Here is a 461373-nt window from a genome sequence, read left to right as displayed (position 1 = left end):
AACGATCTCCAGCAGCTTGGTCGGGTTCGAATCCAGGTCGACCATGTTGCCTGCCTCCTTTGCCGCCTGCGTGCCCGAGTTCATGGCCACGGCTACGTCGGCCTGCGCCAGCGCCGGCGCATCGTTGGTGCCGTCGCCCGTCATCGCCACCAGGCGGCCTTCGGCCTGGTAGCTGCGGATCAGTTTCAGCTTGTCTTCCGGCGTCGCTTCGGCGAGGAAATCGTCCACGCCCGCTTCGGCGGCAATCGCCGCAGCCGTCAGCTTGTTGTCGCCCGTGATCATGACGGTCTTGATGCCCATGCGGCGCAATTCCGCGAAGCGCTCCTTGATGCCGCCCTTGACGATATCCTTCAGCTCCACGGCGCCCATCACGCGGCCATCGTCGACCACCACCAGCGGCGTGCTGCCGCGGCGCGCGATGTCGTCGACGGCGCGCCCCACCTCGGCCGGATACGGCTGGCCCAGCGCTTCCACATACTTTTTCATGGAGTCGGCCGCGCCCTTGCGCAGCTGGCGCACTTGCTGCTCGCCCGGGATATCCACGCCGCTCATGCGCGTTTGCGCCGTGAAGGGCACGAAGGTGGCGTGCAGGCTGGCCATTTCGCGTTCGCGGATATTGAACTTCTGCTTGGCCAGCACGACGATGCTGCGCCCTTCCGGCGTTTCATCGGCCAGCGAGGCCAGCTGCGCCGCATCGGCCAACTGCTGCTCCGTCACACCGGGCGCCGGCACGAAGCTCGACGCCTGGCGATTGCCCAGGGTAATGGTGCCCGTTTTATCGAGCAGCAGCACGTCCACGTCGCCTGCCGCTTCCACGGCGCGGCCCGACGTGGCGATCACATTCGCCTGCATCATGCGGCTCATGCCGGCCACGCCGATGGCGGACAACAAACCGCCGATGGTGGTCGGGATCAAACACACGAGCAGCGCGATCAGCACGGTGATCGTCACCGGCGTGCCAGTGCCGGCCGCCGCCACGGAAAACAGCGAATACGGCAGCAGGGTCACGGTGACGATCAGGAACACGATCGACAGGGCCACCAGTAAAATCGTCAGGGCGATCTCATTCGGCGTCTTCTGGCGCTTGGCGCCTTCCACCATGGCGATCATGCGGTCGATGAAGGCTTCACCGGGGTTGACGGAGACGCGCACCAGCAGCCAGTCCGACAGCACGCGGGTGCCGCCCGTGACGGCGGAAAAGTCGCCGCCCGATTCGCGGATGACGGGCGCCGATTCGCCCGTGATGGCGCTTTCGTCGACGGAGGCCACGCCGGCCGTCACTTCGCCATCGGCGGGAATCACGTCACCCGCCTCGACCAGCACCGTCATGCCCTTGCGCAGGTCGGTGGCCGGCGTGGGCAACCAGGAAGTGCCGTATTTCGGCGTCTGCATTTTCTTTGCCATCACCGTTTGCTTGAGGGCGCGCAGCGAGGCCGCCTGCGCCTTGCTGCGGCCTTCGGCCAGCGCTTCGGCGAAGTTCGCGAACAGCACGGTAAACCACAGCCACACGGAGACGGCGACGATGAAGCCGAATGGCGCTTCACCCTGGCCATTCAGGGCCTGAATGGCCAGCAGGGTCGTGATGATGCTGCCTACATAGACGACGAACATCACGGGGCTGCGCCACTGCGTGCGGGGGTCGAGTTTTTTAAACGCATCGACGACAGCGGGGCCGATCAGTGCGGAATCGAACAAAGTCAGGCTTGTGCGTGACATGGTAGCCTCTTATTTGATGAAAAGTTGCAGGTGTTCGACGATCGGGCCCAGGGCCAGCGCGGGAACGTAATTCAATACGCCGACCAGCACGACAACGCCGATCAGCAAGCCGATGAACATGGGGCCGTGCGTGGGCATGGTGCCGGCATTGGCCGACAGGCGCTGCTTGGCCGCCAGCGACCCGGCCACCGCCAGCACGGGCACGATCACGCCGAAGCGGCCGAACCACATGGCGATCGCCAGCATCACGTTGTAGAACGGTGTGTTGGCGGACAAGCCGGCAAACGCGCTGCCGTTGTTGTTGGCTGCCGACGTGAAGGCGTAGAGGATTTCCGAGAAGCCGTGCGCGCCCGGATTGGCCACGCCGATCTTGCCCGGTTCGACCATCACGGCGATCGCCGTACCCGTCAATACGAGGGCTGGCGTAATCAGGATGGCCAGCGAGACCATCTTCATTTCATACGCCTGGATTTTCTTGCCCAGGTACTCGGGTGTGCGGCCTATCATCAGGCCGGCGATGAAGACGGCCAGGATGGCGAACATCAGCATGCCGTACAGACCCGTGCCCACGCCGCCGAAGATCACTTCGCCGAACTGCATCAGCAGCAGCGGCACCATGCCGCCCAGGGGCATGTAGGAATCGTGCATGGAATTGACGGCGCCGCACGATGCCGCCGTCGTCACCGCCGCGAACAGGGTCGAGGAGCTGATGCCGAAACGCGTTTCCTTGCCTTCCATATTGCCGCCCGATTGCAGGCTGCTGGCCTGCTGGTCCACGCCCAGTGCTTGCAAAGCGGGATTGGCTTGCTGCTCGGCGCTCATCACGCCGGCCGTCATGACGACGAAGATCAGGGTCATGGCGGCCAGTACGGCCCAGCCCTGGCGCAGGTCGCCCACCATGCGGCCAAACGTGAAGCACAGGCCGGCGGGAATGATGAAAATGGCCAGCATCTGCAGGAAGTTCGACAGCACGGTCGGATTTTCATACGGGTGCGAGGAATTGGCATTGAAGAAGCCGCCGCCATTCGTGCCCAGCAGCTTGATCGATTCCTGCGACGCGACGGGACCCATGGCGATCGTCTGCGTGGTCGCCACTTGCGCTTCCATCACGGGCTTGCCGGCCGTATCGAGCACGGGCTGGCCGTCGGCCGTCACCTTCGGCGTTTCATAGGCCACGTGGTCGAGCAGGGTCACTTCCTTGTAGGCGGAAAAATTCTGGATCATGCCTTCGCCCATGAAGACGACGGACAGGGCCAGGGACAGCGGCAACAGGATGTACAGGGTGGAGCGCACCAGGTCGACCCAGAAATTGCCGATCGATTTGCCCGAGCGCGAGGCAAAGCCGCGCACCAGCGCGAAGATCACGGCGATGCCGGTGGCAGCCGAGAAGAAGTTCTGGCACGCCATGCCCAGCATCTGGGTCAGATAGCTCATGGTCTGTTCGCCGCCATAGCCTTGCCAGTTGGTATTGGCGACGAAGCTGACGGTGGTATTGAACGAGGAATCGGGGCTGACGGCGCCCAGGCCCTGTGGATTCAACGGTAAAAAGCCCTGCAGGCGCTGCAGGCCGTAGACGAAGACGGCGCCCACGGTATTGAAGACGATCAGGGCGATGGCATAGCTTTTCCAGCCCATGGCCTTGTCGGCGGGCAGGCCGGACCAGCGGTACAGCAGGTTTTCCAGCTTTTGCAGCCAGCCCAGGCCGCGCACGGGGGCATCGCCGGCCACTTTGGCCATGTACAGGCCCAGCGGATAGCCGGCGGCCAGCAGCACGGCCAGGAAGGCCACCAACAACAGTATCGATTGCGTCGTCATCACAGTTCCTCCGCCTTCAGCAGCGCCACCAGCAGGTACACGAGCAGGCCAGCCGAAACGACGGCGCCCAGCACATAAAACGCGTTCATTTGACGCTCCCTAATTTGTCGCAGGCGACGGCAAAGCCGGCCGCCAGGACGAAAAACACGGCAATCAAGCCGAGATACACGAGATCCATTCCCACCCTCATTCAGGTTTGTTTTGATAGTGAGCAGATTAGCCAAAAGGGTCTAAAAAATTCGTAAAGACTGGGGAGGCAGCTGTAAACAAGATGTAAAAACGGGCGCTTTACCGCATAAAATCCTTCACAATGGGCGCCAAACTACGCGCGCGGCGCACTGTTGTTGCCTTGGAGTAGCGCTATTGCTCGCGGGACAAGATAGAATGCGCGAGCGTCCGCACAAGGACGCCAAGCCTGCCGCACTGCCCTCCCACAGTGACGCTGGACGGGATATACTGTATATTCATACAGTTATCGCCGCCGCTGTCATTGCGCCCCGCAGTGCCCTGGCCTGGCGTTCCAACCACTGTCTTTACTTAGCTTGAACACGTATGGCCACTAAAAAACCAGCATCCGACTACAGCGAATCATCCATCCGTGTCCTGAAAGGACTGGAACCCGTCAAGCAGCGCCCGGGGATGTATACCCGCACTGAAAATCCGCTGCACATCATTCAGGAAGTGATCGACAATGCCTCCGACGAGGCGCTGGGCGGTCATTGCACGCATATCGCCGTCACGCAAAACACGGATGGCAGCATCACCGTCGAAGACAATGGCCGCGGCATTCCCGTCGGCCTGCACCCGGAAGAAGGCGTGCCGACGGTGGAAATCGTGTTTACACGGCTGCACGCGGGCGGCAAGTTCGACAAGGGTTCTGGCGGCGCCTATGCATTCTCGGGCGGCTTGCATGGCGTCGGCGTATCCGTCACCAATGCGCTGTCGACGCGCCTGGAAATCACCGTCTGGCGCAAGGAAAGCGACGGCAATGGCCTGCACCACATGGTGTTTGCGAATGGCGATGTGATCGAGCCCTTGACTTCCCGCCCTGCCCCGCGCGACGGCAAGAAATCGGGCACACGCGTCACCGCCTGGCCCGATGCGAAATATTTTGATTCGCCGAATATCTCGCAAACGGAGCTGCAACGCCTGCTGCGCTCGAAAGCCGTGCTGCTGCCAGGCGTCACCGTCACCCTCACCAACGCGAAAACCGGCGACACGCAAACGTGGCAGTATGCGGAAGGCTTGCGCGGCTACCTGACCGAAACGCTGGCGCAGGTATCGAATGGCGAAACCCTGATTCCCCTGTTCGAAGGCGCGCAGTACGCTGGCCCGGATTCGGAAGGCTTTGCCGAAGGCGAAGGCGCGGCCTGGGTGGTCGCGTGGACGGAAGAAGGCGCCATCGTGCGCGAATCGTATGTCAACCTGATCCCCACCTCGAATGGCGGCACGCACGAATCGGGCTTGCGCGACGGCCTGTTCGGCGCCGTGAAAAACTTCGTCGAAATGCACTCGCTGCTGCCGAAAGGCGTGAAGCTGCTGCCGGAAGACGTGTTCGCGCGCGCCTCGTTCGTGCTGTCGGCCAAGGTGCTGGACCCGCAATTCCAGGGCCAGATCAAGGAACGCCTGAACTCACGCGACGCCGTGCGCCTCGTTTCGACCTTCACCAAGCCGCCGCTGGAACTGTGGCTGAACCAGCACGTCGATTACGGCAAGAAGCTGGCCGATCTCGTGATCAAGCAGGCGCAGTCGCGCCAGCGTTCGCTGCAAAAAGTGGAAAAGAAAAAATCCTCGGGCGTCGCCGTCCTTCCCGGCAAGCTGACCGACTGCGAATCGTCGGACATTACCCGCAATGAACTGTTCCTCGTCGAGGGTGACTCGGCGGGCGGTTCGGCCAAGATGGGCCGCGACAAGGAATTCCAGGCGATCCTGCCCCTGCGCGGCAAGGTCTTGAATTCGTGGGAAACGGACCGCGACCGCCTGTTCGCCAACAACGAGATCCACGACATCGCAGTGGCCATCGGCGTCGATCCGCACAGCGTGGGCGATACACCCGACCTGTCGGGCCTACGCTACGGCAAAATCTGCATCCTGTCCGATGCAGACGTGGACGGCTCGCACATCCAGGTACTGCTGCTGACCTTATTCTTCAAGCACTTCCCGGTCCTGATCAACAAGGGCCACATCTGCATCGCCCGCCCGCCCTTGTACCGCGTGGATGCACCGGCGCGCGGCAAGAAGCCGATGCAGAAAATCTATGCGCTCGACGACGGCGAACTGGTCGCCATCGAGGACAAGCTGCGCAAGGAAGGCGTGAAACAGGGCGCCTGGTCGATCTCGCGCTTCAAGGGTCTGGGCGAGATGAACGCCGAGCAGCTGTGGGAAACGACGATGAACCCGGACACGCGCCGTTTGCTGCCCGTCACGCTCGGGGAAATCGACCACATGGCCTCGGCCTCGCGCTTCAATATGTTGATGGGCAAGGGCGAAGCGGCCGGACGCCGCGCCTGGATCGAAGAACACGGCAATGAGGCGGAGGCGGATATCTGATGATCATCGGCATCGACCTGGGCACCACCAACAGCCTGGTCGCCATCTGGCGCGACGGCAAGGCTTCCATCATCCCGAATGCGCTCGGTGAACACCTGACGCCATCGTGCGTCAGCATCGATGACGACGGCACCGTGCTGGTGGGCCGCGCCGCGCGCGAGCGCCTGCAGACGCACCCGCAGCTGACGGCCGCCGTCTTCAAACGCTACATGGGCAGCGAGAAGAAGATCACCCTCGGCACGCAGCAATTCCGTCCGGAAGAGCTGTCGTCGATGGTGCTGCGCGCGCTGAAGGAAGATGCCGAAGCCTTCCTCGGACACAAGGTCGAGGAAGCCATCATCACCGTGCCCGCGTATTTCAGCGATGCGCAGCGCAAGGCCACGCGCATCGCCGGCCAGCTGGCGGGCTTGCGCGTGGAGCGCCTGCTCAACGAGCCGACGGCCGCCGCGCTGGCCTACGGCATCCGCGACAAGGAACAGGAAAGCAAATTCCTCGTCTTCGACCTGGGCGGTGGCACGTTCGACGTGTCGATCCTGGAATTGTTCGAAGGCGTGATGGAAGTGCGCGCCTCGGCCGGCGACAATTTTTTGGGCGGCGAAGACTTCGTCACCGTGCTGGTCGACGCCTTCCTGGAAGGCAGCGGCTTGCGCGATGCGGCCGGCAGCCGCCTGTTCGACCCACGCCAGCAGCAGTTGCTGCGCGATGAAGCCGAACGCGTCAAGCGCTTGCTGTCGGACCAGCCGTCCGTGCGCATGGCCACGCGCTACCAGGACAAGGAATACAGCTGGGAGATCAGCGAAGACAAACTGGCGCAGCTGTGCGAGCCCCTGCTGGCCCGCTTGCGCCTGCCCGTGGAGCGGGCACTGCGCGACGCCACCATCCGCGCTGCGGAACTCAATGAAGTAGTGCTGGCCGGCGGCGCCACGCGCATGCCGCTGGTGCGCAAACTCGTCTCGCGCATGTTCGGCCGCTTCCCCGCCATCCACCTCGACCCGGATGAAGCCGTGGCGCTGGGCGCCGCCGTGCAGGCGGGCCTCAAGATGCGCGACGCGGCCCTCGACGAAGTGGTCATGACGGACGTGGCGCCGTACTCGCTGGGTATTTCGATTTCGCGCCAGGTTGGCGCGAACCAGTATGAAGGCGGGCATTACCTGCCCATCATCGAGCGCAATTCCGTGGTACCCGTCTCGCGCACGGAAAACATCACCACCATCCACGACAACCAGAAGGAAATCAACGTGGCGATCTTCCAGGGCGAGTCGCGCCTGGTGGCCGACAATGTCTTCCTCGGCAAGATCAGCTTCCCGATCCCCGCGAAAAAGGCGGGCGAGATCGGCATCGACGTGCGCTTCACCTACGACGTCAGCGGCGTGCTGGAAGCGGAAGTGACGGTGCTGGCCACGCAGGAACGCCACAAGATGATTATCAGCGACAACGCGGGCGTGATGACGCCGGAACAGATCGAGCAGCGCTTTGCGGAACTGGCCGACCTGAAGATCCATCCGCGCGAGCAGATGGAAAATCGTACCCTGGTCACCCGCGCCGACCGGCTGTACGAACAGTCGCTGGGCGACGTGCGCCAGTACCTGGCCGCGCACACGGCCAATTTCCAGGCCGCGCTGGAAACGCAGGACCCGAATACCATCCGCAAGGCGCGCCAGGCATTGGATGACGTGCTGCGCCAGGTCGAGAGCGAGAGCTTCCTGTAGATGGACGGCGGCATGGACAACGGACAGCGCAGCCTGTGGGCAATCCTGGGCACGGAGCCGACGGGCGACGAGCGCGCCCTCAAGCGCGCGTACGCGAAGCGCCTGAAGGTGACGCGTCCAGAAGACGATCCGGCCGCCTTCCAGGAGCTGCGCGAAGCGTATGAATACGCGCTGCGCCATGCGCACCTGTTTGCCGCCGAATTTCCGGAACCGCAAGCGGCAGCGGTAGAAACGCCGCCCATGGAAACGGCCGAGCTGTGGGGCGTCATTGACGAACCCGCGCGGGAGGCGCAGGAACCGCAGGAACCGCCTGCGGAACTGTGGGGCATCATTGCCCGGGAACCCGCACCGCCACCGGAACTATGGGGCGTGGTCGCCATCGATCCGGCGCAGGAAGCGGCCAACCTGTGGCAAGGCTGCCTGGCGCTGACGCGGCACGCGGATGCCGGCGACGTGCTGGCCCGCATACTGCAGGACGACGCCATGCTCAACCTCGATGTGCGCGAGGAATTCGACTTGTGCGCGCTGCGCTACTGTGCCAGCGCCGGGTATGACCTGGTGCTGCGCCAGGCCCTGTTCGAGCAGCTGGGCTGGGACCGTGATTTTTCCTACCTGGCGCGCAGCCATGGGGACCTGGTGCGCACTGCCGTGCAGCGCTACCGGGCCGACCGTTCGTTCGCCCATTTCAGCGACAACCGCGACAGCTACCCGGGCCTGGACTGCATCATGTCGCAGCAACCGCCATCGGCCTATGCGCGCCAGCTGTTCGACCAAAAATTCACGCTGCAGTTGCGCGAGCTGCTGCACGCGATACGCTGGCAGCACGGCGAGATGCTGGCCTGGAAGCTCGATACGGACCTGTTCGAACGATGGGAACAGGCCGTCCATGCCAAGCGCTACTTCAAGCAAACGGCGCTGGCCTCGGGCGGCCTCGGTTTCGTGCTGCACTTCATGCTCGCGGGCGTGCTCGATGCTGCCGGCTTCAAGCTCGGCGACACAGCGGCCTATGCCAGCCTGCTGGGCTTTCAGGCCCTCGCCTTTTCCCTGCTGGCCATGCATGCCTTGCGCTGGCCAATGCCGCTGTTCGCGCGCCTGGAATCGCTGCAAGAAGCGCTGCAGGACCGCCTGCCCATTCTGTGGCAGCGGCCCGGCTTGCGGCAACTGGGCTGGATCGCACCCTACCTCGTGCTGGCACTGCTGCTGTTCCTGCCCGAGCGCAGCGAGACCATGCGCCTCGTCACCGCCGCCGGCTTGTGCGCGTCGGCCCTGCTCGCGTATGCGATGAACCGCCAGCTGCTGCATGGCATGCTGCTGCTCCTGTGTCTGGGCCTGTCGCTGTTCGCCGCCATGTTCATGAGCGGCAAAGGCCCGTCGGCGCTGGCCATCGGCGAGGCCATGCCATTGATATTTTGCCTGGCGGCGCTGGCTCTGCGCTGCGCCACCGGCCTGTATGGAGATGGCGGCTTCCCCGAGGCGCTCTTGCCCCGCCTGCGCGCGGCATGGCTGATCGGCTGCGCGGGCTTGCTGTCGCTACTGTATGTGCAGCAGCTGCCGGCCGCCCTCATCGGCGCCGCGCTGTATGCCTGGTCGTGCGCCGGCTTGCTGTTTTCCCCCACCGATTTCAAATGGAAGACGATCTGGCCGGTGGTGCTGGTGCCGTCCCTTGCCAGCGTCGTGCTGGCCGGCCACGCCCCGGCCATCCGCGCCATGCCGATGATGCATCACAGCGTCGAGCTGGCCCTGGCTGTGCTGTATTTCACCCTGCGCTATATGTATCTGACATACGGCAAGTCCTTTTCCAAATCACGGCTGTCATAATCAGCCCCACGAATTCAACCGCAACCACTTAACACCGAAACAAGCGCCATGTCCACACAAACCAATTTATTTGACGATGCCCAGCCTGAGCCGATCGAGCCGGATGAACCGGTATTCGACGGCGAAGCGCTGACCCTGTCCACCTTTGCCGAGCGCGCCTATCTCGATTACGCCATCTCCGTCGTCAAGGGCCGCGCCCTGCCCGACGTGTGCGACGGCCAGAAACCCGTGCAGCGCCGCATCCTGTATGCGATGAACGAGCTGGGACTCAACTCCACGGCGAAGCCCCGCAAATCGGCGGCCGTGGTCGGCGACGTGCTCGGTAAATTGCATCCGCACGGCGACCAGTCCGTGTACGACGCGCTGGTGCGCATGGCGCAGGATTTCTCGCTGCGCTACCCGCTGATCGATGGCCAGGGCAACTTCGGCTCGCGCGACGGCGATGGCGCGGCGGCCATGCGTTACACGGAAGCGCGCCTAACCCCGATCGCCAAGCTGCTGATGGACGAAATCGGCATGGGCACGGTGGACTTCCAGCCCAACTACGACGGTTCGACGGAAGAACCGAAGCTGCTGCCGGCGCGCCTGCCGATGGTGCTGCTCAATGGCGCCTCCGGCATCGCCGTGGGCCTGGCAACGGAAATCCCGTCGCACAACCTGGCGGAAGTGGCAAAAGCGGCTGTCGCCATGATCCGCGATCCGAAGATGACGCACGCGGAGCTGATGGCCATCATTCCCGGCCCCGACTTCCCCGGCGGCGGCCAGATCATCACCCCATCGTCGCAAATCCAGGACATGTATGCGAGCGGTCGTGGCAGCATGAAGGTACGCGCACGCTGGAAGATCGAGGAACTGGCGCGCGGCCAGTGGCAAGCCGTCGTGACGGAACTGCCGCCGGGCACCTCATCGCAAAAAGTGCTGGAAGAAATCGAGGAACTGACGAATCCGAAGATCAAGCTGGGCAAGAAGGCGCTGTCGCCGGACCAGGTGGCCCTGAAGGCGCTGATCCTCAATTCGCTCGACACCATCCGTGACGAATCGGGCCGTGCAGCACCCGTGCGTCTCGTATTCGAACCGAAGTCGAAGAACCAGGACCAGACGGAATTCATGCTGATGCTGCTGGCGCATACATCGCTGGAATCATCGACCTCGATCAACCTGGTGATGATCGGCGGCGATGGCCGTCCGCGCCAAAAAGGGCTAGGCGACATCCTGCGCGAGTGGATCGACTTCCGCTTCGAGACCGTCACGCGCCGCACCGGCTACAAACTGGGCAAGGTCAAGGACCGCATCCATATCCTGGAAGGGCGCGAAGCGATCCTGCTCAATATCGACAAGGTGATCCAGATCATCCGCAATTCGGATGAGCCGAAAGCGGCCCTGATCGAAGCGTTCAAACTGTCCGAACGCCAGGCCGACGACATCCTGGAAATCCGCTTGCGTCAGCTGGCGCGCCTGGAAACGATCAAGATCCAGCAAGAGCTGGCCGAACTGCGCAAGGAAGAAAAGTCCTTGCAAGACCTGCTCGACAACCCGGGCTCGATGAAGCGCGCCGTCATCCGCGAAATCGAAGCGGATGCCAAGCAGTTCGGCGACGCGCGACGCACCCTGATCGAAGAAGCGCAAAAAGCCGTGGCGGAACAGAAGGTGGTCGATGAACCGGTCACCGTCATCATTTCGGAAAAAGGCTGGGTGCGCGCACGTACCGGCATCGGCCACGATGCGGCGCAGTTCACGTTCAAGGCGGGCGACTCCCTGCATGGCGCCTTCGAGTGCCGCACGGTCGACACCCTGCTGGGCTTTGGCAACAACGGCAAGATTTACTCGGTTCCCGTCTCCGCGCTGCCCAACGCGCGCGGCGACGGCGTGCCGATCACGACCTTGTGCGACCTGAGCGGCGGTACGCCCGGCAACGCCGTACGCATCCTGCATTACTTTGCGGGCAATGGCGCCACCAATTTGCTGCTGGCGTCGAGCGCAGGCTACGGCTTCATCGCCAAGGCGGGCGACATGACGAGCCGTCTGAAAGGCGGCAAGGCCTTCATCACCCTGGACGATGGCGACGTGCCTTTGGCGCCGAAAGTCATCCCCGAGGCGGCCAGCGCCCTGGCCTGCCTGACGGAAGGCGCGCGCCTGCTGGTGTTCGGTCTCGATGAAATGAAAACCCTGTCCAAGGGCGGCACCGGCGTCAAGCTGATCGACCTCGATGCGAAAGACAAGCTGCTGGCCGTGCAGCCGATCACCCAGCGCGGCGTGGTGGTCTCGGGCATCGGCCGGGCCTCGAAACCGCAGGATGCGTCGCTGGGCGCCACGGCCCTGGCCGAGCACTTCGGCAAGCGCGCGAAAAAGGGCAAGGCGCTGGCGGCCAAGCTGAAACCGGTGTCGATGGCGGCCATTGGCTGACCGGCATCGCGCCACACGAAAAGACAGGTTCGCCTGTCTTTTTTTTCGCCTGTCGCAGCGGACAAAATAGTTTTACAGATAGTTTTGCAGATACGCGCCGCGTTTTCGTTATCCCTGCAGGCATGCCACCGGCGTGCCGCCCACAGACAGGAGAGCAACGATGACAAACAAGGTTTCAGGCAGGCTGCCATGCAGCGCCTGACCCCGGCCGAGCGGCTGGTGGCGGCCATGGCGGCCGAAGGCTTGCCGTATAAAAGCATCGCCAGGGAACTGGGCAAGTCGCCGGCCACCGTACGCAATCAGCTGCATGCGATTTACCAGAAACTGGGCGTGGGCAACCGCACGGCGCTCGCATACAAACTGCGCGGTCACCCTTGATGCCGCGACAGGCGCAGCACGTCGGGCGTCGCTTCGACGATATCGATCACGTCCTGCGCTCCTGCGCCATCACCGAGCGCATAGCGGCCCATGCCCAGGGGCCGCAGCCGGGTGACGGGGCCGGCACGGGGACGGTCGTCGGGGCCGGGCGCCATGGACGTCAAGGTCGCCTCCCCTTGCGCCGTGGCGCCGGCGGGCGCGCCGAACTCCAGCACCTTGCGCCCCTTGCGGCTGGGCGGGAAGGTGAACGTGGCCGTGGGCCGGTACACCTCGATACCGTCCGCATCCTCCTCGAACGAGTGCGTCCAGCTGCCGCTGGGCAGTGCCGTTGTCATGCCGTGCATGCCGCCTCCCGTTGAACCATTGACGTCAGAAACACGATACCACGCCGCCCAGGTTTTCATAGCCAGTCACGGACGGTGACCAGGCCGTGCCGTTCCACGCCTTGTGGAACAGGGCGCCATTCGTGCCTGTGACAAACACGTCGAGGCGGTTCGGCGCCCAGGCCGTGGCGCGCGGACGCGAGGTGCAGATACCGCCCAGGTTTTCAAAGCCCGTCACGGAGGGCGACCAGGCAGATCCATTCCACGCCTTATGGTACAGGGCGCTGTCCGTGCCAATGACGAACAGGTCGAGCCGGTTCGGTCCCCACGACACGGCTTCCACCTCGCCCACGCAAACGCCGCCCAGACGCTCGAAGCCGTCGATGGACGGCCCCCATTTCGTGCCATCCCACCACTTGTGGTACAGCGCGCCATCGGTGCCCGTGACGAAGACGTCGAGCCGGTTCGGTCCCCACGCCACGGCTTTCGGAGACGAGGTGCAGATGCCGCCCAAACGCTCGTAGCCCGTCAGCGACGGTCCCCAGGCCGTGCCGTTCCACCACTTGTGGTACAGGGCCCGGTCCGTGCCGACGACGAAGACATCGAGGCGGTTCGGTCCCCACGCCACGGCTTCCGGCTGGCCCAGGCAAATACCGCCCATGGCTTCATACCCCGTCAGCGACGGCCCCCAGGCGGCCCCGTTCCACCACTTGTGATACAGGCCGCGGTCCGTGCCGACGACAAACACGTCGAGGCGGTTCGGTCCCCAGGCCACAGCGCGCGGGTCGCCCACGCACAAGCCGCCCATGGCTTCGTAACCGGTCAGGGACGGTCCCCAGGCCGTGCCGTTCCACCATTTGTGGAACAAGCCGCTGTCGGTGCCCGTGACGAATACGTCGAGCCGGTTCGGCGCCCACGACACGACTTGTGGCGCGCTGGTACAGATGCCGCCCTGCCCCTCGTAGCCGGTGACGGATGGCGCCCAGGCCGTGCCATTCCATGCCTTGTGGTACAGCGCGCGATCCGTGCCCACCACGAAGACGTCGAGGCGGTTCGCGCCCCAGGCCACGACGGGAGAGGAGCTCTGGCGCGGCGTGGCGCCTGCGCCCGTGCCTCCCGTGCCGATGCTGGCGCGCGGGCCATCGAGGCAAGCCTGCATGCGCGCCACCTGGCCGGCCGTGAACATGAACATGGCGGGATCGTCGACGTAATCCATGTAGTTCATGAACATGTCGCCATTCGGCCCGTTATTGCACGACACCTGGGGAAACGAGGGCTGGCCCGTGTTCGGCCCGCCCTGGTTCGGCGTGTCGGCCACGTTGTCCGTGCCCGAGCACCCGGTGCCGTCGTCGCCCCAGATATGGTTCAGATTCAGCCAGTGGCCAATTTCATGCGTGGCCGTGCGCCCCAGGTGAAACGGCGGCGCCGCCGTGCCTGTCGTGCCAAAGGCCGATTGCAGGATCACCACGCCGTCGGTCGCGGCCGGGCCGCCGGGAAACTGCGCATAACCCAACAAGCCGCCACCGAGCTGGCAGACCCAGATATTCAGGTAGCTGTCGGCCGGCCAGGCATCCATGCCGCCCGTCGCCTGCGACTTGACGGCATCGTCCGCACCAAAGGACGTCACCGTCGTCTGGCGTCGCTCGACGCCGCTGGTGGCCGCGCCATGCGGATCGGTCGTGGCCAGCGCGAACTCCACGCGCGCATCGGCCGTCAGCGGCAGGAACGGCGCCGGCGTGCTGTTGACGTCCGGGTTGACGCGGCGGAAGTCACGGTTCAGCACATCGATCTGGCTGGCGATCTGCGCATCCGAAATATTCTGCGCAGCCGTATTCCACACCACGTGCACGACCACCGGGATGTGCGTCACGCCGGCACGGCCGGCACTGCTGGCATCGCCCTCGTACAACCCGGCCAGGTTTTCGATATCGGCGCGCACGTTCGCATACGATGGGTCTTCGGTCAGCAGGCGCCGATGCACGTCCATCGTGGCGCAGGTGCGCGTCCGCGGCGTGCCGCCGCCCTGCCCCCCATCACCGCCATTGCCTCCGCTACCATCGCCGCCCATGCCGCCACCACCGATCTGCATGCAACTGGCGCCCGCCATGCCTTGCGGCGTCTGCTGCATGCCGCCACCACCCGGCATGGCGCCGGTATCCGCGGCGGCCACGCCCTGGGTGAGCGCCGCCTGGTCGGCATATGACACGCCCAGGCGCAGTCCCGGCATCGCGTCGCCGCCCGCCGCATCGGCGCCAGCCTGCATGTCGCCCTCGACCGGCATGGACTGCGTGGCGGACATGGCTGGCGCGCCTTCCGCCGAACCGGTGGCCGGTGTTTTTTTCGTTTTAGCGGTGCTCATGATGTCTCCTTCGTCTGTTTGCCAGTTCACTATGGCACGGCGAAAAGAGGAGCATTTGCGCCAGATCAAGACTGGCAAGCGTCGCCAGGGAAAAGTACTGGACGAAAAAAAAGACAGCCGAAGCTGTCTTTTGGGCTTGCAGGCCGTGGCCCGCAAACAGGGAATTACTTGGCGGCGGCGGCCTTGACTTCAGCGTCGGCCTTGGCCTTGGCTTCTTCCGTCTTGGTGGCGGCGATGGCTTTATCGGCGTTCGCTTCCACTTTTTCCTTGGCGACCTTGGCGTCCGCTTTCACGGCGGTTTTGCCCGCTTTCGCATCGGCCTTGGCGGCAGCCTTGTCAGCCTTTGCTTGTGCCTTCATCTTGTCTTCCGGATCGGCATCGACCACTTTGTCGTGGGCCTTGGCCTTGGTTTTATTCGCCTTGTGCTGGGCATCGGCTTTCTTTTCGTCAGCCTTCATTTCAGCCTTGGCGACATTGGCGTCAGCCTTGGCATCGACTTTGGCTTCCTTGTTGGCAGCCTTGTTGATGTCATGCTGCGCAGACGCCTGGGCGCTGGCAACGGCTGGGGTAACTGGCGTTTGCGCGATGGCAGCGGTGGCAAACAGGGTAGCGATCAGGGCGGCGAGTAATTTGTTCATGATGAGACCTTTCAATATGGTTTAATTTTATTCTTACTAAAGGCGGGCAAAATGTTCAAAATTTGCCAGGCATCGCGCTGTTTCTTGATGTAGCGCAATGGCATGACTTCATAGTAAAGATAACGGGCAAACCACACAGTGCGTTAGCGCACTCAACGGGAAATATATGCATTTCGGCAAACTTCCCATCGAGCGCTGCCGTAAGCGTCAGGACCTCATGCACCCACGGCCAGCGCCGCATGGCGGGCAGCCACCCACTCCTCGTTGGCCGGCTCCACGCCCACCACGATACGGCTGCTGTCGCTGGAAATACGGCTGGCATTGCGCGCATTCGCCTCCCCGTCGAGCGCGGGGCCGATGAATCCCAGCTCGGCGCAGATGCGCTGGCGCAGCTCAGCGCTGTGCTCGCCGATACCGGCCGTAAACACCAGCATGTCCAGTCCACCCAGCACGGCCGTCAGGGCGCCGATCTCGCGCACAATGCGGCGGATATATAAAGCCAGCGCGGCGCGGATGCGCTCACCCGTGGCGTCCTGCCGGTCCTGCTGCGCCAGCAAGACGGGTGGGTCGGCCGACACGCCCGACACGCCCAGTAAGCCCGACTCGTGGTACAGCACATGCGCCACTTTTTCCAGCGACAGCTTTTCGATTTCCATCAGGTAGATGACGGCGCCCGGATCGAGCGAACCGCAGCGCGTGCCCATCATCAGGCCATCGAGCGCGGAAAAGCCCATGGTGGTGGCCACGCTGTGCAAATTCTCCATGGCGCACAGGCTGGCGCCGCTACCCAGGTGAGCCACGATGACCTTGCCGCGCGCGACCGCGCCAAAACGCTGCTCCAGCACCAGCGACTGGTATTCATACGACAGGCCGTGGAAGCCGTAGCGGCGCAAGCCCCGCTCCCACGCATCGTAAGGCAGGGCCAGCATCTGCTCGACCTGCGGCACCGTGTGGTGGAAGGCCGTGTCGAAGCACGCCACCTGGGCGATGTCGGGCCGCGATTCGAGCAGCACCTCGATCGCTTCCAGCGCGAACGGCTGGTGCAGGGGCGCCAGCGGCACATAACTTTTCAGGTCGGCCAGCACCTTGAAATCGATGCGTACGGGGGCGAAATACTTGCTGCCGCCATGCACCACGCGGTGCGCCACGGCGCGCAGCGGACGCCCGGCCAGCTGCACCACCACTTGCGCGCGGATGTATTCGAGCGCCGCATGATGGGGTTGCGCCGGATCGAGCTGCAAGGCGATTGCCGGCAGGCCACCGGCGCGGTAGGTGGCGTTTTCGCGGCCGATGCCTTCGACCTTGCCGCTCCATTGCGCCTGCTGCGGCAGCACGCCGCCCGCCTGCTCAAACAGGGCGAACTTGATGCTCGACGAGCCGCAATTGAGCACCAGGATCAGGGTGCCATCGGCATGTTGGACTGCTGCGTTCATGGCGGCGTGCTCCGGTAATGGTTGGCCAGCATCACGGCGATGGCGCACGAGGCGATGCGGCTGGCGCGCGAGTCCGCGCGGCTGGTGAGGATGACGGGGATTTTCGCGCCCAGCACGATGCCGGCGCTGTCCGCGTCGCCCATGTATTCGAGCTGCTTGGCCAGCATGTTGCCGCTTTCCAGATCGGGCACGAGCAAGATGTCGGCGCGGCCCGCCACTTCCGAGACGATGCCCTTGACGGTGGCGGCGGCGATCGACACGGCATTGTCAAAAGCCAGCGGACCGTCGAGAATCGCCCCCGTGATCTGGCCGCGGTCGGCCATCTTGCACAGGGCGGCCGCGTCCAGCGTGGCCGGCATGTCGGCGTTCACCGTTTCCACGGCGGCCAGGATGGCCACGCGCGGGCAGGCCACGCCGATCACGTGCGCCAGGTCGATGGCGTTGCGCACGATGTCGGCCTTCATGGCCAGGTTGGGCGCGATATTGATGGCCGCGTCCGTAATGATGAAGGGGCGCGGATACGCCGGCGTCTGCATCAGGAAGCAGTGGCTGATGCGGCGCTTGGTGCGCAGGCCGGCGCTGGCGGCCAGCACGGCCGACATCAGTTCATCCGTGTGCAGGCTGCCCTTCATCAAGGCTTCCACTTCACCCTTGCCCGCCAGTTCGGCGCCGCGCGCGGCGGCGGCATGGCTATGCTCGACGTCCTCGATGGCGATGCCTTCCAGGCTCAGGCCCGCTTCCAGCGCCACGGCTTCCAGGCGCGCGCGCGGCGCCACCAGCACGGGCGTGATCAGGCCGGCCGCATGCGCGTCGAGCGCGCCCGACAGGCTCAGTTCATCGCAAGGGTGGATCACGGCCACCCTGATCGGACCCAGGGTGCGCGCGTGTTCCAGCAGGCGCCGCGTGCCGTCGCCGTTATGCAGGCGTACTTCGGGGAGGGTGGCGCGCTTGCGTTCGATCTGCTCGGCGGGCGCGATCACCTGCGCCTCGCCATCGAGCACCACGGCGCCGTGCTGGTTGACGCAGCGGCAAACCAGGGTCACGTGGCGGCTGCGCGGCTCGAGCGCCGTCACGGTGACGCTGATGGCCAGGGTATCGCCCACCCGCACTGGCTGCAAAAAGCGCAGGGTCTGGCCCGTGTAGACGGTGCCTGCACCGGGCAGGCGCGTGCCCAGCACGGCGGAAATGAGGGCCGCACCCCACATGCCGTGCGCGATCACGCCCTCGTAACGGGTGGCGGCGGCAAATTCCGTATCGAGGTGCTGCGGGTTGTCGTCGCCCGACATCACCGCGAACAGGGCGATGTCGTCCATGCTCAGGGTGCGCGTGATGCTGGCGGTGTCGCCGATGGCGATCTGGTCGAAGGTGCGGTTGCGTACGATATTCAGATCATCGTCTTGGGGAGTAGTCATCGTGGTCTTCTAGGCAGGGGTAATGTGTTTGGCCGGTTTGGCTTTCGGTTCAGTCCTGGATGTGCGCACAACCGATTGCTGCTCCTTGACCGCCCGGTCAAAGACGTCCAGCATCTGCTGCAGGCTCGCTTCCTCGTCCGGCGTCGGCGCCTCGGGCACTTGCAGCACTTGCTGCAGCCATTCGGCCAGCGCGCCGATGTCGTCCGGGTCGGCGCGCGACAGCAAGGCCGGCAAGGCGGCGATGGCCGCATCGAAATCATGCAGCATCAAGCGCGCCTGCTGGCGCACGATACCGCGGAACTCCTCCATGCCGACATCCTGCCGGTATTGCGGCTTGATCAGTTTGAGGGCCAGGTTGACCCTGCGCTCGTCGGCGATCATGCGGAAGCGGTAGATGTAGAACAGCGCGCGCACGGCCGCTTCCACCAGGCCGCCCCGCTGCATGTCCTCGTCCATCTTGCGCGTTTCGCAGCGCACGTATTCGCAATGCTCGGGCGAGATGCCGGGATGGGGGCGCGGCGGCGTCGTGTCGCCGATGGCTTGTCCCGTCAGCGCCTGCACCAGGGGCGAGCCGTACACCAGGTCGAAGGTGGTTTCCTGCACGCTGTCGCGCCAGTCGCGCCAGCCGTTCAAGCCGGCCGTGATGGCGCCGGAGATGGCTTCCTGCATGGCCAGCAGCGGATTGTCGGGCGATACCGGCTGGCGCTGGGCGCGCACTTTGTCGGCCTCTTTGGCCACCAGCCTGGCCAGCGGATTGTGATCCGTCCAGCGCTCGTACGACACGCGCAGCGGATGCGCGAGCTGCAAAAAGCGCGCCGTCTGCGGCGTGACCATGGCGCGCACCCACGGCTGCGCAAACGTGCGGTACAAGGCCAGGTTCACTTCGGACACGCGCGCGGCGGCGGCGAACTTGCGGTCGTTTTCCACGCTTGGCTGCACGATGGCGCGCACGTCGTCGATGCCGCGATGCTCGACCTGCAGCACATAATCGCCGCTGGCCAGGTCCGCGTTCGGCGTATCGGGCGTCTTGTCGACGATCCTCGCTTCGTAGATGCCGGCCGGCAGCAGGTTGATCAGATCGATATTGCTGGCGAATTTCTGGTGCTCTTTGTGCCCCACTTTGGCCGACACAAAAATGCCCAGGTGGCCGATGCTGTCATGCACGGCATACACGATGGTCTGGTCGTGCAGCAGCACGTCCTTGTCGTCCCGGTACAGGTCCGTGATCCAGCCCAGGGCCTGCGGCGGCGGCGTGATGTTGTCGCCGTTCGAGCAGAACACGACGATGGGTGAGCGGATGTTGCGCAAGTCCAGGCGCACGCCGTCCGAGGTGATCAATTCGGCCGTGGCCAGGCGGTTGCCGATGAACAGATTGTCGACGATGTATTGCATCTCGACGTCGTTGAGGAAGACGTGGCCGCCCCAGTATTTTTCAAATTCCAGGTAACGCGGTGCTTCCGTATCGATGTTCGCATACAGGTTGTACTGCTTGCTCCACAGGGTGTTGGCCGGGTTGAGCTTCTCGAAATTCTGCACCAGACTGGCGCCATCGAAGCGGCCCTTGCCCAGGTCGCCCGCCAGCGCCGTGGCCCAGCTGCCGCCCATCAAGCCACCCGCGTAGCGCATCGGATTGCGGCCATGCCAGCCGGCCCAGTACGACACGGGCGCGCCGGCCACGATGATGGGGCCGAACAATTCCGGGCGCATGGCCGCCGTCATGAGGATTTGCCAGCCCGCCTGGCAATTGCCGATGACGACGGGTTTACCCTCGCTGAGCGGATGCAGGGCGATGACTTTTTCCAGGAAGGCCGCTTCGGCATGCATCACGTCTTCCACCGTCTGTCCCGGCACGGGATCGGGCAGGAAGCCGATGAAGTAGCACGGGTGGCCGGCGCGCAGGGCCACGCCGATTTCGCTCTCGGCCTTGAAGCCGCCGATGCCGGGGCCGTGCCCGGCGCGCGGGTCGACGACGACGAAAGGGCGCTTCGATGGATCGGGTTCGGGCGCATCGGGTGTCAATATGCGCGCGAGGCCGTAGTTGACGGGGCGCGCCAGTTCCAGGCCCGACATCACCAGCTCGGCGGGGAAGTCCAGCACGTTCGGCACTTCCTCGGCCATGTGCTCCTGGTACTGGTTGCCGCGCCGGCGCATCACGTCCGCGTACAGCACGATGCGCTGCCACGAGTCGCGCGCATAGTCGCCCAGCACGCCCAGCGGCGGCAAGCCGCCGGTGGAGAAAAATGGTGCAGCTTCGATCTTCATGGCTATCCTTTTCATGCAAAAAACGCCGGACCATTCCGGCGCGGGAGCTATGCCATCTGGCTGATGGTCTTGCGAAAACGGGCAAGGGCAAACGTGAACAGGGCCGTGCCGATGGCCAGCAAGGACAGGAACGGTTTCCACACCACGTCAATGCCGGCGCCCCGGTACAGGATCGCCTGGCTCAATTCGACGAAATGCGTGGTCGGCGCAATCAGCATGATGTTCTGCACAAGCTGGGGCATGCTTTCGCGCGGCGTGCTGCCGCCCGACAGCATCTGCAGCGGCAGCAGCACGAGGATCAACAGCATGCCGAACTGCGGCATGCTGCGCGCCACGGTGGCGAGGAAAATGCCCATCGAGGTGGTGGCAAACAAGTGCAGTGCCGCGCCGCACAGGAACAGCGCGATCGAGCCTTCGATGGGCACGTGCAGCATGCCGCGCACCACCAGGTTCAGCGACAGGGCGGCGGCCAGCAGCACCACGAGACCCATCGACCAGACCTTGCCCAGCATGATCTCGGCCGGCGTCACGGGCATCACCAGCAAGTGCTCGATGGTGCCATGTTCGCGCTCGCGTATCAGCGCTGCCCCCGTCAAAATGATCGACAGCATCGTCACCTGGTTGATGAGCTCCATCAACGAGCCAAACCACGCCTGGCTCAGCGACGGATTGAAGCGCGCGCGCATCACCAGCTCCACCGGCGAGACGGTCGCGCCCCGATAGCGCTTGGCGAATTCCGATATCTCGCCGGCGACGATCTGCTGGATGTAGCCGCTGCCGCTGAAAGCCTGGCTCATGCGCGTGGCGTCCACGTTCAGCTGCAGCTCCGCGTGGCGCCCGCCCAGCACGTCCGCCTGCAGCTTGGGCGGTATCGTCAGCACGAAGGTGTACTGGCCCGCGTCCAGGCCCGCATCGACCTGGCCCTGGTTGATCATGGCCGGCGGCGTGAATTGCGGCGGGAAGAAGGCCGAGGCGATGCGCCCGGACAGGGGCGAGCCATCCTCGTCGACGATGGCGATCGAGGCCATGTGCAGGGTTTCCGGCTTGGCCGTGGCGGCCACGTAGATGGCCAAAGTAAACGTGTAGAGGATCAGGATCAGCATCATGGGATCGCGGATCAGGCTCCAGATTTCCTTCACGCCCAGGCGGTAGATATTTTCAAGATGCCGCATATCAGCTCTCCTGTTTCTTCAGCAGCGCCACCGTCACGCCGAGGATCACGGGAATGGCGATGATCAATGGCCAGAACGAGGCGTGCAAGTCGCCAAAGCCCAGCGCCTTGTTGAACACGCCCCGGCTGATATTGAGCATGTGCGTGGCCGGGTACATCAGGCCGATGGCCTTGCCCACGCCTTCCATCGACGAGACGGGATTGAGCAGGCCGGAAAACTGGATGGCCGGGATCATGGTGCCAATCATGGTCACGAACAGGGCCGCGATCTGGCTGCGCGTAAACGTCGAGGCGAACAAGCCGATGCCGGTGGCGCAGACATTGAAGATGAAGGTGGCGCCGATCAAGGTCAGCAAGCTGCCCTTGACCGGCACGCCGAAGGCGGTCACCGCCAGCAGCGCCATGAGGAGGAAGTTGAACATGGCCAGCGCCACATACGGCACCTGCTTGCCAAGCAAGAATTCCAGGCGCGTGACAGGCGTCACGTACAGGTTGATGATGGAACCGAGTTCCTTTTCGCGCACCACGGACAGCGCCGCCAGCATGGCCGGCAGCATCAGCAGCAATAAGGGAATCACAGCCGGCACCATGGCCGGCAGGCTTTTCACGTCCGGGTTGTAGCGGTAGCGGGTCTGGATGGCGACCGGATTGTTCATCTTGATACCGTAACGGTGCAAGGCCTGGTCGGCCAGCCATAGCTGGTGCATGCCCTGCACGTAGCCCTGCACGGTTTCCGCGCGCATCGGCATGGCGCCATCGATCCACGCGCCCACCTGGGCCGGCGCGCCGCGCTGCACGTCGCGCGCGAAGCCGGGGGGGATTTCAATGGCCAGCGACAGTTCGCCGCTGCGCATGCGCTTGTCGATATCGGCATAATCGCGCAGGGGCGGGCGTTCGATGAAGTAGCGAGAACCGGCCAGGTTGTTCGTGTAATTCTGGCTCAACGTCGTCTGGTCGTGGTCAAGCACCGCATAACTGAGGTCTTCGACGTCGAGACTGATGCCGAAGCCGATGACGAACAGCAGCAGCACGGAGCCGCCCAGCGCCAGGGTCAGGCGCACGGGATCGCGGCGCAGCTCCAGCGTCTCTCGCCACATGTAGCTGAGCATGCGGCCCAGGCTGAAGCGGCTGCGCTGGTGCTTCTGCTGTGGCGCCTGGACTGCCGCCTTTTGGCCCGGCGCCTCGCTTTCCTGCGTCGCCGCTGCCGTGCCGCCGCCCGCCTCTTCCAGGTAGGCGATGAAGGCCGCTTCCAGCGATGGCGCGCCCTTCTTGCGCACCAGTTCGGCCGGCGCATCGCTGACCAGCACTTTCCCCGCATGCATCAGCGAGATGCGGTCGCAGCGCTCGGCCTCGTTCATGAAGTGGGTGGAAATGAAAATGGTGACGTGGTCGCGCCGCGCCAGCTCGATCATCAGGCGCCAGAAATTGTCGCGCGCGATGGGGTCGACGCCGGACGTCGGCTCGTCGAGGATCAGCATTTCCGGCTTGTGTACCATGGCCACGGCCAGCGACAGCCGCTGGCGGATCCCCAGCGGCAGGCTGTCAGGCAAGTCGTCCATCACCGCGCGCAAATCGAAGCGCTGCGCCATCTCGTCGATGCGCGCAGGTATCTCGCCCTCTGGCACGTGGAACAGGCGCGCGTGCAGCATCAGGTTCTGGCGCACCGTCAGCTCGCTGTACAGAGAGAATGCCTGCGACATGTAGCCGACCCTGCGGCGCGTGTCGATATCGCTGGAGTCGACCTCCTTGCCGAACAGCCAGGCCTTGCCTTCCGTGGCCGGCAACAGGCCCGTGAGCATCTTCATGGTGGTCGACTTGCCGCAGCCGTTCGAACCGAGAAAGCCGAAGATCTCGCCACGGCCGATGCGGAAATTCACATGGTCGACGGCCGTGAAGTCACCGAAGCGCATGGTCAGGTCCTGCGCCTCGATGGCGACGTCCTGCGCGCTGGCGGCGTCCAGCGGCGTGATGACGACGGGCTGGTGGCCGGCGCGCTTGGCTTCGGGCAGCAGCTTGATGAAGGCCGATTCCAGGGTATCGCTTTGCGTGCGCGCCAGCAGTTCGGCCGGCGTGCCCGTATCGAGCACCTTGCCGTCATCCATGGCCACGAGCCAATCGAAGCGCTGCGCCTCGTCCATGTAGGCGGTGGCCACCATCACGCTCATTTGCGGGCGCTGCACGCGGATGCCGGCGATCAGGTCCCAGAACTGGGCGCGCGCCAGCGGATCGACGCCGGTGGTCGGCTCGTCGAGAATCAGCAGGTCGGGATCGTGGATCAGCGCGCAGCACAGGCCCAGCTTCTGCTTCATGCCGCCCGACAGCTTGCCGGCCGGACGTGCAAGGAAAGGCTGCAAGCCCGTGCTGCGGGTCAGCTGGTCGATGCGGCGGCGGCGCTCGGCCGCGTCGTGGCCGAACAGGCGCGCGAAAAACTGCAGGTTTTCCTCGACCGACAGGGTCGGATACAGATTCTTGCCCAGCCCTTGCGGCATGTAGGCGATACGCGGGCAAACATCGTCGCGGTGGCGCGCATCGCGCATGTCTCCGCCCAGCGCCATCACTGTGCCCTGCTGCACGGCGCGCGCGCCGGCCACCAGCGACAGCAGGCTCGATTTGCCCACGCCATCGGGCCCGATCAAGCCCACCATGCGGCCGGCCGGCACATCGAGATCGATGGCGGCTAGCGCCACCGTCTTGCCGAAATGCTGGCTGACGCCCTTGATGCTGACGACTGGAGAAGTGGAAGCCACGGTCACTGCGGGACCTTGGCCGTCAATTCAGCGGGCCAGGCCTGCTTGGCATCGAGACGCACCCAGGCCACGCCGGGCAAGCCCACTTTCACCAGCGCCAGATGCTTTTGCAGCAGCTCGCGGCTGATCTGCGCTTTCACGCGGAACATCAATTTCTGGCGTTCGCTGGCCGTTTCCACGGTTTTTGGCGTGAACTGCGCGCTGGCGGCGACAAACGAGATCGTCGCGGGAATCACATAGTTCGGCGCCGCGTCGAGGATGATGCGCACTTCGCCGCCCAGCGCCACCTTGCCGGCCGCCGTCTCGGGCAAGAAGAAGGTCATGTAGACGTCCGACAGGTCGACCAGGTTGAGCACCTTGCCGCCGCCGGCCAGCACTTCGCCCTGCTGCGCCACCAGGTATTGCACTCGGCCGTCGCGCGGCGCCGCCAGCTGGCCATCGGCCAGGTCGGCATCGATGCGCGCCGTCGTCGCCTCGGCCGCCACGACGGCGGAGCGCGAGCCGACCACCTGCGCTTTTGCCGCGTCGATGGCCGCTTGCGCCGCCGTCACTTGCGCCTTGGCCGCATTCAGGGCGGCGGCCACGCTGCGCACGCGGGCGCGGTCGTCGTCGAGTTCCTGCACCGAGGAAGCGCCCTCTTTCGACAAGGTTTCCGAGCGGGCCAGGCGGCGCTTGGCCGCATCGAGTTCGCTTTCACGCTGCGCCACCATGGCCAGCGCGGCCGCTTTGTCGCTTTCGCGCACGGCCACCTGCGCCTGCACGCCGACCACGGCGTCCAGCGCCTGCTGCTGGCGCGCTCGCGCCTCGTCGCGCTGGGCCGTCAGCGAATCGACCTGCATGCTGGCCAGCGGCTGGCCCGCCTTGACGAAGTCGCCCTCGCGCACGAGGATCTCCTTGACCCGGCCCGCCAGCTTGGTGGCGACGTCGACTTCCGTCGCTTCGATGCGGCCATTGCCGCTGACAAAACCTTCACCGGGGCCCGTGGGACGCATTTTTTGCCAGGCCACATAGCCCAGCACGAGAACGGCCACGACCAGCGCCGCGGGGATGAGTTTTTTCTTCAATTGAGCATTCATGGTATCGGGGCGATCAAATTAGTGGGTGGAAGCGGCGGCGGAGGCGACGGGTGCGCCGCCGCCCAGGGCGGCATACAGGCTGACCTGGCTCGATAGCAGCGCGCGGCGCGTCTGCACCAGTTGCTGCTCCACCGTCAGCAAGTCGCGCTGCGCATCGAGCACTTCCAGGTAGGGCGCGGCGCCATTGTCGTAGCGCAGCTTGGCCAGGCGCGCCCGTTCGCTCTGCGCGGCCAGCGTCGTCTTGCCGATGTCGACCTGCAGCGCCAGCCAGCGCCGGTTCGACAGCGCATCGGCCACTTCGCGAAACGCGCCCTGCACGCTCTTTTCATAATTGGCCACAGCCACGTCACGGCGCACCTCGGCCAGGTCCATGTTGGCGCGCAGGCGGCCCGCGTCAAAGATCGGCAGCACCAGGCGCGGCGCGAGATTCCAGGCGCCGCTGCCGGAATCGAACAGGCCGTTCAATTCCGCGCTGGCCGTGCCGTAGGCCGCCGTCAGGGATATCGTCGGGAAGAAGGCGGCGCGCGCGGCGCCGATATTCGCTTGCGCGGCGCGTAGCTGGTGCTCAGACGCGATCAGGTCGGGGCGCTGCGTGAGCAAAGCCGAGGGCAAGCCCGCATGCAGCGGCTGCAGCACGCTGGCGTCGTCGAAGCGGTGCACCTCACCAGCCACCGGCGTCAGGTCGACGGGACCGCCCACCAGCTGGGCCAGCGCATGCGCCTGCACGGCGCGCACCTGTTCCAGCTGGGCCGACAGCGACAAGGCCTGGCTGAGCAGGGTTTCCACCTGCGTCAGGTCCAGCTTGGAAATCGACCCGACTTCAAAGCGGCGCGTGAAGATGCGCAGCGATTCGGCGCGGCTGTCGACCGTGGCACGCGCCAGCGCCACCCGCTCATCGAGTTCGCGCAAGCCCAGGTAGCCATTGGCCACCTGCGCCACCAGGGCCACGCCGACGGCGCGACGCGCCTCGTCGCTGGCCAGCAGGGTTTGCAGGGCGCTGTCCTTCAGGCTGCGCACCCGGCCCCAGAAATCGAGTTCCCAGGCGCTCACGTTCAAGCCCGCCTGGTACTGCGCGCTCGTCATGGCGCGGCCCGTCGGACTCAGGTCAGCCGGTACGCGCGCGCGGCTGCCGGAGGCGCCAAGCGCGATGGTGGGAAATTGTTCGGCGCGCTGGATGCCATACGCGGCGCGCGCCTCTTCCACGCGCAGGGCGGCGATGCGGATGTCGCGGTTGCTGGCCAGCGCCTGCGCAATCAGCGCCTGCAGGCGCGGGTCGGCAAAGTAGGCTTGCCAGGCGACGTCGGGCGCGCTTGCGCCGGCCGTATCGGCCTCCGGATACTGCATAGCCACGGGCAGCGGCGGTGGCGCATACGGCGGCGCCATCGAGGCGCAGCCGGCCAGGGCCAGCGTGGCGGCCAGCGCAGCCATCATGGCGCGGTTGGGCAAAGTAGAAACAGCCATGGTCATCTTCTTCCAGTCAATTCAGAATGTTGTAGCCGCCATCGACATACAGGGTGCCGCCCGTGATGGCGCGCGCGCCGTCGCCGGCGAGGAAGGCGCACAGCGCGCCCACGTCCTCGATGGTGGCCAGGCGCCGCATGGGCGAGCGTTCGATGGCGTCGGCCATCAGCCGGTCGAAATGGGCGATGCCGGAAGCGGCGCGCGTCTCCAGTGGTCCCGGCGAAATGGCGTTGACGCGGATGCCTTGCGGGCCCAGTTCGGACGCCAGGTAGCGCACCGACGCTTCCAGCGCCGCCTTCACGGGACCCATCAGGCCGTAATCGGCGATGACTTCCTCCGCACCCAGATAACTCATGGTCATCAAGCTGCCGCCGTCCAGCATCAGCGGTTCGGCCAGCTTCGCCATGCGCATGAAAGAGTGGCAGGAGATATCCATCGCCTGCGCAAAGCCGTCGGCCGAACTGTCCGTCACGCGGCCATGCAAGTCCTGCTTCGGCGCATAGGCGATGGAATGGACGACGAAATCGAGCCGCCCCCACTGCCGTTCGATCTGCGCGAACAGCGCCTCCAATTGACCCGGCATGCCCACGTCGAGCGGCGCCATGATGGCCGCCTGCACTTGCTGCGCCAGCGGCTCCACGTGCGGCCTGGCCTTGTCATTGAGCCAGGTCACGGCCAGTTCGGCGCCTGCCGCGCGCAGGGCGCTGGCGCAGCCCCAGGCGATGCTTTGCGTGTTGGCGATGCCCACCACCAAGCCCCGCTTGCCCTGCAAAGGCAAGTGCCGCAAGTCGGCCGTCATGCCGGGACTGGACGCAGGGCGGGCCACGGCGTGGCCGCATGCACGCAGCGCACCCCGCCGGCGCGCATGGCGGCGGCGCAAGCGGCCAGCGTAACGCCACCGGCGCGCGCATACGGCAAGGCAATGGGAGTGTGGGGATGTAAGGTATTGCACGCGTCAGGCGCGGGGATCTGCATCTTCATGAATCTGGCTTCCGTCACTGAAATTCGAGGCCAGCACCAGTGCATTCTCGAGGAACTGGTACGGGGCGAAATTACTCTACAGCATTTAGACGCGTGATTCGTGATGAGTCCGATCCGCATTCCATGACGCTTTGAGCTAGGTCAACTATAAGTGCGATTGCGGCAATGCAACATTGATGTAAATCAAATTTTACCTCAATATTATCTAAATGAAATATTTTTCAGGCAAGCGTGTGGACATATTGATTTGATAATATCACTGGGCTGGCAGAAAGAAAGGCGCGCCTGCGAGCGACAATTGGTATTGCCTGGAAAACAAGCGGCGCTGGGCAGTGGCGGAAGACAGGCGCTAGGAGAGAGGAGAAAAGGGGGCCATGCTATTGCGTTGCAACATGACCCACCATGCATTACAGGACAGACTTGGACGGTCTTATTTTCCCGGCGCCGGGGCGGGACGCGAATACAGGTCGATGATGGTGCTGATGCCATCCTGGCACACGGAGCAGAACGTCTCGCTGCGGTCGAACATGATGCACTGCATCTCGGGCCGGTAGTAGCCGGACGACTCGTAGTTCGCGCCTTCGAAGGCGCCCACCGCATGGCGCTGCGGCGCCTTCGAGAACAGCTGCTGCGTGTACGCCAGGTCGGCCTTGAACAAGTCGCTCATTTCGCTTTCAGGACGGTTGGCCGCGCGCAGGGCCGCGCGCTGCTGCTGGTATTCGCGCGCATGGCTGTCGTACGCTTCCTTCGGCCATGGCGTCGGCAGCGGCGTGCCCGCCTTGACGTGGTTCTTCCATTTCAGCCTGGCCGGATCGCGCAGCGCCGTGGCGTTCGGCTCCCACGGTTCCTGGCGTTCGCCATTCGACTGATAGGCCACGGGCGAGGTGTAGTACTCGTCGGCCAGGCCGGCGAAATGGTGACCGAATTCGTGCACGAACAGGTAATTGGCCCAGTCGTTGTTCGCCGCCGCCGTGCTGAACTGGCCGAAGATGCCGCCGCCGCCATAGGTATCATTATTGACGAGGATTTCAATGAACTCATACGGCGCGTACTGCGCCAGGTCGCGCAGCGCGCGGTTGTCCGTCGTCAGCACATAACGCTCGCTGCCGAAGATGTCGTAGCGCGTGCCCAAGGGTGACGCGTGATGCACGCCCGTCGAAGGGCGCGACACGCCCGACTCCTGCGTCGGTGCGGCCATGGCCCAGACATTGAAGTCCTTGGCCCGCTCGCGGAATGGCGAGACGGTGAAAAGATGGTCAGCCAGCTTGCGTGCCGTCGCTTCGAACTTGCCCATTTCGGCCGCCGTGTAGCCATCGCCCATGATCAGGAGGTCGACCTTGTCGCTGGAGGGACCACTGATGCGGATCGGGATCGGCTTGACGGGCGCCGGCGGCTGCTTGCGGATCACGTCCTGCGCGGCCGGATCGACATCGGTGCTCCACACCACGGAAAACAGGCCGCGCTCATCGCGTTTCAGGATGCGCACGCGCACGGGGTGCTCGGGCTGCGGGAAGCGCACGGATTCCTGGAAGGCACGCGTGGTGGTTTTCGCCTCATCGGTGCTGGCCCACTCGCCGAAGATGGTGGAAAAGCCGCGCGAGTACAGCACCTTGCCCGACTTGATGTCGACCACTTCCAGCAGGTTGTTGCCGCGATTGCTGTCATCGATGGGACGCGCCAGGTTGCCCGGCCATGGCAGGGGCTCGACCAGCACGCGCTCGACCGCATAGTGTTCGCCCAGCGCATTGCCGCTATGCTGGTAATCGAGGCGCATGGTGGCCGGCTGGGCGGCACTGGCAGCGTACGCGGCAGGGACGATGCCGGCGGCCAGCGCCAGCGCGCAGAGGAAGGATCGAATCGGAGTCTGCTGCATGTTATTCCTAAAACGGTAGAAAAACAGGTGAAGGGAACGGTTTTCCAAACAATCGGCGGGCCTGCCGGCAGGCGCGGGAAAAACCGCTGCGGCACATTGTAGCGACAGGAAGCGAGCGTGCAAAGCGCCCTTTTCAGCCGATTCGCTTGACCAGGCGAGCCAATCGGCATATATTAGACTGACTAGTCAATTAATTAAAGGTAAGTCCATGCGCACCATCGATCCCGATAAACACGCGGCCCGCCGCGACGCCATTCTCGCCGCCGCGCGCCATTGCTTTGCGCGCAAGGGCTTTCACCAGACCAGCACCGCCGCCATCTGCGCGCAAGCAGGCATGAGTCCCGGTAACCTGTTTCATTACTTCCCCACCAAGCAAGCGATCATCGCCGCCATCGTCGACCAGGAAGGCAGCGAGACGGCCGCCTACTTCGCCGGCGTGCAAGGCAGCGCCGATGCCTACGGCGCCCTGCTCGACTTCATGGATCTGGTGCTGGCGCTGGCGGCCGACGCAGACTTTGCGGGGCTGGCGCTGGACATTGCCGCCGAGGCGATGCGCGACACGGATATCGCGGCCAGGGTGGCGCGCAACGACGCCAGCCTGCGCGGCGGCCTGCAAGCCTTGCTGGAAGAGGCGGCCGCAGGAGGCCAGGTCGACGCCGCGCTGGACGCGGCGCAAACTGCCAGCTGGATCGCCGCGCTGATCGACGGCATCTTCAACCGGGTCGCCGTCGATCCCGATTATGCACCGCTTGCGCAACGCGCCAGCCTGCACCTGCTGTTGGCGCGCTTCCTGCGCCCTGCCCTGGCATGAACGCCGCCATACAAACCCGGCCCCCGCGCATCGCCGACGTCGACGCCCTGCGCGGCTGCGCCCTGTTCGGCATTTTGGTCGTCAATATCGGCGCCTTCGCCACGCCCTGGTTCGGCCTGGGCTTGACCGATCCCGCCTTTCACGGCGGCGTGGACCGCGCCACGCACTTTATCGTCGCCCTGCTGTTCGAGACCAAGTTCTACCTGCTGTTTTCCTTCCTGTTCGGCTACAGCTTCACCTTGCAGATGCAGGCGGCCGCGCGCGCCGAGGCGCCGTTCGTGCCGCGCATGCTGCGCCGGCAAGCGGGCCTGTGGCTGATCGGCGCCCTGCATGCCGTGTTCCTGTTCCATGGCGACATACTCACGACCTACGCCCTGCTGGGCATCGTGCTGCTGGCGCTACACCGCTGCGGCGAACGCCAGGCACTGTCCCTGGCGCTGATGCTCGTTGCCGTCTGCGTGGCATTCTGGGCGGGCATGGCCTGGCTGCAAAGCCTGCAGCCGGCGGGCGACACTGCCGACAACGCCGTGGCGATGGCGCAAAAGGCGGCAAGCGCGCTGGCCGCCTACCACGCCACGCCGGCCGCCGTCGTCCATCAGCACCTGCGCGAACTGAGCGAAATCTGGATCGTCCTGCTGCTGGTGCAGGCACCGTGCGCGCTGGCCATGTTCCTGTGCGGCCTGGCCGCCGGCAAGCGCGAGATGCTGCTGCACGCCAGCGATTATCTGCCGCTGCGCCACCGCCTGCTGTGGGCCGGTGCGCTGGCAGGATTGCCTGGCGCCGTCTTCTATGCGTGGACCTCCGTATATGGGGATAGCCAGGCATGGCAGGTGGCGGGACTGGCCGTGGGACTGGCAAGTGCGCCGCTGCTGGCGGGCGCCTACCTGGCATTGGCGCTGGCCCTGTTCGAGCGTCTGCGCGACGGCATGCTGTTTTCCCTGCTGGCCGACACGGGCCGCATGGCCCTGTCGAACTACCTGCTGCAGTCAGCCATCTGCGCCGTGCTGTTCCTCGCATATGGCGCCCGGCTGATGGGGAGTGTGTCGCCGCTGGGGGCGCTAGCGCTGGCCGCCATCATCTTTTGCGCGCAGCTGCCATTAAGCCGCTGGTGGTTGCGCGGCCATGCATATGGCCCCGTCGAGTGGCTGCTGCGGGCCATGACGATCGCCGCGTGGCCGCGCTGGCGGCGCCAGCGCGCGGCTTACTTGTAGCGGTACAGGGGCTGGCGCAGCTGGATCGGACGGATATCGAGGCGCAGCTTCAGCACCGAATACGCTTCCGCCTCGGTCGAGCTGTAGCCGACGCTGTTGACTGTTTTACTGAAGCGGAACTCGAAGCCCAGGTCCGGGTACGGGTCACGCGGGTTGCCGAAGGCGATGCCGATCGCCTCCTGCTGGGCATTGTCGATCAGGTTGCCCATCAGGTCGAGCACGGCGTTATTGCCGAGGATATCGTTGGTGAACACGGGCTCGCGCATGTCGGGCTGGTTCGGATCGAGCTTATTGTCGGCCTTGTCCGGCGAGGGCGTAAACACGCGCGTGACGAGGTTGAATTTGTCGCCCCGGTCCAGGTAGCTGATGGCCGCATTGCTGATATTGAAATTTTTCACGCCACGGTCGCTGATGGCGCCCGACAGATCGATCAGCAAGGCACCGCTGTAGCCGATGACTTCCACGTCGCGCATGGCGTCGACCACCATGGCGCTGTTTTCATCGATGCCCAGTCCCAGGTGATAGCCCTTTTTCAGCATCACGGGAATCATGCGGGCAAAGCGTCCGCGCACCAGCAGATGCTGATCCACGAAAACATCGCTGCCGATGAAGCCCAGGCCAGGCGCGATTTCACGGCCGTCCGTCACGCCCATCTTGAGCATGTCGAGCACGGGCTTGGCATCGTAGAACATGGTGGTGCTCATGATGGCCGCGCCGGCGCTGGAACCGGCGATCACGCCGCCATTGCGGTAGACCGACCAGATGGCTTCCAGCGCGGCCGTGCGGCTGCCGTCCGGGCGCAGCAAGGCTTGCGTGATACGTCCCTGGTCGCCGCCGGCAAAATAAATGCCGCTGGCCGACTTGATCTGCGTGACGATGGCCGGGTCTTCGGCGGCCTTGCGGTAATCACGATTGGCCAGCTTGACGGCAAGCGGCACGAAAAAGGCGTCGGCGCCATACTGGTTCAGCTTCTTGATGATGCTTTCGCCCGATTTTTCCGGGTTCATCGCGGCCGAGGCCAGCACGGCGATGCGCGCGCCTGGCCCGCCCGACAACTTGACGATGCGCTGCCAGACTTCGGCATTGTCGGCGCGCAGGCCGCCACCGATGATGACGAGCGTGCCCTGCGGCGCGCTGCCGATGGCGCTGCCGCCCGGCGCCGCCACGGCATGGACGCTGCACAATGCGAGCGCGAACAGCAGCGCGGCGCGGATGGTGTGATACAGGCTTGCGGATGATTTCATGGTGCCTTTCAAATACAAGGAAAGTGGCGCACGCTTGTTGATACAGGAACGCGCCCTTGCTGCCAATACTGCTGCTTGCAACCCAACTGCATCAAACTGCAATACTACTTGCTGCATATGACAGCGTTGTTGCGGTATCTCCAGTTGTTTACTTGAAGCTGTAATTGGCGCTCGCATAAAAGCGCCGGCCGCGCGGGTCCGTGTAGGTCGGGTCATAGCCGGAGAGGAAAAAGTAGGCCTGGTTCGAGTAAGGCGGGCTGGTATTGAACAGATTCTGTATGCCCGCGCGCAGCTTGAACTGCTTGCTGACGGCGTACGCGCCCGACATGTCCCACAGCGTGTAGGCCTTCACCCGGTTTGCTTTGACGACGCTGCCATCGTCGATATTGATGGCCGAATTCTGGTCATCGTAGCCGCTCGAATAGGTGTTCGACAGGCTGGCCGAATACGGACCATTGTCCCAGTCGAGGGTGATCGTATGGCGCCAGCGCTGCACCACGCCGTCCGTGACGAATTTATTGAGGTTGCTGATAAAGACCTCGCCAGGGCTGGTCTGGATTTTCGAATCGAGTACGTACGTGCCGCTCAGGTGCGCGCCAAAACGTCCCCAGGCCGTCTTCACGCCATGCAGGTCGGCCGTGATATCGATGCCCGTCGCTTTTTGCGCGCCGCGGTTTTCCTTGCGCAGCTCTATGTAGTCGATCTCATTGTCCTTGTTGCGGTGTACCAGGTCGCCGTACTTGGCCAGGTTGCCGAGGATGATGTCGTCGCCGATTTCGCTGATCAGGTCCGTGCGCTTGATGTTCCAGTAGTCGGCACTGAAGGTCCAGTGCTGGCTCGGCTCGAGCACCAGACCGGCCGTGAACTGGCGGCTGCGCTCCGGTTTCAGCTTGTCGTTGCTGTAGCGGCGCGTATCCCAGTTATCCGCGCAGACGGAGTAATCATTGTTCTCGCTCGCGCAATACACGGGATCGGGCAAGGTCGCCGTGCTGCTGTAGGCAGTGGGCCGGTGCAGGTCGGACATCGATGGCGCGCGGAAGCCCTTGCCGGCCGAAGCGCGCAGCAGCACCTGCTTGCTGGGCATGTAGGTCAGTCCGATCTTCGGGCTGAGGGCGCCGCCTACCTGCTGGTAATGGTCGTAACGGCCCGATAACTGCGCCTGCCACTGCTTGGTAAACGGCAGCAGCAATTCGCTGTAGATGGCTTGCACCTTGCGGCTGTCGCTGGTGGCCACGCCGCCTTCAGGCGCCGCGTCGTTGTTGATGTTATCGCTCATCAGCAACGCCGAAGGACGGAATTCGGTGCGCTCGCGGCGCACTTCGCCCCCCACGGCCAGTGCCATGTCGCCGCCCCCCAAGGCCATCAGCGCGCGCGATGCCTTGAAGTCCAGCGCATCCATGGTGCCGCGCGCATGCCGTACTTCGTCATTGACCTGGATGCTGTCGAGCAGCGCCTTGCCCTTCGCGCTCGATGGGCCAAACGGGTTGATGTCGCCGGAGGCGATGCCTTCCAACAGCTTGTCGTACAGGACATAGCCATGCGTATCGCGGTCCTTCACGACATTGACGCTGTGATTGAAGCCCACGTCATAATCCCAGCCAGCGAGCGTGCCGCTGGCGCCCACCACGAAGCGCTGGCTCTCGCTGGTCAACTGGCTGGTGCGCATGCCCGCCTCGTTCAGCCGCATGCGCAGCTCCAGTTCGCGCGCAGTCTGATTGCCTTCTTCGTCGACAATGCTATCGAGGCCGGTATTGGCCAGCTGCGGCACCTTGCTGTAATCGAGATAGCCGATCACACGCGCCGACGAGCCCACGTAATAGCTGCGCGAGCGACTCAGCGCCACTTCCGCGTACAGCTGGTGGTCGTTACTCAGTTTCAGCACGCCGCGCGTGAGCAGGTTCTGTTTGTCCGTCTTCGGATACAGTTCCGTGTCGCCCATGTAGTCATAGGTACAGGCATCGACACCGCCCGTTCCCGCCCGCAGGTACAGGTTGGCCGGCGGCGAACAGTTCGGGATCGACGGATTGATCTGGCGGTTGCTGATCGGCTGGCCATTGAGCAGGAAGCCATTCTCCTGCAAATAGTCGCGCTGCTCCCCCGACAGGCGGATATTCGCCGGGCTGGTAAAACTCGACAGCAAATGCCCCAGGCGCTGCGGAACCTGCAGGTTCGGAATGAACTTGCGCTGCGAGGAACTGAGGCGGTCGGTTTTTTGCAGGTCGACCACGGCAAAGATATTGTAGCCATCCGTGCCCAGGTCGCCCGTGCCGGCCGTGATGCTGGCCGTGCGCTTGCCCGCGCCGCCTTCATCGGTGCGGCTGCCGTAGACGTTCAGCTCCACGCCCTGGTAATCCTTGCGCGTAATGAAATTGATGACGCCGCCGATGGCGTCCGTGCCGTACAGGGCCGAGGCGCCGTCGAGCAGCACTTCCACGCGTTGCAGGGCGGCGGCGGGAATGTTATTCAGGTCCACGCCCGCATCGTCGCCGGGCGAGGCAAAATTGGCCATGCGCCGGCCATTGAGCAGCACCAGGGTCGACGATGTGCCCACGCCGCGCAGGTTGGCGCTGTTGAAGCCGCGCTGGTCGCCGCCGATATTGATGCTGGCGCCATCGGTCAGGCCGCCCACGTTGGCCGAGACGCGCGCCATCAGTTCGGCCGCCGTCGTCACGCCCGCCTTTTCGATCTCTGCGCGCGTGATGATCTGCACCGGCAGTGCCGTCTCCGATTCGAGCCGCTTGATGGCCGACCCGGTGATCTCCACGCGCTGCATTTTTTTCGGTGCAGGCTCTTCATCCTGCGTCTGCTCCTGCGCCTGCGCGCCGCCGGCCAGCATGCCCAGCGCAGCCGACACGCTCAAGGCGCCCAGCGCCAGGCGCACGCCTTGCGCCAGCGCCGATTCGCGTGGCAGTACGCAACTGCCGTCTTGTTTTTCTGCTTGCATGCAAACTCTCCCAGATGGTGTTAACCCTGATTTTTATAATGACTGCGGCACTGCCTTGCGCTGCTTTGCTGCTGTTTTCCGGGTGCCCGACACGCCATGCTCGCCGCCGTACAGATAGGCGGCGATGACTTCGCTCAGGCGGGCCGCTTTTTCAACGTTCTTCTTGTTCGATACCATCAGCGCCACGGCAAGCGCCTCGATCATGGCCAGTGCCGTGCTGGCGCTGCTGGGCAGGACGGGATGCGTGCTTTGCGCATACAGCGCATGATCGGCCAGTTCGGCCAGGGGCGAGGCGGGCGAGTCGGTGAGCGCCACGATGCAGGCGCCGCGGTCGCGCGCGAAGCTGGCCAGGCCGATGCAGTCGAGCGTGTAACGGGGGAACGAGATCACCACCAGCACGTCGTGCGCCGTCAGGTTGACCAGATGGCCGGCCGCCACTTCCGAGCCGCCGATGCCCACCACTTCCACCACATGCGGGCAAAACGGCTGCAGATGCTGCACCAGCATGCCGGCCAGGTTGGCCGACAGGCCAAACCCCATCACATACACGACCTTGGCGCGCGTCAGGCGACGCACCACGGCCTGCATGGCGGGCGGCGACAGGGCATCGGACGTGGCTGCAATGTTCGCGGCCGCATATTCCAGGCTTTCCGTGATGGGCGAGGTGGCTCGCGCGCGCCGCTCTATCGTGCGGCGCAGTTTGTCGACTGGCTGCAACAGCGATTGCAGGGTTTCGGCCATGGCGCCGCGCATGGCCGAATAATTCTTCTGGCCGATATCGCGTGCGAAGCGGCTGATGGTGGCCGTCGATACCTGGCAGCTGTCGGCCAGTTCCTCGATACCCAGCGCCGTCACCCGCATCTGGTTGCGCAGCAGGTAATCGGCGATCTGCCGCTGCGAAGCCGAGCCGCTGGCCAGCACGTGCATCAGCGCCTGCCCCAGCGGAGACTGCGCGAAGGCGGCATCGGGTGCCGACAGCGTGCCAACCCGTGGCGTGTGGGGACTGCTGCGTGCAGGACTGGCGGATGCTCTCATATCACTGGCGGCCTGTATTCTGGGGTACTGTGGATCACTGGCGGAAGGCGAAATCGGGTCGCTGGAACTTACTGTACTCATATCAAAAAGAAAACTCAACAAATATTTGTAAAAGGATTTTCATTGATTTACTTCGTGAAAATATTGCTACATAATCGACCGAAATCCATCAACCGCGCCCCGTTTTGGGGCGAATTCACCATGCAAGTACAACAGCACCCCATCTCCACCGCGCACGCCAGCGTAGCGTGCCAATTGAGCAGCTTCCACTTCGGCGGTCCGGCCGCCGGTAGCCGCAGCGGCAAGAAGGTGTACATCCAGGCGGCGCTGCATGCGGATGAAGTGCCGGGCATGCTGGTGTCGCAATTCCTGCGCCGCGAACTGCTGGCGCTGGAAGCGGCGGGCAAGATCCACGGCGAAATCATCCTGGTGCCGGCCGCCAACCCGATCGGCCTGGCGCAAGCTATCCATGGCGCGCCGTTCGGCCGCTTCGACCTGACCACCGGCATCAACTTCAACCGTGCCTACCGCCACGTGGCCGATGAACTGAAAACCACGCTCGACGGCCTGCTGGGACAGGATGCGCAGGCCAACGTGGCCCTGATACGCGAGCATGCGCGCGCCGCCGTCGCCGCCTGGCGGCCGGGCACCGATGCGGAGACCTTGAAGAAAACCCTGCTGGGCATGGCGATCGACGCCGACATCGTGCTCGATCTGCATTGCGATAACGAGGCGGCCCTGCACATCTACACGGGCACGCCGCTGGCGGCGCAGATCGCGCCCCTGTCCGCGCTCCTGGGCGCGCGCGCCGTGCTGCTGGAACTGGCGGCCGGCGAAGAGCCGTTCGACGAAGCCTGCAGCCGCTTGTGGTGGGATCTCGACGCGCACTTCGGCGGACGCTATCCGATTCCCGCCGCCTGCCTGTCGACCACGGTCGAACTGCGCGGCGAAGTGGAAGTGAGCTACGCCCTGGCCGAACGTGACGCCACCGCCCTGCTGCGCTTTCTCGCCATCGAGGGCGTGCTGGAGATAGCCGGCGCCGGCGACGACCTGCCCGCGCCGCAGTGCGAACCGACGCCGCTGGCCGGCGTGGAACCGATCCTCGCGCCGCATCACGGCGTGCTGGTCTACCTGCGCGAAATGGGCGAGGTGCTGGCCGCCGGCGACGCCGTGGCCGACCTGATCGACCCCGTCAGCGGCGAGACGACGACCTTGCGCTGCACCGTCGCCGGCGTCTTTTTTGCGCGCAGCGCCCACCGCCATGTCCTGCGCGGCATGAACGTCGGCAAGGTCGCGGGCAGCATCGCCTTCCGCGGCGGCAGCCTGTTGAGCCAATAAATGACACCCATGAGAAAATTCAAGCTCCCCAATACCTTCGTCCTGCTGTGCGGCATCCTGGCCATGATCGCCCTGGCGACGTGGCTGGTGCCGGGCGGGAAATTCGACACCCAGCTGGTGAACGGCAAGCAGTTGATCATCCCCGGCACCTTCCACTATGTCGACAACAAGCCGCAGGGACTCGCCGCCCTGATGATGGCGCCCATCAAGGGCTTTGTCGACGCCAGCCTGATCATCGGCTTCGTGCTGATCGTCGGCGGCGCCTTCGCCGTGCTGCAAAAAACGGAAGCCTTCGATTCGCTGATCAAGGCCATCGCCAAGGCGCACACCAGTTCGCGCTTCGTGCGCGCCGCCATCATCCCCGTGTTCTTCACCATGTTTTCGCTGGGCGGCGCCACCTTCGGCATGAACGAGGAAGCCATCCCCTTCATCCTGATCTTCGTGCCGCTGGCCCTGGCCCTGGGCTATGACACCATCACGGGCGTGTCGATTCCCTTCATCGGCTCGCAGGTAGGCTTTTCCGCCGCCTTTTTGAACCCGTTCAATGTCGGCATCGCGCAAGGCATCGCCGGCGTGCCGATCTTTTCCGGCATCGGCTACCGCCTGATCGTGTGGGCCATCGCCACGGCGGTCAGCATCGTGTTCTTGATGTGGTACGCGGCGCGCATCAAGCGCCACCCGGAAAAAAGCCCGACCTACCTGCTCGACATCGAAAAGCGCAGCGAGCACACACTGGACCTGAACAGCTTTGCCGGCATGACGCGTACGCACCGCGCCGTGCTGTGGATTTTCATGGCGACCCTGCTGACGATGGTCATCGGCGTCGTCAAGTACGACTGGTTCATCGATGAAATCGCCGCCCTTTTCCTGGTGATGGCCATCATCGTCGGCCTGGTCGGCCGGCTCGACATGGACAGCCTGGTGGCGTCGTTCGTGCAGGGCGCGCGCGACATGGTCAGCGTGGCGCTCGTCATCGCGCTGGCGCGCGGCACCATGATCCTGGCGCGCGACGCGCAGATCATCGACACCATGCTGCATGCCTTGACGCCACTGGTGGCGTCGTCGAGCCCCGTCTTCGCCGCGCAAAAGATGTTCTTCATGCAGTCGGTGATCAACTTCTTCATCCATTCCGGCAGCGGCCAGGCGGCGCTGACCATGCCGATCATGGCGCCGCTGGCCGACCTGGTGGGCGTGACGCGCCAGACCGCCATCCTGGCCTTCCAGTTCGGCGAATTCACCACGCCGATGATCCCCACGTCCGGCATCACCGTCGGCGTGCTGGCACTGGCGCGCGTGCCCTGGATTACGTGGGCCAAGTGGATGATTCCGCTGCAGCTGATTTACCTGGTGCTGGCGCTGCTGCTGCTGATTCCGCCGTGCCTGATGCACTGGCAGTAAGCACGGCGGCACCATCGCCGTGGCTTTCTTATTTGCGGTACGCCTGTCCGTAGGCGCCATGGATGCCGCCCTTTGCCCAGTCGGCCATCAGGTCGTAAAACCCGGGCGTGATGACGGTGGACTTGCGCGTTCCATCCGGCGCCTGAACGTAGCCGCGCATGCCGTGATCGGCCTGCGGGAAAACGTAGACAGAGATGGCCTGGCCCTGGCCACGTAACGCCGTCAGGCGCTCCACGGTGACAGCCGGCGGTGCCTGGCGGTCGTCCTCCGCCAGGGCCCATAACTGCGGCGCCGTGACTTGACTGACAACCTGCACGGGATCGAGCGACCAGTCGATATCGAGCTTGTCGAACCGCGGTATGCCATGCTTGCGCAACTCCTCGGCCGGCATGCCCAGCAACACCCCCGTGTAGCCTCCCTTGATGAGGCCAAACCACGCTTCCTTGCCAAACTGCTGCTGGAATGCCGACAGGTCGTCCAGTCCATCCTGGTAGCTGGATTTGACGATTCTGGCCGTGATATCCGTCACCGTCCTGGCCTTGGCGATGACGTCGTCGCCATAGCCTTTATCCTGCAATTCCCTGGCGACCTGCGCCGCATCCTGTTCCGTGATATCGACTGCCAGGCCATAGCCAATGCCGAGAAATTGCGCCTTGGCGCGCGCCTGCGCCAGCGGGGCGATCCAGCCACCCTGGCTCACGCCCATCAGGCCGAAGCGGCCGTAGCGCCCTTGCGCCAGCCGTTTTGCTTCACGCGACGCAGCCACCAGGTCATCGGCCAGGCGTGGGAAATTCTGCGTATATTCGCCTTCGGACAGCCCCGTACCGCGCTTGTCATACACGAAAACGGACACGCCCCGTCCAACCATCTGGTAAGGGTCGCGCGCGCGGTCTATCCAACCGCTGCTTTCGGAACCATGGGCATACACGACCAGCGGCGTATCCTTGCCGGCGCCCGGCGCTTCCAGCAAACGGCCCGCGAGCATGATGCCATGCGATTCAAAACGCGTATCCGCTTCGGCCAATGCCACTTTCGGCCAGCGTTCCTTGCCGTTGACAAGCACGGCGTCCTTTCCGCACGCGAGCAACGCGCCGGCATCCTGCGTGTTGCCGACGGTCCCGTCGCTGAAGGTATAGGCGTACCCTTTTCCCCCTTGGGTGAGGGCGACGAAGCCCGTCTGGTCCTGGCGAAAAATACCCGTCTCGCAAGGCGCCGGACTGAATGCCTCCGGCATCGGTGCGGCAGTCGCCGTAAGCGATGCGACAAGGAGAGGCCAGAGAAAATAAGAAGTCATGGAGTCAGTATCCGCTAGGGAGCTGTCGCGTTGTTGATCAGGAAAATGGCGATATCAGGCCAAGACTGGGGGCGCGCACAAACCGCGTCAGCTGTTCAACGCCGATAAATATCGGGAAAATACCGCTCCATCAGCGTCTCCGGCCTGAGTGGCGCCGTAAAGCCGTGACGCGCATACAAGCCATGCGCCGTGCTGGTGGCCAGCATGAAACGGCGCAAACCCTGCAAGTCGGGATGCGCCATCACGGCCTCCATCAGGCGCTTGCTGTAGCCGCGGCCGCGGCACTCTTCCAGCACATACACGTCGACCAGATAGGCAAACGTGGCGTAGTCGCTGACCACGCGGGCGAACGCCACTTGACGACCGTCCAGCGTGCCGCCGAAGCATAGCGAATGGTCAATGGCACGCTGTACGGTGGCCTGCGCGATGCCGATGGCCCATGTCGATTGCGTACTGAGAAAATGGTGAATGGCCGGAACGTCAAGTTCCGCCTTGTCGCTACTGATCTTCAAGTGTGGCATCACGCTGTCCGCCTGTCGTGGTAAAACCTGATCATCGGCGATTTGCGCGCTGCTGTCACCTGGGCAGGAAAGAATCGGGCTGCCTCCCCTTCTGACTGCTGATGACGGGGGTACTCTGCCTGCTGCTGCCGTAGCTGCGACTGGCACGCTGCCGCCATGCTTACAGCGCGGCTTTTTCTTCGGCGTTCAGACGCTTGGCGCTGACATACACGGTATGCATGGTGGCTTGATCGGCGCTGGCAACGAGGGCGGCGGAAGCGGCTGGCGCTGCGCGGAACTTCGGCACGGCGGCGGTAGCCAGGCTGGTGGCAGCGGCGATGGCGATGACGGCGACGAAGATGGCTTCCATGTTTTTAGCGATGTTCATGATGGTGTCCTTTGGATGGCTGGTTGTCTGCTGCGATGATGGAACTGTAGGCGCATCGGCCCACCATCTCCACCGGATTGCGACAAACCGCCCAAAAGAAGGGACAGAATACCAAGTGACCCGATGAAAGGCAGGAAGCCGCGCTGGCCGCGCTGCTGCTGGCCTTGCTCGACCCGCAGCCTGTCGTGCGCCAGCCTGCCGTCTGGGCCTTCAGTGAAATGCGTTTTCCCGAAATGGCTCCCGCCGTGGCGGCGCTGCTGGCCGATCACGACGCCTCGGTGCGCGCCGAGGCTGCCGCTGCGCTGGGCATTGAACGAAATGCGCCAGGGCGTGGCTGTCCACTGCCGCCGGCGCGATGCCGATGGTCACTGAGGGCTGTCTGGTGAAAATAGGCTGCCTGGCTGGAAGCGCGCGTTCTGCCTGCGGCTACTGTGTGTTGGGTATTGCTGCTGTCACCTGGGCTGGAAAGAACCGGGGGCGCCGCCCGTTCCGATTGCCCATGATGGGATACTGCAAGGTGCTGCAAGATGCGGTGCGGCTACTGCTGTTACTGATACTGCCTGCATGGCATTGCCACGCTTACAGGGCGGCTTTTTCTTCGGCGCTCAGGCGCTTGGCGCTGACGTACACGGTATGCATGGTGACTTGCTCGGCACTGGCGGTGATCGGTGCCGGCGCGGCGCGGAACTTCGGCACGGCGGCGGTGGCCAGGCTGGTGGCAGCGGCGATGGCGATGATGGCGACGAAGATGGCTTCCATGTTTTTAGCGATGTTCATGATGATGTCCTTTGAGTGGCTGGTTGTGTGCTGCGATGATTGAACTGTAGGCCGATCCCCCCTGAACTGCCATCGGATTGCGACCAAACGCACGATTCGCGGGACAGAATACAAAAAGCCGGGATGGAACGCACAACCTGCCCGCGCCGTGGCATTTGAGGCTTGCCAGCTCCATTCCTGGCCATTTCAGCGCCCTGCAAGCCCCTAAAAGCCCTACCGCCGGCCAACCTTGTTTATAATCGCCCTACACTAAAGGACTTCTTTCATGACTGATCAATTCTCCAAAAAGGGCGAAGCCTGGTCGGCCCGGTTTTCCGAACCGGTCTCGGACCTCGTCAAGCGCTACACAGCTTCTGTATTTTTTGACAAGCGCCTGGCGCTGTTCGACATCGAAGGTTCGCTGGCCCATGCGGAAATGCTGCATGCGCAAGCCATCATCAGCCCGGCCGACTACGCGGAAATCCAGCGCGGCATGGCGCAAATCTCGCAGGAAATCGCCGCCGGCCAGTTCGAATGGCTGCTGGACCTGGAAGATGTCCACCTGAATATTGAAAAGCGCCTGACCGAACTGGTAGGCGATGCGGGCAAGCGCCTGCACACGGGCCGTTCGCGCAACGACCAGGTGGCGACCGACATCCGCCTGTACGTGCGTTCCGCCATCGACGACATCACCGCCCTGCTGGCGACGTTCCGCAGCGCGCTGACGGACCTGGCCGAGCAGCATGCCGACACCATCATGCCCGGCTTTACGCACATGCAGGTGGCCCAGCCGATCACCTTCGGCCACCACATGCTGGCGTATGTTGAAATGTTCGGCCGCGACGCCGAGCGCATGGCCGACTGCCGCAAGCGCGTCAACCGCCTTCCGCTGGGCGCCGCCGCCCTGGCCGGCACCACCTTCCCCATCGACCGCCTGCGCGTGGCAAAAACGCTGGGCTTTGACGACGTCTGTCACAACTCGCTCGACGCCGTCTCGGACCGCGATTTCGCCATCGAATTTTGCGCCGCCTCCGCCGTGCTGATGATGCACGTGTCGCGCATGGCCGAAGAACTGGTGATCTGGATGAGCCCACGCATCGGCTTCATCGACATCGCCGACCGCTTCTGCACCGGCTCGTCGATCATGCCGCAAAAGAAAAACCCGGACGTGCCTGAACTGGCGCGTGGCAAGACGGGCCGCGTCTACGGCCACCTGACCGGCCTGTTGACCCTGATGAAAGGCCAGCCGCTGGCCTACAACAAGGACAACCAGGAAGACAAGGAACCGCTGTTCGACACCGTCGACACCGTTATCGACACCCTGCGCATCTTCGCCGACATGGCTGGCGGCATCACGGTGAAACCGGAAGCCATGCGCGCAGCAGCCCTGCAGGGCTACGCCACGGCGACCGACCTGGCCGACTACCTGGTCAAGAAGGGCTTGCCGTTCCGCGACGCCCATGAAGCGGTGGCCCTGGCCGTGCGCGCCTGCGTCGACGCCGGCTGCGACCTGGCCGACCTGTCGCTGGAGCAGTTGCGCGCGTTTTCCCCGTTGACGGACGAAGACGTGTTTGCCGTGCTGACACTGGAAGGCTCCGTCGCCGCGCGCGACCACGTGGGCGGCACCGCGCCACGCCAGGTCCGCGCCGCGATCGCCCGCGTGCGCACGCAGCTGGAAAAATAAACCGCGCTTGCGCACCCAAGCGCCCCGCTGCATCGCTGCAGCGGGGCGTTTTTCATTGGGCGACGATTTTCGACAGCACGGAAAAGGCGGCCCCCGTCTGCGATGCTTCCAGCAGCAAGGTCAGCTCCGTGTAGGTGCAGATAATGTTGATCAGGTTGATGCGTTCCCAGGCCAGGCGCTTGAGGATGGCGTGATACACGCCTGGCGTGTAGCAGGTTTCGGGTGCCAGGTGCAGGGTCACGGCCGTCACGCGCTCGAGGCGCGCAAGTTCCTGCTCGCCGCCAAAAACCTCGTCCACCAGCGCATGCAGACTGCGGCTGCAGATCACCATCACCTCGTTGACGCCACGCGTGACCGTGATGAAGGTGCCCCGCTGGGGCGCGGCCAGCGCCAGCAACTGGCGCTGGCAGTCATAGGTCTGGTCGGAATAGCGGTAGGTAAAAATCATCAATTCACTGCGCGTGGACAGCTCTCCCGCCCGGTGCGCCAGCACGATCTCGCCGCTTTTCTGCTGCGGCATCCGTTCCGCCAGACGGCGCAGGGCCATCACCACGGCAGCCTGCCCCACCGGTTTCCATAGGTCGCTCTGCAATTGCGGCTGCAGCTGGCGCGCCAGTTCCGACAAGTTCAGCAAGCCCCGGCCCAATCCCTCGCTGAGAAAGGCCGATTCCATCACGATCTGTTCCACTTTGGTCGCTATCGAAAGCATAGTTCGTCGGGCCGGGGATTCCGGTGCACGCACCAGGAGCCGGCAACCCTTCCTGAAAAAAGGATGCACTGCGCCAGCGGCCGCGCCGGGCGGCGCGGTCGGACTCGCGGAAAAGAACCCCCTCGCGGGGGAAGAGCCGGTTGGCGGCGGCTAGGAAGGCGGATGCAGCATGAATGCCGCTCCAGAGGGGAAATGGCTGAAACCAACAGCAGAAAACAGAACTGACGTCATGTGAAACTCCCGATTTTTTTTCCCGATGCGCTGTATCTGGACGCGGTCATTGCCGCGTGCGCTTTTTTTGTCTTCGCGTGGTCCGCTGGGGGCTACGCGAAGACCTAGTGTAGATCGCAACATTTAGAAAATGCAACAGTGTTTTTCCAACAGAGCGCGCCATTAGGGGAAGTAGTCCAAAACAAAAGTTGCAGCTTGTGGTAGATCAAACTTTGCGCTCATGCAGCGCCGATAAATGTTCAATTCTTAACAAAAATTCGCCTGGTGACCCATTTCTTGAATTTTTTGACATGGCGATCTCGACAAGTTTAGTGTCCCCCTACCCGGTGTCATGCCACCACAAAACGGCAGGCTATCCGCCTGCCAGGCACGCCGGGGTGGCCATCAGGCATCGCGGCCAGCTCATTCACCATTTCCTTAACCGATACCATGGAGCAGAAATGAATTTACGTTTGACGATAGTTGCCGCATCCATCGCCGCCCTGCCGCTGATGGCCACCACGGCGGACGCCGCCACGCCGCTGCCACAGACCCTGATGGCTGCCCCGGTGACCCTGGCCTCTCCACAAGAGAACGCCGGCCTGGTCAACAAGCTGGCCGCACAGGCACGCAGCCGCGGCTTGAATACCGAGCATGGCTTTGCCGTCGGCGCCCAGCATCCGGGCGTCAGCGGCACGCGCGTGAGCCGCGTACAGCACACCTACAAGGGCTTGCCCGTCTTCGGTTCCGAGACGGTCGTGGTCAGCAACAACGCCGGCGACATCGTCAGCGAATCCGTGTCGGACCGCGCTTCCGGCCTCGGTAGCGGCGGCGTCAATTCCGTCACCCGCAGCGCCACCACCGATATCGACACCACGCCGGCCGTCAGCGCCGCCGCCGCCATCGCCGCCGCCGTGAAAAGCATCGGCGTGCAGGCCGTCGACCACGTGCCGCCGCATGCGCAACTGCTGATCTACCCCGTGATGAAAACGGTGCGCGTGGCCGGCGCCGAGAACAAGTCGGAAGCGGCGCTGAACGCGCTCGACGTGCAGGACGTGGTCGACCACTACGAGCTGGCCTACCTGGTGCAAACGCGCATGATCAGCGGTAACAAGCCGGTCTACTACGACACCATCGTCAGCGCCAAGGATGGCCGCATCCTGCGTCAATGGAAAGCCCTGAAAACCGTGGCCGGCATCGGCAACAGCCAGTACAACGGCCAGGTACCGCTGAACACGACGCTCACGGGCAGCACCTACACCATGAAAGACCCGAGCCGCGGCACGGGCGGCAGCTTCGGCGGCATGGCCATCACGAATGCCAACCACGGCACCAGTTCGGGCAGCGTGTACAGCAGCACCAGCAACACTTGGGGAGACGGCCAGCAATACATCAACGGCGGCAGCACCACCAACGCCAACGGCCAGACGGCGGCAGTGAACGCGATGTGGGGCCTGATGAACACCTACGACACGCACAAGAATGTACTGGGCTGGTCCAGCCTGGACGGCAACAACACGGCCACCCACATCGCCGCCCACGTCAACACGGCCTACGACAACGCCTATTACGACAGCAGCTGCAAGTGCATGTACATCGGCGACGGCGGCAGCTCGTTCAACAACCTCGGCTCCATCGACGTGATCGGCCACGAAATGGGTCACGGCATCACGGACGCCACCTCGGGCCTGATCTACTCGCAAGAGTCGGGCGGCTTGAATGAATCGAGCTCGGACATCGCCGGTGAAATGGTGGAAGCGTATGCGCGCGCCGGTGGCACAGGCACCAGCATCCCCAACACGGGCAACGATTGGATGACCGGCAAGGAAATCGCCAAGAATGGCCAGCCGCTGCGTTGGCTGTACAAGCCAAGCAAGGATGGCAGTAGCCCGAATGCATGGAGCAGCACCATCAAGAACCTCGACGTCCACTACAGCAGCGGCCCGAACAACCGCATGTTCTACTTCCTGTCGCAAGGTTCGAACTCCACGTCCAGCAGCGACTACTACAGCTCTTACCTGAACAAAAGCCCGCTGGCCATGACCGGTATCGGCAGCGACAAGGCTTACCGCATCTGGTTCAAGGCCGCCACCACCAAGTTCACCTCGTCGACCAACTACGCCGACGCGCGCAACAAGGTGCTGCTGGCAGCCGAGGAACTATATGGCGTGGGCAGCGCCGAAGCGACCGCCGTCAAGCGCGCGTACGCGGCCATCAACGTGGGCGCCGACGTCGATGAATCGACCACGGGCGGCGCGGTGACCATCACCAGCCAGCCGGCCAGCATCACCGTCGCACCGGGCGCCACCGCCTCGTTCGCCGTGGGCGCGGGCGGCGGTACGGCACCGTACACCTACAAGTGGTTCCGAAACGGCGCCGTGATCAGCGGCGCCACGTCGCCTGCCTACAGCTTCACGACCGTAGCGGCCGACAGCGGTGCCGTGTTCAAGGCCACGGTGACGGATTCCTCGTCGCCTGCCGTGACGGCCACGTCGAACAACGCCACGCTGACGGTGGGCACGAGCAGCGCCACCGAACGCGTGACGAACGGCGGCTTCGAGTCCGGCGCCACGGGCTGGAGCGGCACCACGGGCGCCATCGGCACCTTCACGGGCCAAACCGCATACGAAGGCACGAAGTACGCCTGGCTGGGCGGCAATGGCGCCACGGCCAGCGAATCGCTGACGCAAAGCGTGGCCATTCCGGCTGCCGCCACTTCGGCCAGCTTGACCTTCGCGCTGCATATCGACACGGCTGAAACGGGCAATACCGTGTACGACAAGCTGGTCGTCACCGTGAAGAACAGCGCCGGCACGGTGCTGGGCACCCTGGCCTCGTACTCGAACGTGAACAAGGCGGCCGGCTACCAGATCCGCACGTTTGACCTGATCGCCTACAAGGGCCAGACCGTGCAGATCTCGTTTGCCGCGACCGAGGACGCATCGCTGCAAACCTCGTTCGTGATCGACAAGGTCAGCCTGGTTACCCAGTAAGCGGCTAAACATGCGGGCAAGCCATCGATGCAAGGCTTGCCCGCACAGCACGATTGATTTCCTGGCAATTTCAGTCTACCCTGAGGCAGTGATTGCATCTTGCCTGCTGCCGGTACCCGCGACGAATTGAACTTTTTTTGGATTGTTCCTGACCGATGCCTACTTCGACCTTGTCCGCACGCGCATTCCCCTTTTCACATCACCCCATTTTCACGCCCCAGGCCCTCGTCATGTTCGCCTGACGCGGTCATGCAGTTCCACCTCCAGGTGCAGGGCCCGGCGGGCAGCCAGGCGCTGGCCATCGACGCCGCCAGCGAGGCCGAAGCGATCCGCGCGGCCGTGCGCGGCGGCTGGCGCGTGCTGGCCGTGGACGACAGCAGCAGCGGGGAAGGCAGCGCGCCGGCGCGTCCGGGCAAACAGGGCCTGCCCCTGCTGCAATTCAGCCAGGAGCTGCTGGCCCTGCTCGAAGCGGGCCTGAACCTGGGCGAGGCCATGGCGACCCTGCACAACAAGGAAACGCGCCCAGGCGCCAAGGCCACCCTGGCCGCCATCGTGCTCACCCTGCAGCAAGGGCAAAGCTTTTCCGACACCCTGGCCGGTTTCCCCGACATCTTCCCCGACATTTACATCGCCACCGTGCATGCGGCCGAACGCTCGGGCAACCTGCCCGAGGCGCTGGCGCGCTTCGTCGGCTACCAGCTGCAATTCGACGCCATCCGTAAAAAACTCATTTCCGCCGCCATCTACCCGTGCATGCTGCTCGTCGTCGGCGGCCTGGTGACGCTGTTCCTGCTCGGCTACGTGGTACCCAAATTCAGCGTCGTCTACGAAAGTTCGGGGCGCGACATCCCGTGGATGTCGCAAATGCTGCTGGGCTTTGGCCAGACCCTGGCCGCGCATCCGCTGCTGTGCGCCAGCGCGCTGGCCGCCGTGGTGGCCGCCGTAGTCTTTGGCATCGCCAATGCCGGTGCGCGCCAGGCCCTCGTCCTGCGCCTGCTGCGCCTGCCCGTGCTGGCCGACAAGGCAGCGGAATTTCGCCTGGCCCGCTTCTACCGTGCCCTCAGCCTGCTGCTGCATGCGGGCATCCCGCTGCACAAGGCGCTGGCCATGGTCGCGCCCATGCTGCTGCCGGCGCAGCAGGAGCAACTGGCGCAGGCGCGCCGCGCGGTACAGGAAGGCATGCCGTTTTCCACCGCGCTGGAACACGCCGGCATGGCCACGCCGGTGGCGCAATCGCTGCTGAAAGTGGGCGAGAACACGGGCCGCCTGGGCGACATGCTGGAACGCTCGGCCAAGTTCCATGACGAGGAATTCGCCCGCTGGGTGGACTGGGCGTCGCGCCTGCTCGAACCGCTCTTGATGACCATCATCGGCGTGGTGATTGGCGGCGTGGTAGTGCTGATGTACATGCCGATCTTTGAACTGGCCGGGAGCTTATCGTGAGAGTCATGACATGAACGCACGCGACGAAGAACGGGCCGTGCTCGATGCGGCCATGCTGCGCCGGGCCCACGCCAGCGCACTGGAACAGGGCCGCCCGCAGATGGCCGTGCTGCAGGAAACGGCAGCCCTGCCGCCCGAAGTCTTCTTGCGCCAGCTGGCCGCCCTGTTCCGCTACCCGGCCTGGACGATGGCCGAACTGCAGGCCGCCTTGCCCGCCTTTGCCCTGCTGCCCTACACGGATTGCGCCCAGCGCGACTGCGTGCTGCTGCAACCGGGCGTTCCCGGCGCGCCGCCCGTGCTCGTCATCGGCAACCCGTTTGCCGAAGACTTGCTGCAATGGGCCGACTTCGCCCTGTCCACACCCTTCACGGTGGCGCTGGCGCACCCGGACGACCTTGCCGCCTATCTGCTGCAGCAGGAAAGCGTGCAACAGGCGATGCAGGAAATGCAGCACGGTGATGATGTGCCGGGCCTCGACCAGAGCATCGAGGACATTTCATTGATCCGCATCAGCGAAGACAGCAGCCCGGTGGTCAAACTGGTGAACTCCACCATCTACGATGCCCTGAAATTCCAGGCCAGCGACATCCACCTCGAATGCGACGTGGCCAGCCTGGTCATCAAGTACCGCGTCGACGGCGTGCTGGTGCAGGCAGGCCAGGTGCAGGGACTGGCGATGGCCGAACAGATCATCTCGCGCATCAAGGTGATGGCCGACCTCGACATCGCCGAGCGGCGCATCCCGCAGGATGGTCGCTTCAAGGTGCGCGTGAAAGGGGCGGAGATCGACTTTCGCGTTTCCATCATGCCCAATATCTTTGGCGAAGACGGCGTGCTGCGCCTGCTGGACCGGCGCGCGCTGACGGAGGCGGCGCAGGCGCTGCGCCTGGAAAGCCTGGGCCTGAACGAGGACGCCATCGAGCAGATCCGCCGCCTGGCCGCCAAGCCGCACGGCATGCTGCTGGTGACGGGGCCCACGGGTTCCGGCAAGACCACCACCCTGTACGCGGCCATCACGGAAATCAATACGGGGCGCGACAAGATCGTCACCATCGAAGACCCTGTCGAATACCGCTTGCCGCGCGTGCTGCAGATCCCCGTCAACGAAAAAAAGGGACTGACCTTCGCGCGCGGCCTGCGCTCCATCCTGCGCCACGATCCCGACAAGATCATGATCGGCGAAATCCGCGATGACGAAACTGCGCAGATCGCCGTGCAGGCGGCGCTCACGGGCCACCTGGTGTTTACCACCGTGCATGCGAATAACGTCTTCGACGTGGTGGGGCGCTTCCTGCACATGGGCGTCGATGCCTACAGCTTTGCGGCGGCCCTGAACGGCATCGTGGCGCAGCGCCTGCTGCGCCTCAATTGCGCCCATTGCGCCATCGACGCCAGCGCCGAGGTGCTGGCCGATGCGCAGCAATTGCGCGACAGCGGCCTGGCCCTGCACCAGGTACAGGACTGGCAATTCATGGCCGGCAAAGGCTGCGGCCATTGCCGCGGCACCGGTTACAAGGGCCGCAAGGCCGTCGCCGAAGTGCTGATGCTCAGCGACGCGATGCGCGAAATGATCTGCACGCGGGCGCCCTTGAGCCAGATGAAGGAAGAAGCGGCGCGCAACGGCTTTCGCCTGGCGCGCGAAGCGGGCCTGGACCTGGTGCGGCGCGGCGAAACCACTTTAGCGGAGCTCAATCGTGTCACTTATTGAACGCCTTACCCGCGCCACCCTGTGCCTGCACCTGGCGCCGCACGGATTGCACGGCGTGCAGCGCCGCGCTGGCCGTCCCGTGGCAGACAGCGCATTCCATTTGCCGATCCTGAACCCCGACGCCAGCTGGGAAGTGGCGCTGGCCGCCCTGCGTGGCTGGCTCGAACAGCACAATGAAAAAAAACTGCCGTTGGCCATCAGCCTGGCCAGCCGCTGGTGCGCCATGCTGATGGTGCCGTGGAGCGGCGCCCTGCTCGACCGAACCAGCGCGCAGCGTTTCCTGCATAGCCAGTTCGCTGCCGTCTACGGCGATGGCGCGCGCGCCTGGCGCCTGGCTGCCGACGATGCACCCTATGGCAAGCCACGCCTGGCCTGCGGCATCGATGCGGCCCTGCTGCAAGGCGTGCAGGATGCGGCGGCCGCGCATGGACGGCGCTGCCTGTCCCTCGAACCCATCGTCGGGCCGGCCTGGCGCAGCATCGCCGGCGGAAAACCTGCCGCCTTCGCCCTGGTGGAAGCGGGACGGCTGCTGCTGGCAACGACGAGTGGCGGGCGCATCACGGCCCTGCACAGCCAATCCTGCGGCGCTGCCTGGGGCGACGAACTGGATCGGGCATGGCGGCGCTGGAACTTGCGCGCGCCGCAACTGGACGCCATCGAACACGTGGCGCTGCTCGACCTGAGCGGCGTGCCGCAGGACGAGTTGCCGGCGCGCTTTCAGCCCCTCCCCGTGGCCGGCGCCGCCCACCTGATGCGGGAGGCCGCATGGGCCTGAGCCGCCTGGAATTGCTGGCGCCCGGCACGGTGCAGACCTTCAAGGGCTGGCGCCTGGCCCTGTGCCTGGCGGGCGGCTTGATGCTGCTGCCGGCCGCCGTGTACTGGCTGGTGCAGGCACAGGAAACGCGGCGCCTGGAAGCGCAACTGGCGCAGCTACAACCCGCGCGTCCCGTGCGCACGCCCCTCTCGGCAAGCCAGCAACGCGAACGCGACCTCGAACTGAAACAGGTGGCCGCCGCCGTGCGCCAGCTCAACCTGCCCGTCACGCGCCTGGTCAGGACGGTGCAGGCGCCGCGCGATGTGCGCGTGGCCTTGCTGGGGCTGGACCTGAACGCGCAGCAGGGACAGGATGGCGCCAGCGTCCTGAAGATCGCCGCCGAGGCGGAAACACCGCAGGACATGCTCAACTACCTGACCTTCCTGAACCAGCAGCCCATGTTCAGCTCCGTGTATCTGCTCAAACACGAGATGAATGCGAACGCCCCCGAACACCCTTACCGTTTTCAGCTGGAGGCGCAATGGCGGCAATAAAACCCGTATTCAAAGCCGGCACGCCCGTGGCCCGCGCGCGCCTGCAGCTGCGCATGCCCCCGCGCCTGGCGTGGGAGGCTTCGCGTCTGTGGCGCACCCTGGGCTGGCCTTGCGCCCTCGGCGCCGCCGGCCTGGCGCTGACCGCTTTCGCCGTGCAGCAGGGCGATGCGCTGGCCCGACACCAGCAGCAATTGCGCGCCCAGCTGGCCATAATGGCGAAACAGGCGGCGCTGCCGCCGGCACCCATCACGCTCGATGTGGATGCAGACAGCCTGGCCGCCTTTCACGCCTACCTGCCCGCGCATGACAGCATTCCCGAACAATTGAAGGCCTTGCTGGAAGTGGCGCAAAAAAGCGGCGTCACCCTGGCCAAGGCCGACTACAAGCCGCAGGAAGACGGTAACACGGCCTTCCTGCGCTACCAGATCACCCTGCCCGTAAAGGCGGAATACGCGCAGCTGCAAACCTTTATCGTCGACGCCCTGCAGGCGCTGCCCACCCTGACCTTGGACTCCGTGCTCTTCAAGCGCGAGCAGATCGAAGCGGGCGAGATCGACGCGCGCATCCAGTTCATCCTGCTGGTGAAAAAGGCGGAGGTGCGCAGATGAAAAAAGCCGTATTGGGAGGCGCCGCCGTGGCGACCTTGCTTGCCGCCCTCTTCGCGCCCGAGGATGAAGGCAGCATCGTGGGACCGGCCACGGCCACCACGCGCCAGGTGGAGCGGGTGGCGCCAGCCCCCCTCGCTGCAGCCACCGTTCCGCAGGCCAATCGCGCACTGGTCATCGCACCGCGCCGGGGACTCGACGACGAAGAAGAAGCCGCCACCCTGTTCGCCAAGCAAAGCTGGCAGCCAGAGACGCCGAAAAAGATCATGCTCGACCAGCAGGTGGCCCAGGCCGCGCTGCCCGCTGCCCGCGTGGATGCGAACGCGCCGCCACCGCTGCCCTTTCAATTTCTGGGCCGCTTTGTCGATGAAGGCAAGGCGGCCTACTTCCTGCAGGCGGGCGAACGCAACGTGGTGGCGCGTCCCGGCGATACGCTCGAAGAGCGCTACCGCTTCGATGGCGTGGTGCAGGGTTCTCTGCAATTTACCTATCTGCCGCTCAACCTGAAACAGACACTCGCCGTAGGGGATCTCAATTGAAACAACGCATACCACGTACTGGCATCACCCTGCTGCCGATGCTGTTCCTGCTGGCCGCCTGTGCCGGCAACCAGGCGTATAACGATGGCCAGGCCATGCTCGGTGCGGGGCGCACGGAACAGGGCCTGGCCCTGCTGGAACAGGCGGCGCAGGCCGAGCCGACCAACGCCAAGTACCGCATCGCCGTCACAAATGGCAGGATGCGTGCGCTGAACAAGCTGAATGGCGCTGCGGAAGCGCTGCGCCAGCAAGGCAAGCTGCCCGAAGCGCAAGCGCTGTACCAGCAGGCCTTGGCGCTGGATGCCAGCAACGACGTGGCACAGCGGGGCCTGGCCGGCGTGGCACAGGATGAACGGCACCGCAAGCTGGTGCAGGAAGCGCAGGCCAGCTACCAGCGCGGCGGCGAGGCGAATATCGCGCAAGCGCAGGAAGCGTTGCGCCAGGTGCTGCAGGAGCGCCCCGCACAGCGCGAGGCGCTGGCCCTGAAAAACCGCATCGGCGAGGCGCAATCCAAAAGCCTGCCGGCCGGCGGCAAACTGGCGGCCGCCTACCGCAAACCCGTGACCCTCGAATTTCGCGACGCGCCGCTGCGTTCCGTGTTCGACTTCATCAGCAAAGTCTCGGGCCTGAACTTCGTCTTCGACAAGGAAGTCGACCCGGCCCTGCGCGCCACCATTTCCGTGCGCGACACCAGCATCGAAGAGGCGATCGCCATGCTGCTGGGCGCCAACCAGCTGGAACAAAGCGTCACCAGCGACAAGTCGATCACGATTTACCCGAACACGCCGCAAAAGGTGAAGGATTACCAGCAGCTGGTGGTGCGCACCTTCTTTCTCGCCAATGCGGACGTCAAGACCGTGGCGTTTTCCATCAAGACCCTGCTCAAGGCCAAGGATGTCGTCACGGATGAACGCCTGGGCATCATCATGCTGCGCGATACGCCGGAAATGGTGCGCATGGCCGAGCGCATCATCAATGTGCAAGACCTGGCCGATCCGGAAGTGATGCTGGAAGTCGAGGTGCTGGAAGTCAAGCGCACGCGCCTGATGGAACTGGGCGTGCGCTGGCCGGACCAGGCCAGCCTGACACTGGCCGGTGCTGCAGGTATTACGGGAGGCCTGGGCGGCCTGAAGGTGGCGGACCTGCACCGCATCAATGGCGACAATATCAATCTGGGCATCGGCGGCGTCACCCTGAACGCCAACAAGACGGACAGCGACAGCAATATCCTGGCCAACCCGCGCATCCGCGTGCGCAACAAGGAAAAAGCCAAGATCCTGATCGGCGACCGCGTGCCCGTCATTACCGTGACGACGAATAACGGCGTCAGTTCCGACAGTGTCAACTACATCGATGTGGGCCTGAAACTCGACGTGGAACCGAACGTCTACCTGGACGACGAAGTGGCCATCAAGATCAACCTGGAAGTGTCGAACGTGGTCAAGGAAGTCATCAGCAAGACGGGCACGCAGGCTTACCAGATCGGCACGCGCAGCGCCTCCACGGTCCTGCGCCTGAAGGATGGCGAGACGCAGGTGCTGGCGGGCCTGATCAGCGATGAAGACCGGGGCACAGCCAACAAGGTGCCTGGCGTGGGCGAACTGCCCGTGCTGAACCGCCTGTTCGGCAGCCAGAAGGACGACGCCATGCGCAGCGAGATCGTGCTGTCGATCACACCGCGCCTGCTGCGCAGCATACGCCGTCCGGACCTGACGACAGCCGAATTCAACTCCGGCACCGAGGCCTCCGTGGGAGGCCGCGCCAGCGTGGGCGGCTCCCCAGAGGCTATCGCCGCGCCGGAGCAAGCCCCGGCGCGCACCGGCTCGCCCATGACGGGCGGCGACGAGGCTCCGGCCGCCGGCGAAAAATCAGGCAAGGGTGGCCAGTGAAAGAGCGGGGCTTTACCTTCATCGAACTGATGATCACCTTGGCCATCATGGCGACCCTGGCCACGGTGGCCGTGCCGATGGCGCAGGTGGCGCAGCAACGGGCGAAGGAACAGCAATTGCGCAGCGCCCTGATCGAGATGCGCGAGGCGATCGATACCTACAAGCGCGCCTCGGACAATGGCCGCATCAAACTGTCGCTGGGCGCTTCCGGCTATCCGAAAAAACTCGAGGAACTGGTCGAGGGCGTGCCCGACCAGCGCAGCCCGTCCAAGCAGAACATCTATTTCCTTCGCCGCCTGCCGCGCGACCCGTTCCAGCCCAGGGAAGAAGGCAGCGCGGCCGATAGCTGGAGCAAGCGCGCCTATGCCTCGCCGCCCGACAATCCCAGCGAAGGCGAAGACGTGTTCGACGTCGCCTCGCGCTCGACCAAGGTGGGCCTGAACGGCATGCCGCTCAATCAATGGTGAACCCGATGCCAGTCTCTTCTCCTCGCCGCGGTTTTACGCTGGTCGAACTGCTGGTGGTGCTGGCCATCATCTCGCTGCTGCTGACGATCGCCATTCCCCGCTATTTCGGCTCCGTAGAAAAATCGAAGGAAGTCGCGCTGAAGGAAAACCTGCAGGTGCTCAGGAGTGGCCTGGATAAATACTATGCCGACAAGGGCGAATATCCGGCCGCGCTGGCCGACCTGGTGACCCACCATTACTTCCGCAGCGTGCCGCTCGATCCCGTCACGGAGTCCGCCGCCACCTGGCAGCTGATTCCTTCGCCGAATGGCGAGATCGGCGGCGTGGCCGACGTGCGCAGCGGCGCCAAGGGCAAGACGCGCGAGGGCATCCCCTTTGAGCAGCTCTGATTTTCGACGCCGCGCACGGGGCTTCGCGTATATCTGGACCCTGATGCTGGTGGCCTTCATGGGCGTCGGCCTGGTGCTGGCCAGCGAATTGCATGCCACGGCCGCGCGGCGCGACAAGGAACGCGAGCTGCTGTTCATCGGCCATGAGTTCCGCAATGCGCTGGGCCGCTACTACGACAGCACGCCGGGCGACGGGCGGCCCCGCTATCCATTGACACTGCAGGAATTGCTGCGCGACCCGCGTTTCGCCAACGCCCGGCGGCACTTGCGCCGCCTGTATGCGGACCCCGTCACGGGCAAGGCGGAATGGGGGCTGCTGCGGCAGGAGGGACGCATTGTCGGCATCCATTCGCTGTCGCCGCAACTGCCCATCAAGCAGGACAATTTTCTCGACGAAGACGCCAGCCTGCGCCGCAAGCAGCGCTACGCAGACTGGCACTTCACCTATCCGCACGACCTGGTGCTGGCGCCGCCCGATGCCGCCGGCGGCGCGCCCGGACTCAAGCCGAAAGGCGCGAACTGATATCATGCCCGCATTCCATATTCCGCATTGAGCAAAGGAGCAGGCATGAGCATAGGTGGCACTTCCATCGAACAGGCATTGGCATCGCTGTCGGACATGACGGGCGGCATGGTCGCCATCGGCAAGGACGAACATGCGCAACGCATCGCCAAGGCGCAAGCGTTCATGCGCAAACAGGGCATCGCTGCGGTCTACCTGAACGCGGGCGCCAATCTCACCTATTTCACGGGCACCAAATGGTATGCCAGCGAACGCGTGGTGGGCGCCATCCTGCCAGCCAGCGGCGACATCGAATACATCGCCCCCGCCTTCGAGGAAAGCACCTTGACGGGCTTCATGCTCATTGAAGGCAAGGTCAATTGCTGGGAAGAGCATGAAAGCCCATACCAGCTGTTCGTTGACGTATTGGCGCGCATGGGGATCGCCCAGGATGCGGCTACGGCCCCGCGCGTGGGCATCTGCGAAAGCGCCGCCTTCTTCATCTACGACGGCATCAAACCGCTGGCGCCCGGCTATGCGCTGGAAAACGCCCGCGCCGTCACGGCGTACTGCCGCAGCCGCAAGTCAGCGGCGGAAATCGCCCTGATGCAGCGCGTGATGGACATGACCCTGGCCGTACACGTGGCCACGGCCAGCATGCTGGTCGAAGGCATCACGACGGTGGAAGTGGAAGAATTCATCCAGCGTGCGCACCGCAAGGTGGGGGCACCCCGCTCGTATTTCTGCATCGTGCTGTTCGGCGAAGCGACCGCGTATCCGCATGGCGTCAATTACGTGCAAACCCTGAAGGCGGGCGACACGGTGCTGATCGACACGGGCTGCCAGGTGATGAACTACATCTCCGACATCACGCGCACCTATGTGTTTGGCGACATCAGCGAACGCCAGCGCAGCGTATGGAACAGCGAAAAGGCGGCGCAAGCCGCCGCATTCGCGGCCGCCCGGCTGGGCGTGCCCTGCGGCGACGTGGACCGCGCCGCGCGCGTTTCGCTGGAGGCAGACGGCTTCGGCCCCGGCTACAAGCTGCCCGGCCTGCCGCACCGCACGGGACACGGCATCGGTCTCGATATCCACGAGTGGCCTTACCTGGTGGGCAATGACACGACGCCGCTCGACGTGGGCATGTGCTTCTCGAACGAGCCGATGATCTGCATCCCCGGCGAATTCGGTATCCGCCACGAAGACCATTTTTACATGACGGAAAACGGCGCACGCTGGTTCACCGAACCAGCGCACAGCATCGACGATCCGTTCGGCTTGCGCGCTTAAGCCTTCGTCAACGCCAGCCGCCGTGCCGCCGGCACGGTGGCAATCGGCGCCAAACCACCCTGCGCCAGCTTGAACACGGCCAGCGCCGTGCCCAGCTGCACGGCCTGTTCCTGCAGCGATTCTGCCGCAGCAGATGCTTCTTCCACCAGTGCGGAATTTTGCTGCGTCATCTGGTCCATGCTGCCGATGGCCACGCCGATGTCCCCGATGCCGGCGCTTTGCGCCTGGCTCGCGGCGCTGATCTCGGCCATGATGTCGGCCACCTTTTTCACGGAGTCGACGATCTGGCCCATGGTCAGACCCGCCTCGTCAACCAGCTTCGAGCCGACATTCACCTTGGCCACCGAATCGCCGATCAATTGCTTGATTTCACGCGCCGCTGCCGCGCTGCGCTGCGCCAGGTTGCGCACTTCGGACGCCACCACGGCAAAGCCGCGTCCCTGTTCACCCGCGCGCGCCGCTTCCACGGCGGCATTCAAGGCCAGGATATTGGTCTGGAAAGCGATGCCGTCGATCACGCCGATGATGTCGACGATGCGTTTGGACGAGTCGTTGATCTCGCCCATGGTGGTGACCACCTGGCTGACCACTTGCCCGCCTTTGACTGCCACGGACGATGCCGACACCACCAGTTCGTGCGCCTGGCCCGCGTTGGCGGCGTTGTCGCGCACGGTGGAAGTCAAGCTGTCCATGCTGCGCGCCGTCTGATCCAGGCTGCCCGCCTGCGATTCCGTGCGTGCCGCCAGGTCCGCATTGCCCTGCGCGATTTCGGCGCTGGCCACCTGGATGGTTTCGGCCGACGCCTTGATACCGGACACCATGCCGGCCAGCCGGCCGCGCATCTCTTTCAATGCCGCCAGCAGGCTGGCCTGGTCGCCTGCCTCGGTGGCGATCTCCATCGAGAGGTCGCCATCGGCCACGGCGCGCGCGATCTGGCGCGCGTATTCGGGCTCGCCGCCCAGCTGCTGCCAGATGGCGCGCACGACGAAATGCGACACGGCCACCAGGCAGACGATGACGGCCAGCGCCACGACGATGCTGGTATTGAGCGCATTGCGCACATTGGCCGCGCTGCGTTCGATGCCCTGCTTGAATTGCAATTGCGCCTGTTCGTTGGTCCTGGCCAGGTCCGTGTTGAGCACCGCCAGCGCGCCCTGCATGCGTGCCACGGTCGCTTGCGGGTCGCCCTCTTCCATTTCCAGCATGATGCGCGCCGCGCTCAGCGCCGGCGCATAGTAGGCATCGAATTCCCTGGCCAGCCGCTGGCCCTGCTCGCGCTGGCCGGGGATCGCCGCAAAGGCGGTCAGTTTTTCGCGCAGCTTGACTGCCTGGCCGCCGACTTGTCCGATGCGCTCCTTGTCGCCTTCGCTGACGGCGTCGCGCAGGGCATCGCCGACGGCGGCCACGTCCAGGGTCAGTGACTTGGCCATGTCGAGCACGGGATAGTCGGCACTTTCGGTGGCGTGGATGGAATTGAGCGTGGCCGTGGACAGATAGGCGCTGACGGCCAGCCCCAGCCCGAAAATCACGGCCGAGACGACAGGCAGCGCCCATATCTTGCGTTTGATGCTCATTGCTGTCTCCTGATGTATGTGTACCGGGCCGCCGCATGGCGCGCGGCCCGGGCCGGCTTTATGGCGCCGTCAGCACCACTTTGACGCTGGCGTCGACGGCACTCTTTTCGATATAGCCGATGGCTTTCGGATCGGCGGCCACGGCCTTCTTCACGTCGGCGCTATTGGCCACTTCCTTCGGCAAGGTCGCCTTGCCCGTGAAGACCAGCTTGGACCACAAGGCCTTCGCCTGCGACGGTTCCTTGTCCGTCACCTTCTTGTAGAACTCGGCGCGCACGGGCGCGCTTTCCGGCTGGTCGATCGGCGTCATGGCCGTCGATTTACCGAGGAAAAACTGCGCCACCTGTTCATTCGTCATGGCGCCCGCGGCACTCTTCGGATTGACCACCACGACCACTTCGGCCATGGCGGGAACGGCGGTCGACAGCGCCAGCAAGGCAGCCACATTCAAGATCAATGGTTTCATGCGGCGCTCCTTAGAAAACGAAATCGATGGCGGCGGCAGCCACCGTGACGGGGCCATGGAAACCTGGCTTGGCTTGCACGAACAGGCCAGGACCATTCTTCGGCTTGATGCGATCGATCTGCACTTTCAGCGCGGCCGAACGGTGGAAATCCCAGCGCACGCCGATGCTGTCCGTCGATTGCTCGAGCTGGTTGCGCGTATAAGCCAGGGTGTCGACGCCGGCCGACAGGGCGCGCAGGGTCGGCGTGCAGGCGGCAGGATAGCCGGCAGGGCAGGATGCGGGCACGGTGTTGTTCACGCGGCCATCGGCCTTCAGGCTGGCGTGGCTGTAGTAGGGCAAAAAGGCGCCGATGCGGTAGCCGCCCATCACGTACCACGAGGTGCTGTCGCTGACATAGCTGTCCGTCTTGCGCTTCGCATATTCCGACTGCAGCAGCACATTGTTCCAGTCCAGGCCCAGGCCCACGGACGTGAACGACGCCTTCTTGCCCTTGACTTCCAGCGCATCGGCCAGAGCGCCCAGCTGGGCGATCCTGTAGCCGCTGCCGGCCGCGCGCAAGCTGCCCATCAAGGTATTCAGGCTGGGCGAATCGTTGATCGTCAGCCTGGTCTCGGCACGGCCGAAGCGCACGGTGACGGGGCCATGCTCGGCCACCACGTTGAGGGCGACGATGGACTTGCCTTCCACCTGCACGGTCGACGCGGGCCCCGTGGCCAGGGTGGCCTTGGTCCGGCCCAGCGCCAGCTGCGTGGTGATGCTGGTATCGCCCGCGCTGAACTGGTAGGTGCCGTCGATGCCATCGATGCTGTTCAGGGGTACCTGCGAATACATTTCACCAGGAGGGCGCAGCATGGTGTTGGCATAGCCCACGTTACGGTAATCGGAAATCATGAAGACGGGCAGGCCCATGCGGCCGACGCGCACGCTGAAGCTGTCCGACACCTTGGCCTTGGCAAAGGCCCAGGCCAGTTCGGCGCCGAAATCGTCCTCGCCATCCTTGCGCGCCAGGCCCTGCACGGTGGCCGACAGCCAGGGATTGACGGTGACATTGGCTTGCAGTCCCAGGTTGGAATCGACGCCCGTCCGGGCTGTCTTGCTGGCGCCAGCCGCCTGGTTCGGGCGCGCGAACTGCGCGTTATCGGTATCGGCCATGGTCAGGGCGGCCGTGCCGTAACCGCTGATCTTGACCGCGGGACCAGTGGCCTCTTCGGCATAGGCATGGCTGATGGCCAGGGGCATGGCCAGCAGGAAAATCAGGACGTGTTTATTCATAGTAATTAAATACCCGTAGCGGTGAACGTTAATCGTGGAATGGGACTCGCGGTCGATGGCTCACCGGCCGTAAAAGGCCGGGTCCGTTTTTTCTCGCCACCATCGCGTCGAGGAGCGTGCTTGGCGGCGTGACCAGTGAGTAAAACCATGCTACAGAGAAAAGGTTTTACGTTGGAAAGTTTTCTTGAGGCAATGAGCAAATTTGCCCATTTTTACGAAAAAAGCACGCGTTCTAGAGGGGTTTATCTAAATAGCACGCCGTGCAAAACCACACTTAGCCTATATTTTTCATACACTTATAGATAATTCAAGACGAAAAGAAGCGGAATAAAAAAAGCGCCACCCACGCGAAGATCGCGGGTGGCGCCGTTCAAACCAGTCCTGCCGGAAACGCTTACTCGCGCTTCGACACCAGGGTCAGAATGTCGTAGCTGGCCACCAGTTCCTCGTTCTGGTTCGTCACCTGCACGTCCCACGCGACCACGCCCTGGCCCACGCCAAAGACATCCTTGCGGTTGCGGTCGACCTTGCGCTTGCACGTCAGGCGCGCACGGATGGTGTCGCCGATGGCGACGGGGGCGACGAAGCGCAGGTTGTCCAGGCCATAGTTGGCCAGCACGGGACCGACGCCAGGCGAGACGAACAGGCCGGCAGCGGCCGACAGCACGAAGTAGCCATGGGCGATGCGCTTGCCGAACTGCGATTCCTTGGCCGCGATTTCATCGAAGTGCATGTAGAAGAAGTCGCCCGAGATGCCGCCAAAGGCGACGATGTCCGCTTCGCTGACGGTACGGCGGTGCGTCAGCAGCGAGTCGCCCGTCTTCAAGTCTTCGAAGTGCTTGCGGAACGGGTGGATCGGGCTTTCGTTGACGTCCGCGCCGCGCACGTATTCGCCGGTGATGGCCGCCAGCATGGTGGGCGAGCCTTGCACGGCCGCCCGTTGCAGGTAGTGGCGCACGGCGCGCACGCCACCCAGTTCCTCGCCGCCGCCCGCGCGGCCAGGGCCGCCGTGCTTCAGTTGCGGCAGGGGCGAGCCATGGCCCGTCGAATCGACGGACGCCACGCGCTCGAGCACGTGCACGCGGCCATGCGTGGCCGCCACTTGCGGCACCACGCGCGCGGCGATCTTCGGATCGCGCGTCACCAGGGTGCTCACCAGGCTACCCTTGCCGCGCGCGGCCAGGGCCAGCGCTTCATCGATATCGTGGTAGCCCATCATGGTGCTGACGGGGCCAAACGCTTCCACGTCATGCACGGCGTCGTTGCCGAAGGCGTCGCGGCACAGCAGCAAGGTCGGCGAGAAGAAGCTGCCCTCCAGGGCGCCATCACCGAGGGGACTAAAACCGTCGGCCGCGCCGAACACCACCTCGTTACCCTGCGACAGGGTGGCGACCCGTTCGGCCACGTCGTTCTGCTGTTCTTTCGATGCCAGCGCGCCCATGCGCACGCCTTCGATGGACGGATCGCCCACCACCACCTTGGCCAGGCGCTCGCGCAAGCGCGTGCCGACGGCGTCCATCAGGTGCTCGGGCACGATGATGCGGCGAATCGCCGTACACTTCTGGCCCGACTTGCCCGTCATTTCGCGCACGACTTCCTTGACGAAGAGGTCGAATTCCACGTCGTCTGGCGTGACGTCCGGCGCCAGGATGGCGCAATTGAGGGAATCGGCTTCGCCGTTGAAGGGCACGGACTGGGCGATCAGGTTCGGGTTCGTGCGCAGCTTGGCGGCCGTGGCGGCCGATCCTGTGAATGTCACGAAATCCTGGCCATTCAGGCGGTCCAGCAAGTCGCCCGTGGAGCCGATCACCAGCTGCAGGCTGCCGGCCGGCAGCAAGCCCGATTCATGCATCATGCGCACGACGGCCTGCGTCAGATAGCTCGTCGCCGTGGCCGGCTTGGCGATGCAGGGCATGGCCGCCAGGAAGCTGGGCGCGAATTTTTCCAGCAAGCCCCAGATGGGGAAGTTGAAAGCGTTGATATGCACGGCCAGGCCGCCGCGCGGCACCAGGATGTGCGTGCCGGCGAAACCGCCCTTCTTGCCCAGCGCGATGGCCGGGCCTTCGTGCAGCACGTTCGACGATGGCAGCTCGTTGCTGCCCATGCTGGCGTAGGCGAACAGGGTGCCCGTGCCGCCTTCGATGTCGACCCAGCTGTCGGCGCGCGTGGCGCCCGACAAATGCGAAATCGTATACAGCTCTTCCTTGCGCTCGACCAGGTACAGGGCCAGCGCCTTCAGGCGCGCGGCGCGCTGCTGGAAATCGAGCGCCATCAGACCCGGCACGCCCGTCTTGCGCGCATACGTGACGGCTTCGTCGAAGTCGATCTTTTCCGCATGCGTGTGATAGATGACGCGGTTGTTCAAGGCGCTGTGCAGGGGCACGGCGGCACTTTCGCCCAGCCAGCGGCCGGCGATCAGGCTTTGCAGGGTGGATATTTGAGCCATGTGGTTTACTCCTATGTTGGTTTTTACTGCGCCGCAGCGTTCTTGTGCAAATGCAGCGGCAAGGCCGATTCGAAATTCAGGCGCTGGCGGTTCGCCTCGACTTCCGTCAGGGCTTCCACTTCGCGCATCGTCTGCATGGAGCGCACGGCCAGTTCGTGGTACTGGCCCGTGCCCGAGCTTTTCCATTTGATTTCATCGTCGGTCAGCGCGCGGATGATCTTGGCCGGTGTGCCCACCACCATGCTGCGCGGCGCGACGATCATGCCCGCCTTGACGAAACTCATGGCCGCGACGATGGATTCCTCGCCGATCACGGCGTTATCCATCACCACGGCGTTCATGCCGACGAGCGCATTGCGGCCGATGCGGCAGCCATGCAGCACGGCGCCATGGCCGATATGGCCGTCGACTTCGACCACCGTGTCGCAGCCGGGGAAGCCATGCATGACGCAGGTATCCTGCAGGTTCGCGCCCTCTTCCAGGATCAATCGGCCGAAGTCGCCGCGGATCGAGGCCAGCGGACCGATATAGCAGCGCGGGCCGACGATCACGTCGCCAATCAGCACGGCCGACGGGTGCACATAGGCGCTGGGGTGGACGACGGGGGTAACGCCGTTGATTTCGTAGACTTTGACCATACTGACTCCTTACATGCCCAGATAGGCGCTTTGTACCTGCTCGTTATGCAGCAATTCTGGACCGGGGCCGGACAGCGTGATGGCGCCCGTCTCGATCACATAGCCCACGTCGGCAATCGACAGGGCGGCATGCGCGTTCTGTTCGACGAGGAAAATGGTGATGCCCTGGTCGCGCAGTTCGGCCACGATGCGGAAGATCTCCGCGATCAGCAGGGGCGCCAGGCCCATGCTCGGCTCATCGAGCAGCAGCAGTTGCGGACGGCCCATCAGCGCGCGCGCCATGGCCAGCATCTGCTGCTGTCCGCCAGATAAGGTCCCGGCCAGCAGCAGGCGCTTTTCCTTCAGGATCGGGAACAGGCCATACATGCGTTCCATGTCGCCCGCCACGTCCTGTGCGGGACGTGTAAACGCGCCCAGGCGCAGATTGTCTTCCACCGTCATGGGGCCGAACACCTGGCGCCCTTCCGGCACCTGGCAGATGCCGCTGCGCACGCGCTTGTCGGCGCTCATGCGGCTGACGTCCTGGCCGGCGAAGGCGATGCTGCCCGCGCTGATCGGCTGCACGCCGGAGATGGCGCGCAGCAGGGTCGTCTTGCCGGCGCCATTCGCACCCACCAGCGCCACCAGCTGGCCCTGGCGCACCTGCAGGTCGATGCCATGCAAGGCCTGGATACGGCCATAGTGGCTGGTCAGGCCGGCGATATCGAGCACCAGCGGAGTCTGAGGTTTTTCCATCTTCATCATGCCGCCACTCCCAGATAGGCCGCCACCACGTCGGGATTGGCGCGCACTTCGGCGGCAGTCCCTTCGGCCAGCTTCTTGCCATAGTCGAGCACCAGGATATGGTCCGACAGATTCATCACCAGTTTCATGTCATGCTCGACCAGCACCACCGTCACGCCCGATTGCGCCACCTTGCGGATCAGGGCTTCGATCTCGCCCGTCTCCGTGTGGTTCAAGCCCGCGGCCGGCTCATCGAGCAGCAGCACTTTCGGCTTGGCCGCCAGCGCGCGGGCGATTTCAAGGCGTTTCAAGGCGCCATACGACATCTGTCCCGCCTCGTCATCGATATGCCGGCCCACGCCGACAAACTCCATCAAGCCCGCCGCCTCGTCGCGGCAGGCCGCATCCGCGCGACGCACGGACGGTAAACGCAGCATGGACGCGAACAGGTTCTGGTTCAGGCGCAGGTGCGCGCCCACCATCACATTGTCGATTGCCGTCATGTTCATGCACACTTGCAGGTTCTGGAAGGTGCGACTCATGCCGCGCCGCGCCAGCGCGTCCGGCGACATGGCGGCCACGTTCTCGCCATTGAGCAGTATCTCGCCTTTGGTCGGCGTGTAGACGCCGGTGATCAGGTTGAACAGGGTCGTCTTGCCGGCGCCGTTCGGTCCGATCACGGAATGGATATTGCCCTCCTTGACGGTAAAACTGACATCCTGCACCGCATGCACGCCGCCAAAGCTCTTGCTCAGGTTATTAATCGTCAGCATCTCAGACCTCCTGTGCAGATTTAGGCGGTGCTTTCGGCGTAGCAGAACGCTTGCGCGAACGGCTGGCCAGGCTCGGTACCAGGCCTTTCGGCATGAAGATCATGGTCGCCATCAGGATCACGCCAAACACCACCGTTTCCCAGCCTTCAAAACTGGACAGCAGTTGCGGCAGGATCGTCAGCAGCGCCGCGCCGATGATGGAGCCGAAGATCGATGCCATGCCGCCCACCACCACCATCGTCACCAGCTCGATCGAGTGGAAGAAGCCGGCCAGGTTCGGGGTAATAAAACCGATGTAATGGGCGCTGATGCTGCCCGCGATGCTGGCAATGACGGCCGACAGCACGAACACGCGCACCTTGAAACGGGTCGTATCGACGCCGACCACGCGGGCCGCCACTTCCGAACCGTGAATCGCTTGCAGCGCGCGGCCGACAGGCGAATCGATCAAGTTCAGGGCCAGCCACGTCACCAGCAACAGCAGCACGGCGCACACCAGATACCACGATTTTTCACCGGCGATTTCCAGGCCGGCGACACTGAAGGCCGAGACGCCGATACCGTCCGGGCCACCCGTCCACTGCGTCTCGTTGTTGATGACGATGGAAATGATGATGCCCAGTCCCAGGGTCGCCATGGCCAGGGTATGGCCCTTGAGTTTCAGCACGGGACGGGCCAGCAGCAGGGCCAGCAGACCGGTGGCGACAGCGCCGGCGGCCAAGGCAGCCAGCGGCGGCCAGTAGTAGTGCGTGGTCAGCACGGCCGACGCATACGCGCCCAGGCCATAGAAACCCGCGTGACCGAGGCTGATCTGGCCCGTGTAGCCCATCAACAGGTTCAGGCCGATGACGACGATGGCGTTCAGGGCGATGCGGATCGCCACGTCATAATAGAACGCATTGGTGAGGAACAGGGGCAGGATGGCCAGCACCAGGGCGAGCACCAGCAAGCCACCGTGGCGTGAGCGGGTCAAGAAATTCTTCATACACGCTCCGAATTTTTAGCGCCAAACAAGCCTTGCGGCAGGAAGAACAGGATCAATAAAATCAGCACGAAGGGGACAGCATCTTTATAAGCCGACGAGATGTAGCCGGCCGTCATGGCTTCGGCGATGCCCAGGATCAGGCCACCGGCAATCGCGCCCGCGCCACCGCCCAGGCCACCGAGGACGGCGGCGACAAAGCCTTTCAGGCCCAGCATGATGCCCGCGTCGTACGAGGTATACGTGATCGGCGCAACAAGGATGCCGCCCGCAGCGCCCAGCAGGGCCGACAGGCCGAACGAGAACAGCAGCACCTTGCGCGTGTTGATGCCCACCAGTTGCGCGGCCAGCTTGTTGTGCGAAGTGGCCAGCATGGCCTTGCCCATCAGGGTGCGGCCAAAGAACCAGCCCAAAACCAGCACGATGACGACGGTCACGCCCAGCACCCACAGGCTTTGCGGCAGCAGGCTGGCGCCCAAAAATTCGATCGGCGCGTCGCCGGAAAAGGCCGGCAGCGAGTGCGTATCCTTGCCCAGCCAGATTTGCACCAGGCCGCGCAGCACCAGCGAGGCACCGATGGTAATGATCAACAGCGTGATGACCTGCGCATTTTGCGCCGGTTCGATCACGGTCTTTTCCATCAGCAGGCCAACGATACCAGTGGCGATGACGGCCAGGATGATGGCCAGCGGCAGCGGCACGCCAGCGGCGGACATCACGGCGGCCAGCATCCCGCCCAGCATGATGAACTCGCCCTGGGCGAAGTTGATCACGCCGCTGGTGTTGTAGATGATGGTAAAGCCCAGCGCCGCCAGCGCATAGGCGGAACCGACCGTCATCCCGGAATACAGAAATTGTAGAAATTGAGCGACTTCCATGGTGTCTCCATTATGTTCGGCTATGCGCGGGCCGCCTTCAAGGGCAGCCCGCGCAGGTACTTCTGGCTTACATCACTTCGACAATTGCCATTCGCCGTTCTTCACTTCCACCATGCGGAACGCCGACAGGTCCAGGCCCATGTGGTCTTTGGCCGACATGTTGAACACCCCCGTCGTCCCCACAAAACCCTTGGTCGATTCCAGCGCCGCCCGCACTTTTTCGCGATCCGTTCCGCCGGCGCGCTTGATGGCGTCCACCGACAGGTTCAGCGCGTCGAGCGCATAGCCGCCGAAAGTCGACGGATCGATCTTGTAGCGCTCCTTATACGTCTTGTCGTAGCCGACCACGATGGCTTTCTGCGCATCGGCATCCGGCAGCATGGCGCCGATCAGCAAGGCCGGCGTCGGCAGGCGCACGCCTTCTGCGGCCTTGCCCGACAGCTTCAGGTATTCGTCCGACGCCACGCCATGCGACTGGTACAGCGGCAACGCAGCCATGCCCAACTGGCCGTAGTTCTTGGTCACGACCGCCGGGCCCTGGCCCAGGCCGAAGACGAAGACGGCTTGCACGCCGGCGGTGTTCTTGATGCGCGTGAGCTGTGCCGTGATGTCCGTGTCTTTCGGGCCATAGGTTTCATCGGCCACCAGGGTGATGCCGTATTTGGAGGCGACAATCTGCGATTCCTTGCGGCCCGAGGCGCCAAAGCCGCTCGTTTCCGACAGCAGGCCCACCTTGCTGATGCCGCGCTTCTTCATATCCTCGAACACCTTCTCGGCCGCCATGCGATCCGTGTGCGGCGTCTTGAAGACCCATTTCTTGACCGGATCGATGATGACCACGGCGCCCGCCAGCGAAATGAACGGCATGCTGGCACGGTCTACCAGCGGCGCCATCGCCATCGTCGCGCCTGTGGTGGTGCCGCCGATCAGCACGTCGACCTTGTCCGACTCGATCAAACGCTTGGTAAAACCGTTGGCCTTGGCCGCGTCGCTGCCGTCATCGTAGTGCACCAGTTCCAGCTTGCGCCCCAGGACGCCGCCGGCCGCGTTGATCTTCTCGATGTACAGCTGCAGGGTTTTCAATTCAGGGTCGCCCAGGAAGGCGGCCGGTCCCGTGACGGACAGCACGGAACCGATCTTGATGTTATCGGCCGCATACGCGCCTGCGGCGGACATGGCCAGCACGCCGGCGATCAGGGTTTTCTTGAAGATATTGGCAATCATTGTGGTCTCCACCAGGTTGGCACTACGGTCAATGTATGGTTGGCGCTTTTTTACAAGCCTGCGCCTTTTTTACTTTTTATACGCGTTCAATCACTACAGCAATACCCTGCCCCACGCCGATGCACATGGTGCACAGCGCATAGCGCCCGCCAGTGCGCTCCAGCTGGTTCAATGCGGCCATCACCAGGCGCGCGCCCGACGCGCCCAGCGGGTGGCCGATGGCGATCGCGCCGCCATTCGGATTGACGTGGGCCGCATCGTCCGCCAGGCCCAGGTCGCGCGTGACAGCCAGCGCCTGCGCGGCAAACGCTTCATTGAGTTCGATGACGTCCATCTTCCCAATGCTCAATCCCGTTTGCGCCAGCACCTTGCGCGACGCCGGCGAAGGGCCAAAACCCATGATGCGCGGCGCCAGGCCGGCCGTGGCCATGCCCAGCACTTTTGCGCGCGGCGTCAATTTGTATTTGTCCACGGCAGCCGCGGACGCCAGCAGGATGGCGCAGGCACCATCGTTCAAGCCCGAGGCATTGCCGGCCGTAACTGTGCCGTCCGGCTTGACGACACCCTTGAGCTTTGCCAGCATCTCGATCGAAGTGTCCGGGCGCGGATGTTCATCCATCGTCACCATCTTCGGCTCGCCTTTTTTCTGCGGCACGGCGACGGGCACGATTTCACGATCAAAGACGCCAGCCGCGTTGGCGGCCGCCCAGCGCTGCTGGCTGCGCAGTGCCAACGCATCCTGGTCGGCGCGGCTGATGCTAAATTCCACGGCTACGTTTTCCGCCGTTTCCGGCATCGTATCGATGCCGTGCTGCGCCTTCATCTTGCCGTTCACAAAACGCCAGCCCAGGGTGGTGTCTTCGATTTTCGCCGCGCGCGAAAACGCGCTGTCGGCCTTGCCCATCACGAACGGCGCGCGCGTCATGCTTTCCACGCCACCGGCGATGATCAGTTCCGCCTCGCCCGCCTTGATGGAGCGGGCGGCCATGCCGACTGCATCCAGGCTTGAGCCGCACAGGCGGTTGATGGTATTGGCCGGCACGGCCGCCGGCAAGCCAGCCAGCAGCGCGGCCATGCGGCCCACGTTGCGGTTGTCCTCGCCCGCCTGATTGGCGCAGCCGTAGAACACGTCGTCGATGGCAGCCCAGTCGACGGATGGATTGCGGGCGATCAACGCGGCAATCGGCAGCGCGCCCAGGTCGTCCGCGCGCACGCTGGACAGCGCACCGCCATAACGGCCGAAGGGTGTGCGTACGGCGTCGCAGATAAAGGCTTCGTTCATGTTTGCTTCCTTGTTCGGGCTATCAGGAGAAAATCTTCGGGCGCTGGTCGACCACGCGGCGGGCCTTGCCCGTCAGGGTGCGTTCGATGCCGGCGGCGGCCACCAGGCGCACGCGCGTGCTCACGCCCACGTGCGTCTTGATGCGGTGTTCCAGCTCGCGCGCCAGTGCATCCGTTTCGCTGGCCGAGATGGTGGCGGTCAGGTCGATGCGCAGCTCGGCCACCACTTCCAGCTTGTCGAGGTGGCCGTCGCGCGTCACCACCAGCTGGTATTGCGGCGCCAGCTTCGGCATTTTGAGAATCAGCTCTTCGATCTGCGTGGGGAAGACGTTCACGCCGCGAATGATCAGCATGTCGTCCGAGCGGCCCGTGATCTTGCCGATGCGGCGCATCGAGCGCGAAGTCGGCGGCAGCAAGCGGGTCAGGTCGCGCGTGCGATAGCGGATGATGGGCAGCGCTTCTTTCGACAGCGAGGTAAACACCAGCTCACCCTCTTCGCCATCCGGCAGCACTTCGCCCGTTTCCGGATCGATGATCTCGGGGTAGAAATGGTCTTCCCAGATGACCGGACCGTCCTTGCTTTCGATGCATTCGGACGCCACGCCAGGGCCCATCACTTCGGACAGGCCATAGATATCGACGGCGTCGATGCCGGCGCGCGCTTCGATTTCCGAACGCATGGCGTCCGTCCACGGCTCGGCGCCGAAGATGCCCACCTTCAGCGACGATTCAGCCGGGTCCAGGCCCTGGCGCGTGAATTCCTCGATGATGTTGAGCATGTACGATGGCGTGACCATGATGATAGACGGCTTGAAATCCTGGATCAGTTGCACCTGCTTTTCCGTCTGCCCGCCGGACATCGGAATGACCGTGCAACCGAGGCGCTCGGCGCCGTAATGCGCGCCCAGGCCACCCGTGAACAGGCCGTAGCCGTAGGAGATGTGCACCATGTCGCCCGCGCGGCCGCCGCCGGCGCGGATCGAGCGCGCCACCACGTTGGCCCAGGTATCGATGTCGTTCTGCGTGTAGCCGACCACCGTGGCCTTGCCCGTCGTGCCGCTGGACGCATGGATGCGCACCACTTGCTCGCGCGGTACGGCGAACAGGCCGAACGGGTAATTGTCGCGCAAGACTTTTTTATCGGTGAACGGGAATTTGGCCAGATCGGACAGCGATTTCAGGTCGTCGGGATGCACGCCCGCTTCGTCAAAAGCGGCGCGGTAATGGGGCACGTTGTCATACGCGTGCTTGAGCGTCCACTTCATGCGTTCGAGCTGCAGCGCCTGCAGTTCATCCTTGCTGGCGCGCTCGATCGGTTCGAGGTCATTCGGTGCTGGGGTTCTCTGGACCATCTCTGTCTCCTGATTCGGTTCTATAACTGTGTAATTCGTTCCGGCAGTTCAAGCCTGCTCTTGTCACTTCAATTGCTGATGACTTCACCCGCCACGCGTATCGACTTGCCACGGAAGAGCGCGATGGCGCGCCCGTCCTGGTTGCTGACCTTGACGTCATACACGCCGCTCTTGCCGGCCAGCGCCTGTTCGACGGCATGCGCCGTCAGCACGTCGCCTTCGCGGCCAGGCGCCAGGTAATCGATGGTGCAGCCGGCGCCCACGGTGTTCAGGTTGTAGCTGTTGCAGGCAAACGCGAAGGCGCTGTCGGCCAGGGCAAAGATAAAACCGCCGTGGCAGGTCTGGTGGCCATTGAGCATGTCGGCGCGCACCGTCATCGTCATGCGCGCATGACCGGGGCCCACGTCGGCCAGGGCGATGCCCATGGCGGCGGTGGCGTTATCGCGCGACAGCATCGATGCGGCGGCCGCTTCGGCCAGTGCTTGCGCGCTCATGTTAAGGTCTTCATTCGGCATGAAAGCGATCTCCATTGGCAAGTTTGCGGCGCAGCAGCGGCGAGACCCTGTAGCGGTCTTCGCCATAGCCCAGCGCCAGGTGCTGCAGTACGGTGACGATGTGCTGGACGCCGACGGCATCGGCCCAGGCCAGCGGTCCGCGTGGATAGTTGACGCCCTTCTGCATGGCGATATCGACGGCAGCCACCGTGCACACGCCCTGGTTGACGGCGTCTGCCGCTTCATTGGCCAGCATGGCGACGGTGCGCATGACGGCCAGGCCCGGCACGTCATCCAGGCGCGTGACGATGAAACCGGCCGCCTGGAACAGGCCGACGACGGCCGCGTAGGCGGTATCGCTGCACTGGTCCGCACGGGCCACGGCGATGCGCTTGGCACCGGCGTAATCGAGCGCCAGGTCGAACAGCACCGTATCCGGATGCTGGTTGTCGTGCGCGCGCTGGGTGGCGCTGCGGCCATCTGTCAGATAGATCGCGGCGCCATGGCAATGCAGGGCAGGCGCTTCATCGTGTGTCTGGCCTTCCTGCGTCACGCGGCGGCTGACGGTGATGCCCGCGTGCTCCAGGCGCTGCACCAGGCTGTGGATGATGCCGCTGTGGCCACGGCCATCGCCGCCGATGGCTGCCGACAGGGCGACGAATTCCGGGGTCGCTTGCGCGCTTTCCGCCTGCGCCACGGGGGCAACGGCACCTTCGCCATACGGGTAAAAGCCACGGCCCGATTTGCGGCCCAGGAAACCGGCGTTGACCATTTCCTGCTGCAGCACGGACGGCGTGAAGCGCGGGTCGTTGAAATAAGCGCCGAACACGGATTGCGTGACGGAGAAATTCACATCGTGGCCGATCAGGTCCATCAATTCGAATGGGCCCATGCGGAATCCGCCCGCCTCGCGCAGCACGGCATCGATGGTGGCGGCATCGCCCGCCTGTTCGTTCAGCAAGCGCCAGCCTTCCGCGTAAAACGGACGGGCGACGCGGTTGACGATGAAGCCCGGCGTCGATTTCGCATGCACGGGGTTCTTGCCCCAGGCAATCGAGGTGTCGTAGACGGTGGCGGCAACCTGCTCGCTGGTGGCCAGGCCACTGATCACTTCCACCAGCGCCATCAAGGGCACGGGATTAAAGAAATGCATGCCGACCAGGCGTTCAGGGCGGCGCAGCTTGGCGGCAATCGCCGTGACGGAAATCGAAGAAGTGTTCGTCGCCAGGATGCAGTCGTCGGCCACCAGTGATTCCAGTTCGGCGAACAGGCCGCGCTTGACATCGAGATTTTCCACGATGGCTTCCACCACCAGGGCAGCATCGCTCACATCGGCCAGGCTGCCGGCCGCCTGCAGGCGCGCCGTGGCGGCAGTGGCTTCGTCAAGCGTCATGCGGCCCTTGTCGGCCAGCTTCGCATACATCTTGCCGATGTCAAGCAAGGCCTTGCTCACCGCTTCCGCCCGCGTGTCATACAGTTTGACTCTGTAGCCGGCGGCCGCGGCCACCTGCGCGATACCGGCGCCCATGGCGCCGCTACCGATGACAGCGACGATACTGTTATTTGCCAATGCGGTCATATCAATGTCCCTTGAATTGCGGTGCGCGCTTTTCCATGAAGGCGGCCACGCCTTCGCGGTAATCGTCGCTGTTACCGAGATCGCTCATCATGCGCGCTTCCAGCGCAAGCTGCTGCGGAAGGGTATTGGCGCCGCTGGCGGCCAGCGCCTGCTTGGTGTAGGCCAGGCCCTTGGTCGGCGCCGTGGAAAAATGCACGGCCAGCTTGCGCGTTTCCTGCGCCAGTTCCGCATCCTCGACGCATTTCCAGATCAGGCCCCAGTCTTCCGCCTTTTCCGCCGTCAGTTTTTCGCCGAGCATGGCCAGGCCCATGGCGCGCGCCGAACCGATCAGGCGCGGCAGGAAGAAGGTGCCGCCCGTGTCCGGGATCAGGCCCAGTTTGCAGAACACTTCGACAAAACTGGCCGACTTGCCGGCGATGACGATGTCGCAGGCCAGCGCCAGGTTGGCGCCCGCGCCGGCGGCCACGCCGTTGACGGCGCAGATCACGGGCATCGGCAAGGCTTTCAAGGCCAGCACCAGCGGCGCATAGTTCTTTTCCACGGATTCGCCCAGGTCCACACCCTTCGAACCCGGTTCCACGGCGCGGTCGGACAGATCCTGGCCCGCGCAAAAGCCGCGGCCCGCACCCGTCAGCACGAAGACGCGCACGGCGCTGTCGGCATTGACCTTGGCAATCGCGTCGCGCACTTCCTCGTGCATGGCTTGTGTAAAGCTATTGAGCTTGTCGGGGCGGTTCAGGGTCAGGGTGGCGATGCCCTGCTCGATGGTAAAGAGGATGTTTTGGTAGCTCATGGCGTCTCGCTTTTTAATGGGTACGGCAGGGCACCAGCCCTGCGCCGGCTTTATTCAGCCTGATCGAAGTCGACCACGACCTTGTCGGTGAGCGGAAAACTCTGGCAACTGAGGACGAAGCCGCGCGCCACCTCATAGTCTTCCAGCGCGTAGTTGACGTCCATTTCAACCTTGCCGTCGAGGATCTTGCAGCGGCAGGTAGAGCACACGCCGCCCTTGCACGAGTAGCGCATATCGATGCCTTGGCGCAGGCCCGCGTCGAGGATGGATTCCTTGTCCTTGTCCATCGTGAAAGTGGTGTGATTGCCATCCATGATGACAGTCACTTCCGTTTCCTGCACCACGCCAGCATCGAGCTGGGCGCGCGGCTTGTGGGCGTTTTTCGGGATGCTGGCGGCGAACAGTTCGATCTTGATATTTTGCTTGGGCATGCCGGCTGCCTGCAGGGCGGCGGAGACGCCCAGCATCATGTCTTCCGGCCCGCAGATAAAGGCGTTGTCGTAGTCTTCCACACGGATCCAGTGCTGCAGGAACTGCTCGCATTTTTCCTGCGTGATGCGGCCGTTGAACAGTTCGATGTCCTGCTGCTCGCGGCTCATCACATAGACGAGGTTCAAACGCTCCAGGTACACATCCTTCAGGTCCGTCAATTCTTCCTTGAAGATGACGGACGACGAGGCGCGGTTACCGTAGAACAGGGTGAAGCGGCTCAGGGGTTCCGTCAGCAAGGTCGTCTTGATGATGGAGAGGATGGGTGTGATGCCGCTGCCGGCCGCGAACGCCAGGTAGTGCTTGCGGTTGACGCAGTCGAGCGGCACATTGAAGTGGCCCATGGGCGGCATCACCTCGATCGTGGCGCCGGCCTTCAAGGTGTCGTTCGCCCAGGTCGAAAAGGCGCCACCCGGCGTGCGCTTGATGGCCACGCGCAGGGTGCCGTCCTGCACCGCGGAACAGATGGAATACGAGCGGCGCACGTCTTCTGCATTGATATGGGCGCGCAAGGTCAGGTGCTGGCCCTGCTGGAAGCGGAACTGCTGCTGCAGCTCGGCTGGCACGTCGAACGTGACGGCGATGGTGTCGCGCGTTTCGTTGCGCACGTTCGCTACGCACAGCGGATAAAATTTACTCATGCTTCATCTCCAGTTTCTTCGGAACGTGTGCCTGATTTTTTTAGTGGCACTTGAAGTAGTCAAACGGTTCACGGCAAGCCAGGCATTTGTACAGGGCCTTGCACGGCGTGGAGCCGAACTGGCTGGTCAGCTGCGTATGCGTCGAGCCGCAGTTCGGGCAGATCACGTCCAGCTTCGGCATCGCCTGGCGCTTGACACCGCCTTTCAAACCGCTGATGTCGATCACCTGCTGCTGCGGCGGGGCGATGCCATAGCCTTTCAGCTTGGCCTTGCCCGCTTCGCTCATCCAGTCCGTGGTCCAGGCGGGCGCCAGCTGGTTCACCAGCGTCACCTTGGCCACGCCATGGCTGCGCAAGGCATCCGTGACGGCATCGGCGATCACCTGCATGGCCGGGCAGCCCGAATACGTGGGCGTGATCGTCACGATGCAGGCATCACTATCCGTGACTTCGACGGCGCGCACGATGCCCAGGTCCACCACCGAAATGACGGGGATTTCCGGGTCCGGCACGTCACCGAGCCAGGTCCAGACCTGGGCGGCGTCCAGCGCCGCGGCGCCAGCGACCATGTTCATTACCACTCCGCCCCGGGATAGGCGCGCTGCAGAAACTGCATCTCGGCCAGGATAAAACCCAGGTGCTCCGTGTGCGCGCCCTGCTTGCCGCCCTTTTGCATCCAGGCGTCGGGCGCCGGCATGACAAGCGTCGCTTCGGCGAAGATCTCGGCCACGTGTTCGAGGAAAGCCCGGCGCAGCACGTCCGATGGCGGCGCGATGCCGACGGCGACCATGGCCTGGTCGACGGCGTCGTACTTGAACATCTCGCCCGTGTACATCCACAGCTTGTCGGCGGCAGCCTGCGTCTTGGCGTGGCTGTCCGCCGTGCCGTCGCCGAGGCGCACGATCAGGTCGCCGCTGCGGCGCAAGTGATAGGTCACTTCCTTGATCGACTTTTGCGCCACCTCGACGATGCGCGCATCCGTCGATTTCGTCAGTTCCAGCAGCTGGAAATAGTGCCAGCTGTCGAAGAAGAACTGGCGCATCATCGTGTCGGCGTAATTGCCGTTCGGCTGTTCGACCAGCAGGCAGTTCTTGAAATCGTGGGCGTCGCGTAAAAAAGCGATGTCGTCCTCGTCGCGGCCCGCGTTTTCCAGTTCGGCCGCGTAGCTGAACCACAAACGCGTCTGGCCCAGCAGATCCAGCGCCACGTTGGTCAGCGCCATGTCTTCTTCCAGCGCAGGGCCCTTGCCGCACAGCTGCGACAGCTGCTGGCTGAGGATCAGGGCATTGTCGCCCAGGCGCAAAAGGTAGTTGACCTTATCATCCATTGCAAGCGCTCCCATCACAGGTTCTTGACTTCTTCCGGCATCGGGAAGAAGGTGGGATGGCGGTACACCTTGCTGTTCGACGGTTCGAACAGGGCGCCCTTGTCGCCGGGGCTGCTGGCGACGATATCGGCCGCGCGCACCACCCAGATGCTCACGCCTTCATTGCGGCGCGTGTAGACGTCGCGCGCATGGTTGACCGCCATGGTGGCGTCGGAAGCGTGCAGGCTGCCCACATGCTTGTGCGCCAGGCCGTGCTGGCTGCGGATGAAAACTTCCCACAATGGCCATTCTTTGCTCATGTTGCTATCCCCTATCTGTCTTATGTATTTACGCTGCCGCTTTGTTAGCAGCTTGCTTGTCTGCATACGCGACCAAGGCATCGCGGAACCATTCACCGTCTTCATACGCTTTCACGCGCGTTTGCAGGCGTTCGCGGTTGCACGGGCCATTGCCCTTCAAGACGTTGTTGAACTCGGACCAGTCGATCTCGCCGAATTCATAGTGGCCCGTTTCCGCATTGAACTTCAGGTCGGGATCGGGCACGGTCAGGCCCAGGTATTCAATCTGCGGCACGGTCTGGTCGACCATGCGCTGGCGCAATTCGTCGTTCGAGAACAGCTTGATGCGCCATTGCGCCGACTGGGCGCTGTTGACGGAAGCGGCGTCGGACGGGCCGAACATCATCAGCGAAGGCCACCACCAGCGGTTCAAGGCATCCTGCGCCATGGCTTTTTGCGCGGGCGTGCCCTTGCAGAGCGACATCATGATGTCGTAGCCCTGGCGCGCATGGAACGATTCTTCCTTGCAGACGCGGATCATGGCGCGCGCATACGGACCGTAGGAACAACGGCACAGGGGAATCTGGTTGATGATGGCGGAACCGTCGACCAACCAGCCGATGGCGCCCATGTCCGCCCACGACAGGGTCGGATAATTAAAGATGCTGGAATACTTGGCTTTGCCCGAGTGCAAGGCGGCCAGCAAGTCGTCGCGCGACACGCCCAGGGTTTCCGCGGCGCTGTACAGGTACAGGCCATGGCCCGCTTCGTCCTGGATCTTGGCCAGCAGGATGGACTTGCGTTTCAGGGTAGGCGCGCGCGTGACCCAGTTACCTTCGGGCAATTGGCCGACGATTTCCGAGTGCGCGTGCTGCGAAATCTGGCGGATCAGGGTCTTGCGGTAGGCATCCGGCATCCAGTCCTTGGCCTCGATCTTGATGCCTTCGTCGATGCGTGCCTGGAAAGCGCGCTCTTCTTGACCCATGTCGTCGAGGGAACGGACGTTCTTGAGGCCGGTTTCAACCATTTGTGCGTACATGATCTGTCTCCCATGTCTTTGATTTTGCGCAGCAACGCGGTGCGATGAACAGATAATACGATACAAAAAACGATTTGCATACACTTGATATGAATCATTTTAAAAATTCGTATCTTGTGCAGCTTTTTTGTGCGTATGATATTGCTGATGAGAAAACACTACAGAGCGCCACCAGCGCTTCCGGCAAATTATTGCCGCGCTACCCGCGCAGCCAAGTAAACTGCTGCTTTTATTGATTCGACCGCAACACGGCCAGACCGGAACCACATGAAGAACACCCGCTGCACGGCATGGATAGCCGATTTCCTGGAAAGCGACCCACCGCGCTCGAAGTCCCTGGTGATGACCATCTTTGGCGACGCCATCGTGCCGCGCGGCGGCGCCATCTGGCTGGGCAGCCTGATCGAACTGCTGGCGCCATTCGGCGTCAACGACCGTTTATTGCGTACCAGCGTGTTCCGCCTGGCGCAGGAAGGCTGGCTCAGCTCGCAGCGCGATGGCCGCCGCAGCGCCTATACGATACGCCCGGAGGCGCTGGCCCGCTTCGAACGCGCCTATCGCCGCATCTATGCGCCGCTGGTCGTGCACTGGGATGGCAGCTGGACCCTGGTGATCGGGCCGGCCGGCAGCATCGGCGCCGCCGAGCGGGGGGCGCTGCGCAAGGAATTATTGTGGGCCGGCTATGGTTTGATCTCTCCCGGCATCTTTGGCCATCCGGCCAGCAATACGGAGGCGCTGGAAGATATCCTCGTGCGCAACGAGGTGCAGGGCAAGTTGTATGTCTGCCACACAACAGAGTTGCCGGGTGTCAGCACGCGCCCCCTGCGCGACATGGTGGGCGACTGCTGGGACTTGTCGGAAGTGATGGCCGGTTACGAAAAATTCATCGCCAGCTTCCAGCCCCTGCTGACCCTGCTGCAAGAGGCGCCCGTGTTCGATGCCGAGCAAGCCTTCGTCATCCGCTCGCTGCTGACGCACGCCTACCGACGCGTGCAATTGCATGACCCTCAACTGCCCGTCGAACTGCTGCCCGAACCGTGGCCCGGCACGCAAGCCTACGCATTGGCGCGCGACCTGTACCGCATCACGTATGCGGCCGCCGAGGAACATATCCTGGCCACCCTGCGGCGCGAGGATGAGCAGGCGCCGAATGTCGAGCCGTGGTTCTACGAACGATTTGGCGGTCTGAACACCTGACAAAACGTCCATGGCGGCGTTGCAGGGCCTGGGCGTACGTTCGTACTGCCTGCGACCCTGCGCCTTGCCCTGAACATTTTTCAGGCGTTCAGGAATAAGTTACTGTCTGCTCACTGTTTCACCACTACTTGCTTCGCTCCCGCCAGCAAATCCTGCCCCAGCTTTTCCAGCGCATTGGCCTGCACCAGCATGGTGTCGAGGATGGCGACGTTGAAAGTGAATTCGGCTGGCGTCGTATAGCCGGGGAAACGTATGATGCGCAGCAATTCCTGCAAGGTCGTGCCCTTGCCCAGGTGCGCCAGCGCATCGCTGAGGGCGCTGACTTTCTTTTCCAGTTCGCGTATGTGTTTGCCGTTGTCGTCCATGATGCTCTCCTCATGTTGGAGCTATCACGTTAGCAAAGCATGTCCCGCGTCGTTTGCGCCAGCACAAAGACGCCGCTAAAACGGGTATCATCGCGCCATTGCACACGATGCAAAACCCATACGTTTTTATCAGGAACACACATGACCATTAAAATCAGCCAGCAATTCGACGCCGGCGCGATCGAGGTGCTGCGCGCCGACGATGCACTATCCATCGAGCTGAACATCCGCAAGGATTCCCACGCCGACATCACGCAGTGGTTTTACTTCCGCCTGCAAGGCGCGCAAGGCGAGGCGTGCACGATCCGCTTCATGAATGCAGGCAAGTCAGCCTACCCGGACGGCTGGAAAGATTACCAGGCTGTCGCCAGCTATGACCGCGAAACCTGGTTCCGCGTGCCGACCAGCTTTGATGGCACCGTGATGACCATAGCACACACGCCGGAGGAAGAAAGCGTGTACTACGCCTACTTCGAACCGTATCCATGGGATCGTCACCTGGCCCTGATCGACAGCGCGCAAGCGTCGCCGCTGGTACGCTTGATCGACCTGGGCAGCACCGTCGAAGGCCGCGACATGAACCTGCTGGTGGTCGGCGACGCCGATGCCGAGAAAAAAGTCTGGGTCATCGCGCGCCAGCATCCCGGTGAAACGATGGCGGAATGGTTTGTCGAAGGCATGCTCGAAGCCTTGCTGGACCAGGCCAATCCGTTTGCCCGCCAGTGCCTGCAAGACGCCGTCTTCTACGTCGTGCCGAACATGAACCCGGACGGTTCCGTGCATGGCAACCTGCGCACCAATGCGGCCGGCGCCAACCTGAACCGCGAATGGATGACGCCGACCATGGAGCGCAGCCCGGAAGTGTTCCTGGTGAAACAGAAAATGCATGAAATCGGCTGCGACCTGTTCCTCGACGTGCATGGCGACGAAGGCTTGCCGTACGTCTTCGTGGCCGGCAGCGATGCGCTGGAAAATTTCACGCCAGCACAAAAAGCCGAGCAAGACCGCTTCATCGCCGACTTCAAGGTGGCCAGCCCCGACTTCCAGGATGAGCACGGCTACGAAGACGGCCCGTTCACGCCGGAAGTGCTGACCATGGGTTCGCCCCACATCACGCACGCCTTCGGCTGCCTGTCGTTGACCCTGGAATTGCCGTTCAAGGACAATGCCAACGATCCCGACCCGCAAACGGGCTGGAGCGGCGCCCGCAGCGCCGCCCTGGGTGCTGCCGTATTGCAACCGATCCTGGCCACCTTGCGCGCTTAAGCCTTACCGCAGTCACGCGGCCCGACCTCGCAGGCGGGCCGCGCTTTTCTCTCAGCCCTTGGCTACCTTGCGCAAGGCTTCCACCAACCGGTCCAGATGCGACTCGGGCGTAAAGATGCCTGGCGTGACGCGCACGCACGCGCCACTGGCAAGGCCGTCGCGCGGCACGGCAAAGATGCCGTGTTCCTGTACCAGCTTTTTCGACAGCGCATAGCTGTCGGCCACGCTCGTCTTGCCCTTCAGGCGGAACGAAGCGATGGCGCTCGTCAGGCGCGGATCGGCTGACGCCAGCACCTCGATGCCTTCGATGGCGCGCGCCGCTTCCACCCAGCGGTTGCGCAGCAGCCGCAGCCGCGCCTGCTTGTTGGCCACGCCGATCTGCGCATGCAAGTCCAGCGCCGTCGGCAAGCTCAGATAAGCGGCGAAATTGACCGTGCCCGTGTGCACGCGCGTGCGGATATCATCGCCCGCCTTTTCTCCCCGCAGTTCCCCCATGTACGGGTCGATATCGGCCACCCTGCCCCGCTTGATATACGCAGCACCCACGCCGACAGGCGCGCCTATCCATTTATGCAGGTTGATGCCGGCAAAATCCGCTTGCAGGTCAGGAATCGTCATGTCCAGCTGGCCGAAGCCGTGCGCCGTATCGACGATCACGTCGATGCCCCGTGCGCGTGCCAGGCGGCTGATCTCGGCCACGGGCAAGACCATGCCGTTGCGGTGATTGACGTGCGTGAGCAGCATCAGTTTCAATGCCGGATGCCGTTCCATGGCAGCAACATAGGCGGCGATGACGCCGTCATGCGTAAACGGTTCCGGCATGGCAATCGACACGACCTGGGCGCCGCGCCGCTGCTGCAGCCAGCGCGTGACGGTGATCATATTGTCATAATCGATATCCGCGTACAGCACCGTATCGCCCGGCCGCAAGCGGTTATAGCCGGCGATCAGGACTTGCAGCGCTTCCGTCGCACCGCGCGTCAGCACGATTTCATCGATGGCCACGCCCAGCGCCCTGGCCGCCGCCGCGCGCGCCGCCTCGAAGTCGGCCGGAAAGCGCATGCGCGCATACCAGGCGTTGTCGCGGTTGACCATGGCCAGCTGCTGCTCGTAGTGGCGCAGCACGGGCCTGGCCATCGAACCCCAGAAAGCATTGTCGAGTTGCACGATGGCATCGGTCGTGTCGTACTGCGCGGCCACGGCCTGCCAGTAAGCCTGGTTGCTGGCCAGGACTTCCGGCGCGGTGCCGGCCGGCACCGATGGCAAGGACGGAGGCAGGGCGGCAGATGCTGCCGCAGCCGATCCTGCGCCCGCCGCCATGGGCAGCGCTGCCGCCAGCGAACCCGCGCGCAACAGGGCGCGGCGTTGTGGATTCATCGTCATCTCCCTTAAAATTTCACTTTGTACTCGACGTACAGATTACGCCCGTCCGTGTCGTACGGCGCATTGCGCGAATAGATCAGACCGCGGCTGGCCTGGAAGGTTGCTTCGTCAGGATACTTGTCCAGCACGTTGTCGATACCCACGCGCACGGACTGCTTGTCGCTGATCTTGTAGCTGGCCGCCAGGTCGAGGAATTGCATGGCGCCAAAACGCTGGAAGATATCGCCCGTGGCATTGCCGGAATTGTCCGTCCACGCGCCGTAATAGCGCACGCGGGCCAGGGTATTCCAGTTGCCCAGGTCATAGTTGCCGCTGATGGTGGCTTTCTGGCGCGGCAAGCGCTCCTCGAAGACCTGGCGCTGGGCCGCATTCGTCACCAGGCTGGACTTGCCGTCGTCGACTTTCGTCGTGTTGTAGTTGTAGGCCAGGGTCAGGTTCAGCTTGCCGTCGCCGATACGGCTCAGGTGGCTGCCGACGATATCGATGCCGCGCGTGGTGGTGTCGAAGTCGTTCGTGAAATAGCTGACCGAGGTATAGCGCAGCGGATTGGCCACGCCGGCCGGCACGGCAAACGCGGCGGACGTGCTGAAGCGGTCGCTGACCTTGATGTCATACACGTCGACGGAACCGGAGAAGCCCGCCGATGTCTTCCACGTAAAGCCCAGCGACAGGTTCTTCGATTTTTCCGGCTTCAATGCCTTGGCGCCCAGCAGGATGGCCAGCGGATCGTTGTTGGCCAGGCGGCCGCTGGTAAACAGCAGCAGGGTCTTGGTGTCGAGGCCTTGATTCGTGCTGTTGGTGTTCGACTGGCCCGGCGTCGGCGCACGGAAACCCGTCGAGTAGGAACCGCGCAAGGCCATGTCTTCGCTCAAGGCATAGCGGGCCGACAACTTGCCGTTGACGGTGCTGCCGAATTCCGAGAAATGTTCATAGCGGGCCGCGCCCCCCAGGCTCAGGGCCTTCGTGACGGGTACTTCCACGTCCAGGTAGGCCGCATAGCTGTCCTGGCCCCAGCTGCCCGCCTGGCGGTCGCTGAAGCCTGGCGCGCCATTCGCATTCGCGTCGAGGCCGATGGTCGCGCCCGGCCCCACCGTCCAGGACGCCACGTCGCCCGCCTTCACGCCATAGGTTTCATTGCGCGCCTCCGCGCCGAAGGCGATGTTGACCGGTTGCGGCAGGGACGCCACGGGCAATTCATAGTTGAAGTTGGCGTTGAGAATCTTTTCCACCTGCGACAACTGGCCCAGGTAAAACGATGTCGGGCTGCCCGGTCCCATCGAGGCGTTGATGGAATTGGCCAGCTTGTAATCGATGCGGTTGCGCCCCCAGGAAGCGCTCACGTCCCAGCCGAAGCGGTCGTTGAAATGGCCGCGGACGCCGGCCACCACCTGTACATCATCCTGCTCGTTCGAATAGCTGGGGCTGAAGCCCAGCGGATAGATGCTGCGCAAGTCCCAGCCTGGGAACAGGCTGCTGGTTTTATATGCGCCCGTGCTCGTGTCCGGGTTGCGCCAGTTGAAATCCGAGGTGCCGTCACTGCGGCTGAACAGGCCAAAACCGTACAGTTCCGTCGTGTCGGACAGGGCCATGCTGGCGTTGAAGCCGATGCGCTTGCTGTCGAGTTCAGGCTGGCCCCAGCGCTGCACGGGATTCGGTACCTTCAGTTCCGGATGCGCATTCTGGAAAGCAATCGCGTCGGCCCGCTGGCGCGTGCGCGACGTGGGGTCGGACTTGGCCAGCGCGCCGAAAATCGTCGCCTTGCCCGTCTCGCCAAAGGCAAAGCCCGTCTTCAGGTTCACTTCATTGCCCTTGCCGTCGCCTTCCGAATATTGCGAATGGTGCACGGAGACCTCCGTGCCGAGCGTATCGTCGAGAATGATGTTGATCACGCCGGCAATCGCATCGGAACCGTACTGGGCGGAAGCGCCGTCGCGCAGCACCTCGATGCGCTTGATGGCGGAGACGGGAATCTGCGCCAGGTCCGGCGCCTGCGCGCCGCGCGCGCCCAGCAAGGCGCTGCGGTGGAAACGCTTGCCATTGACCAGCACCAGGGTCTGGTCCGGCGACAGGCCGCGCAGGGTGGCGGGACGCACGAACACTTGCCCGTCAGCCATCGGCAGACGCTGTACCACATATGAAGGCACGAGTTGCGCCAGCACATCGTTCAAGTCCGACGATTCAACGGCGCCGATATCTTCGCGGTTGAACACATCGACGGGCGCCATGGTGTCGAACTGCGTGCGGTTGCTGCCGCGCGTGCCCGTGACGATCACGGCTTGCGGGGCTTCACTGGCGTCGCTGGCGGAAGCTGGCGCGGCGGGCGCGGCGCCATGGGCTTGGGCCGGATGGGCGAACAGGGCGTTCATGGCACACAACAGGGCCACCGCGCGGGCGATGCGGGTACGGGAGTAGGTCATGGAGAGGGTCACTATGCAGGTTGAATCAACAACAACGCGTCACGGCAAGACTCGCATCTTGCATGAAATATCACGAAGTTCGGCTTACTTACATTAAAAGCATCTAAATAGCGCAGATAACGTCAGATGGCGACATCATACGAAGGCAATATTTCATCCGTATGACGATGGAAGCCCCGTTCAAAAAACCACACGCCCATGAAAAAAGGCGCCAGCGGCGCCTTTGCAGAAAGCAGTCACAGCACTCAACCGCCCGCCACCACCATGCTCTCGATGAGGATGGAACCCGTCTCTTTGGTGCCGCGGCGCAAGGCGTCCGCGCCCACGGCCACGATATTGCGCAGCATGTCCTTCATATTGCCGGCGATGGTGATTTCTTCCACCGGATACTGGATCACGCCGTTTTCCACCCAGAAACCGGAGGCGCCGCGCGAATAGTCGCCCGTCACGTAATTGGTTCCCTGTCCCATCAGTTCCGTCACCAGCAAGCCCGTGCCCAGCTTTTTCAGCATGGCACTAAAATCGTCGCTGGCGGCCGTCAGCTTCGAGGTCAGGTACAGATTGTGCGAACCGCCCGCGTTGCCCGTCGTCTGCATGCCCAGCTTGCGGGCCGTGTAAGTCGACAGGAAATAGCCTTGCACCACGCCATCCTTGACGACGTCGCGGCTGACCGTCTTGACGCCCTCTTCGTCGAACGGCGCGGAACCGACGCCGCCGATCACGTGCGGGTCTTCAAAGATCTGCACGTGCGAGGGCAACACTTGCGTGCCCAGGGAATCGTTCAGAAACGTGGACTTGCGGTACAGGGCTCCGCCCGAGGTCGCTTGCACATAGGTACCCAGCAAACCGGCCGCCAGCGGCGCCTCGAACAGCACGGGGCAAGTACGCGTGCCCAGTTTGCGCGCGTTCAGGCGCGACAGCGCACGCTCGGCGGCGTATCGGCCGATGGCTTCCGGGCTCGACATCTTGGCGGCGTCGCGCACGGATGAATACCAGTCGTCGCGCTGCATCTTGGCGCCCTTGCCGGCGATGGGCGCTACGGACAGGGTATGGCGCGAAAACGGGTAGCCGCCGATGAAGCCGCGCGAATTGGCGGATACAAAGTGCGATTGCTGCACGTGCACGCTGGCGCCCTCGCTGTTGGTGATGCGCGGATCAACGGCAAACGCGGCCGCTTCGGCCCGCTGGGCCAGTGCGACGGCTTCCTCGGTGGAAATGCGCCAGGGATAGAACAATTGCAAGTCGCGGGGAGACATTTCCAGCATGTCGGCATCGGCCAGGCCGGCGCAATCGTCCTCGGCCGTGAAGCGGGCGATGTTGTAGGCGGCGTCCACCGTGGCGCGCAAGGCGGCCGGAGAGAAATCGGAGGTGCTGGCATTGCCGCGCTTCTTGCCGACAAACACGGTCACGCCCATGCCCTTGTCCTTGTTTTGCTCGATCGTCTCGATCTTGCCTTTTCTAACAGAAACGGACAGGCCACCGCCTTCGCTGACTTCGACGGCTGCGTCGGTGCCGCCCGCTTCCCGCGCAAAAGACAACACATCACGGGCCAGTTGCTGCAATTGCTCTTGACTATGGGTAAATACGGAGTCGTTCATGCGCTGTTTTCTTCGGAAAGCCGCTAAAAAGGTTATCATAGCAGTCGTTTACAGTTTACAGGTGCGGCCTACGCGGCCAATCCCGCCTTATCATGCCAAATCCAAACCGGGGAGCTTGCGGCTTCCAATCGACCGAATTCGAACAGGAATATGAACGTCCATCGAAGTCGGAACTCAAGCGCCAGATGACCGTCCTGCAAAAGCTGGGCGAAGAACTCGTCAATGAGGCCCGTGACCGCGTCAAGCGCGTCCCGATGCCGGAAGACGTGCGCGACGCCATTCTCGAATGCCAGCAAATCAAGGATCACGAAGGCCGCCGCCGCCAGCTACAATACGTGGGCAAGAAGATGCGCACCCTGGATGAGGAAGAAGTTGCCGCCATCCAACGCACCATCGATAGCTGGAAAGGCTTGTCGAAAGCCGACACGGCCAATATGCACGCGATGGAACGCCGCCGCGACAAACTCTTGACGGATGACAAGGCGTTGACCGTCTTGCTGTCGGAAAACCCGGAACTGGACGTGCAGCACCTGCGCACCTTGATCCGCAATGCCCGCAAGGAGCAAGCCGAGAACAAGCCGCCCAAAGCCTACCGCGAAATCTTCCAGATCTTGAAAGAGATCGCCAAGAAGAAAAACGGCGGCAAGAAAGATGCCGACGAAGATGGCGTCGAGCCAGAAGAAGACGAGTAAACAGCTGGGGTCTGCCCCCAAAATTTACGAAAAACCGGGATCTGCCCGGTTTTTTTACGACATAGACAGGTGCCCCATGACCACGATAGAAGACGAATTGATTATCGGCCTCGTGTCGATCTCGGACCGCGCCAGCGGCGGCGTGTATGAAGACCTGGGCATCCCCGCCCTGGAAAGCTGGCTGTCCGCCGCCATCCGCACGCCATTCCGCCTGGAAAAACGTTTGATCCCGGACGAGCGCTCGCAGATTGAAAACACCCTGATCGACATGGTCGACCTGAGCCACTGCCATTTGATACTGACGACGGGCGGCACGGGACCGGCGCGGCGCGATGTGACGCCAGACGCCACGCTCAGCGTCGGAACCAAGGAAATGCCCGGTTTCGGCGAACAGATGCGCCAGATCAGCCTGCAATTCGTGCCGACGGCGATTTTGTCGCGCCAGGTGGCCGTGATCCGCGAGACGCCGGAGCGCGCCGCCCTGATCATGAACTTGCCGGGCCAGCCAAAAGCCATCAAGGAAACCCTGGAAGGCTTGAAGGATGTTGATGGAAATCAATTGGTGAACGGCATCTTTGCCGCCGTGCCGTATTGCATCGACCTCATCGGAGGCCCTTACATGGAAACCGACCCGGCCATCTGCAAGGCCTTCCGTCCCAAATCGGCGCTGCGTCCGGCGCAACCTTTACCTGAGGAAAATACATGAGCACTTTGCTGGAAACCATAGAACTCGACAGCGCACCGAACCCCACCGTCTCCATCATCTGGATGCATGGCTTGGGCGCCGACGGCAACGACTTCGTTCCCCTGGTGAAAGAACTCGACCTGCGCGGCTGCCCCGCCATCCGCTTCATCTTCCCCAGCGCCGGCACCATGCCCGTCACCATCAATAACGGCTATGTGATGCGCGCCTGGTACGACATCCTCGTGAGCGACCTCGTGCGCCGCGAAGATGAGAACGGCTTGCGCGCCTCGCAGGCTCAGGTCGAAGCGCTGATCGCGCGCGAAAAGGCGCGCGGCATTCCCGCCAGCCGCATCATCCTGGCCGGTTTCTCGCAAGGTTGCGCCATGACCTTGCAGACGGGCTTGCGCCACGCGGAGCCGCTGGCCGGCCTGATGTGCCTGTCCGGCTACCTGCCCCTGGCCGACAAGACGGCGGCGGAACGCACGCCGGCAAGCCTGCAGACGCCGATCTTCATGGCGCACGGCACGGCCGACCCCGTGGTGCAGATCGGCCGCGCACAACAGTCGCGCGACTTGCTCACCGGCATGGGTTACAAGGTGGAGTGGCACGAGTACATGATGCAGCACTCGCTGTGCCAGGAAGAGATCGACGCCATCGGCGCGTGGCTGAAAAAAGTATTGGCATAAAGTAAAACAGGCGCAGTGTGCGCCGCGCCTGTTGTCTTGCGGAACGCCGGGAACGATCAGTTTACCGGCGTTTTTTCATTCCAGATTTTCAGCATGTCGGGCGACGCTTCCGAGCGGATGCCATTGTCCGTCAGCACCGATTCCGTCGCTGCCAGCATGTCCTTGCGGGGCACGACGACCATTTCCGCATCGCGCTGCTGGAAGCGGAACGTCAGCAATTCATCCGTCTGGTCGCGCAGCAAGGCCACCAGGTGCGCCAGGCTGCGCACGCGCACGCCATTGACGGAATCGACGACCGAGAAGAAACGGGTGCTGTAGCCATTCATCAGCTTGTGCGGGAAGAACGGCGCGGCGATCACCACCAGCTCTTCGCGTTCGCTGTCGGGCGCATCGCCGCGCCGCGTGGCCAGCGGATTGCCGGCAAACGCCATGCCGCCCAAGATTGCTGGATTGCCATTTGGCGCCGCCATGAATTCCGTGGTGGCGCGTGAAAACACCATGGGGCCGAAGATGAAATAGGATGGGTAATTGCCCTGCAGGCCGGCGATCAGCATCGGATGCGCGGCCGAGACGGGCACCTTGATTTTCAGGGGCGCGCCCTGGCGCACCACCGTCAGCGGCAATTCGCCATCTTTCGCCAGCTGCTGCACCCGGTACTGGAAGCTCACGCGGCTGTTGGCGTTCAGCTTGACCATGCCCTGATTGTCAATGGGAAATTCGCCGATATGCGTGATGACATCCCACTCCTTGAGCGGATAGGCCGCATCCTTGCTGGCCGGCGACATCACGACGGCGCCCTCGACGCCCTTGGCCAGCTTCAGATAGGTGCGCAGCGCGGGGTTTTCCAGCGTTTGCGTCACGTCGCGCATGGCCGGCTTGCCCTTGGGCGCGCCACTGTCTTGGTCGCGCAGGAACAGCTCGATTTCCTCGTTGGGGATGATGTAGCCAATGTTTTGCGCATTGAGCATGCCGGCAAAGGCCAGGCCGATCATCTTGTCGCCGGCAATCACGGGGCCGCCGCTATTGCCCGGGTTGATGGCCGCATCGATCTGGATGCGCAGGCCGGAGACAGGAAAGTTGTAGCGCACGAATTCGATGCGCGAAACGATGCCCTTGGTGATCGACAAGGACGTGCCGCCCGTCGGATAGCCATATGCCAGCACGGCATCGCGCACGTCCGGCAAGACATTGGCGCGCGGCACGGCTTTGTGGCTGGAAAAAAAACTGTCGTCGTCGATTTTCAGCAAGGCCAGGTCCATGCCACGCGAGATGGCCAGCACGGTCGCAGGGATCTTGTCGCCGGCGCCATTGGCCTGGATCTGCACCTGACTGGCATAGCCGACCACGTGCGCATTGGTGAGGATGCGGCGGCCTTCGATGACGACGCCGGAACCCGTCACCTCTTGCGGCGCCGCCTTGCTCCACGGCTTGTACGGGTCCGGCCCGCGCAGGGTGGAAAACACCTTGACGACGGAGTTTTCCAGGGCGGAAGCACTGGCGCTGGCGGCCGTCTCGGCGGCCAGCGCACGCACCGTCATCAAGGGACCAAGGACCAACACTAGCAAGGCGCGGCCCATCAGGGTGAAGCACGGACGAGTTTTCATTGAGCTTGTTGGCAATGGAAGGGAAGTAAAATTATATATTGAATAATTGCAACTTCATTACACTTTGTCCATCTTTGCCGAATAAGCCCTCGAATCAGGCGGGCATGGGCGGCACACCCAAGGCCGGCACGGCCGTCTGCGCGCCATTCATCACCATGGCCAGGAAGGTGTAATAGCCATTGATGCCCATCAAGTCGACCACGCCGTGCTCGCCAAACAGCGCCAGCGCCCGCGCATACGTGGCATCGCTGACGCGCTTGTTCTGCTGCAACTCGATGCAAAAGTCGTGCACGGCTTGCTCATCTTCCTTCAGGGCAGGCGGCAAGCGCCGTTCAGCAATGGCGTCCATGGCCGCTTGCGCGATGCCGTTCTGCACGGCCAGCGGCGCGTGTATGGCCCACTCGACTTGCTGGTCCCACTGGCGCGCCGTCACGAGGATCGCCAGTTCCGACAACCGCGTGCCGATGGCGCTGCGGTAGCGCAAATACTCGCCCATGCGCTGCGCCGTTTCCATCAGTTCGGGGCTGCGGATCAGCGGCACGAAGGGGCCGTACAGCGCCCCGCGCGGACCGTCGATGATGGCTTGCGCAGCTGCGCGCTGCTGGGCGTCGAGCTGCGCCAAAGGCAGCGGCGGCAAACGGTCGATATCGCTACCGGCCATCAGGCAGTCCAGGCGACCACGTCCTGCTGCTGTTCGCCCAGGCCGGGGATGCCCAGGCGCATGCTGTCGCCTTTTTTGAGGAAACGCTGCGGCTTGCGGCCCTGGCCTACGCCCGGCGGCGTGCCCGTGGCGATGACGTCGCCCGGTTCCAGGGTCATGAATTTCGACAGGTAGCTGACGATCTGCGCCACCGTGAAGATCATGGTTTGCGTATTGCCAGTCTGCATGCGCTTGCCATTGACTTCCAGGTACAGGTCCAGATCCTGCTCATCGATGACTTCATCGCGCGTCACCAGCCACGGGCCGATGGGGCCGAAGGTGTCGCAGCCCTTGCCTTTATCCCATTGACCGCCCCGCTCCAGCTGGAACGAGCGCTCGGAGATATCGTTGACCACGCAGTAACCGGCTACGTATTTCAGGGCGTCCTCTTCGCTCACGTATTGCGCACGCGTGCCGATGATCACGCCCAGCTCCACTTCCCAATCCGTCTTTTTCGAGCCTTTTGGCAACACGACATTGTCGTCCGGGCCATTCAGGCAAGTAATGGCCTTCATGAACACGATCGGTTCGGCCGGGATCGGCATGCCGGACTCGGCCGCGTGATCCGCGTAATTGAGGCCGATGCCGATGAACTTGCCGACTTTCGCCAGCGGCACGCCGAAGCGTGGATTGCCGCGCACCAAAGGCAAGGTCTTTTCGTCGAGCTTGGCCAGCTTGCGCAGGGCCTTGTCGGACAGTTGCGCACCGTCAATATCCTGGACCACGCCAGACAGGTCGCGCAGTTTGCCTTCTTCATCGATCAGGCCCGGTTTTTCCTTGCCTGGACGTCCATAACGAACGAGTTTCATAGTCTTCCTTGGAGTTGATCATTGCCGCTGTGCAGGCTGCCATTTTACCGGATGGCCCGGCACGCCTGTAGCTGTGAATGAAAAACATCGCAAGTCCCGGCAATTGCAAGGCCGCCAGCACGCCAAACGCCGCCTGATACGCCTGCGGCGGATACTGCTGCTGGCTGTTCAGGGGCCAGCAGCCGAGGATCAGGCCAAAACCCGCCTGCACCAGGAAGGCGCCCGTGAAAATGAGCAGATTGAGGCAGGTGGCCGCCCTGCCCGTCAAGCTGGCCGGCATGCTTTGCGCAACGATCGCATACTCGAGCCCCGTCACCGTGCCCAGCAAGGTAAACAGCACGGACAGCAACGGCAGGCTGAGCGCCACGTTGCACGCCATCGCCACTTGCACGGCGACAAACAGGACGATGCCCACGCCCGCCACTTGCATGGGTTCAATCGCACGTCGCCCCGCCCACTCCGTCAGCATGCCCATGCCGATGGCGCCGAAGATGACGGCCGCCATACCCAGGTACAACAAATACGCCACGTTGTCATCGGACATGCCGCCCACGTCGGCCAGCCAGCGCCCTATCCATAAACCCTGCACGCCAAAGAACACCGTGTGCGGCAGCAGGATCAGCGCGATGGTGCGGCGAAAGGCCGGGTCACGATAGACACTCCACACGCTGACCTTGCTCATGGTTACGGCGGGCGCGGGCATGGCCGGCGACAGCAGGCGGATCAGCAAGCCGATGAACAGCGCCGCCAGCGCCAGCGCCAGGAACACGCCGCGCCAGTCCGTGTAGTGCAGGGCCAGCTTGACGGGCATGGTGGCCGTCGCCGCACCCAGGCCGCCCACGGCGATCAGGTAGCCATGCACGGAAGGCAGGCGAGCTGGCGCGATGGCGCACGAGACCGCTTTCACGGCAGCCATGAAACAGCCGCCCAGGCCCGCTCCCATCAAGGCGCGCGCCCACATCAGCTCGGCAAAGCTGTGGCCCCGGCTGAACAGCCACACGCCCAGCGCCGCCAGCGCCAGCAGCCACAGTTGCACCGTGCGGGGACCGTAGCGGTCGAGCGCCATGCCGACCGGCAGTTGCACCAGTGCAAAGGCGAGAAAAAAGGCGCTGGTCAGCAGGCCCAGCTGGGCTGGCGTCAGAGCGATGGCGCCCAGCAACTCGGCCGTCAGCACGGCATTCACACCGCGCAGCAGGCACGACAGATAATGCCCGAGCGCAAACGGCAGGAACACGAGGCAAAACACGGCCACGCCGGAGCGGGCAGGCGCACCGTGGCCGTACATGCTCAGGCGGCCTGTGCCAGGCGGATGATTTTATGCGGCACCTGCGGCACGGGATCATCCGTTTCAAAAAAGAATTTCTCCTGCCCAAAGGCCGGCTTCAAATCATCCATCCACGTCGCTTCCGCATCGAACTTGGCATAAAACGGCCGGCGCACCCAGTCCGGATTGCGCGCCTGCAAAAATTGTAGGGCAAACAGTTTTTCACCGTGGATGGTGACGATACCGTCGATCACGATCTTGCCGGGAAAGGCGCTCATGGAAGGCCCGCGCACCGTGCGCGACAGGCCGGACACCATCTGGTAGGCGGCCTGGAAAATCTCGTGCGCCTTCGCCAGAGGCAACTCGAAATAACCGCGCGGCCCCGTGTCGCGCTCGACAAACATGTAATACGGAACCGCTCCCAGGCGCGTGCCCGTCTGCCACAGCTCGGCCCAGCTTGCCGGGTCTTCATTGATGTGGCGGATCAGCGGCCCCTGCATGCGCAGGGTGGCGCCCGTGGAAACGATGCGTTTCACGGCTTGCTGGGCTATGTCCTGGCGCAGCTCGACGGTATGGCTGTAATGGCCCATCACGGCCAGGTTCTTGCCCGCCTTGACGATGCGCTCGAACAGGCGCATCAGGTCATCCGCATCGCGGTCGGAGACAAAACGCTGCGGCCAATACGCCACCGCCTTGGTGCCGATACGAATGTTCTGGATGTGCTCCAGGCCCGGCGCCAGCAGCGGTTCCAGGTAGGCAGCCAGTTGCCGCGTATTCATGATCATCGGGTCGCCGCCCGTGATCAGCACGTCCGTCACTTCCGGATGCAGTTTCAGGTAGGCGGCCAGCTCATGCGACTCGCGCGCATCGAACTTCATGTCGTCCATGCCGACGAACTGGGGCCAGCGGAAGCAGAAGGTGCAATACGCGTGGCACGTCTGTCCCGCGCTGGGAAAAAACAGCACCGTCTGCGCATATTTATGCTGCAAGCCGCGCACGGGCGCATCGTTAACCTTCGGCACGTTATGCGTCATCTGGCCGGCCGGGTGGGGATTCATGCCCAGGCGCAAGCCATGCACATAGGCATCAATAGCGGCCTTGTCCCGCTGCACCAGCACCAGGTCGCGCAAGTGCGCGTACTGCTCGGGCGGCAGCATGTCGCGGTGGGGAAAGACGAGGCGGTAGATGGGGTCGTCAGGAATATTGTTCCAGTCGATCAGCTGATCGAGCACATAGGCATTGGTGCGGAACGGCAAGACGTGCGACACCACTTGCACGGCTTCGCGCTGCTCTTCCGGCAGCCATTCCCACTGCCGCGCCTGTTGTATGGTTTGCCGCGTATACGGCTTGAACTTGGGTGGAAACGGCTCGGTAATGAGTGCGGACACGGTCGGCTCCTTGCCTGGAAATAACGATAACTTGCATGAAACCAGCCCCATATCGGCCAATTCCAGCCTCTTCCTCCCATGCCACGTCACCTCGGCATGCTGTGAAAGTCATCATAGTTCTTGCTGTTTGGAACCAAATTGCTACATATCAACAAGCCGTCGATACGTTGCATGCTGCCTACAAGCAACACCTTAGTTTGTTCCATCGCAATTTGAGGAAAGCGTCTGCGACGTAAATTACGGCTTGGCAACACATCCCTCGATATCACAAGGAGCTTTCATGAAACGCTTATTCACGGGTAGCCTGCTGTGCCTGGCATTTGCCGGTGGCAACGTCAGCGCCGCCGTCGAACCAACGGAAAAAGACGCCATCGCCATGGCCGAACGGGGCGCCGCCTTCATGAAGGCGCATGGCAAGGAAGAAATGATGAAGAAAATCACGGCGAAAGACCCGGACTTCGTGCAGGGCTCGCTATACGTGGACATGCGCGACATCAAGACGGGTATCGTGCTGGCCCACCCCATCAATCCTTCCATCGTGGGCAAGGATTTGACGGATGTGCCCGACGCGAATGGCAAGAAATATCGCCGTGAAATCATTGAGCTGGCGCAAAAGCAGGGCAAGGGCTGGGTCGATTACCAGTACAAGAATCCCACCAGCGGCAAGATCGAGCCGAAGACCACGTACATCCTGCGCGTCAACGATGTAGTGCTGGAAGCGGGGATCTATAAAAAATAAGGCAGGGGCGGCGCACGCACGCCGTGCGCCGCCTGCGCCTGGAACAGCCATAGCCGGGAGTCAAGCATGCTCAATCACTTACGCATCGGACCAAAATTATTGCTGGCGCCCACCCTGGTCTTGCTGCTGCTGATACTCAGCTCGACCGGCGCCTGGTATGGCATGGTGCGGCAAAATGCCTCGCTGGAAAACATGGTGCGGGTGCGCATCACGCATTTGAAGGCGGCCGCCGACGTACTCGGCGAGGCCAGGCAGGTGCATGGCAATATGTACCAGTTGCTGTCGTGGACGAATGGCAGCTTCGCCAAGGCCCGCCTCGATGCACTTGAACAACAGATCAAGGAGCGCCACGCGGCCATCGGCACCCAGCTGACCACGCTGCGCGCCACAGCCACGGGCGCCGAGCGCACTTTGGTCGATGCGGCCATCGCGGCGCTGGCCGGCTATCGCAAGGCCGTGCTGGAAACCATGGAAATGGCGCAGATGGACCAGTCGATCGCCACCAATTCCATGCTCAAGGCGGAAACCCAATTCGGCCAGTTCAATACGCAGCTGGCGCAACTGTCGGCCCTGGAAACAACGCTCAGCAGCCAGGCCCATGCGACGGCCAGCGCCGAGTTTCGCACCCTGGGCTGGAGCATGCTGCTGACGGTCCTGCTGTCTATCCTCGTCTCCATCGTGGTGACCATGCTGGTGCGCCGCGCCATGCTGGTGGAAATCCGCAGCATCGCCGACGCCGTGCAAGACCTGGCGGCGGGCAAGCTGACGGCCGGCGCGCCCAAACAGGGCAATGACGAAATCGCCGCCACCTCGCGCGTGCTGGACCAGACCATTGCCCACCTGAACCAGACCTTGCGCACCATCATGGGCGCCGTGCAATCGATCGACACGGCCTCGCACGAAATTGCCACCGGCAACCTGGATTTATCGGCGCGCACGGAAATGCAGGCCAGTTCACTGGAAGAAACGTCAAGCGCCATGGAAGCGCTGACGCAAGCCGTCAATGACAACGCCGACAATGCCCAGCTGGCCTGCGAGCTGGCGGGGCAAGCCTCCACCCTGGCCGTGCAAGGGGGCGCGTCGATGCAGCAGGCGGTGACGACGATGGCGACAATACGCGCCAATTCGCGTCAGATCGTGGATATTATCGGCGTGATCGACGGCATTTCCTTCCAGACCAATATCCTCGCGCTAAACGCGGCGGTGGAAGCGGCGCGCGCGGGCGAACAAGGCCGCGGCTTTGCCGTGGTGGCATCCGAAGTGCGCACCCTGGCGCAGCGCTCGGCGCAGGCGGCCAAGGAAATCAAGACCCTGATCGCCACCTCGGTGACCACCATCGATGGCGGCAGCGTGGCCGTGCAGCAAGCGGGCGACAGCATGGGCGCCATCGTGGCTTCGGTGCAGCAAGTCAATGAAATCATCCAGCGCGTGAAACAGGCCAGCGCGGAGCAGGCGTCCGGCATCACGGAAGTGAATCAGGCCGTCACGCAAATGGATGATGTCACCCAGCAAAATGCGGCCCTGGTGGAGCAGGCGGCGGCAGCGGCGGCCAGTTTGCAGGACCAGGCCGTCAAATTGTCGGCGGCAGTCAGCGTCTTTACCCTGGACCAGCGCCCCGCCGCGCCGAGCGGCCACACCGAAGAAGAAGCATTCCAGCATCCGGCGAGTACGCAGCCGGAGCGGCGCGCACTGCACAGCCCGTTGCGCGGCAAGTCCGCCTTGCCCGGCGCAAACACGACGCCGCAGCGCCGCCGTAGCTAGGCGGCTGGCGCGCGCATCGGTTTACTGAGGTAGCGCGAGCCGGCCAGCACGAAACGCCAAGGCGTATCCATCGCCTTGGAAATGCCGATGCGCGGGCCAGTGCGCACCGTCACTTCTTCCTCGCGGGGCAACAGCATGAACGGCGGCGCATCGAGCGCCAGCCGGTTCTGCAGATGGCTCACACCGAGCGCCTGACACACCTTGCCCGGCCCAGAGCACAGCAGCCGCGCATCCTCGACACCGCGCCGCTCGCGCATGATGTCGAGTCCCTCCACGGGTTCGATGGCGCGGATCAGCACGCCTGCGCCATGCCCTGCTTCCCGGCACACAAAGTTCAGGCACCAGTGGATGCCGTACGAGCGGTAGACATAGGCGTGCCCGGGCGGGCCGAACATGGCCACATTGCGCGGCGTCATGCCCCCATACGTGTGCGAGGCCGGATCCAGCCGGTCATACGCTTCCGTTTCCACGATGCGCCCGCCCACACCGTCGACCAGCACCGTCACGCCGATCAGCTGGTGCGCCACGCTGCTGGAATCGTCCGCAAAATCGATACCCGCAAGGATTTTTTTCATCCGGCAATTGTACTGCCGCGCATCCCGCCGCACGCCTTGCCCCACCTTAAAAACAAATAAAAATTGATATTTTCATCATGAATGTCGGAATGGACGGCGTCGTAAAATGACGAAAATCACGGCCGGACCGGGCCAAAACGGGGATTTTTCCAGAATATATTGCAGATATGAACTATTGCCATGCATAAACAGCGATAATCGTCGGGCACTGCGCCAGACGCTCATGAAGCGGGCAGCGGCAGCGCGCGACAGAATAAGCACCGGGCACAAAAATGATGATGAAAGCGTGATGATGAGAGCGGCAGCGCAAAAGCAGGTAGTGCAGGAAGATCCGGTTGACGCCTTGATGCGTTCCATCCGTATCCCGCCGCGTCCCAGCCTGCTGGTCGACTTGCAGCGCGAACTGGCGGAACAAGACCCGTCGCCGCGCCGCATCGCGCGCATCATCGCCGACGATGTCGGCATGTCGGGCGCCCTGCTGAAATTGGCGAATTCGCCGTTCTATGGCGCCGCGCGCAAGGCCAAGTCCGTCGAGCAAGGCATCAATTTTCTCGGCATCAACCAATGCAGCGCCATGATGACGGGCTTGCTGGCACGCCAGGCGCTGGAAGCGGAAGGCGTGGAACTGACCAACTTCTGGGATGTGTCGGCCAAGCGCGCACGCGCCCTGGTATTTACTTCGCGCAAGCTGCGCATCGCCCCACCCGACATCGCCCACACCTTCGGCCTGTTCTGCGATATCGGCGTGCCCTTGCTGATGAACCGCTTTCCCGACTACGTCAACACCTACGCGGCGGCGGCCAACGATGCGCACAATTGTTTTACGACCCTGGAAGACGCGCGCCACCAGACCAACCACGCGGCCATCGGCTGCTTGCTGGCACGCAACTGGGGCTTGTCCTCGGACGTCTCGTGGGCGATCTTGCACCACCACGACTACACGGTGCTGGCCGACCCGTCCACGGACGACGCCATCCGCTCGCTCGTCGCCCTGTCCCTGCTGGCCGAAAAGGGCATTCAGCGCTACCATGGCAACAGTACCTCGCTCGAGTGGGACAAGGGCGGCGAACTTGCCTGCCAGCATCTTGGCCTGTCGCAGGAAGAAGCCGCCGACCTGCTCGACGAATTGCACGAGATGTTCGATACCGACCATTGAGGTATCAGGCGGCCGCGTCCGCCTGTATGATCTGTCCCGGCGCCCGGCAAAGCCCTGGCGCCTGTTTCCGTTTGCCTGACCCGTCTTTCTTAACCTGTTGATCGCCATGCCCAAAAATAAGCGTCCTGTCCCCCGTAAATCCGCCAACACGCCTGAAGACAAGGATGAATCCGTCACGCGCATGCTGTGCACGATGGCCCTGAACCTGGCGGAGCAGGAAGACAGCGAATCGCAGGGCACGGTGCTGGCCGAGCAAGCCGTCGAATTCGGCCGCCTGATCCGCAAAGCCTTGAATCAAAAGAAGGATGAAATCCTGTACGACGCCATCGAGCGTTCCAAATACGAAGACGTTGGCGCCTACCAGTATTTGCGCAGCCATATCGAGGAAGCGGCCTCCATTTCCGTGATCCGCCGCGAGAATGCCCCGGCCATGGAAATCAACGCCTTCGTCGTCCCCCTGCTCGTGCAAAGCACGGGTGGCCTGAAGGAAGCGGACAGTTTCCAGGACCAGGACGCTTTCGAAGCGCTGGTGAAAAGTTTCCAGCAGGCAGAACTGGAAAGCGCCAAGGCCAAGGTGGTGCTGATGAGCCATGCCTACGACCTCGATGAAATCGACCGCATCACGTATAGCCATTTGCATGAAATGGTGCGCGATGCCTACGCGTCCATGACGGACAAGAAAATCGTTGCCACGCCGGGCCTGGAAAGCAGCATCGTCGGCTGGAGCGAAACGGCCTTCGGCCCGAAGGACACGGCGGTCGAACTGCTCTTCCTGCTGGGCTTTGCCTTGAAACGCGTGGACGACCCGTTCTATGTGGAACCGAAGGACGAAGCGGCGCTCGACGCCTGGTTCGACGCGCGCATGGCCCGCTACCAGCAATGGACGACGGAAGTCGGCGATCTGGTGAAACGCTGCCTGGCGCCCGCCGGCAACGCCCTGGAAGTGAGTTTCCTCTATCAGGATCTGTTCCACGGCGGCAAGGAACAAGGCATGAGCGAGTATGCGATGCTGCAGATGATGTCTGGCATCAACCATGCCTTGGAGGAAAACAAAGTGGACGCCGGCGATGTATCAGTCGTCGTCGGCCCGGCCGATGAACACGGTGAAATGCTGTTGCGCGTCAACGTCAGCACGGCGGGCGGCGAGCTGCTGCACAGCGCCGACAAGCCGCTGGACCTGGCCGCCGACCTGCAGGACGAAGTCGACGACATCTGCGATGCGCTGGCCACCATCGGCGTGACGCAACTGTCCGTGGCGCTGAAATTCGACGCCAAGGGACAGCCGCTGGAAGCGCAGCCGTACGCCCCAGCATAAGCAACTGACTCACCTTATTACAACGGCTGCAATGTTTTCCATTGCAGCAACTTGGCGCCATACGCGAGCGTGTAGGCGGGGCTGCTCGACGGCAGGCTGACGATACGGTAGCGCTGCGCATGTTCACCCAGCACCTTGATGCCCAGCTTCGCGGCCGTGCCGCCATTGAAGGCGATCGTTTGCAGTTGCGGCAGGCTGGCGGCCAGTGCCACCAGGTCGTTGTCGTCGCGTTCGCGGATATTGCTGTCCAGGCTGCCCGTGCGCTGCGCCTGCGCCACCACGTCCCACAGGCCCACGCCGTGCGCCAGCAAAGTGCTCAAGCGGGTCGCATAAGGCAGGCTGGTCAACTCCACGCCCAGCACTTCGCTCAGCAACATCCAGAACTTGTTTTGCGGGTGCGCATAGTACTGGCTGTGCGCCAGCGATTTTTCGCCGGGCAGGCTGCCCAGTATCAGCAGGCGCGTATCGGCATCGACAACGGGATCGAAACAGCGCTTGCGCGGGTCGGCGGCATGCTCTGGCAGGAAGGCTGGGCTATTCAAATGAGCGGTCCGAAAGGGAAAATGAAGGATCATTTTACCCGGCCACGCGACGGTGTAGAATTCCCGGACAACTATCCCTACACCAGAGACCACCCATGCGCACCATCGACACCCTGCTGGCCCAGTATGGCGAAAGCCACCGCAACCATGTCAATGAATGGGTGCACATCGTGTGCGTGCCGCTGATTGTTTTCAGCTTGCTGGGGCTGCTGTGGAGCGTGCATCCCAGCGTGGCGCTGCTCGGCAGTATTCTGGCCTTATACTATTATTACAAGCTGTCGCGCCCGTTTGCGGCGGGCATGCTGGTCATGCTGGCCGCCATGCTGGGCCTGCTGTTGCTCATGCCGCCGCTGACCATCCTGCCCGTGTCGCTGGCGCTGTTCGTGCTGGCCTGGATAGGCCAGTTCATCGGCCACCAGATCGAAGGCAAGAAACCGTCGTTCCTCGACGATGTGCGCTTTTTACTGGTGGGGCCGCTGTTCGTGCTGGGATTTTTGTACCGGCGCCTGCGGCTGGCGTATTGAGCGGCAGGTGGCCCCGTGGTCACACAGGAGCGGTAACAGATTTTTACTATTCACAACTAGTTATCTGAGGCAAGTGTCCTTATGATAAGTCATCAACTGCCGGTCGACGCAATCGGCAACCAACTTTTGTCCAAGGGAGTCCTACATGAAAGCACCAATTATTGCATTGGCATTGCTCGCCACCCTGGCCGGCTGCGCCGTACAACCGAACTCGGCAAATGTCTACAATGCGCGCCAGGCGCAGAATGAACAATCGGTTCGCATGGGTACGGTTGAATCCGTGCGCCAGGTAACCATCGACAAGGGTGAAACGGGCACGGGCGTACTGGCAGGCGCGGCGCTGGGCGGCGTGGCCGGCTCGACTGTCGGCGGTGGCAAGGGCGCCATCGCGGCCAGCATCCTCGGCGCCGTCGCCGGCGGCATGGCCGGCAAGAGCATCGAAGCGAATGCCTCGAACAAGCCCGGCCTGGAAATCACCGTGCGCCTGGACAATGGCGACATGCGCGCCATCGTGCAAGACGCGGACGAGCTGTTCCGTCCGGGCGAGCGCGTGCGCCTGCTGTCCGATGGCCGCAAGACCCGCGTCACGCACTGATCCGTTTGCCGGCGCATGCGCTCAGCCGAAGGCGCCGGCAGCGAGCAAGGCGGAAGGGTGCAGCCAGATGGCAATCACAGCCGTCACGACGACATACACAAGCAGGCTCCAGACTTTGATCTGCAGTGAGGCTGGCATGGCGGTTCCCTTTCAAAGATGCAATGCAGAAAATATTTACTTGATAATAAAGTAAATATTTTCATAAATTCAACATTTTCCAGAAGCACTGCGCTGGCTCAATGCCCGGCTGTCTCCTGACCGCTCTGTGAGCAAGCTCGACCAAGACTCGCCATCCCCGCGCGATGCCCGTATACTTGCGCGATGTCATCTCCTCTCCTGTTCATCATTGCCTGCCTGATCTGGGGCTCCACCTTCTGGGCCATCACCTTGCAGCTGGGCGATGTCGCCCCCGCCGTTTCCGTGGTCTACCGCTTCGGCCTCGCGTCCGCCACCCTGTTTGCCTGGTGCGCCGTGCGCGGCGACCGCTTGCGCCTGCCCTGGCGCGCGCAAAAATGGATGCTGCTGCAGGGCCTGGCCTCGTTTGCCCTCAGCTATGTGTGCACCTACAGTTCGGAGCAATACCTGGTGTCGGCCCTCGTCAGCGTGCTGTTCGCGCTGATGGTGTTCTGGACGCCGTTGCTTAACCGCATCGCTTTCGGCACACCGATCACCTGGAGCACGTGTTGCGCGGCGTTCGTCGCCATCTGCGGCATCGTGCTGCTGTTTTACCAGTCCATCGGCGCGGCGCTGCACGATATTCTCGGTGGCGGCAATGGTCATTTTCTGCTCGGCTTCATGCTGGCCCTGGTAGCCACCGTGTCGAGCACGGTGGGCAATGCCCTCGTCATGAAAGTGCGCGCACACTCCGGCAACGTGATGCTGACCATGGCCTGGACCATGCTGTGGGGCACCTTGATGGTGGCCGTCTGGGCCATCGCCACGGGACAGTCCTGGCAATTGCCCACGCGCCCCAGTTACTGGATGGGATTGGTGTACCTGGCCATCTTCGGCTCGGTGATCGCCTTCAGCGCCTATTTCACCTTAATCGCCCGCATCGGCACGCAAAAGACCGTGTACATCGGTGTCGTCACGCCCGTCATTTCCGTGCTGCTGTCGGTGCAGTTCGAACACTACCGGCCCGCCGCCATCGAATGGGTGGGCATGGTGCTGTGCCTGTCCAGCGTGGCCTGGGCCCTGACGTCGGGGGCGCGCAAGACGAATCCCATCGCTTCCCTTTCCACCACTTCATCCACAAAGGCAACATGAGCACCTCTTCCTCCCTCGCCATCCGTCCCGCCACCGCATCCGACGTGGCCGCCATCTTTGGCATGATCCACGAACTGGCCGTGTTTGAAAAACTCGAACACATGATGATCGCCAGGGAATCCATGCTGCACGACAGCCTGTTCGGCGCCCATCCCGCATGCGAAGCGCTGGTGGGCGAGGAAAATGGCGAAGTGGTGACGTTCGCCCTGTTCTTCCATAATTTTTCCACCTTCCTGTGCCGCAAGGGCTTGTACCTGGAAGACCTGTACGTGAAACAGTCGGTGCGCGGCAAGGGTTATGGCAAGCAGATGCTCGTGGCGCTGGCGCAACTGGCCGTCGAACGCGATTGCGGCCGCTTCGAATGGTCGGTGCTGGACTGGAATGAAAACGCGATCAACTTCTACAAGGGCATGGGCGCGGACGTGATGCCGGACTGGCGCATCTGCCGGGTCGCTGGCGATGCCTTGACGCAATTGTCGGCGGGTACGCCAAAGCTTGCCTGATTGGAGGGGAACTGTAAGCGTAAGTTCCAAAAAAAATCCCCGCGGGCTAGCGGCACCGCGGGGTGAACCCATTGTCAAGTGGGAGGGGGAGAATGCAATCAACGGTTATCAATATAAACGCTGCCGCTTGCCACGGCGCCGACCTTTACATTTGCTTACCGGGCCTTACATTTGACTTAAATCCGCTAACCAAGTGTCACCGAGTGTCGCTCGAAAGACACTGATTATTTCCGTGGTTCAATCAATGTGCCGTGCAAGCCGATATGTTGTTGCGTAACCCCACTGCCACCCTGCGATTTTCTATAGATTTGGTACACTGTCAGGCAGGCGGTGCAGCCAGCAACCACGGCAAAAATGACCATGCGACGCTCCTTGAATATGCTTGAAGGAATCAGGGTCCGCAGCACCTGATGATGACCAGGCGAGCAGGGAAGATTCAGTGTGGCATCTTCGCCCTGGCGGGCATTGTGCAATGTCAAACACGCCAATTTGACGGGGTCATGGCATTTGATATGGCGCAAAGTGGCGGCATTCCGCTCACACAAAATGAACGCATCATTACGCACCTGGGAGCCACATCATGAATGTTTCTGCCAAACCGCTCGTCATGAAAATCTACCGCGCCTACCTGCGCTCCCGCCTGGAGCGTTACACGCGCGACTTGCAAGCCATCGCCGAACAGCGCGAGAACGACTTCCAGGCTGAACGCATCCTGCACCAGGCCGTCGTCTCGGTGCGCTCCAAACTGCACTCGCTGTAACCGTGATGCCGTCAGTGCTGCCGGCCGGCCACGGCCCAGCGCTCCACCAGTTCAAACAAGCCTTGCGTCAGCAGGGCCAGCACGGCTGCGGGGATCGCGCCGGCCAGCAGCATGTCGTTGTCGTTCAGCGCCAGGCCGATGGTGATGCGTTCGCCGTAACCGCCCGCGCCGATGAAGGCGGCGATGGTGGCCGTGCCCACGCTCATCACGGCCGCCGTTTTCACGCCCGCCAGCATGACGGGCAAGGCCAGCGGCAAGTCCACGTGCAGCAGGCGGTCGCGCTTGTTCAAACCCAGCGCCAGCGCCGCCATGCGCAAGCCTTGCGGTACCTGCAAGATGCCCGTGCACGTGTTGCGCACGATGGGCAGCAAGGCATACACGAATAGGGCCACCAAGGCTGGCACCGTGCCGATCATGCCCAGCACGGGGATCAATATCGCCAGCAGGGCCAGCGACGGCACCGTCTGCAGCACGCCGACGAAGGCCAGCACCGTTTGCCGCAGCGGCGCCGAAAATGCCGCCAGCACGCCCAGCGGAATGCCTATCACGCACGCCAATGCCACCGACAGCAGCACCAGGGTCAGATGCTGGCGCGTCAGTGTCCACAAATCGTCGCCGATGATTTTATCGAGCAGCTTGCTGCGCGCGCCGGCCGGTTTGTTCGCCTGCGTGCCGGACGCCAGCCACTGGCGCGCCACGTCAGAAAAAGTCTTGCCATCGATTTCCACGGCCGCATTCATGGCGATCATGTCGCTCTCGCTGATACGCCCCTGCAAGCCTTGCAGCGCCAGCCAGGCGGCGGGAAAACGCTGCGGCACGTCGAGCCGGTACAGGAGCATGGCGTCGTAGCGGGGAAAATACTGCTGCGTGTCGGCCAGCACGCGCAAGCCGTACTGGCGTATTTTCGCGTCCGTCGAATAGATGTCGATCACGTCCACCTGCCGCTGCGCCAGCGCTTCATAGGCGATGCCGTGATCGAGCCCGCGCGGGCGCTGCGGCAAGCCATAGCGCGCGGCCAGGCCCGGCCAGCCATCGACCCTGCCGATGAACTCATGCGACAGGCCGAATGTCAGGGCGGGGTGTTGCGCCAGCTGCGCCAGGCTGGCAATCGATTTTTCGTCGCTGCGCATGGCCAGCGCATACGTATTGTTGAAGCCCAGCGGCACGGCCACGCCCAGGCCCAGCGCCGCCAGTTCGCGCCGCATCTGTTCCAGGTCAATGGCTTTGTCATGCTTGAGGATTTCGCTGCCGATGGTGCCCATGTATTCGGCATACACGTCGATGCTGCCCGCCTGCAGCGCGGCCAGCACGATGGCCGTGTTGCCCAGGCCCTGGCGGTGCTGCGCCTTGACGTGCGGCGCGGCGCTCTGCTGGAGGATTTCGCCGAGAATATACGATTCCGTGAAACGCTTCGAGCCCACCTTCAGGGTGCCCCCATCCATGGCAAGGGAGGACATGGGCGCGGCGGTGAAGACCAGCAACAACAACAGGTAAACAACACGCACGCGGCGCTCCAGGACGGATGATCAATCCGGCAAGCTTACCACCGGCGCGCGCCAGACACCGCCATGCACCACGCCCGCGCACGGGTTCAGGCCCAGCGCATACGCCAGGTCGGCCGGGCGCGCGATGCGCCACAGGGCAAAATCGGCGCGCTTGCCCACCACCAGGCTGCCCGTTTCATGCTGCAAGCCCAGCGCGCGCGCCGCATGGCAGGTAGCACCGGCCAGCGCTTCCTGCGGCGTCAAGCGCCACAAGGTGCACGCCATGTTCATCGCCAGCAGCAGGGACGTCATCGGCGACGTACCCGGATTGCAATCGGTGGACACGGCCATCGGCACGCCGGCCGCGCGCAAGGCCGCGACAGGCGGCGGCTGCGTCTCGCGCAAAAAGTAATACGCGCCCGGCAGCAGCACGGCCACCGTGCCGTGTTGCGCCATGGCGGCGACACCCTCTTCCGACAGGAATTCCAGATGGTCGGCTGACAGGCCCCCGTAGCGCGCCACCAGCGCCGCGCCACCCAGGTCCGACAGCTGCTCCGCATGCAATTTGACGGGCAGGTTCAAGGCGCGCGCCGCCGCAAACACCCTTTCGGTCTGCGCCGGCGTAAAACCGATGCGCTCACAAAACGCGTCGACGGCGTCGACCAGGCCGTCACTGGCCAGCTGGGGCAGCATCTGCGCGCACAGCAGGTCGATATACGCGTCGGCCTGGCCCGCATATTCGGGCGGCAGCGCGTGCGCGCCAAGAAAGGTGGTGCGCACGGACACGGGCAGCTCTTGCCCGATGCGGCGCGCCACGCGCAGCATCTTCGCTTCGCTGTCCGCGTCGAGACCATAGCCGGACTTGATCTCCAGGGTGGTCACGCCCTCGGCCAGCAGCGCCAGCACGCGGGGCAGGCTTTGCCGCAGCAATTCGTCGTCGCTGGCCGCGCGCGTGGCGCGCACGGTGGACATGATGCCGCCGCCGGCGCGGCTGATGTCTTCATAGCTGGCGCCATTCAGGCGCGCCTCGAATTCGTCGCTGCGGTTGCCCGCGTGGACGATATGCGTGTGGCAGTCGATCAGGCCGGGCGTGAGCCAGCAACCCTGGCCGTCCTGCAGCACCGCGCCGCTGGCCGGCAGCTCGTCGCCAGGGCCGAACCAGGCGATGCGGCCATCCTTGACGGCGATGGCCGCGTCCAGCAGTTCGCCATAACCGTGTTCCATGGTGGCCAGGTGGACGTTGTGGATGACCAGATCCCAGTCTTGCATGGTGTTTCCTTCCTAGATGAACAGGTCGACGCACAATACGGTCGAACGCTGCAAGGCGTCGAGCCGCCATTCCTGCGCATCGTCAGCGTCCAGCAACAGCGCGTCATGGCGGGCCAGCGCGAACTGCTGGTCGCCACCGCGGGCCAGCACGTGGCCTTCTCCGGCGACAAACAGCAAGGTCGCCGCGCTGCGCCGCACCAGCCGGCACGGGGCCGTGATTTTTTCCAGCTGGTGGCGGCAGCGGTCGCGCCGCGTCATCACATTGAAATCCGTCGTTGTCCCCTTGACTTGCGCCTCCACGATCGCCTCGCCGGGAAACCACAGCATCGGTTGTGCCGCGCTCAACGTCACCTTGCGCGCGCCATCAAGCGTCAGCTGCACGCTGTCGCCATCGACCAGCATCAGGCTGCGGTCGATGCCGGGAAAGCTGGAAAACGGCCCGCTGGCCGTGATCGTCGCCAGGCTGATACGCCAGTCGAATTCCGTCAGGCCGGCACCGGGCGGAGAAATGGCGATTTCCATCGTGCTGCCGCCGCCGTTTTTCCACGGCGCGGCGCGCAGGCATTCCTGCGGGATGAAGGTCGCCATCAGAGTGCCCTCAATTGCGCCAGGGTGCGCTTGTAGGCGGTGGCGATGGCGTCCTGCGCCACGTGGCGCCCATCGCGCACCTGCCACTGGCCGCCACACAGCACGTCGCGCACCAGGTTATCGTTGCCGCAGAAAAGTACGCTGCCCAGCACATCGGCGATGGCCACGCCGCACAGGTTCACATGCGCGTCGTCGAGCACCAGCAAGTCGGCGCGGCAGCCCGGCGCCAGGGCACCTAGCTTGCGCCCGGCCGCCTGCGCGCCGCCCTGCAGGGCCGCCTGCCACAGGTAATCTCCCACGCGGCGTTCATCTGCCGTGGCGGCCACATTGCGTTGCTGCCGTTGCAGGCGCTGGCCATATTCGAGCCAGCGCAATTCTTCCACCGGCGACTGCGACACGTGGCTGTCGCTGCCAACGCCAAAATGCCCGCCGGCGGCGATGAATTCGGCCAGCGGGAACAAGCCGTCGCCCAGGTTTGCTTCCGTCGTCGGACACAGGCCCGCCACGGCGCCGCTGGCCGCCATCAGCGCCACTTCATCGGGCTGCACATGCGTCGCATGCACGAGGCACCAGCGCGCATCGACGCCGACCTGGTCGTACAAGTACTGCACCGGGCGCCGGCCGCAGTAGTCCAGGCACTGGCGCACTTCGCCCTGCTGCTCGGCGATGTGGATGTGGATGGGGCGGCCCGCGGGCAGCGCTTGCGCCACTTCGCGGATCTGCGCCACGCCGGCCGCACGCAGCGAGTGCGGCGCAAAGCCCACCTCCACCTGCCCGCCGCGCTGCGGCGCCAGCGCCTCGACGATGCGCAGCACATCATCCGCATCGGTGCGGAAGCGCGCCTGCTCGGGTTTGAGGGGCTGTGCGCCGAAACCCGCATGGCTGTACAGCACAGGCAGCATGGTCAGGCCGATGCCGCTGCTACGGGCCGCGGCCAGCACCCGTTCCGCCGTTTCGGCGGGACGCGCATACAGCGCACCGGCCGCATCGCGCTGCAGGTAGTGGAATTCGCACACGGCCGTATAGCCATGGCGCAGGCATTCCGCAAACAGCTGCGCGGCGATTGCCTCCATCTGCTCCGGCGTGATATGGCGCGCGAAACGGTACATCAGATCGCGCCAGGTCCAGAAGCTGTCCGGCCCATCACCGGCGACTTCCGTCATGCCGCCCAGCGCCCGCTGGAACGCGTGCGAATGCAGGTTGACCATGCCGGGCAAGACATATTCGGCCACTTCCACGCCGTTCGGCGGTGCAGCATTGTCGGTCACCGCCATCAAATCGCCAGCCGCGTCCCACTCCAGCAGCACGTCGCGGCGCCAGCCTTGCGGCAGCAGCGCGTGGCGCGCGAACAGCCAGCCGCTCAACGCGCCACCCATGCCACGGCCGCTTCCATCATCTGGCGCAGCAGCGGCTGCACCTTTGCCGCCAGGTCGGGCCGGTAGCCAAATGGCGCCGCTTCATCCATGCCAGGTTCATTCATGTACAGGCACTGGCACATCTCCAGCTGGATCGCATGCACGCGGTTGGCCGGCTGGCCGTAATGGCGCGTGATATGCCCGCCCTTGAAGCGGCCATTCAAGGCCACGGTAAAGGCATCCTGCGCGCGCGCGATATCGACCACGGCGGACGTCAGGCCCGCATCGCAACTGACGCCATCGGCCGTGCCGAAATTCAGGTCGGGCAGCTTGCCGTCAAAGAAGCGCGGCACGCGCGAGGCGATGGAATGGGCATCCCACAGCACCACGGCGCCATGCACGCGCAGCATGCGGTCCAGCTCCGCGCGCAGCTGCGCATGATACGGCGCCCAGTAGCGCTGCAAGCGCTGTTGCACGTCCTGCGCATCGGGTTCGCGGCCGGCCAGGTACAGCGGCTCGCGGTGAAAGGTATCGTTGGGCAGCAAGCCCGTCGTATCCTGGCCCGGATACAGATTCGTGTCTTCCTGCGGGCGGTTCAAGTCGATGGTGTAGCGCGACCAGCGCGCCGACAGCACGGACGCATCCATCTCCTGCAAGAAGCCATACAGCTCGCGCAAATGCCAGTCCGTGTCGGCCTTGATCAAGGCCTGCGGCGTCATGCGCGCGGCGATATCGTCGGGTATGTCGGTGCCCACGTGGGGCATCGACACCAGCAGCGGGATGCTGCCTTCGTTGAAGCGGAAATCCATGCCTGTCTCCTTGCTCCCGCTCAAGCGTACAGCGGGGCGAACAAATTCTTGCACGTGCTGCTCAACTCACCGTGCAACACCATCTGCTTGGCCGCTTCGATATCCGGCGCGAAGAAGCGGTCGGCGTCGAAGAACGGCACCTTCTGGCGCAACTGCTGGTGTACATGTTCGAGGTGCGGCGAGGTTTTCAGCGGACGGTGGAAATCGATGCCCTGCGCGGCGGCCAGCAGTTCGATGCCGACGATGACGGCCGTGTTGTGCGCCATATCGTCCAGGCGGCGCCCGGCAAACGTGGCCATGCTCACATGGTCTTCCTGGTTGGCCGATGTCGGCAGGCTGTCGACGCTGGCCGGATGCGCGAGCGACTTGTTTTCCGACGCCAGCGCGGCCGCCGTCACGTGGGCGATCATGAAGCCGGAATTGACGCCCGGATCGCGCACGAGGAAGGGCGGCAGGCCGGACAGGGTCGCGTCGATCAGCAGCGCGATGCGGCGCTCGGCCAGCGCGCCGATTTCGGCGATCGCCAGCGCCAGCGTGTCGGCCGCAAAGGCCACCGGCTCGGCGTGGAAGTTCCCTCCCGAGACGATTTCCGCGTGGCCGTTGGGACCGTCCTGGAAGATCAGCGGATTGTCCGTGACGGCGTTGGCTTCGATCAGCAGGGTGCGGCCCACATTGCCGATCAAATCGAGGCAGGCGCCCATGACTTGCGGCTGGCAGCGCAGGCTGTACGGGTCTTGCACGCGCTCGTCGCCTTCCAGGTGCGAGGCGCGGATCGCGCTGTGCGCCACCAGCTGGCGGTACATCTGCGCGGCCAGAATCTGTCCCGGCTGCCCGCGCACGGCATGCACGCGCGCGTCGAACGGCGAGTCGCTGCCCTTGGCCGCGTCGAGCGACAGCGCGCCCGTGACCATGGCCGCTTCCAGCAGGCGCTCGGCCATGAACAAGCCATGCAGCGCCAGCGCGTTCGACACTTGCGTGCCGTTGATCAGCGCCAGGCCCTCTTTCGCTGCCAGCACCACGGGGGCGATGCCCGCCTGCGCCAGCGCTTCGGGCGCCGGCATCAGTTCGCCGTTGACGCGCACGTCGCCCACGCCCAGCATGGCCAGGGTCATGTGCGACAGGGGCGCCAGATCGCCCGAAGCGCCGACGGAACCCTTGGCGGGAATGGCCGGCATGATGCCCGCGTTGTACAGGGCGATCAGGGTGTCGACGATCAGCGGGCGCACGCCGGAATAGCCGCGCGCCAGGCTGCCGATCTTCATCAGCATGATCAGGCGCACGACGGCGTCGGACAGCAGCTCGCCCGTGCCGACGGAGTGCGACAGGATCAGGTTGCGCTGCAATTGCTCGAGTTTTTCATCGGGGATGCGCGTCTTGGCGAGCAGGCCGAAACCCGTGTTGATGCCATACGCCGCATCGCCCTTGGCGACGATGGCTTGCACGGCGGCGGCCGACGCCTCGATGACGGGATAGGCTTCGGCGGCGAGGATCAGTTTGGCCGGTGCGGCCCAGACGGCGCGCAGGTCGCCCAGGGTCATCGCGCCCGGTTTCAGGGTCCAACTTTTGGAGTGCTGTGTCATAGTCATTCGCGTCTAAGTCTCAAGGAAGCATGGGAAGAATCAGGCCGTTGCGCTTGGCGCAGGCGGCCGCTGTTTCGTAGCCGGCATCGGCATGACGCATCACGCCCGAACCGCTGTCGTTGACCAGCACCCTGGCCAGGCGTTTCGCCGCGCTTTCCGTGCCGTCGGCCACGATGACCATGCCCGCATGCTGAGAATACCCCATTCCCACGCCGCCGCCATGGTGCAGCGAGACCCAGGTGGCGCCGCCGGCCGTGTTCAGCATGGCATTCAGCAGCGGCCAGTCGGAAACGGCGTCCGTGCCATCCTTCATGCTTTCCGTCTCGCGGTTCGGGCTGGCGACGGAACCCGTGTCCAGGTGGTCGCGGCCGATGACGATGGGCGCCTTCAGTTCGCCCGTGCGCACCATCTCGTTGAAGGCCAGGCCGGCGATGTGGCGCTCGCCCAGTCCCAGCCAGCAGATGCGCGCCGGCAGGCCCTGGAAGGCGATGCGCTCGCGCGCCATGTCCAGCCAGTGGTGCACCTGCGTGTGGTGCGGGAACAGCTCCTTGATCTTCGCATCCGTTTTATAGATGTCTTCCGGATCCCCCGACAGGGCCACCCAGCGGAACGGGCCACGGCCCTCGCAGAACTGCGGGCGGATGTAGGCGGGCACGAAACCGGGGAAATCGAAGGCATTCTGCACGCCCTGGTCGAACGCCACCTGGCGGATGTTGTTGCCGTAATCGACGGTGTGCACGCCCATGGCGTGGAAATCGAGCATGGCCTGCACGTGGGCGGCGCAGGAGTCGGCGGCCGCCACCGTCAAGCGCGCATGGCGCTGCGGGTCTTGCTGCGCCGCCTTCCAGTCCGACACGCTCCAGCCGCGCGGCAGGTAGCCGTTGACCAGGTCATGCGCGGACGTCTGGTCCGTCACCAGGTCGGGCACCAGGCCGCCCGCTTTCGCGCGGCGCACCAGTTCCGGCAGCACTTCGGCCGCGTTGCCCAGCAAGCCAATGGAAATGGCTTCCTTGCGTTCGGTGTGATATTTGACCAGTTCCAGGGCTTCATCCAGGCTGGCCGCCTGCTTGTCCAGGTAGCGCGTGCGCAGTCGGAAGTCGATACTGCTTTGCTGGCATTCGATATTGAGCGAGACGGCGCCCGCCATGGTGGCGGCCAGCGGCTGCGCGCCGCCCATGCCGCCCAGGCCCGCCGTCAATATCCAGCGCCCGCCCCAGTCGCCGCCGAAATGCTGGCGGCCCGCTTCGGCGAAGGTTTCATACGTGCCCTGCACGATACCCTGCGTGCCGATATAGATCCAGCTGCCGGCCGTCATCTGGCCGTACATGAACAGGCCCTGGCGATCGAGTTCGTTGAAGTGTTCCCAGTTGGCCCATTTCGGCACCAGGTTGGAGTTCGCGATCAGTACGCGCGGCGCGTCCGCGTGGGTCTGGAACACGCCCACCGGCTTGCCGGACTGGATCAGCAAGGTCTGGTCGTCTTCCAGTTCGCGCAGCGAGGCGAGGATCTGGTCGAAACAGGCCCAGTTGCGGGCCGCGCGGCCGATGCCGCCGTAGACGACCAGGTGCTGCGGATTTTCCGCCACTTCCGGGTCCAGGTTATTTTGCAACATGCGGTAGGCCGCCTCGGCCTGCCAACTCTTGCAAGCCATGACCGTACCGCGCGGGGCGCGGATGGTACGGCTGGCATCAAAGCGTGGATCGGTGTCCATTCTGCTGTTCATGCTGTCTCCTCGTAGGGTGCGAGCGGGCGTACTTGGCCCACTACGTGGCCCGCTCTGGTGCTCCCAGCATAGGTTGTCTATACAACCAAGTCAACAGATTTTTGCAAGCGAAAACAGTCTACTTTTTCTCGAACACGCGCTTGCCCGCCACCCACGTCTGCAGCACCTGCGTCTTGCCGATGGCTGCTGGCGCGACGGTAAACAGGTCCTGGTCGACGACGATGAAGTCCGCCCATTTTCCCGCTTCCAGGGTGCCGATGACCTTTTCCTGGTGCGCCGCCCACGCCGCGTCGAGGGTGAAACAGCGCAGCGCCTCCGTCACCGTCATCGCTTGCTGCGGGTACCAGCCGCCGGCCGGGAACCCCTCGCTGTTTTGCCGCGTGACGGCCGCGTGGATGCCTTCGAACGGGTTCGGCGACTCGATGGGGAAGTCCGATCCGCAGGCGATGCGAGAACCTTGCTGGAGGAAGGTGCGCCACGCATACGCGCCCTTGATGCGCTCGTGGCCCACGCGCTGCTCCGCCATGTTCTGGTCGGACGTCGCGTGCGTAGGCTGCATCGATGGCACGATGCCAAGGCTCTTGAAACGGGGGATGTCGCTCAATTGCACCACCTGCGCATGCTCCATGCGGTGGCGCAGGCCCACGCTGCGGTATTGCGCGGTCAAGGCGGCATAGCCGTCGAGAATCTGGTGGTTGCCCGCGTCGCCGATGGCGTGCACATTCACCTGGTAGCCGGCGCGCATGGCTTTTTCCATCTTCGCGCGCATGGCGTCATCTTTGAAGAACAGCAGGCCGCTGGTGGACGGATCGTCACTGTACGGCGCCAGCAGGGCCGCGCCGCGGCTGCCCAGGGCGCCGTCGGACAGCAGTTTCACGGCGCGCAGGGCGTACAGGTCGCGCGCATAACTATTTAAGGGGCCGTTTTTCGACAGCGCGTCAAAGTCTTCCGTCGTGTCGGCAATCATGCCGTACACGCGCACCGTCAGCTTGCCATGGTCCGCGTAGTCGCGGAACAGCCGGTCCTGCATCTGGCCGATGCCCGCATCGTGCACGCTGGTCAGGCCCACCTGCGACAGCTGCGCCAGCGCGCCATCGAGGGCGGCGCGGTTTTCCACGTCGCCGGGCTTGGGCAGCACGGCGTCCATCAAGTCCATGGCATTGTCGACCAGCACGCCGGTGGCATTGCCGTCCGCATCGCGTTCGATCTTGCCGCCCGCCGGATCTGGCGTGGCGCGCGTGATGCCGGCCAGCGCCAGCGCGCGGCTGTTGGCCCAGCCCGCGTGGCCGTCGACCCGGCGCAGCCACACAGGCCGCGCGCTTTCCGCCGCATCGAGTTCCAAAGCCGTGGGAAAACGCCCCAGCTTCCAGATTTCCTGGTTCCAGCCATTGCCGACGACCCAGCTGCGATCCGGATGCGCGCGCGCGAAGTCGCCCACGGCTTGCACGGCGGCCGGCAGCGAGGACGAACCGTACAACATCACGCCGCTGGCGATCGTCCCCAGGCCGAACACGTGGCCGTGCGCGTCGATCAGGCCAGGCAGCACGGTTTTTCCCTGTACGTCGACGTGGGTCGCGCCCTTGGCCGCCTTGCGTTTCACTTGCGCGGCGCTGCCGACGGCGAGCAGTTTGCCAGCGTCGTCAAAGGCCAGCGCCTTGAAGCGCACCACCTTGCCGGCTGCGTTGAGCGTGTAGCCGTTGGCGTTGTCGATGACGGTATCGGCATGGGCGTAGACGTGGGTCAGGGCGCCCAGGCAGGCGAGCGTGAGCAGGGTACGGCGCAAGGGCAGGGTCGGCATTTCCATCTCCAGGTCTTTTAGTGAATGAATGAAAAGACGAGTGTATAGAAATTGGCAAAATGGTCAATCAGGCAGACACAGGCGCGCATGCCTTGCGCCCAGTCAATACCTTCCCGCCGCCGCTGTCCTACGCTGGCGTTTTGTCGCGGAGCTCCCATGGCCAGGCACCATGTCATCAGCACCACCGCGTGCGACGTGTTCTTCAAGCTCATGGCCCACCAGAAGAAAAGCCTGGGCGCGCGCTTCGACAGCATGATCGTCACCTTCAGCGCCGGTGGCCAGCCCGTGCTGGGCGCCACCCTGCGCAACGCGACAAGCGGCTGCGAACTGCACCGCCTGGCCGGCCAGCCCGACGAATGCTGGTGCTGCGGTTATGACGAGCAGCTGGAATTCGTCTCGCAAGCCGACGTGCCGCTGGCGCACGCCGACTACCGGCTCACCTTGAGCAATGGCGAAACGTGGACGGGCACGACGGATGCGAAGGGGCGCACGGGGCGCGTCACCAGCAAGCTTGAGGCGCAAATCATCCAGGCCGAATTCCTGCCGCACGCGGATAAATCACCATGCTGCGCCGCCGCGCCAAAACACGCTGCGCCTGCGGTCAAGGTCATTCAGCTGGAAGGCATCAAGACGACCGACAAGGATGTCGGTTCGTCCGTGAAACAGGTCAAAGTGAAGGACAAGGTTCGCCCGCTGACCAAGGGCGAGATCGACATGGCGTGGATGCTGTTCCAGGATGCGATCGACTACGACAAGGTCAAGGTGCATGGGGAGCCGTATCTATGGTTTGGCTTGCAGCCCAAAAATGTGGCCATGACACCGGATGGGGAGATGTATTTTCATGAGTCGGAATTCCGAAAGGACTTCTCAAAGGAGAAACCAAGGCCAAAAAACTGGTTCATGCATGAAATGGTGCATGTTTGGCAGCATCAATTGAATTATCCAGTAGCGATACGGGGACTTGTCAGGCTAGGTTTGGATTACAAGTATGTGCTACTTCCGAAGAAAAAATTATCAGACTACAACATGGAAGCCCAGGGTGATCTGCTCGCCGACTATCACACATTGAAGTACTTAAAAGATCCAGACGCAATGCGTCAACCTAAATATCAACACTCACTAAAACTTTATGAAGAGGTACTACATGAGTTTTTTAAAGATAGGAGAAGCAAGGCAAATCTGCCTGGCCGTAATGCTGAGCATGAGCCTTTGTTTGACATACCATGACGCTTTCGGCATGTCCCGCATGGCATACGCGAAAGTACAGCTAAAAAATGGCACTCCCTGTTTCTCTATTTCTGAAAAGGAAGAAGCGCGTAACGGGGTTCCGCAGATTAGTGCGGTCGTACTGACAGATGTATCCGTCAAGCCAGCAGTCAAAGTATGGTCTTTTCTTTTACCGGGCGCAGCGACTATTCCTGTGCATGCCAAGTCCTGTCTTCTGTATGGAGTTGCACCAGCAACAGCAGAGGTCAAACCACCCAAAGCCCCGCCACTGAAAACGGGGCGCATGTATGACGTCTTTCTGAACGGTGGGCCAGCCGATCCATCGGACCCTACTCGCGGTTACGTGGGGAAATTTTGCTTAATCACCGGCATCTCCGGGGAGCGAAAAATTCTCCGTATCGACAGCGATAGCCAAGCCTGGATAGATGAAATCTGTCCAGAACATTCGCTCATCAGATAGTGCGAGGGTCGCCATGCCATATCGTCACACGCTGCTATTCCTGCTTGCCACCCTGACGGCTATCGATGCCTCGGCGTGGTCGCGCATCGCTGATGCCCTCATTCACTCTGTCAACGGCATGCCCTGCTTCTCCATTACAAAAAAAGAAGAGGCACGCAATGGCCTGCCATTTCTTGGCGCACTCATGGTTTCTGACATGTCCGTGCAACCGGTAAAGGAAGTATGGGGGTTCTCCCTACCGCCAGACATGCCCTTATCCATCCGTGCCAGCACATGCATCCGCTACGGAAACGTGCCTACCGGTGCGACGGGCATACGCGCTGGAAAGCTGATACCCGGACATTTCTATAGCGTATTCCTGAATGGCCGCCCCAAAGATCCATCCGATCCAACCTATGGCTATCAAGGAAAATTCTGCGTGAAAGCTACGGCTGCTGGCGGTCAGCAAGTCATTCCTATTAGCAGCGACATGCAGGAGTGGCGCACTGAAATCTGTCCATCCCATCTATCACACCCATAATTCGACGTTATTTATCTTCCTCCCCCCGCTTCGCCGGCGCCCTGAACCACTGCTCCGGCGGTACCACATGCGACTCTTTCGGGTCATCGATGTAGTGCGGCGAGGTGATCTGCACGTCGAATTCGTTGAAGACGTCGATGATGTTCTGGTGCAAGCGGTTCAGTACTTCGGCACGCTGGCGGGGGACTTCGGCGCTGGCGTAGGCGACGAGGCGGTATTGCACATAATAATCCTGCAGGGCCAGCTGCATCACGTACGGTTTTGGCGTGGTCGACAGTTCCGGCGTGCGCGAGGCGGCCAGTTCCAGCATGGCGTGCACTTGCCGCCATGGCGTGGCGTAGCCGATGGTGACGGTGGCGTCGAGCACGAAACCGCCGCCGGGCTGGGCGCGCGAATAGTTCTTTGTCGTTTGCGACATCACCCACGCGTTCGGCAAGGCGACCTCTTCGCCCAGGCCCGTGCGCAGGCGCGTCTCGAACATGCCCACGTCGACCACGGTACCCTCGCTGTCGCCCACGCGCACATATTCGCCCTTGCGCAGGGCGCGCGTGTACATCAGGATCAGGCCGCTGGCGCCCTGGCCCACGATGCTCGACGCGCCGATCGACACCATCAGCCCCACCAGCACGGACAGGCCCTGGAAGGCGGCCGTGTGCGAGCCGGGCAGATACGGGTACGCCATGGCCAGCGCGAACAGCCAGATCACCACGCTGGCGATGCGGCGCGTGGGCAGGGCCGTGTCCTTGTCCAGCCAGCCGATTTGCAATTCTCCGCTTTCCACGCGCTTGAACAGCGAGGCGGCCGTGGCGGCGATCAGGCGCGCGATGGCGAAGATGACGCAGACCAGCACCAGTCCCGGCAAGGCGCCGATGATGGCGTGGAAGACATCGGCGGCCACGTCGAACAGATAACCGCTCAGGCTTTCGCCCCAGGAACGCGTGTAGGGCAGGCGGCCCAGCACGAAGGCGGCCCACAGATAAGTGGCCATCAGACGCAAGCCCCACAGCACGGCGCTCAGCAGTTGATAGGCGAAGGCGATGTAGTGCTCCGCGTCGAGCACACGCACGTTTTTCAGGCGCACGTCGCGCAGGCGCGAGGCCAGCAGGATGCCGCTGCGGCGCTTGGCCCAGCGGTAAAAGCGCGTCAAGCCCAGCCACACCAGCCAGAACACGAGGGTGGCGGCAGCGCACACGGCGGCGGCGATCGCCAGGTAGCGCCAGCTGCTCTGCTCGCGATAGTCGAGTACGGCCTTGCTCAACTCGCCGGCCGCCGTTTTCGCCACGCTTTCTGTCGTGTCGCCGGCCAACTGGTTGACGTCGCCGGGCACGACGACGAACAGTTGCACGCCATCGAGCAGCACTTGCGTGCCTTCGGGAATCATGCGCGTGCTCGTCTGCAGGGGGCCATTCTTCGCCAGCACGCCTTCCAGGCGGCGCTGCGCGCCAACGGCGCGTTCATCGGGCGGATAGCCGGCCAGCGCGGCGCGGAAGACAAATACCTTGCGGTTGGCAAACATCAGCGGCGCCGTCCTGGCCGCAAGCTGCAACGGCGCCACGGCGGACGCGGCCTCCGCAACGAGCGCGGGCACGCCCTCGTCCGCATGGGCTGCGGGCAGCAAAAACATGGTCAACAGGCATAACAGGCGGAGCAACGCGGACATGGCAGAAAAGAAAGAGTGACAAGGAGCAGCCATCATGCCATGTAATCCTGGAAACTCAAGCGCCGCAACTACCGTTCAGCTCGCATCATGAAAAATGATGCCCAGGGTATGGCGCAAGCCCGAACGCAAACGCGACACGCCGTGGCGCATGTTCACGCGGTAACTGCCGCGCGTGCCGTTGACGGGACGCTGCGCGACGGGAAAGAGGACGGCGTCGCCCTGCGCCAGCGGCACGACCTCGGCGCGCGACTGCATGCGCGGGCGCTGCTCCGTCAGCACGAACTCGCCGCCCGTGAAATCGTCTTGCGGGCGCGACAGCAGCACGGCCAGTTGCAGCGGAAACACGTGCTCGCCATACAGGTCCTGATGCAGGCAGTTGTAGTCACCCTCGCGGTAGCGCAACAGCAGGGGCGTGGGCCGGTTTTGCCCGGCAGCATGGCAGCGCGCGAGGAAATCGGCGTGGCTGGACGGAAAGCGCGTCTCGATGCCCATGGCGGCGTGCCAGCGGTTGGCGATGACCGCCAAGGGGGAATACAAGCCCGTGCGCAAGGCCGCCACCAGGTCAGGCAGCGGATGGGCGAAATACTGGTATTCGCCCTGTCCAAAACCATGGCGCTGCATCACTACCTTGCTGCGAAAGCGCGACGCATCGTCATACTGCGCCGCCAGCGCCACGCAGGCGTCCGCATCCAGCAAGCCCGGCATGACGGCGCAGCCGTATTGATTGAGATCATCCTCGATCTGCCGCCAGTCCAGCGCCCTCACCGTTCGCCCTCGCGTTCCAGCAGCGCCTGCTTGCGTTCCACGCCCCAGCGGTAGCCGGACAGCGCGCCATCGTTGCGCACCACGCGGTGGCAGGGAATGGCGACGGCCAGCGCGTTCGCCGCGCAGGCGCCGGCCACGGCGCGCGCGCCTTGCGGGGCGCCGATGCGCCGCGCCAGCTCGGCATAGCTGACCGTGCTGCCGGCGGGAATCTCGCGCAAGGCTTGCCACACGCGCTGCTGGAACACCGTGCCACGCACGTCGAGCGGCAAGTCCAGGCCGATAGCGGGCGCCTCGACCAGGCCCACCACTTGCGCCACCGTCTGTTCATACTCGGGCTCGGCACCGCGCAGCTCGGCTTGCGGAAAACGGTCCTGCAAGTCGCGCAGCAGCACTTCCGGGTCGTCATCGATCAGAATCGCGCAAATGCCCTTGTCCGTGCTGGCCACGAGGATGGCACCCAGCGAGCAGGCGCCGATGGCAAAGCGGATCACGGCGCCGCTGCCGCCGGCGCGAAAGGCGCCCGGCGTCATGCCCAGCAAGCCCGGCGTGGCGGCATACAGGCGGCCGCTGGAATTGAAGCCGGACGCATATAGCGTTTCCGTGACGTTGCCCGCGCCCTGCAAGCCAGCCTTCAGGCGCTCGCCGCGCCGCGCCGCCGCGTACGCTTTCGGCGTGATGCCCGTGTGCGCCTTGAAGACGCGGTGAAAGTGAAAGCGGCTCATGCCGGCGGCCCTGGCAAGGCTGTCCAGGTCAGGCAGCTCGTCGCTGGCGTCGATCAAACGGCAGATATCGGCCACGATGGCCGCCTGGCGCTGGGCCAGCGGCGGCAGGTTCGGCTTGCAACGCAGGCAGGGGCGAAAGCCGGCCGCTTCCGCCTGCTCGCAACTGGCGTGGAAAGCCACGTTGCGGCGCAAGGCGGGACGCGCGGCGCAGGATGGCCGGCAATACACGCCCGTCGTGCGCACCGAATAGTAAAAGACGCCGTCAGCGTCGGGCGCGCGCCGCTGCAGGGCATCCCAGCGTTCATCGTCGGTCAGGTAAGCGTGTTCCATGGCAAACTCCGTACAAGTCCATAACAAGTCACCAGCATAACCAGCGCCCATGCGCGCCACACTCCGGCGCTTGCTTTTGAATTCAAAAAGGCTGGCGGCAGGCATCGTGCTCGGTGCTAAAATCGGCCATCGCGCCTCCAGCCGGCGGCGCGCCCTGCCCGTGCCCCGGAGAAACCGCATTGGACGACCACACTACACAAGAAAATACGCCCATTTTCCAGCGCATCAAGGATTTTCTGCTGGCCGGCATCGCCGCCGGACGCTGGAAGGAAGGCGACGTGATTCCCTCCGAGCAAGCATTGGTAAAGCAATTCGGCGTCTCGCGCATGACGGTCAACCGTGCCGTGCGCGAACTGACCAGCGAGCAAGTGTTGACGCGACGCCAGGGTTCCGGCACCTACGTGGCGCAGCAAAAATACCAGGCGACCTTGTTGGAAATCAAGAGTATCGCCGATGAAGTGCGGGCGCGCGGACATATCCACCGCAGCAGCTTGCAATTGCTGGAACGTACCAAGGCGTCCGACCTGCTGGCCAAGCAATTCGGCCTGCCGCCGGAACACCCGCTGTTTCATTCGCTGATCGTGCATTTTGAAAACGGCGTGCCGATCCAGGTGGAAGACCGCTGGGTCAATCCCGAATGCGCGCCCGACTACATGACGCAGGATTTTTCCAGCATTACGCCGAACGAATACCTGATGGCCGCCGCGCCCCTGCAAGGCGCCACCTACAGCATCGAAGCGCTATCGGCGCCGCGCGACATCGCCGAAATGCTGGCCATCGACACCAAACAGCCTTGCCTGGTGCTGCGCCGCCAGACGCGCTCGGGCGGCAAGATCGCCTCGATCGCCACCATGTGGCATCCCGGACACCGCTATCAGTTCGCCGGCAGCTTTACCTAAGAACACCTGGAAAAACCTACTGCGCGTCGCGCTTTGCGGCCTGTGATGCTCGCTGTGCTTCAGCACAGCTGCGCGTCTCGGCCACAAATCGCTGCCACTCGCTACGGTTTTATCAGGTGTTCTACAGATCGCTGGATTCCGTAGCACGATTTCGCGCAAACTTTCTCACGAATTCTCACCAAATCGCGAAAAAAACAGCCATTTCTGGGCGAAAAAAATCCCGTTTTGGCCGTTTCTGAACTTAAATACTCCGAGTAAATATTCGATGCTATAGTTGCCGCCAGAAAGCGCCGCAGGCGTTTATTTGAGCGCGCCTCATGTACTGCCAGCCTAGTCCAATCACGCCCCAGAAAGGGATGCATTTGTCGTATTGCAGCCATACGAGTTTCGGCGCACCACGCCCACGGCGCCCTGCGCTGCGCCGGCTCGCGCGTACGATGCTGGCGGCAGGCATGGTGCTTTCGCTACCGGTGCAGGCGGCGGCGCACGGCATGGCGCCGGCATTGCTGTGGCCGTATGCTGCCGCCAGCGCCACCGCCCTGGCGGGACTGGCTTGCTGGCAAGCCTGGCGCTTGCGCCAGCAGTTGCACCGCCAACCCCAACCCGCGCAGGCCCAGGCCGAACAGGATGCCGTGCAAGCCTTGCGCGGCGCCACCATGGCCGGCTGGACCTGGCGGCGCCAGTCCGACCGGCTGCAGTTCGCGCCCCAGTACCAGGACGTCCTGGGCGACAAGCATGCCAGGCTCGACCATGCACTGGCCGACTGGCTGGCCGAAGTCCACCGCGACGACCGCGCGCGCCTGAGCCTTGCCTTTCGCCAGCATCTGGAGGGCCAGACACCCGGCACCTTCAATTGCGAATTCCGTTTGCGCCACAGCGACGGCCACTGGCGCTGGCTGCTGGCGCGCGGTGCCGTCCTGTCGCGCGCCTCGGATGGCGCCGCCACGCAGGCCAGCGGCATCGTCTGCGATATCAGCGAACGCAAGCAGGACGAGCAATCGCGCATGCGCTCGATGCTGGAAGCGGCGCCCGAAGCCATGCTGGTGGCCGATGTCGAGGGCAAGGTGCATTACGCCAACCAGATCGGCGCGCGCTGTTTCGGCTATCCGCTGGCCGAATTGATTGGCATGTCGCTGGAGCAATTGGTACCGGAAAGCACGACCAGCCACTCCGTGAGCGATCCGCAAGGGCGGCACAGCCTGCCAGGCCGGGTAATGATGGCGCGCCGCCGCGACGGCACGCACTTCCCCGCCAAGGTCAGCCTGTCGCCGCTGCGCATGGCAGGGCAAGTGTTTTCCATCGTCTCGCTGCGCGACATGACGCAACGGCAACGCGCCGAGGAAGCGCTGCACGCCAGTTCGGAACGCTACCGCCTGATCGTGCAGACGGCCGCCGAAGGCATCTGGATGACGGATGCGAGCGGCAAGACCACGTTCGTCAACCCGAAGATGGCGCACATGCTGGGCTACACGGTGCAGGAAATGCTGGGCCGTCCCCTGCTCGACTTCATGGACCGCGACAGCCAGCTGCTGATGCAGCGCCGCCTGGCCAGCCACGGCAGCTTCGCCAGCCAGCCGGACCAGGTCGATTTCCGCTTCTTCCGCAAGGATCAGTCCAGCCTGTGGGGCTTGCTGTCGAGCACCAGCATCCAGTCGGACAATGGCGAACCGGGCGGCACCCTGGCGATGATCACCGACATCACCGAACGGCGCCAGGCGTCGATCGCGCTGTCGAACTCGAGCCAGCGCATGGCCTCCGTGTTCGGCGCCGTGACGAATGGCCTGGTGGTGCAGGACAGCCACGGCCACATCCTGGAAAGCAATGCCGCCGCCGAGCGCATGCTGGCGGCCAGTCCGGCCGGCAACAGCCTGTGGCAAGCCATCCGCGAAGACGGCTCCGCCTTCGACCAGCGCAGCCATCCCGTGCATATCACCCTGTCGACGGGCGAAGCCATGCGCGACGTGCTGATGGGTGTGCAGCAGCCCGACGGCAGCCTGTCGTGGCTATCCGTGAATACCGAGGCCATCCGCGATGAATATGGCAAGGTGGGCATGGTGGTGGCCAGCCTGACGGACATCACGTATCACAAGCGCAGCGAGAGCGCCTTGCGCGAGCTCAATGAACATTTGGAAGAGCGCGTGGCGCAGCGCACGGAGCAGCTGGACCAGGCCAAGCAGGTGGCCGAAGAAGCGAGCCTGGCGAAGGGACAATTCCTGGCCAACATGAGCCATGAAATCCGCACGCCGATGAATGGCGTGATCGGCATGGCCTATCTGGCCCTGAAGACGGACCTGGAGCCGCGCCAGCGCGACTACCTGGAAAAAATCCGCTTTGCCGGCGAGCACTTGCTGGGCATCATCGACGATATTCTCGACATCTCGAAAATCGAGGCGGGCAAGCTGGAAATCGAGCACGTCAACTTCAGTTTCGACCACGTCGTGCAAACCCTGATGACGGTGGTGGCGCCGCGCGCCGCCGGCAAGAACCTGGAACTGCTGTTCGAGATCGACCCGCAATTGCCCGCCGTGCTGGTGGGCGACCCGCTGCGCCTGGGGCAAGTGCTGATCAACTACGCCAATAACGCCATCAAGTTCAGCGAACAGGGCAGCATTACCGTGAAAGTGCGCAGGGTGGTGGCGGACGCGAAACACTGCCTGGTGCGCTTTGAAGTGTGCGACCACGGCATCGGCCTGTCGCAGGATGAAATGAGCAAACTCTTCCAGTCCTTCCAGCAAGCCGACACCTCCACCACGCGCGAATATGGCGGCACGGGCCTGGGCCTGGCCATCTGCAAGCAGCTGGCGCAGCTGATGGGCGGCGACGTGGGCGTCGACAGCCGTCCCGGCGCCGGCAGCACCTTCTGGTTCACGGCCAACCTGGGCATTTCCGACCAGGCCGCGCCCGCCATGCTCGACAGCATGGTGCAGACGGCGGCCGCCATGCGCGCCAGCGCCGACGCGGCCCTGGTGATGCGCACGCTCAAGCATGCGCGCATCCTGCTGGTGGAAGACAATACGTTCAACCAGCAAGTGGCGCTGGAATTGCTGGAGGAAGCGGGCGCCTCCGTCTGCCTGGCCAACAATGGCGAAGAAGCGCTCGACCTGCTGCGCCAGACCCAGTTCGACTGCGTGCTGATGGACGTGCAGATGCCGCTGATGGATGGCTTGCAGGCAACGCGCCACATCCGCGCCGACCCGCAGCTGGCGCACCTGCGCGTGCTGGCCATGACGGCCACGGCCACCAGCGAAGACCGCGTGCGCTGCCTGGAGGCGGGCATGGACGATTTCATTTCCAAGCCCATCCAGCCAGCCATGATGTACCAGACCATCGCCAGCTGGCTGCCGGCGCACGAAACGCCGCCGCCACCGGCGCGCAGCCGCGCCGCGCCCGCCTTCAAGACCACCTTGGCAGGCGACCCGCAAGTGATCGACCTGTCCATCCTGGCCAAATTGCTGGGCTACAACCCGGAAAAAGTGCGCAAGTTCGCCTTCAAGTTCCTGCAGACCACGCAGGATGGCTTTGGCGACATCGATGCGGCCCTGGCGCGCGGCGACGTGCACCAGGTGCGCGAACTGGGGCACCGCATCAAGTCGTCGGCGCGCACCGTGGGCGCCCTGGGGCTGGCCGAGCTGTGCCACAACCTGGAAACCCTGGCGCCGGGCGAACCGGACGACGAAGCAGAGCGGGCACGGCACATCGTCACGCGCCTGTGGCCCCTGCTGGAACAGATTACCGAACAAATCATGAATAACACCAGCTTTGCCAATGACGATTAGCTATCGCCAAATTGGGTTGCGGCAAGGTATCGGCATCGACAGCGATGCATATCAACAGAAAGACATGACGATGAACACTGTATCAAACCAAGCAAGCCGGGAACACAACGAAGCAGGCCTGGCGCCATTGCGCGTGCTGCTGCTGGACGACGACGTTTTCATGCTCGACGTGCTCAGCGACATGCTCGAACAGATGGGCCAGTTCGACATCCGCTGCGAATCGCACAGCGAACAGGCGCTGTCGACCCTGAAGCAACACCAGCCCGACCTGCTGATCTGCGACCTGTCCATGCCTGACATCGACGGCATCGAATTTTTGCGCATGGCGGCGGAAAACGGCTTCCGCGGCGGCGTGGTCCTGTTGTCGGGCCTGCATTCGGCCGTGCGCCTGGCGGCCGAACGTCTGGCCATGGCCAACGGCCTGCATATATTGGGCACCTTCCGCAAGCCGATGGAAAGCGCGGAATTGCAGCTGATGGTGAACTTGCAACTGCAGCACACGGCGCGTCAGGCCAGCGTACAAGCCTGAGCGCGCAGGCCGGACGGGAGGGCGGACACGGCGCTGCAGGCCAGCAGGCATGCGGCTTTGCCGCCCTGCCGGCACGCATGGGGACGATATGCCTCAAGTTTTTCTGCAATAATCGCCACGCTTTGAAAAAATGGGTTATTATTTCAGCCATCCCCGCCTGCATACCTCTGGTCGCACCTTCCAAGACATTGAAGTCGTGCCCATTGTCCCCATCTTCTCACTGCATTCCAGGAAGCATGGATGGCGAACCAGCGTATGGTTAATTCCAGGCATTATTGATCCCACCCTCATTTGAGGAAAATATGAGCGAAAATATCAAACACATTAGCGATGCATCTTTTGAAGCAGACGTCCTGAAATCCGAGTTGCCAGTACTGGTCGACTTCTGGGCAGAATGGTGCGGTCCCTGCAAGGCCATCGCCCCGATCCTGGAAGAAGTGGCCAAGGAATACGCCGGCCGCATCCAGATCGCCAAGATGGACGTGGACGCCAACCAGGCAGTGCCTGCCAAGTTCGGCATCCGCGGCATCCCGACCCTGATCCTGTTCAAGGATGGTGTTGCGGCTGCTCAAAAAGTGGGCGCCATGGCCAAGGGCCAGTTGACCGCTTTCGTCGACAGCAACATTTAATGTATGATAGGCAGCGCTGCGCCCGCAGCGCCGCCTGACTGGAACGACCGGGAAGCGGCTTTGCCTCATTCGTGCACAGCCTTCCCCAATAATTAATCAACGCCACGCAGTCCCCTCCCCTACCTTTACATCCCGTCTCGGGACACTCAACACATATGCATTTATCCGAACTAAAGGCCCTACACGTATCCGCCCTGCTTGAGATGGCGATCGGTCTTGACATTGACAACGCAGCCCGCTTGCGCAAACAGGAGCTGATGTTCGCTATCCTGAAAAAACGCGCCAAGTCCGGCGAACAGATTTTTGGCGACGGCGCCCTGGAAGTGCTGCCTGACGGCTTCGGCTTCCTGCGCTCGCCCGACGCCAGCTACATGGCGTCCACCGACGACATTTACATCTCCCCTTCGCAAATCCGCCGCTTCAATCTGCACACCGGCGATTCGATCGAAGGCGAGGTACGGACCCCGAAAGATGGCGAACGCTATTTCGCATTGGTCAAAGTCGACAAGGTCAACGGCGAATCGCCGGAGATGTCGAAACACCGCATCCTGTTTGAAAACCTGACGCCGCTGCACCCGAACGAGCCGCTGCGCCTGGAACGTGAAATGAATGGCCAGGAAAACATCACCGGCCGCATCATCGACCTGATCGCCCCGATCGGCAAAGGCCAGCGCGGCTTGCTGGTGGCATCGCCGAAATCCGGTAAATCCGTGATCCTGCAGCACATCGCGCATGCGATCACGGCCAACCACCCGGACATCACCCTGATCGTGCTGCTGATCGACGAACGTCCGGAAGAAGTTACCGAAATGCAACGCTCCGTGCGCGGCGAAGTCGTCGCCTCGACCTTCGACGAACCGGCCACGCGCCACGTGCAAGTGGCCGAGATGGTGCTGGAAAAAGCCAAGCGCCTGGTCGAAATGAAAAAAGACGTGGTCATCCTGCTCGACTCAATCACCCGTCTGGCACGCGCCTACAACACCGTTATCCCTGCCTCTGGCAAGGTCCTGACCGGTGGTGTCGACGCGAACGCGCTGCAACGTCCAAAACGCTTCTTCGGCGCCGCGCGCAATATCGAAGAAGGCGGCTCGCTGACCATCATCGCCACGGCGCTGATCGAAACGGGTTCGCGCATGGATGACGTGATCTTTGAAGAATTCAAGGGTACCGGCAACATGGAAGTGCATCTGGAACGCCGCCTGGCTGAAAAACGTGTCTACCCGGCAATCAACCTGAACAAATCGGGTACGCGCCGCGAAGAACTGCTGATCAAGCCGAACGAGCTGCAAAAAATCTGGATTTTGCGCAAGTTGCTGTATTCGATGGACGAGATCGAGGCGATGGAGTTCATTCTGGACAAGATGAAGGCAACGAAGAACAACGCAGAGTTTTTCGATATGATGAGACGCGGCGGCTGATTTTTGGGGTCAGACCCGACGGGTCTAGGCGACCCCGTCTGACCCCAGCCGTCCGCGGATCATCCCGCAAAGCCGCTCATTGAGCGGCTTTTTTATTGCCGTCTGCCCGAAAGCGCTATATAATCGACGGTTGCATTATTTTAAACCCTGGCAAGTGATCGGCAATCGGGTCAAGAAGCAGGACGACCGACGAAGTGCTGTTTGGCTACCAAACTAGAGAGAAGACCATGAAAGTCGATACCCATCCAGAATACCGCGAAGTTGTTTTCCACGATCTGTCGTGCGATTTCAAATTCGTCACCCGCTCGACCATCCAAACCCGCGAAAAAATCACCCACGACGGTAAAGAATACCCACTGGTGAAGATCGAGGTTTCGGCTGAATCGCACCCATTCTTCACGGGCAAGCACAAAATCGTCGATACCGCTGGTCGCGTCGAGAAGTTCCGTCAGAAGTTCGGTTCGGTTGGTTCGAAAACCGCAGTCGCAGCAGGCTGATTTTTGCCGCTTTGCGGCAAAAAAGGGCAGCTTCGGCTACCAGAGAAAAGGCAGCTACGGCTGCCTTTTTTGTCTTTGGCCGCTTTACTTTATACTCGCGCATACCCGACGCCATTCGTCGCGTCTTGCCACTATTCTGATACCGATTATCGATGAAGCCAGTCCGCCTTCCTGCCGCTGCCACACTCGCGCTGCCACGATGGGCCTTGTTTGCGCTTGGCCTGCTGTACATCCTGCCTGGCCTGATCGGCCGCGAACCGTGGAAGAACGATGATGCCGCCAGTTTCGGCATCATGTGGACCATGGCGCATGGCGGCCTGAACGACTGGCTGTGGCCCAACGTGGCCGGCCTGTCGCTGCCCGATGAAGGCCCGCTGGCCTTCTGGCTGGGCGCCATTTTCATCAAGCTGTTCGGCTGGATTGACGGCGACGTGTTTGGCGCGCGCATGTCGACCATCGGCATCTTCGTCGTCAGCACCCTGTCCGTCTGGTACACCGCCTTCAACCTGGGCCGCCGCAACGATGCCCAGCCTTTGCGCCTGGCCTTCGGCGGCCAGCCCGAGCCGGACGACTTCGGCCGCACCCTGGCCGATGCCGCCGTGCTCATCTACCTGGGTTGCCTGGGCCTGCTGCAGCACAGCCACGACATCACGGCCGAAGCGCTGTACGTGTCCCTGATGGCCTATCTGCTGTACCGCGCCGTGCGCTACATGGAAGGCCCGTCCGTGCGCAATGCGGCCCTGCTGGGCCTGGCGATGGGCGGCCTGACCCTGGCGCGCGGCTGGATCACGCCGGCGGCACTGAGCATCGCCTTGCTGCTGTGCACCATCTTCCTGCGCCTGCCCTTGCTGCGCAGCATACGCCACCTGGCGCTGGCCATATTGATCGGCGTCGCGCTGACCCTCGTCTGGCTGCTGCCGGGCGAATGGCTGCGGCCGTACGGCCACTCGCCGCTGCAAGCGTGGATGGAATGGAATTGCCGCCAGTTCAGCGCCCCAAGCCTGAAAAGCGTGCAGTATTTCTTGCGTGTCGGCATCTGGTTCTTCTGGCCCGCGTGGCCGTTCGCCGCCTGGGCCGTGTATGCCTGGCGCCGTCAGCACCACGTGCTGCACATCGTCGTGCCGCTGACCTTTGTTGCCATGCTGGCCATCCTGGGCCTGTGCCATCCCGATCCCGACCCGAGCCAGCTGCTGCCGCTGCTGCCGCCGCTGGCCGTGATGGCCGCGTTCGGCCTGCTGACGATGAAACGGGGCGCCATCAACGCCATCGACTGGTTCTCCGTGATGGTGCTGACCATCTGCGCCCTCGCGCTGTGGCTGTTCTGGTTCGCCATCCTGACGGGCTGGCCGCCAAAACTGTCGCACAATGCCCTGAAACTGATGCCAGGCTTCAAGCCCGAGCTGGACTTGCTGGCCTTTTTCGTGGCCGCCTGCGCCAGCGCAGGCTGGGTGGCGCTGGTGCACTGGCGCATCTCGCGCCAGCCGGCCGTGCTGTGGCGCGCCGTGGTGCTGTCGTCCGGCGGCCTGATCCTGATCTGGGTGCTGATCATGACCTTGTTCCTGCCGCCGCTGAACTACAGCAAGAGCTACGCCAGCGTGGCGCACCAGATTTCCATCCACCTGCCGCCAGGCAGCAAGTGCATCAACAGCAACGTCGGCGCCGCTCAGCGCGCCTCGTTCGCCTACTTCGGCCACTTGCCGTTTGCCAAGGTGGGGCAGCAGCAATGCGATGTGTTCCTGTTGCAAGACAGCATCAAGGTGCCTGACAGCAAGGAGCAGCTGCCCGAGCACCACGGGGCGGACTGGATCAAGCTGTGGGAAGGGCGCCGTCCCACGGATGACGTGGAACGCTTCCGCCTGTACCAGCGCGTCAGGTAACACACGAAAAACCGGGCCTGTCCCGGTTTTTTCTTACCCGCAAAGCAAACTTCGAAAGCGGCAAAAGTGTTGCTTTTAAATATAGTTAATTATATAAATTGAACTAGAATTGTTTTTTAGATTATAATGATGGCTTGCGCGATGGCGGTGTCTTGCTTTCCCGCCCTATTCGTCCCCCCATTCACCATGAGATTGTCCATGAAATTATTTACTGCCCGCACCTTGCCGCTCATCAGCGCCGCCCTGTTCGCCTTCTCCTTCAGCGCCTCGGCCCAGGCGACCGTGATTGACCTCGGCGTCGCCAACGGCTACTCGGCCTTTATCTTCGGCAACATCGGCAGCAGCAACGCCAGTGGCTTCACCAGCGTCGGCGGCAGCCTGGCTGCTGGCGGCAATATCTACCTGGACAGCTACAGCGTCGGCTCGAACAAGAAGCCGGGCAGCGCCGTCAACACCTTGGTCGCAGGTAACAACCTGAACATCGGTAGCGGCACCATCAACGGTACGGGCGTGTATGGCGTGAGCAATGCCAACGGCAGCGTAACGGCGCCATCGTGGTACCCAACGGGCACCTTCAGCAAGGGCAATGCTTCCACCCTGGACTTCGCAGCTGCCCAGCAGCAACTGACGACACTGTCGGGCGATGTGGCCAAGCTGCAATCGAACGGCACCGTGATCTCGCAATACGGCGGCTTCAAGCTGGTCGGCGATGTCAACGCCGACGTCAACGTCTTCACCATCGCGGCGAACGACCTGCATAACCTGACCCTGGACGTATCGTCGCTGAAAAGCACGGCCAGCATCATCATCAATGGCACGGCCACCAACATCACCATGAGCGGCGGCTTCGACAATTTTGGCAGCTTCGCCGACCGTACGCTGCTCAACTTCGCCAATGCCACCACCACCAACCTGAACAACGTCGGCATCAACGGCAGCATCCTGGCACCGAACAGCGCGTTTTCCGGTTCGGGCAGCATGAACGGCACGTTGATCGCCAATTCGGTCAGCTCGGTCAATTATGGCCATGTCTCGATGAACGGCGCAGGCTTCAACACGGTCAGCGTCTCGGCCGTGCCGGAACCAGGTACCTACGCCATGCTGCTGGCCGGCCTGGGCCTGCTCGCCTTCGTGCGCCGCCGCACGCCAGCGCGCGCACCACAAGTCGCGATGGCTTAAGCTTTACGCTGAATTAATGCAAGACACCGGGCCGCGCGAGCGTCCCGGTGTTTTTTTATGGGCTGACGAAAAATTTATTCCACGCTCAAGCCCAGATCCGTCGCCACCTGCTTGCGCAACAGGTATTTCTGGATCTTGCCCGTCACCGTCATGGGGAATTCTTCGACGAAACGCACATAGCGGGGAATCTTGTAATAGGCGATCTGCCCATCGCAAAAGGCGCGGATGTCGTCGCTGGTGGCCTGCGTGCCAGGACGCAGGATGATACAGGCGCACAACTCTTCGCCATATTTGGCATCGGGCACGCCCACGCATTGCACGTCGAGCACGCTCGGGTGGCGGTACAGGAATTCCTCGACTTCGCGCGGATAGATGTTTTCGCCGCCGCGTATCACCATGTCTTTCGAGCGGCCGACGATGCTGCAAAAACCGTTGGCGTCGATGACGGCCAGGTCGCCCGTGTGCATCCAGCGCGCCGCATCGATGGCTTCGCTGGTCTTTTCCGGGTCGCCCCAGTAGCCCTGCATCACGGAATAGCCGCGCGTGAGCAATTCGCCCTTCTCGCCGCGCGGCACGATGCGCCCTTCCGCATCGATGACTTTCACTTCCAGGTGCGGGTGGACACGGCCGATGGACGACACGCGCATTTCGCGCGGATCCTCGATCGCCGTCTGGAAGCTGACGGGCGACGTTTCCGTCATGCCATACGCAATCGTGATTTCCGCCATGTGCATCAATTCGATGACCCGCGTCATGACTTCCATCGGGCATGGCGAACCGGCCATGATACCGGTGCGCAACTGGGACAGATCGTATTGCTTGAAGTCAGGATGGTCGAGGATGGCGATGAACATGGTCGGCACGCCGTGCAGCCCCGTGCAGCGTTCGGCCTGCACGGTTTCCAGCACGGCTTTCGGATCGAAGCCTTCGCCGGGAAACACCATGGCCGCACCATGCGTGACGCAGGCCAGGTTGCCCAGCACCATGCCGAAGCAGTGGTACAGGGGCACGGGGATGCACAAGCGGTCCTGTTCGGTGAGGCGCATGGCTTCGCCGATGAAGAAACCGTTATTCAGGATATTGTGATGCGTCAAGGTGGCGCCTTTCGGCGCGCCCGTGGTGCCGGACGTGAACTGAATGTTGACGGCGTCGTCAAACTGCAAGGTAGCGCTCACTTCGGCCAGATGCGCCAGGTCGGTATCGGCAATGCCATCCATCAGGGCGTCGAAGTGGTGCATGCCTGGCGTGGCGGCCGCACCCAGGCGGATGACGTGGCGCAATTGCGGCAGGCGCGGCGACTGCAGGGCGCCCGCGCGCGAACGGGCGATTTCCGGCACCACGTCTTGCACGATGGCCAGGTAATCGCTGGACTTGAAGCTGGGCGACAGGATCAGCGCGCTGCATTGCACCTTGTCGAGCACGTATTCGAGTTCGGAGCGCCGGTAGGCGGGGTTGATGTTGACCATGATCAAACCGGCTTTCGCCGTGGCGAACTGCGTCAGCACCCATTCGGCGCAGTTTTGCGACCAGATGCCGACCCGGTCGCCCGGCTGCAAGCCCAGTTTCAGCAAGCCGGCGGCCAGGCGGTGCACGCGTTGCTGGAATTCACGATACGTCCAGCGCACGTTCTGGTGCGCGACGATCAGGGCGTCGTGCTGGCCGTAGCGGGCGGCGATGCCGTCCAGGTAGGCGCCTATCGTTTCGCCGATCAACGGCGTCTCGTGGGCGCCATGTACATAACTCATTGCTTGCATGCTGTCTCCAGGGTGTGTGGCGCGACGCGCTCTTGTTATCGTCTTCGATGCAGAAAATTATAGCCGCAACCGCCCCCGCCCTGGGTCAGCTTGCTGTAATGTGCAGGCCAGTACACCAGACACTCACGGCACCATGACAGGCACCACGCAGCACCCGCTCGAACAGGGCTTCATCCTGACCCGCCACTGGCGCGACACGCGCGACGGCACGGAAGTCGATTTCTGGCTGGCAACGGATGCCGGCCCCCGCCACGTGCGCCTGCCCGTGCAGACGGCCGTCGCCTTCCTTCCCATGGAGCAACAGGAACAGGCGCAACAGCTGCTGCGCGGCGAGCGCCATGCGGAGCTGCGTCCCCTGTCGCTGTGCGATTTCCACCATCGCCCCGTGCTGGGGCTGTACTGCAAGCAATACCGGCATTTGCTGAAGCTGGAAAAGCAACTGCGCGCCCACGGCGTCGACGTCTACGAAGCCGACATCCGCCCGCCCGAGCGCTACCTGATGGAGCGTTTCATCACGGCGCCGGTGACGTTCAGCGGAGAAACACTGCAGGAAGTGCAGCTGAAACCTGCACCCGGCTATCGCCCCACATTACAACTGGTGTCGCTCGATATCGAGACGACGGCGCATGGCGAGCTGTATTCGCTGGCGCTGGAAGGCTGCGGCCAGCGCCAGGTGTACATGCTGGGGCCGCCAAACGGTGGCGATGACGCCTTGGATTTCGACCTCGAATACTGCGACAGCCGCGCACAGATCCTCGAACGCCTGAATACGTGGATGGAGCGCCACGATCCGGATGCCATCATCGGCTGGAACCTAGTGCAGTTCGACTTGCGCGTGCTCAAGGAACATGCCGAACGCTATCAAGTACCGTTGAAGCTGGGACGCGGCGGCGCCGTGATGGAATGGCGCGAACATGGCGGCAAGCAAGAACACTATTTTGCGGCCGCGGCGGGCCGTCTGATCATCGACGGCATCGAAGCCTTGAAATCGGCGACGTGGAATTTTTCCTCGTTCAGCCTGGAAAACGTGGCGCAGACCTTGCTGGGCGAAGGCAAGTCCATCGACAATCCCTACCAGCGCATGGCCGAGATCGACCGGCGTTTCCGCGAAGACAAACCCGCGCTGGCCCGCTACAACCTCAAGGATTGCGAACTGGTCACGCGCATCTTTGCCAAGACCGAGCTGCTGACCTTCTTGCTGGAACGGGCCAGCGTGACGGGTCTGGCGGCCGACCGCAGCGGCGGGTCCGTGGCCGCGTTCGAACACCTGTACTTGCCGCTGATGCACCGGCAGGGTTACGTGGCGCCCAACCTGGGCGATATTTCCGGCGAAAACAGCCCGGGCGGCTTCGTCATGGATTCGCAGTCGGGCTTGTACGATTCCGTGCTCGTGCTCGACTACAAAAGCCTGTATCCATCCATCATCCGCACTTTCCTCATCGACCCCGTGGGGCTTGTGGTGGGCACCAGCGGCGACGAAGCCGATACCGTGCCCGGCTACCGGGGCGCGCAGTTTTCGCGTGTGAAACATTGCCTGCCGGCCATCGTGGAACAGGTGTGGCAGGGGCGCGAGACGGCCAAGCGCGAGCGCAACGCGCCGCTGTCGCAAGCGTTAAAGATCATCATGAACGCGTTCTACGGCGTGCTGGGCTCCAGCGGCTGCCGCTTCTTCGACCCGCGCCTGGCCTCGTCGATCACCTTGCGCGGCCACGACATCATGCACCGCACGCGCGAACTGATCACCGAGCAGGGCTACCAGGTGATCTATGGCGACACGGATTCCACCTTCGTATGGCTAAAAACGGCGCATACGGACGAAGAGGCGGGCAAGATCGGCCGCGCCCTGGTGGCGCACGTGAACGCCTGGTGGAACCAGCATCTGCGCGAGGAGTTCGGCCTGGAAAATGCGCTGGAGCTGGAATTCGAGACGCATTACCGGCGCTTCCTGATGCCCACCATCCGCGGCTCGGAGGAAGGCAGCAAGAAACGCTACGCGGGCCTCGTGGGCAAGCCCGACGGCAGCGAACAGATGGTCTACAAGGGCCTGGAAACCGTACGCAGTGACTGGACGCCGCTGGCGCAGCAATTCCAGCAAGCCTTGTATCTGCGCATCTTCCAGCGCGCCGCCTACCAGGACTATGTGCGCGACTATGTGGCGCGCACCGTGCACGGCGAATTCGATGCCTTGTTGGTCTACCGCAAGCGCTTGCGCCGTCCGCTCGACGATTACCAGCGCAACGTGCCGCCCCATGTGCGCGCGGCGCGCACGGCCGACGCCTACAACCTGGTGCAAGGCCGTCCGCTGCAATACCAGAATGGCGGCTGGATCAGCTATGTCATCACGGTGGCGGGGCCGGAGCCGCTGGAAACGCAGCGCTCGCCCATCGACTACCACCACTACCTGACGCGCCAGCTGCAACCGGTGGCCGACGCGATCCTGCCCTTCCTGGGCGATGATTTTTCACGGCTTGTGTCCGGCCAGCAGGATTTGTTTTAGATCAATTTTGCTGACCGGCATGGCCAAGCTGGGGTAATATCGGCGCCTGCCGGGCTTATCTGACCCTGTCCACGGGCGCTGTGCGCCGTGGCAGCGTAAAATACGCCATGGCGAAAGAATAAGAGCTGTTCCAAAGAAGAAGATGCCGCTCCAGACGAGAATCGTTCGCAAGATGATTGTCGCCACTGAAAGGGCGCATAATTTATCACTATGTTGAACCAGCAGGCTGTGCGGTATGCGCCTCCCCTGCTATTTTTTGAATGAATTGATACCATGACCGAGATCACGTCCTTAAGAGACATCCCGCAAAAAAATATCTTCCGCAAGGGCGACACCTTTGTGCTGTTCGGCGAGCTGTTCGGCCGCGGCTATGTGAATGGCTTGCTGGACGAAGCGCGCAAGGCGGGCATGAATATCGTCGGCATGACGGTCGGCCGCCGCGATGAAAACATGGCGCTGCGCCCGCTGAACGCGGAAGAGCTGGCCGAAGCCGAAGCCAACCTGGGCGGCCGCATCATCAATGTGCCGCTGATGGCCGGTTTCGACCTCGACGCGCCAGCCGGCGAACCGACGCCGACGGCCCTGCTGGCCGACATGACCCTGAAAAGCTGGCAGGAAGACAAGCTGGACTGGGCGCAGATCGAACGCTGCCGCGAAGCCGGCATCGCCCGCTTCAGCGCTTCCGTGGCAAAAGCCATGGCCGAGCTGGACAGCCTGATTCCTGACGGCAGCAACGTGTATTTCGCCCACACCATGGCTGGTGGCATTCCGAAAGTCAAAGTCTTCCTGGCCATCGCCAACCGCATCTATAAAGGCCGCGGCGAGCGCTTCATGTCCTCGCGCGCCCTGCTCGACAGCGACCTGGGCAAGCTGATCCTGATGAACTTCGACGAAGTCACGGCCAACACCCTGCAGCACCTGATCGAAGGCAGCGCCGCCATCCGCGCCCGCATCGAGCAAACGGGCGGCCAGGTGCGCTACAGCGCCTACGGCTACCACGGCACCGAGATCTTGATCGACGGCAAGTACCAGTGGCAAACCTACAGCAACTACACCCAGGGCCTGGCCAAGATGCGCCTGGAAAACGTGGCCAAGGCCGCGTGGGACAGAGGCATCAAGGCCACCGTCTTCAATTGCCCGGAAATCCGCACGAACTCGTCCGACATTTTCGTCGGCGTGGAACTGTCGCTGTTCCCCCTGCTCGACGCGCTGAAAAAAGAAGGCGGCGCAGCCTGGGCCGAAGAGCAATGGAAAACCTGCCAGGGCTTGCTGGAAGACGGCGTCTCGTTGCAAGACTTGCTCGACCGTATCGCCGCCTACAACGGCGACGCCACCAGCGTACAGTTCCGCAACTTCGCCGCCTGGCCGATGGACAACACGCCAGAGCTGGCCGACGTCATGATCGGCACCTCGGACGACATCACCAAGCTGCACAAGGATCGCAAGGAACTGATCACCGACCACCTGAGTTCCTTGGTACTGGAAGGCACGGGCCCGCTGATGTTCCACGCCATGTCGGAACCGCAAGCACCGGTCGTCTGGCTCAACCACGATATCATCGCGCGTCAGCTGAACTCCGTGCATAACTGAATCGCACGACGCCCGGCAAATGCGCTAAACAGTATGTAAAGCGAAAAACTTGCCGGATCACGATAAATCAGTGATAATGCGTCTCGCGTTGCCGGGATGGCGGAATAGGTAGACGCACGGGACTCAAAATCCCGCGCTGGAAACAGCGTGCCGGTTCGATTCCGGCTCCCGGCACCACCAGACATCGCAGTACTGGAAAACAACCACTCATCCTCAGGATCGGGTGGTTTTTTTTCGCCTGATTTTCCGCACTTTCGCTGCCCCCTCCGTGTCAAATGCGCACCGTATGCACCCGACTTGCTAGTCACGCGCTGCACCACCGGCCGCGCAGGCCCTGCAAACGACAGAAATGGGATATTTCATGCTGTCAAGAAAATCTTGCATTGCAATAAAAATATGTGGTGGGAAAGTAAATTACTTTAAAGATAATATTTCATTTTACTTGTGCAAGCGGCATACTAGCGCCTCAGGCAGTCGCCCACTTTACGGCTCCCGCTTGGGCACGCAAGCCGCCGCCATGCCTCGCCGCACAGGATGCATTGTTGAATGTCCATAAATTTTTCGATCTTACCTTCCGGTGCTTATGAATTCCCTATCTGAACTTGCGTCCTACACGAAGCAAAATGACTTTGCCTATTTTCGTGAGCTCAATGCACGACTGGGTAACATCAAGGCGGCCAACTATGACGTGGCGTCCAAATGCAATTTGCGCTGCGAGGGCTGCCTGTTCTTCGAGGGCGAGGAAAACGAAGGACACGAAGATAGCCGTTCGCTTGCCGAATGGGATGCCCTGTTTGCCGCCGATGCGGCGCGTGGTGTCACGTTGGCCTACATGGCAGGCGCGGAGCCGAGCCTGGTGCCCGACCGGCTGCGCGCGGCGCAAAAATACATCCCGCATGGCATCGTATTTACCAATGGCACGATACGCTTGCCGGACGATATCTTTTATCGCATTCATATCTCATCCTGGGGTGTCGATGAAATCGGTAGTTCATTGCGCGCCGGCGACGTGCTGACCAAGGCCATGAACAATTACCGCGACGACCCGCGTGCCGTCTGCGTGTTTACCATCACGTCACTAAATATCAAGCAGATCATGGTCATGGCAGAGCTTGCCAACAGTCATGGATTGCCGCTCACCTTCAGCTATTTCAGCCCGACGACCCGCTATCTCGACAAGTTGGAAAACAAGGTCGATAACGACAAGGCGTACTTCCGCATCAGCAGTGCCACGCAAAGCCTGGCCCTGACGCAGGCGGATTTTTCCCAGGCGCGCGCGGAAATTGTGCGCGCCATGCTGGCCTATCCGGAAACGGTGCAGTATTCACTCCACTATGACGACTGGGTCACGGGCGACAAGCTCTATGACATCGATCCCGTCACCAAGATCGCCAAAAACTGCGGTTTCCGCGTCACCAAGCAAGTACATGTCCATGTCGACCATCAACCGGGCAAGGGCAAGTGCTGCAGTTCGAATATCGATTGCAGCAACTGCCGCGCTTATGCCATGGGACAATCGACCTATCTGTCACGCATCCGCGAGGCCGTCAGAAAACCGGACGAACTCGCCAAATGGCTGGAAGTCAGGGAAATCTGGGCCAAGCTGTTTTTGAACGCCGACCAATCGGCCACGGCACGCCTGTAATGCGATGAGTTTTACCTCGTACTGGTTTACCCTGGCCTTCCTACCTGTCTCCGCGTATGCCTACCAGCGTCTGATCTCAAAAAACCAGCTTCATCTGCTGCTGCCGCTGCTGATTTCCCTGGTTTTTTATTATCTCAACGATGCGCACAACCTGCTGCTGTTTTGTGCATCCATGGGGGGCAACTGGGTGCTCGCCGGCGTCATCGCAAAAAACCGCAAGAAGACCAGCTACCTGGCGCTGGCCATCGCGGGGAACTTATGCTTTCTCGCCTTGTATAAGTATGCGAAGTTCTTTGTCGTGCCCGGGACGGCAATTCCGGCCCTCCCGCTGGGTATTTCGTATTTCACATTTACGCAAATCGCCTTCCTGGTCGATACGGCGCGAGGGCAAGCCCGTAGCACCAATCCGCTCGAATACGCGCTCTTCGTGGCCTGGTTTCCCCACCTGCCTGCCGGGCCACTGCTATCGCACAAGGACATGCTGCCGCAATTCATGGCCACGCCGGGCGCGACCTCGGCCCTGCGTCCTGCACCGCGCGACTACGCTGTCGGCCTCACACTATTCGCCATGGGGCTATTCAAGAAGTCCTGCATTTCTCCCCTCTTCCTGCACGCGCAAAGCGACGTCTTCCTGCGCGCGGGGCAAGGCGACCCAATCGGCCTCATCGAGACTTGGATCGCCTGCCTGGGCTTCCTGTTTGAAACGTATTACGACTTTTGCGGCTATTCGGAAATGGCCATGGGCATCAGCAGGATGTTCGGCATCCACCTGCCCGTCAATTTCCATGCACCGTTCAAGTCTTCCAGCCCAGTCGAGTTCTGGACCCGCTGGCATGTAACATTGGGCGCCTTCATGCGCGACTACCTGTACCGCCCGCTGACCAAAAAACGCCAGGTGTGGCGCCACTATGCGGCCCTGTTCGTGGTCATGATGGCCGTCGCCATCTGGCACGGCGCCACGGTTCCGTTGCTCATCTTTGGTATTTATCAAGGGCTGCTGGTCACCGGGAACCATGCATTGCGGCGCTGGAATATCGTCTCGCGCAAAGGTGGCAAGCTACAGCACTGGGCCGGCAGGGCGTTTACGCTGGCGGCCATCGGATTTTCCGTCAGCCTGTGGGCCACGCGGGACTGGCATCAAGCCAGCAGCATCATGCTCGGTTTACTGGGTACCGGAAACGGTTCCGTCTGGCCAATTAGTTTCCTCAGCCCAATCCTTATCCTCGCCGCCATTATCTTCAACTGGTTTGCCCCTTCGTTAATTGACCTGATGACCAAGGAATTACCCGCATGGAGCGTGCAACTGAAAAAATCCACCACAAGCACGCTGGCTTGGAGACCGAGCCTGGCGTGGGCAGCGGCGGTGGCCATTGCACTTTGCCTTGCCCTTATCAATTTGTCAGGCCTGAAGGAATTCAAATATGCGGGCTTTTAATCATGAAATACCACTCAGGCACTTTTTCGCCTGCATTTTTTTCATTGCCAGCGGATTGACACTACTCCTTGCAGGATTCATTTTCATGATGGATCCTTATGCCATTTGGCGCCAGCAGGTGGACGACAAGCTCATTGCGATCAGGCCGGAGATCTCCCCCGCCAGTCAGCCAGGCGCGGCCGTTTTACGCAGCAGGCTGCACACCCCAGACGTGCTGATTCTCGGCTCTTCGAGAGTCAGGCGCGGATTCAACGAGGCATTCGCCTCTCACTTATACGGAGGTAAAGTCCAGGTGGCGGGTATCGATGCATTGCCACTATCGAGCGCCAAGGAGCTGATTTTCACCATCAGCCAGCAAACACATATTAAAAGATTCTATTTGGAAATTAACTTCCTGACTTCGAATGCTTGCAACGCAAAAAATGACAATATGACGAGGTATACACTCGCATCCCCGCTGCAATATTTTTCGCCCAAGGACACCCTCCTGCAAAGCTACACAACCCTGAAAATCAATCTGCTTCCCCGCCGTTCCTTCGATGCTTACTTTGATGCACAAGGACGCTACCATGATGACCCTAGCAAGGGGGCGACGCGTGCCGGAAGAATGGAAACATATGAATCACGCTACAACCGTATGTTTCAGGTGATGACCAGCCCTTGTGAACGCAACGTAGAAAATGCCGCCGATATCAAGGACCTGTCGGATATCTTCAGGCTGGCGCAAGCCAGACAAACCGAAGTCATTTTGCTGGCTTTACCTGTCAGCCCCCGATGGCAAATTCGTATGCAGGAGGGGGGGTTATCGCCACAAGCTGCAAAATGGAAAAAGGACATGACCTCGGTCGCATCGCAATTCCACGTAACCGTGCTCGATTATGAACAACCTGGCGATTTGATTTCCCTCGCTGAAAACAGCAACGACGCCATGCCGACGTTTTGGGATGAAACGCATTTCTCCAACCGTTTAGGCGATCACATATTGAACAACATGCGAGACACTGGCCATTTTTCCAGCATCTCCCCTATCCAGTGATGACGCCTGGCACGCACGCAGCCTCTCCAGCCAGCCTGAACGCACGCAATTGCTTACGCCCGCCAGGCATGCCGTCGTAGTGCTCTACGCCTTGCCGGACAGCGTCCAGGCGCAAGGCGGCGGCGCGCTATGGCATGGGAACCGGGCAGCAAGCCACGAAGCACCGCTTGATCCAGCTTTATGCGCTAGGCCGAAAGCTGCGCGCAGATTAGCGTTCCTCGCGATAATAATCGCAGCCTTCGAACGTGGTGCGCAGCGCCTGCTGCAGCTGGGCGTAGCGCTCGGGCGTCAAGTTGAAGCGCACGTCGATCTGGCCGTCGTCATCCATCTGCATGGCGGCCTCGGCATCCATCTGCACGGATAAACGGTTCGGGTGCAGGATCACGGCGTGCATGTGGCCGTACCAGGCAAATTCCTGGCCGCAGTATTCGATGTAGGGCTCGTCCATGCCCATGGCCACGTCCTGCTCGTCGTATTCCTCGGCGCGCTGCAGCATCAGGTAGACGGGCTCGCCTTTTCCGGCTGGTGCGGCCAGGGTGGTGATCAGGGCGTCGTCTTCATTGATGACGGACAACTCGGTGGCGGTAAATCCTGCGGACATGGCGTGCTTTCAACAAATGGATGGATGACGCCACCATAGCGCAAAAGCGCCCCGGACAACATAGCGCGCGGCGAATAAAGCGTGCCGCCCCGCAAGCCCGTCGCCGCCTATAATTACCGCTCCAAACTATTTTTCACAGGAGACCGCCTTGACCGCAGCATCGCCCTACACCACCCGCCTGGCCATCCCTTCCAGCGCCACCTACCAGCACCTGCGCGTGGCCGCCGGCCTGAGCGCGAAAACCACGGATGCGGCGGCCAAGGGTTTGCCGAACTCCCTGTTTGCCGTGCAAGTGCTGCATGGCGACGAGGTGGTGGGCATGGGCCGCATCATCGGCGATGGCGGCTGCTTCTTCCAGGTAGTCGATATCGCCGTGCTGCCCGCTCACCAGGGCAAGGGCCTGGGCAAGCTGATCATGCGCGAAATTACGCAATTCATCGAGACGGAGGTGCCGGAGAGCGCATATGTCAGCCTGATCGCCGATGGCCAGGCGCAAGCGCTGTACGCGCAATTCGGTTTCAAGCACACGGCGCCCGCCTCCGTCGGCATGGCGCTGAAGCGCTAGGCGCCCGATGCCTGCCTGGCTGGCATGCAGCATGGCATTCGCGCTACTGTTGAGCGCTGCTGCCTGGCGCGCCGAGCGCCTGCTGCAGCGGCGCGGACGCACGACGCGCTGGCTGTGGCTGGCGGCCATCGCCGCGTCCGCCATCTTGCCGCTGGCATGGCTGCCCGGCGTGCTGGCCGCCATGCCGGCGGAACAGGCGCAGCTGAAGCTGGGCTGGTTTGTCTTATCCAGCGGCATGCTGCTGCTGTTGGCCCTGCGCAGCGTCTGGCTGCTGTCGCACCAGCGCCGCTGGCAGAAAACATCGTTGCTGGGCACGCCCGTGTACTTGAGCGGCGGCATCGGCCCCTGCGTGGCGGGGCTGCTGCGACCGCGCATCGTGATGCCCGTCTGGCTACAACTGATTTCGCCCCAGCAACAGGCGCTGCTGCTGGCGCACGCGCAATGCCGGCTGGCCGCGCGCGATCCGCTGCTGCTGGCCCTGGCGTACGCCTTGATTATTCTCATGCCGTGGAACCTGCCCCTGTGGTGGCAATTGCACCGTCTGCGCTTTGCCATCGAGGTCGATTGCGACGCGCGCATACTGGCGCAGGGCCACGCGCCGCGCGACTATGCCATCGTCCTGCGCCAACACGGCCAGTATTATTCGGGCCTGACGGGCGCCTCGCCCATCGTGCTGAGCGACCCACGCGCACTGCGCCGGCGCCGCCATCTGATGGCCAGATTTACGCGGAACCGGGCGGCGAACTTGCTATAGTAGCGGCAACGCCGCGCGGCAAGCCCGCGCTCCTGGCTCCCCCCTTCGAAATCAGAGAGATACCATGCTTTACCTGCTTGCCATCGTGATCGTCATCGCCCTGCTGTACTACGTCTTCAGCGGCCGCACGCCCGTCAAACCGCTGCACAAGCCGCTCGTCTCGGTGCGCCAGTACGTGCCGGCGATCCCTGCGGGCGCACCCGCGCATCACTGGCGCGACGAGGGACGCTTTGCATCGGAAGTGGAAAACGAAGCGATGTACCAGCCCGCCATCGCCAAACTGGCCGGCGAGCACGGTCCCGGCAATGCGGAAGAAAAATGCCTGGCCCTGCTCGTCTGCGACGATGCCAATCCATTCCAGGACAAGGCCATCGCCGTCTTCATCGATGGCCAGCTGGTCGGCTACCTGTCGCACAACGACGCCCTGCGCCTGCGCCGCAACCTGGGCCGCATGGACCTGGTGGGCCAGCTGACCTCGTGCGACGCCGTCATCCGCGGCGGCGGACTGTGGAATGGCAAGCGCCTGTCATATGCCGTGTGGCTGGACTTGCAGCCCTACAATTAAGTTGGCCGGCGCGCGCCGATGACACCGCCCGTCTTACATTGCGGACGATGCTCTTTTCAAAAAAACCACACAATTCCTAGCTGCAACTTCTTTCCTGGAATAGCTGTTTCTAGGGGGAAGGCAAGCCTCGCGCAGCATTTCCCACCCCTCTTGCTCCATGCACGACAGGGAAAATAATTACAATTAAGATATTTGTTTCCGGAAATCTGGTAAGGTAATCCGCATCGATCACCCGCCGTGGCGGCAGGCGCCCACGCCAGCGCCAAACGCGTCACCTGTTTCCTACGATGATACCTGCCAGCGTCCAGCACCTGTTCCATCTTCCCGCCGACCCGGCCCAGTTGCAGCATGGCCAGCATGCGCCGGGACTCGTGCTGCTGTCGCTCGTGATCGCCATTTTCACGTCGTGGATGGCTTTCCAGATGACGGCTTACAGCCGCGCGCAGGCGAGCATCAGCCGCCGCTTGCACTTGCTGTGCCTGCTCGCCGGCAGCCTGGCGCTGGGCTGCGGCGTGTGGGCCATGCATTTCATCGGCATGCTGGCCTTCGAGCTGGGCACCAGCGTCGCCTACGATCCCGGCCTGACCTTGCTGTCCATCGTGCCCAGCGTGGCGGCCTCATTCGTGGCCCTGGCCACCATCAGCCGGCGCGCCGTCACGGCGCCGCTGCTGCTGCGCAGCGGCTTGCTGGTGGGCCTGGGCATTGGCGCCATGCATTACACGGGCATGCACGCCATGCGCATGGGCCTGTCACTGCGCTACGATCCGCTGCTGTTCGCGCTGTCGCTCGTCGTTGCCGTAGCGCTGGCCACCCTGGCCCTGTGGATACGTTTCGGCCTGCGCGGCTGGAGCAGCCGCGTGCCCTCGTCGCAGCGCACGCTGATCAGCGCCTGCGTCATGGGCTCTGCGATTGCCGGGATGCATTACATGGGCATGCAGGCGGCCCGCTTCGTGGGGACGATTCCCCCAGGCAATGATGCCGATGCCAACCGGCCCATGCTGGTGGTCAGCGTGACCCTGCTGACCATCGCCCTGACGATCCTCGTCGCCTCGGCCGTGGGCATCTTGCGTTACCGCGAACTGTTTCGCCACCTGAACCAGAGCGAACACTGGACCCGTTCGCTGCTGACGAGCACGGTCGACGGCGTCATCACCATCGACCGGCACGGCAACATCGTCGACTTCAACGGCGCTGCCGAGCGCATCCTCGGCTGGCGGTCGGCGGAAATTGTCGGCCGCCATGTCAGCGTGCTGGTCAGCGACGTGCGCCAGTCGGAACAGCACGGCCTGCTGCACTACCTGCGCACGGGCGAAGGCGAGATGGTCCACACCAGCGAGGAAATCATCTACCTGCGCAAGGATGGCGCCCCGGTCGCCGTGCAGCGCTCGATGGCTAGCGCTCGCCTGGCCGACCAGGATTTATATGTGCTGTTCATTACGGACATCAGCGAACGGCGCGCCATGCTGGCCGCCCTGCGCGAAAGCGAGCAGCAGTTGCGCTCGCTGATCGGCAATATTCCCGGCATCGCCTTTCGCTGCACCACGGCGGAAAACCAGCCCATGCTGTTCATCAGCGATGGCGTGGAAGCCGTCACCGGCTATCCGCCCGCCGATTTTCTCGGCGCGGCGCCGCGCCGCAGCATCACGGGCCTGATCGCCAGCGAAGAGCGCGCCTACGTCATCGACGTCTTCAAGCGCAGCGTCGCCAGCGGCGAGCCCTACCTGCTCGAATACCGCTTGCTGCATGCCGACGGCATGGCGCGCTGGCTGTGGGAGCGGGGCACCGTGGTGCACGATGCGGCAGGCGCCGTGCGCTGGGTCGACGGCGTCATCCTCGACATCAGCGAGCGGCGGCAGATGGAGGAAGACTTGCGCATGGCCAAGGAAAAAGCGGAGCTGGCGGCCGCCACGCGGGCCAGCTTTGTCGCCAACATGAGCCATGAAATCCGCACGCCGATGAATTCCATCCTCGGCTTTACCGATGTGCTGCTCGACTCGCCGCTGGCGCCGGAACAGCGGCGCCACCTCGATACCGTGCGCCAGTCCGGCCGCTCGCTATTGCGCCTGCTCAACGAAGTGCTCGACACGGCCAAGCTGGACAAGGGAGCCGTGGCGCTGGAATTGCGCGACTACGGCCTGCTGGCCCTGGTCGATGAGCTGGCCTCCACGTATGGCATCCATGCACGCGCCAAAGGTTTGCGCATGGAGGTGCAGTACGACCCGCAACTGCCGGCCATGCTGCATGGCGACGAATTGCGCATGCGGCAAGTGCTGGGCAACCTGCTCGACAACGCCATCAAGTTCACGCCCGGCGGCGCCGTCAGCCTGACGGCGCGCCGCGACGATGGCCAGTTGCACCTGCTGGTGCAGGACAGCGGCATCGGCATCCCCGCGGAACGGCGCGACGCCATTTTTGATCCGTTCGTGCAGGCCGACGCCTCGACCACGCGGCGCTTTGGCGGCACGGGCCTGGGCACCACCATCAGCCGGCAGTTGGTGACCCTGATGCAGGGGCGCATCTGGGCCGACGCCGCCTTGCCGCACGGCAGCGTGTTCCACGTCATGCTGCCCTTGTTGCCGGCACGCCAGGCGGCGCTGCCGGCCAGCGAACGCCGCAGCGTGCGCCTGCCGCCCCTGCGCGTGCTGGCCGCCGACGACGTGCCGCAAAACCTGGAACTGCTGAGCTTGTTATTGGGCAAGCGCGGCCACACGGTAATCACGGCCGGCGATGGCGCGCAAGCCTTGCAGCTGGCGCAACAGGACGACTTCGACGTGCTGCTGCTGGACTTGCAAATGCCGCGCATGGATGGCCTGGCCGCCACGCAAGCCATCCGCGCCGCCGCCCTGCGCGATGGCCGCCCGCGCGTGCCCGTGATCGCCATGACGGCCAGCGTGCTCGATGCGCACCGCAAGGCGGCGCGGGCGGCCGGCATGGACGGTTTCGCCACCAAGCCCGTCGAATGGCAGGCGCTGTCGCAGGAAATCGCCCGCGTGCTGGGCCTGGCGGCGGAACCCGCCGACGATAGCCACGCGCCGGCGCCCGCTGGCGGACGGGTGCTGCACCATGCGGGCGCCCTGCAGCGCTGGGCCGGCAACGACAGCGCCTACCGCGCGGCGCTGGCCCGTTTCGGAGGCGAGCATCCCCGCCTGCCGCCTGCCCTGCTGGCCGCCATCGAGGCGCGCGACCATGCAACGCTCTTGCCTCAGAGTCACAAACTGCGCGGCGTGGCGGCCAACCTCGGCCTGGAGCAACTGGCCGCCAGCCTGGCGGCGCTGGAGCAATGCTGCGCCAGCCCCGGTCCCGCCACGGCACAGCAGCTCGACGAGACGCTGGGCGCCCTGCTGACGCAATGGCCGGCGGCCCTGGCCGCCATCGCCCGGCTGGCGCCGCCTGCCTTGCCGGCGGCAACGGTGACTGCCATCGACGCGCCCGCCGCCCGGCAAGCGGCCAGTGCACTATTAAGCGCCTTGCGGCGCGGCGAACTCGATGACACAGCGCAAACACAGTTGCAGCATGCCATGGGCGCGCAAGCGGACGACCTGGTACCGCTGCTGCACGCCATCGACGACTTTGATTTCCCCCTGGCACAGTCGCTGCTGCACGACTTGCTGCACACCTACGCCCCGGAGTCCCCATGAATGCATCAGCCCGGCCCGTGATTCTCGTCGTCGACGATGAGGCGGCCAATTTGCAGTTGCTGCGCCAGATCTTGCAGAACGACTACGCGCTGCTGTTCGCCAAGGATGGCGCGCGGGCGTTGGCACTGGCGCAACAGGAGCGCCCGGCGCTGATCCTGCTCGACGTGATGATGCCCGGCATGAGCGGCCACGACGCCTGCCGCCAGCTGAAAGCGGCGCCGCGGACGGCCGCCATCCCCGTCATTTTCGTCACGGCCCTGAACGACATGCGCGATGAACTCAGCGGTTTCGAAGCGGGCGCCGTCGATTACATCACCAAACCGCTCAGCCCCGCCATCGTGCGCGCCCGCGTGCGCACGCACCTGTCGCTGGTGCGCATCGACGAGCTGAAGGAAACGCGTCTGCAGATCGTCCAGCGCCTGGGGCTGGCAGCCGAATACAAGGACAATGAAACAGGCTTGCACGTGATCCGCATGAGCCATTACGCGCGCCTGCTGGGCGTGGCCGCCGGCATGGACGAGGCCGCCGCGGACGACCTGCTGCACGCGGCGCCCATGCACGACGTGGGCAAGATCGGCATTCCCGACCGCATCCTGCAAAAGCCGGGCAAGCTCGACGCCGACGAATGGGCCATCATGCAGACGCACGCGCGCATCGGCGGCGACATCATCGGCGAACATGCCGAAGGCGGCATGCTGGCGCTGGCGCGCGCAATCGCCCTGTCGCACCATGAAAAATGGGATGGCAGCGGTTACCCGAACGGCTTGGCAGGCGAAGCGATCCCCCTGGCCGGGCGCATCATCGCCGTGGCCGACGTCTTCGACGCGCTGACCTCGGTGCGCCCGTACAAGCGCGCCTGGTCAGTACTGGACGCCGTGGGCTATCTGCAAGCGCAAAAAAACAGCCATTTCGATGCGCGCCTGGTCGACCTGTTTGTCGAGGAACTGCCCGCCATCGACGCCATCCGGCTGCGCTGGGCAGAGAAAGAGGAACACCACGCGCCGGCTTGAAGAGTGAACTCCCGCCACGGCCAGCGTTGTTGCGTCACACAAGCAAGTGCCGGACAGATGGCGCCGGCGCCGATGCAGACCACTGGAAGGGCAAGGAGTTCAATGCCATTATGGCTGGCGGCGGGGCAGACATTTTGATGCACATCAAACAGCTCGCAATTTCCGGGCTGTGGCCTTGCAGATGGCCATGCCCGGGATTTTTTTGACCCATATCAAGCCCAGCAAAAGAAAAGCCCTGGTCAGCACGGCAATGCTGGACTTGCTCCTGTTGCCGTTCTAGCCTTGTTGCCATCCTGACTATCGAGCGACACCATGGCTTACAAATCCATCCTCGTCCACGCCGACCTGTCGCGCCATGCGCCGCAGCGCATCGCCATCGCGGCACGGCTGGCACACGCGCACCAGGCGCACCTGATCGGCGCGGCCATGACGGGCCTGTCGCGCTTTTACCTGGAAAACAACCGCGGCATGCGCGGCGGCGCCGTGGCGGCGCAGATTTCAGCCTTGCATGGGCAGGCGGATCAGGCGCTCGACCAGTTTGAAACGCTGGCGCGCCAGGCTGGCGCCGCCTCGCTGGAGCGGCGCCTGATCGAAGACGATGAAGATGGCGGCATGGCCGTCAGCGCCCGCTACAGCGACTTGACGGTGCTCAGCCAGCACGACGACAGCGAAGCCCTGCCCGGCGCCATGAGCGACCTGGTGCCCTACGTGATGCTGAACGCGGCCCGTCCCGTGCTGATCCTGCCGCGCAGCGGCCAATTCACGCAAGTGGACAACACCGTCGTGGTGGCCTGGGATGGCAGCATGGAAGCGACGCGCGCCATCGGCCACGCCCTGCCCCTCTTGCGCGCGGCGCGCCTGGTGGTGCTGGCCCTGCTGCACCCGCCGGCCGGCCACGCGCAACCGGCGCGCCACCCGGGTGCCGACATCGCCGCCTACCTGAGCCGCCATGGCGTGCCCGTCGAAGTGCGTTCGGCCATCACCACGGGCGACATCGGCGCGGCGCTGCTGGCCATGGCCGCCGAAGTGCATGCGGACTTGCTGGTGATGGGCGGCTACGGCCACGCGCGCTTCCGCGAAATTTTATTGGGCGGCGTGACGGAAACGGTGCTGCGCCAGATGACGGTACCGGTGCTGATGGCGCATTGACGGCAAGCGCGCCATGTTTATTTGCTAAATAGCTATAATTGCCTGATTACTTACCTCAAGGCAATGTACATGAAGCAACAACTGCTCAATTGGAGTAGCACCCTGGCGCCGTTCGGCAGCGACCTGCTGTGGACAGTCCTGCCGTGGATGCTGCTGTATGGCGTGATCGGCTTTGTGCTGGCGGTCGGCATCTGCTACCAGCTGGCCAGAAAATGCCTGCTGGTGCGCCGTCCGCCCGCCTGGCATGTGGCCGCCAAGCTCAGCTATGTGCTGATCCTGGTCGCGCTGCCGCTGCTCGGTGGCGGGTTTGGCGCCGTGCACAGCGTGCACCGCGTGGTCAACCAGGCCCTCGAGCGCGACCTGCAGCCGGTGGTCGAAGCGCAAATGCCGGCGCTGCGCGTCTACCTGGAACAGCAGCTCAGGCTGATCGCCCCGGGCCAGGCTATCAGCATGCGCAGCCTGATCGAACCCTTCGTGCAAGATATGTATTACCGGCCTACATCAGGCAGTTACTGGGAACGCAGCAAGGCGCGCTGGATCAATGAATTCATCCTGCGCCGCGGCAGCGTGCTGCTGACGCAGGTGCTGCAGGAACAATTGATCGCCAGGGCAACTGTGCTGGGCGAAGCGCTCAAGGGCGCCGGCTTCCGTGGCCAGGCGACGGGCGAACTGGCCAGTCTGGGTACCGACCTGGCCGTGCGCCTGACCACCGATGTGGCGCGCCAGGCCGACTTCAGCAAACTCGACAAATCAGTGCCGATGATTTTCATCGACGCCGTCAAACGCCAGGCCGGCGCCTATTTCAATTCGCTCAAGATCACGCTGAGCCTGTTCGCGCTGGCGGCGCTGCTGCTGGTGTGGGGCGAGATCATGTTGTACCGCCACTATTACCTGCGCCGCCATCCGGCCACCACGACCCTGCCCGTGGCGCCAATATAAAAAAACCGCCCCTCCTTGCGGACGGGGCGGCTTTTCATGTGCAGCTAAGGCTTAGACTTTACGCTGGGCGACAGCATCCACGACGCACAGCGCCGTCATGTTGACGATACGGCGCACGGTGGCCGATGGCGTCAGAATGTGCACGGGCTTGGCACAGCCGAGCAGGATCGGGCCCACGGCGATGCCGTTGCCGGCAGCCGTCTTCACCAGGTTGTAGGCGATGTTGGCCGACTCGATATTCGGCATGACGAGCAGGTTGGCGTCGTTCTTCAGTGCCGAATTGGGCATCAGTTTTTGACGCAGCTTGCTGTCGAGGGCCGTATCGCCGTGCATTTCGCCGTCGATTTCCAGGTCCGGCGCGCGTTCCTTGACGATGGCCAGGGCGGCGCGCATCTTTTGCGCCGAGGCGCTGTCGCTGGAACCAAAGTTCGAGTGCGACAGCAGGGCCGCGCGCGGCGACAGGCCGAAACGGGTCATCTCTTCGGCAGCCATGATGGTGATCTCGGCCAACTGGTCGGCGTCCGGGTTTTCATTGACGTGCGTGTCGACCATCACCAGCTGGCGCTCCGGCATGATCAGCACGTTCATGGCCGCATACACATTGCTGCCGGCGCGCTTGCCCAGTACCTGGTCGATGTATTTCAGGTGCAGCTGGGTGGTGCCGAAGGTGCCGCAGATCATGCCGTCGGCGTCGCCCTTGTGGATCATCATCGAGCCGATCAGGGTGTGACGGCGGCGCATTTCCAGCTTCGCGTATTCCTCGGTGACGCCCTTGCGGCTGGTCATGGCGTAGTACGTATTCCAGTAATCGCGATAGCGCTCGTCGAAGTCCGGGTTGATGACGTCGAAGTCGACGCCTTGCTTGAGGCGCAGGCCGAACTTCTGGATGCGCGCTTCGAGCACGGGTGGACGGCCGACCAGGATGGGACGCGCCAGTTTTTCATCGACCACCACTTGCACGGCGCGCAGCACGCGCTCTTCTTCGCCTTCGGCATAGACGATGCGTTTGAGTTCGGCCGGCGTGGATTTGGCCATCAGGAACAGCGGCTTCATGAAGGTGCCGCTGCGGTAGACGAATTGCTGCAGGCTGTCCGCGTACGCTTGCAGATCCTTGATCGGACGCGTGGCGACGCCGGAATCCTCGGCCGCCTTGGCGACTGCCGGCGCGATCTTGATCAGCAAGCGCGGATCGAACGGCATCGGGATCAGGTATTCAGGACCGAACGACAGGTTGCTGATGCCATACGTGGTGGCCACGATATCCGACTGCTCGGCATGCGCCAGGTCGGCGATCGCGTGTACGACGGCGATTTCCATTTCGCGCGTGATCGTCGTGGCGCCGCAATCGAGGGCGCCGCGGAAGATGTACGGGAAGCACAGCACGTTGTTGACCTGGTTCGGATAGTCCGAACGGCCCGTGGCGATGATGGCGTCGCTGCGCACGGCCTTGACTTCTTCCGGCAGGATTTCCGGATTCGGATTGGCCAGCGCCAGGATCAATGGGTTCGGCGCCATCTTGCGCACCATGTCCTGTTTCAGCACGCCGCCGGCGGAGACGCCGAGGAAAATGTCGGCGTCCGGGATGATCTCGGCCAGGGTGCGCAGCGGCGTGTCTTGCGCGAAGCGTTCCTTGTCCGGGTCCATCAGTTCCGTGCGGCCCTTGTAGACGACGCCGGCCAGGTCGGTGACGTAGATATTTTTCAGCGGGAAGCCCAGGTCGACGATCAGGTCCAGGCAGGCCAGCGCCGCGGCGCCCGCGCCCGACACGACCAGCTTGCAGTCCTCGATTTTCTTGCCGACGGCTTTCAGGCCGTTCAGGATGGCCGCGCCGACGATGATGGCGGTGCCGTGCTGGTCGTCATGGAAGACGGGAATCTTCATGCGGTCGCGCAGCTGGCGTTCAATGTAGAAGCACTCGGGCGCCTTGATGTCTTCCAGGTTCACGCCGCCGAAGGTCGGTTCCAGCGAAGCGATGATGTCGACCAGCTTGTCCGGGTCCATCTCGTTGATTTCGATGTCGAAGACGTCGATGCCGGCGAATTTCTTGAACAGCACGCCCTTGCCTTCCATCACCGGCTTGGCGGCCAGCGGACCGATGTTGCCCAGTCCCAGCACGGCCGTGCCGTTGGTGATGACGGCCACCAGGTTGCCGCGCGCCGTATATTTATAGGCATTCGCCGGATCGATGACGATTTCTTCGCACGGTGCCGCCACGCCTGGCGAGTAGGCCAGTGCCAGGTCGCGCTGGTTGGTCAGTTGTTTGGTCGGCGTCACGCTGATTTTGCCGGGGCGCGGGCACTCGTGATACTCGAGTGCGGCCAAGCGCAATTGTTGACGCAATTCTTCTTTTTTATCAGATGACGAATCCATGCTGTGCTGCCTTCCTGTTTGGTCGATCGGGTGTTCCGGATTTTATCAGACCGATTCTTTCAATTAGCTAGGTATTTTCCGCTAGCCACAGTCTGATATCACGAAAACGCATAACCTAGCATTGTAAGGCCGTCCGGCGACACAAACGTCCTGAACAGGAAAAACTATCAAATTTTAGATTTCAATTAGTTTTTGTGATGGATCATCGGAGGCGCGCCATAGCGGCAGCGCTTCGACGGCGCGCTCGATATCGTCCATGTCGTCCGCGCCCAGGGTGTCGTCGAACGGTGCGGACAGGATGCTGCGCATCAGCGCCAGACGCGTCGTCGCTTGCTGCGCATCGATGAAGCGCGTCGTCTCCGCGCAATACTGCGCCCGACGCAGGGCATCGGCGCCGTCATCGTCGCCGTCGGGATAATAATGGCGGCCGATGTGATGCAGCGACTGCAGCAGGAATTCGATCTCGCGCAGGATGCGCAGCGCATCCTCGCCGGACAGCACGATGCGGCGGTTGGCGGGCAGCAGGGACGGTGGCGTGGCGGGATGGTCAGCCATGGCGGCATCTTTCTATCAAGGACAAGCCGACAGCCTACGCGATTTTTGCCGCCGGCGACGCCAGCCGCGCTCCCGGCGCGAAGCGCACGGCGATCAGCAATAACAGCACCACGCCGCCCGCCATCACCATCCACGCCTGGGCCAGGCTGGACGAGTGCTGGCGGATCAGGCCGGCGATGAACGGCATGCTGCTGGCGATGATGTAGCCGCCGCCTTGCACAAAGCCCAGCAGCGCGCCGGCGCCGGCCGGGTCACGCACGTGGTCCATGGTGACGATCAGCGACAAGGGGAACAGCGAACCGATACCGCAGCCCAGCAATATCACGGCAGGAATGGCCAGTTGCACGGGCGCCACGATCAGGCAAGCCAAGCCGCCCAGCACGGCCAGCAATACCGACAATAACAGGATGCGGCGGTCGGGAAAGCGGTGGATGACGCTGGAAATCACCAGTCCCGCCAGCACTTCCACCAGCGTCAGGCCACCGAGCAGCAAGCCGCTGTCGGCCGCGCTCCAGCCCAGTTCCGTATAAAACGGCGGTAGCCAGGCCAGCACCAGGGTGTACGCACCCGTGCCGATGCCAAAGAACACCATCAGCAGCCAGGCACGGCCACTGCCCACGGGTAGGCTGGCGCCCGCGCCGCTAGCCACATCCACGCGCGAAGCGGCCGCGCGGCGCCACAGCAGCCCGGCCGCCACGGCGGGCAGCGCCCACAGGGCCAGCAGCGCTTGCCAGCCCCAGCTTTGCGCCAGCGGTGAAGCGGAGGCGGCGGCAATGGCCGCGCCGCCCATGATGCCCGTCGTATAAAAACCCATCAGCTGGCCGGCCCGCGCGGGGAAATGGCGCTTGATGAAGGCAGGCAGCAGCGCCTGCACCAGCGCGATGCCCAGGCCGCCCAGGGCCGCCGTGGCGATCAGGCCGCCGCTGCCATGCAAGGGCCAGCGCAGCGCGCAGGCGGCGGCGATGATGGCGATGCCGATACTGATGCCACGCGCCACGCCCAGCCGGCGCTGCAGCTGCGCGCCCGCCAGCGCGCACACGCCCATGGCAAAGACGGGCACCGTGGTCAGCAAGCCCGCGTCGGCATTGCTGAGGCCCGTGCTGGCCTGGATACTGTCGAGCAAGGGGCCGATGGCGGCCAGGATGGGCCGCAGGTTCAGCCCCAGCAGGATGATGGCGGCCACCAGCAGGGCCGAGGAAGCGGAAGAAGAAGGGGTAGCGGCAGGTCGTGCGGAAGGCATGGGATAGTCCTTGCCTCGCTGGGAGGCACATGGTTTAATGCGTCATCAAATATGACTCGATGAAAAGTATCTTAACATAAAGATAGAAATCTATCTTGATGTCAAGATAAATGGAACCCCGATGACAACGACCCTGCAAGAACACACGCGCGCGCAATTTGCCGCCGCACAATGGCAGCGCGAACTGCCGCAGATGGATACCCGTGCCATGCAGCTGGTGGGCCAGCTAGGCACGGTGGCGCAGCTGATGGCGCGCGACTGGCTCAACCCGCTGTTTGCCGAACACGGCTTGCAACCTGGCGAATTCGACGTGCTGGCGACCTTGCGCCGCTCGGGCGCGCCCTACAGCCTGATGCCGACGGCCCTGTACGAAGCGGCCATGCTGTCCTCGGGCGGCATGACCAATCGCATCGACCGGCTGGAAGTGGCCGGCCTGATCGAACGCCAGAAGCACCCGACGGACCGGCGCGGCGTGCTGGTGGCCCTGACACAAAGGGGATTGGAACTGATAGAAAAGCTGGTGCTGCTGCACGTGGAGAACGAGCGCGCCATGCTGTCGGCGCTCAGCGCGGACGAGCAGCGCCAGCTCGACCAGTTGCTGGCCAAGCTGCTGCACGGCATGGCGCAGGCGAAGAAAGGCTAGGAAAGCAGGCGCGCCAGCTCGCGCAGCGCCGCATTGCCGCGCCGGGCCAGGCGCTGCAGTTCGGCAGTGTCACGGCTGTCGTACAGGGCCTGGACATGGCGCGCGGCGGCCGCGCGCAAGTCGATATCACTGTCGCGGCGGTCTGGAACATGGGCGTCGGCCACGTTCCCCTCGACCAGGGTCAGATAGTAATGACGGGGCTTGCCGCGCAAGTTGGCGGAAAACTGCAGCACCAGGCCATTCTCGAACAGCAGGGCGCCGCTGCGGCCCCCCTGCTCGAGCAGCACGCGAAACGCCGGCAAAGGCTGCCGCGCCGCGCGCAGGAAGCCGGCCAGGTGCACCTGATCACCGAGGCCCAGGCCATTCGCGACCAGCTGGCCGCGCTGCAGAAACGCCTTGAACAATGCGTGCACGGGCCGGCCGGCGCGACGGAACAGGCGCTCGTCCTCGTACAGGCACAGCTGGTCGACGTCGCTGACGGGATAGAAGCCGTGCGCCACCAGCTCCTGCGCCTCGAAAGTGCTCAGGCCGACGGCTTGCGGGTCGCGCAACCAGCCATGATCGAGCCAGGATTGCAACAGGATGTGAATATCGGAGATGGGCATTGCAAGCGGATCGGCAGTGGCAAAGGCGCCTATTGTAGGCCAGCCTATAATAGCCGGGCCACACCCTCATTCAACGCACAGACTACGCCATGGCCCCACACGACGCGCTTTCCGAATTCGACCTGATCAAACACTATTTCGTGCGCCAGCGCCCCGGCCGCGCCACCCTGGGCATCGGCGACGATTGCGCGCTGATTACACCCGGTGCCGGCAAGCAGATCGCCATCTCCTCGGACATGCTGGTCGAGGACCGGCACTTCTTTGCCGGCGCCGACGCCCGCATGCTGGGTCACAAAAGCCTGGCCGTGAACCTGTCCGACCTGGCCGCCATGGGCGCGCGCCCCGTGGCATTCACGTTGGCCCTGGCGCTGCCGCAAGCCGAACGTGCCTGGCTGGCCGGCTTTGCCGACGGCCTGTTTGCGCTGGCCGACGCGTTTAATTGCGAACTCATCGGCGGCGACACCACCAAGGGGCCTTTGAATATCTGCATCACGGTGTTTGGCGAACTGGCGCCGGGCCAGGCCTTGCGCCGCAGCGCGGCCGTGGCGGACGACGATATCTGGGTCAGCGGCACCCTGGGCGACGCGCGCCTGGCGCTGGCCGGCTACCGCATGGAACAAGAGCTGGCACCCGCCGACCTGCTGACGGCAAGCGCGCGCATGCACACGCCGACGCCGCGCGTGGCGCTCGGTTGCGCATTGGCGGAGCAAGGCCTCGCGCATGCGGCCATCGACATATCGGACGGCCTGGTGGGCGACCTCGGCCACATATTGAAAGCGTCGCAGGTGGGCGCCACCCTCGACGTCGACGCCCTGCCGGCCGGCCCCGTGCTGGCACGGCAAGACACCGCCCTGCGCCGCCGCTACACGGCCGCCGGCGGCGACGACTATGAACTGTGCTTCACGGCGCCAGCGTCCTCGCGCGACGCCATCGCCGCCCTGGCGGCCAGCTGCGGCACGCCCGCCACGCGCGTGGGCCGCATAGAGGCGGAAAGCGGCTTGCGGCTGGTGGATGCGAAGGGAGTGCCGCTCGATCTGGCCTTGAGCTCTTTCGACCACTTCAGCGATTGAGCTAGCGCACCGCCACCCGCGCCAGCCCCGGCTGGTTCACCATCCAGTAGTGCTGGAAGGCCAGGCGGATGTTGTCGCGCAGCTGGGTATCATCCCACGGCTTCGTATAAAAACGGTAGATGGCGCCCCGGTTGATCGAGTCGAGCACGGCTTCGAGGCCCGTGTAGCCGGACAGGATGATGCGGATGGTTTCCGGGTACAGCTCTTTTACTTTACTGAGAAATTCCGTGCCGCTCATGCTGGGCATGCGCTGGTCGCAGACGATCACGTGGACCCGGTGCAGGGCCAGCATTTCAAACCCTTCGGCCGGCGTGCTGGCCGTGAGGATCTGGTAGCCCTCGGGACGGAACAGCCGGTGCAATGACGACAGCACGTTGACGTCGTCGTCGACGATGAGCAGGGTTTGCGCGGGCTGGGCGGCCGGGTCGTGGCCGGGCGGCAGGCCGGCGCCGGCGACGATCATCTGCCCCAGTTCCAGCGCCGGCAGGGCGCGGCTGAAATAGAAGCCCTGGATCTCGTCGCAGCGGTTGCGCCGCAGGTATTCCAGCTGCGGGCGCGACTCCACGCCCTCGGCCACCACGCTCAGTTTCAGACTGTGCGCCATGCTGACGATGGCCAGCGCGATGGCCGCGTCGTTCGGGTTGCTGGTGATGTTGCGCACGAAGGCGATGTCGATTTTCAGCTTGTCGATGGGGAAGCGCTGCAGATACGCGAGGCTCGAGTAGCCGGTGCCGAAATCGTCGATGGCCACCTTCACGCCGATTTTCTTCAGTTTGCCCAGTACGACGATGGTGCGCTCGGCATTCGACATCAGCGCCGTTTCCGTCAGTTCCAGTTCCAGCAATTCCGGCGCCACGCCATACTGCGCCAGCGCGCGCGTCACTTCGCCTTCCAGGTCGCCTTCGGCAAACTGGCGGCTCGACACGTTCACGGCCACGTGCACTGGTCCCACTTCGCTGTCGCGCCACTCGGCGATCTGGCGGCAGGCAGCCTGGATCACCCAGGCGCCCACGCGCACGATCAGGCCCGTGTCTTCCAGCACGGGCACGAATTCGGCCGGCGCCACCAGGCCGTAGCCGGGACGGCGCCAGCGCAGCAGCGCTTCCACGCCGCTGATGCGCCCCGTGCGCAAATCCACCTTCGGCTGGTAGTACAGGATGAACTGATCGTGTTCGAGCGCATGGCGCAGCGCCAGTTCCAGGTCCAGGCGCGCCAGCACCTGCACGTTCATGCCGGCCGTGAAAAAGCGGTAGCCGTCGCGGCCCGCCTGCTTGGCGCCGCCCATGGCCGTATTCGCGTATTTGATCAGGGTTTCCGGGTCGGTGGCGTCGTCCGGATACATGGCGATACCGATGCTGGCCGTCAGGGTGGCCGCATGGCCGCGCAAATCGAACGGCGCGCGCAAGGCTTCGCGCACCTGGTTGGCGACCGCCACGGCTTCCTGCTGGTTGCGGCTCATGGTCAGAATCAACGCGAATTCGTCGTTGCCCAGGCGCCCCACCGTGTCACGCAGGCGCACGCATTCGACCAGGCGGTTGCTGAACTGGCGCAGCAATTCGTCGCCCAGCGCCGCGCCCAAGGTGTCATTGATGCTTTTAAAACGGTCGAGCGCGATGAACAGCACCACGATGCGCCAGCTTTTCTCTTGCGCCAGTTCGACGGCCTGGGCCAGCGTCTGGTAAAACAGGCTGCGGTTCGGCAGCCCTGTCAAACCATCGTAATGGGCCAGGTGCTTCAGGCGCTCCTGCGCCTGGCGCCGTTCGCTGATGTCGCGCGCCACGGCGATCAGCAGCAGGCCGCCCGCGCCAGGGGTGCCAGGATAGCCGCCCGCCACGGGCGCCTGCGCATACCAGTGCCAGCTCAGTTCCACGGGCACCAGGCTCAGGTCGCGCCGCACCAGTTCGCACTCCGTCACTTCCGTGGCCAGGTGGGCCGGGCCGCCTGGCAGCGCGGCCAGGGGCGGGGCCGGCGGTGACGGCAGCAGGGTGCCGGGCGCCAGCGCCAGCAATTCGGCGCGCGCATAGCCGAGCAAACGGCACGCGCCGTCATTGACGTCGACCAGGGTCATGCCCAGCACGTCGACGAGGAAGATGGCGTCGGTGGTGGCGTCCATGGCGCCGCGAAAGCGCTGCAGTTCCGCCGTGCGCTGGCCCACCGTGCGTTCGAGCAAGGTGTTGTAGTGGCGCGCGGCGCGGTGCAGCAACCGCACTTCGAGCATGTTGCGGATGCGCGTGAGCACTTCGAGCGCATCAAACGGCTTGCTGATGAAGTCGCGCGCGCCCGCTTCCAGCGCCGCCAGCTTGGCGTCCGGATCGGCGGCGATCACCAGCACGGGCAGATAGCCTTCCAGTTCCAGCGGGCGCAAGGCATCCATCACGTCGTAGCCGCTCATGCCAGGCATCACCAGGTCGAGGATGATCAGGTCGAACTGCTGGCGCTGGTGCAGGCCGGCCACGGCGTGCGCGTCGAGGGTGCTGCTGATGGCCGTGTAGCCGCCGCTTTGCAGCAAATGCTCGAGCAGGCGCAAATTGACTTCCTGGTCGTCGACGATGAGAATTTTCGCCGCATAGATATCGGCCTGGCTGATCATGGCGCGCCTGTTCCCTTCTGCCGGCGCTGCTGCGCCACGTAGGCCAGGGTGCTGTTGATCGCCTCGGTAAATTCATCGAGGTTGATCGGCTTGGTCAGATAGCGGTAAAAGCCCAGTGCCAGGCTGCGCTCCACGTCGCCCGGCATGGCGTTGGCCGTCAGGGCGATGACGGGGATGTGCGCCGTGCGCGGATCGGCGCGCAGCAGTTTCAGCGCATCCGTGCCGTTCACGTGCGGCAGGTTGATGTCCATCAGGATCAGCTGCGGCAAATGTGTACGCGCCATATCCACGCCCAGGCGGCCATCCGTGGCCGTCAGCAGCTGTAATTGCGGGCAGTAGCGCACGATTTCCTCGACCAGGGTCAGGTTGGCGGGATTGTCTTCCACGTACAGCAAGGTCACAGGCGCGCTGTGCTCGAGCAGCGCGCCGGCCAGGTCCGGCCGCGGCAAGGCCAGCGTGGCGGGTGCGGGCAAGGCATCGACCACGCGCAGCTCGATCCAGAAGGTGCTGCCCTCGCCGGGCGCGCTGGAGACGCCGATGCTGCCATCCATCAGCTCCACCAGGCGCTTGGTGACCACCAGGCCGATGCCGCTGCCTTCTTCCGTGCCGCCTTCCTGCCCCAGCCGGTTGAAAGGCTGGAACAGCAGCGCCACCTGTTCGCCGTCGAGGCCCACGCCCGTGTCCCGCACGCTGATGCGCACCCGCCCGCCCGCTTGCGGCACGCAATCGATGGCCACCTGCCCCCGCTCGCGGTTGTACTTGAGCGCATTCGACAGCAGGTTCAACAGGATTTGCTTGAGGCGCGTGCGGTCGGCCAGCACGTTCAGGGGGCAGGCATCGGGGAAGGCCATGCCGATGCCGCGCTGGCTGGCCAGCGGCGCGATCATGTCGCGGCATTCCTGCAAGATGGCGTCCAGGCCCACGGGTTCCAGCGACAGGCTGACGGTGCCCGATTCCACCTTGGCCAGGTCGAGGATTTCATTGATCAATGTCAACAAATGGCGCCCCGATTTCAGGATATGCCCGGCGAACTCCTTCTTTTGCTCCAGGGTCGACGGCAGGCGGTCGGAACTGAGGATTTGCGCGAAGCCCAGGATGGCGTTGAGCGGCGTGCGCAATTCATGGCTCATCGAAGACAAGAAGGCCGACTTGGCATAGTTGGCGCTGCGCGCCTCTTCCATTGCCATGGCCAGTTCGCCATTCGTCATTTCCAGCTGCACCGTGCGCTCGTGCACGCGCACTTCCAGCTCCTGGTTCAGGCGCATGACTTCCTGCTGCGCCTGGGTGCGCTGCTCGCCTTCGCGCGCCAGTTCGCCGTTCGAGCGCTCCAGCGCCTGCGTGCGCAGCTCGATCTCGGCCAGCATCTTGTTGAAGGAATCGACCAGTTGCGCCACTTCGTCGACGCTGAGCTTGCGCGCGCGGCGCGAATAGTCGCCCGTTTCAATCACTTCGCGCGCCACGTCGGCGATATCGAGGATCGGTTGCGTGATGACGAAATCAAGCCGGCGCAGCAGCAGCAAGGCCACCAGCAGCGCCAGTACCGTCACGCCCAGGGCGATGGCCAGGTAGTCGGCCGTGCGGCCGGCCAGCTCGTAGTCGGCGCGCAAATACACGGTGCCCAGCAGTTCGCCATTGTCGACGATGGGCTTGAACAGCTCCACCGAACTGCCGGCGATGTTTTCGCCTTCCTTGCCCACCTTCGCCGGCAGCTCGCCCACACGCTCATTCGCGCGGTAGCTGGCGAACAGGCTGCCATCGGCCTTGTACAGGGCGCCGGCCGTCACGCGCGGGCGGATGCGCATCAGGTTGAGGTTTTCCAGCGCCAGACGCTCGTCGTCGAAGGCCAGCGCGGCCGAACTCATGTGCCCCAGCAGCTCGGCCTGGGTACTGATGTCGGCCACCAGGTTGCGGTGGTAGGCGCGCAAGTCATAGACGACGATGGTGCCCAGCGAAATGACGAGGGCCACCAGGGTCGTCAGCAAGACCACCGACATCAGCTTGTGGCGGATGGAACGCAGTCTGATCATCTAGGCGCCTCCCGTCTGCACGCGGTAGGCGGCCAGCAGCATGCGCGCGCTGATGCGGATATGCGCCTGCGCCACGGGTTTCAAGGCCACGTCGAAGCGGACCTTGTCTTCGGCCATTACAAAATTGATCATGCTGCCCATCGCGTAGACCTCATCCGAATCGGACACCGTCAACAACGCCAGGCCACGGCTGGCGGCCAGCATCTCCTGCAGCGCCGGTTTCTCCAGCGCGCCCAGGTACAGCACGTGCAGCCCGGCCAGCGTTTCGCCACGGCGCACTTTTTTCACCTGCACGGCGCGGCCGTTGACGCTATGCCCGGCCACGCTCTGTTCGAGCTGCTCGGCCAGCGCATCGGCGCCCGCCACGCCGATCACCAGCGGAGATTCGGGCCGGGCAAAGCTGCCGTCGGGCCATTCGACAAAGCCGGCAAACTTGTACAGATACGCGGCCTTGACCTGGCGTTCCAGCTCCCCCGGCACCTGTGCCCGCGCATCGGCGCACAGCACGCCAAGAAGCAGCAATAACCAGCCCAAGCGGAGAGAGCGGCGGCCAGCGCCGCGCGCGGGGCGGCGCAGGGGGCCAGGATGACGCCACCAGGTCCAGTTCAGAATTACCATGACAACCGAGTAAAGATATTGCAATCCGAAGGCGCGGCACCATGCCGCTTGCCTGTTCGAGCGATGCGCACCTGGGTGGCGCAGCGACAGAGCGCCTGCCGGCCCGAAGTGGTAGCAAATGTATAAAAGAGTGTACGCATTTTCGCTGTGACCGGGGAAAGTTTCTTTTACCGTTGACCATGCTACAGTCTTGCCACCATTTTCACCGCATGCAGGAGTCATCCATGAGCAACGAACTCGCCTCTCTCTCCACCGCCGTCGGCCTGGCCTTGCAGGCGAAGGGCTGGCTGCTGGCCACGGCGGAATCGTGCACGGGCGGCGGCGTGGCGCAAGCCGTCACGGATATTTCAGGCTCAAGCGCCTGGTTCGAACGGGGCTTCGTCACCTATTCCAACGGGGCCAAGAGCGGCATGCTGGGCGTGCCCGCCACGCTGATCGCCGCACACGGCGCCGTCAGCGAGGAAGTGGCCGCCGCGATGGCGCAAGGCACCCTGGCCCACAGCGAAGCCCAAGTGGCCGTCTCGACCACGGGCATCGCCGGCCCCACGGGCGGCGTACCGGGCAAGCCCGTCGGCACCATCTGTTTCGGCTGGGCCATGGACGGGCGCGTGCAGACGCAGCGGCTGGTGTTTGCGGGCGACCGGCAAGCCGTGCGCGAGCAGGCCGTGGCGCACGCCCTGCGCGAACTGCTGCGCTTTATCCGGTAGCATCGGCGATGCAGGCGCGGTCGCGGCCCGCCTGCTTGGCCGCATACAGGGCGCTGTCGGCGCGCATCAGCAATTCGTGGCGGCCGGCGCCGTGGCGCGGGTATTCCGCGATGCCGGCCGAAAAGGTGCAGCCCGTCAAGCTGTGCGGCGCCTGCTGGATCAGCAACTGGCGGTAGCGCGCGGCGATATCGTCGATCTTGTGCGCCGCGATGAGGCTGTCGGCTTCGCGCAACAGCAGGCAGAATTCCTCGCCGCCATAGCGGCACAGCATGTCGCTGCCGCGCAACTGGCCTTCCACCAGGCGCGCGAACTGGATCAGCACTTCATCGCCAAAGTTGTGTCCGTAGGTGTCGTTGACGCGCTTGAAAAAATCCAGGTCGATGATGGCGATGGCCACGGGCGCATCCGCATCGGCCTCGTGCAGGATGGCATTGAGACACGTTTCAAAATGGCGGCGGTTGTACAGGCCCGTCAGGTGGTCGCGCATGGCCTGTTCCTTCAGGCTGTCCTGCAGGGAATTGACGTGCAGTATCTGGTGCGCCAGCTCGCGGTTCAGGTGCTCGAGCTTGGCGTTTTCCGTCTCGCGCGCCGCCTGCAGTTCCAGCGCCTTGTCGCGCTCGGCCTTCAAGCTGTGCATTTCCTTTTCCAGGTTGCGCATCAGGCTGCGCGAGGCGCGCGCCGACTTGCTGCTGGCCTCATAGGCGGCCTGGTATTGCTGCAGGAAACCATATGCGGCCTGCCATTCGCCCAGCTGGGCATTGATATCGGACAAGCCGCGCAAAATCTGCTGCTGGTGAAAAGGATTGCGCGTCCAGCTCAGCAGGCTGTGCGCCTGCGTCAGCGAGGCCAGCGCCTGCGCCGTCTGGCCCGCATGCAAGTCCAGCTTGCCGCGCACCAGCCACGCATGCATCTGCTCTTCCAGGTCCTGGCCCCGGCGCGCATATTCTTCTGCGCGCAACAGCAGTTGCAGGGCGCTCTCGGGCTGGCGCAGCAGGATGGCCGCGTGGGCGGCGATGCAGAACAGGAAGGCGCGCACGGCCAGGTCTTCTTCCGGCCACTCGTAAAACGGCTCCACCAGCGCCAGCGCCTCGGCCGGCTTGCCGGTGGCTAATAAACACATGGCCAGGTTGGCCGAGACGATGGTTTGCTGGTATTTGAGTTTTTGCGTGCCGATGATTTCGAGCGCCTCGACCAGCAGGGGAATCGCGTCCTCATCGTTGCCCAGGTCATGCTGCGACGAGGCCAGGTTCGACAGGCTGTTGACCCGGTGCGCGGGGCTGCCGAAACGCTCGGCAATGTCGAGCGCCAGCAAAAAGTTGCGCGGGCCGTCCTGCGTATCGCCACGGTTCAGGGCATCGACGCCCAGGCGCGCGTACAGCATGAATTTGTGCAAGGAATCGGGTATCTGCGCGGCCTGGCTGCGCGCCTGCAGGAAATGCTGCTCGGCATCGGCAAAATCGCCGCGCCGGCTCGCATACGCGCCCTGCAGGGCAGCCACTTCCATGCCCCCTTCCAGGTCGCCGCTGTGCTGGAAATACGCGCCCAGGCGTTCGCACGACGGTTCGGCCTCGCCCGCGTAATACGCCAGCCAGCAATGATTGAGTTCCGCATACGCGCCGCCGCGCGCATACTGTTGCCGTTGCGCCGCCGCCAGCGCCATCTGCGCCAGCCGGCGTGCCTGGCGGCGGTTACCGACCAGGCAAGACAGGGCTTGCTGATTCAGACGGTCAATGTCGGCTTTATCGAGACTGGAGATCGGCACTGCGTCCTCGTTCACACTCTGGGGTGGATTTTTCACACAAAACTTGCTCTGTATCAATGGTATCCTGATTAACATCATAACCAGATTCGCTGTTCCGCATGGCATATTTGCAAAGGATTGTGGTAAAAATGCCAGTCGTGGCCTGGCCGGGCGCCTGCGCCGCTGTCACGGATCTTTGATTGTCACTGACGCAACAACTTGGAGTAGTCGCAATGCAAAACACGGTACATTTCATCCTGCAGGGCAAGGGCGGCATCGGCAAGACCCTCGTCTCGACCCTGCTGGCCCAGTGGATAGGCGGCAAGGATGGCGCGCCTTTGCGCTGCTATGACACCGATCAGGAAAACGCCACGTTCTCGCGCTACAAGGCGATGGACGTCAAGCATGTGCCCGTGATGACGGATGCGCGCAACATCGACCCGAAACGCTTCGACGCGCTGATGATCGATATCCTCGAAGAAGACGGCAACTGCGTGGTCGACAATGGCGCGAACACGTTTTCGCCGCTGATGGGCTACTTGCTGGAAAACGACTGCTTCTCGCTGCTGGAAGAATCGGGCCGCAAGGTCTACATCCACACCATCGTCGGCGGCGGAGATACCCTGCACGACACGGCCACGGGTTTTGTGGCGACAGCCCAATCGACGACCGTGCCGCTGGTGCTGTGGCAAAACGAACATTTCGGCCTGCTGCAATCGGCGTCGGGCAAGCAGTTCGTCGAATCGCAGTCGTATGCCGACAACCGCGCGCGCGTCAAAGGCAGCATCACCTTGAGCCAGCGCAATCCCGACACCTTTGGCGCGGACGTCAAGAAAATGAACACGGCGCGCCTGACGATGCAGGAAGTGCTGCAGAACGACAAGTTCAACATCATGGAAAAGCAGCGCATCAAGGTCGTCTACCGCGACATCTTCGAACAGCTCGACAAGGTGCAGTGGTAGATGGACCAGCACAAACTGCGCAGCCACGTGTTCGACAAGACGGGCATCAAGATCGACGTCGATGACCCGATATTCGCCCTCGTGGCGCTGAACGAAGCCGTGCTGGCGGAAACAGTCGAGCGCCAGCTGGCCGTGCTCGATGCTGCCACGCAGGCGCTGGCGGCCCAGGCGCGCGCGGCGGGCGGCTTGCCTGCGGCCATGCCCCAGCCTGCGCCGGAAGCGCCCCTGTCCACCCCTTGGTTTTCTCCGCGCGAATGGCGCTTGCTGGGCGCCGCGGCCATCGTCTCTGTCGCCTGCGCGCTGCTGGTGCTGGGCGGCGCGGCCCTGCTGTATAAACTGTAGCACCGACCGTAGTATCGTCGCGCTGCGCCAGCCACGAGCGAGCCGCAGCGTCTTCTCCACCTACCCTGGAAGCATGCATGAAACCGATCAAACTGCTGGCCCTCCCCGCCCTGCTGCTGTCGCTGTACGGCGCCCCCTTGAGCCTGAGCCACGCCGCCGATGCGGCCCTCGCGACGGGCGCGACGTCCGTGCCGCATATCGCCTACGAAAAATACACCTTGCCGAACGGCCTCGACGTGATTCTCGTGGAAGACCATAAATTGCCCGTCACGGCCGTCAATATCTGGTACCACGTGGGTCCCGCGAATGAAGCGCCGGGCCTGACGGGCTTTGCGCATTTGTTCGAGCACATGATGTTTGCCGCCACCAAGCACGTGCCGCGCGGCATGGCCGACCAGTTGCTCGAAGGCGCGGGCGCCACGGATTCGAACGGCAGCACGGATTTCGACCGCACCAATTATTTCGACACGGTGCCGTCGAACCAGCTGGAACTGGCCCTGTGGACGCATTCCGACCGCATGGGCTACCTGCTGGACGTGCTCGACCAGACGGCGCTGACGAACCAGCAGGACGTGGTGCGCAACGAGCGCCGCCAGAGCGTGGAAAATGCGCCCTACGGCATCGTGCAGGAAGCGCTGTACCACCAGCTGTTTCCCAAGACCCACCCGTATTACGCCAGCGTCATCGGTTCGCACGCGGATATCCAGAACGCGAAACTGGCCGACATCAAGGAATTCTTCAGCAAATACTATGGCCCCAACAACGCCAGCCTCGTGATCGCGGGCGATATCGACAAGGCGAAAACCAAGGAGCTGGTGAATAAATATTTCGGCAGCTTCAAGAGCGGCCCGGCCGTGCCGAAACCCGATGTCGTGACGCCGCCCATCACGCAGGAACGCCGCATCGTGGTGCAGGACCGGGTCGAGTTGCCGCGCGTCTTCATGGCCTGGCTGACGCCGTCCGCCTACACCAGGGATGACGCGGAACTGTCGATGGCCGCGCACATCCTGGCCGGCGGCAAGTCCAGCCGTTTATACAAATCGCTCGTGTACGACAAGCAGATCGCCCAGGACGTGGGCGCCAGCCAGGGATCGAACGCCCTCACCTCCATCTTCACCATCGACGCGACGGCGCGCCCGGGCCACCAGCCCGAGGAAATCGAGCAAGCCTTGCAGGCGGAGCTGGAACAATTGCGTGCCAAGGGTCCCACCGAGAAGGAACTGGAACGGGCGCGCAACAGCATCGAGACCACCATGCTGAGCCAGGTGGAAAAAATGGGCGGGCGCGGCGTGGCCAACTTGCTCAACGAATACAACCAATACGTGGGCGACCCCGGCTACCTGGCCAAGGATATCGAGCGCTACCGCCAGGTGACGGCAGCCGGCGTGCAGCGCGCCGTGGACACGTACCTGAAAAACCAGTCGCGCGTCGTCGTCTACGGCGTGCCGGGCAAGCCGGACCTGGGCGCGGAAGTGCCGACGCCGGCGCCTGGCAAAGTCAAGCCTGCGCCAGGCACGGCCATCAATGCGGACGAGCCATGGCGCAATGCCGTGCCGAAGGCCGGTCCCGCACCGAAGATTGTTTTACCGCAAGGAAAATCGTTCACCCTGGCGAACGGTTTGACCGTGATCCACCACTACAACGGGGCCGTGCCGCTCGTTTCCAGCCAGCTGGTGATCAAGAGCGGCTCGGGCGCCAATCCGCTGGCGCAGCCGGGCTTGTCGAGCTTTACGGCGCAATTGCTGCAGGAAGGCACGGCCACGCGCACGGCGCCGCAGATCGCCGACGATGTGGCGCAGCTGGGCGCCCTGCTGAGCACAGGCTCCGGCACGGATGCCTCGTTCGCCCAGCTGACGTCGCTCAAAACCACCTTCCCGCAAGCGCTGGACGTGCTGGCCGACGTGGTGCTGCACCCGCAATTCCCGCAAGAAGAAGTCGAGCGCCAGCGTGCCAGCCGCATCGGACAGCTGGCACAGCAGCGCGAAAACGCGGGCGCGGTGGCGGCCCGCGTGGAAGCGGCAGCCCTGTATGGCCCGCAGCATCCGTATGGCTACATCCAGCTGGGCACGGAAGCGGCACTGAAAGCGGCCAGCCGCGCCGATCTGCAAGGTTTCTGGCAGCAGCATTATCTGCCGAATAATGCGGCGCTGATCGTCTCGGGCGATATCGGCGAAGCGGAACTGAAGGCGCTGGCCGAAGCGAAGTTCGGCAGCTGGAAGCCAGGCACGGTGGCGCCGGCCGTGGCCGCCGCGCCGCAGACGACGAAAGCAAAATTGATCCTGGTCGACAAGCCGGGCGCGCCGCAAACGGCCGTGCGCCTGTCGACCATCGCCGTGCCGCGCGCCACGCCCGACTACGCGCCGCTGCAAGTGATGAACGCGGCGCTGGGCGGCTTGTTTACCAGCCGCCTGAACACCAACTTGCGCGAAGAAAAGGGGTATACGTATGGCGTGCGCTCGCAATTCCAGTACCGCAACCAGCCTGGACCGTTCTCGATTGCCGCCAGCGTGCGCACCGATGTGACAGGCCCGGCCGTGTCGGAAACCGTCAGGGAAATCCGCGCCATGATCGCCAAGCCCTTGAGCAACAAGGAATTGGCGAATGCACGCAACTCGCAAGTGCTGTCCTTGCCCGGCCAGTTCGACACGAACGCCAGCATCAGCGCCAGCATGGCGAACGCGTACATCTACGGCCTGGGCCTCGACTATTACACGACCTTGCCGCAGCGTTTTGCCAGCGTGACGGACAAGCAAGTGCAGCAGGTGGCGAAAAAATACCTGCAGCCGGAAAAGCTGATCGTTATCGGCGTGGGCGACAAGGCGAAGATCGCCCCGCAATTGAGCAAGCTCAAACTGGCGCCCGTGGAATTGCGCGATGCTGAAGGCAACGTGAAGTGATCAGGATTAGCGGCGCTTGAACAGCGCCGCTTTATCCACCAGCGCCGCGATCGTCACGCCCGCCGTGTAGGCGAGCAAGTCGACCCAGCCGAAGGCAGAGCCCAGCACCAGGTGTCCCAGCGGATGCGCGCGCAGCGCGACGAGCCACGGCGCCTGGATCAGCTGGCCGAATTCCACGGCAAAGCAGATCAGCAGAGACCACAAGGCCAGTTGCCACGTGCGCATGCGCGTGGCAACGATGCCCAGCGCAAAGACGATCATCATGGCCCACAGGGCGTCGCCCGGATACTTGCCGAGCGCGGCGGGGACGAATTGGGGATAGGCGCGCGAAGCCAGGCCCAGCGCGATGACAGCCACGGTTGCGCCCACCTGCAGCAGGCGGCGGCGTTCAGGTTTTACCAGGAACATATTTCCATTCAAAGGCACAATACGGGCCGAACCATTGCGGCCCGTCCGATATTGTACTGCGCAGCCGTGTCCGCCTGTAGCCTAATGCATCAGTTCAACTTGACGTTCTGCGCCAGGAAATCGAGAAAGACGCGCACGCGCAACGGCACATGCCCGCCTTGGCCCACGAAGACGGCATGCACTTCCTCGCTGTCACCGGGGTTGAACTCTTCCAGCACGGTCTGCAAACGGCCGGCCGCGATATCGGCGCGCACCTGGAAGGCGGCCAGGCGCGCCAGCCCCAGTCCCGCCAGCGCCAGTTGCCGCAAGGCTTCGCCATCGCTGGCCTGCGCATTGCCAATAACCGGCACGACAACGTCGCCGTCAGGCAGGCGCAGCGGCCAGCCCGAGCGGGCGCGCGCGTAATTGGCGTCGAGCAGATTGTGCGATGCCAGCTCGGCGGGCGTCAGCGGCGTGCCGCGCCGCGCCAGGTAGGCTGGCGCCGCCACGATCGCCATGCGCGTCTGGCCCAGCTTGCGCGCCAGCAGGCTGGAGCTTTTCAGGGGACCGGCCCGCACGGCCACGTCCGTGCGCTGCTCGAGGATATCGACCACTTCATCCGTGAGCACGATGTCGAGCGTCACCTCGGGATAGCGTTCCAGGAACAGGGGCGCCAGCGGCAGCAAAAAATGCTGGCCGAACGGCACGTTCGCATTGACCCGTATTTTGCCGCGCGACACATCCTGCATGCCGGCGCAGCGCTCGGCCTCGTCCAGCGCCGCCAGCACATGCCTGCCCCGTTCGTACAGGCCGCAGCCTTCGGCCGTCAGCTGCAGCTGGCGCGTGGAACGGTTCAACAGGCGTGCGCCCAGGCGCTCTTCCAGCCGCGCAACGAGCTTGCTGACGGCCGATGGCGTCATGCCGCAGGCGCGCGCGGCGGCGGAAAAACCGCCCAGCTCGACCACGCGCACAAACACTTCCAGCTCGCCGGAACGGTTCACTTCCAGTCTGGCCATTGTGAATTCAACTCATAAATGTTCTTCGATGAGATAGTCTAGTACATAAATGGCTTTGCTTTCATCATGCACACATTCCCCTTGATGCAGCGAGCCGCCATGCAACGATTTCCCCTCCTCCCCGCCGCCCTGCTGAGCCTAGCACTGAGTATTTCCCCCGCCCATGCGGCCGAACCTCCTCAAGCCTGGCTGGCCAGCTGGACGGCCAGCCCCCAAACCGTGTGGGGCAGCGATTTCCTCTTCCCATCCAACGTGCCCGCCGTGCTGCACGGGCACACCGTGCGCCAGGTGGCGCGCCTCAGCGTGGGCGGCCCGCGCGTGCGCATCGTGCTGTCGAACGCGTATGGCAAGGTGCCGCTGCACATCGGCGCGGCCAGCGTGGCCCTGGCCGCGTCCAGTTCAACCATCAAACCCGGCAGCCTGCGCACGCTGACCTTTGCCGGCCAGCCCTCGGCCAGCGTCGCGCCGGGCGCGCCGCTCGTCAGCGACCCCGTCGACCTGTCCGTGCCGGACCTGGCGCGGCTGACGGTGAGCATCCATTTGCCACAGGCCAGTCCCGTCTCCACGTTTCACTGGGATGGCCGCGAGACGGCGTGGATCGCGGCGCATGACCAGACGCAGGCCGCGCGCATTGATGACGGGCCCGGCGTGCAGACCACCACGGCGCGCCTTTTACTGACGGCCATCCAGGTGGAGGCGACGGCGGCGGGACAAGCAGTGGCCATCCTCGGCGACTCGATCACCGATGGCGCCAGCGCCAGCCTGGGGATGGATGCGCGCTGGCCCGATTTCCTGGCCGAACGCCTGGCGCCGCACGGCGTGGCCGTGATCAATGCGGGCATTTCCGGTGGGCGACTGTTGTCCGACGGCATGGGAGACAACGCCCTGGCGCGTTTCGAGCGCGACGTGCTGGCGCAGCCTGGCGTACGCACGGTGATCGTCTTGTTGGGGATCAATGACATCAGCTGGCCCGGCACGGCGTTTGCGCCACGGGAAAAACGGCCGACATTGGAGAAGTTAACAAACGGCTACGCCCAGCTGGTGGCCCAGGCCCGCAGCCGCGGCGTGCGCGTGATCGCTGCCACCCTGACGCCGTTCGAAGGCGCCCTGCCCGGCACGCCCCTGAGCGACTATTATCAGCTTGATAAAGATGCGCTGCGCCAGCAGTTGAACGCGTGGATACGCGCCAGCAGCCTGTTTGACGCCGTACTCGACTTCGACGCCTGGGCGCGCGACCCGGCCCACCCGCTGCGCCTGCTGCCCGATTACGACTCGGGCGACCACCTGCATCCGGGCGACGCGGGCAACCTGGCGCTGGCGGAAGGGATAGACCTGTCGCTACTGTTTAACAGTAAAGATCAGTCGCCCAGGCCCGCGTACAAAGCCGTGCTCAAGTAGCGTTCGCCAAACGACGGAATGATGGTGACGATGGTCTTGCCCGCGTTTTCCGGACGGCGCGCCACTTGCAGGGCGGCCCACAGGGCGGCACCCGACGAGATGCCGACCAACAAGCCTTCGTCGCTGGCGGCCAGGCGCGCCGTGGCGAACGCATCGTCGTTCTTGACGCAGATGATTTCGTCGTAGATAGTCGTGTTGAGGATCTGCGGCACGAAACCGGCGCCGATGCCCTGGATCGGGTGCGGTCCCTTGGTGCCTTTCGACAGCATCGGCGACGCTTCCGGTTCCACGGCAATCACTTGCACGCCGGGCTTGCGCTCCTTCAGCACTTCGCCGATGCCGGTAATCGTGCCCCCCGTGCCCACGCCGGCGACGACGATGTCCACTTGCCCATCCGTATCGCGCCAGATTTCCTCGGCCGTCGTGGCGCGGTGGATGGCGGGATTGGCGGGATTATTGAATTGCTGCAGCATCAGGTAGCGCGGGTCGGCCGCCACCAGTTCCTCGGCCTTGCGGATGGCGCCCAGCATGCCTTCGCTGCCCGGCGTGAGCACCAGCTCGGCGCCATAGGCGCGCAGCAGGATGCGCCGCTCGCGGCTCATGGTGTCGGGCATGACGAGGGTGCAGCGGTAGCCGCGCGCGGCGCACACCATGGCCAGCGCGATGCCCGTGTTGCCGCTGGTGGGCTCGACGATGACGGTATCGGGATGGATCTTGCCGGCGGCCTCGGCCGCAACGATCATGGACAGGCCGATGCGGTCCTTGACACTGTGCGCGGGATTGTAGAATTCGAGTTTGGCCAGGATGGTGGCCACACTGCCGGCGGCGATGCGGTTGATGCGCACCAGGGGCGTGTTGCCGATCAGTTCAGTGACGTCGTTGGCGATGTTCATGGGAGTCTCCACAGCTATATCAGAAAATCCCAGTCTACCGCTTTTTCACGGCAGCGCACGTGGTGCGCTGCCGAAACTGAACAATTACTTAACGTCCAGCAATTCCACGTCGAAGATCAATGCCGAGTTCGGCGGAATGTCGCCATTGCCTGCGCCGCGCGGACCATAGGCCAGTTCACCTGGAATGATCAGGGTGCGCTTGCCGCCCACTTTCATGCCGGCCACGCCCTGATCCCAACCCTTGATGACCATGCCCTTGCCGAGCGGGAAGTCAAACGGGCCACGGCCCACGGAGCTGTCGAACTTCTTGCCGCGCGAATCTTTCGCCAGCGGACGGTACAGCCAGCCCGTGTAGTGCACGGTGACAGCATTGCCGGCGGACGCTTCCTTGCCCGTGCCGACCTTGTTGTCGATCAGGATCAGTTTATCGGCGACAGGGCCGGGGCTCAGCGAGACGGCGGAGGCGGGAACAGGCGCTGGCGCCTGTGCCTGCGCCAGCGACGCGGCGACGGAGCAGATCAGGGCAAACAAAACGGAGCTACGCGTCATGATGTATTCTTTCAGTGAGTTTCGGTGAGATCCCTGCGCCAGCAAACCGGCAGGGAACGCCAATAATAGCAAACCGCCGCAACGATAGGAAAAACTTGTCGCCCGATACCCATTACCCCCGCCTGTTTTACGCGCTGTGGCCCGATGCGGCCACGCGCGCGGCCCTGGCCGCCTGGCAGGCGCGTCTGGACGGCAAACCTGTGCGCGCGGACAAGCTGCACCTGACCCTGGCCTTCCTGGGCCAGCGCCGGGTCAGCGATCTGCCGGCCCTGCTGGGTATCCTGGAACACATGCCGGCGCGCGCCATGCCCCTGCTGTTCGACCACGCCAGCCATTTTGCGCAGCTGGCGCTGGCCTGGGCCGCCCTGGCGCAGCCCCCGCCGGCCTTGCTCAACTTGCGCACGGCCTGCATGCAGAGCCTGGCGGAACAGGGACTGGCGCCGCGCTTCGAACACGACCGCTTCACGCCGCACATCACCCTGGCACGCCAGGCGCCGCCACCGGCCATCGGGGACTTCGCGCCCATCGCCTGGCAGGCGGACGAGCTGGTGCTGGTGGAATCGATCAAAAGCAGCGGTGACTACCGCATCTTGGCCAGTAGGAAATTAAGCTAGGCGGCGTCCGGCACGGCGGCTAATTTGTCCTGGCGCAAGCTTTTCAGCGCATGGGCGGCCGCCACCATGCCGAAACTGGCCGTCACCACCACGCTGGAACCGAAGCCGGCGCAATTGAGGCCCGTGACGCCGGCCGGCGTGCTGCCATCGATGGCGCACGCTTCCGCGCTCTCTGGCGTGCTCAACGGTTCCATGGAAAACACGGCATCGACATTGAATTTGTTTTTCACGCCACGCGGGAAACCATATTCAGTACGCAACAGTTTTCGTACCCGCTTGAGCAGCGGTTCCTGTTCCGTTTTCGACAGGTCGCGCACGGCGATCAGGGTCGGGTCCGTCTGGCCGCCCGCGCTGCCGATGGTCAGCATGGGAATGTTGCGCGCGCGGCAATATGCGATCACGGCCGCTTTCGCCTTGGCATTGTCGATGGCGTCGACCAGGTAGTCGAAATCGCGCCCGCCCAGCAACTGCTCCAGATTATCGGGAGTAATAAAATCCTCGATCTGCGTGACCTGGCAAAACGGGTTGATCAGTTCGATGCGTTCGGCCAGGGCCGTGATCTTCGCCTGGCCGATGGTGTCGCTCATGGCCTGGATCTGGCGATTGATGTTCGATTCGGCAACATTGTCGAGGTCGATCAGGGTCAGGCGGCCGATGGCGCTGCGCGCCAGCGCTTCGACGATCCAGGAACCGACGCCGCCCACGCCGATCACACACACATGCGCGGCGCGGAAGCGTGCCAACGCGGGGGCGCCGTACAGGCGGGCAATGCCGCCAAACCGCCGCTCAAAATCGATCTCGGTCAAGTCCATGGAAATTTGTTCATTGGTGGAGGTATGCATGGCGCCATTTTAACGGACACTGCGCTGGCGGATATTCTAAAATAGCCGAATTGACACAGCGACAAGCCGCACTGTCGCCACGCCCCCACACCGCCCACCACGAGAACTCGCCATGACCTCTCCCCTGTTCGACTCCGTTCCCGGCTTTGACCAGCCCATCGCCGTGCTCAAGCATTGCCACGACAAGATCCGCAAGCAGCTGACGACCTTGCAAAACCTGCTGGGCCACCTGGCGCAGCACGGCAACACGGCGGACGCGCAGCAGGCGGCCAAGGCGGTGTTGCAATATTTCAATAAAGCCGCCCATTTGCACCATGACGATGAAGAGCAGGACTTGATGCCCATGCTGCAGGCGACCGCCACGGGCGACGATGCCGCTCTGCTGTCCACGCTGGTGCCGGAAATTCTGGCCGACCACCAGCGCATGGACCAGGCCTGGCTGACCCTGCGCCCGGAACTGGACGCCATTGCGGCCGGCACGGGCACGCAACTGGCCGCCGAGGGCGTGGCCGCCTATGTCGCCGCCTACCAGGCCCACATGAGCAAGGAAGAGGGGCACTTGGCGCCGATGGCCAAGCGCCTGTTCAGCGCGCAACAGATGGAGCGGCTGGGCACGGCCATGCAGCGCCGCCGCGGCATCGCGCCCGATGCACCGGAAGTGCCCGCAGCACCGGACGCGGCCGCCGTGCTGGCGGCCATGCGCACCGACTACGTGCAATCGAGCCTGAACGAGACGGACGTGCTGGCCGATCCCATCGCCCAGTTCCAGAAATGGTTTGCCGAGGCCGTCAACGCGCAGGTGATGGAGCCGAACGCCATGGACCTGTCCACCGTCAGCGTCGAAGGCAAGCCCAGCTCGCGCATCGTGCTGATCAAGCAGTTCGATGAACGGGGTTTTACCTGGTACACGAATTACCATAGCGACAAGGGCCAGCAACTCGAACACAATCCAAACGCCGCCCTGCTGTTCTTCTGGCGCGAGCTGGAACGGCAAGTGCGCATCGAGGGCACGGTGGTGAAAACCACGGCGGCCGAGAGCGACGAGTATTTCAATGTGCGCCCCGTGCAAAGCCGCCTGTCGGCGATTGCCTCGCAGCAAAGTGCGCCCATCGACAGCCGGGCCGCACTGGAAAGCAATTACGCGGCCGTGGCCGCCGCCGTCGGCGACGCGCAGCCACCGCGCCCGGCCCACTGGGGCGGCTACCGCTTGCAAGCGGAACGCATCGAGTTCTGGCAGGGACGCCGTTCGCGTTTCCACGACCGCATCGTGTTTACCCGCGATGCTGACGGGCAATGGAGCATGCAACGCTTGCAACCCTGAGCAAGCCAGTCAAGGCGGCGCAAAGCAAGCTGGTCAATATAGGTGTAGGCTATGAGGGTAGAAGTTACTAAATGACATTGTTTCTCAATTTGCGGTTGCTACGGCAATCGCTGCATTGGAGGCCATTTTGTTTGTACAAAACCAACTCAAGTCGTGGATCGCCAGCATTCGCAGCAAGACCGCCTTGCCGCTACGCATAGAATTGTGGAACGGCCAGCATGTCGACCTGTCCAGCGAAGCGCCCAGAGTCACCATCCGCCTGCCGACCGTCGCCTCGGCCCGCTATCTGCTGAACCCGTCGCTGGCCAACCTGGGTTCGGCCTATGTGGAAGGCAATATCGAGGTCAAGGGCACGGCGATGGACATGATTGCCATCTGCAATGCCCTGGCGCGCAATACCTTGAAGCCGGAAGGCAAGCTGGCCCGCATCGTGCGCAGCTTTACGCACGACAAGAGCAAGGATGCCGAAGCCATCCGCTACCACTACGACGTGTCGAACGCGTTCTATGAACAGTTTCTCGACCCCGCCCTCGTGTATTCCTGCGCCTATTTCGAACACGGCGATGAAACCCTGGCACAGGCGCAAGTCAAGAAGATCGACCATATCCTGAAGAAAATCCAGCTGCAGCCGGGCCAGACCCTGCTCGACATCGGTTGCGGCTGGGGTGCGCTCGTCATCCGTGCCGCGCAGCAATATGGCGCCCGCTGCGTGGGCGTGACCTTGTCGGAAAACCAGTATGCGCTGGCGCGCGAGCGCGTGGCGGCGGCCGGCCTGTCACACTTGATCGATATTCGCCTGCAAGATTACCGCGACGTCACGGGCCAGTTCGACCGCATCACCAGCGTGGGCATGTTCGAGCACGTGGGCCTGAAACACTTGCCCGACTACTTTTCCATCATCCACAAGCTGCTGGCGCCGGACGGCATGGCGATGAACCACGGCATCACCTCGACCGACCCGGAGAATGGCGAAACGCCGTATGGCGGCGGCGAATTCATCGAAAAATATGTGTTTCCGCACGGCGAGCTGGCGCACATCGGCAATGTCCTGAAAACCATGCAGCAGGGGGGACTGGAAGTGCTGGACGTGGAAAACCTGCGCCGCCACTATGCGCGCACCTGCGCCCTGTGGACGGAAAATTTCGAAGCCCATGCCGAGCAGATCCGTCCGCTGGCGGGCGAACGGCGCTTCCGCATCTGGCACGTCTACCTGGCCGGCTGCGCCTATGCCTTCGAGCAAGATTTGATCAGCCTGTACCAGATCGTCTGCGTGAAGGCGGGCCGGCGCTCTTCCACCCTGCCCTGGTCGCGCAACTACATGTATGCGCAGGAGAATACGCAGGAGACAAGGCCGGCGCCCGTGCTCACGCCCTGACAGGCGCGCGGGGCGTTCACTTCAGGCGTCCCGCGTACATGGCGCGGAATTTCTCCACCTTGGGCGCGACGATCAGCGCGCAATAGCCCTGCAAGGGATGCTGCTCGGCATAATTCTGATGGTAATCCTCGGCCGGATAAAAGGTGGCGGCCGGCGCCAGCTGCGTGACGATGGGCGCATCCCACACGCCGGCCATCTCGGCCACGACCTTGCGCGCCACGCTTTCCTGCGCGGCCGACTGGTAATAGATGACGGAACGGTATTGCGTGCCGACATCATTTCCCTGGCGATTCAAGGTGGTGGGGTCATGCAGCGTAAAAAAGATTTCCAGCAAGTCGTGGTAAGCGATGACGGCGGGATCGAATTCCAGGCGCACCACTTCCGCGTGGCCCGTGTCGCCCGTGCAAACCTGTTCATAGGTGGGGGCGGGCACCTTGCCGCCCGTGTAGCCGGACTCGACGCGCGTCACGCCGCGCACTTCGGCGTACACGGCAGCGAGGCACCAGAAACAGCCACCGCCCAGTACCGCCACTTCCGTCTGTTGATTCATGATGTCCTCCCGCAACGCCTCTGCGACGTATCATTTCACCACTGTAACGTAAAGCGCAACGGCCTGCAGCGCCGCTTAAAATGGCGCGTTAGGCACCGCACATAGGGACATGCCGGCCACGATTGCGCTGGTGCGGCCGATTTTTGGCATAATGTCAGCAAATAGACAGGTCACCCATGAACACACGCTCTCCCCGCGCGCCAGCGCAAGAATTCGATACGACACATTTCCGCCAGGCACTATCACAGTTTGCCACCGGCGTGACGGTCATCACGACGCGCCTGGCGGACGGCAGTTTCCGTGGCTTGACGGCCAGTTCCTTCAATTCCGTCTCGCTGTCGCCGCCCCTGGTGCTGTGGAGCCTCGGTTCCGTGGCGAACAGCATGCCCATTTTCAGCGGCAACTCGCATTACGTCATCAATGTGCTGGGCGCCGACCAGGCGGAACTGGCGACGCGTTTTTCACGCCGCACGCCGAATCCCTTCGACGATGTCGAGTACGAACTATCGCGCACGGGCCAGCCCATCCTGAAAGGCGCATCGGCCTGGTTCGAATGCCACAACCGCAGCCGCTATCCGGAAGGCGACCACGTCATTTTCGTGGGCGAAGTGGAACAATGCGCGTTTGCCGCGCAGCCGCCCTTGATCTTCCACAATGGAAAGTTCAATACCCCGCCAGCCTGAGCGTGAACGGGACAAAAAAAAATCCGCCGAGGCGGATTTTTTGTTTTACAGGGTAAAGTTATATCCGATGCTGATACTCACGGCAACCGGGTCGAGCTTGATGTCCTGCGTCTGCCCCGTCGAGAATTTCGCCTTGGTTTTCAGGTAGGTCTTGACCACGGCCACATCGGCAAACCAACGCTCGTTGAAGGCCAGGGTACTGCCGACCACCAGGCTGCCGGTCAGCTTGTTGTCCATGCGGTAGGTCACTGGTTTTCCACCCGGATCCAGCAAGGCCGTCATCTGGCCCGAACCTTTTTCCTTTTGGAAATAGGCATACGTCAAGCCCGCGCCCACGTAGGGGCGGATCATCGCATTGGGCTGGAAGAAACGGTACTGGATGAAGGCCGTCGGCGGCAAGGCTTCCGCCGTCCCCAGCTTGCCCGTGCCCTTGATGGAACCGTCGCCGATCAGGTCATGCTTGTACGGCACGCCCAGGATCATTTCAGCGGAAACATTGTCCGTGATCATGTAGGCAAAGGTAAGGATGGGCTTGGTATCCGACTTGACGTCGGCTTTCGTGCCCGGCAGTGCCGGCGCGGAAATGTCGCCACTGTCCACGTGCGGCGTGATCTTGTTGAGGCCGGCTTTGACCATCCAGGTGCCAGCGCTTTGCGCCGAAGCGCCCGTCGCCATGGCCATCGCGGCGGCTGCAGCCAGCACGCGTACAGCGGTATTCAAACGATTCTTCATCTTGTCTCCTGATTCAGTATGTGCGGAGTGTTCCGCTTTCGAGTCCTGTCGCTGCCGGCACCGGCCGCGCCTCCCAGGCACAGCCGGTGCGGCCATCCCTTACAGCCAGCCCCGCACGACCATGTCCTTGGCCACGTAGCGGGCCAGCAACAGGTTATTGAACGGCGTAGGGTGCACATCGTCGGCATACGAGTAATGGCTGACGTCGCCCGCTTTCAGATTCGTACCATTGCACACGAGCGAGCTGCCCAGTATGTTTTTCGCCGGCGTCAGGTCGCACGCCGTCTCGCTGACGTTGGTCAAGCCATACGGGCCAGGATTGACGCCCTGGTCATGGCTGACGGCAAACACGTCGACCAGCAAGACTTTCGCATTACCGTTCAAGCCGGCGCTCAGTTCGCCGTTGAAGGCGCTGACCATGGCATTGATGAGTGCCTTGGTATTGGCATCCTTGCTCAAGCCCGATGGCGTACCGGCCACGTCCGGCAGGTTGTTGACCACCACATAATTGGCACCCTTGGCGATGATCTGGTCCTTGATCAGCACTACCAGCTCTTTGCCGGCTTGTCCCATGGCGGTGACCAGCAGCGGCCCTTGGGCCGCAGCGAAATCGGCACCGGCCTTGGCGCCGGCGGCATTGCCTGTCACCGTCGCGTCGGCTTGTGCCTTGGCGGCCAGGGCCGGGGCCTGCGTCTGGGCATTCGCATTACCGGCAATCATGGCAGCTTGCACGGCGGCACCGACGATGGTCGTCGACGTGGCGCCAGGCGCCGCACTGGCTGTCTTGATGGCGGCGCCAATGGCAACCACTGCCGTGTTGGGATTGGTGGCGCCGGCCGCCAGGGCCACCGCCAGGTTGGTCGCGAAAGCTTGCGCACCCGCAGCAGCGCCCGCCTTCTTGCCGGCATCCGTCGCGCCCGTTTGCAATTGGCCCAGCAGGAACAGCACGTCGTTACCGCCTGCCATCACGAAAACGGCTTCCGTGCCGCTGAACTTGCCACCTGACACTGCCAGGTGGTTCGCGATCTGCGTCACCACGGGCACGGTCAGGGCGCCCAGCACACCGCCCGCCAATTTGTTGTTCGGACCGACGGGGTTGGTGACGCGCGAACCGCCCATGGCGTAGCCGAAACAGCCGGCATGCTTGACGCGCGGGGCAACCAGGCTCGGTATGCTGCCTTCCAGGCCCGTTTCGGCGGCGCATGGCGCCGGCAAGCCGAATTGCGCGGCCAGGTGCTCGGTCCAGTTCTTGCCCGTCAGTTCAGGATTGATCTTGGTATTGTCACCATTGATGGTGAATTTGCCGCCACCGCTCGCCGCCACGCCGGCGACGGCATACGAACCGACATCGGACAGGCTGTCGCCGAACGACACCTGCGCCGTGTATTTGACTTTCAAGGCTTGATCACCGCCACTGGCGCCGCCGCAACCTGCCAGGACAGCCGCTGCCAGCACGGCCAGCGCGAATTTGGTTTGATGCATTTTGTCTCCTCGGTCTTTTTTCTGGTTTCTAAACGAACGGGCGTGCTATTCGCTACCCAACTAATATGCCATCGTTCCTCAGGCTTGTATAGAAAATATGTTTTAAAAATCAACGAAATAACAACACTGCCAGCGCCCTGTCACGACCGGGCGATCAGCTGAATTATGGAGGATATAAGATGTTTCGTGGCAAGCATCTCTATTGCGCTGCATCAAGAAAAAGCCCCTTGCGGGGCTTTTTATGATGCGGACAGAAACTGCTGCAAGATACCACTTGAGCCGAAGGCGGCGCGCCGCAAACGGTCGTTGACGCCCAGCCACGCGGGGCCGGTGGGCGGTGCTTCGACGAGTATCAGCTCGGCGCCGACCTGGTCCATCGTGCGCAGCGAGGCATACAGCGCATGTGCGTAATTTTCCGGAGTCGCCGCCAGGCGCACGCTGGCGCTGGCCGGTGGCAGGTCCGAGTAATGGATCAGGGCCACGCGGCGCCCGTCATTGAGCAGGCGGTTCAAGGTGGCGCTCACGTCGTCGCTGTGCTGCATCGCAACAGGCGTGTGCGGTGCGTAATGCGATTCCAGGGTGCCCGAGGCGCGCGGCGCGGCCGCGTCCGCCACGGCTGGCGCGCGACCGATGACGGCGGCGATCTGTTCGCTGCTGATATGGCCGGGGCGCAAGAGTACTGGACCGTGTGTGGCCAGGCGCGACAGGTCGACGATGGTCGACTCGATACCCACGTCGCTCTGCCCGCCATCGAGGACCTGGCCCAGCAAGCCGCTGGCGAGTTCCGCCGCGAATTCATCACGCACGTGCTGCGCCGTGGTAGGGCTGACGTTACCAAATTTGTTCGCCGACGGCGCCGCCAGGCCGCCCTTGCCGCCTTTGAAGGTGCGTAGCAATGCGATAGCCACCGGATGCGATGGGCAGCGCAAGCCCACCGTATCCTGGCCGCCGGAGACGGCGTCGGGAATATGCGCGGCGCGCTTGACGATCAGAGTCAGCGGACCGGGCCAGAAGGCGGCCACCAGCTGTTCGGCCTCGACTGGAATGTCGTCGGACCAGTGCGCCAGGTCGGCGCCGGGCGCCACATGCACGATCACGGGATGGTCGGAAGGGCGGCCCTTGGCTTCATAGATGCGCGCCACGGCAGCCGGGTTTTCCGCATCGGCGCCCAGGCCATACACCGTTTCCGTCGGGAAAGCGACGAGGCCGCCCGCTTCCAGCACGGCTGCAGCCGCCGCCAGATCTTGTGCAAGTACGCTCACGGCGCGATTCCCAGGATCAGGCAAGCGTCGCGCAGGCGCTGCTGCGCCTGCGGCAAGGTGGCCGCGATGAAGGTCAGGTGGCCCATCTTGCGGCCACGGCGCGGATCATCCTTGCCATACAGGTGCAGGCAGGCGCCCGGCAGTGCCAGCACCTGGTCCCACGCCGGTTCGCAGGCCACGTCGCTGTCGTCGGCAAACCAGGCGTCGCCGAGGATATTGAGCATCACGGCCGGCGAATGCTGGCGCACGTCGCCCAACGGCAAGCGCGCCATGGCCCGCACCTGCTGCGCGAACTGGCTGGTGACGCAGGCATCCATCGTGTAATGGCCGCTGTTGTGCGGACGCGGCGCCATTTCATTGACCACCAGGCTGCCATCTTCCAGCACGAAAAATTCGATGCACAGCACGCCGACGTAACCAAGCTCGGCGACCATCGCTTGCGCCGCGCGCTGCGCCTTGGCGGCGCAGTCGTCCGACACGTTCGGACCCGGCACGGTGGTGGTAAACAGCACGCCGTCGCGGTGCACGTTTTCGGCGATCGGATACACGACGGATTCGCCGTCCACGCCGCGCGCCGTCAGCACGGACACTTCATACGCCAGCGGCAGCATTTTTTCCAGCAGGCAAGTTACTTCGCCCATTTCCGCGAAAGCGGCGCGCACGTCGTCGCGCGTACGCACGCGGAACTGGCCCTTGCCGTCATAGCCCATGCGCACGGTTTTCAAAATACCCGGCAGCAAGTCGTCGGCGATGCTGTCGATATCGTCCTGCGTGGCGATGACCATGTGCGGCGCCGGCAGCACGCCGGATTTGCTTGCACAGTCGACAAAGAACCGTTTTTCCGCGATGCGGTCCTGCGCCACCGACACGCCGTGGGCGTTGGGGGCAACAAACACGCGTTCGGCCAGGCGCGACAGGCTGTCGGCCGGCACGTTTTCGAATTCCGTGGTGACGGCCAGGCATTGCGCCGCCAGGGCGTCGAGGCCGGCCACATCGCTGTAACCGGCATTGACCAGGCGCTGCGCCACCTGCCCCGCAGGGCAGGCATCGGAAGGTTCCAGTACAGCCACCTGATAACCCATGCCCTGAGCGGCCTGGGCAAACATGCGGCCGAGCTGGCCGCCACCCATCACGCCCAGCCACGCCGGTGGATTGGCGGCGGGCAGCAATGGGGAAGTCAATTTACTATTCATTATTTTTCAAACACATTAGTCAGGCAAGACCATGGCCTTGGCGGCGGCCGTTTGCGTGGTACGGAAGGCTTCCAGGCGGTCGGCCAGCGCGTCGTCATTGGCGGCCAGCAGCGCCACCGCCGTCAGCGCCGCATTCGCCGCGCCCGCTTCACCGATGGCGAAGGTGGCTACCGGCACGCCCTTGGGCATTTGCAGGATGGACAGCATGGAATCTTCGCCACGCAAGTATTTCGACGGCACGGGCACGCCCAGCACGGGCACGATGGTCATCGCCGCCACCATGCCAGGCAGGTGGGCCGCGCCGCCAGCGCCGGCGATGATGGCGCGCAAGCCGCGCGCGCGCGCGCTTTTCGCGTACGCATACATCTCGTCGGGCATGCGGTGCGCGGAAATGACTTGCGCTTCGTATGGCACGCCAAACTGTTTCAGGATGGCAACCGCATTCTGCATCACGTCCCAGTCCGAGGACGAACCCATGATGACGCCGACCAGCGGCTTATTCTGCTCGCTCATCTCAGGCCTTCAGCTTCTCGCCCGTCAGGCGTTCGATGGCTTCAAAGTACTTGGCCTGGGTTTTTTCGATGACATCGGCTGGCAGCGCTGGCGCCGGTGCGGTCTTGCCCCAGGTCAATGTTTCCAGGTAGTCGCGCACGAATTGCTTGTCGAACGATGGCGGCGAGATGCCTGGCTGGTAGGAATCGGCAGGCCAGAAGCGCGACGAGTCGGCCGTCAGCACTTCATCCATCAGATGCATGACGCCATTGTCGTCCAGGCCGAATTCGAACTTGGTGTCGGCGATGATGATGCCGCGCGTGGCCGCGTATTCGGCTGCCGTCTTGTAGAGTTGAATGGCCACGTCGCGCATCTTGGCGGCCAGGTCGGCACCGATGCGTTCTTCCATTTCAGCAAAGCTGATGTTTTCGTCATGCTCGCCCAACTCGGCCTTGGCGGCCGGGGTGAAGATCGGTTGCGGCAATTTTTCCGCCTGTTGCAAGCCCGCTGGCAGCGCGATGCCGCAGATGCTGCCCGTGTCCTGGTAATCTTTCCAGCCCGAACCGATGATGTAGCCGCGCACGACCGCCTCGACCATGATCGGTTTCAAACGCTTGGCCACGACGGCGCGGCCCTTGACTTGCTCCACTTCCTCGGGCGCCACCACGGATTCCGGCGCCACGCCGGTCAGGTGGTTCGGCACGATATGGCCCAGTTTCTCGAACCAGAAGTCACTCATCTGGTTGAGGACCTTGCCCTTGCCGGGGATAGGCTCGTTCATGACGACATCGAAGGCCGACAGGCGGTCCGTGGTGACGATCAAAATCTTGTCGTCGCCAACGGCGTAGTTGTCGCGGACCTTGCCGTGGCCCAGCAATGGCAGGGAGTGGATGGAAGTCTGATAGAGGCTGTTCATAGCGGGGGAATAGTTGGATGAAACGAAACCGGCAGGCAGGGGGTGCCCGCCGGTCGAGAAAATCGGGCACGGAGCATTGCTTCCGGCCCGTTCCAGACAGAATTTTACTTCACAATTTGCGACAGCTCGCCGGCCTTGTAGCGCTCGGCCATCTTTTCCATCGTGATGACCTTGATTTTCGACGCCTGGCCTTCGCAGCCGAAAGCCTGCATGCGCGCGCGCACGATTTGCTCGGCGGCGGTGCGGGCTGGCTTCAGGAAGTCGCGCGGGTCGAATTTCGACGGGTTCTCGAACAGGTATTTGCGGATCGCGGCCGTCATCGCCAGGCGGATGTCGGTGTCGATGTTGATCTTGCGCACGCCGTGACGGATGCCTTCCTGGATTTCCTCGACTGGCACGCCGTAGGTTTCCTTCATGTCGCCGCCGAATTCGCGGATGATGGCCAGCAATTCCTGCGGCACCGACGAGGAACCGTGCATCACCAGATGGGTGTTCGGGATGCGCGCGTGGATTTCCTTGATGCGGTCGATGGCCAGGATGTCGCCCGTTGGCTTGCGCGTGAATTTATACGCGCCATGCGAGGTGCCGATGGCGATCGCCAGGGCGTCGCACTGGGTGCGCTGCACGAAATCGGCCGCTTGCGCCACGTCCGTCAACAGTTGCTCGCGGGTCATGGTGCCATCGGCGCCGTGGCCGTCTTCCTTGTCGCCCTTCATGGTTTCCAGCGAACCGAGCACGCCCAGTTCCGCTTCCACCGTCACGCCGATGGCGTGCGAGAATTTCACCACTTCACGCGACACTTCCACGTTGTATTCGTACGATGCGACCGACTTGCCGTCCGCTTCCAGCGAACCGTCCATCATCACGGAAGTAAAACCCGAGCGGATGGCGGCCATGCAGACGGCCGGCGACTGGCCGTGATCCTGGTGCATGACGACAGGGATGTGCGGATACGCTTCGACGGCCGCGTCGATCAGGTGGCGCAGGAATGCTTCACCGGCGTACTTGCGCGCGCCAGCGGACGCTTGCATGATCACCGGCGAGTTCAGCGCATCGGCGGCGGCCATGATGGCTTGCACTTGCTCCAGGTTGTTGACGTTGAAAGCAGGAATGCCATAACCGTTTTCGGCAGCATGGTCCAGCAGTTGACGCATGGATACGAGAGACATGGTAATACTCCAGATAACAATAGAAACCGTTGCGGCGCTTCGCGGTCAATAACCGCGGCGGCGCCTGAATTCTTTACATCAGATCAGCACTGCTTCGAGGTCGCCTACCTTGACAATTTTCAGGGCATTCGTGCCGCCCACCTGACCCATCGGTTCACCCCAGGTAACGACGATCATATCGCCCTTGCGGACGATACCTTGTTCCACCAGCAAGTCTTCCGCCTGCTTCAGCACTTGCGCGCTGGGGGCGTTCTGCATCAGATGATACGCCCGAACATTGCGGTACAGCGCGGCTTTGCGCAAAGTCGTCACGCTGGGCGTGAGCGCGTAGATCGGCGTGTCGATACTGTGGCGGCTCATCCACAAGGCGGTGGAACCGGATTCCGTCAGCGCCACGATGGCTTTGACGCGCAGGTGATGGGCGGTAAACAGCGCGCCGTAGGCGATCGACTGGTCGATGCGGGTAAACGTGACGTTGAGGAAATCGGCATCGAGCTTGTTGTATTCGGACTGTTCCGCTTCGACGCAGATGGCGGCCATCATTTCCACCGTCTCGATCGGGTACTTGCCCGAGGCCGTCTCGGCCGACGTCATGACGGCATCCGTGCCATCGAGCACGGCATTGGCCACGTCGGACACTTCCGCGCGGGTCGGCACGGCGTTGACAATCATCGATTCCATCATCTGAGTTGCCGTAATGGCAAGCTTGTTCGACGCGCGCGCCATCTTGATCATGCGTTTCTGCAAGGCCGGCACGGCCGCATTACCCACTTCCACGGCCAGGTCGCCGCGCGCCACCATGATGCCGTCGGAGGCGTCGAGAATTTCCTGCAGCGCAGGAATGGCTTCCGCGCGCTCGATCTTGGCGATCATCATCGGCTTGTGGTGGTACGGTTCGCCGGCGATATTGGCCAGCTGGCGCGCCATTTCCATGTCGGTCGCGCATTTCGGGAAGGAAATGGCCAGATAGTCGGCCTGGAAACTCATGGCCGTCTTGATATCTTCCATATCCTTGGCCGTCAGCGCGGGCGCGGACAGGCCGCCGCCCTGGCGGTTGATGCCCTTGTTGTTCGACAACTCGCCGCCGATCTTGACGGTGGTGTGGATTTCGCTGCCGTGGATGCGCTCGACGATCAGCACGATGAGGCCGTCATTCAGCAGCAGCACGTCGCCCTTGTGCAAATCGCGCGGCAAGGCCTTGTAGTCGAGGCCGACGCGCTCCTGGTTGCCCAGTTCGCCGTTTTCACCCCACTTGGCGTCGAGAATGAAGTGCTCGCCCGCTTCCAGCTCGATGCGCGTGTTTTCAAACTTGCCGACACGAATCTTCGGCCCTTGCATGTCGGCCATGATGGCCACTTCGCGCCCGCACTCGGCGGCCGCCAGGCGCACCAGCGCCGCGCGGTCGATATGGTCTTGCGCCTTGCCGTGGGAAAAATTCAAGCGCACCACGTCGACACCCGCACGTATCATTTTCACCAGGATATCGAAGTCGGTGGAAGCGGGGCCGATTGTTGCTACGATTTTTGTACCGCGTGGCATAGGAGTCCTTGTGCGCGAGCGAAGGTGAGCAAGACCTGGCGGCTGAACCGCCCGGCAAGGTAAAAGCGCAGCGATCAGGCTGCGCTTGGTACTAAACTGCTGACTGCAGCGCCTTAAGCGGCGCGTTGCATCAGGATTTCCACTGCCGGCAGGGTCTTGCCTTCCAGGAATTCCAGGAAAGCGCCGCCACCGGTCGAGATATAGCTGATTTTATCGGTAATGTCGTATTTGGCAATCGCCGCCAGGGTGTCGCCACCGCCGGCAATCGAGAAGGCTTTCGACTCGGCAATGGCCAGCGCCAGGGTCTTGGTGCCGTTGCCGAACTGGTCGAATTCGAACACGCCAACCGGACCGTTCCACACGATGGTGCCGGCGGCGGCGATCTGCTGCGCCAGCAGGGCAGCCGTTTTCGGGCCGATATCGAGGATCATGTCGTCGTCCGCCACGTCGGCCACGTCCTTGACGGTGGCGGCGGCCGTCGGCGAAAACTCCTTGGCGCACACGACGTCAACGGGAATCGGCACTTGCGCGCCGCGCTTGGCCATGATCTCGATGATGGCCTTGGCTTCCTCGACGAGTTCCGCTTCCACCAGCGACTTGCCGACGTTCAAGCCGACGGCCTTCATGAAGGTGTTGGCGATGCCGCCGCCGACGATCAGATTATCGACCTTGTCGGACAGGGCTTTCAAAATGGTCAGCTTGCTCGATACTTTCGAACCGGCAACGATTGCCAGCAATGGGCGGGCTGGGGCGTGCAAAGCTTTGCCCAGTGCATCGAGTTCGGCAGCCAGCAGCGGGCCGGCGCAGGCGACGGGGGCGAACTTGGCGATGCCGTGCGTGGACGCTTCCGCGCGGTGGGCCGTGCCGAACGCGTCATTGACGTAGATATCGCACAATTTGGCCATTTTTTGCGCCAGCTCATCGCTGTTTTTCTTTTCGCCCTTGTTCACGCGCACGTTTTCCAGCAGGACGATCTGGCCGGCAGCCAGGGATTCCAGGCCGGCGCCATCGACCCAGTTTTGTTTCAGTGCAACTTCCTGGCCCAGCAGCTCGGACAAACGGGCCGCCACGGGCGCCAGGCTGTCGGCTGGCTTGAACTCGCCTTCCGTCGGACGGCCCAGGTGCGACGTCACCATGACGGCAGCGCCAGCGTCGAGGGCGGCGCGGATGGCCGGCACCGAGGCGCGGATGCGCGTATCTTCGGTGATCTTGCCACTGTCATCTTGCGGGACATTCAGGTCGGCGCGGATAAACACGCGCTTGCCTTGCAGTGCATTTTGGGCGATCAAATCTTGCAGACGGATGAAGTTGAGAACAGCTGACATGGCGATCCAGATGACGAGTGGAAGGAAGTGCGCTATTTTACCGCAATGACCAGACCAAATCCCCGATTTGTCCTGCTTTACTGAAAAACGTGCAACAGTCGCAAGCCCGTGAAAACCAGCATGCCAAACACGATGGTTTGCAGCATATTGCGGCGGATCACAAAAAAGAGCGTGGCGGCAATACCGGATAACAGTTTCAAATTGGACAATTCCAAGTGCACTTGCTGGCCCTCCATCAGCATGTCGGGCGCGATGATGGCGGCCAGCGCGCAGGCCGGCGCATAGCGCAGCATCTCGCCCACGCGGCGCGGAATGGTGATGTGATGGCCGATCAGCCAGAAGGTGCTGCGCGTGGCGGCTGTCGCCACCACCAGCACGGCGATGGCGATCCACACATCGGCCCTGCCCCAGTCTATGCCGTCAAACATGGCGTTTTGTCCATTTTTCTGTCAATTCTTCCACGGCCATGGCGCTGACCATGCCCACTACGACGGCCACCAGCAAACCCAGCTTATACGGCAGGCTGAAGGCCAGCACGGCCACCGTACCGGCCACCAGCACACCGCACAGGGCGGCGCGGCTGAGGATCAGCGGCACCGTCACGCACAGGATCGCCAGGGTACCCGCAAAACCCAGTCCCCACTCGGCCGGCACGACGGCGCCCAGCACGATGCCGATGAAGGAACCGATTTGCCAGGCCAGCCAGTTGGGGTAAATCAAGCCTTTCAGGAAAGGCAGCTTGGCCGGATCCGGCGTTTCGTGCGGGTAGCGCTGCAGGAACAGGCCCACCGTGATGTCGCCGGCTACATAACCGAGCGCAAAGCGCTGGCGCCAGGGCAGATGGGAAAAATGCGGGGCCAGCAGTACGGAAAAGATAACAAAACGCAAATTGACGACGAGGGCCGTGGCAAAGATCACCCATACGGGCGCCTGCGCGGCCAGCAAGGGCAAGGACGCGAGCTGGGCCGAGCCGGCAAAGACAAACAGGGTCATGGCGCCGGCCTGCGCTACCGTCAGGCCGCTTTTCACCATGGCCACGCCCACCACCATACCCCAGGCGGCGATGCCCAGCAGGGTGGGCGCACCCAGGTTCAGGCCGGCGCGCCAGGCGTCTTTCAGCAGGGCATCGTCCTTGGCGGCCTGGACGGCGTTCACGCGGGAGTTCATGCGTCCCCTCGCCAGGCGTACTGTGGTAACTGCACAACAATGGTGCACGGGGCGCATGGGCGCAACGGTAATACCGGCAAGGCAAATCCAGTCAGTGTGGCGCTGCAGCTGCCATGTTTCGGCAAAAAACCGCGCCGCAGCCGAAGATGATCGAGCCGACATTTTAGCCATGATTTTTGCTGTCTGCCTGAATCCGTTAAAATCGTGCTTTTGGCAGCAGCCGACTTCCTTCCATACAGCCTCACGGAGCATGACAAGATGACAAAAACCACCCAGCCAGCGGTCGAACTCGACAGTAAAGACTTGCCAGCCCACTGCCCTAACCCGGCCATGCCGCTGTGGTCGTCGCATCCGCGCGTGTTCCTGGAATTCAACAAGGACGGTATCGCCAAGTGCCCGTACTGCGGCACGGCCTACACCCTGAAGGAAGGCGCCAGCGCCGGCCACCATTAAACTGCCCAGCGGCGCGCCACCAGCGCGCCGTTTTTATTTGTATCAAGTTATACCGACCAGCCCGGAGTCGTCATGAAACGTCTGAAAGAACTCAATGGCAGCGCCGCGGAAGTCGAAGCGGCGTTCTACGATGCCTTGCACCGCGCCGACCTCGAAGCGCTGATGGCGCTGTGGGCCGACGATGAAGAGATCGTCTGCATCCACCCGGGCGGCGCGCGCCTGATCGGCCATGCCGCCATCCGCGCCTCGTGGGAAACCATTCTGGCCGGCGGCGGCCTGCATATCGTGCCGGCGCAGCTGCACGAAACGCACAATCTGATGAGTTCAGTGCACACGGTGATCGAAGGCGTGACCCAGGAAGAAGGCGGCCCGGCGCACCTGCTGGCCACGAACGTGTACGTGAAAACGCCGCGCGGCTGGCGCATCGTGCTGCACCACGCCTCCATCGCGCCGGGCGGCGCACCGGCCGATGCCACCGGGGCGCAGATCCTGCACTGATGTCTTTGCCTCTTATCTACAACGCCCCCTATACCGCCCCGCTCTGGCTGCCTGGCGGCCACGCGCAGACGATTTATCCGGCCGTGTGCCTTGCCAAGCCGGCCGTGGCCTTCCGCCGCGAACGCTGGCAAGCGCCCGATGGCGACTTCGTCGACGTCGACCTGGTCGATGGCCAACCGGGCCAGCCCTTCGTGGTGCTGTTCCACGGCCTGGAAGGCTCGTCGAATAGCCATTACGCGCGCGCCCTGATGGCCGAGGTGGCCGCGCGCGGCTGGTCGGGCGCCGTGCCGCATTTTCGCGGCTGCTCGGGCGAGGCCAACCTGGCGCCCCGCTTTTACCATTCGGGTGATGCGCAGGAAGTGGACTGGGTGATGCGCACACTGCGCCCGCGCGCCACGGGCAAGTTTTACGCGGCCGGCGTCTCGCTGGGCGGCAATGCCCTGCTGTGCTGGCTGGGCCAGTCGCAGCACCAGGCCGATTTCGTCGATGCGGCAGCGGCCGTGTCCGCGCCGCTGGACCTGGCACAGGGAGGCAAGGCCCTGTCTTCCGGCGCCAACCGGCTCTACACGCGCATGTTTCTGAACACCTTGAAACCGAAGTGCCTGGCCAAGCTCGAGCAATTTCCCGGCCTGTTCGCGCGCGACGCCATGCTGGCCGCGCGCGACTTGCACGCCTTCGACAATGTTGTCACGGCGCCGCTGCACGGCTACCGCGACGCCGACGATTACTGGCACCGCGCCAGCGCCAAGCACGTCTTGCACGACATCACCGTGCCGACCCTGGTACTGAATGCGCAAAATGATCCTTTCCTGCCCGGGCGCTTCCTGCCGTCCAGCGCCGCGCCGACGGTCACGCTCGAGTATCCGCGCCACGGCGGCCACGTCGGCTTTGCCACCGGCAAGTTGCCGGGAAGCACACGCTGGCTGCCGCAACGGCTGCTCTCTTTTTTTGAAAACGGCAACATGGCGCCATCGGCACCGCAAAACTGTCACGCTGGCGATGCGCGCACTCACACGGAAAACGCTACACATGGATGAACTCGTCAAACAGGCCCTGGCCAAATGGCCGAACGTGCCCCACTGCTACGGCTGGCTGGGCCTGGACGCGCGCGGCCACTGGCGCATGCGCGACCAGCATGCGCAACAGCAACAACTGCCGGGCGACAAGATCGCCCATGTGGCCCTGTTGAGCTTTATCAACCGCAATTACGACCATGACGAACAGGGCTGCTGGTTTTTCCAGAATGGCCCGCAACGCGTCTACCTGAACCTGGAAGCGACGCCGTATATCGCCCGCAGCGACCCGCAGCACGGTTTTGTCTTGCAGACGGGCGCGCCGCTTGCGGTCATCGAAGCAGCGTATCTGTGCGACAACGGCACGCTGATCCTGCGCCATGGCGACATCGTGGCGCAGGTGGATGACCGCGACATGGCCCAGGTGCTGGCGTCGCTGCGCCTCGATGGGCTAGCCTTGAGCGACGAGGCCCTGCTGGCGTGGCTGGAACATGCTCAAGGCAACTTGATGTTATTGCATGCCGGCAAAGAGATTGCCGTGCAACCGCTGGCCTATGCCAGCGTAGCGCAGACCTTCGGCTTCCAGCAGGCGCCGCAAGCCGAATAAAAGTCAGCCCTTCTGGTCCTTGATCTGTTCGCGGCGTTTTTCCTGCAATTCTCGCTCGCGCGCATCGATCACGGCCTGGTCATAAAAGGTCGCGTCTGTCGATTTGCGGGCGATCGTCAGCTGGTCCAGCGCGGCCATGGTGGCGCCCTGCAACACATAGGATTCGGCCAGCGCCATGTGCTGCAAGGTCATCTTGCCCTGGTCCGCATAGGCTTTCGCCAGTAAATCGTAGAGTTCCGGCTCTTCCTTGTAGAGCTGCACCTGCTCGCGCAAATACAGGGTCGATTGCTCCAGCTTGCCGGCAGCCATCAGCGCTTCCGCATACTGGTGGGCAATGCCGCGCGAGAGGGGAAACTGCTGGCGCGCAGCGTCCGCCGCCTTCAGGGCCTGTTGCGCCACTTCCGGCTTCTGCCCCGGCATCAACAGCACTTCCAGCCCCATCGCCGCCAGCAGGGAATTGGGACCCTGCGTGCCACCCGACGTCAACACATTCGGCCCGACCGGCTGGTGCAGGGCCGCATTGGCCGCATCGAGTTCCTTTTGCGCCTCCGCCGGCTTGCCCTGCTTGACGGCGACAAAGGACAAGCCATAGTGGGCGGCCGTCACCTGGAAACGGCTTTGCTGTTCCAGCTGAGTCTTGAAGATGGCCTTGGCATTCAACAGGCCTTGCACGCTTTCATCCTGCAGCACGCGGGCACGGGCACGGGCCAGGTGGAAACTCAGGCTGTCCGCACGCTGCTTGTAGGGCTGCTCGCGGATGCGCGCCTGGATGTCGGCGATGCGTTCCGTCGTCAGCGGGTGGGTCTGCAGGTAGGCGGGCATCAGGTCGCTGTACGAACGGCTGGCCGCCTGCATGCGGCCGAAGAAGGCCACCATGCCGGTGGTATCAAAACCGGCTTCGCCCATGATCTGGAAACCGATGCGGTCGGCCTCGCGTTCGGCGTCGCGGCCGAAATTGAGCTGACGCTGGATGGCCAGGCCCTGGCCGGCGGCAAACACGCCCATGGCCACGTCACCACCCGCCCGGGAAGCGAGCGCCGCCAGCAGCATGGCGGCCAGCGGCATCAGGGCATCCTGGCGCTGCTGGCCCAGCATGCGGGCGATATGGCGCTGCGCCACGTGGCCGATCTCGTGCGACAGCACGGAAGCCAGTTCCGCCTCCGTTTGCGCTGCCAGCACCAGGGCCGAGTGCACGCCGATGAAGCCGCCAGGCAAGGCAAACGCGTTCAACTGGGGATCGCGCACGGCAAAGAAGAAATAGTCGTAATTCGTTTCGCCGCGCACGCTGGGACGCGCGGCCACGAGGGCGTTGCCGAAGGTATTCAGGTATTCGAGCAAGGGCGCGTCGTCGAGATAATCGCGGTCGCCACGGATGCCGCGCATGATTTCCTCGCCGATCTTGCGCTCCATCGCCGGCGACAGGTCTTCGCGCGACGTATCGCCCAGGTTCGGCAGGTTGGGCGCCGGCGGCACGGCCAGCGGCGTCCAGCCGCCGGCCGGCTTGGCCGCCACGCTGGCGGCCGGCGCCGCTGGCGCGGACGTATAGGTTTGCGCCAGCGCAGAAGGGGCAGCGCAGCACAGCGCGGCCAGCAGGGACGCACGCCATGGCTGGCGCAGCCATGCGGCAGCGGCGTTTTCAAGTACGGTCTGGAGGGGAGTTTTTGAATTCACGGGTGCTATCATACCTTGTTAGCGGCACCCATTCCCACGCGTGCCGCGCCCCACTCCTCACCTATTTTTGACGCCATGACAACAGCAGACAAGCAAGCCCCCGCCGGGGAACTGACCCATTTCGACGCGACGGGCCAGGCCCATATGGTGGACGTAGGCAGCAAGGAAGACACGCGCCGCAGCGCCGTGGCCGCCGGCACCATCCGCATGCAACCCGCTACCCTGGCATTGATCATTTCCGGCAATGCAAAAAAGGGCGACGTGCTGGGCATCGCCCGCATCGCCGCCATCATGGGCGCCAAGCGCACCAGCGACCTGATTCCCCTGTGCCACCCGCTGGCCCTCACGCGCGTCACGGTCGATTTTGAAGTGGACGAGGCGGCCAATAGCGTGCACTGCCGCGCCCAGGTCGACACGACGGGCAAGACGGGCGTGGAAATGGAAGCGCTCACCTCCGTGCAGATCGGCTTGCTGACGATCTACGACATGTGCAAGGCCGTCGACCGGGGCATGGTCATGACCAACGTGCGCGTGCTGGAAAAGCATGGCGGCAAGTCGGGCGATTGGCACGCCGAAGTGTAATTATTGTGCCTGGCGCGCCAGCCGCTCCTGGAAGCGGCGCAAATCGTACACTAGCCAGGCGCCGCCGGACAGGCACAGCGCGATGATGGCCTTGGACAGCGGCAAGTGGAATTGCTCCTGTCCTGCCAGCGCAAAGCAGGTATGGATCAGGAAGGTGGCCACGCCCAGGCCCGCGCAGCAGCTCGCATAAAAAGATGCCCGCGCGGTGGACAGCAACACGTGCTTGTAGCCCACCAGCACCACGGCAATGGCCGCCAGGTTAAACACCAGGAAACCCTGGACGCCGCCCGGCAGATGGAACATTTCCCACTCTTTCCAGTAGGCAGCATCGATTTGATGCAGGATCAGGAACAACATGGTCCAGAAGTAGCTGCGCGGCATAAAATTTACATTCGTCAATATTGATGCAATTGTAAAGCCTGCACCGCGCGGCGCCACGTGCACCTGGCATTTTTCGATGCCAATATGAATTTCATTGATATAAATGCTTTTTCATCAAGAAATCATGCATACTGCGAGTCGACCATATCCAGATGAGCATCGCATGACAAGCAACAAGCCCGCCGCGGAAAACAAGCTCCAGGACTTCGACTTCGAGGCCATGAATCTGCAGGTGGGTGGACGCATCCAGTTCATCACGCATCGCACCATCAAACCCATCCAGCATTTCTCGACCCTGATCGGCTATGTCAAAGACGAGTATTTGATCGTCAAGATTCCCATGGAAAACGGCGCGTCCATCGTGCTCAACGAGGGCGATAAGCTGACCATCCGCGTGTTTTCCGGCGTCACCGTCTGCTCGTTTTCCTGCAGCGTGCTGCGTATCTTCGGCCGCCCGCTCAATTATGTCCACCTGAGCTTTCCCGACGCCATCCAGGGCACCAGCCTGCGCACGGCCATGCGCGTGAAAGTGGACATTCCGGCGCAGCTGAGCTACCGCGACGTGGCAGCCGTGCCCGTGTTCATCATCAACCTCAGCGTTTCGGGCGCGCTGATCGAAGCGCCCGGCATGCTCACGCCGGACGACGAAGGTGTGGCCCTGAGCTTTACCCTGCTGGTGCAGCCGAACAAGCATCAGATGCGCGTCAATACGCGCGCCCGCATCCAGAACGTCAGCGTGGGCAAGCCGTCGAATGGCAATGCCGCCGAGGTGGCGGAAATCTATACGTATGGCGTGCAATTCATCGACCTGGAACCGACCCACTACACCCTGCTGCAAAACCTCACCTATGAAGCGCTGATCGCGGACCGGCAAAAAATCGTCTGACACCGGGCTGACAAGCGTCACCTACAGCGTCGGAGTCACGTCGGGAATGTTGTTTTTGGTAATCGCTTCCTTCGCTGCCGGATTCGTCACGGTGGTGCTATTGAACCAGGTCAGACTGCTCGTGCCCGACTTCATGGTCATCGTCACGGTTTGTCCACCGATACCCGTGCCCAGGTCGGCCGCCAGGGTCAGCACGATATCGCCCTTATTCACTGTGGCACTGGCCACTTCGCGCGTGGCACTGAACACGGGGATAGCGCTGGGTACGGCCTGGGTGGACGTGCTGCAGGCGGTAGCCAGCCCGCCGTTTTCCTGCACGCACAGGGCCACGGCCGTTTTCAAGGGGGCAGCGGCCGCCAGCACATTGCTGACCTTGGCCCGCATCGTGTAGTCGCCATACTGGGGAATGGCCACGGCCGCCAGGATGCCGGCGATAGCCACCACGATCATCAGTTCTATCAGGGTAAATCCGCTTTGCGCGCGCATCGTATCCTCCCATGGTGCATTGCTCACGCCAGGTATGGTGCAAGCGCCATGCCAGCGGCGCGCCCGGGCAACGGCGGCACACGTGGAAAGAAAAGCGACACTTTTGGGCAGGTTCGGACCAGCGCCGTCGCCCCAGGCCGGGAATCGGCCTGTCTTGCGAATAAAAAAAAGGAGCCGAAGCTCCTTTTTTGTACTGCGGTGACCAGGCTGAAATTACAGCATGGCTTTCAGCAGACGCGCCATTTCCGACGGGTTTTTGGTCACGGTGATGCCGCAAGCTTCCATGATTTCCAGCTTGGCTTGTGCCGTATCGGCACCGCCCGAGATCAGCGCGCCGGCGTGGCCCATGCGCTTGCCTGGAGGAGCCGTCACGCCAGCGATGAAGCCAACGACCGGTTTTTTCATGTTGTCTTTGATCCAATAAGCCGCGTTGGCTTCGTCTGGACCACCGATTTCGCCGATCATGATGACCGCGTCGGTATCTGGATCATCATTGAACATCTTCATGATGTCGATGTGCTTCAGGCCGTTGATCGGGTCGCCGCCGATGCCGACTGCCGACGATTGGCCCAGGCCCAGTGCGGTCAGCTGACCCACTGCTTCATAGGTCAGGGTACCCGAACGCGACACCACGCCGATACGGCCCTTCTTGTGGATGTGACCTGGCATGATGCCGATCTTGATTTCGTCTGGCGTGATCAGGCCTGGGCAGTTAGGGCCCAGCAGCAAGGTTTTGCTGTTGGCTTTAGCCATGCGGTCTTTCAGAGCCATCATGTCACGCACAGGAATGCCTTCGGTGATGCAAATGGCCAGATCCATTTCAGCTTCGACAGCTTCCCAGATCGCAGCTGCCGCGCCTGCTGGCGGCACGTAGATCACGGAAACGTTGGCGCCGGTTTCTTTTTTCGCTTCGGTAACGTTAGCGAAAATAGGAATGCCTTCGAAATCTTCGCCGGCTTTCTTCGGGTTCACGCCTGCCACGAAGGCAGCTTTGCCGTTCGCGTAGTCGCGGCAACCGCGGGTGTGGAACTGGCCGGTCTTGCCGGTGATCCCTTGGGTAACGACTTTGGTATCTTTATTGATCAGAATGGACATGTTGATTCCTTAATTAAGCTTGACCGGCAGCAGCGGCAACGACGCTCTTGGCTGCATCTTCCATGGTGTCGGCTGCGATGATAGGCAGACCGGAATCGGCCAGCATCTTTTTGCCCAGGTCTTCGTTGGTGCCCTTCATGCGCACGACCAGTGGCACGTTCAGCGAGACGGCTTTCACTGCGGCGATCACGCCTTCAGCGATCACGTCGCAACGCATGATGCCGCCGAAAATGTTCACCAGGATGGCTTTCAGGCCTGGGTTTTTCAGCATGATCTTGAACGCTTCGGTCACTTTTTCTGCCGTGGCGCCGCCGCCGACGTCCAGGAAGTTGGCTGGCTCGCCGCCGAACAGTTTAATCGTGTCCATGGTAGCCATGGCCAGGCCGGCACCGTTCACTAGGCAACCGATGTTGCCGTCGAGCGAGATGTAGGCCAGGTCGAATTTCGACGCTTCGATTTCAGCTGGATCTTCTTCGTCCAGATCGCGCAGGGCGACGATTTCCGGATGACGGAACAGGGCGTTCGGGTCAAAGTTGAACTTGGCGTCCAGGGCGATGACTTTGCCGCTGCCGGTAACGATCAGCGGGTTGATCTCGGCCAGCGAGCAGTCGGTTTCCCAGTACGCTTTGTACAGGCCTTGCAGGTTGACGCGCGCGTCGGCGATGGAGCCGGCAGGCACGCCGATTTTGGCGGCGATGTCGTCTGCCTGGGCATCGGTCAGGCCGGTGCCTGGATCGATGGTGACGTGGTGGATCTTCTCTGGGTGGCTCTCGGCCACTTCTTCGATGTCCATGCCGCCTTCGGACGACGCCATCAGGACGATTTTCTGGGTAACGCGGTCGGTGACCAGCGAAACGTACAGTTCTTGTTTGATGTCGGCGCCTTCTTCCACCAGCAGGCGGTTGACTTTCTGGCCTTCGGCGCTGGTCTGATGCGTGATCAGCTGCATGCCCATGATCTGGTCAGCGTATTCCTTGACCTGTTCGATCGATTTTGCCACTTTCACGCCGCCGCCCTTGCCGCGGCCACCTGCGTGGATCTGTGCCTTGACGACCCACACCGGGCCGCCCAGGGTTTCCGCAGCCTTGACTGCCTCTTCGACGGACATGCACGGGATACCGCGTGGTACCGTCACTCCGTGCTGCCGGAGGATTTCTTTGGCTTGATACTCATGGATTTTCATGCTGGCTTCCCTTCTGATACTGATGTGTAAAAATACGGTTAGTGGTGCAAAAAAAACAGGAAAGCGCCGGGGTCACGGCTTGGCTACCCAGCGCGGGTAATACTGTGCCACCGCCCCGCCATCGGTGCGCAGGGCGTGGCATTTGTCGAGTTGAAACGGCTTTTCATGCGATAAGTCAGCATTCGCACCGTCGCGGGTCGACCAGACATCGCCGGCAAATGCCTGAACCGTCGCAGTCGGCAAGACTTGCGCCAGTTCGGTCAAATGGGTACAGCCAGCGATTCCCGCCAGGCGCTGTTTCAAGTCGCGGCGGAAATTCTTCAATAGATTCAGACCGATCAGCGCCCTGTAAGCGGGGCCGACGGTATCGCAAAAACCGGGATAGGGCACGGCATCGGAGGCAGCTTCGGCCTCGACAATGGTCAGTTCGCGATCGACGGTAATGCGTAAATGGAGGTCATGCAGAGGGGCGCCGGCGGGACGGGGGCCGGAAGCCAGGGTCGCGTCATAGCTTTTGATATCGGTGATACGGGCGTCAATATCCCACAGGCCGTCGTCGCGCACATACGCTTGGACGTCGATAACGCGGGAGTGCCGTAGGGCGCGCCGGGATACGGGAGTTGACAGGGGCATAAGACCGATGCCGCTTGCGCGGCCATAATTAGTAAGCAGCCATGTGCCTAAAGCACTCTGTTCGCAGCTTCTACGAACAGCAACCGCACCTGCGGCGCCGCAAAAACCCTAAAAGTGTAGCACACAGGGCGCTAGTTGCGCCGCAACATAATTATTTATTGGTCTGGCCGCCCGCCGCAAATTATCAATGAAAATCGCAAAATGAATGACAAACATTCACAATGCAAATAACCCGGAAGCAGGTAGGCTGGCACCGACAACCTGGCCGGCGCCGCGCCTCAGTCTGTCACGCCCAGTATGCGCAAAATGGGCAAGTTCCGCGCAGAGAAATGCTGTGCGTGCGCCAGCAGTTCGGCCAGGTTTTCCTCTTCCGTCAACAAGGGCTGCCCGTCCTTCGTCACCAACTGGTTCAAGCGCAGCAACACCGGCCATGTCGCGCGCACCCATTCTTGCGGCGTTGAACAACCTTGCAGTTTCGCCCACAGGAATAGCTGTTGTAAATGCGGTACAGCCACGCCGCTGCCCGTCAGGGGACTGGCGAGAATGTTCAAATCGGTTCTTGCCAGCGCCTGTTCCAGCAGGTGCGCATTCAGGCGCGCCGACTGCGGCCGCGCCACGGCGATGTCGGCCTCGTCCTGGACAGCCAGCACGCTACCCTTGCTGACCAGCACCAGCATGATCTGCAGCAAGGCAGCCAGGTTGGCTTCGCTGCCCGCCAGTTGCTGCTCCAGCTCGCCTATCGTGTAGACGCGATGGTCGGCCATGGCATCGAGCACAGGCGCATACACGCGCTCATCCATATCGGCGTCGCCCAGCACGCCATGCACGCTCAACACCACTTCGTCGCGCGGCACGGCCAGCATCACGCGCACGGCCCGCAAGGCGCTGGCCTGGGCGAGCGGCGTCAGCCTGCGCGCGCCCTTGACCCAGTAATCCTTGCGGAACTGCTCGTTGACGAGGAAAGCGCGTGTCGTCTCGCGGAAGATGGGATCGGGTATCTCGGCCAGGAATTGCTGGTGCTCGGCCGTCAAGTTCAGCATGTCGACCAGAGCGGTATAGGTGGCGGACGCGGCAAACTCGAGCTTGGCCTCGCCCAGCATGGCCGCGACGCTGGAAAAGGCCATCGGCTGCCAGTCGGCATTGAAATACTCATGGGCAAGATAATGTCCATCCATCGCCTTGAGCTTGTCGATGCGGTCCGCCAGGAGCGGGTTGGCCTCCAGGAAGCGCGGTTGCGCGGCGATCATCCTGTCGACGAAATCGATGGCGCCAGCGACTCTGGCCAGCACGCCCTGGCCCGGCGCACTCATGACGCGGCTATGTTCGGCCATCAGGTCGCGCATCGGCATCATGGCGGCCCAGCCTGGCTGCGTGTTGTAACTGATGAAGACGACGCCGCCGACTTTCAGCTTGCGCCGCAGGAAGTCGACGATCAGCGCGCGATTGTCCGCCGAGACCCAGCTCCAGATCCCGTGCAGGCAGATAAAGTCGAAATCGGGCAAGTCGTCGCGGCAGCAAAACTGCGCGAACGATTCGTCCGTGAACTGCGCTCCGGCGCCGGCCGCGCTGGCCAGCTCCTGCGCGAAGGCGGCCTGGGAAGGATTGAAATCATTGCCATGCCAGCGCGTGGCGGACGCCGCCGCATGGATGTTGGCGCTGATGCCCTGGCCAAAGCCCAACTCGCAAGCCGTGCCGCTGGCCGGCAAGGCAAGGCCGGCGGCCAGCAGGGGCAGCCGCAGGCGCAACGGATTCAATTCTTCGTAATAGCCATAGGTATAGGCGATTTCGGCCATATAGCCGGCATTCCAGTTGCTCATCTTGCATCCTGTCACGATCAGTGGTGCCGCGCGCATCGCACAGCGTTCGAGCGCCAGCATACCCGATCGCGCGGCGTCGCCATACGGGAAACAGATGGCGTTTGAGAGCGCAGTTCATGGCGACACGGCGGGGCCGCCATGGCCAGCCTTATTCCTCGTCGGGGTCCAGCCCCTTCAAGGCCACCTGCACGGCGCGCTGCGAAAAGCCGCGCTGCATCAAAAAACGCATCTGCTTGTTGCGTTGCTCGGCATCTTGCGCTACTTCACCAAATTTGCGGCGCCACACTTCGCAGGCGCGCGCGGTCTCGCCTTCGGCCAGGCCCGCCTTGAGTTCCTGCAGCGCCTCGCCGGCTATGCCATGGCTTTGCAATTCGGCCATGATGCGGCTATTCCCGAAGCGGGCCGAGCGGCGGTGGATCAGCGACTCGGAAAAGCGCTCCTGCGACAGCCAGTTGGCTTGCTCCAGGCTGTCGAGCAAGGCTTCCACGTCATCACCCTCCTGCGCATGGCGCTGCAGCTTGCGCCGCAATTCCATGCGGCTATGCTCGCGCATCGACAGAAAGCGGAGCGCCCTGCCCTTCAGGCTTAGTTGTACTGCGGCCATACACCCACCTTGTCTTTCATTCCACGATCACAGCACCCAAACACAATCGCCGCCCGGCGCAACAGCGCGGGACGGCGATCATGGTCACACCTTGCCAGACACCATCCGCCAGTGCGAATGGTGGCTGACGGCAGCTTACTCGGCAGCCTTGGCTTCTGCCTTGGCAGCCTTGTCAGCGGCTTTATCGGCTTTTTCCGGCTTTTCAGCAGCCAGCGGCGGCAGTTCGCGCACGCCCAGCGAAGCGCGGACCTTGTTTTCGATTTCGCGGGCCAGCGCCGGACGCTCTTGCAGGAAGGCGCGGGCATTGTCCTTGCCCTGGCCGATGCGTTCGCCGTTGTAGCTATACCACGAACCGGATTTTTCCACGATCTTGGCATCCGAACCCAGGTCCAGGATTTCGCCTTCGCGCGAGGTGCCGGCGCCGTACAGGATGTCGAAGTGCGCTTCCTTGAATGGTGGCGCGATCTTGTTCTTGACGACCTTGACCTTGGTTTCATTGCCGATCACTTCATCGCCGGACTTGATCGAGCCGGTGCGGCGGATATCCAGGCGCACGGAGGCGTAGAATTTCAGCGCATTGCCGCCGGTGGTCGTTTCCGGGCTGCCGAACATCACGCCGATCTTCATACGGATCTGGTTGATGAAGATGACCAGGGTATTCGTGCGGTTGATCGAACCGGTCAGCTTGCGCAGGGCTTGCGACATCAGGCGTGCTTGCAGGCCTGGCAGGGAGTCGCCCATATCGCCTTCGATCTCGGCGCGTGGCGTCAGTGCGGCCACGGAGTCGATGACGACGAGGTCGACGCTGCCGGAACGCACGAGGGCGTCGCAGATTTCCAGCGCCTGCTCGCCCGTGTCCGGTTGCGAGATCAGCAATTCATGCAGATTCACGCCCAGCTTTTGCGCGTAACCGACGTCCAGCGCGTGCTCGGCATCGATAAAGGCGCAAGTGCCGCCCAGTTTTTGCATTTCAGCAATGGTTTGCAGGGTCAGGGTAGTTTTACCCGACGATTCCGGACCGTAGATCTCCACCACGCGGCCGCGCGGCAAGCCGCCCACGCCCAGCGCGATATCGAGGCCGAGCGAACCGGTCGACACGACTTGCACTTCTTCGATCGCTGCGCTGGCATCCATGCGCATGACCGAACCTTTGCCAAACTGCTTCTCGATCTGCGCCAGTGCGGCGGCGAGCGCCTTGGCTTTTTCCGATGCGGGTACTACAGCTTTTTTATCGTCCATATGTTCTTTCAGCCGTTCTACAGGTGCGGATTCACGAGACGCATCTACGTGAACCGTGCAGCCTGCGATAGCGCCAGTGGGTTAAATTCTTTACACAGACAGTACTGTATAAAAAAACAGTGATCAATGCAAGCGGAACGTGGATTTGTTTTGAAACAGATCAATACAAGCCTGGTTTCTCACAAAAACTCGCCACCTTGCGGAAAATGAAACACAATACAAACTTCTACCGCCGCAAGCATAGGAAGTGCACCATGCGTATTTTACTTGCCGAAGATGACAGCGTGCTGGCCGATGGCCTGACCCGCTCGCTGCGCCAGTCCGGTTATGCGATCGACTACGTCAAGACGGGCCAGGAGGCCGATACGGCCCTGTCCACCCAGGAATTCGACTTGCTGATCCTCGACCTGGGCCTGCCGAAGATGTCCGGCCTGGAAGTGCTGCGCCGCCTGCGCGCGCGCGCCTCGCTGTTGCCCGTGCTGATACTGACGGCCGCCGATTCCATCGAGCAACGCGTGAATGGCCTCGACCTCGGTGCCGATGATTATATGGCCAAGCCGTTCGCCCTGTCGGAACTGGAGGCAAGAGTGCGCGCCCTGACGCGCCGCGGCGCTGGCGGCGGCGCCACCATCATCAAGCATGGCCCCCTCAGCTACGACCAGGTGGGGCGCAGCGCCTACATCAACGACCAGATGCTCGACCTGTCGGCGCGCGAACTGGGCTTGCTGGAAATCTTGCTTGGCCGCACCGGCCGCCTCGTCTCGAAAGAGCAGCTGGTCGACCACCTGTGCGAATGGGGCGAAGAAGTGTCGAACAACGCCATCGAAGTGTATGTCCACCGCTTGCGCAAGAAGATCGAAGTGGGCGGCGTGCGCATCGCCACCGTGCGCGGCCTCGGCTATTGCCTGGAAAAATACTCGGAAACGGCGCGCCTGAACGCTGAAGCGGGCGAGTCGGCAAGCCCGGCCAGCGGACCCGCCAGCAAGTGAAGGCGCGCGAGGCGCCAGCGGACGAGCCAGAAGACGACGACTGGTTCGAGCCGCCCACCACGGAACAGGATGACACCATCGAGCATTCGCTGTTCGGCGAAATCCTCGACTGGATGCTGGCGCCCTTGCTGCTGCTGTGGCCGATGAGCATTGCCATCACCTACCTGGTGGCCAAGGGCATCGCCAATCAGCCGTTCGACCATGCGCTGGAAGACAGCGTGACGGTGCTGACGCAGCAGGTCAAGCAGGCCGACGGCGCCATGCTGCGCCGCGTGCCGGAAAAGAACAGCAGTAATAGCGGCCGCGACTTCCTCCGCGGCGACGATATCGACACCCTGTATTACCTGGTAGTGGGTCCGCGCGGCGAATATCTGGACGGCGACCGCGATTTGCCCCCGCCACAGGACGCCGACAAATACCGCAGCGGCATGGTGCTGTTTCGCAACGACACCATCCATGGCACGCCCGTGCGCGTGGCGTTCAGCTATCTCGATATCCCTTCCGGCAACGACGATGAGCCCAGCCGCGCGCTGGTACAAGTGGCGGAAACCCTGGAAAAACGCGCCCAGCTGGCCAATGAAATCATCAAGGGCGTGATTTTGCCGCAGTTCATCATCCTGCCCGTGATCCTGGCCCTGGTCTGGTTTGCCCTGGCGCGCGGCCTGTCGCCGCTGGCGCAATTGCAGGAACGCATACGCGCCCGGCCGCCCGACGATTTATCGCCCATCGAATCGGGCCAGGTGCCCGAGGAAATCACGCCGCTGGTCGGATCGCTCAACGAGATGCTGGCGCGGCTGTCGCTGTCGATCGACATGCAGAAACGCTTCATCGCCGATGCCGCGCACCAGATGAAAACGCCGCTGGCCGGCATGCGCATGCAATCCGAACTGGCCCTGCGCCAGACCGACCACGACGAAATCCACCGCTCGCTGCTGCAACTGGCGAAAAGTTCGGAAGCGGCCACGCGCCTGGTCAACCAGCTGCTGGCCCTGGCGCGCGCGGAAAACCAGCCGCAGGCGGGCACGGCATTCGAGCCGATCGAGCTGAGCGAGCTGGCGCGCGGCGTGGTGCAGGACTGGGTGCAAGCCTCGTTTGCCCAGCATATCGACCTGGGCTTCGAGCAGCCCGCGTATTCGATCATGATTTCAGGCAATGCCATGATGCTGCGCGAACTGCTGAGCAACCTGATCGACAATGCCCTGCGCTACACGCCGGCCGGCGGCAGCGTCACGGTGCGCGTGCGCAGCACCCTGGAACTGGCCATCCTGGAAGTGGAAGATACGGGCCCCGGCATTGCGCCGGCCGAGCGGACCCACGTGTTCGAACGCTTTTACCGCATTCTCGGCAGCAATGTCGACGGTAGCGGCCTGGGCCTGGCCATCGTGCGCGAAATTGCCCAGCAGCATGGCGCCGAAGTCGATATTTTTAACAATCCGCGCGCGCAGTCGCCGAAGCTGCCGGGCACCCTGCTGCGCCTGAGCATCGCCCTGCTGTTGCCGGATGCGCCAGAAGAGGATGAGATCACGTATGGATAAGCCGAGCCCACCCGTTCCGCCAACACGGTCGGTACGCACGCCCGGCCCCGAGCTACAGGCGCGCCGCGATGTGCACTGGCGCAAGACGCGGCGCCTGACGGCCATCCTGCTGCTGGTCTGGCTGCTGACGGGCTTCCTGACCGTGTTTTATGCGCGCGAGCTGTTGCATCTGAACCTGTTCGGCTGGCCGCTGCCCTTTTATATGGCGGCCCAGGGCGCCTCGCTGGTGTACCTGGCCATCATCGCCTTCTATGCCTGGCGCATGCGGCGCCTCGACCGGGCTTTTCATGCCGAGGAGCAGGCATGAGCACCCAGCGCAGCTTCTTTGCCCGCCTGTGCCGCTACTACCTGCTGTTTACGGCCGGTTTCGCCGCCTTCCTGCTGGCTTTGTCGGTGCTGGAACAGGAAGGCATGCCGCGCGCGTGGATCGGCTACCTGTTCATGCTCGTCACCATCACCCTGTACGCCACCATCGGCGTCATCAGCCGCACCTCGAACGTCACCGAATACTATGTGGCGGGGCGCAGGGTGCCGGCCATGTTCAACGGCATGGCCACGGCCGCCGACTGGATTTCGGCAGCCAGCTTCATCAGCCTCGCCGGCGGCCTGTACCTGAACGGCTTCGACGGCCTGGCCTTCATCATGGGCTGGACGGGCGGCTATTGCCTGGTCGCACTGCTGATCGCGCCCTACCTGCGCAAGTTCAGCCAGTACACGATTCCCGATTTCCTCGCCGCCCGCTATGGCAGCGGCACCGACAAACGGGGCGCCAGCGTGCGCGTGGTGGCCGTGGCCGCCACCATCATCGTGTCGTTTACGTATGTGGTGGCGCAGATCTACGCCGTCGGCCTGATCGCCTCGCGCTTCACGGGCGTGGATTTTTCCGTCGGCATCTTCCTGGGCCTGGCCAGCATCCTCGTCTGCTCCTTTCTGGGCGGAATGCGCGCCATCACCTGGACGCAGGTGGCGCAGTACATCATCATCCTCGTCGCCTTCCTGATTCCCGCCATATGGCTATCGGTCAAGCATGCGGACAATCCCGTGCCGCAGATCGCCTACGGCAAGGTGCTGCCGCAACTGAGCGCGCGCGAACACGTGCTGGAAACGGATCCGAAAGAAAACGAGGTACGCGCCATCTTCCACCAGCGCGCCATCAGCTACCAGGCGCGCATAGCCGGCTTGCCCGCTTCCTGGGAACAGGGCCATCTGACGGCCCAGCGCCAGCTCGATAGTTTGCGCCAGCGCAATGCCTCACTGTTCGACATCCGCAACGCGGAACGCTATCTGATTGCCTATCCGAAGAGTCCGGACGAGGCACGCGTGCTGTGGCAGACGGCGCAGGCGCAGAACCAGAAACGCGCCGAGCCGATCATTCCGCATGCGCAACCGTTTCCCGCCGCCGACCGGGAGCAGTCTGATATCAAGCGCAACAATTTCCTGGCTCTCGTGTTCTGCATGATGCTGGGCACGGCCGCCCTGCCGCATATCCTCATGCGATCGTACACCACGCCCTCCGTGCACGAGACGCGCGTCTCCGTCTTCTGGACCCTGTTCTTCATCTTGTTGATCTACCTCACGATTCCCGCGCTGGCCGTACTGGTCAAATACGACATTTACTCGGCGCTCGTGGGCACGCAATATGCGAACCTGCCCACCTGGGTGTCGTACTGGGCCAATGTGGACAAGCTCAGTCCCCTGATCAGCATCGTCGACGTGAACCGCGACGGCATCGTGCAACTGGCGGAAATTTCCATCGACGCCGACGTGCTGGTGCTGGCCACGCCCGAGATCGCCGGCCTGCCCTACGTGATTTCCGGCCTGGTGGCGGCCGGCGGCCTGGCCGCCGCCCTGTCGACGGCCGACGGCTTGCTGCTGGCCATCTCCAACGCCCTGTCGCACGACGTGTATTACAAGGTGGTCGACCCGACCGCCTCGACGCAAAAGCGCGTGACGATTTCAAAATTGCTGCTGCTGGCCGTGGCCTTCATCGCCGCCTATGCGGCCTCGCAAAAGCCGGCGGACATTTTGTCGCTGGTGGGCGTGGCCTTTTCCCTGGCCGCATCGACCCTGTTCCCGCCGCTGGTGCTGGGCGTGTTCTGGCAACGCGCCAACTATCAGGGCGCGCTGGCCGGCATGCTGACGGGCTTTGGCGTATGCCTGTATTACATGCTGCACACAAGTACCATGCTGGGCGGTAATGCCAGCGGTCAATGGATGCATATCGCGCCTATTTCCGCCGGCATCTTCGGCGTGCCAGCCGGCCTGGCCGCCGCCATCCTCGTCAGCTGGCTGACACCGGCGCCGGGACGCCGCAGCACGGGACTGGTCGAGCATATCCGGGCGCCGGAATAACAGCGCATCATGACCTGGGGTAAAAAGACAGCGCCGCGGCAAAAAAGGAGTAGGCTGGAGGGCCGTTCCATTTACGAGGAAATCCCATGCCGTCTGGAAAAATTCTTGTTGCCCAGGGAGGCGGCCCGACCGCCGTCATCAACCAGTCGCTGGTGGGCGTGGTGCTCGAATCGCGGCGCTTTCAGCATGTCACGCGCGTGTATGGCGCGCTGCACGGCGTGCGCGGCATCGTCAATGAAGAATTCGTCGATCTGACGCAGGAAACCAGCCACAACCTGGAACTGGTGGCCGCCACGCCGTCTTCGGCCCTCGGTTCCACGCGCGACAAGCCCGACATTGCCTACTGCCAGCAAATCTTCGAAGTGCTGCGCGCGCACGAGATCGAACATTTCTTTTATATCGGCGGCAATGACTCGTCCGACACGGTGCGCATCGTCAGCGAGGAAGCGCACAAGGCCGGCTATCCGCTGCGCTGCATCCACATCCCGAAGACCATCGACAACGACCTGGTGGGCAGCGACCACACGCCCGGCTTTCCCTCTGCCGCGCGTTTCGTCGCGCAAGCATTCGCCGGCGCCAACCTCGATAACGCGGCCTTGCCCGGCGTCTACGTGGGCGTCGTAATGGGCCGCCACGCGGGCTTTTTGACGGCGGCCTCGGCGCTGGGCAAGAAGTTCCCCGACGATGGCCCGCACCTGATCTACCTGCCCGAGCGCGTCTTCGTGCTGGAGAATTTTCTTGCCGACGTGAAGGCAACCTATGAAAAATACGGTCGCTGCGTGATCGCCGTCTCGGAAGGCATCCACGACGCTTCGGGCGAACCGATCGCCAGCTTGTTGGCCAAACAGGTGGGCAACGAAGTGGAGCGCGATGCACACGGTAACGTGCAATTGTCCGGCACGGGCGCGCTGGCCGACCTGCTGTGCGACGAAATCAAGGCCAAGCTGGGCATCAAGCGCGTGCGCGGCGATACCTTTGGCTATCTGCAGCGCTCCTTCATCGGTTGCGTCTCCGACGTCGACCAGCGCGAGGCGCGCGAAGTGGGAGAGAAGGCGGTGCAGTTCGCCATGTGGGGCGACCGTGACGGTTCCGTCGCCATCAAGCGCACGGGCTTTTATTCCGTCGATTACGAGTTGCTGCCCCTGACGGAAGTGGCGGGCAAGACGCGCACCATGGAAGACGAATTCATCAGCGCCAGCGGCACGGACGTGACCGATGCTTTCAGGTTATATCTGCGCCCGCTGCTGGGTTCGGGCATGCCCGATGCGTTCCGCCTGCGCGCCGCAAAAGTAGCGAAGGTCTTGAAACCTTAGCTGTTTTCCGCCAGCAATAGCGGCCGCAGTTTCACGGCCGCCTCCTTGAGCTGCGGCACGTGCTGCAGCAGCTGCTCCACGGACTTTCTCGCCACGGGCGCGTGGCAGGCGACAGCCGCCACGATGCGCCCGTCCGCCGCGCAGATGGGCACGGCCACGGCCACCATGCCGTGCACAAATTCCTCGTCGTCGATGCCGATGCCCAGGCGGGCGATGCGCACGATCTCGCGTTCCAGCAGCACGGGGTCGGTGATGCTTTTCGGCGTGCGCGCTTCCAAGGTCAGCATGGCCAGCAGCTCGCGCCGCTCCAGCAGGGTCATGTGCGCCAGAAATAATTTTCCACTCGCCGTGCAATGCATGGGCGCGCGCGTGCCCAGCACCAGGTGCAGGCGCAGCGGTTCCTGCGTTTCCACCCGGTCCACGTAGACGATCGCATTGCCCTCGGGAATGGCCAGATTGCACGTCTCGCCCGTGGCCGCCACCAGGCTGCCCAGGATACTGCGGCTCACGCGGATCAGGGCATTGTTGCGCAGGGTCGCCAGCGCCAGGTTGGTGGACGCCGCGCCGGGCACATAGCCGCGTCCCACGGGCGTGCGCAGCACATAGCCATGCTGCTCCAGGGTATCGAGCAAGCGCATCATGCTGGCCTTGGGCACCTGCATGCGCGCGGCCAGCTGCGACAGGGTCAAGGGCTGGCTGGCGCTAGCCAGGTGCTCGATCAGGCGCAGCACGCGCAAGCCACGCGCCTCGTCGCCATGGCTGGCCGCCGTGCCAGCCCCCGCTTGGTTGCCTTCTTCGGCCTCGGCCGGCCGTTTTTGAAACGCATCATGCATGTTCTGTTTCACCTCTCGCGTATGCGGCTGTTTCCGCTTGTCCCGGTGCTGCACGTCTTTTATAAATGGAACCAGACGTTCCAAAAATAACCAATAAAGACCAGTGTATCGCAAAAAATGCCCGCCGAGGCGGCGCGATACCGCAACGCAGGAGACAAGAGCAATGTTGCAAACACACTACGATTACATCGTTGTCGGCGCCGGTTCCGCCGGCTGCGTGCTGGCCAACCGCCTGTCGCATGACAGCAACAACCAGGTATTGCTGCTGGAAGCGGGCGGCAAGGACAACAATCCCTGGATACACGTGCCGGTCGGCTATTTCAAGACCATGCACGACCCCAAGCTGGACTGGTGCTACCGCACGGAAGCGGACGCCGGCATCGCGGGGCGCCAGCTGCAATGGCCGCGTGGCAAGGTGCTGGGCGGCTCCAGCTCGCTCAACGGCTTGCTGTACGTACGTGGCCAGAAGGAAGACTACGACCGCTGGGCCGAACTGGGCAATGCAGGCTGGAGCTATGCCGAAGTGCTGCCCTATTTCAAGAAATCGGAAGACCAGGAACGCGGCGCCAGCGATTACCACGGCGTCGGCGGTCCATTGAAAGTGTCGGACCTGCGCCTGCGCCGTCCCATCGCCGAACACTTTATTGCCGGCGCCACGGAAAGCGGCATCCCCTTCAATGCCGATTACAACGGCGCCACGCAGGAGGGCGTCGGCTACTTCCAGCAGACGGCCAGCAAGGGCTTGCGCTGGAGCACGGCGAAAGCCTTCCTTCGGCCGGCCCGCAAGCGCGTCAACCTGCGCGTGGAAGTGCGCGCGCAAATCACTCGCGTGCTGTTCGAGGGCAAGCGCGCCGTCGGCATCGAATTCCGGCAGGATGGCCAGCTGCGCCAGGCGCGCGCCAGCGGTGAAGTGATACTCTGCGCGGGCGCCATCGGCTCGCCGCAAATCCTGCAATGTTCGGGCGTGGGCCCGCGCGCCCTGCTCGAGGAAGTGGGCGTGCCGCTGGTGCACGACTTGCCCGGCGTGGGACAGAACCTGCAAGACCATCTGCAAATCCGCCTCGTCTTCAAGACGCGATTGAAAACCCTGAACGATGAAGTCAACAGCCTGTGGGGCAAGCTGTGGGTGGGCATGCAATATGTGTTTTCCCGCTCGGGGCCCTTGACCTTGGCGGCCAGCCAGGTGACGGTGTTTACCCGCTCCTCGCCCGAGGTGGAGCGGCCCGACATCCAGTTCCACATGCAGCCGCTGAGCGCCGACAAGCCGGGCGAAGGCGCGCATCCGTTTTCCGCCTTTACGTCGTCCGTGTGCCAGCTGCGCCCGCACAGCCGTGGCCACGTGTCGATCAAGTCCGCCGATCCGTTTGCGTATCCGGGCATCTACCCGAACTACCTGTCCGACCCGCGCGACCAGCAGACGGCAATCGCCGCCCTGCGCGTGGCGAGAAAAATCGCCGCCGCCCCCTCGCTGGCGCCGCACATCATTGCCGAGTTCGTGCCCGGCCCGCAGTTCGAGACGGATGCGCAGCTGCTGGACGCGGCGCGCCGCTTCAGCCAGTCGATCTACCACCCGAGCGGCACCTGCAAGATGGGGCATGACGCCATGGCGGTCGTCGACGACCGCCTGCGCGTGCACGGCCTGCAGCACCTGCGCGTGGTCGACGCGTCGATCATGCCGGAAATCGTCTCGGGCAATACGAACGCGCCCACCATCATGATCGCCGAAAAAGCGGCCGACATGATCCTGGCGGACGCCGTGCGCCTGCCCAAGGCAGCCTGACCCGCCCCTTTTCATCCCATTCCCTGCAAGGAGGATGCCAGCGGCGGGCAGACGGCCCCGCCTCCAATGACTCGGCGACAAGCCAAGCATCAGAAAAAAACACATAATCGATATCGATTGGAGACTAGATATTATGGATAACAATACGAACAATCCGAAAAAGGCCAAAGAGCTACGGAAAGTCGTGATGGCCAGCGTGATCGGCGCCACCATCGAGTGGTATGACTTCTTCCTGTACGGCGTGGTGGCCGGCATCGTGTTCAGCAAGCTGTATTTCCCGGGCGGCGATCCGCTCGTCTCGACCATGCTGGCCTACGGCACCTTTGCCGTGGGCTTTCTGTCGCGCCCCATCGGCGGCGTGATCTTCGGCCACTTCGGCGACAAGATCGGCCGCAAGAGCATGCTGGTGATGACCCTGATGATCATGGGCGTCTCCACCTTCCTGATCGGCGTGCTGCCGACGTATGACCACATCGGCTACTGGGCGCCCGGCCTGCTGCTGTTCCTGCGCGTGCTGCAGGGCATCGGCCTCGGTGGCGAATGGGGCGGCGCCGTGCTGATGGCGTATGAATATGCACCGCCGAAGGAGCGCGGCTTCTACGCCAGCCTGCCGCAGATCGGCCTGGCCATCGGCTTGTGCCTCGCTTCCGGCGTGGTGGCGATCCTGTCGTATACATTGACGGATACTCAATTCCTGTCCTGGGGCTGGCGCGTGGCCTTCATCCTGTCGGCCGCCCTCGTCTTCATCGGCATGTGGATACGCCTGAACGTGATGGAAACGCCGGAATTCCAGGCCGTCAAGGAGAAGAATGCGGAGACGCAAATTCCATTCTTCGACCTGCTGAAACGTTATCCGGGCAATGTCTTGAAGGGCATGGGCGCGCGCTATATCGACGGCGTGTTCTTCAATATCTTCGGCGTGTTTTCCATCACCTATCTGACCAATACCATCAAGATCGCCCGCACGGAAGCGCTGATGGGCGTGATGGCGTCGGCCGTCGTGATGTGCTTCTGCATTCCGTTTTTCGGCCGCCTGTCGGACCGCATCGGCCGTACCAAGGTGTTTTTCTGGGGCTCGCTGATCACGGGCGTGTCGTCGATTCCCGCCTTCTGGATCATGCTCCACCACGCCGACAATCCCTTGCTGCTGTGGTGTTCCGTGATCATACCGCTGGGCGTGCTGTATTCAGCCGTGTATGGCCCGGAAGCGGCCCTGTTCTGCGACCTGTTCGACGCCAAGGTACGCTACACGGGCATCTCCTTCGTGTACCAGTTCTCCGGCATCTTCGCCAGCGGCCTGACGCCCATCATCGCCACCTACCTGCTGAAAACGGGCAATGGCGAGCCGTGGCACATCGTCGGCTACATCCTGTTCGCCTCCCTCGTCTCGGCCGTCAGCGTGGCCATGATCGGGAAAGGAGGCTCGCAACCGGATGGCCGCATGAAGACGGCGCACGCAAGGTAAGACCTGCGGACGTAAAAAAGGCAGGCCTCTCGCGAGTGCCTGCCTTTTCTATGCGTGTGATAACTTAGATCACGATGGTCTGATGCTCATCACCCACGCGGGCGCGGATGGTGCCGATGCGCGAGACGGTTTCGCCAGCCGCTTGCAGCTGGGCGATGGCGGCATCCGCGTTTTCTTGCGAGACGATGACGGTCATGCCGATGCCGCAGTTGAAGACGCGGTGCATTTCGGCGTCAGCCACGCCGCCGTGCTGTTGCAGCCACGTGAACAGTGGCGGCATAGTCCACGATTTCGAGTCCAGCTCGGCCACCAGGCCAGGCTGCAGCACGCGCGGGATGTTTTCCACCAGGCCGCCACCGGTGATGTGCACCATGCCTTTGACTTCCATCGCATCCATCAGCGCCAGCAGCGGCTTGACGTAGATGCGCGTCGGCTGCATCAGCACGTCGGCGAGTTTACGGCCGTGGAAGTCGCCTTCCAGGTCTGGTTTTGCCACTTCGATGATCTTGCGCACCAGCGAGTAACCGTTCGAGTGCACGCCCGACGAGGCCAGGCCCAGCACCACGTCGCCCGGGGCGATCTTGGTGCCGTCGATGATTTTCGATTTTTCCACGGCGCCGACGGCAAAACCTGCCAGATCGTATTCGCCGGCCGGGTACATGCTCGGCATTTCCGCCGTTTCGCCGCCGATCAGCGCGCAACCGGCTTGTTCGCAACCCTGGGCGATGCCCTTGATGACGTCGGTGGCGATGGCCACGTCCAGCTTGCCGCAAGCGAAGTAGTCGAGGAAGAACAGGGGCTCGGCGCCTTGCACCAGGATGTCGTTGACGCTCATGGCGACCAGGTCGATGCCGACCGTGTCATGGCGGTTCAGTTCGAACGCCAGGCGCAATTTGGTACCGACGCCGTCGGTGCCCGAGACCAGCACCGGTTCCTTGTACTTCTTGCTGATTTCAAACATGGCGCCAAAACCGCCCAGGCCGCCCATCACGCCTTCGCGCAGGGTGCGCTTGGCAAACGGCTTGATTGCTTCGACTAAAGCGTCGCCTGCGTCGATATCGACGCCAGCGTCACGGTAGGAAAGGGAAACATTAGAAGTCTGGTTCATGGTGTGGTGGCAGCGGAGGCGGTAAAATAGAAGGCGGATACCCGCCGGCACGCGCGCGCAAGCATGTTTTTCAACATCGTGCGGCAGGACGCCAGCGGGTGAATTCGGTCGATCAAGTCGCTATTTTATCAAACTGCCCCGCCATTTCGTAATTAACTGCCTTTTTTTAACGCAACAGCACAAACTACATGCCATTCGCCATCACCGCCGAACAGAAGCAAACAGCATTTTGGATCGCGGTCTGGCTGGCATTCTTGCTGCTGCTCGTCAGCCTCGGTCCCATCCTGACGCCCTTCCTGGCCGCCGCCATCCTCGCCTACGTGCTCAATCCCGGCGTGGACCGATTGCAGCGCCTGCATTACAAGCGTTTTTATGTACCCCGTCCGCTGGCCGTGCTGGTCGTCGTAGTGTTGTTTTTCCTCGCCATTACGGCGCTCGTGCTGATCGTCGTGCCCGTGTTGCAGAAGGAAATCCCCTTGCTGCAGGCGCAAATCCCCCAATTTCTCAGCAAGGCGAACGAGTTCCTGGCGCCGAAACTGCGCGATCTGGGCATCCGCGTGCGCCTCGATGGCATGGGCATCAAACGCATGTTGAGCCAGCAGATGGCCACCAGCGGCGATGAAATCTGGAGCACGGTACTCGCCTCGGCCCGCATCGGCGGCACGGCCGTGCTGGGCTGGCTGGCCACCGTGGTGCTGATTCCCGTGGTGCTGTTCTATCTGTTGCTGGACTGGCATCCGATGCTGGCGCGCATCGCCGGCGCCGTACCGCGCCGCTGGGTCGGCCGCACGGTGGGCATGGCGCAGGAAGTCGACACCCTGCTGGCGCAATACCTGCGCGGCCAGTTGCTCGTCATGCTGGTGCTGGCCACCTATTACTCGGCGGCGCTGGCCATCGCCGGTTTTGAAGTCGCATTGCCTGTGGGCATCATCACGGGCTTGCTGGTGTTCATTCCCTACCTGGGCTTCGGCCTGGGGCTGATGCTGGCGCTGATCGCCGCCCTGCTGCAGTTTGCCGACTGGAGCGGCGTGATCGCCGTGGCCGTCATCTACGGCTGCGGCCAGGTCATCGAAGGCTTTTTCCTCACGCCCCGCCTGGTGGGCGAGCGCATCGGCCTGAACCCGCTGGCCGTGATCTTCGCCTTATTGGCTTTCGGACAATTGTTCGGTTTCGTCGGCGTTTTGCTCGCTTTACCCGCTTCTGCCGTGCTGATGGTCGCTTTTAAGCATCTAAGACGCCACTACCTCTCCAGCAGCTTCTATAATACCTAGTAAAAGCGGATATCATATCAACCTAGCAATACCACGATGCACATGCAGTAATGAAAAACAGGACAAGGCGTACGCCATGAAACAACTGGTGCTCGATTTAGGCACAGACCAGGCGCACAGCCTCGATACCTTCGAGGTGGGACAGAATGCCGAAGTGGCGCAGCTGATGCGCCAGTTCGCCGCGCGCACGTCGCGCGAACATTTTGCCTACTTGTGGGGCGAACTGGCCGCCGGCAAGAGCCACCTGCTCAAGGCCCTGGCCAGCACCGAGCGCGCGCGCTACATTTCGCCATTCTCGATCGAGTCCGAATTCGTGTATTCGCCCGACGTCGACCTGTACCTGCTCGACGACTGCGAAAAACTGTCGCCGCTGGCGCAGATCGACGCCTTTGCCCTGTTCAATGAAATCCGCGCCAACAAGGCCTATATGGTGTGCAGCGGCGCCGTGCCGCCCGCCGTGCTGCCCGTGCGCGAAGACTTGCGCACGCGCATGGGCTGGGGCCTGATCTATCAGATCCACGGCTTGACCGACGATGAAAAAATCGCCGCCCTGACCCAGGCGGCCACCACCCGCGGCTTGACCTTGTCGCCCGGCGTGTTACCCTATCTGCTGTCCCATTTCCGGCGCGACATGCGTTCGCTGTCGACGATGCTGGACTCTCTCGACCTCTACTCCCTGGAAACCCAACGCCCGATCACCTTGCCATTGTTGCGCGAGTTGCTGCAGGCGGAAGCGAAAGAATGATGAATCTGGCCCTGTTTGACCTCGACCACACCCTGCTGCCCATCGACTCGGATCACGAGTGGGGCGAATTCCTGGTACGCATCGGTGCCGTGGACGCCGCCGAATTCACCCGCCGCAACGACGAATTTTTCGCGCAATACCAGGCCGGCACGCTCGATCCGGTGGAATACCTGGAATTTTCCCTCGGCACTCTGGCGCAATTCCCGCGCGAACGCCTCGAAGCGCTGCACCGGCAATTCATGGCCGAAGTGGTCATGCCGGCCATCCGCCCGGAAGTCGTGGCCCTGCTGAAACAGCACCAGGACGCGGGCGACCTGCTGGCCATCGTCACGGCCACCAACCATTTCATCACCAAACCCATCGCCGATGCGCTGGGCGTCGAGCACTTGCTGGCCGCCATGCCCGAGTATGACGACGCAGGCAATGTCACGGGCAAGCTGGTTGGTACGCCGACCCTGGGCGCGGGCAAGCTGACCCACACCCACGCCTGGCTGGAAAAGATGGGCAAGGAACTGGGGCAGTTCGAGCGCAGCTATTTTTACAGCGATTCGCACAACGATATTCCCCTGTTGTCGGTCGTGACCCACCCGGTCGCGACCAACCCCAACACCGCTTTGAGCGCACACGCATCCCTCCACGGCTGGCCATCACTTCACTTATTCAATGATTAAAAAATTCATCCGCAAGATCCTCGGCGTTAAAAAAGAGGCAGCGCGCGACACCACGGCACCCATCGTGCTCGGTCCTGCGCAACACGGAATCGACCCGAAACTGGTGTCGTCGAATGCCATCCGCGTCACCAGCAGCCTGCAGGAAGCGGGCTTCGAGGCCTTTGTCGTCGGCGGCGCCGTGCGCGACCTGCTGCTGGGCGTGAAACCGAAAGACTTCGACATCGCCACCAACGCCACGCCGGAACAGGTCAAACGCCTGTTCCGCCGCGCCTTCATCATCGGCAAGCGCTTCCAGATCGTGCACGTGATGTTCGGCCAGGATTTGCTGGAAGTGACGACCTTCCGCGGGGCCGGCGCCGACTCCGCGCCCAAGGATGAACATGGCCGCGTCCTGCGCGACAACACCTTCGGCCTGCAGCACGAAGACGCACTGCGCCGCGACTTCACCATCAACGCCATGTACTACAACCCGGCCACGCAGGAAGTGCTCGATTACCACGGCGGGGTGGAAGACATCCGCGCCAAGACCTTGCGCATGATCGGCAAACCGGAAGAGCGCTACCGCGAAGACCCCGTGCGCATGCTGCGCGTGGTGCGCTTCGCCGCCAAGCTGAAATTCACCATCGAGCCGCACACGGCCGCGCCGATCCCCATCATGGCGCCGCTGATCAACAACGTGCCGGCGCCGCGCGTGTTCGACGAGATGCTGAAACTCCTGATGAGCGGTCATGCGCTGGCTTGCCTGCAGCAGTTGCGCAAGGAAGGCTTGCATCACGGCCTGCTGCCGCTGCTCGACGTGGTGCTGGAACAACCGCTGGGCGCGAAATTCGTCACCCTGGCGCTGGACGCCACGGACCAGCGCATCGCCGCCGGCAAGACCGTCTCGCCGGGCTTTTTGTTTGCCTCGCTGCTGTGGCACCAGGTGCTGGAAAAATGGACGGCCTACCGCGCCGCCGGCGAATCGACGATTCCCGCGCTGCACCTGGCGGCCGACGACGTGCTCGATTCGCAGACGGAAAAACTGGCCTTGCAGCGCAAGATCGGTTCCGACATGCGCGACATCTGGTCGATGCAGCCGCGCTTCGAGCGCCGGGTCGGCAAGGCGCCGTACAAACTGCTCGAGCACCTGCGCTTCCGCGCCGGCTACGACTTCCTGCTGCTGCGCTGCGCCTCGGGCGAGATCGACATGGACATCGGCGAATGGTGGACGGCCTTTTATGAAGGCGACGAGGAAACGCGCGAAGCGCTGCTCGTCAGCGCCAATGCCGCACCGGGCGCCGTCAAGAAAAAGCGTCCGCCACGCCGCAGCACACGCAGCAAGACCAGCACGGGGGGCGGCTCGACCACCGGCAGCAGCAGCGGCGAATGATGGTAGTCATTGCTTACATCGGTATCGGTGCCAACCTGGGCGACGCGCGCGCGAATGTGCAAGATGCCATCGCGCGCCTGGCGCGCTTGCCCGGCGCCAGCTTGCTGGACGCCTCGGCCAGCTACCGCACGGCGCCCATCGATTCCAGCGGTGACGACTACATCAACGCCGTGGCGCGCATCAGCACCACCCTGCCGGCAGAGGAACTGCTGCTGGCCTTGCACGCCATCGAGGCGGCGCACGGGCGCGAACGGCCCTACCGCAACGCCCCGCGCACCCTGGACCTGGACTTGCTGCTGTACGGCGATGAACAGATCGCCAGCGCCACACTGACGGTGCCGCATCCGCGCCTCACCGAACGCGCCTTCGTGCTGGTGCCGCTGCTGGCACTGGCGCCCGCCATCGTCGTGCCCGGACTCGGGCCGGCGCAGGCCTACCTGGCAACGGTGGCCGACCAGGCCATCAGCCAGCTCTGAGCCGCTGCGCCAGACATACACTACAATGCCGTCCCTGCAGCACGCCGCATAAAGTACTACACTAGCGGCGTCGCAATCGCATCACCCCCTTTCACTCTAGAGAATACCTATGTCCGCTTATTTGCAAGGAACAGATCTGGCCGCAAAAGACAAGGCCGCCACACCGGCGCCGGCGCCATCCAAGCCTGTCGCCAACAAGGCCGTGACCATCCACACGCTGGCCACGCTGCGCGCCGCCGGCGAAAAGATCACCATGCTGACCTGCTATGACGCCAGCTTTGCGTCGCTGATGGACCGCTGCGGCGTGGAGATCCTGCTGATCGGCGATTCGCTCGGCATGGTCTGCAATGGCCATAGCTCCACCCTGCCCGTCACCGTGGCCGAACTGGCTTACCACACGGCTTCCGTGGCGCGCGGCAGCAAGTCGGCCATGATCGTTGCCGACCTGCCGTTTGGCGCGTACGGCACGCCCGAGACAGCCTATGCCAACGCCGTCATCCTGATGCAGGCTGGCGCGCACATGATCAAGATCGAAGGCGGCGCCTGGCTGGCCGAGACCGTGCGTTTCCTCTCCGAGCGCGGCATTCCCATATGCGCCCACATCGGCCTGACGCCGCAATTCGTGCACCAGCTGGGCGGCTATAAAGTCCAGGGCAAGAGCACGGAAAGCGCGGCGGAACTGAAGAACGACGCGCTGGTGCTGCAAAACGCAGGCGCCGCCATCGTGCTGATGGAAGCCATGCCGACGCAACTGGGCAAGGAAGTGACCGACATGCTGACGATTCCGACCATCGGCATCGGCGCAGGTCCCGACTGCTCGGGCCAGGTCCTCGTCATGCACGACATGCTGGGCGTCTTCCCAGGCCGCAAAGCGCGCTTCGTGCGCAACTTCATGGAAGGCGCGGCCAGCATCGACGACGCCGTCACCGGCTACGTCAAAGCCGTCAAGGATGGCAGCTTCCCGGCGCTGGAACACTGCTTCTGACACACGGCTTCTGATTGCTGCTATTCAGATGATATCGCCTCGGTAACTGCCGGGACGATTTTCTTGGCGCGTAGCGTTTCTGTCCGTACAAACGCCACCTCCAGTCCAAAAAACTGCCCTATCCGGTTCAGTGACTGGATGGTCGGATTACCCTTGCCGCTCTCGATTTCCTTGATGGTTTTCAGGCTGACCCCTCGGTGTTCCGCAAATTGCGCCTGCGTCAGGCGCGAGATGGCGCGCATCTCCTTCACCGCATACTGGAGCGTGACTTCACCGCGCGCGATGGCGTCGTAGAGCACCGCCCTGCGCTGCCTGAGCTGTTCCTTGTCGATATGGGTGCGCGCCATCTCAGTGCTCCCCCAGCGCGCTCAATTGTTCGATCTGTGTGGCGATGTGAGGCCTGAGAAAGGCGACGATATCGTCATCCACGCCTGCCTGCAGCATGTGCCGCTCCAGCTCGACGAGTCGTTGGCCGAAGCGGTAAAGTTCAAGCTGGATGTGATTGCGCTCCACGTCGGCAATATCCATGGCGGCCAGAATGGCAGGCCATGCATGCAGCTCTTTTTTACCGATCGGATGGTACCAGCGCGCTGCCCGCGCAATGCCTGCCGGGTCCAGATACATGGGCGCGAAATCAAACAAGGGCGTGAGACGCACATTGGCACCGATCTTTTGAACGGCGGTATTGCGTGCGTGGTTATCGGTATTGCGCATGGCCAGGTTCAATATGTCGCGCTTGAGGAATTCAACGGTCTCGGTGGTCTTGTCGCTGACGACGGCTCGCAATGCCTGCAACAGCTCGAACTGGCTGGGCGAAGCTTCAAATCCCACGATGCCGGCCAACGAAGCCGCACTTTCCTGATGCAGGCGAAGTACCTTGCCATCCCGGACTATCCGGTCAAAGCGTGGAATGAACAGGGTATCTTCCTGGTAGCGAAGCTCGCCAGCCGTGCGCAAGCCCATCGCGCTCGCCACGCGCATGTAGGCCGCTTCATTTCTCAGCACCTTGTCATCGCTCGGGGTCTTGCCCCGCGCCCGCTTGACGATAAAATGCGCTGCCGCGAGCTCGTCGGCCAATGCGCCATCCGCATGCCACATTCCGTCATGGTCCGTCGTCAGCAAATATTTCGGCGCCGCGCCCTGGACACCGAGGCTACCTGCTGCCAGCATGCTGTGTACCAGCATGCGTTCGTGAAATACCTCGCCGCGGCCAATGATGTCTTCCAATGACAACCCGTGCATGGGTGTGTCGGTCTCGTGGCGGGCAAGATGCTGTTCATAGTATTGCACTGCCTCGGCAACGCGGACACACCCGATGGGATTGAAGGCGCCGGCGCACATCAACGGAAAATCGGCGGCAGGACCATCCGTCAGTTGCAGCTGCCCCAGCAGATACGCACGCCCGCTCCCCTGGGGGATCAGGTCAAACACAAAGGCTGGCCATTGCGCCAGCTTCTGCATATCTGCCGTGACGGGAAAGCGCAGCGATACGGGTTCGACTTTTTTCTCGAAGGCATAATCGAGGTCGTATTCAAACAGCGTGGCAGTACGGGGGTTGCCGCCGGCGGGTTCGAGCAGGGTAAGCAATGCACAATCTTTCCATACTTCCTCATGAAAGATTTGAAAATGACACTCCATACCGCCCCCAAAATAGTCCCTATAACGCCTAATTTAGCATATTTTTTCCAATAATTAGATCATATAGGAGCTAATTATCGCGATAATCGACGCACACTAGCCCACCTGTATCCAAGTCGTCTTCAGCTCCGTGTACTTGTCCAGTGCGTGCAGCGACTTGTCACGCCCGTTGCCCGACTGCTTGTAGCCGCCGAACGGCACGGTGATATCGTCGCCGTCGTACTGGTTGACGTGCACGGTGCCCGCGCGCAGGGCGCGCGCCGTCTGGATGGCCTTGGTGATGTCCGATGTCCATACGGCCGCCTGCAAGCCGTACGGCGTGGCGTTGGCCTGCTGGATCGCTTGGGCGATATCCGTAAAGCCCAGCACCGACAAGACGGGCCCGAAAATCTCTTCGCGCGCGATCGTCATGCTCGCATCCACGCCAAAGATGGTCGGCTGCACGTAATAGCCGCCCGTATCAAGGCGCACGGCCTCGCCGCCGCCCAGCAGCTGCGCGCCTTCGCTCTTGCCGGACGCGATATAGCCCATCACCGTTTGCATCTGCGTGGCGTCGACAATGGCGCCCATGACGGTGGCTTCGTCGAGCGGGTCGCCGGGCTGGAAACGGGGCAGCATGGCCAGCGCCTTGGCCAAAAACTCTTCCTTGATCGATGCTTCCACGAACAGACGCGAGGGCGCGTTGCAGCTTTCACCCTGGTTGAAGAAGATGGAGCCGACGGCGGCCGCCACGGCCTTGTCCAGGTCCGGGCAATCGGCGCAGACGATGTTGGCGGACTTGCCGCCCAGTTCCGTCCACGCCCGCTTCAGGTTCGACTGGCCCGCCATCTGCACGATTAATTTGCCCGTGCGCGTGGAACCCGTAAAGCCGATGCAATCGACATCCATGTGCAGCGCCAGCGCGGCGCCCGCCTCGTTGCCGTAACCGGGCAGCACGTTGAAGACGCCCGCCGGCACACCCGCTTCCAGCGCGATGTCGGCCAGCCGCAAGGCCGTCAGCGGGGATTTTTCGGAGGGTTTGAGGATCACGCTGTTGCCGGCCGCGAGGGCCGGCGCGATCTTCCAGGCGGCCATGATCATCGGGTAGTTCCACGGCACGATGGCGGCGACGACGCCCACCGGTTCGCGCGTGATCAGGGCCAAACTGTTGGCGGGCGTCGGTGCGATTTCATCGTAGACCTTGTCGATCGCCTCGCCATACCAGCGCAGGCAGTTGGCCGTGGCGCCCACGTCCACGCTCTGGCTGTACTTGATCGGCTTGCCCATGTCCAGCGTTTCCAGCAGGGCCAGCTCGGGACCGTATTTCTGCACCAGGTCGGCAAACTTGATCAATATCCGCTTGCGCTGCGCGGGCGACTTGCCTGCCCAGCGGCGGTCGTCAAAGGCGGCGCGGGCGGCTTGCACGGCCGCATCCACGTCGGCGCCATCGCAGCGCGCCACTTGCCCCAGCAAGCGTCCGTCGATGGGCGACAGATTGTCGAAGGTCTGGCCTGACCTGGCCCCTACCCGTTCGCCATTGATGAAGGCGCGTCCATCGATCGTCAGCGCTGCGGCCCGTGCATGCCAGCTGGTGTTTTCCGTCATGGTCGTCTCCTGCAAGATGAAAACGCCAGCTTACTCCTAGTCCGCCAAATACGCCGCGGACAGTTGCTTGCGGCGTCTGCGGTCGGCGCGCGCCAGCATCACCGCATACGCGATCACGGCGAGCGTCACGACGAGGATCGTCAGCGCGGCAATCGCATTCACGCGCGGGTCGAGTCCCAGGCGCGCGCGCGAAAAGATCACCAGCGGCATGGTCGTCGAGCCGGGGCCGGACAGGAAAGCCGAGAGCACCACGTCATCGAGCGACAAAGTAAATGTCAGCAGCCAGGCGGACGCCAGCGCCTGCGTGATATTCGGCAGAGTCACGAGGAAGAACACCTGGTGCGCGCGGCAGCCCAGGTCCATCGCCGCTTCGACCAGGGACTTGCTCATTTCCTGCAGGCGCGACTGCACCACCACGGCCGCATACGCCATGCCCAGCAAGGTGTGGCCGAGCCAGATCGTCAGCACGCCACGCTCGGGAAAACCGAAGACCTTTTGCATGGACACGAGCATCAGCAGCAGAGACAGGCCGATGATCACTTCCGGCATCACCAAAGGCGCGCTGACCATGGCGGAAAACACGGTGCGGCCACGGAAGCGCTGGTAGCTGGTCAAGGCAAAGGCAGCGAAGGTGCCGAGGATGACGGACGAGGTGGCCGACATGAAGGCGATCTTCAGCGACAAGCCAAAACCCGAGATGATCTCCGTATCGCTCATCAACTCGCTGTACCAGCGCAGCGAAAAACCGCTCCACACCATGTCCTGGCGCGAGCTGTTGAACGAGAAAACGATCAGCACGATGATAGGCAGATAGAGGAACAGATAGCCGAACGAAAGCCAGCCGCGGCCGAACCAGCGCTGCAGGAAATTACGTCCGTTCATGTGCGCTCCTCCGCGTCCTGGTCCGTTTTGTATTTGTTAAAAATAGCCATCGGCACGAGGATCAGCAAGACCACCAGCACCGTCACCGACGACGCCATGGCCCAGTCGTTATTGGTGAAGTATTCATCCCACAGCACGCGGCCGATCATCAGGGTTTCCGGACCGCCCAGCAGCTCGGGAATCACGTATTCGCCCACGGACGGAATGAACACCAGCATGGCGCCGGCGATGATGCCCGACTTCGACAGGGGCACGGTGATGCGCCAGAACGCCTGCAGGGGCGTGGCGCCCAGGTCGGCCGCCGCTTCCAGGTAGCGCATGTCCATTTTCACCAGGTTCGCGTACAGGGGCAAAATCATGAACGGCAGATAGGCGTACACCATGCCCACTACCAGAGAAAACGAAGTGTTCATCATGTGCAGCGGTTCGCTCACGACGCCCAGCGCGATCAGCAGGTCGTTGAGCAAGCCGTGGTTGGCCAGGATGCCCTTCCACGCATACACGCGCAGCAGGAACGAGGTCCAGAACGGCAGCATCACCAGCATCATCAGCACGGGCCGGATGGACGGTTTGGCGCGCGCCATGAAGTAGGCGAACGGGTAGCCGATAAACAGGCAGATGGCCGTGGTGATGGCCGCGTATTTCAATGAACTGAGATAGGTGAGCAGATACAATTCATCGGCGGCGATGAACAGGTAATTGGCGATTTTCACCTTCAGCACGACGATGCCGTCGACATACGACAGCAAGCCGCCGAAGGGGCTGCCCGCCGTGTCCATGTCGGACAGGCTGATACGCAGCACGATCAGAAACGGTACCAAAAAGGCGGCCGTGAGGAACAGCGACGGCACGGCGATGACGGCGTTGCGGCCAGTGAGCCAGCGTAAGGTCACCAGGTTGCGCAGCATTTGCAGAATGGACGTCATGGTGGCCTCAGCTGGTCAGCACGACGATGTCGGCACCATCCCACCACACCCACACGCGCTGTTCGCGCTCGAGGCGCGCGGCGTCGTGGCGGGCCGCGTTGGTGCGCGAGACTTTCACCACCGTGCCGCTGTCGAGGCGCACGTGGTAGCTGGTTTCATTGCCAAAATATGCCATGGCGACGATCACGCCCTGGGCGCAGTTGTAGCCGTGCTCCTTTGGTGACGCGCGCTCGTGCAAGGCGGGTGGCTCGATCTGGATGCCGATTTTTTCGGGGCGCACGGCCACCGAGACATCCATGCCCAGGTTGCCCGTGATGCCGTGCGAAACATAGTGCTCGCCATCGGCGGTGGCGATGACCACGTGATCGGGTTCATCTTCCGTGATGCGGCCATCGAACAGGTTGACGCTGCCGATGAAGTCGGCCACGAAACGGCAGTTCGGCGTCTCGTAGATTTCGCCGGGAGCCCCCACCTGCAGGATGCGCCCTTCGCTCATGACGGCGATGCGCGTGGCCATGCTCATGGCCTCGTCCTGGTCGTGCGTGACCATCACGCAGGTCACGCCCACCTGTTCGATGATATTCACCAGTTCCATCTGCGTGCGCTCGCGCAGTTTTTTATCCAGCGCGCCCAGCGGCTCGTCGAGCAGCAGCAATTGCGGCCGCTTGGCCAGGCTGCGCGCCAGCGCCACGCGCTGCTGCTGCCCGCCCGACAACTGGTGCGGCTTGCGCTTCGCGTATTGGCCCAGCTGCACCAGCGCCAGCATCTGCTCGACCCTTGACGCCACTTCCGCTTTTGGCAAGCCATCGCGGCGCAGGCCGAAGGCGATGTTGTCCCACACGGACAAATGGGGGAACAGCGCATACGACTGGAACATCATGTTGATGGGGCGCTGGTGCGGCGACACATCGACGATGCTGTTGCCCGCCAGGGCGATGCGCCCCGACGTCGGCGTCTCGAAACCGGCCAGCATGCGCAGCAGTGTCGACTTGCCGCAACCTGAACTGCCCAGCAGCGCGAATATCTCGCCCTTGTTGATCGTCACGGAAATATCATTGACGGCGCGCACGCCATCGAATTCCTTGACCAGTTGATCAATCAGCAAGAAAGGCGCTGGGGCGTCGCTGGCCGACGCGGCTGGAGTTGCTATCGTCATGTGGGTGCTTTGGGTAAGTGGGTGTCAAAATGAAAAACTGGCCGCTACAAAGAGCGGCCAGGATGGAAGTTTAGCGGAACTGCCGCCATTGCGGTCCAAAAAATGCGCGGATGGCGGCAAAATGGGGAAAAAACCTACACCCAGCCCTTCGCTTTCACGTCCGCGTACGTCTTGTCCAGGCACAGCCGTATCAAGCCCACCATTTCATCGATCTGCGCGCGCGTCATCACCAGCGGCGGGGCGACGATCATGCGTTCGCCCACGGCGCGCATGATGACGCCATTGTCGAACATGTGGCCGCGGCAGATCATGCCCACGCCCTGGTCCTCGTCGAACAGCTCGTTGTCATGCACGGTGGCGCCCTTCTTGCGCACGAGGTTCAGGCCCGCGACCAGGCCGCAGCTGTCCGCATAGCCGACCAGCGGATGTTCGCCCAGGCTGGCGAAGCACTGATGCAGGTACGGTCCCGTATCGTCGGCCACCTTCGCCACCAGTTGCTCGTCCTCGATGATGCGGATGTTTTCCAGCGCCGCCGCGCAGGCAACGGGGTGGCCCGAATAGGTGAAGCCGTGCGTGAATTCGCCGCCCTGCTCGATCAGCACTTTGGCCACCCTGTCGCCCACCAGCACGCCGCCCAGCGGCACATAGCCGGACGTGACACCCTTGGCAAAGGTGATCAGGTCGGGCTTGATGCCGAACAGTTCGGAACCGAACCAGCGCCCCAGGCGGCCGAAGCCGCAGATGACTTCATCGGCGATGAGCAAAATGCCGTACTTGTCGCAGATGCGCTGGATTTCGGGCCAATACGTCGATGGCGGGATGATGACGCCACCGGCGCCCTGCACCGGTTCGCCGATGAAGGCAGCCACCTTGTCGGCGCCGATTTCCAGGATTTTCTCTTCCAGCCAGCCAGCCGCCTTCAAGCCGAAGGCATCGGGTGTCAAGCCATGGCCCGACTCCAGGTAATTGGGCTGGCCGATATGCGCGATGCCCGGTATCGGCATGCCGCCCTGCGCATGCATGCCATCCATGCCGCCCAAGGACGCTCCCGCTACCGTGCTGCCGTGATAGGCATTGTGGCGGCTGATGATGGTGTGGCGCTCCTTGTAGCCAAGGATGTCCCAGTAGCGACGCACCATGCGCAAATTCGTGTCGTTGCCTTCGGAGCCGGAACTGGTGAAGAAGACGTGCTGGAACTGCGGCGGCGAGATTTGCGCCAGCTTGGCGGCCAGCTGCGCGGCCGGCACGTTCGTCGTGCCAAAGAAGCTGTTATAGAACGGCAGCGTTTCCATCTGCCGGTACACGGCTTGCGATATCGACGTGCGGCCATAGCCCACGTTGACGCACCATAGGCCCGACATGCCATCGACGATCTTCTTGCCCTGGCTATCCCACAGATAGACGCCATCGCCGCGCACGATCACGCGCGCGCCCTTGCTTGCCAGATCCTTAAAATCGGTGAACGGATGCAGGTAGTGGGCCGAGTCCATCTGCTGGACGGCGGCCGTGTCATACACCTGCGGCGCCGCGTTTTTCTGCGCCACGGAAGAGACAAAAGCGGCGCTTGGCACCAGCGGATTGTTGGATGTGCTCATTGAGATCCTTTCTTAAACATGGAGCAGAAGATGTTCGCGCTCCCACGGACTGATGACGGTCATGAACTCCTGATGTTCCAGATCCTTGATGGCCGCATACACGTCGATGAAGCGCTCGCCCAGCACCGTGCGCAGCTTGTCTTCCGCGCGCAGCAGCTGCAGGGCCTCGGGCAAGCCTTGCGGCAGTTCGAACTTCATGTCATAGGCGCTGCCCACCATCATCGGCGTCGCTTCCAGCTGCTCCGTCATGCCCAGGTAGCCGCAGGCCAGGGTGACGGCCAGGGCCAGGTAGGGATTGGCGTCGGCGCCGATGATGCGGTTTTCCACGCGCCGGTCCTGCACGCCCGATTCGGGCACGCGGAATCCCACCGTGCGGTTGTCCAGGCCCCACTGGATGTTGATGGGCGCCGCCGTGTGGCGCACGATGCGGCGGTAGGAATTCACGTAGGGCGCGACGATGGCCATGGCCGACGGCATGTAGCGCTGCAAGCCCGCGATGTAATGCTTGAAGATGGGCGCGGCCGAACCGTCCTCGTTGCTGAAGATGTTCAGGCCCGTCTTCGCATCGACGACGCTCTGGTGCACGTGCATGGCGGAACCCGGTTCGCCCGCCATCGGCTTGGCCATGAAGGTGGCGTACATATCGTGTTTCAGGGCCGCTTCGCGCAGGGTGCGCTTGAAGAAAAACACCTTGTCGGCCAGGCCCAGCGGATCGCCGTGCAGGAAGTTGATTTCCATCTGCCCTGCGCCGATTTCATGGATCAGCGTGTCGACGTCAAGGTTCATCAATTCGCAGTAATCGTAGATATCCTCGAACAGGGGATCGAACTCGTTGACGGCGTCGATGCTGTACACCTGGCGGCTCGTCTCGGCCCGGCCGCTGCGGCCGATGGGCGGCTTCAAGGGCAAGTCCGGGTCCGTGTTTTTCGCCGTCAGGTAGAACTCCAGTTCCGGCGCCACCACGGGTTTCCAGCCCTTGTCCGCATACAGTTTCAGCACGCGCCGCAGCACGGATCTTGGAGCGAAATCGACCAGCGCGCCGTCGGAAAAATAACAGTCGTGGATGACTTGCGCGGTGGGGTCCGTGGCCCACGGCACCATGGTGATGGTGGTGGGATCGGCCTTCAAGATCATGTCGCGGTCGGTACTGGAAATGGCGCGGTCGTAGCCGCCATCGTCGACCGGGTAATTGCCCGTCACCGTCATGCCCAGTACCGCTTCCGGGATGCGCATGCCGCGCTCCTGGGTGAATTTCCCGCGCGGCAGGATCTTCCCCCGTGCCACGCCCGTCAAGTCGGGGACCAGGCATTCGATTTCCGTGACGCGCTTTTCATTGAGCCACAAATCCATATCCGTATAGGTGAAATTTTCGCGTATTGCCATGTTTCCCTCTCGCTGGTCTTGATCAAACGCCATGTACTGCGGGCGGCGCGCCTGTCATTTATTCTTTCTTTTTGTGCTGCTGTTCCTGGTAATCGCGGCAAGCCTGGCCAAAGGCATCGAACAGCCGCATCGACTGCGGATTGTCTTCCACCTGCCATTCCGGGTGCCATTGAACGGCCAGCGTAAAACCGGCGGCGCTGGATACTGTGTACGCTTCCACCAGGCCGTCGTCGGCCAGGGCTTCCACCAGCAAGCCATCGGCCAGCCGCGCCACGCCCTGGCCATGCAGGGAATTGACCATCATCTCGCTCTCGCCGCCCAGCAATCGTGACAGCCGGCCATCGGGCATCAGCTTGATACGGTGCGCGGGCGCATACTGGCGCGCCAGCGGGTCGAGCACATTCTCCCGGTGATCCTGCATCTCCGGCACCGCGTGCACGGCCTGGTGCAGGCTGCCGCCCAGCGCCACATTGACTTCCTGGAAGCCGCGGCAGATGGCCAGCAAGGGCAGTTGGCGCGCCAGCGCGGCGCGGATCAGGGGTAAGGTGGTAGCGTCGCGCGCGGGGTCTTGCGGCAAGTCGGGATGCAGGATATCTTCGCCATACAGGCGCGCGTCGACGTTCGAGGCGGAACCGGTCAGCATGACGCCGTCGGCGACGTGCAGCGCCGCTTCCAGGTCCGCATCCGCGCCCAGTGCGGGCAGCAGCAGCGGCATGCAGCCGGCGCCGCGCAGCACGGCATGCAGGTATTTGTCCTGCGCCATGTGCCAGGCGTGGCTGCCAAGCTGGCGCTGGCAGGCGGGAACGAGAACGATGGGACGGCGCATGGAGCTACCTCGCTGGCGTGACGATCCAATGACAGCGCCATGACAGCGCTGCCGCTCGCTTCACTGTACAGCAGAGCCGGCAGGGGCGGCCACACCGATGGACGTGGCCAGCGGCGGTACACATCGCCTACACTACGGCTTTGCAATATTGCCTCTATTGAAATCATCATATGCCGGTCCGCCGCCAAACACCAGCGCCACCGGCAAAGTCTCCTTACTTTCCCATGCATCCACACCGTTTTACAGCCTTTTCAAGTACCTTTTTCACTCTGTGGGGGCAGCCATGAAGCACATGCCGTGGCGCGACTTCTTCGCCCTCGTGGTGAGCATCGGCGTGGTCGGCCTGGGTCTGGGTGCCACCATGCCGCTCACCGCATTGACCTTGCACCAGCGCGGGGTGGGCACGGACATCATCGGCATGATCACGGCCGTCAGCGCCCTCGGCATCCTGGCCGCCTCGCCGTTCGTCTCGCGCTGGGTGGGGCGCTTCGGCGCGCGCGCCACCATGCTGGGCGCCGTGTGGGTAGCCTCGCTGGCGACGATTGCCATGCAGTTCACCGACCACCTGCTGGCGTGGAGCGTGCTGCGTTTCCTGTTCGGCGGCGCCATGGGCGTGCTGTTTACCATCGGCGAAGCGTGGGTGAACCGCCTGGCGCCCGATAATTCGCGGGGACGCGTGGTGGCCATGTACACCACCAGTTTTACGTTTTTCCAGCTGATCGGCCCCGCCCTCGTGGCGCTGTTCAATGACAAGATCAGCTGGAGCTTCGCCGCCTGCGGCCTGCTGTTCTTGCTGGCCGTGCCGGGATTGATGCTGATCTCGAACAGCGGCCCGGAAAAGGAACCGGAAGAACATGGCGTGAAGTGGACCTTGATCCTGCCGCGCATGCCGATGATACTGCTCGGTGCCGCCTTCTTCGCCCTGTTCGACACCCTGGCATTGAGCTTGCTGCCCCTGTACGCGATGGAGCACGGCATCGGCACGGACCTGGCCCTGCTGTCGGCCACCGTGGTGCTGGTGGGCGACACGGGCCTGCAATTCGCGCTGGGATGGATGGCCGACCGCTTCGGCCGCGCCAAAGTCCACGCGGCATGCGGCGTGGCCGTCTGCCTGCTGCTGCCGCTGCTGCCGTTTGCCGTCGGCACGCCGTGGCTGTGGTGGACCTTGCTGCTGTTGCTGGGCGCGGCGGCGGGCGGCATCTACATGCTGGCGCTGGTGGCCTGCGGCGAACGTTTCACGGGGCTGTCGCTGACCAGCGCCAGCGCCATCGTCAACGCCACCTGGGGCGTCACCAGCGGCGGCGGACCACTGCTGACGGGCGTTCTGATGCAATCGGTGGGCGTGAACGCCCTGCCGGCCGTGATGTGGGTATGCGCCGCCATTTTCGTGGGCAGCGCCGTGTGGGAACGCAGGAAGGGGATCGTCTAGCGTTTTTTACTTACTCTCCAGCCGCAGCCGCAGTTCCTCGGCCACCGGGTAATCTGGATACGCCTGCCGGAACGCCGTCCACTCCTCGTGCGCCAAGCTGCCTTCGCCGGCCTTCAGCAACGCGTCGATCTTCACCAGCCACACGGAAGCGTCGAGCCTGGCCGGCGGCGGCAACGGGGCGGAACGGGCCGCGACGGGCGCGGGCATGGCCAGCGCGCGCTGCACCGGTGCCTGGCGCTTCATGCTGGCCTCGGCCTGCATGGCAGCTTGCTGCTCCATCGCCTCCCGCATTGCCGGAGGCGGTGGCGGGGCCGGTGGCGCTGGCGCAGGTACGGGTACTGACACGGGTGCTGGCGCCGGCTCGGCTGGCGCCGGCGGCCTCGGTGCCGCCTTGGCCATGGCACGCGGTGCCGGCGGTGGCGGCACAGACACAGTCCCGGATGCAGCGGCCGGTGCGGCTTCCTGCATCACCTCCTGCGTGACCGGCTCCCCTACCACGGGAAATTGCGCCGGCTTCGAGCCGAACCAGTCCACGCCGATCAGGTTCACCGTCAACAGCACGGCCGCCGCCAGTCCCAGCGGAACGCGCCAGCGCTGCAGGTAGTCCGGTGATTTTTTGGTCGGTAAGGTGCGCAGCACGCCATCGGCGCTGTCGTTGGCGGCAACGGGTTTTGCCAAGACCTTTTCGGCGTCGGCCAGAATGGCCGCATCGAGCACACTGGATGGCGCCGGCTGCGGCAGGCTGGCCAGCAGCGCGTTCAATTCCTCGTCATTCGGTGCGTCGTTCGGTTCCTCATTATCTTGATCGTGCGTATTCATGCCTGTCCTCCCGCGCCAGCGGCGCTGTCCAAGCCCGCGCGCAATTTCTTCATGGCGTAGCGCAGCCGGCTCTTGACGGTTTCCGCTTCCGCCCCCGTCACCACGGCGATCTCGAGGATGCTCATGCCACTGAACTGCTGCAGCACCAGCGCTTCCTTTTGCTCGGCCGGCAGCGCGGCGATAGCCGCATGCAGCAGCGCATGCTGCTGCTTCTGCTCCAGCGATTGCGGCGGCGATGCGCCCCCGTCCGCCAGTTCGCCCACGTCATCGTGTTCCTGTCCTTCCCGCTGACGCAGTAGGTCGATCAGGCGGTTGCGCGCGATCTGGTACAGATAGGTGCGGAACGCCGCCTGCGGCTGGTAACCGGCACGCGCCACATGCAGGCTGGCCCACGCATCCTGCACGATCTCGTCGACCCACGCGCGGCGCGGCGCACGCCAGGCCACGAAGCGGTACAGGCCCTGGCTATGGCGCCGGTACAATTCGCGAAACGACGGCAGGTCGCCGGCGCTGTAGCGCAGCATCAGGTCTTCATCCGTCGCGGTCAGTAAAGTGTCGGGCATGCGGACCAGTGTAGCCGAACTACGCGGCAGCGACAATTTCCCTGCTCCTTCAGCGTGCGGCAGGCGCATAACTGACGCGGCGTACTTCGCGGATCTGTCCATCCCTGAGCGCCCCTTCCACCAATTCATAGCCAAGCAGGGCGAAGACCCGGCCATGCAGGAACAGGGGCCGCGCATTGCCATACCAGTCCACGCAGGAAGCGCGGCAGCCGTCGTCCGGCGCCTGGCCCGGCCGCGCCGCCAGCGCGCCCAGCTCCGTCAACTGCAAACCGCTGTTACGCAGATACAGGACGGAGGCGGCTGACTTGTTGAGGCCAGGCCGCTCGTCCGCACTCAAGATGGGCAGGCCGATCATGCCCTCGCTGGCCGCTTGCGGCTTGTAGAAAAAGCCGTGGCTGCGCGACTCTCCCTGCGCCGCGTCGGCGCGGATATAGCGCGTGGCGATCGTCGCCTGCGCGCCCAGGCGGATGCTGCTGAAGTGCAGATCCTTGCCTTGCGCGCCGATCACCACGGCGTCATCGCCCAGCGCTTCGATGCGCTCCACGCCATGCGGCAGGGACAAGGCTTGCACGCTGCCCGCATCGGCCCAGCGCATGGCATACAGCGGCTGGCGTGGCCAGGCCTGGTCGGCCTTGCGACGTCCGGCATTTCCCGGATTGCCGTACAACAGGTACGCACCCACATAGCGGTTCTGCAAGCCGTAGCCGCCACCACCGGGCAGCGCCTTGTAGCTGCTGGCCGGCGCACTGTCGCGGCCATCGGAAAATGTGGCCAATGGCACGCGCAGCAAGGCCATGTCGCCCCGCCCACGCGCGCCATCCCACATGGCGTCGCCCTGGCCTTCGGCGCGCAGCAGCACGTTCAGGTGGCCGTCAGGGCTTTCGAGGAATGAGAACTGATCGACGGGGGCGCCGGCCACCTTCAGTGCGCTGGGCGCGCTGCCGTCGAGGGGAATGCGGAACACGCCCGAGTCGCTGCCGCGGCGCGTCGTCCACACGAAAACGGATTCGCCCGACACATAAAACACGCGGCCTTGGGGCCCCATCACGGCGGTCGCTTCGCAGCGCATGTCGCGCTGCGCCAGGTCGCACACGGTGACCGTGTGCAGGGTCAGGCCGAAGCCCGTTTCCGGTTCTTCATCGGTGCGGTAGATGCGCGTGGCAGGGGCAATGCGCTTGAAGTCGGATGGTACGGCGTCAGGACGCCAGCGGCGCAGCGCGGGAAAGCCGCCGAACGGGTCGCCCCGGCGCAAGTTCAGCGACAGGGGCGAATAGAACACCAGTTTGCTGCCGACCAGGCGGCTCGCGTAATTGCGCGACGAATAATAATCGTTGGAGCGCAAGTGATACGTGGAGCGGTAGGCCAGCTTGCCGTCGGCGTTGACGTCGAACAGGCCGATCTCCGTGCCGCCGCGGCTGTAACTGTAGCCGATCACCACGACCGTGTCGCCATCGATCAGCATTTCGTCATACCAGCTGCCCGACGGGTCGCTGCCCGGCGCGAACGCGTCGAGCGAGGACACGGGCTGCAGGGCATTGCCCCCCACCTGCACGGTAAACAGCTTGCCGCGCCGGAGCATCACCAGGTGCTTGCCATGCAGCTTGACGATGCCGCCTTCGTCCACGCCCGCCGTCTGCACATTGGTGACGGATTCCGCCGCTTCTGCCGATGCTGCCGGCGCGGCCTTCGCCACCATCGGCGCGGGAGGTGCCGGCGGCGCCGACATGGACTGCGCCGTGGCGCGCTGCAGTTTCTGCTGTTCCCTTTGCAGTACCGCCTGGCGCGCCTGCAACTGCTGCAGATAGCTGCTCAAGGCCTGCTCGCTGGCGAACGGCGCCAGGGTCTTGCGCGGTGCCGTGCCGGCGGCGTGGCTGCCTGCCGACAGCAGCAGGGACAGTATCAATGTGATCTTGAGGGCGCTGGACATCGCTTCTTCTCCGGTTTGGCTGGGTTGTCCAACATGAAACGCAGCGGCGCGGAGAAAGGGGTTAAATGCGCATAAAAATATTCAGGAAGCTGCCGTCTTACTCGAACCCGCGTATGCGGTCGCCATTGAAATTCGGCAGGCGCCACTCGAAGTGCAAAGCCAGGAAACGGAACAGGAAGCCGGCGCCGATGGATGCCAGCTGCGCCACCGAGCTGTCGACCTTGAAGTACAGCAGGCCCACGTACAGGCTGCCCGTAAACAGGGCCACGGTGGCATATACTTCACGCTGCAGCACGAGCGGAATCTGGTTGCACAGGATATCGCGCAGCAGGCCGCCGAAGACGCCCGTGATCATCCCCGCCAGCACGACGATGGCCGGATGCATCTTGGCCGACATGGCGATGTCGCAGCCGATCACGCAAAACGCCACCAGGCCCAGACCATCGACCAGCAGGAAGACGGCGCGCAGATGGTGCAGATAGCGCGCGACAAAAGCCGTGACGACGGCCGCGCCGATAGTAAACAGCAGGTACTCGGGATGCGCGATCCAGCCCAGCGGGTAGTGCCCCAGCAGCACGTCGCGCACGGTGCCGCCGCCGAGCGCCGTGACGGTGCCGATCATGCAAATGCCGAACAAGTCCATGCCGCGCCGCATGCCCATGATGGCGCCGGACATCGCTTCGGCGACAATCGCCACCAGGTAAATCGTATATAACAGCATGCTCTTACTCTTCCGAAAATGATTTGAGAATTTGTTCGCGTTCGCGCGCTTCGTTCAAGGTGCGCGCTTCGTTCGTGCCCGTGCTGGAGCCGCCATCGCCAGCGTCACCGTGCGCCATGCGCGTGTCCGCACCGCCGCTGCCGCAACTGACGCTGCTGTGGATAAAGGCAAAGTTATCCTGCAGGCAGTCGCCGGCCAGGTATTCGGCATACACGTAGTCGCCATCGAGCAGGGCCAGGCCAGGCGGTTCCGCCAGCACCTGTTCGCGGCGGCCCTGCACGGCCACCTGCATGTAGTCGCGCCAGACGGGCAGCGCCAACGTCCCCCCGGTGGCGTTACCCAGGCTTTTCGGCTGGTCGTAGCCGAGCCACACGACGGAGACGAGGCCCGAGGAATAGCCGGCGAACCAGGCGTCATACGCGTTGTTCGACGTGCCCGTCTTGCCGGCCGCGTCGCCGCGTCCCAGCGCCAGCGCGCCGCGGCCCGTGCCACTCTTGACGACGTCGCGCAGCATGCTGTCCATGACATAGGCGTTGCGCGTGGAGATAACTTGCGTGCCCCGTGCCGGCTCGCCCTTGGCGTGTGGCGCCGCATCGCTGAACAGCACTTCTCCGCTGCGGCTGCGCACTTCCTTGATCAGTTTTGGCGGCATCTGCATGCCGCCATTGGCAAACACGGCATACGATTGCGCCAGTTGCAGCGGCGTGACGGCGCCCGCGCCCAGCGCCAGCGGCAGGGAGACAGGATTGCGCGCGCCCTCAAAACCGAAGCGCGTGGCGTAGTGCTGCACGTAGCCGGGACCGGCCGCCTGCATCAGGCTGACGGCCACGAGGTTTTTCGAGCGCACGAGGCCCCGCCGCACGCTGATGAAGCCTTCATAATTGTTGCCGTAATTGCGCGGACGCCACGGCTGCGCACCCGTTTCCTGCGGCAGCAGCAAGCGCTGCGTGTCGTCCACGGCCGTGCCGGGAAAATATCCCTTTTCCAGTGCTGCCGAATACACGAAAGGCTTGAAGCTGGAACCGGGCTGGCGGTAGGCCTGCATGGCATGGTTGTAGTGGTTGCGGTAAAAATCGAAGCCGCCCGCCATGGCGACGATTTCGCCGCTGTGCGCCTCGACGGAAATGAGCGCGCCTTCCATCTCGGGCAGCTGGCTCACCAGCCAGCCCTTTTTCGCCGCGTCGCGCACCACGCGGATCACGCTGCCCGCGACGATGGCGCGCTTGCCATCCCACTGCAGCTTGCCGCCCAGGCGCGCATCCGAGGCCGTCAGCACGATCTCGTCGCCATTGCGCAGCTGCGCCGTCAGCTGGCGCTTGCCGGCGGTATCGACCTTGCGCACCAGCGCGGCGCGCAATTCTCCGCTATCCGGATAGGGGGCCAGCTGGCGCGCCACGCTGTCTTCGGAGGCGGCCAGGCGCGCTTCCGGGCCACGGTAGCCACGCCGTGCCTGCGCATTCAAGAGCCCATCGCGCAGCGACTTGTCGGCCGCGATTTGCGGCGCCATGCGGATGGTGGTCGTCACGTCCAGGCCCATGCTGTAAGCGCCTTCGGGATAGCTTTGCAGGATCAGTTGACGCGCTTCCTCGACCGCATACGCGGCCGCGTGCACGGAGCTGTTGCGGTCCTTGTTCAGCGCCAGTTTTTCCGCCACGGCGGCCGTGTATTCGGCCGGCGTGATGTAGCCGAGTTCGCGCATGCGCTGCAGGATGTAATGCTGGCGCACGGTGGCGCGCTGCGGATTGGCGACCGGGTTGTAGGCCGACGGCGCCTTCGGCAAGCCGGCCAGCATGGCCGCTTCGGCGATGCTGACGTCCGCCAGCGGCTTGTCGAAATAAATGTTCGAGGCGGCGGAAAAACCGTAGGAGCGCTCGCCCAGGTAAATCTGGTTCATGTACAGTTCCAGCAGCTTGTCCTTGCCGTAGTGCTGTTCCAGCTTGTAGGCGAGCAGCATCTCCGTCAGCTTGCGCTGCACGGTTTTTTCGCGCGACAGGAAGAAGTCGCGCGCCACCTGCATGGTGATGGTGCTGGCGCCCTGCGCATGGTGGCCCGTGACGACGTTGGCAAGCGTGGCGCGCGTCAGACCATAGAAATCGACGGCGCCGTGTTCGTAGAAACGCGCATCCTCGATGGCCAGCAAGGCCTGGCGCATGCGCAGCGGGATGTCTTTCAAAGGCAGGAATTCGCGGCGCTCTTCGCCGTATTCGGCCAGCAGCTCGCCTTCGCTGGAGAAAATGCGCAACGGCAGCGCGGGCTTGTACTGGGCCAGGTGCTCGACGGCGGGCAAATCCTGCCACGCCTGGCGCAGCCACCAGCCGCCCGCCAGGGCGGCGGCCACGCCCAGGCCCAGAGTCAATCCCAGGCCGAATTTCAGATTGCGCGCCAGCTTGGACTGGGGCTTGCGGGTGGTGCTGTCGTTCGCTTGTGCTTCCATGGTGGTATTCCTTGCTGCCAGGGGGCCGCGCGCTGGCGCGCGGCACTCCATCAAAGAGGCATTGTGCACTGCAACACACCCATCCTTATGAAAAGTAAGTATTATTTAGTATTGATAAATTTTTCTTATGTTAGGCAGTGGCCATGGATCTCAATCCCAAGCATACGGAAGCGTTTCGCGCCGTCGTCGAAACGGGCAGCTTCGAGCAGGCGGCGCTGCGGCTGCACCTGACGTCGCCCGCCATTTCACAGCGGGTGCGGGCGCTGGAAAGCCAGTTGGGCAATGCGCTGATCGTGCGCAGCCGTCCCGCGCGCGCCACGCGCATGGGCCAGCGGCTGATGCAGTATCTGAAGCGGGCCAAGCTGCTGGAAGCGGACTTGCAGGCGGAACTGGCGGTGCAGCAGGATGCCCCGCTGACCCTGGTGCTCGCGCTGAATGCGGACTCGATGGGCACCTGGTTCTTCCCGGCCCTGTCGGAAGTGCTGATACGCGAGCGCGTGCTGCTGGACCTGACCGTGGAAGACCAGGACCACACGTATACCTTGCTGGAGACGGGCATGGCCATCGGCTGCATCAGCACGGAAGCCAAGCCCATGCGCGGCTGCACGGCCGAACCGCTGGGCGTGATGCGCTACTGGCTGGTGGCCACGCCCGCGTTCCGCCAGCAGTGGTTTGCGCACGGCCTGACGCGCAAGGCGGCGCGCACGGCGCCCGTCGTCGCCTACACGCGCAAGGACACCTTGCAATCGTCGTTCCTGCAGGAAGCACTGGGGCTGCCCGAAGGGGCTTACCCCTGCCATTACGTGCCGGGCGCCACCTCGCACTTCAATGCCATCCGCTATGGCCTCGGCTACGGCATGGTGCCCGAACTGTTATTGAAGGCGAACACGGATGGTGAACTGGTGGAAATGCTCACGCCCAAGACCCCGGCCGACGTGGCCCTGTACTGGCACACGTGGAAGGTGCAATCGCCGCGCATGGAGCAGCTGTCGCGGCAAATCATCGCGGCGGCGCGCAGCATGCTGAAATAGTTGTCGTGAGAACTAGCGCTGCATGCCCCAGCGTTTCAGCGTGACACGCTCCAGGCTGCGAAAGCCAAGGTTTTCCACGATTAAACCGATGACGATGACGGCCGCCAGGCCGGCGAACACCTTGTCCGTGTACAGCTCGTTGCGGTTCTGGAAGATGTACCAGCCCAGGCCGCCCTGCCCCGACGTCGTGCCGAACACCAGCTCGGCCGCGATCAGGGTGCGCCAGGCGAATGCCCAGCCTATCTTCAAGCCCGAGACGATGGAGGGCAAGGCGCCCGGCACGAGAATGTGCAGCACCAGGCGCAAGCCGTTCAAGCCGTAATTGCGGCCCGCCATGCGCAGGGTCTCGGGCACGCCCTGGAAGCCCGCATACGTATTCAAGGCCAGCGGCCACATCACGGAATGGACGATGACAAAGATCAGGCTGGCGCGTCCCAGGCCGAACCACAGCAGGGCCAGCGGGAGCAAGGCGATGGCCGGCAAGGGATTCAACATGGCCGTCAGGGTTTCCAGCAGGTCGCGCCCGATGCGGCTGGACACGGCCAGCAGGGTCAGCACGAAGGCGGCCAGCACGCCCACCGCATAGCCTTGCAGCAACACCACCAGGGACGCAGCCGTGCGCGTGAGCAATTCCCCGCTGGCGATGCCGCCGATAAATGCCTGCGCCGTCTGCAGAAAACTGGGCAACAATAAATCGTTCTGCGTCCAGCGCGCCGCCCCTTCCCACAGCAAGGCCAGGCTGAGCAAAATGAAAGCCTTGCGCCACAGCGCGTGCTGACTCAGACGCTGCCAACGCGACAGCGGCTGCTCGACGGTGACGCCGGCCGGCGGCGGCGCCGCGTAGACGAATTCCTGGCGGATAGACGGCTCCAGCAGCGCGCTCATACGGCCTCCCGGTGGACAGGCTCTGCTTGCGCGACGGGAGCGACTTCCTCATCGAACAGCAAACCATGGATGCGGCTGCTGGCGGCCTGGAATTCCGCGCTGCCCGCGCTGTGCAAGCCGAATTGATGACTGTTGAGTTCGGCCCGTACCCGGCCCGGATGGGGCGACAGCAGCAGGATGCGGTTGCCCACGACCAAAGCTTCCTCGATCGAATGCGTAACGAACACAAGGGTAAAGCGCAGCTCTTCCCACAGACGGCTCAGCTCTTCCTGCATCTTGCGCCGCGTCAGTGCATCGAGGGCGGCAAACGGCTCGTCCATCAGCAGCACTTCCGGCTGCATGGCCAAGGCACGGGCGATGGCTACCCGCTGCTTCATGCCGCCCGACAAGGTATGCGGATGGGCATCTTCAAAGCCGGCCAGGCCCACCTTGGCGATCCAGTGATGGGCGCGCTCGCGAGCCGCCTGCTTGTCCAGCCGCTTGCTGGCCAGCAAGGGGAACATGACGTTTTCCAGAACAGTCTTCCATGGCGGCAACTGATCGAATTCCTGGAACACGACGACACGGTCCGGCCCCGGTTTATGGATGGGCTGGCCCTGCATGGCGATGCTGCCCGCGCGCGGCGCGATGAAACCGGCCACGGCCTTCAGCAAGGACGACTTGCCGCAGCCGGATGGCCCCAGCAGCACGAAACGATCGCCCCGGAACACGTCGAAACTGACGTCGTGCGTGGCGCGCACGGTACGCTGCTCGGTGCGGTATTCCAGGCTGACATGTTTGACGCTGAGCAAGGGCTGCAAGGCAACCGGAGGACGTACCAGGTGAAAAGCGGGTGCGTTCATGTCAGCCTCCTTGCGTGATGGCAGGATCGTCAAAGAAGTAGTCGCGCCAGCTGTCTGGCAAGTTACGGATGGCGCTCACGCGGTGCAGGAATTGCGCCAGGCCATAGGTGTTTTGCGGTGCGATCTTGAATTGCACTTGCGGGTTGGCAAAGATTTTCAACAGCAGATTGCGGTCCACCTTGCTTTTATTCACCTTGATGTAGATGTCGGCCGCGCCTTGCGGATTGCTGCTCGCATACTGCGCCGCTTCCGCCAGGGCGGCGATGAAGGCACGGTAGGTTTTCGGATTGTCCTTGCGATACTTTTCCGTCGCATACAGCAGAGTCGACGAGCTGGGTCCGCCCTGCACGTCGTACGAGTTCAGGATGATGTGGGCGTTCGGGTTTTGCGCCAGTTCCTGTTCCTGGAACGGCGAATTGCCGAAGTGGCCTGTCAACTCCGTGCCGCCGGCGATGATGGCGGCCGCCGCGTCCGGGTGCGGCAAGGTTTGCGTGATTTTATCGAGGCGGGCGAATTCCTTGTCGCCCCACTGTTTCGCCACGGCCATTTGCAGGATGCGCGCCTGCACGGAAACGGAAACGGCAGGCAAGGCGATGCGATCCTTGTCCGTCAGGTCCGCCAGGGTTTTCACCTTGGGATTATTGCTGACCAAATAGTAGGGGAAGTTGCCCAGCGAGGCCACGCCGCGCACGTTCTGCCGGCCTTTGGTGCGATCCCAGATGGTCAGCAACGGCCCCAGCCCAGCCCCCGCGATATCGATATTGCCCGATAACAAAGCGTCATTGATGGCCGGCCCGCCGGACAGGGTGATCCACTTGACTTTGACATCGACGCCCTGCTGCTTGCCATGCTTTTCAATCAGCTTTTGTTCCTGCGCAATATTGAGCAGCAAGAAGGTGATGCCATGCTGGCCCGCGATGCGGATCTGACCTTCTGCCCGGGCCATGGGCATGGCCATACACAGCACGGCGATGGCGGCAAGCAGGCGGCGGGAAAAACTAACGATCGGCAACATGGACACTCCTTGGGTCAGGCTTACAGGAAAAAATCAGTAGGGCGCATCGCCTTCGATGGTAGTGCGGTAGAGTTTGCGGCGCTGCTCGGGCGGGCACCCCGTCGCCAGATGCATCAGGGAACGGTTGTCCCAGAACACCAGGTCGTATGGCTGCCAGCGGTGCACATACAGGTGCTCCGGGCGCACGCTGTGGGCAAACAGTTCGTCGAGCAGGGCGCGGCTTTCGTCGTCGGGCAAGCCGACGATACGCGTGGTGAAATGTTCGCTGACAAACAGGGCGCGGCGTCCCGTTTCCGGGTGCACGCGCACCACCGGATGGCTGACGGGTGTGACTTCATCGATCTGCGCCTGCGTCAGGGCAGGACGCCATGGGTTGCGGCGGCGCAATTCCTCATACTGGCTCAGATAGCTGTGCTCGGCACGGGCGCCGCGTACGGCATGGCGCAGCGCGGCCGGCAAGCTTTCCCACGCCAGGTGCATATTCGCAAACACGGTATCGCCACCGTCCTGCGGCAACTCTTGCGCATGCAGCATGGAACCGAGGCTGGGCACTTCCTTGTACGACAGGTCAGAATGCCAGAAATGGCCGGCGTCGCCCAGGCCGATGGGCTGGCCATCCTCGACGATGTTCGAGATGATCAGCACTTCCGGCTGCGTAGGCAGCTGAAACTGGCGCAGCACGTGGATTTGCAGCGGGCCGAAGCGGCGGCTGAAATCAACTTGCTGCCGCGGCGTGATGCGCTGGTCGCGGAACACCAGCACGTGATGGTCGAGGTGGGCATGGTGCAGGCGCTGGAAGTCGCCCAGTGAGAGCGGCTGCGCCAGGTCCAGCCCCAGCACTTGCGCGCCCAAGGGCGCATCGAATGTCTCGATACGAAAATGGCTGGTGGACTGCACGGGTTTCAGGACGGCCGACATGGGAATTCGACTAGAGTCAGGGGAAGTCCACTGTATGTCGGCCAGCCTTGCTTGCAAACGAAGCATTTACTATATGGATATGCGCGGCGCGTTGCGCCAGGTTGCCACACAGGCTGCCACGCAATGGCGCAACTGCGCCGGCTTTGCCGGGGAACGGAGCTAGCACGAAACTTGCTTATCTACCAATTTTCAACCATCGTCCAGGAAAGCCATGCCCACCTATGCCCTGCTGCTCGCCTTGCTGTTCCCTGCTGTCGTCCACGCGCAAAATAGCGAAGGTGAAAGTGATCTCAGCTACAAAGCCTATGTGCACAGCGACAAGCGCATCAAGTGTTTGTACGGCTACGCGGCCGACAAGACGGGCGACCATGCGGCCGCCGTCGCCATCTTTGAAGATTGCATCCGGCGCTGGAACGATGTGTATTCGATGATTTGGTTGGCCCAGCTGTATGAAACGGGCATCGGCGTGCCTAAAGACCTGGAGCAGGCGACGGCGCTGATGCGGCGCGGTGCGCATACGAATGACGACGCGGCCTATGCGCGGCTGGCGCGCTACCACTATGGCGTGGCGCTGGCCGAAGGCCGGGGCACGCCGCAGGACATTCCCCAGGCCAGAACCTGGCTGCGCCAGGCGGCGCAGGAGGGCGTGCGGGAGGCGGCCGATTACCTGGGCCGCCTGGACAATGCGGCGCCGTAAGCACGGCGCCAGCATCGTTTACGCTATTGCTTCGTAGCGGGCCAGGCGGGTCGCCATGCGCGGCGCCAGCTCGTGGCCGGCCGTGACGGTCACTTCCAGGTCGTTCAGCAAGCCATCTTTCAAGCCATAGACCCAGCCATGGACGCTGAGTTCCTGGCCCCGTTCCCACGCATCTTGCACGACGGTGGTCTGGCACACGTTCAAAACTTGTTCGACGACGTTCAGTTCGCACAGGCGGTCGCCGCGCTGGCGGCTGGTCAGCACGTCGCCCAGGTAGCGTTCGTGCTTCTGGCCCACGTCCTGCACGTGGCGCAGCCAGTTGTCGACCAGGCCGATGCGTGTGCCCGTCATGGCCGCATGCACGCCCTTGCAGCCGTAATGGCCGACGATGATGACATGTTTGACTTTCAGCACGTCCACGGCAAATTGCAGGACGGACAGGCAATTGAGGTCGGAATGCACGACCACATTGGCGATGTTACGGTGCACAAACACGTCGCCAGGCGCCATGCCCAGCAGTTCGTTGGCGGGCACGCGGCTGTCGGAGCAGCCGATCCACAGGTATTCGGGCGACGTTTGCGCTTCCAGGTTCTTGAAGAAGTTCGGGTCTTTCGCCACCATCGAGTCGGCCCAGCGACGGTTACGCTGCAGCAGTTCCGCCAGGGCCGGGCCATTTTTCTGTTCGGTCATATCGCTCCCATTGTGTACGTACGACTGAATTGGCGGCAGATCGCGCCCATAGGCCGGCGATGCGCGCACATTGTTCAGTCGTGATGAAAAAAACGCCGGGATGTTGAAGCATCCCGGCGCATGGTATTACGTGTGCTTACTCAAAAAAATCCTTGACCTTGTCTTTCCAGGTCTTGCTTTGCGGACTGTGCTTGGCACCGCCCTCGGTCGTCGACTTTTCAAAGTCGCGCAGCAGGTCTTTCTGTTTTTCCGTCAGTTTCACGGGCGTTTCGATGGCCACGTGGCAGAACAGGTCGCCCGCGTAACCGGAGCGCACGCCCTTGATGCCCTTGCCTTTCAGGCGGAAGGTTTTACCCGACTGGGTGCCTTCCGGGATCGTGAACGACACTTTGCCGTTCAGGGTAGGTACTTCGATTTCGCCGCCCAGGGCCGCCTTGGTGAACGAGATCGGCATTTCGCAATGCAGGTCGTCGCCTTCGCGCTGGAACACGGCGTGCGGCTTGATGTGGATTTCCACATACAGGTCGCCCGACGGACCGCCATTCGTGCCCGGTTCGCCGTTGCCGGACGAACGGATACGCATGCCGTTGTCGATACCGACTGGAATTTTTACTTCCAGGGTCTTGTTGCGCTTGATGCGACCGGCGCCGCCGCACGGCGTGCACGGGTCGGTGATGACCTTGCCGCTGCCATGGCATTTCGGGCAGGTTTGCTGGATGCTGAAGAAACCTTGCTGCATGCGCACCTGACCGTGACCACCGCAGGTACCGCAGGTGGTTGGCGAGGTGCCTGGCTTGGCGCCGCTGCCGTGGCAAGTGTCGCACTTGTCCCAGCTCGGCACGCGGATGGTCGTGTCGAAGCCGTGAGCAGCTTGCTCCAGTGTAATTTCCAGGTTGTAGCGCAAGTCGGCGCCACGGTACACCTGTGGCCCCGCATTGCGGCTGCGTCCACCGCCACCGCCAAAGATGTCGCCGAAGATATCGCCGAAGCTGTCGGCAAAGCCGCCAGCACCGCCGCCGAAGCCGCCACCGCCGCCCATGTTCGGGTCCACGCCAGCGTGACCATAACGGTCATACGCATCGCGCTTTTCCGGATTGGTCAGCATCTCGTAGGCTTCTTTGACTTCCTTAAACTTTTCTTCCGATTCCTTGCTATCCGGATTACGGTCCGGATGGTATTTCATCGCCAGTTTACGGTAAGACTTTTTGATCTCTTCTTCCGAAGCATTTTTTGCGACACCGAGTGTCTCGTAAAAATCACGCTTTGCCATGTTGTCGGCACCTTGCAGTCTATCTACTGATGTAAAAATTACACGAAAAAGCCGAGTCGAGTGCTGCGCTAGGCGCAGCGACTCGGCTCGGCCGGTCTTCGCGGCTAATCCCGCGATGTAGCGTTCAGCCCGGCTACCCCCAGTTCATGGGAGCGCAAGACAATTACTTGCTGTCTTTGACTTCTTTGAAGTCAGCGTCAACAACGTCGTCTTGCTTGGCGCCTGCGTCCGATGCGCCAGCAGCTTGCTGTGCACCTTCCGCGCCGCCGGCAGCTTGCTGCGCTTGCATGTCGGCATACATTTTTTCGCCCAATTTCTGCGATGCGCTCGACAGTGCTTCCACCTTGGCGTCGATCTCAGCCTTGTCGCCCGCCTTGATGCTTGCTTCCAGGTCGGTAATCGCCGCTTCGATCTTCTCTTTCTCGCCCGCATCCAGCTTGTCGCCGTATTCGGTCAAGGATTTCCGGGTCGAGTGTACCAGAGCATCGGCCTGGTTGCGCGACTCGGCCAATTCTTTGACCTTCTTGTCTTCTTCCGCGTTCAACTCGGCGTCTTTCACCATCTTCTGGATTTCAGCCTCGGTCAAGCCGGAATTGGCCTTGATCGTGATCTTGTTTTCCTTGCCGGTGGCCTTGTCTTTCGCGCCGACATGCAAGATGCCGTTGGCGTCGATGTCGAAGGTCACTTCGATCTGTGGCGTACCGCGCGATGCTGGCGGGATGCCTTCCAGATTGAATTCGCCCAGACCCTTGTTGCCGGCGGCGATTTCACGCTCACCCTGGAAGACCTTGATGGTCACCGCAGGCTGGTTGTCGTCGGCCGTCGAGAAGACCTGGCTGAACTTGGTCGGAATCGTCGTGTTTTTGTGGATCATCTTGGTCATCACGCCGCCCAGGGTTTCGATACCCAGGGACAGAGGAGTGACGTCCAGCAACAGCAAGTCCTTGCGTTCGCCCGACAGGACCGAACCTTGAATCGCTGCGCCCACGGCGACGGCTTCGTCCGGGTTCACGTCCTTGCGTGGATCCTTGCCGAAGAATTCCTTCACTTTTTCCTGCACCTTCGGCATACGCGTCATGCCGCCGACCAGGATGATGTCATCGATGTCCGACACTTTCACGCCAGCATCTTTGATAGCGATGCGGCATGGTTCCATCGTGGCCGTGATCAGCTCTTCCACCAGGGATTCCAGCTTGGCGCGGGTCATCTTCAGGTTCAAGTGGACCGGTGCGCCATTCGCCATGGCGATGTACGGCTCGTTGATCTCGGTTTGTTGCGACGACGACAATTCGATCTTCGCGCGCTCGGCCGAAGCCTTGATGCGCTGCAGGGCGATCGGATCTTTTTTCAGGTCGATGCCGTTGATCTTCTTGAACTCGTCGATGATGTAATCGATGACGCGCTGGTCGAAGTCTTCGCCGCCCAGGAAGGTGTCGCCATTGGTCGACAGCACTTCAAATTGTTTCTCGCCATCAACATCCGCGATTTCGATGATCGACACGTCGAACGTACCGCCACCCAAGTCATACACGGCGATTTTACGGTCGCCTTTTTCGGTCTTGTCCAGACCGAACGCCAGCGCTGCCGCGGTTGGCTCGTTGATGATGCGCTTGACGTCCAGGCCAGCGATACGGCCGGCATCCTTGGTAGCTTGACGCTGCGAGTCGTTGAAGTACGCAGGCACGGTGATGACGGCTTCGGTGACTTCTTCACCGAGGTAGTCTTCTGCCGTTTTCTTCATCTTGCGCAGGACTTCAGCCGAGATTTGCGGCGGCGCCAGTTTTTTGTCGCGTACGCCGATCCATGCATCGCCGTTGTCGGCTTTCATGATCTGGTACGGCATCAGTGCGATGTCTTTTTGGACTTCTTTTTCGTCGAACTTGCGACCGATCAGACGCTTGACTGCGTACAGCGTGTTTTTCGGATTGGTCACGGCCTGGCGTTTCGCTGGCGCGCCGACGAGAATTTCGCCATCTTCTTGATAAGCAATAATCGACGGCGTCGTGCGTGCGCCTTCAGCGTTTTCGATTACCTTTGGTTGACCGTTTTCCATGATGGAAACGCAGGAATTCGTGGTTCCCAGATCGATACCGATAATTCTACCCATGATTTATTTCCTTTTATTTGCTAGATTTCAGATGGTTCTTATATGTGGCAAAGCGGCATGGTTTCAAGGCTTGCTTGATGCCGCACTCTGATTATTTTGCTTGCGCGGTCGTTACAATGGCTGGGCGCAGCAGGCGGTCCGCAATCATATAGCCCTTTTGCAGGACTGACACGATGGTATTGGCTTCCTGCTCCGCTGGCACCACGGCAACGGCCTGGTGTTTCATCGGATCGAGCTTTTCACCCTGCACTGGCAGCACTTCCACCAGGCGGTTGCGCTCGAACGCGGCGTTCAGTTGCTTCAAGGTCATCTCGACGCCTTCTTTCAGCGATTCGATGGTCGGTGCTTCCACCGTCAGCGCCGTTTCCAGGCTGTCTTTCACCGGCACCATGGCTTCGGCAAAGCTTTCCACTGCGAATTTGTGCGCTTTAGCAACATCTTCCTGCGCGCGGCGGCGGATATTTTCGCCATCAGCCTTGGCGCGCATGAAGGCATCGTGCATCTCTGCAAGACGCGCTTCGGTACTCGCCAGCTGCTCTTCCAAAGTAGGCTCTGCGGGAGTAGATGGGGCAGTCGCCGCGGCGTCCGCTTGCGGATTAGGTACAGCTTGGTTTTCCTGATCTTGCATCTGAAAAGCTCCTACAATCAATGACTTAAATGAGTTAGTCTAACTATCTTTACAACACTAACGGGCAGATGGGGCTATATCCTATTGTTTCAAGGGGTATGCATGGCAAAACCAGAATTACATCGGTCCATGTTACAGCGTATTACAAAACGCTATCCATTTTGACCAGCGATCCGTGCGCACATCCCTTGATTTCCTGGCTTCCCACGACAAAGCGGGCATTCTACCAGCCCCGCCACGGCCATCGCCACTGGCGGTGTTGCTATTTGGAAAACTCCTTGACCGCGCCAGACGTGACAAAGCCGCGCAAGCGCGGCTTTTAATTGTCAAAAATCATTATCTTTAATGCGGCGCGCCCAGGGCCAGGGCCGCCGTGCGCGCCTGTTCGCCCGCCTTCTTGTCCGCCTCACGCTGCGCCGCCGTCTTCATCGTCGGCCAGCCAATCATGTGCTGCTCCGCAATTTCTGCCAGGCCCGCGATCCAGGCTGGCGTTTCGTTAAGACAAGCGATGTAGTGAAACTGCTGGCCGCCGGCCGTCTCGAAATCATGCTTGGCTTCCATGGCGATCTCCTCCAGCGTTTCCAGGCAATCGCTGGTAAAGCCAGGACACAGCAGGTCGACGCGCTTGACGCCCTGTTGCGCCAGCGCCACCAGAGTGGGCGCCGTGTACGGCTGCAGCCATTCGGCCTTGCCAAAGCGCGACTGGAAGGTCACCACGTATTGCTCTTTAGTTAATTTCAACCTTTCCGCCAGCAGGCGCGCCGTTTTCAGGCATTGGCAATGATAGGGGTCGCCGAGCAGCAAGGTACGCTTGGGGACGCCATGAAAGCTCATCACCAGTTTTTCGGGACGGCCATGCGCTTCCCAATGGTTCAGCACGGAGTCGCGCAAGGCGTCGATATACGTGTCGTGCTCGTGATATTGCTTAATGAAACGCAATTCCGGCACATTGCGCACGGTGGCGTAATGGGCAAACACGGCATCGTAGATGGAACCCGTCGTCGTGCCCGAGTATTGCGGATAGGCAGGCAGGATGGCGATGCGCTCGCAGCCTTCGCTTTTCAGCTTGGCCAGCACGTCGGGCAAGGAAGGCGAACCGTAGCGCATGGCCATGGCCACGGTCACGCCGTCGTGGCCCCGCTCGGCCAGCGCGCCGGCCAGCAACTTGGCCTGCTTTTGCGTGTGCACTTTCAAGGGCGAGCCTTCGCGTGTCCAGATCGACGCGTATTTCTTGGCCGACTGGCCGGAACGGAAGGGCAAAATGATCAGGTTCAAGATGAACCACCAGACGATGCGGGGAATCTCCACCACGCGCGGATCCGACAAAAATTGCTTCAGATAGCGCCGCACGGCCGACGACGTCGGCGCATCGGGCGTGCCCAGGTTAACCAGCACCACGGCGCTGCGGTCGATACTGCCATGCGTGTACGGAGGTTCTGTTTGAAATGACATGAAGGCTCTTCGAAGGCGTTGGATGGATTAGCCAGTTATTATAGTTGCATTGAGTTAACAGCGAAGTGCTGGGGTCAGACCCTCAATGCCGCTAACGTCAAGCTCAGCGCTAACGCATCCGGGGTCTGACCCCGGATTTAAGCCTGCGTTTAAATTGCCAGCAGTTCACGCGCATGCTTGCGCGTGGTGGCCGTGATTTCCAGGCCGCCCAGCATGCGCGCCACTTCTTCCACCCTGGCCTTGGCATCGAGCATGTCGATGCGCGAGGCCGTCTTGCCATTGTCCAGGGTGCTTTTTGCCACCTGGAAATGTTGATTCGCCTGGCTGGCCACTTGCGGCAAATGGGTCACGCACAGCACTTGCCGTCCCTGCCCCAGGCGTTTCAGCAAGCGCCCCACCACTTCCGCGACGGCGCCGCCGATGCCGCTGTCGACCTCGTCGAAGATCAGGGTCGGCGTGGTGGTGGCATGCGAGGTGATGACGGAAATGGCCAGCGCGATGCGCGCCAGTTCGCCGCCGGACGCCACCTTGGCCAGGGAGCGGGGCGCCGTGCCCGCGTGACCGGCGACGAGGAATTCCACTTGTTCCAGGCCGTGGGCGGCCGGCTCACACGGGTGCAGGGCGATTTCAAAACTGCCTCCCGTCATGCTCAGCTCCTGCATGGCGCGCGTGACGGCTTGCCCCAGCTCCAGGGCGGAGGCACGGCGCGTGTCTGATAACCGCTCGGCCACGGCGCGGTATTCCGCCTCGATCTTCGCTTCCTGGCGCAGCAAGCCTTCGATGTCGGAAGCGTCCGCCAGGTGCTGCAGCTTTTCCGACAGCTTCGCGTGTTCCTCCGGCAATTCTTCGGGCGTGACGCGGAATTTGCGGGCCGTGCTGTGCATGGCTTCCATGCGCGCGTCGAGTTGGTGCAGGCGCTCCGGATCAAGTTCCACCCGGTCCAGATAATTGTTCAGCGCGTACACGGATTCCTGCAATTGAATGCGCGACGATTCGATCAAGTCGACGATGGGCTGCAATTCCGCATCGACGGAAACCAGCTTGCCCAGCTTCTGGTTCAGGGCAGACAGTTGCGAGACGATCGGGTGGTCTTCTGATTCGGAAATGAGGGACAGGGCTTCCTGTGCCCCTTCCAGCAGGCTGGCCGCGTGCGACAGGCGGCTGTGCTCGTTCGTGATGTCCGTCCATTCACCGGGTTTGGCGGCCAGTTTTTCCAGTTCGCCCACTTGCCATTCCAGGCGTTCGCGCTCGTACAGCACGTTGGCGGCGTTGGTTTCGAATTCTTCTCTCTGGCGCACGAGGGCGCGCCAGCGCTTGTGCAGGGCCGCCACTTGCCGCGCATCCTGTTCCGCGCCCGCTTCGCGCGCCGTCGCCTGGCCGTCGAGCAAGGCGCGCTGCGCCTCGCTTTTCAGCAAGGACTGGTGTGCATGCTGGCCGTGGATATCGACCAGCATGTCGCCCAGTTCGCGCAGCTGCGCGGCCGTGGCGGGGATGCCGTTGATGTACGCTTTCGAGCGGCCCGCATTGTCGATCACGCGGCGCAGCAGGGCGCCGCCATCGTCGTTGGCGAATTCATTGGCCACCAGCCAGGCTTGCGCCACTTCGCTGACGGAAAAATCGGCCGTGATATCGGCCTTGGCCGCGCCTTCGCGCACCACGCTGGCGTCGCCGCGCCCGCCCAGCGCCAGGGTCAGCGCATCGATGAGGATGGACTTGCCGGCGCCCGTCTCGCCCGTCAGCACGCTGAAGCCGGCGGAAAATTCCAGTTCAATGGTATCGACAATGACAAAATCGCGAATGGACAGTGTATGGAGCATGGCTTCTGTGGTTGGGCGGCGCACCGCGGGTTAGCGTGGAAAAAAATGTTAGCTGAGCTTGCCCTCGCCCGACGGGTACTCATTCCAGTGCAATTTTTCACGCAGGGTGTTGTAGTAACTCCACCCTTCCGGATGCAGGAAGGTAATCGTATGTGGCGAACGGCGGATGAGGATGCGGTCTTGCTGCACCAGGCTGGCAAAGGTCTGCATGTCGAAATTGACGCTGATATCGCGCCCGCGCACGATTTCCACGACGATCTGGCTCGAGTCGGGCAAGACGATGGGGCGGTTCGACAGCGCGTGCGGGGCGATCGGCACGAGCACGATGCCGCCCAGGGTCGGATGCAGCAAGGGGCCGCCGGCCGACAGCGAATACGCGGTCGAGCCCGTCGGCGTGGAAATGATCAAGCCATCGGAACGCTGGTTGTACATGAAGTGGCCATCGACCTCGACGCGCAATTCAGCCATGCCGGCGCCGCCGCCGCGCGAAACGACGACATCGTTGACGGCCATGCCGACATGAATCGATACACCGTCACGCAGCACGCTGCCTTCGAGCAAGGTGCGGCGCTCGGCCTTGAAGCGGCCGCCGAGAATTTGCGCCAGCACGGGCAGCATGCGCTCGAGCGGGATATCGGTCATGAAACCTAATCGCCCTTGATTGATACCGATCAAGGGTACGTCGAATGGCGCCAGCTGGCGCGCAATGCCCAGCATGGTACCGTCGCCGCCCATGACGATGGCGCAATCGGCGGCGCCGCCGATCTCGGCCGGCGACATGGCGCGCACGCCGGGAAACGCCAGGTTCAGATGCGCGGCCGTCTCGGCCTCGAAGACCACCGTGTGGCCCAGCACTTGCAGGAAATCGACGATGCTTTTGACGGGCTCGGCAATGCCATCCGTATTCTGGCGCACGACCAGGGCGATGGTCTTGGCGCCCAGGTTGAAGCGCTCGCCCGGGGCTGGCTGTTCGGCGCGCTGTTCGGCAGGTGTATCGACGGGCATAAGAGTCTCGATAGTGAATTCGGTGGCAAACCGCCCCAGGCTGTCGCATCGCACGCCGGCTTCGCATGACACTGTATATATGCACAGTATAGTGCGGCTGCCGTGTGCCCGCAAGGGGCGTTCTTGGTGTTGCACGCAGTGTAGCGCAGAAAAAGAATCGTCCATGCGTGCGCCAGCGCTCCCTGCCTGGACAAATCCGCTTGCAGGCGGCCTGCCGCGGCGGGACACTGGTTTCACTTTACTGTCAGGAGGCCATATGGTTACCCCGCATAGCGAGCGCAAGATCAATACCGAGGAAAAAGTCAAAAATGACGGCGTCGACCGCCTGCCGCACGAGCGCGACGAATCGCCCGACGCGCAAAACGTGCGCCCGCGCAAGATCATGCAACAGGCGGCCAGCGACCTGGAACAGGGCCTGGTCGACACGGACCGCCGCGCCCAGCCCGGCGTGGAAAAGGTCAAGCCGGCCGCGCCGCAACAGGCGCGCCCTGACGCGCAGCTGGAACCAAAGAAGGCGCGCTGAATCGAACTGTCAGGCACCGCGACTTTGCCGGCGACGCGCCGGGCGCAGCCAAGCCCTGCACCACGCATGCGCCCCCTGTGTGACACAACGAACGGAAGGGCAAGGGTGGCACGCGCATGATGGACGCTCGAACCACGCAAGGAGTACATCATGAAAAAAACAGGATCAGCCGTCTGGAGTGGCGGCCTTAAAGATGGCAAAGGGTTTATTTCCACCCAAAGCGGCGCGCTCGACAATGTAGCCTATGGTTTCAACACGCGTTTCGAGGACGGTCCCGGCAGCAATCCGGAAGAACTGATCGGCGCGGCCCATGCGGCCTGCTTCACCATGGCCCTGTCCGGCCAACTGGGCGAGGTCGGCCTGCGCGCCACGGCCCTGAAAACCACGGCCGACGTCAGCCTGGAGAAAATCGATGGCAGCTATGCCATCACGGCCGTGCACCTGACCCTCGTGGCCACCATTCCCGGCGCCACGGAAGAAGCCTTCCAGGACGCGGCCCTGCGCGCCAAGCTCGGTTGCCCCGTGTCCAAATTGCTGGCCACGGAAATCACTCTGGATGCCCATCTGGAGTAATCATGTCACCGTCCGCCGCCCCTGTTGCAGCGGGCGGCAGGGGCGGTCTCGGCAAGAAAGCCGTAAAACGCATAAAATCCTGCCATTCCCCTATCATCATCAAGGATTTACGATGCGTATTTTGCACACCATGTTACGGGTCGGCGACCTGCAGCGCTCCATCGATTTTTACACCAAGGTCCTGGGCATGACGCTGCTGCGCACCAGCGACAATCCGGAATACCAGTACACCCTGGCCTTCGTCGGCTATGGCTCGAATCCCGACCACGCGGAACTGGAACTGACGTATAACTATGGCGCCACCAGCTACGAGCTGGGCACGGCGTATGGCCACATCGCCATTTCGGCCGACGACATCGTCGCCGCATGCGACGCGGCGCGCGCGAATGGCGGCAACGTCACGCGCGAACCGGGTCCCGTGAAAGGCGGCAACACGGTCATCGCCTTCATCACCGATCCCGACGGCTACAAGATCGAATTGATCGAGCGCAAGTTCGACGGCCAGGGCGGCGGCCTGTAATACCTCAGCCTGGTTCGGCGGCCTGTGCAATGGCCGCGCGCAGCCAGGCAATCCCCGCATCGCCGTCCGTGCGGCGATGCCGTATCGCTTCAAACGCAAACGGCGCGATGGCAAACGGCGCAGCGTACTGCGCCAGCCCCTGCGCGGCACTGCCCTGCAAGGCGCGCCGCGCCACCGTCAGGATCAAGCCCGTCCCCCTCACGACATCCGGTGCCACCGTCCAGTACGGCACACGCACGGCGATGCGGCGCGCCTGGCCCAGCTGGGCCAGGGCCGCATCGACTTCGGCCGCCATGCCGCCCTCGCTGGACGCCACCAGCACATGCGGGCGCGCCAGATAGGTTTCCAGGCTCAACGTTTCACCGTACGCCAGGCTGGCCGGGTCGAGCGCACACACGAACGTTTCCTCGAATAAGGTTTCCCTATGTAACTGCTCGGGCAATTGCGGGAACACGCCCAGCGCCAGGTCGATCTCGCCATCCTGCACGCCAGCGATCACGGCCGGGCGGCTGGCATAGCTGATGGCCAGGTCGATGCCGGGCGCTTCCACGCGCAAGCGGCGCAACAAACGGGGCAAGATCAGCGCCGCGCCGTAATCCGACATGGCCAGGCGAAACACGCGCTGCGCCGTGGCCGCCTCGAAGACGGCGCCGCCCAGCACGGAACGCACGCTTTGCAGCGCTTCGGCCAGCGGCCGTGCCAGCTCCAGGGCGCGCGCCGTCGGCTGGAAACCGCCCTTGCCGCGCAGCAGCAACGGATCGTCGAGCAGATGGCGCAAGCGGGCCAGCGCATGGCTGACGGCAGGCTGGCTCATATGCAAGCGCTCCGCCGCGCGCGACAAATGGCGCTCGCTGAGCAGCGCTTCCAGGATCACCAGCAAGTTCAAATCAACAGCGCGCAGATTATTCATTTGGTGCATAGTTGGATGACAAACTACGAATTGGATTTAATCATGACAGCATAATACGATGATTCCATCAACTCAAAGTGATGGAGTCACACATGCATGGATGGATCACCGTATTTGCCCCGCTGGCCATGCTGGCCGGCGCCGTCGTCCCCTTCCAGGCGGGCGCGAATGCCGCGCTGGGCCGCAATCTGGGCCACCCGCTGTGGGCCACGCTCGCCTCGCTGGCCGTCAGCGCCGTGCTCGCCTCACTGGTGATGCTGGTCTGGCGGGTACCGGCGCCCGATGTCGGTCTCGCCATGCGGGGACCGGGCTGGTCCTGGCTGGGTGGCGCGGCCGGCGTGTTTTACATTACGGCCGCGCTGATGCTGGCGCCGCGCATGGGTTCCGGCCCCTTCATGGCGGCCGTCATCGGCGGGCAAATGCTGGCCGCGCTGGCCATCGACCGCTACGGCTTGCTGGGCTTTGCCGTCAAACATATTTCTCCGCTGCATTGGGCCGGTGCGGGACTGGTGGTGGCGGGCGTGATTCTGACGCAATTGGCCAATACACGCACCGTGTGAAAACACGTCAAGACGAAAAAAAACCAGCGCCGTTGCCGGGGCTGGTTTTCATTCAGGGCAAGACCGCGCTTACTTGTCGAGCAAGGCGTTGACAGGCATCAAATCCGTTTCCTTCAGGGTGCCAGCGGCCGCCTTCAGGCGCAAGCCGTTCATGATGGTGTCGTAGCGGGCTTTCGACAGGTCTTTTTGCGTCGAGAACAATTGTTTCTGCGCATTCAACACGTCGATATTGATACGTACGCCCACTTGATAGCCGAGCTGGTTCGACTCCAGTGCCGACTTGCTCGACACTTCCGCCGCTTCCAGCGCCTTGACTTGCGCCAGCCCGCTGTTGACGCCGAGGAAAGCCTGGCGCGCGCCTTGCGAGGCCGTGCGGCGTGCCGTTTCCAGGTCATTGCGGGCCTTGTTTTCCAGCGCGATCGATTCGCGCACCTTGCTGGTGACGGCAAAGCCGCTGAAGATCGGGATGCTCCACTGCACGCCGATGGCATTGTTGTTATTGCCGTTGCCGTTGCCGCCACCCGAGGAATAGGTATGGCCCGTGTTGGCGATCAGGTCCAGGGTCGGGTAGTGGCCGGCGCGGTTGCGGCCGATGTCGCGCTTGGCCGATTCCACATTGAACTGGGCCGTGACGACGCTGTAATTCTGCTCTTCGGCGGATGACACCCACGGCTCGACGGCGGCCGGTTCCGGCGCGCTGATGACGACGCCCGCGCGCATCGGCGCCAGGGTGGTCGGCGCTTCGCCGATGATGGTTTGCAAGGCGCTGCGCTTGTTGGCCAGGTCATTGATGGCGGCAAATTCCTGCGCCACCACCAGATCGTAGGCCGCCTGCGCTTCGTGCGTGTCGGTAATCGTTTGCGTGCCGACTTCGAAGTTGCGCTTGGCCGATGCCAGCTGCTCCGTCGTGGCGACCTTTTGCGCCTGCGTGGCGCCCAGGTTGTCCTGCGCGCTCAGCACGTCGAAATACGCCTGCGCCACGCGGGTGATCAGATCTTGCTGGACTTGTGCAAATTGCGCTTCCGCAATCGCTTGCGCCAGCTTGCTTTGCTGATAGGTTTCCCAACGGTCCCAGCGGAACAGCGGCTGCGTCAGGGTCAGGTTGTAGCTATTCGTACGCATGTTCACGGACGGCGAGGTGATCTTGTTGCCGCCATTGTTCTGGACGATCTGCTCGGTATTGCCGCGCGTGTTCGTTCCCGACGCGGCAACTTGCGGCAGCAAGCCGGCCAGCCCCTGCGGAACCCGCTCCATCCCGGCCGACAGGGCCGCACGCGCGCTGGCATACTGCGCGTCATTGGCCAGCGCCTGCTGGTACACCTGGATGAGATCGGCCGCCTGCGCTTGCAGCGAGTATGTCATCGAGACAAAGGCGCTGGTCATCAGCACGGCGATAAGGGGTTTCCGCATTGCATTTCTCCGTTGGAGTCGTCAAAAGTTGATGGAATCAAAAATCTGCTACCGCTTGCCCTGCGCCCGCCGGGTGAGCGGGGTACAGGCCTCCGCAGGCATGCAGGAAAACATGCCTGGGTGCATCTACTGCAAAATAACTTAGTATTTAGGCATTGCGCTGTCGACTTGCAGCGCCCAGGCATGCACGCCGCCCGTCAAATTACTGATCTTGCCAAAACCATTGCGCTCCAGGAAGGCCGCCACTTGCATGCTGCGCATGCCGTGATGGCAAATGCAAACGATCTCGGCGTCTTCATCGAGGTCATCGATGCGCGCAGGAATCGAATTCATCTGCATCAGGGTGGCCCCGTCGAGGTGGCACAGGTCGAACTCCCACTGTTCCCGCACATCCAGCAACAGCGGACGCGGGCGGGAAGGGTCAGCCAGCCAGGCGGCCAGCTGCGGTGCACTCAAATGCTCCATCGAATCGGTCGCCTCAGAACTGGAAATGCGACGGTGCCACGGCTTGCAGCGGCGTGACATTGGTTTCAAACAGCTTGCGCGTGTCGTAAGCCTTGTCCGAGCTGCGCGTGATCAAATGCGCCGACATGATCGGCGCTTCGCCGATGATGGCCAGGATGCGGCCGCCGACTTTCACTTGTTGCAACAGTGCTTCCGGCAACACGGCCAGGGCGCCGGACACGACGATCACGTCGTACGGTGCGCCCTTGCTCCAGCCTTGCGCGCCGTCGCCCAGTTCCACGGTGACGTTCGTCACGCCGTTGGCGGCCAGGGTCTGCTCGGCCAGGGTTTTCAATTGGGGAACGATTTCCACGCTCGTCACATGACGTGCCTTGTGCGCCAGCAAAGCGGCCATGTAGCCGCTGCCGGTGCCGATTTCCAGCACATTTTCATGCTTTTTGACGGCTACGTCTTGCAAAATGCGCGCTTCCAGCTTCGGCGTCAACATGCATTCGCCGCCGCCCAGTGGAATTTCGGTATCGACGAAGGCCAGGTTTTTATAGGCGGCCGGCACGAAATCTTCACGCTTGACCACGTTCAACAGCTCCAATACGTCGATATCCAGTACGTCCCATGGACGGATCTGCTGTTCGATCATATTGAAGCGGGCTTGTTCGATATTCATCTTTGGACTCGGTAAGTGAAGTAATAATCCGCCATTTTATCGTTGAACTGGCTGAAAGCACATGTTAACCATAAAGGCGGGGAATGGAGGAAATTTGCGACGATCTGCAGATTTGGGGGGGCGAACCTTGGAAAGGGGCAACTGAACGGTAGAGGCAAGCTCCGCATGTCAACTTTTCCCGGGCGCCTCCACCTGCAGGCTGCGCAAACTCATGTCGATAAAGGCATCCATGTAGGCGATCGGATCGATGTTCTTGACCTCGCACGGCAGGAAGGAGTGCGTCCACATCATCAGCATGGTGACGGGGGCGCTGAGAATGGTGCTGACCAGCACGGGATCAACCTGGCGGAATTCGCCGCGCTGCATGCCCCGCTCGAGCAGGCTGACGATCAGCCCATTGCCGCGCGTGACGACTTCTTCGTTGTAAAACTGCGCCAGCTCCGGGAAATTGTTCGCTTCGGCCAGCATCAGCTTGGTCAAACCGGCCAGCTTGGTGGCGCCGAACTCTTCCCACCATTGCATCATCACCTTGCGCAACAACTCGGCGCTGCTGCTGTCCGAGGCGGCCATGCTGTCTTCCGCCTCGCCGATCGACTGCACGATATTGTCGCGCACCACGGCCTTGAACAGCTCTTGCTTGTTCTCAAAGTACAGGTACAGCGTGCCTTTCGACACGCCGGCCCGCTTGGCCACATCCTCCAGGCGCGTCGATGCGAAGCCCCGTTCGACAAACAGGTCGAGGGCGGCGGCGAGCAATTCCTGCGGGCGGGCATCCTTGCGCCGCTCCCAGCGGGGCTTGGTATCAATCGGGGCTTGCATGTGTCTTTCCAAGTAACTTACTTTTGAGTCATTAATGGTAGACCGGTCTGCCGTCAAGGTCAAGCGCGGGCCACTGGCGCGACGCGGGGCACCGCTCGGCACGCCGAGCAGGGGTATTGTACGCTCCGTGCGGGCGCTGGCGACAGCTCCTCTGGCACCGGACCTGTGGCGCCGGGTGAACCAGAATGCGTTTCAGGCCCCGTTTTGCGCAGTTCATCGCATTTCCACTCAGCAAGCGTGTCGGATTTGCTACCTTGCTATCGACAGCACGGCAGCCGCAGCGCGGCAGCCGGCTTTTTTCTTGTCCTGAACTAAGCAAGTACGCATAAATTCTTGGTACTTACTTAAAACAATCATAAAGGAAACACCATGCGTACCTTGCTGGCCCTGTGCTGTGCCGTTGCTCTTGGCGGTTGCGCCATCGTCATCAACCCCAACGATGGCGAAGTGCGCTATGCCGATTCAAGCGGCAATGCCATACAGGGCAACGGGCAAGTGAGCCGCGACGTGCGCCAGGTCAGCAACATCAGCGCGCTCGACATCGACAACATGAAGCGCATCGACATCAAGATCGACGTGCGCGTCGGCCCGACGGCATCACTGGTGATCGAAGCGGACAGCAATCTGCAGCCGCAGATCCACAGCGACGTGAGCGGCAATACCCTGCGCCTCTGGAGCGATACGAACATTCGCAGCAGCAATGGCATCCACGTCATCTATACGACGCCGCAATTGAAGAAAATCAATATCTCCGGCTCGGGCCGCCTGGTGGTCAGCGGCCTCAATGGCGACGATTTCAGCCTGGAGCAGCGCGGATCGATGAAGAGCGAACTGTCAGGCACGGTGGGACGCTTCGACGTGGCCAACAATGGCTCGGGCAGCATCAATGCGGCGGCCCTCTCCAGCGGCAACACGGACGCGGTGCAGAACGGTTCAGGCAACATCCAGTTGGGCAGCGTGCGCGGCGAGCGCATCAACGTGGCCGTCAACGGCTCGGGCAGCATCAGCGCCAACGGCGTCGTGCAGCGCCTCGACGCCAACGTGAATGGCTCGGGCGATGTCAACCTGGCGGCCCTGCGCAGCGATGTTGCCTATCTGGCGAGCAACGGTTCCGGCGACATCGACGTCACCGTCGAGAATGAAGTCAACGCCCGCGCCAGCGGTTCCGGCCGCATCACCGTGCATGGCGACCCGGCCCGCCGCACTTTGTCGGGCAAGCGCGTCAGCATCGTGCGCTAAACGCGCCCTGGCGACGCATGGGAGCCGGCTTGCTATACTGTCGGCTCCTCACCCGTTCGCCTGAAATCCCATGTCACCATCTGCCACCCTGGCATGCCGTCCCTCGTGCGGCGCCTGCTGCACCGCACCGTCCATCACCAGCCCGATCCCCGGCATGCCGGAGGGAAAACCGGCGGGCGTGCGCTGCGTGCAACTGGCCGATGACAACCGTTGCAAGATCTTTGGCCAGCCGGCACGGCCCGCGTTTTGCGGCGGCTTGCAGCCATCGGCAGAGATGTGCGGCGACAGCCGCGAACACGCGGTGCACTGGCTGGCCGAGCTGGAACGGCTGACGGCGCCCTGAACGGCGCGATGACGGCTGACAGATAACTGTTGACCGCATTTGCACGTTTGCGTATATTTATGCACATTCCTGCACGTTTATAAGCTCACCATGTCCGCCACCCTGCTCCTCAAACAACGCCACGCGCTGATCCAGCAACAATTGCATGCCGATGGACGCGTGCTGGCGCTGGACCTGGCACGCCAGCTTGATGTTTCCGAAGATACGATACGGCGCGATTTGCGCGAAATGGCGGCTGCCGGCCTGTGCCAGCGCGTGTATGGCGGTGCCCTGCCGCTGGCGCCGGACGGCGGCACCTTGAGCCAGCGCAAACAGGAGGCGCCGGAACGCAAGGCGCGCCTGGCGCAGGCGGCCGCGTCCCTCGTGCGCGCGGGTCAGGTGCTGTTTCTCGATGCGGGTTCGACCAACCTGGCCATCGCCAGCGCCTTGCCAGAGTTGGCGCTCACTGTCATCACCAATGCGCCGGCCATTGCCATGGCCATGATGGAACGTCCGGAAATCGAACTGATCATGGCTGGCGGCCGGGTCGACCGCCGCGCCGGCGCCAGCCTGGGGCCGCAGGCGCTGCGCACCGTCGAGCGCATGCATCCCGACCTGTGTTTCCTCGGCGCTTGCGGCGCCGATGCGGACGCGGGCGTGACGGCGTTCAACTACGATGAAGCCGAGTTCAAGCGCAGCATTGCCGGCGCCAGCAAGGCGGTGGTAGTGGCCGTCACCAGCGACAAGCTGGGCACGGCCGCACCGTTCGGCGTGCTGGCCACGGGCTTGCTGCAGCACCTGGTGCTGGAAGCCGATGCCGACGCTGTCCACATCGCCGCCTTTGAACGGCTGGGCGTGCAAGTGCTGCGCGCCCGCGCCTGATTTTATCCACCCCGACCTTTGAAAAGTTCCATCATGCATCTCACCGGCACCCTGCAACAACGCGCCACGCGCCTGGTCTTCTTCGCCGCCGGCCTCGGCATGGCCGCCTGGGCACCTCTGGTCCCCTACGCCAAGTCGCGCCTGGGCCTCGATGAAGCGACTCTCGGCATTTTGCTGCTGTGCCTGGGCGCCGGCTCGCTGTGCGCGATGCCGTTTACGGGCATGCTCACGGCACGCTTCGGCTGCCGCAAGGTCATTGCCGGCGCCGGCCTGCTGCTGACCGCCATCCTGCCCGGCCTGGCGCTGGCCGCCACGCCGCTGCAACTGGGCCTGGTGCTGCTGGTGTTCGGCGCGGCCATGGGCACCTTCGACGTGGCCATCAATATCCAGGCCGTGATCATCGAAAAAGCCAACGGCGGCGCCATGATGTCGGGCTTTCATGCGCTGTTCAGCGTGGGCGGCTTCGCCGGCGCGGCCTGCATGGCCCTGCTGCTGTGGCTGGGCCTGACGCCGGCCTGGTCCTGCGTGGTGGTGATGCTGCTGCTGTGCGGCGTGCTGGGCGCAGCGCAAGGCCATCTGCTGCCGACGGCCTCCGCCTCCGGCGAAAAGACACCGCTGTTCGTCATGCCGCACGGCGCCGTCATTTTCATTGGCCTGTTGTGCTTTATCGTCTTCCTGGCCGAAGGCGCCATCCTCGACTGGAGCGCCCTGTTCCTCACCACCACGCGCGGCGTGGAAGAAGCCAAGGGCGGCCTCGGCTACGCCGCCTTCGCCATCGCGATGACCTTGGGCCGTTTTACGGGTGACAAGGTGGTCAGCCGCTTTGGCGGCAAGCGCGTGCTTACTTTCGGCGGCTTGTGCGCCGCCGCAGGCTTCTTCCTGGCCGTCCTGGCGCCGCACGCCAGCCTGGCCATGCTCGGCTTCGTGCTGATCGGCCTGGGCGCGGCGAACATCGTGCCCATCCTGTTCACGGCGGCGGGCAACCAGCATGCCATGCCAGCCAGCCTGGCGGTGGCGGCCATCACCACCATCGGCTACGCGGGCATCCTGGCGGGCCCGGCCGTGATAGGTTTCGTGGCCCACGCCACCAGCCTGAATATCGCTTTCGCCATGCTGGGCGCCGCCTTGCTACTGGTGGCGGCCAGCGCGCGCCTGGTGGCGCCAGCAAAACAGGCTTCCTGAAGCCTCCCCTCGCCTGGCGGCCAGCGGCAAAAAACCGCTGTCCGCCAGCGCCCAAATCGGCTAGCCGGGCCTGCGGCATGGTAAGCTTCGACCCCGCGCACATTGCTGGCGCCACGCGGTCACCCCATCCTGTCACTTATACCCGTACTTATACCCTTTTATACATCTATGGATCTCATTCTTGCGTTAAAAGCCATCATCATGGGGCTGGTCGAAGGTTTTACCGAATTCTTGCCGATTTCTTCCACGGGTCACCTGATCCTGGCCGGCAGCCTGCTCGACTTTACCAAGGATGTCTCGAAAGAGGTCATGGATGTCTTCGAGATCGCCATCCAGGCCGGCGCCATCCTGGCCGTGTGCTGGGAATACCGCCAGCGCATCGGCAGCGTGCTGACCACCTTCGGCAGCGAAGCCAAATCGCGCAAATTCGTGCTGAACGTGGCCATCGCCTTCCTGCCCCTGGCCATCATCGGCCTGGCCATCGGCAAGATGATCAAGCATGCGCTGTTCAAGCCAGTACCGGTGGCCATGGCCTTCATCATCGGCGGCATCGTGATCTTGCTGGTGGAGCGCCGCGCGCGCACCAATCCCGTCACCGTGCGCGTCAACTCGGTCGATGAAATGACGCCGTTCGACGCCCTGAAAGTGGGCTGCGCGCAGGCGTTCGCGCTGATCCCCGGCACCAGCCGCTCCGGCTCGACCATCATCGGCGGCATGCTGCTGGGCCTGTCGCGCAAGACGGCCACCGAATTCTCGTTCTTCCTGGCCATCCCGACCCTGCTGGCGGCCACCTTCTACTCGCTGTACAAAGCGCGCGACATCCTGTCGGCCACCGACGTGCCCCTGTTCGGCCTGGGCACCGTGGCCGCCTTCATCTCCGCCTTCCTGTGCGTGCGCTGGCTGCTGCGCTATATCAGCTCGCACGACTTCACGTTTTTTGCCTGGTACCGCATTGTGTTCGGCTTGCTGGTGTTGGCCAGCGCCCACTACGGCTGGGTTGTTTGGGCAGAATAAGGCACTATGAATCAAGATCTTAACCAGCGCGCGCTGCACCTGCTGCAAACCGTCTTCGGCTACCCGGCCTTCCGCGGCCAGCAAGCCGATATCGTCGACCACGTCAGCCATGGCGGCGACGCGCTGGTGCTGATGCCCACGGGCGGCGGCAAGTCGCTGTGCTACCAGATTCCCGCGCTGCTGCGCGATGGCGTCGGCGTCGTCGTCTCGCCATTGATCGCGCTGATGCAGGACCAGGTGGACGCGCTGGAGGAAGTCGGCGTGCGCGCCGCCTTCCTCAATTCCACGCAAACCTACGAAGAAGCGAGCCGCATCGAACGCCTGGTGCGCACGGGCGGCATCGACGTCGTCTACGTGGCGCCCGAGCGCCTGATGACGCAGCGTTGCCTGGACCTGTTCCAGGCCTCGAAGATCTCCCTGTTCGCCATCGACGAGGCGCATTGCGTGGCCCAATGGGGTCACGACTTCCGTCCCGAATACATCAAGCTGTCGGTGCTGCACGAGCAGTTTCCCGACGTGCCACGCATCGCGCTCACGGCCACGGCCGACCCGCAGACACGCGCCGAAATCGCCCTGCGTCTGCAGCTGGAAGACGCGCGCCAGTTCGTCTCGTCCTTCGACCGCCCGAACATCCGCTACCAGATCGTGGAAAAGGCAAATGGCCGCAAGCAGCTGCTCGACTTCATCAACACGGAACACACGGGCGACTGCGGCATCGTCTACTGCCTGTCGCGCAAAAAGGTCGAAGAGACGGCGGAATTTCTGAACCAGAGCGGCATCCGCGCCCTGCCGTATCACGCCGGCATGGAGTACGCCAAGCGCAGCGCCAACCAGGCGCGCTTCCTGCGCGAAGAAAACATCGTCATGGTCGCCACCATCGCCTTCGGCATGGGTATCGACAAGCCCGACGTGCGCTTCGTCGCCCACCTGGATCTGCCGAAAAGCATCGAGGGCTATTACCAGGAAACGGGGCGCGCGGGCCGCGACGGCATGGCCGCCAACGCCTGGATGGCCTACGGCTTGCAGGACGTGGTGCTGCAGCGGCGCATGATCGATGAATCGGAAGCGGACGACACCTTCAAGCGCGTGCTGGGTGTCAAACTCGACGCCATGCTGGGCCTGTGCGAAACGCTCAGCTGCCGCCGCATGCGCCTGCTCGAATACTTCGGCGAACCGGCTTCGCCGTGCGGCAATTGCGACACCTGTCTGGTGCCGCCTGTATCGTTCGACGGCACGGTGCCGGTGCAAAAACTGCTGTCGGCCATCTACCGCGTGGACCAGCGCTTCGCCGGCGGCCACGTGATCGACGTGCTGCGTGGCGTGGAATCGGAACGCATCAAGACGTGGCACCACGATTCCCTGTCCGTCTTCGGCATCGGCTCGGACCTGGGAGAGGCGGAATGGAAAGCTATCCTGCGCCAGGCCATCGCCCTGGGCCTCGTCTCGGTCGACCATGAACAATACAGCTCGCTGAAACTGACGGACGCCTCGCGCCCCGTGCTCAAGGGCGGCCAGAAGGTGCAGCTGCGCCAGTACCAGAAACCGGTGAAAACCAGCAAGCGCAGCACCAGCGTGGCGAAGGGCTATGTCGAGACGGATCTGTCCACCAGCGAGCAGGCGATCTTCGACAAGCTGCGCTGGTGGCGCGTGGAGACGGCGCGCACGCACAACGTGCCCGCCTACGTGATTTTTGTCGACGCCACCCTGCGCGAAATCGCCAAGGCCAAGCCTACCTCGCTGGAGCAGATGCGCGGCGTGAGCGGCGTGGGCGAGAAAAAACTGGCCTCGTACGGCGACGAAATCGTCGCCATGATCCTGGAGATGATTTGATGGAAGATTTGATGGAAGCACTCTCGTCCGACCTGATTTATCAGGCTGTGAAAATCCTCGGCGCCCAGCCTGACGCCGAAGATGCGGTGGAAGCGCAAGTACGCGCCCTGGTGCAGGACGACCTCACCGTGCGCCGCCTGGCCGACGTGGTGCCGGAAGCCTTCGGCCTGGTACTGGCGTCGCACCTTCCCGGCGCCGAAAACATGACCTTGCCCGATACTTTCTGCGCGCAGGACGACGACGGCGAATGGGTGGAGTTCCCCCTGCGCCGCGAGCCGATCTTTGTCGTCGCCGCGGACATCGCCCAGCACACTTTCCACAACGGCCCGCGCGCGCTGATACAAAACCTGGCCGACCGCAGCTCCCTGCTGGCGGCCATCAACAAGGCCCTGAACGCGGGCGGCTCGCTCGATGGCACGACCCTGGGCCCGCCATCCTTCTTCGGCCTGCCCGCTGCGCTGTACCAGCCGGCGGCATCGCCCGAGACACCCTGACCACTTCACCTTGCCCCTGCCCTTGATAAGAGAACGCTGCCGCGATGGAAACCAAATGGCTGGAAGACTTCATCTCGCTCGCTGAAACGCATAATTTCAGCCGTTCCGCGGCCCTGCGCCACGTCACCCAGCCGGCCTTCTCGCGGCGCATCCAGTCGCTGGAAAACTGGCTCGGCATCGACCTGGTCGACCGCACCTCATACCCCACGCGCTTGACGCCGGCCGGCGCCGTGTTCTACGAGCAGGCACTGGAAATGCTGGGGCAGATCAACGGCGTGCGCGCCCTGTTGCGCGGCAAGCGGGCGGCCACGCAAACAAGCGTCGATTTCGCCGTGCCGCATACCCTGTCGCTGACCTTCATGCCGAAATGGCTGACGGCGCTGGAAGAAGGTTTTGCGCCGATCAACAGCCGCCTGATGGCGCTGAACGTGCACGACGCCGTGCTGCAGCTGGTCGACGGCGGCTGCGACCTGCTGCTGTGCTATCACCATCCGCGCCAGCCGGTGCAGCTCGATCCGGGCCGCTACGACATGCTGGTGATGGGCCGCGAAACCCTGCGCGCGTATGCGCGCTGCGGCCAGGACAAGGTGCCCGACTTCGTCCTGCCGGGCAGCGCCAAGGAGCCGCTGCCCTTCCTCTCCTACACCAGCAATGCCTACCTGGGGCGCATGGTGGAACTGCTGGTGGCCGACGCCAAGGCGCCCCTGTTCCTGGAAACCTGCTACGAAACGGACATGGCCGAAGGCCTCAAAATGATGGCGCTGGAGGGACGCGGCATTGCCTTCCTGCCCGAATCGGCCGTCATGCGCGACGTCAAATACAAGCATCTGGCACGCGCCGACGGCGGTGCACCAGGTTGGGAAATCGAGCTGGAAATCCGTTTGTACCGCGAGCGCCCGTCCAGCCTGCGCCCTGGCAAGCAGATCGTCGAAAGCCTGTGGCAGTACCTGGTGCAGGCGCAGGAAAGCGCCGCGCGCAGCGGAAAAAAACGCCGGAGCGCGGCTGTCACCACAAGTCCCTCCTGACCTCTAACTATGCAATAAATGCATAACCGGATGCGCACAAAGCATTGGCCGGGGCATGAGGCTATCGCCTACGATGCGGTTCCGCTGCGCGCAGCTGCATCTCGGCTGTGCCTCTAACGTATTCGTATTGTCAGGAGCTTATCAAGCATGACCAGCAAGCACGCACTTCCTTCCTACCTCAATCCTGAAGACCTGGGCCCATGGGGCGTCTACCTCGAGCAGATCGACCGCGTTACGCCGTACCTGGGCAACCTGTCGCGCTGGGTGGAAACGCTGAAGCGTCCAAAGCGCATCCTGACGGTCGACGTGCCTATCGAGCGCGATGACGGCACCATTGCCCACTACGAAGGCTACCGCGTGCAGCACAATCTGTCGCGCGGCCCGGGCAAAGGCGGCGTGCGCTTCCACCAGGACGTGACCTTGTCGGAAGTGATGGCCCTGTCGGCCTGGATGACGGTCAAGAATGCAGCCGTCAACGTGCCATACGGCGGCGCCAAGGGCGGTATCCGTGTCGATCCGAAAACCCTGTCGCGCAACGAACTGCAACGCCTGACCCGCCGCTACACGAGCGAGATCAGCATGATCATCGGACCGAACAAGGATATTCCGGCGCCGGACGTCAACACGAATGAACAAGTCATGGCGTGGATGATGGACAGCTACGCCATGATCGGCGGCAATATGTCGACCGGCGTGGTAACGGGCAAGCCAATCTCGCTGGGCGGCAGCCTGGGTCGCCGCGATGCGACGGGCCGCGGCGTGTTCGTCGTCGGTTGCGATGCGGCCGCCAAGGTCGGCATGTCGCTCGAAGGCGCGAAAGTCATCGTGCAAGGTTTCGGCAACGTGGGCGGCGTCGCTGCCCGCATGTTCGCTGAAGCCGGCTCGAAAGTGGTCGCGGTACAAGACCACAAGACCACCGTCGTGCACGCCGGCGGCCTGAACATCCCGCAATTGCTGGCACACGTGGCCGAAGTGGGCAGCGTCGAAGGTTTCCCTGGCGCCGAGGCATTCGTGCCACGCGAAGATTTCTGGGGCATCGATTGCGACATCCTGATCCCGGCCGCGCTGGAACAGCAAATCACGGCTGAACGCGCACAAGTCATCCGCGCCAAGATCATCCTGGAAGGCGCCAATGGCCCGACCCTGCCGGCAGCGGACGACATCCTGACCGACCGCGGCGTGCTGATCGTGCCGGACGTGCTGGCCAATGCCGGCGGCGTGACCGTCAGCTACTTCGAGTGGGCGCAGAACTTCTCGAGCTTCTTCTGGACGGAAGAAGAAATCAACAGCCGCCTGACCCGCATCATGCGCGAAGCGTTCGATTCGGTATGGCAAGTGTCACAAGAGAAGAAAGTGTCGATGCGTACGGCTACCTTCATCCTGGCGTGCACGCGTGTTCTCCAGGCTCGCGAAGTACGCGGCTTGTATCCATAATCGCAGGCAGTTGTCCTTTGCCTGAAAAAATCCCGCTGCACAGCGATGTGCAGCGGGATTTTTTATGGGTGAAACATGTTAAATTTACAAAATAACACCATTAAAACGAGTGGGCTCCTTCAATGAATCCAGCCACCTTCAGGCATACTATTGACACCAATATAAATAGGAACACTCATGAGCCGTATTTTAATCTCCGGAAGAACTGGACAGGTAGGCTATGAACTCGAACGCAGCCTGCAAGGCTTGGGCGAGGTCATCGCATTGGACCGTAGTCAAATGGACTTAAGTAATCTCCAGCAAGTGCGTGACGTCATTCGTAGCATAAAACCGACCCTGATCATCAATCCTGCCGCCTACACCGCGGTCGACCAGGCAGAGCGCGAACCGGAACTTGCGCTGCGCATCAATGGCGAGGCACCGGGCGTTATCGCTGAAGAAGCAAAGAAACTTGGTGCTGTACTCATACATTACAGCACCGATTACGTGTTTGACGGTAAAAAAGATGAGCCGTACACAGAAACAGATCCGACTTGCCCATTGAATGTTTACGGCAGCAGCAAGCTGGCGGGCGAGCAAGCCATTCAAGCTACCGGCGTTACGCACCTCATTTTGCGCACCAGCTGGGTCTACAGCACACATGGGAAAAACTTCCTGCTGACCATGCGCCGCCTGGCGGCAGAACGCGATTCACTGAACGTTGTATCGGACCAGTATGGCGCGCCGACCTGGAGCCGTACCATCGCCGATACCACCGCGCATATCGTGGCGCAAAGCCTCACGGCAGAAGATTCTAAAGCATGGTGGGAGGAAAAATCCGGCCTGTACCATTTGACGGCTCAAGGAAAAACCTCGTGGTTCGGTTTTGCGGAAGCCATCATGGCGCATCCGTCGGTCATCAAGAAACCGCAACTGACAGCAATACCAGCGCGCGACTATCCGGTACCGGCGCAGCGCCCCACCAATTCGCTACTGTCCTCGCAGCGATTGCTGAATACCTTCTGCGGCTTGCCACACTGGCAAGACGCATTGGCGCTTTGCCAAAGCTGAGGGATCCAAGCTTGAATCATAGCAATGGCATCGACCTATGCCATGAATAACCAGGATTGTGCAGCGCGCCCCCATTCATGGCAGTAGCGTTAGCACATCCTTAAGCTAAATAACCTTGCGGATTCTGGTGCTGCCAGCGCCAGTGATCGCGGCACATGTCGTCGATGTTTTTCTGTGCTTGCCAGCCCAGCAATTGCTTCGCCTTGTCGGCCGAGGCATAGCAGCTGGCGATGTCGCCGGGGCGGCGCGGCACGATGTCATACGGCACCTTGCGGCCGCTGGCCGCTTCGAAGGCGCGTACAGTGTCGAGCACGCTGTAGCCGTGGCCCGTGCCCAGGTTGACGGTAAAACCGCCCTCGGTGGCAAACAGGCGGTTCAGCGCGGCCACATGACCCAGCGCCAGGTCGACCACGTGGATGTAGTCGCGCACCCCCGTGCCATCCGGCGTAGCGTAGTCATCGCCGAAGACGGCCAGGCGTTCGCGGCGACCCACGGCCACCTGGGCGATGAAGGGCATCAGGTTGTTCGGGATGCCCGCCGGATCTTCGCCGATCAAGCCGCTGGCATGCGCGCCGACGGGATTAAAGTAGCGCAGCACGCCGACTTGCCATTGCACATCGGCATGCACGAGATCGGCCAGTATCTGCTCGACCATCAGCTTCGAGCGTCCATACGGGTTGGTCACGGACAGGCGCGACGATTCCAGGATCGGCAAGGCTTCCGGATCGCCATACACGGTGGCCGACGAGCTGAAGACAAAACGCTGCACGTTCGCCGCCGCCAGCACTTCCAGCAGCGCCACGGTACCCGACACATTGTTATCCATATACATCAGCGGCTGCGCCACAGATTCGCCCACCGCCTTCAATCCGGCGAAATGGATCACGGCATCGATGGCGTGCTCGCGCAAGACGGCGGCCATGGCAGCGCGGTCGCGCACGTCCGCTTCATAGAAGGGTACGCTTTTGCCGGCAATGCGCTCCACGCGCGCCATCGCTTCGCGCGCGCTGTTGCACAAATTATCCACTGCGACCACATCAAAGCCGGCAGCGAGCAATTCCACACAGGTATGCGAACCGATGAAACCGGATGCGCCCGTCACGAGTATTTTCTTGGACATAATATCAACCAATGCAAAAAAGATAAGACTACCGCAATTCACCCGCCCTGCCTAGCCAGCGCACGCTAGCGCACGCATTAAAAAAGCCTGCGGCGTCGCCGCGGCAGGCTTGTTCTCGTGCAAACGGCACAGGTGGGCAAACCGCCAAAGAAATTTATTTCTTGATGAACACCAGATCCCACACGCCATGGCCCAGCTTCAAGCCACGGTTTTCAAACTTGGTCAGCGGACGATATGCCGGCTGCGGCGCATAGCCATCGGCGCTATTGTGCAGTTGCGGCTCGGCGCCCAGCACTTCCAGCATTTGCACCGCGTAATCTTCCCAATCGGTGGCGCAATGCAGGTAGCCGCCTGGCGCCAGGCGATCGGTCAATTGCTTGACGAACGGCGACTGGATCAGGCGGCGTTTGTTGTGGCGCGCCTTGTGCCATGGATCGGGGAAGAAAACGTGGATACCGGCCAGCGAATTGGCGGGAATCATGTGCGTCAGCACTTCCACGGCATCGTGCTGCAGCAGGCGCAGATTCGTCAGCGACTCTTCGCCGATCAGCTTCAACAGGCTGCCGACACCGGGCGTATGCACTTCGACGCCGATGAAATCCTTCTCCGGCATGGCCTTGGCGATATGCGCGGTCGTCGCGCCCATGCCAAAGCCGATTTCCAGGATCACGGGCGCCTTGCGGCCAAACACCTGCTCGAAATCCATCGATTCCTTGGCGAAAGGCAGCAGGAACTGCGGCCCCAGGGTCTCGAGCGCTCGCGCCTGCGCCACGGAAAGCCGTCCCGCGCGGGTCACGAAACTGCGGATGCGGTGTTCGGTCGGATCGTACATCATCGGCCGCGCCGGGCCGTTTGCTGGGGTATCAGAAGACATGGGAATGGAGAAATAAGTGGCCGCGCCGCATCAAGCCAGGCGCCAGCGAAAAATGGAGCGGGTGAAGGGAATCGAACCCTCGTCGTAAGCTTGGGAAGCTTCTGCTCTACCATTGAGCTACACCCGCGAAGCCTGCATTTTACGCGGGATGGCAAGGACTTGGCAAACTTGAGGGTCGCTTTCGAATTTTCCTCCAATTCTCGCGATACTTTATAAAAAAGACAAATAAAGTCACATCGGTACGATGTCGTTTTTGTTGATATAGCACAACAATGCGGGCGGCCCGACACAATGAATAGTTTGGTATACCGCTAAAATAGAATAAATTATTGTTACCGTGAACTGTGTAGCGCAGACTAGCTGGAGAAATGTTGCTACAATCGCGTGACAGTTTAGCATTCCCGCTGTTCAACCTAAAAGGATATCCCATGAAGAAAATTCTGATCGCTTCGGCAATCCTGTGCTTCGCTTCCGCACAAGCCATGGCTCAATCGGCACCAGCTCCTGCCCCAGCAGCAGCTGCACCAGCAGCTGGCGCAGCTGCCGGCACCACCGTTGCCGGCCTGAGCGTCAGCACCCTGATCGCAATCGGCGCAGCAGTTGCCGTTGTGGCTGGTGCTGCTAGCTCGGACTCGACCACCGCGCACACGACCCCAACCCACCATTAATATCTGGCTGCCCAGGCAGCGACAGGTGGCCCATCTGCAGCTTGATGTCAAGCCGAAAGGTGAAGGCCTGGTGCCGCAATAGTTGACGTACTCAAATATTTTAACTATTGCAATAAAAGCCCTTTTCATTTGAAAATGGGCTTTTTTTACTTTTTATCAAACATCAAAAAGATTGGCATCAATCTTTCTGCTATGAACGAATGATGTCATATCGTAAGGCAACGCCTGCGATTCTCATCTATTCATGAGAGATCCGCCTTCATGTCAGTAAAATATCCCGCGCCGTCACTTCAGTTGCCATGAAGAACCAGCCTTTCTTCAAGCGCTTGGGATTTGCCCTGCAAGGCATAAGCGCTGCCCTCCGCCTGGAATCGAGCATTCGCCTGCAATGCCTGGCTGCTCTGATGGTGATCATCGTACTTTGTTGGTCCCGACCGCCCTTGATATGGTGGGCCTTGCTATTGCTCAATTGCGGTATGGTCCTGGCTGCCGAATTGTTTAACACCGCGCTGGAGCACCTGATCGATCACCTCCATCCATCCCTACATCCGAACATCAAGATTGCCAAGGATTGCGCAGCCGGAGCAGTGTTGCTCCTCAGTTTGACGGCGGTGGGCGTGTTTGTTGCTTTTTTGCTTGAAAACGTTGTACATCAATAAGAACACAAGGGTAGCAAACTACAATACGGGACGCGCTAAAACGTGCATGTCTCTCAGATTCTATAGTGTCAAAAGAAAGTACAAAGATTCTTGTAATTTATTAAAATACTGCCCCTGCTTGCAACATTGATTTTTTACTAGCATGTATGTATGCAAGCCGGACGAGTTTCAAAATATGCCAACTAAGCAATTATTCAATACCATCCAAATTACCTTGATGCAGAAATGACTATTCCCCTCGTACCAGTGATTCTTTGCGGTGGTTCCGGCACACGTTTATGGCCACTTTCGCGCGAGGCGTTCCCAAAGCAGTTTCTGCGATTGTCCACTCAGGGCAGCATGCTGCAACAAACGCTGCAACGCCTGGCAGATATCGACAGCGCGTCGCCAGCACTGCTGGTATGCAACGAATCCTCGCGCTTCATTGTCGCGGAGCAAGTGCGTGAGATCGGCCTGGAACATAGCCGCCTGTTACTCGAACCCATGCGCCGCAATACGGCGCCGGCGATCGCCTCAGCCGCCTTGCATGCGATGGAGAACGGCGAAGATCCGCTCCTGCTGGTGCTGCCATCGGACCACGTCATTCTGGATACCCCGGCGTTCCATCGGACCGTCGCGCTGGCGCGTACTGCTGCAGAGGCAGGGAATTTGCTGACGTTCGGCATCACGCCAACGGGTCCAGAAACAGGATACGGCTATATTCGCGCCGAGGGCGCTGCAAACGGGCAAGTCCGACGCGTACTTGAATTCGTGGAAAAGCCGGCCCTGGAGCTTGCAGAACAATATATCGCCAACGGAGATTACTTCTGGAACAGCGGCATGTTCCTGTTCCGCGCCAGCCGCTACCTGGAAGAGCTGGAACGCTTTCAGCCCGCCGTCCTGGCAGCGTGCCGCGCTGCCATCATTGCCGCAAAGAGCGACCTCGACTTCATTCGCCTGGACAAGGATGCCTACGCCGCCAGTCCCGACATCGCCATCGACTATGCGGTCATGGAACGCACCAGCCATGCCGCTACCATCGCCCTCGATGCGGGCTGGAATGATATCGGCTCCTGGAAAGCCGTACTTGAGGTGGCGGAAAAGGATGCCGATAGCAATAGCGCCCATGGCGATGTGCTGATTCAGGATTGCAACGATTGCCTGGTGCACAGTACCAGCCGCCTGGTTACCGCCATCGGCATGCGCAATACCGTGATCGTGGAAACGGCCGATGCCGTGCTGGTCATGGATGCGGATCAGGCACAACAAACAAAAACCTTGGTTGCGCAGTTGATCGCCAGGGAGCGTCCCGAGGCCACCATGCACCGCGAAGTCTTCCGTCCGTGGGGTTCATATGATTCCATCGGCAATGGCGAACGTTTCCAGGTCAAGCGGATCACTGTCAAGCCAGGCGCCAAGCTGTCATTGCAAATGCATCACCACCGCGCCGAGCACTGGATCGTGGTCTCCGGCACGGCGCAGATCACCAATGGCGACAAGGAATATTTGCTGACCGAGAACCAGTCCACGTATATTCCCCTCGGCGTCGTCCACTCCTTGGCCAACCCGGGCAAGCTACCGCTGGAATTGATTGAGATTCAATCGGGCAGCTACCTTGGGGAAGACGATATTGTCCGCTTTGAAGACCGCTACGGCCGCGTTTGACCAAGCAAATATGTCCTCACCACGCATGCGGCACCGCAAAAATTCACACTGAAGTTTATAAGGTTTAGCAAGTATCATGAAACCAATCGAAGGCATCTTTGTACAAGAAGTAAAATGGTATTGCAGCAGCAGGGCAGAAAAATATTTTCTCGCCTTTGCCGACGCGCTTGCCCTGTTCATGGCATTCTGGTTTGCGGGCAAATGGACGCTCGATGCCAGCGATTTGAACAGCTTCGGGCTGGATAGTTCGCGCCTGCTCAGTTACAGCCTGCTATCCGTGGTCACTCTGGCGGTCTTCAAGCTGAAGGGGCATCATGCCAAACGCCGTCCTTACTCGAATGAAATCAAGGAACTGCTGAAGGTTTCCATGGTCATGGGTCTGATCGATGCTGCCCTGGTCTTCCTCGACAAGCGCGACTCCTCGCGCGAGGCACTGTTGGCGACCTGGCTACTGGTGCCGTGCTGTGTCTTGCTGCTGCGTGGGATGGTCAAATACCTGCTGATGAAAGCGGGTGGCTGGATACGCCCCATGGTCATCATCGGTTGCGGTGACAATGCCTTGCAAACAGCGCGCGCCTTCGATGAGGAAGCGTTGATGGGCTATCGCCTGATTGCGTTCCTGATACCGGATGGCCAAGACCGCCTCGAACAACATTATGTGAACCGCAGCAAGCAAGCCGTGCCCTGCATTCAGCTAGGTGAGAACCCGGAACAAACGCTCAAGTTGCTGGGCGACCCGCATACGGTTGTCGCCCTGGAGCAAGGCGGCATCGACACTTATCAGGGCATGATCCAGCAAGTCAGCCGTTGCGTTGCCAATATGCAAGTTGTACCAGCCGTACGCGGGCTACCCTTGTACGGTATGGAGGTCAATCATTTCTTTGCACATGAAGTCTTACTGCTAACCATGCGCAACAACTTGGCGCGACCAGGCTTGCAACTGATTAAGCGCTGCTTTGATCTGGCGGCTTCGATCTGCGTGCTGATCGTCGGCGCCCCTATCTTGCTGTGGATCGCGGCCAAGGTCATGGCATCGGGCCGTCCCATCTTCTACGGCCACAAACGCGTGGGTCAGAATGGCAAGCATTTTCTCTGCTACAAGTTCCGCACCATGGCCGTGAACGCCGATGTCTTGCTTAAGGAGTTACTGGAGCGCAATCCTGAAGCCCGTGCCGAATGGGACCGTGATTTCAAACTGAAGAACGATCCGCGCATCACCTCGATCGGCCAGTTCTTGCGCCGGACCAGCCTCGATGAATTGCCGCAACTATGGAACGTACTGAAAGGTGAAATGAGCCTCGTCGGGCCGCGCCCGGTTGTTGATGCGGAACTGGAGCGCTACGGCCCCCAGGTAGACTATTACCTGGAAGCGAAACCCGGTGTCACGGGCCTATGGCAAGTCAGCGGCAGGAACGACGTCAGCTATGATACGCGCGTTTATCTGGATGCATGGTATGTCAAGAACTGGTCTTTATTCAATGACATTGTTATTCTACTGAAAACGGTTAAAGTCATTTTCAAGAAAGATGGCGCATATTAGTAACGTTATTAAGTTAATAGTTGCATTTAAGAATATTTAATTTCCCTCGCGCTCAAGACAATTTGTCGAGGGGGCATTGTGGCAATATTCCAGAAAAAGGATAACAGCATGATTTTAGTGACTGGCGGCGCCGGCTTCATCGGTTCCAATTTTGTACGCGACTGGCTGGCGCTCAACGATGAGCCTGTGATCAATTTTGACAAACTGACCTATGCTGGCAATCTCAGCAATCTGGCAAGCCTGGAGCAAGACCCTCGGCATATCTTTGTACGCGGCGATATTTGTGACACCGCCCATATCTCCCGCCTGCTGGCAGAATACCAGCCACGCGCCATCGTGCATTTTGCCGCAGAGAGCCATGTCGATCGTTCGATCCATAGCCCCGGCGAATTCATTTCGACCAACGTCAACGGCACCTTCAGCCTGCTCGAAGCGGCGCGCGCTTACTGGTCCGGCCTGACAGGCGAAGCCAAGGACGGCTTCCGCTTCCTGCACGTCTCGACCGACGAGGTATATGGCACCCTGAAACCGAATGACCCGCCATTCACGGAAACAACACCGTATGCGCCAAACAGCCCCTACTCGGCATCGAAAGCGGCGTCCGATCATCTGGTGCGCGCGTATTTCCATACCTACGGCATGCCGGTGCTGACGACCAACTGCTCGAACAACTATGGCTCCTTCCATTTCCCTGAAAAACTGATTCCGCTCATCATCAGCAATGCCCGTGCCGGCAAAGCCCTGCCTATCTATGGCGATGGCATGCAAGTGCGCGACTGGCTGTACGTAGGCGACCATTGCTCGGCGATTCGCCGCGTCCTGGAAGCGGGACGTCTGGGCGAGGTCTACAACGTGGGCGGCTGGAATGAAATGGCCAACCTGGAAGTCGTCCACACCCTGTGCGATATCCTCGACACGCTGGACCCGAAAGTGTCCGGCAGCTATCGCGACCAAATCACCTATGTGCAGGATCGCCCTGGTCACGACCGCCGCTATGCCATCGACGCGCGCAAGATCGAGCGTGAACTGGGCTGGAAACCGGCCGAAACCTTCGCCACCGGCATCCGCAAGACGGTCCAGTGGTACCTGGACAACCAGGCATGGGTACGCGATGTCCAGTCGGGCGACTACCTGAAGTGGGTAGAGAAAAACTACGCGGCACGCGATACGGCCCAGGAGCAGCAATAATGGGAACCACCATCGAACGCAAGGGCATCATCCTCGCTGGTGGCTCCGGCACGCGCCTGTACCCCGTCACCATGGCCGTATCGAAGCAGTTGCTACCCATATATGACAAGCCGATGATCTACTATCCGCTGACCACCCTGATGCTGGCCGGCATACGCGACATCCTGATCATTTCCACGCCACAAGATACGCCACGCTTCCAGGAATTGCTGGGTGACGGCAGCCAGTGGGGTATCAGCCTGACTTATGCCGTGCAGCCCAGCCCGGATGGCCTGGCACAGGCATTCATCATTGGCAAAGAGTTTGTCGGCGATGCACCATCGGCACTGATTCTGGGTGACAACATCTATTACGGTCATGACTTTGAAACACAGTTGCGCGAAGCTTCGGCACGCACCAGCGGCTCGACCGTGTTCGCCTATCACGTGCACGATCCGGAACGCTATGGCGTCGTCGACTTCGACGCACAGCGGCGCGCCGTCAGCATCGAAGAAAAACCGCTCAAACCAAAATCAAACTATGCCGTCACCGGCCTGTATTTCTACGACAGCCAGGTGTGCGATATCGCCGCCGGCATCGCTCCGTCACCACGTGGCGAGCTGGAAATTACGGATGTCAACCGCACCTATCTGGAGCGCGGACAGTTGAACGTCGAACTGATGGGCCGTGGCATGGCCTGGCTCGATACCGGCACGCATGAATCCCTGCTCGAAGCGGGCCAATTCATCGCCACCATCGAGAACCGCCAGGGCTTGAAGGTTGCCTGCCCAGAGGAAATCGCCTACCGTCGCGGCTACATCGACGCGGCCAAACTCGAGGCATTGGCACAACCCTTGAAAAAGAACGCTTACGGCCAATACCTGCTGCGCTTGCTCGAAGAAAAAATATACTAACGCCTGAACGGCTCATTTCACACCATGCAGATTCAAATCACCGCCATACCTGATGTCCTGATCCTCGAGCCAACCGTATTTGGCGATGATCGCGGCTTTTTCTACGAAAGCTTTAACCAGAAGCGCTTTGCCGAACTGACCGGCGTCACGCGCGATTTCGTACAGGACAATCACTCCAAGTCGGCCAAGGGCGTGTTGCGCGGCTTGCACTACCAGATACAGCAGCCACAAGGCAAGCTGGTACGCGTGACGGCCGGCGAAGTCTTCGACGTTGCCGTCGACCTGCGCAAGAGCTCGCCGACGTTTGGCCACTGGGTAGGTGTGACCTTATCCGCGGCCAACAAACGCCAGCTATGGATACCGGAAGGCTTTGCGCACGGTTTCGTGGTGACCAGCGACAGCGCAGAGTTCCTGTACAAGACCACCGACTATTGGGCACCGGAGTTCGAGCGTAGCATCCTGTGGAATGACCCGGCGATCGGTATCGACTGGCCGCTGGACGGCGAACCGTTACTGTCTGGCAAGGACAAGGCCGGCACACTGCTGGCCAATGCCGACGTTTTCGCCTGAACACTGTAATACAACCACGCCACGATTTACGAGAACAAATATGAGCCGTATCTTAATTACAGGAAAAACCGGCCAGGTCGGCTACGAACTGGAACGCAGCCTGCAAGGTTTGGGAGAAATCATCGCGCTAAGTAATTCGTCAATTTTTCCTGTCAAAGCCTGATAGGCAACGACGCAGGGGTTGATTTGATGAAATTACTGGTACTGCAACAGGCTGAACAGCAAACATTGCGCGACATGGGTGTTTTTCATCCGCATCCACGTGTACGCATACGTGCCCAAGCGATAGTTCGATTGAGCCAGGGACTGACTTTGCAGCAAACGGCCAATGAATTCCAGGTCCATCTGAACAGCATTGAAGCATGGCGGCAACGCTGGAACAAGCAAGGGCTGATGGGTCTATATGAAGGCCATCATACCGGGCACAAACGCAAGTGGACAGATCAACAACAAGAGGCACTACGAGCATTGGCGCAAGCCGATGGGGGCAGCGCCAACAGCCTGCTGCGAACCTTGGCGCAAACGGAAGGTTTGCCAGCCATCAGCCAGGAAACGGCAAGACGATATCTGCACGAGATGCAGTTCAGCTACAAGCGCTACCGCTACAGTTTAAAAAAAAGCATCCGCTGGAACCTTGCGGCAAGGCCGCACGAATAATCCGCGAGTTGGATCAACAGGCACGTGCCGGGCAGTGCAAATTGCTGTTTTATGACGAGTCCGGTTTCAGCCCGAATCCGCCGATTCAGTCGGGTTGGTCGCCGATTGGACAGACGCGTGGCGTGGAACCGCTGTCGCATGGCGAGCGCGTCAATGTCCTGGGAGCGCTGCGCCATGACCACAAGCTGTACGGCGAACGCAACGTCGGCCGACAGTACGCGACGACGTGATCTCTTTCTTCGACGAGCTCGCGGCACAAAAACATACCGTGCCGCGCATTGTCGTACTGGACAATGCGTCATTTCACAAGGGGCCGCAGATCGAGAAATGCCGACGGAAATGGATGGCACAGGGGCTGTTTCTGTATTACTTGCCCCCTTACAGCCTGGAACTGAATCGCATCGAGATTCTGTGGAAACAGGCCAAGTACTTCTGGCGCCGTTTCGCCGGACTGAACGGAAGCGAGTTGCTGAGCGAGGTGGAATCCTTGATGAAAGGTTTCGGAACTGCATTCACAATAAATTTCGTCTGACTACTTAGTTTGGTTTTACCGAAGCGATCATGGCCCATGCGTCAGTGGATAAGAAACCGCGTTAGAATGCGATAGAGGCCAAAAAATATCCGGTGCCGGCGGAACGTCCCACCAATTCGGCGCTGTCCTCACAACGCCTGATAGATACTTTTTGCGGTCTGCCTCAGTGGCATGAAGCCTTGAGGCTGTGCCAATACTGAATCCGGATAGAACTTAAAGCGATTTCAAGTAACCACGACCTAAAAAATCGACCTTCTAAAAAATCGAAAGTATAACAAAATGAAGACGCCAAAAAATTGATTTTTCGAGCAGCCTTTGAGTAGCGATAGGTTAAACTATTGTTTTCACAAAACCAAATAACATCAAGTTTCCACATAATTTCGTATGTGTGAGGCAGTGATATTTTTACATTATATGCAAATAACTACTATTATAGAAAATTTTCGTCTGATTAAATTTCTTGTTCTGTTGTTTTTCAGTCTGACAGTTGCAGCATGCGGCGGAGATGTAAGCAGTATCCCCGATAAGCCTATTTCCCCGGGCATTACCGATCCATTACCAGAACTTCGAATTTTGGTCGTCGGACAGTCAATATCGTCAAATTGTAATGAACATGTTTACGGCGCTGTCAATAACGTATTTCAAATAGCTAAAGATGGCTCGATGAAGGCTGCCAGCGATCCATTTGAATGGGCTGACTGTAATAAAGGTTCAATGTGGATGCCGCTTGGGAAAAAAATTATCGAGGCAGGTATTGCGCATAAAGTGGTATTTATGCCAATTGGTGTAGGTAGTAGTAAAGTGGAAGACTGGCAGACTGGTGGAGCAGCATTTAGTAAGCTAAACAATGCGATTGCGCTAATCCAGAAACAAGGAATTACCTTTAATCTCGCTTTTTGGCATCAAGGTTCTTCGAATTTAGGGATGAACCAGACGGCATATGTTAATCGAGTTGGATCAGTGCTTGACTATGTCAGCAGCAAGGTTGCAATTGAACGCTGGATAATCGCCGTACATTCACGCTGCGGTACTATTTATGATCAAAATATTGAATCGGCACAGTTGGCTTTAGGTGGCATGTCTGAATTAAAACGTTATCCGGGGCCGAACAATAACTCACTAGGAAATGAATACAGATTTGACAATTGCCATCTTAATCAAAGTGGCCAAGAGAAAATGGCATCAATGTGGCTTGAATCAATAAAAGCAGTACTTAAGTAATTTTAGTTGAGTTAAATATGAAATCGAAGTTTAGATATTCTCTGGAAAATTTTCGCGGAATCGCAATAATTTTTGTTATGCTTTCCCATATTAGATCATTTCAAGAGATAGAGCAGATTGGTGGCTATTTGTACTATATTGTCGGCGACGCGACAGCCTGGTTTGTATTTATTTCGGGTTATCTTTTTTATTACCTTGAAGTAAATAAATTTGAATATAGAGCCTACATTTCAAAAAAGGCACGATACGTTATTATGCCGTATCTAATTCTTTCGTTTCCAGCCATATTATTTTTGGTAATGACCTATCAGTATCGTCTTTATGGTTTGACTCCCTTGACCTTCATCCTCTGGTCTTTGACTTCTGGAGGGATTGCCGTAGGTCCTATGTGGTTCATTCCGATGATCACAATTTTTTTCCTTTTCACTCCAATTTTTATAATTCTGTCCAAGTCGAAATTGCTCTGCACTCTCACCGCTATAAGTCTGGCCTTCAGTATTTTTTCCGCACGCCCAGTATACAATACAAATGCAATATTATCTTTTCTTCATTTCTTTGGATTCTATTTACTTGGAATTCTTGCTGCAAAAAATTCTATATTTTTGGAAGAACTAAGAACAACAACAAAGATAACAATTATATTTATCTCCTTTTCTTTTTTTGTATTTTTTTGCTTTTTATTCCCAGGTCTTGAAAGTATGCCAAATGGTTTTTTAAGCGGGCTGGGGATGCTTAATTATATTCTAGCGGGAAAACTATTTTTGTTGATAGCTATTTTTTTCCTCTTTGAGCAGTTCTTTGAGCATGAAAACAAAACCCTTGGATTTTTTGCAAAAATAAGTTTCGGCCTATTTTTTATTCATGGTTTTATGGAAGTCATATTTAACAAAATGTGGAAAAATATAAATTATTTCAACTCGATTATAAAGTTGGTTGCGGAAATTATTATAGTTATTTTTGTTTCTGTGGCAATTGTATTTTTAGCGAAAAGAATATTAAAGAAATGGAGCCGCTATGTTATTGGTTGCTAAGTTTTTTTTCACAGTAACATTGTTATTATCATTTTGTTCGGCAAACGCTCGAGATGTTTACATATTAATTCTACAAGAGGGCATTCCAGCGAAGTGTTCCTTGACGAGTTTAAGCGAGACCCAAGGCTTGTATCAAATGGGTTTAGATGGAGGAGAAATATTTGCTCACTTGCCCTTTCCCTGGACTGATTGCATGAGTGACGGCGTTTTGCTGCCGCTAGGGCAGGAAATTATCAAGTCAGGTATGGCGGATCGCGTTGTTTTTTTGCCGATTGGCATAACCGGAACGAATGTACGTGACTGGTTGGAAGGTGGCCGTGGTTATAAGAAGCTGAAATTGGCTCTTGATACAGCAAGTTTTCACAATATTAAGTTTGATTACGCATTGTGGCAAGGACGGCTTATCAGTGACAAATTTACGCGCTCGAACTACGTGAATGATGTCCGGCAGGTAATCAAGTCGATGAGTCTCAGCACAAAGATCAATAAGTGGCTTATTGGCCTAAGCGCAAGTTGCGACCGAATAATCGGAAAGCAGGTGCCTGAAATTCAATGGGCACCACTTCTTAACCGATTTCCGGGACCGGATATCGGTGCGCTTAGCACTGCAGATCGTTCTGATCCGTGTAACGTCAATGACTTTGGGAAGAAGGTGTTGGTACAACACTGGCTTCGTGCCATAAATAATGCAGATACTAAGAGTGAAAAATATCAAAAGGAATCCCTGCTCTATTATTTTAAGTAGCCGTTACTTGCAGTTGCTAAGTGCCCAGTTCCGCTTGATCATAAACGCACTTCACGAATAGGTCCGGCTTCTTTTGCTGCCATTCCTTGAGGATCTGGATGAATGTTTTAGCACCGATGGCCCATTGTGGAATGTGGTGGTTGTAAAGCTTTAAATAGTTGATCAAGGTCGTCTCCAGATCGGCCCGGATGTCGAATCGAGTCTGGTGCAATAGTTTGCTGATACGACCATTGAATCGTTAGACCATGCCATTCGTTTTCGGATGCCGGGGCGGTGCCAGGAGGTGTTCGATGCCCATGGCGGTTCAGACTTTATCGACAGCGTGCTGGCAACAGTGCTTCCTATCTTTTGTTGTGAAGCTGTCGGTGAATTGCGAACCGTTGTCGGTCAGTAGTTTGATGATACAGATCGGCGAGCGTAGCTTAAGGCTGCGCAAGAAGTCGAGGCTGCTTCTATCGCTCATGTGACAGTAGATGTGCAGGAGCACCCAGCGCGCGGCGGGGTCAATGGCCACGAACAAATAGCGGCGCGCACTTTCGTCCGGAATTTGCGGCAAGTATTTGATGTCGACGTGAACGAAGCCGGGTTCGTAGTCCTTGAAAGTCTTCTTGGCCTAGATCGTTTCTCCCTCGGCCTTGGGAATGACATGTTCTAGGCGGGCCATGCCTTCACGTTTGAGCAAACGGGCAGTGCCCGAGCGCGAGACGTCGGGATTGATATATTGCCGGGTAATGTACAGCAGGTGGTCGAGCGGCAGATAGAGCGACTGGCGCAGTGACAGCACGATAGCCTCCTGCGTCGCGCTCAGCGTAGTATGCAGCGTATGAGCCCGATGCCGGCCTCGCGGTCGGACAACCCAGACTCCTTGATTTCCTACCGGATTTTCGGGGTCGTGCGGGCTTGGGGATGAATGCCTGAGCTCATGAACTGAAGTTTATGCGATATGCTACAACCGGTGGGACGATTTCGGTGGCAAACCGCCGATCAACTCGTCAAGCATGGCTCTGGCGCGGAACAGAGTCATGCTGCGACGAGAAATTTGATCATACGAAACTAACAGCTAACTATTGGAAATTAGCTGTTTTTCAACCAATATACTTTATACATGCTAAGTGCTTTCTTCAGCTTGGTAGGCAACAATCTTTCATATCGGCCTATCTTGTAGCCCGCATATTTACACCCTGTTCGAATCAGTGCGGATGGAATCAGGTACCAAGCTGATCCCATTAGAAAACGCATTTCAGAACATAAATAGCGCATGCCTTCGCCGTCAACCTTACCAAATTTTTTTAATAACCAGGACTCACGCGCATGTAGAACGCCGATATCGAAATACCTCCTGAACTCCTGAGCATAGTTGTAATGATGTGAGTGATACACACAAGCACTTGCCTGGTAAGAAATACTTCTGCCAGCTAATAAAAGCTTAGCGGCCACCATTGTATCTTCTCCAAGAATAACGTTCGACGGAAATCCGCCAACATCCATCAAATCCTTTACGCGATACGCTGAAAATGAATTTGAAATGAAGATGGATTTTATTCCCATCTCATCCTTAGATGCAATCGATTTTAACATGTCGCGGTCGGTGTAGTTGAATATCCTAGCGTGTGCCTCACTTGGCCGGCTTCCTATATGTGGCAACTGACGTCCATACGCTGCAGCCACATTGCCGTTTTCAGCGAATACTCGTACAAGATTCTGTAATGCGCATGAATCGAACAATAGTGCGTCCTGAGTCATGAAAACAACAATATCGACATCCTTGGCAATTCTTTCCATCGCCATATGCCGCGTGCCGCCATGGTTGAAGTCACCCTTGCAGATAGTATGTACTTCAAATACATCACGAGTTTTCAAATCCAAAACACCATCTGTCGAACTCGAGTCCACTATTAGCCGGACGTCCGGCATCAGTGATTGCATCTTGAAACGCGCCATCCATTCAGACCACATAGAACCTGGATTATAGGTTGGGATGATTATGCCGATTCTATTCATCTATTTTCACCAACTTCCCGAATAATATCCCAAAACTTTCTCGATGAAACATCCCAACTAAAGTCTTTTGCGCGATTTAGTCCCGCTACGATCAAACTATTCCTGAAATATCCATCAGAGGCAATTTTATTCATTGCGCTAGAAATTTCTTCCAAATTTAATGGATCAACCAGAAACGCCGCATTTCCAGCAATTTCAGGCATACAACTCAAATTGGAAGTGATCACTGGCACACCTGTTGCCATACCTTCAAGTATCGGTAAACCAAACCCTTCATACAAAGAAATATAAACTACAGCCAGAGCCCCCTTAAAATATCGCGGCAAGTCATTATCGGGAATGAAGCCAGAAAATTCGACCATGGTCTGAATATTCAATTTATCAAGAAGTGCCCCAATTTTTGACTCTAATTTTCCTGTGAGAAGTAATTTCACACCAGCACCAGGCAGTTCAGATAGCGAATAAGCCTCGATCATACGATCTATATTTTTATATTCACGACGATTTCCAGCATAAAAAATATAAGGCCATCCTAAATTAATTTTCTCAACATTGAAGTTAAAACCTGATTCAACACTATTATAAACCACATCAATTTTTTCAGACGAAAATCCACCCCACTCCATTAATTCATTTTTTGTAAATTCGGAAACAGTAACTATTTTAGAGGACTTTTTATAAATATTTCTCAATAGCAAATCATAATAAATTTTATGTGCAGCGCTATAATAATGTAGATGCGTTAGATCGTGAACGGTAATCACATCAGGAGTTTTCGGACTAAATGGCGGAATAAACCCTGGCGACCAAAATACATCCGCTCTCAACTTCCTTAATTCCGAACCAAGTTTAAATGGTGAAAGCGGATCAGAAATTCTTCCAGAATAAGTAAGTGGACGCAGAGAAATATCGTTAGGTTTTCTCTTGATCATAGCTGCAGCGACAGAGCCGATCCCAGTTGCTCCTAACCAACGTGCGTCATAACACAAATCAATCATTATTTTCCTTCTTTCATGAACCAATATTACTTTTTTAGAATACTTGTTTTCTTCTCGAAGAAATTAATGAAATAATTATTGCCAAAAACAAATGCTCCACAACCAGATATCCCGTCCCCAATGGAATCAGATCAATCCCCATAAAAAATAGCACCAGAATAAATAGTCCCATATTTGAATTTTCTTTTAATTTAACCGCTAAAGTTTTAAATAATACACCTAGAAGAATAGCCCAAAATAGAAAATAAAATATGGAAAAAATTCCAAAATCTGCCCAAATCCCACCAATTCCGAAAGACGGAGAACCAGAGTCGTTTTCAAACCATTCAGGATAAAATGTTTTTGCAAGTAAAAAATAGCCGAAATCTTTTGGCTTATCTGGATAGACCACCCTTGGCAACCTCGAGTACAAATTCGATTCTATAAGAAGTTTACCGTACTGGGTCGGGAAATCGCTATCAATTACCATATTAGCATTTCTTGTATAATCTGAGTAGTTTGATATATTAACAACAACCTCTACCATATTTCGCTGCTGTGATGCGAAAATCACAAACAATGAAATAAGTAAACTCGCGGATATACCAAAATTAATTAAAAACTTTCCTCCACTCATTTTTCGGTTAAGTACATAAGCAACATATGCAAAATAAATCATCAAAATAGTAACAAATTGCCCCTTGCTGCCATGAATATATATATTAAAAAATAAAATTGAAATAAATAAAACTGATCCAGTAAAAGTTTTCTTTTTCGAGAAAATGAAAGCAATAAAAGAAAGATTATTCAGGAGTGCAGATGTGAAAAGGAAAATCCCGTAACCAGTTCGTGTACTCTCATAAATATTTCTTGGCGTAGCCAATAAATCTCTATATTCATACATGATAGGGAACATAAATAAATAGGAAATGAAAATAAGTATTATATGAAGATACTTTAAATCCACATTTTCTCTTCTATCTGCAATGGTATTGATGAAGCGAGAGTTAATCGGCCTGACATAACGATACACCAATGCAAATATTACCACTTTAACTACATAACATGAATATATGTATGTGTATGCAAATAAACTACCTTGCAGTCCATTGATAGCAATATTAAGTGGTTCCAAAACAAAATAAATGGGTACCTGAAAAAATGCCAAAGGCACCAAAACATTAAAATAGGATTTCTCATATTTCACAATCATAATATAAGAGAAAATATACGAAAGCGCCGAAAAAAATATCACGGCGTATACGACGTAAGTATTTATATTAATCAATTTATTACTTTTCAATAGATTAATTCAAATCTTAAATTCAAGATTATCATAGATTGGGGGTAACTTTTAAGCTGTTAAATACATCACCACATACATGCTCTAAATTATTGAATATAGAAAATTCTATCTTACAAAAGAAAATATGGTATGCGCGCAAAAAGATTATATTTATAATAAATTATGCAGGAATGGATTTTGAATTAAATGGCGATACTATATTATTAAAAATACTAGAAAATATTTCCAATGAAATATTTTTTTATAAGCAGTAAAAAATTCTGAGATTTTATTAACTATAATAAATTGCATCAGTAAAACTAGCCCCAAATACAGGTAACGAGTAATCACGAAGAATTAAATTTCTATTTTCAGTAAGGGTATTTTTATCAAAAATATTCTCATTCGACGCATTCCTTAATAAGGAAAAAAGTTCTTCGCTATTACCTGCACTAAATAACCATTTTTCTGGTAAAATTTCCAACATACCATCCAGTCGCGTCGCAACAATAGGAAGTTCATAGTACATCCCCTCCAACATTACTAACGGTACTCCCTCATACCATGAGGGAATAACCAATGCGTCAACGGCAGCATATACCGGGGACAAATCATTTGACCAAGAACAAAATATTATCCGATCCTCAAGACCGTAGGATATAACTAACTCCTTTAATTTTGACAGATCCGGTCCATCACCTACCACCATCAATCGGAGCAGGCCAAGATCTTCTTTGAAACGACTTAAAGTCTCCACCAAAAAATCATGTGCTTTTTGCTTGAAAGAAACTCTGCCAATGATTGCAATTACATAATCATGTTCTGATATTCCCAATTTTGTACGAGATTTGACTTTTTCTTGATGAACCAGATTGTTTAAATCCAGACCATTTCTTACGATTGAAACATCCTGTCCAGGTGCGCGCATCAGTAGTTCATTTTTCATTAATTCGCTGATCGTTATAAACTTATCTGCCAAATTATAATAAATGGAATTAATGAGAATCTTGACAATTTTTGAAAAATAATTCCCATCAACTTGATGCGCCATAGGAATATAACTGACCGTGCGACACCCCGCTAGTTTTGCAGCGACCAATCCTACGGTACATGATTCAATTCGTCCTTGCGCAACTATAACGACATTTGCTCTAATTTTTTTTAATATGCGAAAAATTTTAAAAATCGTCGCAAACGAAAACAAAGTACGAACAGATTGTAAACGGCGCGAATGATAATCTATTGGAATTAGATTTATTTCTCCACCTTGTTTTTTAATAAAATTTAATTCGGCAGCAATTTTCAAATTACCACTGAAGAAAATAAAGGCTACATCTTTTTTTTCCACCACCGCGAGATGCCTAACAGCAGCTAATGTCATCGCTTCATGGCCGCCAAAATCTTCACTATCATCATAAAAAACCAGCATGTGCTTATCCAATTAATAAAAGAAAAACAACCTTAATACATAAAGGATAATTATTTGAAGTGAATAACAATATTAAATACCTCGCCTACGTTCCCGGAGTATCTTCATGGGAACACCGCCGCCAATATAGTTTTCAGGTAAATCCTTTGTAACAACAGCGCCTGCAGCAACAACTGCGCCATCCCCAATGGTTACACCGGGAAGTATAGTGGCTCCCGCACCTATCCAAACATTATCACCAATGGTTACAAAGGCGTTTTTATCATCCCAAGGAATTTCAGATAATTCTTCGGTGCAGTCAATATCGTAATTACTCGCAATGATAGTCACAAACTGAGCAATAAGACAATTTTTTCCGATTTTAACCGTGCCACCAGATGCACGGATATTATTATATTCATTTATCGTAGTATTGGAACCTATTGTCAAGGAAGAAGGCTTTCCTTTATTTTTTTCATCAGTAACAAAAACTAGAGTACCTTTCCCTATTGAAACTAAATCTCCGATTACTAAATTTTCCGACTTATCATAAAATATAGTAACCCCTGAACCTATATTTACACCTATCGCCCTAAAGTTTGCACGAACACTCACATTAAAAAAATATTTCCCAACATCACGAAAAATAAAATAAAATAAATATGGAATAATTTTCATAGTGAAAAAATCTCAAGGAAAAAATCAGAATAGGGATGTATAAAATAGTAATTTTTATGCCGTTATTACTTTTTTTTGATCCGCAATAAAAATTTCAAAAAGAAAGTTGGAGAGAATATAATTGGGATGTAAAGAAAAGAAAATAACTTTCTGAAGTAATCATACTGATATACGCGAGTTATGTAATTTAGATATAGCTGCTTTAACCTATTTTTATCCTGACCGGCAACTATCTTCTTTATTATATTAACAGCTATGATCTTGTTGGACGCGCTACCGCAAATAATTTTTTTAGAAAGTAACTTTATATGCCGTGCATCAGTATTCAAATTATCAAGTATCAGGAAGAATCGCATCGTTATAATTAATGGATCCCAACCATTCTGAATAGACTCCCAGCATACTAGTTTCTCTGTCCTCAATGAAAATTCTGAGCCGTCATGTAAACTACTCAATAGGCAGGCCAAATTTTGCATACTGGAGCTACAATTTTGATACGCATGACGTATATTTTTTTGCATGTATTCCGTTTTGTACACAGAAGCTGAAATGAAAAGAAGATTTTCAAATGAATCAATCGCCCTGATAAATTCATTCAATCCATTCCCATTTATATTTACTCTTCGAAAAAACATATCGCTGGAAAAATTAAAGAAAACAGATTGCGGCTTGCTCCTAATTGCCCGGAAAATTATCTCTATTGAATCTTCGGCCGGCATATCATCATCACCCAGTACCCAGGTATACTCAGCTTCACTTATTTCCATGCATTTAATAATATTCGCATCGCCTCCAATATTATTTTTATTCTTAATATAAGTCACTAGCCCATCATCGACAATTTTTCTCAAAAATACACTGCTATCCAATGGAGAAACCAAAGAATTGTTATCTAATATAAATACACAACAATCACTAGTGATTTGAGGTAACAACGCCGCAATAGTCTTAATTAATTGCTCATTACGGTTGTATGTAGGTATTGCAATTGCTAATTTCATAATTAACCAATAATATCATTTAGGCAATTTTAATTGCGCACTTTTCAGGGTTTTACAAGAAAATCTCAAATTCACATTCATAAAAAATAAATAAAATATTTTAAAAATATGGCAGTCAATGTGACCATTTTTTTCTCTTCCTAAAAAAAATCATGGTTCCACCGAGTAAGCTTATCGTCAATGAAGAAAAAGAATATGCAAATACGGCACCGGCAGCCCCCATCTTGGGAACTAGAAGAAAAGCCAACGAGGCTGTAATAAGACCCGTCAGGATTGATATTCCCATGAACGGTTCCTGTTTGTGAGCTCTAAGATACGCAGCCTGTGCAAAGACAACGTGGTTAGCTAGACATACCAAGCCCAGCATTAACAAAAGACGCAAGGAAAGGACACGTTCGGCATAAGGAGACCCGATATGGAAAAGGTAATAAAATATCGATCCTACGGCTACAATGCCAAAAAATAAAAATGCAAAAGATTGAATAAAACCTTTCAGTGCGATCCGATCCAATTTCTCCTGTTGTCCGGATGCGACTAGATTTCCATACAAAGGTACCTTAGTCGAAATCCAAGCCATAGCTGCGCCATTCATTGCTGCGATTATCTGCAGACTCATCCCCATTTTTCCGGCAACTATTGGTCCATGTGTCGCAAAAAGAAGCGGATTAAATAGCTGAAAAATCAGGAATCCGCTCATCCAGCTCAGCGCTATTCTCCATTGAAACGGCCAAACTTCATTTTTCCAATCCATACCGGGAAGTTTTTTACTGCCATTGAATAGATCAAGGAAAAAATTTCGGTATTTAAGCCAGAGCCAGATAGCTCCGACTGAAGCCAGAACTGCACTGTTAGCCACTAGCGCATAAATACCACCACCACTCCACAGTACGAGCCATGTCGCTGTAACTGATGCAAAAGATTGCCAAAAACGAAATATCGCTATATCAGCTACCCTCCCACAGCCTTCCAAGACTGCGCCGGACGCGGTGATAATTAAATTAATAGAAGAAAATACAACAAGCATAGACCATGGCTTGCTTGTTTCATAGATAACCGAGATGGATGTTTTGGAACTAAAAAAATATATCCCTACAGGCAATAACACCAATATCATTAAGACTGCGGCTATACCAAACCAAGTCAGCGCGAAATATATCAGCGACTGTAGTCGACGCTTGGCCCGAGCATCTCCTGTGACCACTCCCCCATCTGCCCATTTTAAATGTGTCATCTCATGGCTTGCGAATTGAATAATGACGTAAGTGAGCCCCAATTCGACAAATATCTGAAGCGCGATGAGGCTATTGAAGGTATAGTAATAGCCCTGTAGTTCAGGGCTAAGGAAATGCGTCACCATAAATATGGTGACCAGTCCCGCTCCCACTGACCATCCACGCCCCATCAATGTAAATAAAATTGCTCTATCGATTCCGAACCACTCCCGAATTCTAGACACTTACTACTCCCCAACCAAGTACAAATTAGCAAAAAAAGCATTTAAAAACAAAAGACGGCTTAGTTCAATTGCATTCAGCTACCGAAAGAAATGTACATCTTAAATTTTTCTTGCATCTCGAACCATGAATACTTTCCTTGTTCTTTTATTTTGGCAATCGTAGCGCATGGGCGATGAAATTAACTTCTGAGGCCCCCCATCACAGCCGCTATTTTTTCTAAGAGCGCACTCGAATTCATTAGGGAGTAATTCATAAAAAAATTATGAAAGTCATTCTGACATAAGACAAATAAATATCTATCGATTTAACATACAAAAATCTGCCTCCTTCACTTAGTAGGGGAAGGCAAGCGGCCATAGAAATATTCTCTGCCGGGAAATAAACATGATACAACTGTGCTCCCCGTTAGATGGCTCGAAAAAATAGATATTTCAAATATCTGGATTTAAGGATATTAGCATGTTCAAACCCACAGAATTGGAGTGATTGACAACATACTCGACGTCATCCCTGCGAAAATGCAGACGGCAGCGATAACAGCCGGCGGAACCTGATATAAAAATTTACAATTTCCCTGCCGCAGAACCGGAATTTTTTCTTCTACTCCATATTACAATCAGCCTGATTATTTAATCATCAACTGACATACGTATAGTTCCAGCTAGAAATCTCTCCGGATATGCCAGAAAATATCCGCGCTTACAACCAAATCTTTTTAATTTCGGAAAATACCGATTTTTCAGACATTATTATGTCTCGAGAAATAATTATGATTATTCTGTTTTTTGCAAGAGTACCAACGATACGTCTTGCTAATCGCCTGTTCCAATGAGCAAGTTTGCACTATACCCAGTATTTTCTGCGTATTGGACATGTCCGGATACAAGTCGTCCAGCACCCGCTGCTTCGTCTCAGATTTTCTTATAGCACTTTCGACCTTGATCGACATCAGATCGGAAATAATCTTGGCCAACTCGACATGTGCTATCGGTTGATCGCTGCCGAGATTATATATCTGCCCATCGCCGCCGGTTACAAGCGCGACCATTGTCCACCAAGCTGCGTCGCTGCCATACAAGTAGCTACGTCGGGCTGAACCATCACCGAGGATACGGATGTCGGTGCCGCGTATGGCATCGAGCATAAAATTGTTAATCGCCCAAGGGCGATCTAGTTCCTGGTATGGGCCGACAAAGGTAAAGGGACGTACGGTGCTGACAGGCATGCGGAACTGACTGCGATACACGGAACAAAGACTTTCCGCCGCACGTTTGGCTTCACGATATACAGTATGCAGCTCACCAGCCTGCATGGGAAAACAGTCCGATTCCACCAGGGCACCAGCGCGATTTGGAGTACCGTTTACCAAGCAGGAGCTGACGTTGATCAGACGCTTCAGACCTGGCAACTTGGATGCCGCCTCTAAGGCGTGGTCCATGCCGTAGATAATAGTTTGGTGCACACGTAAGGGATCCGAGGCATGCACTCTGTTATCCGGGATACCGGCGGCATGCACCACATAACTGGTCCTGGCATCGAATAAAAAGGGAGAACGCACATCTTGGGAAATCGTGTGAATATCGTTTCTCAGCGCCAGGTGAGGATATTTTTTTGACCAGTCAGCGACATTGCGGGCGTATATATCTAAGGAAATTTCCAAGCCATACTCATCATTCAACGCAGCAACGGTTTCAGCGATCCAGGAGCCCAGAAAGCCAGTCCCACCGGTAATCGCGATATGCTGGTTTTTCAGTAGGTCACGCAAATCACCGCGCAGGGATGCAGCTAAAAGACAATCACCGCGCAACTCTTTAAATTGTCCATTCATTGTGCCACCGCTTTCTTTTGATTCGCCAGCTCTTGCGCCACTTCAAAAATCAGGCTTTCCTGTCCAGCCACGGCATTGCGCTTGCCCAGCGCAAAGAAGATATCGCGCGGATCGACACCGTATTCTTTGGCTGCACGGTCTACCGGCTTGGCGAAACCGGAGAACACGCCGGCCAGGCCACTGACGATACTCAGCGACGAAATCGTCGGAATTGTCGTCACGAATTCCCTGGCGGCCAGTCCGGCGGCGTCGAGAATCTTGTACAAGTCGATACCGGTATCGATGCCTAGACGCTGGAATACGGCGATCAACACTTCCAGTTGTGCATTGCCGGCGCCAGCACCAAAACCATAGATGCTAGCGTCAATCATCGAGGCACCAGCATTGACTGCCGTCACCGAATTAATCACGCCCATACCTAGATTGTTATGGGCATGAAAGCCAACTGGGATGGATAGTGCATCGACCAAGCGCGAGATACGCTCGGTCACGTCGGATGGAAAATATGCTCCCGCCGAGTCCATGATAATCAAGCCTTCTGCTCCATATGATTCCATTTTCTTGGCTTCTTCCACCAATACTTCAGGCGTGGCCATATGACTCATCATCAGTACGCCGAATACTTGTTTGCCGGCTTGGCGAACGTAGCCGATATGACGGTCGGTGGTGTCGGCTTCGGTGCAGTGCGAGGCGATGCGGAACACGTCAACACCGGCGTCAATGGCTTTGACCAAATCTTTCTTGATAGTACAAAAACCTGGAATCGAATGGATGCCCAGCTTCGAGTCCTTCAGGTTTTCACGCGCCACGGTCAGCATGTCGATGTCACTCAATTTGGCTTCGCCAATCAACATCGACGATGCACCAAGACCGTTGCCATGACCGACTTCAACGATAGGGATACCGGCGGCTTCAGCAGCACGGCAGTAATTGGCGACATTCTCTGCCGTCAGTTGGTGACGTACTGCGTGATTACCGTCACGCAAGGTCGGATCAGTGATGAGTACTTTCTTAGTCATTGTTTTGCTCCTTGCGCAATAAAATTTCGGCTACCTGTTCCGCAATGGCAATGGCAGCGCAATTGATGATATCCAGATTTCCGGCGTATGGCGGCAGGTAATCGCCGGCTCCTACCACCTTGATGGTAACGATGACACGATTGCCATCAACTGTCGGATTGACGATCATTTTATAGCCGGGTACATAGGCATTGATTTTCTTGACCATCACTTCGACTGAAATGCGAATTTTTTCGATATCCGGATTTTCGATCTGCGCATAAATTGTAGTCTGCATGTCGATTGGCGGCCGAGCAGGGTTCAGAATCAGAATCGCCTTGCAGCGAGTAGCACCCGAAAACTTTTGCAGCGCCTGCTCGGTCGCATCGATATATTCATCAAGATTATGGCGTGTGGCGGGTCCCGCGCTGCGCGAAGAAATGCTGGAGGCAACTTCGATGTAAGCGATATTCGGATGTACTTGGGCAATCGCGTTAGCGATAGGAATCGACGCCTGGCCGCCGCAAGTGATCATGTTGATATTGCGTGCGCCGCTGTCGAGGGTTTCCTTGGCATTGATGGCAGGGATGCACAAGGCGCCAAGTTTTGCCGGAGTCATGTCGATGACCGTCTTGCCCAGCTTCTCGAGAATTGCCCAATGCTCATGGTGCGCGTGCGCGGAAGTGGCGTCGAACACGATGTCGCAAATGTCCGGGTTTTGCACGATCGCATCGATACCGCGGTCAGAAATATGCACGCCAAGCTCGTTGGCTTTTTGCATGCCTGCCGAGTTGAAGTTACGGCCGGCAAACAAGGTACATTCGAGCCACTCGGAGCGCATGATCTTGACCATCAGGTCGGTGCCAATATTGCCGGTGCCGATAATACCGACCTTCACTTTGCTTTTCTGTGTCATTTCTTTCCGTTCAATTTGATCTTCATGATTTATTTTTTAAATCGCAGGCCCTGTCCCTGTATGGGGGCCGTTAGTCTCTAATGTGGATCTCGTCCGAGAATGCTGGCAGTTTCCTTCGTAATACAGTCGAGTGAGGAATACGCTGGCAGGTAACCCAACTCGGCGGCTTGCCGGTTCAACGAATAGTAGTACGGCTTGGTACCTGTGGCATTCACCATGGCGGAGGCGGCGCCGACAAATTCGTATTGCAGTCCAAATTGCCGCTTCATCGCATCAAGCAGAGCTGGCTTGTCGACAGGGGCGCGAGTATAACAGTCGATCGGGCCGTTGCGCGGCGGGCCTTTCAGGATACAGTTCACCAGTTGGTGAAAATCTTCAGGGTGCATGAAGTCGCGCACCATGTAGTCAGGCGAGGTCTGCAGCACGGTATTCTCTCGGATCGCGCGCACGATGTCAGTGATGAAAAACCGTGCCTCCATGTCCTGCGTGCGGCTGAAGCAGTTGAACACGCGGATATCGGTGATTGCCAGTTCGGGCTGCGCCCGGTGACGACATTCTGCATGCAGTTTGGCGACCGAATAATACTCTTGCGGTGTCAGCGCATTGATCGAAATGGAAGCCTGAGTCGCCGGTCCCGCCGGCTCCAGAAAGGTGCTGCCATACGCTGCACCACTGGACAGGAAGATATAGCGTCGCTGCGGATGCTTTGCCAGGCCCGCCATCACCATGTCGTCGTACTGCTGAGTAATGCTGAAGATTGATGCCCCCATCTTGGCGGCGCGCTGCGGATCGCCAACGCCGACGAAATTGATCACGGCGTCATGCTCGTGCTGGCCGTACGCTGCATAGAGATACAGCGCGCAGCGCTCGGCCAGGCCGAGTTGATCCAACCACCGTTGCGCCGGAGCCAGGTCACGCACGTATAATTGCAAGCAAGTATCCTCCTGCCGACTCATCAAGCGTATCAGGTCTTTGGCGATCTGGCTGCTGGCACCAAGGATGGCTACGTGCTTCATAGAGCGACTGCCTGTTCCATTTCCCGTGCCTGGATTTCGGCCGGCAGGTGCGGAAACATGCTGTCGATGCTGCTCGAACGCATGCGTCCGTCCGGCAGCCTGACCGACACCACGGCCGGGATGATTTTTTGGTCGCGCGGAGCGACGATCTCGCACAATACCGGACCGTCCATCGCCATCACCTGTGCCAGTGTGGCCGCCAGGTCTTCCTCGCGGTCGCAGCGCACGAACGGCAGCGCATAGCTGGCCGCCATCGATTCCATGCTCGGTATAAATACACCACTGCGGCTGTCAGCGCCGACATAGTGGGCGCCGAGGAAATCGCGCTGGGTATTGCGCATCGATACATAGCCATCGTTATTGATGACGAACAGTTTCACGTTCAGCCCGAAATGGCTCATCGTCGACAGTTCGTGTACGTTGGTCATGAGGGAACCATCGCCGGTGACGCAAACGGTCGGACCGGCGGCGCCCGTGGTGGCGGCGCCATTGGCCACCGGCAATGCGAAGCCCATAGCGCCCATCGAGCCGGAAGAGATGAAGCGTTGGCCATTTTTGACGCGCAAGGCCTGGCCCATCACATAGAATGCCGAGCCCGCATCGGCGACTACACAAGCATCGTCGGCCAGCATGCGGCTCAGTTCTTCGGCGAAATGGTAGAAATTGACGGCATCATTGTGCACATGCGCTTCAGCGCTGACCGGGTAGCGTTCTTTCCATGACTGGGTACAAGCACGCCATGCACTCCAGTCGGGCGCAGTCGTGCCGGCCGAAGCGGCCAGCAAGGCGTCGATGAATTCCAGGCTGCCCGCCTGGATCGCGTGACTGACGCCAACTTGCCCACGGGCGATCACGGCCGCATCGAGTTCGACCTGGATCTTGACAGCGGACGGTGCAAACAGCTCGCTTTCCCAGCCGGTGGTCTGGCCATGCAGACTGCAGCCTATACTGAGGATGACATCAGCGCTCTGCACTGCGAAATTGCCGGCGCGATCACCTTTCGGTCCCGGATGGCCGACAAACAGGGGGTGGTCGAAATACATCACATCTTTGCCCAGCTGGCTAGTGGCGACAGGAATGCCGAGTTGACCAGCCAATTGTTGCAGTTGTGATACGGCATTGGCACAGCGGACGCCGTAGCCGGCTAGAATCAACGGCCGGCGCGCCCCCTGCAGCAAGGCTAACACTTCCGCCACGTTGGCATTTGATGGCGCCAGAGCCAGGGGCTCAGGCACATAACCTGGCAATTCCTCAGGGTCAATCAACGCACCCTGCACGTCCAGCGGCAAGTCCAGCAAAACAGGTCCAGGACGGCCCGATTGCGCCAGGTACAGCGCTTTTTCCAAGTGGTAGCGGATGGTCAAAGGATCCATGACAATCTGTGCGTACTTGGTCACCGAGGCAACGATAGGCACAATATCGACTTCAAACGTGCCGAACTGGCGCAGGCCGGCGATGCCGGAACCCTGGATGGTCTGGGTACTTTTGCTTTGGCCGGTCAGGAACAGCAGCGGGGTGCTATCCTGCCACGCGCCAGCCAGACCGGTCAGAATATTTGTCGCGCCAGGGCCGCTGGTCGCATAGCACACGCCCAGTTCGCCGCTTCGGCGCGCGTAGCCGTCGGCCGCCATCGCGCTGGCTTGCTCGTGGTGATGGTGGATATAGCCGAGGCCGCCTTCGCGACCGAGAGTATCGACCAGGTGCATCATCATGCCACCATTGAGCAGGAAAACGTGTTTGACGCCTTGCTCCAGCAGGCGCGAGGCAATATAGTCAGCTACTCGAATTTTCATTTCGGGTCCATCATGTCGGGAGTATTGTTAAGCGCCAGGAATATACTGTGTTCCTGGTCAAAAGAAGTGACCGCACGCACCACGGCATCGCGGATGATCGAGGTATCAACCGCGTAGACCAGGAAGTTCGCGCCCAGCGCCAAAGCGGCGGCAATGTCTTGCTGGCTGCGCACCATCATGCCAGCGGCCTTGCCTGCGGCGCGGATACGCTGGATCGAGCTATCGACTATGGCGGTAACGCGCGGATGGCGCGTATTGCCATCACAGCCAAGCGCCACCGCCAAGTCGTAAATGCCCATGTAGACCACGTCCAGTCCTGGCGTGGCGCAGATGGCATCCATATCAGCCAGCGCGCTTTCGCTTTCGATAATGACGCAAGTCAGTGAGAAATCATTACTCAACTTCCCAGAGCAGTTGTCCGGCGGATTCGCATACTGCGCCGCGCGGGTAAACGGATTGTAGCCGCGCGTGCCGCGCGGCGCATATTTTGCCATTCTGACGACGGTCTCGGCTTCGCCCGCATTATTCACCTGCGGCGCGACAATGCCATGTGCGCCCAAGTCCAGCGCCCATTGTGCAGCCGACGGATTGACGCCCGGCACGCGAACCAGTGGCACGCCACCAGCCGCCTCGACAGCGCGGATGCAACCATCGAGACCGCTCACATCGAAAATCCCGTGCTCCATATCGAGGATGGCGAAGTCCATGCCACCGAGGGCAAAGATTTCCACCACCACCGGTGATGGTATGATGGACCACACACCTAGCACCGCCTGACCGGCAGCCAGCTTGGCTTTAAGCACATTGATGGCGGCGGATGGCTTTGCGGGTGTAGACATGCAGGTACTTTCTTAGAAGTTAACGCCAAAGAACTCTTCGATCTTTCTGATCGAGAAGTCCATCATTTCCTTGGTCAATCCAGGGAAGACACCAATCCACAGCGTATCGTGCATGATGCGATCGGTATTGGTCAGTTCGCCAGATACCCGATAGTTACGGCCGATCATGTAAGGCTGGCGCGTCAAATTGCCGGCAAACAGTAGACGGGTACCGATCTTGTGCTGATCCAGGAACGTCAGCAGGCTGACGCGGTCAACATTTGCTTCCGGGCGGATGGTGATCGGGAAACCGAACCAAGATGGATCTGAATTCGGTGTCGCCTCTGGCAAGATCAGGAACTCCTCGCAGCTTTTCAGGCCGTCCTTCATGTAGGCGAAGTTGTCCTTGCGCGCCTGCACAAAACCGGCTGCGCGATCCATCTGTGCTAGGCCGCACGCCGCCTGCATATCCGTGATCTTCAGGTTGTAGCCTAGGTGGCTGTACGTGTACTTGTGATCATAGCCTTCCGGCAGCGATCCCAGCTTGCAGCAGAAACGCTGGCCGCAGGTGTTGTCCTTGCCCGGCGCGCAATAGCAATCACGGCCCCAGTCGCGGAACGATTCGGCAATCGCTTTCAGTTCCGGATTATTGGTAAACACCGCGCCGCCTTCGCCCATTGTGATGTGATGTGCAGGGTAGAAACTCATAGTGCCGATATCGCCGAAGGTGCCGCACATCTGGCCGTTGTAGGTGGCGCCCAGGGCGTCACAGCAATCTTCCACCAGCCACAGATTGTACTTTTTACACAACGCGACGATGACTTCCAGATTGAACGGATTGCCCAGGGTATGGGCCAGCATGATGGCCTTGGTTTTATCGGTGATGGCCGCCTCGATCTTGCTGGCGTCGATATTGTAGGTGCCCAGCTCGACGTCGACGAAGACGGGTACGGCGCCAAATTGCAGGATCGGATTGACGGTAGTCGGAAAACCGGCCGCGACGCCGATGACTTCGTCACCGGGCTGGATGGCGCGCGCGCCCAGTTTTGGCGATGTCAGCGCCGAAAAGGCCACCAGGTTGGCCGACGAGCCGGAGTTGACGGTGATCAGGAATTCGACGCCGATGAACTTGGCCAGGCGCTTTTCGAATTCATCGTTGAAGCGACCGGTGGTCAGCCAAGCGTCGAGCGACGCTTCGACCATCAGACCCATTTCAGGCGCGCCAACGACTTTGCCGGCCGGTGGAATCACCGTCACGCCCGGTTCGAATGGTTTTGGCACGCTGGCCAGTGCGCCGTATTGCGCCACCAGGGCGGCGATCTGTTCGCGGAGTTGTTGTTGGGTCAGTTGTTCGCTCATGATACAGCCTTCAATTTGTTAGGTATTTTGATATGTAGTGATTTGTGCCAATGTCATTGCACGCATGTCCGCGCCCTGGTCGCAGGCTTTATGCCATTCGACAATTTTGGCGATGGTCTGGCCGATGTCCCAGCGCGGATGCCAGCCCAGCTGGCCACGGGCCTTGGAGCAATCAAGCTTCAGATAAGTCGCCTCATGCGGATGGTTCTGTCCATCGAGCGACCAGGACGCACCGGCGCCCCACTCTTGCGTCATGCGTTCGATGATCCATTCCACCGGTTTTGCATCGGTGTCATGCGGACCGAAATTCCAGCCTTCGGCATGCACAGGACCTTCGGTGTACAGCTTTTCCGCCAGGGTTAAATAGCCGCTCAACGGTTCTAACACGTGCTGCCACGGTCGGATCGAGTGCGGATTGCGTATCATCACCGGCTGGCCAGCGCCTATGGCGCGCAGCATGTCGGGAATCAGTCTATCCATGGCCCAATCGCCGCCACCGATGACATTGCCGGCGCGGCCGCTGCCTAGCGCAATGCCATGTTCCGCATACTTCTCGGCATTAAAAAATGAGCTGCGGTAGCCGGCCGTCACAAGTTCGGCGCAGCCCTTGCTGTTGCTATAGGGGTCGTAACCACCCATGGCTTCGTTTTCGCGGTAGCCCCATGGCCATTCGCGGTTTTCATAGCATTTGTCGCTGGTGACGTTCACCACCGAACGTACGCCAGGCGTAGCGCGCACGGCTTCGAGCAGATTGACCACACCCATCACGTTGGTGGCGTAGGTTTCCACCGGATTCACGTACGAATAACGCACCAGCGGCTGGGCCGCCATGTGGATCACGATTTCAGGCCGCGCTTGCGACATGGCGCGCTTGAGCGCGTCACCATCGCGCACGTCGCCGATAATCGAAACCATGCCGCGCGCCACGCCCGCCACTTCAAACAGGCTGGGGGTGGTGGGTGCTTCCAGCGCATAGCCGGTCACTTCGGCACCCAGTTGCTGCAGCCACAGGCTCAGCCAGCCGCCCTTGAAACCGGTATGGCCGGTCAGGAAGACCCGCCTGCCTTGCCAGAATGCTGCGTTCATTAGCAAGCCTTCCAAGGTGCTTTACCCGATTGCCACAGCTCTTCCAAGTGCACCTTGTCGCGCAGGGTATCCATAGGTTGCCAGAACCCGCGATGGAAAAAGGCGTCCAGCTGACCTTCGGCCGCCAGGTGTTCCAGCGGCTGCTTTTCCCACGTGGTGCTGTCGTCCGCGATGTAATCGATGACTTTCGGCGACAGCACGAAATAGCCACCGTTGATCCAGGCACCATCACCTTGCGGCTTTTCCTGGAAGCTATTAATCTTCTGGCCATCCAAAATCAGCGCACCGAAACGGCCCGGAGGCTGAGTCGCAGTTAGCGTTGCCAGCTTGCCGTGCGCTTTGTGAAAAGTGATCGATTCGGTGATGTTGACATCACTGACGCCGTCGCCATACGTGAAACAGAACGCTTCCTCGCCTTCCAAGTACTGCTTGACGCGCTTCAGGCGGCCGCCGGTCATGGTTTCATCACCGGTATCGACCAGCGTGACTTTCCAAGGTTCCGCATTGCGCGCGTGAACTTCCATCTGATTATTCTGCATATCGAAAGTGACATCCGATGTGTGCAAGAAGTAATTGGCGAAGTATTCCTTGATGACATAGCCTTTATAACCGCAGCAAATGATGAAATCATTCACGCCATGAGCAGAGTAAGATTTCATGATATGCCATAAAATTGGTTTTCCGCCAATTTCCACCATTGGTTTCGGCTTGGTCGACGTTTCCTCACTTATTCTCGTACCCAAACCACCAGCTAAAATTACTGCCTTCATTTCAGAGAACCTTATAATTTCACATAATCTAAAAAATAGATAATTGCAAATAATAAATTAAATTTTAAATCTATTTAACCTTATTGCTTCCCCATTTGCAAAACATTTTAAACTGTTGAAATTTTTTCAAATTTCTTGGATCCCTCGTTGAATTCCTGAAGGCGTCCGCTAAAAATGCCCAGAAAATAGAGAAAATTGCTGCTAAAAATCCTGAGAAAATAACAATTATGCTGCGTGCTGGCTTTGATTTTTTATCTGGTGCTATTGCACCATCCAACACTTGCAATATTGAACCCTCTTTTGCCTCATCAACTTTCGAAATTTCCAGTTGTTTGGCAAGCATCTCAAAAATTGTTTCTTGATACTTTACATCACGAACTCGTCGGGTATATTCCAATCCCAGCTCAGGAACCGAACTAGTTGAAATGGAGATGTCACCCTTACCCATATTTAATCCAGTTTCCAGCTTATTTAACTGGGACCGTAATCCGAACAACTCTTGTTGTATTTTTATATAATCTGGATTATTGCTAGTAGAAAAAATTCGCATAGCACCAAGTGCAACCTCTTTGGAGGCCATTTGTGCCTTAATTGCAGCGGCAGCTTGAATAGTCGCTTCAGCTTGCTCATTAAGCTTGATTAAACCAGTCTTTTCCTGAACCTGTTTCAATGCGACTTCTGCATCACCAAGTGCTACTTTTACCTGCTGCAACTGGCGTTCAAAAAATAGTCTACGTTGCGACGCCTCGGTCACCGCCAGAATTTTAGTCAAATTCTGCAATTCCTCTACATACGCATTGGCCAAATTCGCAGCCAACTTGGGATCTTCATCCGTCACTTCAATAAAGATCAAACCATCTTTTCCATTGACAATATTAGTAGCTTGTTGAAGACTATTCCGAGCATCACTTTTTAATTTTACATCATATATAGATTGAAGTTTAAAACGTTCAATCAGCTTATCTGACACTGTTCTACTATTCAACATTCCAATATAAATATCGTTAGGATTTTTCAGAGCTGATGCCCCGCCAGTCAATCCACTTAAGGCACCGAGTTGCCCTAACAATGCATTCGAGCTAGACTGGGACTGCGGCGGCAATAGTTGAGTCCTGGCGGTATATTTATTGGCAATTAAGAGACTCATTCCAGCCGCCACAAACATAACGAAAAATACTGAAAAAATAATATTTTTCTTATTTTTGACAATGACAATTGCCATATCAAGAAAGTCAATTTGATCACTACGGCCATCAACTTTCATCTGATTATCTTGTAAATTATTTTTATCAGTCATCGTTGCTTCTTTATCCATATTTTCAATTGCCATATCATAATTTCATTCTAAAAATAAAATTCATATCGAATATTCATCAATGAAAATGCAATCCAATAAAATTATCGCCAATAAATATAACCAAAAAATGGCTATGTAATTTATCAAGTCAATGCCCTTAATCTTTAAGTACTTTTAAACCAGCAGCTCCTAACCCAAACTGATAAAAGATAGACGTCCAGTCCTTCAAGCTCTGCATGAACGTGCTGCGTTCAATCTTCTCCGGCACCACCACGGTATCGCCAGGATTCAACGCCGTGCCGCCGAGGCCACCGAACCAGCCAGTGCCTTGGCTACTTTTCGCCGTACCATCAGCACGGATCACGTACATCTCCGATTTATCCGCGTTGGCGGTAATGCCTCCAGCTTGCTGTACATAGTCATTAACCGTACGCTGTGAACGATAGACAAACGCGTTTTGCTGGAACACAGAACCCAGCACATCCACGGTGCCAGGGCGGCGCGGGATCAGGATCGAGTCGCCATCCTGCAACGGCAGGTCGGGCAGGTTTTTCACTTGCGTATCGACGCCTGGCAGATCGAGGACAATGCGTCCTTCCGCCTTGACGGTACGCAGTTTTTGCACGATGCGGCGCTGCTGCTCCACTTCGGCCGCGGTCTTCGCTGCATTTTCCTTGTCGCCTGAGGCAGACATGCGCTGGGTGGCGTTCGATTCCAGGTCGCGTTCGAAACGGTCGGCCACCTGGTTCAATTTGATTTGCTGGGCGCGGCGGACGGATTCACGGTTCAGTTGTGTCGCGTACAGGTAGCCGTTTTCATTGGCGCCGCCGACACGGGCGATCAGCTCGCGCAGGGTTTCGCCTTTTTTCAAAAGGAAGATTCCGCTCTGCTTTGCTTCGCCGGCCACGCGCACATATTCATTCTGAATTTGTGCCTGCACAGGTACGGCGCCTGGCGCGAATACGCGCAGAATATCGGTCGGTTTGACAGCAATACCGGCCAACTGGCTACTGGAGACACCTTTGTCAGCTACCAGTTCCACCACGGTCTTGTATTGGTTATCGACGTTTTTCTCGACGATCACCTGCTTCGTTTCCGCAGCCGAATCAAAGCCGCCGGCCCAGCTCAAGACATCGGCCAGGCTGGCATTGCCCTTCAACTCAAAAATGGCCGCTTGCTTCACGCTACCCGTCAAAGCCACCAACGGGCCGACTTCAGGAATATAGATCACGTCGCCGTCACGCAAGGTGACGTCGCGACTCTTGTCGCCTTTGACCAGCATGTCATACAGGTCAAAGGTGCTGATGGTGTCCTTGCCGCGCTTGAGCTGGATATTGCGCATGCTGCCGGTGGCGTCTGGACCGCCCGAGGTAAACAGGGCGTTGAGCAAGGTGCTCATGGAATTCAAGGTATACGTGCCAGGACGGACGGCATGGCCAACCACGTACACTTGCACGGCACGCGTTTGCGCGATGCTCGCTGTCAGGTCGAAATTGGTGTAAATCTTGCTGATGGCTTTCTTCAGGTAGCCCTGCAGATCCTTGTACTGCACGCCGCTGACCTTGATGGAGCCGACGCGCGGAATGAAAATCGCACCGCTGCGGTCGACCGTGGCGCTGACGTCGATGTCGACCATGCCCCAGCCGCGCACCTGCAACTCGTCACCCGTGCCAATCACATATTCCTGGTTCACCTGGACACCGTCGAGCGGCGCGAAGGTGGATGGCACGTCGATGAACAGATCCTTGCCGAAGATGCTCAGTTTCTTGCCCGTCACGCCATCGACATACTCTTCGAAAGCACCGACTGGCGCCTCGGCATCTGCAACGCTGCGTTTGACGGTCGGGTTGGCTGGCAAAGCTTTGACTGGCCGCTGCTCACCGCGGCCACTGCGAATACTGGGCAAGCTGCTGCCACCCATTTCATTCCCCTGTGCACGGGAAAGATCCGTGCGAGGCATGTCCGTCGCACCAAGCTCCTGTTCTACAGCATAGGCAGAAGTTGCACCCAGCAGAAGAGCCGAGAAAATCGCGTGTTTCACGAAAGGCGGGGGAATACGAAGTTGCTTTTTCATGCTGGTCTTTTTCTGGATAAATGATGTTGTATGAGTAAAGGGACGCCATGCGCGTTTAATATTTGCCCTGCCAGGTCACGCTGATTTCTTTCGGTCCGGGATTGATCGACAGGCCCGATTTGCTCTGGTCGCGCTGCGCGTGCCACAGCCAGCTGCCCATGGCGTAGCCCACGATGCCGCCAGCGACCGTGTCGGAGACCCAGTGCTTGCGGCCAAACACGCGGCCGGCGGAACCGACGGCGGCCACGCTGTACAGCCATGGCGCATCGTATTCCTTGGCAAACGGCGTCACGGCGGCGAAGCCGATCGCGGCATGCGCGGAAGGGAATGAGGAATTCGAGCGGGAATTGCCGCTGCCGACGCGGCTCCACGTTCCGAGGTCTTCCTCTGGACGGGCGCGGCCAAACGCATATTTGCCGGCCACCGCCAAACCCGTTGCCGCGGCAACCGATTGCAGGGAAATGAGTCCCGTATTTTGCATGCGCTCATCGCCCAGGGCAAAAGCGGCGGCAGCGGCGCCAACTGCGGCATAGGGCATGGCCTTGCCCAGCTTGTCCCAGTTGCGGTAAACCTTGGAGTCTTCATGTTTCTTGACGAAACGGTCGACCGGTTTGTCAGCCAGCGCGGAAGCCACCACCACACCGCCGACCACCGCCGTCGCCTTGAGCCATTCAGGGACGCTAGGCGTAGCAGATGCGGATTGCTCCAGGCGCGCGCGCATGGCGGGCCATGGGCTGACAAACGGCCGGTCTGGCGGATTGACGGCAGGCAGGTGCTGTTCGTCCTGCCGCTCGGCAAAGTTACCCAGGCCATCGTAGCTGTGCATGTCGGCACGCGGACGCTCGAACATGTCGTACAGGTCGCCAGGCGAGGCCACCATCTGCCCCACATCGCGCGTCCATGGCGCAATGGCAAAACCGGCCGTCGATTGCGTGTCCATCGGCAACATGCTGTTCAACGGCACAGACAGGAAGATGCCACGGTCCTGGTACGGCTTCGATGGGGTGCCAGGGCTGGTGATGTCGTTGCCGTTCGTATGCGTGTACCAGGCGCCGACTTCGATACCGGACTGGAAGCGGCGCTTGAATTCCACGCGCACGCCCGTGTCTTTGGCCAGGAAGCGGCCGGCACGCGCCGTCACGGTAATATCGTGCGGCAAGCGGTAATGCAGGGAACCGATCGCCGTCACCGTCTTGTAGTCGCGCGAGTCGAGCAAGCCCTTGTAGCCACGCTGCTGCAAGGCATCGACGGCCACATCGGCCGCCCAGCGGCTATCCTTCGGCAGGTACAGCACCTGGCCGCCCACACCGCGGAACATGTCTTCATACAGCCCGGCCGACATGCGGGTATACACGCGCTCGGCAGGATTGTTGTATTTGTTCAGCAAGACGCGGCTCAGCGAAAAACGCCCGCCGCGCAGATATTCCGCGATATCGGTACGCACGTGCGGCAAGTTGCTGTTCGATGGCTGCTTGACGCCCGATACCGTTTCCAGCAACTGCAGGCTGGCGGCGCTGTTCAGGTACAGGCCGTCACCGAGGCGGCGGTCGTAGTTGGCCACGGCCGAAATCGAATAACGGAAGGCGCCGCTCGGGTCATTGAAGAAGAAGCCCACCTTGGGAGCGACCTTGAAGCGGTTCGCCTCGCGATCCAGCGATTTGATCTGTACCACGTCGCCATCAACACCGACGCCGACGGCCAGCTTGCCATCGTCCTTGATGACGCTGGCGGCCTTGACGGGAGCCGGTGCGGCGGCAAGCGCGGGCGCCGCGGCAATTACCGGTGCGGGCGCAGGTGCAGGTGCTGAGGCAACGACGGGCGCCGGCTTGTCGAGGAATTCCTGCAGCCAGCCTTGCTGGTCATCCCGGATGACATCGCTTTTCTCCGGATAGCGCAGCAGCACGACGTCGAGGAAGGCCTTGCGGTCGATCTTGCCTGCCAAATAGTCGTTCAGTTTTGGCAAATCAAAGAATTCGTAGGTGGCGATCGGTTGGTCCAGCTTGGTATACGTGATGCGCAAGGTCGTCACGCCCTTCGGCGCGAAGGCGACAGCCGTGCGCGCGGCGCGGCCAACGGCGCGGCCCATGTTTGAAATCCGGCTGTTGGTCAGGCTCAGGCTCAGGACATTGCCTTCTTGCTCGACACGGATATTTTTATAGTCCTGTTTTACCAGAGCATTGACCAGGTCGGCGCCATACACGGGGTCGCGGTGCCATTCTTCCTTGCTCGGCAGCGGTGGTGGATTCTTGTCGTCGACGAAATACGCTGGTTCATACACCTTGGGGACGAACTCGCGCTCGCCAAACGGAATGCTGACATAGGCGTTCAGGCTGAACTGGTCGCGGCTACGTGCCGCTTGCAAGGCAAGCCAGCCCCAGCGGTACTCCAGGCCAACCGAAGCGCCCTTGCGGCGCTTGCCGGCATTTGTTTCACTGGCACGGAAGTCGCGCAAGTAATTCGTTGTATCGTACTCTGCCACTACCGACCAGCGCGGCAGCGCAGTCGGCGTCCAGCGCGCGCCGGCAAACACGCCGTCCGGGCGTTTATGGGCGTAGCCCAGGCTCGCTTCGATATTCTTGCTGGCACCAAATGTCTTGGTGGCAACGACATATTGGCCCTTGAACAGCTCGGTACCGAACAAATCCGTCATGCCGACGGCAACGGACGGCATCCACTCCGTTTCCGTCCACAGGCGCAATTTACCGTCGACGACCTTATCCTTGTAGCGGCCATAGCCACTGCCATATTCGCCGGGCGCATTGGTAAAGCCAGGAATGCCCGTGATCGACACATAGCGCCCCGTCATTTGCAGAAAGGGCAGGATATTCGCCGTCGCCCACAACTGGCCATACGGGCTGTCGTAGCTGTAGCCGACGCTGAAGGTGCCATCCGTTTCCACCACGGCGCTGGGCATATTGATATAGCCGGATTGACCACCATGATTCGGGGTCGCGGCCATCACCGAAGGCGCGCCAAGCACCAGACAGCCACACCAGGTATATTTGATTGATTTTCTGAGTACGCTTAACAAATCCGGCTACCTAAAATATCCTGCACCTGGAATTCCTGAGAATGTATTCAGAAAATCAATGAGCTTGGGGAAACGTGAATAAAACGAAAAAAGGCCAACCGACGGGCATTTTGCAATGCCACGCATCAGTTCGCCACTAAAACTGGGCACTCCCGGGCAATTGATCGTTGCTTAACCATGCCTCAGGAATGTATGTCGCGGAATTTTAACATTGTTTTCTTGTAGCAAATGCTTAACTTGTTTCCCTTGCGCCACACTTATCCATGCAGCGCAAACACCGCCTGCGGCCCTGCAGCAGGCGGGAACAGTCACTTCAAACTGCCAAATACTTTGCCGATAATCTTGCTGCCGTAGGCGAGCGGATTGCTGCGGATGGCTTTTTCTTCCTCGCCGATCATCAGGTACAGGCCGTCAAGCGCACGGTCCGTGACATAGCCTTCCACCGTCGATTGCTGCTGCGGCACCAGCCCCGTCTTGCCGATCTGGCTCATGGTGCTGTTGTACTTGCTGGCCAGGCCGGAACGGTCGGTCACGGATTTCACGATGGGCAGGAATTTGACGGCCAGGGGCGCCGAGGTCTTCTGGCGGAAGAAATCCGTGACGGAGGTATCGCCACCGGACAGGATATTTTTCGCATCGCTCACGCTCATCGATTTGACGGCGTCGAGCAGCAAGGGCTTGGCCATCGGCACGGCCGACTCCGCGGCACGGTTCATCGACACCACCAGGTCGTCCAGTTGCTGGCCGCGGCCCGTCATTTTCAGCAAGGGCTTGGCTTGCTCCAGAATGCCGGGCAACTTGATCTTGACCTTGTCATTGTTCAGAAAACCATTTTCGATGCCCAACTTGGCAACGGCGGCGGCCGATCCGGCTTCCAGCGCCGCTTTCAAGCCATTGCTCGCATCCTGGTTGCTGAGGGCATCCAGGGGACCGGCGCCGGCGCCGGACGACAGCAACACCAGCGCACACAGGAGGGCGGCCGAACGGCCAGTGGAAGGGTTCAGGCGCATAGTTTTCCTTTTCTAAAGAATAGACAGACCACCTTCTGCTGGAACCTTAGCACATCAAAACCGCAAATACGGCAGTAATTTTTTGCGTCTTGGGGGAAACAAGGGGTGCCACAGATGGCGAAGGGAAAGGACTATACAGCAGCGGCTGTTGTATCCGCGCACGCTAACGCGGGCAACGCAGCTCAGCCGGCTATCGCCGCCAGCTGTTCGCGCACCCGCGCCAGATCCGTCTCGCGCATGCGCGCCGCTGTCTGGCGCAGGGATTTTTCAGCGCCGGCCACGCCGGCGGCCGCCGCCATCGACAGCCAGATGTATGCCTGCTGCAAATCGAGCGGACCGCCCTGGCCGCTGGCCGCCATCAAGCCCAGATTCATTTGCGCCCGCGCATGGCCCTGACGCGCGGCCAGCGCATACCAGTCCCAGGCGGCGGCATAATCCTGCGGCACGTCCTGGCCATTGTCATGCCGCAAGCCCAGCGCAAACTGGGCCAGGCTGTGGCCCTGCGCGGCGGCGCGGCAATAACAGGCGCAGGCCTGCTGGCTGTCGGGCGCTGGACCATCGTCGCGATCGTGCAAGATACCCTGCATGTATTGCGCCGGCGCGTAATCCTGTTCGGCAGCGCGGCGGTACCACTCCAGCGCCAGCGACAGATCCTGCGGCACGCCCTGGCCGTTTTCGTAGCGCAGGCCCAGGTCGAACTGGGCCCGCACATGTCCCTGGTCGGCCGCCTTGCGGTACCAGAAGATGGCTTCCTGCGCATCGGCCGGCATGCCCTGCCCATGCTCATGCAACAGTCCCAGCTGGTACTGCGCGGCGGGAAAGCCCTGCTCGGCGGCCTGACGGTAAAACGCTTGCGCCTGCGCGTAATCGTGGGCGCCATGTTCATGGTGCAGGCCCAGGTTGTGCTGGGCCGCCGCATGCCCCTGGCCGGCCGCCTTCACGTACCACTCGAGCGCCGCCTGTTTATCGCAGGGCACGCCCTGGCCGTTGTCATAGATCAGGCCAAGGTTGAACTGCGAACTGGCATGCCCCTGCTCGGCCGCGCGCCGGTACCAGGTGATCGCCTGCCTGCTGTCCTGCGGCAGCACGTCGCCATTTTCATGGCGCAGCGCCAGATTGAACTGGGCCGGTGCATAGCCCTGCTCGGCCGCCTTGCGCATCCAGGCAGTCGCCTGCTGGCGGTCCTGGCGCACGCCCTGGCCATTGTCGTAGCGCAGGCCCAGGTTGAACTGCGCGCGCGCATAACCCTGCTCTGCGGCCTTGCGGTACCAGGCGATGGCTTGCACGAAGTCCTGCGGCACGCCCTTGCCATTGTCATACATCATGCCCAGGTTGTTTTGTGCACCGGCGTCGCCCTGTTCCGCCGCGCGGCTGAACCACAGCATGGCTTGTCCGCTATCTTGCGCGAGCCCCTGGCCCTTGGCATACAGCCAGCCCAGGTTGTATTGCGCCGCCGCGTAACCCTGCTCGGCCGCCTGCTGGTACCAGTGCGCCGCCTGCGCAAAATCCTGCGCCACGCCCTGCCCCTTCTGGCACATCACGCCCAGGTTGTATTGCGCATGTTCGAGCCCCTGCGCGGCGGCCAGGCCATACCAGTGCAGCGCCAGCGCATAGCTTTGCTCGATACCCTGGCCATTGAAATGCATGAAGCCCAGGCTGTGCTGGGCGTTCGCATTACCCTTTTCGGCCAGGCCTTTCAGGCGCAGATAATCAGCTGTGTAATGAGCCGCCGTGGAATGAGCAGCCGTGGAGCGGGGATCGGCAAGCGGCACGGTCAAGCCTCGATGGCCAGCGTCTGGGGCACCGCGGGGGCGGCATCGGCGATCAGGCGGTTCTGCTCCTGCAGCACGCCGATGAAACTGCCCAGCGAAATGGGCCGGTGGTACAGATAGCCCTGCATCGTGGTGCAGCCCTTGTCCTGCAGGTAGCGCGCCTGGCCTTCCGTTTCCACACCCTCGGCGATCAGGTGCAGGCCCAGTCCGCGCGCGATCGAGATGATGGCCAGGATGACGGGATAGTGTCCGTGCTCGTCGTGGATTTCCTTCACAAACGACTGGTCGATCTTGATCGTGTGGATGGGGAAGCGGTGCAAATACGACAGCGAGGAATAGCCGGTGCCGAAATCGTCGATGGCCACCGACACGCCCAGCTGGCACAGCTTGTTCAACTGCTCGATCGCATACTGCGGATTGCGGATGCAGATGTTTTCCGTGATCTCCACTTCGATCTTTTCCGGCGCGATGCCATAGCGCGTCAGCGCGCCGCGCATCTTCTCGAAAAAGTCGCCCCGGTCCAGGTATTGCGGCGACAGATTGAGCGACAGGCGCACGGCTTCGCCGCCGGCCGCATTCCACTGCACCAGGTCGCGGCACAGGGCACCCAGCATCCAGTCCGAGATCGGCAGCATCAAGCCGTTTTCCTCGGCGAACGGCAAAAATTCGCCGGCCGTCAGCAAGCCCCGCTGCGGGTGGTTCCAGCGCATCAGGCCTTCGGCGCCGACGATGCGGCCCGTCATGACATCCACCTGCGGCTGGTAATACATCTCCAGCTGGTTCAGTTCCAGCGCCTTGCGCAGGCTTTGTTCGAGCGCGATCTTCTGGTGCGACACGTCGAGCATGGACTCATGATAAAAACTGTGGCCATTCTTGCCCAGCGCCTTGACCTGGTACATGGCAATGTCGGCGTGGCGCAGCAGCTCGTCGATGGTCTCGCCGTCGCCCGGATAGATGGCGATGCCGATGGAGGCGGAAATATGCACCTGGTTGCCATCGAGATCGAAGGGCTGGTGCAGGCATTCGAGGAACTTGTCGGCGATCAGACGCGCATCCTGGCGGTCGCGCAGCTCCGGCAGCACGATGGTGAATTCATCGCCGCCCTGGCGCGCCAGCGTATCGCCGCGGCGCAGGCAATCCTTCAGGCGCAGCGCCACCTGCTGCAGCAACTCGTCGCCCTTCACGTGGCCCAGGGTATCGTTGACCAGCTTGAAGCGATCGAGATCGATGAACATCACGGCCAGTTCCGTCAGCTTGCGCCGCGCCTGAATCACGGCCAGCCCCAGGCGGTCCTTGAACAGCATGCGATTCGGCAGGTCCGTCAGAATGTCGTGATAGGCCTGGTACGAGATGACTTCCTCGGCGCGCTTGCGGTCGGTGATGTCGCGCGCCACGCCGTAGGTGCCGAAGTATTCCTGCTTCCGGGCTTCGTGATCGTGCATGCCGATCGAATTGAGCGGAACCGTCATCAAGGTGTTGTTGAAGGTACGGTCGCTGCCGCTGCCGCTATGGCACTTCAGGCGTAATTCCACATTGCGCGAGGCACGCTCGTCGATGCGGCGCTCATTGAAGGCATAGCGCGCCCGCTCCTGGTCTTCATCGTGCACGAGGATGGAATAATGGCTGCCGATCAGCTCTTCGCGGCTAAAGCCCAGCAACTGGTGCACACGGTCGTTGATGAAGGTGATGCGGCCTTCATGGTTCAGGGTGTAGATGATGTCGGGCGAGCTGTCGACCAGATAGCGGTACATCTTTTCCGAGTTTTCCAGCTGCAGCGCGATGCGCTCGTTTTCCAGCGCCAGTTTGCGCTTTTGCAGCGCGTTCTCCACCGTCTTGAGCAGCTCCTCGCGGCTGTACGGCTTGCGCAGGTAATCGTAGGCACCGCGCTTCAGGGCGCCGATGGCCGCCTCGATGCCGACGTCGCCGCTCATGACGATCACGTCGCCCTCGATGCCACGCCGGTTGATGTGGTCCATGATTTCATGGCCGCTCATGTCGGGCAGGCGCAAGTCCAGCAGGATCAGGTCGAAGCGCAATTTCGACAACTGCGCCAGCGCCTCGCTGCCGCAGGTCGCCGTGTACAGCTGGTAACCGCGGTCCTTCAGCAATTCGTGGAGGGAGGCGAGCAAACGGGGCTCGTCGTCGACCAGCAGGATGCGCGGGCTGTTTTCCAGGTCAAACGGAATGGCGGAGGAGTTCATGGACGTTACGAAGACAAGGCTGTATTGCCGGGCGCGGGCAGCGCGGTTGCAGCGCTCGCCGGCACGGGAATGGGCAGTAGAATTTCAAACGAGGTGCCGGACTTGCTGCTGCGGCAGCCGATCACGCCATGCAGGCGCGTGACCAGGTCATGCACGATGGACAAGCCCAGGCCGTGATGCGCCCCTTGCTTGCTGCTGCGCACAGGGGAAAACAGATTGGCCAGCACTTCCGGCGCCAGGCCGGCGCCATTGTCGCTGACGCACAGTTCCAGGTACAGGCGGCGGTCGCGGTTGACGTGGCCACGGTTCGCCACTTCGATGCGTCCGCCATCGGGCAAGGCTTCGACGGCGTTTTTCAGCAGGTTGAGCAGGATTTGCTTGAGCATGTCGGCATCGGCCTCCACCTCGCATGGCGCATCCTGCATGCGCGTGACCACTTCGATCTTCGACGGCAGGAAGTCGGTGGCGCGGAACAATCGCAGCACGTCGTCGACCACGCGCGCGCAATCGGTCACGCCGCTGGCCGGCACCGGCTGCAGATCGGCCAGGCCGCTGATCAACTGGCCGACGCGATCGATTTCCTCGTTCAGGATAGCCATCTCGCCGATGACCGGCTCCTGCTTCTCCAGCTTGTGATCGAGCACGCTCAGGTAATTCTTGATGATGGACAGCGGGTTATTCACCTCATGCACGACGCGGCGCGACGCGGCGCGGTACTCCTCGGCCACGTGATCGAGCTGGCGCCGTGCCAGGCCGCGCGCGCTGAGGGCCGTTTCCAGCGCCGTGGCGGCCTGGTTGGCATAGGCGCGCAGGAAACCCTCGCGCTTCTGGCAAGAAGGAATCTGCCACGCGGCCACGCCGCCAATCAGCACGCCAAGGCTGCGCTGGCCCGCCACCAGCGGCACGCAGACCAGGCTGTCGGTGCCGAGAATGCGGAACAGCTGCTCCTCGACGATGCCCAGCGCCGGCATGTCGCGTTTCAGGAACGCCAGCTGGCACTCCAGCGCCGAGGCGGCCAGGGGGCCACCCTTGGCCAGCGGGATCGAGAAGCCGGCCAGGCGATGCTGATGTTCGCCCGCCGCCACGCCCACCAGCGCATGGCCGGTCGGGTTTTGCAGCAGGATGACGGCGGTGTCGAAATCGAACAGGATGCGCGCCGAGCGCGTGATGGCTTCGAGCAGGCTGCTCTCGCCCTGTTGCCGGGCGAAGGTCTGGCCCACTTCGGACACCAGCACCATGTTGCGCACTTCATCGGACAGGCGCTGCTGCACCGGATCGACGGCTGGCGGCGCATACGCGGGCGGCGTGGCGATATCGTCCGCGCCGGCCAGGTCGATGCCCAGGTGCTGCGCGGCCTGCGCCACCTGGCGCGCGACGCTGCCGGCCAGGTCTTGCAGTACCTCGGCGTCCAGCGCGCACAGGCTTGCCGCCTGCGCAATGGACTCGGCCTCGTCCGCATCGTCGGCATGGCAGCACAGCAGGTGCGCCAGGCGCACGATGCGGATCAGGGGATGGCTCGCTTCCAGGCGAGCCAGCGGTTCATGGTGATACAGCACGCTGTCGGCCAGGAAGGAATCGAGATGCCAGCGCTCGATCAGCCAGGCGCCCGCTTCGGCATGCGTGATCTGCAAGGTGCGCTGCTCCACCGCGCACAGGGCGGCATCGTCGCGCGCCGTGAAATTGAATGCGTATTCCTTCGGCGCCGTGGCCAGCAAGGCCAGACGGCCCACATTGTGCAGCAAGCCGGCCAGATACGCTTCCTCGACGTGCGGATACGCCATGGCCTTGGCCAGCGCGCGCGCCATGACGGCGGCCGACAGCGAACTTTTCCAGAAGGCGCGCAAATCCGTGCTGCCGGAATGGGGGAAGCTGTTGAAGGTCTGGAAGACGGATTCGCTGATGACCAGGGTCTTGATCATGTCCGTGCCCAGCGACACGAGCGATTGCTCCAGGCTGACGACCTTGCTCTGGCGATGGTAGGCCGAGCTGTTGGCCACGCCGAGGATCTTGCTGGTCATGCCCGCATCCTTGGCGATCAGCGCGGCCAGCTCCGGCATGCCGGCATCGTCGGCCTGCAGGTGGGCGATCAGCTTGATGAGGATCTGCGGCATGGCCGGCAGGCGGGCAATCAGCAGGCGATTGCGAATATCTTGATCAGATTGATGCATCGTATCAGGCATTGCCGGTTCGAAAAGGATGAGCGCTTAGCAGCGAAGCGCGGCCACGTTCAGAGGAATCCTCCACTCCTGTAACCAAAAAAACTATTGCCTGAGAGGATGCCGGGAAAGAAGTCATCTTATCATAAGCGCCGGATATTACTTGCAATATAGAAAATTAAGTTGAAATAAATCTAGCGTTCTGCAGTGGAAACTTATGCCTTGAAGGAACCCAGCAAACGGTGGCGGAAGCGCCGCGATATCAGCCACAGGGCCAGCGCCAGGCCCGTAAACGCCAGCTGGCCCGATGCCAGCCACAGCACGGAGCCGGACAGCAGCGGCGAAATCACGCCGGCCACCACGGCGCCCAGCAAGGTGCTGGCAAACGACTGGCAGGAAGCGACCGTGCCGCGGATATGCGGGAACAGGTCGAGCGCCAACAGGGTCGCGCCCGGCCCCACCAGCGACATGCCGAAGGTGTAGAAGAACAGGGGTAGCACCGACCAGGGCAACGATGGCGGCAGGAACAGGTGATACACGACATTGACGCTGGCGGCGCACAGCAGGAAGGCAAAGCCGATGCCAATCTGGCGCGCGAACGTGATTCTGCCGGCGATGCGGTTGGCCGCTGCGGCGCCCATGAAGATGCCGCTCACGCAGGGAATGAACAGCCAGGCGAATTGCGATGGCCCCAGGCCCAGCTGCTTGGGCAGCATTTCCGGCGCGGCCGTGATGAACAGGAACAGGCCCGCGAAATTGAGGGCGACGATGCCAGCCTTGATGTGGAACAGGGGCGAGCGCAGGATCTGGCCATAGCTCGACGCGAGGAAGCGGGGATTGAACGGCTGGCGCTTTTCCATCGGCAGGGTTTCTGGCAGGCGCCAGTAGCAGAACGCCAGCAACACCACTGTGTAAAAGGCGAGGAACAGGAAGATCGAGCGCCAGTCAAACCAGATGACGATCCAGCCACCGAGAATCGGCGCCACGGCCGGGGCGATGGAAAAGATCATCGTCACCAGCGACAGCAGCCGCGCCGCCGCCGCATCGGCGTACAGGTCGCGGATGATGGCGCGGCTGATCACCACGCCGGCGCCGGCCGACACGCCCTGCATGATGCGGAAGAACCACAGGTAGTGCACCGTGTGCGCCGATGCGCAGCCGAGCGAGCCGATGGCAAACATCAGCAAGGACACGAGAATGACGTTGCGCCGGCCGAAGGTATCCGAGATCGCGCCATGCCACAGCACCATGCCGGCAAAGGCCAGCATGTAGAACGTCAGCGACTGCTGCACTTCCAGCGGCGACGCCTGCAGCGAACCCTGGATCGCGCCAAACGCGGGCAGATAGGTGTCGATCGACAGGGGACCCAGCATCGACAGCCCGGCCAGCATCATGGCCAGCGCACCGCGGCTCAGCGGCGCCATGTGGCTCGGTGTGGGGGGCGGAACGGGCGTGACCGGGTCGGGCGGCACATCGGCCGGAGGGGTGGGAAACATGGCGGATCCAAAGTGGCGCGCGGACCGACATCGGTCCGCGCGCGGGGTTACTGCGGGGGTCTTGCGGTGAACGCTTACTGCTGTGGTTTCGGCTTCGCCTCTTCACGGCGGTTGTATCCGGCCACCATATCGAAGCGGAACAAGCGGCATTCCAGCGCGCCGTTGAAGAATGGCGTCTTGCGCGCTTCTTTCAAACGCAGCAGCTTGGGCAAGCCCAGGTCGGCCGTGAACAGGAACACGGTCCAGCCGGCGAAACGCTGCTTCAGGGTCGTGCCCATGGCCGAATAGAAGGACGTCGACAGTTCATCTTCCGGGATGGTGCTGTCGCCGCGCACGCCGATACGCTCGCCGTACGGCGGGTTGGTCAGCATGATGCCCGGCACGTCGCTTGGCGGCTTGACTTCCTGCGCCTCGATCTGTTTCAGGGGCACGTCGAAACGCACGCCGGCGCAGCGCAGGTTATGGCGCGTCATGGCGACCATGTCACCCGAGATGTCGCTGCCGAAAATGGTCGGTTCGGCCGGCAACGGATTGACCTTGATGGCGTTTTTCATGGCATTCCACGGTGCCGGATCAAAGTCGTGGAAGTTTTCAAACGCGAACTGGCGCGAGGCACCTGGCGGAATTCCCTGCAGCATCTGCGCCGCTTCGGCCAGGATGGTGCCGGAACCGCACATCGGGTCGAACAGCACCATGCCAGGCTTCCAGCCCGACACGCGCAGCAGGCCGGCGGCCAGGTTTTCGCGCAGCGGCGCGTCGCCCGTCTCTTCGCGCCAGCCGCGCTTGAACAGGGCTTCACCCGACGTATCGAGGTAGACGGTAAACGTGTGCGCATCGAGGAAGCCGACGATGCGCATGTCCGGCGTCTTGGTGTTGACCGATGGACGCTCGTTGAACTGGTCGCGGAAGCGGTCGCAGATCGCATCCTTGATTTTCAGGGTCGTGAATTCCAGGCTGCGCAGCGGCGATTTGACGGCCGTGACGTCGACGCGGATCGTGTGGTGCACGCCGAACCAGTCTTCCCAGGATTGCGCCAGGGTCAGGTCATAGATATCGTTTTCCGTCTTGTAGCCGGAATGGGCCATGCGCATCAGCACGCGCGAAGCGATGCGCGAATGCAGGTTGATACGGTAGGAGTCCAGCAGGTCGCCCGAGCAGTGTACGCCGCCCGGCACCTGGTTGTGGACCTTCATGGTCGAACTATCCTGGGCGATCTCGCCCAGTTCCTCGGCCAGCGCCGCTTCCATGCCGCGCGGGCATGGGCAAAAATATGAAGCCATGGTTGGTGTACCCTTATTCCATTGTGTTGAACGCCCGCTAAATTACAGGCGCTGCTTACTACGTTAAAAAATACTACGTTTAAAAAACTGCTTTTGCCTGACTACCCTGCCAGCGCCCGCTCGACAAAATCGAGGCGGTCCTGGCCCCAGTACCCGTCGCCATCGACGATGTACCACGGCGAGCCGAAAACGCTGGCGGCGGTAGCCGCTTCCGTGTTGGCATCGTACTCGGCCTGCACGCTGGCCGTTTCCGACGTTTTCAGCAACTGGCGGCCATCGAAACCGGCGTCAAAGGCGATCTGCACCAGCGTTTCCTCGTCGCCGATGTTGCGCTCTTCGGCCCACAGCCCGCGCATGATGGCGTGCGCCAGGTTCAGCGATGCCTCCACGCCGTGCGCCAGGCGCGTGGCGATGATCAGCTTGGCCGAGGCTTCCGGCGACACGGGGAAGAACTTCGGCTGCAGGGTCAATGGCACTTGCAAAAAGGCCGACCAGCGCGCCAGTTCGGCCAGGCGATATGCCTGGCGCTGCGGTGCGCGCTTGGCCAGCGGCAGCCCGCCCGACACGCTGAAGACCTTGCCCAGGTCGAAGGGACGCACGTCGATCTGGGCGCCCGTCTTCGCGGCGATGGCCATCAGGCGCGCGTGGCCCAGGTAAGTCCATGGCGAGTGGGGCGCGAAGAAATACTGCACGACTTTGTTTTGACTTGCACTCATCTCGACTCCCTTAGAAAGGCTTGACCACGACCAGCACGACGACGGCCAGCAGCATCACCACCGGCACTTCGTTAAAATAGCGGAACCACTTGTGGCTGCGTTTATTCAGGCCTTTTTCAAACTTGCGCAGGATGGAACCGCAGGCGTGGTGATAGCCGAGCAGCAGCACCACGAATGTCAGCTTGGCGTGCATCCAGCCCGGCATCTTCATGCGGCCTTCGCCCCCGCCATACAGCATCCACATCAACGCCAGCCCCAGCACCATGGCCGGCAGCGCCAGCAGCGACATGAAGCGGTACAGCTTGCGCGCCATCAGCAGCAGGCGCTCGGTGGCGACCGTTTCCGTCTCCATCGCCAGGTTCACGAAGATGCGCGGCAAGTAAAACAGGCCGGCGAACCAGGACATGACGAAGATGATGTGGAAGGCTTTGGTCCAGAGAAAGAGCATGGGGTTTCCAGTGTCGGAGGTGGAGAAAAACGAGAGCACGGGCCGCCTCGTGGGCAGCCCGCGAAAGAAACTATTTACGTACTTCGCCGTGGCCAAAGACCACGTACTTGAGCGAGGTCAGGCCTTCCAGTCCCACCGGTCCGCGCGCATGCAGCTTGTCGTTCGAGATGCCGATTTCGGCGCCCAGGCCATATTCGAAACCGTCGGCGAAACGCGTCGACGCGTTCACCATCACCGAGGCGGAATCGACTTCGCGCAGGAAGCGCAGCGCATCGCTGTAGTCTTCCGTGATGATCGATTCCGTATGCTTCGATGAATACCGGTTGATGTGGTCCATCGCTTCGTCGATGCCGTCGACCACTTTCACCGACAGGATGGCCGCCAGGTATTCGGTGGACCAGTCTTCCTCGGTGGCGGGCACCAGGTGCGGATAAGCAGCGGCGGCCAGGATCGCATGGCTTTCCGGATCGGCGCGCAGTTCCACCTGCTTGGTCAAATACAGTTCGGCCAGTTGCGGCAGCACGATAGCGGCGACGGCGCGCGACACCAGCAGGGTTTCCATGGTGTTGCAGGTGCCGTAGCGGTGGCACTTCGCGTTGAAGCCGATATCGATCGCCTTTTTGATATCGGCCTTGGCGTCGATATACACATGGCAGATGCCATCGAGGTGCTTGATCATCGGCACGGTGGCCTCGGCCATCAGGCGTGCGATCAGGCCCTTGCCGCCGCGCGGCACGATGACGTCGACGAATTGCGGCATGGTGATCAGGGCGCCGACGGCGGCACGGTCGGTGGTGTCGATGACTTGCACGGCATCGGCCGGCAGGCCTGCTCCCTGCAAACCCTCCGCCACCAGCTTGGCCAGCGCGCGGTTGCAGTGTATCGCTTCCGAACCGCCGCGCAAGATCGTCGCGTTGCCGCTCTTGATGCACAGGCCGGCCGCGTCCACTGTCACGTTCGGACGCGCTTCATAGATGATGCCGATGACACCCAGCGGCACTCGCATCTGGCCCACCTGGATGCCCGTCGGACGGAACTTCATGTTCGAGATTTCGCCGATCGGATCGGCCAGTGAGACGATCTGCGTCAAGCCTTCGACCATGGTGGCAATGGCGGCGTCGGACAGGGTCAGGCGGTCGAGCATGGCCGGCGCCAGACCGGCGGCAGCAGCCGCATCGAGATCGCGCTGGTTCGCCGCGCGCAGCAGGTCGGCATCGCGCACGATGGCGGCGGCGATCAGGCTCAAGGCGCGGTTGCGCGTGGCGCTGTCGGCACGCGCCATGGCGCGCGAGGCGGCGCGCGCGCGCGTGCCCACGTCCTGCATATATTCTGTGATGTCCATGCTCGTATCCATAAAAGTTAACCCTTGGCGATCTTCAGGCCCAGCTGCAGCATGGCGTCCCAGGCGTCGCCCGCGTAGCCCTTGGCGCGCAAGCCCTTGATCATCTTGTCCACCTGCGCCGCCTGCTGCAGCGCCGCCTCCAGCACGGGCAGCGAAATGCGCCGCAGGGCCGGTTCCATCATCCGCTCGCGCGGACCCCAGATGCGGTGTTCCTTCAGCAGCGCGCCCAATGGACGCCCTTGCGCCATGCCGGCCTTCAATTTTAACAGCGTGCGGATTTCTTCGGAGACGGCCCACAAGACCAGCGGCAGCGCCTCGCCCTCGCCCTTCAAGCCTTCGAGCATGCGCACCAGGCGCGCCGGGTCGCCAGCCAGCATGGCTTCGGACAGTTTGAAGACATCATAGCGGGCCACGTTCAGCACCGCGTCCTGCACTTGTTCGTACGTCAGCTTGCCCGCGGCATGCAGCAGGCCCAGTTTCTGGATTTCCTGGTGCGCCGCCAGCAAATTGCCTTCCACCCGTTCGGCGATGAAGTCGATGCTGGCCCGTTCGGCGCTTTGCCCCTGCGCGGCCAGGCGCTGGGATATCCAGGCCGGCAACTGCGCCCGTTCCACATTCGGAATGTCGATATACACGGCCGCCTGCTGCAGGCTGGCGACCCAGGCCGCCTTCTGCGTGGCCCAGTCCAGCTTGGGCAAGGTGATCAGGGTCAGGTTGTCGGGGCTGAGGTTTTTCGCGTAGCTTTGCAGCGCCGCACCGCCATCCTTGCCCGGCTTGCCGGTGGGGATGCGCAGCTCGATCAGTTTTTTATCGCCGAACAGCGACAGCTCCTGGTTCGCCGCCAGCAGTTCGCCCCACTTGAAGCTGCGCTCCACCGTCAGCACGTCGCGCTCGGAGTAACCCTGCGCGCGCGCCGCGCGGCGGATCTTGTCGGCCGCTTCCAGCGCCAGCAAGTGTTCGTCGCTGGTGATCACATACAGCTGCGCCAGCGGCTTGGCCACATGCCCATCGAGCGCGTCTATCCGCAATTGCATGGCGTCCCCGTTACTGCTGCGGGGCTGCCGGCGCGACCGGCGTCACGGGCGCCACCGACATGGCCGGCAGCACCGGCTTGATGGCGGCCAGACGGCGCATGATCTGCTGCACCAGGTCGTTGCGCATGTCGCGGTACAGCGCCGCTTCTTCCGTTTCCTTGGCCAGTACCTGCGATTCGTCGAAGGTAATCGGACGCACCAGGCTGATGGTCGTCGGTGCCAGCAACTGGTTGCCGGCCTTGTCCACCACGCGGAAATTGATCGAATAGCCAAGTTGGTACTCTTGCACGCGGCCATTTTTGTTCAGCGACAAAATGGTCTTGGTACGATTCCTCTCCGGGTCGTTGAGCACTTCAAGGACGGCGTCGGCGCCATCCTTGGTACTCACCACCTCCGTGCTGCCAATGGCGCGGATATAGCGCTTCAGGCCGATCGCCAGCGGCGACGTGTCGGGCAAGCCGATGTACATCGTCGCGAACGGCAGCATGAAACTGCCGTTCGAACCGCGCAAATGAAAGCCGCAGGCCGACAGCAAAACAGTCAGGCCCAACGCCAGCACGGCACGGCGGCCCAACAGCGATACTTGAGAGGAAGTCGTCATGATTACACCACGATGCTGATTAACTTGCCTGGCACGACGATGATCTTCTTCGGCGTGGTCTCGACGTACTTCTGCACACTTTCGCACGCCAGCGCAGCCGCTTCGATGCTGGCCTTGTCCGCATCCTTGGACACCGTGATCGAGCCGCGCAGCTTGCCGTTCACCTGGATCATCATCTCGATCTCGGACTGTTCCAATGCTTGCGGGTCGACTTGCGGCCAGGCGACGTTGAGCAGGTCGCCGTGCACGCCAGCGTAGCCCAGTTCCTGCCACAGCACGTGGGTGATGTGCGGCGCGACAGGGTTCAACAGACGCAGGAAGATGGAGAAGCCTTCGGCGATCAGCGCCTTCGACTGCGCGCTGTCGTCCAGCTTGGCCGATTCCAGCGTGTTGAGCATCTTCATGCAGGCCGACACCACGGTGTTGTACTGGATGCGCTTCAAGTCGTAATCGGCTTGCTGCAGCAGCTTGTGCAATTCGCGGCGCAGGTTTTTCTGCGCGTCGCCCGTGGCCGGTGCGGCGCCGCCAGCCAGTGCGGCCTGGATCGTCGCCGACTGGGCGTAGCCGAAGTTCCACACGCGGCGCAGGAAGCGGTTCGCGCCTTCGACGCCGCTGCCCGACCATTCCAGCGTCTGTTCCGGCGGCGAGGCGAACATGGTGAACAGGCGGGCCGTGTCGGCGCCGTACTGCTCGATCTGCGCTTGCGGGTCGATGCCGTTGTTCTTCGACTTCGACATTTTTTCCGTGCCGCCGATTTCCACCGGCTGGCCGTCGGCCACCAGGACGGCGCTTTGCGGACGGCCCTTGTCATCGAGCGACAGGCGCACGTCGTCCGGGTTGAACCAGGTGGTCTTGCCCACCGCGTCCTTGCGGAAATACGTTTCGTTGAGCACCATGCCTTGCGTCAGCAGGTTGACGAACGGCTCGTCGAACTTGACCAGGCCGAAGTCGCGCATGATCTTGGTCCAGAAGCGCGCGTACAGCAAGTGCATGACGGCGTGTTCAATGCCGCCGATGTACTGGTCCATCGGCATCCAGTAATCGTTGCGCGCGTCGACCATGGCGTCGTTCGAACCTGGCGAGGTATAGCGCATGTAGTACCACGACGAATCGACGAAAGTATCCATGGTGTCCGTCTCGCGGCGCGCCGGCTTGCCGCACTGCGGGCAGTCGCACTGCAGGAAGGCTTCATATTTATTCAGCGGATTGCCCGTGCCGTCCGGCACGCAGTCTTCCGGCAGCACCACCGGCAGATCTTTTTCCGGCACCGGCACCACGCCGCAGTCAAGGCAATGGATCATCGGGATCGGCGTGCCCCAGTAGCGCTGACGCGAAATGCCCCAGTCGCGCAGGCGGAACGTGGTTTTCTTTTCGCCCAGACCCAGTTCAGCCAGGTCGGCGGCCACCGCGTCGACGGCGGACGCGAAATGCAGGCCGTCGTATTTGCCGGAAGCGACGCAGACGCCATCCTTGCTGCCATACGATTCTTGCCACGCATCGGTGGAGAATTCGTGGCCCTTGACTTCGATGACTTGCTTGATCGGCAGGTCATATTTCTTGGCAAAGCCGAAATCGCGTTCGTCATGCGCCGGCACGCCCATCACGGCACCATCGCCGTAGGTGATCAGCACGTAGTTGCCGACCCACACTTCCACTTGCGCGCCCGTCAGCGGATGGGTGACGAACAGGCCCGTCGGCATGCCCTTCTTCTCCATCGTTGCCATGTCCGCTTCGATCACGGAACCGAGCTTGCATTCGGCGTTGAAGGCGGCCAGCGCAGGATTCGTTTGCGCGGCGTGGATGGCCAGCGGGTGCTCGGCGGCCACGGCGCAGAAGGTCACGCCCATGACGGTGTCCGGACGGGTGGTAAACACATACAGCTTGCCGTCGCCGATCAGGCTGCCTTCGGCATCCTTGATCTGGTGCGGGAAGGCGAAGCGCACGCCCGTCGACTTGCCGATCCAGTTGGTCTGCATGATGCGCACGCGCTCGGGCCAGCCCGGCAGCTTGTCATCCACATACGCCAGCAATTCTTCCGCATAGTCGGTGATGCGCGCGTAGTACATGGGGATTTCGCGCTTTTCGATCAGCGCGCCCGAACGCCAGCCGCGGCCATCGACGACTTGTTCGTTGGCCAGCACGGTCTGGTCGATCGGATCCCAGTTCACGGTACCGGTTTTCTTGTAGATGATGCCTTTTTCCAGCATCTTGAGGAACATCCACTGGTTCCATTTGTAGTATTCGGGCTTGCAGGCGGTCATTTCGCGCGACCAGTCGATGGCCAGGCCCATCGATTCCATCTGCTGCTTCATGTGGGCGATGTTCGAATACGTCCATTGCGCGGGCGGCACGTTGTTGGCCATGGCCGCGTTTTCCGCCGGCATGCCGAACGCATCCCAGCCCATCGGCATGAGCACGTTGTAGCCGTTCATGCGCAGGTAGCGGTACATCACGTCATTGATCGTATAGTTGCGCACGTGACCCATGTGCAGCTTGCCCGAAGGGTAAGGCAGCATCGAGCAGGCAAAATACTTGCCTTTTGGGAAACGCGGGTCGTGTTCGACGGCTTTATAGGCGTCGATCGCCTTCCAGTGCGATTGGGCGGCTTGTTCGACGTCGGCGGGACTATATTTATCTTGCATGATGATGTGCGACCAGCGTGGCCCGGCCAATAGTGGATATGAACCGAGCATTATACTGGTTGTCGCCGCCCGATAGCGCGGCGCGCTGGCGGCCCGGGTTCGCATATTTTGGCCGGCGCGCAATTATGCTGTGTAATATATACACAATCTTGTTCTTTGCATCAAAGCCGGCCATGATCGTCTACCAGGAATATCCGCCCATCCCCGCCCTGCGGCCCTGGCTCGATTGCGTCTGGACGTGCCGCGTGCAAACGGGCGCCATGCCCCAGACGCATCAGGTCTTGCCCGACAATTGCATCGACATCCTGTGCCAGGACCAGCAGGACGCCAGCTTTGCCGTGGGCATGATGACGGCGCCGATTGCCGTCGTCAGCCACGGTCTCGTGCAAACGGTGGCGGCCCGCTTCAAGCCAGGCGCGGCCGCCCGCTTCTTCCAGCTGCCCTTGTGCGAACTCAGCGATGGCCGCACGGGCTTGCAGCAGCTGTGGGGCCGCGAACTGGCGGCGCGCCTCGGTGACGCCCTGTGGAGCGAACCCTTGTCCAACGCGCAAAGAGTTTCTATTTTGCAAGAGTATCTATTGCTGCGCCTGCGCACCGCGCCGCCACGGCGTCAGGCGGGCGCGGCCGAGCATGCCATCGCCGCCATCGAGGCGGCAGCGGGGCAAGTGCGCGTGGACGGCCTGGCGCGGCAACTGGGCGTGTCACGCCAGCACCTTGCGCTGCAATTTCGCCAGCAAGTCGGCATCAGCCCGAAGCTGTTTGCCCGCATCTGCCGCTTTCGCGCGGCCAGCCAGGGGTTGACAAGCCTCGCGGGACAGCCGGACTGGGCGCAAGTGGCCTTGCAATATGGTTATTTCGACCAGTCGCACCTGATCCACGACTTCCAGGATTTCGCCCGCAGTTCGCCCGAGGCGTGGTTCATGTGCCGCCAGCATTGAGACCTTCCATTTTTACAATCGCGCGCCGCACGCCGATGGCATGATGGCGCCATTCTTCATTCACCAGGAGCAGAACATGATCAAGGGTTTACGCACCGTCACTTATCCCGTCCCCGACCTGGACAAGGCCAAAGCCTGGTACAGCCAGGTATTTGGCACGTCGCCCTATTTCGACCAGCCGTTCTATGTCGGTTTTAATATCGGCGGCTTCGAGCTGGGCTTGCTGCCAGATGGCCAGCCTGGCGCGCAGGGCAGTGTGACGTACTGGGGCGTGGACGGCATCGAGCAGGAAGTCGAGCGCATCGTGGCCCTGGGCGGCACCTTGCACCATCCGATCACGGACGTGGGCGACGGCATCCGCACGGTGGAATTGCTCGACCCGTTCGGCAACCAGATCGGCCTGATCGACAATCCCCATTTCGATACCAGCAAAGTCGTTTAGGCGGCTTCGCCCTGCAGCCATGCGCGAAATTGCTGCAAGGCCGTCTTTTCATGCGCCGTTTCGGGCGTGATCAGGTAATACGCGCGCTGGCCGCGCAGTGGGCGCTCGCATGCGATCTGCAATTCGCCACGCGCCAGTTCCGCTTCGACCAGCATGCGTGGCAGCAAGACCACGCCCTGCCCTTGCACGGCCGCCATGGCCAGCATGGAAAACAGTTCATAGCGGGCGCCATAGTGCGCCCCATCGCGTCCTTCTCCCTCGACCTGCATGGCGTCAAACCACTGGCGCCAGGCGCCTGGGCGCGTACTTTGCTGCAACAAGGTCAGTTCCAGCAAATCCTGCGGCTGCCACTCGCTGCGCGCCGCCAGCAGGCGCGGGCTGGCGACGGGCACGATTTCCTCATGCATGAGCAAGGTGGCGCGCGTGCCGGGCCAGCGCGCCAGCTGCTCGGGCGTGCCCGCATACAGCGCGCCGTCGTATTCCGTATCGGCAAACATGAACGGTTTTGTGTAGGCGTCGATATGCACGACGATGTCCGGGTGCAAACCCGCCAGCGACGACAGCCGCGGCATCAGCCAGCGCGTGGCAAACGTGGGAACGGAAGCGAGCTGCAAGGCGCCGCCGCCGCCCTGGCGCGCCATGGTGTCGAGCGTGTCGCGCTCCAGGCCATCGAGGCGGGCGGCGATCTGCCGCGCATACGCGGCGCCGGCGCTGGTCAGCAGCACGCCATGGCGCGTGCGCTGGAACAGTTGCACGCCAAGAAAGCTTTCCAGGGATGAAATCTGGCGCGACACGGCGCTTTGCGTCAGCGACAGTTCGCGCGCCGCATGCGTGTAGCTCTGGTGCCGCGCCGCCGCCTCGAAGCAGTTCAAGGCTTGCAGCATGGGGATTTTGCGTGACATGGGGGTATCCGGCCGGTAAAAGACCCCTAGTATGCCGCAAGATATGCGCAGCACGCATGTCTGGGTGCGAAAAAATCGTTTGCGCAAGGCTAGGCAAAAATCTACCATGAGCAATATTCAATCTTGCGCCGATCACCGGCGCTCACCTGCGAGGCCTGTGATGAGCAAAACCGTATTCGACTGGAATTCCCCCCTGCTGCTGGAAGAACAACTGACGGGCGACGAACGCGCCGTGCTGGAAGCGGCCCGCGACTATTGCCAGGGCAGCCTGGTGCCACGCGTACTCGAATCGTTCCGCCATGGCCGCACCGACGCGGCCATCTTCCGCGAAATGGGCGAACTGGGCTTGCTGGGCACCACCATACCCGAAGAATACGGCGGCGCCGGGCTGAACTATGTTTGCTACGGCCTGGCCGCACGCGAAGTCGAGCGCGTCGATTCGGGCTACCGCTCGATGATGAGCGTGCAATCCTCCTTGGTGATGGTGCCGATCAACGCTTTCGGCAACGAAGAAACCAAGCAAAAATACCTGCCGAAACTGGCGACGGGCGAATTCATCGGCTGCTTCGGCCTGACGGAACCGAACCACGGCTCCGACCCGGGCAGCATGGTCACGCGCGCGCGCAAAGTGCCGGGCGGCTATAGCTTGTCCGGCGCGAAGATGTGGATCACCAACAGCCCGATTGCCGACGTGTTCGTCGTCTGGGCCAAGGACGATGAAGGTGCGATCCGCGGCTTCGTGCTGGAAAAAGGCTGGAAAGGCCTGTCGGCGCCGGAAATCCACGGCAAGGTCGGCTTGCGCACCAGCATCACCGGTGAAATCGTCATGGATGAAGTATTTTGCCCGGAAGAAAACGCCTTCCCCGACGTGCGCGGCCTGAAAGGCCCGTTCACTTGCCTGAACAGCGCCCGTTACGGCATCGCCTGGGGCGCGCTGGGCGCGGCCGAAGACTGCTACCTGAAGGCTCGCCAGTACACGATGGACCGCCAGCAATTCGGCCGCCCATTGGCCGCGAACCAGCTGGTGCAAAAGAAACTGGCCGACATGCTGACGGAAATCACCATGGGCTTGCAAGGCTGCTTGCGCCTGGGCCGCATGAAGGATGAAGGTTCGCCCGCCGTGGAAATCACCTCGATCATGAAACGCAACAGCTGCGGCAAGGCCCTCGATATTGCCCGCGTGGCGCGCGACATGATGGGCGGCAACGGCATTTCCGACGAGTTCGGCGTCATCCGCCACCTGGTCAACCTGGAAGTGGTCAATACCTATGAAGGCACGCACGATGTGCACGCGCTGATCATCGGCCGCGCCATCACCGGCATCGCCGCCTTCAACTAATGGACGCCTTGGCTTCCACCCTGCGGCCCGCGCCGCTGGTCGGCTTGCGCGTGCTCGACCTGTCGCGCGTGCTGGCTGGCCCCTGGGCCGGGCAAATGCTGGCCGACCTGGGCGCCGACGTGGTCAAGGTTGAACAGCCGGGCCGCGGCGACGACACGCGCTCCTGGGGCCCGCCCTACCTGAAAGACGAGGACGGCCATGATACTGCCGAGGCCGCCTATTTCCAGTGCGCCAACCGCAACAAGCGCTCGCTATGCATCGACCTGGCTGCTCCCGAAGGCCAGGCGCTGGTGCGCCAGCTGGCGGCCGAATCAGATGTCTTGCTGGAAAATTTCAAGCTCGATGGCTTGAAGCAATACGGCCTCGATGCGGCCAGCTTGCTGGCACTCAACCCGCGCCTCGTGTATTGCTCGATCACCGGCTTTGGCCAGGATGGACCGTACGCGGCGCGCGCCGGCTATGACTTCCTGATCCAGGGCATGGGCGGCTTGATGAGCATCACGGGCGTGCCCGATGGCCAGCCGGGCGCCGGGCCGCAAAAAGTGGGTGTGGCGCAGACGGATATCCTGACGGGCCTGTATGCCACCATCGCCGTGCAGGCCGCGCTGGCCGAACGGGAACGCTCGGGACTGGGTCAGCATATCGACCTGGCCTTGCTCGACGTGCAAGTAGCGGCGCTGGGCAACCAGGCAGCCAACTACCTGTGCGGGGGAAAAGTGCCGCAGCGCATGGGCAATGCGCATCCGAACATTGTCCCATATCAAGACTTTCCCACGGCCGATGGCGACATGATTCTGGCGATCGGCAACGATGGGCAGTTCTCCCGCTTTTGCGCCGTCGCCGGCCATCCGGAATGGGCGCAGGATGAACGCTTCGCCACCAATCCGCAGCGCGTGGCGCACCGGGCAATCTTGATCCCCTTGATGCGCCAGACCACGGTCATGCGCACGACGGCCGAGTGGATCAGCGCCTTCGAGGCGCAAGCCGTGCCGTGCGGCCCCGTCAACCGCATCGACCAGGTCTTTGCCGACCCGCAAGTGGTGGCGCGTGGCTTGAAAGTGGAGATGCCGCATCCGACGGCGGGCACGGTGGCGCTGGTGGCCAATCCCGTGCGCCTCTCAAGCTCGCCAGTGCAATACCGGCTACCGCCGCCGCTGCTGGGCCAGCATACGCAGGAAGTGCTGCAGCAATGGCTGGGGTTGGACAGTGGAGAGATTGACGGCTTGCGCGAGCGCAAGATCGTCTAAAGAAAAACGCCGGCCAGTTGTAAAACTGTCCGGCGTTTTTTTATCTTCAGCGTTACTTCAGCGTCAATTTCAGCGCCGGTTTTTCGCCATAATCTTCATAGCGTTCATTGATGCCGGCGATACAGAACGTGATTTCTTCCAGTAAATCAGGCACTTGCGCTTTCATTGCCTCCGCGTCTTGCACGACGATGTCCAGCACTTCATTTGGCTTCAGACGGAACTTGCTCATGCCGTCCTCGTCGCGCAGATAGCTGAGGCAATCGACCCAGGCATCCATGCTGTTGCCGTAGAACTCGGGGAAACCGAAGGCTTGCACGCATTGCGCGTGAAAGCTCGCTGCGTCGGTGATATCTTTTCCATTCAGGATGGCAGTGGCCATGATCTTCCTCAGTTCTTCAGCGACAGCACATCCTGCATGTCGAACAGGCCGGTAGGCTTGTCGGCCAGGAAACGCGCGGCGCGCAGGGCGCCGTGGGCGTAGGTGACGCGACTGCTCGACTTGTGGCTGATCTCGATACGCTCGCCGATGCCGGCAAACAACACCGTATGGTCGCCGACGATATCGCCACCGCGGATGGTGGCAAAGCCGATGGTCGACGGGTCGCGTTCGCCCGTCACGCCTTCGCGGCCGTACACGGCGCATTCCTTCAAGTCGCGGCCCAGGGCGCCGGCCACCACTTCACCCATTTGCAGGGCCGTGCCCGATGGCGCATCGACCTTGTGGCGGTGATGGGCTTCGATGATCTCGATATCGTAGCCTTCGGACAGGCTTTTCGCGGCCAGTTCCAGCAGCTTCATGGTGACATTCACGCCCACGCTCATGTTCGGTGCGAACATGATGGCCGTCTTTTCGGCGGCGGCGGCAATCGCAGTCTTGCCCGCGTCATCGAAACCGGTGGTGCCGATGATCATCTTGATGCCGTGCTCGGCGCAATACGCGAGGTGCTGCAAAGTGCCTTCTGGACGCGTGAAGTCGATCAGGTAATCGGCGCCAGCCAGGCCGCTGGCCAAGTCGGATTCGATCAGCACGCCGGCAGGCTTGCCGAGGAAGGCGGCGGCATCCTGGCCGACGGAAGGCGAACCAGCGCGGTCGAGCGCGCCGGCCAGCACGGCGTCGGGTGCATTGCTGACGGCTTCGATCAGGATATGGCCCATGCGGCCGCTGGCGCCAGCGATGGCAATTTTCAGTTCAGTCATTTTATTCTCTTACAACAACTTATTTGGTGGGTTCGGCAGCAGGTGCAGGTGCAGGCTCAGCGGCAGGCACCGTTGCAGGTGCTGGCGCAACGTCAGGCTTGCTCACAGGAATGGCAGGAGCGGCATCGGCTGGTACCGGCACGGCGCTTGGCGCCACGGGCGATGGCACGGCGGCGGCAGGCACGTCGGCCTTGGCGACCTTGGCGAATGGCGACGGGCCGGCGATGCGGTCGATGTATTCTTTCTCTGTCGGCAAGTTGCCGCCTTCGAAACGTTCAACCTTGCCATCCTTGCCGAAATACACAACTACGCGGCTGGTAGTGGTTTCGCCACTGCCCCGGGCCAGGCGGAATGGATAATCCCAGCGGTCGGCATGGAAGATGTCGGTCAGCAACGAGGTGCCGAGGACGAAACGCACCTGGTCGCGCGTCATGCCCACTTTCAACTGGGCCAGCATCTCTTCGGAGACAAAGTTGCCTTGCTGAATGTCAGGACGATACGGCGAGAAAAACCACATGAATTTTTGCAGCGGCGTGACGGTCGTCGTCTGCGCGCCCTGCTCGGGCACGACCTCCTTGCCTTCTTTCAACGTGATGGCCGGCTTTTCACCCAGGATGCCGCGGCTGGCACAGCCAGACAGCGTCAACGCGACACAGACCATGCCTGCCACGACTGGTGCTCGAAATGAAATACGGTGCCAGAGAGATGGCAATACAGCCGGTGTTACGCGCATAAATGACCTCAATTTGATGAACAAAACGCCAGGAGTGGCCGGCCTGCCAAAAAATGCATATTTTGGCACTCCCCGCTAAAACGCTATATGATAAAGCACCTGACCCACATACGAGCAACAAACATGAGTAACAATCCTAGTGATCTCAAGGCAAGCGGCCTGAAAGCCACCCTGCCACGGCTGAAGATACTCGATATCTTCCAGAGTAGCCCGGTACGCCACCTGACCGCGGAAGACGTCTACAAGATTCTGCTGGCCGACAATATGGATGTCGGTTTAGCAACTGTCTACCGCGTCCTGACGCAATTCGAACAGGCCGGCTTGCTCAATCGCAACCATTTTGAAACCGGCAAGGCAATTTTCGAGCTCAACGAAGGCTCCCACCACGACCACCTGGTGTGCCTCGACTGTGGCCGGGTCGAAGAATTCTTCGACGAAGACATCGAAATCCGCCAGCAAAAAGTGGCCGAAGAGCGCGGCTTCAAGATCGCCGAACACGCTTTGGCCATCTACGGCAACTGCATCAAGGTAGCCTGCCCGCACAAAACAGCCTGACGTCTGACACATTCCGCCGGCCGTTCCCGCAAGGGGGCGGCCGGCGCTGTACGGCTAACGATCAGTGATGGCTGAGCGCACTGGACAGTAATTTGGCCGTAATATCGACGATCGGGATGACGCGCTCGTAAGCCATGCGCGTCGGTCCGATCACTCCCAACGTTCCCACGATCTTGCCGTTGACTTCATACGGCGCCGTCACCACGCTCATCTCATCCATCGGCACCAGGTTCGATTCGCCGCCGATAAAAATCTGCACACCCGTCGCCTTGCTCGATACGTCGAGCAGCTGCATCAAGCCCGTCTTTTGCTCGAACATGTCGAACATCTGACGCAGCGAATGCATATTCGATGACAGATCGCTCACGCTGAGCAAGTTACGCTCGCCGGAAATCACCATGTCGTCGCTATGGTCGGCCATCGCTTCACTGCCCGCCTCCACGGCCGCCTGCATCAGGCTGCCCATGTCGTCGCGCAACTGGCGCAATTCGCCCTGCAGGCGCACGCGCACGGCATCGAAGGACAGGCCGCCATAATTCTGATTGATGTAATTGGCCGATTGCACAAGTTGCGCCGGCGTATAGTCGGCTTCCGTCAGCAATAAACGGTTCTGCACGTCGCCGCCCGGAGCGACGATGACGAGCAGGATGCGCTTTTCGGACAGGCGCAGGAATTCGATTTGCTGGAATACGGATTCGCGGCGCGGACTGAGCACGACGCCGGCAAACTGCGACAGCGACGACAGCATCTGCGCCGCGTTGGCGATGGTTTTTTGCGGTTGCGGCGTCTGCAGGCGCATGCGCGATTCCACCATATGCTCGTCCAGGTGCCGGACCGTCAGCAAGGTGTCGACAAAGATGCGGTAGCCCCGCGGCGTGGGGATGCGTCCGGCCGAGGTGTGCGGACTGGACACATAACCGAGCTCTTCCAGGTCGGCCATGATATTGCGGATCGTGGCCGGCGACAGGTCGAGGCCGGAAATTTTCGACAAAGCGCGCGAACCGACCGGCAGGCCGTCGGCGATATATCGCTCGACCAGGGCTTTCAGCAGTGTTTGGGCACGTGTATCGAGTTGCATGGTGTTTTATTTAGGCAAGTATTTCTTAGCAAGTATTTTTTAAGCAAGCGGCAACGAAAGCGGCCGAACGTGCAGCAACAGCGCCTATTATGCACGTTCGCCCGGCCCGCGGCGATCAATCTTCCAATTGCTGCTGCAGCCATCGCAGCAACTCGTCAAAGTTGGCGCAGATGGCGTCGGGCTGCACGCCGGCGGCCAGATGGGCATCGCTGCCCTTGCGGTTCATCCAGACGGCACGCATGCCCGCCCCCTGCGCTCCCGTCACGTCGAAATATAGATCGTCGCCGACATACACGGCTTCATGAGGCGCCACGTCCAGCGCGGCGCAAGCGGCCAGGAAGATGCTGGCGTCGGGCTTGGCCACGCCAAAGTCGCTGGCGGCGATCGATACCTTGAAATGCTGCGCCAGGCCGATAATGTCAAGGTCCGCATTGCCGTTCGAGATTGAGCCGACCAGCATGCGCTGGCGCATCCAGACCAGGCCAGGCAAGACATCGTCATACGGCTGGACGCGGTTGCGCGCGGCCAGGAATTGCAGGATAGCCCCGTCGACCAGGGCGGGATCCTCGCCGGCCGCCTCGAAGGCGGCCAGCAGGCCTGCGCGGCGCAACTCGATCAGGTTGCCATGGAAATGCGGTTGTTCATTGAGCATGGCCAGACGGTGCTGGCGCAGCACCTCGATGGAAAACTGCTGCGCCACCTTGGGCGCGTGCGTGGCCAGCCAGTCGTGCAGCAGGGTTTCGGCGGCGGCAATCACGGGCGCGATGGGCCACAAGGTATCGTCGAGGTCAAACAGGATGGCCTTGGGCGGCACGGCGGGTTTTACAGGAGCAAGGGACATGGGACTCACAATGGGATGCTGCGTCACGCTGCGCAGAGTGTAGCTATTGTCGCACCGATCGCCGCCGCCGGCATGGCTGCGCCCCCGTGAAATGGGGCCGGGCCAGCGCTTCCCGGCGAAAAATTGTTACAGGGTGATACAAGGCAAGATCATCCAGCTTGCCAGATAGACTAAAATAGGCGCCATTCCAATGCGGCGCCAGCGTCCGCGTTGCGCTACCCAACCTAATTCGTTTTGGAGACTGTATGAAAAATTTGTACCTGCGCTCGATGCTGGCGGCGGCTTGCGCCGCCACACTGGCAGCCTGCGGCGGCAGCGGCGGCAACCTGTATCTGCAAGTCCAAGTCGGCGGCCTGGCCAAGGATGGCCTGATTCTCTTGAATGACGGGGAACGCTTGCCCGTTACGGTGGGCCAGACCAACGTTGTTTTCACCAAGCTGGTCAAGACCGATGACCGCTACGACATCACCATCGCGCAACAGCCCAAGGGCGCCGTTTGCACACTGACCAATGGCGTCGGCAAGGCATCGAGCTACTCCGTGAACATGGCATCCGTGACCTGCAAGACCAACACCTATCCGCTGAGCGGCACGGTTACGGGCCTGGCCGCGGATGGCTTGCGCCTGGTGATGGGCTCCATCAACACCTCCCTGCTGCTTGGCGCAACCGGCTACGAATTCAGCGTTGCTGACGGCGCCGCGTACGGCATTTCCATACTGACGCAGCCAACGGGCCAGAAGTGCCGCTTCCAGGGTTCCAGCAGCGCCGACGGCAGCGATACGGTCGGCACGATGGGATCTGCCGCCACGACCGCAGCCACACTCGACTGCAAGCCGCAGTAATCCTTGCGATCCGTCACCTATTTTTGGAGAAATATACATGAAGTTATCCTGCTTGCGCCCACTCGCCGCACTGCTGCTGACCTTGGGACTGGCCGCTTGCGGCGGCAAGGCCTCGTATGAGGTCAGCGGCACGATCTCCGGTTTGAACAATGAAGGGCTGATCCTGGTCAATGGCGGCGATCCCCTACCGGTTCCTGCGGGGAAAACAGCGTTTACCTTTGCCAAGCGCATCGACTATGGTACCGACTACAACATCACTGTGCAAACCCAGCCTGCCCACATGACTTGCAGCATCAGTGGTGGTTCCGGTTCGGCAGGCCATTACATCAATATCAGCGCCGCTGTTTCTTGTTTTCAAAACACGTATACCTTGGGCGGCACGGTTTCCGGCCTGACGGTGGACGGCCTGGTACTGATTAACGGTAGTGCAACAACAACGGTGGCCAAGGACGCCACGACCTTTACCATGGGCTCTGTCGCCTATGGCGACACCTATGGCGTCAGCGTCTCCGTTCAGCCTAAGGGTCTGCAGTGCGTCGTACAGCCAGGGACCGAAAAAGGCACCATGGGCGAAGCGAACGTGACGACGGTGAAGATCGTTTGCAATCCGGCCTGAGTGGCGGCAACGGTAGCCGCTGCGCGGCTACCGGGAAGAGATATCACGGAAATCTATAGTTGATATTCCAAAGATAAATTGGAGTTATATGTGGCGACGCAGCATAATGCATCTGTCTCCTCCAACTCTTCCAAGAATTGGATTTAGCCCGCTTTTACCAGCGGGCTTTTTTTTGCCCAAAATTCCTCACGCGGGCTTATTCAAGCCCGGCTGCAGCATCTGCACGATGCTGGAGAAATCCTGCTGCGCATAACCGGCTTGCGCATGCATCTGGTACAACTGGCGCACCAAGCCGCCCAAGGGCGTGGGCGCGTTCGCCGACAGGGCCGACTGTTGCGCCAGGCCCAGGTCTTTCAACATCAGCGCCGTGCCGAAGCCGCCCGTGTAATTGCGCGACGCGGGCGTGCCGTCCATGACACCGGGCCACGGGTTGTACACTTCCAGGGTCCAGTTGCGGCCCGAACTCTTGGCCATGATGTCGGACAGCACTTTCGGGTCCAGGCCATGCGCCACGCCCAGGTTCAGCGCTTCTGCGGTACCTGCCATCAAGATACCCAGCAGCATGTTGTTGCAAATCTTCGCCACCTGGCCCGCGCCCGCCTCGCCCGCATGGAAGATGTTCTTGCCCATCTTTTCCAGCAAAGGCCGCGCCTGCTGCAAGGCCGCTACACTACCGCCAACGATGAAAGTCAGGGTGCCGGCCGCCGCGCCCGCCGTGCCGCCCGAGACGGGCGCATCGATCATGGCAAAGCCGCGCTCGCTGGCCGCCTGCGCCACTTGCCGCGCCACATCGGCGGCGATGGTGCTGCAATCGATGAACAAGGCGCCAGGCTTGGCCGAGTCCAGCACGCCGCCTGCCGCCAGGTACAGTTCCTGTACGTGCTTGTTGGCTGGCAACATGGTGATGACGGCGTCGGCCGTCTGCACGGCAGCGCTGGCGGACGCCGCCGCCGTGGCGCCCGCCTCGACCAGGGACGCCACTGCCGCCGGCGCCAGGTCGAACACGGACACGTGGAAGCCTGCGGCCACCAAGTTGCGGGCCATCGGCGCACCCATGTTGCCCAAGCCGATGAAAGCGATATGTTGCATGGTAAAAATCTCCTGTTGTTCTTTTAATGCAGGTCGCGCAAAGGATGGCTATCCCATGGCGCCGCGAAATATTCATTAAGATACGCATCGCTGACCTCGGCCAGGCTGGCCGGCTGCCACTGCGGCGCGTTGTCCTTGTCGATCAGCAAGGCGCGCACGCCTTCGCGGAAATCGGCATGGGCACAGCATTGCACGGCCACGATCAATTCCAGCTGGAACACTTGCGCCAGACTCATGTGGCGTGTGCGTACGCGCATGGCCCACACCAAGACGGCCGAAGTGGGCGCACCCTTGTCGAGCGAGTGGGCCGCCTTTTGCAGCCAGGCCGACTCGCCGTCATACGCGGCAATGGCGGCCACCACCTCGGGCAAGGTAGGCGCTTGCGTCAAGGCGGCGATGGCGTCGAAGTTGGCGCGCACTTCGGAGGCGGGCAGCATGGACACCGGGGCCGAGAAGCCGCGCAGCAGGCGGTCCAGCTGCTCGCTGTTCGCCTGCGGACTGGCTTGCCATTGCGCCAGCGCCAGCGCGTCGAGCACCATGGCACGCTCTTCCTGGCGCAGGAAATAGTCGCCGAGACCCGCAAACAGGGCATCGGCCGCGTTCATCGGCGCCCCCGTCAGCCCCAGGAACAGGCCGCTGCGTCCCGGCATGCGGCCCAGGAACCAGCTGCCGCCCACGTCGGGAAACAGGCCGATCGTGATTTCCGGCATGGCGATGCGCGTGCTTTCCGTCACCACGCGGTGGCTGGCGCCCGCCATCAGGCCCAGGCCGCCGCCCATGACGATGCCGCCGCCCCACACCAGCAGCGGTTTCACGTACGTATGGATGCGGTGGTCGAGCCGGTATTCCTCGGTAAAGAAAGCCAGCGCCTGCGGGTTAGGCACGACGCCCGGCTGCTCGACGATGGCCGTGCGCAGGCTGCGCACGTCGCCGCCCGCGCAGAAAGCCTTGTCGGTTGACGATTGCAGCACCACGCAGGCGATGGCAGAGTCACTGGCCCAGCGCACGAGGGCGCCATCGATGGCGCGGATCATCTCCAGGGTCAGGGCATGCAAGGACTTTGGCGCGTCCAGGGTGATGACGCCCAGCTTCATGCCGCCAGGACAGTCGCGTTCCTCGATCTTCACAGTTTCAATACTGACGGTCTCAACCAAGGTTTCAGCCACGATTTCACCCATTCTTCCACTCCGCCGGACGTTTTTCCAGGAACGCTTGCACGCCCTCTTTCTGGTCTTGCGTATCGAACAAGCCGAGGAACAAGGTGCGCTCATCGGGCAAGGAATTGACCAGCGGATGGCTGCGCGCGCCCTGGATCAGGGTCTTGCACGCCGTCACGCTGCTGGGGCTTTGACGGGCCACCTTGGCGGCCAGGGCCAGCGCCGTGGCGGCAGCCTTGCCGGTTGGCACGACTTCCTCGACCAGGCCGATAGCCAGCGCCTTGGCCGCATCGACGCGTTCGCCACATAAAATCATGCGCTTGGCCCAGCCTTCGCCCACGAGCCACGGCAGGTGCTGCGTGCCGCCCGCGCACGGCAGCAAGCCGACGGACGCTTCCGGCAAGGCCATCTGCGCATGTTCCTCGGCAATACGGATATCGCAAGCCAGTGCGCATTCGAGCCCGCCGCCCATGGCATAGCCATTGATGGCGGCGATGCTGACGCCGCGAAACGCGGACAGCGCCTCGAACGCTTCGCCAAAGGCGGCGGCCATATTGAAAGCCATGTCCTTGTCGCCATCGGCAAACACTTTCAGATCAGCGCCAGCCGAGAAGAACTTGGCGCCGCCGCCCGTGATCACCAGTGCGTACACGTCCGGGTCGGCATTCAGGTCGGCCACCAGCTGCGTCAGCGCGTTCAGGCTGGCCAGGGTCCACGTGTGGGCGGGCGGGTTGTCGAGAGTCACCAGGGCCGTGTGGCCATGGCGTTCCAGCAGCAGATTTGTATACACTTTGGTCATCGCAAGTTCTCCGTGGCGCCATCTTTCAAAATCGCTCGCGCGACGATCAGGCGCATGATTTCATTCGTTCCTTCCAGGATCTGGTGCACCCGCGTGTCGCGCACGTGGCGCTCGAGCGGATACTCGCGGATGTAGCCATAGCCGCCGTGCAATTGCAGCGCATCGTTGGCCACATTAAAACCCACATCCGTGGCGAAACGTTTTGCCATGGCGCAATACGCCGTGGCGTCCGGGCTTTCCTGGTCCAGTTTCCAGGCGGCCAGGCGCACCATCTGGCGCGCCGCCACCAGTTCCGTCAGCATGTCGGCCAGCTTGAATTGCAGGGCCTGGAACTGCGCCAGTTCGCGGCCGAACTGCGTGCGCTCCTTCATGTACACCTGTGCCCGCGTGAGGGCAGCCTGCGCCGTGCCCACCGAGCACACGGCGATATTGATGCGCCCGCCATCGATGCCCTTCATGGCAATGGCAAAACCTTCGCCTTCCGCGCCCAGCAAGTTGCCAACCGGCACTTTCACCTGGTCAAAGCTGATGATGCGCGTGGGCTGGCTGTTCCAGCCCATCTTTTCTTCTTTCTTGCCATACACGATGCCAGGCAAGTTGGCCGGCACGGCAAACGCGGAAATACCGGCCGCGCCCTCGCCGCCCGTGCGTGCCATGACGATCAGCATGTCCGTCTGGCCCGCGCCGGAAATGAAGGCTTTCGTACCGTCGAGTACATAAAAGTCGCCATCCCTGACGGCCTTGGTGCGCAGCGATGCCGCGTCGGAACCGGATTGCGGTTCTGTCAGGCAATAGCTGGCCAGCTTCTGGCCGGCGGCCAGGGCCGGCACCCATTCGTCGCACAGGGCTTCCTGCCCCCAGCGCGACAGCATCCAGGTGGCCATGTTGTGGATCGTGATGTAGGCCGTAGTCGAGGTGCAGCCACCGGCCAGCTCCTCGAAGATGATGGCCGCGTCCTGGCGGCTCAAGCCCAGGCCGCCCCAGCGTTGCGGCGTGTACAGGCCGCAAAAGCCCATCTCACCCGCCTTGGCAATCGTTTCCACTGGGAAAATCGATTCCGCATCCCAATGCGCCGCGTGCGGCGCCAGTTCGCCTTCGGCAAACGCGCGCGCCGCCTGCTGGAACTCGCGCTGCTCGTCGCTCAGTTCAAAGTCCATGGTCCGGCTCCTTACTTGAGGCTGATGGTGGTGTTGACCTTGCCCACCGAGGCCGCGTCCGTGAACCAGCGCTGGGTAATCGTCTGCGTCTGCGTGTAGAACAGCACGACTTGCTTGCCGAACGGACCCAAATCGCCCAGCTTGGAGCCGCGCGAACCCGTAAAGCTGAACAGGGGAACGGGCACGGGAATGGGCACGTTGATGCCGACTTGTCCCACGTCGATTTCTTCCTGGAAATAGCGCGCGGCCGCGCCGCTTTGCGTGAACAGGGCCGTGCCATTGCCATTCGGATTCGCGTTGACCAGCGCAATCGCTTCATCGAGGGTATCGACTTCGACGACGATCAGCACGGGCCCAAAGATTTCCTGGTCATACACTGCCATGCCAGGTTTCACGCCAGACAGAATCGTCGGTCCGACAAAGTTGCCGTTCGGATAGCCATCGACCTTCACGTCGCGGCCATCGAGGGTCAGCACGGCGCCCTGTTCGATGCCCTTGGCGACCAGGCTGTGCACGCGCTCTTTTGCCGCGCAGGAAATCACGGGACCCAGGTCAGGATTGTCCTTGCCCGCGCCGACCGTCAAGGTTTGCGCCTTGGCGGACAATTCCGGCAGCCAGTCGCGTGCTTCGCCCACCAGCACGGCGACGGAGGCTGCCATGCAGCGCTGGCCGGCGGCGCCGAAGCCTGCGCCCAGCAGCTGATTCAGAGTCTGTTCTTTATTAGCGTCCGGCAAGACGACGGCGTGGTTCTTGGCGCCCATCATGCATTGCGCGCGCTTGCCGTTCAGGCTGGCGCGCTGGTACACATGCGTGCCCACCTTGCTGGAACCAACGAACGAGATCGCCTTGATGTCCGGGTGGTCGCACAGGGCGTTGACGACGTCTTCGCCGCCGTGAATCACGTTCAGCACGCCGGCCGGAATACCCGCCTGCAAGGCCAGGCGCACGAGTTTTTCCGTCACGAGCGGGTCTTGCTCCGATGGTTTCAGCACGAAAGTGTTGCCACAGGCAATCGCCATCGGGAACATCCACAGGGGGATCATGGCAGGGAAATTGAACGGGGTAATGCCGGCGCACACACCCAGCGGCTGCATCACGCTGTAGGTATCGACGCCGCCGGCCACGTTTTGCGCATATTCACCCATTTGCAGGGTGCCGATATTGGCCGCATGCTCCACCACTTCCAGGCCACGGAAGACGTCGCCTTCCGCGTCGAGCAGGGTCTTGCCCTGTTCCATGGTGAGCGTCGCGGCCAGGTCGGCCATGTTTTCGCGGATCAGCTGCTGGAGTTTGAGGAAGATGCGGGCGCGCGCGCCAATCGGCGTCTTGCGCCATGTCTTGAAGGCGCGCTGGGCCGAGGCGATGGCCGCGTTGACTTCATCCGGCGTGGCGAACGGTACCTTGGCCAATACTTCCTGCGTGGCCGGGTTGACGACGTCGCGCCAGACGGTGGTGCGGGATTCAACCCATTCGCCATTAATCAATAAAGGAACGGTCGGAATTGTAGTCTGCGTGGTCACTCGGTGTCTCCTTGTATGGGTAGTGGTCTGTTTGCATTATTCGCATAATACGGGCCGCAAACAAGGCGTGAAAATGCGAGATAATGCAAAGCTGAATCTGTTAATCTGCAAATGTTGTAAATTTGCAGATTCCACAAACCGGGGAAGAGGAAACGCAATGGCAAAGGTTTTCATGGGCGTGCGCCTGCAGCGGCTGCGCGAGGAACGGCGCATGACGCAGGTGGCGCTGGCCAAGTCCCTGGGCATTTCACCCAGCTACCTGAACCAGATGGAGCGCAACCAGCGCCCGCTGACGGTGCCGATTTTGCTGCGCATCGGCACCGTGCTGGGGGTCGATCCGCAAATCTTTTCCGAACACGACAGCGCCAGCCTCGTGGCCGACGTGCGCGACGTGTTCGGCGAATTGCCCGACGCGTCGCCCACCTCGATGGCCGAGCTCAAAATGCTGGTGGAAAACATGCCGGAACTGGCGCGCTCGATCTTGCTGCTACAACGGCGCTACCGCGTGATGGCGGAGCGGGCTGACACGTTGGCCGCGCGCCTCGATCACGGCAGCCGCGGCGCCAGTTCGGCGGCGCCCTCCACGGACGAGGAAGTGCGCGAATACCTGAACCGGCGGCAAAACTATATCGATGAACTGGACCGGGCGGCGGAGCTGGTGGCGGGCGAACTCGATCCGCAACTGCGCGCGCTCGACGCGCTGCAAGGCCGGCTGCTGGAGCGCCACGGCATCCAGGTGCAACTGTCCGATGGCGACGCGGGCATGGTGCGCAAACACCGCTTTGACGCCCAGCAACACATCCTGTGGCTGCCCGACACCTTGACGGGCGGCCAGCGCGCCTTCCAGATGGCGGCGCAAATCAGCCTGCTCGAACACAGCGAGCTGATCGACGCGCTGGTGCTGGCGGCGGGACTCTCCGGCGCGGCGGCGCAAACGAGCGCGCGCCTGGCATTCTCGAATTACTTTGCCGGCGCCCTGCTGATGCCCTACCAGCGCTTTTTGCAGGCGGCGGAAACGCGCGCCTACGATATCGAGCGCCTGGCGCACCAGTTCGGCGTGGGTTTCGAAGCCGTCTGCCACCGCCTGAGCACCATGCAGCGCCCCGAGGCAGCGGGACTGCCCTTCTTCTTCGTGCGCGTCGACCGCGCGGGCAATGTCTCGAAGCGCCAGTCGGCCACGGATTTTCACTTTTCAAGGGTGGGCGGCACGTGCCCGCTGTGGATCGTCTACGACGCCTTCAGCCATCCGGGGCAAGTACTCACGCAAGTGGCCAGCATGCCGGACGGCTGCACCTATCTGTGGATCGCGCGCCAGGTCAGCACGGCGTCACCGGGTTTCAGGGCGCCGGGCAAAACCTTTGCCGTGGCGCTGGGCTGCGACATCTCGCAGGCGCACCGATTGATTTATTCGAAAGGACTCGACTTGCACGACCCGAGCAGCGCCACGCCCATCGGCACGGGCTGCAAGGTGTGCGAGCGCCAAAGCTGCCCGCAGCGGGCGTTTCCGTCGCTGCTGGCCCCACCACCGGCGTCGGCCTGATTTACTCGACGACCCTGGCGCGCAGTAGGTCGAACTCGCGCGTAAATTGCGCGCGCCAGTCGCGCCGCGTGCTGTCGTCTATCCAGGCCGCGTCGAGGCCATTCAACATGAAGCCGCGCATGTCATCGAGGCCGAAACCAAATTCGCGCATCATCATCCAGGCGCCCGTCGGCGTCACGTGGTGCAGGGTCGGATCGTCCGTGTTCGGATGCAGTTTCAGGCCCAGCTTGGCCATGGCGCGGATCGGGTGGTCGAGCGCCCAGCGCTCGGGCGCCAGGGTGCGCAAGTAATACGAATTGGTCGGCACGACCGTAAATACGAGACCGCGCTCCACGCAGCGCTGCGCCAGTTCCGGGTTGTCGACGATGGTGTAGCCATGGTCGACCCGGTCCACCTGCAATTGCTCGATGGCCGTCGCCACATTCATCCACGGCATGCCGAATTCGCCCGCGTGCGCCGTGCACTTGAAACCCGCCTCGCGCGCGGCGCGGTAGGCTTCGATGAACAGCTCTGGCGGGCGGTCGTTTTCGCGGTAATCGATGCCGATGCCGATGACTTCCGGCGCGCGGTAAGCCTTCATCCATTCCACCATCTGCACGGCTTCCGCGGGGGCCGCTTCGCGGTCGATGCTGGGGATCAAACGGCCGATCACGCCAAAATCGCGCTGCGCGTCGCGGATGGCGGCCACGATGGCGTCTTGCGCTGCGTCATAGCGGATGCCCGACACGCGCACGGTGCCGGTGGGGTTCCAGAAGAACTCCGCGTAGCGCACGCCGTGGCCATGCACGTCTTCCAGGTATTCGTAGGCGAGGCAGTACAGGTCCGTCGGCGAGACGATCAGATGCGCGTCGAGCGCGCGCAGCACGCGCAGCACACCGACGGGCTTGTCGCCGCGCGTGTAAAACGCGTCGATTTCCTCTGGGGTGACGACATTGCCCGTCTTGGCGGCCAGCGCGCGGAAAGTAGCCTGGCGCACCGTGCCAAACAGGTGGCAATGCAGCTCCACTTTCGGCATGGCACGTAAAAACTGTTCGATGCTCAGGGGTGAATTAGACATGAAGCTCGTTTCGTAGTGAAGTGGGTCAGACGAGAATGGCGGCCAGGCGGCGCATCAGGCACTCGATGGCGGCCGGGCCATCGGCCAGCATCGCCACTTGCGTGTTGATGGCAGCGCGGCGCGGCACGCGGAATTCGCACACCGTCATGCCGCGCGTCAGTTCGCCCGTCAATTCGATGGCCACGTGAGCCGGCTGGAACTGGAACAGCTGCGGCGCTTCCAGGTACAAGGCCACCACCGGGTCGTACATGGGCATCGGCACGGAACCGTCGCTGCTGCGGATGCGCACATACGCTTCCAGGTAGCCGGCCAGACGCTGCGCGCGCGGCGTGCCGATGGCGCGCAGGCGTTCCACTTCCAGTTTAGTGACCAGCAGCTGACGGCACAGGTTCAAGCCGAACATGCGCAGCGGGATGCCGGCCTGGAAAACCTGGGCGGCCGCTTCCGGATCCGCATAGATATTGAATTCGGCCGCCGCCGTATGGTTGCCCTGGTCGGTCGAGCCGCCCATCAAAATGATTTCGACGATTTTTTCCGCGATATCGGGCGCCTTGGCCAGCGCGGTTGCGATATTGGTCATCGGCGCAATCGCCATGATGGTGATCTGGCCAGGATACTTGCGCACGGCGGCGATCAGCGCGTCGACGGCGTGGCCGGGAGCATCCGTGGCGGCGCCCCGCGGCAGGATCTCGCCCGTGGTGGGCATGCCGCTGTCGCCGAGGATGCGCTGCGCCGTTTCGATGACGCCGGCCAGCGGTTCTTCGCAGCCCCGGTAGATCGGCACCGTCAAGCCATCATGCGCCTTGATGCGCAAGGCATTGTCGTAGGTGATGTCGACGGGCGCATTGCCCGCCACCACGCTCACGCCCAGCCACTCGATGTCGGGATTACTGCCCAACAGCAACATCGTCAGCCAGTCGTCGAAACCGGGATCGGTGTCGAGCCAGATCTTTTTCAAGGCTTGGGTCATGATGCTTTCCATTAAGAAATTACGCGCTCAGCCACAGGGCGCTGTCGGACGGCAGCACGAACGACACGGCCGTGCCTTCGCGCCAGGTGGCGCCGCCGGCTGCGCAAATGCCCTTGACCTGGCCCAGCGGCGTTTGCAGCAGGTATTCGACGGTGTCTCCCAGGAAGCCACGCGCCAGCACGGTGCCTGGATATTGCCCCGCCGCGTCGTCGGCCGCGCACACGCGCACCTTGTCCGGACGCCAGCCCAGCACCGTGGTGCCGGCAGCGACGGGCGACGTGTACGGCAGGCTGGCGCCCGCGTGGTGCAGCGCGCCGTCGCGGTAGTCGAACAGGTTTTCAAAACCCATGAAGTTGGCGACAAAACGCGTCGACGGCGTATTGAAGACGGCTTCCGGCGCGGCCAGCTGCTCGATGCGCCCGCCGTTCATGACGACGATGCGATCGGACAGGGCCAGCGCTTCTTCCTGGTCATGCGTCACGTACAGCATGGTGATGCCCAGCTCGCGCTGGATGCGGCGCAGTTCCGCGCGCATCTGCACGCGCAGCTTGGCGTCCAGGTTCGACAGCGGTTCATCGAGCAGCAGCAGGGCCGGCTCGACGACGATGGCGCGCGCCAGCGCCACGCGCTGCTGCTGGCCGCCGGACATTTGCGCCGGCAGGCGCGTTTCAAAACCCGTCAGGCCGACGGCCGCGATCACGGCTTCCACTTTGGTTTTCAGCAAAGCTGGCGCGACCTTGCGCAGACGCAAACCAAAAGCGATGTTGTCGTATACATTCAAGTGCGGGAACAGCGCATACGACTGGAACACCATGCCGATATTGCGTTTGTTCGGCGCCAGCTTGCCGATTTCGCGGCCATCCAAAATGATGCGGCCCGACTGCAGCGGCATCAGGCCGGCGATGGCGCGCATGGTGGTGGTCTTGCCGCAGCCGCTGGGGCCCAGCAGGGAAATCAATTCGCCCTGCTCGACGTGCAGGTCCAGGTCTTTCACGGACGTCGTGTTCTTGGCGTAGCCGAGGTTCAGCTTGTGCAGTTCCAGATAACTCATGGTGTGTTGCCTCTTACATGTATTTAGAAATGCCCAGCACCTTCTCGGTCACCATCACGAAGGCCATGGTGAACAAGACCAGCAAGGTCGACAGGGCAGCGATCGACGGGTCGAAGCTGTTTTCCATATGCCCCAGCATCTCGATCGGCAAGGTGCTGATGCCGGGTCCTGTCAGGAACAGCGAGACGGGCACCTGGTTGAACGAGGTGACGAAGGCGAGGAAGAAGGCGGCGATCACGGCGTTGCGGATATTCGGCAGCACGATCATGAAGAACGCGCGCAAACGCGATGCGCCCAGCGTGATGGCCGCATCCTCGATATCCACGCGCAAATTCACCAGGCTGGCGTACACCACGCGCACCGAATACGGAATCAGCAGCGCGATATGGCCGATCAGCAGGCCCACATACACGGGCGCGTTGATGGTCAATACCAGGTGGTGCAGCAAGCCCAGGCCGACGAGGATGGCGGGAATGATCAGCGGCGACGTCAGGATCTGGCGGATGGCGCCGATGCCGGGCGGCGGCATGCGCGAAAACGCATACGCGACGGGTATGCCCAGCAACAGCGCGATAACGGTGGCGATCAAGCCGATTTCCAGGCTGGTCTGGAAGGCGCGGCGGAACTCGGGCGCCGACCACACTTCGAGAATCCAGCGCAGCGAATACGACTCGGGCGGGAACGCCAGGGTTTCGCCGCCGGAAAAACCTGCCAGCACGACGATGGCGAAAGGCCCCAGCAGGAACAAAAACACCAGCCAAAGGACGGCGCGCGAAAACAAGCTTTCTTTCATACGGAACTCCGGCTCGATGAAATACGTTTAAGGCCGGCATTCACCAGCAGGGTCATGCAGACGAGGATGACGGCGATGACATTCGCCGCGCCGAAGTCGCTCTCCACGCTGACCTTCTGGTACAGCAGGGTTTCCAGCATCAGCACCTTGGTGCCGCCCAGCAGGGCCGGCGTCACATAGGCCGTCACGCAGCCCGTAAACACCAGGGTGCCGCCGACCACCAGGCCTTCCTGCGTCAGCGGCAGGGTGACCTTGCAAAACACTTGCCATGGATTGGCGCCCAGGGTAGCGGCGGCCGGTTCCACGTCGCGCGGCAGGTTTTCCAGCGCGCCCGCCAGCGACATCAGCATCAGCGGCAGCAGCAGTTGCAGCAGGCCGACAAACACGGCGAACTCGCTGAACAGCAAACGCAGCGGCTCTTCCGTCAAGCCCATGTTGACGAGCGCCGCGTTGACGGCGCCATTGCGGCCCAGCAGCACGATCCAGGCGTAGGTCCGCGCGATCGGCGAGACCATCAGCGGCAGGATCATCATGCCCACCACCAGGCCGCGCCACTTCGGCGACACGCGCGCCACGGCTTGCGCGGCCGGGTAGCCGAGGATGATGGACGCCAGGGTCACCAGCGCGGCAATGCGCAGGGTGCGCCAGAAGATGGTGCGGTTGAATTCCTGCGAGAAGAATTCAATGAAGCGGTCGACGCCCCACTGCATGCCGTCGCCGACGCGGAAGGCATCGACCAGCAAGGCCAGCACGGGCAGCAGGAAGCAGACAACGATAAAGATCAGCGCCGGCAGGACCAGCAGCAGTCCCAGGCGCTTTTTTGGATCAGCAAACATGGTGTTTTCTCCTCGTCACCACTATTTGCTCATGGCCTTGTTCCACTGCGTCATCCAGTTGCTGCGCTGCTTGAGGATGGTTTCCGGCTTGACGAATTTCAGCGAGCTGATCTGGTCGGCGCCATAGGTATTGAATTGCGCAGCCGCCACGGACAGGCGCACGTCCTTGTTGACGGGCGAGTCGACCAGGTTGGTCGCCAGCTGCGTCTGCACTTCCTTGGACAGCCAGAAATCCATCAACTGGTACGCCAGGTCCGCATTCTTCGAGCCGGCAACGATGCCCATCACATTCATGCCGGCCGCCTGGCCTTCTGCCGGGATGCTCCACTTCAGGGGCAGGCCCGTCTTGAGCATTTGCGACCAGGTAAAGCGCGCCACGGGCGCGGCCCAGATTTCATCTTGCGCAAACAGGGCGGCCAGCTGCGCGCTGTTCTTCGAGAACGTGACGACGTTGCCCTTCATGCCGACGATCTTCGCAAAACCGGTGGCGTAGTCGTCCGTCTTGCCACCCCAGGCCGCATCGGCCATGCGCAGCATCAACGGGCCCTGCGTGGTGCTCACGTCAGGGAAGGCCACGCGGCCCTTCAGTTCAGGGCGCCACAGGTCCTTCCAGGACGTCAGCGGGGCGATCTTGTCGCTGCGGTACACCAGGCCGACCGAGTACAAGGTGTAGCCGACGGCGAAATTGCCGCCGATGGGGTTTTTCGCCACGTCGTACAGGGCTTTGTAATTGCTCAGCTTGGAGTAATCCATGGGCTGGATGACGCCCTTTTGCGCCGCTTCCAGCATGCCGGAATCGGACAGCAGCACCAGATCGATCACCGGATTCTTGGCGTGCACCACCAGCTTGGCGATGCGGTCCGCGTTATTCCCCGTTTCCACCTTGATATCGCACCCGCATTTGGCCTTGAACGGCTCGTACACATACTTCATGAACAAGGGCTGGGCAATCGGATAGGCCGAAATGACCAGCTCGCGTTTTTCCGCGTGGGCGGCGTTAGCCAGCAAGCCTAGGCTCAACGCCAACATGAGGTGCTTTTTCAAGATGCTTCCTTTCAGGGGACGGCGCTGCGGGACAGCGCCTGTAAAGATGAATCAGTGTCAGAAATAATGTCGCATGCCGACGATCAGGACGCTTTGCGTCTTGCCGCCCGAGGCGCCAAAGCCGAACACGCGCGCGAATGTCGCATCGCCGGCCGCTTTCTGGTAGCTCCAGGTGATGGCGACATCGGTGCGCTTGGACAGGAAGTAATCGGCCTGGAAGTTGACCTGATGCCATTTCGGCGTCTTGTTGATCACGTCATATTTACCCGTGGTAAAGAAATACGACGCGCCCAGGTTCAACGCTTCCGTCAGCTTGTGGTTCACGTTCAAGTCCACGTTTTGCAGGGTCAGGTTGCTTTGGTCCAGGTAGTGGTAGCGCACGTTGGTGTACAGCGCACCAAACTTGGTCTTGCCCACATTATAAAAGCCTCCCGTGCCAGCGATGGCCTGGCTGTCCACGCCCGCCCCCTTGACGGCGCTCTTGTTGAAAATCAACAGGGAGCTGCCATAGTCATTGCCGATGGCGCCATTCGGTGCGTCCGGGCTGTTCGGGCGATCCATCTTGGTATAGGCGACGGCCCAGCTGAAGGCATCGACCTTGTAGCCGGCGCCCATGCTGTAGACGCGGTTGCGGTTGGAGTCTTCCGGGTTCTCGCTGAAACCGTACAAGCCCGTAAACGACAGGTTGCTGATGTTCGGGCTGACGTACTTGACGGCGTTTTGCACGCGCAAGTTGTTGTAGCCATTGTCGTTGTCGCCGATATGCACGCCGTTACTGGCGATGACCACCGGACCCAGCAGATCCTTGACAGCTTCGTACTGACGGCCCAGAGTCAGGGTACCCTTGTCGTTGCTGGACAAACCCACATACGACTGGCGGCCGAACAGGCGACCGCTTTGCGAGGCCGTGCCCGTCATCACGTTAAAACCGTTTTCCAGCACGAAGAGAGCCTTGGTGCCGTTGCCCAGGTCTTCCTGGCCGCGGAAACCGATGCGGGGATTCTGATTCGTGCCGCTCAGCGCATGCGTGCGGCTGCCATTACCCTCATCCGACACATAGCCGATACCGGCCGACAGCAAGCCATACACTTGCACGCTGCTTTGCGCCTGCGCCGCGCCCTGCGCCGCCAGCAAGCCACCCACTACCATCGTTCCCGTCATCCATTTGTTCATCGCCGCCACCCTAAAAAGAATAAACCCTGAGTTTTTTTGGAATTATTGTATTGATGCGTCCCTTGCATGGCGTGCCACCGCGAGTACCGGTGCCGCCTGGCAAGCGCTTCTCTGAAGATTGTTGCCTTCAAGACAAGTAAAGACCAGTCCAGAATATGGTAAATTGCGGGATAAGAAAATTTGTTTATTTTTATAAATCCATTACTTTTTCTAATAAGCAAACCCATGCATGAGTTGAGCAAGAAGATTTCCTTACGACATTTGCAAGCGTTTGCCACCCTAGCCCGGGTAAACAGCTTCAGCAAGGCTGCACAGGAATTGTGCGTGACCCAGCCGGCCCTCAGCGCGTCGATCAAGCTGCTGGAAAATCAACTGGGAAAAAAGTTGTTTAACCGCACAACCCACCAGCTGGAACTGACGCGCGAAGGCAAGCTGGCGCTCGATTACGCCACGCATTTATTGAATACGGCGAGCAACACGTTTGCCGATATCCAGCGTGCCATCGGCAGCGGCCGCCACCGCATCCGTATCGGCGCGATACCGTCCGCCATGGCGATGACGGCCGTGGTGGTGGCGCGCTACTGCGAGCAGCATGGCGATGAGGTGGAAATCGTCCTGTCGGACATGCCCAACGACGGCTTGCTGCACGCGCTGCATTCAGGCCAGCTGGACTTTTGCGTGGGCATCGAGGTGCCCGGCTCCGTGTCGCTGGAGAGCGTGGGCCTGTTCGAAGACGAGCTGGTGCTGGTGACAGCGGGACGCCATACGCTGGCGCCGCTCAAGGAAGTGCGCTGGGAGCAATTGGCGGGCCAGGAAATCGTCGTGTTCACCAAGGGCAGTATCTGGGAGTTCGCCTCGAGCGCGCTGCGCCAGCATGGCTTGAGCCCGTCGAGCCTGTACCAGATGATCCACAGCGAATCGCTGTACGGCGTGGTGCGCGCCGGCATCGCCGTGGGCATCATGCCCAGCCTGTACACGACCTTCCTCAACGACGAGGATTTGCATGTGGCGCCGCTGCGCCAGCCCACCTGCAAGCGCAAGATCGCCTTGATGCGGCGCAATGAAATCAGCCGCAACCACCATGTGGACGACTGTTTTTCAGCCCTGCGGCAAGATTTGCAGCAAGTCGACCAATGGTTTTAAATTAAGCCAGCACTGCCGGGGTCAGACCCCCGCTCACGTCGGCGCCTGCTCAGACGCCGGTGGTGGAGAGGGTCTGACCCCAGCCCTTGCCATTACTGCGGTGCTTTGAGCAGATTCGCCAAAGCAACATACTGCTCCAGCCCGACAGTTTCCGGGCGCAGGGTCGGATCGATGCCGGCCGCCTTGATCTGCTCTTCCGTAAACATGCCGGCCAGGCAGTTGCGGATCACCTTGCGGCGTTGCGAGAAGGCCTTCATGACCACCGCTTCCAGGGTAGCCTGGTCGCACGCCAGGCGCTCGGCCACGGGGATCATGCGCACGATGGCCGATTCCACTTTCGGCGGTGGGTCAAATGCTGTCGGCGGCACGATGAACAGCAAGGACATGTCATAGCGCCATTGCAGCATCACGGACAGGCGGCCATACGCCTTGCTGCCCGGCTCGGCTACCATGCGTTCGACGACTTCCTTTTGCAGCATGAAATGCTGGTCCAGCACCAGCGGCGCGAAATCCGCCAGGTGGAACAGCAACGGGCTGGAAATGTTGTACGGCAAGTTGCCCACGATGCGCAGCTTCTGGCCGGCCGGCACGGGGATTTTCGCGAAATCAAACTTCAGCGCGTCGCCCGAATGAATCGTCAGCTTGGCCGGATTGAAGGTCTTTTCCAGGCGCACGATCAGGTCGCGGTCCAGTTCGACCACATGCATCTGTTTCAAATGACGCAGCAACTGCTCCGTCATGGCACCCAGGCCGGGACCGATCTCGACCATGGCATCGTCCGGCTGCGGTGCGATGGCGGCCGTGATGTCGTCAAGGACGAAGCGGTCATGCAGGAAATTCTGGCCAAAGCGTTTGCGGGCAACGTGTTTCATATTCTGTTTTTCTATTCTAGAGGCGGTGTAGCGGGGTAAAACCGGTGGGCAGTCAGGCGCGGGTGCTGGCGCGCAGCATGTCGAGCGCCGTTTGCAGGGCTTGCTCCATGCTGTGGCAATCGGCCAGGCCGAGGCCCTGCGCGGCCAGGTCCAGCGCCGTACCGTGGTCGACCGAGGTGCGGATCAGCGGCAAGCCCAGGGTGATATTGATGCCGCGCCCGAATGTCGCGTATTTCAGCACGGGCAAGCCCTGGTCGTGGTACATGGCCAGCACGCAATCGGCATCGGCCAGGTACTTGTGCTGGAACAGGGTGTCGGCCGGATACGGGCCGCGCGCATCGATGCCGCGCGCTTGCGCCGCAGCAATCGCCGGTGCGATGACGTCGATTTCCTCGCGTCCCAGATACCCTCCCTCGCCCGCGTGCGGGTTCAGGCCGGTAACGAGGATGCGCGGTGCGGCGATGCCGAATTTCTGTTGCAAGTCCGTCTGGAGAATATCCAGGGTGACGGCCAGGCTGTCCATCGTGATGGCGGCAGACACGTCCTTCAAGGGCAGATGCGTGGTGGCCAGCGCCACGCGCAGGGTCGGTTCGCCATGGCCGGGTTCACCGGCCAGCATCATCACCACTTGCGGTGTATTGGTTTTTTCTGCCAGGTATTCCGTATGGCCTGAAAAGGCCACGCCGGCGTCGTTGATCGTGCTCTTTTGCAAGGGCGCCGTGACCATGGCACCAAACCAGCCGGCGGCTATACCTTCCACGGCCGCGTCCAGGGTCGCGAGCACGGAACGCCCGTTTTCCTTGTCGAGCACGCCAGGAATGACATTGTTCACCGTGGGAATATCGATCACGGCCAGGCGGCCCGGTCCGAACTGGGGCAGGCCACTGTTGCGCACGGCTTGCAGCGACAGCGCCGCCAGGCGGATATCCGGATCGATCAGGCTGGCCGTCAGCGCCAGGAAGGCGGCGTCGCCCAGCAGGATGCAGTTGACGTCATTGCGCATGGCCCAGGCCGCGCGTATGGAGATTTCCGGGCCGACACCAGCCGGTTCGCCACAAGTGATGGCGATGGCCGGGCGGCGTGCAGGGGGCAAGTTACTCATGCGCAATGAATCAACGGCATTACTGGTCGTCCGCGCGGAATTCGACGTAGGCACGGTCGCGCACTTCGCGCGCCCAGTTTTCCGTCGCTTCTTCCAGCTTGCGTTCGCGCAAGGCATTGCGTGCAGCGGCGCGCTGTTTCTCTTTCGAGACGTCGTCGCTCTTGCGTTCCAGCACTTCGATCAGGTGGAAGCCGAAGCTCGATTCGATCGGCTCGCTCACTTCGCCCGGTTTCAGCGCATTCATCGCCGTTTCAAATTCCGGCACGGTGTCGCCTGGATACAGCCAGCCCAGGTCGCCGCCCTTGGCAGCGGAACCGTCGTTCGAGAACAAGCGGGCCAGGTCTTCGAACTTGGCAGCCTTGTTATCGAGGCGCTCTTTCAATTCCAGCAATTTGCGCTTGGCTTCGGCAGCCGACAAGGTCGGCGTTATTTTCAGCAAGATATGGCGGGCATGCGTTTGCTGCACGGCAGCAACGGCTTGCGCCTCGGCAGCGCTGCGGCGGTCCACCAGCTTGAGGATGTGGAAACCCGTGTTGCTCTTGATGATAGGCGTGATCTGGCCAGGCTTCAGTTTCAGCAGTTGCTCCGTGAACAGGGGCGGCACGCGGTCGCTATGGCGCCAGCCGATATCGCCGCCGCTCAGCGCATCGCTGGCGTCGGAATAGGTGGCGGCCATCTTGGCGAAATCGGCGCCCGTGCGCAGCTGGCGGCTGACTTCTTCGGCGCGCGCGCGGCGCGCGGCGATCTGTTCAGGGCTGGAGTTTTCCGGAATGCGCACGAGAATCTGCGCCAGGTTCAGTTCCACCTGTTCGCTGGCGGCCGCTTTTTCCGCTTCCAGGAAGTTATCCACTTCGGAATCGGAAATCTGGATCTTGGCGTCGACTTCATGCTCGCGCAGGCGCTGCATGATGATTTCATCGCGGATTTCTTCGCGGAAAGTCGCAAACGGCGTGCCTTCCTTTTCCATCTGGTTGCGCAGTTCCTGCACCGTCATTTTTTGCTGTTCAGCAATACGGCCAATCGCGCGGTCCAGCGTCAGGTCGTCCACGCGCACGCCCATTTCCTTGGCCAGCTGCATTTGGGCGCGTTCAACAATCATGCGCTCCAGCAATTGACGACGCAGGTCGGCAGGATCGGGCAAGGGCACGTTCTGCGACTTCATGCGCTGCTCCACGCTCTTGATGCGGGCCGCCACTTCATTGCGCGTAATCACCTCGTCATTGACGACGACGGCGATGGAGTCGATGGTCTGGCCACTGCTCGAGGCAGGTGGCGTGAACCCCTTGGCCGGTGCCGCGGCAGCGGGCGTGGCGACAGGCGCTGGCGCAGCCTGTTGCGCCCAGACACTACTGGTCGTGGCGCCGGAAATGGCGCACAACAAAACCGTTGCAATTTTGAGTTGGTGCATACTGGCATTACGCATAATGTGTAGAGCGCTCATGAGTTCAGGTGAATAAAAAAACCGGTTTGTGCCAGCGCCGGGAACACCGGCGGCGGCAACGGTGCCTATCTTAACGGAGTGGCTGGCTCAGTGTCTGGTAACCAGGGATGGTTTTTGTAAAAGTTTCCAGGCCATTGGCGCCCAGGCCCAGGCCATTCGACAAGCCCGTCAATTCCAGCTGGAAGAAGATCGGCGTCGAAACAGTATTGGCCGTCGTCACGAAACGCTGCGCTCCCATGCGAAACACCCAGCAATCGCCCTTGTATTCCAGGCCGACCAGGCTTTCCAGCATGCTGCGATCCTTCAGGGAGTAACTGATGCGTCCCACGCCATACAGGCGGTCCGTCAACGGCCATTGCGTCGACACTTCCGCATTGCGCAAACTGCCACGCTGGAAACGATTACTGAAATTCAATACTTTCTTGACACCGGGCTGATATTGCAAGGTGTAGTTGTAGCTCATCAACTGGCGATCGCTGGGATTGTACTGTACCAGGCTGTCGACGGTCCAAGTCTCGGACACGCGGCCCGTTGCCGCCAGCAGGATATCCGAACGCGACTGGTTGACGGGCGTGGTCGAATTGAGCTGCACGCGCTGGTCGGCAAAATAGAAACGCTGGCCGAAGGTCAGGCGCATGCGCTCCGTGCCGTCCGTCTGCAGGAAGCGCGAGACGACGGCGGCCGTGACCTGGTTGGCATCGCCGATGCGGTCGCTGCCGACAAAACGGTTTTCCGTGAAGATCTGCGTCAGGTTGAAGGTGCCGTCGGCCGTATCGAATTTCGGAAACTGCGACTGGTCGCGGTACGGCGTGTAGACATAGAACAGGCGCGGCTCCAGCGTTTGCGTGCCGCCCTTGGCGCCAAACAGATTCGTGTCGCGCTCAAACACCAGGCCGCTGTCGACCGAGAAAGTCGGCACGGCGCGCGTAAACGAGGTATCCGGAAACAGCGCCTTGGTCCTGGCGTCATTGTCGAGCTGATACGCACTGGCATTGAGCATCAGCTTGGGCGTGATGAAGTAGCCAGGGCGCATGATGGGGAAACTCACTTGCGGCACGGCCACCAGGCGCGACCCTTGCACCAGGGTCGGGTGCGCAAAGCGCGTCGCTTCCGCGTCGAAGGTCCAGTCGAAACCGCCCCAGACGTCATATTTGCCAGCGTGGAAGTTCACCGCCGGCAAGCGGTCATACGGGCGCGGCACGGTCACCGTGGGATCGGGATCCTGCAGCACCTGGTAATTCTGCACGCGCGCCGTCAGGCTCCAGTCCTCGGTGCGGTAATCGGTGCGCAATTCGCGCAGCAACTGGCGCTCGGTGGCGGTGGCAACGGTTTTCGAGAAATCGTTCGGGTAATTATTGTCGGACGCCTCGCGCAAATCCCAGCTGTAACTCCAGCCCTTGGCCAGCGCCTGCTCATGCTTGGACTTGATCATGTAGCGGTTGGTCTTGGTCTGCTTGTCGTTAGGCAAGAACTCGAACGACGTCTCGCCCTGGTACAGGCCGGCATCCGTCTCGCCCATGTAGCGGCCCGTCGCACCGAGCTGGATGCCGCGCCGCTGGATGTAGCGCGGGTACAGGGTCAGGTCGCGGTTCGGCGCGATGTTCAGGTAATACGGCATCAGCAGCTCGAAACCGTTCTTCGAGGCAAAGCCCGGCGTGGGCGCCAGCCAGCCCGAGCGGCGCGCACCGGACAGCGAAAACGAGATGCCCGGCGTGCCCAGGATCGGCACGTCCTTGAAATAGATGATGGTCTTGCTGCCGGTACCCACGTCGCGGCCCGTATCGAGGTTCAAGGTGCTCGATTTCAGGTACCAGTCCGGATTCGGCCCTTCGCAGGTACTGTAAGTACCATCGATGACATTGGCTTCATCGGGGTTGATGAAGTCGACGCGCTCGGCCTTGCCCTGGCCGCCGCCCACTTCGAAGCGGTACGTCGGGTTGAGCAGGAAACCCTTGCCGGTCTCCATGTTCAGCTTCAGGACGTCGCCCGTGTAGTAATCGCCGAAACGCCACATCTTGATATGGCCCTCGGCGTCGAACTCATCTTCAACTTGTTTGTAACAAGCTGTATCGGCCGTCATTTTTGTGGTTTTTCCGCGCTCGATCACGACATTTTGATCGAGATTGAGCTCCCTTTCGGGGCGTCCCTTCATGCTGTTTGCCGTCATGACGGTGGGCGCGTCGGGATCTTCCACATGAACCGGACGCGGCGCTTTCTGGGCGTGGACAGGCACCGTCGTGGCGGCGACGAGCGCGCTGATGGCGAAAGCCCAGCGCTGCGAAGGGGGGGAGGCCGAAAACCAGCTCATGAATTGGAAGGGGCAAGCACCATTGACAGGCGATTTTTTGATTTGAATCCCTTATTATATGGGAATCTGCACCATCAACCCGATTCCACAGGCCGCTTAATGTCATTCTCCCCCAATTCCCCTGCCGCGCCGGCCTCCGCCGACGCTCGCCTGACCCTGTTGAAAGCCTGGTTGGCCCCCCTGAACCTCGTCGCGCCCGATTCCGCCCGCCCCGCTTCCAGCGATGCGAGCTTCCGCCGCTACTACCGCCTCGATGTCTTGCCCGGCAATACAACCTTGCCAGGAAAGACACTGATCGCCATGGATGCGCCGCCCGAGCGCGAAAACGTGCCCGCCTTTGTCAAGGTGGCCGGCTTGCTGAAAGGCGCCGGCGTGTCCGTGCCCGAGATCATCGCGCAAGACCTGGAGCAGGGCTTCCTGCTGCTCTCCGACCTGGGCACGACCACCTACCTCGATGCCCTGAACCACGACAACGCCAGCGTGCTGTACGCCGAAGCGCTCGAGTCGCTGATGAAAATCCAGCTGGCCAGCCAGCCGGACGTCTTGCCCGAATTCGACCGCGCCTTCATCCTGCGCGAAATGAATCTGTTCCCGGAATGGTTTATCGGCAAGCACCTGGGCGCCACCTTGACGGATGTGCAACAAACCCAGCTGGACAAGGTCTTCGAAGCCATCACGGCGAATATCTTGTCGCAGCAGCAAGTTTTCATGCACCGCGACTACCATTCTCGCAATTTGATGCACATCAACGATGGTTCACTCCCCAATCCCGGCATCCTCGACTTCCAGGACGCCGTCTTCGGCCCCGTCACCTACGACATCGCCTCGCTGCTGCGCGACGCGTATATCCAGTGGGATGAAGAACTGGTGCTCGACTGGGTGATCCGCTACTGGCAGCGCGCCAAGCAACTGGGCTTGCCCGTCAATCCCGACATCGACGCCTTCTACCGCGATTTCGAATTCACGGCCCTGCAACGCCATTTGAAAATTCTCGGCCTGTTCGCGCGCCTGAATTACCGCGACGGCAAGGATCTGTACATGGGCGACCTGCCAACCGTGCTCGACTACGTGCGCAAGACGGCCAACCGCTACACGGAACTCAAGCCGCTGGTGCGTTTGCTCGATGCCCTGGAGAATAAAACGCCGCAAGTTGGCTACACCTTCTGATCACTTCAGAGCAATTTACAATGAATCAGAAAACGAGTATTCCATGAAAGCCATGATCTTTGCCGCAGGCCGCGGTGAACGGATGCGTCCGCTTACCGATACCTGTCCCAAACCGCTGCTGAAAGTGCGCGGCCGTCCGCTGATCGTCTGGCACGTGCTGAACCTGGTGCGCGCCGGCATCACGGACATCGTCATCAACCATTCGCACCTGGGCCACCAGATCGAGGCAACCCTGGGCGATGGCAGCGCGTACGGCGCGCGCATCGCGTATTCGCCCGAGACCACGCCGCTGGAAACGGCAGGCGGCATCGCCCAGGCGCGCCACCTGCTGGGCGATGAACCCTTTCTCGCCATTTCCGGCGACATCTATTGCCCGTATTTCGACTTCAAGCAGGTACTCGACGTGCTGGCCGACAAGGACGTGCTGGGCACGCCGTATCCGGCCGACCAGCGCGACATCGCCTGGACTTACCTGGTGCCCAATCCCGACTTCCACCCACAGGGCGACTTCGGCCTGACCTTGTTCGCGATCAACAATACGGACGATACCAAGTGGACCTTCGCCAACATCGGCGTGTACCGTCCCGAGATGTTCGACGGCATTACGCCAGGCAGCCACGCCAAGCTGGGCGATTTGCTGCGCCGGTACGCGGACCAGGGCCGCGTGGGCGGCGAAGTCTATCCCGGCGAGTGGACGAATGTCGGCACGCCAGCGCAGCTCGACGTACTCAACGGCGTCACGGCCAAGGCCAGCGCAACATGATGGCCAACTACGCGGCCCGGCGCGCGGCGCTGCTGGCGCAGATGCTGCCGGGCAGCGTGGCCATCCTCGCCACGGCGCCCGAAGTGCCGCGCAACAGCGATTGCGATTATCCATACCGCCACGACAGCTATTTCTATTACCTGAGCGGCTTTACGGAACCCGACAGCGCCGTGGCCCTCGTGGCCGCCAGCGCCACGGCGCCCGCGCGCGCCATCCTGTTTTGCCGCGCCAAGAACACGGAGCGCGAAATCTGGGACGGTTTCCGCCACGGCCCCGAGGCGGCGCGCACGACGTTCGGCTTCGACGGCGCCTTCCCCATCGAGGAACTCGACGTGGAAATGACGCGCCTGCTGGCCGACGCCCCCGCCATTTACTATGCGCTGGGCGGCAGCCTCGATGCGCAGGTCAAGGTCTGGCTGCACAACGTGCGGCAAAAGGCCCGCAGCGGCGTCACGGCGCCCGCCATCGCGCATGACATCAACGGCATGCTCGACGCCATGCGCCTGCTGAAAGATACGGAAGAACAAGGCCTGATGCGCCGCGCGGCCGCCATTTCCAGCGCCGCCCACGTGCGCGCCATGCGCGCCACGCGGCCCGGCATGCACGAATACGCGCTCGAAGCGGAGCTGCTGTACGAATTTCGCCGCAGCGGCGCGCAATTCCCCGCGTATTCCTCCATCGTGGCCGGCGGCGGCAACGCCTGCATCCTGCATTACAGCGCCAACAACGCCGTGCTGCAGGACGGCGAGCTGGTGCTGATCGACGCCGGCTGCGAACTCGATGGCTACGCCTCCGACATCACGCGCACCTGGCCCGTCAACGGCCGCTTCAGCGGCCCGCAGCGGGCGCTGTATGAGCTGGTGCTGGCCGCGCAACAGGCAGCGCTGGACATGCTGCGCCCCGGCTTGCCGCACAGCGCCATCCACGAGGCGGCCGTGCAGGTGCTGGCGCAGGGCATGCTGGACCTGGGTTTGCTGGACCGGCAAAAAAGCGGCGGCGTGCAGGACGTCATCGCCGACAAGGCCTATATGCCCTTCTACATGCACGGCACCAGCCACTGGCTGGGCATGGACGTGCACGACGTGGGCGCCTACCGAGACACGGGTGCGCCAGGCAAGCCGTGGCGCGCGCTGGAAGTTGGCATGGTGCTGACGGTGGAACCGGGCATCTATGTGCGCCCCGGCGCGGGCGTGCCGGAGCAGTTCTGGCATACCGGCATCCGCATCGAAGACGACGTGCTGGTCACGCCGCAAGGCCATGAAGTCTTCAGCACGGCGCCCAAAAGCGTCGCTGAAATCGAACAACTGATGTCACAGGATTAACGCCGTCGCATGCATACACCGTCCACTTTCGATCTCGCCGTCTGCGGCGCCGGCCCCGTCGGCATGGCGCTGGCCGCCCTGCTGGTGCAGCGGGGCAGCCGCGCCGCCGGCATCGCCCTGCTCGACGCCAAATCGCTCGAGCAAGCCAGGCGCGACCCGCGCACCATCGCCCTGTCGCACGGCAGCCGCCAGATTCTCGAGGAAGCGGGCGCCTGGCCCGTGGAGGCGACACCTATCCACCAGATTCACGTCTCGCGCCGCGGCCAGTTCGGGCGCAGCCTGATGGACCGCAGCGAGCATGGCGTCGAGGCCCTCGGCTATGTAGCCCGTTACGGCGCCGTCGTCAGCGCGCTGGCCGACGTGTGCGAACGCCTGGGCGTGGCCAGCCTGCGCCCGGCCCTGGTGACGGGCAGCGTGGAAGACGCCGACGGCGTCTGCGTGCAGCTGGAACAGGATGGCGCCGCGTCGAGCTTGCGCGCCAGCCTGCTGGTGCAAGCCGAGGGAGGCCTGTTCGGCCAGCAGCAGGAACGCGCCGTCAGCCGCGATTATGGCCAAAGCGCCATCATTGCCCATGTGCGCACCAGCGATCCCGCCGCCCACCGCGCGTACGAGCGCTTCACCGATGAAGGCCCGCTGGCCCTGCTGCCGCAGGACGACGGCTACGCGCTGGTGTGGTGCGTGCCGCCCACGCGCGCCGAACAATTGCTGGCCCTCGACGACGCGGCCTTCCTGGCGCGCCTGGGCGCCGCCTTCGGCAGCCGCCTGGGACGCTTTAGCCACACGACGGCGCGCCTGGCCTATCCGCTGGGCCTGAACGCGCAGACGGGTGGCACGGCGCGCACGGTCGCCATCGGCAATGCGGCGCAAACCCTGCATCCGGTGGCGGGACAGGGCCTGAACCTGGGCTTGCGCGACGCCGCCGTGCTGGCCCGCGTGCTGGCGCAGGACAGCAGCCCGGCCGGGCTGGAACGCTACGCCAGCCTGCGCCAGGCAGACCGGGGGCTGACCGTGCGCGTGACCGACACCATGGCGCGCATCTTCACGGGCAGCGCGCCCACGCAAGGCTTGCTGGGCCTGTCGCTGGGCTTGCTGGACGCATTCCCGCCGGTACGCAAGGCACTGGCCGGATTGATGATGTACGGTCGCCGCTGAATCTTGACAATAAGGAAATAGCTGGGGCGAAAAAGAAACAGGCGGGCGATCCGGCATGGAGTAAACGGCCCGCGGATGCGACAATGGCTGTCACCTGGCTTTTGGCGACCGTTCCATGACAGATGCATTGCCCGCAGCACCGCCTGCCGCCCTTCCCGAAGTCCTCTTTTCCCGCCTGCTGGAAGACGCCCTCGACGCCGTCATCATCATCGACGAGCGGTGCCGCATCCGCTATATCAATGGCGCCATGCAGGCGCTGTCGGGCTATGCCAGCGGAGAATTGCTGGGGCAGACCCTGAACGGCCTGCTGCCCGACGCCGTCGGCGCCCAGCACGACAACCACGTGATCAACTACATCCGCAGCTCGCGCACCTCCAGCGTGCTGGGCAAGATACGCGAATTCGCCATCCGCCACCGCGACACGCAAATGATCCCCATCGAAATGAAGGCGCTGGACCTGGGCGTGGTCGACGGCATGCGCTATTTCGGCGCCTTCTTGCTCGACGTGCGCGAACGGCGCGAACTGGCGGCAAAAAACGCCAGCCTGCTGGCGCAGTTGGAACAGCAGGCGCTGCACGATGCGCTGACGTCGCTGCCCAACCGGCGCGCCTATGAAGCGCAGGCCGAGCAGGCGATGGCGCGCGCGGCGCGCAGCGGCGCCGCCCTGAGCGTGGGCGTGGCCGATCTCGACCATTTCAAAAAAATCAACGACCGCTATGGTCATGCCGTGGGCGACGCCGTGCTGCGCACGGTGGCGCAGGCGCTGCGCGACACGGGGCGCATCACCGACGTGGCGGCGCGCCTCGGTGGCGAGGAGTTCGGCCTGCTCTTCCCCGACGCCAGCCTGCAGCAGGCACACCAGGTGGCCGAGCGCATCCGCGCGGCCGTGGCAGCGGCGGTCACCGTGCTGCCCGACGGCGGTTCGCTGCACGTCACCATCAGCATCGGCGTGGCGCCGCTGGTACAAGGCGCCAGCCTGGACGCGGCCATCTCGGATGCCGACAAGGCGCTGTATGTCGCCAAGCACCAGGGACGCAACCAGGTCGTCGCGGCAGCGGCCGGCCAATAAAAACGGCCCGCGCAAGGCGGGCCGCTCGTCTTGCACCGAGAGACTTTACTCGATTGCCTTGACCATATCCTCGATCACCTTCTTGGCGTCGCCAAACACCATCATCGTGTTCGGCTGGTAGAACAGGTCGTTGTCCAGGCCCGCATAGCCGGACGCCATTGAACGCTTGTTGACGATGATACTCTTGGCTTTATACGCTTCCAGGATCGGCATGCCGGCGATCGGCGATTTCGGGTCTTTCGCCGCCGGGTTGACCACGTCGTTCGCACCCAGCACCAGCACCACGTCCGTCTGGCCGAATTCGCCGTTGATGTCTTCCATCTCGAAGACCTGGTCGTACGGCACTTCCGCCTCGGCCAGCAGCACGTTCATGTGGCCCGGCATGCGCCCTGCCACCGGATGGATCGCATACTTGACGGTGATGCCCTTGTGCGTGAGCTTTTCCACCAGTTCTTTCAACGAATGCTGCGCGCGCGCCACGGCCAGGCCGTAGCCGGGCACGATGATGACGGTTTCCGCATTGCCCATGATGAAGGCGGCGTCGTCGGCCGAACCCGATTTCACGGGACGCTGTTCCTGCGCGCCCGCCGCGCCTGCGGCCGGCGCATCGCCACCGAAGCCGCCCAGGATGACGTTGAAGAACGAACGGTTCATGGCCTTGCACATGATGTACGACAGGATCGCGCCGGACGAACCAACGAGCGAACCGGCGATGATCAGCATCGAATTATTCAGCGAAAAACCGATGCCGGCCGCGGCCCAGCCCGAGTAACTGTTGAGCATCGACACCACCACCGGCATGTCGGCGCCGCCGATGGGAATGATGATCAGCACGCCCAGCGCAAAGGCGATGACGGCCATGACGATGAACGGCGTCCACGCCGGTTCGACGCCGTCGGCGAAGCAGAACACCAGGCCCAGCGCGATCATCACCAGCGCCAGCACCAGGTTGAGCATGTGCTGGCCCTTGAAGCTGACGGGTGCACCCTGGAACAGGCGGAACTTGTATTTGCCCGACAGCTTGCCGAAGGCAATCACGGAACCGGAGAACGTGATGGCGCCGACAAAGGTGCCGATGAACAGCTCGAAGCGATTACCGATGGGCAGCGCCTCGCCGTTCTTGGCAATATTGAAGGCCCACGGTTCCGACACGGCCGCCACGGCGATGCACACGGCCGCCAGACCGATCAGCGAATGCATGGCCGCCACCAGTTCCGGCATCTTCGTCATTTCCACGGTTTTCGCCAGGTAGGCGCCGATGGCGCCGCCCGTGACGATGCCGATGATGACGAGGGTCAGGCCCATGCCGCCCGTCTGCTGTTCCTTCAGTTTCAGGATCAGCGCCACGGTGGTGACGGCGGCAATGGCCATGCCGCTCATGCCGAAGGCATTGCCGCGGCGCGCCGTCGAGGGCGACGACAGGCCTTTCAAGGCCTGGATGAAGCACACCGAGGCGATCAGGTACATCATCGTCACCAGGTTCATGGTGACGAAGCTCATGGCGTGACTCATTCTTTTGCTCCTTGCTTGGCTTTCGGTTCTTTTTTACGGAACATCTCGAGCATGCGCTGCGTGACGAGGAAGCCGCCAAACACGTTGACGGCGGCCAGCGCCACGGCCAGGGTGCCGGCCGCCTGCGCCAGCGGGCCTTGCGTCAGGCCGGCCGCCAGCATGGCGCCGACGATGATGATGGCGGAAATGGCATTGGTGACGGCCATCAGCGGCGTATGCAGCGCCGGTGTGACGGTCCAGACGACGTGGTAGCCGACATAAATGGCCAGCACGAAGATGATCAGGTTAATGATGGTGTGACTGATTTCCATGATGTTGTTCTCTCCGGGCGCCGCGTTATTTTCTGAGGATGTCATTGCCCGCGCAAACCAGGCTGGCCTTGATGATTTCATCCTCGCGGTCGATCAGCAATTGGTCGTCCTTGTCGATGATGAGCTTTAAAAAGTCCAGCACGTTGCGCGCATACAGGGCCGACGCATCGGCCGCCACCAGGGTCGCCAGGTTCGGTTCGCCCACGATGTAGACGCCGTGCTTCAGCACCGTCTTGCCCAGTTCCGAGAGCGGGCAGTTGCCGCCCTGCTCCACGGCCAGATCGACGATGACGGAGCCGGGTTTCATGGCTTTCACCGTTTCTTCGGAAATGAGCACGGGCGCGGCGCGGCCGGGGATCAGCGCGGTGGTGATGATGATGTCGGCCAGTTTCGCCCGTTCATGCACCAGTTCGGCCTGGCGGCGCATCCAGTCGGCCGGCATGGCGCGCGCATAGCCGCCCGCACCCTTGGCAATCTCTTTTTCTTCATCCGTGAGGAAAGGCACGTCGAGGAACTTGGCGCCCAGCGACTCCACTTGTTCCTTGACGGGCGGACGCACGTCGGACGCCTCGATGACGGCGCCCAGGCGCTTGGCCGTGGCGATCGCCTGCAAACCTGCCACGCCCACGCCCATGATCAGCACGCGGGCCGCCTTGACGGTGCCGGCCGCCGTCATCAGCATCGGCATGAAGCGTTGATAGGTATTCGCCGCCACCAGCACGGCCTTGTAGCCGGCGATGTTCGCCTGCGACGACAGCACGTCCATCGACTGCGCGCGCGTGATGCGCGGCACGGCTTCCAGCGCGAAGGCGGACAGGCCGGCCGTGGCCATGGCGGCGATATTGTCCGCATCAAACGGGTTCAACATGCCGATCAGCACCGTGCCGCTGGCCATCAGGGCCCGTTCACCGGCATCGGGCGCGCGCACCTTGAGCACGATGGCGCAGCCATAGGCTTCCTGGGCGGTGCCGATCTGCGCGCCGGCGGCGGCATACGCGTCGTCAGGAATCGAGGCTTGCAGGCCCGCTCCCGACTGCACGACGATCTGATGCTTGGCTGCCAGCTTCTTGACTGTCTCGGGCGTGGCTGCCACCCGCGTTTCACCAGGCCGTGTTTCGGCCGGTATGCCTATCCTCATGATGCCTCCGCTAATTGATAAACTGACTAGAATCTAACACGGAAAGCAGCGCGTTAAACGTTTGTGAACCAGCAACTTTTAGTCGTACGACACTAATTTGCCCCTAATACCAATCCTCGTTCCGCCATGCGGTATGGCGCCCGTATTGTGGGAAAGGTGTGTCAATCTCACCACAGTCGAGCACGTGTGCGCGCTTGTTTTGACCACCGGTAAAGCCTATATTAGCGGGCGTTTCCTGCCATCTTGCCGCCTAAGCCCCCATGCTAGTGCGCTCCCCGGGAAAGACGTAAGTACCTCCCACCGCTATTTGCTAAAACGTTGTCATTTATCAATATGTCCGCGCAACAGAAGGCCGGGTTCAAACCGCGCGCGCAGAACAAGATAAAATGTCGGCTCTTTCAAGGATGGAATCATGCCGAGAATCTGGAAACCCTCTGTCACCGTTGCCGCCATCGTCGAGCGCGACGGCCTGTTTTTACTGATTGAAGAAGAGACCAGCGAAGGCATCAAGATCAATCAACCGGCCGGTCACCTCGACCCGTTCGAGTCGCTGGAACAGGCGGTGATCCGCGAAACGCTGGAAGAAGCGGCCTACGATTTCATCCCCACGGCACTGGTCGGCATGTACATGTCGCGCTATCAGTCACTGCGCACGGGCGAGGACGTGACCTATTTGCGCTTCACCTTTTGCGGCACGGCCGGCGCCGAGCATGACCGTCCGCTGGACGAAGGCATCATCCGCACCCTGTGGATGACGCGCGACGAGCTGGCGGCGTGCCAGGAACGCCACCGCAGCCCGCTGGTGCTGCAGTGTGTGGACGAATACCTGGCCGGCCGGCGCGCGCCGCTGGCCCTGCTGCACACGCATGCGTCCGTTTTCAATAGCGCATAGCAATACGCATTGCCATATTATTAAAGTAACTGGAAAGCAAGATGAGCAAGAAGAAAGTCGTTATCGGCATGTCGGGCGGGGTCGATTCCTCGGTCGCGGCATGGATGCTGAAGGAACAAGGCTATGAAGTCATCGGCCTGTTCATGAAAAACTGGGAAGATGACGACGATTCGGAATACTGCTCCACGCGCCAGGACTGGATCGATGCGGCCAGCGTGGCCGACGTCATCGGCGTCGATATCGAAGCCGTCAATTTCGCCTCCGAATACAAGGACCGCGTGTTCGCCGATTTCTTGCGCGAATACCAGGCTGGCCGCACGCCGAACCCGGACGTGCTGTGCAACGCCGAAATCAAGTTCAAGGCCTTCCTCGACCACGCCATGACGCTGGGCGCCGACCTGATCGCCACCGGCCACTATGCGCGCGTGCGCCAGGCGCCCACCGATGCGGGCCGTTATGAGCTGCTGAAAGCCGTCGACGCCAGCAAGGATCAAAGCTACTTCCTGCACCGTTTGAACCAGGCGCAGTTGTCCAAGACCTTGTTCCCGCTCGGTGAAATCCCGAAGACGCAAGTGCGCCAGATCGCCGAGAAACTGGCCCTGCCGAACGCGCAAAAGAAGGATTCGACGGGCATCTGCTTTATCGGCGAACGTCCGTTCCGCGAATTTTTGAACCGCTACCTGTCCTACAAGCCAGGCCCGATGAAAACGGCCGACGGCAAGACCGTGGGCGAACACGTGGGACTGAGTTTTTATACCCTGGGCCAGCGCAAGGGCATCGGCATCGGCGGCGTGAAGTCGTACCAGAACGCCGACGGCAGCAGCGACGCCTGGTATGTGGCGCGCAAGGATATCGCCAACAATACCTTGTGGGTGGTGCAGGGTCATGACCACCCGTGGCTGCTGTCACCGGCCTTGACGGCCGACCAGGCCAGCTGGGTGGCGGGAGTGGCGCCGCAGGCGGGCGCCTTGAGCGCCAAGACGCGCTACCGCCAGGCCGACGTGGCTTGCCACTTGCTGCCGGAGGGGAATGAACACTTCAGCCTGGCCTTCGACCAGGCGCAATGGGCCGTCACGCCGGGCCAGTCGGCCGTGCTGTACGACGGCGACGTGTGCCTGGGCGGCGGCATTATCGCCAGCGCGAGCGGCCTGGCTGGCGTCTAACTATTGCCTTGCGCAGCGGCGGCAAGCGCCTGCTGCTTGCGCACCATGGCAATGACCGTATTCCGCACGGTTTTCAGGACCGTGTCGGCCATGAACGGTTTCACGATGAAGCCCGACACGCCCATGGCGTGGGCCGCCTGCAGCGAGGCGGCATCGATGCCGCCCGAGACCATGAAAATGAGCGTCTTCGGATACTGGGCGCGGATGGTCTGCACCACATTCGTCCCATCTTCCACCTGTTCGCGCGCGATGCACACGAAATGCGGATGGTGCTTGACCAGCAGCGCCAGCCCCAGCGCGCTCGTATGCGTCTGCCCGCAGACATCGTAGCCGCCATCGGTCAGGACCGTGTTCAGCAGGCCGCGCGCCACGGCGCTGCTATCGATCAGGACTGTCTTTAACATCATGATTTACTTCCCTTGCTTGATTGTTCTTGCCTGGCGCTCTACTTTTCCCACGCCAGCTTGTTCCAGGTGACACCCAAGGTCACATCCGTTTTGAGCGCAACTAACTTTCTTGAAAGATACAGTATTTCCCGCTCTTTTCGCAGGCTTTCGCCCAGCGTGCCCGGCAAAATGCCCGCGCCGGCCATCACGGCGTCGATATTGCCGTAGGCACGCAACAGTTTCGCGCCCGTTTTCAGGCCGATCTTCGACACGCCGGGAATGCTGTCGGTGACGTCGCCCATCAGCGCCAGCAGGTCGGGCAGCAGTTCCGGCGGCACGCCGAACTTTTTCTCGACCCAGGCGTGGTCGTGCCAGATGCCCTTGAAGTGATCCCAGACGAGCGCGCCGTGGGCGATCAGGCCATGCAAGTCTTTGTCGGTGGTGGCGATGACGGCCGCGCCGCGCCCCTCGTGCAGCCAGCGCATGACAGCCGTGCCGATCACGTCGTCGGCCTCGACCTCGGGAATGCTGACCACATGCATGCCGAAGCTGGCCAGGGTGGCGTAAAAGCCGGGCAAGGCGTCGCGCAGCACCTGCGGCATGGGCTGGCGCCCCTCGCGGTAACCGGCATACAGGGCGTGGCGCCAGGTCGGGCCGCCAAAGTCGAAGGCCGGCAGGATGTGCGTCGGCTCGTGGTCGTTGATGAGGGTGCGGAATGACGACAGCGCATGGCGCAGCGCGATCTCCGCCTTCAGGTCGGAATCGGGTTCAGGACTGGCTTCGTAGACGCGGCGTACGATATTCAAGCCGTCGATAGCGAGGAGTCGGGCCATGCGGTAAGTGGATACTGATTGAATCGGGCATTTTACCGTATGGTTCGCCGCACATCGGGCTTGAATGCCGCTTATTTGGCGAAATCGTAGGGCCCGCCACGCTCCAGCGCGCGCTGGTAGGCGGGCCGCGCGTGGATGCGCTGCAGGAACGCCGTCAGCTTCGGCAAGCGCTCGTCGAGTCCGCCGCGCATGGCGGCCGCTTCCAGCGGAAAACTCATCTGGATGTCGGCCGCCGTGAATTCATTGCCGGCAAACCATTTGGTGTTCTCCAGCTCCGCTTCCATGTAGGCCAGCTGGCTATTAATATTGGGCAGGACGAAGCTGCTCTTGACCTTGCTGGCGATGCCGCGCGCGATCGGCTTGACGAAAAACGGCATCGGCGACGATTCGACCTTGTCGAACACCAGCTTCATCAGCAGCGGCGGCATGGCCGAGCCTTCCGCGAAATGCAGCCAGTAAGTCCAGCGCAGCTTGTCCGGCGTGCCCGCCGCCGGGACCAGGCGGCCATTGCCGTAGCGCTCGACCAGGTAGTCGATGATGGCGCCCGATTCGGCGATGGTGTTGGCGCCATCCGTGATCACGGGCGACTTGCCCAGCGGATGCACGGCTTTCAAGGAAGCGGGCGCCAGCATGGTTTTCTGGTCGCGCTGGTAGCGCTTGACCTCGTAGTCGAGGCCCAGTTCCTCGAGCAGCCAGAGCACGCGCTGCGAGCGCGAGTTGTTCAGATGGTGGACGACGATCATGGTTTTCCCGGTAACGATGGTTGAGTTCCAGTATAGCCGGGGACGGCCGGATCGGGTCGGCGCAAGCGAATCGACGAAAAAATTGCGAAAAACAGTATTTTCAATTGATAACTTTTCAATAATCCCTTATCTTGTTTTGTTTCCAATCAGTAAGGAAACCCCTGTGGATTTCGACGCAAACAACACTACTCCCCGGCAAGAAGCCATCACCTTCAGCGCCACCGGCAGCGAATACTTCCGTATCTGGATCGTCAACCTGCTGCTGAGCATCGTCACCCTGGGCATTTATTCCGCCTGGGCCAAGGTGCGCCGCAACCGCTACTTCTATTCGAGCACCCACCTGGCGGGCGGCAGCTTCGAATACCATGGCAACGCCATCGCCATCCTGAAAGGCCGCATCGCGGCCGTGGTGCTGATCGCCGGCTACAACATCGCCTTCCAGGTCTCGCCCGTCGTCGGCTTGCTGATGTTCGTGCTGCTGGCCGCCATCCTGCCCTGGCTGGTCTGGAAAAGCCTGCAATTCAAGCTGTACAACACCAGCTATCGCGGCATCCGCTTCGGCTTTGGCGGCAGCGCCAAGGAAGCCTACAAATATTTCCTGTGGCTGCCCATCCTGAATACCTTCACGGGCGGCCTGATGACGCCTTTCCTGCACCAGCGCCTGAAGCGCTTCCAGCACACGCAAAGCCGTTTCGGCGCCACCCATTTCAGCTTTGACGCCACGGTCGGCAGCTTCTACAAGACCTACCTGCTGTTCTTCGCGCTGCTGCTGGGCGGCTTGCTGGTCCTGATTTTCGTCGTCTTCGGCAGCGTGTTCGCCTCGTTTGCGGCCAATGCGAATGACAAGACCAAGGTGGGCAGCCTGCTGTTTGCCATCGGCGCCTTGTACCTGTGGGCGTTCACCGTGCTGCCGCTGTTCCTGACCATGATCCAGAACCTGATCTGGAACCATACGCGCCTGCAGCAACACCAGTTCCAGTCGCAGCTGACCTGGGGCCGCACCACCTTCGTCATGCTGAGCAACCTGCTGGGCATCGTCGTCACCCTGGGCCTGTTTACGCCATTCGCCCATGTGCGCTGGCTGAAGTACCGCCTGGAAGCGACGTCCATGCTGGTGCACGGCAGCCTGGACGAATTTGTCGCCGCCACGGGCCAGCAAGTGTCGGCCACGGGCGAAGGCATGGTCGACCTGCTGGACTTCGACCTGTCGCTGTAGCATGACGCCCGATCACGACGCGCCGGGCGCGGCCCCCGTGCCAGCGCGCTATTTCGACGGCCAGACCTCACGCCTGTACCACGTCACGCTCAGCGTGCGCGATGGTCAGGCCGTGCTGGCCGGCGACATCGAGCGCAGCTGCCCCTTGGGCGAGCTGCACGTATCCGAACGCAGCAGCCACGCCGTGCGCAAGGTCAGTTTTGCCGATGGCGCCTACCTGGAAATCGCCGACCAGCTTGCCTTCAACAGCCTGCTGCACGACACGGGCCACCGCGACGGCTGGGTGGTGCGGCTGCAGCAAAGCTGGCGCGGCGCCCTGCTGGCCACGGTCGCCACCGTGCTGGCCCTGTGGCTCAGCTACCAGTACCTGCTGCCGCTGGCGGCCAAGGGCATCGCGTACACCCTGCCGCAGTCCGTCGAACGGCAGCTGGGCCAGGGCGTGCTCGACATGCTGGACCGCCATGTGTTCGCGCCGAGCCAGCTCGATGGCGCGCGCCAGCAAGCCTTGCGCGCCCAGTTCGCGCGCCTGGCCACGCCAGGCGACAGCACGCCCGTGCACCGCATCGTTTTCCGCAAGAGCAAGATCGGCCCGAACGCGTTCGCCCTGCCATCCGGCGACATCGTGCTGACGGACGAAATGATCGAACTGCTGCCGGACGACCTGGCCATCATGGGCGTGCTGGCGCATGAGCTGGGACATTTGCAGCAGCGCCACCTGACGCGGCGCATCATCCAGACTTCGGCCGTCGGCGCCGGCGCCGCGCTGCTATTCGGCGACGTGTCGACGGTGGTGGCGACCCTGCCGCCGCTGCTGCTGGACTTGAAGTATTCGCGCGACGTCGAACGCGACGCGGACGACTACGCCATCGCCATGCTGCGCCAGAACGGCATCCCGCTGGAACACCTGGCGCAAGTGTTTGTCGCCCTGGGCAAGCTGGACGAGGGCACGCCCTACCTGTCGAGCCATCCGGCCAGCACTGAACGCATCGAACGCATCCGCGCCGCACAACGGTGATCCTGCGCGGCGTCCACGGGGCGCTGCGTTCTTTCCCACCAGCACGTTCCGCGAATCGAAGGTAGACTCGGCAATATCAGTCTGACTTCACCGGAGTGCCCATGCACCTAGTACCATTTCGCTACCTGACCTTCATTGCGACGGCAGCCATCTTTGTCCTGTCCCTGTTTTACTACGATCATTACTGGCTGCCCGTGCTGGCCGGCGCGCTGACCCTGGTCGGCATCAGCGATCTGCTGCAAACGAAGCGCGCCCTGCGCCGCAACTACCCCATCCTCGCGCATTTCCGTTTCTTCTTCGAGAGCATCCGCCCCGAAATCCGCCAGTATTTCCTGGAAAGCGACAGCGAAGCGACGCCGTTCTCGCGCAGCCAGCGCAGCATCGTCTACCAGCGCGCCAAGGAGCAGACGGACAAGCGTCCGTTCGGCACCCAGCTCGACGTGTATGAAGCGGGCTACGAATGGATTAACCATTCCATCGCTCCCGCCAAGGTGACGGGCCACGATTTCCGCATCGAGATCGGCAACCATCCGGACTGCCCGCGTGAAAAGCCGTATTCGGCCAGCGTCTTCAATATCTCGGCAATGAGCTTTGGCGCCCTGTCGGCCAACGCCATCCTGGCCCTGAACGGCGGCGCGCGCAGCGGCGGCTTCATGCACGATACGGGCGAAGGCAGCATCAGTCCTTATCATCGCGAAAACGGCGGCGACCTGGTATGGGAAATCGGCTCCGGCTATTTCGGCTGCCGCAACCAGGACGGCACGTTTTCGGAAGAGCGCTTCATCGCCAACGCCAGCTCCGAGCAGGTCAAAATGATCGAGCTGAAAATGTCGCAGGGCGCCAAGCCGGGCCACGGCGGCGTGCTGCCCGGCCCGAAAGTGACCATCGAGATCGCCACCACGCGCGGCGTGATGGTGGGCGAGGATTGCGTCTCGCCGGCCGCGCACAGCGCCTTTTCCACGCCGCTGGAAATGCTGCACTTTATCGACCGCCTGCGCACGCTCTCCGGCGGCAAGCCGACGGGCTTCAAGCTGGCCATCGGCCATCCGTGGGAGTTTTTCGCCATCGTCAAAGCCATGCTGGAAACGGGCATCACGCCCGACTTCATCGTTGTCGACGGCAGCGAAGGCGGCACGGGCGCCGCGCCCCTGGAATTCACGGACCACGTGGGCACGCCGCTGCAGGAAGCGCTGGTGCTCGTGCATAACACCCTGGTGGGCGCCAATCTGCGCGAACGCATCAAGATCGGCTGCTCGGGCAAGATCATCACGGCCTTCGACATCGCCCGCCTGCTGGCGCTGGGCGCCGACTGGTGCAATTCGGCGCGCGGCTTCATGTTCGCGCTGGGTTGCATCCAGTCGCAAAGCTGCCACACGGACCGCTGCCCGACCGGCGTGGCCACGCAAGACCCGCAGCGCCAGCGCGCGCTGGTGGTATCCGACAAAATCGCCCGCGTGGCGCACTTCCATCAGAACACCATGAAGGCGCTGGCCGAACTGATCGCCGCCGCCGGCCTGGCGCACCCGCAGGAACTGCGTCCACACCACCTGGTGCGCCGCATCTCGCCGAATCAGGTGAAACTGGCCTCGGCCCTGCTGCCCTTCCTGGAGGCGGGCCAGCTGCTCGACCCGAGCCAGCTGCCGCAACTGCCGCCCGTGTTCGGCCTGTACTGGCCCAAGGCACAATCGGCATCGTTCCAGCGCCTCGATTGATACGGCCTTTGCGCAAGCGGAGCAATACCACTTAATAACCACTTGCGCAATTATCTGAATCCAATACAATACCAAAAAAAGGCAGCTTTTCCGGTGATTGTCCAGATGCGTCACCAGGGGCCAGAATACGGACTTGTCGTCATCAGAATGAATACCGGAGGAGTTGCAGCATGGAGCAGGGTTTGCGCGAGAAAGTAGGACAGCTATTCATGGTGGGCTTCGATGCCCTGCAGGCGGACGAGCATATCAAGACCTTGATACGCGAAAAAAAGGTGGGCGGCGTGATCCTGTTCCGCCGCAACGTGCACACGCCCGCGCAAGTGTCGGCCCTGTGCCGCGAGCTGCAGGAGATCAACGCGGAAGTGTCCGACACCCCGCTCTTGATTTCCATCGACCAGGAAGGCGGCATGGTGATGCGCATCGAGCAGGGCGTGACGCCAATTCCCGCCGCGATGGCTTTCCAGGCGGCCGGCTCCATCGAGGACTGCGAACGCATGAACCAGATCTGCGGCGATGAAATGCGCCAGGTGGGCATCAACCTGCTGCTCGCGCCCGTGCTGGACGTGAACAACAACCGCAACAATCCCGTCATCGGCGTGCGCGCGTATGGCGAAGATGCCGCCACCGTCATCGACTACGGCATGGCGGCCATGCGCGGCCAGCGCGCCAGCGGCGTGGCCGTGACAGCCAAGCATTTCCCCGGCCACGGCGACACGGCCATCGATACGCATTACGCCATGGCGCTGGTCCCGCACGACAAGGAACGCCTGCGCGCCGTGGAACTGGCACCCTTCCGCGCCGCGATTGCCGGCGGCGTGGACGCCATCATGACGGCGCACGTGGTCTTCCCCGCCTTCGAGGCCGACACCAGCGTGCCGGCCACCCTGTCGAAAGGCGTGCTGACGGACCTGCTGCGCGGTGAAATGGGCTACAAGGGCGTCATCATCACCGACTGCCTGGAAATGGCGGCCATTGCCGACGGCATCGGCATCGCCCAGGGCGCCATCGCCACCCTGCAGGCAGGCGCCGACATCGTCCTCATCTCGCACCGCGAAGCGCAGCAGACGGCCGCCATCGATGCCGTCATCGCCGCCGTGGAGCACGGTGACATTGCGATCTCCCGCATCGACGCGGCTTGTGCGCGCGTGGCTGAACTCAAGCGCAAACGCGCCGTGCGCGACTGGCGTGCGCGCCCCGTCACGCCACCGGCGCTGATGCAGCCGGCCGCCATGGCCCTGTCGCAGCTGCTGCAAAAAGCCGCCTTGCGCGTGCAGGGAGACTACCGCCCGCTCGACGCCAGCCTGCCCGTGACCCTGCTGACGGTGGAAGTGCGTTCGCGCAGCGAAATCGACGAAGTGGCGCTGGGCCGCAACAAGGAAGCGCGCAGCTCGATGCTGCCGGCGCTGCTCGAAGCGGGCCTGGACGTGCGCGAGTATGCCTTGTCGGCCGAAGCGCTGGACGACGAGGTCAACGAAGCCATCGCCTTTGCGCAAGGCGCGCAGCAGATCGTGCTGCAAACGTATAACGCCATGTTCGTCGACGGCCAGCGCCGCCTCGTCGAAGCCCTGCCGCACGATAAACTGTGGCTGGTGGCGGGCCGTTTACCGTATGACCTGGACCTGGCGCCCAACGCGCAAGGCCGCCTGGCCGCCTTCGGCTGCCGCCCGGCCGCGCTGGTGCCGGTCGTCGACAAGCTGGCCGGCAAAGCGTAAGCGCCGTACTGCAGACGTAAAAAAACCCGCATGCGCGGGTTTTTTTCATTCAGGTTGCTGCGACGGGCGGCAGAGCCGCCACCGCCAGCAAGGCAAACGGTCCGAGGAACAGGCCGATGCCGAACCAGAGTCCCCCGTGGCGGCCGCGCCGGCTGGCCAGCAGCCAGGTGGCGACCGCAAACAGAAACATGAAGATCAACGGTATCGCCATTGCCACTCCTTGCCATGCGGAAATCCCAGTGTAGCCCACTGGCGCGCCCATGACCAGACCTACATCAAGCCCTAACGCTGTACCTGCATCAGGATCACGCGCTTGCTGCTGCCGTCGGCCGGCGGCGTGGCGGACGGCGGCGGCGGACTGTCGCAGGAGCCGCAGGAACCGCAACCGCTGCCGCAGCCCGGCGCCACCTTGAAGAAGGCCGACATCTTCGCCTCATCGAGGCCGCAGCGCACGAGGCCGCGTACGATGGCGCGGCGCACGCCCGCCGGCAGGTACTTGGTCGAAAAATGCAGCAGCGCGGCTGCGACGATCAGGGCGACGATCAGGGTTTGCCACATGCTTTTCTCCTAAGCGCCCAGCATCAGGGCGACGCGGTACGTGATGAACGAGGCGGCGTAGGCCAGGGCGAACATGTAGCCGGCCATCAGCAGCGGATAGCGCCAGCCTCCCGTCTCGCGCTTCACCACGGAGAGGGTCGACAGGCACTGCGGCGCAAACACATACCAGGCCAGCAGGGACAGCGCGGTGGCCATCGACCACGAATGGGCGATCAGCGGCTCCAGCGTGGTGGCCAGCGCATCGCCCGTTTGCGACAGCGCGTACACGGTGCCCAGGGCGCCGACGGCCACTTCGCGCGCCGCCATGCCCGGCACCAGCGCGATGCAGATCTGCCAGTTGAAGCCGATCGGCGCGAAGATCACTTCCAGGCCGCGGCCCAGGATGCCGGCCAGGCTGTAGTAGATCGGCGGATGGATCGCATTGTCCGGCGGGCCGGGGAAGGTGCTGAGGAACCACAGGATGATCATCAGGCTCAGGATGATGGTACCGACGCGCGTGAGGAAGATCTTCGCGCGCTCCCACAGGCTGACGGCCAGGTTGCGCAGATGCGGCCAGTGATACGCCGGCAGTTCCAGCATCAGCGGCTGGTTGCCGCGCACGCCCATGCCGCGCTTCATGACCCAGGCCACGGCCATGGCCGAGATGATGCCGGCGAAGTACAGCACGAACAGCACCAGGCCTTGCAGGCTCAGATAGCCCCATACCTGGCGTTCCGGGATGAAGGCGGCGATGATCAGCGCATACACGGGCAAACGCGCCGAACACGTCATCAGCGGCGCGATCATGATGGTGACCAGGCGGTCGCGCGGGTTCTGGATGGTGCGCGCCGCCATCACGCCGGGAATGGCGCAGGCAAAGCTCGACAGCAGCGGAATGAAGGCGCGGCCGGACAGGCCCACGCCGCCCATCAGGCGGTCCAGCAAAAATGCCGCGCGCGGCAGGTAGCCGCAGTCTTCCAGGCTCAGGATGAAGAAGAACAAAATCAGGATCTGCGGCAGGAAGACCAGCACGCTGCCGACGCCGCCGATGATGCCTTCCACCAGCAGGCTTTTCAGGTGACCGTCAGGCATGTTCGCCGTCAGCACGGCGCCCAGGTGGCCCACGCCATCGGTGATCATTTCCATCGGCGTGGCGGCCCAGGCAAACACGGCCTGGAAGATCAGGAACATCAGCACGGCCAGGATGATGGGGCCGAACACGGGGTGTAGCACCACGTCGTCGATCTTTTCCGTCAGGTTGCCCTTGTCGCTCGTGTCATTGCTGACGGCGGCCAGGATGCGGCGCACTTCGCGCTGGGTTTCCTCGACGGTGACGGCATCGATGGCCGCCAGCGGTTTCGCTTCCACGACCGGCAGCGGCAGCATGGCGTCGATGGCGTTCAGCAAGGCTTTTTCGCCGTCGTGCTGCACTGCGACGGTTTCCACCACGGGCATGCCCAGTTCAGCCGACAGTCTGGCCGTGTCAATGAGCATGCCGCGCTTGCGCGCCACGTCCGTCATGTTCAGGGCCAGCAGCATCGGCAGGCCCAGGCGCTTGACTTCCAGCACCAGACGCAGATTCAGGCGCAGATTGGTGGCGTCGACGACGCAGATGATGGCGTCCGGACGCGGGTCGCCGCGGCGCAGGCCGCCCACCACGTCGCGCGTGATGGCTTCATCGGGCGTGGTGGCCGACAGGCTGTAGGCGCCCGGCAGGTCGAGCAGGCGCACGGGCTTGCCGGCGGGCGAAGTGAAATGGCCTTCCTTGCGCTCGATGGTCACGCCGGCGTAGTTCGCCACTTTCTGGCGCGCGCCCGTCAAACGGTTGAACAGGGCGGTCTTGCCGCAGTTGGGATTGCCCAGCAAGGCAATTTGTGGCTGATGCGGCGGCTTGTGCACGCCCGCATCGACGATAGTTTCGACAGCACCCATGGTCATTCCGGTTGAAGCAGCGGTTGAATCGTGATCAGCGCCGCTTCGAAGCGGCGCAGCGCGAACGTGGCATTGCCGACCTTGATGGCCAGCGGATCGCCACCGGGAATGCCGCGCTTGAGCATGCGGATACGTTCGCCGGGAACGAATCCCAGCTCCATCAAACGGCGGGCCAGGTCGACGCCGTCCTCCGTCTGTCCTGCCGTGTGGGGCGTGATATGCAACACCGTGCCGCTCTGGCCGACTGCCAGCGCATCGAGCGTCATCATGGGTGGAACTAGAGTCATGAGCAAATTCCGTTCAAATTAAGAACACCTGATACCGGCGACGGCGCAAGGCGCCTTGCACCGGTTCGAGGTTTGTGAGGTAAAACGCAACTGTTGCGCATTACCGACAAGCGGCCATTCAATCTGTCCAGACGGCGACCGTCCGAGACAATACCAGCATTATAAACATGAATGCGAATAGTTTTTATTTAGCCCGGAGAGCCGCCCCCATCAAGGGCTGCGTCATACGGGAACATGGCCTGTCAAGCTACGGCGCCAGGCCGCCAACTGCCGCACACTTGATCAAAATCGCTTGCATTGTCCTGCACTTTGCGCGACAATGAAACGTAATGATAATGATTCTCATTAAAACACTAGCAACAATGCTTTCCAGCACTAGTGTCTGTTCATCCTCCAGCCAGAAGGTGTATCAATGATTGTATGTGTCTGCAACAACATATCTGATCGTGAAATCCGTCAAGCCGTCGATCTTGGCCTGTCCAGCATGGCCGAACTGCGCCGCGACCTGGGCGTGGCCACCTGCTGCGGCAAATGCCACACCTGCGCACGGGAAGTGCTGAACGATCACCTGAACGCCACCGTGGCGCTGCAAGAAACCGTATTGATGCGAGCTGTACTGACAAACTAAAGAAAGCGATGAACGCCATGACGATGATGCCCCCGCCCGTAACGGTGCAGGCCGTGCAGCAATTTGCCGACTTCGACAAGAAGCGCAACAAATTCGCGCCGCTGATGGCCATCGTCGTCCTGCATATCGCCGGCTTTTACGCCATCCAGAGCGGCCTGCTGAGCCGCGTGGTCACGGCGGCCATGCCGACCATCACCACCATCAGCATCATTGCCCCGCCAGCGCCGCCCAAGCCGCCGGCACCCTCCGTACCGAAAACCGTGGAATTGAGTGCCCCCGTGCCGCGCGCCGTGATCCCGCCGCTGCCGCTGATTGCCGTGGCGCCAAGCGAACCGACGATCACGCCGCCGCAGCCGACGCGCGCCGAAGCGGCACCGGTTGCCACCGCCGCGCCGACAGCACCATCGACACCGTCGCCGACGCCGCCTGCGCCGTCGACGCCGCGCACCGTCAGCAGCGTCGAATACATCAAGGCGCCGCAACTGATCTACCCGAACCTGTCGCGCCGTCTGGGCGAAAGCGGCACCGTGGTGTTGCGCATCCTGATCAATGAAAAGGGCTTGCCCGAGCAAATCCTGATCCATAAATCGACCGGCTACGGCAACCTCGATGAAGCGGGCCGCCAGGCCGCCCAGCGCGCGCTGTTCAAGCCGATGATCGAAAACGGCAAGCCCGTCCCCGTGTACGTGCTCGTGCCCCTGACCTTCCAACTGAGCTAGCCTTCCGGCGGCCACGGCGCCGCTGCCAGCCCGCAAGCATCGCACCATGTGCCCTGCTTGCTTTTTTGCGCCCTGTTTTTTTTAGTCAAGCGATTTGCTTGTTTCAGTCTGCCAGCCTACATCCCCGGGCCCGGCAGACTTTTTTTTGCCGGTGCTTCACGCAGTATCGTAGGTCGGATTAGCGCGGCCACAGGCCACACGTAATCCGACACCGCCACGATCACATCTCCGCCCACATCCTGAGCAGGTTGTGATAATGCCCCGTCAAGCCCACGGTCGCCGGTGAATCGCCGTGCTCGCCGCGCACGCTCTGGATGTTCTGATCGAGCTCGAACAGCATGCTGCGTTTCCAGTCTTCGCGCACCATGCTTTGCGTCCACAGGAAGGAGCAGATACGCTCGCCGCTGGTGACGGGCAGCACCTGATGCACGCTGCTCGACGGATACACAATCACGTCGCCGGCCGGCAGTTTCACTTCATGCGTGCCGTAAGAATCGACCACCACCAGCTCGCCGCCTTCGTACTCGTCCGGCTCGTTCAGGAAGACGGTCGACGAGACGTCGGCGCGCATCGACTGCATGCCGTTTTTCGGTGTGCGGATGGCGCCGTCGATATGCAGGCCATAGTGCTCGCCGCCCGCATAGCTGTTGAAGAAGGGCGGCAGGATGCGCAGCGGCAGCACGGCCGAGAAGAACAGCGGATTGGCCATCAGCGCGCGGCTAACGATCTCGCCCAGCTCCAGCGCCAGCGGCGAACCCTCGGCCAGCTGGCGATTGCGCTTGACTTGCGCGCCTTGCGCCCCGACGCTGGCGCGCCCGTCGACCCAGTCCGTCTGCGCCAGGCGCTGGCGAAAATGCGTGACCTGTTCCGGCGTCAGCACGCCGGGTATATGCAGCATCATCTTGCTATCCTTTTTCAATAAATATCGCTGCCTGATTATCGCATCGCCTGCAGCGGCCAAGAAGACACAAAAGCAAGAACGGAATAACATTTCCCGCCTTTTCAGCGCGACCATGCAGGCGCGCCAGCGGCGGCCAAATAGCGGCGGGAACGCGAATGAGAATGGCCTTCATTTTCCTTAACAAATAAAAAACGGAAAAATGTGGCAATCCATTTGAGAATGGGTTTTATTCGCACGATATTTACGTTAAAAAGACGGAAAAATGCCGTTTAGCGCCCGAAATCGCCCATATTTTGCGCTATCATGCGGGCATAGCGAAACCGGCAACCTGCGCGCCACCAGGCAGCCAGCGCCACCCGGCAGTGAACGCCAGCAGCCTCCGGTTTCATCATCGAACGCAATACAGAACAAAGGAAATCCCATGAAGGGCGATAAAGAAGTCATCCGCATGCTCAACGCACAGCTCACCAACGAACTGTCGGCCATCAACCAGTACTTCCTGCATGCGCGCATGTACAAGCACTGGGGCCTGGAAAAGCTGGGCAAGAAGGAATACGAAGAATCGATCGGCGAAATGAAACACGCCGACAAGCTGATCGACCGCATCCTGATGCTCGACGGCCTGCCTAACCTGCAAGCGCTGCACAAGCTGCTGATCGGCGAGAACACGCCGGAAATGCTGGAATGCGACTTGAAGCTGGAACGCGCCGCGCATGCCACCGTCAAGGAAGGCATCGCCATCAGCGAAAAAGCGGGCGATTATGTGTCGCGCGACCTGTTCCTGATGATCCTGGAAGACACGGAAGAACATATCGACTGGCTGGAAACGCAGATCGACCTGATCGCCAAAGTCGGCATCCAGAACTACCTGCAAAGCCAGATGGCGATCGAAGAGTAATGAGGACACCTGCCAAAACCTACTGCGCGTCGGCATAGGCGGCCTGCGATGCTCACCGTACTAGAGTACGGTTGCGCTTCTCGGCCACCTCTTCCTTCCGCTCGCTACGGTTTTGTCAGGTGTCGTAACATCGTTGGTGGAACAAGAAAAACCGGCAATTGCCGGTTTTTTTACGCCTGTACTTAGAGCCGTCCAGCGCCCTGGCGCCCGTTCAATTTGACGAACAGCACCGCCACCGCCGCGCACAGCAGCAGAGCGCCGGCCAGCCGGATGACGTTCTCCGGATTGCCGCCCAGCCAGCTGCGGTAATACAGCGGCAGAGTAAATATCTGGATGATCATCGGGATGACGATGAACATATTAAAAATACCCATGTAGACACCCGTGCGCTCGGGCGGGATGCAGCCGGCCAGCATGATGTAGGGATTGCCCATGATGCTGGCCCAGGCCAGGCCGATACCCAGCATGGGCAGCAACAGCAGTGCCGGGCTGTGGATCAGCGGGATGCTCAGCATGCCGACACCTGCCGCGCACAGGCACACGCTGTGCATGCGCTTGGGGCCGAAACGGCGCGTGAACGGCACCAGCGCAAAGGCGGCGACAAAGGCGACGAAATTGTAGAAGGCGCCCACCTGCCCGTTCAGCAGGCCCGCGTCGCGAAAGCCTTGCGACGCGGGGTCCGTCGTGTGAAACAGGGTGGCCGCCAGCGACAGCGCAATATACTGCCAGTAGCAGAACAGCGCGTACCACTGGAACAGGTTGACGATGGCCAGCTGTTTCATCGTCGGCGGCATGTCGCGCATGGCCGCGCCGATATCGGTCAGCGTGTGGCGCCAGCCGGGCGGCCGGCTGCGGATCGCCGCCAGCTCGGCCGCCGTGAGCGGGTTTTCTGGCGTCGTCTTCAGGGTCCACAGCACCGAGGCGAGCGAGAACACGGCGCCGATCAGGAAGGCGGCGATGACGATGTGCGGGATATGGCTGCCATTGACGGCATCCTTGTTCATGCCCAGCATGACGAGCAGCGATGGCGTCAGATAGGCCAGCGTTTGTCCCAGCCCCGTAAACGCGCTCTGCGTGAGAAAACCCAGCGAGTGCTGCTTCTTGTCGAGCTTGTCGCTGACAAAGGCGCGGTACGGTTCCATCGTCACATTGTTGGCCGCGTCGAGTATCCACAGCAGGCTGGCGGCCATCCACAGGGTGGGACTGAAGGGCATGGCCAGCAGGCCCAGGCTGCACAGGATGGCGCCGATCAGAAAATACGGCGTGCGGCGGCCCCAGCGCGTTACCGTGCGGTCGCTCATGGCGCCGATCAGCGGTTGCACGAGCAGCCCCGTCATGGGACCGGCCAGCCACAGGTACGGCAGGCTCGCTTCGTCGGCGCCCAGGTATGTGTAGATGGGGCTCATGCTGCTTTGCTGCAGCCCAAAGCTGAACTGAATGCCGAAAAAGCCGACATTCATATTGACGATCTGCCAGAACGACAGATGCGGACGGTGCGCGGTCGCGTCGCTCATGACTGTTCCCTTTCCAGCCACAGCATATGCCATGGCTGCAAGCCCACCGTGCCGGCCAGCACGCTGCCATCGAGGCTGTTGCGCCATTCGCCTGCGGGCAAGGTGAAACGCTGGCTGGCGCCGCTGAAGTTGCTCAGGTTGAGAAACGCGTCGCCGCGCAGCAGCGCCAGCACGGCCGGCGTGTCGGCGGGCAGCACGCTGCGCGGCGCAGCGGCGGCCAGGGCCGGCAAGCGCCTGCGCGCATCGACCAGCTGGCGCAGCGCCAGGTACAGCCGGCCGCTGGCGCTCACGCCATCGTGGCGCCATGCCAGCAGGCTGTCGTCGAACGCGGGACGCTGCAGCCAGCGGCTGTCCATGGCCCGGTCGGCGTGCTGCGTGTAGCTGTCGTCGTTGGTCATGCCCAGTTCATCGCCCATGTACAGCACCGGCAAGGCGCCAAAGCTCAAGGCCAGGCCATGCAGCAGCAGCAGGCGCCGCAACGCGTATTCCTGCTCCTGCACCGTAGTGGCGCTTTGCAGGCCGGCCAGCGAGGCGGCCATGCCGTTGCTGCCATGCGCCTTGTCGGCGCTGCTGCTCTGGAAGGCGGCGCCGCGCGCATAGCTGCCCGGTGCCCCCGCAAAGAATCGCGCGATGCGCGCCAGGCGCGCCGGCCCGTCCGTGCCCGCTTCATTGAGCAGCACGTTCCAGCCGATGTCGTCGTGGCAGCGCACATAACTGAGCCAGCTTGCGGCCGGCGGCAGCGGCGGCGTGGCGGCGATCACCTGCTGCAGTAAGTCTGTGCTTTCCTCGGCCAGCGCGCCCCAGCCGGCGGCCATCAGGCTGCTGTGATAGGCGATATGGCATTCGGGCGCCGCATCGCTGCCAAAGTAGGCGGGCAGCTTGGGCGTGGGCACGATGGCTTCGGCCTTGAGCAGCACGCCCGGCGCGACGATGGCGGCAATCGCGCGCAACGCCTGCAGCAGGCTGTGGGCTTCGGGCTGGTTCATGCAGTCCGTGCCTTCGCGCTTCCACAGGAAGGCCGTCGAATCGAGGCGGAACACCTCGACGCCCTTGTTGGCCAGTCCCAGCATGGCGCCGGCCATGGCCGCGAAGACGGCTGGATTGGCGTAGTTCAAATCCCACTGGTAGGGATAGAACGTGGTCCAGACCCAGCGCTCGAGCTCCGGCACGAAGGTGAAATTACCGGGCGCCGCCTGCGGGAAGACCTGGCCCACGGTCTGCTCGTAGCGGTCCGGCTGCACACGGTCGGGATAGGTATGGAAAAAATCGCGCAGCAGCGGATCGCCCGCCTTGGCGCCCAGCGCCCACGCATGGTCGTCGGCCACATGGTTGAGGATGAGGTCCGAGCACAGGCTGATGCCCGCCGCGCGCAGCTGCGCCGTCAACGCCAGCAAGTCGGCATTGCTGCCCAGCGCAGGGTCGACTTCCTCGAAGCTGGCGACGGCAAAGCCGCCATCGCTTTCACCGGCGCGTGCACGCAGGAACGGCAGCAGGTGCAGATACGTCACGCCCAGTTCGCGCAGGTGGGCAATGCGCGCCGCCACGCCCTGCAGGTTGCCGCCGAAGCGCTGCACATAGGCGCTGTAGCCGAGCATGGACTGGCTGGCAAACCAGTCCGGCTGCGCTGCGCGCTGCGCATCCTGGCGCAGCAGCTCGGGGGCACGTGCCGCATACAGCCGCCCCACGCTTTCCATCAGGTCGCCCAGCCAGGGCAGGAAGTCCGGCCGCTGGCCATACAGGCTGCCCAGGCGGTCAAGCAAGACCGCCTCCTGGCGCGCATAGCGGCGCGCCGCATCGTCGCGCAAGTGCGTGGGGAGCGGCGCCAGCAGGCGCGCCAGGGGGCTGCGTATCGACATCATGAATCTATCCTTGCTTAAAATGCGTATTTCAGGCTGACCTTGACGGCGCGCCCCGTGATCGAGCGGGCCGCATGGCCATCGCCCTCGACTTCCGTATAGCCGATCTTGTTGAACAGATTGTTCGCCGTCAGCGCCACCTGCATCTGCGGCGTGAGCTGGTAATTGACGAAGGCATTGAGCACCTGGTAGGCGGGCAAGGTGATCGTGTGCGCATCGTCGCCCCAGGACTTGCCCGTGCCGACCAGACTCGCGCCCAGGGTGGCCTGCCCCCACTCATAGGTCGGCGCGATCTGGTACACGACGCGCGCCTGGCGCCGCGGCGTATTGCCGATCAGCGCCACGTCGGCCGCCGCCGTGCCCGTGATCTCGGCATCCGTGAATGTCAATCCGCCATTGATGCGGAAGTCGCCGGCGCTGTAGGCCGCTTCCAGTTCCACGCCCTTCGCTTCATAGCTGTTGGCCGTGCGCAGCTGCGTGGTCGCTTCGTAATTGCTTTCCTTGGTCTTGGCCTGGAACACGGTCACAAAAGTGCTCAGGGGTCCCCGCCGCCATTTCACGCCGCCTTCGAGCTGGCGCACGGTGTTGATCGCCACGGGCACGCTGCCATCGAGCGGCGTGCCGAACAGGATGCGGTCCGCATTGAAGGCCACGCCTTCGCTGACGCGGGCAAACACGGCCAGATTCGCCTGCAGCTTGTAGTTCGCGCCCAGCGAGTACGAGGTATGGCCCAGGGTGTAGTCGACCTGCTGCACCGTCGACGGCAGATACGCTTGCGCTCCCGTGGCCTGGTTGGCCGTGCCGCTGGCATGCTGGCGGTCGCGCCGCAGGCCGCCGTCGAGGTTCAGCGCGCCGCTTTCCCAGGCCAGGTTCAGATAGGGCGAGGTCGTGCGGTATTCCATGTCGACGGCGCGCGAGCAGCAGGCGCCGAAGGCCGGGCCGATGTAGCCGGGTGTGCCGCTGGCCGTTTGCAGCAGCGCGGGCTGGTCGCCCGTGGCCTGCATCAGGTATTCATTGAAGTTCCAGGTCAGGCCCAGCTTTTGCTGCGACAGGTACAAGCCGGCCGTGGTGGTCAGCTTGCCGCTGTCGAGCACAAACGTCTTGGCCAGCTTGGTGTCGCTCAGGGTATTGCTGGCGTCGTCGATGGACGTGTTGAACACCACGGCGGAAAACGCGCGGCCCGTGTAGGGCTGGCCCCGATTCGGGCCGCTGGCAAACACGTAGCTGCCGTCGCTGCCGTTATTCGATGGGAACACGCCGATGAAGCGGCCCGAATTGTCGGCGTAGCGGAAGTTTTCGCTCACGCTCCAACCCTGCCCCAGCTTGAACGACGCTTCCAGACCCACGGTATCGCTCTTGACGTGCAAACCGTCGTTGACGCGGGTGGCCACGCGCTGGTTATCCTTGTTCAGCACCATGTCGGGCACCCAGTACGGCGAATAGAAACTGGCCTTGCGCGGGTCGATGCCGGCGATTTCCGTGATGCGGCCATTGCGCACGCTGACCGGCACCGGCAGGGCCGTGGGCGACTGGTCGTCGAGGTGCTTGAACGACAGGCGCACGAAGCCGCTGTCGAATTCATGCGTGACATTGCCGCGGATCTGGCCCCCCTTTTCGCTGTTGACGCCACTGTGGCGGATGCCTTCGCCCGTGCGCCAGGAGCCGCCGATGAAGAAGCGCGTGCGCTCCGACACCGGCGCGCCATAATCAAAATCAACGCGCGTCTGGTCATACCCCAGGCCACGGCTGAGGGCCACGCTGCCGCCCTTCTCCTTGCCATTCTTGCTGATGAAATTGATGATGCCGCCCGGCGAATTGGTGGCCAGGGTGGAAGCCGAACCGCCGCGCACCACTTCCAGGTGGTCGAGCGTGGAATCGATCTTGACGAAGCTGTCGGGCGTGGTGAAGTTGAAATCACCGAACTGCAGCACCGGCAAGCCGTCTTCCTGGATCTGCACATAACGCGCGCCGCCGGCGGAAATGGGCAAGCCGCGCACGGTGATGTTGGCATTGCCTTCGCCGCCCGAGGATTCGGCCCGCAAGCCCGGTACCGAGCGCAGGACTTCGGCGGCGCTGGTCGGCGCATTGTGCAGGATGGTGTCGAGTTCCATGCTGCTGACGGAATTGCTCGACTTCATTTTGGATGTGCCGCCGGTGGTGCCCGTGACGACAATGCGTTCCAGGTTCAGGCCATCGGCGGGGGCGGCGCTGGCGGTATTGGCGGTCGTTTGCGCCTGGGCGGCGCCCCATTGCAGCAGGGCCAGGGCGACGGCGGCGGCCATGCAGCCGCGTTGAGCAGTACGTGTCTTCATCTTGTCTCCAGTGTTGTATGCCGATACATCGAGGTATCCGCTTGTTATGAGTCCTGGCCGCCGCATGCCGTGGCGCGCTGGCTGAGCCGGTACGTCATTATTCAACGAATAAGAATTTATTGCAATCGATTGCAATCGAGCACTGCAACATGGATTTTATGTTGTTTTCAAGAGAATTTTACGGGTGTCACAGAGCCAGATATGCGGGATCTGAGGCGAATATGAGGGTTTTCATGCTGCGGCGCAGCATGAAAATATACGGATAAATTGGAATTTATTGCAATCGGTTGCAGCAGAGAAGCAACACGCTCTTCAGCGGCCCGAGGCGCGTACTATTAGCTCGGTTGGCAATTGCTGCGATGGCGCAGGCGCGCCGTCGACCAGCGCCAGCAACGAAGCCACCAGCGCCCGCCCGGCGGCGCGGATCGGCTGGCGCACGGTGGTCAGCGGTGGGTGGAAGTACGCGGCCAGTTCGATATCGTCGTAGCCGACCACGGCCACCTGTTCCGGCACGGCCACGCCACGCGCGCGCAGGGCGCTGATGGCGCTCATGGCCAGCAAGTCGCTGCAGGCAAAGATGGCGTCGAACGGCAACTGGCGGTCCAGCAGTTCCTGCACATCCGTCGCGCCGCCCTGCGGCAGGAAGGAGCCGGCCACGTACAGTTGCGGGTCGGGCGTCAGTCCCTGCGCGGCCAGCGCCTGCGCATAGCCCTGGTGGCGCTGCGCCACTTCGGGCAGCTTGGCGTCGCCAAAGAAGGCGATGCGCCTGCGCCCCGCCGCCAGCAAGTGTTCCGTGGCCAGCCGGCCGCCGGCGATGTTGTCGCCGCCGACGGTGCAATACAGCTGCTGCGGCAATTGCGCGCCCCACACGACAATGGGCACCTGGCGCGCGGCCAGCTGGTTCAGTTGTTCATGGTGGCGCCACTGGCCAATCAGGATGATGCCGATCACGCGGCCGCTATCGAAGGACTGGGCGGCCGCATCGAGCGTTTCGGCATCCACGCGCGAGATGAGCATGTCGAAACCCTGCTCCGTCAGCGCATCGGCCAGGCTGCCCAGCATGCTCAAAAAGAAAGGATCGGACAGGTGCTGGCGCGTGGCCGCGTCGTACGGCACCACCACGCCGACCGTGCGGTTCTGTTTCAGGCGCAGGTTTTGCGCGCCGATATTGATGGAATACTTGAGCGAACGGGCCAGCGCGATGACGCGCGCGCGCGTCTCTTCATTGACCAGCGAGCTGCCGCTCAGGGCGCGCGACACGGTGGACGTGGACACGCCGGCCAGGCGCGCGATATCGGCCATCTGCAGGCGTTGCTGTGCCTTCGTATCGGAACCGGTCATCGTGCGCTCACTGCGGCACGGTGTCCTTGAACGACTGCCGCTCGGACAGTTTGTCGAACAGGCGCGCCAGCGCCGGGTGATCAGCGCGCCAGTCGATTTCCGGGAAGCGGAAGCTGAGCCAGCCCAGGGTGCAGCCCACGGCCACGTCGGCCAGGGTGTAGTTCTTGCCGGCGCAATAGGCGCTCTCGCCCAGGCGTGCTTCCAGCGCCGCCAGACCCAGCGTGACTTTGTCCAGCTGGCGCGCGATCCAGGCCGCGCTTTGCTGCTCGGGCGGGCGCTGCGTGCGCTCCAGGCGCACCAGCACGCCCGCGTCGAGGATGCCGTCGGCCAGCGCTTCCCAGTTCTTGATATCGGCCCGCTCGCGGCCATTGCCGCCGGCCGGCAGCAGCTTGCACACGGGCGTGAGCGTGTCGAGGTATTCGACGATGACTTTCGAATCGATCAGCGTGCTGCCATCCTCCATCACCAGGCAAGGCACTTTACCGAGGGGATTGGCCTGGGCGATGCGGGTTTCCGGCACCCACACGTTTTCCAGCTCGAAGACATAGTCGAGCTTTTTTTCCGCCAGCACGATACGGGCTTTGCGGACATACGGGCTGGCGAGGGAACCGATCAGTTTCATAGGTACTTTGAGGTAAGGGAGCAGCAAGCAGTATAGCATCGGCGGCAGCGGTGTTTGGCAGCACGCGCCCGACGGTCGCTCGGGTGTGGCAGGCACGCCGCATCGGGGCCAAATTCGGCCAAATTGCGGTGCGCCGGCGGCCAACGGACGGCTGGCCAGCGGCCAGCGGTGGTAAAATCGCCCTTTACTGTGGCGCCGTCAGTGTTGCTGTATTGCAATAGCCCTGCCCTCCCCGCGCGCCACACGCCAACCGTTTCTTTAACTTGCGTCCGCTCTCATGACTTCTACTACTCCGTATTCCACGCTGTCGGCCCTGTCTCCGCTCGATGGCCGCTACGCCAGCAAGACCGATCTGCTGCGCCCGATCCTGTCCGAAGCCGGTTTCATGCACCACCGCGTGAAAGTGGAAATCTCCTGGCTGCAAGCGCTGTCGCAAGCCGGTTTCGCCGAGATCAAGCCTTTCTCGGCAGAAGCGAGCGCCCTGCTTGACAAGATGGCGTCCGATTTCTCGGAAGCCGACGCGGCCCGCATCAAGGCCATCGAAGCGGTCACCAACCATGACGTCAAGGCTGTCGAGTACTGGCTGAAGGAACAAGTGGCGGACGTGCCGGAACTGGTGGCGGCGTCGGAATTCATCCATTTCGCCTGCACCTCGGAAGACATCAACAACACCTCGCACGGCATGATGCTGAAAGCCGCGCGCGATGGCGTGATGCTGCCCGCATTGAACGGCCTGGTGGCCAAGCTGACGCAGATCGCGCACGACAACGCCGACGTGCCGATGCTGTCGCGCACGCACGGCCAGACGGCCAGCCCGACCACCCTGGGCAAGGAGTTCGCCAACGTCGTGGCCCGTCTGCAGCGCGCAGTGAAACGCATCGAGCAAGTGGAAATCCTCGGCAAGATGAATGGCGCCGTCGGCAACTACAACGCCCACCTGTCCGCCTACCCCGGCTTCGACTGGCCGGCATTCTCGCAGGCCGTCATCGAACAGCGCCTGGGCCTGGTCTTCAACCCGTACACCATCCAGATCGAGCCGCACGACTACATGGCTGAACTGTTCGACGCCTTCGCGCGCGCCAACACGATCCTGCTGGACCTGAACCGCGACATCTGGACCTACGTGTCGCTGGGCTACTTCAAGCAAAAACTGAAAGCGGGCGAAATCGGTTCCTCGACCATGCCGCACAAGGTCAACCCGATCGACTTCGAGAACTCGGAAGGCAACCTGGGCCTGGCCAATGCTGTCCTGAAACACCTGTCGGAAAAACTGCCCGTCTCGCGCATGCAGCGCGACCTGACCGATTCGACCGTGCTGCGCAATATCGGCGTGGGCCTGGGCTACACCCTGCTGGCCTATGACAGCTGCCTGCGCGGCCTGAACAAGCTGGAAGTGAACCACGCGCGCCTGGCGCAAGACCTGGACGCGACGTGGGAAGTTCTGGCCGAGCCCGTACAAACCGTGATGCGCCGCTATGGCATCGAAAACCCGTACGAACAGCTGAAAGAGCTGACGCGCGGCAAGGGCATCTCGAAAGAAGCGCTGCAAACCTTCGTCAATGGCCTGGCCATTCCGCAGGATGCCAAGGACGTGCTGTTGACCATGACGCCGGGCAACTACATCGGTATCGCCGCGCAATTGGCCAAAGCCATCTAAGCAGTTTCCACATGGGGATCCTGCTATCCCACTCCTGCGGGGCGGCCAGCACACAAATGCTGCCCGCCCCGCAGTTTTTCCAGCAATCTTTCTTGTAGAATCTGCAGCACGCAGCGCAATTTGCTTTTCTTTGGTATATTAGGCCGAATTAGTCCTAATACGTACTACTTTCAAGAAAGCCGTCGATGCAACGCTACACCACCACCGCCATCATCCTGCACTGGCTGACCGCCCTGCTGATCATCAGCGCCTTCATCATGGGCCTGGTCATGGTCGACATTCCCGGCCTGACGCCCACCAAGCTCAAATATTTCTCCTGGCATAAATGGCTGGGTGTGACCGTGCTGGCCATCGCCGCCATCCGCCTGCTGTGGCGTAAGGCCAACGTGCCGCCGCCGCACCCTGCCAGCATGGTGGCCTGGCAAAAGAAGGCGGCCGACGCCATGCATGTGCTGCTGTATATCCTGATCTTCGCCGTGCCCGTCTCCGGCTACCTGTACACGCTGGCCGCCGGCGTGCCCGTGGTTTACCTGGGCCTGTTCCAGCTGCCCGTCATCATGGCGCCGAACCCGGAACTTAAGCCGCTTTTAAAAGAGATTCATTATGTTCTGAACATGACGATGGCCGCCGCCGTGGCCGCCCATGTGCTGGCGGCACTGAAGCACCAGTTCATCGACCGCGATGGCGTCCTCAAGCGTATGTTGCCGTAACACCGACTTCCCTTGCTCACTGAAACTACAGGAAAAAACAAGATGAAAACCACCCAACGCATCGTCCTCGCTTCCCTGCTGGGCCTGTCCGTGGCCGCCACCGCCGCCACCTTGCTGAAAGTCGATCCCGCCAAGACCAGCGTGTCGGCCGTGTTCAAGCAAATGAACGTGCCTGTGGAAGCGAAGTTCAAGAAATTCAATATCGCCATCGATTACAACCCGGCCACGCCGGACGCGTCGAAAGCATCGGTGGAAATCGAGACGGCCAGCATCGATATCGGCGATCCGGAATACAACAAGGAAGTGGCCAAGAAAGAATGGTTTAACGCGGCCCAGTTCCCGAAAGCCACCTTCGTCTCGAGCAGCATCAAAGCCGCCGGCGCGGGCAAGCTGACGGTCAGCGGCAAGCTGAGCATCAAAGGCAAGACTACCGACGTGACCTTCCCCCTGACGGTCAAAGCCGATGGTGGCAAATATGCGTTCGACGGCGCCCTGCCGATCAAGCGCCTGACCTATAACATCGGCGAAGGCGAGTGGAAAGACACGAGCATGGTCGCCGACGAAGTCACAATTAAATTCCACGTCGCAGCCCAATAATCGTTTTATTTCTCGTTGTTTAACTCTAGGAACTCAATGAAATTTTCGCACTTGATGATCGCCGTGCTGGCAGCGGCCGGCGCGGGTTCGGCCATGGCCGCGACCGACACCTACAACCTCGACCCGACGCACACTTTCCCCAGCTTTGAAGCCGATCACATGGGCATGTCCGTGTGGCGCGGCAAGTTCAACAAGACCAAGGGAACCGTGACCCTGGACCGCGCCGCCAAGACGGGCAGCCTGGACCTCGTCATCGATGCCGATTCGATCGACTTCGGCCTGGACGCCATGAACACGCACGCGAAAAAAGCGGACATGTTCAATGTCGAGAAATTCCCGCAGATCACCTACAAGAGCACATCGCTCAAGTTCAACGGCGAGCAGCTGGTGGAAGTCGATGGCGAACTGACGCTGCTGGGCGTGACCAAGCCCGTCAAGCTGAACGTGAGCAAGTTCAAGTGCATCATGCACCCGCGCTACAAGCGTGAAGTCTGCGGCGCCGATGCCACGGCGGACTTCAAGCGCAGCGACTTTGGCCTGAACTACGGCATGCCGGCGTTTTCGCCGGAAGTCAAGCTGGCCATCCAGGTGGAAGCCATCAAGGCCGATTAAACACGACCTTGTCGCATGACAAGCCCGCCTCGCTGCCCGCAGCCAGGCGGGCTTTTGCATGTGCCATGCGAATCCGCTGGACTTTTCTATCGTGCGGCATCAGTATCAATTTGCCATGACGTGCAGGCTGCACCGCTCTGGCACAACCACTCATCCATCGCGCGGAGGATTACATGAATTTCATTATCTGGATCGTTATTGGCGGTGTCATCGGCTGGCTGGCCAGCATGGTCATGAAAACGGATGCGCAACAGGGCATCTTCCTCAATATCGTCGTCGGTATCGTCGGCGCCTTCCTGGGCGGCTGGCTGCTGGCGCCCCTGTTCGGCACGGGCACCATCAATAGCGACAATTTCAGCCTGTCTTCGCTGCTCGTTTCGTTCCTGGGCGCCGTGATCCTGCTGGGCATCGTGAATCTTTTGCGCCGCGGCAAAATACGCTAAGCAGACACATCGCAGCGCATCAGCAAGTGGCCGGGCCGCGCAAGCGCCCGGCCACTTTTTATTGCCGGCAAGACAATTGTATGGACAATACCACAGCCGCGGCACGAGAAAATGCCCGTTCACAGCCCGCTTCTGCCCCTGCAATATCAAAAATAGTGTAATTTTCATAAGCAACTACAAACATGCCGTCGGGAAAATGTGATTGACTAGTGCGAGTTCGATACGGATACTCTAGGTCGCCCGCTGAGAAAAAACACTGGGTACACGTTGGTTCCGACTTCCCTTCATGTAAAAGACTAGAACTCGAATGAAAAAATCTTTAATCGCGCTCGCTATCCTGAGCAACTTCGCACACGCCGACGAAGGCATGTGGATGCCCCAACAGCTGCCACAAGTAGCCAAGGAACTGAAAGCGGCCGGACTGAAACTCGATCCGACCACCCTGACCAAACTGACGGAATTCCCGATGGGCGCCATCGTCAGCCTGGGCGGCTGCTCGGCCTCGTTCGTCTCGCCGCAAGGCCTGGTTGCCACCAACCACCATTGCGTCTACAACAGCGTGGCGGTCAATTCGACCAAAGAGCGCGATTTGCTGGCCAACGGTTTCCTGGCCAAGACGTTCGCTGAAGAATTGCCGGCCGCCCCAGGCAGCCGCATCTTCGTCACCTCGGCCGTGACCAATGTCAGCGACAAGATCATCACCGCCGACGTGGCCAAGCTGCAAGGCAAGGCACGCATCGACGCGATCGAGAAAAACCAGAAAAAACTGGTCGCCGAATGCGAAAAAGAAGCCGGTTTCCGCTGCACCGTGTCCGCCTACTACGGCGGCCTGGAGTTCTACCTGATCAAGCAACTGGAAATCCGCGACGTGCGCCTGGTGCACGCGCCTCCGGCAGGCGTGGGCAAGTTCGGCGGCGATACCGACAACTGGATGTGGCCACGCCACACGGGCGACTACGGTTTCTACCGCGCCTATGTCAGCAAAGACGGCAAAGCTGCCGACTTCAGCAAGGACAACGTGCCTTACCAGCCAAAACACGTGCTGAAACTGGCCAAGGATGGCTTGAAAGAAGGCGATTTCGTGATGGTCCTGGGTTACCCTGGCCGCACCAACCGTCACCGCCTGCCATCGGAAGTGGCGTACACGTTTGACTGGAACTATCCGGCCTTCGTGAAAGCGTCAGGCGAAACCCTGGCCATCATCGCGCGCGAAACCAAGGACAACAAGGATGTTGCCCTGAAATATGCGGGTCAAGTTGCTGGCGTGAACAATTACTACAAGAACCGCCAAGGCATGCTCGATTCCTACGCCGGCAGCGACTTCCTGGCACGCAAGACAACGGAACACGACGCCCTGAAAGCGTGGGTCAACGCCACGCCAGCACGCAAGGCTGAATTTGCCGGCGATATCGAGCAAGTGGAAAAGCTGATCGCCGAGCGCGATGCCGACACCAAGCGCGATTTCTTCCTCAGCTACGCACAGCCACGCCTGCTGAACACGGCACGCAGCCTGTACCGCCTGTCGAACGAAGGCACCAAGGCCGACACGGAACGCAAGTCCGGCTACCAGACGCGCGATTTGCCGCGCCTGACGTCGGGCATCACATCGGTCGAACGCACCTACGATGAAAAAGTCGACAAGGCGCTGGTACTGAACAGCCTGACCAAGTACGCCGCGCAACCGGCAGCACAACGCCGCGCCAGCTTCGACGCCGCCATCGGCATCAAGGACGGCATGTCGCCAGCCGACCTGTCCGCCGCCCTGGACAAGCTGTATGCAGGCAGCAAGCTGGCCGACAAGGAAGAACGCGCAGCGTGGCTGAAACGCACGCCAGCCGAATTCCAGGCCAGCAAGGACAGCTTCATCCAGGCAGCCGTCGCCATGTATCCGGATTCGCTGAAAAACGAAGCGGAAGACGAAGAATTGGCAGGCAAGATCCAGCAAGCCTATGCCAACTACATGAAAGCAAAAATTGCCTTCATGAAGAGCAAAGGCCAAGCGGTCTATCCTGACGCCAACAGCACCCTGCGCGTCACGTTCGGCAAAGTGGCCGGCCGCGACCATGGCGCCGATGGCACCACCTGGACTGCTTTCACCACCGTCAATGGCGTCGTTGCCAAAGCCACGGGCCAGGGCGAGTTCAATGCACCAGCCAATCAACTGGCCGCGATCAAAGCCAAGGACTTCGGTAAATTCGTCGATCCGAAGCTGAAAACCGTGCCGGTCGACTACCTGGCCACCCTGGACATCACCGGCGGCAACTCCGGTTCGGCTGCCCTGAACTCCAAAGGCGAGTTCATCGGCCTGGCCTTCGACGGTACGCTGGACTCGATCATTTCCGATTGGGACTACAACAAGGCCAACACCCGTTCGATCCAGGTCGACCTGCGCTACATGCTGTGGAACATGAAACACATCGACCACGCAGACAACCTGCTGAAAGAAATGGGCGCTGAGTAACAAAAAGCAATAACCCGGCAACGGGCGCTTTAGCCTGAGCCACTCCTGCGGGAGTGGCTTTTTTTCGCCTAGCGTTTTATCTTGCTAAAGCGGTAAGGCACGGCTTGCTCCGCGCCAAACACTTGCGCGCTGCCATGGCCCAGCGGCAGCATGACTCGCCGCCCCTCGTGCAGCAGCAAGGCCAGGTCGGCGCCGGGAAAGCGCTGCGCCAGCAGCGGATAGGCTTGCCGTTCGATAGGGGCGGCGGGAATCACGATGCGGTAGTCGCTATCGCCAAAGTCCAGCAGCAGCGCGGGAAGCGCATCGGAGCCCGGCAGCGCCGTGATGCGCAAGCGCGCGCTTCCCTTGACGAGCTCGAAGGCTGACCACAGGGGCAAGCCGCGCCGCATGGGGCCAATCTGCAACTGTGGCGCGTGGCCCGCATCCGCCGACGTCAACACGATGTCAGGCCGCTCTTCCGGCACGGCGCCATCGATGGCCAGCAGCCAACCCCGGTAGCGTATCAGCGCGCCCTGCGCGCTAGCCGTGACAGACCCGCCCTGCGCCACCGCTCCCTTGCCCGCCGGCAAGCGCAACGGCGCCGCCTGCGCCGCCAGGCAAGCCCACCACACCAGCACCGCCATCGCCATCGCAGTCGCCATCTTCACCATGCCGCCTCCCTCGTGCGTGAAACGTATTCATAACACAAGTACCGCGACAAGCCCCTGCGGCGCCTCAAGGCGGCAGCGCCGGTGCTACAATTGGCCCTTAGTGGGCGTACTTACCCAGCGCGCCTTCCCCCTCCCAGACTCAGACCGCTATGCCACCAGACTTGCGCACGACCTACGAACTCGGTAACCACAACCAGACCACGACCTGGCTGGAATGCATCACCTTCTATCAATATCTCGCCGCATGCTATCCGCAGGTGCTGCACTTCGAACAGATCGGCCTGTCCGACTCGGGCGTGCCCATCCACGCTGGCGTCGTCAGCGCGGACGGCGTGTTTGACCGCGAGCAAATCAAGCGCGCAGGCCGCACCGTGTTCTTCAACAACAACGGCATCCATCCGGGTGAACCGGAAGGCATCGACGCCTGCATGGCCATCGTGCGCGACCTCTGCACGCAGCCGGAGCGCCTGGCCGCGCTGGGCAGCACCGTGCTGCTGTTCATTCCCATCTACAACGTCGATGGCAGCCTGAACCGCGCCAACACGTCGCGCGTGAACCAGGATGGTCCGGAGCAATTCGGTTTCCGCGGCAATAGTCGCCACTTGGACTTGAACCGCGACTTTATCAAGTGCGACAGCCTGAACGCGCAAGTGTTCAACCGCCTGCTGACGAATTGGGATCCGGATGTGATGGTCGACACGCATACATCGAACGGCGCCGACTACCCGTACACGATGACCCTGATCCACACGCAGACGGATAAGCTGGGCAATGGCCTGGGGCCCTTCCTGCAAGACACCATGCTGCCGCACATCTTTGCGCACATGGAAAGCGCTGGCTGGCCCACGTGCCCGTATGTGAATCCCGTCAAGGATAGCCCCGACCACGGCATCGCCGAATTCCTCGAAGTGCCCCGTTTCTCGACCGGTTTTGCGGCCCTGCATCACGTCATCGGTTTCATGCCGGAAACGCACATGCTGAAACCGTTTGCCGACCGCTACGCCTCCATGCGCGCCCTGCTCGACATCACGATGGCGTTCACGGTGGAACACGGCGAGAAAATCCGCCAATTGCGCGCGCAAGCCAAGGCGGCGGGCCGCACGCAAGCCGAGTGGCCGATCCACTGGGCCATGAACGAAGAGCAGCCGTCGACCTTCCCCTTTAAGGGCTATGCGGCGCAATACACGCCGAGTCTGCTGGGTGACTACCAGCGCCTGTCCTACGATCGCTCGCAGCCGTGGGAACGCGATATCAAGTATTACAACCGCTTCGATGCGGACGTCACCGTGGCCGCGCCGAAAGCCTATGTGGTACCGCAAGCGTGGCGCGAAGTGATCGAACGGCTGCGCTGGAACGGCGTCGAAATGAGCCGCATCACCGCCGAACAGACCTTAACGGCCCGCTACTACCACATCGCCTCCGTCGGCACGCGCGCCACGGCCTACGAAGGCCACATGTTCCACGACCATGTAGAACTCGAAGCGCGCACGGGCCAGTTCACCGTGCAAGCGGGTGATTATGTGATCAGCCTGGACCAGGACAACGCCCGCTACGCCGTGGAAACCCTGGAACCGCAGGCGCACGACAGCTTCTTCCGCTGGGGTTTCTTCAATAGCGTGCTGGAGAAGAAGGAAGCGTTTTCCGATTACGTCTTCGAAGACATGGCATCCGAACTGCTGCGCGATGAACCGGCGCTGGCGGCCAAGTTTGCTGAGTGGAAAGCGGCCAATCCCGCCTTGCTGAGCAATCAGGAAGCCGTGCTGAACTTCATCTTTGCACACTGCCAGCGCTTTGCCGAGCCGGAATGGCGGCGCTACCCAGTGATCGCCCTGATGTAAATCCGGGCTGTAGCGACTGCAACATCCTGGCGCCGCATCGGAGACCCCGGTGCGGCGCCTCTTTCTGTGCCCTGCCCACAAGGTAATCCCATGCACTACGCACTGAACCTGCGCACCTTTATTTACAGCCATTATTTTTATCTGGGCTTGCGCGTGGCCATCGGTCTCGTCGGCCTGGCCTTGCTGACCCAGGAAATCAGTGACAGCGCCACCGCCATGACGGTGTGCATCGGCGCCCTGTGCACGACCCTGATGGACATGCCCAGCCCGCTGCGCCACAAGTTCAACGAAATGCTCGCTTCCGTGCTGCTGTGCAGCGCCGTGACACTCCTGATCAGCCTGTGCGGGCCCGTGCAGTGGCTGTTGATGACGGTGCTCGTGCTGGTCAGTTTCCTCGCCAGCATGATGGTGGTGTACGGCAAGAAATCCATGCCCTTGCAATTGGCCGCCCTGTTCATCATGACCATGTCGATGGAGCACCAGATGACGTGGCAGCAATCGTTCCACCACGCGGGCCTGTTCATGCTCGGTGGCCTGATCTATCTGGCTTACGCCATGGCCATCGCCTGGGTCTTGCGCCACCGCATCAAGCAACAAGTGCTGGCCGAAGCCCTGTTCGAACTGGCCGCCTACATCGATATCAAGGCCGATTTCTACGACACGCGTTTTAATTTGACGGAGCAGTTCAACAAGCTGGTGCGCCATCAAAGCATTTTGGCCGACCGCCAGCAAGCGTCGCGCGACCTGATTTTGCGCAGCCACAAGAACAGCAAGGATGCCATCGTCGTGCAAGTGCACGTATGCATGCTCGATCTGTATGAACTGATACTCTCGACCCACACGGACTACGCGCTGCTGCGCCAGCACCTGGCCGACTCCGACGTCCTGAAATCCTTGCACGACCTGGCCTACAAGGCGGCACGCGACATCGAAGCCGTCGCCTATGCCGTCACGCGCAAGCGCGCCTCGTATGCGCAGATCAGCTATGACAAGGAATGGGCCGATATCGAAGCGGAAATCGTCCGCCTGCAGGCCAAGGGAGACAACGCGCAGGAAGCGCTGGCCACCCTGCGCGCGCAGCGCAACAAGATCCGCGCCATTTTGAAAATGATCGCCGAGCTGCACCTGGCCACGCAAAAAGTCTATGCCGACGTGCCATTCTGGAGTGGCGCGGACATGGCACCCTTCTTGTCGCAGCAGAAATATGAGCTGACAACCCTGCTGTCGAATCTGCGCCTGGACTCGCCTGTGTTCCGCTTCGCCCTGCGCGTCTCGATGGCCATCTCGGTGGGATTGCTGATCGGCCACTGGCTGCCGTATGCGGCCCACAGCTATTGGATCGTCTTGACTATCGTCATCATCCTGCGCCCCACGTTCAGCATGACGCGCCAGCGCCGCGCCGACCGCATCATCGGCACCATCATCGGCTGCGTCATCACGGCCATCGTGATCCGCTACGTGCACAGCAATATCGTGCTGATGGCCATCCTGTTCCTCTCCATCGTGGCCACGCCCACCTTCATCTATTTGCGCTACCGCTACACGGCCATCGCCGTCAGCCTGATGATCTTGCTGCAAATGCATTTGGTGGCGCCCAGCAACCCGAACCTCGTCAGCGAGCGCCTGATCGACACCCTGATCGGCGCGGCGGTGGCCACCGTGTTCAGCTTTGTACTGGCCAACTGGGAATACCAGAGCCTGCCACGCCTCGTGCGCCAGGTGTTGAATGTGAATGTGAGTTATATGCAGGCCAGCTTCGCGCTGCTGCAAGGCAAATGTTTTGATGATTTCGCCTACCGTATCGAGCGCAAGCGCTTGATGGACAGCCTGGCCGCGCTCAGCTCGGCGCTGGTGCGCATGCTCGACGAACCGGCCAGCAAGCAGCGGGCCGTGGAAGACATCAACCTGTTCATCGTGCAAAATTATTTATTGGTCGCCCACGTGGCGGCGCTGCGCTCCATCCTCGGGCGCCATGCCAGCCAGCTTCCCGTCGCCCCCGTCAATGCCTTGCTTGGCCACAGCCATACGCAAGTGTGTCTGACCCTGTCACGCGCGCTGGAACAGCTCGACGACAAGGCTGCCATCAGCGCCCCGCTGGCTACCCTGCCCGCGCCGCCCGTCAGCGACGTGGCCTGGTCGGGATGGCCGCTGGTGCAGCGGCGCATCCGCCTGTTACAGGCAGATGCGGACAAGATTGTGATACATAGCGCGGCGATCGTGCATATTGTGGCACCGCGCTAAGCCTGCTCAGCTTACTTCAGGTATTGTTCAAACCAGCCGATAGTGCGCTTCTGCAAGTCGCGCTGGTGCTCGGGCTTGCGGAAGGAATGGCCTTCGCCATCGTAGATGAACAGGCTGGACGGCACGCCCATGGCGCGCAGGCCGTGCCAGAATTCCAGCGACTGGGCGGCAGGCGTTTCCACGTCGCGCTCGCCCACGTAGATCAGGGTTGGCGTCTTGGCCGCCTTGATCGATTCGATGGGCGACGCCTTGCGGTAGACAGCCGGATTGTCATAGGCGGAGGCGCCAAAGAACGGGATCATCCACTGGTTGATGCCGTTCTGGCCGTAATAACTGATCCAGTTCGACACGCCCGCGCCCGCCACGGCCGCCTTGAAGCGGTCGCTGTGCGTGACGCCCCACATGGTCATGAAGCCGCCATATGAATGGCCGATCAGGCCCAGGCGCTGGCCATCGACGGGCGCCACTTTTTCCACCGCATCGATGCCGGCCAGGATGTCGCGCCAGTCGCCGCCGCCAAAGTCGGCCATGTTGGCGCGCGTAAATGCCTGGCCCTGGCCAAAGCTGCCGCGCGGATTGGGCAGGAAGACAAAATAACCTTTTTGCGTCAATTCGTGGATCAGGGTGCTCGCTCCCATGTAACGGGGCGAGGCAGCCGCGCCGGGGCCGCCATGCACGTTGACGACCATCGGGTAGCGCTTGCCGGCGTCCGTCTTCAACGGCCCCAGCAACCAGCCTTGCACCTTGTATTGCTCGTTGTTCCAGCCCACGTTCTGCACCGCCAGTTGCGGCGTAAAGCCGTCATTGTCGCGCGTGATCTTTTTCAGCTGGCCCACCGGGCCCGCCACCAGGTAGCTGGCGTGCGTAAAATCTTCCTGCGCGGCAGCGGCGTGACGGCCATCGGCGCTGAACGACAAGCGGCCATCGCTGCCGCTGCTGCTGAGTTCACCGAGCAGCAGCGGCTGGGCCGGGCCGCTTTGCGCATCGACGGGCACCAGCGCCAGCTGCGAATCGATCAGAGCCGTTGCCAGCAAGCCGGCGCCGCGCCAGACGACGCCATTGAACGTGCCGCGATAGTCTTGTGTGAGGTTGCGCGGCGTGCCGCCGGCCAAGGGCACCGTGTAGATATCGCCGCCGATGGAGCCGAAATCGCTCATCAGACCGCCGATGAAGACCACTGTCTTGCCGTCCGGCGAAACCGATGGAAGGTTCAGCTGCATGGCCGGTGAGGCGATCACGCGCAGGGTGCCAGTGGCAGCATCGATATGGCTGAGCTTGGCGACCCACCAGTTGCTGTCGCCATTGCCTTGCGCGCTGGTGGCAACAAAGCCGCGGCCATCGGGCGTCCAGCTGTATTCATACACATAGGTGTCGCCTGGTGACAGCAGACGCGGCTCGCCGCCGCTGGCCGGCACGACGGCGATGCGCTGGGCATCGTCTTCGCTACCCACTTCGCCCACCTGGCGCGCGCCCGCTTCGACGGCGCCGGCCAGCTTGCGTGCGCCCACCGTCGCCAGCAGGGCCAGCTGCTTGCCGTCCGGCGACCAGCGCGCCGTGCTGGCCACGCCCTTGATACTGGTCAACATCCGCACCGGCGCCTGCGACAGGGTGACCAGGTACAGCTGCGCCGTGCCCGCCTTGGCGTCGTAGCCGACAAAGGCCAGCTGTTTGCCGTCCGGCGACCAGCTGGGCTTGTCGTAGGAACACACGGCACACGGATCGAATTGCTGCACGATGGCGCCGTTGGCGGCGTCGCGCACGACGATGGCCGCATGCGGGCGCTGCGTCTGTTCACCCGCTCGGCTCGACTCGATGGCGGCGATGCGCTGGCCGTTGGCCGACAGGGCCACGGCGCGGTAATCGCGCAAGGCCGGCTCGGTTGCAGGGGCGGCGTGTGCCAGGGTGCCCAGAAGGCTGCTTGCCAGCAAGCCGCAAGCGGCCAGATCAGTTATTTTCATCATGTAAATTCCGGTTAGAAATAAAAAAAACCGCCGGCAAGCGCGGCGGTTTCGGATGGAACAGACTGCATTAGCGGGCCTTCTTGCCCAGATGCGAATGCCGCATGCTGTACAGGAAGTAAATAGCCACCGTCACCGCCATCCACACGCTGAACACGACAAACGTCGTATGCGGCAAATCGCGCATGATGTACAGGCAAGCCAGGATGCTCAGGCCCGGAATCACGTACGGACCGAACGGCACACTGAAGCCTTCGATGCGGTTCGCGCCCTGCTTGTGGCGCAGCACGGGCACGGCGATCGAAACCACCATGAAGGCCGTCAGGGTACCGATGCTGACCATATCCCACAGGTAAGTCGCATCGACGGAACCGGCCACCACGGCCACGACGAGGCAGACGATGATGGTATTGCTGACCGGCACCAGAGTGCGCGGGTGGATCTTCTGGAACGATTTCGGGATCAGGCCGTCGCGGCTGACGGCAAACAGGATGCGCGTCTGGCCGTAGATCGTCACCAGGGTCACGCTGAAGACGGAAATGACGGCGCCGGCCGACAGCACCAGTGCGGGCCAGGTCTTGCCTGTGACGTTTTGCAGGATCACCGCCAGGCCCGCTTCCTGGCCTTCAAACAATTTCGCTTGCTGCGCGCCGAGGGCCGCCACGGCCACCAGCAGATAAAACACGGTAACGATGAGCAAGGCGCCGAGGATGCCGCGCGGCACATTGCGCGTGGGATTTTTCACTTCGTCACCCGCCGTCGCCACCGTATCGAGGCCGATGAAGGAGAAGAAGACGGTGCCGGCCGCGGCCGTGACGCCCGTCATGCCGGCAAAGCCCTTGCTATTGTCGGTATTGAAGAAGGGGAAGAAATTTTCGGCATTGAAACCGGAAAACGCGATGACGATGAAAAACACGAGAATCGCCAGCTTGATGATGACCATGATGGCATTCATCAGGGCCGATTCCTTGGCGCCGCGCAACAGCAGGAAGCCGCACATGCAGATCAAAAAGATCGGCGGCAGGTTGATGTGGCCGGCATGAAACTCCATCCCATGCGGGCCGGAAACGATCATCGGCGTGCGCAGCATCTCGGGGATGTGCCAGCCGAAGGCATTTTCCAGGAAATTATTCAGGTAGGACGACCAGCCGATGGCCACGGCACTGCCCGCCAAGCCGTATTCGAGCAGCAAGCAGGCGGCCATGATGAAGGCAAGAAACTCGCCCACGGTGGCGTAGGCAAACGAATACGAGGAGCCGGAGGCGGGTATGCGGAACGACAATTCCGCATAGCACAAGGCCGTCAGGCCGGCCGTGATGGCGGCGATCAGGAAAGACAGAACGACCGATGGGCCCGCCTTGGGGACGGCTTCGACCATGGTAAAGAAAATGCCCGTGCCGATGGTGGCGCCGACGCCGATCATGGTGAGGGAAAACAGGCCGATGGACCGGCTCAAGCCACTGCTGCTGAGGCCTTCACCATATTCGACCGTGGTATCGATCGGCTTGGTGCGGCAAAGTTTCTGGACCAGGGTTTGGCTCACTAACATTCCTTTATGAGGCATGCACTTGAACACCTGCAAAAACCTACTGCGCGTCGCGATTCGCGGCCTGCGATGCTCACTGTGCATTCGCACAGCTGCGCTTCTTAGCCACGACTCGCATCCGCTCGCTACGGTTTTGTCAGGTGTTGTTCGGAACATGACGGGTAAAAACAAATAGCGCTCCGGCCCTACCTGGCAAAAAACCGGAAAGATCGCGTCCATTTTCAAAACTAAGCGATTATAGGGCTTTCATCGGCCCAGCTAAACAGAAGTTTGATGCAAGGAAACAACGCCAGGCGTGCGCCGCAAAACGCGCACTGGCGCTAGGGGAACATGGAATTGCCAATATGAAACAAAAAGCGCGCCGCTGCAGGAGCAGGGGCGCGCTTTCGGTTCAGCTCAGCCGAGCCGGATTACTTCTTGCCCTGCGGCGCGTCAGCCGGTGGCCAGCCCGCTTCGTAGCCTTGCGGCACATCGTCGCGGCGCTCTTTCGGCGCCAGGCCCAACGCGTAGTACAGCACCGTCAGCAGGATCAGCCAGGCAGGTCCCACCATCAGGGCGATGCGCGTATCGGGGAAATACGCCATCAGGCCGATCACCAGCGCCAGGAACGCCAGCGAAATCCAGGAACCGTACGGTGCGAACGGCATGCGGAAGGCCAGGTTCTTGATTTCCAGCGGCGTCAAGGTCTTGCGGAACTGGATCTGCGTGACCAGGATCACGCCCCAGGTCCAGACGGCGCCGAAGGTGGAAATCGAGGTGACCCAGATAAACACTTTTTCCGGCACCAGATAGTTCAGCAGCACGCCCAGCAGCAGCGCGAAGACGGACACGAGGATGGCGCGACGCGGCACGCCGGCGGCCGTGGTTTCCGCGAATGCCTTTGGCGCCTGGCCTTGCAGCGCCAGGTTGTACAGCATGCGGCCCGTGCTGAAGATGCCGCCATTGCACGACGACAAGGCTGCCGTCAGCACGACGAAGTTGATGATGCCGGCGGCCGTCTTGATGCCCAGGCGTTCGAACGTCATGACGAAGGGGCTGCCGGTGGTGCCGATTTCATTCCATGGGTAGATCGACAGGATGACGAACAATGCGCCGACATAGAAAATCAGGATGCGCCAGAACACGGAATTGATGGCGTCAGGAATCGATTTCTTCGGGTTCGCCGCTTCGCCCGCCGTCAGGCCGATCATTTCCACGCCCAGATAGGCAAACATCACCATCTGCAGCGACATCAGCACGCCCTGCGCGCCGTTAGGGAAGAAGCCGCCATGCGTCCACAGGTTCGAGATACCGATGGCCACGCCGTCGTTGCCGAGGCCGAAGATGATCATACCCGTGCCGCCGATGATCATCAGGATGATGGTGACCACCTTGATCAGGGCAAACCAGAATTCGAACTCGCCGTAGGCTTTCACGGCCAGCAGGTTGATGGCGCCCATGGAACCGAGGGCCGCCAGGGCCCAGATCCAGCGCGGCACGTCGGGGAACCAGATGCCCATGTAGATGGCGACGGCGGTAATTTCCGCCACGCACGTGACCAGCCACAGGAACCAGTAGTTCCAGCCCGTCAGATAGCCTTGCAGGGGGCCCAGGTAATCCTGGGCATAGCGGCTGAAGGAGCCGGCCACGGGATTGTGCACGGCCATTTCGCCCAGCGCGCGCATGATCATGAAGATGACCGCGCCACCGATGATGTACGACAGCATGATGCCGGGACCGGCCATCTTGATCGCGTTGCCGGAACCCAAAAACAGGCCCACGCCAATCGCGGCGCCCAGCGCCATCAGGCGGATCTGCCGCTCACCCAGGCCGCGGTGCAAGCCTTGTTCACTCGTTTTCATTACGTGTCTCCGTTTTTTTCTTGAATACACCGATCCCTCCACCCCAATGGCGGTTCCGCTCTTGCTGGAAAGGAGGAAAAGGCTGGCCGGCGGCTGAGCGCCGGCATGCTCATGTGGTCAGGCTACTGTGTCAGGCCAGTTCGGCGATCAGCTCGATCTCGACGCAAGCGCCCAGCGGGATTTGCGCCACGCCGAAGGCGGAGCGGGCGTGCTTGCCGCTGTCGCCGAAGACTTCGACGAACAGTTCCGAGGCGCCATTGGTCACCAGGTGCTGTTCCGTGAATTCGGAGGTGGAATTGATCAGGCTCATGACCTTGACAATGCGCTTGACCTTGTTCAAGTCGCCGCCGCACGCGTCTTGCAGGGTGGCGATCAGTTCGATGGCGATGCCGCGCGCAGCGATCTTGCCTTCTTCCGTGGTGACGTCCTTGCCCAGCTGACCAACCCAGACCTTGCCATCCTTCTTGGCCAGGTGGCCGGACAGGAAGACGGTGTTGCCCGTGCGGGCATGCATCACGTAGGCGGCAGCTGGCGCGGCAACGACTGGCAGTTCGATGTTGAGGGCTTTGAGTTTTTCGTAAAACGACATGCTATTTCTCCAAGAAAACAATATAAGCGAAACCAAAATTCATGCACGGCAGGGCACGGAGGATGACGCCCTGGCAGCGCGGCAGTGACCGACAACAGCGCCAGATTAAACGTCATCATATTGGTGAACCAGCAGTTTTAGTTCACAAATAGGCCCGGTTATTCAGTGGATTATACCGACAATCAAACAAAATTCAGCATCGGTTCATGAAGCATGCTCTACAGGCATCGAGCGTGACTTTTTTCATTAAATTGTCACTTGTGCAATGTCAAGCCCTCCGGGTCAAGGTTTATCGCTTCCAGAAATACCTGGTCGTGCGAAACCACAAGTAGCGCGCCCCGATATTGCAGCAGCATCTGCTCCAGCGCCTGCAGGCTGGCCAGGTCCAGATGATTGTCGGGTTCATCGAGCAGCAGCAGTTGCGGCGGCGCCAGCGCATACAGTTCGGCCGCCAGCGCCACCTTCATGCGCTCGCCGCCGCTGAGCAAACGGCTGGGCATGGTAGCGCGCGCGCCGGCAATGCCCAGCAGCGCCAGCCGCGTGCGCAACTCGCCTTCAGGCAGAATGCTGTTGCGTGCCTGCAAGCGCTGCACGGCGCTCCACTCGCCATCTTGCAGCCCCGCATGCTGGTCCAGCCAGGCCACCCGCGCATGGCAGCGCAGCGCGCCGCTGGCGGGCGCCAGCTGTCCGGCGATCACGCGCAGCAGGGTCGACTTGCCGCTGCCATTGTCGCCCGTCACGGCCAGGCGGCGCGGGCCACTGATGACCAGGTTGATGGCGTGCGCCTGGCCATGCGGCAAGACCACGTCGCGCAGCTCCAGGATCAGCTTGCCGTTCGGCACGGCACTCTCGGGCGCCAGCAGCAGCCGTTCCGCCTCGGGCGCGCAGCGGGCGCTGGCCTCCATCACCCTTTGCTGGCGCGCCTGCTGCGCCTCTTGCGCGCGCAGGCGCAGCTTGCCCTGGCTATCCTGGCTTTTCTCCTTTTTCGCGTCCAGCAGCAGCTTGCTTTGATTGCCTTCGCGCGCCTCGCGCTCACCGCGTGTCACCCGTTTCTGCTGGCGTTCGGCCTGCTGCTGCGCCTCGCGCTGTTCGCGTCTGGCGCCCGCCTTTTCCGCTTGCAGGACAGCGGCGTAGCCGGCCTGTTCCAGCGCGCGCTGCTGCGCATACATCGCGTAATTGCCGCCATAGCTGCGCAAGCCCTGCGGCGACAGCTCGGCGATGTCATCGACGTGCTCGAGCAAGCCGCGGTCATGGCTGATCAGCAGCAAGCCGCCCGGCCAGCGCGCCATCTGCGCCACCAGACGAGCGCGCTGCTGTGCATCGAGATGGTTGTTCGGCTCATCGAGCACCAGCCAGTCGGCCTGCGACAACCAGGCGCCCTGCAGGGCGATGCGCTGGCGTTCGCCGCCGCTCAGGCTGGCCGTTGGCGTGTCGGCATTGACGTGGCGCAAATCGAGCGCATCGAGCGCCTGGCGCAGACGGGCGTGGGCATCCCAGCGATCTCCCACGAGAGCGTAATCGGCTTCATCGATGCTGCCTTCGGCGATGCGCGCTAGCGCGGCCAGCAAGCTGGTCACGCCAGCGAGGGCCGCCACGGTGGGATAGTGCTGCGGATCGAGTTCCTGCGCCACGTAATGCACGCTGCCGTCGCAGCGTACGGCGCCAGAAGACGGCTGCGCCTGGCCCGCCAGCAGGCGCGCCAGCACGCTCTTGCCCACGCCGTTATCGCCGACGAGGCCGATACGTTGCGGAGCAAAGCTAAATTGCAAATCGGAAAATAATACCCGGCCACCGGGCAGCACAAAGGAAAGACGGTCGAGTTGTAGTAATGCGGGCATGGATACTCCTTGAGCAAGGCTGGCGAACCCGCGCGGCGCAAGGCGCTGTGGCGGGATGGGCGAGGCCGTGCACAGCACGGCAGTATCAATGGCGCATGTCGAAGCGTCCTGGAGAAATGGGGAAAGAAGCGTCAGTGTAGCAGAGTAAGCCTTAACGCTGCCCCAGGGTCGTGTCGCCGAACAGGTTCTTGTATTCGCGCGGCTGCGAGCGCCAGTACTGCGGTGGCGCCTGCACTTGCGCGCCCAGCTCGGCCGCCGCATGCCAGGGCCAGCGCGGATCGAACAGGATGGCGCGCGCCAGCGCCACCATGTCGGACTGACCATTGACGATGATGTCTTCCGCCTGCTGCGCCTCCGTGATCAAGCCCACGCTGATGGTGGGCAAGCCGCTGTCGCGCTTGATGCGTTCGGCAAACGCCACCTGGTAGCCTGGGCCTACAGGGATTTGCTGCTGCGGAGAAATTCCGCCACTGGAAACATGGATGAAGTCGGCGCCCAGCTGCTTGAGTTCCTGCGCGAAACGCACGCTTTGTTCGATTTCCCAGCCACCTTCGACCCAGTCGGTGGCGGAAATGCGCACACCCACGGCCACGCTGGCTGGCACGGCCGCGCGCACGGCTTCATAGACTTCCAGCGGGAAACGCATGCGGTTTTCCAGGCTGCCGCCATACGTATCCGTGCGGTGATTGGACAGTGGCGACAGGAACTGGTGCAGCAGATAACCGTGCGCCGCGTGCAATTCGATGCCCTCGATACCGAGCGCATGCACGCGCTGCGCAGCCGCCACAAAGGCGCCCTTGATCTGCAGCAAACCCATTTCATCGAGGGCGATCGGCACGGTTTCGCCAGGCGCATGGGCGATGGCCGATGGCGCCACCGTTTGCCAGCCACCGTCGGCCAGGTGCACGCAGGCGCCGCCCTGCCAGGGCGCGCGGCTCGACGCCTTGCGTCCCGCATGGCCCAGCTGCACCACCAAGGGAATCGGAGAGTGGCGGCGGATCGCCTGCATCACCTTGGCCAGCGCAGCTTGATTCGCGTCCGACCACAGGCCCAGGTCATCGGCCGAGATGCGTCCCTCGGGCGAGACGGCCGTCGCTTCCGTCATCAGCAAGCCCGCGCCGGACAGGGCCAGGTGACCCAGGTGGATCATGTGCCAGTCGGTGGCGTTGCCGTTGTCGGCCGAATACTGGCACATGGGCGCGATGGCGATGCGGTTGGCCACCTGCAAGGGGCCAAGGGCATATGGCGTGAATAGCTGGCTCATGGCGGACTCCGGAAAAGGGGAAGCACCGATTCTACTGTGCTTTGGAAAACGCGGCTTACACCTGCTTACGTTTGATACAGCGCACCATCTAGCCTTGCGGGCAGCACACCGTTAATCTGGACACATCAACAACACGGCAATATCTTGCCACCCAGGAGAGCACATGAACACGACGACTACCGCCAGCCGCATCCACCCTTTGATGGCAGGCGCCGCCATTTCCGTGACGGTCCTGTGCCTGGTGGGCGCAGCGTCCATCGCCGGCATCCTGCCCAATTCGCGGGCGAACGTGCCAACCGTGCCGGCCGACGTAGCCGCCATGACGCCAGCCGGCGCCGCTGCCCTGGCCGCTCCCGTGACTGCACCGGTGGCCGCGCCTGTCGTCGCGCAAGCGGCCCCGGCACCAGCCCCGGCGCCCGTCGTGCACAAACGCGTCGTGCACCACACGCAAGTGGCGCAATCGCGCCCTGCCTACAATGACAGCAATGATGGCTACCGCGACACCGCCTACCGCGAACCCGTGCGCCAGCAGCCAGTACCTGCCCCGGCACCGGCACAACCCAACTACGTGGGCATCGGCACAGGTGCCGTCATCGGCGGCTTGATCGGCAATCAGGTCGGTGGCGGCCGCGGCAAGGCGCTGGCGACGGTGGCCGGCGTCATCGGCGGCGGCATGCTGGGCAATGCGGTGCAGAACCAGGTCGAGCAGCAACCGCAACGTTAATCGTAAGGACCAAGATAATCGAGCTTGCCCACGGCCACGCCATTGTTTCTCAGGATGGCGTGGACCATGGAGACGTGGAAATAGAAGTTCGGCAAGGCAAAGCTGAGCAGGTAATTGTCGCCCGAGAATGTCGTCCCCTCGTCAGTCCAGTTCAGCACGACTTCTTTCTGCGCGCTGCCCGCCATCTGGCCCGCATTCACGCTGTCGATGTAGGCGATGGTGTTGGCGATGCGCTCTTGCAGCTGCTCGAACGACGCTTCGTTATCCTCGAATTTCGGCGCCGGCACGCCGCTCAGGCGCTCGACCGACATCTTCGACGTATCGCTGGCACGCTGCACCTGCGCCGTCAAATCCAGCATGTCGGGCGCCAGCTGCGCGCCCAGTAAAATCTCGGGCACGATGCCATCTTCTTCCACATGGGCTTGCACTTTTTCCAGCAGGGCGGAAACGACCCGCAAGCCGCGGATGAAGACGGGAATGGTTGCCTGATACATGGACACGGACATGGCGGACTCCTGATAGTGAACGATGAGCCAGTGTACCCGAGGCGCCGCCTGCGGGTGCGCACACAGGCTTACTTGTCCAGATTCACCTTGCCATCGGGCGCATGGGAGGGCTGTTCAGGAGGTGCGGCCTGCGGCGCCTGCTTTTCCTTGCGCTTGCCGCTGAAAAACTTAACGATGGCCGCGCCGCCGCCCACCACGGCCAGCAGCAGCACTTTCTTGAAGGCCAGCAGCAGCGCCAGCAATTTGCCAAACAGGCCCAGCTTGCTGGCCACGCCACCGGCCACCAGCGCCGCCAGGCCATATTCGGCCACCTTGTCCGTCTTGCTGTCGAAATCCGTGTAGCGGTTACCCTCGGTAAATTCCGTGAACGCCGTTACTTGCTGCATCTCTTTCTTGATCGCCTCGATCTGCTGCATGCTGGCGATCGCGTTCAGGTTCAGCACGCCTTCGCGGCCCAGCACGCGCACGTTGTAGTTCAGCGAGTGCTCGCCGCCATCGACCATCAGGTCCTTGGCCCAGTACAGCTTGTGCGTATCCTTGGCATAGCTGGGTTTTTCCGCCCAGCCCATCAAATGGATGCCGGGATAGCCCTGCTTCTTGCGCTCCGCATTGTTTTCCAGCACGGACGCCTGCATATCCTTGAGCAATTCGTCGTACTTGATGCTGTCCGCATCGTCATCCTTGATATGCCCTTCCTTTTCATACGTGACGATGACACCCCAGCTGTCGCGCTCAAGCACGCTGGTCTTGGCGGGCACGATCATGCCCAGCGATTCCATCCCCGGTGGGTTGCCCCAGGCATCGACCAGCACGCGCTCGGCGTCCGTCGGCGACAAATAACGGAAGTTGGCGGGCAAATCCAGGGTGGCGATGCCACCGGGCAAAGTGATCTTGCCGCGCTGCAGGTGCAACTGGGCGAGGAATTGCTCGGCCGTCATTTCCGGTGCGGCGGCCTTGTCTTCGGCAGGGGCGGCAGCCGTCAGGCCGGAGAGGGTCAGACACAGCAGGGCTGTCAGCAGGCGTTTCAACATGATCGGTCCAAAAAATTGCAAAGGGTAAATATTTTAAATCAATTGATTGCTTAATGGATAATTATTTCTGTGCGGCATCTTTTTCATGAAAAAAGCGCCAGGCGGGTTTCCCCGGCTGGCGCCTGATGCTGTGTGACGGCTGGGCGATCAGGAGGTACGCACCACCATCAAGCCCGCACGCAAGCCCACGCGCACGTCCGGGTTCGGAAACACCACCAGCTCTTCCGCGTGCTGCACCGTGTAGACATGGTCGCCATCGCTGGCGATCACGGCGTGCTGCGGCAGGGACGTGAAATTCTGCGTGCTGCGATCAAAAGCCATGCGGAACTCATCGCTGTGCTTGATGATTTCCTGCGCCACCTTGAACACGTGCGGTTGCTCCTTGACGGGCTGCCCAGGCAAGCCGCGCAGCAAGCCGTCCAGCGCCCGCGACACGTCGTCGAACAGGGACAAATCGTTCTGCCCCAGGGTGCCCACGCGGCCCAGCTCCACCGTGCTGGCGGCCGCGCCGAAATGCTCGGCCGAATAATAGCTGTAGGTGCCGGCCGACTGCGGGTTCATGATGATGGCGCCGATGGCCGCCTGGCCCAGCCAATCGATCAGCTGCGCCTTGGCGTCGTCAGCCACCAGGTCCGGCACGATGGCAAACGTGGGATACACGGAGGGCCGGATGGCCGTGTGCAAATCCAGGTGCCAGCGCACGGGACCGGCCGCTGCAAAGAACGCCTTTGTTGCAACGATCATTTCATCGGCGCGTGCGCTTTCCGCCGCTTGCGCCAGGCTCCCCCGCACGGGGCGGAACATGCGATTCAGGTCGGCGTCGATGAAACGCTTGCCGGCCCGGATCGCATCGACATTGCCCACGCAAACGAGCAGGTCGACGGCCAGCTTCGACGCATCGCGCGACAGCGCGTCGAGCAGATGCGCCAGCACTTCGATCGGTCCCGTTTCGTCGCCATGCACGCCCACCGAGACGGCCACGCTGGCGCGCGCCTCTCCCGGCTTGACGACTTGCAGCATGCCGGGCGCCGGCAAGGCCACCGTGAAACCGGCGTTGACGAACAACTGCGCCACGCCGCTGAAATCGGCCTGCGCCAGCGCCTGCACGGCTGGCGGCAAGCCGCCAGCGCCCGGTACTACCCGGGATATTGCTTGCGTTGCTTCTTGCGTCATTACACCGCCGCTTCCGCTGTGGGTTTCGTCGTGATTTTATTCACGGCTTCCGACAAGGTCCACACGTCCAGCATGGCTTGCTCCAGTTCCGTCGCCGCCACATAGGCCGACAGGCCCAGCGCGCCCGTCACGGCATCGACGGCCTGGCCCGCATTGCCTTGCTCGGCGCGCGCCAGCACCTGCGTCAGCAGACGCTGTTGCGTGCGGCGCAGCGCTTGCTGTGCATAGTTGCGCAACTGTTCCTGCGACTTGCCTTGCGCGGCCAGCTTCAGGCCACGCTCCAGGGTGCCGATGCCCGCCTGGCTGCGCAGGGCCAGACCCACTTGCAGGAAGGCGGCCAGGTCCATCGAGGCAGGACGCGGCACGGACAGGGCCGGGAACAGGAAGCCGGCCACGACTTCCAGCGCATCGACCGCATCCCACGCCTGCACGAAGGCGGGCGTCAGCCCCGGCACCAGCGCCGCTTCCGACTTGATGCCGACAGCTTTCAGCAGGTCGCGCTTCGATTCCGCGCCAAACAGGCGCGTGAGTTCGGCCAGACCGGCGCCGCGTAATTGCTCGACCGGCACGGACAGCACGCCGGCGATCATGGTTTGCTGCAGCACGCGCGTTTGCGCGTCGACCTTGATCGACACCTCGCGTGGAATCGTCAAGGCATCGGCATCGAGCGCGTCGAACACGGGCGCCAGGTTCAGCGCCACCCATGCCTGGCCCCAGGCCAGGATCACGGCCGATTCGTCCACGCCGTGCTCCGCCGCCAGGTTGCGGATCATCAGGGGGCCGCAGCGGTTGATCACTTCATTGGCCAGCACGGTCGCCAGGATGGCGTTGGCCAGCGGGTGGTCGAGCGCCGAGCGGGTTTCCACCAGCAAGGACGGGAAGTACGGTTTCAGCACCGGCTCGGCCCATGTTTCGCCCGTCAACGGCAAGGCGGACAGGATGCGCTTGAAGCGGTTCTTCACGTTGGCGATCACCACGGCCAGTTCCGGCGTGGTCAGGCCACGGTTATCGAGCTTGCGACGCGCCAGTTCGGCCACCGACGGCAATTGTTCCAGCTCGCGCGACAGGGCGCCCTCTTCTTCCAGGCTGGCGATCAGCGCGGCATAGCCATCCTGCACGGCGCTTTCGCTTTGTGCCTGCAATTCGCGCACCAGCAAATGCGTCTGCTGCGTGTTGTCGCGCAAGACCAGGCGCTCGACGTCGTCCGTCATCGCATACAGCTCGCGATTGCGTTCGGCTTCCGTCAGCTTGCCCGCATTGACTTCCACGTCCAGCCAGATTTTTACGTTCACTTCATGGTCCGAGCAATCCACGCCGGCCGAATTGTCGATCGCATCGGTGAAGATGCGTCCGCCCGCCAGCGCGAATTCGATACGACCGGCCTGCGTCGCACCCAGATTCCCCCCTTCGGCCACGACTTTCACGCGCAGCTCATTGCCGCTGACGCGGATATGGTCATTCGCGCGGTCCTTCACCTGTGCGTGCGTTTCCGTCGACGCCTTGATGTAAGTGCCGATACCGCCGTTGTAGAACAGGTCCACGGGCGACTTCAGGATGCGATGCATCAGTTCTTCCGGCGCCAGCGAAGTTTCCGCGATATCGAGCGCGGCGCGGATCTGCGGCGACAGTTCGATGGTGCGTGCGGAGCGCGGATACACGCCGCCGCCTGCCGAGATCAAGTCCTTGTTGTAGTCGTCCCACGAGGAACGCGGCAAGGCAAACAGGCGCGCGCGCTCGTCGAACGAGACGGCGACGTCCGGTGTCGGGTCGAGGAAGATGTGACGGTGGTCGAATGCGGCCACCAGTTTCAGCTGGCGCGACAGCAATACGCCATTGCCGAACACGTCGCCCGACATGTCGCCCACGCCGACCATCGTGATCGGGGTGGTATTGAGGTCGTGGTCCATTTCATAGAAGTGGCGCTTCACGGCTTCGAACGCACCCTTGGCGGTGATGCCCAGTTTCTTGTGGTCGTAACCGTTCGAGCCGCCCGAGGCAAACGCGTCGCCGAGCCAGAAACCGCGCTGCACGGCGATGCCGTTGGCGATGTCCGAGAACGTGGCCGTGCCCTTGTCGGCAGCGACCACCAGGTAAGGATCGGCCTCATCGAAGCACACGGTGTCGACTGGCGGGACGATATTGCCCAGCGAACGGTTGTCCGTCACTTCCAGCAGGCTGGAAATGAACAGGCGGTAGACGGCTTCGCCTTCTGCCGCGATGGTTTCACGCACGGCATCCTTCGGCATCATCTTGCAGACAAAACCACCCTTCGCGCCAGCCGGCACGATGACGGCGTTTTTCACCATCTGCGCTTTCACCAAGCCCAGGACTTCGGTGCGGTAGTCTTCCATGCGATCCGACCAGCGCAAGCCGCCACGGGCGACCGGGCCGCCGCGCAGATGCACGCCTTCGAAGCGGCGCGAGAAGACGAAAATCTCGCGGTAAGGACGCGGTTCCGGCACCAGCGCCAGGCTGCTGGTGTCGAACTTGAAGATGATCTTGTCACCGGCTTGATTGTTCTGGAAGTAGCTGGTGCGCAGGGTGGCGGCCATCAGGTCGGCCAGCGCGCCGAGGATTTCCTCGGTATCGGCATGGTTCACGGACGGCAGGCCGGCCTTGATGGCGGCGATGCTTTCCAGGGCTGCCGCATGCTGCGCGTCGGACAGCGAAGGATCGAAGCGCTGCAGGAAGGCTTCGACCAGGGCTTTGACCTGGGCCGGTTGTTTGCGCAGGCTTTCGGCGATATAGCGTACCGAGAAGCGGCTGCCCGTCTGGCGCCAGTAGCTGGTATAGGCGCGCACCAGCTGCACTTCGCGCGTCGACAAGCCGCCTTCAATGACCAGGCCATTCAGGCGACCATCTTCGGCCGTGTCGTTGAACAGGGAAGCAAACAATTCCTGCGCCACGGCGACAACAGATGGTTGCGCCAGTTTCGCCGCGCTGGCGGCATCGACCGTCAGGCTGGTGACGAAATAGCGCGTGCCGTCGGACAGCGAAACCGAATACGCCTGTTCGCGGTCGATGGCCACGCCCGCATTGTGCAGGGCCGGCAGGATGGTCGACAGCGGCGGCACCTTGTTGGCCGAGTACAAACGGATGGTGGTAACGGCACCCGTCTCGATGCGCACGGCCACGTGCGCCGGATCGGTGTTGCGCAGGATGGTGTCGAGGTCGCGGAAGGCGATGGCCGGCGCGGTGGCGGCCACGTAATCGAGCGGCAAAGTCGCGCACAGTTTGCGCAGGCTGGTGCGCAGGGCCACGTCGGGCACGGCGTCGGCCACGGCGGCAAAGCCGTTATGCCAGCCATCGAGCACGCTCAGCAGCGGCTGTTCGATATCCGTTTCCAGGTCCAGCGGGTAGCGCGCGGCGTGGGCGATCAGGTAGACGCGCGCCAGGGGACCGTCTGCCACCAGGGTCTGCGTGCTCACATGCGTGGCGCCGGAACTGGCTTGCAGGGCTTTTGCCAGGCTCGATGCGACGCTGGCGCTGTAGCGCTCGCGCGGCAGGTAGACCAGCACGTTCAGGTGGCGCGCATACACGTCGCGACGCGCAAAGACCTTGGTGCGCGGCTGCTTGTACAGCGAGACGACGGAACCGCACACTTGCGCCAGCCAGTCGAGGTCCGCTTCCAGCGCTTCCGTACGCGGCAGCGATTCGAGGATTTCGCGGAATTTCTCGGCGCGGAAGCCTTGCTGGCGCACGCCGGCCAGGCTCAAAACCTTGGCCACGCGGCCGCGCGCAAACGGCAGCGCGGCCAGCGGGGTGGAGTTGCCGGCGCGGGTAAACAGACCGACGAAGCAATGCTCGCCCAGGATCGCGCCTTGCGCATCCATGTCGCGCACGCCGATGAAGTCCAGCTGCTGGTCGCGGTGCAAAGTGCCCGCCACGTCGGCCTTGACGATGGACAGCGCCGAGTCGCGCTTGGCCAGGGTGTCGAAGTCGCCCGGGATATTCGCCAGGCAGGTGCCGTAGACCGGGTGCGCCGTATCCTGCAGCACGCCGACACGGCTGGGAATGTCGCGTTCGAGTTCGCGCACGCCCGGCTTGACGCGGTAGTAGGCGTAACCAAATACTTCAAAGCCGCCGCTGCGGGCCCACTCCAGGAAGGCGGCCACTTCCGCGCCCTCTTCGCCATGCTGCGCTGCGGCCGTGGCGACGGTGGCCAGGCGCTCGCTCATGGCGGCGGCATCGCGGCGCACGATGGCGGCGTCACGCGCCACCATGTCGATGGCAGCGACCAGCGCGGCCAGGGCTTCCGGCGCCAGCTCTTCGTCGAGCAGCACCAGCACATACGATTCGAGCGGGTCGCCCGGCTGGCGCACCGCTTCGACGCTACCGTCAGCGGCACGGCGCACGGGCAGCACGGTGTTCATCACGCCGCGCACGGCCAGGTGCTGGCGGCGCATGGTCATGACGATGGAGTCGACCAGGTAAGGCATGTCTTCGTTCAGGATCAGCAAGGCGCTCGCCATGCCGCCACGGCCATCCGCATAACGCAGGGTGGCAATCTGGCAGCCGTTGCCGGTGCGCTTGGCCGCTTGCGTGAAGCCGTCCACCAGCACGGGGGCCAGGCTGTCGGGCGCGATGTCGGCCAGGTCTTCGGCGTCGAGCGAATCGAGCCATGCCTGCACCAGCTGCACGACAGGCGCTGCCGCCTTGCCTGCATTGCCAGCCGCGTTAATCAACTCCAGCGTTTGTGTACGCAAATCTTGTGGCGTGTGATTCATCTTGCATCTCCATTACGGTAATGTGAATGTCCAACGCTGTCGTTCGGGCTTGTGGCTGGGCGGCAGCGGTGTCAAGAGACGGGGGTCGCCCGTCCAATTCTGTCTGTGCTACGGATAGTTGTCTCGGATTTTCTGTGTGTTTTTCTATCGCCTACAAGTCGTACAATCCCGGTAAGTTGAGGATGATCGTCAATTCTTCAAGCGCCGCATGCACTTCCAGCGCCAGCTGCGGATCGGCCAGGTCGCCCGGCTCCAGATGGTCGCGGTAGTGTTTTTCCACCCACTGCACCAGCCGATGGTACAGCGTTTCCGTCATGATCACGCCCTGATGCATGGCGCGTGCCTCGGTTTCCGTCAACGCCACGCGCAAACGCAGGCAGGCAGGCCCGCCGCCGTTGCGCATGCTCTGGCGCAGATCGAAATGAATCAGTTCATCGATGGGACCACCGCTGGCCACCAGGCCTTCCAGGTAGCGCGACACGGCGCGGTTTTCCTGGCACTCCTGCGGGATCACCAGCGCCATCTTGCCGCCCTCTTTCGTCAGCAACTGGCTGTTGAACAGATAGCTGGTCACCGCATCCTGGATCGGCACCTGGCCCGTGTCCACGCGCAGCGCGTCCAGTTGCGCGCCCGTGGCGGCGACGGCGCGGCGCAGCTGCGACAGGCTCGCTTCTTCATCGGCAAACGCCTGCTCATGGTAGAACAGCACATTGCCATTGCCGACGGCGATGACGTCGTTATGGAACACGCCCTGGTCGATCACGTCCGGGTTCTGCTGCACGTACACGGTGCGCTTCGCGTCCAGGCCATGCAATCGTGCCACGGCTTGCGACGCTTCCAGGGTCTGGCGCGCCGGGTAGCGCTTCGGCGAGGGCGCGGAAGGATCGAACTCCACGCGACCATACACGAACAATTCAATGGATGGCGCGCCGTGGCTTGCGCCCAGACGCGTGTGGTTGGCCGCACCCTCGTCGCCAAAGGCGGGCGTGGACGGCAACGCGTCATGCACGGCAAAGTGCTTGTCGTCGCTGAAAATGGCGCGTAGGCTGCGCGCCGACTGCGCGTGTTCGAAGGCGCGGTGCAGCTTGTTATTCAGGTTGGCGGCCGTGAAATGCACGCGGCCATCCTGCGTATCGGCCGACGGGCTGACCGTGGCGGCGTTCGCCGTCCACATGGGCGAGGCGGAGTACGCGCAGGCCAGGATGACGGGCGACTCCTGGTAGGCGCGCGCCAGCACGTCGGCATCCGTGCCCGTGAAGCCGATGGAGCGCAGCAGGCGGAAATTCGGCCGGTCCTGCGGCGGCAGCAAGGCTTGCGCAAAGCCGCGCGCGGCCAGGGCACGCATCTTGGCCAGGCCCTGCAAGGCAGCCTGCTTCGGATTGGAAGCGCTTTTCACATTGCTGAACGAGGCCACGTTGCCGAACGAGAGTCCGGCATAGTTATGCGATGGCCCGACCAGGCCGTCAAAATTGTATTCGCGCGTGCTGTGCATAGAGTTTCCTTAAAAATTCAGGCCGGGCGACAGCTTGGCCGGCAGTTCCAATACGCCATTCTCGATCGAAGCGACCGGGTAGGCGCAATAGTCAGCCGCGTAATACGCGCTTGGACGGTGATTGCCCGATTTACCGATGCCACCGAATGGCGCCGTGCTGGCCGCGCCCGTGGTAGGACGGTTCCAGTTAATGATGCCGGCGCGCGCGCGTACCTGGAAGGTTTGCCACAGGGCCGGATCATCGGACAACAGCGCCGCGGCCAGACCGAATTCCGTGGCGTTGGCGACCTTCAGGGCGGTGTTGAAATCGGCCACGCGGATCACTTGCAGCAACGGGCCGAACCATTCTTCGTCAGGTATCCCGGTGGCAGCGGTCACGTCGACGATACCGGCCGTGACAAAGCCCGCCTCGGGATTGAGCTGGCGCATCTGCAGCAGAGTGGTGCCGCCCTTGGCGACCATGTCGGCCTGCGCCTGCACCAGGCGCGCGGCCACGGCGCTTGAGACCACAGGGCCCATGAACGGTTGCGGCTGCGCGTCGGACGCGCCGATGCCCAGTTTCGCCGCCACGTCGACCAGTCGCGCAACGAAGGCAGCCCCCGCAGCATTGTCCTGCACCACCAGGCGGCGCGCGCACGTGCAGCGCTGGCCGGCGGAGACAAAGGCGGAGAAGATCGCGTGGTGCACGGCCGCGTCGACATCCTTCACGTCCCACACCACTAAAGCGTTGTTGCCGCCCATTTCCAGCGCCAGCATCTTGCCCGGCTGGCCGCCGAATTGGCGGTGCAGGCTGATGCCCGTCTGGCAGGAACCCGTAAACAGAACGCCGTCGAGGTGCGCATTGGCGCCCAGGGCGACACCTGTGTCGCGCCCGCCGTTGACGAGGTTGACGACGCCATCCGGCAAGCCGGCCTGCTGCCACAACTGCACGGTCTTGATGGCCGTGCGCGGCGCATATTCGCTGGGTTTGAAAACGATGGTGTTACCGGCGATCAGGGCCGGCACGATATGGCCGTTCGGCAGGTGGCCAGGGAAGTTATACGGGCCGAACACGCCGAACACGCCATGCGGACGGTGGCGCAGCACGGCGTCGCCATCGGCGATCTTGCTTTGCGTGATGCCCGTGCGCGCGTTGTACGACTGCACCGAGATATCGATCTTGTTGGCCATGGTGGCCACTTCCGTGCGCGACTCCCACAAGGGTTTACCCACTTCTTCCGAGATCAGCAGCGCCAGCGCTTCCGCATGTTCCTTCAGCAGTTCGCGAAAACGCACGCAGATGGCGATACGCTCTTCGACGGGCGTCTCTGCCCACGCTTCAAAGGCGGCGCGGGCGGCCTGACAAGCCTGTTCGACTTCATTCTCTGTCGCTTCCAGGCTGGCCCAGGTCTGCTTGCCGGTTGACGGGTCGATGGTGAGCAGTTCGCGGCCCGTGCCCGGCAGCCAGGCGCCGTTGATGAAGTTCGATGCTGCGGTAGATGAATTAAGGTTGGACGATTTAGACATGGGGATGCTTCCTCGGGTTGAGTGACAAGGTGCGCACGGTGTCGCCGTGATGGCAGCGCAGCAGATGCAGTTCATCGTCGTCCAGCGCGATCTTGCCGCTGTGCGGATTGGCGCCGGTGACGATCATGCGGAAATCTTTCAGGTCGGTGTTCGACACCAGGTAAGGTTCGGCCAGGGCCGTGTCGCCGCACACTTCCGGCACAGGCACTGGCACAGTCGCGGCGTCGAGCACGGCCGGCATGCTGTCGCGCATGGCGCGCAACTCGGACACGCGCGCCTGCAGCACGGGACCGGCGTCGAAAATATCGACATAGCCTTCGAAGTGCAAGCCTTCCTGTTCCAGCAGGCGGCGCGCGGGCGCCGTGCTCAGATGCACCTTGCCAATGACTTCCTGCGCCTCGTCGGGCAGGTAGGCCACGTACATCGGTTGGCGCGGCATCAGTTCGGCGATGAAGGATTTCTTGCCCAGGCTCGTCAAGTCGTCGACGTGGTGGAAATCCATCTTGAAGAAGTGGCGCCCCAGGCCTTCATAGAACGGCGAGCTGCCGTCCGGCGCCTGGTAGCCGCGCATTTCGGCGATCAGCTTTTCCGTGAACAGGTGCGGGAACTGGGCGATGAACAGGAAGCGGCTTTTCGACAGCAGCTTGCCGTTGTTGCCGCTGCGGTAATCAGGGTGCAGAAACAGCGAGCACAGTTCCGTGCTGCCCGTCAGATCGTTCGACAGGTACAGCGTTTCCATGCGCGTAAACACATCGAGTTCGCGGCTGGAATGGACCAGGGTGCCGATGCGGTAGTTATAGAACGGCTCTTCCAGGCCCACGGCGCCCTTGATGGCGCACACGCCGGCCAGGCGGCCCGTATCCGTATCCTCCATGACGAACATGTAGTCGCGCTTTTCGGGCGGGATGGTTTCGGCGAACGACGCGCAGGCGATGGCCAGGCGGTCGCCCAGCATTTTCATGTCCGGCTTGAGGGTGGTCATGCCGGTGCCGACCTGGCTGGCCAAGCCGTACAGGGCGTCCAGGTCAGAAGCGTTGATGGCGCGTACTACTAGCATAATGTTCTCTCGGTTAAATGCGCACGCAAATGACGCTGTCGCCTTCGGCCACGGCCAGCGCTTCAAGCAGCTCGGGCGGCAAGCCGACGGTGTCCTGCGCTTCGAGCGCATCGCAGGTAAAGGTGACGGCGCGGAAGTTGCGTTCCGCGCCCGATGCGACCGCGTAATGCACTTTCAGGCCCGTGCGGCTGGGCGTGACGCCTGCGACGACGCGGCGCGTGAGCGAGCCCGTAAACGAGCGCAGCGCATGCTTGTGCGCCTGCAGGATCGGACCGCCATCGAAGATGTCGATGTAATCGTCGGCTTCAAAGCCTTCTTCCGTCAGCAAATTGAATGCCAGTTCGCCGCTCGGATGGATCTGGCCCATGGCCGCCTGCGCGTCGCCGGGCAGCAGCGGCACGTACACGGGGTAATGCGGCATCAGTTCGACGATCAGGGTGCGGTTGCGCGCGCCGCCGATGACTTTTTCGGCATCGAGGAAATCCATCTGGAAGAACTTGCGGCCCAGCGCATCCCAGAACGGCGACTGGCCGTTGGCGTCCGTGATGCCGGCCAGCGGCACGAAGAAGCGGTCGCCGAAGCGGTGAGGCGCCAGTACGGCGAACAGCAGCCGCGCGCGCGACAACAGGGCCGCTTCCAGGCCCGCCTGCTCCATGTTGCGCACATAGAAACCGGACAGCTGCGAGTATGCCGTCAACTCCGAGCACAGGGTCAGCGCATGCACGCTGTGGCTGATGTTCAGGTCACGCGAGACTTGCTGGATGACGTCATTGCGAAAAGAAAAATAGGTGCCGTTCGAGCCGGCCGAGGCGAAGATGGCAGCCGTGCCGGCAATGCTCTTGTCGAGCAGGGATTCAAGCACGAAGAGATACGACTCTTCGCTGGGGATGTCGACATGGGCGGCAAACGAGGCGATGGAGCGCTCGACGGAGGCGGCGATTTTTTCGCGCGTCTTCGGCAGGGTATGGACACCCGGCATGGTTACCGCGGCCAGCGCTTCGAGGGCTGCGATATCCGCAATTTCTACCGGACGGACAACATACATGGGTACTCCTTCAATGCTGACGATGCTGGGGGTAGAACCAAGCCGGCCCGCAGCAAAGCGGCGGGCCGGTGATCAAACAGGGAGTGCGGCTAGCCTCAGGCTTTCAGCATGCCGTCGATGGCCACGCGCAGCAGACGGCCCGCTTCGGCGATCTGTTCGTCCGAGACGATCAGGGCCGGCGCCAGGCGCACCACGTCCATGCCGGCGATCAGCACCATCAAGCCTTGCGCTTCGGCCGCCTTCTGGATGTCTTTCGCGCGGCCTTTCCAGGCATCGCTGACTACCAGGCCCAGCAGCAAACCGCTGCCGCGCACGATGGAGAACACTTGCGGGTAATCCGTGATCAAGCTTTGCAGCATGGCGATGGTGTTGACGCTCGCTTCTTTCACGCGCGCCAGGAACGCCGGCGTGTTGATCGTCTCCAGCACGGTCAGGGCCACGGTGGCGGCCAGCGGGTTGCCGCCGTAGGTGGTGCCGTGGGTGCCGACGGCCAGGGTCTGCGCCAGTTCATTCGTGGTCAGCATGGCGCCGATCGGGTAGCCGTTGCCCAGCGCCTTGGCGGCCGTCAGGATGTCCGGCGTGACGCCGTAGCCCATGTAGGCGAACAACGCGCCAGTGCGGCCCATGCCGCTCTGGACTTCGTCGAAAATCAAGAGAGCGCCCGTCTTGTCGCACAGGGCGCGCAGCTCCTTGAGGAACTCAGGGTTGCCCGGCACCACGCCGCCTTCGCCTTGTACCGGCTCGACGATCACGGCGCACACGTCATCGCCGATGGCGGCGCGCGCCGCTTCGATGTCGTTGTAGGCGATGTGGTCGATCGATGGCGGCAGCGGCTCGAAGCCTTCCGTGTACTTGGCCTGACCGCCGACGGAGACCGTAAACAGGGTGCGGCCGTGGAAAGAGCTGAAGCACGAGATGATGCGCGACTTGTGCGCGCCGAACTTGGTGTGCGCGTACTTGCGCGCCAGTTTCAGGGCCGCTTCGTTGGCTTCCGCGCCCGAGTTGCAGAAGAAGGCGCGGTCGGCGAAGGTCGCTTCCGTCAGGGCCAGCGCCAGGCGCAGGACAGGCTCATTGGTGTAGCCGTTGCCCAAATGCCACAAATTATTGATTTGCTTGGTCAGCACGTCGACCAGGGCCGGATGGCAGTGGCCCAGGCTGTTGACGGCGATGCCGGAGGTGAAATCGAGGTAATGCTTGCCTGACTGGTCCCACAGATCCAGGCCGGAACCGCGCACGGGCACCATGGCGGCAGGGGCGTAGGTAGGAACGAGGACCTGGTCAAAGGTTTCCCGGGTGACTGGACGAGCCGTTACGGTCGAATCAAGCTTGGCATTCATAGCATTTCCCCATCAATATGTTAGGTACTCCGCAGCTACGACAGCTACGTGTGTACTGCATTATAAAAAGCGGGATGCTAAAACTCTTTTGAATCTGCGACAAGGATTTTCACAATTCATCACAGCTGCCTTGCCGCTGCTAGGCTGGCGGCATCAGCTTTCTTTGCCGCTCTTCGCGCGGAGTATTGCCAAACAGGGTGCCAAAGGCCGTGGAAAAGTGCGAACCGGAGGAAAAGCCGCACATCAGGCCCACTTGCACGATGGAATAATGTGTATCGAGCAACAGTTGCCGTGAGCGCTGCAGGCGCAACTCCAGGTAGTAGCGCGACGGCAGACTGCCCAGGTATTGCTTGAACAACCGCTCGAGCTGGCGCCGCGACAGACCCACCAGGCTGGCGATGTCGTCCGTCGACAGCGGTTCCTCGATATTGGCTTCCATCAAGGTCACCGCTTCGGACAATTTCGGCTGCAGCACGCCGAAACGCGCCTGCAAGGCCACGCGCTGGCGCTCTTCCTTGCCGCGTACCTTGTCCACGCACAGCGCTTCCTTGACGAGTGCCTGCACGTCGGCGCCAAAGATGGTCTCGATCAGGGTCAGCGAAAAGTCGATGCTGGCCGCGCCGCCGCAACACGTGATGTGCGGGCCGTCGATATCGAACAGGTGCGGCGTCAGGATGGCCCGTTCCGCCTTCGCTTCCGCATCCGCGTACAGGGCCCACGGCAAGGCGATGCGCACGCCATCCATGACGCCTGCGTCGGCCAGCCATAGCACGGCCGCGCCCACGCCGCCCCAGAATGGCGCCGAACGGCAGCGTTCGATCACAGCCCGGCACAGCTCGGCGCGCAACGGCGCTTCCGTTTCATCGGCCACCAGCAGCGCGATATGCCAGTTGCCACCCTGCGCAGCCACCTGTTCCGGCGTGCGCACGTCCAGTTGCAGGGCACCGGATCCCAGCGCCCGCGCGCACAAGCGCAGCGGCTGCACCAGTCCGGCCCAGGTGATCGACTCGGCATCGCCGGCATGGACCAGCAGCAAACGCAGCGGTTTGTCGAGGCCGATACGGGAAAGATTAGCGAAGGACATCGGCGAGGCGGGCCTGGGGCAAGGGCTGAGTTGCCCACATGATACCGGACTTCCGCCCTCTCCAGCCCTCCGTGCAAGGGTCCATCCTGGCGCGGCGGAAAAAAGCGGGGCGGAAGGATATAATCACCCCCATGGGTGAACGATATTTAAAAAGTATCCGGCTGCTGGCCGAATGCATGCAAGGCTTCGAGCGGTTTTCTGGCGACTTCGTGCGCCAGTACGGCTTGACGCATGCGCAATTCGACATCATCGCCACGCTCGGCAACACCTGTGGCATGTCCTACAAGGAACTTGGCCAGAAAACCCTCATTACCAAGGGTACCTTGACGGGCGTGGTGGACCGGCTGGAACAAAAGGGGCTGGTGATCCGCGAACGTTGTCCACGCGACAAACGTTCCTATTACGTGCGCCTGAGCTGCGAGGGCGAACAGGTGTTCCATGACGTGTTCCCCAAGCTGACAAAACAGGGCCAGCGCCTGTTCGACGGCTACACCGAAGACGATTTCATGCGCCTGGAAAGCACCCTGGCAGGCTTGAAACACGCCATTGCCAGCGGCCACGGCTGACCATTCACCAAGCAAAGACATTCAAACAAGACAAAGGAAACCAAGTTGAAAACCTCACTGCTCGAAGGCAAAAAGCCTGCTCATTTCGATAAACACATCATCGGCAACCTGCTGCTCAACGCCAGCACGCCGGAACTGGTACGCCAGGAAAAACTGATCATCGGCGTGCGCAACGAAGACGGCGAAATCTACCGCCTGATCGGCGCCACCAAGCACAACAGCTTCATGAACGCCGTCGAGGAACTCTTCGACCTGGGCTTGACGGATGAGCTGGAAGACAGCGACGAACTGGTTGAAGGTTGCGACGCGATATTTAGTGAATCGCTGTAGTAACGCTTGACGATCGCTCTCGTTAAAAAGGCATGCCGCTATATCTGCGGCATGCCTTTTTCCGTTTACGGGGCTTTGCTTGCCTTTTACTAAGCTGTTTGCGAAAAGATCATGGTTAAAAAGTTCCGTACGGAAATATTGCGAGTATAATTTTTTCAATGAACAGACTCGACGCCTTTAAAAGCATCGCCGCACAAGCCGCTCGTGGCGAGCTGACCTTTCCTGCCAATGTGGACGCTTCGCTCAAGCTGCAAGAGGCGCTGGCCGATCCCGACTGCCATATCGAGGCCGCCGCCAAGCTGGTGCAGGCTGACCCGCTGCTGGCCGCGCGCACGGTGGCCATCGCCAATTCCGTGGCGTTCAACCGTTCCGGCAATGAAATCACCAGCGTGCGCAACGCCGTGCAGCGGCTCGGCGTGCGCACCCTGCAATCGGTGGTGGCATCGCTGATCGTGCGCCAGCTGGGCAGCACCATCACCGATCCCGTGCTGCAAGCGAAGGCCAACCAGCTGTGGGAACATACGGCCCACGTGGCGGCCCTGTCGCAGGTTCTGGCCCGCCGCGTCACCAAGGTGGATCCCGATACGGCCCTGTTTGCCGGCATCATGCATGAAGTGGGCGGCTTTTATCTGTTGTCGCGCGCGGCCGAATTCCCCGGCATCCTCGACGGCGAACCGGAAGACTGGGTCGAACATGGCGAACAGGCCATCGGCCACGGCGTACTGGCCAAACTGAAGGTGCCGGAAGCGGTAATGGGCGCCATCGGTGCGCTGTGGGAAGGCTTGCGCGCCATTCCGCCCGAATCGCTGGGCGACACCCTGCTGCTGGCGAATGACCTGGCGCCCGTCTCGTCGCCCCTCAACGAAAGCCCAGCCGCCATCGCCGTGCGCGCCGCCCGCGCCGCACGCAGCATCGATTGCCTGATCGGCGACGATGCGACCCTGTCGAGCATCATGGAAGAATCGGACGATGAAGTGCAGTCGCTGCTGAAGGTGCTCGTGCACTAAACCGCAGGGTTCTTGATGACCGGCGGCGGCGCCGCCGGCTTGAGCGTGTCGACGATCAGCACATGCTTGTCCATGGCCTGTGTTCCCTGCTTTTGCTGGACGACTTGCGTGGCGACCGCCTTGGTACTCAACAGGGGTTTCGGATGGCGTGGCATGAACATGGCGTACCTGCGGGAAGTGGGGTGCGTCCCATCTGCGCAGCGATTATCAATTTATCAAGCCGCTATTCAAAAAAAACCCGCTCGAAAGCGGGTAAAGTCCAAAGCTAGGGATGTCCTGAAAGAGACAGCCCTATCTTATGCGGTGCGCCGCGCCAGCTCCGTGCGCTGGCACACTTAGCGCGCACATTATCCCGGCAATAGCTGCACATCCGTTTCCTGCCAGGCACGCAGCTGCCGCACGCGGGCAAACCACGCCTGGATATGCTGGTACTGCGCCAGCGGCAACCGCACGGCTTCGCTGTACATCAGCGGCGCGGCCACGGCGAAGTCGGCCAGGGTCACATCATCTGCGTGGATCCAGCGGCGCCCAGCCAGATGCGCGTCCAGCACCACGGCGCACTCATGCAGGTCGCGCTCGCCGCGCGCCTCTTCCAGCGGATCCGCCGGACCATTGCCCGTCATGCCCTTCCAGGCGCGCTCCCAGGCCAGCACGCTGATGGCGGGCGCGAAGTGCTGCGCGGCCCAGAACAGCCAGCGATTGACGTCGGCGCGGGCTTGCGGCGCCTGCGGATAAAGCGTCTGGCCCGGTACCTGTTCGGCCAGGTATTGCATGATGGCGCACGATTCCCACAGCAGGAAAGCGCCATCGGCCAGCACGGGAACCTTGCCGTTCGGGTTCAGCTCGGACAGGCGGCGGCGGTCATCCGCATTCATCAGGTCGACTTCCGCCAGTTCCAGCGGCAGGCCGAGGTGGATCGCCGTCATCAGGGCACGGCGGGCATTCGAGGACATGGGGTGGTGGTACAGGCGCATGATGGATGGCTCCGGTGAGTGAAGAAGCCACCATCGTAGTCGCCGTTACTGACAGTTTTTGTCAGGAGCGAATATCAGGATTCCGGATCAATCTCGTGCGCCTTGCGCCAGGCATCGAGCAGCACATGGCGCCGCGTGGGATAGCGCTCCTCATGCTGCTGCACGCTGGCGATGCGGTCGATGCGGAAATGCCGGTAATCGCCGCGCAGCTCGCACCAGGCGGCCAGCAGGCGCTTGCCTTCGAAAAAGGCCAGGGCAAACGGCCACACCGTGCGCGAGGTGGCGCTGCCATGCTCATCCTGATAGGCGAGCGTGATTTTCTGTTCGTAGCGGATCGCCTCGCGCACGGGCTGCACGTAGCGGTCGGCCGCCTGCGTGCCATCGGCGGGGCGCCCCAGCGGCACCCACAAGCTGGTCTCGGCCATGCTGTCGCGCAGGTCGCGCGGCGAGGCGGCCGCGATCTTGGCCAGGGCATTGCTGGCCGCCTGCGCCAGGCCCGCATCACCTTGCCGGCGCACCCAGCGCGCGCCCAGCACCAGCGCTTCCAGTTCATCGGCGCCAAACATCAGCGGCGGCAAGAAGGCGCCACGGCGCAGCACATAGCCGATGCCCGCTTCGCCCTGCAGGGGCGCACCCAGTTCGGCCAGGGTCTGGATATCGCGGTAAATCGTGCGTTCGGAGACGCCCAGCTGCTGCGCCAGCTGGGCCGCCGTGACGGGCACGCGCCTTGCGCGCATGGCGTCCATCAACAGGAACAAACGGCCGCTGCGGCTCATGGACAGGCCTGCAAAGCTTGGTCACCCATGACGAGAGCCGACAGGGCCGGCACGTACACGTAGCCATCGGGCAGTATGCGCGCCGCGCGCGTCCCCTCTTCCACGCCGCCGATGCCGTAGCAGCGCTGCAACCGGGCGGCGGCGGGCCACCAGTAAATGGCCGCCTCCTGGTCGGGAAAGCGCTGGCGCACGCTCTCGGCCTGCGCCGCCACTTGCAGGAAATCGCGGTAAAAGGCGGGAGAAAAGCCCAGCTGCGCGGCAAACGCCGCTTCCAGCGCCGCCGTCTCTGCCAATTGAGCTGCCAGCGCTTGCGTTTCACTGTCCAGGTCCTCGGCCGCCACGCCCGCCTCACGCAGGCTGCGGCGCATCTGCTCCTGGTTCGCCTGCGTGCGCAGGAAAGCCGACTCCTGCAGCGCCAGCACGGCATCGGCCGCAATGTGCTTGCGGCGCGCGGCCGGGAAGACATACAGGGCGCAGCTGCCCGCGCACACGGTGTCGACGGCGATATCGAGCCGCAGCTGGCGCACCAGGCGGCCCAGCTGCATCGCAGCCTGCGCATCGCCGCCGTCGCTATTCACGCGCAACAGCCTGGTGCCCGGCGTGGCCAGCCGCCGCAGCTTGTCCACGTCGCCCTCGGCAATCGGGCCGCGCATGGCGATGCTGTCACTGCCAGTGCGGCTGAAATCGGCGGCGCCGGCCAACGCCGTCACGCCCGCCATCACACCTGCCCATAAAAAACGCTTCATCATCATCCGCCATAAAAAAAACGACCACCGCAAACGGTGATCGTTCTTCATTCGACCTGCAAAAAAACCTGCGCTTACACCACGGCGCCGTCGGTTTCGTCTTTTTCCTTGACCGGCTTGATCAAGTCTTCGCGCTTGACGCCCAGCCACATGGCGATCGAGGCCGCGACGAACACGGACGAGTAAATACCGAAGCAGATACCGATGGTCAGCGCCAGTGCGAAATGGTGCAGGGTCTGGCCGCCGAAGACCAGCATCGACAGCACCATCATCTGGGTGGAACCGTGGGTGATGATGGTACGCGAAATGGTGCTGGTGATCGCGCTGTCGATCACTTCATGCACGGTCGCCTTGCGCTGCTTGCGGAAGTTTTCGCGGATACGGTCAAAGATCACCACCGATTCGTTGACCGAGTAGCCGAGCACCGCCAGGATCGCCGCCAGCACCGTCAGCGAGAATTCCCACTGGAAGAAGGCGAAGAAGCCCAGGATGATCACCACGTCATGCAAGTTGGCGATAATGGCCGAGACAGCGTATTTCCACTCGAAGCGGATGGCCAGGTAGATCATCACGCCCAGAATCACCATCACCAGCGCGTTCAAGCCGTTCTGCTTCAGTTCCTCGCCCACTTGCGGGCCGACGAATTCGACTTTCTGCAAGACGACCGATTCGCTACCGGCCGCGTCCATGCAGGCGCTCTTGATGACGTGCTCGCCCTTTTCGGTGACGGTATCGACGCCCTTGGTCGTGCCTTGCTCGGCCTTGCACAAGGCTTCAAACACGCGTTGCGAGGTGTTCGCGGCGCTGACGCCCTTTTCCACCGGCAGGCGGATCATGACGTCGCGCGCCGTATCGAAGCTGGTCACGCCCGGCTCTTCATAACCCAGGCCGATCAAGGTGCCGCGTATGCCTTCAAGGTTGGCCGCTTTCGGGTACTTCACCTCCATCACGGTGCCGCCCTTGAATTCCACGGACAGGTGCAAGCCCTTGTGGAACAGGAAGAAGACGGCGGCAAGGAAGGTCACGGCCGAAATGACGTTGAAAATCAACGCATGGCGCATGAAGGGAATATCTTTTTTGATCCGGAAAAATTCCATGAAATCCTCTGAGTTCTATTCTGTGCGTCCGGCGGCTGTGCCACCGGACGCTATCGCTGTTGACGCTATTGGGTGAGTCGGGGCGTCGCTTATTTGCTGGTGCCCGGCACCCACACCGTACCGATCGACAAGGTCGTCAGCTTTTTCTTGCGGCCATACCAGAGGTTGACCACGCCGCGCGACACGAACACGGAGGAGAACATCGAGGTCAGGATACCCAGGCAATGCACGACAGCGAAGCCGCGCACGGGACCGCTGCCGAAGGCCAGCAGTGCCAGGCCGACGATCAGGGTGGTCACGTTCGAGTCGAGAATCGTGGCCCAGGCGCGGTCGAAGCCGGCGGCGATCGCCGCTTGCGGCGTATTGCCAGCGCGCAGCTCTTCACGGATACGTTCATTGATCAGCACGTTTGCGTCAATCGCCATGCCCAGCGCCAGCGCGATAGCGGCGATACCTGGCAGTGTCAGCGTCACCTGGATCATCGACAGCAAGGCGATCAGCAACAGCAAGTTGGCGGCCAGGGCCAGCACGCTGAAGGCGCCGAACAGCATGTAGTAGGCGATCATGAAGATGGCGATGGCGATGAAGCCATACAGGGTCGAGTGGAAGCCCTTGGCGATGTTTTCCGCGCCCAGCTGCGGTCCGATCGTGCGTTCTTCGATGACAGTCATCGGTGCGGACAGGGCGCCCGAGCGCAGCAGAAGCGCCAGTTCATTCGCGTTTTCCGCGCCGCCCATGCCGGTGATCTGGAAGCGCGAACCGAGCTCCTGCTGGATGGTGGCAACCGACAGCACTTCCGGCTTGCCCTTTTCAAACAGCACGATGGCCATGCGCTTGCCCACGCGTTCGCGCGTCGCTTCGCGCATCTTGCGTCCGCCGTCGCCGTTCAGGTCGATCGACACGGCCGCTTGCTGGTTCTGGTCGAAGCTGGCCGTGGCGCTGGAGATATAGTCGCCCGTCAGGATCACGTCTTTCGCCAGCACGACAGGAACGCCCTTGCCGACGGTGAACAGTTCCGAGTTGAATGGGATGGCGCTCGACAGTTCCGTGCCAGGCACGATGGTTTCATCGACCAGGCGCACTTCCAGGGTCGCCGTGCGGCCGATGATGGCTTTCGCGCGAGCCACGTCCTGCACGCCAGGCAATTGCACCACGATGCGGTCAGGGCCTTGCTGCTGGATCAGCGGCTCGGCCACGCCCAGCTCGTTGACGCGCTTGGACAGGGTTGAAATATTCTGTTTCACGCCTTCATCGATGGTGGCTTTCAGGGCCGCCGGTTTCAGGGTGATGTTCAGTTTCAAATCGCTGCCTTCGCCCGCATCGGCAAACGCCAGCTCCGTCATCTGGTCGGACAGGACATTCTTTGCCTTCAGGCGCGTTTCCGCGTCACGGAAGTTGATCTGCACGCTGTCGCCCACGCGCTCGATACCGGCGTGGCGGATATTCTTGTCGCGCAACACGCTACGCGCGGCGGACTGGACGCCCTGGACTTTCTTGTTCAGTACTGCTTTCGCATCGACCTGCATCAGGAAGTGCACGCCACCGCGCAAGTCCAGGCCCAGGAACATGGGCAAGGCATGCAGCTTTTGCATCCACATCGGGGTATTGGCTTGCAGGTTGACCGTCACGATGTACGCGGGATCGGTGGAATCGGGATTGAGGTCCTTTTCCAGCACCAGTTTCGCCTTGAACTGGGTATCGGGATCGGCGAAACGCACGCGCACGGAGGCGAGGTTGCCGGCGCCATCCATGGTGACACCTTCCGACTTGACGTTTTCTTTCGTCAATATTTGCTCGACTTGCGTCATCAGATCGCCCGTCACTTTGACGGTCGACTTGCCGCTGGTTACTTGCAGCGCCGGTGATTCACCGAAATAATTGGGCGCCGTATAAAGTGCGCCCAGCAATAAGGCGACGACGATGATGATGTATTTCCAGGCAGGATAGCGATTCATAGTGATTCAGCGTTCAGTGTTGAGCGTCGGAGGCGTCCCGAGGGGCGGCGGATAGCCGCCCCGGGTCTATCATTGCCGAGGCAATGACAGCGAGGAATTACAGTGCCTTCAGGGTGCCTTTAGGCAGCAAGGTGGTAATGGAGCTCTTTTGCACCGTGACTTCGGTGCCGGTCGCCACTTCGATGGTGACGTAAGCGTCCACTACCTTGACAACACGGCCCAGCATGCCGCCGGCGGTGACGACTTCGTCACCCTTGGCCAGCGCGTCCATCATCGCCCGTTGTTCTTTGGCGCGTTTTTGCTGTGGGCGGATCATCAGGAAATACATGACCACGAACATCAATACCAGCGGCAGGAAGCTGGTCAGGTTGCCGCCGAGGCCCAGGGCTTCGGTTGGGGCTTGCGCATAAGCGTTGGAAATGAAAAACACGGTGACTCCAGTTCTAATCAGTTTGAAAAAATAGCGCTGTATTCTAGCATTGGCTATACGTCATAACCCGAATTGCAGCCATGGCAACTTTAAATGGGGCTAAAAAAGCATTATGCAATGCTTTATCGCCCCAGTCCAAGCACCAATACACAAAACTTCCGGCCATGCTGCCGCCAGGGCTCAAGCTAAGGTTTTCTTAAGTTCCGCGTGCGCGTTCCGCGTGGAATTGCAAGGTAAATGCATGGAAACGGTCTTCGTCCAGCGCCTCGCGCATCTGGCGCATCAAGTCCAGGTAGTAATGCAGGTTATGGATGGTGTTCAGGCGCGCGCCAAGGATTTCCTTGGAGCGGTGCAGATGGTGCAGGTAGGCGCGCGAGAAATTGCGGCAGGCGTAGCAGCTGCACGTCTCGTCCAGCGGCGCCTGGTCTTCCTTGTACTTGGCGTTCTTGATCTTGATGTCGCCAAAACGGGTAAACAGCCAGCCATTGCGGGCGTTACGCGTCGGCATCACGCAATCGAACATGTCGATGCCATTCGACACGCCCGCCACCAGGTCTTCCGGCGTGCCCACGCCCATCAGGTAATGGGGCTTGTTGGCCGGCAGGCGCGGGCCAACGTGGGCCAGCATGCGCATCATGTCTTCCTTCGGTTCGCCGACGGACAGGCCGCCGATGGCGATGCCGGGGAAATCGATCTCTTCCAGCTTGGCCAGCGACTCGTCGCGCAGCATTTCGAACATGCCGCCCTGCACGATGCCGAACAGCGCATTCGGGTTTTCGCCACGGTGGAACTCGTCCTTCGAGCGCTGCGCCCAGCGCAAGGACATGCGCATGGACTTGGCCGCTTCCTCGATGGTGGCTGGACGGCCCTGGATTTCGTACGGCGTGCATTCGTCGAACTGCATGACGATGTCCGAATTCAAGACGCGCTGCACCTGCATCGACACTTCCGGCGAGAGAAACAATTTATCGCCGTTGATCGGCGAATTGAAATGCACGCCCTCTTCCGTGATCTTGCGCATGGCGCCCAGCGAAAACACCTGGAAGCCACCCGAATCCGTCAGAATCGGCTTGTTCCAGCCCATGAAGCCATGCAAGCCGCCGAATTTTTCCATGACGGTGTTGCCAGGACGCAACCACAGGTGAAACGTGTTGCCCAAAATGATCTGCGCGTCGATCTCGTTGAGTTCCAGCGGCGACATGGCTTTTACGGAGCCGTAAGTGCCCACTGGCATGAAGATCGGCGTCTGCACGACACCATGGTTGAGTTTCAAGGTGCCGCGGCGTGCCTTGGTCAGGCCGCTCGTGTCGGTCTTGAGTAATGTAAATTCCAGCATGTCAGTCTTTCACGGGAGTATCAAGGTTCAACGGAGCGCGCGATTGCGTGGTGAGCAGCATCGCGTCGCCATAGCTGAAGAAACGGTAGTTCTGCGCGATCGCATGCGCGTAGGCACTGCGGATCGGCTCATAACCGGCAAAGGCCGACACCAGCATCAGCAGGGTCGACTTCGGCAAATGGAAGTTGGTGATCAAACGCGTCACCGTTTTAAACGCATAGCCGGGCGTGATGAACAGGGCCGTATCGGCGCTGCCCGCCACCAGCTGGCCGCTTTGCGAGGCCGATTCCAGCGCGCGCAAGCTGGTCGTGCCGACGGCGACCACGTCGCGCCCGGCAAGTTGGGCGGCGCGCACGGCGTCGACGGTTTCCTGCGGCATGGTGTACCACTCGGTGTGCATCTTGTGTTCGGCCAGCACTTCCGTGCGCACGGGCTGAAAGGTGCCCGCGCCCACGTGCAGGGTCACATAGGCAAAGTTGACGCCCTTGGCCTTCAATTGATCGAGCAGGGCCTGGTCGAAATGCAGGCCGGCCGTCGGCGCGGCGACGGCGCCGGGCACCTTGTTGAACACGGTCTGGTAGCGCGTCTCGTCGAATTCGTCCGCATCGTGCTCGATGTACGGCGGCAGCGGCAAGCGGCCATGCGCCTCGATCAGCTCGAACACGTCGGCCTCGAAGTGCAAGGTAAAGAATTCGCCGGCGCGCTGGCCCACCGTCACATCGAAGGCATCGGCCAGGCGGATGCGGCAGCCGGGCGGCGGCGACTTCGACGCGCGCACCTGGGCCAGCACGGTGCGCTCATCGAGTACGCGCTCGACGAGCGCCTCGATCTTGCCGCCGCTTTCCTTGACGCCGAAGAAACGCGCTTTCAGTACGCGGGTATCGTTCATCACCAGCAGGTCCCCCGCCTGCAACAGCCCGACGATGTCGGCAAAGCTGCGGTCAACCAGGGCGTCGCCGTCCAGATGCAACAGGCGCGAGGCGCTGCGCTCGGCCAACGGAGTTTGCGCAATGTTTTCTTGCGGCAAATTAAAATCGAAATCGGAAAGCGAATACATGCGTTTTGCTTCAAAAGTACGTCAAAAATGATTAGGAGTGCGCAATGGAACATCTGGCACTATACTGTGCGCCTATACAGGCATTACAATAATCCGCCGCAACAATTTACAACTGCGGTACGCACAGGGTGTGCCGGACAACCCTCTATTTTACGCTAGCGGCATAAAAACCTGCGCTAATGGCACTAAAACCTTGCATATGCCCGATCCAACGCCCGATCTTCCACCCGTAGCCAGGCCGGCCGCGAAGCCGAAAGCCGTCAAAAAAGTGGTCAGCACGGAAAGCCGGCTGGCCAAACTCGGCTTGCGCACGGATATGGACCTGGTGCTGCACCTGCCGATGCGCTACGAGGACGAAACCAAGGTCTACACGATACGCGACGCCTGCCTGCGCGGCGGCGAATCGTGGCAAGTCGAGGGCATCGTCACCAAATGCGAAGTCAATTTCAAGCCGCGCAAGCAATTGCTGGTGACGATCGCCGACGAAACGGGCAATTTGCTGCTGCGCTTCATGAATTTTTATGGCAGCCAGGTCAAGCAGCTGGCCGAAGGCACGCGCGTGCGTGCGCGCGCCGAACTCAAACACGGCTTTTTCGGCGCCGAGATGGTGCACCCGACGTATAAGGTGGTCAACGAAGGCGCGCCGCTGCCCACGGCCCTCACGCCCGTATATCCATCGGGCGAAGGCCTGTCGCAGCACGTGCTGCGGCGCGAGATCGCCGACGCCATGCGCCGCACCGACTGGCAGGACACTTTGCCGGACGAGCTGCTGCGCGAGATGCAGCTGTCGCCTTTCCGCGCCGCCGTGCACCTGCTGCACTATCCGCCGCAGGACATCGATGAAAGCGCGCTGATGGACCGCTCGCACCCGGCCTGGGTGCGCATGAAGTTCGATGAGCTGCTGGCGCAGCAACTGTCGCTGAAACGCGCCCAGCGCGCGCGCCGCTCGAAAGGTGCCGCATCGCTGCCCATCGTCGGGACTTTATCGAATGCCTTCGGTGCCGCCCTGCCCTTCAAGCTGACGGGCGCGCAGGCGCGCGTGCTCGAGGAAATCCGCGCCGACCTGCACCAGCCGTATCCGATGCAGCGCCTGCTGCAAGGCGACGTCGGCAGCGGCAAGACGGTCGTCGCCGCCCTGTCGGCCACGCAGGCCATCGACAGCGGCTACCAGGCAGCGTTGATGGCGCCCACGGAGATTCTGGCGGAGCAGCACTTCCGCAAGATCGCCGCCTGGATGGAGCCGCTGGGCGTGAAGGTGGCCTGGCTGACGGGCAGTCTGAAGAAAAAGGAAAAGACGGCGGCGCTGGCCCTGATCGAATCAGGTGAAGCGCAGCTGGTGATCGGCACGCATGCACTGATCCAGGATAATGTGCTGTTCGCGAAACTGGGCCTGGTCATCGTCGACGAGCAGCACCGCTTCGGCGTGGGCCAGCGCCTGACCTTGCGCAACAAGGGCGACAGCGCGGCCGTGCCGCACCAGCTGATGATGTCCGCCACGCCGATCCCGCGCACCCTCGCCATGACATATTACGCCGACCTGGAAGTGTCGGTGATCGACGAGCTGCCGCCCGGCCGCAGTCCCATCGTCACGCGCGCCATCGACCAGAACCGCCGCGATGAAGTCATCGCCCGCGTGTATGCTGCCGCGCTGGAAGGCCGGCAGGTCTACTGGGTCTGCCCGCTGATCGAGGAATCGGAAGCACTGCAGCTGCAGACGGCCACCGACACCTACATGATGCTGGCCGAGGCTTTGCCCGCGCTGCAGGTCGGCCTCGTGCACGGCCGCTTGAAACCGGCGGAAAAGCAGGAAGTGATGGATGCCTTCATCGCCGGCCATATCCACGTGCTGGTGGCCACCACCGTGATCGAGGTGGGCGTCGACGTGCCAAACGCCTCGCTGATGGTGATCGAACACGCCGAGCGTTTTGGCTTGTCCCAGCTGCACCAGCTGCGCGGCCGCGTGGGCCGCGGCACGGCGGCCAGCGTCTGCCTGCTGCTGTACCAGGGTCCCTTGGGCGGCGTGGCGCGCCAGCGTTTGATGACCATGCGCGAGACGACGGACGGTTTTGAAATCGCGCGCCGCGACCTGGAAATCCGCGGCCCCGGGGAATTTCTCGGCGCGCGCCAGTCCGGCCAGGCCATGCTGCGCTTCGCCGACCTGGAAACGGATCAATGGTTAGTAGACCAGGCCCGCGACGTGGCGCACGATTTGCTGCACGCCACCACGACGGCCGCAGCGGCCACCGTGGAAGCGCACCTGGCGCGCTGGCTCGGTGGGAAAGAGGAATTTTTAAAAGTGTAGGACCGGATGCCTGCTACATGCACATCCAGAAGCGGTTCGCCAGGTCGAGCATGAAGTCGGGGCGCAGATAGGCCAGGAAGACACTGGCCAGCAGCACGGCGCCGGCCAGGCGCCACAGCCATGTGCGCCAGCTGCCCATTACGCGGCCACCGCCACGCGCTTGACGGCGCGCTCGTCGATGGGCAGGTTGATCAGCGCGGCCAGCAAACCCAGGCCGATGGTGATCATCCACACGATGTGGTAACTGCCCTGGTGCTCGTACAGATAGCCCCCCAGCCAGGCACCGAGGAAACTGCCCACCTGGTGCGAGAAGAACACCATCCCGGCCAGCATCGACAGGTGCTTGACGCCGAAGATGCCGGCGATGATGCCGTTCGTCAGCGGCACGGTCGACAGCCACAGCACGCCCATGCCGGCGGCGAACAGGTACACGGACCACGCCGACAAGGGCGCCAGCAGGAACGCGGTGATGACCACGGCGCGCGTCACGTAGATGGCCGACAGCAGGTAGCGTTTGGCGATCTTGCCACCGAGTTTGCCCGCATAGTAGGAGCCGACGATGTTGAACAGGCCGATCAGCGCCAGCGCCGTGACGGCGACGTTCGGATTCATCAGGCCCTGGTCCTTCAGGTAGGCCGGCAAGTGCACGCCAATGAAGACGAGCTGGAAACCGCAGACAAAATACCCGGCCAGGAGCAGCCAGAACGAGCGGCTGGCGATGGCTTCGCTGAAGGCCGCGCCCACACTTTGCTGCGGGCCGCTGGCGTGCGAGACGGGCGGTTCGCGCAGGTAGAAGGCCATCGGGATCATGGCCAGCAGCACCAGCGCGGCCAGCACATAAAAGGCGTTTTGCCAGCCCACGGCGGAAATCAGCTGCTGCTCCACCGGCATCATCAGGAACTGGCCGAACGAGCCGGCCGCCGACGAAATGCCGAAAGCCCACGAGCGCTGCTCGGGCGGCGCACTGCGGCCGATGATGCCGCTGATGGCGCCAAAGGCCGTGCAGGCCAGCGCCAGGCCGATGAAGATGCCCGAGCCGACGATGAACAGGGTGGGCTGCGTCACGAGCGCCATCCACACGAGGCCCGCCATGTAGCTGATGGCGCCGACGATGACGACGCGCATGGTGCCGAAACGGTCGGCCGCCATGCCGGCGAACGGGCCGAAAACGCCCCACATCAGGTTTTGCATGGCCAGCGCCAGCGAATACGTTTCGCGCGTCCAGCCATTGGCTTGCGAGATCGGCTGCATCCAGAAGCCCAGGCCGTGGCGCACACCCATCGCCAGGGTCAGCACGACGCCGCTGGCGATGAGGACGGTTTTCAGGCTGGGGCGGGATGAGGACAATGTCATGGAGTTCCTGTTCACGCCTGGTCGGCTTGGTAGACGAGGCCGATCTGGCCGCGCATGGTGTCAAGGTTGTGCATCAGCGCCACGCTGTCTGCGTGCGGCATGACGGGACTTTCCAGCAGCCCGGCGCGGATGCAGCGCATCGCTTCGATGGCCTCGTGCGCGTAGCCATTGCCCAGGTGCGGCACGGAGACGACGCGCCGTGCACCATCCATCGTTTCGACGATCAGGTGGTCGGGCTTGTAGAAACGGCTGGGCAGGCGGATGCGTCCCAGGCTGCCGGAAATGGTCATTTCCGTCGGCGTCTGCGCGCGCAGGCTGCAGGCGCAGGACGAGGTGCCGCCGCCGGCGTGCAGCAGCGAAAACACGACCTGCTCATCGACACCGGTGGCGCCCATCTCGGCCAGCGCCTGCACCTGCGTTACAGGGCCGAGGAAGAAGGTCGCCATCGACAGCGGATAAATGCCCACGTCGAGCAGCGCGCCGCCGCCGAGTGCGGGATTGAACATGCGGTGCTCGGGCGGAAAATTGGCGACAAAGCCGATATCGGCCTGCACCTGCTGCGGCACGCCGATCTCGCCGCTGGCGATGATGCGTTTGGCCTCCTGCACGGCGGGCAGGAAACGGCTCCACATGGCTTCCATCAAAAACAGTTTTTTGTCGCGTGCCAGATCGACCACGGCCTGCGCTTCGCGCGCATTCATGGTGAACGGTTTTTCGCACACGACGTGCTTGCCGGCGGCCATGCACAGCAAGGCATTTTCGGCATGCAGGGTGTGCGGCGTGGCGATGTAGATCACGTCCACGTCCGGGTCCATGGCCAGCGCCTGGTAGGAACCGTGGCAACGCCCGATGTCGAATTCGGCGCCGAAAGCCTGTGCGCCAGCCTCGCTGCGCGAAGCGACTGCCACCAGTTGCGCACCGGGCGCATCGCGCAAGCCATTGGCCATCGCGCGGGCGATCTTGCCGGTGCCGAGGATGCCCCAGCGGACGGTATTTTCCATGCTATTGATCTCTTTCTGCGCCAGCCACTTTGCGCTTCGGGCGAAACACCGCCGCGTCATTGTAAAAATCGTCGTCCTGGCCTTCGCACCAGCCGGGCAAACCCAGCACGGGCAGCGGCGTGAAGTCCGCCGTAGTGAGACCTTGCTGCGCCAGGTCTTGCGCCACCCTCTCGTCGAGCCAGGCGCGGCGTGCCGCATCGTCCAGGGTGAAATAGGCGTCGCCGGCGAAGATCACGCGCGTATGCGCCGTGATGGCCTTGCGCGGCGCTACCAGTTTTTCCATCAGCGCGTGGCCGAACAACCAGACCTCGGCGTCACCGTCCGCGCCAAATTTATCGCGCTGCGCAATGAACACGCTGCGCCAGTCGTGCCCGCGCAAGGCCGTTTCCAGTGCGCGCCCCGCGTCGCTGTCGCGCAGCACCAGCAAGGCGGAATTTTCGTCAAAAATCGTCGCGCCATCGCGCGCGGGACCGCGCGATTTACCGACGCCGGACAGGGCGATCTGCGCCGCCTGCAGCGCGTTCAATTGACGCTTGATCCGCGGGAAGGTGAGCCACACGAGTGCATTGAAAAAATCGTGCAGATTGTCGCGCGTGGGCACGCCGCCCGTCGCACCGATGAACTCCTCGTACGCCACGCCTTCGGGCAGGTCCGCTTGCGGCACGAAGGCCAGCGGCAAGCCGGTGGGATTGCGCAAGTCCAGCGCCCGCGCCCGTCCGTTCAGCGCGGCAATCACCGTGTCGCGCTGCAGGTCCAGCTGCCGTCGCGCCGGCAGCACCGTGGCAAACCAGGGGCGGGTCCAGTCTATCGATGGCAGCATGGAGTAATTACACCATTTTCCAGTTGATCTGCTCGCCCGCGTTGAGCGGAATCACATGGCTGTCGCCCAGCGGCAGCGAGGCCGGCAAGGTCCAGCTTTCGCGCTTCAAGGTGATGGTGTCCGTGTTGCGCGGCACGCCGTAGAAGGCCGGGCCGTGGAAGCTGGCGAACGCCTCCAGTTTATCGAGCGCGCCGGCCCGTTCGAACGCTTCCGCATACATTTCCATCGCGTGCAGGGCCGTGTAGCAACCGGCGCAGCCGCAGGCCATTTCCTTGGCGCCCTGCGCGTGCGGCGCAGAATCGGTGCCGAGGAAGAAACGCTCGTCACCGCTGGCGGCGGCCGTCATCAGTGCCAGGCGGTGCTCTTCACGCTTCAGGATGGGCAGGCAGTAGTAATGGGGGCGGATGCCGCCCTTGAAAATCTCGTTGCGGTTGTACAGCAGATGATGCGCCGTGATGGTGGCGGCGATCGGGCCCTCCGCTTCGGCCACGTACTGCGCCGCATCCTTGGTGGTGATGTGTTCGAACACGACAGACAGGGCCGGGAAGGCGCTGCGCAGCGGACGCATCACGCGCTCGATGAAGACGGCTTCGCGGTCGAAAATGTCGATTTCCGGGTCCGTCACTTCGCCGTGCACGAGAAAGGGCATGCCCACTTCCTGCATCACTTCGAGCACCTTGTAGCAATTCTTCAAATCCGTCACGCCCAGGTCGGAATTCGTCGTGGCGCCGGCCGGATACAATTTGACGGCTTGCACGATGCCGCTATCCTGCGCGCGGCGGATTTCGTCGGGCGAAGTGTTGTTCGTCAGGTACAGCACCATCAGCGGATCGAAGTTCACGCCTTGCGGCACGGCGGCCAGGATGCGCTCGCGGTAGGCGCTGGCATCGGCCGTGGTGGTGACGGGCGGCTTCAGGTTCGGCATGACGATGGCGCGGCCGAACTGGCGCGCGCTGTGTGGCAGCACGCTGGCCATGACGGCGCCGTCGCGCAGGTGCAAATGCCAGTCATCCGGACGGGTGATGGTGATGGAGGCTGGGGTGTGATCGAGTGTGGACATGGCGGCTGCTCTCAGGCGGTCATTGCGAATAGCCCCATTTTACCAGCCGCGGGGCTGCCTTAGCGGCCAGGGTGCCTGAGGAAAACCGGGCGCAAGCGTACTGTGAACGCAAAAACGGCCGGTGAAGGCCGGCCGCTTTTATCGAGAAAACCTGGGATCAGTGAATGATCTTCGCCAGGAAATCGCGCGCGCGGTCCGAGCGCGTCGTGTTGAAGAAGTCATCCTTGCTGCAATCTTCGATGATCTTGCCCTGGTCCATGAAGACGATGCGGTTGGCCACGCGCTTGGCAAAGCCCATTTCGTGGGTGACGACCATCATCGTCATGCCTTCCTGCGCCAGGCCCACCATCACGTCGAGCACTTCGTTGATCATTTCCGGATCGAGCGCCGATGTCGGCTCGTCGAACAGCATGGCGATCGGATCCATCGACAGCGCGCGGGCGATCGCCACACGCTGCTGCTGGCCGCCCGACAGCTGGCCCGGGAACTTGTCCTGCTGCGACAGCAAGCCCACTCGGTCAAGGTACTTCAAGCCCTTGGCATTGGCTTCGTCGGCGCTGCGGCCCAGCACCTTGATCTGGCCGATGGTCAGGTTTTCGCGGATCGACAGATGCGGAAACAGCTCGAAATTCTGGAACACCATGCCGATGCGCGCACGCAGTTTCGACAAATTCGTTTTCGGATCGTTGACGCTGATGCCGTCGACGATGATCTGCCCCTGCTGGATCGGCTCGAGGCCGTTGACGGTCTTGATCAGGGTTGACTTGCCGGAGCCGGACGGGCCACAAATGACCATCACGTCACCCTTGGCGACCTTGGTGGTGCAGTCGGTCAGTACCTGGAACTGGCCATACCATTTGCTGACGTTATTGAGTTCAATCATCTTGTTCTTTCTTTTACGGTTAGCGAATGATGGCGACGCGTTTCTGCAGGCGTTTTACCAGGAACGACAAGGCATAGCACAGCACGAAATACACGACGGCGACAAACACGTACATCTCCACCAGGCGGCCGTCGCGCTGGGCGATCTTCGAGGCGGCGCCGACGAAATCGGGGATCGACAGCACGTACACGAGCGACACGTCCTGGAACAGCACGATGGTTTGCGTCAGCAGCACGGGAATCATGTTGCGGAACGCTTGCGGCAGCACGATGCTGCCCATGGTTTGCCGGTAGTTCATGCCCAGCGCCTGGCCCGCCCACACCTGGCCACGCGGGATCGACTGTATGCCGCTGCGCATGATCTCGCAATAGTAGGCCGCCTCGAACATGATGAAGGTGATCAGCGCGGAAGAAAACGCGCCCACTTTCACGGGTTCGTCGGCGCCGATGATCCAGGCGGCGATGTACGGTACCAGGAAGTAGAACCAGAAGATCACCAGCACCAGCGGGATCGAGCGTATCAGGTTGACGTAGCTCGACGCCACGCCCGAAACGATGCGGTTGCCGGACAGGCGCATCAGCGCCAGCAGGGTGCCCAGCACGATGCCGCCGACCATGGCCAGCGCCGTCAGTTTCAGGGTAAACACCATGCCGGTCTGGAACAGATAGACCCACGAGCGGGAGATGACATCGAAGTCGAAATTACCGAACATATCAATGTCCTCCCGTCTTGGCGCCGGCGACGATGAAGCCAGGGATGGCGACCTTTTTCTCGATCAGGTGCATCAGCACCACCACCAGCAGGTTGACGACGACGTAGATGATGGTGGCGGCCGAAAACGCCTCGAATACCTGAAACGAGAATTCCTGGATGGCGCGCGCGCTGGCCGTCAGTTCGATCAGGCCAATGGTCAGCGCCACGGAACTGTTCTTGATGATGTTCAAAAATTCGCTGGTCAGCGGCGGCATGATGACGCGCGCGGCCATCGGCAGCAAAATGAAGCGGTAGGTTTGCGGCAGGGTCAGGCCCAGCGCCGTGCCGGCCAGTTTCTGCCCGCGCGGCAGTGCCTCGATACCCGTCGTGACCTGCACCGCCACGCGCGAGGAAGTAAAGAATCCCAGGCATAGCACGGCCGTGACGAACGGCGCATTCGGCAGCGACTTGACCCAGGCGCCCAGGTCAGGCGGCAGCAGTTCCGGCATGACGAAATACCAGAGGAACATCTGCACCAGCAGCGGCACGTTGCGGAACAATTCGACGTAGGCATTGGCCACGCCCACCAGCCATTTGTTCGGCAAGGTGCGGATGGTGCCGATCACCAGGCCCAATATCAGCGCCATGATCCACGCCGCACCGGCCGTGGCCAGGGTCCAGATCAGGCCGGACCACAGGGTGTCCATATACGTGCCCACGCCATCGGGAGAAATCTCCCAGAAAATGCGCCAATTCCAGTTGTAATTCATGATCATCCTTCGCATGCAGCCCGAGGATGGCGGCCAGCCGGCCACCCATCCCGTAAATTAAAACGGGAGGCTTGCGCCCCCCGATTTGTTACGCACTCTTGTTACTTTTTCCGTTTGTCCGAGGTCTTCTGCGCTTCCGGTACGGCCGCATACGCAGCCGGGTCGCCCGAATCGGTCGGATTCGTGAAGACGGCCTTCAATTGCGGCGGCATGGGGAATTTCAGGTTGATGTTTTTCGGCGGGATCGGCGAGGTAAACCATTTCGCGTAGATGCGGTTGATGTCGTCGCTCTTGTACAGGCGGATCAGGGCGTCATCGACCACTTTCTTGAAGGCTGGATCGCCCTTGCGCAGCATGATGCCGTATGGCTCGACGGACAGCGCTTCCTTGGTGATTTCGTAGTCGTTCGGGTTCTTCGAGTTGGCCACTTGCGAGGCCAGCAGGATATCGTCGTTGGCTTCGGCCACCGCGCGGCCCGTTTCCAGCATCAGGAACGATTCGGGATGATCCTTGCCGACGGCAATCGTCATGCCCAGGTTTTTTTCCTTGTTCAGGATGGTCATCTGCTTGATGGTCGACGTGCCGGCCGTGGCGACCAGGGTCTTGCCGCGCAAGTCTTCCAGGGTCTTGATATTCGAGGATTTTTTCGACAGCACGCGGTTGCCGATAACGAACATGGTCGGGGCGAATGCCACCTGCTGCTGGCGCTCCAGGTTGTTCGTCGTCGAACCGCATTCGAGATCGATGGTACCGTTGGCCATCAGCGGGATGCGGTTGGCCGAGGTGACGGGGCTCATCACCACTTTCAGTTCGCTCAGGCCCAGGTGCTTTTGCAGGGCCGTGACGACTTTCATGCACAGGTCGATCGAATAACCCTGGTATTGCTGCTTGTCATCGAGATAGGAGAAGGGCACGGAGCCGTCGCGCACACCGAGGGTGACGGAACCGGCTTTCTTGATCTTGGCCAAGGTGCCGGTCAATTCCTGAGCCTGGACTGGCGACATGCTGCTGATGACACCGACGCTGAGCAGCGTGGCGAAGATTTTGGTCAATTTCATAAATTCTCCTGGGCGGACAAACCGGATGGACTCCGAACGAAACAACTGTGGTGCAGACGCCACCAATGGAATTAATTTTATTTCATTTTCAGCGCCGGACCAGCCGTTTTCTGCGATTGCCCGCAAATAGGCGCTATACGCGCGCCTGAACCGGCGCGGCTGTAGCATTTTTCCTACTGATTTCACATTCCCGATTTATTTTGCCGGTGCCAGCCCCGCCAACTCGTCCTCTTGCGCCTCGTCGTCCATATTTGCCTGCTGGCGTTGCCACATCTGCGCGTACAGGCCATCGAGCGCCAGTAATTGCGGATGCGTGCCCCGTTCGACGATGCGGCCATGGTCGAGCACCAGGATTTGCTGGGCGTCGGCCACCGTCGACAAACGGTGCGCAATCACCAGGGTGGTGCGGTTTTTGGCAATGTCCTTCAGCTGCGACTGGATCGCCTGCTCGGCCTTCGAATCGAGCGCCGAGGTGGCTTCGTCGAAGATCAGGATGGCAGGGTCTTTCAGCAAGGTGCGGGCGATGGCCACGCGCTGCTTTTCGCCACCCGACAGTTTCAAACCCCGCTCGCCCACCATGGAGTTGTAGCCATCTGGCAAGCTTTCAATAAAATCATGGATCGATGCCGCTTTGGCGGCCGCCACGATGGCCTCCTTGGTGGCGCCCGGCTTGCCATAGGCGATGTTGTATTCGATGGTGTCGTTGAACAGCACCGTGTCTTGCGGCACGATGCCGATGGCCGCGCGCAGGGAATCCTGCGTGATGCCGCGCAAGTCCTGGCCATCGATGGTGATGCCGCCGCCATCGACTTCATAGAAGCGGAACAGCAAGCGCGACAGGGTCGACTTGCCCGAGCCGCTGTGGCCCACTACAGCCGTCGTGGTGCCGGCGGGTATCTGGAAATCCACGTCGAACAGGATTTGCCGCTTGGCTTCGTAGCTGAAATTCACGTGGTCGAAACGCACGGCCGCGCCCCGCGTGACGAGCGGCTTGGCTTCTGACGTATCGGCGATTTCGCGGTTCTCGTTCAGCAAGGAAAACAGGCGTTCCATGTCGGCCAGGCTTTGCTTGATTTCGCGGTAGATGACGCCCAGGAAATTGAGGGGAATATACAGCTGGATCATGAAGGCGTTCACCAGCACCAGGTCGCCCAGGGTCATCGTGCCGGCGATCACGCCCACCGTGGCGCGCCACAGGATCAGGGTGACGGCCGTGGCGATGATCAGGGACTGGCCCGTATTGAGCAGGGACAAGGAAGTCTGCGATTTCACGGCCGCCGATTCATAGCGCTGCAAGCCTTCGTCGTAGCGCTTCGCCTCGTAATCCTCGTTGCCGAAGTATTTCACGGTTTCATAGTTGATCAGCGAATCGATGGCCTTGGTATTGGCTTTTGAATCGAGGTCGTTCATGGTGCGGCGGAAATGCGTGCGCCAGTTCGTCACCAGCACGGTAAACGCGATATACGACACGAGCGCCACCGCCGTGATCACGGTGAACCAGATGTCGTAATGCAAGACCAGGTAGCCGAGCACGAGGGTGATTTCCACCAGGGTCGGCAAGATGTTGAACAGGGTGTAGGAAATGAGCGAGCCGACGCTGCGCGTGCCCCGTTCGATATCGCGCGTCATGCCGCCCGTCTGGCGGTTCAAATGGAAACGCAGCGACAAAGCATGCAGGTGGCGGAACACTTGCAGGGCAATGGTGCGCACGGCCCGCTGCGTGACCCGCGCAAACAGGAATTCGCGCAATTCCGTAAACAAGGTGGTCGACAGGCGCAGCAAGCCGTACGCCACCAGCAAGCCGACGGGCAACACCAGCAGTGCTTGCGGATGGGCCGCCGTGATAGTCATGGCGTCGACGAGTTTTTTCAAGATCAGGGGCACGCCCACGTTGGCCAGCTTGGCGCCCACCAGGCATAGCAGCGCCAGCAATACTCTCCATTTGTAAACCCACAGGTATGGCAGCAAGGTCTTGATGGTGGCGAAATCGCTGTGGCTGGCGGAGGCTGGCGAGCGGGGCGGAGGGGGAGTCTGGGAACGGCGCATGGCGAAGGTCGGCTTTTTATGGTTCAATCGGGGCAATTGTAGCCTTTCATGAGAATAAAAGATGAGCACCTCCCCCGACCGTCCCGACAACTGCCTCGCCTCCGGCCTTCCCGCCGGAAAAATGCCGGAATTGCGCATGATGCCCGCACCGTCCGACGCCAATGTGTACGGCGACGTCTTCGGCGGCTGGATCATGGCGCAGGTCGATATCGCCGGTTCCCTGCCGGCCACGCGGCGCGCCAACGGCCGCGTCGCCACCATCGCCGTCAACTCCTTCGTCTTCAAAAATCCCGTCTTCGTCGGCGATCTGCTCTCCTTCTACGCCGACATCGTCAAGGTTGGCAATACCTCGATCACCGTCAATGTCGAGGTGTATGCCGAGCGCAACCGCCTGCAGGCATGCATCGTGAAAGTCACGGAAGCGACCCTGATCTATGTGGCGACGGACTCCGACCGCAAGCCGCGCAAGGTGCCGCCGATCGAGACCTTGTTGTCGTCTTGATTGTCGCAATAATCCCACGTTTTATTTTCAGACGGCATGGATAGCCAGCGCCGCATCTTCCTGCGGAGCGCCGCCCGCATCGGTGCGCTTGCCGCGGCCGGCGGCGTGCTGTCCGGTTCCAGCGCCAGCGCCGCCACGCGCCTGAACAGCGCCGGCTATCCATTTGCGCTCGGTGTCGCGTCCGGTTCACCCTTGCCGGACTCCGTCGTGCTGTGGACGCGCATCTGCTACGACCCGCTGCACGCAGCCGCCACGCCCGCCATCGCCTTGAGCGTGCGCTGGGAAGTGGCCCACGATGAAGGTTTTCGGCGCATCGCCGCCAAGGGCCAGGCAACGGCCACGCCCGCCCTCGCGCATAGCGTGCACGTCGACGTGGGCGGCCTGACACCCGGGCGCTGGTACTGGTACCGCTTCATGCTGGGCGACGCCGTCAGCCCCGTGGGCCGCACGCGCACGGCGCCCGAGCCCGGCGCCATGCCTGCCTCGCTGAAACTGGCCGTCGCCTCATGCCAGCACTGGGAATTCGGCGCGTATGCGGCGCACCGGCACATCGCCGCGGCCGCGCCCGACCTGGTGGCCTTCCTCGGCGACTATATCTACGAATGGGGACCGTACCAGTTGCAGCACCCGAGCCGGGCCGTGCGCACGCACGAAAGCTTTAGCCTGGCCGACTACCGCGCCCGCTACGCGCAATACAAGAGCGACCGCGACTTGCAGGGCGCGCACCTGGCCGCGCCGTGGATCGTCACCTGGGACGACCATGAAGTGGCCAATGATTACGGGAATGACCGCGACGAGTTGCTCACGCCGTCGTTTCTTGAGCGCCGCGCGGCCGCCTACCAGGTGTTTTATGAACACATGCCGCTGCGGTTGCTACCGCTGGGACGGCGCGGCTTTGTCGACATGCGCATCTACCAGCGCTATGACTGGGGCCGCCTGGCACGCTTCCACGTGCTGGATGACCGGCAATACCGCGCCCACCACGCGTGCGCCAAACCGGGCCGCGGCGGTTCGAATTCCGTCACCACGCGCAACTGCCCCGATTTGCTGAAACCGCAGCGCACGATGCTGGGCGAGGAACAGCAGCGCTGGCTGCAAGCCGGCCTCGACGACTCCCCGGCCCGCTGGAATATCCTCGCCCAGCAAACCCTGATGGCACAATCGAGCCAGGTGCCGATTTTGCGGCCCGGCGACGAGCGCATCTGGACCGATGGCTGGGATGGCTACCCGATGGCGCGCCAGCACCTGCTCGACGCTTTGCGCAGGAGCAAGGCCAGCAATCCACTGGTACTGTCAGGCGACGTGCACACCTTTTATGCCACCGAACTGAGCCGCAATGCCATGCGCCCCACCGGCAAGGATAATCCCGTGCTGGCGACCGAATTTTGCGGTACCTCAATCACCTCGAGTTCCCGCCCGCAAGCGCGCACGGAGCAGTACGTGGCGATGAACCCGCACATCCGTTACGGCCGCAGCGACAAGCGCGGCTATATGCTGATGGAGATCACGCCAGAGAAAACCACGACCCTGTTCCAGGGCCTGGAGAATGTGCGCGACGGCGCATCGAGCATCGCGACAGTGGCCAGTTTTACCGTCCTGGACGGCAAGGCTGGCGCGCAACGCATCTAGCCCATGCTTTTCAAGGCATCGCGGTAGCGCCGGCTGACGGGCACTTCACCGCCCGTGGATAGCACGGCGCGCGCATCACCCGATTCCAGCGGCACGATGCTCTGCACAAATGCAAGGTTGACGATGTAGCTGCGGTGCACGCGCACGAAGCGCTTGCCGTCCAGGCGGCGCTCGATGGCGGCCATGGTCGAGCGCAGCGGGTAATCGTGTCCGCGCACATGCAAATTCACATAGTTGCCCCAGGCCTGTATCCATTCGATGTCGCTGGCGGGCAGCAAAAAGTCCTTGCCCAGCTTGCGCACCAGAAACCGTTCTGGCTGCTGTACCGGCTCCATTGCCGGGCCTTCATCGGGTTCGCCCAGCAGGGTCGCCTCGCCTTGCCAGCGCATCAGCAGCAACTGGTAAAAGCCCGTGAACAATAAGATGGAGAAGTAAGTACGCACATCCTTGACATATTCGTATGGCAATTCACGCCACCAGTTACCGAAATCGTAATCGCTGCCGGCACTCCAGTAAGCCAGTTTGCGCAAGGCCACCATGGCCAGCACATGCACGAGGCTGTAGACCAGCGAGACGACCAGGTGCCAGCGCAGGTTCTGGCGCTGGAACACCAGGTGCAGCGGCCGCAACTGGTTGGCCAAGATCACCAGCGGTACCAGCGCCAGCAACACCAGGTTGCTGCTCCACTCCCACACAGCCACTTCCCAGAAGGGCGTAGCGAGCCCGGCACGCTGACGGTCGGTCCAGCTGATCCAGCAGTTGAGCGACGTTTGCAGCAGATACAGGATGATCCAGAAAGCTGGTTCGGCGATCTGGCGCCAGCGTCGGTATCGTTGCAACAAATCGGTGGAAGACAGGCGCATGGTGTCGGACGATGAATTAGTTGCATGATTGTAAGGTCCCAAAGCCGTCCCAGCATCACCGCTCGTCACAAACAGCCCGCAATTGGTCACTTTTCGCTGGTTCGCCCCGCGCGGCCTGCCTATGCTGGGACCTTCCCTTACCAACGGATCCCGCGACCATGACCACCAATTCTCGCCGTTACGATATCGATGCCCTGCGCTTTCTTGTCTTCAGCCTGCTGATCGCCTACCACACGGCCATGCTGTACCTGGACGGCGCCGCCTTCCACATGAAGAGCAGTTACTTGACGGAAACATTGAACTTTCCCATGGTCTTTATCAACCGTTGGCGCATGGAAATCGTGTTCCTCATTTCCGGCGTGTCCTGCGCCATGATGACGCAAACGTCCAGGCAGGCTTTCCTGCGGCGCAGAGTCAAGCGCCTGTTGCTGCCCCTGCTGTTTGGCGTGCTGGTGGTGATACCCGTGCAGCCGTATTGCGAAGGCGTCACGAATGGCCTGGTCGAGCCTGGCTATGGACAATTTCTGCTGCATTACTTTGGCGGCCATGCCTGGCCGGCCGGCGCATTTACGGGCTGGAAGACCAGTTTTACCTGGAATCATCTGTGGTATCTCGTGTATTTGTTGCTGTACACCATTGTGCTGGTGGCGCTGCAGCCACTGCTGGCCAGGGCAAGGCCGCTGTTCACGGGGTTGCGCGACTGGCGCCTGTTGATCCTGCCCGCCCTGCCGGCGCTGGCGGCGACGGCCTTCCTGAAACTGCGCTATCCGGAAAACCATGCGCTGGTGAAGGACTGGTACGCACACGCCATCTATTTCACCATGTACCTGTATGGCTGGTGGCTGGGCAATGACAAGGGAGCGTGGCAGGAACTGGCGCGCTTGCGCTGGCATGCGCTGCTGCTGGCGCCCTGCGCGTTTGCCGTGTATCTGGGCTTTGACCTGGTGTATTCGGAAAACCTGCTGACCTGGGCCTCGTTCGGCTCCTGGCCCATGCGCAACCTGTATATGTGGCTGGCCATCTGCGCCATCCTTGGCTGGTCGCACACCTTGCTGAATAAACCGTTTGCCTGGCTGCCATGGGCGCGCCAGGCCGTCTTCCCCTGGTACATATTGCACCAGAGCGCCATCGTGCTGCTGGCCTATTGGCTTGTGCCCCTGAAGCTTGGGCCAGTGGTGGAACCGCTGCTGGTACTGGCCGGCACGGTGGCGACCTGCTGGCTGGGGACGTCGCTGCTGATCAGCAAGGTGAACTGGCTGCGCCCCTGCTTCGGCTTGCCCGCCCGCCCAGGGCGGAACCTGGCGGCGGACACGGCCCTGGCTGCGAATTAGGCAACCTTCTTTTCGTCGCGTAATTGACGGCGCAAGATCTTGCCGACATTGGTTTTCGGCAATTCATCACGAAACTCGATGTACTTCGGTTTCTTGTAAGCCGTCAGCTCATGCTTGCAATGCTCGCGGATCTGTTCCACCGTCAGGTTCGGATCCTTGCGCACAACAAACACTTTCACGGCTTCGCCCGCGTTGGCATCCGGCACGCCGATGCAGGCGCATTCCAGCACGCCAGGGCAGGAAGCGACCACGTCTTCCACTTCATTCGGATACACATTGAAGCCGGACACGATGATCATGTCTTTCTTGCGGTCCACGATTTTTACGTAGCCGCGCTCATCCATGACACCCACATCGCCCGTCTTGAAGTAACCGTCGACCGTCATCGACTTGGCCGTCTCGTCCGGACGCTGCCAGTAGCCGGCCATCACTTGCGGGCCGCGCACGGCGATCTCGCCCGGCTCGCCCAGCGGCACTTCCACGCCGTCGTCGTTCAAGATCGCCACTTCCGTCGAAGGGAAAGGCAAGCCGATGGTACCCGTAAATTCCGTGATGTCGACGCGGTTGCCCGTCACCACGGGCGACGTTTCCGACATGCCATAGCCTTCGATCAGCGGGCAACCCGTCAGTTTCAGCCAGCGCTCGGCCACGTTGCGCTGCAAGGCCATGCCGCCGCCATTGCACACTTTGTAGCTGGAAAAATCGAGCTTGGCGAAGTCGGCATTGTTCAGCAGCGCGTTATACAAGGTATTGACGGCAGGGAAGACGACGATCTTGTGTTTGGACAATTCCTTGACGAAACCGGGGATGTCGCGCGGGTTGGGTATCAGCACGCTCATACCGCCCAGGCGCATGCCCATCAGGGCGCTGACGGTCAGAGAATAGATGTGATACAGGGGCAGGGCGCACATGAATCCCATCGAGGTGGCCCGCATTTCAGGCGTCATCACGGGCGACATCCACGCCTCGTTTTGCAGTACGTTGGCGATCACGTTGCGATGCAGCAACATCGCGCCCTTCGAGACGCCCGTCGTGCCGCCCGTGTATTGCAGGAAGACGATATCGTCATGCCCCTGCTGCACCGGCGTCAGGCTCAGGCGTGCGCCTTCGGCCAGCATCTTGTTGAAGCTGATGGCGCCCGGCAAGGAAAACGCGGGTACCATTTTCTTGATCTTGCGCACGACGAAGTTGACGATCGTGCCTTTCAGTCCGCCCAGCAAGTCGCCCATGGTGGCGACGATCACATGCTTGACCTGGGTATGTGGCAATACCTGCTCCACCGTGGTGGCAAAGTTTTCCAGCACGATGATCGCTTCGCTGCCCGAATCGGTCAGCTGATGCTGCAATTCACGCGGCGTGTACAGCGGGTTCACGTTTACCACCGTATAGCCGGCGCGCAAAATTGCCGCCATGGCCACCGGATACTGCAGCACGTTTGGCAGCATGATCGCCACGCGCGCGCCCGCTTGCAGGCCCTTGCTTTGCAGCCAGGCGCCCATCTGCTGCGACAACTGGTCCAGTTCGCGGTAGGTGAGGAATTTATCCATGCACACGAAAGCATTGCGGTCCGCATATTTCTGGAACGACTCTTCCAGCAAATGCGTGACGGAACGGTATTGCGTGCAGTCAATCTCTGCAGGAACGCTGTCCGGGTACGACTTCAACCAAATCTTGTCCATCTCGCCTCATCTTTATCTGTAAAAGGGATGCGCCTCCTGGCGCATCCCACACTGTTTATGCTGCTGTCTTCGTTTCGTCACGCAGGGCGCGACGCAAAATCTTGCCGACGTTGGTCTTCGGCAGCTCATCGCGGAACTCGATGTATTTCGGCCGCTTGTAACCGGTGAATTGCTCCTTGCAGTACGCGGCCAGCACTGCCTGGGTCAGGTTCGGATCCTTGCGCACGACAAACACTTTCACGGCCTCGCCCGAGTGCTCATCCGGCACGCCCACGCAGGCGCACTCGAGCACGCCAGGATGGGCCGCGATGACGGCTTCCACTTCGTTCGGATACACATTGAAACCGGAGACGAGAATCATGTCTTTCTTGCGGTCGACAATCTTCACGTAGCCGCGCTCGTCCATGATGCCCACATCACCGGATTTAAAGTATCCATCAGGTGTCATGACCTTGGCCGTTTCATCGGGACGGTTCCAGTAGCCGCTCATCACTTGCGGGCCACGGATGGCGATTTCGCCCGTCTGGCCCAGCGGCACTTCCTTGCCGTCATCGTCGAGGATGGCGATCTCGGTCGACGGAATCGGCAAGCCGATGGTGCCGGAAAACGCCGTGCTGTCGGCGCGGTTGCAGGTGGCGACAGGCGACGTTTCCGACAAGCCATAGCCTTCAATGATGGACACGCCCGTCACTTGCAGCCACTTGTCGTTGACGGCTTGCTGCACTGCCATGCCGCCGCCATTGGCGATCTTCAGGCCCGAGAAGTCGAGCTTGGCGAAATCGGGGTGATTCACCAGCGCGTTATACAGGGTATTGACCGCTGGCAGCAGGTTGAATTTGTACTTGCCCAGCTCCTTGATCAGGCCCGGGATATCGCGCGGATTCGGGATCAGGATATTCAGGGCGCCCACGCGCGTGCCCCACATGGCGCACGCCGTCAGGGCAAAGATATGGTACAGCGGCAAGGCGCAGACGATGATCATCTGTTCCTTGCTATTCTGGTCGAGCGCCGCGCCCGACCACGCTTCGCTTTGCAGCACATTGGCGATCACATTGCGGTGGCTCAAGGTCGCGCCTTTCGATACGCCCGTCGTGCCGCCCGTGTATTGCAGGAAGGCAGGGTCATTGATGCCCAGCTCGACAGGCGTGAGTTTCATGCGGCTGCCCAGCGCCAGCGCCTGCTTGAAACGCATGGCGTTCGGCAAGGAATACGCGGGCACCATCTTCTTGACGTTGCGCACGACAAAATTGACGATCATGCCCTTCAAGCCGCCCAGCATTTCGCCCATGCTGGCGACGACGATGTGCTTGACAGCTGTCTTGCCCAGCACTTGTTCGAGCGTATGGGCAAAGTTTTCCAGCACGATGATGGCTTCGCTGCCCGAATCGTTGAGCTGATGCTCGAGTTCGCGCGGCGTATATAGCGGGTTGACGTTGACCACGGTGTAGCCGGCGCGCAGGACGGCGGCGATCGCCACCGGATACTGCAGCACGTTCGGCATCATCAGGGCGACCCGGGCGCCCTTCTTCAGGCCACGGCTTTGCAGCCAGGCACCCAGCTGGCGCGAATAGGTGTCGAGTTCGGCATAGGTGAGAAATTTGTCCATGCAGACATAGGCATTGCGATCCGCATATTTTTGAAACGCTTCTTCCAGCAAATGCACCAGCGAACGATATTGATCAGGATCGATGTCGGCAGGTACGCCGGGAGGGTACGACTTCAGCCAAATTTTTTCCATCCTGTGCCTCTTGTCTCAAATAATCGTGGGGGAGCCGGCGCACCCTGCCGGCGCGGATCATTGCTGCGGATTCTGTCGTCCTGCAGTCAGTTTGAGCATTCTGACGAGCAATTGCTCTATGCTACTAATGCGATGCTATCGGGCGCCGGGCTTCCATGCAAGCGCTTTCAACAGTATTCGAGCGGCAACTCTAGGGGCTTTTTGTGCTGCAGCGCAACATGATAAATACACTGTTGCAGGATCGTTCGCCCTGACGTGCGAGACAATCTTTACGGGTCAGGGGCTGGACAATTGTTCCAGCGCACGCCTGCGCTCAGGCTTCTTGATCTGGGCCATTGTGTGCACTGCAGCATAAAAAGCACGAAAGTTCTTTTTTTCTTCCAGCAATTTTTTGAAGGCAGGCAAAAATTCATTGTAGGTAGACACGGAAGCCAGGTGCGCATTGCTCAATGGCTGCTCGAACCAGCGGTCGTAACCGGCAAAACCACCCCAGTTTTGCTTCAGTACCTGGTAGGCATCTTGCAATGCCGCAAATACCTGCGCCTTGCGCGCGCGCTTGTCCGCATCGCTGGCGCCGCTCGCATACACGGCGTCCAGTTCGCCCCGATATGTCAGCAGCAAGGCGAGAAAATCCTGGCGCCGCGCCGCATACTGGGCGTACGCGGCGCGCATGGCGTCATTGCCCTCGCGCGCCAGCCAGCGCTGCACGCCCGCCTCTTCCACGGCGCTGGCAAACGACTCGTTGAAGGCCGAATCGCCAGGCACGTACACCACCTGGTGCGCCAGTTCATGAAAAATCAGGCGCGCCAGTTCCGCATCGTTGTAATTGATAAAGGTCGACAGCAGGGGATCGTCGAACCAGCCCAAGGTGGAATACGCGGGCACGCCGCCCACCTGCACGTCGTAATGCTGGGCCCGCAACTCATCGGCATACGCCAGCGCCTCTTCCTTGCTGTAATAGCCGCGGTAATTCACGCAGCCGGCGATGGGGAAACACCATTGCAGCGGCTGCAGCGACAGTTCCGGCGTGGCCACCACGTTCCACAGCACAAACGGGCGCCGCAGGGAGGCATAGTTCTTGTAGCTGCCATTGTCGGGCAAGTCCAGTTCGCTGACGGCAAAGCGACGGATTTGCTGTGCCTTGGCCAGGCGCACTTTCAGGCGCGGCTCCGTGGCCGGGTCATCGAGCCAGTCACCGATGGGGCGCGCGCCCGACCACAGCGCATATTGCCCTTGCGCCGCCTGCGTGTAGTAGCGCAGCTGCGTACAGCCACCCAGCAACATGCACAGCGTGCCGACAAGCAAGCGGGCCGGCCAGCGCGCCAGGGTCATGGTCAGACTGCCTTTTCCACTTCAACCAGCGTATCGTAGAAGGTCGGCGCGCGGCCCATGTCCGTCAGGCGCTGGCTCGTCACTTCATTGGCGTTCTTGCCATCGCTGGCGAGTTTCTTCCACCACACGGACAAGCCCACCACCAGGCCGCGTCTGGCCTTGTCCGTCACCCTGGCCTTGGCCACAAAGCTGCCGCGATCATTAAAAATGCGCACCATGTCGCCGGCCGCGATGCCACGCGCGGCGCCATCGTCGGGATGGATATCGAGGTGCGGCTCGCCCTCGGCCGCGCGCAAGCTTTTCACGTTCACGAAAGTGGAGTTGAGGAAATTGCGCGCCGGCGGCGAAATCATGGCCAGCGGATAACGGGCTGCCAGGGCAGGATTGCTGGCTTGCGATTCGTGCGGCGCGATATACGTCGGCAAGGGATCGAGTCCCGCCAGCGCCATGGCGCTGGAATACAACTCGCACTTGCCCGATGGCGTGGGGAAACCACCTTCGGCAAATGGCGCTTCGGCCATGGCCAGCTTTTGCCAGCCCGTGCGTTTCAGCGATTCCCAGTCGAAATGTACGGCGCGCGCATCCGTCGTATCGAAGGCCTTGGCCGCCAGCGCATCGTCGCTTTCCTGGAAGCACGGGTCATCAAAGCCCATGTGCTGCGCCAGCAGGCGGAAGATTTCCGTATTCGCCTTCGCTTCGCCCAGCGGCGCCACGGCCGCGTTGTTCGCCATCATGTACAGGTGACCGTAGGTGGAATGCGCATCGACATGTTCCAGCTGCGTGGTGGCGGGCAGCACGATGTCGGCGTAATCGACGGTATCGGTCTGGAAGTGTTCGAGCACGACCGTAAACAAATCCTCGCGGGCAAAACCCTGTGCCACTTTCGACGAATCGGGCGCTACCGCCAGGGGATTCGAGTTGTAGACGATCACGGCCTCGACTTGCGGGCCGAACTCGGGCGACGCGGTTTTCAGCAGATCGTCGCCGATAGTGCTCATGTTGATGGTGCGCGGCGTGCCTTTCAATAGATCCGGGCGCTGCAGGGCCTTGCGGTTGACGGGAAAGGAACCCGAGCTCGACAGCTGCATGCCGCCCGCCGGATGGCGCCAGGCGCCCGTCAGGGCCGGCAGGCAGGCAATATTGCGCACTGCCATGCCACCGCCATGCACGCGCTGCACGCCGTAGTTGGTGCGGATGGCGGCGCCTTCGCCAGAGCGGCACGCCTGGCCGTACAGGCGCGCCAGTTCCACCACTTCCGTGGTCGTGATGCCGCATACCTCGGCCACGCGCCCAGGCGGCCATTCCAGCGCGCGCTGTTTCAAGGCATCGTAGCCTACAGTGTAGCGATCGATGTAGTCATGATCGAGCAAATCTTCCACAATCAAGACATGCATCAAACCCAGCGCCAGGGCCGCATCGGTACCCGGCAGCAAGGCGATGTGCTGGTGGCACTTTTCGGCCGTCAGCGAACGGTAGGGGTCGATGGCGATCAAGGTGGCGCCATTGCGCTTGGCCTCTTGCGCGCGCATCCAGAAGTGCAGGTTCGAGGCGATCGGGTTGCCGCCCCAGATGATGATCAATTTCGCGTTCTGGAATTGCTCCAGGTCCGTGCCGATGCTGGCGCCCACCGTGTAGCGGTAACCGGTGGCGCCGGCCGACGCGCAAATGGTGCGGTCCAGCAGGGAAGCACCGAGCTGGTTGAAGAAGCGCGAGGACATCGATTCACCCTGCACCAGGCCCATGGTGCCGCAGTAGCTGTACGGCAAGATCGCCTGCGGATCGCGCGCGGCGATCGGTTTCAGGCGGGCCGCGATGGTCTGCAGCGCCTCTTCCCAGCTGATGCGTTCGAACTTGCCTTCCCCCTTCTTGCCCACGCGGCGCAGCGGATGCAGCAGCCGGTCCGCATGATAGGTGCGTTCCGTGAAGCGCGACACCTTGGTGCACAGCACGCCAGCCGTGGTCGGGTGGTCGGGATCGCCCTTGACGGCTGTTGCCACACCATCGGTCACGGTGACCAGCAAGGCGCAGGTATCGGGGCAGTCGAGCGGGCAGGCGGCGCGCACTTGGGTGGTGGTCATGGGGCAATCCAAAAACGTTGGGGGAAGGCGATACTGTAAACCATTCCGCGCGCTTGCTGTTGGCGCCGTGGCAAGCACGTCCGTGCGCTGGATTTACCCGGCAAACAAGGGCTACAATGCACTATTAGCCGCGCCTGTTTTTGATCAAACAAGCACGGTCCGGCGCGCCATACATTGCTGCGTGCCAGCATTCACAGGAGAGTCCCATGAAACTAGTTGATCCGATCTTGGCGTTTCAATCCGAGCTGCAAGGTATACGCCGCGACCTGCACGCGCATCCCGAGCTGTGCTACGAAGAACAGCGCACTTCGGACGTGGTCGCCGCCAAACTGACAGAATGGGGCATTCCCGTGGTACGCGGCCTGGGCCGCACTGGCGTGGTCGGCATCATCCAGCATGGCACCTCCAAGCGTGCCATCGGCCTGCGCGCCGATATGGATGCCTTGCCGATGCAGGAAATGAATACCTTCGAGCACGCTTCACGTCACCCAGGCAAGATGCACGCCTGCGGCCACGACGGCCACACGGCCATGCTGCTGGGTGCCGCTCATTACCTGGCGCAGCACCGCAACTTCGACGGCACGGTCTACCTCGTCTTCCAGCCGGCCGAGGAAGGCGGCGCGGGGGCGCGTGAAATGATCGAAGACGGCTTGTTTACCCGCTTTCCCATGGATGCCATCTACGGCATGCACAACTGGCCAGGCGCGGAAACAGGTACCCTGAGCGTGGTGGAAGGGCCAATGATGGCATCCAGCAATGAATTCCACGTCACCGTCAAGGGCAAGGGCGCGCACGCGGCCCAGCCCCACAAGGGCATCGATCCCGTCATGGTGGCCGTGCAAATCGCGCAAAGCTGGCAAACCGTCATCACGCGCAACAAGAGTCCGCTCGACACGGCCGTGCTGTCGATCACGCAAATCCACGCGGGCAGCGCCACCAATGTGATTCCCGATGACGCCAGCCTGGTCGGCACCGTGCGCACCTTCACCACGCCCGTGCTGGACTTGATCGAAGAGCGCATGCGCGACATCGCCGTGCATACGGCCGCCGCCTTTGGTGCCGAGGTCGATTTCCACTTCAAGCGCAACTATCCGCCGCTGGTCAACCACGCGAAAGAAACGGCGTTTGCCGTCGAAGTCATGAAAAGCGTGGTGGGCGCCGACAAGGTCAACGCGAATGTCGAGCCGACCATGGGCGCGGAAGATTTTGCCTTCTTCCTGCAAGAAAAGGCTGGCTGCTACATCTTCATCGGCAATGGCGATGGCGAGCATCGCGATGGCGGCCACGGCCTGGGTCCGTGCGTCTTGCACAATGGCAGCTACGACTTCAACGACAATCTGCTGCCCATCGGCGCCAGTTTCTGGGTCAAGTTGGCCGAAGCAAGCCTGCCCATCGCTTGAATCAGCTCAGTTGATCCGGACCGGTGCCCAGGCGCTGGCCCGGATTCAACGCTTCCAGAGCCAGCAAGGCCGCCGCGTGATCGGCTGTCGGGTGCGTGGTAGCGAGGCTTTCATAGCGCTGCGTCACCAGTTGTGTCACCGGCAAGGTGACGTGGGCCGCCTCGGCTGCCGCGAGGATATTGTGCATATCCTTGATCTGGCTTTTCACCTGGCCACCGGCAACAAAATTACGTTCCAGCATGCGCTGGCCATGCACCTCCAAAATCCTGCTTTCGGCAAAGCCGCCGCGGATGGCTGCCCGTACGGCGCTCGCATCGGCGCCGGCCGCCTGGGCCAGCAGCAAGGCTTCCGCCACGATATTCAATGTCGCGCCGACGATCAGCTGGTTGCACAACTTGGCGACCTGCCCGCTGCCGGCCGGCCCCACCAGCGTCGGGCGTCCCATGGCCGATAGAATCACTTCAACCCGCGCGTAATCGCCGGTGCTGGCGCCAGCCATGATGGCCAGGGTGCCCGCTTGTGCCCCGCCGACGCCGCCCGAGACGGGCGCATCGATGAAACCATGGCCTGCAGCGTGCAAGGTGGCATGAAATTGCTGGGCTTCTGCCTGCTTGGTGGAACTCATGTCGATCCAGATCGCGCCGCCTGCCAGGGCCGGCAACGCCTGTTGCAGCACTGTTGCCACGATGGGACCGGCTTCCAGCATCGAGATGACCACATCCGCGCCATTGACCGCCTCAGTGATGGAAACGGCGGGTTGCGCCCCTGCTGCACGCAGGACTTGGGCCTTGCTGTGCGTGCGATTCCAAATTGTGACAGAATATCCAGCGCGTAGCAGGCACCGGACCATCGGATCCCCCATCAGACCGATACCGAGAAATGCGATTTTTGTAGAGAATGTCAATTGAACCCCTGAGATCAACAAGTGGCGAGAGCGGCATCAAAGCAAGGTGCCTGTACAACAATAGCCTATCGGCCAATTTTACGATGAAAGCCTCTATGTTCTTCAAGAAGAATCTCCTCAAATCCATCGCCGCTGTTGCCGCGCTGATGGCGGCCAACGCCGGCTTTGCCGCCGACGACAAACTGATCGACTCCGTCTACGGCGAATATGCCAAGGGCGTGAAGGTACAAATGGTACGCGCCGGCGTGACCTCGAACTGGGATAAGGCCTGGTTCGTATCGAATGGCACACAGCTGAGCGGTTACTGGGATGCCAGCATCGGCGGCTGGGATGGCAAGAGCTATCGCAATGTCCCTGGCCAGCATCAAAAACTGTGGGACCTGGGCTTTACCCCCGTGTTCCGCTTTGAAAACACGAACAAGCTGGGCTTCTATGCGGAAGGCGGCATTGGCGTGCACATGCTGTCCAAGCTGTACGATAACGACGATAACCGCCTGTCGACCCACTTCCAGTTCGGCGACCATATCGGCGTTGGCTATATTTTCAATAATAAATGGGAAGTCGCTGCGAAGATCCAGCATTTCTCGAACGGTGGCTACAAGAAACCGAATAGCGGCGTCAATTACATGAACGTCAAAGTCGCTTATCACTTTTAATGAGCGTGATAAATGACAAAGGCAGCGCGCAGCGCTGCTTTTTTTACGCCTGTACGCCGTAAAACCTGCAAAACCACCAGACGAAAAAAAACCCGACCATTGCTGATCGGGTTTTTCTCTTACTGCGAATAACAAGCCTGACGATAACCTACTTTCACACTGGTTGCAGCACTATCATCGGCGCAAAGTTGTTTCACGGTCCTGTTCGGGATGGGAAGGGGTGGGACCAACTTGCTATGGTCATCAG

Annotated in this window: 410 protein-coding genes, 2 tRNA genes, 1 rRNA gene and 1 pseudogene (1 of these 414 only partly in view); 163 read left to right on the top strand and 251 right to left on the bottom strand. The window is 61.7% G+C overall.

Translation table 11 applies throughout. The features are described 5' to 3' along the window. The 3 genes in view from kdpB to kdpF are tightly spaced (at most 9 nt apart) and all read right to left on the bottom strand, a layout consistent with a single transcriptional unit that may run on beyond the window. Positions 1-1716, bottom strand: partial view of a potassium-transporting ATPase subunit KdpB gene (gene kdpB, locus CSQ93_RS02030; protein ID WP_099376493.1) — the 5' portion only. It extends 363 nt beyond the left edge of the window; the window shows 1716 of its 2079 coding nt (coding positions 1-1716); the start codon lies at positions 1714-1716; the stop codon falls past the left edge of the window. Between the two features lie 9 nt (positions 1717-1725). Then, the gene (gene kdpA / locus CSQ93_RS02025) at positions 1726-3531 is read right to left on the bottom strand and encodes a potassium-transporting ATPase subunit KdpA (protein ID WP_099376492.1); all 1806 of its coding nucleotides are present in this window, start codon (positions 3529-3531) and stop codon (positions 1726-1728) included. Next, complete coding sequence (gene kdpF, locus CSQ93_RS02020) at positions 3531-3620, bottom strand: K(+)-transporting ATPase subunit F (RefSeq protein ID WP_034746483.1); 90 nt, start codon at positions 3618-3620, stop codon at positions 3531-3533. Before kdpF ends, kdpA begins: the two co-directional genes overlap by 1 nt. 463 nt (positions 3621-4083) lie before the next feature. Here kdpF and CSQ93_RS02015 point away from each other — a divergent pair, with 463 nt between their 5' ends. From CSQ93_RS02015 to CSQ93_RS01995, 5 genes are all read left to right on the top strand, one after another. Further along, positions 4084-6081 carry a DNA topoisomerase IV subunit B gene (locus CSQ93_RS02015; protein WP_099376491.1) on the top strand — a complete coding sequence of 666 codons (1998 nt, stop codon included), beginning with the start codon at positions 4084-4086 and terminating at the stop codon, positions 6079-6081. Next, complete coding sequence (locus CSQ93_RS02010; RefSeq protein ID WP_099376490.1) at positions 6081-7790, top strand: molecular chaperone HscC; 1710 nt, start codon at positions 6081-6083, stop codon at positions 7788-7790. The genes CSQ93_RS02015 and CSQ93_RS02010 overlap by 1 nt, the downstream gene beginning before the upstream one ends. A gap of 12 nt (positions 7791-7802) precedes the next feature. Continuing rightward, positions 7803-9608, top strand: coding sequence for a J domain-containing protein (locus CSQ93_RS02005; RefSeq protein WP_158301079.1), 1806 nt, complete (start codon positions 7803-7805; stop codon positions 9606-9608). Positions 9609-9656: 48 nt separating this feature from the next. Next, a complete protein-coding gene (gene parC, locus CSQ93_RS02000; protein ID WP_099376488.1) occupies positions 9657-12011 on the top strand; it encodes a DNA topoisomerase IV subunit A in 2355 nt (784 codons plus the stop codon). A 189-nt stretch (positions 12012-12200) separates the two neighbouring features. Next, a complete protein-coding gene (locus tag CSQ93_RS01995) occupies positions 12201-12389 on the top strand; it encodes a helix-turn-helix domain-containing protein (protein ID WP_099376487.1) in 189 nt (62 codons plus the stop codon). Here CSQ93_RS01995 and CSQ93_RS01990 read toward each other — a convergent pair. The 13 genes from CSQ93_RS01990 to CSQ93_RS01930 form a co-directional block, all read right to left on the bottom strand. Continuing rightward, positions 12380-12733, bottom strand: coding sequence for a hypothetical protein (locus CSQ93_RS01990; RefSeq protein WP_158301078.1), 354 nt, complete (start codon positions 12731-12733; stop codon positions 12380-12382). The two genes, CSQ93_RS01995 and CSQ93_RS01990, sit on opposite strands and share 10 nt — an antisense overlap. Positions 12734-12758: 25 nt before the next feature. Continuing rightward, positions 12759-15071: a M43 family zinc metalloprotease gene (locus tag CSQ93_RS01985; protein WP_199534214.1), complete on the bottom strand. Its 2313-nt coding sequence runs from the start codon at positions 15069-15071 to the stop codon at positions 12759-12761. 164 nt (positions 15072-15235) lie between these two features. Continuing rightward, the gene (locus CSQ93_RS01980; RefSeq protein WP_099376485.1) at positions 15236-15709 is read right to left on the bottom strand and encodes a hypothetical protein; all 474 of its coding nucleotides are present in this window, start codon (positions 15707-15709) and stop codon (positions 15236-15238) included. Between the two features lie 215 nt (positions 15710-15924). After that, positions 15925-17142 carry an acetate/propionate family kinase gene (locus CSQ93_RS01975; RefSeq protein WP_099376484.1) on the bottom strand — a complete coding sequence of 406 codons (1218 nt, stop codon included), beginning with the start codon at positions 17140-17142 and terminating at the stop codon, positions 15925-15927. Continuing rightward, the gene (locus tag CSQ93_RS01970) at positions 17139-18554 is read right to left on the bottom strand and encodes a bifunctional enoyl-CoA hydratase/phosphate acetyltransferase (RefSeq protein ID WP_099376483.1); all 1416 of its coding nucleotides are present in this window, start codon (positions 18552-18554) and stop codon (positions 17139-17141) included. The genes CSQ93_RS01975 and CSQ93_RS01970 overlap by 4 nt, the downstream gene beginning before the upstream one ends. A 9-nt stretch (positions 18555-18563) precedes the next feature. Beyond that, the gene (locus CSQ93_RS01965) at positions 18564-20816 is read right to left on the bottom strand and encodes a DUF3141 domain-containing protein (RefSeq protein ID WP_099376482.1); all 2253 of its coding nucleotides are present in this window, start codon (positions 20814-20816) and stop codon (positions 18564-18566) included. A gap of 47 nt (positions 20817-20863) precedes the next feature. Beyond that, positions 20864-21988: an ABC transporter permease gene (locus CSQ93_RS01960; RefSeq protein WP_099376481.1), complete on the bottom strand. Its 1125-nt coding sequence runs from the start codon at positions 21986-21988 to the stop codon at positions 20864-20866. Position 21989: 1 nt separating this feature from the next. Beyond that, positions 21990-24734: a ribosome-associated ATPase/putative transporter RbbA gene (rbbA, locus tag CSQ93_RS01955; protein WP_324847105.1), complete on the bottom strand. Its 2745-nt coding sequence runs from the start codon at positions 24732-24734 to the stop codon at positions 21990-21992. A 2-nt stretch (positions 24735-24736) separates the two neighbouring features. Next, positions 24737-25810: an HlyD family secretion protein gene (locus CSQ93_RS01950; RefSeq protein WP_099376479.1), complete on the bottom strand. Its 1074-nt coding sequence runs from the start codon at positions 25808-25810 to the stop codon at positions 24737-24739. Between the two features lie 18 nt (positions 25811-25828). Then, a complete protein-coding gene (locus tag CSQ93_RS01945; RefSeq protein ID WP_099376478.1) occupies positions 25829-27277 on the bottom strand; it encodes an efflux transporter outer membrane subunit in 1449 nt (482 codons plus the stop codon). Positions 27278-27287: 10 nt separating this feature from the next. Next, entirely contained in the window at positions 27288-28070 is a 783-nt protein-coding gene (gene fabI / locus CSQ93_RS01940; RefSeq protein WP_199534228.1) for an enoyl-ACP reductase FabI, read from the bottom strand. Then, complete coding sequence (locus tag CSQ93_RS01935) at positions 28067-28252, bottom strand: hypothetical protein (protein WP_099376477.1); 186 nt, start codon at positions 28250-28252, stop codon at positions 28067-28069. The genes fabI and CSQ93_RS01935 overlap by 4 nt, the downstream gene beginning before the upstream one ends. A 430-nt stretch (positions 28253-28682) precedes the next feature. After that, positions 28683-30125: an IgA Peptidase M64 gene (locus CSQ93_RS01930; protein WP_099376476.1), complete on the bottom strand. Its 1443-nt coding sequence runs from the start codon at positions 30123-30125 to the stop codon at positions 28683-28685. A gap of 208 nt (positions 30126-30333) precedes the next feature. Between CSQ93_RS01930 and CSQ93_RS01925 the strand changes: the two genes are divergently transcribed. After that, positions 30334-30936: a TetR/AcrR family transcriptional regulator gene (locus CSQ93_RS01925; RefSeq protein WP_099376475.1), complete on the top strand. Its 603-nt coding sequence runs from the start codon at positions 30334-30336 to the stop codon at positions 30934-30936. After that, on the top strand, positions 30933-32147 hold the full coding sequence (locus CSQ93_RS01920) for a DUF418 domain-containing protein (RefSeq protein ID WP_099376474.1): 1215 nt from the start codon (positions 30933-30935) through the stop codon (positions 32145-32147). The genes CSQ93_RS01925 and CSQ93_RS01920 overlap by 4 nt, the downstream gene beginning before the upstream one ends. On the opposite strand, the gene CSQ93_RS01915 is transcribed toward CSQ93_RS01920, so the two are convergent. The 3 genes from CSQ93_RS01915 to CSQ93_RS01905 all read right to left on the bottom strand — a co-directional run bounded on the left by CSQ93_RS01915 (position 32138) and on the right by CSQ93_RS01905 (position 37370). Then, on the bottom strand, positions 32138-33391 hold the full coding sequence (locus CSQ93_RS01915) for a cyanophycinase (RefSeq protein ID WP_099376473.1): 1254 nt from the start codon (positions 33389-33391) through the stop codon (positions 32138-32140). The two genes, CSQ93_RS01920 and CSQ93_RS01915, sit on opposite strands and share 10 nt — an antisense overlap. Before the next feature lie 148 nt (positions 33392-33539). Then, positions 33540-36335, bottom strand: coding sequence for a TonB-dependent receptor (locus tag CSQ93_RS01910; RefSeq protein WP_099376472.1), 2796 nt, complete (start codon positions 36333-36335; stop codon positions 33540-33542). A 33-nt stretch (positions 36336-36368) separates the two neighbouring features. Beyond that, positions 36369-37370 (bottom strand): MurR/RpiR family transcriptional regulator, encoded by a 1002-nt coding sequence (locus tag CSQ93_RS01905; protein WP_099376471.1) that lies wholly within the window; start codon positions 37368-37370, stop codon positions 36369-36371. A gap of 201 nt (positions 37371-37571) precedes the next feature. On the opposite strand from CSQ93_RS01905, the gene CSQ93_RS01900 reads away from it, so the two are divergent. Together CSQ93_RS01900 and CSQ93_RS01895 are read left to right on the top strand one after the other, a co-directional pair. Beyond that, positions 37572-38708 carry a succinylglutamate desuccinylase/aspartoacylase family protein gene (locus tag CSQ93_RS01900; protein WP_099376695.1) on the top strand — a complete coding sequence of 379 codons (1137 nt, stop codon included), beginning with the start codon at positions 37572-37574 and terminating at the stop codon, positions 38706-38708. A gap of 9 nt (positions 38709-38717) precedes the next feature. Continuing rightward, a complete protein-coding gene (locus CSQ93_RS01895) occupies positions 38718-40106 on the top strand; it encodes a YfcC family protein (protein WP_233515993.1) in 1389 nt (462 codons plus the stop codon). Between the two features lie 28 nt (positions 40107-40134). On the opposite strand, the gene CSQ93_RS01890 is transcribed toward CSQ93_RS01895, so the two are convergent. The 3 genes from CSQ93_RS01890 to CSQ93_RS01880 form a co-directional block, all read right to left on the bottom strand. Then, positions 40135-41340, bottom strand: a complete 1206-nt coding sequence (locus tag CSQ93_RS01890) for an alpha/beta hydrolase family protein (protein ID WP_158301077.1) — start codon at positions 41338-41340, stop codon at positions 40135-40137. A 155-nt stretch (positions 41341-41495) separates the two neighbouring features. After that, positions 41496-41921 carry a GNAT family N-acetyltransferase gene (locus CSQ93_RS01885; RefSeq protein ID WP_035822256.1) on the bottom strand — a complete coding sequence of 142 codons (426 nt, stop codon included), beginning with the start codon at positions 41919-41921 and terminating at the stop codon, positions 41496-41498. 160 nt (positions 41922-42081) lie between these two features. Beyond that, positions 42082-42288 carry a hypothetical protein gene (locus CSQ93_RS01880; protein WP_035822258.1) on the bottom strand — a complete coding sequence of 69 codons (207 nt, stop codon included), beginning with the start codon at positions 42286-42288 and terminating at the stop codon, positions 42082-42084. A 143-nt stretch (positions 42289-42431) separates the two neighbouring features. On the opposite strand from CSQ93_RS01880, the gene CSQ93_RS29780 reads away from it, so the two are divergent. Beyond that, complete coding sequence (locus tag CSQ93_RS29780) at positions 42432-42674, top strand: HEAT repeat domain-containing protein (protein ID WP_099376468.1); 243 nt, start codon at positions 42432-42434, stop codon at positions 42672-42674. A 193-nt stretch (positions 42675-42867) separates the two neighbouring features. Here the strand turns inward: CSQ93_RS29780 and CSQ93_RS01870 are convergent, their stop codons facing one another. After that, a complete protein-coding gene (locus CSQ93_RS01870) occupies positions 42868-43065 on the bottom strand; it encodes a hypothetical protein (RefSeq protein WP_099376467.1) in 198 nt (65 codons plus the stop codon). A gap of 265 nt (positions 43066-43330) precedes the next feature. Here CSQ93_RS01870 and argH point away from each other — a divergent pair, with 265 nt between their 5' ends. Beyond that, complete coding sequence (gene argH, locus CSQ93_RS01865) at positions 43331-44728, top strand: argininosuccinate lyase (protein WP_099376466.1); 1398 nt, start codon at positions 43331-43333, stop codon at positions 44726-44728. Positions 44729-44780: 52 nt separating this feature from the next. Here argH and CSQ93_RS01860 read toward each other — a convergent pair whose 3' ends face one another. After that, on the bottom strand, positions 44781-45437 hold the full coding sequence (locus CSQ93_RS01860; protein ID WP_035822266.1) for a hypothetical protein: 657 nt from the start codon (positions 45435-45437) through the stop codon (positions 44781-44783). Between the two features lie 671 nt (positions 45438-46108). Between CSQ93_RS01860 and CSQ93_RS01855 the strand changes: the two genes are divergently transcribed. The 12 genes from CSQ93_RS01855 (at position 46109) to CSQ93_RS01800 (ending at position 58780) form a co-directional block, all read left to right on the top strand. Continuing rightward, entirely contained in the window at positions 46109-48640 is a 2532-nt protein-coding gene (locus CSQ93_RS01855; RefSeq protein ID WP_099376465.1) for a M4 family metallopeptidase, read from the top strand. Positions 48641-48889: 249 nt separating this feature from the next. Then, positions 48890-50083: a type II secretion system F family protein gene (locus CSQ93_RS01850; protein ID WP_099376464.1), complete on the top strand. Its 1194-nt coding sequence runs from the start codon at positions 48890-48892 to the stop codon at positions 50081-50083. Between the two features lie 10 nt (positions 50084-50093). Next, on the top strand, positions 50094-51791 hold the full coding sequence (locus CSQ93_RS01845; protein WP_099376463.1) for a GspE/PulE family protein: 1698 nt from the start codon (positions 50094-50096) through the stop codon (positions 51789-51791). Then, positions 51778-52566 carry a hypothetical protein gene (locus tag CSQ93_RS01840; RefSeq protein ID WP_158301075.1) on the top strand — a complete coding sequence of 263 codons (789 nt, stop codon included), beginning with the start codon at positions 51778-51780 and terminating at the stop codon, positions 52564-52566. Before CSQ93_RS01845 ends, CSQ93_RS01840 begins: the two co-directional genes overlap by 14 nt. Next, positions 52557-53099 carry a hypothetical protein gene (locus CSQ93_RS01835; protein ID WP_099376461.1) on the top strand — a complete coding sequence of 181 codons (543 nt, stop codon included), beginning with the start codon at positions 52557-52559 and terminating at the stop codon, positions 53097-53099. The genes CSQ93_RS01840 and CSQ93_RS01835 overlap by 10 nt, the downstream gene beginning before the upstream one ends. Then, on the top strand, positions 53087-53707 hold the full coding sequence (gene pilO, locus CSQ93_RS01830) for a type 4a pilus biogenesis protein PilO (RefSeq protein WP_233515992.1): 621 nt from the start codon (positions 53087-53089) through the stop codon (positions 53705-53707). Before CSQ93_RS01835 ends, pilO begins: the two co-directional genes overlap by 13 nt. Then, positions 53704-54243: a hypothetical protein gene (locus CSQ93_RS01825; RefSeq protein WP_099376460.1), complete on the top strand. Its 540-nt coding sequence runs from the start codon at positions 53704-53706 to the stop codon at positions 54241-54243. The genes pilO and CSQ93_RS01825 overlap by 4 nt, the downstream gene beginning before the upstream one ends. After that, the gene (locus CSQ93_RS01820) at positions 54240-56132 is read left to right on the top strand and encodes a secretin and TonB N-terminal domain-containing protein (protein ID WP_233515991.1); all 1893 of its coding nucleotides are present in this window, start codon (positions 54240-54242) and stop codon (positions 56130-56132) included. Before CSQ93_RS01825 ends, CSQ93_RS01820 begins: the two co-directional genes overlap by 4 nt. Next, positions 56129-56599, top strand: coding sequence for a type II secretion system protein (locus tag CSQ93_RS01815; RefSeq protein ID WP_267891626.1), 471 nt, complete (start codon positions 56129-56131; stop codon positions 56597-56599). Before CSQ93_RS01820 ends, CSQ93_RS01815 begins: the two co-directional genes overlap by 4 nt. A 5-nt stretch (positions 56600-56604) precedes the next feature. Continuing rightward, positions 56605-56988, top strand: coding sequence for a type IV pilin protein (locus CSQ93_RS01810; RefSeq protein WP_099376693.1), 384 nt, complete (start codon positions 56605-56607; stop codon positions 56986-56988). Next, entirely contained in the window at positions 56975-57511 is a 537-nt protein-coding gene (locus tag CSQ93_RS01805) for a type II secretion system protein (protein WP_232731209.1), read from the top strand. Before CSQ93_RS01810 ends, CSQ93_RS01805 begins: the two co-directional genes overlap by 14 nt. A gap of 45 nt (positions 57512-57556) precedes the next feature. Further along, positions 57557-58780: a M24 family metallopeptidase gene (locus tag CSQ93_RS01800; protein ID WP_099376458.1), complete on the top strand. Its 1224-nt coding sequence runs from the start codon at positions 57557-57559 to the stop codon at positions 58778-58780. On the opposite strand, the gene CSQ93_RS01795 is transcribed toward CSQ93_RS01800, so the two are convergent. From CSQ93_RS01795 to paaA, 20 genes are all read right to left on the bottom strand, one after another. Continuing rightward, positions 58777-60354: a methyl-accepting chemotaxis protein gene (locus CSQ93_RS01795; protein ID WP_099376457.1), complete on the bottom strand. Its 1578-nt coding sequence runs from the start codon at positions 60352-60354 to the stop codon at positions 58777-58779. The genes CSQ93_RS01800 and CSQ93_RS01795 overlap by 4 nt on opposite strands. Positions 60355-60412: 58 nt before the next feature. Next, a complete protein-coding gene (locus CSQ93_RS01790; protein ID WP_070224256.1) occupies positions 60413-60820 on the bottom strand; it encodes a hypothetical protein in 408 nt (135 codons plus the stop codon). 10 nt (positions 60821-60830) lie between these two features. After that, positions 60831-62093 (bottom strand): hypothetical protein, encoded by a 1263-nt coding sequence (locus CSQ93_RS01785; protein ID WP_099376456.1) that lies wholly within the window; start codon positions 62091-62093, stop codon positions 60831-60833. Positions 62094-62487: 394 nt separating this feature from the next. Further along, the gene (gene paaZ, locus CSQ93_RS01780) at positions 62488-64539 is read right to left on the bottom strand and encodes a phenylacetic acid degradation bifunctional protein PaaZ (RefSeq protein WP_099376455.1); all 2052 of its coding nucleotides are present in this window, start codon (positions 64537-64539) and stop codon (positions 62488-62490) included. A 23-nt stretch (positions 64540-64562) separates the two neighbouring features. Further along, the gene (paaY, locus tag CSQ93_RS01775; RefSeq protein WP_035822296.1) at positions 64563-65177 is read right to left on the bottom strand and encodes a phenylacetic acid degradation protein PaaY; all 615 of its coding nucleotides are present in this window, start codon (positions 65175-65177) and stop codon (positions 64563-64565) included. Positions 65178-65186: 9 nt separating this feature from the next. Further along, positions 65187-65918, bottom strand: coding sequence for an ABC transporter ATP-binding protein (locus CSQ93_RS01770; protein ID WP_092796538.1), 732 nt, complete (start codon positions 65916-65918; stop codon positions 65187-65189). Then, positions 65918-66673 carry an ABC transporter ATP-binding protein gene (locus tag CSQ93_RS01765; protein WP_070311613.1) on the bottom strand — a complete coding sequence of 252 codons (756 nt, stop codon included), beginning with the start codon at positions 66671-66673 and terminating at the stop codon, positions 65918-65920. Before CSQ93_RS01765 ends, CSQ93_RS01770 begins: the two co-directional genes overlap by 1 nt. A gap of 1 nt (position 66674) precedes the next feature. After that, positions 66675-67658 carry a branched-chain amino acid ABC transporter permease gene (locus CSQ93_RS01760; protein WP_099376454.1) on the bottom strand — a complete coding sequence of 328 codons (984 nt, stop codon included), beginning with the start codon at positions 67656-67658 and terminating at the stop codon, positions 66675-66677. Next, the gene (locus tag CSQ93_RS01755; RefSeq protein WP_034780386.1) at positions 67655-68533 is read right to left on the bottom strand and encodes a branched-chain amino acid ABC transporter permease; all 879 of its coding nucleotides are present in this window, start codon (positions 68531-68533) and stop codon (positions 67655-67657) included. The genes CSQ93_RS01760 and CSQ93_RS01755 overlap by 4 nt, the downstream gene beginning before the upstream one ends. A 72-nt stretch (positions 68534-68605) precedes the next feature. Continuing rightward, complete coding sequence (locus CSQ93_RS01750) at positions 68606-69757, bottom strand: ABC transporter substrate-binding protein (protein ID WP_099376453.1); 1152 nt, start codon at positions 69755-69757, stop codon at positions 68606-68608. 76 nt (positions 69758-69833) lie between these two features. After that, positions 69834-71039 carry a 3-oxoadipyl-CoA thiolase gene (gene pcaF, locus CSQ93_RS01745; RefSeq protein WP_099376452.1) on the bottom strand — a complete coding sequence of 402 codons (1206 nt, stop codon included), beginning with the start codon at positions 71037-71039 and terminating at the stop codon, positions 69834-69836. A 22-nt stretch (positions 71040-71061) separates the two neighbouring features. After that, positions 71062-72390 (bottom strand): phenylacetate--CoA ligase PaaK, encoded by a 1329-nt coding sequence (paaK, locus tag CSQ93_RS01740; RefSeq protein WP_070254579.1) that lies wholly within the window; start codon positions 72388-72390, stop codon positions 71062-71064. A gap of 68 nt (positions 72391-72458) precedes the next feature. Further along, positions 72459-72884, bottom strand: a complete 426-nt coding sequence (paaI, locus tag CSQ93_RS01735; protein WP_442778288.1) for a hydroxyphenylacetyl-CoA thioesterase PaaI — start codon at positions 72882-72884, stop codon at positions 72459-72461. Positions 72885-72894: 10 nt separating this feature from the next. Then, positions 72895-74463, bottom strand: coding sequence for a 3-hydroxyacyl-CoA dehydrogenase PaaH (paaH, locus tag CSQ93_RS01730; RefSeq protein WP_099376450.1), 1569 nt, complete (start codon positions 74461-74463; stop codon positions 72895-72897). Between the two features lies 1 nt (position 74464). After that, positions 74465-75256, bottom strand: a complete 792-nt coding sequence (paaG, locus tag CSQ93_RS01725; protein ID WP_099376449.1) for a 2-(1,2-epoxy-1,2-dihydrophenyl)acetyl-CoA isomerase PaaG — start codon at positions 75254-75256, stop codon at positions 74465-74467. Positions 75257-75306: 50 nt separating this feature from the next. Then, entirely contained in the window at positions 75307-76386 is a 1080-nt protein-coding gene (paaE, locus tag CSQ93_RS01720) for a 1,2-phenylacetyl-CoA epoxidase subunit PaaE (RefSeq protein WP_099376448.1), read from the bottom strand. Positions 76387-76426: 40 nt separating this feature from the next. Then, the gene (gene paaD, locus CSQ93_RS01715) at positions 76427-76954 is read right to left on the bottom strand and encodes a 1,2-phenylacetyl-CoA epoxidase subunit PaaD (protein ID WP_416208721.1); all 528 of its coding nucleotides are present in this window, start codon (positions 76952-76954) and stop codon (positions 76427-76429) included. Between the two features lie 5 nt (positions 76955-76959). After that, positions 76960-77727 carry a 1,2-phenylacetyl-CoA epoxidase subunit PaaC gene (paaC, locus tag CSQ93_RS01710; RefSeq protein ID WP_267891625.1) on the bottom strand — a complete coding sequence of 256 codons (768 nt, stop codon included), beginning with the start codon at positions 77725-77727 and terminating at the stop codon, positions 76960-76962. Then, positions 77727-78011 (bottom strand): 1,2-phenylacetyl-CoA epoxidase subunit PaaB, encoded by a 285-nt coding sequence (paaB, locus tag CSQ93_RS01705; RefSeq protein ID WP_034746356.1) that lies wholly within the window; start codon positions 78009-78011, stop codon positions 77727-77729. Before paaB ends, paaC begins: the two co-directional genes overlap by 1 nt. 28 nt (positions 78012-78039) lie before the next feature. Continuing rightward, positions 78040-79029, bottom strand: a complete 990-nt coding sequence (gene paaA, locus CSQ93_RS01700) for a 1,2-phenylacetyl-CoA epoxidase subunit PaaA (RefSeq protein ID WP_034780404.1) — start codon at positions 79027-79029, stop codon at positions 78040-78042. Between the two features lie 267 nt (positions 79030-79296). Here paaA and paaX point away from each other — a divergent pair, with 267 nt between their 5' ends. Continuing rightward, positions 79297-80226, top strand: a complete 930-nt coding sequence (paaX, locus tag CSQ93_RS01695; protein ID WP_099376445.1) for a phenylacetic acid degradation operon negative regulatory protein PaaX — start codon at positions 79297-79299, stop codon at positions 80224-80226. A 110-nt stretch (positions 80227-80336) separates the two neighbouring features. Here the strand turns inward: paaX and CSQ93_RS01690 are convergent, their stop codons facing one another. Continuing rightward, positions 80337-80591 carry a hypothetical protein gene (locus tag CSQ93_RS01690; RefSeq protein WP_099376444.1) on the bottom strand — a complete coding sequence of 85 codons (255 nt, stop codon included), beginning with the start codon at positions 80589-80591 and terminating at the stop codon, positions 80337-80339. A 141-nt stretch (positions 80592-80732) separates the two neighbouring features. On the opposite strand from CSQ93_RS01690, the gene CSQ93_RS01685 reads away from it, so the two are divergent. After that, positions 80733-81857, top strand: a complete 1125-nt coding sequence (locus CSQ93_RS01685) for a M14 family metallopeptidase (RefSeq protein WP_099376443.1) — start codon at positions 80733-80735, stop codon at positions 81855-81857. Between the two features lie 51 nt (positions 81858-81908). Here the strand turns inward: CSQ93_RS01685 and CSQ93_RS01680 are convergent, their stop codons facing one another. From CSQ93_RS01680 to pmbA, 3 genes are all read right to left on the bottom strand, one after another. Next, the gene (locus tag CSQ93_RS01680; RefSeq protein WP_099376692.1) at positions 81909-83234 is read right to left on the bottom strand and encodes an aminotransferase class V-fold PLP-dependent enzyme; all 1326 of its coding nucleotides are present in this window, start codon (positions 83232-83234) and stop codon (positions 81909-81911) included. Between the two features lie 11 nt (positions 83235-83245). Further along, positions 83246-85657, bottom strand: a complete 2412-nt coding sequence (locus CSQ93_RS01675) for a TonB-dependent receptor plug domain-containing protein (protein WP_199534212.1) — start codon at positions 85655-85657, stop codon at positions 83246-83248. Between the two features lie 245 nt (positions 85658-85902). Continuing rightward, the gene (pmbA, locus tag CSQ93_RS01670) at positions 85903-87255 is read right to left on the bottom strand and encodes a metalloprotease PmbA (protein ID WP_099376442.1); all 1353 of its coding nucleotides are present in this window, start codon (positions 87253-87255) and stop codon (positions 85903-85905) included. A gap of 92 nt (positions 87256-87347) precedes the next feature. Here pmbA and yjgA point away from each other — a divergent pair, with 92 nt between their 5' ends. The 3 genes from yjgA (at position 87348) to CSQ93_RS01655 (ending at position 89318) form a co-directional block, all read left to right on the top strand. Further along, on the top strand, positions 87348-87947 hold the full coding sequence (gene yjgA / locus CSQ93_RS01665; RefSeq protein WP_099376441.1) for a ribosome biogenesis factor YjgA: 600 nt from the start codon (positions 87348-87350) through the stop codon (positions 87945-87947). A gap of 76 nt (positions 87948-88023) precedes the next feature. After that, positions 88024-88653 carry a molybdopterin adenylyltransferase gene (gene mog, locus CSQ93_RS01660; protein WP_099376440.1) on the top strand — a complete coding sequence of 210 codons (630 nt, stop codon included), beginning with the start codon at positions 88024-88026 and terminating at the stop codon, positions 88651-88653. After that, entirely contained in the window at positions 88650-89318 is a 669-nt protein-coding gene (locus tag CSQ93_RS01655; protein ID WP_099376439.1) for an alpha/beta hydrolase, read from the top strand. Before mog ends, CSQ93_RS01655 begins: the two co-directional genes overlap by 4 nt. 56 nt (positions 89319-89374) lie before the next feature. On the opposite strand, the gene CSQ93_RS01650 is transcribed toward CSQ93_RS01655, so the two are convergent. The 5 genes from CSQ93_RS01650 to CSQ93_RS01630 all read right to left on the bottom strand — a co-directional run bounded on the left by CSQ93_RS01650 (position 89375) and on the right by CSQ93_RS01630 (position 95083). Further along, positions 89375-90922, bottom strand: coding sequence for a S1C family serine protease (locus CSQ93_RS01650; protein WP_233515990.1), 1548 nt, complete (start codon positions 90920-90922; stop codon positions 89375-89377). A 94-nt stretch (positions 90923-91016) separates the two neighbouring features. Then, positions 91017-91583, bottom strand: a complete 567-nt coding sequence (locus CSQ93_RS01645; protein ID WP_099376437.1) for a carboxymuconolactone decarboxylase family protein — start codon at positions 91581-91583, stop codon at positions 91017-91019. Further along, complete coding sequence (locus tag CSQ93_RS01640) at positions 91583-92431, bottom strand: fumarylacetoacetate hydrolase family protein (protein ID WP_099376436.1); 849 nt, start codon at positions 92429-92431, stop codon at positions 91583-91585. Before CSQ93_RS01640 ends, CSQ93_RS01645 begins: the two co-directional genes overlap by 1 nt. Beyond that, complete coding sequence (locus tag CSQ93_RS01635; protein WP_199534211.1) at positions 92376-93716, bottom strand: MFS transporter; 1341 nt, start codon at positions 93714-93716, stop codon at positions 92376-92378. Before CSQ93_RS01635 ends, CSQ93_RS01640 begins: the two co-directional genes overlap by 56 nt. 2 nt (positions 93717-93718) lie before the next feature. Then, complete coding sequence (locus tag CSQ93_RS01630; RefSeq protein ID WP_233515989.1) at positions 93719-95083, bottom strand: KamA family radical SAM protein; 1365 nt, start codon at positions 95081-95083, stop codon at positions 93719-93721. Positions 95084-95363: 280 nt separating this feature from the next. Here CSQ93_RS01630 and CSQ93_RS01625 point away from each other — a divergent pair, with 280 nt between their 5' ends. Together CSQ93_RS01625 and CSQ93_RS01620 are read left to right on the top strand one after the other, a co-directional pair. Then, positions 95364-95822: a cache domain-containing protein gene (locus tag CSQ93_RS01625; RefSeq protein ID WP_099376434.1), complete on the top strand. Its 459-nt coding sequence runs from the start codon at positions 95364-95366 to the stop codon at positions 95820-95822. Between the two features lie 66 nt (positions 95823-95888). Continuing rightward, complete coding sequence (locus CSQ93_RS01620) at positions 95889-97583, top strand: methyl-accepting chemotaxis protein (protein ID WP_099376433.1); 1695 nt, start codon at positions 95889-95891, stop codon at positions 97581-97583. Here the strand turns inward: CSQ93_RS01620 and CSQ93_RS01615 are convergent. Beyond that, positions 97580-98158: a DNA-3-methyladenine glycosylase gene (locus CSQ93_RS01615; RefSeq protein ID WP_099376432.1), complete on the bottom strand. Its 579-nt coding sequence runs from the start codon at positions 98156-98158 to the stop codon at positions 97580-97582. The two genes, CSQ93_RS01620 and CSQ93_RS01615, sit on opposite strands and share 4 nt — an antisense overlap. Positions 98159-98447: 289 nt before the next feature. Between CSQ93_RS01615 and CSQ93_RS01610 the strand changes: the two genes are divergently transcribed. Together CSQ93_RS01610 and CSQ93_RS01605 are read left to right on the top strand one after the other, a co-directional pair. Next, on the top strand, positions 98448-99314 hold the full coding sequence (locus CSQ93_RS01610; protein ID WP_070254599.1) for an HDOD domain-containing protein: 867 nt from the start codon (positions 98448-98450) through the stop codon (positions 99312-99314). Positions 99315-99420: 106 nt separating this feature from the next. Next, positions 99421-100629 carry a hypothetical protein gene (locus tag CSQ93_RS01605; protein ID WP_099376689.1) on the top strand — a complete coding sequence of 403 codons (1209 nt, stop codon included), beginning with the start codon at positions 99421-99423 and terminating at the stop codon, positions 100627-100629. 17 nt (positions 100630-100646) lie between these two features. Here the strand turns inward: CSQ93_RS01605 and CSQ93_RS01600 are convergent, their stop codons facing one another. Then, positions 100647-101171, bottom strand: coding sequence for a DNA-deoxyinosine glycosylase (locus CSQ93_RS01600; RefSeq protein WP_099376431.1), 525 nt, complete (start codon positions 101169-101171; stop codon positions 100647-100649). Positions 101172-101266: 95 nt separating this feature from the next. Here CSQ93_RS01600 and CSQ93_RS01595 point away from each other — a divergent pair, with 95 nt between their 5' ends. The 4 genes from CSQ93_RS01595 to CSQ93_RS01580 all read left to right on the top strand — a co-directional run bounded on the left by CSQ93_RS01595 (position 101267) and on the right by CSQ93_RS01580 (position 104059). Then, positions 101267-101695 (top strand): Mpo1 family 2-hydroxy fatty acid dioxygenase, encoded by a 429-nt coding sequence (locus CSQ93_RS01595; protein ID WP_099376430.1) that lies wholly within the window; start codon positions 101267-101269, stop codon positions 101693-101695. Between the two features lie 145 nt (positions 101696-101840). Continuing rightward, complete coding sequence (locus CSQ93_RS01590) at positions 101841-102290, top strand: glycine zipper 2TM domain-containing protein (protein WP_099376429.1); 450 nt, start codon at positions 101841-101843, stop codon at positions 102288-102290. A 321-nt stretch (positions 102291-102611) separates the two neighbouring features. After that, positions 102612-103556 carry a DMT family transporter gene (locus tag CSQ93_RS01585; RefSeq protein ID WP_099376428.1) on the top strand — a complete coding sequence of 315 codons (945 nt, stop codon included), beginning with the start codon at positions 102612-102614 and terminating at the stop codon, positions 103554-103556. Continuing rightward, positions 103553-104059: a GNAT family N-acetyltransferase gene (locus CSQ93_RS01580; protein ID WP_099376427.1), complete on the top strand. Its 507-nt coding sequence runs from the start codon at positions 103553-103555 to the stop codon at positions 104057-104059. Before CSQ93_RS01585 ends, CSQ93_RS01580 begins: the two co-directional genes overlap by 4 nt. Positions 104060-104283: 224 nt before the next feature. On the opposite strand, the gene CSQ93_RS28655 is transcribed toward CSQ93_RS01580, so the two are convergent. Beyond that, entirely contained in the window at positions 104284-104538 is a 255-nt protein-coding gene (locus CSQ93_RS28655) for a hypothetical protein (protein WP_158301074.1), read from the bottom strand. A 101-nt stretch (positions 104539-104639) separates the two neighbouring features. On the opposite strand from CSQ93_RS28655, the gene CSQ93_RS01575 reads away from it, so the two are divergent. Beyond that, entirely contained in the window at positions 104640-104819 is a 180-nt protein-coding gene (locus CSQ93_RS01575) for a hypothetical protein (RefSeq protein WP_034746290.1), read from the top strand. 11 nt (positions 104820-104830) lie between these two features. Here CSQ93_RS01575 and CSQ93_RS01570 read toward each other — a convergent pair whose 3' ends face one another. The 8 genes from CSQ93_RS01570 to CSQ93_RS01535 form a co-directional block, all read right to left on the bottom strand. Next, a complete protein-coding gene (locus CSQ93_RS01570) occupies positions 104831-106276 on the bottom strand; it encodes a glycine betaine ABC transporter substrate-binding protein (RefSeq protein ID WP_199534226.1) in 1446 nt (481 codons plus the stop codon). A gap of 69 nt (positions 106277-106345) precedes the next feature. Further along, positions 106346-107572: an imidazolonepropionase gene (gene hutI, locus CSQ93_RS01565; protein WP_099376426.1), complete on the bottom strand. Its 1227-nt coding sequence runs from the start codon at positions 107570-107572 to the stop codon at positions 106346-106348. Between the two features lie 12 nt (positions 107573-107584). Beyond that, the gene (locus CSQ93_RS01560; RefSeq protein ID WP_099376425.1) at positions 107585-108160 is read right to left on the bottom strand and encodes a HutD/Ves family protein; all 576 of its coding nucleotides are present in this window, start codon (positions 108158-108160) and stop codon (positions 107585-107587) included. Further along, positions 108160-109536: a formimidoylglutamate deiminase gene (locus CSQ93_RS01555; protein ID WP_099376424.1), complete on the bottom strand. Its 1377-nt coding sequence runs from the start codon at positions 109534-109536 to the stop codon at positions 108160-108162. The genes CSQ93_RS01560 and CSQ93_RS01555 overlap by 1 nt, the downstream gene beginning before the upstream one ends. After that, positions 109521-110324: an N-formylglutamate deformylase gene (gene hutG / locus CSQ93_RS01550; protein WP_099376423.1), complete on the bottom strand. Its 804-nt coding sequence runs from the start codon at positions 110322-110324 to the stop codon at positions 109521-109523. Before hutG ends, CSQ93_RS01555 begins: the two co-directional genes overlap by 16 nt. Positions 110325-110344: 20 nt before the next feature. Further along, positions 110345-111904, bottom strand: a complete 1560-nt coding sequence (gene hutH / locus CSQ93_RS01545; protein ID WP_099376422.1) for a histidine ammonia-lyase — start codon at positions 111902-111904, stop codon at positions 110345-110347. Between the two features lie 19 nt (positions 111905-111923). Next, complete coding sequence (gene hutU, locus CSQ93_RS01540) at positions 111924-113627, bottom strand: urocanate hydratase (RefSeq protein WP_099376421.1); 1704 nt, start codon at positions 113625-113627, stop codon at positions 111924-111926. Between the two features lie 118 nt (positions 113628-113745). Continuing rightward, positions 113746-115425 carry an amidohydrolase gene (locus CSQ93_RS01535; RefSeq protein ID WP_099376687.1) on the bottom strand — a complete coding sequence of 560 codons (1680 nt, stop codon included), beginning with the start codon at positions 115423-115425 and terminating at the stop codon, positions 113746-113748. Positions 115426-115581: 156 nt separating this feature from the next. Here CSQ93_RS01535 and CSQ93_RS29285 point away from each other — a divergent pair, with 156 nt between their 5' ends. Genes CSQ93_RS29285 through CSQ93_RS28645 form a run of 3 tightly spaced genes read left to right on the top strand, consistent with a single transcriptional unit; the run spans position 115582 to position 117632 of the window. After that, positions 115582-116652 (top strand): hypothetical protein, encoded by a 1071-nt coding sequence (locus CSQ93_RS29285; RefSeq protein WP_099376420.1) that lies wholly within the window; start codon positions 115582-115584, stop codon positions 116650-116652. 19 nt (positions 116653-116671) lie between these two features. Then, a complete protein-coding gene (locus CSQ93_RS28650; protein WP_233515988.1) occupies positions 116672-117112 on the top strand; it encodes a hypothetical protein in 441 nt (146 codons plus the stop codon). 13 nt (positions 117113-117125) lie between these two features. After that, on the top strand, positions 117126-117632 hold the full coding sequence (locus CSQ93_RS28645) for a hypothetical protein (protein WP_158301072.1): 507 nt from the start codon (positions 117126-117128) through the stop codon (positions 117630-117632). 7 nt (positions 117633-117639) lie between these two features. On the opposite strand, the gene CSQ93_RS01525 is transcribed toward CSQ93_RS28645, so the two are convergent. The 3 genes from CSQ93_RS01525 to ada all read right to left on the bottom strand — a co-directional run bounded on the left by CSQ93_RS01525 (position 117640) and on the right by ada (position 121109). Then, positions 117640-119256: a mechanosensitive ion channel family protein gene (locus CSQ93_RS01525; RefSeq protein ID WP_233515987.1), complete on the bottom strand. Its 1617-nt coding sequence runs from the start codon at positions 119254-119256 to the stop codon at positions 117640-117642. Positions 119257-119367: 111 nt separating this feature from the next. Next, positions 119368-119997, bottom strand: a complete 630-nt coding sequence (locus CSQ93_RS01520; RefSeq protein WP_099376686.1) for a 2OG-Fe(II) oxygenase — start codon at positions 119995-119997, stop codon at positions 119368-119370. 56 nt (positions 119998-120053) lie between these two features. Next, positions 120054-121109 carry a bifunctional DNA-binding transcriptional regulator/O6-methylguanine-DNA methyltransferase Ada gene (gene ada / locus CSQ93_RS01515; protein ID WP_099376418.1) on the bottom strand — a complete coding sequence of 352 codons (1056 nt, stop codon included), beginning with the start codon at positions 121107-121109 and terminating at the stop codon, positions 120054-120056. A 179-nt stretch (positions 121110-121288) separates the two neighbouring features. Between ada and hutC the strand changes: the two genes are divergently transcribed. The 8 genes from hutC to CSQ93_RS01475 all read left to right on the top strand — a co-directional run bounded on the left by hutC (position 121289) and on the right by CSQ93_RS01475 (position 131913). Beyond that, the gene (gene hutC, locus CSQ93_RS01510; protein WP_077408630.1) at positions 121289-122008 is read left to right on the top strand and encodes a histidine utilization repressor; all 720 of its coding nucleotides are present in this window, start codon (positions 121289-121291) and stop codon (positions 122006-122008) included. Between the two features lie 452 nt (positions 122009-122460). Continuing rightward, complete coding sequence (locus CSQ93_RS01505; RefSeq protein ID WP_099376685.1) at positions 122461-125784, top strand: PAS domain-containing hybrid sensor histidine kinase/response regulator; 3324 nt, start codon at positions 122461-122463, stop codon at positions 125782-125784. A 70-nt stretch (positions 125785-125854) separates the two neighbouring features. Next, positions 125855-126313: a response regulator gene (locus tag CSQ93_RS01500; RefSeq protein WP_099376684.1), complete on the top strand. Its 459-nt coding sequence runs from the start codon at positions 125855-125857 to the stop codon at positions 126311-126313. 302 nt (positions 126314-126615) lie between these two features. Then, positions 126616-126942: a thioredoxin TrxA gene (gene trxA / locus CSQ93_RS01495; RefSeq protein ID WP_034780502.1), complete on the top strand. Its 327-nt coding sequence runs from the start codon at positions 126616-126618 to the stop codon at positions 126940-126942. Between the two features lie 155 nt (positions 126943-127097). Continuing rightward, positions 127098-128360 (top strand): transcription termination factor Rho, encoded by a 1263-nt coding sequence (rho, locus tag CSQ93_RS01490; RefSeq protein ID WP_034746249.1) that lies wholly within the window; start codon positions 127098-127100, stop codon positions 128358-128360. Between the two features lie 227 nt (positions 128361-128587). Beyond that, the gene (locus CSQ93_RS01485; RefSeq protein WP_034746247.1) at positions 128588-128857 is read left to right on the top strand and encodes a type B 50S ribosomal protein L31; all 270 of its coding nucleotides are present in this window, start codon (positions 128588-128590) and stop codon (positions 128855-128857) included. Positions 128858-129009: 152 nt separating this feature from the next. Continuing rightward, positions 129010-130734, top strand: coding sequence for an ArnT family glycosyltransferase (locus tag CSQ93_RS01480; protein WP_099376417.1), 1725 nt, complete (start codon positions 129010-129012; stop codon positions 130732-130734). Positions 130735-130932: 198 nt separating this feature from the next. Next, positions 130933-131913: a choice-of-anchor A family protein gene (locus tag CSQ93_RS01475; protein ID WP_099376416.1), complete on the top strand. Its 981-nt coding sequence runs from the start codon at positions 130933-130935 to the stop codon at positions 131911-131913. Positions 131914-131987: 74 nt separating this feature from the next. Here the strand turns inward: CSQ93_RS01475 and CSQ93_RS01470 are convergent, their stop codons facing one another. Then, the gene (locus CSQ93_RS01470) at positions 131988-133667 is read right to left on the bottom strand and encodes an AMP-binding protein (protein ID WP_099376415.1); all 1680 of its coding nucleotides are present in this window, start codon (positions 133665-133667) and stop codon (positions 131988-131990) included. 133 nt (positions 133668-133800) lie between these two features. Here CSQ93_RS01470 and CSQ93_RS01465 point away from each other — a divergent pair, with 133 nt between their 5' ends. The 6 genes from CSQ93_RS01465 to CSQ93_RS01440 all read left to right on the top strand — a co-directional run bounded on the left by CSQ93_RS01465 (position 133801) and on the right by CSQ93_RS01440 (position 141870). Further along, on the top strand, positions 133801-136164 hold the full coding sequence (locus CSQ93_RS01465) for a DNA polymerase II (protein WP_099376414.1): 2364 nt from the start codon (positions 133801-133803) through the stop codon (positions 136162-136164). A gap of 273 nt (positions 136165-136437) precedes the next feature. Continuing rightward, on the top strand, positions 136438-137754 hold the full coding sequence (locus tag CSQ93_RS01460) for an enoyl ACP reductase FabMG family protein (protein ID WP_099376413.1): 1317 nt from the start codon (positions 136438-136440) through the stop codon (positions 137752-137754). A 90-nt stretch (positions 137755-137844) separates the two neighbouring features. Beyond that, positions 137845-137931 (top strand) — tRNA-Leu (locus tag CSQ93_RS01455). A 406-nt stretch (positions 137932-138337) separates the two neighbouring features. Further along, on the top strand, positions 138338-139399 hold the full coding sequence (locus CSQ93_RS01450) for a radical SAM protein (protein WP_099376412.1): 1062 nt from the start codon (positions 138338-138340) through the stop codon (positions 139397-139399). A 4-nt stretch (positions 139400-139403) separates the two neighbouring features. Next, on the top strand, positions 139404-140834 hold the full coding sequence (locus tag CSQ93_RS01445; RefSeq protein ID WP_099376411.1) for an MBOAT family O-acyltransferase: 1431 nt from the start codon (positions 139404-139406) through the stop codon (positions 140832-140834). Between the two features lie 85 nt (positions 140835-140919). Further along, a complete protein-coding gene (locus CSQ93_RS01440; protein WP_158301071.1) occupies positions 140920-141870 on the top strand; it encodes a hypothetical protein in 951 nt (316 codons plus the stop codon). 208 nt (positions 141871-142078) lie between these two features. Here the strand turns inward: CSQ93_RS01440 and CSQ93_RS01435 are convergent, their stop codons facing one another. Continuing rightward, complete coding sequence (locus tag CSQ93_RS01435) at positions 142079-142471, bottom strand: Imm10 family immunity protein (RefSeq protein ID WP_099376409.1); 393 nt, start codon at positions 142469-142471, stop codon at positions 142079-142081. A gap of 148 nt (positions 142472-142619) precedes the next feature. Here CSQ93_RS01435 and CSQ93_RS01430 point away from each other — a divergent pair, with 148 nt between their 5' ends. From CSQ93_RS01430 to CSQ93_RS01400, 7 genes are all read left to right on the top strand, one after another. After that, positions 142620-143036 carry a GNAT family N-acetyltransferase gene (locus CSQ93_RS01430; protein WP_233515986.1) on the top strand — a complete coding sequence of 139 codons (417 nt, stop codon included), beginning with the start codon at positions 142620-142622 and terminating at the stop codon, positions 143034-143036. A 31-nt stretch (positions 143037-143067) separates the two neighbouring features. After that, positions 143068-143790 carry a M56 family metallopeptidase gene (locus tag CSQ93_RS01425; RefSeq protein ID WP_158301070.1) on the top strand — a complete coding sequence of 241 codons (723 nt, stop codon included), beginning with the start codon at positions 143068-143070 and terminating at the stop codon, positions 143788-143790. A gap of 64 nt (positions 143791-143854) precedes the next feature. Then, positions 143855-144355 (top strand): hypothetical protein, encoded by a 501-nt coding sequence (locus tag CSQ93_RS01420; protein ID WP_099376407.1) that lies wholly within the window; start codon positions 143855-143857, stop codon positions 144353-144355. Between the two features lie 287 nt (positions 144356-144642). Further along, complete coding sequence (locus CSQ93_RS01415) at positions 144643-147993, top strand: MHYT domain-containing protein (RefSeq protein ID WP_099376406.1); 3351 nt, start codon at positions 144643-144645, stop codon at positions 147991-147993. Further along, positions 147990-149003, top strand: a complete 1014-nt coding sequence (locus CSQ93_RS01410; protein ID WP_099376405.1) for a response regulator — start codon at positions 147990-147992, stop codon at positions 149001-149003. Before CSQ93_RS01415 ends, CSQ93_RS01410 begins: the two co-directional genes overlap by 4 nt. A gap of 312 nt (positions 149004-149315) precedes the next feature. Continuing rightward, positions 149316-150152 (top strand): universal stress protein, encoded by an 837-nt coding sequence (locus CSQ93_RS01405; protein WP_099376404.1) that lies wholly within the window; start codon positions 149316-149318, stop codon positions 150150-150152. Positions 150153-150221: 69 nt separating this feature from the next. Next, a complete protein-coding gene (locus CSQ93_RS01400; protein ID WP_099376403.1) occupies positions 150222-151091 on the top strand; it encodes a hypothetical protein in 870 nt (289 codons plus the stop codon). Between the two features lie 51 nt (positions 151092-151142). Here CSQ93_RS01400 and CSQ93_RS01395 read toward each other — a convergent pair whose 3' ends face one another. The 3 genes from CSQ93_RS01395 to CSQ93_RS01385 form a co-directional block, all read right to left on the bottom strand. Next, the gene (locus CSQ93_RS01395; protein WP_099376402.1) at positions 151143-153461 is read right to left on the bottom strand and encodes an NADP-dependent malic enzyme; all 2319 of its coding nucleotides are present in this window, start codon (positions 153459-153461) and stop codon (positions 151143-151145) included. A gap of 174 nt (positions 153462-153635) precedes the next feature. Next, positions 153636-154016 (bottom strand): hypothetical protein, encoded by a 381-nt coding sequence (locus tag CSQ93_RS01390; RefSeq protein ID WP_199534210.1) that lies wholly within the window; start codon positions 154014-154016, stop codon positions 153636-153638. A 34-nt stretch (positions 154017-154050) separates the two neighbouring features. Continuing rightward, on the bottom strand, positions 154051-155256 hold the full coding sequence (locus tag CSQ93_RS01385; protein WP_099376401.1) for an MFS transporter: 1206 nt from the start codon (positions 155254-155256) through the stop codon (positions 154051-154053). A 121-nt stretch (positions 155257-155377) separates the two neighbouring features. Between CSQ93_RS01385 and CSQ93_RS01380 the strand changes: the two genes are divergently transcribed. Continuing rightward, entirely contained in the window at positions 155378-155899 is a 522-nt protein-coding gene (locus tag CSQ93_RS01380) for a MarR family winged helix-turn-helix transcriptional regulator (RefSeq protein ID WP_099376400.1), read from the top strand. Here the strand turns inward: CSQ93_RS01380 and CSQ93_RS01375 are convergent. Beyond that, positions 155896-156504, bottom strand: coding sequence for a hypothetical protein (locus CSQ93_RS01375; RefSeq protein WP_099376399.1), 609 nt, complete (start codon positions 156502-156504; stop codon positions 155896-155898). The genes CSQ93_RS01380 and CSQ93_RS01375 overlap by 4 nt on opposite strands. A gap of 89 nt (positions 156505-156593) precedes the next feature. On the opposite strand from CSQ93_RS01375, the gene thiL reads away from it, so the two are divergent. Further along, positions 156594-157574 (top strand): thiamine-phosphate kinase, encoded by a 981-nt coding sequence (gene thiL / locus CSQ93_RS01370; RefSeq protein ID WP_099376398.1) that lies wholly within the window; start codon positions 156594-156596, stop codon positions 157572-157574. A 1-nt stretch (position 157575) separates the two neighbouring features. On the opposite strand, the gene CSQ93_RS01365 is transcribed toward thiL, so the two are convergent. The 3 genes from CSQ93_RS01365 to CSQ93_RS01355 are packed head-to-tail and all read right to left on the bottom strand — an operon-like array spanning position 157576 to position 162809. Further along, entirely contained in the window at positions 157576-160164 is a 2589-nt protein-coding gene (locus CSQ93_RS01365) for an EAL domain-containing protein (RefSeq protein ID WP_099376397.1), read from the bottom strand. Further along, on the bottom strand, positions 160161-162191 hold the full coding sequence (locus CSQ93_RS01360; RefSeq protein WP_099376396.1) for an ATP-binding protein: 2031 nt from the start codon (positions 162189-162191) through the stop codon (positions 160161-160163). Before CSQ93_RS01360 ends, CSQ93_RS01365 begins: the two co-directional genes overlap by 4 nt. Beyond that, positions 162192-162809, bottom strand: a complete 618-nt coding sequence (locus CSQ93_RS01355; protein ID WP_158301069.1) for a YfiR family protein — start codon at positions 162807-162809, stop codon at positions 162192-162194. 224 nt (positions 162810-163033) lie between these two features. Between CSQ93_RS01355 and CSQ93_RS01350 the strand changes: the two genes are divergently transcribed. Beyond that, complete coding sequence (locus CSQ93_RS01350) at positions 163034-163516, top strand: CinA family protein (RefSeq protein WP_099376394.1); 483 nt, start codon at positions 163034-163036, stop codon at positions 163514-163516. Here the strand turns inward: CSQ93_RS01350 and CSQ93_RS01345 are convergent. Next, a complete protein-coding gene (locus CSQ93_RS01345; protein WP_233515985.1) occupies positions 163506-165278 on the bottom strand; it encodes a GGDEF domain-containing protein in 1773 nt (590 codons plus the stop codon). The two genes, CSQ93_RS01350 and CSQ93_RS01345, sit on opposite strands and share 11 nt — an antisense overlap. Positions 165279-165490: 212 nt before the next feature. On the opposite strand from CSQ93_RS01345, the gene CSQ93_RS01340 reads away from it, so the two are divergent. The 3 genes from CSQ93_RS01340 to CSQ93_RS01330 all read left to right on the top strand — a co-directional run bounded on the left by CSQ93_RS01340 (position 165491) and on the right by CSQ93_RS01330 (position 169458). Next, complete coding sequence (locus CSQ93_RS01340; RefSeq protein ID WP_099376393.1) at positions 165491-166219, top strand: hypothetical protein; 729 nt, start codon at positions 165491-165493, stop codon at positions 166217-166219. Then, positions 166220-166561 (top strand): hypothetical protein, encoded by a 342-nt coding sequence (locus CSQ93_RS01335; RefSeq protein WP_199534209.1) that lies wholly within the window; start codon positions 166220-166222, stop codon positions 166559-166561. A gap of 77 nt (positions 166562-166638) precedes the next feature. After that, positions 166639-169458, top strand: a complete 2820-nt coding sequence (locus tag CSQ93_RS01330; RefSeq protein ID WP_099376392.1) for a M16 family metallopeptidase — start codon at positions 166639-166641, stop codon at positions 169456-169458. A gap of 6 nt (positions 169459-169464) precedes the next feature. Here the strand turns inward: CSQ93_RS01330 and CSQ93_RS01325 are convergent, their stop codons facing one another. Both CSQ93_RS01325 and CSQ93_RS01320 read right to left on the bottom strand, forming a co-directional pair. Next, a complete protein-coding gene (locus CSQ93_RS01325) occupies positions 169465-169866 on the bottom strand; it encodes a ribosomal maturation YjgA family protein (RefSeq protein WP_099376391.1) in 402 nt (133 codons plus the stop codon). Positions 169867-169955: 89 nt separating this feature from the next. Continuing rightward, on the bottom strand, positions 169956-170861 hold the full coding sequence (locus CSQ93_RS01320) for a LysR family transcriptional regulator (protein WP_099376390.1): 906 nt from the start codon (positions 170859-170861) through the stop codon (positions 169956-169958). A gap of 99 nt (positions 170862-170960) precedes the next feature. On the opposite strand from CSQ93_RS01320, the gene CSQ93_RS01315 reads away from it, so the two are divergent. Beyond that, positions 170961-172259, top strand: coding sequence for an SGNH/GDSL hydrolase family protein (locus CSQ93_RS01315; RefSeq protein WP_233515984.1), 1299 nt, complete (start codon positions 170961-170963; stop codon positions 172257-172259). Here the strand turns inward: CSQ93_RS01315 and cysK are convergent. After that, positions 172220-173152 (bottom strand): cysteine synthase A, encoded by a 933-nt coding sequence (gene cysK, locus CSQ93_RS01310; RefSeq protein ID WP_099376388.1) that lies wholly within the window; start codon positions 173150-173152, stop codon positions 172220-172222. The genes CSQ93_RS01315 and cysK overlap by 40 nt on opposite strands. 84 nt (positions 173153-173236) lie before the next feature. Then, positions 173237-173701: an FKBP-type peptidyl-prolyl cis-trans isomerase gene (locus CSQ93_RS01305; RefSeq protein WP_035822462.1), complete on the bottom strand. Its 465-nt coding sequence runs from the start codon at positions 173699-173701 to the stop codon at positions 173237-173239. 95 nt (positions 173702-173796) lie between these two features. Between CSQ93_RS01305 and thpR the strand changes: the two genes are divergently transcribed. Further along, entirely contained in the window at positions 173797-174315 is a 519-nt protein-coding gene (gene thpR, locus CSQ93_RS01300; RefSeq protein ID WP_158301068.1) for an RNA 2',3'-cyclic phosphodiesterase, read from the top strand. On the opposite strand, the gene tcdA is transcribed toward thpR, so the two are convergent. Then, positions 174312-175157 (bottom strand): tRNA cyclic N6-threonylcarbamoyladenosine(37) synthase TcdA, encoded by an 846-nt coding sequence (tcdA, locus tag CSQ93_RS01295; protein ID WP_233515983.1) that lies wholly within the window; start codon positions 175155-175157, stop codon positions 174312-174314. The genes thpR and tcdA overlap by 4 nt on opposite strands. Positions 175158-175269: 112 nt before the next feature. On the opposite strand from tcdA, the gene pdxH reads away from it, so the two are divergent. After that, entirely contained in the window at positions 175270-176478 is a 1209-nt protein-coding gene (gene pdxH, locus CSQ93_RS01290; protein WP_099376386.1) for a pyridoxamine 5'-phosphate oxidase, read from the top strand. Between the two features lie 127 nt (positions 176479-176605). After that, entirely contained in the window at positions 176606-177853 is a 1248-nt protein-coding gene (locus CSQ93_RS01285) for an SAM-dependent methyltransferase (RefSeq protein WP_099376679.1), read from the top strand. A 16-nt stretch (positions 177854-177869) separates the two neighbouring features. On the opposite strand, the gene msrA is transcribed toward CSQ93_RS01285, so the two are convergent. Beyond that, on the bottom strand, positions 177870-178403 hold the full coding sequence (msrA, locus tag CSQ93_RS01280; RefSeq protein ID WP_099376385.1) for a peptide-methionine (S)-S-oxide reductase MsrA: 534 nt from the start codon (positions 178401-178403) through the stop codon (positions 177870-177872). A 176-nt stretch (positions 178404-178579) separates the two neighbouring features. Between msrA and CSQ93_RS01275 the strand changes: the two genes are divergently transcribed. Continuing rightward, positions 178580-179086 (top strand): flavin reductase family protein, encoded by a 507-nt coding sequence (locus CSQ93_RS01275; RefSeq protein ID WP_077408668.1) that lies wholly within the window; start codon positions 178580-178582, stop codon positions 179084-179086. 45 nt (positions 179087-179131) lie between these two features. Here CSQ93_RS01275 and CSQ93_RS01270 read toward each other — a convergent pair whose 3' ends face one another. The 11 genes from CSQ93_RS01270 to CSQ93_RS01220 form a co-directional block, all read right to left on the bottom strand. Further along, entirely contained in the window at positions 179132-179818 is a 687-nt protein-coding gene (locus CSQ93_RS01270; protein WP_199534208.1) for an OmpW/AlkL family protein, read from the bottom strand. A gap of 99 nt (positions 179819-179917) precedes the next feature. After that, on the bottom strand, positions 179918-181300 hold the full coding sequence (locus CSQ93_RS01265) for an SGNH/GDSL hydrolase family protein (protein ID WP_099376384.1): 1383 nt from the start codon (positions 181298-181300) through the stop codon (positions 179918-179920). A 239-nt stretch (positions 181301-181539) separates the two neighbouring features. Further along, positions 181540-182562 carry an L-threonylcarbamoyladenylate synthase gene (locus CSQ93_RS01260; protein ID WP_099376383.1) on the bottom strand — a complete coding sequence of 341 codons (1023 nt, stop codon included), beginning with the start codon at positions 182560-182562 and terminating at the stop codon, positions 181540-181542. Next, positions 182559-183755 (bottom strand): 5-(carboxyamino)imidazole ribonucleotide synthase, encoded by a 1197-nt coding sequence (locus CSQ93_RS01255; protein ID WP_099376382.1) that lies wholly within the window; start codon positions 183753-183755, stop codon positions 182559-182561. Before CSQ93_RS01255 ends, CSQ93_RS01260 begins: the two co-directional genes overlap by 4 nt. A 15-nt stretch (positions 183756-183770) precedes the next feature. Next, entirely contained in the window at positions 183771-184268 is a 498-nt protein-coding gene (gene purE, locus CSQ93_RS01250) for a 5-(carboxyamino)imidazole ribonucleotide mutase (protein ID WP_099376381.1), read from the bottom strand. 1 nt (position 184269) lies between these two features. Further along, on the bottom strand, positions 184270-185163 hold the full coding sequence (locus CSQ93_RS01245) for a phosphoribosylaminoimidazolesuccinocarboxamide synthase (protein ID WP_099376380.1): 894 nt from the start codon (positions 185161-185163) through the stop codon (positions 184270-184272). Positions 185164-185267: 104 nt separating this feature from the next. Continuing rightward, entirely contained in the window at positions 185268-186332 is a 1065-nt protein-coding gene (gene fba, locus CSQ93_RS01240) for a class II fructose-bisphosphate aldolase (protein WP_010401625.1), read from the bottom strand. Between the two features lie 78 nt (positions 186333-186410). After that, on the bottom strand, positions 186411-187871 hold the full coding sequence (gene pyk / locus CSQ93_RS01235; protein ID WP_099376379.1) for a pyruvate kinase: 1461 nt from the start codon (positions 187869-187871) through the stop codon (positions 186411-186413). Positions 187872-187984: 113 nt separating this feature from the next. Then, positions 187985-189196, bottom strand: coding sequence for a phosphoglycerate kinase (locus CSQ93_RS01230; RefSeq protein WP_099376378.1), 1212 nt, complete (start codon positions 189194-189196; stop codon positions 187985-187987). Between the two features lie 77 nt (positions 189197-189273). Then, entirely contained in the window at positions 189274-189624 is a 351-nt protein-coding gene (locus CSQ93_RS01225; protein ID WP_034780613.1) for an AzlD domain-containing protein, read from the bottom strand. Continuing rightward, entirely contained in the window at positions 189617-190363 is a 747-nt protein-coding gene (locus CSQ93_RS01220; RefSeq protein WP_199534207.1) for an AzlC family ABC transporter permease, read from the bottom strand. Before CSQ93_RS01220 ends, CSQ93_RS01225 begins: the two co-directional genes overlap by 8 nt. A 258-nt stretch (positions 190364-190621) precedes the next feature. Here CSQ93_RS01220 and CSQ93_RS01215 point away from each other — a divergent pair, with 258 nt between their 5' ends. From CSQ93_RS01215 to CSQ93_RS01200, 4 genes are all read left to right on the top strand, one after another. Then, positions 190622-190816: a zinc-finger domain-containing protein gene (locus CSQ93_RS01215; RefSeq protein ID WP_034780619.1), complete on the top strand. Its 195-nt coding sequence runs from the start codon at positions 190622-190624 to the stop codon at positions 190814-190816. A gap of 72 nt (positions 190817-190888) precedes the next feature. Next, entirely contained in the window at positions 190889-191314 is a 426-nt protein-coding gene (locus tag CSQ93_RS01210) for a YybH family protein (protein WP_034780622.1), read from the top strand. Next, positions 191314-192351 carry a YheT family hydrolase gene (locus CSQ93_RS01205; RefSeq protein ID WP_099376377.1) on the top strand — a complete coding sequence of 346 codons (1038 nt, stop codon included), beginning with the start codon at positions 191314-191316 and terminating at the stop codon, positions 192349-192351. Before CSQ93_RS01210 ends, CSQ93_RS01205 begins: the two co-directional genes overlap by 1 nt. Further along, the gene (locus CSQ93_RS01200) at positions 192344-192934 is read left to right on the top strand and encodes a DUF2946 family protein (protein ID WP_099376376.1); all 591 of its coding nucleotides are present in this window, start codon (positions 192344-192346) and stop codon (positions 192932-192934) included. The genes CSQ93_RS01205 and CSQ93_RS01200 overlap by 8 nt, the downstream gene beginning before the upstream one ends. Before the next feature lie 3 nt (positions 192935-192937). On the opposite strand, the gene CSQ93_RS01195 is transcribed toward CSQ93_RS01200, so the two are convergent. Then, positions 192938-194527 (bottom strand): beta-barrel assembly-enhancing protease, encoded by a 1590-nt coding sequence (locus CSQ93_RS01195; RefSeq protein ID WP_099376676.1) that lies wholly within the window; start codon positions 194525-194527, stop codon positions 192938-192940. 153 nt (positions 194528-194680) lie between these two features. On the opposite strand from CSQ93_RS01195, the gene moaC reads away from it, so the two are divergent. Further along, the gene (gene moaC / locus CSQ93_RS01190) at positions 194681-195187 is read left to right on the top strand and encodes a cyclic pyranopterin monophosphate synthase MoaC (RefSeq protein WP_034746095.1); all 507 of its coding nucleotides are present in this window, start codon (positions 194681-194683) and stop codon (positions 195185-195187) included. Here the strand turns inward: moaC and CSQ93_RS01185 are convergent, their stop codons facing one another. Continuing rightward, positions 195188-195568, bottom strand: a complete 381-nt coding sequence (locus tag CSQ93_RS01185; protein ID WP_199534206.1) for a DUF6713 family protein — start codon at positions 195566-195568, stop codon at positions 195188-195190. A 163-nt stretch (positions 195569-195731) separates the two neighbouring features. Between CSQ93_RS01185 and CSQ93_RS01180 the strand changes: the two genes are divergently transcribed. Next, positions 195732-196454 carry a flagellar brake protein gene (locus tag CSQ93_RS01180; protein ID WP_099376375.1) on the top strand — a complete coding sequence of 241 codons (723 nt, stop codon included), beginning with the start codon at positions 195732-195734 and terminating at the stop codon, positions 196452-196454. Positions 196455-196475: 21 nt separating this feature from the next. Here CSQ93_RS01180 and CSQ93_RS01175 read toward each other — a convergent pair whose 3' ends face one another. The 7 genes from CSQ93_RS01175 to recA form a co-directional block, all read right to left on the bottom strand. Further along, positions 196476-196940, bottom strand: coding sequence for a pilin (locus CSQ93_RS01175; protein WP_099376374.1), 465 nt, complete (start codon positions 196938-196940; stop codon positions 196476-196478). 213 nt (positions 196941-197153) lie between these two features. Further along, complete coding sequence (gene sucD / locus CSQ93_RS01170; protein WP_034746085.1) at positions 197154-198035, bottom strand: succinate--CoA ligase subunit alpha; 882 nt, start codon at positions 198033-198035, stop codon at positions 197154-197156. Positions 198036-198048: 13 nt separating this feature from the next. After that, positions 198049-199218 (bottom strand): ADP-forming succinate--CoA ligase subunit beta, encoded by a 1170-nt coding sequence (gene sucC, locus CSQ93_RS01165; protein ID WP_034746081.1) that lies wholly within the window; start codon positions 199216-199218, stop codon positions 198049-198051. Positions 199219-199290: 72 nt separating this feature from the next. Further along, positions 199291-199851: a DUF2889 domain-containing protein gene (locus CSQ93_RS01160; RefSeq protein ID WP_099376373.1), complete on the bottom strand. Its 561-nt coding sequence runs from the start codon at positions 199849-199851 to the stop codon at positions 199291-199293. Between the two features lie 278 nt (positions 199852-200129). After that, positions 200130-201668 (bottom strand): class I SAM-dependent methyltransferase, encoded by a 1539-nt coding sequence (locus CSQ93_RS01155; protein ID WP_099376675.1) that lies wholly within the window; start codon positions 201666-201668, stop codon positions 200130-200132. 148 nt (positions 201669-201816) lie between these two features. Further along, the gene (gene recX / locus CSQ93_RS01150) at positions 201817-202272 is read right to left on the bottom strand and encodes a recombination regulator RecX (protein ID WP_099376372.1); all 456 of its coding nucleotides are present in this window, start codon (positions 202270-202272) and stop codon (positions 201817-201819) included. Between the two features lie 135 nt (positions 202273-202407). After that, positions 202408-203511 (bottom strand): recombinase RecA, encoded by a 1104-nt coding sequence (gene recA, locus CSQ93_RS01145; protein WP_099376371.1) that lies wholly within the window; start codon positions 203509-203511, stop codon positions 202408-202410. A 254-nt stretch (positions 203512-203765) separates the two neighbouring features. Here recA and CSQ93_RS01140 point away from each other — a divergent pair, with 254 nt between their 5' ends. The 5 genes from CSQ93_RS01140 to CSQ93_RS01120 all read left to right on the top strand — a co-directional run bounded on the left by CSQ93_RS01140 (position 203766) and on the right by CSQ93_RS01120 (position 209700). Beyond that, the gene (locus CSQ93_RS01140) at positions 203766-204500 is read left to right on the top strand and encodes a response regulator (protein WP_099376370.1); all 735 of its coding nucleotides are present in this window, start codon (positions 203766-203768) and stop codon (positions 204498-204500) included. Continuing rightward, entirely contained in the window at positions 204497-206035 is a 1539-nt protein-coding gene (locus tag CSQ93_RS01135) for a sensor histidine kinase (RefSeq protein ID WP_233515982.1), read from the top strand. The genes CSQ93_RS01140 and CSQ93_RS01135 overlap by 4 nt, the downstream gene beginning before the upstream one ends. Continuing rightward, positions 206028-206342, top strand: a complete 315-nt coding sequence (locus CSQ93_RS01130; protein WP_099376369.1) for a DUF4212 domain-containing protein — start codon at positions 206028-206030, stop codon at positions 206340-206342. The genes CSQ93_RS01135 and CSQ93_RS01130 overlap by 8 nt, the downstream gene beginning before the upstream one ends. After that, positions 206339-208387, top strand: coding sequence for a sodium:solute symporter family protein (locus CSQ93_RS01125; protein ID WP_099376368.1), 2049 nt, complete (start codon positions 206339-206341; stop codon positions 208385-208387). Before CSQ93_RS01130 ends, CSQ93_RS01125 begins: the two co-directional genes overlap by 4 nt. An 86-nt stretch (positions 208388-208473) precedes the next feature. Continuing rightward, positions 208474-209700 (top strand): 6-phosphofructokinase, encoded by a 1227-nt coding sequence (locus CSQ93_RS01120; protein ID WP_099376367.1) that lies wholly within the window; start codon positions 208474-208476, stop codon positions 209698-209700. Here CSQ93_RS01120 and CSQ93_RS01115 read toward each other — a convergent pair. After that, positions 209697-210533: an IclR family transcriptional regulator gene (locus CSQ93_RS01115; RefSeq protein WP_099376673.1), complete on the bottom strand. Its 837-nt coding sequence runs from the start codon at positions 210531-210533 to the stop codon at positions 209697-209699. The genes CSQ93_RS01120 and CSQ93_RS01115 overlap by 4 nt on opposite strands. A gap of 163 nt (positions 210534-210696) precedes the next feature. Here CSQ93_RS01115 and CSQ93_RS01110 point away from each other — a divergent pair, with 163 nt between their 5' ends. Both CSQ93_RS01110 and CSQ93_RS01105 read left to right on the top strand, forming a co-directional pair. Continuing rightward, positions 210697-212313: a GMC family oxidoreductase gene (locus CSQ93_RS01110; protein ID WP_099376366.1), complete on the top strand. Its 1617-nt coding sequence runs from the start codon at positions 210697-210699 to the stop codon at positions 212311-212313. Between the two features lie 133 nt (positions 212314-212446). Further along, entirely contained in the window at positions 212447-213778 is a 1332-nt protein-coding gene (locus CSQ93_RS01105) for an MFS transporter (RefSeq protein ID WP_099376365.1), read from the top strand. Between the two features lie 64 nt (positions 213779-213842). On the opposite strand, the gene purM is transcribed toward CSQ93_RS01105, so the two are convergent. Next, positions 213843-214886 (bottom strand): phosphoribosylformylglycinamidine cyclo-ligase, encoded by a 1044-nt coding sequence (purM, locus tag CSQ93_RS01100; protein WP_077408694.1) that lies wholly within the window; start codon positions 214884-214886, stop codon positions 213843-213845. A 188-nt stretch (positions 214887-215074) separates the two neighbouring features. Between purM and CSQ93_RS01095 the strand changes: the two genes are divergently transcribed. The 6 genes from CSQ93_RS01095 (at position 215075) to panB (ending at position 220403) form a co-directional block, all read left to right on the top strand. Continuing rightward, the gene (locus CSQ93_RS01095; protein WP_099376364.1) at positions 215075-216157 is read left to right on the top strand and encodes an AI-2E family transporter; all 1083 of its coding nucleotides are present in this window, start codon (positions 215075-215077) and stop codon (positions 216155-216157) included. A gap of 76 nt (positions 216158-216233) precedes the next feature. Further along, the gene (hda, locus tag CSQ93_RS01090; protein WP_034788687.1) at positions 216234-216902 is read left to right on the top strand and encodes a DnaA regulatory inactivator Hda; all 669 of its coding nucleotides are present in this window, start codon (positions 216234-216236) and stop codon (positions 216900-216902) included. Continuing rightward, positions 216902-217573: an HAD family hydrolase gene (locus CSQ93_RS01085; RefSeq protein ID WP_035828308.1), complete on the top strand. Its 672-nt coding sequence runs from the start codon at positions 216902-216904 to the stop codon at positions 217571-217573. Before hda ends, CSQ93_RS01085 begins: the two co-directional genes overlap by 1 nt. Then, positions 217566-218942: a polynucleotide adenylyltransferase PcnB gene (gene pcnB / locus CSQ93_RS01080; RefSeq protein WP_099376363.1), complete on the top strand. Its 1377-nt coding sequence runs from the start codon at positions 217566-217568 to the stop codon at positions 218940-218942. The genes CSQ93_RS01085 and pcnB overlap by 8 nt, the downstream gene beginning before the upstream one ends. After that, on the top strand, positions 218942-219418 hold the full coding sequence (gene folK / locus CSQ93_RS01075; protein WP_099376672.1) for a 2-amino-4-hydroxy-6-hydroxymethyldihydropteridine diphosphokinase: 477 nt from the start codon (positions 218942-218944) through the stop codon (positions 219416-219418). Before pcnB ends, folK begins: the two co-directional genes overlap by 1 nt. 109 nt (positions 219419-219527) lie before the next feature. After that, positions 219528-220403, top strand: coding sequence for a 3-methyl-2-oxobutanoate hydroxymethyltransferase (gene panB / locus CSQ93_RS01070; RefSeq protein WP_176388229.1), 876 nt, complete (start codon positions 219528-219530; stop codon positions 220401-220403). A gap of 20 nt (positions 220404-220423) precedes the next feature. On the opposite strand, the gene CSQ93_RS01065 is transcribed toward panB, so the two are convergent. From CSQ93_RS01065 to CSQ93_RS01025, 9 genes are all read right to left on the bottom strand, one after another. Further along, a complete protein-coding gene (locus CSQ93_RS01065; protein WP_099376362.1) occupies positions 220424-220750 on the bottom strand; it encodes a helix-turn-helix domain-containing protein in 327 nt (108 codons plus the stop codon). A gap of 1 nt (position 220751) precedes the next feature. Then, positions 220752-221990, bottom strand: a complete 1239-nt coding sequence (locus tag CSQ93_RS01060) for a type II toxin-antitoxin system HipA family toxin (protein WP_233515981.1) — start codon at positions 221988-221990, stop codon at positions 220752-220754. A gap of 147 nt (positions 221991-222137) precedes the next feature. Beyond that, positions 222138-223625 carry an aldehyde dehydrogenase gene (locus tag CSQ93_RS01055; RefSeq protein ID WP_099376360.1) on the bottom strand — a complete coding sequence of 496 codons (1488 nt, stop codon included), beginning with the start codon at positions 223623-223625 and terminating at the stop codon, positions 222138-222140. A 36-nt stretch (positions 223626-223661) separates the two neighbouring features. Beyond that, a complete protein-coding gene (locus tag CSQ93_RS01050; protein ID WP_099376359.1) occupies positions 223662-224507 on the bottom strand; it encodes an ABC transporter permease in 846 nt (281 codons plus the stop codon). After that, positions 224504-225433, bottom strand: a complete 930-nt coding sequence (locus CSQ93_RS01045; RefSeq protein ID WP_099376358.1) for an ABC transporter permease subunit — start codon at positions 225431-225433, stop codon at positions 224504-224506. The genes CSQ93_RS01050 and CSQ93_RS01045 overlap by 4 nt, the downstream gene beginning before the upstream one ends. Positions 225434-225440: 7 nt before the next feature. Then, positions 225441-226589: an ABC transporter ATP-binding protein gene (locus CSQ93_RS01040; RefSeq protein WP_099376357.1), complete on the bottom strand. Its 1149-nt coding sequence runs from the start codon at positions 226587-226589 to the stop codon at positions 225441-225443. A 134-nt stretch (positions 226590-226723) separates the two neighbouring features. Beyond that, positions 226724-228184, bottom strand: a complete 1461-nt coding sequence (locus CSQ93_RS01035; RefSeq protein WP_099376356.1) for an aspartate aminotransferase family protein — start codon at positions 228182-228184, stop codon at positions 226724-226726. Positions 228185-228196: 12 nt separating this feature from the next. Next, a complete protein-coding gene (locus CSQ93_RS01030) occupies positions 228197-229567 on the bottom strand; it encodes a glutamine synthetase family protein (protein WP_099376355.1) in 1371 nt (456 codons plus the stop codon). 58 nt (positions 229568-229625) lie between these two features. Then, positions 229626-230393 (bottom strand): gamma-glutamyl-gamma-aminobutyrate hydrolase family protein, encoded by a 768-nt coding sequence (locus CSQ93_RS01025; RefSeq protein WP_099376354.1) that lies wholly within the window; start codon positions 230391-230393, stop codon positions 229626-229628. 283 nt (positions 230394-230676) lie between these two features. Between CSQ93_RS01025 and CSQ93_RS01020 the strand changes: the two genes are divergently transcribed. After that, positions 230677-231822: an MFS transporter gene (locus CSQ93_RS01020; protein ID WP_099376353.1), complete on the top strand. Its 1146-nt coding sequence runs from the start codon at positions 230677-230679 to the stop codon at positions 231820-231822. Between the two features lie 6 nt (positions 231823-231828). On the opposite strand, the gene CSQ93_RS29280 is transcribed toward CSQ93_RS01020, so the two are convergent. From CSQ93_RS29280 to CSQ93_RS00995, 5 genes are all read right to left on the bottom strand, one after another. Next, positions 231829-232641, bottom strand: a complete 813-nt coding sequence (locus CSQ93_RS29280; protein ID WP_099376352.1) for a hypothetical protein — start codon at positions 232639-232641, stop codon at positions 231829-231831. Beyond that, the gene (locus tag CSQ93_RS01010) at positions 232638-233204 is read right to left on the bottom strand and encodes a sigma-70 family RNA polymerase sigma factor (RefSeq protein ID WP_233515980.1); all 567 of its coding nucleotides are present in this window, start codon (positions 233202-233204) and stop codon (positions 232638-232640) included. The genes CSQ93_RS29280 and CSQ93_RS01010 overlap by 4 nt, the downstream gene beginning before the upstream one ends. 49 nt (positions 233205-233253) lie before the next feature. Continuing rightward, a complete protein-coding gene (locus tag CSQ93_RS01005; RefSeq protein WP_099376351.1) occupies positions 233254-235131 on the bottom strand; it encodes a beta-propeller domain-containing protein in 1878 nt (625 codons plus the stop codon). 97 nt (positions 235132-235228) lie between these two features. Further along, on the bottom strand, positions 235229-235852 hold the full coding sequence (locus CSQ93_RS01000; protein WP_099376350.1) for a trimeric intracellular cation channel family protein: 624 nt from the start codon (positions 235850-235852) through the stop codon (positions 235229-235231). Between the two features lie 4 nt (positions 235853-235856). Then, positions 235857-238286 (bottom strand): penicillin-binding protein 1A, encoded by a 2430-nt coding sequence (locus CSQ93_RS00995; RefSeq protein WP_099376349.1) that lies wholly within the window; start codon positions 238284-238286, stop codon positions 235857-235859. 137 nt (positions 238287-238423) lie between these two features. Here CSQ93_RS00995 and CSQ93_RS00990 point away from each other — a divergent pair, with 137 nt between their 5' ends. After that, positions 238424-239317 carry an HTH-type transcriptional regulator ArgP gene (locus CSQ93_RS00990; RefSeq protein WP_199534205.1) on the top strand — a complete coding sequence of 298 codons (894 nt, stop codon included), beginning with the start codon at positions 238424-238426 and terminating at the stop codon, positions 239315-239317. A 12-nt stretch (positions 239318-239329) separates the two neighbouring features. On the opposite strand, the gene CSQ93_RS00985 is transcribed toward CSQ93_RS00990, so the two are convergent. From CSQ93_RS00985 to CSQ93_RS00970, 4 genes are read right to left on the bottom strand one after another with little or no spacing between them, the layout of a single operon-like run. Next, positions 239330-240202: an ABC transporter permease gene (locus tag CSQ93_RS00985; protein WP_099376348.1), complete on the bottom strand. Its 873-nt coding sequence runs from the start codon at positions 240200-240202 to the stop codon at positions 239330-239332. Further along, complete coding sequence (locus CSQ93_RS00980; protein ID WP_099376347.1) at positions 240199-241044, bottom strand: ABC transporter ATP-binding protein; 846 nt, start codon at positions 241042-241044, stop codon at positions 240199-240201. Before CSQ93_RS00980 ends, CSQ93_RS00985 begins: the two co-directional genes overlap by 4 nt. Position 241045: 1 nt before the next feature. Next, entirely contained in the window at positions 241046-242059 is a 1014-nt protein-coding gene (locus CSQ93_RS00975) for an ABC transporter substrate-binding protein (RefSeq protein ID WP_099376346.1), read from the bottom strand. A gap of 33 nt (positions 242060-242092) precedes the next feature. After that, the gene (locus CSQ93_RS00970) at positions 242093-242977 is read right to left on the bottom strand and encodes a TauD/TfdA dioxygenase family protein (protein ID WP_099376345.1); all 885 of its coding nucleotides are present in this window, start codon (positions 242975-242977) and stop codon (positions 242093-242095) included. 211 nt (positions 242978-243188) lie between these two features. Here CSQ93_RS00970 and CSQ93_RS00965 point away from each other — a divergent pair, with 211 nt between their 5' ends. Continuing rightward, on the top strand, positions 243189-243674 hold the full coding sequence (locus CSQ93_RS00965; protein ID WP_099376344.1) for a tetratricopeptide repeat protein: 486 nt from the start codon (positions 243189-243191) through the stop codon (positions 243672-243674). A gap of 18 nt (positions 243675-243692) precedes the next feature. Here CSQ93_RS00965 and can read toward each other — a convergent pair whose 3' ends face one another. The 7 genes from can to CSQ93_RS00930 form a co-directional block, all read right to left on the bottom strand. Further along, positions 243693-244364 (bottom strand): carbonate dehydratase, encoded by a 672-nt coding sequence (gene can / locus CSQ93_RS00960; protein WP_035822585.1) that lies wholly within the window; start codon positions 244362-244364, stop codon positions 243693-243695. A 136-nt stretch (positions 244365-244500) separates the two neighbouring features. Beyond that, entirely contained in the window at positions 244501-245634 is a 1134-nt protein-coding gene (gene dnaJ / locus CSQ93_RS00955) for a molecular chaperone DnaJ (RefSeq protein WP_034745985.1), read from the bottom strand. 163 nt (positions 245635-245797) lie between these two features. Further along, a complete protein-coding gene (gene dnaK, locus CSQ93_RS00950; protein ID WP_034745982.1) occupies positions 245798-247741 on the bottom strand; it encodes a molecular chaperone DnaK in 1944 nt (647 codons plus the stop codon). Positions 247742-247832: 91 nt separating this feature from the next. Next, positions 247833-248369: a nucleotide exchange factor GrpE gene (gene grpE, locus CSQ93_RS00945; protein WP_034788734.1), complete on the bottom strand. Its 537-nt coding sequence runs from the start codon at positions 248367-248369 to the stop codon at positions 247833-247835. 342 nt (positions 248370-248711) lie between these two features. Further along, entirely contained in the window at positions 248712-249821 is a 1110-nt protein-coding gene (gene hemH, locus CSQ93_RS00940; protein ID WP_099376343.1) for a ferrochelatase, read from the bottom strand. A gap of 149 nt (positions 249822-249970) precedes the next feature. Beyond that, the gene (recN, locus tag CSQ93_RS00935) at positions 249971-251638 is read right to left on the bottom strand and encodes a DNA repair protein RecN (protein WP_099376342.1); all 1668 of its coding nucleotides are present in this window, start codon (positions 251636-251638) and stop codon (positions 249971-249973) included. Positions 251639-251686: 48 nt separating this feature from the next. Further along, the gene (locus CSQ93_RS00930; protein WP_233515979.1) at positions 251687-252643 is read right to left on the bottom strand and encodes an NAD kinase; all 957 of its coding nucleotides are present in this window, start codon (positions 252641-252643) and stop codon (positions 251687-251689) included. A 256-nt stretch (positions 252644-252899) separates the two neighbouring features. Here CSQ93_RS00930 and CSQ93_RS00925 point away from each other — a divergent pair, with 256 nt between their 5' ends. From CSQ93_RS00925 to gloA, 3 genes are all read left to right on the top strand, one after another. Continuing rightward, on the top strand, positions 252900-253166 hold the full coding sequence (locus CSQ93_RS00925; protein WP_099376341.1) for a hypothetical protein: 267 nt from the start codon (positions 252900-252902) through the stop codon (positions 253164-253166). 150 nt (positions 253167-253316) lie between these two features. Continuing rightward, the gene (locus tag CSQ93_RS00920) at positions 253317-253739 is read left to right on the top strand and encodes an OsmC family protein (protein ID WP_099376340.1); all 423 of its coding nucleotides are present in this window, start codon (positions 253317-253319) and stop codon (positions 253737-253739) included. Positions 253740-253851: 112 nt separating this feature from the next. After that, positions 253852-254259, top strand: coding sequence for a lactoylglutathione lyase (gene gloA, locus CSQ93_RS00915; RefSeq protein ID WP_099376339.1), 408 nt, complete (start codon positions 253852-253854; stop codon positions 254257-254259). Between the two features lie 4 nt (positions 254260-254263). Here gloA and CSQ93_RS00910 read toward each other — a convergent pair whose 3' ends face one another. Next, a complete protein-coding gene (locus CSQ93_RS00910; protein ID WP_099376669.1) occupies positions 254264-255169 on the bottom strand; it encodes a LysR substrate-binding domain-containing protein in 906 nt (301 codons plus the stop codon). A 92-nt stretch (positions 255170-255261) separates the two neighbouring features. Between CSQ93_RS00910 and CSQ93_RS00905 the strand changes: the two genes are divergently transcribed. After that, entirely contained in the window at positions 255262-255729 is a 468-nt protein-coding gene (locus CSQ93_RS00905) for a DMT family transporter (RefSeq protein WP_099376338.1), read from the top strand. 69 nt (positions 255730-255798) lie between these two features. On the opposite strand, the gene CSQ93_RS00900 is transcribed toward CSQ93_RS00905, so the two are convergent. From CSQ93_RS00900 to CSQ93_RS00885, 4 genes are all read right to left on the bottom strand, one after another. Continuing rightward, positions 255799-257139 carry a TolC family outer membrane protein gene (locus CSQ93_RS00900; protein ID WP_099376337.1) on the bottom strand — a complete coding sequence of 447 codons (1341 nt, stop codon included), beginning with the start codon at positions 257137-257139 and terminating at the stop codon, positions 255799-255801. A 141-nt stretch (positions 257140-257280) separates the two neighbouring features. Next, positions 257281-257604 (bottom strand): rhodanese-like domain-containing protein, encoded by a 324-nt coding sequence (locus CSQ93_RS00895; RefSeq protein WP_034745954.1) that lies wholly within the window; start codon positions 257602-257604, stop codon positions 257281-257283. Between the two features lie 13 nt (positions 257605-257617). Continuing rightward, complete coding sequence (locus CSQ93_RS00890) at positions 257618-258268, bottom strand: protein-L-isoaspartate O-methyltransferase family protein (RefSeq protein WP_034788761.1); 651 nt, start codon at positions 258266-258268, stop codon at positions 257618-257620. A 168-nt stretch (positions 258269-258436) separates the two neighbouring features. Continuing rightward, positions 258437-259087: a TetR/AcrR family transcriptional regulator gene (locus tag CSQ93_RS00885; protein WP_034788763.1), complete on the bottom strand. Its 651-nt coding sequence runs from the start codon at positions 259085-259087 to the stop codon at positions 258437-258439. A 369-nt stretch (positions 259088-259456) separates the two neighbouring features. Between CSQ93_RS00885 and CSQ93_RS00880 the strand changes: the two genes are divergently transcribed. The 10 genes from CSQ93_RS00880 to rfbD all read left to right on the top strand — a co-directional run bounded on the left by CSQ93_RS00880 (position 259457) and on the right by rfbD (position 269559). Next, complete coding sequence (locus tag CSQ93_RS00880) at positions 259457-260326, top strand: head GIN domain-containing protein (protein WP_099376336.1); 870 nt, start codon at positions 259457-259459, stop codon at positions 260324-260326. A gap of 70 nt (positions 260327-260396) precedes the next feature. Next, complete coding sequence (locus CSQ93_RS00875) at positions 260397-260669, top strand: YkgJ family cysteine cluster protein (RefSeq protein ID WP_099376335.1); 273 nt, start codon at positions 260397-260399, stop codon at positions 260667-260669. Positions 260670-260759: 90 nt separating this feature from the next. Continuing rightward, positions 260760-261530, top strand: coding sequence for a DeoR/GlpR family DNA-binding transcription regulator (locus CSQ93_RS00870; RefSeq protein WP_099376334.1), 771 nt, complete (start codon positions 260760-260762; stop codon positions 261528-261530). Positions 261531-261563: 33 nt separating this feature from the next. Continuing rightward, on the top strand, positions 261564-262712 hold the full coding sequence (locus CSQ93_RS00865) for an MFS transporter (RefSeq protein WP_099376333.1): 1149 nt from the start codon (positions 261564-261566) through the stop codon (positions 262710-262712). A 168-nt stretch (positions 262713-262880) separates the two neighbouring features. Further along, the gene (locus CSQ93_RS00860; protein ID WP_086137850.1) at positions 262881-263726 is read left to right on the top strand and encodes an undecaprenyl-diphosphate phosphatase; all 846 of its coding nucleotides are present in this window, start codon (positions 262881-262883) and stop codon (positions 263724-263726) included. Positions 263727-263732: 6 nt separating this feature from the next. Then, entirely contained in the window at positions 263733-265556 is a 1824-nt protein-coding gene (recQ, locus tag CSQ93_RS00855; protein WP_099376332.1) for a DNA helicase RecQ, read from the top strand. Between the two features lie 11 nt (positions 265557-265567). After that, on the top strand, positions 265568-266050 hold the full coding sequence (locus tag CSQ93_RS00850) for a hypothetical protein (protein ID WP_233515978.1): 483 nt from the start codon (positions 265568-265570) through the stop codon (positions 266048-266050). Between the two features lie 44 nt (positions 266051-266094). Then, on the top strand, positions 266095-267075 hold the full coding sequence (locus CSQ93_RS00845; RefSeq protein WP_099376330.1) for a LysR family transcriptional regulator: 981 nt from the start codon (positions 266095-266097) through the stop codon (positions 267073-267075). 147 nt (positions 267076-267222) lie between these two features. Continuing rightward, positions 267223-268509 (top strand): Glu/Leu/Phe/Val family dehydrogenase, encoded by a 1287-nt coding sequence (locus CSQ93_RS00840; RefSeq protein WP_035822630.1) that lies wholly within the window; start codon positions 267223-267225, stop codon positions 268507-268509. A 177-nt stretch (positions 268510-268686) separates the two neighbouring features. After that, positions 268687-269559, top strand: coding sequence for a dTDP-4-dehydrorhamnose reductase (rfbD, locus tag CSQ93_RS00835; protein WP_099376329.1), 873 nt, complete (start codon positions 268687-268689; stop codon positions 269557-269559). A 100-nt stretch (positions 269560-269659) separates the two neighbouring features. Here the strand turns inward: rfbD and galE are convergent, their stop codons facing one another. The 3 genes from galE to CSQ93_RS00820 form a co-directional block, all read right to left on the bottom strand. Beyond that, positions 269660-270679 (bottom strand): UDP-glucose 4-epimerase GalE, encoded by a 1020-nt coding sequence (galE, locus tag CSQ93_RS00830; RefSeq protein WP_099376328.1) that lies wholly within the window; start codon positions 270677-270679, stop codon positions 269660-269662. Positions 270680-270833: 154 nt separating this feature from the next. After that, on the bottom strand, positions 270834-271514 hold the full coding sequence (trmB, locus tag CSQ93_RS00825) for a tRNA (guanosine(46)-N7)-methyltransferase TrmB (protein WP_099376327.1): 681 nt from the start codon (positions 271512-271514) through the stop codon (positions 270834-270836). A 92-nt stretch (positions 271515-271606) separates the two neighbouring features. Then, positions 271607-271680 (bottom strand) — tRNA-Gly (locus tag CSQ93_RS00820). Between the two features lie 301 nt (positions 271681-271981). On the opposite strand from CSQ93_RS00820, the gene CSQ93_RS28640 reads away from it, so the two are divergent. The 14 genes from CSQ93_RS28640 (at position 271982) to CSQ93_RS00755 (ending at position 282901) form a co-directional block, all read left to right on the top strand. Next, positions 271982-272221 carry a hypothetical protein gene (locus CSQ93_RS28640; RefSeq protein ID WP_158301067.1) on the top strand — a complete coding sequence of 80 codons (240 nt, stop codon included), beginning with the start codon at positions 271982-271984 and terminating at the stop codon, positions 272219-272221. A gap of 299 nt (positions 272222-272520) precedes the next feature. Continuing rightward, on the top strand, positions 272521-272880 hold the full coding sequence (locus CSQ93_RS00815) for a diacylglycerol kinase (protein WP_099376326.1): 360 nt from the start codon (positions 272521-272523) through the stop codon (positions 272878-272880). Positions 272881-273105: 225 nt separating this feature from the next. Beyond that, the gene (locus CSQ93_RS00810) at positions 273106-274524 is read left to right on the top strand and encodes a mannose-1-phosphate guanylyltransferase/mannose-6-phosphate isomerase (RefSeq protein ID WP_099376325.1); all 1419 of its coding nucleotides are present in this window, start codon (positions 273106-273108) and stop codon (positions 274522-274524) included. Between the two features lie 76 nt (positions 274525-274600). Further along, positions 274601-276064 carry an undecaprenyl-phosphate galactose phosphotransferase WbaP gene (gene wbaP / locus CSQ93_RS00805; protein ID WP_099376324.1) on the top strand — a complete coding sequence of 488 codons (1464 nt, stop codon included), beginning with the start codon at positions 274601-274603 and terminating at the stop codon, positions 276062-276064. A gap of 108 nt (positions 276065-276172) precedes the next feature. After that, positions 276173-277252: a dTDP-glucose 4,6-dehydratase gene (gene rfbB / locus CSQ93_RS00800; protein WP_099376323.1), complete on the top strand. Its 1080-nt coding sequence runs from the start codon at positions 276173-276175 to the stop codon at positions 277250-277252. Then, positions 277252-278145, top strand: a complete 894-nt coding sequence (gene rfbA / locus CSQ93_RS00795) for a glucose-1-phosphate thymidylyltransferase RfbA (RefSeq protein WP_099376322.1) — start codon at positions 277252-277254, stop codon at positions 278143-278145. The genes rfbB and rfbA overlap by 1 nt, the downstream gene beginning before the upstream one ends. Positions 278146-278169: 24 nt before the next feature. Next, positions 278170-278715, top strand: coding sequence for a dTDP-4-dehydrorhamnose 3,5-epimerase (gene rfbC / locus CSQ93_RS00790; protein WP_099376321.1), 546 nt, complete (start codon positions 278170-278172; stop codon positions 278713-278715). Positions 278716-278755: 40 nt separating this feature from the next. Continuing rightward, on the top strand, positions 278756-278878 hold the full coding sequence (locus CSQ93_RS00785; protein WP_324847104.1) for a hypothetical protein: 123 nt from the start codon (positions 278756-278758) through the stop codon (positions 278876-278878). Positions 278879-278904: 26 nt separating this feature from the next. Next, positions 278905-279372, top strand: a complete 468-nt coding sequence (locus CSQ93_RS00780) for a helix-turn-helix domain-containing protein (protein ID WP_099376320.1) — start codon at positions 278905-278907, stop codon at positions 279370-279372. An 8-nt stretch (positions 279373-279380) separates the two neighbouring features. Continuing rightward, a complete protein-coding gene (locus CSQ93_RS00775) occupies positions 279381-279602 on the top strand; it encodes a transposase (protein WP_099376319.1) in 222 nt (73 codons plus the stop codon). Further along, positions 279599-279904, top strand: a complete 306-nt coding sequence (locus CSQ93_RS00770) for a transposase (protein WP_099376318.1) — start codon at positions 279599-279601, stop codon at positions 279902-279904. Before CSQ93_RS00775 ends, CSQ93_RS00770 begins: the two co-directional genes overlap by 4 nt. Before the next feature lie 414 nt (positions 279905-280318). Then, entirely contained in the window at positions 280319-281125 is an 807-nt protein-coding gene (locus CSQ93_RS00765) for a sialate O-acetylesterase (RefSeq protein ID WP_158301066.1), read from the top strand. Between the two features lie 17 nt (positions 281126-281142). Next, positions 281143-282156, top strand: a complete 1014-nt coding sequence (locus CSQ93_RS00760) for an acyltransferase family protein (RefSeq protein ID WP_099376316.1) — start codon at positions 281143-281145, stop codon at positions 282154-282156. Next, entirely contained in the window at positions 282140-282901 is a 762-nt protein-coding gene (locus CSQ93_RS00755; RefSeq protein WP_233515976.1) for a hypothetical protein, read from the top strand. The genes CSQ93_RS00760 and CSQ93_RS00755 overlap by 17 nt, the downstream gene beginning before the upstream one ends. A gap of 16 nt (positions 282902-282917) precedes the next feature. On the opposite strand, the pseudogene CSQ93_RS00750 reads toward CSQ93_RS00755, so the two are convergent. The 32 genes and pseudogenes from CSQ93_RS00750 to leuS all read right to left on the bottom strand — a co-directional run bounded on the left by CSQ93_RS00750 (position 282918) and on the right by leuS (position 325392). After that, positions 282918-283771, bottom strand: a pseudogene (locus tag CSQ93_RS00750) (DDE-type integrase/transposase/recombinase). 204 nt (positions 283772-283975) lie between these two features. Next, positions 283976-284902 (bottom strand): glycosyltransferase family 2 protein, encoded by a 927-nt coding sequence (locus CSQ93_RS00745; protein WP_099376314.1) that lies wholly within the window; start codon positions 284900-284902, stop codon positions 283976-283978. Then, positions 284899-285900 carry a glycosyltransferase family 4 protein gene (locus CSQ93_RS00740; protein WP_099376313.1) on the bottom strand — a complete coding sequence of 334 codons (1002 nt, stop codon included), beginning with the start codon at positions 285898-285900 and terminating at the stop codon, positions 284899-284901. Before CSQ93_RS00740 ends, CSQ93_RS00745 begins: the two co-directional genes overlap by 4 nt. Positions 285901-285934: 34 nt before the next feature. Continuing rightward, positions 285935-287086, bottom strand: coding sequence for an O-antigen polymerase (locus CSQ93_RS28630; RefSeq protein WP_158301064.1), 1152 nt, complete (start codon positions 287084-287086; stop codon positions 285935-285937). Positions 287087-287456: 370 nt separating this feature from the next. Continuing rightward, the gene (locus CSQ93_RS00735) at positions 287457-288593 is read right to left on the bottom strand and encodes a glycosyltransferase (protein WP_099376312.1); all 1137 of its coding nucleotides are present in this window, start codon (positions 288591-288593) and stop codon (positions 287457-287459) included. A 72-nt stretch (positions 288594-288665) separates the two neighbouring features. Further along, entirely contained in the window at positions 288666-289250 is a 585-nt protein-coding gene (locus CSQ93_RS29725) for an acyltransferase (RefSeq protein ID WP_099376311.1), read from the bottom strand. A gap of 65 nt (positions 289251-289315) precedes the next feature. Further along, a complete protein-coding gene (locus CSQ93_RS00725) occupies positions 289316-290251 on the bottom strand; it encodes a glycosyltransferase family 2 protein (protein WP_099376310.1) in 936 nt (311 codons plus the stop codon). 115 nt (positions 290252-290366) lie between these two features. Further along, positions 290367-291707, bottom strand: coding sequence for a lipopolysaccharide biosynthesis protein (locus CSQ93_RS00720; protein WP_158301063.1), 1341 nt, complete (start codon positions 291705-291707; stop codon positions 290367-290369). Between the two features lie 740 nt (positions 291708-292447). Further along, positions 292448-293536: an NAD-dependent epimerase/dehydratase family protein gene (locus CSQ93_RS00715; RefSeq protein WP_099376308.1), complete on the bottom strand. Its 1089-nt coding sequence runs from the start codon at positions 293534-293536 to the stop codon at positions 292448-292450. Then, a complete protein-coding gene (dmpG, locus tag CSQ93_RS00710; protein WP_099376307.1) occupies positions 293533-294555 on the bottom strand; it encodes a 4-hydroxy-2-oxovalerate aldolase in 1023 nt (340 codons plus the stop codon). Before dmpG ends, CSQ93_RS00715 begins: the two co-directional genes overlap by 4 nt. Further along, the gene (locus tag CSQ93_RS00705; RefSeq protein WP_099376306.1) at positions 294548-295450 is read right to left on the bottom strand and encodes an acetaldehyde dehydrogenase (acetylating); all 903 of its coding nucleotides are present in this window, start codon (positions 295448-295450) and stop codon (positions 294548-294550) included. Before CSQ93_RS00705 ends, dmpG begins: the two co-directional genes overlap by 8 nt. Before the next feature lie 77 nt (positions 295451-295527). Beyond that, on the bottom strand, positions 295528-296466 hold the full coding sequence (locus CSQ93_RS00700) for an NAD-dependent epimerase/dehydratase family protein (protein WP_099376305.1): 939 nt from the start codon (positions 296464-296466) through the stop codon (positions 295528-295530). Beyond that, positions 296463-298259 (bottom strand): thiamine pyrophosphate-binding protein, encoded by a 1797-nt coding sequence (locus CSQ93_RS00695; protein ID WP_099376304.1) that lies wholly within the window; start codon positions 298257-298259, stop codon positions 296463-296465. The genes CSQ93_RS00700 and CSQ93_RS00695 overlap by 4 nt, the downstream gene beginning before the upstream one ends. After that, positions 298256-299098, bottom strand: a complete 843-nt coding sequence (locus tag CSQ93_RS00690; protein WP_099376303.1) for an HpcH/HpaI aldolase family protein — start codon at positions 299096-299098, stop codon at positions 298256-298258. The genes CSQ93_RS00695 and CSQ93_RS00690 overlap by 4 nt, the downstream gene beginning before the upstream one ends. A gap of 12 nt (positions 299099-299110) precedes the next feature. Then, entirely contained in the window at positions 299111-300436 is a 1326-nt protein-coding gene (gene rfbH, locus CSQ93_RS00685; protein ID WP_099376302.1) for a lipopolysaccharide biosynthesis protein RfbH, read from the bottom strand. Between the two features lie 18 nt (positions 300437-300454). Next, positions 300455-301522 (bottom strand): CDP-glucose 4,6-dehydratase, encoded by a 1068-nt coding sequence (rfbG, locus tag CSQ93_RS00680; RefSeq protein WP_099376301.1) that lies wholly within the window; start codon positions 301520-301522, stop codon positions 300455-300457. Continuing rightward, positions 301522-302292 carry a glucose-1-phosphate cytidylyltransferase gene (gene rfbF / locus CSQ93_RS00675; protein ID WP_099376300.1) on the bottom strand — a complete coding sequence of 257 codons (771 nt, stop codon included), beginning with the start codon at positions 302290-302292 and terminating at the stop codon, positions 301522-301524. Before rfbF ends, rfbG begins: the two co-directional genes overlap by 1 nt. 70 nt (positions 302293-302362) lie before the next feature. After that, positions 302363-303622 (bottom strand): GumC family protein, encoded by a 1260-nt coding sequence (locus CSQ93_RS00670; RefSeq protein ID WP_099376299.1) that lies wholly within the window; start codon positions 303620-303622, stop codon positions 302363-302365. Positions 303623-303746: 124 nt separating this feature from the next. Continuing rightward, positions 303747-305663, bottom strand: a complete 1917-nt coding sequence (locus CSQ93_RS00665) for an SLBB domain-containing protein (protein ID WP_099376298.1) — start codon at positions 305661-305663, stop codon at positions 303747-303749. A 55-nt stretch (positions 305664-305718) separates the two neighbouring features. After that, on the bottom strand, positions 305719-308622 hold the full coding sequence (locus CSQ93_RS00660) for a YjbH domain-containing protein (protein ID WP_099376297.1): 2904 nt from the start codon (positions 308620-308622) through the stop codon (positions 305719-305721). Between the two features lie 380 nt (positions 308623-309002). Further along, on the bottom strand, positions 309003-309704 hold the full coding sequence (locus tag CSQ93_RS00655; protein ID WP_035822663.1) for a DUF4197 domain-containing protein: 702 nt from the start codon (positions 309702-309704) through the stop codon (positions 309003-309005). Positions 309705-309886: 182 nt separating this feature from the next. Continuing rightward, positions 309887-311476, bottom strand: coding sequence for an SEL1-like repeat protein (locus CSQ93_RS00650; RefSeq protein ID WP_099376668.1), 1590 nt, complete (start codon positions 311474-311476; stop codon positions 309887-309889). Positions 311477-311478: 2 nt separating this feature from the next. After that, on the bottom strand, positions 311479-313677 hold the full coding sequence (locus CSQ93_RS00645; protein ID WP_099376296.1) for an EAL domain-containing response regulator: 2199 nt from the start codon (positions 313675-313677) through the stop codon (positions 311479-311481). A 5-nt stretch (positions 313678-313682) separates the two neighbouring features. Continuing rightward, the gene (locus tag CSQ93_RS00640) at positions 313683-315845 is read right to left on the bottom strand and encodes an HDOD domain-containing protein (protein WP_233515974.1); all 2163 of its coding nucleotides are present in this window, start codon (positions 315843-315845) and stop codon (positions 313683-313685) included. 203 nt (positions 315846-316048) lie between these two features. Further along, a complete protein-coding gene (locus tag CSQ93_RS00635; protein ID WP_199534204.1) occupies positions 316049-317329 on the bottom strand; it encodes a multidrug effflux MFS transporter in 1281 nt (426 codons plus the stop codon). A gap of 74 nt (positions 317330-317403) precedes the next feature. Continuing rightward, entirely contained in the window at positions 317404-318609 is a 1206-nt protein-coding gene (locus CSQ93_RS00630; protein ID WP_374106359.1) for a THUMP domain-containing class I SAM-dependent RNA methyltransferase, read from the bottom strand. Positions 318610-318710: 101 nt separating this feature from the next. Continuing rightward, positions 318711-319325, bottom strand: coding sequence for a 2-hydroxychromene-2-carboxylate isomerase (locus CSQ93_RS00625; protein WP_099376292.1), 615 nt, complete (start codon positions 319323-319325; stop codon positions 318711-318713). A 10-nt stretch (positions 319326-319335) separates the two neighbouring features. Continuing rightward, a complete protein-coding gene (locus CSQ93_RS00620) occupies positions 319336-319773 on the bottom strand; it encodes a CopD family protein (RefSeq protein WP_099376291.1) in 438 nt (145 codons plus the stop codon). A 70-nt stretch (positions 319774-319843) separates the two neighbouring features. Then, positions 319844-321115: a glutamate-5-semialdehyde dehydrogenase gene (locus tag CSQ93_RS00615; RefSeq protein WP_099376290.1), complete on the bottom strand. Its 1272-nt coding sequence runs from the start codon at positions 321113-321115 to the stop codon at positions 319844-319846. A 17-nt stretch (positions 321116-321132) separates the two neighbouring features. After that, entirely contained in the window at positions 321133-322149 is a 1017-nt protein-coding gene (gene holA, locus CSQ93_RS00610; RefSeq protein WP_099376289.1) for a DNA polymerase III subunit delta, read from the bottom strand. Between the two features lie 10 nt (positions 322150-322159). After that, on the bottom strand, positions 322160-322750 hold the full coding sequence (locus tag CSQ93_RS00605; protein ID WP_099376288.1) for an LPS-assembly lipoprotein LptE: 591 nt from the start codon (positions 322748-322750) through the stop codon (positions 322160-322162). Positions 322751-322752: 2 nt separating this feature from the next. Beyond that, positions 322753-325392, bottom strand: a complete 2640-nt coding sequence (gene leuS, locus CSQ93_RS00600) for a leucine--tRNA ligase (protein WP_099376667.1) — start codon at positions 325390-325392, stop codon at positions 322753-322755. 149 nt (positions 325393-325541) lie between these two features. On the opposite strand from leuS, the gene CSQ93_RS00595 reads away from it, so the two are divergent. Further along, positions 325542-326330 carry an AraC family transcriptional regulator gene (locus CSQ93_RS00595; RefSeq protein ID WP_233515973.1) on the top strand — a complete coding sequence of 263 codons (789 nt, stop codon included), beginning with the start codon at positions 325542-325544 and terminating at the stop codon, positions 326328-326330. Positions 326331-326406: 76 nt separating this feature from the next. Beyond that, positions 326407-326772 carry a VOC family protein gene (locus CSQ93_RS00590; RefSeq protein WP_099376665.1) on the top strand — a complete coding sequence of 122 codons (366 nt, stop codon included), beginning with the start codon at positions 326407-326409 and terminating at the stop codon, positions 326770-326772. Here CSQ93_RS00590 and CSQ93_RS00585 read toward each other — a convergent pair. After that, on the bottom strand, positions 326769-327674 hold the full coding sequence (locus CSQ93_RS00585; protein WP_199534203.1) for a LysR substrate-binding domain-containing protein: 906 nt from the start codon (positions 327672-327674) through the stop codon (positions 326769-326771). The genes CSQ93_RS00590 and CSQ93_RS00585 overlap by 4 nt on opposite strands. Positions 327675-327834: 160 nt before the next feature. Here CSQ93_RS00585 and CSQ93_RS00580 point away from each other — a divergent pair, with 160 nt between their 5' ends. Further along, positions 327835-329013 carry an acyl-CoA dehydrogenase gene (locus CSQ93_RS00580; RefSeq protein WP_035822683.1) on the top strand — a complete coding sequence of 393 codons (1179 nt, stop codon included), beginning with the start codon at positions 327835-327837 and terminating at the stop codon, positions 329011-329013. Continuing rightward, the gene (locus tag CSQ93_RS00575; protein ID WP_099376286.1) at positions 329013-330260 is read left to right on the top strand and encodes a CaiB/BaiF CoA transferase family protein; all 1248 of its coding nucleotides are present in this window, start codon (positions 329013-329015) and stop codon (positions 330258-330260) included. Before CSQ93_RS00580 ends, CSQ93_RS00575 begins: the two co-directional genes overlap by 1 nt. A gap of 52 nt (positions 330261-330312) precedes the next feature. Here the strand turns inward: CSQ93_RS00575 and CSQ93_RS00570 are convergent, their stop codons facing one another. Genes CSQ93_RS00570 through CSQ93_RS00560 form a run of 3 tightly spaced genes read right to left on the bottom strand, consistent with a single transcriptional unit; the run spans position 330313 to position 332118 of the window. Continuing rightward, a complete protein-coding gene (locus CSQ93_RS00570) occupies positions 330313-330639 on the bottom strand; it encodes a barstar family protein (protein WP_099376285.1) in 327 nt (108 codons plus the stop codon). An 8-nt stretch (positions 330640-330647) separates the two neighbouring features. Further along, positions 330648-331457: a 4-hydroxy-tetrahydrodipicolinate reductase gene (dapB, locus tag CSQ93_RS00565; protein WP_099376284.1), complete on the bottom strand. Its 810-nt coding sequence runs from the start codon at positions 331455-331457 to the stop codon at positions 330648-330650. Between the two features lie 19 nt (positions 331458-331476). Continuing rightward, on the bottom strand, positions 331477-332118 hold the full coding sequence (locus tag CSQ93_RS00560) for an outer membrane protein assembly factor BamE (RefSeq protein WP_442778290.1): 642 nt from the start codon (positions 332116-332118) through the stop codon (positions 331477-331479). 195 nt (positions 332119-332313) lie between these two features. On the opposite strand from CSQ93_RS00560, the gene fur reads away from it, so the two are divergent. Then, positions 332314-332745, top strand: a complete 432-nt coding sequence (gene fur, locus CSQ93_RS00555) for a ferric iron uptake transcriptional regulator (protein ID WP_099376283.1) — start codon at positions 332314-332316, stop codon at positions 332743-332745. Between the two features lie 61 nt (positions 332746-332806). Here the strand turns inward: fur and hrcA are convergent, their stop codons facing one another. Next, positions 332807-333823: a heat-inducible transcriptional repressor HrcA gene (hrcA, locus tag CSQ93_RS00550; RefSeq protein WP_035822689.1), complete on the bottom strand. Its 1017-nt coding sequence runs from the start codon at positions 333821-333823 to the stop codon at positions 332807-332809. A 115-nt stretch (positions 333824-333938) separates the two neighbouring features. Further along, on the bottom strand, positions 333939-334664 hold the full coding sequence (locus CSQ93_RS00545; RefSeq protein WP_199534202.1) for an HAD family hydrolase: 726 nt from the start codon (positions 334662-334664) through the stop codon (positions 333939-333941). A gap of 245 nt (positions 334665-334909) precedes the next feature. On the opposite strand from CSQ93_RS00545, the gene CSQ93_RS00540 reads away from it, so the two are divergent. Next, positions 334910-335506 carry a hypothetical protein gene (locus CSQ93_RS00540; protein WP_099376281.1) on the top strand — a complete coding sequence of 199 codons (597 nt, stop codon included), beginning with the start codon at positions 334910-334912 and terminating at the stop codon, positions 335504-335506. A 37-nt stretch (positions 335507-335543) separates the two neighbouring features. After that, positions 335544-336122: a hypothetical protein gene (locus CSQ93_RS00535; protein WP_158301062.1), complete on the top strand. Its 579-nt coding sequence runs from the start codon at positions 335544-335546 to the stop codon at positions 336120-336122. 186 nt (positions 336123-336308) lie between these two features. On the opposite strand, the gene mmsB is transcribed toward CSQ93_RS00535, so the two are convergent. Genes mmsB through CSQ93_RS00510 form a run of 5 tightly spaced genes read right to left on the bottom strand, consistent with a single transcriptional unit; the run spans position 336309 to position 341844 of the window. Beyond that, on the bottom strand, positions 336309-337211 hold the full coding sequence (gene mmsB, locus CSQ93_RS00530; protein WP_099376279.1) for a 3-hydroxyisobutyrate dehydrogenase: 903 nt from the start codon (positions 337209-337211) through the stop codon (positions 336309-336311). Positions 337212-337234: 23 nt separating this feature from the next. Beyond that, the gene (locus CSQ93_RS00525) at positions 337235-338389 is read right to left on the bottom strand and encodes an enoyl-CoA hydratase/isomerase family protein (RefSeq protein WP_099376278.1); all 1155 of its coding nucleotides are present in this window, start codon (positions 338387-338389) and stop codon (positions 337235-337237) included. Continuing rightward, the gene (locus CSQ93_RS00520) at positions 338382-339167 is read right to left on the bottom strand and encodes an enoyl-CoA hydratase (protein WP_099376277.1); all 786 of its coding nucleotides are present in this window, start codon (positions 339165-339167) and stop codon (positions 338382-338384) included. The genes CSQ93_RS00525 and CSQ93_RS00520 overlap by 8 nt, the downstream gene beginning before the upstream one ends. Next, entirely contained in the window at positions 339164-340324 is a 1161-nt protein-coding gene (locus tag CSQ93_RS00515) for an acyl-CoA dehydrogenase family protein (protein ID WP_099376276.1), read from the bottom strand. Before CSQ93_RS00515 ends, CSQ93_RS00520 begins: the two co-directional genes overlap by 4 nt. An 11-nt stretch (positions 340325-340335) precedes the next feature. Then, a complete protein-coding gene (locus CSQ93_RS00510) occupies positions 340336-341844 on the bottom strand; it encodes a CoA-acylating methylmalonate-semialdehyde dehydrogenase (protein WP_099376275.1) in 1509 nt (502 codons plus the stop codon). A gap of 157 nt (positions 341845-342001) precedes the next feature. On the opposite strand from CSQ93_RS00510, the gene CSQ93_RS00505 reads away from it, so the two are divergent. After that, positions 342002-343384, top strand: a complete 1383-nt coding sequence (locus CSQ93_RS00505) for a short-chain fatty acyl-CoA regulator family protein (RefSeq protein ID WP_099376274.1) — start codon at positions 342002-342004, stop codon at positions 343382-343384. A 1-nt stretch (position 343385) separates the two neighbouring features. Here CSQ93_RS00505 and CSQ93_RS00500 read toward each other — a convergent pair whose 3' ends face one another. Genes CSQ93_RS00500 through CSQ93_RS00470 form a run of 7 tightly spaced genes read right to left on the bottom strand, consistent with a single transcriptional unit; the run spans position 343386 to position 350308 of the window. Further along, positions 343386-344441 (bottom strand): adenosine deaminase family protein, encoded by a 1056-nt coding sequence (locus CSQ93_RS00500; RefSeq protein WP_099376273.1) that lies wholly within the window; start codon positions 344439-344441, stop codon positions 343386-343388. Positions 344442-344466: 25 nt separating this feature from the next. Next, positions 344467-345411, bottom strand: coding sequence for a nucleoside hydrolase (locus CSQ93_RS00495; RefSeq protein ID WP_233515971.1), 945 nt, complete (start codon positions 345409-345411; stop codon positions 344467-344469). Between the two features lie 19 nt (positions 345412-345430). Continuing rightward, complete coding sequence (locus tag CSQ93_RS00490) at positions 345431-346462, bottom strand: ABC transporter ATP-binding protein (protein WP_099376272.1); 1032 nt, start codon at positions 346460-346462, stop codon at positions 345431-345433. Positions 346463-346475: 13 nt separating this feature from the next. Further along, a complete protein-coding gene (locus CSQ93_RS00485) occupies positions 346476-347255 on the bottom strand; it encodes an ABC transporter permease (protein ID WP_035822719.1) in 780 nt (259 codons plus the stop codon). Beyond that, a complete protein-coding gene (locus CSQ93_RS00480; protein ID WP_034778816.1) occupies positions 347252-348091 on the bottom strand; it encodes an ABC transporter permease in 840 nt (279 codons plus the stop codon). Before CSQ93_RS00480 ends, CSQ93_RS00485 begins: the two co-directional genes overlap by 4 nt. A gap of 21 nt (positions 348092-348112) precedes the next feature. After that, entirely contained in the window at positions 348113-349135 is a 1023-nt protein-coding gene (locus CSQ93_RS00475; protein ID WP_233515970.1) for an ABC transporter substrate-binding protein, read from the bottom strand. A 57-nt stretch (positions 349136-349192) separates the two neighbouring features. Beyond that, positions 349193-350308: a porin gene (locus CSQ93_RS00470; protein WP_233515969.1), complete on the bottom strand. Its 1116-nt coding sequence runs from the start codon at positions 350306-350308 to the stop codon at positions 349193-349195. Positions 350309-350533: 225 nt separating this feature from the next. On the opposite strand from CSQ93_RS00470, the gene CSQ93_RS00465 reads away from it, so the two are divergent. Then, the gene (locus CSQ93_RS00465) at positions 350534-351451 is read left to right on the top strand and encodes a LysR family transcriptional regulator (RefSeq protein WP_099376270.1); all 918 of its coding nucleotides are present in this window, start codon (positions 350534-350536) and stop codon (positions 351449-351451) included. Between the two features lie 92 nt (positions 351452-351543). On the opposite strand, the gene rsmA is transcribed toward CSQ93_RS00465, so the two are convergent. The 4 genes from rsmA to CSQ93_RS00445 form a co-directional block, all read right to left on the bottom strand. Further along, positions 351544-352323 carry a 16S rRNA (adenine(1518)-N(6)/adenine(1519)-N(6))-dimethyltransferase RsmA gene (gene rsmA, locus CSQ93_RS00460; RefSeq protein ID WP_099376269.1) on the bottom strand — a complete coding sequence of 260 codons (780 nt, stop codon included), beginning with the start codon at positions 352321-352323 and terminating at the stop codon, positions 351544-351546. Positions 352324-352375: 52 nt separating this feature from the next. After that, on the bottom strand, positions 352376-353425 hold the full coding sequence (gene pdxA / locus CSQ93_RS00455; RefSeq protein WP_099376268.1) for a 4-hydroxythreonine-4-phosphate dehydrogenase PdxA: 1050 nt from the start codon (positions 353423-353425) through the stop codon (positions 352376-352378). A 19-nt stretch (positions 353426-353444) separates the two neighbouring features. Beyond that, on the bottom strand, positions 353445-354833 hold the full coding sequence (locus CSQ93_RS00450) for a peptidylprolyl isomerase (RefSeq protein WP_233515968.1): 1389 nt from the start codon (positions 354831-354833) through the stop codon (positions 353445-353447). A gap of 103 nt (positions 354834-354936) precedes the next feature. Further along, complete coding sequence (locus tag CSQ93_RS00445) at positions 354937-357174, bottom strand: LPS-assembly protein LptD (protein ID WP_099376266.1); 2238 nt, start codon at positions 357172-357174, stop codon at positions 354937-354939. 99 nt (positions 357175-357273) lie between these two features. Between CSQ93_RS00445 and CSQ93_RS00440 the strand changes: the two genes are divergently transcribed. The 5 genes from CSQ93_RS00440 to CSQ93_RS00420 all read left to right on the top strand — a co-directional run bounded on the left by CSQ93_RS00440 (position 357274) and on the right by CSQ93_RS00420 (position 362647). Beyond that, entirely contained in the window at positions 357274-358341 is a 1068-nt protein-coding gene (locus tag CSQ93_RS00440; RefSeq protein WP_099376265.1) for an aminoglycoside phosphotransferase family protein, read from the top strand. Between the two features lie 43 nt (positions 358342-358384). Continuing rightward, positions 358385-359104, top strand: a complete 720-nt coding sequence (gene murU, locus CSQ93_RS00435; protein WP_099376264.1) for an N-acetylmuramate alpha-1-phosphate uridylyltransferase MurU — start codon at positions 358385-358387, stop codon at positions 359102-359104. Further along, complete coding sequence (pepP, locus tag CSQ93_RS00430; protein WP_199534222.1) at positions 359104-360426, top strand: Xaa-Pro aminopeptidase; 1323 nt, start codon at positions 359104-359106, stop codon at positions 360424-360426. The genes murU and pepP overlap by 1 nt, the downstream gene beginning before the upstream one ends. Before the next feature lie 9 nt (positions 360427-360435). Then, positions 360436-361578, top strand: a complete 1143-nt coding sequence (locus tag CSQ93_RS00425) for a UbiH/UbiF/VisC/COQ6 family ubiquinone biosynthesis hydroxylase (protein WP_099376262.1) — start codon at positions 360436-360438, stop codon at positions 361576-361578. Positions 361579-361693: 115 nt separating this feature from the next. Beyond that, entirely contained in the window at positions 361694-362647 is a 954-nt protein-coding gene (locus CSQ93_RS00420) for a GGDEF domain-containing protein (protein WP_099376261.1), read from the top strand. A gap of 45 nt (positions 362648-362692) precedes the next feature. Here the strand turns inward: CSQ93_RS00420 and CSQ93_RS00415 are convergent, their stop codons facing one another. From CSQ93_RS00415 to CSQ93_RS00405, 3 genes are read right to left on the bottom strand one after another with little or no spacing between them, the layout of a single operon-like run. Further along, positions 362693-364147: an NAD(P)(+) transhydrogenase (Re/Si-specific) subunit beta gene (locus CSQ93_RS00415; RefSeq protein ID WP_099376260.1), complete on the bottom strand. Its 1455-nt coding sequence runs from the start codon at positions 364145-364147 to the stop codon at positions 362693-362695. Between the two features lie 8 nt (positions 364148-364155). Further along, a complete protein-coding gene (locus CSQ93_RS00410; protein WP_034778841.1) occupies positions 364156-364470 on the bottom strand; it encodes an NAD(P) transhydrogenase subunit alpha in 315 nt (104 codons plus the stop codon). Positions 364471-364495: 25 nt separating this feature from the next. Continuing rightward, positions 364496-365608: a Re/Si-specific NAD(P)(+) transhydrogenase subunit alpha gene (locus CSQ93_RS00405; protein WP_099376259.1), complete on the bottom strand. Its 1113-nt coding sequence runs from the start codon at positions 365606-365608 to the stop codon at positions 364496-364498. Between the two features lie 412 nt (positions 365609-366020). Here CSQ93_RS00405 and CSQ93_RS00400 point away from each other — a divergent pair, with 412 nt between their 5' ends. Further along, positions 366021-366500: an NUDIX hydrolase gene (locus CSQ93_RS00400; protein ID WP_034745637.1), complete on the top strand. Its 480-nt coding sequence runs from the start codon at positions 366021-366023 to the stop codon at positions 366498-366500. A gap of 41 nt (positions 366501-366541) precedes the next feature. After that, the gene (gene mnmA, locus CSQ93_RS00395) at positions 366542-367663 is read left to right on the top strand and encodes a tRNA 2-thiouridine(34) synthase MnmA (RefSeq protein ID WP_099376258.1); all 1122 of its coding nucleotides are present in this window, start codon (positions 366542-366544) and stop codon (positions 367661-367663) included. Here mnmA and CSQ93_RS00390 read toward each other — a convergent pair. From CSQ93_RS00390 to CSQ93_RS00380, 3 genes are all read right to left on the bottom strand, one after another. Then, complete coding sequence (locus tag CSQ93_RS00390) at positions 367660-368067, bottom strand: response regulator (RefSeq protein WP_077409312.1); 408 nt, start codon at positions 368065-368067, stop codon at positions 367660-367662. The genes mnmA and CSQ93_RS00390 overlap by 4 nt on opposite strands. A 41-nt stretch (positions 368068-368108) precedes the next feature. Next, entirely contained in the window at positions 368109-368882 is a 774-nt protein-coding gene (locus CSQ93_RS00385; RefSeq protein ID WP_099376257.1) for a 5'-3' exonuclease, read from the bottom strand. 71 nt (positions 368883-368953) lie between these two features. After that, a complete protein-coding gene (locus CSQ93_RS00380; protein ID WP_099376256.1) occupies positions 368954-369625 on the bottom strand; it encodes a glutathione S-transferase in 672 nt (223 codons plus the stop codon). A gap of 163 nt (positions 369626-369788) precedes the next feature. Between CSQ93_RS00380 and CSQ93_RS00375 the strand changes: the two genes are divergently transcribed. The 4 genes from CSQ93_RS00375 to nagZ all read left to right on the top strand — a co-directional run bounded on the left by CSQ93_RS00375 (position 369789) and on the right by nagZ (position 375280). Continuing rightward, complete coding sequence (locus CSQ93_RS00375) at positions 369789-370841, top strand: YjgN family protein (protein ID WP_233515967.1); 1053 nt, start codon at positions 369789-369791, stop codon at positions 370839-370841. Position 370842: 1 nt separating this feature from the next. After that, positions 370843-371856 carry a M48 family metallopeptidase gene (locus tag CSQ93_RS00370; RefSeq protein WP_099376254.1) on the top strand — a complete coding sequence of 338 codons (1014 nt, stop codon included), beginning with the start codon at positions 370843-370845 and terminating at the stop codon, positions 371854-371856. Between the two features lie 101 nt (positions 371857-371957). After that, positions 371958-373568 (top strand): FMN-binding glutamate synthase family protein, encoded by a 1611-nt coding sequence (locus tag CSQ93_RS00365; RefSeq protein WP_099376253.1) that lies wholly within the window; start codon positions 371958-371960, stop codon positions 373566-373568. A gap of 170 nt (positions 373569-373738) precedes the next feature. Further along, positions 373739-375280, top strand: a complete 1542-nt coding sequence (nagZ, locus tag CSQ93_RS00360; RefSeq protein WP_099376252.1) for a beta-N-acetylhexosaminidase — start codon at positions 373739-373741, stop codon at positions 375278-375280. A gap of 49 nt (positions 375281-375329) precedes the next feature. On the opposite strand, the gene CSQ93_RS28625 is transcribed toward nagZ, so the two are convergent. From CSQ93_RS28625 to CSQ93_RS00345, 4 genes are all read right to left on the bottom strand, one after another. Continuing rightward, positions 375330-375491 (bottom strand): hypothetical protein, encoded by a 162-nt coding sequence (locus CSQ93_RS28625; RefSeq protein ID WP_158301061.1) that lies wholly within the window; start codon positions 375489-375491, stop codon positions 375330-375332. 71 nt (positions 375492-375562) lie between these two features. Continuing rightward, a complete protein-coding gene (locus CSQ93_RS00355) occupies positions 375563-375838 on the bottom strand; it encodes a hypothetical protein (RefSeq protein ID WP_096238121.1) in 276 nt (91 codons plus the stop codon). A gap of 9 nt (positions 375839-375847) precedes the next feature. Then, complete coding sequence (feoB, locus tag CSQ93_RS00350; RefSeq protein WP_099376662.1) at positions 375848-377749, bottom strand: ferrous iron transporter B; 1902 nt, start codon at positions 377747-377749, stop codon at positions 375848-375850. A 2-nt stretch (positions 377750-377751) separates the two neighbouring features. Next, positions 377752-378036 carry a FeoA family protein gene (locus tag CSQ93_RS00345; RefSeq protein WP_077408814.1) on the bottom strand — a complete coding sequence of 95 codons (285 nt, stop codon included), beginning with the start codon at positions 378034-378036 and terminating at the stop codon, positions 377752-377754. A 412-nt stretch (positions 378037-378448) separates the two neighbouring features. On the opposite strand from CSQ93_RS00345, the gene CSQ93_RS00340 reads away from it, so the two are divergent. Together CSQ93_RS00340 and CSQ93_RS00335 are read left to right on the top strand one after the other, a co-directional pair. After that, positions 378449-378664 carry a (2Fe-2S)-binding protein gene (locus CSQ93_RS00340; RefSeq protein WP_034745611.1) on the top strand — a complete coding sequence of 72 codons (216 nt, stop codon included), beginning with the start codon at positions 378449-378451 and terminating at the stop codon, positions 378662-378664. A 17-nt stretch (positions 378665-378681) separates the two neighbouring features. Next, entirely contained in the window at positions 378682-379383 is a 702-nt protein-coding gene (locus tag CSQ93_RS00335; RefSeq protein ID WP_077409313.1) for an energy transducer TonB, read from the top strand. A gap of 220 nt (positions 379384-379603) precedes the next feature. On the opposite strand, the gene CSQ93_RS00330 is transcribed toward CSQ93_RS00335, so the two are convergent. After that, positions 379604-380284 (bottom strand): Fe2+-dependent dioxygenase, encoded by a 681-nt coding sequence (locus CSQ93_RS00330; protein WP_099376661.1) that lies wholly within the window; start codon positions 380282-380284, stop codon positions 379604-379606. 421 nt (positions 380285-380705) lie between these two features. Between CSQ93_RS00330 and bfr the strand changes: the two genes are divergently transcribed. Further along, positions 380706-381182 (top strand): bacterioferritin, encoded by a 477-nt coding sequence (gene bfr, locus CSQ93_RS00325; protein WP_034745609.1) that lies wholly within the window; start codon positions 380706-380708, stop codon positions 381180-381182. A 182-nt stretch (positions 381183-381364) separates the two neighbouring features. Here bfr and CSQ93_RS00320 read toward each other — a convergent pair whose 3' ends face one another. The 5 genes from CSQ93_RS00320 to CSQ93_RS00300 form a co-directional block, all read right to left on the bottom strand. Next, positions 381365-382696 (bottom strand): MFS transporter, encoded by a 1332-nt coding sequence (locus tag CSQ93_RS00320; protein ID WP_099376251.1) that lies wholly within the window; start codon positions 382694-382696, stop codon positions 381365-381367. Further along, entirely contained in the window at positions 382693-384555 is a 1863-nt protein-coding gene (locus CSQ93_RS00315) for an alpha-amylase family glycosyl hydrolase (protein WP_233515966.1), read from the bottom strand. The genes CSQ93_RS00320 and CSQ93_RS00315 overlap by 4 nt, the downstream gene beginning before the upstream one ends. A gap of 14 nt (positions 384556-384569) precedes the next feature. After that, complete coding sequence (locus tag CSQ93_RS00310; protein WP_099376250.1) at positions 384570-386864, bottom strand: TonB-dependent receptor; 2295 nt, start codon at positions 386862-386864, stop codon at positions 384570-384572. A gap of 312 nt (positions 386865-387176) precedes the next feature. Further along, the gene (locus CSQ93_RS00305) at positions 387177-388205 is read right to left on the bottom strand and encodes a LacI family DNA-binding transcriptional regulator (protein WP_233515965.1); all 1029 of its coding nucleotides are present in this window, start codon (positions 388203-388205) and stop codon (positions 387177-387179) included. 7 nt (positions 388206-388212) lie between these two features. Further along, positions 388213-388827 (bottom strand): glutathione S-transferase N-terminal domain-containing protein, encoded by a 615-nt coding sequence (locus CSQ93_RS00300; protein WP_070290828.1) that lies wholly within the window; start codon positions 388825-388827, stop codon positions 388213-388215. Between the two features lie 277 nt (positions 388828-389104). On the opposite strand from CSQ93_RS00300, the gene purB reads away from it, so the two are divergent. From purB to CSQ93_RS00270, 6 genes are all read left to right on the top strand, one after another. After that, positions 389105-390484, top strand: coding sequence for an adenylosuccinate lyase (gene purB / locus CSQ93_RS00295; protein ID WP_099376249.1), 1380 nt, complete (start codon positions 389105-389107; stop codon positions 390482-390484). 185 nt (positions 390485-390669) lie between these two features. Continuing rightward, on the top strand, positions 390670-391194 hold the full coding sequence (locus CSQ93_RS00290) for a cytochrome b (protein ID WP_035822789.1): 525 nt from the start codon (positions 390670-390672) through the stop codon (positions 391192-391194). A 42-nt stretch (positions 391195-391236) separates the two neighbouring features. Then, entirely contained in the window at positions 391237-391791 is a 555-nt protein-coding gene (locus CSQ93_RS00285) for a YceI family protein (protein WP_034778891.1), read from the top strand. Between the two features lie 36 nt (positions 391792-391827). Further along, on the top strand, positions 391828-392403 hold the full coding sequence (locus tag CSQ93_RS00280) for a YceI family protein (protein ID WP_099376248.1): 576 nt from the start codon (positions 391828-391830) through the stop codon (positions 392401-392403). A gap of 173 nt (positions 392404-392576) precedes the next feature. After that, positions 392577-392846 carry a GlsB/YeaQ/YmgE family stress response membrane protein gene (locus CSQ93_RS00275; protein ID WP_071075198.1) on the top strand — a complete coding sequence of 90 codons (270 nt, stop codon included), beginning with the start codon at positions 392577-392579 and terminating at the stop codon, positions 392844-392846. Between the two features lie 307 nt (positions 392847-393153). Beyond that, positions 393154-395307 carry a S46 family peptidase gene (locus tag CSQ93_RS00270; RefSeq protein ID WP_099376247.1) on the top strand — a complete coding sequence of 718 codons (2154 nt, stop codon included), beginning with the start codon at positions 393154-393156 and terminating at the stop codon, positions 395305-395307. Positions 395308-395375: 68 nt separating this feature from the next. On the opposite strand, the gene CSQ93_RS00265 is transcribed toward CSQ93_RS00270, so the two are convergent. Beyond that, on the bottom strand, positions 395376-395957 hold the full coding sequence (locus CSQ93_RS00265; RefSeq protein WP_099376246.1) for a hypothetical protein: 582 nt from the start codon (positions 395955-395957) through the stop codon (positions 395376-395378). Positions 395958-396106: 149 nt separating this feature from the next. Here CSQ93_RS00265 and CSQ93_RS00260 point away from each other — a divergent pair, with 149 nt between their 5' ends. Beyond that, a complete protein-coding gene (locus tag CSQ93_RS00260) occupies positions 396107-397795 on the top strand; it encodes a M14 family zinc carboxypeptidase (RefSeq protein WP_099376245.1) in 1689 nt (562 codons plus the stop codon). Positions 397796-397885: 90 nt separating this feature from the next. After that, the gene (locus CSQ93_RS00255) at positions 397886-400036 is read left to right on the top strand and encodes an FUSC family protein (RefSeq protein WP_099376244.1); all 2151 of its coding nucleotides are present in this window, start codon (positions 397886-397888) and stop codon (positions 400034-400036) included. Positions 400037-400047: 11 nt separating this feature from the next. Here the strand turns inward: CSQ93_RS00255 and CSQ93_RS00250 are convergent, their stop codons facing one another. From CSQ93_RS00250 to CSQ93_RS00225, 6 genes are all read right to left on the bottom strand, one after another. Further along, positions 400048-401997, bottom strand: coding sequence for a S9 family peptidase (locus CSQ93_RS00250; protein WP_233515964.1), 1950 nt, complete (start codon positions 401995-401997; stop codon positions 400048-400050). Positions 401998-402064: 67 nt separating this feature from the next. Next, the gene (locus tag CSQ93_RS00245) at positions 402065-403537 is read right to left on the bottom strand and encodes an amino acid permease (protein ID WP_099376243.1); all 1473 of its coding nucleotides are present in this window, start codon (positions 403535-403537) and stop codon (positions 402065-402067) included. Between the two features lie 413 nt (positions 403538-403950). Beyond that, positions 403951-405381, bottom strand: coding sequence for an amino acid permease (locus CSQ93_RS00240; RefSeq protein WP_099376242.1), 1431 nt, complete (start codon positions 405379-405381; stop codon positions 403951-403953). A gap of 130 nt (positions 405382-405511) precedes the next feature. Beyond that, the gene (locus CSQ93_RS00235; protein WP_099376241.1) at positions 405512-405970 is read right to left on the bottom strand and encodes a RidA family protein; all 459 of its coding nucleotides are present in this window, start codon (positions 405968-405970) and stop codon (positions 405512-405514) included. 254 nt (positions 405971-406224) lie between these two features. Continuing rightward, the gene (locus tag CSQ93_RS00230) at positions 406225-407808 is read right to left on the bottom strand and encodes an ATP-binding cassette domain-containing protein (protein WP_099376240.1); all 1584 of its coding nucleotides are present in this window, start codon (positions 407806-407808) and stop codon (positions 406225-406227) included. Positions 407809-407959: 151 nt separating this feature from the next. Then, positions 407960-409072, bottom strand: a complete 1113-nt coding sequence (locus CSQ93_RS00225; protein ID WP_099376239.1) for an NADH:flavin oxidoreductase/NADH oxidase — start codon at positions 409070-409072, stop codon at positions 407960-407962. A 163-nt stretch (positions 409073-409235) separates the two neighbouring features. Here CSQ93_RS00225 and CSQ93_RS00220 point away from each other — a divergent pair, with 163 nt between their 5' ends. Next, complete coding sequence (locus tag CSQ93_RS00220; RefSeq protein WP_099376238.1) at positions 409236-409796, top strand: glycine zipper 2TM domain-containing protein; 561 nt, start codon at positions 409236-409238, stop codon at positions 409794-409796. Here the strand turns inward: CSQ93_RS00220 and CSQ93_RS00215 are convergent. From CSQ93_RS00215 to CSQ93_RS00170, 10 genes are all read right to left on the bottom strand, one after another. After that, positions 409793-410302, bottom strand: a complete 510-nt coding sequence (locus CSQ93_RS00215) for a DUF1993 domain-containing protein (RefSeq protein WP_099376237.1) — start codon at positions 410300-410302, stop codon at positions 409793-409795. The two genes, CSQ93_RS00220 and CSQ93_RS00215, sit on opposite strands and share 4 nt — an antisense overlap. Before the next feature lie 68 nt (positions 410303-410370). Then, a complete protein-coding gene (locus CSQ93_RS00210; RefSeq protein ID WP_233515963.1) occupies positions 410371-411333 on the bottom strand; it encodes a DUF2167 domain-containing protein in 963 nt (320 codons plus the stop codon). A 147-nt stretch (positions 411334-411480) separates the two neighbouring features. Then, entirely contained in the window at positions 411481-412506 is a 1026-nt protein-coding gene (locus CSQ93_RS00205; protein WP_099376236.1) for a succinylglutamate desuccinylase, read from the bottom strand. Continuing rightward, entirely contained in the window at positions 412506-417233 is a 4728-nt protein-coding gene (locus tag CSQ93_RS00200; protein ID WP_099376235.1) for an NAD-glutamate dehydrogenase domain-containing protein, read from the bottom strand. The genes CSQ93_RS00205 and CSQ93_RS00200 overlap by 1 nt, the downstream gene beginning before the upstream one ends. Positions 417234-417384: 151 nt before the next feature. Continuing rightward, positions 417385-418725, bottom strand: a complete 1341-nt coding sequence (gene astB, locus CSQ93_RS00195; protein ID WP_099376234.1) for an N-succinylarginine dihydrolase — start codon at positions 418723-418725, stop codon at positions 417385-417387. A 9-nt stretch (positions 418726-418734) separates the two neighbouring features. Beyond that, entirely contained in the window at positions 418735-420231 is a 1497-nt protein-coding gene (gene astD / locus CSQ93_RS00190; RefSeq protein ID WP_099376233.1) for a succinylglutamate-semialdehyde dehydrogenase, read from the bottom strand. Continuing rightward, positions 420224-421288 (bottom strand): arginine N-succinyltransferase, encoded by a 1065-nt coding sequence (astA, locus tag CSQ93_RS00185; RefSeq protein WP_099376232.1) that lies wholly within the window; start codon positions 421286-421288, stop codon positions 420224-420226. Before astA ends, astD begins: the two co-directional genes overlap by 8 nt. Positions 421289-421301: 13 nt before the next feature. Further along, complete coding sequence (locus CSQ93_RS00180; RefSeq protein ID WP_099376231.1) at positions 421302-422333, bottom strand: arginine N-succinyltransferase; 1032 nt, start codon at positions 422331-422333, stop codon at positions 421302-421304. Positions 422334-422428: 95 nt separating this feature from the next. Next, the gene (gene astC, locus CSQ93_RS00175) at positions 422429-423670 is read right to left on the bottom strand and encodes an acetylornithine/succinylornithine family transaminase (protein ID WP_099376230.1); all 1242 of its coding nucleotides are present in this window, start codon (positions 423668-423670) and stop codon (positions 422429-422431) included. A 139-nt stretch (positions 423671-423809) separates the two neighbouring features. Next, positions 423810-424754 carry a GlxA family transcriptional regulator gene (locus CSQ93_RS00170; RefSeq protein WP_099376229.1) on the bottom strand — a complete coding sequence of 315 codons (945 nt, stop codon included), beginning with the start codon at positions 424752-424754 and terminating at the stop codon, positions 423810-423812. Between the two features lie 131 nt (positions 424755-424885). Here CSQ93_RS00170 and CSQ93_RS00165 point away from each other — a divergent pair, with 131 nt between their 5' ends. The 3 genes from CSQ93_RS00165 to CSQ93_RS00155 all read left to right on the top strand — a co-directional run bounded on the left by CSQ93_RS00165 (position 424886) and on the right by CSQ93_RS00155 (position 426657). Continuing rightward, positions 424886-425320 (top strand): MarR family winged helix-turn-helix transcriptional regulator, encoded by a 435-nt coding sequence (locus CSQ93_RS00165; protein WP_199534201.1) that lies wholly within the window; start codon positions 424886-424888, stop codon positions 425318-425320. A 45-nt stretch (positions 425321-425365) separates the two neighbouring features. Further along, complete coding sequence (locus CSQ93_RS00160; RefSeq protein ID WP_034778933.1) at positions 425366-425650, top strand: hypothetical protein; 285 nt, start codon at positions 425366-425368, stop codon at positions 425648-425650. A gap of 158 nt (positions 425651-425808) precedes the next feature. Next, positions 425809-426657, top strand: a complete 849-nt coding sequence (locus CSQ93_RS00155) for an HDOD domain-containing protein (RefSeq protein WP_099376227.1) — start codon at positions 425809-425811, stop codon at positions 426655-426657. On the opposite strand, the gene CSQ93_RS28620 is transcribed toward CSQ93_RS00155, so the two are convergent. From CSQ93_RS28620 to queA, 9 genes are all read right to left on the bottom strand, one after another. Continuing rightward, positions 426654-426818, bottom strand: a complete 165-nt coding sequence (locus CSQ93_RS28620; RefSeq protein WP_158301060.1) for a hypothetical protein — start codon at positions 426816-426818, stop codon at positions 426654-426656. The genes CSQ93_RS00155 and CSQ93_RS28620 overlap by 4 nt on opposite strands. Before the next feature lie 186 nt (positions 426819-427004). Continuing rightward, the gene (locus tag CSQ93_RS00150; protein ID WP_099376226.1) at positions 427005-427631 is read right to left on the bottom strand and encodes a glutathione S-transferase family protein; all 627 of its coding nucleotides are present in this window, start codon (positions 427629-427631) and stop codon (positions 427005-427007) included. Positions 427632-427705: 74 nt separating this feature from the next. Beyond that, complete coding sequence (locus CSQ93_RS00145) at positions 427706-428407, bottom strand: helix-turn-helix transcriptional regulator (RefSeq protein WP_199534200.1); 702 nt, start codon at positions 428405-428407, stop codon at positions 427706-427708. Beyond that, positions 428404-429153: a hypothetical protein gene (locus tag CSQ93_RS00140; protein ID WP_158301059.1), complete on the bottom strand. Its 750-nt coding sequence runs from the start codon at positions 429151-429153 to the stop codon at positions 428404-428406. The genes CSQ93_RS00145 and CSQ93_RS00140 overlap by 4 nt, the downstream gene beginning before the upstream one ends. Before the next feature lie 74 nt (positions 429154-429227). Beyond that, entirely contained in the window at positions 429228-430250 is a 1023-nt protein-coding gene (gene secF / locus CSQ93_RS00135; protein WP_099376224.1) for a protein translocase subunit SecF, read from the bottom strand. A gap of 89 nt (positions 430251-430339) precedes the next feature. After that, positions 430340-432205 (bottom strand): protein translocase subunit SecD, encoded by a 1866-nt coding sequence (gene secD, locus CSQ93_RS00130; RefSeq protein ID WP_099376223.1) that lies wholly within the window; start codon positions 432203-432205, stop codon positions 430340-430342. A 97-nt stretch (positions 432206-432302) separates the two neighbouring features. Continuing rightward, entirely contained in the window at positions 432303-432635 is a 333-nt protein-coding gene (gene yajC / locus CSQ93_RS00125; RefSeq protein WP_034778948.1) for a preprotein translocase subunit YajC, read from the bottom strand. A 196-nt stretch (positions 432636-432831) separates the two neighbouring features. Beyond that, positions 432832-433971 (bottom strand): tRNA guanosine(34) transglycosylase Tgt, encoded by a 1140-nt coding sequence (gene tgt, locus CSQ93_RS00120; protein ID WP_034745502.1) that lies wholly within the window; start codon positions 433969-433971, stop codon positions 432832-432834. A gap of 1 nt (position 433972) precedes the next feature. After that, a complete protein-coding gene (gene queA, locus CSQ93_RS00115; RefSeq protein ID WP_099376222.1) occupies positions 433973-435028 on the bottom strand; it encodes a tRNA preQ1(34) S-adenosylmethionine ribosyltransferase-isomerase QueA in 1056 nt (351 codons plus the stop codon). 199 nt (positions 435029-435227) lie between these two features. On the opposite strand from queA, the gene recG reads away from it, so the two are divergent. Further along, positions 435228-437330 (top strand): ATP-dependent DNA helicase RecG, encoded by a 2103-nt coding sequence (gene recG / locus CSQ93_RS00110; RefSeq protein WP_099376221.1) that lies wholly within the window; start codon positions 435228-435230, stop codon positions 437328-437330. Positions 437331-437343: 13 nt separating this feature from the next. Here recG and CSQ93_RS29625 read toward each other — a convergent pair whose 3' ends face one another. From CSQ93_RS29625 to CSQ93_RS00065, 10 genes are all read right to left on the bottom strand, one after another. Next, positions 437344-437469: a hypothetical protein gene (locus CSQ93_RS29625; RefSeq protein WP_267891613.1), complete on the bottom strand. Its 126-nt coding sequence runs from the start codon at positions 437467-437469 to the stop codon at positions 437344-437346. Then, positions 437469-438683 (bottom strand): MFS transporter, encoded by a 1215-nt coding sequence (locus tag CSQ93_RS00105; protein ID WP_099376220.1) that lies wholly within the window; start codon positions 438681-438683, stop codon positions 437469-437471. The genes CSQ93_RS29625 and CSQ93_RS00105 overlap by 1 nt, the downstream gene beginning before the upstream one ends. Before the next feature lie 11 nt (positions 438684-438694). Continuing rightward, entirely contained in the window at positions 438695-439684 is a 990-nt protein-coding gene (locus CSQ93_RS00100; RefSeq protein WP_099376219.1) for a Gfo/Idh/MocA family protein, read from the bottom strand. Between the two features lies 1 nt (position 439685). Further along, positions 439686-440504 (bottom strand): DUF3025 domain-containing protein, encoded by an 819-nt coding sequence (locus tag CSQ93_RS00095; RefSeq protein WP_099376218.1) that lies wholly within the window; start codon positions 440502-440504, stop codon positions 439686-439688. Between the two features lie 7 nt (positions 440505-440511). Continuing rightward, positions 440512-441564 carry a dihydroorotase gene (gene pyrC, locus CSQ93_RS00090; RefSeq protein ID WP_034745484.1) on the bottom strand — a complete coding sequence of 351 codons (1053 nt, stop codon included), beginning with the start codon at positions 441562-441564 and terminating at the stop codon, positions 440512-440514. Positions 441565-441721: 157 nt separating this feature from the next. Continuing rightward, positions 441722-442447, bottom strand: a complete 726-nt coding sequence (locus CSQ93_RS00085; protein WP_099376217.1) for an amino acid ABC transporter ATP-binding protein — start codon at positions 442445-442447, stop codon at positions 441722-441724. A 19-nt stretch (positions 442448-442466) separates the two neighbouring features. Next, on the bottom strand, positions 442467-443159 hold the full coding sequence (locus CSQ93_RS00080) for an amino acid ABC transporter permease (protein ID WP_099376216.1): 693 nt from the start codon (positions 443157-443159) through the stop codon (positions 442467-442469). Between the two features lies 1 nt (position 443160). Further along, positions 443161-443910, bottom strand: a complete 750-nt coding sequence (locus tag CSQ93_RS00075) for an amino acid ABC transporter permease (protein ID WP_058051014.1) — start codon at positions 443908-443910, stop codon at positions 443161-443163. 101 nt (positions 443911-444011) lie between these two features. Continuing rightward, positions 444012-444968, bottom strand: a complete 957-nt coding sequence (locus tag CSQ93_RS00070; protein ID WP_099376215.1) for an amino acid ABC transporter substrate-binding protein — start codon at positions 444966-444968, stop codon at positions 444012-444014. A 195-nt stretch (positions 444969-445163) separates the two neighbouring features. Then, positions 445164-447014 carry an ABCB family ABC transporter ATP-binding protein/permease gene (locus CSQ93_RS00065; RefSeq protein WP_099376655.1) on the bottom strand — a complete coding sequence of 617 codons (1851 nt, stop codon included), beginning with the start codon at positions 447012-447014 and terminating at the stop codon, positions 445164-445166. A 136-nt stretch (positions 447015-447150) separates the two neighbouring features. Here CSQ93_RS00065 and CSQ93_RS00060 point away from each other — a divergent pair, with 136 nt between their 5' ends. Together CSQ93_RS00060 and CSQ93_RS00055 are read left to right on the top strand one after the other, a co-directional pair. Next, on the top strand, positions 447151-447516 hold the full coding sequence (locus CSQ93_RS00060) for an acyl-CoA thioesterase (RefSeq protein WP_223278886.1): 366 nt from the start codon (positions 447151-447153) through the stop codon (positions 447514-447516). Between the two features lie 36 nt (positions 447517-447552). Next, positions 447553-449145 carry an alkaline phosphatase D family protein gene (locus CSQ93_RS00055; protein WP_099376214.1) on the top strand — a complete coding sequence of 531 codons (1593 nt, stop codon included), beginning with the start codon at positions 447553-447555 and terminating at the stop codon, positions 449143-449145. Here CSQ93_RS00055 and CSQ93_RS00050 read toward each other — a convergent pair. Next, positions 449142-449984: a LytR/AlgR family response regulator transcription factor gene (locus CSQ93_RS00050; protein ID WP_233515962.1), complete on the bottom strand. Its 843-nt coding sequence runs from the start codon at positions 449982-449984 to the stop codon at positions 449142-449144. The two genes, CSQ93_RS00055 and CSQ93_RS00050, sit on opposite strands and share 4 nt — an antisense overlap. A gap of 182 nt (positions 449985-450166) precedes the next feature. Between CSQ93_RS00050 and CSQ93_RS00045 the strand changes: the two genes are divergently transcribed. Beyond that, a complete protein-coding gene (locus CSQ93_RS00045) occupies positions 450167-451339 on the top strand; it encodes an acyltransferase family protein (RefSeq protein ID WP_099376212.1) in 1173 nt (390 codons plus the stop codon). On the opposite strand, the gene CSQ93_RS00040 is transcribed toward CSQ93_RS00045, so the two are convergent. From CSQ93_RS00040 to CSQ93_RS00025, 4 genes are all read right to left on the bottom strand, one after another. Continuing rightward, complete coding sequence (locus tag CSQ93_RS00040) at positions 451336-453018, bottom strand: long-chain-fatty-acid--CoA ligase (RefSeq protein WP_099376211.1); 1683 nt, start codon at positions 453016-453018, stop codon at positions 451336-451338. The genes CSQ93_RS00045 and CSQ93_RS00040 overlap by 4 nt on opposite strands. 55 nt (positions 453019-453073) lie before the next feature. Further along, a complete protein-coding gene (locus tag CSQ93_RS00035; RefSeq protein ID WP_099376210.1) occupies positions 453074-454756 on the bottom strand; it encodes a long-chain fatty acid--CoA ligase in 1683 nt (560 codons plus the stop codon). A gap of 276 nt (positions 454757-455032) precedes the next feature. Beyond that, positions 455033-456088, bottom strand: a complete 1056-nt coding sequence (locus tag CSQ93_RS00030; RefSeq protein ID WP_099376209.1) for an aminopeptidase — start codon at positions 456086-456088, stop codon at positions 455033-455035. A gap of 2 nt (positions 456089-456090) precedes the next feature. Further along, complete coding sequence (locus tag CSQ93_RS00025; RefSeq protein WP_099376208.1) at positions 456091-458166, bottom strand: molybdopterin-containing oxidoreductase family protein; 2076 nt, start codon at positions 458164-458166, stop codon at positions 456091-456093. A 206-nt stretch (positions 458167-458372) separates the two neighbouring features. Here CSQ93_RS00025 and CSQ93_RS00020 point away from each other — a divergent pair, with 206 nt between their 5' ends. Beyond that, positions 458373-459566 carry a M20 aminoacylase family protein gene (locus CSQ93_RS00020; RefSeq protein WP_099376207.1) on the top strand — a complete coding sequence of 398 codons (1194 nt, stop codon included), beginning with the start codon at positions 458373-458375 and terminating at the stop codon, positions 459564-459566. Position 459567: 1 nt separating this feature from the next. Here the strand turns inward: CSQ93_RS00020 and CSQ93_RS00015 are convergent, their stop codons facing one another. Then, positions 459568-460470 carry an NAD(P)-dependent oxidoreductase gene (locus CSQ93_RS00015; protein WP_416208679.1) on the bottom strand — a complete coding sequence of 301 codons (903 nt, stop codon included), beginning with the start codon at positions 460468-460470 and terminating at the stop codon, positions 459568-459570. Positions 460471-460553: 83 nt separating this feature from the next. On the opposite strand from CSQ93_RS00015, the gene CSQ93_RS00010 reads away from it, so the two are divergent. Next, positions 460554-461126 (top strand): acyloxyacyl hydrolase, encoded by a 573-nt coding sequence (locus CSQ93_RS00010; protein ID WP_230539252.1) that lies wholly within the window; start codon positions 460554-460556, stop codon positions 461124-461126. Between the two features lie 135 nt (positions 461127-461261). Here the strand turns inward: CSQ93_RS00010 and rrf are convergent. Next, positions 461262-461373, bottom strand: a 5S ribosomal RNA gene (gene rrf, locus CSQ93_RS00005).

Source organism: Janthinobacterium sp. BJB426, assembly GCF_002735705.1.
Classification (GTDB): Bacteria; Pseudomonadota; Gammaproteobacteria; order Burkholderiales; family Burkholderiaceae_D; genus Janthinobacterium.
Note: the sequence above shows the minus strand (reverse complement) of the source record. Positions and strands in the feature narration are given on the sequence as shown.

Bases quoted from the DNA above. Each gene is read 5' to 3' on its own strand.
- kdpA (WP_099376492.1), bottom strand. From the start codon at position 3,531: ATGACGACGCAATCGATACTGTTGTTGGTGGCCTTCCTGGCCGTGCTG.
- kdpF (WP_034746483.1), bottom strand. From the start codon at position 3,620: ATGAACGCGTTTTATGTGCTGGGCGCCGTCGTTTCGGCTGGCCTGCTC.
- CSQ93_RS02015 (WP_099376491.1), top strand. From the start codon at position 4,084: ATGGCCACTAAAAAACCAGCATCCGACTACAGCGAATCATCCATCCGT.
- CSQ93_RS02010 (WP_099376490.1), top strand. From the start codon at position 6,081: ATGATCATCGGCATCGACCTGGGCACCACCAACAGCCTGGTCGCCATC.
- CSQ93_RS02005 (WP_158301079.1), top strand. From the start codon at position 7,803: ATGGACAACGGACAGCGCAGCCTGTGGGCAATCCTGGGCACGGAGCCG.
- parC (WP_099376488.1), top strand. From the start codon at position 9,657: ATGTCCACACAAACCAATTTATTTGACGATGCCCAGCCTGAGCCGATC.
- CSQ93_RS01995 (WP_099376487.1), top strand. From the start codon at position 12,201: ATGCAGCGCCTGACCCCGGCCGAGCGGCTGGTGGCGGCCATGGCGGCC.
- CSQ93_RS01990 (WP_158301078.1), bottom strand. From the start codon at position 12,733: ATGCACGGCATGACAACGGCACTGCCCAGCGGCAGCTGGACGCACTCG.
- CSQ93_RS01985 (WP_199534214.1), bottom strand. From the start codon at position 15,071: ATGAGCACCGCTAAAACGAAAAAAACACCGGCCACCGGTTCGGCGGAA.
- CSQ93_RS01980 (WP_099376485.1), bottom strand. From the start codon at position 15,709: ATGAACAAATTACTCGCCGCCCTGATCGCTACCCTGTTTGCCACCGCT.
- CSQ93_RS01975 (WP_099376484.1), bottom strand. From the start codon at position 17,142: ATGAACGCAGCAGTCCAACATGCCGATGGCACCCTGATCCTGGTGCTC.
- CSQ93_RS01970 (WP_099376483.1), bottom strand. From the start codon at position 18,554: ATGACTACTCCCCAAGACGATGATCTGAATATCGTACGCAACCGCACC.
- CSQ93_RS01965 (WP_099376482.1), bottom strand. From the start codon at position 20,816: ATGAAGATCGAAGCTGCACCATTTTTCTCCACCGGCGGCTTGCCGCCG.
- CSQ93_RS01960 (WP_099376481.1), bottom strand. From the start codon at position 21,988: ATGCGGCATCTTGAAAATATCTACCGCCTGGGCGTGAAGGAAATCTGG.
- CSQ93_RS01950 (WP_099376479.1), bottom strand. From the start codon at position 25,810: ATGAATGCTCAATTGAAGAAAAAACTCATCCCCGCGGCGCTGGTCGTG.
- CSQ93_RS01945 (WP_099376478.1), bottom strand. From the start codon at position 27,277: ATGACCATGGCTGTTTCTACTTTGCCCAACCGCGCCATGATGGCTGCG.
- fabI (WP_199534228.1), bottom strand. From the start codon at position 28,070: ATGACGGCCGACTTGCGGCACTTGCCTTTGCAGGGCAAGCGGGGCTTG.
- CSQ93_RS01935 (WP_099376477.1), bottom strand. From the start codon at position 28,252: ATGAAGATGCAGATCCCCGCGCCTGACGCGTGCAATACCTTACATCCC.
- CSQ93_RS01930 (WP_099376476.1), bottom strand. From the start codon at position 30,125: ATGCAGCAGACTCCGATTCGATCCTTCCTCTGCGCGCTGGCGCTGGCC.
- CSQ93_RS01925 (WP_099376475.1), top strand. From the start codon at position 30,334: ATGCGCACCATCGATCCCGATAAACACGCGGCCCGCCGCGACGCCATT.
- CSQ93_RS01920 (WP_099376474.1), top strand. From the start codon at position 30,933: ATGAACGCCGCCATACAAACCCGGCCCCCGCGCATCGCCGACGTCGAC.
- CSQ93_RS01915 (WP_099376473.1), bottom strand. From the start codon at position 33,391: ATGAAATCATCCGCAAGCCTGTATCACACCATCCGCGCCGCGCTGCTG.
- CSQ93_RS01910 (WP_099376472.1), bottom strand. From the start codon at position 36,335: ATGCAAGCAGAAAAACAAGACGGCAGTTGCGTACTGCCACGCGAATCG.
- CSQ93_RS01905 (WP_099376471.1), bottom strand. From the start codon at position 37,370: ATGAGAGCATCCGCCAGTCCTGCACGCAGCAGTCCCCACACGCCACGG.
- CSQ93_RS01900 (WP_099376695.1), top strand. From the start codon at position 37,572: ATGCAAGTACAACAGCACCCCATCTCCACCGCGCACGCCAGCGTAGCG.
- CSQ93_RS01895 (WP_233515993.1), top strand. From the start codon at position 38,718: ATGAGAAAATTCAAGCTCCCCAATACCTTCGTCCTGCTGTGCGGCATC.
- CSQ93_RS01890 (WP_158301077.1), bottom strand. From the start codon at position 41,340: ATGCCGGAGGCATTCAGTCCGGCGCCTTGCGAGACGGGTATTTTTCGC.
- CSQ93_RS01885 (WP_035822256.1), bottom strand. From the start codon at position 41,921: ATGCCACACTTGAAGATCAGTAGCGACAAGGCGGAACTTGACGTTCCG.
- CSQ93_RS01880 (WP_035822258.1), bottom strand. From the start codon at position 42,288: ATGAACATCGCTAAAAACATGGAAGCCATCTTCGTCGCCGTCATCGCC.
- CSQ93_RS01870 (WP_099376467.1), bottom strand. From the start codon at position 43,065: ATGAACATCGCTAAAAACATGGAAGCCATCTTCGTCGCCATCATCGCC.
- argH (WP_099376466.1), top strand. From the start codon at position 43,331: ATGACTGATCAATTCTCCAAAAAGGGCGAAGCCTGGTCGGCCCGGTTT.
- CSQ93_RS01860 (WP_035822266.1), bottom strand. From the start codon at position 45,437: ATGCTTTCGATAGCGACCAAAGTGGAACAGATCGTGATGGAATCGGCC.
- CSQ93_RS01855 (WP_099376465.1), top strand. From the start codon at position 46,109: ATGAATTTACGTTTGACGATAGTTGCCGCATCCATCGCCGCCCTGCCG.
- CSQ93_RS01850 (WP_099376464.1), top strand. From the start codon at position 48,890: ATGCAGTTCCACCTCCAGGTGCAGGGCCCGGCGGGCAGCCAGGCGCTG.
- CSQ93_RS01845 (WP_099376463.1), top strand. From the start codon at position 50,094: ATGAACGCACGCGACGAAGAACGGGCCGTGCTCGATGCGGCCATGCTG.
- CSQ93_RS01835 (WP_099376461.1), top strand. From the start codon at position 52,557: ATGGGCCTGAGCCGCCTGGAATTGCTGGCGCCCGGCACGGTGCAGACC.
- pilO (WP_233515992.1), top strand. From the start codon at position 53,087: ATGGCGGCAATAAAACCCGTATTCAAAGCCGGCACGCCCGTGGCCCGC.
- CSQ93_RS01825 (WP_099376460.1), top strand. From the start codon at position 53,704: ATGAAAAAAGCCGTATTGGGAGGCGCCGCCGTGGCGACCTTGCTTGCC.
- CSQ93_RS01810 (WP_099376693.1), top strand. From the start codon at position 56,605: ATGCCAGTCTCTTCTCCTCGCCGCGGTTTTACGCTGGTCGAACTGCTG.
- CSQ93_RS01800 (WP_099376458.1), top strand. From the start codon at position 57,557: ATGAGCATAGGTGGCACTTCCATCGAACAGGCATTGGCATCGCTGTCG.
- CSQ93_RS01795 (WP_099376457.1), bottom strand. From the start codon at position 60,354: ATGAGCATCAAACGCAAGATATGGGCGCTGCCTGTCGTCTCGGCCGTG.
- CSQ93_RS01790 (WP_070224256.1), bottom strand. From the start codon at position 60,820: ATGAAACCATTGATCTTGAATGTGGCTGCCTTGCTGGCGCTGTCGACC.
- CSQ93_RS01785 (WP_099376456.1), bottom strand. From the start codon at position 62,093: ATGAATAAACACGTCCTGATTTTCCTGCTGGCCATGCCCCTGGCCATC.
- paaZ (WP_099376455.1), bottom strand. From the start codon at position 64,539: ATGGCTCAAATATCCACCCTGCAAAGCCTGATCGCCGGCCGCTGGCTG.
- paaY (WP_035822296.1), bottom strand. From the start codon at position 65,177: ATGGTCAAAGTCTACGAAATCAACGGCGTTACCCCCGTCGTCCACCCC.
- CSQ93_RS01770 (WP_092796538.1), bottom strand. From the start codon at position 65,918: ATGAAGATGGAAAAACCTCAGACTCCGCTGGTGCTCGATATCGCCGGC.
- CSQ93_RS01765 (WP_070311613.1), bottom strand. From the start codon at position 66,673: ATGCTGACGATTAATAACCTGAGCAAGAGCTTTGGCGGCGTGCATGCG.
- CSQ93_RS01760 (WP_099376454.1), bottom strand. From the start codon at position 67,658: ATGAAGAATTTCTTGACCCGCTCACGCCACGGTGGCTTGCTGGTGCTC.
- CSQ93_RS01755 (WP_034780386.1), bottom strand. From the start codon at position 68,533: ATGGAAGTCGCTCAATTTCTACAATTTCTGTATTCCGGGATGACGGTC.
- CSQ93_RS01750 (WP_099376453.1), bottom strand. From the start codon at position 69,757: ATGATTGCCAATATCTTCAAGAAAACCCTGATCGCCGGCGTGCTGGCC.
- pcaF (WP_099376452.1), bottom strand. From the start codon at position 71,039: ATGAACGAAGCCTTTATCTGCGACGCCGTACGCACACCCTTCGGCCGT.
- paaK (WP_070254579.1), bottom strand. From the start codon at position 72,390: ATGGTCCAGAGAACCCCAGCACCGAATGACCTCGAACCGATCGAGCGC.
- paaI (WP_442778288.1), bottom strand. From the start codon at position 72,884: ATGAGCGCGCAAGCACTGGCCGAAGCGGCCGCCGCATCGATGCTGTCG.
- paaH (WP_099376450.1), bottom strand. From the start codon at position 74,463: ATGACCGCATTGGCAAATAACAGTATCGTCGCTGTCATCGGTAGCGGC.
- paaG (WP_099376449.1), bottom strand. From the start codon at position 75,256: ATGAGCTACCAAAACATCCTCTTTACCATCGAGCAGGGCATCGCCACC.
- paaE (WP_099376448.1), bottom strand. From the start codon at position 76,386: ATGAGTAAATTTTATCCGCTGTGCGTAGCGAACGTGCGCAACGAAACG.
- paaD (WP_416208721.1), bottom strand. From the start codon at position 76,954: ATGGTCGCTGGCGCCGCGGCGCTGGACGCCGCCCAGGTCTGGACCTGG.
- paaC (WP_267891625.1), bottom strand. From the start codon at position 77,727: ATGGGAGCGCTTGCAATGGATGATAAGGTCAACTACCTTTTGCGCCTG.
- paaB (WP_034746356.1), bottom strand. From the start codon at position 78,011: ATGAGCAAAGAATGGCCATTGTGGGAAGTTTTCATCCGCAGCCAGCAC.
- paaA (WP_034780404.1), bottom strand. From the start codon at position 79,029: ATGTACGCACAAATGGTTGAAACCGGCCTCAAGAACGTCCGTTCCCTC.
- paaX (WP_099376445.1), top strand. From the start codon at position 79,297: ATGAAGAACACCCGCTGCACGGCATGGATAGCCGATTTCCTGGAAAGC.
- CSQ93_RS01690 (WP_099376444.1), bottom strand. From the start codon at position 80,591: ATGGACGACAACGGCAAACACATACGCGAACTGGAAAAGAAAGTCAGC.
- CSQ93_RS01685 (WP_099376443.1), top strand. From the start codon at position 80,733: ATGACCATTAAAATCAGCCAGCAATTCGACGCCGGCGCGATCGAGGTG.
- CSQ93_RS01680 (WP_099376692.1), bottom strand. From the start codon at position 83,234: ATGAATCCACAACGCCGCGCCCTGTTGCGCGCGGGTTCGCTGGCGGCA.
- CSQ93_RS01675 (WP_199534212.1), bottom strand. From the start codon at position 85,657: ATGACCTACTCCCGTACCCGCATCGCCCGCGCGGTGGCCCTGTTGTGT.
- pmbA (WP_099376442.1), bottom strand. From the start codon at position 87,255: ATGAACGACTCCGTATTTACCCATAGTCAAGAGCAATTGCAGCAACTG.
- yjgA (WP_099376441.1), top strand. From the start codon at position 87,348: ATGCCAAATCCAAACCGGGGAGCTTGCGGCTTCCAATCGACCGAATTC.
- mog (WP_099376440.1), top strand. From the start codon at position 88,024: ATGACCACGATAGAAGACGAATTGATTATCGGCCTCGTGTCGATCTCG.
- CSQ93_RS01655 (WP_099376439.1), top strand. From the start codon at position 88,650: ATGAGCACTTTGCTGGAAACCATAGAACTCGACAGCGCACCGAACCCC.
- CSQ93_RS01650 (WP_233515990.1), bottom strand. From the start codon at position 90,922: ATGAAAACTCGTCCGTGCTTCACCCTGATGGGCCGCGCCTTGCTAGTG.
- CSQ93_RS01645 (WP_099376437.1), bottom strand. From the start codon at position 91,583: ATGGCCGGTAGCGATATCGACCGTTTGCCGCCGCTGCCTTTGGCGCAG.
- CSQ93_RS01640 (WP_099376436.1), bottom strand. From the start codon at position 92,431: ATGAAACTCGTTCGTTATGGACGTCCAGGCAAGGAAAAACCGGGCCTG.
- CSQ93_RS01635 (WP_199534211.1), bottom strand. From the start codon at position 93,716: ATGTACGGCCACGGTGCGCCTGCCCGCTCCGGCGTGGCCGTGTTTTGC.
- CSQ93_RS01625 (WP_099376434.1), top strand. From the start codon at position 95,364: ATGAAACGCTTATTCACGGGTAGCCTGCTGTGCCTGGCATTTGCCGGT.
- CSQ93_RS01620 (WP_099376433.1), top strand. From the start codon at position 95,889: ATGCTCAATCACTTACGCATCGGACCAAAATTATTGCTGGCGCCCACC.
- CSQ93_RS01615 (WP_099376432.1), bottom strand. From the start codon at position 98,158: ATGAAAAAAATCCTTGCGGGTATCGATTTTGCGGACGATTCCAGCAGC.
- CSQ93_RS01610 (WP_070254599.1), top strand. From the start codon at position 98,448: ATGATGAGAGCGGCAGCGCAAAAGCAGGTAGTGCAGGAAGATCCGGTT.
- CSQ93_RS01605 (WP_099376689.1), top strand. From the start codon at position 99,421: ATGCCCAAAAATAAGCGTCCTGTCCCCCGTAAATCCGCCAACACGCCT.
- CSQ93_RS01595 (WP_099376430.1), top strand. From the start codon at position 101,267: ATGCGCACCATCGACACCCTGCTGGCCCAGTATGGCGAAAGCCACCGC.
- CSQ93_RS01590 (WP_099376429.1), top strand. From the start codon at position 101,841: ATGAAAGCACCAATTATTGCATTGGCATTGCTCGCCACCCTGGCCGGC.
- CSQ93_RS01585 (WP_099376428.1), top strand. From the start codon at position 102,612: ATGTCATCTCCTCTCCTGTTCATCATTGCCTGCCTGATCTGGGGCTCC.
- CSQ93_RS01580 (WP_099376427.1), top strand. From the start codon at position 103,553: ATGAGCACCTCTTCCTCCCTCGCCATCCGTCCCGCCACCGCATCCGAC.
- CSQ93_RS01575 (WP_034746290.1), top strand. From the start codon at position 104,640: ATGAATGTTTCTGCCAAACCGCTCGTCATGAAAATCTACCGCGCCTAC.
- CSQ93_RS01570 (WP_199534226.1), bottom strand. From the start codon at position 106,276: ATGTCCTCCCTTGCCATGGATGGGGGCACCCTGAAGGTGGGCTCGAAG.
- hutI (WP_099376426.1), bottom strand. From the start codon at position 107,572: ATGCAAGACTGGGATCTGGTCATCCACAACGTCCACCTGGCCACCATG.
- CSQ93_RS01560 (WP_099376425.1), bottom strand. From the start codon at position 108,160: ATGGCGACCTTCATCCCGCAGGAATGCCTGCGCGCCGCGCCGTGGAAA.
- CSQ93_RS01555 (WP_099376424.1), bottom strand. From the start codon at position 109,536: ATGGGTGGCGCGTTGAGCGGCTGGCTGTTCGCGCGCCACGCGCTGCTG.
- hutG (WP_099376423.1), bottom strand. From the start codon at position 110,324: ATGGATTTCCGCTTCAACGAAGGCAGCATCCCGCTGCTGGTGTCGATG.
- hutH (WP_099376422.1), bottom strand. From the start codon at position 111,904: ATGACACAGCACTCCAAAAGTTGGACCCTGAAACCGGGCGCGATGACC.
- hutU (WP_099376421.1), bottom strand. From the start codon at position 113,627: ATGAACAGCAGAATGGACACCGATCCACGCTTTGATGCCAGCCGTACC.
- CSQ93_RS01535 (WP_099376687.1), bottom strand. From the start codon at position 115,425: ATGCCGACCCTGCCCTTGCGCCGTACCCTGCTCACGCTCGCCTGCCTG.
- CSQ93_RS29285 (WP_099376420.1), top strand. From the start codon at position 115,582: ATGGCCAGGCACCATGTCATCAGCACCACCGCGTGCGACGTGTTCTTC.
- CSQ93_RS28650 (WP_233515988.1), top strand. From the start codon at position 116,672: ATGGCATACGCGAAAGTACAGCTAAAAAATGGCACTCCCTGTTTCTCT.
- CSQ93_RS28645 (WP_158301072.1), top strand. From the start codon at position 117,126: ATGCCATATCGTCACACGCTGCTATTCCTGCTTGCCACCCTGACGGCT.
- CSQ93_RS01525 (WP_233515987.1), bottom strand. From the start codon at position 119,256: ATGTTTTTGCTGCCCGCAGCCCATGCGGACGAGGGCGTGCCCGCGCTC.
- CSQ93_RS01520 (WP_099376686.1), bottom strand. From the start codon at position 119,997: ATGCCGGGCTTGCTGGATGCGGACGCCTGCGTGGCGCTGGCGGCGCAG.
- ada (WP_099376418.1), bottom strand. From the start codon at position 121,109: ATGGAACACGCTTACCTGACCGACGATGAACGCTGGGATGCCCTGCAG.
- CSQ93_RS01505 (WP_099376685.1), top strand. From the start codon at position 122,461: ATGGTGCTTTCGCTACCGGTGCAGGCGGCGGCGCACGGCATGGCGCCG.
- CSQ93_RS01500 (WP_099376684.1), top strand. From the start codon at position 125,855: ATGAACACTGTATCAAACCAAGCAAGCCGGGAACACAACGAAGCAGGC.
- trxA (WP_034780502.1), top strand. From the start codon at position 126,616: ATGAGCGAAAATATCAAACACATTAGCGATGCATCTTTTGAAGCAGAC.
- rho (WP_034746249.1), top strand. From the start codon at position 127,098: ATGCATTTATCCGAACTAAAGGCCCTACACGTATCCGCCCTGCTTGAG.
- CSQ93_RS01485 (WP_034746247.1), top strand. From the start codon at position 128,588: ATGAAAGTCGATACCCATCCAGAATACCGCGAAGTTGTTTTCCACGAT.
- CSQ93_RS01480 (WP_099376417.1), top strand. From the start codon at position 129,010: ATGAAGCCAGTCCGCCTTCCTGCCGCTGCCACACTCGCGCTGCCACGA.
- CSQ93_RS01475 (WP_099376416.1), top strand. From the start codon at position 130,933: ATGAAATTATTTACTGCCCGCACCTTGCCGCTCATCAGCGCCGCCCTG.
- CSQ93_RS01470 (WP_099376415.1), bottom strand. From the start codon at position 133,667: ATGCAAGCAATGAGTTATGTACATGGCGCCCACGAGACGCCGTTGATC.
- CSQ93_RS01465 (WP_099376414.1), top strand. From the start codon at position 133,801: ATGACAGGCACCACGCAGCACCCGCTCGAACAGGGCTTCATCCTGACC.
- CSQ93_RS01460 (WP_099376413.1), top strand. From the start codon at position 136,438: ATGACCGAGATCACGTCCTTAAGAGACATCCCGCAAAAAAATATCTTC.
- CSQ93_RS01450 (WP_099376412.1), top strand. From the start codon at position 138,338: ATGAATTCCCTATCTGAACTTGCGTCCTACACGAAGCAAAATGACTTT.
- CSQ93_RS01445 (WP_099376411.1), top strand. From the start codon at position 139,404: ATGAGTTTTACCTCGTACTGGTTTACCCTGGCCTTCCTACCTGTCTCC.
- CSQ93_RS01440 (WP_158301071.1), top strand. From the start codon at position 140,920: ATGATGGATCCTTATGCCATTTGGCGCCAGCAGGTGGACGACAAGCTC.
- CSQ93_RS01435 (WP_099376409.1), bottom strand. From the start codon at position 142,471: ATGTCCGCAGGATTTACCGCCACCGAGTTGTCCGTCATCAATGAAGAC.
- CSQ93_RS01425 (WP_158301070.1), top strand. From the start codon at position 143,068: ATGGCATTCGCGCTACTGTTGAGCGCTGCTGCCTGGCGCGCCGAGCGC.
- CSQ93_RS01420 (WP_099376407.1), top strand. From the start codon at position 143,855: ATGCTTTACCTGCTTGCCATCGTGATCGTCATCGCCCTGCTGTACTAC.
- CSQ93_RS01415 (WP_099376406.1), top strand. From the start codon at position 144,643: ATGATACCTGCCAGCGTCCAGCACCTGTTCCATCTTCCCGCCGACCCG.
- CSQ93_RS01410 (WP_099376405.1), top strand. From the start codon at position 147,990: ATGAATGCATCAGCCCGGCCCGTGATTCTCGTCGTCGACGATGAGGCG.
- CSQ93_RS01405 (WP_099376404.1), top strand. From the start codon at position 149,316: ATGGCTTACAAATCCATCCTCGTCCACGCCGACCTGTCGCGCCATGCG.
- CSQ93_RS01400 (WP_099376403.1), top strand. From the start codon at position 150,222: ATGAAGCAACAACTGCTCAATTGGAGTAGCACCCTGGCGCCGTTCGGC.
- CSQ93_RS01395 (WP_099376402.1), bottom strand. From the start codon at position 153,461: ATGGATTCGTCATCTGATAAAAAAGAAGAATTGCGTCAACAATTGCGC.
- CSQ93_RS01390 (WP_199534210.1), bottom strand. From the start codon at position 154,016: ATGGCTGACCATCCCGCCACGCCACCGTCCCTGCTGCCCGCCAACCGC.
- CSQ93_RS01385 (WP_099376401.1), bottom strand. From the start codon at position 155,256: ATGCCTTCCGCACGACCTGCCGCTACCCCTTCTTCTTCCGCTTCCTCG.
- CSQ93_RS01380 (WP_099376400.1), top strand. From the start codon at position 155,378: ATGACAACGACCCTGCAAGAACACACGCGCGCGCAATTTGCCGCCGCA.
- CSQ93_RS01375 (WP_099376399.1), bottom strand. From the start codon at position 156,504: ATGCCCATCTCCGATATTCACATCCTGTTGCAATCCTGGCTCGATCAT.
- thiL (WP_099376398.1), top strand. From the start codon at position 156,594: ATGGCCCCACACGACGCGCTTTCCGAATTCGACCTGATCAAACACTAT.
- CSQ93_RS01365 (WP_099376397.1), bottom strand. From the start codon at position 160,164: ATGATCAGCCAGGCCGATATCTATGCGGCGAAAATTCTCATCGTCGAC.
- CSQ93_RS01360 (WP_099376396.1), bottom strand. From the start codon at position 162,191: ATGATCAGACTGCGTTCCATCCGCCACAAGCTGATGTCGGTGGTCTTG.
- CSQ93_RS01355 (WP_158301069.1), bottom strand. From the start codon at position 162,809: ATGGTAATTCTGAACTGGACCTGGTGGCGTCATCCTGGCCCCCTGCGC.
- CSQ93_RS01350 (WP_099376394.1), top strand. From the start codon at position 163,034: ATGAGCAACGAACTCGCCTCTCTCTCCACCGCCGTCGGCCTGGCCTTG.
- CSQ93_RS01340 (WP_099376393.1), top strand. From the start codon at position 165,491: ATGCAAAACACGGTACATTTCATCCTGCAGGGCAAGGGCGGCATCGGC.
- CSQ93_RS01335 (WP_199534209.1), top strand. From the start codon at position 166,220: ATGGACCAGCACAAACTGCGCAGCCACGTGTTCGACAAGACGGGCATC.
- CSQ93_RS01330 (WP_099376392.1), top strand. From the start codon at position 166,639: ATGAAACCGATCAAACTGCTGGCCCTCCCCGCCCTGCTGCTGTCGCTG.
- CSQ93_RS01325 (WP_099376391.1), bottom strand. From the start codon at position 169,866: ATGTTCCTGGTAAAACCTGAACGCCGCCGCCTGCTGCAGGTGGGCGCA.
- CSQ93_RS01320 (WP_099376390.1), bottom strand. From the start codon at position 170,861: ATGGCCAGACTGGAAGTGAACCGTTCCGGCGAGCTGGAAGTGTTTGTG.
- CSQ93_RS01315 (WP_233515984.1), top strand. From the start codon at position 170,961: ATGCAACGATTTCCCCTCCTCCCCGCCGCCCTGCTGAGCCTAGCACTG.
- cysK (WP_099376388.1), bottom strand. From the start codon at position 173,152: ATGAACATCGCCAACGACGTCACTGAACTGATCGGCAACACGCCCCTG.
- CSQ93_RS01305 (WP_035822462.1), bottom strand. From the start codon at position 173,701: ATGACGCGTAGCTCCGTTTTGTTTGCCCTGATCTGCTCCGTCGCCGCG.
- tcdA (WP_233515983.1), bottom strand. From the start codon at position 175,157: ATGCATACCTCCACCAATGAACAAATTTCCATGGACTTGACCGAGATC.
- pdxH (WP_099376386.1), top strand. From the start codon at position 175,270: ATGACCTCTCCCCTGTTCGACTCCGTTCCCGGCTTTGACCAGCCCATC.
- msrA (WP_099376385.1), bottom strand. From the start codon at position 178,403: ATGAATCAACAGACGGAAGTGGCGGTACTGGGCGGTGGCTGTTTCTGG.
- CSQ93_RS01275 (WP_077408668.1), top strand. From the start codon at position 178,580: ATGAACACACGCTCTCCCCGCGCGCCAGCGCAAGAATTCGATACGACA.
- CSQ93_RS01270 (WP_199534208.1), bottom strand. From the start codon at position 179,818: ATGAAGAATCGTTTGAATACCGCTGTACGCGTGCTGGCTGCAGCCGCC.
- CSQ93_RS01265 (WP_099376384.1), bottom strand. From the start codon at position 181,300: ATGCATCAAACCAAATTCGCGCTGGCCGTGCTGGCAGCGGCTGTCCTG.
- CSQ93_RS01255 (WP_099376382.1), bottom strand. From the start codon at position 183,755: ATGAATAGTAAATTGACTTCCCCATTGCTGCCCGCCGCCAATCCACCG.
- purE (WP_099376381.1), bottom strand. From the start codon at position 184,268: ATGAGCGAGCAGAATAAGCCGCTGGTCGGCGTCATCATGGGTTCGTCC.
- CSQ93_RS01245 (WP_099376380.1), bottom strand. From the start codon at position 185,163: ATGAACAGCCTCTATCAGACTTCCATCCACTCCCTGCCATTGCTGGGC.
- fba (WP_010401625.1), bottom strand. From the start codon at position 186,332: ATGTCTCTCGTATCCATGCGTCAACTGCTGGACCATGCTGCCGAAAAC.
- pyk (WP_099376379.1), bottom strand. From the start codon at position 187,871: ATGCCACGCGGTACAAAAATCGTAGCAACAATCGGCCCCGCTTCCACC.
- CSQ93_RS01230 (WP_099376378.1), bottom strand. From the start codon at position 189,196: ATGTCAGCTGTTCTCAACTTCATCCGTCTGCAAGATTTGATCGCCCAA.
- CSQ93_RS01225 (WP_034780613.1), bottom strand. From the start codon at position 189,624: ATGTTTGACGGCATAGACTGGGGCAGGGCCGATGTGTGGATCGCCATC.
- CSQ93_RS01220 (WP_199534207.1), bottom strand. From the start codon at position 190,363: ATGAACTCCCGCGTGAACGCCGTCCAGGCCGCCAAGGACGATGCCCTG.
- CSQ93_RS01215 (WP_034780619.1), top strand. From the start codon at position 190,622: ATGACAAAAACCACCCAGCCAGCGGTCGAACTCGACAGTAAAGACTTG.
- CSQ93_RS01210 (WP_034780622.1), top strand. From the start codon at position 190,889: ATGAAACGTCTGAAAGAACTCAATGGCAGCGCCGCGGAAGTCGAAGCG.
- CSQ93_RS01205 (WP_099376377.1), top strand. From the start codon at position 191,314: ATGTCTTTGCCTCTTATCTACAACGCCCCCTATACCGCCCCGCTCTGG.
- CSQ93_RS01200 (WP_099376376.1), top strand. From the start codon at position 192,344: ATGGATGAACTCGTCAAACAGGCCCTGGCCAAATGGCCGAACGTGCCC.
- moaC (WP_034746095.1), top strand. From the start codon at position 194,681: ATGACAACAGCAGACAAGCAAGCCCCCGCCGGGGAACTGACCCATTTC.
- CSQ93_RS01185 (WP_199534206.1), bottom strand. From the start codon at position 195,568: ATGCCGCGCAGCTACTTCTGGACCATGTTGTTCCTGATCCTGCATCAA.
- CSQ93_RS01180 (WP_099376375.1), top strand. From the start codon at position 195,732: ATGACAAGCAACAAGCCCGCCGCGGAAAACAAGCTCCAGGACTTCGAC.
- CSQ93_RS01175 (WP_099376374.1), bottom strand. From the start codon at position 196,940: ATGCGCGCGCAAAGCGGATTTACCCTGATAGAACTGATGATCGTGGTG.
- sucD (WP_034746085.1), bottom strand. From the start codon at position 198,035: ATGTCCATTCTGATCAATAAAGATACCAAAGTCGTTACCCAAGGGATC.
- sucC (WP_034746081.1), bottom strand. From the start codon at position 199,218: ATGAAAATCCATGAGTATCAAGCCAAAGAAATCCTCCGGCAGCACGGA.
- CSQ93_RS01160 (WP_099376373.1), bottom strand. From the start codon at position 199,851: ATGCCCCTGTCAACTCCCGTATCCCGGCGCGCCCTACGGCACTCCCGC.
- CSQ93_RS01155 (WP_099376675.1), bottom strand. From the start codon at position 201,668: ATGAGCAACTGGAATGCCGGCTATATGGCCGAAATCGCCTATACCTAT.
- recX (WP_099376372.1), bottom strand. From the start codon at position 202,272: ATGGCCGCAGTACAACTAAGCCTGAAGGGCAGGGCGCTCCGCTTTCTG.
- recA (WP_099376371.1), bottom strand. From the start codon at position 203,511: ATGGACGATAAAAAAGCTGTAGTACCCGCATCGGAAAAAGCCAAGGCG.
- CSQ93_RS01140 (WP_099376370.1), top strand. From the start codon at position 203,766: ATGCGTATTTTACTTGCCGAAGATGACAGCGTGCTGGCCGATGGCCTG.
- CSQ93_RS01130 (WP_099376369.1), top strand. From the start codon at position 206,028: ATGGATAAGCCGAGCCCACCCGTTCCGCCAACACGGTCGGTACGCACG.
- CSQ93_RS01125 (WP_099376368.1), top strand. From the start codon at position 206,339: ATGAGCACCCAGCGCAGCTTCTTTGCCCGCCTGTGCCGCTACTACCTG.
- CSQ93_RS01120 (WP_099376367.1), top strand. From the start codon at position 208,474: ATGCCGTCTGGAAAAATTCTTGTTGCCCAGGGAGGCGGCCCGACCGCC.
- CSQ93_RS01115 (WP_099376673.1), bottom strand. From the start codon at position 210,533: ATGCATGATGCGTTTCAAAAACGGCCGGCCGAGGCCGAAGAAGGCAAC.
- CSQ93_RS01110 (WP_099376366.1), top strand. From the start codon at position 210,697: ATGTTGCAAACACACTACGATTACATCGTTGTCGGCGCCGGTTCCGCC.
- CSQ93_RS01105 (WP_099376365.1), top strand. From the start codon at position 212,447: ATGGATAACAATACGAACAATCCGAAAAAGGCCAAAGAGCTACGGAAA.
- purM (WP_077408694.1), bottom strand. From the start codon at position 214,886: ATGAACCAGACTTCTAATGTTTCCCTTTCCTACCGTGACGCTGGCGTC.
- CSQ93_RS01095 (WP_099376364.1), top strand. From the start codon at position 215,075: ATGCCATTCGCCATCACCGCCGAACAGAAGCAAACAGCATTTTGGATC.
- hda (WP_034788687.1), top strand. From the start codon at position 216,234: ATGAAACAACTGGTGCTCGATTTAGGCACAGACCAGGCGCACAGCCTC.
- CSQ93_RS01085 (WP_035828308.1), top strand. From the start codon at position 216,902: ATGAATCTGGCCCTGTTTGACCTCGACCACACCCTGCTGCCCATCGAC.
- pcnB (WP_099376363.1), top strand. From the start codon at position 217,566: ATGATTAAAAAATTCATCCGCAAGATCCTCGGCGTTAAAAAAGAGGCA.
- folK (WP_099376672.1), top strand. From the start codon at position 218,942: ATGGTAGTCATTGCTTACATCGGTATCGGTGCCAACCTGGGCGACGCG.
- panB (WP_176388229.1), top strand. From the start codon at position 219,528: ATGTCCGCTTATTTGCAAGGAACAGATCTGGCCGCAAAAGACAAGGCC.
- CSQ93_RS01065 (WP_099376362.1), bottom strand. From the start codon at position 220,750: ATGGCGCGCACCCATATCGACAAGGAACAGCTCAGGCAGCGCAGGGCG.
- CSQ93_RS01055 (WP_099376360.1), bottom strand. From the start codon at position 223,625: ATGACGGAAAACACCAGCTGGCATGCACGGGCCGCAGCGCTGACGATC.
- CSQ93_RS01050 (WP_099376359.1), bottom strand. From the start codon at position 224,507: ATGAACGGACGTAATTTCCTGCAGCGCTGGTTCGGCCGCGGCTGGCTT.
- CSQ93_RS01045 (WP_099376358.1), bottom strand. From the start codon at position 225,433: ATGACGTCCATTCTGCAAATGCTGCGCAACCTGGTGACCTTACGCTGG.
- CSQ93_RS01040 (WP_099376357.1), bottom strand. From the start codon at position 226,589: ATGACGATAGCAACTCCAGCCGCGTCGGCCAGCGACGCCCCAGCGCCT.
- CSQ93_RS01035 (WP_099376356.1), bottom strand. From the start codon at position 228,184: ATGAGCACATCCAACAATCCGCTGGTGCCAAGCGCCGCTTTTGTCTCT.
- CSQ93_RS01030 (WP_099376355.1), bottom strand. From the start codon at position 229,567: ATGGCAATACGCGAAAATTTCACCTATACGGATATGGATTTGTGGCTC.
- CSQ93_RS01025 (WP_099376354.1), bottom strand. From the start codon at position 230,393: ATGCGCCGTCCCATCGTTCTCGTTCCCGCCTGCCAGCGCCAGCTTGGC.
- CSQ93_RS01020 (WP_099376353.1), top strand. From the start codon at position 230,677: ATGAAGCACATGCCGTGGCGCGACTTCTTCGCCCTCGTGGTGAGCATC.
- CSQ93_RS29280 (WP_099376352.1), bottom strand. From the start codon at position 232,641: ATGAATACGCACGATCAAGATAATGAGGAACCGAACGACGCACCGAAT.
- CSQ93_RS01010 (WP_233515980.1), bottom strand. From the start codon at position 233,204: ATGCCCGACACTTTACTGACCGCGACGGATGAAGACCTGATGCTGCGC.
- CSQ93_RS01005 (WP_099376351.1), bottom strand. From the start codon at position 235,131: ATGTCCAGCGCCCTCAAGATCACATTGATACTGTCCCTGCTGCTGTCG.
- CSQ93_RS01000 (WP_099376350.1), bottom strand. From the start codon at position 235,852: ATGCTGTTATATACGATTTACCTGGTGGCGATTGTCGCCGAAGCGATG.
- CSQ93_RS00995 (WP_099376349.1), bottom strand. From the start codon at position 238,286: ATGGAAGCACAAGCGAACGACAGCACCACCCGCAAGCCCCAGTCCAAG.
- CSQ93_RS00985 (WP_099376348.1), bottom strand. From the start codon at position 240,202: ATGAGCGCGCTGCTGGAGCCGTCTATCCGCCAGGAATTCGTCTACGCG.
- CSQ93_RS00980 (WP_099376347.1), bottom strand. From the start codon at position 241,044: ATGAACGCACCCGCTTTTCACCTGGTACGTCCTCCGGTTGCCTTGCAG.
- CSQ93_RS00975 (WP_099376346.1), bottom strand. From the start codon at position 242,059: ATGTTGCCGATCGTTAGTTTTTCCCGCCGCCTGCTTGCCGCCATCGCC.
- CSQ93_RS00970 (WP_099376345.1), bottom strand. From the start codon at position 242,977: ATGTCGGCCGTCCTGAAACCCGTGCAGTCCACCAGCCATTTTCGTATC.
- CSQ93_RS00965 (WP_099376344.1), top strand. From the start codon at position 243,189: ATGCCCACCTATGCCCTGCTGCTCGCCTTGCTGTTCCCTGCTGTCGTC.
- can (WP_035822585.1), bottom strand. From the start codon at position 244,364: ATGACCGAACAGAAAAATGGCCCGGCCCTGGCGGAACTGCTGCAGCGT.
- dnaJ (WP_034745985.1), bottom strand. From the start codon at position 245,634: ATGGCAAAGCGTGATTTTTACGAGACACTCGGTGTCGCAAAAAATGCT.
- dnaK (WP_034745982.1), bottom strand. From the start codon at position 247,741: ATGGGTAGAATTATCGGTATCGATCTGGGAACCACGAATTCCTGCGTT.
- grpE (WP_034788734.1), bottom strand. From the start codon at position 248,369: ATGCAAGATCAGGAAAACCAAGCTGTACCTAATCCGCAAGCGGACGCC.
- hemH (WP_099376343.1), bottom strand. From the start codon at position 249,821: ATGTCATTTCAAACAGAACCTCCGTACACGCATGGCAGTATCGACCGC.
- recN (WP_099376342.1), bottom strand. From the start codon at position 251,638: ATGCTCCATACACTGTCCATTCGCGATTTTGTCATTGTCGATACCATT.
- CSQ93_RS00930 (WP_233515979.1), bottom strand. From the start codon at position 252,643: ATGCCCGTCGATACACCTGCCGAACAGCGCGCCGAACAGCCAGCCCCG.
- CSQ93_RS00925 (WP_099376341.1), top strand. From the start codon at position 252,900: ATGGTTACCCCGCATAGCGAGCGCAAGATCAATACCGAGGAAAAAGTC.
- CSQ93_RS00920 (WP_099376340.1), top strand. From the start codon at position 253,317: ATGAAAAAAACAGGATCAGCCGTCTGGAGTGGCGGCCTTAAAGATGGC.
- gloA (WP_099376339.1), top strand. From the start codon at position 253,852: ATGCGTATTTTGCACACCATGTTACGGGTCGGCGACCTGCAGCGCTCC.
- CSQ93_RS00910 (WP_099376669.1), bottom strand. From the start codon at position 255,169: ATGAATAATCTGCGCGCTGTTGATTTGAACTTGCTGGTGATCCTGGAA.
- CSQ93_RS00905 (WP_099376338.1), top strand. From the start codon at position 255,262: ATGCATGGATGGATCACCGTATTTGCCCCGCTGGCCATGCTGGCCGGC.
- CSQ93_RS00900 (WP_099376337.1), bottom strand. From the start codon at position 257,139: ATGCGGAAACCCCTTATCGCCGTGCTGATGACCAGCGCCTTTGTCTCG.
- CSQ93_RS00895 (WP_034745954.1), bottom strand. From the start codon at position 257,604: ATGGAGCATTTGAGTGCACCGCAGCTGGCCGCCTGGCTGGCTGACCCT.
- CSQ93_RS00890 (WP_034788761.1), bottom strand. From the start codon at position 258,268: ATGAATATCGAACAAGCCCGCTTCAATATGATCGAACAGCAGATCCGT.
- CSQ93_RS00885 (WP_034788763.1), bottom strand. From the start codon at position 259,087: ATGCAAGCCCCGATTGATACCAAGCCCCGCTGGGAGCGGCGCAAGGAT.
- CSQ93_RS00880 (WP_099376336.1), top strand. From the start codon at position 259,457: ATGCGTACCTTGCTGGCCCTGTGCTGTGCCGTTGCTCTTGGCGGTTGC.
- CSQ93_RS00875 (WP_099376335.1), top strand. From the start codon at position 260,397: ATGTCACCATCTGCCACCCTGGCATGCCGTCCCTCGTGCGGCGCCTGC.
- CSQ93_RS00870 (WP_099376334.1), top strand. From the start codon at position 260,760: ATGTCCGCCACCCTGCTCCTCAAACAACGCCACGCGCTGATCCAGCAA.
- CSQ93_RS00865 (WP_099376333.1), top strand. From the start codon at position 261,564: ATGCATCTCACCGGCACCCTGCAACAACGCGCCACGCGCCTGGTCTTC.
- CSQ93_RS00860 (WP_086137850.1), top strand. From the start codon at position 262,881: ATGGATCTCATTCTTGCGTTAAAAGCCATCATCATGGGGCTGGTCGAA.
- recQ (WP_099376332.1), top strand. From the start codon at position 263,733: ATGAATCAAGATCTTAACCAGCGCGCGCTGCACCTGCTGCAAACCGTC.
- CSQ93_RS00850 (WP_233515978.1), top strand. From the start codon at position 265,568: ATGGAAGCACTCTCGTCCGACCTGATTTATCAGGCTGTGAAAATCCTC.
- CSQ93_RS00845 (WP_099376330.1), top strand. From the start codon at position 266,095: ATGGAAACCAAATGGCTGGAAGACTTCATCTCGCTCGCTGAAACGCAT.
- CSQ93_RS00840 (WP_035822630.1), top strand. From the start codon at position 267,223: ATGACCAGCAAGCACGCACTTCCTTCCTACCTCAATCCTGAAGACCTG.
- rfbD (WP_099376329.1), top strand. From the start codon at position 268,687: ATGAGCCGTATTTTAATCTCCGGAAGAACTGGACAGGTAGGCTATGAA.
- galE (WP_099376328.1), bottom strand. From the start codon at position 270,679: ATGTCCAAGAAAATACTCGTGACGGGCGCATCCGGTTTCATCGGTTCG.
- trmB (WP_099376327.1), bottom strand. From the start codon at position 271,514: ATGATGTACGATCCGACCGAACACCGCATCCGCAGTTTCGTGACCCGC.
- CSQ93_RS28640 (WP_158301067.1), top strand. From the start codon at position 271,982: ATGAAGAAAATTCTGATCGCTTCGGCAATCCTGTGCTTCGCTTCCGCA.
- CSQ93_RS00815 (WP_099376326.1), top strand. From the start codon at position 272,521: ATGAAGAACCAGCCTTTCTTCAAGCGCTTGGGATTTGCCCTGCAAGGC.
- CSQ93_RS00810 (WP_099376325.1), top strand. From the start codon at position 273,106: ATGACTATTCCCCTCGTACCAGTGATTCTTTGCGGTGGTTCCGGCACA.
- wbaP (WP_099376324.1), top strand. From the start codon at position 274,601: ATGAAACCAATCGAAGGCATCTTTGTACAAGAAGTAAAATGGTATTGC.
- rfbB (WP_099376323.1), top strand. From the start codon at position 276,173: ATGATTTTAGTGACTGGCGGCGCCGGCTTCATCGGTTCCAATTTTGTA.
- rfbA (WP_099376322.1), top strand. From the start codon at position 277,252: ATGGGAACCACCATCGAACGCAAGGGCATCATCCTCGCTGGTGGCTCC.
- rfbC (WP_099376321.1), top strand. From the start codon at position 278,170: ATGCAGATTCAAATCACCGCCATACCTGATGTCCTGATCCTCGAGCCA.
- CSQ93_RS00785 (WP_324847104.1), top strand. From the start codon at position 278,756: ATGAGCCGTATCTTAATTACAGGAAAAACCGGCCAGGTCGGCTACGAA.
- CSQ93_RS00780 (WP_099376320.1), top strand. From the start codon at position 278,905: ATGAAATTACTGGTACTGCAACAGGCTGAACAGCAAACATTGCGCGAC.
- CSQ93_RS00765 (WP_158301066.1), top strand. From the start codon at position 280,319: ATGCAAATAACTACTATTATAGAAAATTTTCGTCTGATTAAATTTCTT.
- CSQ93_RS00760 (WP_099376316.1), top strand. From the start codon at position 281,143: ATGAAATCGAAGTTTAGATATTCTCTGGAAAATTTTCGCGGAATCGCA.
- CSQ93_RS00755 (WP_233515976.1), top strand. From the start codon at position 282,140: ATGTTATTGGTTGCTAAGTTTTTTTTCACAGTAACATTGTTATTATCA.
- CSQ93_RS00745 (WP_099376314.1), bottom strand. From the start codon at position 284,902: ATGAATAGAATCGGCATAATCATCCCAACCTATAATCCAGGTTCTATG.
- CSQ93_RS00740 (WP_099376313.1), bottom strand. From the start codon at position 285,900: ATGATTGATTTGTGTTATGACGCACGTTGGTTAGGAGCAACTGGGATC.
- CSQ93_RS00735 (WP_099376312.1), bottom strand. From the start codon at position 288,593: ATGCTGGTTTTTTATGATGATAGTGAAGATTTTGGCGGCCATGAAGCG.
- CSQ93_RS29725 (WP_099376311.1), bottom strand. From the start codon at position 289,250: ATGAAAATTATTCCATATTTATTTTATTTTATTTTTCGTGATGTTGGG.
- CSQ93_RS00725 (WP_099376310.1), bottom strand. From the start codon at position 290,251: ATGAAATTAGCAATTGCAATACCTACATACAACCGTAATGAGCAATTA.
- CSQ93_RS00715 (WP_099376308.1), bottom strand. From the start codon at position 293,536: ATGAATGGACAATTTAAAGAGTTGCGCGGTGATTGTCTTTTAGCTGCA.
- dmpG (WP_099376307.1), bottom strand. From the start codon at position 294,555: ATGACTAAGAAAGTACTCATCACTGATCCGACCTTGCGTGACGGTAAT.
- CSQ93_RS00705 (WP_099376306.1), bottom strand. From the start codon at position 295,450: ATGACACAGAAAAGCAAAGTGAAGGTCGGTATTATCGGCACCGGCAAT.
- CSQ93_RS00700 (WP_099376305.1), bottom strand. From the start codon at position 296,466: ATGAAGCACGTAGCCATCCTTGGTGCCAGCAGCCAGATCGCCAAAGAC.
- CSQ93_RS00695 (WP_099376304.1), bottom strand. From the start codon at position 298,259: ATGAAAATTCGAGTAGCTGACTATATTGCCTCGCGCCTGCTGGAGCAA.
- CSQ93_RS00690 (WP_099376303.1), bottom strand. From the start codon at position 299,098: ATGTCTACACCCGCAAAGCCATCCGCCGCCATCAATGTGCTTAAAGCC.
- rfbH (WP_099376302.1), bottom strand. From the start codon at position 300,436: ATGAGCGAACAACTGACCCAACAACAACTCCGCGAACAGATCGCCGCC.
- rfbG (WP_099376301.1), bottom strand. From the start codon at position 301,522: ATGAACGCAGCATTCTGGCAAGGCAGGCGGGTCTTCCTGACCGGCCAT.
- rfbF (WP_099376300.1), bottom strand. From the start codon at position 302,292: ATGAAGGCAGTAATTTTAGCTGGTGGTTTGGGTACGAGAATAAGTGAG.
- CSQ93_RS00670 (WP_099376299.1), bottom strand. From the start codon at position 303,622: ATGGCAATTGAAAATATGGATAAAGAAGCAACGATGACTGATAAAAAT.
- CSQ93_RS00665 (WP_099376298.1), bottom strand. From the start codon at position 305,663: ATGAAAAAGCAACTTCGTATTCCCCCGCCTTTCGTGAAACACGCGATT.
- CSQ93_RS00660 (WP_099376297.1), bottom strand. From the start codon at position 308,622: ATGGCCGCGACCCCGAATCATGGTGGTCAATCCGGCTATATCAATATG.
- CSQ93_RS00655 (WP_035822663.1), bottom strand. From the start codon at position 309,704: ATGCGCCTGAACCCTTCCACTGGCCGTTCGGCCGCCCTCCTGTGTGCG.
- CSQ93_RS00645 (WP_099376296.1), bottom strand. From the start codon at position 313,677: ATGAACTCCTCCGCCATTCCGTTTGACCTGGAAAACAGCCCGCGCATC.
- CSQ93_RS00640 (WP_233515974.1), bottom strand. From the start codon at position 315,845: ATGCATCAATCTGATCAAGATATTCGCAATCGCCTGCTGATTGCCCGC.
- CSQ93_RS00635 (WP_199534204.1), bottom strand. From the start codon at position 317,329: ATGTTTCCCACCCCTCCGGCCGATGTGCCGCCCGACCCGGTCACGCCC.
- CSQ93_RS00630 (WP_374106359.1), bottom strand. From the start codon at position 318,609: ATGGCTTCATATTTTTGCCCATGCCCGCGCGGCATGGAAGCGGCGCTG.
- CSQ93_RS00625 (WP_099376292.1), bottom strand. From the start codon at position 319,325: ATGAGTGCAAGTCAAAACAAAGTCGTGCAGTATTTCTTCGCGCCCCAC.
- CSQ93_RS00620 (WP_099376291.1), bottom strand. From the start codon at position 319,773: ATGCTCTTTCTCTGGACCAAAGCCTTCCACATCATCTTCGTCATGTCC.
- CSQ93_RS00615 (WP_099376290.1), bottom strand. From the start codon at position 321,115: ATGGACATCACAGAATATATGCAGGACGTGGGCACGCGCGCGCGCGCC.
- holA (WP_099376289.1), bottom strand. From the start codon at position 322,149: ATGCAATTGCGGATAGACGCGCTCGATGGGCATGTGGCCAAGCCGCTG.
- CSQ93_RS00605 (WP_099376288.1), bottom strand. From the start codon at position 322,750: ATGACGACTTCCTCTCAAGTATCGCTGTTGGGCCGCCGTGCCGTGCTG.
- leuS (WP_099376667.1), bottom strand. From the start codon at position 325,392: ATGCAAGATAAATATAGTCCCGCCGACGTCGAACAAGCCGCCCAATCG.
- CSQ93_RS00590 (WP_099376665.1), top strand. From the start codon at position 326,407: ATGATCAAGGGTTTACGCACCGTCACTTATCCCGTCCCCGACCTGGAC.
- CSQ93_RS00585 (WP_199534203.1), bottom strand. From the start codon at position 327,674: ATGTCACGCAAAATCCCCATGCTGCAAGCCTTGAACTGCTTCGAGGCG.
- CSQ93_RS00580 (WP_035822683.1), top strand. From the start codon at position 327,835: ATGAGCAAAACCGTATTCGACTGGAATTCCCCCCTGCTGCTGGAAGAA.
- CSQ93_RS00575 (WP_099376286.1), top strand. From the start codon at position 329,013: ATGGACGCCTTGGCTTCCACCCTGCGGCCCGCGCCGCTGGTCGGCTTG.
- CSQ93_RS00570 (WP_099376285.1), bottom strand. From the start codon at position 330,639: ATGGCCACTGCCATCCTGAATGGAAAAGATATCACCGACGCAGCGAGC.
- dapB (WP_099376284.1), bottom strand. From the start codon at position 331,457: ATGACTGAACTGAAAATTGCCATCGCTGGCGCCAGCGGCCGCATGGGC.
- CSQ93_RS00560 (WP_442778290.1), bottom strand. From the start codon at position 332,118: ATGGTCTGTGTCGCGTTGACGCTGTCTGGCTGTGCCAGCCGCGGCATC.
- fur (WP_099376283.1), top strand. From the start codon at position 332,314: ATGAGTAACAATCCTAGTGATCTCAAGGCAAGCGGCCTGAAAGCCACC.
- hrcA (WP_035822689.1), bottom strand. From the start codon at position 333,823: ATGCAACTCGATACACGTGCCCAAACACTGCTGAAAGCCCTGGTCGAG.
- CSQ93_RS00545 (WP_199534202.1), bottom strand. From the start codon at position 334,664: ATGTCCCTTGCTCCTGTAAAACCCGCCGTGCCGCCCAAGGCCATCCTG.
- CSQ93_RS00540 (WP_099376281.1), top strand. From the start codon at position 334,910: ATGAAAAATTTGTACCTGCGCTCGATGCTGGCGGCGGCTTGCGCCGCC.
- CSQ93_RS00535 (WP_158301062.1), top strand. From the start codon at position 335,544: ATGAAGTTATCCTGCTTGCGCCCACTCGCCGCACTGCTGCTGACCTTG.
- mmsB (WP_099376279.1), bottom strand. From the start codon at position 337,211: ATGCAACATATCGCTTTCATCGGCTTGGGCAACATGGGTGCGCCGATG.
- CSQ93_RS00525 (WP_099376278.1), bottom strand. From the start codon at position 338,389: ATGGGTGAAATCGTGGCTGAAACCTTGGTTGAGACCGTCAGTATTGAA.
- CSQ93_RS00520 (WP_099376277.1), bottom strand. From the start codon at position 339,167: ATGACCAAAGTGTATACAAATCTGCTGCTGGAACGCCATGGCCACACG.
- CSQ93_RS00515 (WP_099376276.1), bottom strand. From the start codon at position 340,324: ATGGACTTTGAACTGAGCGACGAGCAGCGCGAGTTCCAGCAGGCGGCG.
- CSQ93_RS00505 (WP_099376274.1), top strand. From the start codon at position 342,002: ATGGCAAAGGTTTTCATGGGCGTGCGCCTGCAGCGGCTGCGCGAGGAA.
- CSQ93_RS00500 (WP_099376273.1), bottom strand. From the start codon at position 344,441: ATGTCTAATTCACCCCTGAGCATCGAACAGTTTTTACGTGCCATGCCG.
- CSQ93_RS00495 (WP_233515971.1), bottom strand. From the start codon at position 345,411: ATGACCCAAGCCTTGAAAAAGATCTGGCTCGACACCGATCCCGGTTTC.
- CSQ93_RS00490 (WP_099376272.1), bottom strand. From the start codon at position 346,462: ATGAGTTATCTGGAACTGCACAAGCTGAACCTCGGCTACGCCAAGAAC.
- CSQ93_RS00485 (WP_035822719.1), bottom strand. From the start codon at position 347,255: ATGAAAGAAAGCTTGTTTTCGCGCGCCGTCCTTTGGCTGGTGTTTTTG.
- CSQ93_RS00480 (WP_034778816.1), bottom strand. From the start codon at position 348,091: ATGTTTGCTGATCCAAAAAAGCGCCTGGGACTGCTGCTGGTCCTGCCG.
- CSQ93_RS00470 (WP_233515969.1), bottom strand. From the start codon at position 350,308: ATGAACAAATGGATGACGGGAACGATGGTAGTGGGTGGCTTGCTGGCG.
- CSQ93_RS00465 (WP_099376270.1), top strand. From the start codon at position 350,534: ATGCATGAGTTGAGCAAGAAGATTTCCTTACGACATTTGCAAGCGTTT.
- rsmA (WP_099376269.1), bottom strand. From the start codon at position 352,323: ATGAAACACGTTGCCCGCAAACGCTTTGGCCAGAATTTCCTGCATGAC.
- pdxA (WP_099376268.1), bottom strand. From the start codon at position 353,425: ATGAGTAACTTGCCCCCTGCACGCCGCCCGGCCATCGCCATCACTTGT.
- CSQ93_RS00450 (WP_233515968.1), bottom strand. From the start codon at position 354,833: ATGCACCAACTCAAAATTGCAACGGTTTTGTTGTGCGCCATTTCCGGC.
- CSQ93_RS00445 (WP_099376266.1), bottom strand. From the start codon at position 357,174: ATGAGCTGGTTTTCGGCCTCCCCCCCTTCGCAGCGCTGGGCTTTCGCC.
- CSQ93_RS00440 (WP_099376265.1), top strand. From the start codon at position 357,274: ATGTCATTCTCCCCCAATTCCCCTGCCGCGCCGGCCTCCGCCGACGCT.
- murU (WP_099376264.1), top strand. From the start codon at position 358,385: ATGAAAGCCATGATCTTTGCCGCAGGCCGCGGTGAACGGATGCGTCCG.
- pepP (WP_199534222.1), top strand. From the start codon at position 359,104: ATGGCCAACTACGCGGCCCGGCGCGCGGCGCTGCTGGCGCAGATGCTG.
- CSQ93_RS00425 (WP_099376262.1), top strand. From the start codon at position 360,436: ATGCATACACCGTCCACTTTCGATCTCGCCGTCTGCGGCGCCGGCCCC.
- CSQ93_RS00420 (WP_099376261.1), top strand. From the start codon at position 361,694: ATGACAGATGCATTGCCCGCAGCACCGCCTGCCGCCCTTCCCGAAGTC.
- CSQ93_RS00415 (WP_099376260.1), bottom strand. From the start codon at position 364,147: ATGAGCTTCGTCACCATGAACCTGGTGACGATGATGTACCTGATCGCC.
- CSQ93_RS00410 (WP_034778841.1), bottom strand. From the start codon at position 364,470: ATGGAAATCAGTCACACCATCATTAACCTGATCATCTTCGTGCTGGCC.
- CSQ93_RS00405 (WP_099376259.1), bottom strand. From the start codon at position 365,608: ATGAGGATAGGCATACCGGCCGAAACACGGCCTGGTGAAACGCGGGTG.
- CSQ93_RS00400 (WP_034745637.1), top strand. From the start codon at position 366,021: ATGCCGAGAATCTGGAAACCCTCTGTCACCGTTGCCGCCATCGTCGAG.
- mnmA (WP_099376258.1), top strand. From the start codon at position 366,542: ATGAGCAAGAAGAAAGTCGTTATCGGCATGTCGGGCGGGGTCGATTCC.
- CSQ93_RS00390 (WP_077409312.1), bottom strand. From the start codon at position 368,067: ATGTTAAAGACAGTCCTGATCGATAGCAGCGCCGTGGCGCGCGGCCTG.
- CSQ93_RS00385 (WP_099376257.1), bottom strand. From the start codon at position 368,882: ATGGCCCGACTCCTCGCTATCGACGGCTTGAATATCGTACGCCGCGTC.
- CSQ93_RS00380 (WP_099376256.1), bottom strand. From the start codon at position 369,625: ATGATCGTCGTCCACCATCTGAACAACTCGCGCTCGCAGCGCGTGCTC.
- CSQ93_RS00370 (WP_099376254.1), top strand. From the start codon at position 370,843: ATGACGCCCGATCACGACGCGCCGGGCGCGGCCCCCGTGCCAGCGCGC.
- CSQ93_RS00365 (WP_099376253.1), top strand. From the start codon at position 371,958: ATGCACCTAGTACCATTTCGCTACCTGACCTTCATTGCGACGGCAGCC.
- nagZ (WP_099376252.1), top strand. From the start codon at position 373,739: ATGGAGCAGGGTTTGCGCGAGAAAGTAGGACAGCTATTCATGGTGGGC.
- CSQ93_RS28625 (WP_158301061.1), bottom strand. From the start codon at position 375,491: ATGGCGATACCGTTGATCTTCATGTTTCTGTTTGCGGTCGCCACCTGG.
- CSQ93_RS00355 (WP_096238121.1), bottom strand. From the start codon at position 375,838: ATGTGGCAAACCCTGATCGTCGCCCTGATCGTCGCAGCCGCGCTGCTG.
- feoB (WP_099376662.1), bottom strand. From the start codon at position 377,749: ATGGGTGCTGTCGAAACTATCGTCGATGCGGGCGTGCACAAGCCGCCG.
- CSQ93_RS00345 (WP_077408814.1), bottom strand. From the start codon at position 378,036: ATGACTCTAGTTCCACCCATGATGACGCTCGATGCGCTGGCAGTCGGC.
- CSQ93_RS00340 (WP_034745611.1), top strand. From the start codon at position 378,449: ATGATTGTATGTGTCTGCAACAACATATCTGATCGTGAAATCCGTCAA.
- CSQ93_RS00335 (WP_077409313.1), top strand. From the start codon at position 378,682: ATGACGATGATGCCCCCGCCCGTAACGGTGCAGGCCGTGCAGCAATTT.
- CSQ93_RS00330 (WP_099376661.1), bottom strand. From the start codon at position 380,284: ATGATGCTGCATATACCCGGCGTGCTGACGCCGGAACAGGTCACGCAT.
- bfr (WP_034745609.1), top strand. From the start codon at position 380,706: ATGAAGGGCGATAAAGAAGTCATCCGCATGCTCAACGCACAGCTCACC.
- CSQ93_RS00320 (WP_099376251.1), bottom strand. From the start codon at position 382,696: ATGAGCGACGCGACCGCGCACCGTCCGCATCTGTCGTTCTGGCAGATC.
- CSQ93_RS00315 (WP_233515966.1), bottom strand. From the start codon at position 384,555: ATGATGTCGATACGCAGCCCCCTGGCGCGCCTGCTGGCGCCGCTCCCC.
- CSQ93_RS00310 (WP_099376250.1), bottom strand. From the start codon at position 386,864: ATGAAGACACGTACTGCTCAACGCGGCTGCATGGCCGCCGCCGTCGCC.
- CSQ93_RS00305 (WP_233515965.1), bottom strand. From the start codon at position 388,205: ATGACCGGTTCCGATACGAAGGCACAGCAACGCCTGCAGATGGCCGAT.
- CSQ93_RS00300 (WP_070290828.1), bottom strand. From the start codon at position 388,827: ATGAAACTGATCGGTTCCCTCGCCAGCCCGTATGTCCGCAAAGCCCGT.
- purB (WP_099376249.1), top strand. From the start codon at position 389,105: ATGACTTCTACTACTCCGTATTCCACGCTGTCGGCCCTGTCTCCGCTC.
- CSQ93_RS00290 (WP_035822789.1), top strand. From the start codon at position 390,670: ATGCAACGCTACACCACCACCGCCATCATCCTGCACTGGCTGACCGCC.
- CSQ93_RS00285 (WP_034778891.1), top strand. From the start codon at position 391,237: ATGAAAACCACCCAACGCATCGTCCTCGCTTCCCTGCTGGGCCTGTCC.
- CSQ93_RS00280 (WP_099376248.1), top strand. From the start codon at position 391,828: ATGAAATTTTCGCACTTGATGATCGCCGTGCTGGCAGCGGCCGGCGCG.
- CSQ93_RS00275 (WP_071075198.1), top strand. From the start codon at position 392,577: ATGAATTTCATTATCTGGATCGTTATTGGCGGTGTCATCGGCTGGCTG.
- CSQ93_RS00270 (WP_099376247.1), top strand. From the start codon at position 393,154: ATGAAAAAATCTTTAATCGCGCTCGCTATCCTGAGCAACTTCGCACAC.
- CSQ93_RS00265 (WP_099376246.1), bottom strand. From the start codon at position 395,957: ATGGTGAAGATGGCGACTGCGATGGCGATGGCGGTGCTGGTGTGGTGG.
- CSQ93_RS00260 (WP_099376245.1), top strand. From the start codon at position 396,107: ATGCCACCAGACTTGCGCACGACCTACGAACTCGGTAACCACAACCAG.
- CSQ93_RS00255 (WP_099376244.1), top strand. From the start codon at position 397,886: ATGCACTACGCACTGAACCTGCGCACCTTTATTTACAGCCATTATTTT.
- CSQ93_RS00250 (WP_233515964.1), bottom strand. From the start codon at position 401,997: ATGATGAAAATAACTGATCTGGCCGCTTGCGGCTTGCTGGCAAGCAGC.
- CSQ93_RS00240 (WP_099376242.1), bottom strand. From the start codon at position 405,381: ATGAAAACGAGTGAACAAGGCTTGCACCGCGGCCTGGGTGAGCGGCAG.
- CSQ93_RS00235 (WP_099376241.1), bottom strand. From the start codon at position 405,970: ATGTCGTTTTACGAAAAACTCAAAGCCCTCAACATCGAACTGCCAGTC.
- CSQ93_RS00230 (WP_099376240.1), bottom strand. From the start codon at position 407,808: ATGCCCGCATTACTACAACTCGACCGTCTTTCCTTTGTGCTGCCCGGT.
- CSQ93_RS00225 (WP_099376239.1), bottom strand. From the start codon at position 409,072: ATGAGCCAGCTATTCACGCCATATGCCCTTGGCCCCTTGCAGGTGGCC.
- CSQ93_RS00220 (WP_099376238.1), top strand. From the start codon at position 409,236: ATGAACACGACGACTACCGCCAGCCGCATCCACCCTTTGATGGCAGGC.
- CSQ93_RS00215 (WP_099376237.1), bottom strand. From the start codon at position 410,302: ATGTCCGTGTCCATGTATCAGGCAACCATTCCCGTCTTCATCCGCGGC.
- CSQ93_RS00210 (WP_233515963.1), bottom strand. From the start codon at position 411,333: ATGTTGAAACGCCTGCTGACAGCCCTGCTGTGTCTGACCCTCTCCGGC.
- CSQ93_RS00205 (WP_099376236.1), bottom strand. From the start codon at position 412,506: ATGACGCAAGAAGCAACGCAAGCAATATCCCGGGTAGTACCGGGCGCT.
- CSQ93_RS00200 (WP_099376235.1), bottom strand. From the start codon at position 417,233: ATGAATCACACGCCACAAGATTTGCGTACACAAACGCTGGAGTTGATT.
- astB (WP_099376234.1), bottom strand. From the start codon at position 418,725: ATGCACAGCACGCGCGAATACAATTTTGACGGCCTGGTCGGGCCATCG.
- astD (WP_099376233.1), bottom strand. From the start codon at position 420,231: ATGTCTAAATCGTCCAACCTTAATTCATCTACCGCAGCATCGAACTTC.
- astA (WP_099376232.1), bottom strand. From the start codon at position 421,288: ATGCTAGTAGTACGCGCCATCAACGCTTCTGACCTGGACGCCCTGTAC.
- CSQ93_RS00180 (WP_099376231.1), bottom strand. From the start codon at position 422,333: ATGTATGTTGTCCGTCCGGTAGAAATTGCGGATATCGCAGCCCTCGAA.
- astC (WP_099376230.1), bottom strand. From the start codon at position 423,670: ATGAATGCCAAGCTTGATTCGACCGTAACGGCTCGTCCAGTCACCCGG.
- CSQ93_RS00170 (WP_099376229.1), bottom strand. From the start codon at position 424,754: ATGTCCTTCGCTAATCTTTCCCGTATCGGCCTCGACAAACCGCTGCGT.
- CSQ93_RS00165 (WP_199534201.1), top strand. From the start codon at position 424,886: ATGGGTGAACGATATTTAAAAAGTATCCGGCTGCTGGCCGAATGCATG.
- CSQ93_RS00155 (WP_099376227.1), top strand. From the start codon at position 425,809: ATGAACAGACTCGACGCCTTTAAAAGCATCGCCGCACAAGCCGCTCGT.
- CSQ93_RS28620 (WP_158301060.1), bottom strand. From the start codon at position 426,818: ATGTTCATGCCACGCCATCCGAAACCCCTGTTGAGTACCAAGGCGGTC.
- CSQ93_RS00150 (WP_099376226.1), bottom strand. From the start codon at position 427,631: ATGCGCCTGTACCACCACCCCATGTCCTCGAATGCCCGCCGTGCCCTG.
- CSQ93_RS00145 (WP_199534200.1), bottom strand. From the start codon at position 428,407: ATGAGCCGCAGCGGCCGTTTGTTCCTGTTGATGGACGCCATGCGCGCA.
- CSQ93_RS00140 (WP_158301059.1), bottom strand. From the start codon at position 429,153: ATGAAGCGTTTTTTATGGGCAGGTGTGATGGCGGGCGTGACGGCGTTG.
- secF (WP_099376224.1), bottom strand. From the start codon at position 430,250: ATGGAATTTTTCCGGATCAAAAAAGATATTCCCTTCATGCGCCATGCG.
- secD (WP_099376223.1), bottom strand. From the start codon at position 432,205: ATGAATCGCTATCCTGCCTGGAAATACATCATCATCGTCGTCGCCTTA.
- tgt (WP_034745502.1), bottom strand. From the start codon at position 433,971: ATGCTGGAATTTACATTACTCAAGACCGACACGAGCGGCCTGACCAAG.
- queA (WP_099376222.1), bottom strand. From the start codon at position 435,028: ATGTATTCGCTTTCCGATTTCGATTTTAATTTGCCGCAAGAAAACATT.
- recG (WP_099376221.1), top strand. From the start codon at position 435,228: ATGCCCGATCCAACGCCCGATCTTCCACCCGTAGCCAGGCCGGCCGCG.
- CSQ93_RS29625 (WP_267891613.1), bottom strand. From the start codon at position 437,469: ATGGGCAGCTGGCGCACATGGCTGTGGCGCCTGGCCGGCGCCGTGCTG.
- CSQ93_RS00105 (WP_099376220.1), bottom strand. From the start codon at position 438,683: ATGACATTGTCCTCATCCCGCCCCAGCCTGAAAACCGTCCTCATCGCC.
- CSQ93_RS00100 (WP_099376219.1), bottom strand. From the start codon at position 439,684: ATGGAAAATACCGTCCGCTGGGGCATCCTCGGCACCGGCAAGATCGCC.
- CSQ93_RS00095 (WP_099376218.1), bottom strand. From the start codon at position 440,504: ATGCTGCCATCGATAGACTGGACCCGCCCCTGGTTTGCCACGGTGCTG.
- pyrC (WP_034745484.1), bottom strand. From the start codon at position 441,564: ATGTCCACACTCGATCACACCCCAGCCTCCATCACCATCACCCGTCCG.
- CSQ93_RS00085 (WP_099376217.1), bottom strand. From the start codon at position 442,447: ATGATTGAACTCAATAACGTCAGCAAATGGTATGGCCAGTTCCAGGTA.
- CSQ93_RS00080 (WP_099376216.1), bottom strand. From the start codon at position 443,159: ATGTTCGGTAATTTCGACTTCGATGTCATCTCCCGCTCGTGGGTCTAT.
- CSQ93_RS00075 (WP_058051014.1), bottom strand. From the start codon at position 443,910: ATGAATTACAACTGGAATTGGCGCATTTTCTGGGAGATTTCTCCCGAT.
- CSQ93_RS00070 (WP_099376215.1), bottom strand. From the start codon at position 444,968: ATGAAATTGACCAAAATCTTCGCCACGCTGCTCAGCGTCGGTGTCATC.
- CSQ93_RS00065 (WP_099376655.1), bottom strand. From the start codon at position 447,014: ATGCGCCGTTCCCAGACTCCCCCTCCGCCCCGCTCGCCAGCCTCCGCC.
- CSQ93_RS00060 (WP_223278886.1), top strand. From the start codon at position 447,151: ATGATGCCCGCACCGTCCGACGCCAATGTGTACGGCGACGTCTTCGGC.
- CSQ93_RS00055 (WP_099376214.1), top strand. From the start codon at position 447,553: ATGGATAGCCAGCGCCGCATCTTCCTGCGGAGCGCCGCCCGCATCGGT.
- CSQ93_RS00045 (WP_099376212.1), top strand. From the start codon at position 450,167: ATGACCACCAATTCTCGCCGTTACGATATCGATGCCCTGCGCTTTCTT.
- CSQ93_RS00040 (WP_099376211.1), bottom strand. From the start codon at position 453,018: ATGGACAAGATTTGGTTGAAGTCGTACCCGGACAGCGTTCCTGCAGAG.
- CSQ93_RS00035 (WP_099376210.1), bottom strand. From the start codon at position 454,756: ATGGAAAAAATTTGGCTGAAGTCGTACCCTCCCGGCGTACCTGCCGAC.
- CSQ93_RS00030 (WP_099376209.1), bottom strand. From the start codon at position 456,088: ATGACCCTGGCGCGCTGGCCGGCCCGCTTGCTTGTCGGCACGCTGTGC.
- CSQ93_RS00025 (WP_099376208.1), bottom strand. From the start codon at position 458,166: ATGACCACCACCCAAGTGCGCGCCGCCTGCCCGCTCGACTGCCCCGAT.
- CSQ93_RS00020 (WP_099376207.1), top strand. From the start codon at position 458,373: ATGAAACTAGTTGATCCGATCTTGGCGTTTCAATCCGAGCTGCAAGGT.
- CSQ93_RS00010 (WP_230539252.1), top strand. From the start codon at position 460,554: ATGAAAGCCTCTATGTTCTTCAAGAAGAATCTCCTCAAATCCATCGCC.